Raw genomic sequence first — 461,373 nt, 5'->3', positions numbered from 1 at the left:
GGCGGCGTGGCCGGAAAATAGCCGGCCCGTGCCGCGTCATACGGGAACCCGGCCGAATGACCAGGGAAGGACCGCCATCGGCGCTCACGGGTCCCGCCCGGGACCATCGGACAATCCCGAAACCGTGGCCCGCTACCTGCGCGTGTCGCCGGGCTTCGACGCCGGCCGCGCGAGCCCGCGCGCCGGCAGCGGCGTCGACATCACGATCGACGTGCGCGTTTCGCCGTACAGGTTGATGCGTTCGATCAGCTGTTCGAGATGGGCCATGCTGACGGCGACCAACCGCATCACGTACGAATCCGCGCCCGTCACGTGATGGCATTCGACGACTTCGGGAATCGTCTCCAGCAGCTTGAGGAACTTCGCTTTCGCCGGTTGCTGCACCGTGATGCCGATCAGCGCGCTCACCGGATAGCCGGCCGCGGACGGATTGATCCGCGCGGTGTAGCCTTCGACCACGCCGGCTGCTTCGAGCCGCTTCACGCGTTCCGTCACGGCCGGCACCGACAGGTGGACCTGGCGCGCGAGCTCCGTATAGCTGAGGCGTCCGTTGTCCTGCAACAGCGCCAGTATCTTCCAGTCCAGATCGTCCATCGCGGCGGGAGTTTTTAAGGTAGAGCCGCCATTTTTCCTCAAAAACCGCATTCAGCGGGGCGCGGATTTTCCCTACGATGCCTGTTCGAGCCACTGGATGTGGGAAAGGAGCAGGCGATGTTGTTCATCAAATCCGTCGTGATGGGGCTGTCGATCGCGGTGCCGGTCGGCCCGATCGGCATGCTGTGCATTCAGCGCAGCCTGAGCCGCGGCTTCCGGGCCGGATTCGCGACCGGCATCGGCGCCGCGTGCGCCGATGCGATTTACGGGCTGCTCGGCGCGCTGGGCGTCGCGGGCATCGTCACCGCGTTCCCGATGCTGACCGTCGGCCTGAAGATCGGCGGCGGCGCGTTTCTCGTGTGGCTCGCATGGACCATCGCGCGCCAGCCGCCGGCCGCACCGGTGGGGCAGCGCGAGTTGCCGCGTACGACCGTTCTGCGCGATTTCCTGACGACGTTCGGACTCACGCTGTCGAACCCGATGACGATCGTGTCGTTCGTCGGGATCTTCGCGGCGCTCGGCCCGTTGCCGGGGGCGCGGGAAGGCGCGATGTGGGCGACCGTCGCGTGGATGGTGGCCGGGGTGTTCGTCGGCTCGGCCACGTGGTGGCTGTGCCTGAGCAGCGCGACCGCCGCGCTGCGCGCGAAGCTGTCGTTCGCGTTCATGCACGGGCTGTCGCGCATGTCGGCAGCGGTCGTCGCGGTATTCGGCGCGATCCAGCTGGTCGCGGGCGTACGTGGCTTGATCTAGGCGCGCGGGGCAGCGCGGGTCGAGCGGATCGCGTCGACCGTCGTCCGGATATGGGCGAGCAGCTCGAGCATCACCGTTTTCCGGAAGTACTGGTTGATCGCATGCTGACGACGATATCGGACGGCAGCGCCTCGATCGCGTGCCGAACCGACAGCAGATCGTCGACGAGCCGTGTCAATGCGTCGGGTTCCCATGTGTCGAGCGCAACGGCGATGTCGTCCGGCCAGAGGCCGAGCGCATCGATGCCGCAGCATCCGGCGACACAGTGGATCTCCAGCGCGTCGATCAACGGCATGACGGCCGCCAGATGCGGATCGACGTCGATCGCCTGCGCGTGGCCGCCGGCAAGATCGCCGCAGGCGATCCAGCGATCCGGGCCGATGCCGATGTCGTTCTTGTGTGCGTTGCCGTTCATCTTCGCTCAATTCGATGCGTGCAAATGCAAGTGCGCATGCACGAAGCGCGCGATTTCCTGGCTCAGCTCGATATCCTCCGGCGCGCCCATGAACCCGCCGTGCGGCATCCCTTCGAATATGTGCAGTTCGGTCGGCACCTGTGCGCGGCGCAACGCGCGATGCAGCCGCACGGCGTTCGACAGGAACAGGTCGCGCGTGCCGCTCTGGATGAAGGTCGGCGGGAAGCCGGCCGCGAAATCGCCGAACAGCGGCGACAGATACGGATGGGCGAGATCGGCGCCGTTCGCGTAGAGCAGGTTGTTCGCCATCAGCGGCGCCGGCAGCACGACATCGACGAGCCGGTTGGTTTCGAAGCTGTCGCCGGATTCGGTCAGGTCGGCTTCCGGCGACAGCAGCACCAGCGCGGCCGGCAGCGGCAGGCCCTCGTCGCGGGCGCGCAGCACCATCGCGGCCGCGAGATTGCCGCCGGCCGAACGGCCGCCGATGACGACGTTTTCCGGTGCGTAATGCTTCAGCACGTAGGCATAGGTTGCGACGCAGTCGTCGAGCGCGGCGGGATACGGATGCTCGGGCGGCATCCGGTAGTCGACGCCGTAGCATCGAATGCCGAGCCGGTCGGCCTGCATTTGCGCGCCGGCACGGCACGCGGCGCCGCCGCCGACGATCAGCGCACCGCCGTGCAGGTCGATGATTGCGCATGCGCCGGACGGCACCGCTTCGGGTGTCGCGACGTGCACGTCCGCAGCGCCGACCCGGATCGTCTCGACGCCCGAACGCAACGAGCCGGCGAACTGCGCGACAGCGGTCGCGTAATGCGCGTCGGCGCTGGCCTTCACGCGCATCCATGCGTCGATGTCGTCGACGGCCGGCATCGCGTGCAGCGCGTTCAGCGGCACGCCGTCGTCGCCGGTCAGGCGTTGCAGCGCGGCGCGCGCTTCATCGCTGATCGAGGTCGGGAAGGGAACGACACGGCTCGGCAGCACGACGCCGTCGGGTTTGTCTTTCATCGCTTGGGTTCCGTTCGGGGCGTCATGCGGGCGAAGGCCAGTGGCGCAGCATCGCGTCGAGCGCATCGAGGCTGCGCGACCACGACGCGTCGGCATCCGGTGCGCTGTGCGAGAAGCCGCCGGCGTTTTCGAGCGTCACGTAGCCCATGAAGAAGCCGCCGAGCAGGCGGATCGCATGCGCGTGCTCGGCATCCGGCAGGTCGTAGCTGCGCAGCACCGCCGACGTCATCCTGACGAGCTGCCCGCCCGCGCTCGCGGCGGCGCGCTCGGCGCTCACCGGATGGCGCGCGGCGGCGAAGCGGCCCGGATGCGCCCGTGCGTAGTCGCGATAGACGTTCGCGAGCGCGGCCAGCGCGTCCTTGCCGGTGCGGCCGGCCAGCGCGTCGGCGGCGCGATCGGCCAGTTCCTGCAGCGCGAACAGCGCGATGCGGCTCTTGAGATCGTCGAAGCTCGGGATATGGGAATACAGGCTCGCCAGCTTCACGTCGAAATGCCGCGCGAGCGCCGCGCCGGTGAGCTGCTCGAAACCGGCTTCATCGGCGAGTTGCGCGCCGGCTTCGACGAGTTTGTCCACGGTAAGGCCGGCACGCGCCATGACGAATGCTACGAAGATTAGTCAAAAACCTAATTCTATTAGCTTTCGTCGCGATGTCAATTTCATGCGCGTGCCGGCGTGGCGCGTTGCGCCGATGCGTGGGGCCGTCAAAACGTATAACTGACCTTGCCGAACGCGGTACGCCCGAGCGTGTTGTAACCGTACGCGGTCATGTACTGCCGGTCGAACAGGTTCGACAGCGATGCCGACACCGTCAGGTGCGAATTGATCCGGTACGACGCGCGCAGGTTTACCGTCAGGTACGACGCCAGATACTGCCGGTTGGCCGGATCGTCGAACGTCGAGCCGCCGTACAGCAGCGACGCGCCCGTGCTCAGCGCATGCAGCTTCAGTTCGTCCCACGTGTGATCGACGTTCAGGCTGACCGTTTGCCGCGGCCGGCGGCTCAGCCACGTCCGGTTCGTTTCGTCCTGCGGATTCAGGATGCCGACCGCGACGCTGATCGGCGTCGAGCGACCGATCGTGCCCTTGTACGACAGGTCGATGCCGCGAATATGCGAGCGGCCGATGTTCATCGGCGAGAACGTCGCCGGGTTGTACGCGATCAGGTTGTTGACGCGCGTGTCGTAGATCGCTGCGGTGAACGTGCCGTACGCGGTGTTCGCGTCGAGCGCGGCCTCGACCGACGTGCTGCGTTCCGGGCTGAGGTTCGGGTTGCCGTAGCCGGGGTAGTACAGGTCGTTGAACGTCGGCAGCCGGAACGCGTTGCCGTACGACATGCGCGCCGTGTAGACCGGCGTGATCGCCCACGACAGTGCGGCGTTGCCGGTGTTCACCGCTTGCCCGGCGATGATCTCGTGACGGCCGGCGACGAACATCGTTACGCTGCCGAGCGTCGCCGATTGGTGCAGCGAGAACGCGGAATCGTTGCGCGTCGGCACGCCGCCGGGAATGTCGACCGGCAGGAACGCCTGTTCGCGCGTGAAGTCGTACGCGAGCTTCGATTCGCCCGACAACGGCAGGCCGAACAGGTGGAATCCGTGCTCCTGATGAGTCAGCGACGTCGACGTGCTGATCCGCTGCGAATTGATCTGGTCGGTCGCGAGGGCCGGGTCGTCCGCGTAGATGAACTGGCGGTCGTTCGCATAGCCGAACGACTGGTCGAACTGCGTATCGGGCGTGATGTCGAGATGGAACGCAACGCCCGTCGTCAACTGGTGGTCGAGCTCGCGATTCGCGTAGCCGCTGTTGTCGTAGGACAGATCGGAGCGGTGATACAGCGCGAACGTCGAGATCGACCAGTTGTCGCGCGCATAGCCGAGCCGCGCGTCGAGATCCTGCGCGTGATACGGATTGCGGCCGTCTTCGTGGCCGTAGAAGAACGGCCGCGTCGCATCGATGCCGGCCGTGTTGTAGTCGTGCAGCCCGAGCGAATAGGTGAGGCCGCCGAGCGCGGCCAGCGGCCCGGTCGACGGCACCGTTCCCGACGTGCGGAACTGCGTGTCGAACGTCTTGTTCGAGCCGCCGCCGGCCGACACGGTGGTCCGGTTCGGCTGGTTGGCGGCGCGGCGCGTGAAGAGTTGCACGACGCCGCCCATCGCGTTGTTGCCGAACGACGCGGCGGCCGGGCCGGAGATCACCTCGACGCGCTCGAACGCTTCGGTCGGCAGGTCGGCCCACGGCGCGATTCCGGTGGTCGGCGAGCCGATCCGGATGCCGTCGATGAACACGGCGACCTGACTCGCCGACGAGCCGCGGATGCTGACCGACGCGGACGAGCCGGGCCCGCCGTTCTGCGCGACGGTCACGCCCGGCAGCGTCGCGAGCGCCTGCGTGATGCTCGGGTCGGCGGGCGACAGCCGGTCGAGGTCCTCGCGCGTGAGCACCTGGGTCGACGCATAGCGTCGGTCGAACGATTCGGGCAGGTGCCGCGTGTCGGTCACGCTGATCGTCGGCAGGTCCGCGCCGGGCGCGGGCGCGGCGGGCTGCGCGAGCGCCGTTTCGCCGGCCGCGTGGGCGAGCGGGGAAAGCAGCGCGGTGGCGGCGGACGTGGCGAGCAGGTGACGAATGTTCATGAGGCGGCGGGACGAGGCGTGTGACGTGTACGGCGATCGCGGGCGGAGGGCGGGCAGGTGGCGCATGCCGACGGCGCGTCGGTGCGACGCTTCGGGTCGGGAAGCGGATTCGGGAACGATGGACATCTGACGGATCCTGAGGTCGGGTCGTCCATGCAACGGGCGACCGCCGGGGGCGGTGCCGCGCGCATCGGGACACCCCGCCCGGTGCGGCTGCGTGGACCTCGGGTCGATGGCAGGTCTCCTGGCTCGCGGGTCCTCATCCGTGCAGGCCTTCCCGGTTTCCCAGTGGCATGCGGTGGCACGGATTCGCCGCTCACAGTTGCGGGGGCAGCCGCAGATTCGGGGCGTTGCCCCTGCTGCGTTCCCTTTTGATCCCGTCTCCGGGAACCATCAGCGCGCAAGGGTAATGGCGGGCGGTCAGGGACGTCAATCGTCCGGCCGCGCGCGGGTGCGAAAAAACGTCATTGCCCGGCGGCGGCTTTCCGAATCCTTTCGTTCGAGGGGCGCGGGCCGTGTTTCAGGTCTGAAGAAACGGCCGGGTTCGAACGCGTCCGGTCGCGCCGGAACCGGCGGCCGTCGTTCCGAAGGCCGACGGCCGGCGCGTGTCGTTATCGATGCGTGCCGCGACGCTCAGGCCGGTGCCGACACCAGCGCGCAGAAGTTCTCGAGATCGACGTTGCCGCCGCTGATCACCACGCCGACGCGCTTGCCCTGCAGCGCATCCTTCATTCGGCGCACGGCGGCGAACGACAGGCAGCCGGTCGGCTCGACGACGAGCTTCATACGCGTGGCGAAGAAGCGCATGCAGTCGACGAGTTCCGCGTCCGTCACGGTGAGGATGTCGTCGACGTCGCGACGCAGGATCGGGAACGTGAGGTTGCCGAGGTGCTGCGTCTGCGCACCGTCGGCGATCGTGCGCGGGGTGTCGATGTGCACGATCGTGCCGGACCGGAACGATTGCTGCGCATCGTTGCCGGCTTCGGGCTCGACGCCGTACAGCTTCGCGTGCGGCGACAGCGCACGGGTGGCGAGCGCGGTGCCCGACAGCAGCCCGCCGCCGCCGAGCGGCGTGAACACCGCGTCGAGCGGGCCGACTTCGTCGAACAGTTCCTTGGCCGCGGTGCCCTGGCCGGCGATCACGTCCGGGTGATCGTAGGGCGGCACCAGCGTGAGCCCGTGCTTCTCGGCGAGATCGCGCCCGATCTGCTCGCGATCCTCGGTGTAGCGATCGTAGGTCACGACGTTGCCGCCGTAGCCGCGCGTCGCGGCCATCTTCGCGGCCGGCGCGTCCTGCGGCATCACGATCGTCGCGGGAATGCCGAGCATGCGCGCCGACAGCGCGATCGCCTGCGCATGGTTGCCCGACGAGAACGCGACGACGCCGTGGCGCCGCTGTTCCGCGTTGAAGCGCGACAGCGCGTTGAACGCGCCGCGGAACTTGAAGGCGCCCATGCGCTGCAGGTTCTCGCACTTGAAGAACACCTGCGCGCCGAGCGCGTCGTCGATCGTCCGCGACGTCATCACCGGCGTGCGGTGCGCGTGGCCTTCGAGCCGGGTCGCGGCGGCGGCGACGTCGTCGTACGTGGGGAGAGCGGGAGAGTTCATGGTTGCTGGAGGATTGAAAAGTCAGTCGACTGGAATGCGGGGGCGCACCGGGTCACTTCGCATCGTTGTAGACGGTGGCGCGAGACACGCCGAGATGCTGCGACACGATCTCCATCGCGCGGCGCACCTCGAGGAAGCCGTCGGCCTTCAGCGTCTGCATCAGCTCGCGGCGCTGGTCGGTCTTCAACTCGCGCGGCGTCGTCGCAAGGCGCGTCGCGAAGGCGTCGATGCGCTGCCGGATCGCGTCCGCGCCGGCCGGGTCGAGCGTGTCGACGACGGCTTCGCCGTCCGTGCGGCAGAACTGGTTCAGCATGCCCTGGAAGCCGCGGAACAACGTGACGTCGGCATTCAGGCACAGCGCGGCCACATAGCGCCCGGTCGAATCCTTGATGCCGATCGACGTGCTTTTCGCGGTGCGGCCGTCGGCGAAGCGGTTCGGGTAGTTCGCGAGCACCTGCGGGAAATCGTCGTCCGCGATGCGCGCGAGGCCGAGTTCGGTCGCGGGATCGCCGACCGCGCGTCCGGACAGGTTGTTGTGGATCGCGAGGATCGCGTGCTCCGGCGTGCGCAGGTCGTGCACGACGACCTCGGTGAACGGCGCGAACATCTCGCCGAGTCCTTCGGCGATGCGCTGCACCTGTTCGATCAGCGATGCCTGCTCCGACAGCAGCGGTTTGCGGGTTGTACTCATGCGTGATCCTGGTGTGTCGGGGTGTCCGTCGTTTCCGGCCGCGTGATGTCGGCCAGCAGCGGGCGCGCGATCCGGACGTAGTCGGTCGCGTCGAGCACGACCGAGCGATCGAGGCGGCCCGCGTTGAACGCGATCTCGGCGTTGCGCTCGACCAGCGCGGGATCGACGACGAGCGCCACGTTCGTATCGAACACGAACGGCGGTACGGCGCCCATCACGCAGCGCGTGACGGCGGCCGCGACGTCGGGCGACGCGAGCGTCGCCTTGCGCCGGCCGACCGCATCGGCGACCTTGCGAAAGTCGATTTTCAGATGGCCGGGAATCACCGCGAGCGCGGCGCCGTCGCCGCCATCCTTGAACGTACAGAGCATCGCCTTCGCGCCCTGTTCGGGGCGGGTGCCGCGCAGCGCGGCGATCGCGTCGGATTTGCCTTCCGCCGGATGCTCGAGCACGCGAAAACGCGCGCCGGATGTCGTCAGCAGTTCGCAAAGCGTGTCGAAAACGGGAGAGTCGTTCATGTCGCTCCAGGCAGGCCCACGCGTCGAGGCGCACGGGTCAAATAATCGTCCAAGTATAGACGTTTTGTCATTGATATGACAAAGGGCGGCGGGCGTCGTGGCGCCAGTGTGCGCGAAGCGCGCCGATTCTTCAGCAGCCGAAAGGGAATTTCATATTGCGGGATGCAGGCCGAATTCCTGCCGCCGCGTTTTACCGCCGCTTGAAACCGTGTTTTGCATCGCAAAAACGACTGGCTATCCAATTGAAAAACAAGAGAAATTTATATCTTATGTCTTATATAAGACTTGGCCGAAAACGCGTGAGACAGGATTACTATTGAGTCCATGCAGTTCGCTTCGTCACACGCGGCGGGCACGCTGAACCCCTTTACTCAATGCGCTTCGTTCCCAGGAGATAGACATGTCCCAATATCAAGACGACATCAAGGCAGTGGCTGGCTTGAAGGAAAACCACGGCAGCGCGTGGAATGCCATCAGCCCCGAGTATGCGGCCCGCATGCGTGCCCAGAACAAGTTCAAGACCGGCCTGGACATCGCGAAGTACACCGCGAAGATCATGCGCGCCGACATGGCCGCGTACGATGCCGATCCGTCCAAGTACACGCAGTCGCTGGGTTGCTGGCACGGCTTCATCGGCCAGCAGAAGATGATCTCCATCAAGAAGCACTTCAACAGCACCGAACGCCGCTACCTGTACCTGTCGGGCTGGATGGTCGCCGCGCTGCGCTCGGAGTTCGGCCCGCTGCCCGACCAGTCGATGCACGAAAAGACCTCGGTCAGCGCGCTGATCCGCGAGCTTTACACGTTCCTGCGCCAGGCCGACGCCCGCGAGCTGGGCGGCCTGTTCCGCGAGCTGGATGCCGCGAAGGACGCGACTGCGAAGGCCGCGATCCAGCAAAAGATCGACAACCACGTCACGCACGTCGTGCCGATCATCGCCGACATCGACGCCGGCTTCGGCAACGCGGAAGCGACCTACCTTCTGGCCAAGCAGTTCATCGAAGCGGGCGCGTGCTGCATCCAGATCGAAAACCAGGTGTCGGACGAGAAGCAGTGCGGCCACCAGGACGGCAAGGTCACGGTGCCGCACGAGGATTTCCTCGCGAAGATCCGCGCGATCCGCTACGCGTTCCTGGAACTGGGCGTGGACGACGGCATCATCGTCGCGCGGACCGATTCGCTGGGCGCGGGCCTGACCAAGCAGATCGCCGTGACGAACACGCCGGGCGACCTGGGCGATCAATACAACGCGTTCCTCGATTGCGAAGAACTGTCGGCCGACCAGCTGGGCAACGGTGACGTCGTCATCAAGCGCGACGGCAAGCTGCTGCGTCCGAAGCGCCTGCCGAGCAACCTGTTCCAGTTCCGCGCCGGCACGGGCGAGGCGCGCTGCGTGCTCGACTGCATCACGTCGCTGCAGAATGGCGCCGACCTGCTGTGGATCGAAACCGAAAAACCGCATATCGCGCAGATCGGCGGCATGGTCAGCGAGATCCGCAAGGTGATCCCGAACGCGAAGCTGGTGTACAACAACAGCCCGTCGTTCAACTGGACGCTGAACTTCCGCCAGCAGGCCTACGATGCGATGAAGGCCGAGGGCAAGGACGTGTCGGCTTACGACCGTGCGCAGTTGATGAGCGTCGAATACGACGAAACCGAACTGGCCAAGCTCGCCGACGAGAAGATCCGCACGTTCCAGGCCGATGCATCGCGTGAAGCAGGCATCTTCCACCACCTGATCACGCTGCCGACGTACCACACGGCTGCGCTGTCGACCGATAACCTGGCCAAGGAATACTTCGGCGACCAGGGCATGCTCGGCTACGTGGCGGGCGTGCAGCGCAAGGAAATCCGTCAGGGCATCGCGTGCGTGAAGCACCAGAACATGTCAGGTTCGGACATCGGCGACGATCACAAGGAATACTTCAGCGGCGAAGCGGCGCTGAAGGCAGCGGGCAAGGACAACACGATGAACCAGTTCTGATCATCGTCAGATCCGCAGCACGACGCCAGCTCCTCGGGGCTGGCGTTTTTTTGTCTGCGCGATCGCCGTGCGTTATCCGTACATGGCCTTTACGACGTACTGCGTACTGGCTCGTCGACACCACGTCGATCGGTTCGAAATCGATGAAACGCCCGCGGCGGTTCATCATCTCGGCGCACATTGCGCTGGAATTTCTCGTCATTGCGAACGCTGTCGAACAGCGTGCGCACGTATTACCCCGGATTGCCGCGCGCACCGTTTTAAGCAGGGGCGTGCATCGGGTATTCGAACGGGATGTTTGTGTACACAACCTAATTCAGGGTTTGCCTGAGTAGCGAAAACGCTAACTCGCACGGCGCGGGTTCGCGTGGTTCGTGCGCACGGCCGGCAGGTTGAAATTGCCGTTCGTGCGAAACCCTTGCGGGGCGGTCGTCGCGCTCGTTTCGTCCCCAAAGCGCGCGGGACGACGCCGTAAAAAGCGCCTGTCTGCAACGCGCATGCCGGCACGTCGTCACAATTGTTTCTTGTTGCAACGCAACGCCTCGTCAATAACGGCGATGGTATGCTGGCCGGCATGGAGTTGTATGGCAGGTTGCTTGCATGGCGAAACTCGTGTTCGCACTTTCTAACGAGACTTCATCTTCTCTCGCCCGCATCGCGGCATCGACGCGCGCTCCGCTCGCGCGTCCCGTCCTGCGCGCCGCATCTTCCTGCGCTCCGCACGCATTCCCCATCTCGCGGGCTCGCCCCGCATCCCCATCCCCGCCCAATAATCTGGAGACATCCTCATGTCGCAAAACACTTTGGCCGAAGCGACACACGGCCCGCTGATCGCTCCGCCGGCCTTCGTCAAGCATCGCAAGCTGATCGACTGGGTCTCGCGCATCGCGGCGCTCACGGAGCCCGAGCGTGTCGTGTGGTGTGACGGATCGCAGGAAGAATACGACGCGCTGTGCCAGGCGATGGTCGACCAGGGCACGCTCACACGCCTGAACCCGACGAAGCGCCCGAACTCGTATCTCGCGCAATCCGATCCGTCGGACGTCGCGCGCGTCGAGGATCGCACGTTCATCTGCGCGGTGTCGCGCGATGACGTCGGCCCGACCAACAACTGGATCGAGCCGGCCGAAATGCGCGAGACGCTCAACGGGCTGTTCCGCGGCGCGATGCGCGGCCGCACACTGTACGTCGTGCCGTTCTCGATGGGCCCGCTCGGCTCGCCGATCGCGCACGTCGGCGTCGAGTTGTCCGACAGCCCGTACGTCGCGGTGAACATGCGGATCATGACGCGCATGGGGCGCGACGTGTACGACGTGCTCGGCGAGGACGGCGATTTCGTGCCGTGCGTGCACAGCGTCGGTCATCCGCTCGAAGCCGGCCAGCAGGACGTGCCGTGGCCGTGCAATCCGGTCAAGTACATCGTGCACTTTCCGGAAACGCGCGAGATCTGGAGCTTCGGCTCGGGCTACGGCGGCAACGCGCTGCTCGGCAAGAAGTGTTTCGCACTGCGCATCGCGTCGACGATGGGGCGCGATCAGGGCTGGCTCGCGGAACACATGCTGATCCTCGGCGTGACGTCGCCGGCCGGCAAGAAGTATCACGTCGCGGCCGCGTTCCCGTCCGCGTGCGGCAAGACCAACTTCGCGATGCTGATCCCGCCGCAGGGCTTCGACGGCTGGAAGGTCACGACGATCGGCGACGACATCGCGTGGCTGAAGCCCGGCCGCGACGGCCGCCTGTATGCGATCAATCCGGAAGCCGGTTTCTTCGGCGTGGCGCCGGGCACGGGCGTGAAGACCAACCCGAACGCGATCGCCACGCTGAAGGAAAACGTGATCTTCACGAACGTCGCGCTGACGGAAGACGGCGACGTGTGGTGGGAAGGGCTGACCGACACGCCGCCCGCGAAGCTGACCGACTGGCAGGGCAATCCGTGGACGCCCGAGATTGGCAAGGAAACCGGCCGCAAGGCCGCGCATCCGAACTCGCGCTTTACCGCGCCGGCCGCGCAGTGCCCGTCGATCGACGACGACTGGGAAAACCCGGCCGGCGTGCCGATCGACGCGTTCATCTTCGGCGGCCGCCGCTCGACGACCGTGCCGCTCGTGACCGAAGCGCGCGACTGGGTCGAAGGCGTGTACATGGCCGCGACGATGGGCTCCGAGACGACCGCGGCCGCGGTCGGCCAGCAGGGCGTCGTGCGCCGCGATCCGTTCGCGATGCTGCCGTTCTGCGGCTACAACGTCAGCGATTATTTCGCGCACTGGCTCACACTCGGCAAGCAGCTCGAAGCCGCCGGCGCGAAGCTGCCGAAGTTCTATTGCGTCAACTGGTTCCGCAAGGACGCGAACGGCAAGTTCGTGTGGCCGGGCTTCGGCGAGAACATGCGCGTGCTGAAGTGGATGCTCGATCGTCTCGAAGGCACGGGCGGTGGCGGCGAGCATGCGTTCGGCGTGTCGCCCGCGTATGAAGATCTGCACTGGGACGGCCTCGATTTCACGCGCGATCAGTTCGATGCGGTGACGTCGATGAACGCCGACGAATGGCGCGAGGAACTGAAGCTGCACGCGGCGCTGTTCGATACGTTGAAGCTGCGCTTGCCGGCTGAAATGACCGAGACGATGAAGAAGATCGAGCGGCGTATCGGCGGCTGACGAGCGGCATCGACGTCACCACCTGAAAGCGGCATGAACGCCCCGGGCCATCCATCGCATGGCCCGGGGCGTCGTCGTTTCTGGCGCTCGGCCGGGTGTCAGCCGAGATCGAGCGCGTTCGTCAAATCGCCCGGCGGCGTCGCGCCGCGCGCGGCGAACGCGTTGTTGCGCAGGACCACGCCGTCGAGCGGCGCGAGGCCGTGCACGCGGCTGATGAAGCGCAGGATCGAGTTCGTGTCGTACAGCGTGTGATCGACGAAGCCCTTTTTCGCGAACGGCGAGATCACGAGTGCGGGAATCCGCGAGCCGGGGCCCCAGCGATCGCCGACCGGCGGCGCGACGTGATCCCACCAGCCGCCGTTCTCGTCGTGCGTCATCACGATCACGGTGTTTTCCCATTGCGGGCCGCGCCGGATATGGTCGATCACGGTCGCGATGTGGCGGTCGCCCGATTCGATGTCCGCATAGCCCGCATGCATGTTCAGGTTGCCTTGCGGCTTGTAGAACGTGACGGCCGGCAGGCGGCCCGCGTCGATGTCGGCGATGAAGTGGTTGGTCGACGGCTCGTCGCCGAGCCCCGCGTCGCGCAGATGCTTGCGGCGCGCTTCGGTGCCCGGCGCGAAGTTCACGAAGTAGTTGAACGGCTGGTGGTGGTACTGGAAGTCGGGCACCATGCCCGTGTCGCGATGCTCGAGCGCATACTGCCATGCACCGCTGTACCACGCCCAGTCGACATTCTTTTCCGACAGGCGGTCGCCGATCGTCGCGTAGCCCTGCGGCGGCATCACGCGATGGTCGGCCGGATCCGCATACGCGGCGTTGCCCGGATCGGGCGGCGGCACGTAGCTCGGCTGGTACGGCGGCGCCATCGTGTTCACACCGTAGCCGTCCGGCGTCAGCGGGCCGTCGACCGCGAATTTCGGCGGACCGTCGAGCGCGGACGCGGGCGAATCGTCGGCGAGCTTCAGGCGCGTGCCGGCCGGGTCGTCGCCTTCGACCTTCGACAGCAGTTTCGCCGCATGCGGATGCTTGTGCGCGTCCGGATACAGTGGCGGCTGCGCGGAAATCAGGAACATGTGGTTCATCCACGAACCGCCGAAGGCCGCCATGAAGAAGTTGTCGCACAGCGTGTATTGCCGCGCGAGATTCCACAGTCGCAGCGTGTCGGCCGAATTGCGGTAATGGCCCATCACGAGGCCGCCCGAATCGGCCCACGCGGCGAACTGGTTGTTGCGGCCGCCCGCGATCTGCATCTGGTTCTGGTAGAAGCGATGCCACAGGTCGCGCGTGATCACGCCGTTCGGCAGCGGCTTGCCTTGCGCGTCCGAAATCCGGAACGGCGCATTCGGCAGCTTGTCGATGTCGCGCTCGGCGATCGCGTAGCGCTTGCCGTCCACTTCCTGCGCTTGCGGCACGAGCCCGCCCCAGATCTTCGGCAGCGCCGGCAGCGGCGTCTTGCCGTCGCGATCGAGCTGCTGCGCGTGTTCGGGCCGCACTTCGCTCAGTGGATACCGCACGCCCGGGAAATCGCCGTACAGGTTCGCGAAGCTGCGGTTTTCCGCATAGATCACGACGATGTGGCGCACGCGCTGGCGCAGCGCTTCGTCGATGCGCAGGTCGGCGGCCGAACGCGGCGCGTTGCCCGCGGTGGTTTCGCAGCCGCTGAGCGCGACACCGGCGCCGAGTGCGGCGAGGCCGCCGAGCACACGGCGGCGGTCGGGATCGGCGGGTAGGTCGTCGGGGCGATCGGGGGTGTCGTTCACGTCGTGGGCTCCTCGGATGGGCGGGTGGGCATTGTCGTTCGATGCGCGCCGGCGCCGCGCGGGCTGCCGCGACGCGGGACGGGATGAGACGGCCGGCCTCGCGCGCGGCGGCGCGAGGCGACTGTCACAAAAATGTCATGCACGCGACTATAACGCGGCAAGGGGGCGGATGAAAGCCGTTCGTCCGACGATTCGACGCTGCGCGGCGAGCGGCGCGACGCCCGCGCACGAACTAGACTGGAATCGAGGGCGGTGCGTCACGGCGTGCCGCCCGGGCGAGGATCGCCCGGCAATGCCGACGACGGTGTTGTCGAGGCGGCATCGATGCGACGAACGACGCGAGACGGCGAGGCGACGATGCGCGGATGCAAGTCGTTTTCGCATGGCGGCCGCGTACCGGTTGCGCGCGTACCGGTTGCGCGCGTGCCGGCGTGAGCGCACGCCGCGCAGCGGAGATGGCAGGCCCGATGCGATGGACAGGAAATTCGACTACCCGGGATTGCTGATCGCGGCGGGCTTCTTCGTGCTGTTCGCCGCGCAGTTGCTGATGCTGCACCCGACGTCGACGCCGATCGCGTACAGCGATTTCCACCGGCTCGTCGCCGCGCGGCTCGTCGACGATCTCGAGGTCGGCCCGGCGTCGATCTCGGGCGCGCTGAAGATGCCGCAGGCCGGCGCGATGCTGCCGGCGTCCGACGCGGCGGTCGTGCAGCAGGTTGGCGCGCCGTGGCGCTTCACGACCAGCCGCGTGACCGACGAACACCTGATCGACACGCTGACCGCCGCGGGCATCCGCTATCACGGCACGCCCGACACCGGCTGGATCGCGTCGCTCGCGTCGTGGCTGCTGCCGCTGATGCTGCTCGTGTTCGTGTTCGTGTGGAACATGATGCTGCGCAAGCGTGGCGGGCTGCAGGACTTCACCGGCATGGGCAAGAGCCGCGCGCGCGTGTACGTGCAGCAGGAGACCGGCATCACGTTCGATGACATCGCGGGCATCGACGAAGCGAAGGCCGAACTGCAGCAGCTCGTCGCGTTCCTGCGCAACCCCGATCGCTACCAGCGGCTCGGCGGCAAGATTCCGAAAGGCGTGCTCGTCGTCGGCGCGCCGGGCACGGGCAAGACGCTGCTCGCGCGCGCGGTGGCCGGCGAGGCGGCCGTGCCGTTCTTCTCGATCAGCGGCTCGGCGTTCGTCGAGATGTTCGTCGGCGTGGGCGCCGCGCGCGTGCGCGACCTGTTCGAGCAGGCGCAGCAGAAGGCGCCGTGCATCGTGTTCGTCGACGAGCTCGATGCGCTCGGCAAGGTGCGCGGCGTCGGCCCGATGTCGGGCAACGACGAGCGCGAACAGACGCTCAACCAGTTGCTGGTCGAGATGGATGGCTTCCAGGCCGGCTCCGGGGTGATCATCATGGCCGCGACGAACCGGCCCGAGATCCTCGATCCCGCGTTGCTGCGCCCGGGCCGTTTCGATCGTCACATCGCGATCGACCGGCCCGACGTAAACGGCCGCCGCCAGATCCTCGACGTGCACGTGAAGCGCGTGAAGCTCGCCGCCGACGTCGATCTCGGCGAGCTCGCGTCGCGCACGCCAGGCTTCGTCGGCGCCGATCTCGCGAACGTCGTCAACGAGGCCGCGCTGCATGCGGCCGAACTCGGCAAGCCGGCGGTCGCGATGGCGGACTTCGACGAGGCGATCGACCGCGCGCTGACGGGCCTCGAGCGCAAGAGCCGCGTGATGAACGAGCAGGAGAAGCTGACCATCGCGTATCACGAAGCCGGCCATGCGCTCGTCGCGGAAAGCCGCGCGCATTGCGATCCGGTGAAGAAGGTGTCGATCATTCCGCGCGGCGTCGCTGCACTCGGCTACACGCAGCAGGTGCCGACCGAGGATCGTTACGTCCTGCGCCGCAGCGAGCTGCTCGACCGGATCGATGCGCTGCTCGGCGGGCGCGTGGCGGAAGAACTCGTGTTCGGCGACGTGTCGACCGGTGCGCAGAACGACCTCGAACGCGCGACCGCGATGGCGCGCCACATGGTCATGCAGTACGGGATGAGCGAGAAGATCGGGCTCGCGACGTTCGACGACGGTGACGCGCGCCAGGGCCTGCCCGGCGCATGGCATGCGGGCGACGGCCGCTGCAGCGAGCACACCGCGCGGATGATCGACGACGAGGTGCGCACGCTGCTGGCCGATGCACATGCGCGCGTCGCGGCGACGCTCGGCGAACGTCGCGACGCGCTCGAACGCATCGCGCGACGGCTGCTGCAATGCGAGGTGCTCGAACGCGACGCGCTGCAGGCGCTGATCGACGCGCGCATCGAACCGTCGTTGGCCGCGTCGGCCTCGTCGGGCGACGACGCCGGTGCGCGCGGCGGCGCGATCGAAACGGAGCAGGCGTCCACCGTCGAGCGCGATTTCGTCGCGTACGGACGGTCGCACGAATCCGATCGCTGAAGCCGCTGCGTGGACCGGCGCGCGCCGATATTCCGACGTCGCACGCTTTCTTTATGGTCTTTCTTTATGGTCCTTCCCACCACGACGTCGCGCTGAGCGACGCGCACGTATCAGTCGAACGGCGGCGCGCTCGAATGCATGACGACGGGGCGTAGGCGCGCGTCAGCGCGTCAGGATTCGGTCGCGGCCGCGACTTCGGCCGCTTCGGTGAGCGCTTCGAGAAAGCGCGTGCGCCACCAGTGCACGTCGGTCTTGCGCATGATCGCCATCAGCGCCGCGTGACGCTGGCGGCGCTCTTCGAGCGGCATCGTGAGCGCGCGCTGGATGGCCTGCGCGGTGCCTTGCGTGTCGTACGGATTGACGAGCAGCGCGGCCTTCAATTGCTCGGCCGCGCCCGCGAAGCGCGACAGCACGAGCACGCCCGGATCGGCCGCGTCCTGCGCGGCGAGGAACTCTTTCGCGACGAGGTTCATCCCGTCGCGCAGCGGCGTGACGAGGGCGACCCGGCTCGCGCGGTAGAGGCCCGGCAGGCGCTTGCGCGCGACGGTGCGGTGAATGTAGCGCATCGGCATCCATTCGAGCTCGCCGTAGTCGCCGTTGATCGCGCCGCACAGGCTGTCCATCTCGCGCCGCAGGTCGTCGTACGCGCCGAGATCCTCGCGGCTCGGCGCGGCGATCTGGATCAGCGTCGCACGGTCGCGGTTCTCCGGATACTGTTCGAGCAGCTCGCGGAACGCATGCACGCGCTGCGGCAGCCCTTTCGTGTAATCGAGCCGGTCGACGCCGACCAGCAACTGACGGCGCGAATACTCGTCGCGCATGCGTTCGAACATGTCGAGGCCGTCGCGATCGCGCGCGAGCGATTCGAACTCGTCGACGTTGATGCCGATCGGGAACGCGCCGGCCGACAACGTACGGCCGAACGCGCGCAGCCGGCCGTCCGGCAGCCGCGCCGCACCGGCTTCCGCTTCGACGTAATGCTCGAAGTGGAGCAGATCCGATTCGGTCTGGAAGCCGACGAGGTCGTACGCGAACAGCGAGCGCATCAGCCATTCGTGTTCCGGGATCGCGGCCATGATCGGCGGCGGCGGCATCGGAATGTGCAGGAAGAAGCCGATCGGATTCGTGCAGCCCATCGCGCGCAGCTCGGCCGCGAGCGGAATCAGCTGATAGTCGTGGACCCAGATGACGTCGTCGGGCCGCAGCAGCGTGCGCAGCTTGCGCGCGAACAGCTGGTTCACGCGCCGGTAGCCGTCGGCGAAGCGCCGGTCGAACTGCGCGAGATCGAGCCGGTAGTGAAACACCGGCCACAGCACGTTGTTCGAGTAGCCGAGATAGTAAGCGTCGTAGTCCTGCGGATCGAGATCGACCGTCGCGAGCTGAATGCCGCCGACGTTCTGGATCTGCACGTCGTCGCCATGCGTGGGGCGATCGTCGCCGCCGCGTAGCTTGCCGCTCCAGCCGAACCAGACGCCGCCGGTTTCCTGCAGGCTGTCCTTCACGGCGACGGCAAGCCCGCCGGCCGCGGCTTTACGGGGATCTGCAATGCGATTGGATACGACGACGAGTCGGCTCACCAGCTCTCCTGACGATTGTTGGGGAAAGGTTCGTGCGGCCAGGGCGCGACAGGCATACGCCGCCATCGGCGCGCGGTGCGCGATACGACGGGGCCGCATGGCGATCGGACGGGAGTCAGGGGCACGCGATTCGCCGTCCGGTCGAAAAGTGCTTTTTTAGGATACTCGTCATTCGTGCGTTTTAAAAGTCCGGGTCGACAAACGGCGCGCGCGAACCTGTCGCGCGGTATCCCATGACGGCGGTGCGGCAACGGGCGATGCCCGAGCGGGACCGAAATTTGCTGCACGCTGTGACGCAGTGGGCACAAGGCTGTGCGGCGAGCGGCGCGAATGACGCGCGATCGTACCGACGCATGCGCATGCGTGCATGACGGCATGCGCATCGTCGTCTCCGTCGCGTATGCCGTCACGCGGAAGCCGGTCGGCGGTCGCCAGTGGCGCATGTCGGCTTCGTGCGCGTGCAGCCAGTTCGGATTCGCATCGGTAAGCGGCCCGCGGCGGGCGCCGCGAGCCGTACCGCGGTTAGAACGTCGTGCGCAATCCGGCCATCACGCTGCGTCCGCCTTGCGGTGCAAAGCCGCGCACGACCGACGTCGAGTAGCGGATCTCCTGATTCGTCAGGTTGTCGCCGCGCAGGTACGCGAGCCAGTGCGTCGGGCCGACGCGGAACTTATACGTCAGCATCACGCCGAGCGACGTGTAGCCGTCCGTCGAGAAGTCGTCGTCGGGCACCCGATGCTGCGACCACGCGTGCGTGACCTGCGCACGCGCACCGAACGGGCCGTAACCGTAGTCGGCCGCGAGCGTCGCGCGCAGCGGTGCGATGCGCGGCAGCGGCTGGCCCGTGTCGACGTTGCGCGCGTGCGTGTAGTCGGCCGTCAGTTCGAGATCGACTGTGTGGCCGCGCCGCGCGAACGCGCGCCATTTGCCGTCCAGCTCGATGCCGTAGAACTCGGCGCGCACGCCGCGATAGATCGCCTCGTTGAGCGAGCCGTCGGCGCCCGGCGCGACGGGCGCGCCGTCGTCGTCCACCACGCGGCCGGTGTTGTATTCGGTCAGGTAGTTCGAGAAGCGGTTGTAGAACACGCCGACGCTGCCGCGGTTCGGCCCGCTCGCATAGCGCAGCGACAGGTCGGTCGACACGGCTTTTTCCTTCGACGCGTTCGGGTTGCCGATCAGGAACTGGCCGGTCGCATCGTGCGGGCCGTTCGAATACAGCTCGTAGAAGGTCGGCGCGCGTTCGGTGTACGCGACGTTCGCGGCGACGGACCAAACCGGCGTCAGCGAGAACAGCGCGCCGGCCGACAGGCTGCCCGCATTGAAGTCGCGCGGCTGCGCGCCCGCGAATTTCTCGATGCCGGCCGGATCGGGATCGACCTTCACGTGCTCGAAGCGGCCGCCTAGGCTCAGCTTCAGCGCGGGGACGACCTGCCATTCCTCGAGGCCGAACAGCGCGACGCTGTTGGTGCGCGTGGACGGCACGAGCATTTCGTCGCCGAGCGCCGAGAACGTGTTCTGGCCGAACTGCACGCCGATCGCGCCTTCGAACGGGCCGATCTTGCGATGGCGCGCCTCGATGCGCGCCTCGTAGCCGCGGTTGCGGAAGGTGGTCGCCGTCTCGCCGTTGTCGACTTCCTTGTGGCGATAGTCGGTGTACGCGAAATCGAATTTCAGCTTCGTGAACGGCCCGCTCAGGTTGCGCACCTCGGACGCGAACGCGAGGCGTTCCTGGCGCATCCGCAGCCGCACGTCGCTTTCCGCGACGGAGCCGTAGTTCGATTCGTAGCCGCTGTACGAGAGACCGGCGAAGCCGTCCGCCCACGTGTACGACGCGCCGACCGCGCCGCCGTGCACGCGCCCGTCGCTGTTCGGTACGTTGCCTTCCGGCTGCGGCGTGTCGGGGCCGTCGATCGCGCGTTGCTGGCTGCTGCGCGCGTAGCCGGGAATCCGCAGCTTGCTCGTTTCGCGGTCGAACGCGTCGACGTGGAACGCGAAGCGGCCGTTGCCGCCTTCGACTTGCGCGGCGCCCGCGCGCACCGAATTCGCGCCGCCGTAGCGCGCGTCGAGCGCGCCGGTCACGCCTTCGATCGCTTCGCGCGGAATCCGGTTGTCGATCGTGTTGACCACGCCGCCCACCGCGTTGCCGCCGTACAGCAGCGCGGCCGGGCCGCGCACGATCTCGACGCGCTCGATCGACAGCGGATCCTCGGGCACCGCATGGTCGTACGACAGCGACGACGCGTCATACGCCGCGACGCCGTTCTGCAGCAGCCGGATCCGGTCGCCGTCCATCCCGCGGATGATCGGACGGCCGACCATCGGCCCGTAGGTGGTGGTCGACACGCCGGGCAGCCCGTTGAGCGTTTCGCCGAGCGAATCGGCCTGGCGGCGCGTCAGCGCCTCGCCGGAAAGCTGGACGGTCGGCGCGATCAGTTCGGTGTCGCCGAGCGGGTTCGCGGTCACGAAGATCGGCGCGAGCGGCGCGGCGGCAGGCGTATGGGTGCCGGCCGCGGCGGGCACGTCGGTCTGCGCGTGAGCAGCGGCGGCGAACAGGATCAACGACAGGGACGAGAGCGGGCGAAGCGGTAAGCGAGGAAGGTCGCGCATGGTCGGTGAATCGGTTGGAATCGGATCGGATAACGAGCGATGCGGGTCACCGCTGGATACGATATATTGTTGCGTCATTGACGCGCAATGACCCGCTGGAACATGGCTCGGCGAGGCCCGGCCACCTGGGTTGAAACGGCGTCAGGCGGACGAGCACGCAAAATGATATGTTATATCATTTCAAATTCCAAGCTGAATGGCGGGACTCCGTCGGGTTTCTGTCGGATCGGTGAAATGGTCGCGTGAGCGGCGGGGCAGCGTGCGGCCGCCGGCTCGGGCTGTCGCGTCGACCGTCGCATCGTTCCGATGCGTTGACGCGTATCAACGTGCTCCGATACCGAAACCGGATACTGGTTTGCTCATCGACCAGACAGGAGCAACGCATGACCCAGACCATGAAAGCGGCCGTGGTACACGCGTTCGGCGAGCCGTTGCGCATCGAGGAAGTTCCGATTCCCGCACCGGGGCCGGGCCAGATTCTCGTCAACATCAAGGCGTCGGGCGTCTGCCATACCGATCTGCACGCGGCCGACGGCGACTGGCCCGTCAAGCCGTCGCTGCCGTTCATCCCGGGCCACGAAGGCGTCGGGATCGTCGCGGCGGTCGGCGCGGGCGTCACGCACGTGCGCGAGGGCGATCGCGTCGGCGTGCCGTGGCTCTACACGGCCTGCGGCCATTGCGAGTACTGCAGCACGGGCTGGGAAACGCTGTGCCATGGCCAGCAGAACACCGGCTATTCGGTGAACGGCAGCTACGCGGAATACGTGCTGGCCGATCCCGATTACGTCGGCCAGTTGCCCGCGCAGGTCGCGTTCGACGAGATCGCGCCGATCCTGTGCGCGGGCGTCACGGTCTACAAGGGCATTCGCGTCACCGACACGCGGCCGGGCCAGTGGCTCGCGATCTCCGGCATCGGCGGTCTGGGGCACGTGGCCGTCCAATATGCGCGTGCGATGGGCCTGCACGTCGCGGCCATCGACATCTCGCCCGACAAGCTCGCGCTGGCGCGGCAACTGGGCGCGCACCTGACGATCGATGCGTCGGTCGACGACCCCGCGAAAGTGATCCAGAAGGAAATCGGCGGCGCGCACGGCGTGCTCGTCACGGCCGTGTCGCGCAGCGCGTTCGCGCAGGCGCTCGGGATGGTCCGTCGCGGCAGCACGGTCGCGCTCAACGGCTTGCCGCCGGGCGATTTCCCGTTGCCGATCTTCTCGACCGTGCTGAACGGCATCACCGTGCGCGGGTCGATCGTCGGCACGCGGCGCGATCTGCAGGAGTCGCTCGATTTCGCGGCGGACGGCCTGGTGCGCGCGCACATCCATCGCGACCGGCTCGCCAACATCAACGACATCTTCGCGAAGCTGCGGGAAGGGAAGGTCGACGGCCGCATCGTGCTGACGGACATGCATTGATGCGGTGAACAGGCGCACGCCGCCGCGCGACGGATGGCGTCGCGGCGGCGGCGTGACGGTCATCCTCGTATCACGGCGCGAAGAATACGTCGGTGCGGTTCGTCAGGTTGCCTGCATTGGTCTGGACGAAGAACGGATGGAACGACGACGACGGGCGAACGTCGAGCCCCTGATAGTCGCCGATGAAGAACCCTTCGGCGTTGGGCGCGAGCTTCATGTCGAACGGGCCGCCGACGCGCCGCTCGTCGGCGAACGTGGCGCCGGCGTCGTGCGAGATCTTGCGCCAGAAGCCGGTCGGCAGCGTCGTCGTGTTGCCGGCCTGCAGGTCGCGGAAGTCGTAGTACGTGACCATCACCGCCCCCGTGTTGTCGACGCGCACCGACGGATTGAACGCGGGGCGCCCGGTCGGCGTGTTCACCTGTTGCGGCGCGCTCCAGGTCGCGCCGCCGTCCTTCGAGGTCGATAGCGCGATCTCGTCGTACGTGCCGCCGTTGAAGCGGCTGTCCTGCCACGCGACGTAGAGCTGGCCCGATGCCGGGTCGATCGCCGGCTCCGGAATGATGTCGCCGGTGCGCACGGGTTCGCCGGTGTTCGGATCCGTGACGCCGACCGTCTGCAGCCCCGCGATGATCCGCGGCTTGGTCCACGTCGCGCCGTCGTCGGTCGACTTGACGAACGCGACCTTGCCGGCCGCCTTGTTGAACGGCGGCTGGATCAGGTCGAAGAAATCGTAGAGCGTGCCGCTCTTCGGATCGACGACGATCTGGTTGCCGATCGTCTGCTGGCGCGACGGCACGTCGACGATGACCTTCGCGGCGCTCCACGTCTTGCCGCCGTCGGTCGTCTTCGAGAACAGCGTCGGCCCGCGGTACGCCGCCGTGTGCAGGTTCGCGTACGGATTGCCGTTCGGCAGCTCGAGGCGGTCCCATACCGCATACGCGGTGCCGGCCTTCACCGGGTTGGCGGTCACCGATTCCTTGTCGTTGAAGAACTGCGTCGTCGGTTCGTCGTTCGCGATCAGCACGGCCGGGCTGCTCCATGTCTGGCCGCCGTCGGTCGACACCGACGCGCCGACCGCGTTGGCGTTGTTCGACTGGTTGAACGAGATCGATACCGAATACGCGGTGCCGTCCGGCCCGAACGAGACCCACGGATCGGACGCGCGCTCGTACTTGAGCCCGCCCGGCGCGCAGGCGCTGAACGGCTGCGGCGTGCGCGCCCACGTTGCGCCCGCATCGAACGTGTAGCCGGCGACGAGCCCGTGGGCGCCGCCGTTCGACCAGCGGTCCTGCTGCCACACGCCGATCATGTTGTTCGGGTTCGCCGGGTTGACCGCGAGCCACGGTTCGACTTCTGCATTCACGTAGTTGGTGCCCGGGCCGCCGATGGTGCACGCGGCGAACGGGCTCGGGCCGGACACGACGACGGGGTCGGCGTGCGCGGCGGCAGCGGCGGCCAGCGCCATCGCGGCGGACAGGCGGGTGACAAGCGGATGGGACACGATCATGCGTCGCATGGACGACTCCTCGGTGAGGTGCGGGGGCGATGGCGGGGCACGACGAGGCAATGCGAACCGAAGCGCGGCCGATCGTGCCGCGCACGTCGTGACGTCCGGTTCAGCGTGCCGCTTCAGTCATCGCAATCCGCGTGCGCTGGATGCCGCCAGCGCTTCGGTTAAGACTCCTCTTCGTTTTCAATGCTTGTCGGGTGTGTCTGCGATGTCGACCCGACGGGAACGCCAGTCAGGGCATGCGACGAATGTGTCGAAGTGGATTGCAATGTAGGCGATTCGAATGTCGCGCGACAGGCGGTTTTTTGTAACAGGACGTAGCCGGAAAGCGTTGCCGGAAGCGGGTGGCCGGCATGCAAGATTTGCCGTTGCGGCGGCATGAAAATCGAATCGAAAACGCGAATCGCAATCGCTTGCGATGGATGCCGGCGCGAGCCGGTCGCCAGCGCGATGCGCTGCTCAGCGCTCTGCCGGAAACCGTTCCTGCAACGCGTGCAGCCAGCGCGCGACGACGTCGAGTTCGTCGTCGGAGAACCCGTCGCACAGCTTGCCGTTGAGTTCGCGCAGCAGCACGCGCGCACGCTTGAGCGCCGCGTGGCCTGCGTCGGTCAGATAGAGCCGCGTTGCGCGGCCGTCGTCCGAATCGGCGTGACGCGTGATGAGGCCGGCCTTCGCCATCCGGTCGGCGAGCCCCGTCATCGCGGACGGCGCGAGCTGCAGCGCGGCGCCAACTTCGCCGATCAGTGCGCCGTCCTGCTTCGCGAGGCAGAACAGCGCGCCGGCCTGCGCGGCGCTCGCGCGCGTGTCGGTTTCGGCGTTGCGGTCGATCCAGCGCTGCACGCGCCGCTGGCCGATGTTCAACATGAAAAACAGTCGTCGGTCTTCGCTCAAGCTGGGTTCCCGGCTGCAATGGAAAGGGACGGACGGCTCGCGCTGCGCGGCGTGTCGATTGCCTGCGCGAGCCAGTCGGCGACGTCGGGCCACAGCACGGCGCCGGGCCGGCTGCGAAAGAAGCCCATGTGCCCGACCGGGCCGCTGCCCGCCGCGCGCGGATCGATCTGACGGCGTTCGACCTTCGCGCGGGCCAGATAGCTTACCAGCAGGCCGATCGCGGCCGGGTTCGCCCACGGATCGTCGTCGAAGCCGAGCGCGAGGATCGGCAACTGCTGCTTCGAGAAGCGCTCGGCCGCGCCGAGCGTCGGATCGTCGAAGAAGTAGCGCGGCAGCGTCGTCCAGCGGCTCCATTCGCGGAACACGCCGGCCGGTAGATCCTCGCCGAGCCCGAGCCGCTTGCCGGGTACGTAGCCGAGCAGCGCGGACATCAGCGGGCCGAGCACGCGCAGGATGAGCCGGACCTTCACGCGTTCGGCCGCCTGCGCGATCAGCCGCGTGCTGCCCGCATGCGCGGCGACCAGCACGGCCGCGCGCAGATGCGGCGTCGCGCCGGACAGCCCGATCGCATGTCCGCCGACGCTATGGCCGACCGCCAGCAGCGGCAGCCCTTCGTAGGCGTGCCGGGCCCATGCGGTCGCGGCGCCCACGTCCAGCTCCATCCAGTCGCGCATGCGGGCCCGAAGCGCGCCCAGCCGCGCGGGCCGCGATGCGCCGATGCCGCGATAGTCGTAGGTCAGCGCCGCGAAACCGCGCTCGGTCAGGAAGCGTGCGAAGCCCGCATACAGCCGCTCGGGCACGGCCGTTGCCGGATGGATCAGGACCAGCGCGCGCGGCGTCGCGTCCGGCGACCACAGCGTGCCGTGCAGCACATAGCCGTCGGCCGCGGAAAACTCGATGGGTTGGGAGGTCATGGCCATCCTCGATCGGGCAGTTATTTCGTATGCGAAATATAGTTCATGATTTATTTCGTGTGCGAAATATATATCGAGGAATCGTTCGAAATTCACGAAGCGGCGGCCGGCGGCGAGCCCCGCTCATGGACGAATGCTTCATAAAACATTCGCATCTTTACATAGAAGAATATTGCGTTTGTGTCATGAAGTGGATCGACGTATCTTCACCGGTTCCATCCGTCTCGCCGGCGGTTTCGCACGGCGGACGAAACGGACAAAAGGGCGCCGCGGTCGCGCGGCTGCCCGCCAACCTTCCGGGAGATCATGTTGTTGAGCCGAATCGTCACGGCGCTCTTGCTGGCGCTCGCCGCGCAGCCGGGCATCGCCAAAGACACCGTCACGCTGCGCGTCGGTGAACAGAACTACTTCAACATCCAGGCGTCGATGGAAGCGTCCGGCGTGCTGAAGGACCTGCCTTACACGATCGAGTGGAAGCACTTCCAGGCCGCCGCGCCGGTGGCCGAAAGCCTGAACGGCAACGCGATCGACATCGGCTTCCTCGGCGATTCCGCGCTGCTCACGCTGGCCGCGCGCGGCGCGCCGGTCAAGGTCGTCGCGGTGTCGCGGCAGAGCCTCGACGGCGTCGCGATCCTCGTGCCGAAGAACTCGCCGGTGCGCACCGTGGCCGACCTGCAGGGCAAGACCATCGCGGTTTGGCGCGGCGCCTGGAGCCAGCAGCTCGTGCTGCGCGCGCTCGAACATGCGGGCCTGCGCGCCGATTCGGTGAAGTACGCGTACCTGATGCCGATCGACGCGACCAACGCGCTCGCGAACGGTTCGGTCGATGCGGTATCGCTGTGGGAACCGTTCGTCAGCACGCTCGCGTTGCGGCAGGGCGCGCGGCCCGTGACGACCGCGCAGGGGCTGATGCCCGCGCTGAGCTTCGTCGCCGCGAACGAGCAGGCCGCGTCGGGCAAGCGCGCCGAGATCACCGATTTCCTGCGGCGCGTGGTGGCCGCGCGCCAGTGGGTCGACAGTCATCCGCGCGAGTACGCGGACCTGTGGGCGAAACGCGCGAATCTCGAACCCGACGTCGCGTATCGCTGGCTCAACAATGCCAAACAGCGCGTCGGCCCGGTCGACGAAACGGCCGCGAAGGATGCGCAGAACACGGCCGACTTCCTGCACAAGTCCGGCGTGATTCCGGCCGCGTACGACACGTCGAAGCTGCTCGACCGCTCGTATGCGGGTGCGTTCGCGCAGAAGACGGCAGCCGCGCAGTGACCGTGCGGCCCGCTTCACGATTCCCGCGATTTCCGCGATTCCCGATCGACATACCCAAGGACACCCCGACATGCCAGTCGACATCATCGGCATGATCACCGCGACACCCGGCGCGGAGGTCGACGTACCGGGCGGCGCGGCCGTCCAGCCCGACTACGTGCGCCGCTTCGCGCAGGCGCACGAGGCGGCCGGCTTCGACCAGATCCTGGTCGGCCATTTCAGCAACGCGGCGGACGGCTTCATCGTCGCGTCGTTCGCGGCCGCCGCGACCGAACGCATCCGGCTGCTGCTCGCGCACCGGCCGGGCGTGATCGTGCCGTCGGCCGCCGCGCGGCAGATCGCGACGCTCGACGTGTTCAGCGGTGGCAGGCTCGCGCTGAACGTGGTGTCCGGCGGCGACGATGCGGATCTGCAGCGCGACGGCGATTTCGTGCCGCACGATGCGCGCTATCGCCGCACCGGCGAATATCTCGACGTGCTGAAACAGATCTGGCGGGCCGATGCGCCGGTCGATCACGACGGCGCGTTCTATCGGCTGCGCGGCGCGTCGCCGGTCGTGAAGGGCGCGCAGCGGCCGCACGTGCCGATCTATTTCGGCGGCTCGTCGCCGGCCGCGCTCGCGGTCGCCGGTGAGCATGCGGACGTCTACATGACGTGGGGCGAGCCGCTCGACGCGGTGCGCGAGCAGATCGCGCGCGTGCGTGCCGCTGCCGCGCCGTTCGGGCGGGCGCCGCGCATCAGCGTGTCGTTTCGGCCGATCATCGCCGATACCGAGGCAGCCGCGTGGGAAAAGGCCGAGGCGATCCGCGAGCGCGTGCGCGCGGCGCGGATCGCGAACGGCCAGCCGATCGCGGGTCACGCGCCGCAGAATGCGGGCTCGCAGCGGCTGATGGCGGCCGCCGCGCAGGGCGACGTGGTCGACGAGCGGCTGTGGATGGGCGTCGCGAACCTGACCGGCGCGCGCTGGAATTCGACCGCGCTGGTCGGCACGCCCGAGCAGGTCGCGCGGGCGCTGGGCGCGTATTATCGGCTCGGCGTATCGACGTTCCTGATTCGCGGTTTCGATCCGCTCGACGATGCGCTGGCTTACGGGCGCGAGCTGATTCCGGCGATTCATGCGCATGTCGCGGAACTGGACCGGTATCGGGACGCGGTGTCGGCGTAGGCGAACAAGCAGTGAGTCGAATCGCCCCGGCATCGCCGTCACGGCATGCCGGGGCGAGTGCATTGAACGCTCAAAACGACGGCAACCCCGGCGGATTGGTCTCCGCCCGCGCGATCGCCTCGCTCTGCAACCCCCAGCGCGCGAGTGCCTGTCCGTAGCGGCCGTTGCCGATCAGCGCATTGGTCGCGAGCGTCAGCGCGGGCGCGAGCCCGCTGCCGCGACGCGTCGCGATCGCCACATCCGCATTCGCCGGCCAGCCGGCATTGACGACGCCGACACGGCGAATTTTGCCGCTGCGCGCGGCCTCGTACGCGAGCGACGCGTTCGGGTTCAGCTCCGCATCCGCGCGGCCCGACAGCAGCGCGACGCGCGCGGTCGCATCGTCGTCGAAATAGAGCAGCTCGGCCGGCTTCAGCCCCTGCGCGACGTTGCGCTTGCTCCATTCGAACAGGATGCGCTCCTGGCTCGTGCCGGCGCCGGTGATGATCCTCAAACCCGCGACGTCCTTCGGCTCCGCGATCTTCGCGATCGGGCTGGCGGTGCGCACGTAGAAGCCGTGCAGCCCGAGCCGGTAGGTCGTGAAATCGTATTTCTCCTTGCGCTTCTCGGTCACGCCGACGTTCGAGATCACCGCGTCGTACTTGCCGGACGTCAGCCCGAGCGGCCAGTCGGCCCACGCGATCGGCACCAGCACGAGCGTGCGGCCGAGCGCGTCGGCGACGAGCTGCGCATAGTCGGGATCGGCGCCGACCACGGTGCGCGCGTCGGTCGCATAGGTCGACACCGGCGGTGCATGCGGCGAGATCGCGACCGTGAACGCACCGTCGCGTACCCAGCGATAGCCGCTTGCCGCGCGGATGGCCGCGTCGTCCGCGCCGGCGCGCGGGCGGCCGGCCTGGCGCGGGTCCAGGTCGGCGGTGGCGGCCGCCGCGCGCGCCGCATGCCACGGCAGGCCCGATGCCGCGACCAGCGCGGCCGTGATGAATCGGCGTCGATCGGTCATCGCGCGGCACCTCGCAGGTGGGAAGCGGCGCGCATCACAGCACCCGCGACAGGAACGCACGGGTGCGCGAATGCGACGGCGCGTCGAGCACGACGGCGGGCGGCCCGGCCTCGACGATGCGCCCGCGTTCCATGAACAGCACGTTGTCCGCGACTTCGCGTGCGAAGCCGATCTCGTGCGTGACGATCACGAGCGTCGTGCCCGAGCGCGCGAGTTCCTTGATCACGTCGAGCACTTCGTTGACGAGTTCGGGATCGAGCGCCGACGTCGGTTCGTCGAACAGCAGCACCTTCGGTCGCAACGCGAGCGCCCGCGCGATCGCGACGCGTTGCTGCTGGCCGCCGGACAACTGGCGCGGGTACGCATCGGCCTTATCCGCGAGGCCGACCCGCGCGAGCAGCGTACGCGCCGTGTGCTCGGCTGCGTCGTGCGTCACGCCCGCGACGGCGACCGGCGCTTCGACCAGGTTCTCGAGCACCGTCAGGTGCGGGAACAGGTTGAAGTTCTGAAACACCATGCCGACGGCCGTGCGCCGCTTCAGTACGTCGCGTTCGTTCAATTCGTGCAGCACGTCGCCGTCGCGGCGATAGCCGATCAGTTCGCCGTCGATGTCGATGAAACCGTCGTCGACGCGTTCGAGATGGTTGATCGTGCGCAGCAGCGTCGACTTGCCGGAGCCCGACGGCCCGACGATCACGGTCACGCTGCCGCGCGGCGCGACGAACGATACGTTGTCGAGCACGCGCTGCATGCCGAACTGCTTCGACACGCCATGCACGGCCACTTCGCCGCCGGTGCGCGACACGGCCGCCGCGGTATCGGCGCGGCGCTCGTCGACATGCGCGCTCGATACCGCACGACGCGACGCGACACGCCGCCACAGCCCGCCGATCCGCGCGAGCGCGAACGTGACCACGGACGGCGGCGGATTGCGCAGCGCGCCGCGCGCATAGTGCCGCTCGACCTGCACCTGGATCGCGGACAGCGCGGTCAGGATGATCAGGTACCAGACGGTCGCGACCATCAGCAGCGGAATCACTTCGAGGTTGCGGCGGTAGATCACCTGCACCGTGTAGAACAGCTCCGGCATCGCGAGCACGTACACCATCGACGTGCCTTTCGCGAGCGAGATCAGATCGTTGAACGCAGTCGGCAGGATCGCGCGCATCGCCTGCGGCAGCACGATCCGCGACGTCTGCCGGCCGCGCGGCAGCCCGAGCGCGGCGGCGGCTTCGAGCTGCCCCTGGTCGACCGCGAGAATGCCGCCGCGGATCACTTCCGCGGAAAACGCCGCGTGGTTCAGCGTGAGGCCGAGCACGGCCGCGAGGAACGGGCTGATCAGATCGGTGGTCGGCGTGTCGAACCACACGATGTCGGTGAACGGCACGCCGAGCCGCACATGCTCGTACAGGTAGCCGAGGTTGTTCAGGATCAGCAGCAGCACGATCAGCGGAATCGAGCGGAACAGCCACACGAAGGTCCAGGCGCTGGCGGACAGCAGGCGCGAACGCGACAGCCGGGCCAGCGCGACGAACGCGCCGAGCACGAAGCCGAACACCGCGCCGAGCAGCGTCAGCACCAGCGTGCGCGCGAGCCCCGACAGCACCGGCGGCGACAGGAACCATTCGGCGAACACAGGCCAGCCCCACTGCGGATTGCCGAGGATCGAATGCAGCGTGATTGCGATCAGCACGAGCGCGAGCACGGTGCCGGCCGTGCGCGACCGGTGGCGCGCGGGCACGATCCGCACATGCGTGCCGGGCTCGCGTGTGCCGGGGGAAGAGAGCGGCGGCAGCGCGCCGCCGAGGTGGGTCGTGTCGCTCATGTCGTGGGAATCCTCGAATCGATCGATCGGGCAGGTGCACCGCGCCGCGCACGGGCGGCGCGGCGGCGTCAAGCGTGCGCTTCGGCGGCCGCTTCCTGTGCGGCGCCAGGCGTCGCGTAGCGGCTCGCCTTGCGCGGCAGACCGAGGTGGTCGCGCAGCGTGGCGCCGGGCAGGTCGCGGCTGTAGCGGCCGCGCGCCTCGAGCACCGGAATCACGAGCTCGATGAAATCGTCGACGCCCTGCGCCTGCACCGGAAAACCGAGGATGAAGCCGTCGCCGGCGCCCGCGTCGTGCCAGCGGATCAGTTCGTCGGCGACGTGCTCGGCCGTGCCGATGAAGTTCGGGCGCGGCGTCGCGACCGCGAGCGCCGTCTCGCGCAGCGTCAGGCCTTTCTGTTTCGCATCGGCCTTGATGCGGTCGGTGGTCGAGCGGAAGCTGTTGCGGCCGAGCTCGCCGAGTTCCGGGAACGGCGCGTCGAGCGCGTACTGCGTGAAATCGTGGTGATCGAAATAGCGGCCGAGGTACGCGAGCGCTTCGTCGATGGTCAGCAGGTCGCGGATCGCCTGGTACTTGTCCTCCGCTTCGGCGGCCGTGCGGCCGACGATCGGCCCGACGCCCGGGAAGATCTTCACGTCGTCGGCCTGCCGCCCGTGCTCGATGGCGCTCTGTTTCACGCGCCGCGTGAACGCGGCCGTTTCGTCGATCGACGGCGAATGCGTGAACACGGCATCCGCGTATTTGCCCGCGAGGCCGATGCCGGTATCGGACGAGCCGGCCTGGAAGATCACCGGCTGCCCCTGCGGCGAGCGCTGGATGTTCAGCGGGCCCGCGACCTGGAAGAAGCGGCCGTGGTGATCGAGCGTATGCAGCTTGTCGCGGTCGAAGAAGCGGCCGGTCGCGCGATCGCGCACGAATGCATCGTCGTCCCAGCTGTCCCACAGACCCTGCACGACGTCGAGATATTCGTCGGCGATCTCGTAGCGCAGTTCGTGATCCGGGTGCGCCTTGCCGTAATTCTTCGCAGTGCCTTCGAGCGGCGTCGTCACGACGTTCCAGCCCGCGCGCCCGCCGCTGATCGCGTCGAGCGACGCGAGCTGGCGCGCGACCGTGAACGGTTCGCTGTACGACGTCGAAATCGTGCCCGCGAGCCCGATCTTCTTCGTCGCGACCGCGAGCGCCGACAGCACGGTCAGCGGCTCGAAGCGGTTCAGGAAGTGCGGGATCGATTTCTCGTTGATGTAGAGGCCGTCCGCGACGAACGCGAACGCGACGCCGGCGGCTTCCGCCTTGCGCGCGACGCCGATCGCGAAGTCGAGGTTGATGCTTGCGTCGGGCGGATTGCTCGGATGCCGCCACGCATTCATGTGGCTGCCTGCGCCTTGCAGCATCAGGCCGAAAGGGATCGATCGTCGGGTCGTCATGATGAGAGCGTCACGCGTTCTGGTCAGGGGAGAGGGAGCGGTCGGCCGCGAAGGCCGCCTGCAACGGCGTGGTGGACAACGCGCCGCCGAGCCATTCGGCCGACGCGAGCCGCGCCGCATAGTCGGATACCGGCGAATCGATCACGAACGCGTCGACGTCGAGCCGCCGGCTCAGTGCGTCGAGCGCACGATGCACGCGCTCGGGCGTATCGGCCAGCACCGTCGGGCGCAACTCGTCGATCCGGTAGTCGGACGCGCCGCTTTGCCGCGCGAATTCCGCGGCGGCCTGCGCGCTGCCGAGATTGAAGCTCTGGCCGCCCGCGAACTGCAGCTTGAAGATCTTCAGCGGCCCGATCAGCCGCTCGGCCTCGTCGCGCGTCGGCGCGGCGACCGCGTACAGCGCGACGAGCGGCTTCTCGCCGCCCGCGCTGCGGTACGCGTCGAGCGAGCGTTCGAGATTCGCGTCGTCGCCGTTGAAATGGCCCGCGTAGCAGAAGCGCCAGCCGTTGCGCGCGGCGAGCGCGCCGCTATCCGGCGAGCCGCCGAGCAGGAGGCGTTCGGGCAACTGCGGCGGCACCGGCATCGCGACCGCGCCAGCGAGCGGATGATCTTCTGCCACGCCCCAGCCGAGAAACGCGTCGAGCTCCGCGAGCTGCCCCGCGAAATCGGGCTTGCGCGTCTTGTCGTGGAACCACTGCAGCGCGCGTGTGGTCAGCGGCAGCCCCCCGGGCGCCTTGCCGATGCCGAGATCGACGCGGCCCGGCGCGAGCGCGGCCAGCAGCTTGAACGTCTCGGCGACCTTGAACGGGCTGTAGTGCTGCAGCATCACGCCGCCCGAGCCGATGCGGATGCGCGACGTGTGCGCGAGCAGGTGCGCGACGACGATCTCCGGCGCCGAGCTCGCGAACCCCGGCGTGCCGTGATGCTCGGCGACCCAGAAGCGTTCGTAGCCGAGCTGTTCGGCGCGTTGCGCGAGCGTCGTGGTGAAGCGCAGCGCATCGGCGGCGTTCGCGCCGTCGGCGATCGGACTCTTGTCCAGCAACGAAAGCGAATAAGACATGGTGAGCGGCGTTCCTGCGTGAGCGTGGATGGACGGTTGCGGGCGCTCAGCTTTTCGGCAACCCGGGCGGATTCGTGCGCGACTGGTCGATCGCTTCGGACGCGAGGTTCCAGCGGTCGAGCACCTGCTGATAGCGGCCATTCTTGATCAGCCCGTTCAGCGCGACGGTCAGCGGATCGGCGAGGCCGCTGCCGCGACGCGTCGCGATCGCGATGTCGGCCGTGCGCGGCCAGCCGCCGCTGATCGCGCCGACGAGCCGCGTCTTGCCTTGCTGCGCGCTTTGATACGCGAGCACCGAGTTCACGCTGAACACCACGTCGGCCCGGCCCGACTGCACGGCGACGATGCGCATCGCCTGGTCGTCGTAGTACTGGATCTGCACGGGTTTCAGCCCGTGCGCGACGTTGTCGCGGTCCCACGCGAGCAGGATCTTTTCCTGGTTGGTGCCGGCGTCGGTCACGACGCGCAGCCCCGCGACGTCCTTCGGCTCGCGGATCGACTGGATCTTGCTGTCGTTGCGCACGTAGAAGCCGACCTGATCCTTGCGGTAGGTCGAGAAATCGAACTTCTGCTTGCGTTCCTCGGTGACGGTCACGTTCGAGATCACCGCGTCGACTTTCCCGGATTCGAGCGCGAGCGGCCAGTCGGCCCACGCGAGCGCGACGATCTTCAGCTTGCGGCCGAGGCTGTCGGACACGAGCTGGCCGACGTCGGCATCGAAGCCGATCACCGTGCGTGCGTCGGTCGCATACGAACTGATCGGCGGCAGGCTCGGCGCGATGCCGATCGTCAGCGTGCCGGGCTCGGCGAACTTGAACGACGCGGGTACCGCGCGCTCGACCGCCGCATCGGCCGCGCCACGCGGGCGGCCGCGCTGCTCGGGGCTCAGGTCGAAGGTCGCGGCGGCCGCGGCCATCGCGGCGGCGAAGGCGCTCAGGCCGATCAGCGCGGCGGCCAGCGTGCGCACGGCACGGGATGAAAGCGGTACGGCTCGATGCATGAAAACGTCCTGTCGTGGAAGCGGGGAATCGTTGAAAGCGGAACGGGTGCCGTGCGATCAGCGCGGCAGTGCCGCTTCGGGCACGGGCGCCCACAGGTCGGCCAGCGTCGACGTGCGCGACGGATCGACGAGATCCTTGCCGAAACGCAGGTGGAAATACGCTTCGGGATCGATCGACGCATCGAACAGCCGGGTGTAGCCGGTGCGGTCGTACAGCGCCCACGCTTCGGGCTGGCGAAAGCCGGTCGTCAGGTAGAGACGGCGATAACCCTGCTGTGTGGCGCGCAGTTCGAGCGCTTCGACGATGCGCCGCGCGAGGCCCTGGCGGCGCAGGTCGATGCGCGTCCAGATGCGTTTCAGTTCGGCGGTCTGCGCGTCGTAGCGCTTGAACGCGCCGCCGCCGATCGTCTCGCCGTCGCGCAGCAACAGCACGAACGCGCCTTCGGGCGGCGCGAACAGTTCGGCCGGGTAGCGCGCGAGTTCGTCGCGGGCCGACGCGCGGCTGTCGGGGCGGTATGCGTCGTAACGGGTCGAATACTCGTCGATCAGTGCGTCGATCAGCGGCTGCGCGCGGACGTCGAGCGGCGTCGTGTCGATGATGCGGTCGTTCGTGGCCATGGGCATCGCGAAGGGCGCGCGATGCGGACGTTCCTGGCGGGGTGCGGGCACGCGGCCCGTCCGGTCTGTTCCGTTATCGCGACGCAGTTGTCGTGATGGCGGCGGCTGTCGTGCTTCGTGCGATGCATCGGGCGCGCCGCCGCCGTTTTGAACACGTTAGCGGCGCGGCCGGCAAAGACGAACGAAGCAATTTCGATAAGGATTTCGACGAAGGTGGAAGAAGGCTTGCAGGAGAAGTGGGGTGGGGCGAACGGGCGGGGTGGCGGCCATGCCCGTTCGAGGTGTGTAAGACGTGGATGATCGCCGAGGATTGGCGCGGTGTCGTCGTTTCGACGGCCGACTGGTGAGGCCGATTCGAGGCTGGCTCGTCAGGATCGCGAGCGCTCGGCCGAGGCCCGCCGCCAGCGTGGCGACGGGTTCTCCCCGAATTGTCGGGTCAGCGCGGGGCGACGATCGACGACGACGACGGCGTTCAGGCTGCCGCCGCCTGAGGAATCGCGTCCTGCCGATCGCCCCCCAGGATATCGACAAGACTGGTCAGCATCCGCGCCAATTCACCCGTCATCAGCGTGAAGTCCGAATCGAAGCGTTCATCGTCATTCTGCGCGGTCGGGTCCGCCGCCTCCTTGATCACGTCGAGCGGCGTGACGCGCTTGATCGTCAGCGACGGTGTCAGCACGAACGAGATCCGGTCATCCCAGGTCATCGCGAGGCGCATGCACTGTTTGCCGGCTTCGATGTGCCGGCGCATGTCGTTCGCTTCCAGCGCGTGGCCCACGTATCGCACCGTGGCGCCGCCTTCACCGGTCGAACGCAACTCGGCGTCCTGATCGACGGTGAATCCGCCCGGCGCGTCGCCGGACAGCAGCCAGTCCGTCATCGCGGCGACCGGCGAACGCGCCACCTGAACGCCGGCGAGCGGCAGTTGGTCGATCGATTTGACGAGCAGGCTGCGAACGTCGTCGGCAAGCGCCTGCGCAGCCGCATCGATGACGAGCCAGCCGTTCGCCGTGTCGATCCACACGCGGGTATCGCGGCGAATGCTGAACGCGCGCGGCAGCAGTTCGTCGGTCACCTGTTCCTTGAGTTCGCGCATTTGCTTGCGGCCGACCTTGAAGCCCTGCTGCTCCTCGATTTCGAGCGCACGCGCTTTGGTCACTTGATTGACGACCGACGCCGGCAGCAGCTTCTTTTCGGCACGAAACAGCAGCAGCATCTGCCGGTTGTTCGAATACACGAGCGCGCCGTCGTCACGCGGCGACGCCCATCCGGCGCGCTGCATTTCGACGCTGCTGCCCGGCTGGAACGCGTGGGGCGCCAGCCATTTTTCCATCTGGTCGGCGGTAACGGCCCAGGGTGCGGGAAGACGGTGAAGCTGAAGGTTCTTGAACCACATAGGCGTACGGGCAAAGCGCGTCATTCTATATGACGGGGAGGGTTGCCGGCCATGAACGGTCGTGAGCCTGCAGCGACAAGCCGCCTGGCGGGCCACTCGACCTCCGAAAGCGGACGGCCACGCACTGCAGGACCGCTCGTTCGTTTTTGAGCTTGACGCCGGCCTTACTCGAATTGCAATCCTTGCTTCCGGTCTGGCAAAGCATTCGTTACGGCCGACCGCTCATTTTCTTGAAGATCAGCGGCATTGCGTCCGCATCGAGCGCGGCCATGTCCACGAGTCGCAGCGACTTCACCATCTCCAGCGTCGAGCGCTTGTACTTCTGGAAATGCGGCGATTTGATATGCGCATCGTAAGCGTCGCGGCTGGCATAAATTTCCAGAATCCTGATGTGCGTCGGACTGTCCTTTTGAGCGGTCGGGAAAATGCACAGCACTCCCGGTTCCGCGCGTACCGACACCTCAGCCTCCTCGTTCAGAACGCGCTGATATTCGTCGAGATGCTGATTGAATATTTCGATTTCCGAGATTCGGACCAACATTTTCGGCTCCTGCGCGTGGACGTTACCGTGCTTGCCCAACCACAGCAGCACACATATCATCACGAGCACGAAGATGACAGGGCGGCGATATTCGATGAACGGGCGGTTCATAGATCGATCTGCGTTCGACGTTCGTCCACGGACGGCACTTCGGATGGCGGGGGCGCGTGCGCGACGTACCGCCATCCGTTTGCTTCGCCGGTCGGGACATTCAGTGCCGAGGCGACGAGATCGTCGGCGGATGGTCCGGAAGCGGCGGCACGATGCCATCAACCAGATGCGGGACATACGGCGCTTCGAGCGCAGCGATTTCGTCCTGCGTTAGTGCGAAGTCGAGCGCGCCGATTGCGGTGGCCAGATGCTCGGGCTTCGTCGCGCCGACGATCGGCGCCGTGATCCCGGGCTTCGCCAGTAGCCACGCCAGCGCAACGTGCGCCCGCGGAACGCCGCGAGCCTCGGCGATGCGCGCCACGACGTCGACCACCTTCCGGTCCTGGATTTCAGCGTTCCGATACATTGCCAGTGCAAAGGCATCGTTCTGCGTGCGGTGCGTGGTTTCGCTCCAATCGCGCGTCAGCCTGCCACGCGCCATCGGGCTCCATGGAATGACCCCGACGCCCTGGTCGGCGCAAAGCGGCAACATTTCGCGCTCCTCCTCCCGATAAAGGAGGTTGTACTGCGGCTGCATGGAGATGAAGCGTGTCCATCCGTTGCGCTCCGCGATGTGCTGCATCTTGGCGAAGCGCCATGCTTCCATGGACGATGCACCGATGTAGCGGGCCTTGCCCGACTTCACGATGTCGTGCAGCGCCTCCATCGTTTCTTCTATGGGCGTGCCGTGGTCGAAGCGGTGGATCTGGTAGAGGTCGACGTAATCCATCCCGAGCCGGCCGAGGCTGTCGTCGATCGACTGAAGCAGCGCCTTGCGCGACAGAAACCCGGTATTGGGCGCGTTACGCCACGGAAAGAAGGCCTTGGTCGCGACGACGATCTCTTCGCGCCGTGCCATGTCGTTGAGCGCCCGGCCCGTGATCTCTTCGGAACTTCCGCCCGAATAAATGTTGGCAGTGTCGAAGAAATTGATGCCCGCTTCGAGGGCCTGCCGAAAAAACGGACGAGAGGCCGCTTCATCCAGTGACCAAGGCTGGGGCAGGCGAGTCGGCTCGCCATAGCTCATGCATCCAAGGCAGAGACGAGAGACTTTCAGGCCCGTTCGGCCCAGATTGACATATTCCATATTCACCTTGAAGGGTTTGGGACGACACGGCACCACTGGACATACCGCGCAAAGCCTGTGGCTCGCGGTCGACCTTGCGCAATCACCACACGAAAAACACGGATCGACTTCGGGGTAGACGCTGCCGAATCGTCAAGCGTCGCGCGACGCAAACAGCGATTCCCAGCCGACGAACGGGCCGAGCGGAATGATCTCCCAGTCGATCAGGCCGACCTTGGCAAGCGGAAACTCGGCGAGCGCCTGCCTTGCAGCGTCCACCGAATCGCTCTCGGCAATGATGGCGACGCCCGGGCGATCCTGACGGAACGAGATTTCGCGCACGAAGCCGTTTTTATAGAGATGCCACGCATGGCGCGCTTCTTCGACGAGGTGAGGTTGATAGGCTTGCGGGCTGGCGCCGGGCAGCGGGACATCGAGGCAAAGTAATTTCATCGTGCGGCTCCTGACTTGAACTGGCCGGTCACTTCGGCGACGCGCTCGCCAAGATGGGCAGCCGTTTCCATATCGCTCTGGATGGGCGTGATGTCCGGCGACGCGTCATCCGATTGCGCCATGGCGCCGAGCCAACCGCCGACACGATTCTTCTCCTGCGGCTGCTTCGCGGTGTGGCCATAGCCACTGTCATAGAGGACGGTAATGAGCATTCAGGTCTCGCAAGGTTCGCGGCAGTGGCGATGCTCGGCATTGTCGCCACCGTCAATCGTTACGAGAAGTTCCGACAGGGTTGAACCACCCTCAACTGGAAGTTTAGAATCCTCCTGCGCAGCAACGACGAGCGCGATGACCGTCATGGAGAAAATGTGGATTCTTCGCAGCGTGTTCGAGCCATCATTTCCCTGGTCCAGGCCGTGGATGCGGGAAGTTTTGCGGCGGCGGGCCGGCAATTGGGCGTCACGTCAGCCGCCGTGAGCAAGAATGTGGCGGGCCTCGAAAAAGCATTGGGCGTGCGGTTGATGAATCGCACGACCCGTTCGCTCAAGCTGACTGAAGAAGGGGAGGCGTTTCTCCGCCACGCGCGCATCGCGCTCGAAACGCTGGATGCAGCGATCGATTCGGTTGCCGCGCAGCGCGCGGTGCCGACCGGGCGCGTTCGTATTTCGACAAGCGCGGCCTTCGGGCGCGACCATGTACTGCCGGCGTTGCCTGCGTTGCTCGCGCGTTATCCCGGCCTGTCGGTCGAAGTCGACTTTGACGATCGGGTCGTCGATCTTGTCCGGGACGGTTACGACATTGCGGTCAGAGGCGGCAACATCCCGGACTCCGCGCTGGTGACCCGCCCGGTTTGTCGCTTGAATACCGTGCTGGTTGCGTCTCCCGACTATCTGGCGCGCCATGGCGTGCCCGAGACACCGGATTCGTTGCGCGTGCACCGACTTATTGCACGGCGATTCCTGAGCGGTCAGGTCGCGTCGTGGAATTTCAACGGTGACGACAAAAGCATCACGACGCTCGATCCGTCCGGCAAAGCGACGCTGACGCTGTCCGCACCGGAATCCCTGGTCCAGGCGGCATGCGACGGCGTTGGCATTGCCGAGGTCGGCGTTCATCTTGCGTGGGATCGGTTGCGTTCCGGTTCGTTGAAGACAGTCCTCCAGCAGTTTCACCATCCCGGAACATACGAGATGGTGATGCAGTACCCGCACCGGGCACTCGTGGCGCCACGGGTGCAAGTCACCGTGAAACATCTGCTGGACGCACTCACGGCAGATAGCAAACTGCATGTGCCTATGGACGCGTTGGATGCCTACGCCGCATAGAGGTGAGCCGCGTTTCGTTGGTATCGAGGCGCGCGTTGTGCTCGTCGGCGCGAAACCGTGATGCTGCTGCACAGAATCGTGGCGGCGTCGAGCACGAGGCAATCGACGGTTGCATCAAGATTGATGACAATGGAAACCAGTCGAACAACGGGGAAAAAACAATGATGACTTCCGGCGACGGCCTGACCGGCCCGGCGCGGCTCGTGCGACTCGCCTCCTGGGCGATTGCGATCATCTTCGCCGTCTTTCTGAACATGCTCGGCAGTCTCGTGATCCGCGACATGGCGTTCGCCCCGAGGGGCGGTCCGCCGGTCATCGAGCAATTCGCCGATGCGCCGGTGAAAGCGCGGCTGGACGCGGCGCGGCGCCAGTTGCGGGCGCAGCGCGACGCGCTTGCCGAGAAGGCCGACACGATGGAAGTGGCGCGCGGCCGCGCCGCGAAGGAATACGCGGCCGAGAAGGAAAGCTTCCGCAACTGGCTGGCCACCCGCGCGGTGACAGGTGACGGGACGAGGGACCCGGACATTCTGGCGAGAACGCGCACGCTCGATACGCTCCAGGCCGTGGTGGTCAACTGGCAGCATCAGATCGATGCGATCGGCGACCAGCAACGGGCACTGGCATCGCAGCAGGCTCAAGTCGACACGCAAATCGCCGAAGCGGACGCAGCCGCCGAACGGCGCTTCGACGACGCAACGCGGCGCTACGAGATGCAGGTGTTCGGGCTGCGACTGGCGCTGACGCTGCCGATCCTGCTGGTTGCGACCTGGCTGTTCATCCGCTACCGCAAGGCGCGCTACTGGCCGTTCGTGTACGGTTTCGGCCTGTTTGCATTGAGCGCGTTTTTCATTGAACTGGTGCCGTACCTGCCGAATTTCGGCGGCTATGTGCGGGTCCTGGTCGGTATCGTGCTGACGGTATTCGCCGGCCTTTACATGATGAAGGCCTTTCAGCGCTATGCCGAGCGCAAACGGCTCGAATTGCAGCAGGATCGGGGCGAACGCGCGCGGACGATCGGATACGAAAAAGCCGTCCGGTCGCTCGAGAAAAAGCGCTGCCCGTCGTGCGACAAACAATGGAATCTCGGCGGCGACGATTCCACGTTCTGCGTGCATTGCGGATTGAGGCTTTTCAACGTATGCGAATGCGGTGGCCGGAATTTCTTCTTTTTCCCGCATTGCCATCAATGCGGCGTTGCGCAGGGCAATGAGTCGCCGGTGTCATCCGACTGACGGTCCGCGTGTACGCACCGGCGTTGGCGTACGACGGTCCCGAACACGCGAGTCGCGTTCCTCACTCGATGACGCGCGGCGGCGTCGACAATTCCGCCAACTGAAACAGACAATCCCCGCGCTGGACCTGCGCGGGCACCCGCTTGCACACCACTTCGCCATCGCCGTTGAACCGGTGCAGCACCGGTTCGCGTAACGGCGTATCGGGGAAATGCACCCACGCGGCCGGCTGGCCGGCTTTCACCTGGTCGCCGAGTTCGACGAGCGGCTCGTACAGCCCGCGCTCGTACGCATAGACGAAATGACGATCGCCGTCGACGCGCATGAAACGCGTGACGGTCGGCGGCGCGTCGGGCACGAGCGCGCCATGCAGCAGGCCGATATAGCCGAGGTAATGCAGCAGCCCGTGGCGGCCGAGCCGGATCAGCGACGGATCGGCCATGCCGGCGCCGCCGAGTTCGGTGACGATCGAGATCGCGCCTTGCCGACGCGCGGCCGATGCCGAATGCACGGGATTCGGCGCGTGCAGCAGCGCGTTCTGCAACCCGAACGCGACCAGCAGCCCGTTGAGCTTCTCGGCTTCGTCGGCATCGAGCGGATCGATCGCGAGCATGTTGCCGCCCTGGTACAGCAGCGAGCTGCCGCCCGAATGCAGATCGACCAGATACTGCGCGCGCGACAGCAGCGCGTGCTCGATGTAGTGAGCAATCATCTGCGTCGGCGTGCCGGTCGGGTCGCCGGGAAAACTGCGGTTCAGGTTGCCTTCGTCGAGCGGCGACACGCGCAGGCCCGCATCCGCCGCCGGGAAATTCGCCATCGGCAGCAGGATCAACTGGCCGCTGACCATGTCGGGTTCGATCTCGCGCATCAGCTGCGACACGATAATCTGGCCTTCGTACTCGTCGCCGTGGTTGCCGGCCATCACGAGCGCGACCGGGCCGTCGCCGTTGCGGATCGACGCGATCGGAATCGGCAGCCAGCCGTAGGCGGAGCGGTGCACGGAGTGCGGTAGCCGCAGGTAGCCCGCGTGCTTGCCTTGCGCGTCGAGATCGATTTCGCAGTGGATGGGATTTCGCGGAGAGGAAGAGGCGGTCATGGCGGTATCGTTCGATGAACGGAATCTGCCATCTTATAGGGGAAACCGGCCGCGCGCGGCGGGCGGGGCGGGATCGACCGCGAGACGCGCGGCCGCGGCCGGGCGCGTTGCCGTGCGTTGGCGGCCCTCCACGCGCGGCCGCGCGATGTTGCAGCGATGAACGCATGCCGGTGCGCCAGCCGGCTGCATTCGCGCGTCGCGTTTCGCGCCGATCCCTTGTCGCGACAGGGCCGGCGCGTACGACCGGCTTACCGGCCGGATGTTTCAGCTTCGAGACGTCCTTCTTCCCACAGTGCCCAGAAACGGCTGCCGGCGCGATACGGATTCGCACGCCGCGCGGCGTGATCGGCGACGCCCTGGCGAAACGCGCCGTACAGCGTGAGCGGCGGATTGTCGATGCATGCGGCATCGTACGCGGCCGGCATCCGGCGGTCGGACACGAGCCGGCGGATCAGCGATGCGCCGTCGATCACCGCCTGTTCGTCGATGATTTCGGTTCGCGCGAGGACGTCGACGGTATTCATGGCGAGCTCCCTGAAACGTTCTTTCCCCATCAAGGAGCAATAAGAATGCCAGCCGGTAAATACCGCGCTCGGCCTCGATCGTGCGGGCTTCTGCCGTCATCGTGCGGGGCGCCGGACGGCGATGTTACGGAACACGTCACGTGACATGCGAACGCGCGGCGTCACGTGCGAACCCGCAAAGCGTTTCGGAATTGAATCGTCGGGAGGCGGCGGCAGGCCGGGAAAGGGCGGAGGCGCGGCGCGCGTCGGCGGCTCAGGTCGTGGCGGCCGGCGCCATGCGGCGGCTGCCGCTGCCGCTCGAGTAAAAGCAGTAGATGCCCTTGCCGGCCGACTTCGCGTCGTACAGCGCGCTGTCGGCGTGCTGGATCAGCTCGTCGGGCGAGCCGTGCCCGTCGTCGAGCGCGATGCCGATGCTGATGCCGATGCAGACGGTCTCGCCGATCGACAGCGCGTACGGCGCGGAAATCTGCCGGATGATCCGCGCGGCGAGGATCGAGCACGCCTGCATCGTCGTGTCGTCGATCGCGACGACGAATTCGTCGCCGCCGATGCGTGCGGCGAGCTCGCCCGGCGGCAGCGTCTTGCCGAGCCGCTCGGCGACCTGGGTGAGCACTTCGTCGCCGGCCTGGTGGCCGAAGCGATCGTTGATCGACTTGAAGCCGTCGAGGTCGAGATACATGACGGCGAGCGCGGGGCTCGGCAGCTGCGGCCGGCGCGCGAGCATCCGCTTGAGCGCCGCATGCAGTTCGTGGCGGTTCGGCAACCCCGTCAGCGCGTCGTGCCGCGCGAGGTGCCGGATCTGTTGTTCGGTCTGGCGGCGCGCGGTGACGTCCTCGACGATGATCACCGCGTTGCCGTCCGGCACGCGGTGGCGCGTCAGTTCGAGCTGGCGGCCGTCGGCGAGCACGATGTCGAGCGGCCCGGACTCGGCGCGGTTCAGCCATGCATCGCACTGCGCGGCGAGGCCGGCGCCGCCGGGATCGGTCACGGCATGCGTGCCGAGCGCGGCGACCACGGCCGGCAGCGGCGTATCGAGCATGATCTCGCGCGGCGAGCCGAACAGTTGTGCGGTGCGCCGGTTCGCGACGATCACGCGGCTGTCGCCGTCGATCATGCACAGGCCGTGCGGCATGTAGGTGAGGGCGGCGTCGAAGCGCGCGACGAGTTCGGCGTTGCGCTGGCGCGCGGCGATCAGCGCGACGAGCACGCGGTAGTGACGCTGCACGACCGTACGCATCGCCGCCAGATAGATCGCGAGCGGCGGCACGAGCAGCCACGCGCCGGTTCGCGGCGCCAGCAGCGCGCCGACGCCGATCGGCAGCACGCCGAGCACGACCTGCGTCATCGCGAGCCGCGGCAGCGCCGAATTGCGCGACGCGATTCCGCCGAACACGCCGCCCGCGACCATCACGGACAGCGTGCCGAGCTCGACGTCGGCGGCCTGCACGCAGCCCATCACGCCCAGGCCGAGCACGAAGCACGCGACGAGCGACACCGGCGCATAGCGCATCGCCCAGTACTCGATGCGATCGTCGCCTGCGTCGCGCCGCACCGTGTAGGCTCGTACGATCGACAGGCGCGCAATGAGCAGGCCGACGTCCAGGACGAGCCACGCGAGGCACCACAGCTGCTGCAGCCGCATCAGTGCGACGGCCGCGACGAAACCGCTCCCGAGCCCGGACAGTGCCATCGGGCGGATGTCCTCGAACAGCGTCACGAGCATCGACGGACGCAGCGCGGCCGTCACGCGGTGGTTGCCGGAGGGGGGAGTGGCGAGAACGGAGTTCAGGAGAGACGCCCTGACTGCCATGATTGTCGACCTCGACACGATGTTGCGATGGCTGGCGGCTCCGCACGGCACGTGGCGGAAGCCCGGCCGAGCCGGATGCGCACGACATTACCACGAAAAACCGGCGTCGCGGGCCGGTTGGCGGCGCCGCGCATCGTCTCGTGCTCGGGTTGTCAGCCCCGGCGGCGGGGGCTTGCGGAGGCGGCGGCGCGAACGCAGCGTTCGTTGCGAACGGAACGATGTGCGGCGGCCGCCGAAGCCGGCGCGACTGCCTCCGCCGCAAGCAAACCGCAAACGAATCGCCGCTGCGACCACCCGCCGCAGCCCGGCTGAAACCCGTTATAAGAATTCCAATAAGTATTTCATGCGGGAAATACTATAGGCGATATATCCAAAACAATGCCAGAATGCGCGCCGCTCCGGACGCCGCGACACCCGATCGCCGTCCGAGCCGCCTCAGGAGGTTCCCCCCAAATGAAAAACCACGGCCTGTCACGGCGGGGTTTTCTGAAAGCCAGCGTGCTGGCGGGCGTCGCGGTGTATGTCGCGCCCATCGGCAGCCGCGCGTTCGCGGCGCTCTTCGAAGAAAAACTCCTCACGCCCGTCAAATGGGATAGCGTCACCGGCATCCCCCAATTCCGCATCGACGGCATCGCGAAGGTCACGGGCTCGAAAGTGTTCGCCCGCGACGTGCGCGCGGCCGACATGCCGCACTGGCCGCAGCAGCAGTCGCACGCGCTGATCCTGCGCGTCACGCAGGCCGACCGCACGTACGAGGGCTTCGACCTGTCGCTGCTCGGCGACGAGCTGAAACCGGACCGCGTGGTCACGGCCGACGATCTCGCGCGCGACGGCGTCGCGTTCCCGGCGTTCTACGGCGACGACATGCTGTTGCCGGCCGGCAAGACGCCCGCGTATCTCGGCCATGCGGTCGCGATCCTGATCTATCACGACTTCGCGCGCTTTCGCTTCGCGAAGAACGCGCTGAAGTTCCGCGACGACGTGATCCGCTACGGCGCGGTCACGGGCCCGCTCGAGCGCGATCCGTGGGGCACCTTCCGCTACGTGCGCGTGGGCGGCAAGACGGCTTATGACGACGACGTCTATTCGAGCCTGAAGGACGCGCCGATCTTCCCGAGCATGATGCGCAAGCATCTGCCGGTCTGGCCGGACGGCAAGGAGCACGGCAAGCTAGACGAGCAGGGCATGTTCCTCGCCGGGCAGATCGCCGCCGAACTCGACCAGCCGTCGGCCGACTGGCTCGTGTTCGACCGCGAATACAACACGCAGTCGGTCGACACGGCCGCGCTCGAGCCCGACAACGCGAACTGCTGGTACGACGCCGCGACGCAATCGCTGCATCTCGTCGTGCCGACCCAGTCGCCGCTGGAAGTGTCGGAGAACGCGGCCGCGATGGTCGCGAAATGCCGCTTCCCGGTGAAGAAGCTGTTCGTGCATCCGTGCTACACGGTCGGCTACGGCTCGAAGGATCACTTCAACGTGCCGTTCTACGGCCTCGTCTGCGCGCTGTACGCGGACGGCCGCCCGGTGCGTTTCGCGAACGATCGCTACGAGCAGTTCCAGACGTCGCTGAAGCGACACGCATTCAAGATGCATTACCGGATCGCGGTCGACCGCAACACGGGCCTGCTGCAGTCGTTCAAGGGCGACTTCGAGGCGAACGGCGGGGGGCGCTCGAACTTCTCGCCGTCGGTCGCGATGGTCGGCGCCACGGCCGCGCAATCGATCTACTACTTCCCGAAGAGCGACCTCGCGGCCGTCGCGATCGCGTCGCGCGCGATCGACGCCGGTTCCGCGCGCGGCTACGGCACGCTGCAGAGCATGGCCGCGACCGAGATGGCGGTCGACGAGATCGCCGCGCAATTGAACATCGACCCGATCGACTTCCGGCTGCGCAACGCGCTGCGTTCGGGAATGAAGAACACACAGGGGGCGATTCCCGCCGGCGCGCTGCGCGTCGACGAAGTGCTCGAGCGCGCGAAGCAGCATCCGCTGTGGACGCGCCGTGCCGCGCGCAAGGCCGAATTCGAGGCGGCGCATCCGGGCAAGCGCTACGGCGTCGGCTTCGCGTGCGTGCAGAAGGATTTCGGCACGGGTGCGGAAGCGTCGTTCGCGAAGGTCGAATTCGACGCGCACGGCAAGGTGTCGCTGCAACACACGGCGGCCGAGATCGGCACCGGGATGTCGACGTCTCAGGCCGTCGCGGTCGCGAAATGGCTCGGCCGTCCGGCGACCGACGTGCGCGTCGCGCTGACCGAATGGCCGGACCTGCCGGTCGAGACGAGCGGCGACCCGTACCTGATGTCGCAGGCCGATCAGGACCGCCTGAGCGCGAACCCGCGCTGGTCGCCCGGCTATGCGTCGCCGTCGAGCGCGACGAACTCCGCGTACTACTTCACGCACAGCACGCGCGAAGCCGCGCGCGCCGTGTTCCGCTACGGGCTGTGGCCGGCCGCGATGTCGATCTGGACACGCGGCCTCGGCGGCGGCCAGGCCGCGCCGTACACGATCCGCATCGAGGACGCGCGCTGGGTCGACGGCAAGCTGACCGCCGACGGCCTCGAGCCGCTGACGTTCGAGCAGCTCGCGAAGCAGGCGCATGCGCTCGGCCTGCCGACCGGCGCCGTCGTGCACGTGTTCAACCGCTGGCAGTGGACCGACGCCGAATTCGAAGTGGGCGGCGCGGTCGAGCGTCTGCCGATCGACGGGCTGTCGCTGCGCGTCGGCGCGCCGAAGACCGGCGACGACGGCCCGCTGCCGGGCACCGCCGCACCAGCCGGCGCGACCGCGCTGCGCGGCACGCTGCCGCCGACCGCGAACGGCTATCGCGTGCTCGATCGCAAGCGCGTGTTCATCCCGCCGACGAGCCGCAACAACGCGGCCGTCACGTACTACACGGCGGTGGGCACGCTCGTCGAGCTGGCCGTGCACGAAGCGACCGGCAAGGTCGAGCTGCTCACGCATCACTCGATCATGGAATGCGGGAACCAGATTTCGCCGCAACTCGTATCGGGCCAGTTGCAGGGCGGTCTCGCGATGGGCATCGGCCATGCGCTGCACGAGTATCTGCCGCTCTACGAGGACGGCCCCGGCAACGGCACGTGGAACTTCAACCGTTACCGGCTGCCGCGCGCGTCCGACGTCGCCGTATGGACGCAGACGGGCGACGTGCTGCCGCCGCTGTCCGAGACCGATCCGCCGAAGGGCGTCGCCGAAGTGGTGATGATTCCCGTCGTCGGCGCGATCGTGAACGGCATCGCGCACGCGATCGGCCATCGTTTCACCGACCTGCCGGTGACCCCGCAAAAGATTCAGGAGGTGCTCGCATGACGACCGCCCAAACCGCGGCTTCGGCCGCGAGCGCCGGCGCGGCTTCGGCCGCTTCGGCATCCGTGCCCGTCGCACCGGCTGCACTCGCTGCGGCGCCCGTCGAGCGTCCGCTCGTCCGGTTCCAGCAGAAGCCGCTGTCGCTCAACATCAACGGCAAGTCGGTCGGCCCGATGCAGGTGCCGGAAGGGCTGATGATGATCGAGTTCCTGCACGAGTACCTGGGCCTCACCGGTTCGCGGCTCGGCTGCGGGCAGGGCATCTGCCACGCGTGCGTCGTGATCGTCGACAAGCCGGACGGCACGAGCGACGAAATGCGCACGTGCATCACCGGCGCGCACTTCTTCCACGGCCGTTCGATCCGCACGATCGAAGGCCACGCGAAGCGCAATGAAGCCGGCGAGGTGGTCGAGCTGTCGCCGATCCAGCAGAAGTTCCTCGAGCACTTCAGCTTCCAGTGCGGCTATTGCACGCCGGGCTTCGTCAACGCGGCGACCGTGCTGATCGAGCGCCTGAAGCGCGAGCCGATCGCGAAGGCCGACGTGGAGCGCACGATCACCGACGCGCTCGACGCACACCTCTGTCGCTGCACGGGCTATGTCCGCTACTACGAAGCCGTCAAGGACGTGGTGCTGACGACGCCGGGACTCGTGAAGGAAGCGCCATGAAACGCACATTCGCTCATCGTGCCGCGCGGGCCGCCGGCCTGCCCGCGCTCGCGGCGTCCTTCGCGCTGCTGCTCGCCGCGTGCGGCGGCCACGACGCGCCGGCGTCGAGCGCGGCGTCCGGCGCGCCCGGCGCCGACGCGGTCGCGCGCGGGCGCTATCTCGTCAAGGCCGCCGACTGCGCGGCGTGCCACACCGCGAAGGACGGTGCGCCGTTCGCCGGCGGCGCGGCGCTCGAATCGCCGTTCGGCACGTTCTACGGCTCGAACATCACGCCCGACAAGGATCACGGGATCGGCGGCTGGAGCGCGGACGATTTCTACGCCGCGCTGCACGACGGCAAGGCGCCGGGTAAGCGCCTGTATCCGTCGATGCCGTACACGTCGTACCGGCAGCTCACGCGCGCCGACGCCGACGCGATGTACGCGTACCTGATGACGGTCAAACCTGTCGCGCAGGAAAACCGCGCGCACGACCTGAAGTTCCCGTACAACCTGCGCTTCGGCATGGTCTTCTGGGACATGCTGTTCCTGAAGGACAGTCTGCCGGATGCATCGGCCGGACAATCCGCCGACTGGCAGCGCGGCCGCTATCTCGCGGGCGCACTCGGTCACTGCGCGGAATGCCACACGCCGCGCGCGTTCACGGGTCAGCTCGACGGCGCGAAGCCGTTCGCGGGCGCCGCGCTCGGCCGCGTGGCCGCGCCCGACATCACGCCGGCCGGCCTCGCCGCGCGCGGCTGGACGGGCACCGACCTGCAGACGTTCTTCGGCGTCGGCATCGCGCCGCAAGGCTCGGCGTTCGGCGAGATGTATCCGGTCGTGCACCTGAGCACGCAATACCTGACGAAGGACGACCTGCGCGGCCTGTCGACGTACCTGCTCGGCGATACGCCGCCCGCGCCGCAACCGGTGAAGCCGGTGTCGGCCGATGCCGCGCAACTGGCGGCCGGCCGCTCGGTGTATCTCGCGGTGTGCGCGGGCTGTCACGGCTTCAACGGCGAAGGCAAGCCGCACGTGGCGGTGCCGATGAACGGCAATTCGACGGTGCGTCAGGCCGACTCGCGCAATCTGCTGGTCGCGATGCTCGACGGCATCGACGAGCAGAAGTTTGCCGGCTTCGAAAACCTGCAGCCGATGCCGGGTTTCGCGAAAACGCTGAGCGACGACGAACTCGCGCAGCTCGCGAACTATCTGCGCGCGACGTGGGGCGGCCAGCCCGCGAGCGTCACGCCGGCCGACGTGAAGGCGATGCGTTGAGTCGCGTCCCGGGGTAGTGCACCGCGCGCGAGCAGCCGGCTTCCGGTGTTCGCGCGCGATTTCGCGCCTCTTCCTTGCGGCGGCGCGTCAGTAGCCGCCGCCGCCGCCACCGCCACCGCCTCCGCTGCCTCCCGCGCCGCCGTACCGGCTCATGCCCGGTCCTTGCGACGTACCGCTGCCCGACGACGTACAGCCCGTGGACAGCACAAGCACCAGCGCCGCGATCAGCGCCGCAGCCAACGTTGCCGATTTCATTGCGATCTCCTTGCTGCGCGCAGGCAACAGGAAAGGCGGTTCGCGTGAACCGCGTCTGCGCGATGACAAGACGTTTCGGCGGGGCGCTTATTCCATGCTTTTTGCGTATCGCCGCGGCGGTGCCTGGATCAACGATAGACGAGATCGGCGCGGCGATTCTGCGCCCACGCTTCCTCGTCGTGGCCGAGCGCGACCGGCTTTTCCTTGCCGAGGCTGACAGCCTCGAGTTGCGTCGCCGGCACGCCGAGCGTTTCGAGCGCGCTCGCCACGGCCTGCGAGCGGCGCTGGCCGAGCGCGAGGTTGTATTCGGACGTGCCGCGCTCGTCGGTGTTGCCCTGGATCAGCACGCGCCGCGCGGGATGGCTGCGCAGGTAGTCGGCGTGCGCCTGCAGCAGCGACTGGAATTCGGGCTTCACCGAGTACTGGTCGAAATCGAAGTAGATGCTGCGCTTCGCGAGCGGGCTGTTCGGATTGTTCAGATCGTCGGCCGTCACCGTCGCGACGGTTTCACTCGACGGCGTCGGCGCCGCGCCGGCATTCTCGGGCGTCTTCGCCGCGTGGTGGCAACCGGCCAGCAGGACGAAAGTTGCCAGGACCGCAATTCGCTTCATTTTGCTCATCGTTCTTCTCCAGCGGTTGACTGCGTTGAAAGCGGGGCGCGTGCCATTCGCACGCAGCCGTCCGGTCGCCATGGCGCGAAAGGTCCGGCTCCGTTGCCGTGATGCAGGTTCGTAAGCCGGTGGTGCGCCAGATGAAAGAATGTTGCGGGCCGGAACGCCGGAGCGCGGCGTCGCTGCAAACAGATTAGGAAAAATGTCACAACGTGCCCAGTTTCTCCGCATTTTTTGCGCAAACGCGACAGCCGGGAGGCATTCTTGCTTCCGCGCCTGGGGTGCGGTACGCGACGCCCGCCACGGCGAAAAAGGCCGCGCAGAGCGCGCGGCCTTGCCGGTGCCGGACACCGCGATCGGGTGATGGAGGAAGCGCTCGCCGAATGCAGTCGGTCAGCCGCGTGACGGCGCCGCCCGCACGCCGCATCGTCAGAACTTGTGGCGTAGCCCCAGCGCGACGACGGCCTGATTGCTGTTCGCGGAAGGCGTCATGGTCCAGACCGTCGCGTTGAACGCCGGATTGCCGTTGCCGCCGCTCACGCTCTGGTAAGTGCCTTCGAGATACGCATCCGTGCGCTTCGACAGCGCATAGTCGGCCTGCGCGACGACCTGGTTCCATTTCGGGCGGGTCTGTCCCGTGCGGGTGTCGAAGCGGCCAATCGTGTACGTGTACGCGGCGGCGACGCTCAGCGCGCGCGTGACGAAGTAGCGTCCGTCGATCGAGAAGTTGTCGAACACCAGCGATTCGCCCTTCAGCGGCGCGATGTTGCCGCCCTGGAGCACGCCCGTCACGCCGTCGGTGGTCGAATGCGACCACGCGGCGCCGACCGAGTGCGGCCCGAACGCGTAACGGCCGGCCATCGCCCAGATCTGCTGGTTGCCGCCCGTGATGGTCGCCGAGCCGTCGACCGTGCTCAGCGCGCCGTCCGGATTCGGCGCGTTGCGGTCGCGGCTGATCTTCAGGTAGCCGGCGCCGAGCTTCAGCGGCCCGTTCGCGTACGACAAGCCCGTGCTCCACACCGCGTTGTTGGAGAACTGGCCGGGCGTGTTCGAAAACCCGATCATCGCGCCGAAGGTCAACCCGCGAACCGTCGGGCTCGTGTACTTCACCGCGTTATTGATGCGCAGGTTGCGGTTCGAATCGTCGTTGTCGTACGGGTGGACCGCAAGGTTGCCGCCCCAGCCGGGGCCGGACGCGCCGAGCGGCGTCACGAAATCGAGGATCAGGTCGTACTGGCGGCCGAAGGTCAGCGCGCCGGCCGTCCTGGATTCCACGCCGAGCCACGCCTGGCGGCCGAACAGATCGACGCCTTTCTGCGACAGCTTGCCAGTGGTGCCAGAGAAGCCGTTTTCGAGCGAGAAGACCGCGGCCAGTCCGCCGCCGAGATCCTCGCGACCGCGCAGCCCCCAGCGCGACGCATTCAATGCGCCGCTCGTCATCGCGACGCCGCCGCTGCCGGGCGAGCCGGCACCGCGCGTGCGGTGGTTGGTGGAGTAGGTGATCGACGTGTCGATCAGGCCGTACAGCGTCACGCTGCTCTGGGCAAGCGCGACATCCGACACGAAGCCGGTCAGGCAGGCGGCAATGACGGTCCCCGCGACGCGTGTGCCGGCATGCTGGTTCGTTTGGCAGGAATGCATAGGCGTTTTGTTGTTGTTGGGCCGGCCTGGCGGCCGACGGATCGAGCGGCCATTATTGGAGATCGTGCGGCGGTCGATTAAGGCGTTGCACAGGAAAGGTCCTCTGCCCAATCACTCGGAATCGCGGTAGGGCGACTTGCGGGGAGACGGTCGGGAAGGAGCGGCTGAGACGGTGCGTAGGGTTCGGCGCGCCATCGCGCGACGGTGGTGTGCCGAACGTCTAGACCCGGCCCGAACGCTCGCCGTAGAAATCCCGAGACCGGAATCCACCACGATCGGACGCGATTCCACCTGGAACGACATGGAGCAGGGCAGAATAGGGCGCGCGTGGCGCATGCCGACCGCTGTCGGCAGCGCGCCGATTCACGAAAACCTGTCGAGTCTCCATGGCGTTTCCGATGTCCCCTATCTTGCGTCCCATCCGGTTGGTGTCCCGAACGACGGCCGGTGTTGCATTCGTCGTCAGTCTGCTGTCGGGCTGCGCTGCGCTGTCTTCATCTGCGCCGGTCGACCCTCAGCAGCAGTTCGTTGCGGAGCAGCGAAATGCGAACATGCGATACATCGACAGTCTCGCGGCGTACAAGCCCGTTTTCCAGAATCCCGGCAACTATAGTCGAGCGCAGGTGCTGGAAAAGTACGACGCGGTTCTCTATCAATACTCGCTCGCTGCGGTGAGCTGGGTTCGCGCAATCTATCCTGCCACCCGGCAGACGTTGCCGCCATCCCTGCAACCATTGCCTGCACCGTCCGGGCCGCTCAGCCTGGCGGACGTGAACCGACACTACGAACACGCGCTCGGCATGAACGCCGGCATGTGGGAGATCAGCATGGCCGCGGATTTCGGCAAGCCGTCGAAACTGGCGGTGCCGCGATATGACGGGCCGTTGCTTTTCATGCCGTTCGCACCGCCTTTGCCGCCGCTGCAGGATGTTCGCGATCCGCAGTTCGCGCGGCTGGTGACCATGACGAAGAAGCTGGACGACGCGCAGAAGGCGGACCTCGCTCGACAGAACGCGGCGACCGCGAAACAGATGGCGGAGAACGCCGCGATGCACGCGGCAAACCATCCGCCCGGCCCGAATCCGCTGGACTCGATCGATCCGCGGACCGGGTTGCCGTATCCGGCACCGCAACAGGACACGCAGCGCTGGTGCACGATGATGGGCAACGGTGTGGGTGGTCGGGTGCCGTGTTGAATCGGGGCGGACGACGGCGGGCTGATCCGATGTGACGTGGACGTCATGGTGATCGTCCCAGTCGCGTTCGTCGCTGGCGCTCCCAAGGGTGCGGACAATCAACCTACAGGCCAGAACACGACATTAGGATATGGCTGCCACAACAAAAAATGTCGATAATTCACCTTATGTCAAATTTTAAATAGCCATGATCACCCTCTATGGCGCGGGTTCGGCAATCTCGAATGCGTCCATACGCTGAAAAATCTGCCAATCGGGCGCGCCCCAACTGCAGCGCGCCCACCCTCAACCGACCATCAAACCGCCATCACCGTCACCGACTTCGTGACGAGATACGGCTCCAGCGCTTCCGGCCCGCCTTCCGACCCGTAGCCCGAATCCTTCACGCCGCCGAACGGCATTTCCGGCCACGGCGTCGCCGGCTGGTTGATCCACAGCATCCCGACTTCGAGGCGTTGCGTCAGCAGATGCACGTTCGCGAACGAACGCGTGAACGCGTAGCCGGCCAGACCGAACGGCAGACGGTTCGCCTCGGCGATCGCATCCTCGAGCTTGTCGAACCCGCGAATCGCCGCGACCGGGCCGAACGGCTCGTTGTTGAACACGTCCGCTTCGAGCGGCACGTTCGCGATCACGGTCGGGGCGAAGAAGTTGCCTTCCGCGCCGATCCGCTCGCCGCCGGTCTCGATGCTCGCGCCGACCTTGCGCGCGTTGTCGACGACCGACGCCATCGCGGTCAGGCGTCGCGGGTTCGCGAGCGCGCCGAGCGTCGTGCCTTCGTCGAGACCGTTGCCGATCTTCAGCCCTTCCGCATGCTTGACCAGCGCGCGCGTGAATTCGTCGCGGATGCTGTTGTGCACGAGGAAACGCGTCGGCGAAATGCAGACCTGTCCCGCGTTGCGGAACTTCGCCCCGCCGGCGGCCTTCACTGCGAGCGCGACGTCCGCATCCTCGGCGACGATCACCGGCGCGTGGCCGCCCAGTTCCATCGTCGCACGCTTCATGTGCTGGCCCGCGAGCGCGGCCAGCTGCTTGCCGACCGGCGTCGAACCCGTGAACGTGACCTTGCGGATCACCGGGTGCGGAATCAGGTACGACGAGATTTCAGCCGGATCGCCGTACACGAGACCGATCACGCCCGCCGGCACGCCCGCATCGACGAACGCGCGCAGCAGCGCGGCCGGCGACGCCGGGGTTTCTTCCGGCGCCTTCACGAGGAACGAACAACCAGTGGCGAGCGCGGCGCTCAGCTTGCGCACGACCTGGTTGACCGGGAAATTCCACGGCGTGAACGCCGCGACCGGGCCGACCGGTTCCTTCACGACCGTCTGCTGCGCACCGAGATTGCGCGGCGGCACGATCCGGCCGTACACGCGGCGCCCTTCGTCCGCGAACCATTCGATGATGTCGGCCGCCGACAGCACTTCGACGCGCGCTTCGGTGAGCGGCTTGCCCTGCTCCTGCGTCATCAACTGCGCGATCGCGTCGGCGCGTTCGCGCACCAGCGCGGCCGCCTTGCGCATCGTCGCCGCGCGTTCGTGCGCGGGCACCTTGCGCCATGCTTCGAAGCCGCGCTGCGCGGCGGCGAGCGCACGGTCGAGATCGGCGATGCCCGCGTGGGCCACCTTGCCGATCGCCTTGCCGGTCGCCGGGTTCACGACGTCGATCGTCTTGCCGCTCGCGGCGTCGACCCACTCGCCGTCGATCAGCAATTGCGTATCCGTATAAGTCACGTTAGCCATCCAGACACCCCTACATTGCGTCGATAAAACGCGCGCGGCCGCGAACGGCCGCACGCCGGTTGACAGAAAAAGCCAAGCCGCCGGGGCAGGCACGCACCCGGCGGCGTCGACGGCAGGCACGCCGGCCCGCCATCGTTGCGCGGCGCACCGCGCTCAGTGCGCGGCCGCCGTCGCCTTGCGGAGTTTCGCGACGTCCGCCGCCTGCACGGCCGGCGCGCCGTTGTTCCAGCCGGCGCGCATGAACGTCAGCACGTCGGCGATCTGCCGGTCGTTCAACTGGTTCGAGAACGCCGGCATCGGATACGCGGACGGCACGCCGCCGATCACGAGCGTGTCGCTGCCGTTCAGCGTCACGTTGATCAGCGACGATGCATCGGCCTCGAGCACGTTCGGATTGCCGGCGAGCGGCGCGAGCAGCGGCGCGTAGCCGCGCCCGTCCACACCGTGGCAATGCAGGCAGTAAGCGTTATACACCTTCGCGCCCGGATCCGTTGCCGGTCGGCCCAGCGCGGCCTGCGTCGCCTTCGGATCGTAGCGGTACGGCGGCGCGCCCGTGCCGCCTGCCGCCGGCAGCGATTTCAGGTAGCGCGAGATCGATGCCAGATCGTCGTCGGTCAGTTCCTGCGTGCTGTGGTTGATCACGCTTACCATCGAGCCGAACGCGGTCGCGTGCTGGTTCGCGCCGGTCTTCAGGAACTGCGCGACGTCGGCCTCGTTCCAGCGGCCGAGCCCGGTGTTGTGCTCGCCGGTCAGGTTCGACGCGAACCAGTTGTCGATCGACGCGCCCGACAGGAACGCCGCGCCGCTTTCGTCGAGCGCCTTCTCCTGGAAGCCGACACCGCGTGGCGTGTGGCACGACCCGCAGTGCCCGAGCCCCTGCACGAGATACGCGCCGCGGTTCCACATTGCGTCCTTCGCCGGCTTGTCCGCGTATGGCGTCGTGTCGAGGAACACCTTGTTCCACAACGCGAGCGGCCAGCGCATGTTGAGCGGCCACGGGATGTCGGATGGCCGGTTCGCCTGCTTCACCGGTTCGACGCCGTGCATGAAGTACGCATACAGCGCCTTCACGTCGTCGTCCCTCAGCTTCGCGTACGACGGATACGGCATCGCCGGATACAGATTGTGACCGTCCTTCGCGACGCCCTTGCGCAACGCGCCGGCGAACTCGGCTTCGGTATAGCCGCCGATGCCGGTCTCCGGGTCGGGCGTGATGTTGGTCGTGTAGATCGCGCCCATCGGCGTGACCATCTTCAGGCCGCCCGCGAACGGCGTGCCGCGCGGCGCGGTGTGGCACGCGACGCAGTCGCCGGCTTTCGCGAGATACGCGCCGCGCGCGACGAGTGCGCTGTCGGCGGGCGCCGCTTGCGCGGCCTGCGCGGCCGTGCCGGCCAGCAGTGCGGACAGCGCGAGCAGCGACGCGCGGAGCGCATTCGGGTTCAGGGTGAGATGTCGCATGGTCGTCCCCTCCTCCTCAGGCCGTTTTCAGCTGGTTGCCGACCGGCAGCTTGCGCAGCCGCGTGCCGGTCGCCGCGAAGATCGCGTTCGCCAGCGCCGCCGCGGTCGCGGCCGTGCCCGGCTCGCCGATCCCGCCCGGCGCCTCGCCGCTCTTCACCAGATGGACTTCGATCGGGGGCACCTCGTTGATTCGCATCATCCGGTAGTCGGTGAAGTTGGTCTGCACGACGCGGCCGTCCTCGATCGTGATCTCGCCGTACAGCGCGCCCGTGATCCCGAAGATGATGCCGCCCTGCACCTGCGCCTCGATCGTGTTCGGATTCACGACCATCCCGCAATCGACCGCGCACACGACGCGCTTGACCTGCACTTCTCCGTCGTCCACCGCGACGTCGATGACGATCGAGAAGAAACTGCCGAACGCATGCATCACCGATACGCCGCGCCCTTGCCCCTTCGGCAGCGACGCGCCCCAACCGGCCGCCTTCGTCGCGACGTCGAGCACGTTGCGGGCGCGCGGCGTCTTGTCGAGCAGCGCGCGACGGTATTGCACCGGGTCGGTCTTGGTCTGCACGGCCAGTTCGTCGATGAAGCTTTCGACGACGAACGTGCTGCGCGTCGGCCCGACGCCGCGCCAGAACGCAGTTGGCACGTGGCGCGGCTCCTGGCGCACGTAGTCGACGAGCTGGTTCGGCAGGTCGTACGGCAGCTCGGCCGCGACCTCGACCGCGTCGGGATCGACGCCGTCCTTGACCGCGGGCGGAGCGAAGCGCGCGAGAATCGACGAGCCGACGATCCGGTGCCGCCACGCGACCGGCTTGCCGTTCGCATCGAGGCCGGCCGAGAGCGTGTCGTAGTAGCACGGCCGGTACATGTCGTGCTGGACGTCTTCCTCGCGCGTCCAGATCACCTTCACCGGGGCATTGACCTGTTTGCCGACCTTCACGGCCTGCCCGATCATGTCGGTCTCGAGCCGCCGGCCGAACCCGCCGCCGAGCAGATGGTTGTGCACGACGATCTTGTCCGGCGACAGGCCGGTCAACTGCTGTGCCGTGTCCCGTGCGCGGGTTGGCACCTGCGTGCCGACCCAGATATCGCAGCCGTCGCCGCGCACGTGCACCGTGCAGTTCACGGGCTCCATCGTCGCGTGCGCGAGCAACGGCTGTTCGTAGACGGCGTCGACGCGCGTCTTGGCGTTCGCGAACGCGTTGCCGACGTCGCCTTCCTTGCGCGCGACCGCGCCCTTGCCGTTCGCCGCCGCCTGCGCGAGATCCGCGAACAGGTCCTTCGTCGACACCTTCGCGCCCGCGCCTTCGTTCCACTTCACGACGAGCGCCGATGCGCCGCGCTTCGCGGCCCACGTGTGGTCGCCGACCACCGCGACCGCGTTGTCGACGCGCACGACCTGGCGCACGCCGGGGATCTTCTTCGCCGCCGTGTCGTCGACGCTCGCGACCGTGCCGCCGAACACCGGGCTGTTCACGATCACCGCGTACAGCATGCCGGGCAGGCGCACGTCGAGCCCGAACTGCGCGGTGCCGTCGACCTTCTCCGGCGAATCGAGGCGCTTCGCGGGCGTGCCGATCAGCTTGAAATCCGCCGGCTGCTTCAGCGCGACGTCCTTCGGCACCGGCAGTTTCGCCGCGGCGTCGGCCAACTGGCCGTACGATGCGCGCCGGCCGGTCGGCGGATGCTGCACTTCGCCGTTTGTCGCGCGGCAACTGGCCGGATCGACGTTCCATTGCTTCGCGGCCGCCGAGACCAGCAGCGTGCGCGCGGTGGCGCCCGCGCGGCGCAGCGGTTCCCACGCGTAGCGCACCGACGTCGAGCCGCCGGTGAGCTGGCCGCCGAGCAGCGGATCGAGGAACAGCTTCTCGTTCGGCGGCGCATGATCGAGCGTGACGCTCGACAGCGGCACCTCGAGCTCTTCCGCGATCAGCATCGGCAGCGCCGTATAGACACCCTGCCCCATCTCGACCTTCGGCATCACCAGCGTGATCTTGCCGGCGCGGTCGATCTGCACGAATGCGTTCGGGGCGAACACGCCCGACGGTGCGGGCTCGGCTGCGTCGCCGCCGATCACCGAGCGGCGCGCATCGTCGCCCGCCGCCGGCAGGCTGAAGCCGAGCAGCAAGCCGCCGCCGGCCGCCGCGCCGAGCGACATGCCGAGTTTCAGAAACCCGCGGCGCGACACACCGGCGCCGACCCTGCCTGCTTCGAGGAGTCCTCGCGACATGTCAGGCCTCCTTCGCGGCTTGTTTGACGGCCGCGCGAATGCGGTGGTACGTGCCGCAGCGGCAGATGTTGCCGGCCATGGCCGCGTCGATGTCGGCATCGCTCGGGTTCGGGTTCGATGCGATCAGCGCGGTGGCGGCCATCACCTGCCCCGACTGGCAGTAGCCGCACTGGACGACGTCGAGCTCGCGCCACGCCTGCTGGACCTTGTGGCCGGCCGGCGTCGCGCCGACGGCTTCGATCGTCGTGATCTTGCGGCCCGCGACGGCGGCGACCGGCAGCACGCACGAACGCGCGGCCACGCCGTCGAGATGCACGGTGCACGCGCCGCATTGCGCGATCCCGCAGCCGAACTTGGTGCCGGTCAGGCCGACGACGTCGCGCAGCACCCAGAGCAAGGGCATGTCGTCGGGGGCGTCGACCGAGCGGGTTTCGCCGTTGATGTTGAGGGTGATCATTCAGCCTCCGGGGCCGTTGTATTGGGGAGCGGCGCGAACGATGCGCGCCGCGTCATGGGGGCGTCGCCGTTGCGTCGTGCGCAACGGGTGCCGCGCGGCCCGGGTGCGGGCGAGCCGCGGCGGTGGTGTTGCGTGCTTGCGTCGTTACTCGGCCACGTCGATGGCCGACAGCACCTTGATGACGGGCGGTGCGGTGAACCAGTCGGCCGACTTCGTGCGGAATTCGCCGAAATACGGGCTGGCGAGATGCGCGTCGAACGCCGCCTGGTCGTCGTAGATCTCGTACAGATGCAGGGTCGGCGCGCCGTCCTGCTCGCGGAACAGGTCGTAGCGCCGGTTGCCCGGCTCGGTGCGTGTCTTCGCGACCATGCCGCGCAGTTCGGCCTCGGCGGCCTGCGCGTGTTCGGGTTTCAGGAACAGCGAAGCAATCACGTGAAGCGCCATTTTCTACTCCTTTGAAAACGGAAACGAGCATGCCACAAGCCGGCGTCTCGCGACGCCAGCGTGCAGCGGTTGTCTGTCGCCGAACGGCGGGATCAGGCCAGTTCGTCCGGGCCGACGCGCACGACGACCTTGCCGAAATTCTTGCCGGCCAGCAAGCCGATCAGCGCTTGCGGCGCGTCGGCGAGATCGGGCACGACGTCCTCGAGCGTCTTGACCTTGCCCTGCGCGACCCACTCGCTCATGTCCTTCAGGAACGGCGCATAGCCGGTTGCATAGTGATCGAGGATGATGAAACCCTGCACGCGAATGCGCTTGCGCAGGATCGCGCCCATCAGCGCCGGCACGCGGTCACGGCCGGTCGACACGGCCTTGTCGTCGTAGGCCGCATCGTTGTAGTGCGCAATGATGCCGCAGACCGGCACCCGCGCATGGTCGTTCAGCAGCGGCCACACTGCGTCGAACACCGCGCCGCCGACGTTCTCGAAATACACGTCGATGCCGTTCGGGCACGCGTCCTTCAGCTTCGCGGCGAACGCCGGATCGCGATGGTCGACGCACGCGTCGAAGCCGAGCGTGCCGGTCACGTACGCGCACTTGTCGGCGCCCCCCGCGACGCCGACCACGCGGCAACCCTTCAGCTTCGCGATCTGGCCGACCACCGCGCCGACCGCACCGCTCGCGGCCGCGACGACCACGGTTTCGCCGGCCTTCGGTTCGCCGATCTTCAGCAGCCCGGTGTATGCGGTGAAGCCCGGCATGCCGAGCACGCCGAGCGCGTACGACGGGTGCGCGAAATCGCGGCCGAGCGGGATCAGGTCGCGTCCGTCGGACAGCGCGTAGTCCTGCCAGCCGGCGCCGGCGACGACGAGATCGCCTTCGCGAAACGCGGGCAGGTTCGACGACACCACGCGGCTGACCGTGCCGCCGACCATCGGCTGGCCCAGTTCGGCCGGCGGCGCATAGGACGGCGCGTCGCTCATCCGGCCGCGCATGTACGGGTCGAGCGACAACCAGACGGTGCGCAGCAGTACCTGACCGGGGCCGGGAACCGGCACGTCACCGGTTTCGGCGCGGAAGTTGTCCGGCGTCGGTGCGCCGACCGGGCGCGAATTCAGGACGATCTGGCGGTTTGCGATCTTGCTTTGCGGCATGTGTGCCTCCGTCAACAGGAATGAACGTGCTTCGTGGGCACGATCGGATCAGGGATGGACCAGCGGGAAGTGCGCGTCTGCGGCGGCATCGGCAAGCAGGCCGGTGCGGTCGCAGGCAGGCGGTGGGAACGATCGGGACAGCGTAACGCGGCGTGAAGCGTTCGTCATGAGTGATTGAGTAGACCAGTCGTCTAGGGTCAAGGCAAAAACAAGGCGCGCCGGTGCGCGCCCGGACTACGACTGCGCACCGTCGGATGCGGCCGGCGGCAGGCTCAGCATGCGCCGCGTTTCGGCCATCGCCCTTTCGAGCGGCTGGCGGTTGCGGTGAATCTTTTCCAGCAGTGTCGCGCCCAGCCACAGCTCGTACAGGATCGCGGCCGTGTGCGACGGATCGTCGACGCCGCTCAGCGAACCGTCGGCGAGCCCGGCCTCGATGCCGCCCGCGAGCCGCTCGATGATCTGGCTGGTGCCGCGCCGCAGCACCGCGCGCATCGCTTCCGACAGATCCGACACTTCCGCGCCGAGCTTCACCGCGAGGCACTTGCCTTCCGGATCGTCCGCGCATTGCGTGTGCAGCCAGTTGCCCCAGTACGTCATCAGGCGCTCGGCGCCCGTGCCGGCCTGCTGCTTGAGCAGCTTGTCGAGATGCGCGAGATAGCCTTCGAAATACGATTCGAGCAGCGCTTCGCCGAATGCTTCTTTCGAGCCGAAGTAATGGTAGAACGAGCCCTTCGGGATGCCCGCTGCAGCGAGAATCTCGTTCAGACCGACCGCCGAGAACCCCTTGTGGAGCATGATCGGCTTCGCGATGTTCAGGATGTGCTGGCGGACTTCGGCGCCTGAAGATGCATTCATGATGGCGTATGGTAGCAACGATTAGACCGGTCGTCTAGTAACGTCGAGCCGGCATGTTGAGCGGCACTTTACCCGATCCCAGTCGTGCGCCCAATGCCCGGCCGGCGTGCTGCTCGCCCGCGCGTGCCGTCTGCGCGTGGCGCGTCATGTCGACGACTCGGTTTCGCCGTCAGCGCGGCGCTTCGTCGGCACGCTTTCTCGTGCGCGCCCGCCGCTCGCTCCGCTCGACGGCCGGGATGGTCTTGACGCCGCGCAACGGCGGCCGGCGCACCCGCGCCGCCATCTCGCGCCTCAGCGCGTCAAGTTCGGCGCTGCGCGCCGCGTCGGCCGCCAGTGCGCCGTCGAGCTGCCCCTGAAGCACGCCGCAGCGATGCAGCGCGTCACCGAGTTGTGCCTGTAGCGCGGCCGCTTCCTTCCGCTGCTGCGCGTCGCGCTGTTCCGCGCGCGATGTCGCCGCGTCGAGTTCCTTTTGCAAGCGCACGGTCGCGAGCCGCTCGCGATCGATTTCCTGAAGCGCCCGCTTTTCCGATGCGCGCAGCCGCTCTTCGGCGCGCCCGGTGTCGTCGCGCAGCCGGTCGAGCTGGGTGGTGAAGTCCGCACGGGCCTGCGCGAGTGCACGGTCGCCCTCCGCGTTGTCTGCCTTCAGGCGTTCGATATCCGCTTGCATTGCCCGCCGCGATGCATCGTCCGCCGCTCTTGCCTGCTCCAGTTCCTGAATGCGGACCTGCGCAGCCAGCAGCGCGGCCGTGCGTTGCTCCAGCGCGGTTTCGGTGCGGGCCAGTTCGGCTTGCAGCGTCGCCACTTCTGCTTGCGCCGCTGCCCGCTCGGCCTCGACTTCCGCGCGCAGCGCGTCGAGTGCGGCGGCCGCGTCGGTGCTCGACCGGTTCCATAGCGCCGCAACCAGTTCGCCGGCCGCCGCCTGCAGATCGGCCGGCAGGTCCGGATGCTCGATGCGCACACGGCTCTTTTCCCGCAGCTCGGCCCAGAACTCCCCGAGAACGGCTGTCGGCGTGCTCATGCTGCCCTTGCGCACGAGCTGGTACAGGCGGTTGGCCGTCGGCGTGATGCCGAAACGGAAGAACAGCAGTGCGCAGGCTTCGCGGTACAGCTCGCGGGTTTTCGGGAAGTCGGCCTTGAGGCGCTCGATTTCGGCGGTCAGGCGGGGTTCATCGGCGGCGAGGTCGGACATGGCGGGCTTCGAAGGAAATTTCGTAAATAATATAACGTAAACCGTTAAATACCCAATTTTTCAGGGTTTAGATTTGACATTATTTCTATAATGTTGAATCGTCGGCTTCGGGCGGCCCTCCCCGATCACAGCGTTGAATCTTCCCGCCCAGCCCGCCTTCGCGTCGAGCATCGCGCCCCGTTGCCCCGCTATCCGGCCGCCTGTCACGGACCTGCCATCGTCGACCGGTAGCGTTCGAGCTTCCCCCCCGTTTTCTACAGACGAACCCGCCATGCAGCGCCCGTCGCGCGCCACGTCCCACGTTTACACAGCCACGTCCCGCGCCCTCGCCGTCAGCCTCGCGATCAACCTGCTGTTGCTCGCCGTCGAGGCGGCGGCGGCATGGTCCGCGCATTCGTCGGGGCTGCTCGCGGACGTCGCGCACGCGGCGATCGATCTCGCAGCCGATGCGCTGCTCCTCGTCGCCTGCCGGTTCGACGCGCGCCTGCCGCCGGAGCGCCGCCCGACCTACGAGCCGCTCGCGCTCGCGGGCCTCGGCGCATTGCTGGCCGTAACCGGTGCGCAGATGATCTGGCATGCGCTGACGCGGTTCGATACGCCGCCCGTCGTGCAGCCGGGCGCGACCGCGCTTGCGCTGGTTGTCGTCACGCTCGCCGGCAAGGCCGTGCTGTCGTACTGGATGCTGCGCAAGGCGCGCGAGACCGGCTCCGCGCTGCTCGAGGCGAGCGGCTGGCACGTGCGGACCGATGCGCTGTCGTCGTTGCTCGCGGCGCTCGCGATGAGCGCGGCGCTGGTCGGCTTCGGCCGTCTCGACGACCTCGCGGCGCTCGCGATCGGCGCGCTCGTGATCCGCACGGGCGCCGGGTTCGTCCGTCGCGGCTGGGCGCAGTGGCCGGCATGGGCGGATTGGGCGAATCGCTCGACGCGCGGGTCGTGAACGCCGCGGGTGTCGCCCAACGCCCGATTCGCGCCCATGCCTGTACGATCGGCCCCGCTTAACAGGCTATCGTTTGTTTTTCTTTGATACAGGCTATGATTTGTATTTGTACAATACATGCCATAAACTGTATTTTCCGATTACAAACGATCGCCTGTCATCTCGCGGAGCGCCCGATGGCCTTTCCAGTCCAGACCCTGACCCAGTTGCGCCCGATACTCGTCGGCTTCCGGAAATCCGCGGGACTCACGCAGGCGCAACTGGCCGCCCGCCTCGGCATCACCCAGCAATCCTATGCCCAGCTCGAAGCCAACCCGTCGGCGGTCAGCATCGAACGGCTTTTCAAGGTGCTGAACGCGCTCGGCGTTCGGATGATGCTCAGCCCGGACGAACGGGATGCGCCGGCGGAAGCAGCCGATTCGGCTTCCGGCGCCGAGCCGCCGGCGCGCCGCAAGCCGGTCGCGAGCAAGCGCGGCGCCACGGCCGCCCAGGCCTCGACCGGAGCCGCGGCCGACGCCGCGCGGAAGCGCCCGGCAGCGACGACTCGCGCCAGGCCACGCGTGTCGAAGCGGGAGGACTGGTGACGATGGCCGCACGTGCCCGCCACGACCGGCTCGACCTGTGGATGAACGGCATTCCCGTCGGGTACTGGGAAATCCGCCGCGGCGTCGAACGTCTCGTCTACCTGCCGGACTGGCTCGAGGATCCCCAGGGCCGGCCCCTGTCGTTGTCGCTGCCCTTCACGCCCGGCAACCAGCCGCACCAGGGCGCGATCGTGGCCGACTACTTCGACAACCTGCTGCCGGACAGCGAGCCGATCCGCCGCCGCATCGCGCAGCGTTACCGGCTCGGATCGACGGCGCCGTTCGAATTGCTCGCGTCGATCGGCCGCGACTGCGTCGGCGCGATCCAGATGCTGCCGCCGGGCGAGACGCCGGTCGATCTCGAGGCCATCGAAGGCGCGACGCTCGACGACGCAGCCGTCGCCGACGTGCTGCGCCACGCGACCGCCGCGCCGTTGCCCGGCCGCGCGGAGCCGGACGCCGACCTGCGCCTGTCGATTGCCGGCGCGCAGGAAAAGACCGCGCTGCTGCGTCGGCGCAATCGCTGGCTGCGGCCGTCGGGCAGCACGCCGACGACGCACATCTTCAAGCTGCCGCTCGGGCGTGTCGGCAACATGCAGGCCGACATGCGCACGTCCGTCGAAAACGAATGGCTGTGCTCGAAACTCGTCGCCGCGTACGGCCTGCCGGTCGCGCCGTGCGAGATCGGCCGGTTCGACGACCAGAAGGCGCTGATCGTCGAGCGCTTCGACCGGCGTCCGTCGCGCGACGGCTCGTGGATCCTGCGATTGCCGCAGGAGGACATGTGCCAGGCGACCGGCACGCCATCGGGAGCGAAATACGAATCGGACGGCGGCCCCGGCATCGAGACGATCATGGGCATCCTCGCGAACTCGGCCGAAGCGTCGCGCGACCGGATGAATTTTTTCGTCGCCCAGCTCGTGTTCTGGGTGCTGGCGGCGATCGACGGCCACGCGAAGAATTTCAGCATCGCGCACCTGCCCGGCAATGCGTATCGAAGCACGCCGCTGTACGACGTGCTGTCCGCGCATCCGATCATCGGCACGCGCCGCAACCAGATTCCGCCGCGCCGCGCACGCCTCGCGATGGCTGTCTGCGGGAAGAACCGGCACTACGTGATCGGCGAAATCCAGCCGCGCCACTGGATCGCGCAGGGCCGCCGCGTCGGCCTGACTGAAGACGACGTGCGCGTCGCGATGGCGGCCGTCGCCGCACGGACGGAGCCCGCGATTGCCGAAGCCGCTGCGCAGATCCCGGCGGATTTTCCGGCGGACGTGGCCGACGCGATCTTCGACGGCATGCGTCGGCACAGCCGCAAGCTCGCGGCGGCCGATCCGGCGTGATCGAAGGCATGCGCGGCGGCGTAACGGCCGCCGGCGCCAGGTCGTTCAGCCGGCGTCGCGAGCGCGGGCGAGTGCCGCCAGGTTGCCCTCGCCGAACCCGTGGTGCCCCTTGCGCTGCACGATCTCGAAGAAGATCTCGCCGGGACGGCGTTTGACGAAGGTCTGGAAAAACAGCCTCGGCACGCCGTCGCTGCCGATCTCGCCGTCGACCAGCACCGCGCGGCCGCGCAGCGCGTCGAGATCGACGCCGTGCCCCGGCAGCCGCGCATCGACGTCGTCGTAATAGCGTGCGGGCGGCTCGATGAACTCGACACCGTTCGCACGCAGCGCATCGACGCACGCCAGGATGTCGTCGGTGGCCAGTGCGACGTGCTGCACGCCCTCGCCCGGATGGTCGGGCAGGTACGCATGCATCAGCTCGGTGCGCCGCGTACCTTCCTCATAGACCGGAATCCGCACCGCGCCGCACGGCGACACCATCACGCGCGATTCCTCCGACACATGCCAATGCGCGTCGATCTGGTGGATCTCGCGGAAATGCAGCAAGTCATGGTAGAAATCCAGCCACTCCTGCATGCGGCCCGCGCCGACGGTTTGCGTGAAGTGGTCGACCTGCTGCAGGCCGACGCCCGCGCAATCGAGATCGGTATGCGCGGTCGCGATGTCGATCGGTCGGAAATCGATGTCGAAGATCGAGATGTCGCCGACGCCGCCGCGCTGGCCGTCCCGCCCGCGCCACCGGTCGACGAAATACAGGTGCGAATCGCCGATGCCCTGGATCGCCGGAATCTTCAGTTCGCCGACGCCGACCTTTTCGCCTTCGAACGCCCACGCACCGAGCTGGATCGCGCGCTCGAACGCGCGCCGGGCGTTCGCCACGCGCAACCCGATCGCGCACACGCCCATCCCGTATTCCTCCGCATAGCGCGCGGCGAATGACTCGGGTTCGGCGTTGATCAGGAAATGCATCTGCCCCTGCCGGTACAGCGTGACGTTCTTGCTGACGTGCCGCGCGATCGCCTTGAACCCGAACTGCTCGAAGCGCTGCGCAAGCGCGTCCGGCACGGGCGCCGCGAATTCGACGAATTCGAGGCCGGCCATCCCGAGCGGATTGGCGGCCGGATCGGCGACGGGCGGCGTATCGCTGGATAACGGGTGGGAATTGCCGGGCATTCCAGTCTCCGGGGGCATGCGGTCGATGGGGGAATGGTGCCTGTCGCGTGCGGCATGCGCGGCCGATGTGGCGGCCGCACTTCCGCCCCGGACGGGCGAGTTGTCGATGCTGCAGATTTTAACCAGATCGTTCACGGCGGCACACCCCGGCCGAACGGGATATCGACACGCCGCCTAGTGCAAACCCGAAAATCGTTCGATAATCGCACGGAATTGAACGATAATCGCGCGCATTATCCGATTGGCCAATTGCCGCCGTGCGGCGCGCGCCCTATTCTCCGTTCACCCATCGACTTCAATGCAGCATCGGACGCGGCGCCGCCACGATTCCACGATGCGCCGTGCCAGGAGACACCGCCATGACCCCTACCTTCGACACCCTCGACGCCGCCGCCGGCGCGCGTGCACGCAGCCAGGCCCGCAAGGCCGCGATCGGCAGCTTCGTCGGCGCCGTCGTCGACTGGTACGACTTCCTGCTGTATGGAATCGTCGCCGCGCTGGTATTCAATTCCGAGTTTTTCCCGAAAGTCAGCCCGACGATGGGCACGCTCGCGGCGTTCGCCACCTTCGGCGTCGGCTTCCTGTTCCGGCCGCTCGGCGGCATCGTGTTCGGCCACTACGGCGACCGGCTCGGCCGCAAGCGGATGCTCGTGCTGACCGTGATGCTGATGGGGCTGTCGACGGTCGCGATCGGCCTGCTGCCGACGTTCGCGACGATCGGCTGGTGGGCGCCCGTGCTGCTGGTGCTGATGCGCGCGATCCAGGGTTTCGCGGTCGGCGGCGAATGGGGCGGCGCGGCGCTGATGGCCGTCGAGAGCGCGCCGAAGCAGAAGAAGGCGTTCTACAGCAGCGGCGTGCAGGTCGGCTACGGCGTCGGGCTCGTGCTGGCCACCGGCATCGTCTCGATCCTGAGCCATACGCTCGGCGAGGCCGCGTTCAAGTCGTGGGGCTGGCGCCTGCCGTTCGTGTTCAGCATCGTGCTGGTGCTGATCGGGCTCTGGGTGCGCAAGAACATGGACGAATCGCAGGAGTTCGTCGACAAGGTCGAGCACGGCAACCGCAAGCTGCGCCTGCCGGTGCTGGAAGCGCTGACGCGCCACCCGAAGGCGTTCCTGCTGATCGTCGCGCTGCGGCTCGCCGAACTGTTCACGATGTACATCGTCACCGCGTTCGCGCTCAGCTATTCGACGACGAACCTCGGCATGTCGCGCGACCTGTTCCTGAACATCGGCCTGCTGGTCGGCGCGGTGAGCTGCGTGACGATCCCCTGCTTCGCGTGGCTGGCCGATCGCTACGGCCTGCGCCGCATCTACCTGATCGGCGCGCTGATCGGCCTTGCGTCCGCGGTGCCGTTCTTCGTCGCGCTGGAGTCGCGCTCGATCGCGTGGATCGTGATCTTCTCGATCCTGCTGGCGAACGCCGCGCACGACATGGTCGTAAGCGTCCAGCAGCCGCTGTTCACCGAGCTGTTCGGCGCCGAATATCGCTACAGCGGCGCCGGCGTCGGCTATCAGTTCGCGAGCGTCGTCGGCGGCGGGTTCACGCCGTTCATCGCGGTCGGGCTCGTCAGCGTGGCCGGCGGTTCGTGGCACCTCGTGGCCGGCTATCTGGCGGCCGGCTGCCTGATCTCGCTGGTGGTCGCCGCGCGGATGCGGGCGGCGCAATGATCGCCTAACCGGATGGCCGACCCGATTCACGGTCGGCCACGCGGCCGGTCATGCGACCATGCCGGCCGACATTCGACGTGCTGCAATTCGACCTGCTACATCGCGGGCGCGACGTCAAACACTGTCAGTTACGCGCGCCGATTCCCCTTTTCCCCCTCCGAACATTCCACGCCGCGTGCCGACCAATGGCATCATATGGGCCTACGTCAGTCACCGATACGCCCCCATATCATGTCGAATCTCATCGTCCACGGCGGCACTCCGCTGCGCGGGGACATCAAGCCGTCCGCGAACAAGAACGCCGTCCTGCCGATTCTGTGCGCCACCCTGTTGACCGATCAGCCGCTGCGTCTCGTCGGCGTGCCGGACATCACCGACGTGCGCAAGATTCTCGATATCTTCCGCACGCTCGGCAGCGACGTGTCGGTCGATTTCACGACGGGTCTGCTCGAGCTTCACCATCGCAACACGACGTTCGATCCGGCCGTCCATCGGCTGCCCGAGGCGATGCGTTCGTCGATCATGCTGATTCCGCCGCTGCTCGCGCGCTTCGGTGTCGCGCGCCTCGAGAACGACGTGAAAGGCTGCACGCTCGGCGTGCGCGAGATCGATCCGCACGTCGAGGTGTTCGAACGTTTCGGCGCGCACATCGAACGCACGCCCGATTCGCTGATCGTTCGTACCGACGGCCCGCTGACGGCCAACGATCACTGGCTCGACTACGCGTCAGTGACGACCACCGAGAACTTCGCGCTGTGCGCGACGGCCGCGAACGGCACGTCGACGCTGATGAACGCGGCCTCCGAGCCGCACGTGCAGGAGTTCAGCCAGTTCCTCGCGATGATCGGCGTCGCGATCGAGGGCATCGGCACGTCGCGGCTTTGCGTGACGGGCGGCGGCAAGCTCGGCGGCGGCGAGTTCCGCTTCGCCGAGGACTTCCATGAAATCGCGACGTTCCTCGCGCTCGGCGCGATCACCGGCGGCGACATCACGGTGCGCAATTCGTCGCCCGAGCATTTCCCGCTGATCGACCGCACGTTCGCGAAATTCGGCGTCACCGTCACGCACCGCGACGGCTGGTCGCGCGCGGAGCGCGACGGCCCGCTGCGCGTGCGCCGGCCGTTCACGCAGAACATCCTGACCAAGGTCGAGGCCGCGCCGTGGCCGTACCTGCCGGTCGACCTGCTGCCGATCTTCATCGCGCTCGGCGTGCGTGCGGAAGGCAGCGCGATGTTCTGGAACAAGGTCTACGACGGCGCGCTCGGCTGGTCCGGCGAACTGTCGAAGTTCGGCGCGCACGTGCTGCTGTCCGATCCGCACCGGCTGATCACGTTCGGCGGGCTGCCACTGACGCCGGCGCGCGTCGAGAGCCCGTACATCATTCGCGTCGCGATCGCGCTGCTGATGGTGGCCGCGAGCATCGAAGGCCGTTCGGAAATCATGAACGCGCTGCCGATTCGCCGCGCGCATCCGCATTTCGTCGAAAACCTGCGTTCGGTGGGCGCGAACGTCGAGTGGACGAGTAGCGAGTAAAGTCATGACGGATGCGGCGCGCGTAACGGTCGCGTCGCATCCGGTTCTCGCGCTTTTCATGCCGTATCGGTCGCTTCCATGCGCGGCCGCGCAGCGCTCTGCCATCGGCCGCCATCTATTCACGTCAGCACACTGCGTGCTGCTTCACGCTTCTTCCCGCAGTCTGCGCCAGACTGGCGATGCATCGTCGGAACGTCTACTTCCGCGACCCGTCGGCTTTTTCCCGCTCGCGGAAAACCAGATTCAGACCTGTCCAATTGCCGAAACGTGAGCCCCTATCCGGCGGGCAAGGATCGCGGATCAACCGATCTCCCGTTCCCCCACCAGTCGCGCGATAATCGCCCACTCCTGCGCGAACATCGCGCGCCATAGCCCATTCGTGATGACGAAAAAGCCCGAACTCGACCGACGCGACTGGATTGCCGGCCTCGAAAAAGGCCTGATGATCCTGGAGGCTTTCGACAGCCAGCACGCGCGCATGACGCCCACGCAGGCCGCAGCACGCACGGGCCTCACGCGCACGGCCGCGCGGCGCTACCTGTTGACGCTCGAATCGCTCGGCTACGTGTACACCGACGGCAAGCTGTACGGCCTCACGCCGCGCGTGCTGCGGGTCGGCTGGTCGTACTTCGATTCGGCGCGGCTGCCGCGCACGGTCCAGCCTTATCTGCAGCAACTGAGCGCGTCGCTGAACGAATCGGCGTACGTCAGCGTGCTCGACGGCTGGGAACTCGTGTTCATCGCCCGCAACGGCGTGTCGCGCGTGATGACGACGGGTTTCGTGCTCGGCGCGCGCGTGCCGGCGCCGCTGACGTCGCCCGGCGTCGTGCTGCTCGCCCATCATCCCGATCGCGAAGCCGTGCGCGCGTGGCTCGACGAGACCGAGCTGCCGCCGTTCACGCCGCACACGATCACCAACAAGGCGCGGCTGCTCGAACAGGTCGACCATGCGCGCGATGCCGGCTACGCGGCGATCGAGCAGCAACTGCAGGTCGGCGTTCGCGGGATCGCGGTGCCGCTGAAAAACCGTCACGGCGAAGTCGTCGCCGCGCTGAGCACGAACATGCCGATCGGCGCGGAGACAACCGACGCGGCCGTGCGACGTGTGCTGCCGCATCTGCAGGAAGCCGCGCTCGCGATGCTCAACGTGCTGTAGCGACCGACGCCGCCGTCACCCGATCCGCCACCACCGCGGCAGCAGGTTGCGCACTTCGCGCCGTCGGTAACGGTCGTCGATCAGATGCACGACGCCCTCGTCTTGCTCGGTGCGGATCACGCGCCCGGCCGCCTGCACGACCTTCTGCAGCCCCGGATACAGGTACATGTAGTCGTAACCGTTGCCGAAGCGCGCGTCCATCGCGCGCCGCATCTGCTCGTTGATGTCGTTGACCTGCGGCAGCCCGAGCGTCGCGATGAACGCGCCGATCAGCCGCTCGCCGACCAGGTCGACGCCTTCCGAGAACGCCCCGCCCAGCACCGCGAAGCCGACGCCGCGTCCGCCCGCGTCGAAGCGCGCGAGAAACGCGTCGCGCTCGCTTTCGGCCATGCCGGGCGCCTGCGCCCACACGGGGACGTCCGGATGGCGCGTCTGCATCAGCGCGACCACGCGCCCGAGGTAGTCGAAGCTGCTCAGGAAGCCGAGATAGTTGCCGGGCCGTGCCGCGTATTGGGCGGCGATCAGGTCGGCGATCGGTTCGAGCGAACGATCGCGGTCGCGCCAGCGCGTCGACACGTGGCTCGCGACGCGCACCGTCAGCTGCTCGGCGCGGAACGGCCCGTCGACGTCGAGCCAGCCCGTATCGCCGGGCAACCCCAGCGTGTCGCGATAGAAATGGAACGGGCTCAGCGTGCCCGAGAACAGCACGGTCGCACGCGCGGCTTCGTAGCGCGGCGCGAGGAAACCGGCAGGGATCACGTTGCGCACGCACAGCGTCGACTGGACGCGGCGCCGACGGCCGGCCGTCGCGACGCCGTCGAGCGCCGGCTGCCGCGGCATCGGTTCGCCCTGCAGCGTCGCGTCGAAGATCGACGCGCTGTCGAACGCCTCGGCCAGCACGCCGAACTGGATCGCCTCGAAATGAAAACGCAGCAGCGCGTCGCCGTTCGCGCGCGGCGCGTCGGTCAGGTGTTCGCCGATCGCCGCGACGAGGTTCTGCACGGCCGACACGATCGGGCCCGGCACGTCGGGATAAGCCGCATAGCGCTCGGCCTGCGCGCGATTGAGCGTGCCCCACGCGCGGGCGAGCCGGTCGAATGCCTTGCGCAACGCGGCCGGCGCGGCTTCGCGCGCGGCCGCGAACGCGAACGGATCGAGCGACGCGCTGTACATCTTGCGGGCGCGGTCGAGCAGGTTGTGCGCTTCGTCGACGAGCACGCCGACGCGCCACTGGTTCTGCTGCGCGAGCGTGTGCAGCATCGCGCTGCCGTCGTAGTAGTAGTTGTAGTCGCCGATCATCATGTCCGACCAGCGCGCGAGTTCCTGCGCCAGGTAGTACGGACAGACGTCGTGCGCGAGCGCGGCGGCGCGCACGGTATCGCGATCGAGCAGCCCGGCCTCGATCGCCGCGTCGCGCGCGGCCGGCAGCCGGTCGTAGAAGCCTTTCGCGAGCGGGCACGATTCGCCGTGGCACGCGAGGTCCGGATGCTCGCACGCCTTGTCGCGCGCGACGAGTTCCAGCACGCGCAACGGCAGCGCGGGCGTGCCGGCGCCGAGCGTCGTCGCCGCTTCGAGCGCGAGCGCGCGGCCGGGCGTTTTCGCGGTCAGGAAAAATACATGGTCGAGCTCGCCCTCGCCGCATGCCTTCAGCAGCGGGAACACGGTGCCGAGCGTCTTGCCGATGCCGGTCGGCGCCTGCGCCATCAGGCAGTGTTCGTTGCGCGCCGCGCGATAGACGGCCACCGCCAGCTCGCGCTGGCCGCTGCGGAACTGCCCGTGCGGGAACGCGAGCGCGCGCAGCGCCGCATCGCGCGCGGCGCGGTGGGCCGTCTCGCGTTCGGCCCAGCCGACGAAGCACGCGCACTGCTCGGCGAAGAACGTCGCGAGCGTGGCGGCATCCAGCGTTTCCGTCAGCACCGTCTCGCGCTCGGACACGATGTCGAAATACACGAGCGCGACGTCGATTGCCTCGAGGTCGCGCGCGTCGCACATCAGGTGCGCATAGACCTTCGCCTGCGCCCAGTGCAGCGCGCGATGGTTGGCCGGCATCGCGTCGAGGCTGCCGCGATAGGTCTTGATTTCCTCGAGCCGGTTCGCCACCGGATCGTAGCCGTCGGCGCGGCCGCGCACGGTGAGCGTGCCCCACGTGCCCGTCAGCGCGATCTCGGTTTCGTAGCGCGCGCCGCGCTTCGACGTGACCGCGCCGTGGCCGGCGATGCCTTCGAGCGCGGTCGGCGCGGGCGTGAAGCGCAGGTCGAGATCGCCGCGCCGCGCGGTGAACTCGCACATCGCCCGCACCGCGACCACGTAGCTCATGCGGACAACCCCGCCGCCTCGGCGTGCGCGACGTCGTCGCCGGCCCATTCGACGTCGACGACGCGCACCGGCATCCGGTGGGCGAGGCAGTACGCGAGCCAGCGCGTCTGGTTGTCCTGCAGCCGGTCGCCGGGGCCCTTCACCTCGATCAGCTCGTAGCGGCGCTCGTCGGGCCAGAAGCGGACGAGATCGGGCAAGCCGGACCGGTTGCTGCGGATATCCGCGAGCAGGCGCGTGAACCACAGCCGCAGGTGCTCGGGCGGCAGGCAGGCGAGCGCTTCGTCGAGCAGCGCGTCGGTCAGCACGCCCCAGAACACGAACGGCGACTGCAGCCCGGCCTTCGTCGCGAAATGCCGGCGGATCGTGTCGCGGTACGCGCCCGAATCGAGCTGCGCGAAGCAGGCGTCGAAGGCCGCCGCGCGGCGCACGGCGAAATCGGGTGCGTGCAAGTCGGCCGGGCCGCGCTGGAACGGGTGAAAGAATGCGCCGGGCACGGCCGCGAACACGGGCTCCCAGCACAGCAGCCCGAACAGCGAATTGATCAGCGTGTTTTCGACGTAGTGGACCGGCGAAGCCGGCTGCGCCAGATGGTCGCGCACCGCGAATTCGACGCTGATGGACGCGTCGGGACGCGCAAGCACGAGCGTCTCGCGCGGCACGTCCGCGGCAGCGGTCGCGCGTTCGACGCGCCGGCCGGCACGGCGCTGCAGGCGCGGCAGCATGCGTTCGACGCGCTGACGCTCCTCGTCGCTCTCGAAGCCGCCGCGGGCGTCGAGCGCCAGCGCGAGCGCGTCGTCGTCGCGCCCGCAGCGTTCGAGCACGCGGATTCGCCGGTGGCGACTGCCGGGCCACGCGCTGCGCGCGTATGCGTCGAGTGCGGCGCACCAGTCGGCACGGCGTTCGCATGCCTGGCCGAGCGCGAACAGCAACTTCGCGCGGCGCGTCGCGAGCCACGGTTGCGCGCAGTCGACTGCATCCAGCGCGCGGATCAGGTCGTCGAACGGCAGATCGTCGGGCCACGCATCGAGCGCGTCGCGGCACATCTGCAGCGCGAGATACGCGTCGACGTCGCCGCGCTGCTGGAACGCGCGCGACGACGGCGCGATCGGCACGCTTTCGTACTGGAACACGCCGAGATCGGCGAGCACGAATTCGCTCCAGTCCTGATGCAGATTGCCGAAGAACATCAGCCGCAGCCGGTCGCACAGCGCGCCGACCGTCACCCGTAACACCCGATCGCCGGGCTGCGCGCACCACGCGTCGAGCGGTTGCGCGACGTCGTGCGCGGGCCGCAGCCGGTCGAGCCAGTCGGCCTTGCGCTCGCCCGCATGCGCGGCGAGCGCCGGGAAGATGCGCAGCAGATCGGCCTTGGTGGACAGCGCGAACAGCTCGTCGAGCGTGAGCGCCGGCGCCGGATCGACCCAGCCGAGCGCGACGAGCGGCGCGGCGGCGTCGAGCGTGCAGCCGATCTCGTCGTACACGAGCTTGGTCGCGCGGAAATCGGACCCGTTGCGCATCAGCATCCGCACGAGCAGCGCGCGCGACGCCTGCGGCAGCGTCGCGAACTGCCGGACGAACGCATGCTCGTGCGCGTCGAACAGGTCGTCGTAACGCTCGCCGAGCCAGGCCAGCGCGCGTTCGAAATTGGTCAGGTAGTAAAACGCCGGAGGCGTCGGCGAGGCAGGCGTCACGGGGATCGATCACTGTACATTTGTACAGGTCGCAATCATATCAAATATGACGGGCAATGCCGCACGCGGCATCGCCCTTGCGCTGCCCGGCCGGTCAGAACTGGTAATTCACCGACATGTCGAACACGCCGTTGGTCGACTGCTGCGTGATCGGGCTGCGCGCCGCGCGGCCGACGAGCTGCTCGAGCGCGCCGTCCACCGTGACGAACCAGTGCTTGTTCACGAACCACACCATCGTCATGCCCACGCCGGCCGACTTGATCCCGGCCCCCGACGAATAGGCCGGCAGCCCGGAGCGCGCGGCCGCGCCCTGGTTCACGCCGAACCAGCTGTTCATGTAGCGGGAATCGGCGAACGTCACGGTCGGCCCCGCGAACCAGAAGAAGTGCTCGTTGCTGCCGGGCATCGGCATGTACGCGGAGAAATCGCCGGTCCAGCCGTTCGACCCGCCGATGCTGCGCCGGATGTCCGCGCGCAGCACGAGCGGGAAATCCTTCGAGACCACGTAGTCGGCCGCGAGCTTCATCACGGGCGCCGCGTTGATGTTGTCGAGACCGTTCAGGTGACCGAGATCGTCGGCCGACCGGCGCCCGAGGTCATAGCCGACCGACAGACTCACGCGCCAGTTCGGCCCGCGCAGCACGTTCGCGCCGAGGCCCTCGCCCGTCGACAGGAAGAACAGGTCGCGATAGCGGATGTCGAAATTCGGGCCGCCCATCACGCGATAGCGGTCGGAGCCCGCGTAGCGCGGCTGCAGCGTCATCGCGGCGCCGACGCTCACCTGCCACGTGGGGATGTTCGGATCGAAGAGTTTCTGGAGCGGTACGCCCGCCGTGTATTGCCATTCGCCGAGCGGCGAAGGCGTCTGGGCCGACGCGTCGCGGGCGCCGGCGGCGGCGAGCGCCGCGAATGCCGACAGGCCGGATACGAACCGGCGTACGCCGGCGGACAGCAACAGGCGAGCAACAGTGGTCAAGGCGGTCTCCGTCGGTTGCACGAAACGAACCTGAGGGAAAGCGCGTCGCGCTTCATCGGCTGCAACGGCAGGCAGCCTGCGGCGCGAACGTAGCATGCGCTGAATTAACGGACATCCTACGCGACGCGCGCGCAGACGCAAAGCGCCCGTTGTGGGCGGGCACTTTGCCGAAAGCCGGCACGAGCCGGCGGACGATTGCGGAATCAGAAACGCTCGACGTGATAGTCGCCGGCGAGCGCGGCCGGACTGCGGGTCGACATCATTCGCGAGAAGCCGTCGGCGAGCCGGCCGAGCGCGAGCTGCTTCTGGCTCGCGTCCCAGTGCGTGTAGGTGTCGTAGGCGGCATCGTCGAACGAAACGGTGACGGCGACCGGACGGCCGCTCGCGCGAAAGCCGATCTGCAGCACGCCGCCCGGCAATTCCTCGATGTGATAGCGGAGCGAACGCGATTCGAAATAGCGGCCCAGTACCTGAGCGATCGCGCGCTTGTCTGGCGATTGCACGTGAATGTCCATGACGGTCCTCCTTTTCAATGTTCGCGTGGCCGGTCGTGGCGCACGGCGCCCGCCCGGCATCCGCATCGGCGGCGGGTTCGACGGCGGATCGCCTTGCGGCAGCCCGTCGGGCACGGGCGGATCGACCGGGTCGTCGTGCCCGGGCGGCGGCGGATCCGGGTCGACGTCGGGTGTCGTCGGTTCGGGGCGGTGCAGCATGGATGGCGTGTTCATGTCACTCCTGCGCGGCGGCGCGCGCCGTTCAATGGCGAGGCGAGCCCTCGCAAGCGGCGTGCCTGCTGTCGCGCCCCTTGGCCGGTCGGCTCACGCGTCGTACGCCGCCATGACGAGCCACATCGTGCGCCCCTCGGCGGTCAGCTGCACGGCGAGCGCGAACGGATCGGACGGTTCGCATTGCGCGACGAGTGCCTGCTGCGCGCGTTCCGGGCCGTCGTAAACGGTGTCGTTCAGTTCGCGCACCTCGTCCTTGCCGTCGAACATGCGCCGCTCCGGCCGATAGAGCCGCGATTCGCGTTTCCACGTATCGAAACGCTCGCGCACATGGCCGAAATCGCCACCGCATACGTTCGCGTCGTAACGTATCCTTTCCCTGGCTGCATTCATCACGATGTCCTCTCGTCCATCCCGGACGCGTGCCGGCTGGTTCCGCCGGCTTGCAAACGCCGTGCCCCCGGCTGCCGCGGGTACGGTGCTTGCGGCTTCTCATCGACAAGGAGGTTCGACCATGACCGTATACTCCACCGGCCGCCGCGACGCCGTGTCACCGGCTGCCGGACTGCTCCGGCTCGCCTCGTCGCGTCCGCCGTCTGAAGACAAGACGGAGGAGCGCATCGACGAAGGGCTCGAGGAGACGTTTCCGGCCAGCGATCCGCCCGCCGTCGGCGGTGCGACGCGTATCGACCCCACCAAGCCGTCCGGCGAGCGCGAACGTCGCGCGCCGCACGTCCCTTCCCCGCCCCGCGATCACGGCTGACGGGGCCACCCGGCGCGCGTTGCGTGGCAGCGTATCCCCGCGTCGGCTCAAATCAGGAGCGATCCGATGAAAGTCCTTGAACGCAGATGGCATGAAATCAGTGGCGCGGCCGGCGTGGCGGCGCTCGCCGCGATCGAAAGCGCGGTAGTGCTGGCAATCGTCACGATGACGGGCATCGGTCACTGACGCCCCCGTCGCCAGGCCGCGGCTGCCGCCGTGGAAGATGTACAAGCGCGCTGGCAAATTTCTCCGTCGCCCGGCAAGCCCGGTACTGCGTTATCAGCGTGAACAGGCGTTGGCTCCGGTGTACGCGCCGTGCGCGTGGCACAAGCGGTGCTCCCGTATCGTCCCGATCACGAAGGAGGCGTTCATGTATCGCGTCAACGAGATCATGTCGCGCGACGTAGTGTGCGTCGCGCCGACCGACACGATTCGCCATGCGGCCGAATTGATGCAGCGCTTCGATATCGGCGTGCTGCCCGTTTGCGACGGCGCCGAGCTCGTCGCGATCGTGACCGATCGCGACCTCGCGGTGCGGGCGCTGTCGCACGGCCATTCGCCCGATACGCCGGTGCAGGCGGTCGCGTCCAGGCCCGTGCAGTGGTGCGTCGAGGACGACGGCGTCGGCGACGTTCAACAGCGGATGGCCGACGTGCAGCTGCACCGCTTGCCGGTGCTCGACCGCAGCCTGAAGCTCGTCGGCATGGTGTCGCTCGGCGACATCGCGACGCGCGCGGGCGGACCGGCGCGCGACGAGCTGGCCAATACGCTCGAGGACGTCTCGTTGCCGCGCCGCCGCTGACCGGCGCTCCGATCATCCCGCGGCCTGCCGCCCCGGCGCACTACCCGCGCGACGAGTCTGCGCGCGGGCGGGGTTGCCGCTTCGACCAGGAGGTTTTCGATGACAACGGACAAACCGTCGCGCGACGCCGCGCGCATCGTCGGCGCGAATCCGCGTACGGCCGCCGGCGGGCCGGGGCCCGACGTGATGGCCGCCCGCACGCTCGAAGGCGATCGCGTGCTGACGATGGACGGCGACGACATCGGCAAGATCGCCCACATCATGCTCGACGTGCGCACCGGGCGGATCGCGTATGCGGTCGTGTCGTCCGGCGGTCTGCTCGGGATCGGCGACAAGCTGCTCGCGGTGCCGTGGAACGCGCTCGTTCTCGATGCCGAACGCGAATGCTTCGTGCTGCCCGTCGACACTGCACGTGTGCGCGAGGCGCCCGGCTTCGACAAGAGCCGGTGGCCGACGATGGCCGACCCCGAGTGGGCCGAAGCGCTGCATGCGTATTACGGCCGTTCGCCGTACTGGCTGATCGAGGAAGGCGAAACGGCGCTCGATTCGCCGCCGTACGAGGCGTCGCCGGGCAGCCCGGAAGACGGGTCGCGGCAGCACTGAACGCTATCCGAACTGTCCGCCCGAAAGCCGGTCACTGCGCGGTGGCCACCGCCTTCGCGAGTTGCCGCGCGGCGCCCAGATGCGCGTTCAGCGTGGGCAGCGTGCGGGCCGCGAATGCGCGTAGCTGCGCGTCGCGGCCCTCTTTCGCCTCGGCTTCGTAAAGCCGGACCGCCGCTTCGTGCGCGTGTGGGCCGGCCAGCGCCACATACGCCGTATCGAACGCGCGCCCGTTCTTCGCCCGCAATGCCGTCACGGCCGGGTCCACGAGCATTCGCGTCTGGACCGGCACGCCCTTTTGCGCGCCAAGGTGCCGCAGTTCGTCCGCGATACGCGCGTGATCGTCGACCATCCGGCGCGCGAAGGCCTTCACGTCCGCGTTCGACGAGCGGTCGAGCGCGAGTTGGCCGGCTTGCCGTTCCACCTTGCCGATCATGCCGGCCTTGTCGACGAACTCGGCGTCGATGCCGGTCGGCCGCTGCGTCATGCCGGCCTCGTCGGCGGTCGGGCCGGGGAGGATGACGCCCGGCGCGACCCGGGCGGACGAAGCCGGCGTCTGCGCGTGCGAAGCCGCGCACGCCAGGACACCGGCGATGGCCGTCAGCACGCTGGCCTGCCGCCGACGCGTGCGTTGCTCGATTGGGGTCGTTTTCGTCATCCGGGGCCTCCCGTGTGGAACGACGGAGCGGGCCGGCCGCGCGGCTTGCCGTCACGCGGGACGATGGGCCGACGACGTGAAGAAATCGGTCCACGCGCCGTGGTGCCATGCGCCCTCGGTGCGCTCCACCGACAGCGCGCCGGCCGCGAGCATCGTCCGCTCCGCGAACGTGATCGTGCGCCGCGTCACATGCGCGGCCAGCACGACGCCGTTTTCGCATTGCTTCAACGCGCCATGCCCCTCCGGCGCATCGTCGCGCATCTTGCCGAGCGCGCCGCACAACGCGCCGACATAGCCGCCCACGAGCGGCACGCCGATCCACGCGAGCGGCGAATGAAGGCCGCCGAGATACAGCAGCGCGGCCCCGGCGAGCCCGACGACCGCGCCGACGGCCACGCCTTCCAGCGCGCCGAGGCCGCCGGGCCGCGCGGCGGAGTCCGCATAGACGTCGCCGCCGAGCCAGAACAGCGCGTGCTGCCCGGGCGGATTGAGAAAGAAGACCTTCACGTCGTCCCGATGAATGGCGTGGCCGCGCAACTGCTCCGCGCAGCGTTCCGCCTGTTCGAGCCGCGAGAAGCGGCCCGCGATGATGGTGTCCATGTCGAACCTCCTGCCCGGTGACGCGCAGGGTCGCGGGCGCGCGACGCCCGATCGTCCGGCGCTGGCCCGCGCATCACGTTACTTCCGGCGAATCTGCAGCTTGTCGCGCACGCCGCTCACGCCGCTGACGTCGTGCGCGACGCGGATGGCGGTCGCGCGTTGCCGCTCGTCGGGCACGTTGCCCGTGAGTTCGACCACGCGGTCGCGAACCTGCACGTCGATGTCGCCGGAGGCCAGGCCGCGTTCGGCGACGAGCGCGGCCCTGACGCGGGACGCGAGCGTCGCATCGCGGATCTGGCCCCCGACGGCCGACGCCTGGCTCGCCAGCTTCGCACGTGTGCTTTCGTCGGCCGATGCGTAGCGGGGCGTCGCGAACCATGCACACGACATCATCAGTATGCTCGCGATCGGCACGACCGGCGTCCTGCGTCGGGTGCGTGCCGGCTTGCCGTCCGTGCCGTCGCGCCGCGGGTTTTCCGTTGCGTCCATCGCGTCTCCTTTTTCGTATGTGCTCAGCGTCACGCGACCGGCGTGCCGCGCCGTCCGTGTGCGCCGCTACTGCTCGCGCGGCTTCCCGCCGCTCCTGTCGTTCGGGTCGTCCGGTACGACGTCGACGATCACGCTCGCGAGCGTCGGCATGTCGACCGGCTTGCACAGATAGGCATCGAACCCGGCGGCCATCACGCGGCGCCGGTCTGCGTTGCCGGCGTGCGCGGTGACGGCGACGACCGGCAGATGCCCGCCGCCGTTCGGCAGGCGCCGGATCCGGTCCAGCAGCCAGTAACCGTCGCCGTCCGGCATCGCGAGATCCGACAGCACGACGCTCGGCTGCTGCCGCTCGACCGCCTCGAGCGCATCGTGCCCCGACCGCGCGGTCGATACCTGCGCGCCCATCGTTTCGAGCGCCACCGCGAGGCTCGTCCGCGACGTCGGGTCGTCGTCGACCACGAGCACGCGCTGGCCGTCGAGCGCGACCGTATCGGACATACGCTTCGCGCGTGGCGGCTGCTCCACCGGATCGTCGGCGTCCCAGCCGGCCGGCAGCGTCACCGTGACGGTCATGCCGCGCCCCGCCCCCGCGCTCGTCGCGACGACCTCGCCGCCATGCAGCTGCGCGATGTTGCGCACGATCGACAGGCCGAGCCCCAGGCCGCGCTTTGGCGACGTGAACGCGCCTTCCGGCCGGCTGAACGTGTCGAACAGGTGCGGCAGGTATTCCGGCGCGATGCCTTGCCCGGTATCGGAGACCGACAGCCGCACGCGCTCCCCGGCACGCGTGAGCGACACGTTGATGCGTCCGCCCGGCGGCGTGAACTTGATCGCGTTCGACAGCAGGTTCGACAGGACCTGGCGCAGGCGTTCGCCGTCCGCCGGAATCACGCAGGCCGGCATCGCGTACTCCGTCGACAGCACGAGCCCGTTCGCCTCGGCCGTCGCGTCGAGTTCGCGCGCGGCGTCGCGCACGATCCGCACGAGATCGACCGGCACGCGTTCCAGGCGCAGCCGGCCGGTCGCGAGGGACGACGCGTCGAGCAGGTCGGCGACCATGTGCGACAACGACCGCGCGCTGCGATCGATCGCGTCGACCGCCTGTTGCGCGAGGCCCTGCCCGTCGGCGTTGCGCAGCACCTCGACCCAGCCGTAGATCACGTTCAGCGGCGTGCGCAGTTCGTGCGACACCGTCGCCAGCAGTTCGTCCTTCAGCCGGTTCGACGCGTCGGCCTGCACGCGCGCGTCGCGCGCGCCGCGCAGCGAGCGCAGGTGGTGGCGTTCGTTGCGGCGGCGTTCGCCCGCTTCGCGCAGCGTCAGCGACAGGCCCGTGCAGTTGCCCTGCGCGTCGACGAGCGGCGACGCGGCGAAGGTGGCGCGAAAACGGCCGCCGTCGGGGCGCACGCACAGGACGTCGAGCGGCCCGACCGGCGTGCGCAGGTTCGCGAACGACGCCGGCACCGCATGCCGGCGCAACCAGCGCGGCGCGATCATCGTGACGATGTCGCGTCCGCTCGCCTGTGCCGGATCGATGCCGAAGATGTGTGCCGCGGCCGGATTCCAGCTGACGATCCGGCGCTCGGCGTCGGTCCCGACGATCGCATCGGGCGACGCATCGACCACGCGGCGCAGCAGCCCGTCGTCGGACACGCACGCGACGGACGACGGCTCGCGATGCGGCGGATACGGATCGTCGTCGTGGTCGCCGGTCCCGTGCGGACGATCGTTCGCGAGCAGCGGCTTCACCGCCGCCACCAGCACGCATTCGACGAAACCGATCGCGACGAACGCGCTGGCTTGCGCCAGCAGCGTAACCAGCGGCGCGTCGCGCCACCACAATGCGGAGATCACGCCGACGCTCGCGACGGTCGCGACGAGGCCGCCGCCGAACGACGTCAGCCATGCGGCGGCCGCCACGCCGGCATAAAAAGGCAGCGGCGCAAAGGGCGCGTGCTGGCCGACGGCCCGAATCGCCCACGCCTGCAGCGCGGACGCCAGCCCGACGGCCAGCACGACCCATGCACCCTGCCGGAACAACTCACGGGTCAGAGTCCTCATTGCGTCCTTGCATCGCGCCGGCTCCCGTCATGCGGGGGGATGCCGCCTTTCGGCCATCCGGCATACCGTCGAGCGCGCCGGGCGAGCAGGAAAACGCCAGCAAACGACGTACCCGATGGTGGCCGCGCGCGGCGTTCCGGGCAACGGATGGCCGGACCCTCCGCCCGCGTCGGCTGCGGCCCGGATGGGTGGCTGCCGGTGTTGCCACGCGCACCGTCGCAATGGGTCGCCGACCGCTTTTTTCATCGAGTTTCTGTAAAAAAGCGCCGGTTATCACCTGACCGACGCGTCGTGCAAGGGTGCGCGAAAAACGATGGACGATTTCTTTCGCTCGCGCCGCGCACATTGGAATTTTCTATTCCGCGGCACCTTCGCGGTCGTTTCGCTGTCGATGATAAATATTGCATTCAACGGGACGCGTGATGCCGTTTTTCAAAACGGCCCGCGAACGCTTATGGGTGAATCCGCCAACCGGACGAAGCAGCGCGCAGACGGTCGCCGGCTGTCCGGCCGGTCCGCCGCGATGCGCGCGCTGCTCGCCCGTATCGACAAAATCGCGCCCACCGGCGCGAGCGTGATGATTGCCGGCGAAAGCGGGGTCGGCAAGGATATCGTCGCGCGCCGGCTGCATGATCTGAGCGCGCGGCGCGACGCCCCGTTCGTGCCGATGAACTGCGGCGCGATTCCCGCCGATCTTGCCGAGGCACAACTTTTCGGGCACGAGAAAGGCAGTTTTACCGGCGCGATCACGCAGCGCGAGGGTTTCTTCGAAGCCGCGCGCGGCGGCACGCTGTTGCTCGACGAGGTCGCGGAAATGCCCGCCGCGCTGCAGGTGAAACTGCTGCGGGCGATCGAGTCGAACACGATCGTGCGCGTGGGCGGCACCGAATCGATTCCGCTCGACGTGCGGTTCGTGTCGGCCACCCGCCACAATCCGGCCGACGCGGTGCGCGACGGCCGGCTGCGCGAGGACCTGTTCTACCGGCTCGCCGCGTTCGCGATCTACGTGCCGCCGCTGCGCCAGCGCGACGGCGACGTCGAGACGATCGCGCAGGAATTCGTCGACACGCTGAACGCGCGGCATCGCGCGCACAAGCGGCTGACCGACGCGGCGATCGCAGCATTGCGCGCGTATTCGTGGCCCGGCAACGTGCGCGAACTGCACAACACGATCGAGCGCGCGTACATCCTGGCGGACGAAGGCATCGACGTCGCCCTGCCGAAGCAGCCGATGCCGGTGGCCGACAGCACGTCGGAAGGCGCGATGGCGCTGCCGGTCGGCGCGACGCTGCACCACGCACAGCAGCGCTTCATCGCGGCGACGCTGCGTCACTTCGACGGCAACAAGCCGCGCGCGGCCAAGGCGCTCGGCATCAGCCTGAAGACGCTCTACAACCGGCTCGCGCTGATGCGCGACCAGGACGGTTCGTAAGCGGCGCGGTCGGCCGCCGCGTCAGGCGACCTTGAACTGCCCGACCGTCGTCGCGAGCGCGTTCGCCTGCGACTGCAGCGCGGTGGCGGCCGCGGTCGACTGTTCGACGAGCGCCGCGTTCTGCTGCACCATCTCATCGAGCTGGCTGACCGCGCGGTTCACTTCCTGGATCCCGCGCGTCTGCTCGTTCGCCGCATGCGTGATCTCGGAGATGATGGTCGTCACGTTCGCCACGTTGGCCACGATCTCGCGCATCGTATCGCCGGCCTGGCGCACCTGCCCGGACCCGGCCGACACGCTCGCGACCGTCGACTCGACCAGCACCTTCACTTCGCGCGCGGCCTGGGCGCTGCGTTGCGCGAGGCTGCGCACTTCCTGCGCGACGACCGCGAAGCCGCGGCCCTGTTCGCCTGCCCGCGCCGCCTCGACGGCCGCGTTCAGCGCAAGGATGTTGGTCTGGAACGCGATCCCGTCGATCACGCCGATGATGTCGCCGATCCGGCCCGATGCTTCCTCGATCTTCCCCATCGTCGCGACGACGTCCGACACGACCACGCCGCCGTGCGACGCGATCCGCGACGCGGCCGCCGCGCGCTCGTCGGCCTGGCCGGCGGCCGCCGCCGACTGACCGACGGTCGCGGTGATCTCTTCCATCGACGCCGCGGTTTCCTCGAGGCTCGCCGCCGCCGATTCGGTACGCGACGACAGGTCCTGGTTGCCCGCCGCGATCTCGTTCGCGGCCGTGCGCACCGATTCGCTCGCGTCGCGGATCTGGCGCATCACGTCGTTCAGCTTGTCGACGAAGCTGTTGAACGAGCGCGCGATGTCGGCGACTTCGTCGCGGCCGTCGGCCGGCAGCCGCTTCGTCAGGTCGCCGGCGCCCGAGCCGATCGCGGCCATCGCCTGGCGCACCTGGGACAGGCGGCGGAACGCGGTCGCGGTGATCGCGCCGATGATCAGCGACGCCACGCCGACGATCACGATCAGCGTGATCAGCGACGCGGTCAGCAGCGAGCGCATCCCGGCCGTCGCCTCGGTCTTGTCGAGCAGCACCAGCGCGTACCAGTCGGTGCCCGGCACCGGCTTCGCGCGCACCAGCTTCGCGTGGCCGCCGACGCCGACCTCGACCGGCGCGTTCGCCGCCGCGATCGACGCCACGCCCAGCGAGCCGAGTTCGGGCGACACGTCGGCGACCGGCTTCAGCGTGAGCTTGGCGTCCGGGTGGGCGACGACGTGGCCGCTGCTGTCGACCAGCATCCCGAAACTCGCCGGCGTCGGGCGGATCGACTTGACGTTGGCGATCACGCTGTCCATCGACAGGTCTGCGGCGACCACGCCCTTCAGCGCGCCGTCGCGCAGGATCGGCACCGCGAACGTGACGACGAGATTGCCCGTGCCGGCATCGACGTACGGCGGCGTGACGACCGGCTTGCCGGCCTGCGCGGCCTGCTTGTACCACGGGCGGCCCGTCGGGTCGTAGTCGGGCGGGATGCCGGTCGGGTCGGAGAAGTGGAACGCCTTGTCGGCATAGCCGGCATAGACGTTCGTGAAGCCGCCGGCCGCCGCCATCTGCTTGAACACAGGCAGCGGGTCGGGCGTCAGCGCGGCATCCTGCAGCGACGCGATCATCCGGCTGCGGGTCGCGACCCAATCGGCGATCCCGACCACGTGGCCGCTGGCGACGGAGGTCAGGTTGCGGTCGATCGCGTCGTCGTTGTACGCGCGTGCGATGAAATAGTTGATCAGGGTCGTGGCGACGAGCGCGAATACGACGATGGCGACGCACGCGGCAAGGATGCGGGCGCGAATGGACGAGAACATGGCAACGACTCGGTAAGAGAGCAGGAACGCCCGATTGGACGAATTCACCGTGTAAACGGCAAATCGGGCCACTTACTTGAGGTCGTTGTGACGATTCGATGAAACGTATGACGACAGGTGTCTGCGACTGCCAATAAATCGTCAGGATGGCCGGGTTCGACCTGCGTGCTGCCCGCCGGCTACTCCCTACAGCCGGTGGCGCGGACGTGGATCGGCGTCCGCGGGCGCCGCATCGGCCCGGGTGTCGCGGTCGAAGACGTCCTTCTGGCGCATCCGCTCGCGCAGGTGCCGGATCGCGAATACGTGGATGTAGTCGTGCACGCGCGCGCCGGACGACAGCGCACGCACTTCGTCGTCGAGCATCGCACGCAGCTGATCCGCGCCGATCGCGCGCCGTTCGGCGGCTTCCTTCAGTGAATCGAGCAAATTGTCCTTGGACATCGACAGACTCCTGACGGTCGAGGAACGAAAAGATGACGGTACTGGAAGCTTAAAGACTGGACAGACACGCGGCGTACGATGCGCCGGCGCGGATTTGCGCGCGATCAACGGCACGTTGCGTGCCGCCGCGTCGATCCGTTTCCGAACCGTTCGCGCAGGGTTCGCGGTGCACATGGCCCGCGAACGAGACTGGATGGAAGCCTTGCCACGCCACCCCGGGGCGCGGCATGGGCGACGGGCGGCGGGTGGACCGCCGCGCGACGCCGATGCAGTGGGGAAACTTAGACCGACCGAAATCATGCGTCAAGCGCCCCCCTGCGATGCATTCGTCGGACGAACGCGGCGGTGCGGCCGATCATCCGCCGCGCGTGTCAGCGGATTCCGATAGCGCCGCGCAATTTCCTGACAGCGACTTCAGCGCGCGCCGCTTGGCAGCGCGCCGTCGCCACACGATACTGATCACATGAACCAGGCGTTCATACCGGAACATCGCTCAGTCGGCCATCGAGCCGGCACGCGGGGTCCGGCGCAGGAGACCAACCATGGCACATCGCACCTTACCGGGCCGGGACGGCCAGCGGCGCGCGTCGGGCAACGCGCGCGCCCTGCCCGCCCGGCCCGCGTCGGCCGGCAACCGTCCGTCCGACGACCTCGACACCTTGCTCGCGCTCGCACGCGAGGCCGGATTGCTCGTCACGCTCGACGGGCAGATCGGCCGCGAAAAGTATCAGAGCGTCGCGGGGTCCGTCCTCGCGTTGCAGCGATTCGCCGCGGCGCTGTCCGCGCGCAACGCGGCCGACGCGCCGGCCGCATCGGAGCCGCGTCGCAAGGCGCGCCCCGGGTGGCCCCATGCGAATCGTTTGCGCAGTCGCACGTGCAGCGTATGTGCGCCGCTCCATGTCGTGCGTCCGCATGCGCGGGTCCGTCGCTGCACGGGCCGCCGGCACGACCTGCGATCGATTCTTCGCTCCCTCTGATCTGCGCACGTCACCGGCGCACGGCACGGCGCCGTGCATGCGCGCTGTCCGCCGCGATCCGTATCGAAGCGACCGCGCGCGATGACGCGCGGCTCGACGCGGCCGCATTCCAGACCATTCGTACGGGGAAATGAATTCGACGGGGCCAGGCGGAAAGCGGACGGGGTGACTTCCACCCCGCCCGTCCTCCAAGGCAACCGTCGGTTGCCTACCCTCGTGCCAGAGAGTTTCCGGTCGGATGGCGCGCCGGACACACACGCGGCGCGGCGCCCGAACATGATGTGGCGGCGAGTGCGACAGCGATCGCCTTTCATCGCCTTTCGCACGCCGGCGCGGCCTTGGTCCCGCATGCATGCGAAGGCCAGCCGCGTCGCGGGGACGCTCCCCCACTGTCTCACGCGACATGCGCCGCGTTTCTGATGCAGGTCAATCCATACCGCTTCGATCGCGACGACACGCGATTCATTCCGCACCGCGCACCAGCAGCACCGGCACCTGCGCGAGATGCGCGACCCGCCGCGCGACGCTGCCGATCAGCCAGGCGGCGATGCCGCGACGGCCATGCGTGCCGACCACCAGCAGCTCCGCCCGCCAGTGCACCGCATCGCGCATCAGTGCATGGGCCACGTCGTCGCTGGTCGGATGCGTTTCGACGATGCCGCGCTTGGTCGGGTTGCCTGTCGCATGAAACAGCGGGCCGATCTTAGCGAGCGCATCCTCGCCCTCTGCGCGGTACGCATCCTCGAGGGCGCGCACCGGCACGACATCGGTCAGACGAACCGCGCGATCGATCACGTACGCCGCATACAGCAACGTCGTCGGCGCCGCGAAGCCGAGCCCCACGCGCACCGCGTGCAGCGACGGCTCGCTGCCGTCGACCGCGAACATCAGCCGCTGCAGCGTGCCGTCCGACGTCCGTGCATAGGCCGACGGCACGATCAGCAGCGCGCAGCGCGCGCGTTTCGTCAGCGTGTCCGACATCGCGCCTTCGACCAGCCGCAACAGCCCGTGATGCGGATTCGCGCCGATCGCCAGCACGTCCGCGTGCCACGTCGACGTATCGTTGACCAGTGCGTCGGCGACCGAGCCGCCCGTGACCGACGTGTCGACGACCACTTGTTCGACTTCGATCCCGCTGTCGGCGAACAGCGCCGCGATCCGCTCGCAGGTGGCCTGCGCGTCGCGCATCATGTCCTCGCGCGCCGACGTCAGCAGCGCGTCGATGCGCGGAATGTCGGGCAATACGAGACGCGGATTGTCGATCGCGCAAATGATGCGCAATCGCATGCCGGGACGCAGCAGCGTGCGCACGTAACGGGCGGCGGTCAGCGATTCGGGCGTCGGATCGACGGCCAGCGCGATTCGCGCGAGCGTCGGGATGGGCTGGGCAGGCTGCATGGCGAAGGTCTCCGTGCGTGCACGTCGTCGCCGGGCGACGACGGGGCGTTTCGCGCGGCGGCCGGACAGCCGCTACGGTCAGGGATCGGCGGGATGCCACGCGAAGCGCGGACAAGCAATGCGTTCGTTCAGCATAGGCCGTCCGGCCCGCGCGTGCATGATCGCGATCAACGATCGCGAACGGTCGCGCGGCACCCTGCCCGCGCGGCTTACGACTTCGTCGGCATCGACGCAGCCGGACGGTTCGCGTAGAACAGCGTGTACGCGATGCCGAGCAGCACGATCCACACCGGCCCGATCACGAGCGCGACGCGCGTATCGGGCGTGAACGCCATCAGCACGACGACCAGCACGAGAAAGCCGAGCGCGACGAACGAACCGAGCGGAAAGAGCGGCACGCGGATCGGCAGGCGCGCGATCTGGTCGGCCGACAGCGTGCGACGAAAACGCATCTGCGCGATCAGGATGACGCACCACGTCCAGATCGCGCCGAACGTCGACACCGACGTGAGCCACGTAAACACGTGCTGCGGCGCGAGATAGTTGAGTAACACGCCGATCAGCAGTAGCGCGACCGACACGGCCACGCCATACACGGGCACGCCGCTGCGGTTCACGCGACCGAGCGCGGCCGGCGCCTGGCCCTGCTGCGCGAGGTTGTAGAGCATCCGCGCGGTGCTGAACAGGCCGCTGTTGCACGACGACAGCGCCGCGGTCAGCACGACGAAGTTGATGATGCCGGCGGCGGCCGGAATGCCGAGCCGCGAGAACGTCATCACGAACGGGCTGCCCTGCGTGCCGATCTGGTCCCACGGATAGAGCGACATGATCACGAACAGCGCGCCGATGTAGAAAATCAGCACGCGCCAGAACACCGAATTCACGGCCTTCGTCAGCGACTTCTCCGGATTGCGCGCCTCGCCAGCCGTGAGGCCGAGCATCTCGACGCCGAGATACGCGAACATCACGATCGGCAGCGCGGCGATCACGCCGTTGATTCCGTTCGGCATGAAGCCGCCGTGCGACCACAGGTTCGAGATGCCGGTCGCGATGCCGCCGTTGCCGATGCCGAACGCGATCATCAACCCGCCGCCGACGATCATCAGCACGATCGTGACGATCTTGATCAGCGCGAACCAGAATTCGAATTCGCCATACAGTTTGACCGCGATGAAGTTCACCGAGCCCATCGCCAGCAACGCCGCGAGCGCCCAGATCCAGTTCGGCACGCCGGGAAACCACATGTGCATGTAGACGCCGACCGCGGTGATTTCCGCCATGCAGGTGACGATCCACACGAACCAGTAGGTCCAGCCGGTCAGATAACCGGCGAGCGGGCCGAGGTAGTCGCGCGCATAGCGGCTGAACGCGCCGGCGACCGGATTGGTGATCGCCATCTCGCCGAGCGCGCGCATGATCAGGAAGATCGCGAGGCCGCCGAGCAGGTAGGTCAGCAGGATGGCCGGGCCGGCCGTGCGGATCGCGGTGGCCGAGCCGAGGAACAGGCCGACGCCGATCGTCGCGCCGAGCGCCATCAGGTTGATGTGGCGTTCTTCCAGCCCGCGGTGCAACTGGTCTTCAGGTTGTTTCAAATTCGTCTCCTGGCAGCCGCGAGCGGGCCGCCGTCATTGTGTCGATGACCATGCGCGACCGTTCATGCCGATTTTTGGCAGCCGAAAACGAAATAATCCCCGCTGTCGATTTCCGAATGGGAAACGACACGGATGCCGCGTCAATTCGGTTGGAATTGGCGCGGATTATCCGTATTTCACGGAACAAGCCGGAAAAACGGATCGGGCCTTTCACGGAATACACCCGAACGGCCCGCGCGACGCGGCTGTGCGCCTGACGAGCGATAACGGGATCCATCGCTTTCGGCGCGAATGACCGCGCGTCGAATGTGCACAATCAAGCGCACGCAATATGCAGGCGGGATTATAGGGAGGATCGGCGGTTTCACGCCAGGCGATTTTGGGGAAAATCGCGGTGGGTGAAAGTGGTGGTTGGATTGGAGGGCGCGGAATACAACGCTAGATCGCAACGGGCGTCACGATCCCGCTCAAAATTGGGCCGTCATCTGAAATCCGACCGTCACACGCGCAGTGGGAAAACCGGACGGCTTGTAGACCGGCGTACCGGCGAACAGGTCGTAACCGTAGCCACCGAAACGCGTCGCGACGCTGCCCTTGACGCCAATTACGGCACCGGCCAACTGCGTACCGACCAACGCAACCGGCTGCGGCCCCCAAACGCGGCCGTAATCCAATCCTGCATAAATCGCCTGTCCGGTCTGTCCGATCGGCATCTGCAGCTCGTTGCGCCAGTAGAAACCGCGTGCCGCTGCCAGCATCGTTTCGCCGTCGAAACCGCGAACTGTATAGCGACTGCCGATCGTCAAGTCATCGATGTAGTACAGCGAGTTCCCGGTATATTGGCCGTGGATGCTCGTCACGTATCGGAACGGCTGCTTCGCGATCGCGAACGGCACCGACAGGTTCGCATCGAGTACCGCCATCTTGAAGCGGTAAGTAGGACCGCCACCGGCAGCGAGAATGTCGTCCTGCGCACCCAGGCCCGCGACGCCCTGTCGGTACGCCAGCGTGCCGTCGAACTGCGCCCCGTCGAAGTAATGGCGGTCAGTCAGGCCGAATTCAACGAACGTGTTGTTGCGACGCTGCTGTGGGATTTCCGTATCTTCGACGAAGCTCTGGCCGAAGCGACGGGACAAGCGGACATAGCCGCCGAATACGTCGTTCTGGCTACGGGCAAGCACTCGGGCAAGCTTGAAATCGATCGTCTTCGAATTGCCGCTTGCAACGAATGTTTGATTCACGCCAGCGATTTGCTGGTAGTACGTGTTCGTGTAGGCCGATAACGTCGCGGTCCAGTCACCCCACGGGATCGAGTAGAAGCCGTTCCAGCCGTGCGAACCAAGGCGGTTGTCGCCAAGTTCGAGGTCTTGGCTCACGCCGACGTTGAAGATGTCGTTTAGCCCGAGCGGGTTATCGATGCCGATCGACAGGTTGCCTTGCAGCTTGCCGGTCGCGCGCGTGCCCGAGTTGTCGATCGACGCCACCACAGTCCACGGTTTGCCGCGTTTCACGTCGAGCACGACATCGCTTTCGCCCGGTACGTCGCCCGGAACGATCTGCATCGAGACGTCTTGACTCTGTACGCGCTTCATCTGCTCCAGACCTTGCTCGAGGTCGCGCAGGTTCAACAGTTCGCCGTCGCGCGTCGGGAATGCGGTTTTCCATGTGCCACGCAGTTTTTCATCGGCGAAGCGCACGTGTCGGATCACGCCGGGAATCAGCGAGACTTTCAACGTACCGGACGACAAATCCTGTTCGGGGAGCAGCACGCGCGTCGTGATGTAGCCGCGCGAAAGAATGTGTTGCGACAGCGCCTTGATGAGCACATCAAGCCCTTGCTTGCCAACGCACTGCCCCGTATAGTGTTCAAGCCATTCACGCGCGAACGCGAAGCGATCCATGGGCAGTACGGACGCGCCTCGCGCCTTCACGCCCTCCGGCAGCGAATCGGGAACGTCGACCGTAAAACGATCAATGCGGAAGCACGGTGTTTCGGTCGGAAGCTGTGGGTAGCCTGCGCTCGCCGCGACACTCGAACGAACCCCCGGCGCGGAAACGATTCGCTCCCGCTCCCGCGCTTCCTCCTGCTGACGTGCCTGTTGTTCGTTACCAAGCGGCTGTACCGACTGTGCCATCGCACAGGTCGATGCGATAAGCAACGACCCCGCAACAAGGCTACCCCCTCGGATTTTCTTCTTCATGTATTTGATTCTCTCGATTACGCGTACCGCGTGATCATCCAGACCCCAATCAGGATGACGACAGCGCCGACGACCTGCATCGGCCGCAACAGGTATTCGTGTAACGCGGTGAACGACAACACCACGAGCATGGAAATCGCCACCATCGCCGGATACGCGACGCCTAGCGTTGTTTTGCGCAGCGCGATTGCGTAAAGGAGGAACCCGACACCGTAGGCACCTATGGCCGCCCCACGGGCGATCCATGGCAACACGCTCGATTCACCCAGTGCGATTCCCTTGAGCGCCGCAACGCGGAGCAATATGCTCGCGAGACCACCGAAAAAGCCACTTGCGACGACGATCAGCCCGTTCACCGCGCGGCCTCCGTCACTACTTCCACATCTGGTCGGTGACTGGCGTTTGTGCGGGTGTCATCGGATGCGCCCGTGTTCCCATCAAAAATCATATTGAAACGATTCGCGCCATGGAGCGCGATCAGCACGATGGCGGGAAAGACGACCGAAAAGTTTCGCGCCTCATCGCGGTAGCCGAAGAAGAAGAACAACACCAGCACCGGCAGGAATGCCGCAAAAAAATAGATACGGTATCGATGTGGCGTCGCGCGCCACGCCGAGCCGAAGAACACCGCAAGCGGGACAAGCATCAGCGGATTTTCGAGACTTGGCGTAAAGATGCCTTTGCCGATCAGGTTGTAGAACGACAGGTAAGACAAGGGATTAAGCCAGAATTTCAGGTTATCCCACACGTGAAATTCGACGAAACCACCTGCATTCGCGTCGTAGCCGCTCATGATGAAATGGCGCGTGCTCACGCAGATCACAAGCTGCAGCACCAGCCAACCGACTCGTTTCAATACCGGAACGTCGCGCTCGTGCAGGAAAAATAGCGCGAGCGGGACAAGGAAGAACGTTTCCTTGTTCAGGGAGAAGATGGAAACCATCAACGTGCATGCCAGCATCCGCTTCTTCAACAGGAAATAGCAGGCACCGAGTACGCCGAGCAGTTCGAAAAAGTCATAGTAGTAACCGCCCTGCTGAAACGTGAGCGGATAGACGAAGCCGAACGCCGCCAGAAAGCCAACGGATCGCCCGAAGTTCAGGCCGTGTAGTCTGGCGAGCTTGTAGACCAGCAACAGCGCGAACAGCGTCGACAACACGATCGCGATGTACGTCAGGTGATAGACGAGCGCCACGATCGGTGTCCAATATTCGTCCGGCACACTTGTGAAATAGGCGTTGTGCAGCGAATCATGTCGTTTGATCGATTTGAAAAGCTTTTCCTGCTTCTCCTGCCCAAGCCGCTCGGCTATCCATTTTGCGGCTCGCGGGAACGACGAGCGATAGACATACGGCTTCGGTGCCTCGCCGTTCATCATGCCGACGAGACTGTAGCTGGTTGCAAAATCCCCTTTCTGGTCGTCACGAAAGCCCCACTTCAGCAACATGCTGTTGGTGATGTTTCCCGCGCATACGAACAGCAGCACATAGACGATGGCGAAGCGGCAGAACGCCAGCACGCGGTTTCGGTTTTTTTCGGTCATAGGAACTGTGCCGCTCACGGAGCTGGCAAGAAGTGAGCGGCCAGGACGATCACCACCATGATGCAAAGCATGCTGAAGCTACCGCGATTCTCGAGAATATGGACTATCGGATCGTCGTGCATCGTGCCACGCACTGTTGCGATCCATAGACGACCGAACAGGTAGATCAACCCGATCTGCACGAACCAGAGAAGGTGCGGAACCGTGTAACGAGCTACCGTTTCCGGGGCATTGATGAACAGACCAAATACGACCACCGCAGCAAGGGAAGCACCGATGCCAAACGGCCAAAGGACTTCGAGGTCACCTACTCGATAATCCCGACCAGCCGTTGCGCTTTTTTCACTCTGGCGCAAGAACACCAACTCGGAGCAACGTTTCACGAGCGCGAGGCTGAGAAAAGCAAACACGGAGAATGCAAGGAGCCATCGACTCACCATAATTTCCGCTGCAACTGCTCCGGCGACGATTCGGTACGTGTACAGCAATGACAGAACGACCACATCGAGTAGCACGATCGACTTCAAGCGCCAACTGTACGCGGTCGTCAGGAACAGATAGAGCACGAACATGCCTGTAAATTCGGCTGACACAGCCAACGCCAATGCAAACGCCAATGTCAGCAGTACCGCTGCGCACGCGATGCCCTGACTGATCGACAACACCGCGCTCGCAAACGGACGATTGCGCTTTCTTGGATGTCTGCGGTCACTGTCCAGATCCCAAAGATCGTTGCCGATGTAGGTTGCCGACGCGCCAAGCGACATTGACAAGAACGCCAGTGCGAGCACGCCGACTTTGTCGACATCAAGGAATGCAAAGGCCGTCAGCAATGGGACGAACAGCAGCAGGTTCTTTAGCCACTGGTGAACACGCAGGGCCTTGCACCATGTGGAGAACGTTGCACGTACATTCGTGAACTCGTGTTCGATGGGAACGTGGCTGCGAACATCGGCGGCGACATCACACGAAACGCCAGCAAGTATGGCACCTCTCGCGCCGGCCCAAATCGGCAAATCAACTTTGCTGTCACCCGCATACACGAAGTCGTCGCCGATCTGCTCGCGAATACAGGCCAGTTTCGCCTCCCCCTCGAGATTCGTGTCGCCACTGGTAGCGATGACACGATCGAACAAGCCGAGATGCGTGCTCACACGCTCGGCGATCGAACAATGTGCGGCAGTTGCAAGCACGATTTTTCGACCGCTCTCGCGTTCGCGGGTGAGGTAGTCGATGAGCGACTTCCGATATGGAATTGTTTCCGCTCGAAAATCCGCATGCTCTGCGACCTCGGCCTTGAAGGCGGCGCGGCCGCCCGCGAGCCAAAAAGGCAGGCGCAGTAGGTTTGCAGGCTTTCGCTTGACGACACGTATCACGGATTCCATCAAGGTATCCGAAGTTGTCAACGTGCCGTCAAGATCGACCACAAGTGGAAATTTCCTGGTCTCTCGCATTTCTTGTGATTCAACTTAAACGGGGTGCCATACTGCACATATTCGTCATTTCGCCAAAAATTCCCGCCCCCTCAAATACCCCGGAACCTCACAATCCAAAAAAAGTAGGCGTGCCACGGCCAAATCCAATAAGCACTTTCAATCCATTGGCGATACATAAAATGCCACAAATACATTAGCTGCTACGCCTTAACGTATTCTCCAATAGTAACAAATACCTCACCCGCGTCATTTTCCAGGATGACCGTAGCCCTGGCTTCCTCATCTGGAAAATTCTGAATGATTCGACTATCCCACAATCCCGCTATGAGTGCCGCTAGGTCCTTTGCATTATCGAACGAAATTCCTCGAAAAATATCCGTAATCTCCACCATATTTATCCACGGCTGCGCCTGCCGAGGACTCATCCCACTATTTCGATACTCTTTGTATCGCTCGCCATCAAACCAGTCCGAGGCTACGATAATGCCATCAAGCATAATCATCCGTGGCGCAAAAAATCGACCCATACAGAGCGTAAAATCTTGAGGCAATGAAACCTTCGCGAAAACTGCATGTACGAAGTCCAAAACAGAGAATTTTCCTCCGTTTGCTTTGACAAAAGCGTCGTATTTCCAATCTTCCACATTCATTTCACTTCCCCTTTGGAATTTCATTGGGTCTAGCCGGTCGAACTACACCTTTCCCCACAAAGACCGTGCCGTCCGGAGCCACGTTAATGGTCGTCTCTTTAACATTCGGACGCGGTATTCCCCCGTGATCTTGCCCGGAGCCACGATACTGCATCGAGGTTCCGTCGCCGTTATACGTGGTGTACTGTCCGTCAGGTCCAGGCCGCTCTATGATTGTATGGGGTAATCCCTCGGCTTCCTGCAAAGGGGCAGGTGGCTTGTTTCGTGATTTCCCATTCGTATTAGAATTACTGTTAGCATTTTCGGCGTTTCCGCTGTTCAACATCACGTTCCCGGGCCCATAGCCGGCCCCTCTCGACTGGACCGTCGGCCCGCCCGCCCCTTCGCCAACGAATACCAATCCCGGACTCGCCGTAGGCGGCTTACCGCCACCAAACCCACTAATCGCGTTCAGCCCGTTCGCTATACCCTGAAATATCAGATCAAGCGCTGTCGTTTTCTTCCGGGGCGTGCCTTGCCCACTGGCCTCTTCAAGCGTGTCCGTATCCGTGTGGTTCCACTGGTTGTACAGGTTCACATTCGAAGCAGTAGCCGCGCCCGCTGTTCCTCCGACCAGCCCACCCAACGCACCAATGAGCAAGTTCCCTGACACCTTTCCGGCAAGGGTCGAATCCGTCGCACCAGCCACCGCATTTGCGGCCTGCTTCGTCTGATCGGCTAGCAACGCCGCCAGTCCTGCTCCAGCTGCACCCTGCGCCGCGCTCCCGACTCCGCCGCCACCCAAGCCACCGATCAGCGCACCGCCTGCTATGTGCAGATAAAGTCGGTTAGTTCCGCCTTCGTCCCAAGAATCCGCTTCGGCTTGATAGGCGGCTTGCGCCGTCGTATCGCCTGCCAGCTTGGCCGCATCGGCAGCGTGTTGGGCTTCCTTCTGCTTCATATCCGCGTAAGCGCCGATGCCTTGCGCGACGACCTGTCCTGCAGCTTGCGCAGCGTTCATCGTATCGGCTTGCTTATCCAGCAGATTCTGCACGTCCGGTGTTTTCGAAACCGTTCCGTTCAGGTTCGACGTGTCGCGGTTCAGGTTTGCCACGTCTTGCGTCTGGCCCGCCGGGTTAGTGATATTGATCGTGCCCACGCTCACGCCGCTTCGTGTGGTCGCGTTTTCACTACCACTATCCGACTGCGAAATCATCGGCGTCACGCCACCTGCGCCGCTGACCGATCCCGGTCCGATCGACTTCCCGGTGACACCAACGCCTGCGCCCGCGCTAAAACCACTGCTATCCGCGTTGTAGGTCGAATGGTTTTCGATATCCCGATAGGTCAGCGTACCGGTCGTCAGCGTGTTTTTCGACGGATCGGCTGTGCTGGCGATCGCCGCGCCCGTCAGGTCCGTATTGCCCTTGACGTTTACATTGAACCCGCCCTCACCTGCCTGAATCCCGGCCTGTTCGTTCACGGCCGCGTAATTGCCGTTCGCGTTTCCGTGCGACGAACTGAAGCTGGCACTCCCCCCCATCGTGCTGACGCTGATGCCGCCGCCCGCGCTACTTTGATGCGCGCTACTGACGGTCGTGTCCTGCACGCTGCGCATGTTCAGATTGCCGCCCACGTCCGCAGTGACGGTGCGGCCCGATACGGTCGAGCCGATTACATTCGTATCACCACCGCTAACAAGCGTCACGCTATTCGAACCGGTTACGTGCGAGTTGTTCTGCATCACCGCATCGCTGTTGCCGTCACCATGTGCGCGCGACATGGCGGCCGACACCCCGATACCGTTCGTGCCGATCGACACGCCGACGCTAGCGCTCGATGACGAATTCGAACTGCGCGTCGAATCGGTGTTCGTCGTGTTCTGCACGTCAATCTGATTCTTCGCGGCCAACAGCACATCGTTGCCGGAAACGTTCGAACCGGCCACCGTGATATTGCCACTACCAGGCGCGCCGTTGCCGGTCGCAATCAGCGATGTAGTGCCGCCAGCGCTGACGCTCGATCCGCGTTGCGTAGCCTGGTTCTCCGACGTATCGAGTCTGCTATGACTCGATCCGACGCTGACTTGAACGCCGATACTCGGTGTACCACCGCCCGCAAGCGCACCGCCTGTCAAACCGGCCACACCCATTGCTGCATTACCTGCCGCTGCAATCGCATGCAGGGCCGTCGCCCGACCGTCGCCGCTTCCGCTCTTCGCTGCCTGCGCTTGTTGGTAAGCGCCGTTGATCGCATCGCCAATGCTACCCGACAAGCCGAGCGTGACGCCACTGCTACTGGTTGTCTCGCTATGGGTCCTGTTGCTGGTATCGGTTGCCGAATCGATCACGACATTCGACGCTATGCCGGTCAAATTCTTCCGGGCGATCAAGTCGCTACCTGTCACGTGCAACGTATCGCCAGCCTTGATAGTCAAATCGCCATTGAGCGAGCCCACCGTGCTCGCGTTGTTCGTGACAGAAGAAGCATGATCCGTATCTTTCTTCGTTTGCGTGCCAATACTCACGCTCAAGCCGCTGGTTCCAATACCCGAATGCGTTTCGTGATAGTAGCTGTCCTGCGTAACCGTATCCTTGGACGTGGTGATATTGACGTCGTTCGCCGCCGAGAGATTGACATCGTTCGTCCCTACCACCGTGCTACCTTGAACGGTCAGGTCACGGCCTGACTGAATGTTGACCGTATTACCCGACACGGTGCTGCCGACACCGACATTCGCCTGCGTATTCTGCATCGAATCGGTTTTCGTGCTGCTGACGAAGCTGCCGCGTTGGACCTGCACCGACTGGTACTTGTCGTGTTCCTCGCGGGCCTCGTTCACCGTGACGTTGCCCGTTGCAACGATGTTCGCCGCACCAGTACCGTTCTCAACACCGTTCGTCATGCCCGCCGTCAGCGACGAACCTGTCAGCGTGACGTTGCCTTTCGACACATCGGTGCTCGCCGCCCCGAGCGCCGCATTGCCGCCTGCCGTGAATTGCGTGCCAACAGCGTGCTCGTCGTAGTTGTGATCAACTTCCTTACGCGTCTTGCTGTCCGCCGCCACATTGTCGAGCTTCGCGGTATCCGTGACCGTCGTTGCCGTCAAATTCCCGCCTGCAAGCGCAGACAAGTCTTTTCCGGCGGATACAGTCGCGCCCTTCAGCGTCATGTCGTTGCCGCTTTGCATCCCCAAGCTGCCGCCTGCGGTGATGCCGTTCGTTACGTTCTTCGTCGTGGATTCTTCCCAATGATGCTGATCATTCAGATACATCGATTGGTTCGTCGTGGACTGAACCGTATCGACGTTGATATCCCGACCCGCCGTCACCAGTGCATCGCCGCCCGCCGACAAATTCGCGCCGTGAATGCTCAAATCGCGCGCGGCGTGAACGGACAGATCACCCGTTGCCGCAATCGTGCCTTGCTGGCCAATCAGACTCGTACTGACCTTGCTTGCGCCCGACGTGCCGGTTGCGCCAACTGTGTCGACCAACGTTGTATTGACAATATCGCGACCGGCCGACACTGCGACCCGATTGCCGGTAATCATCCCCGACGCATTCACGACATCATTGCTCGCCGAAACGACCGTCGTGCCGTTCGTGCCGCTGCTCGAAATCGCACCGCCACGATTCAAAATATCCGTCGCCGTCAGGACCGTTTTCGTTCCGCCCTTGATCACGCCGGAATTCGTTGCGCTACCCGTCGCATGAATTTCCACATCGTCCGCCGCGATCAACGCGCCAGTCGGTTGCAGGTCGTTCGCGTGTGTCTGCGCCATGTAGACGACAGGCGCCAGCACGTGCGTCGTGCTGCCGTTCGGCAACGTTACCGTCTGATCGACCAGCCATACGATATCGCTCGTCAGCGCATCCATCTGCGCGGCCGTCAGCGCCATCCCCGGCACCAGGCCGAACTCTTTTGCGTAGTTCGCCCCGTTCGTCATCAGCGCACGATATTCATCCTCGGCACTCGCGTAGCCCGGCAAGAACGTGCGCCCCGTCAGTTGCGTGATCTGATTGCGCACCATCTGCTGCTCGTACATCCCGTCACCCAAGCGCTTCTCGATACTCGCCGGATTCAGGTTCAACTGGCCGAGCATGTAGTCGCTCGAAATGAAGTTCGTATAGCTCGTCAGGCGTGGATCGGTCACGATCAGATACGGCTGGCCAGGTGCGTCGTGAATCGAATAAAGACCGCTCGTCGGCAACGTGATCGGCAGTGCGCCCGACGCATTCGCGACCGATTGCTGTGCGCCAACCGGTGTCGATGAGCCGCCTGCGGCTCCAACCGGCGTCAACTTGCCACCGGATACGCCCTCATTGGTCGAATTATTTCCAAGCGTGCCGCCGGTTGCGCCAGTCGAAGAATTCTGCGCGGCAACGTTCTGGTTGTTGACATCCTTTGCGTCGATGATCACCGACTGGTTGGCGATGATCGTGCCGCCCGTGCCGCCGATGGCAACCGGTGTATACACCTTCGAAGGCTGAACGATCGTGCCGCGATCCTGCGTCGTATCCTCGTTCCACGCGTACATCGATACGATGTTGTCGGTCTGATACTGATACAGCGTCCGCCCGACGTTGTTCACGACCGTGCCACCGTAGCTGCCTGAACCTGCACTGCCGGACACATCCGAATCGCCGATCTTGATCGACCCGCCCGCCGCAATCGAACTGTATTCGTTGTTGATCGTGCCGACGTTCTTCATCACGATGTTGTTGCCTGCCACGAGTTGCGCTTGCTGCGCCTGGCTTGCAATCTTGTCCTGCTGAACCGTGGTCGTCGTGTCGCGCCAGATTTCGACACGCTGATAGCCATTGTGGCCATCGCTACGCGTCGTGTATTCCGTATCCGGAACGTAGTTGACGTGCGGATCGTACGCATCCCAGTAGTTGACCGTCACCGTACCGTCCGCGTGGGTCGTCAGCGTGTTGTAGTAAATCGTCTGCTGCTTGCCGTTCACGTTCACGACCAATACCTTGTCGGTCGCGTTCGGTCCGGACGTTTCCGATACAACCTGCGAAGGGCTATAGGTGGAGGTGAGCGGCGTCTTGTAGCCGTTCACCCACATTGCCTGCGAGCACCCGCCGTTCGGGTCCGCATTCATCGTCGCGCACACGATGTACTTCTGACGCTTGGTTTCGTGTTTACTCGTCGTGCTCGTGGTTTCAGTGGTCACCACCGGAGCCGGACGCGTGTTCGTGAACGTACCAGCCGCGAGTTCGATACTGCCTTGTGCTTCGATCGTGGACTGATCGTTCAAGACATTTTGCGTACGGTTCGCGAGAAACCCGTCCGCGTCGCGCTGACCGTTCGCGGCGATATTGATGTCGCCAACGCTGAAGACATTCGCGCCGCCCGTGTTCGACAACTGGTTGGACGCGTACAAATTCACCCGTTCGGCTGCGGCGATCACCGCCGCTGCACCGGTATTGGTGATCGTGCTCGCATTAGCGGTCACTTCACGGCCGATGATCGTCGCGGTGTTGTTCAGCGTCGTGCTGTTGGTCGTAACCGTATCGCCTTCGATGCGACCTGCGTTATCGATCGTGCCGCCGTTGGCATTGATTGTCGTCGTGCCGGAATTCAGATCGGCGCCCGCTTGGTTCTCCACGGTCGCGGCATTCACCGTCAGCGCGCCGTTGGCATCCAGCACGCCTTGGTTCGTCAGCTTACCCGACGTGGAAAACGTGAGGTCGCCGTTTGCGTGCAGCTTGTTCGCCATGGTCTGCGTGTAGTCGCTACCGAGCGTCACCGCACCGTTTCGGCCTGCTACGATCGATCCGTCACCGCTCAACGCGCTCGCGGTCAACGTCAGGTCCTGATCGCTGCCGATAACGCCGTTCTGGTTGGCAAACGTGCCGGTCTGGATTGAAATACTGCCGCCGCTGCCTGCGTCGTTGCCGATTTTTCCGGACTTGTTGTCGATCGACGCCGTGTTCAACGACAGTGCGCCGTTTGCACGAATCGATCCGGCCTGATTCGACAACGCAGCGTTTGCCGCGCTCAGCTCGAGGTTGTTCGCGGCCGACAGCACGCCACTCGCATTATTCACGTTGTTTGTGACGTTCAAGGTCAGATCGTGGCCGGAAAGCGTCTGACCGCCTTGTGCATTCGTGAGCGTTTGGGTGGTCAGCGTAACATCGCCATTACCGCCGATCGTGCCCGCTCCCGCTTTGCCGGACGCGTTCGTGTTCGTGATCGATGCACCGCCGTCGATCGTCGTTGCACCGCTGCCGATATTCGCGATACGTCCGTCGCTGTTGTCGACGTTGCTCCCCGACAGCGCGAGCGTCGAATTCGTGCCGTTCGCTTCGATTTGCCCTGCGCTGTTGTTGATCGCGCCTTGTGCTCGCAGCGACAGATTCCCGTTCGCCTGAACAAGGCCGGCTGCATTCGTGATTGCGCCGTTCGACTGTACCGAAAGCGCTTGTCCAGCCAGCAGCGATCCGCTGGAATTGTCGACGCTGCCCGCCGACACGGAAACGGCTCCGTTGCCGCCAATCGTACCGCCCGCCGTATTCGTCAGCGCATTTGTCGTCCCAACCGACAGCGCGCTCGTGCCCACGTTTTTAAGCGAGCCGCCATCATTGGCGAGACTGTCGGCCGTCACGGAAACGCCGTTGTTCGCTTCGAGCGTGCCCGCACGGTTATCGACAGCGCCTTGAGCCTTCAGCGTAATGCTGTCCGCACCGATGTAGCCGCCCGCATGGTTATCGAGCGACTGCACATCGAGCGTCGCCTGTCGCTGCGCGGCGAGCGTACCTGCGCTATTCGATACGGCTGCAGCTTTCAGGCTCAACGCGCCATTGGTCGCGATCGTGCCGCTTTGGTTCGACAAAGCGCCGGTCGAAATCGACAGCGCACCGCTTCCGGCGTGAGTAATTTTCCCGTGGTCGTTGATCAGCGTCGCGGGCGTCAGGTTCAGGTCGGTGCTGTTGGTCTGAATAACGCCGTTGCTTGAATTATCAAGTGTGTTCGAGACGGCAACATTCATTGCGCCGGTCCCGGTTTGTGTAATGGTGCCGCCGTGGTTCGATAAATTCGTCGCCCCGAGCGACAACTGCGCTGCCTGTACCGAACCCGCATCGTTGCTCAGCGTCGCGGCATTCACGGTCGCGAACTGTCCGGCCGTGATGCTGCCCGAACCGTTCGTCAACTGCGCACCCGCTTTGATCACTGCGTTTTGCGCAGCCGACAACGTCCCGCTGCCGTTGTCGAGGGATTGCGTGTCGACATTCAGATTCGTTTGCGCACTGACCGCGCCACGGTTCACGACGCTGCCCGATTGAATCGCCACGCCGCCGTTGCCACCAATGACACCGCCTTGGGCGCCAAGTGCGGTCGTACCGGCAGCATTCGTCAGTTGCCCCGTCGTGGCAATGGACAGACCGTCCGAATTCAGCGACGTCACGCGACCTGCGCTGTTGTCCAGCGAGCTTGCCGAAATATTCATTCCGGCCGCGCTCTGGATCGTGCCCTGGTTGTTCGCGATTGCGCCGCCGCGCACCTGCATCGCACTTTCAGAAACCAGCGTGCCGCCCTGATTCGCGATTGAGCCGTTCGACTGCACGTTCAGCGGACCTTGCGCCGAGATCTTGCCGCTTTGATTCGAAATGCTGCCTGCGGTCAACGTTGCGTTGGCTTGGCTCGACAGCGTGCCGCGATCGTTGATCAACGCACCCGCTGCGTTCGCATTGAGCGCGCCCTGCGCACTCGTTGTCGCATTCGAGAGGTTCAAGTCCCCGGCGCTTGCGTTCAGCGACACGTTACCGTTCGCCCTCGTCTGGCTACCCGCGAGGCTCACGGCAGCACCTGAAATCGACGCGCTCCCGCCCGCAACGTTCTGCCCGGTCGCCGTCAATTGGCCGGTGCTCGACAGATTCAGATCGCCGCTTTTCCCGACGGAACCATCGCTATTGACACCTGCGCCCAGCATTCCCGTCGAATTGATGGTGCTCGCGTTGAGCGTCGTATTCTGTTGCGCTGCGAGCGTGCCGCTGTTCGACAACGTACCGGCTGCTGAAACGTTTGCACTCTGTTGCGCATACGTCGTGCCGCTGTTTTGAATACTATTTGCGGTTGCCGTGAGATTTCCGCTCGCAGTCGTCTTGCCCGTGAGTACGAGCTGGCCGTTGGATTGCAGCGTCAGGTCGCCCGCTTGTGCCGCGATCGTCCCGGCGTTCGCGACACCGACGCCGTTCTCGTTCGATATGAGAAAGACCCTGTTCGCGTACATGCCGCCGAGCTGGCTCACGTCGATTGCGATCGCCGGTGCCGCACCATCGCCAGAGATCGGCGTAGCCGCCAGCGTGTCGTGGTTGACTTGGTTCGCACCTGCGACGACGTTCAGATTCTTTGCGTAAATGGCTGCATTGGCCTGCACTGCACGCGAAATTAAGTCAACCTGATCGACATTCGATGCATTCAGGCCAGCACCGCTTACAGAAATCAGGCCGCGCGATACGTTGAATCCACCGAGCGAGCCGTCGGCACCGTAATACGGTGTGCCGGTCGTGAGAACGGCTTTCGACGTATTGATGAACCCGCCGCCGTCAACCTGAATACCGGCACTGTTCGACAGGATCACTTCGGCGCGATTGCCCGCGACCTCAACGTAACCTCGCAGTTGCGACGGCGCATTGCTGTTGACCTGGTTGACGATGATCCGCGCAGACTGGCCCGCACCGAAATTCGGGTTGCCGTTGATCATCCCCGCCTGTTGCGTGTTGACGATCGTCGGCGAGTTGTTCAGGATCGCGCCCGGCTTTTGTACGTCGAACTGGTTGTACGTGTTCACCGACACGCCAGCGCCTGACGGTGCGGCAATATTCACCTGCGGGATGCCGCTCTGCGTCTGAATGACATGAGTGCTCGTGCCCGGAGTCGGAGCGATTTGAGCGAAACTGAATAGCGGCACCCCAAACAGCAATGCAGCAGCCATCGCGATCGGCTGCCAAACGATCCGCAAGCGCGATAGCGCGCTCACGCCTTTGGAATTCCCGGCTGCATGCGGTGAACTACCGTTTTCCTGAACGACCATCATCGCGCCCCGCGCGCGATTGAACACAACCCGATAGCATTTCTTGTTCATTCTTCGTTGACGCGCACTGCGTTCCTGCTTGCAATCCGATTTGAATTCAGCGCCAATAGGACAGAACGTAATTCACTGTCTTGTCTTGAACGCGCTTGCAACGGATAGTCAGAACGACAGCGCCTCTCATGCGTGTCGCGATTGCGAGACGGCGCTCGCAGTGGGTCTCCTCTTATCCGCTGCGCGATCCTAGCAGAAGCAATCCCCGCACACTGTCAGAAATGATTAACGCGACACGAGGAGCATTGGCCTTCCCTGCTCCTGCAGGCGGAGATATTAAAAAATGCTGAAGAATTAATATTTTTATAATGTTTTCAGATTGTTAATTCTGAGGTGGGATGCAACTTTATTGGGATAGGTGCGACGCGGTTTTAGACACAGTGCCAATCGACCGAGCGCAGCTGAATGCTCCTGATATTGTTAGCCGAACCATTGCGAGATAAGCGGAGATCGCTCCGCGAAACTCGCTTGTCGACAATATATAAAAATCAAGATGGAAAATATGCGCTATCGAGCGCCGAAACCTGCAACGCTGGCCGCATCACTTCGACAACGTCGCCCGCACCGTATATTCGCCTTCCAGCCCGCCCTGCTCGGGCCGCACGAAATACCGCGACGAATCCAGATCGGCCGGCAGCGGCTCGACCGGATAACCGTGCTTTTCCCACGCATCGAGCCCGCCCTTCAGCGCGCGGATGTTGTGGATCATCTTCTTGCGCTGCATCTTCGCGATGAGCCGCTTCGCGGTGGCCTCGTTCGGGCACACGCAATAGACGACGATCGGCCGCTTCAACACTTCGGGGTCGAGCAGGTCCGGCGAATCGAGATCGACCGGCACCGCGCCGGCAATCCGGTACGGCTCGCGTTCGCGAATCGCCTTCGGCCGCGCGTCGAAGATCAGCGGCGGCTCGTCGGACGTCATCATTTCGACGAGCTGCGGCGGCGAGATGCGCACCTGCGCGAGATAGCGGCGGAACTGCACGCGGCGCACCCAGCGGTACAGCAGGAACGTGATGAAGATCGCGAGGAACGCGTCGAGGATCGTGCCGCCGCTCGCGCGCACCCACAGCACGAACTGGACAATCTGGTCGTGAATGGCCGCGCCGCCGATCAGCCAGAACGCCGCCCACAGCGACGCGCCGGCCAGATCCCAGAACAGGAACACACCGATGCCGATCGCGGTCGTGCCGAGCAGCGGCGCCGATACGAGGCCGAGGCCCGGCAGGAATTTCGACAGCACGAGCAGCGGCGCACCATACCTTTCGAATACGTTACGTGCGAAACGCAGCGTCGTGTCGAGCGACAGCGAGAAGCGCACGAGGCCGTTCAGCAGGCGCCGGCCACGCGTGCGGCCCATGAAGAACCACAGCGAATCGGCCAGCATCGTCGCGCCGATCGCCGCCGCGAACATGCTGACCCAGGACGCCTGCCCCATCGCCGCCATCGTGCCGCCGAGAATCAGCATCGGCACGGCCGGCACCGGCACGCCGAGCTGCGTGATCAACACGCTCGCGAACACGGCCCACGGGCCGAGCGACGATGGAATTGCGATGGGAAAGTGCCACACGGCGGCGCTCCTGGAAGACATGCGGGCCGCGCGACAGGGCCGTCGGTACGGCGGCGCAACGGCCGCCGCGGCATGTCCGCGACCAACCGGTGCATCCTGCGCATTCTAAACGGGTTTGGCCTCGGCCGCGCGGAACACGGGCCGTCCGCACGGGCTTTGCGCCCGGCGTGACGCGACCGTGACGGTCACACGTCCGGGCGCTGCGCGAGTTGCGCGACATGTTCCGCGTAGTCGGGAAACTCGGCCGCGAGCGCGGCCGCGTCCGCCAGCTCGAATTCCGAGAATTCGAACCCCGGCGCCACCGTGCAGCCAACGAGCGCGACGTGCTCCGGCGACGCGCAGCGCGCGCCGAACCAGCTGCCGGCCGGCACGACCGCCTGGAACACGGTGCCCGGATGCGTGAGCGGGTTGCCGAGCCGGTGGATCGTCAGCCCGTCGCGCGCGTCGAGCACCCACACTTCGATCGGATCGCCTGCGTAGAAATGCCAGACCTCGTCGGAGCGGATGCGATGCCACGACGAATACGCGCCGTCGCACAGCAGGTAGTAGATCGCGGTCGACGCGGCACGTGGCGCGCCGTCGGCCGGACGCACGACCGAATCGGTCGCGCGGTAGGTTTCACGGAAATAGCCGCCTTCGGGATGCGGCTGCAGGTCGAACTGGCGAATCAGGTCGGTCGCGGAAATCGGCATGGCGGATGACGTCGGTAAGGGTGAAAACCGGCATCCGGCGGGGTTGCACGACCCTCATTCTTGCGATCGCGTGCCGCCGGATGTCCCTGCGTCGATCGCCGCGGCCATGCGCGCGGCGAACAAGCGGACACCGGCCGATGCTGCCAGAACTGCGTGCCGGGAGGCAACCGCCGACGTGCAATCACGCACCGTCGAACGTACCGGTGGCACGGCGCAGTACGCCGATCACGCCCATGTGCGGTCAAGCACGCGGCGCCCTGCGGCCCGCCAATGCGCGGGGCAGGCAGCGTCGACCGCCGCACCGCGTCGCTTATGCGGCCGCCGGCGTCCCGCCCTCGGCGTGCCGCACCAGCAGCACGGGCCGGTCGGCCGCGCGCAGCAACGATTCCGCTACGCTGCCGAGCAACAGCCTGCGCAGGCCGTGCCGCCCGCTGGTGCCCATCACGACCAGATCGGCGTCGGCTTCGGCCGCCGTGCGCATCAGCACCGTCGCGATGTCCTCGCCGTACGCGTCGAGCGCGCGCACCGTGCCCCGCACATGCTGCTGCGCGAGCGCGGCTTTCGCGTCGTCGAGCACCGGCGTCGCGGCATCGGTCGCGGTGGCGTCGCCGTCGCGCTCGGCTGCGAAGCCGGCGTCGACGTCGACGAGTTGCGGCCGATGTTCGACGACGTACGCACACGTCACTTCGCCGCCGGACGCGGCCGCGATCCGGATCGCCTCGTTCAGCGCGAGACGCGCGCTCGGGCTGCCATCGAGCCCGACGAAAATCCGCTTGTACATGGTCCGTCCCTCCGACCGGGCGTGCGTCGCGCGTTGCGCAACCACGGCCCGTTACCGCGAGCCGGCCCGGCGCCGGCTTGCCTGCCGAACAGTCTGCCCCACGTGCCGACGCGTGCGTTGACGCGCGTCAAGCGTGCCCGGCGCGCCTGCTGCTGCCCGCCGTTTGCCGCAATTTCAACTGCCCCCATTACAAAAAACGTGTAAAACGCGCACAATTTCGTCCTGAAAATCATCGTTGCACGCAGCCGGTGCGAGTTTCCCCCCGGTTTTGCCGCGCTGCCCGCGTGCCCCGGCAGCCCGAACAACAGAATGGCCATCGAATGACCGTCAGTGGAACCCCGACGCGGGACGCCCGAGAGCCCACGCGCCTCGAGATCATGTTACGCCAGCCGCTCGCGGCCGGCGTCGTTGCGCTGTGCGCGGGCGCCGTGCTGTCGCTCGGCGTCGCGCTGCTCGTGCGCGAGCAGTGGCAAACCGCCGTTCATACGCGTTTCGAACGCCGGACCACGCACGTGACCGCGATGCTGCGGCATGAACTGCAGGCCGGTGTCGCCGTGCTCGAAGGTGCGCGCGGCGCGTTCGGCCTCGTCCCGGACATGACGCCCGGCCAATGGCGCCGGTATGCGGAGACGCTCGATCTCGACAGCGGCCGCTCGCCGGTCCGGCAGATCGGCTATGCGCCGCTGACGCGCGCGGCGCGCGGCGCGCTGGCCGGCGCGAAGCCGCTGCCGGCCGATCCGCTCGCGGCAGCGACGCTCAGCGCGCCCGTGTCGAACTCGCCGGTCGTGCGCTTCGGTGCGTCCGACGCGGTGCCGCTCACGCGCGCGCTGCGGACCGGCGATATCGCGCTCGGCGTCCACCCGGCCGACGACGACGCGTCCCGCGACGCCCGCACCCTGACGCTGTTCCTGCCCGTGACGAGCTCGCCGTTGGCCGCCGCCACGCCGTCCGGCACGCGGGAAGCCGGCGTCGACGGGATGCTGTTCGCGGCGCTGAGCCCGCGGCGCCTGGTCGAGCGTGCGCTCGACGCGGAACGCGGGATCGATCTGTGGATGACCGCCAGCGGCGATTCGCGCGCGATCGTCAGCGTCGAGACGACGACCGACGAAGCATCGGCGTCGCCCGACCTGATGCGGCGCACCGATGTGCTGAATTTCGGCGGCACCGCGCTGACGCTCGCCTATTCCGCGGACGGCCGGCCGAGCGCGACCGGCGCGCAGCGTGCGGCCGGCACCGTGCTCGCCGCCGGGCTGATCGCGTCGTTCGGGTTCGCGGCGCTCGTCCATGCGCTACTGCGCGGCCGCGCCGATGCGGGCGCGAGCAGTCGCGGCAGCCTCAACGAAGCGCGGATGATGGGCATCATCCGGTCGTCGATGGAAGCGATCATCACGATCGACGAGAAGCAGACGGTCGTGATCTTCAATCCGATGGCCGAGCAGGTGTTCGGCGTGTCCGCAATGGAGGCGATCGGCGCGCCGCTGTCGCGCTTCATTCCCGAACGGTTCCGCGCCGCACATGCGAAGCACGTCGACCAGTTCGGCGTGACGGGCGTGTCCGAGCGGCAGATGGGCCGCCAGCGCGTGCTGTTCGGGCTGCGCGCCAACGGCGAGGAATTCCCGATCGAAGCATCGATCTCGCAGATCCGCGACGCGTCGGGCAAGCTGTATACGGTGATGCTGCGCGACATCACCGAGCGGCTGCGGGCCGAGAACGCGCTGAAGCAATCGCGCGAGGAATTGCGCGAACTATCGGCGAACCTGCAGAACGTGCGCGAAGAGGAAAAGACCCGCATCGCGCGCGAGCTGCACGACGACCTCGGGCAGCAGCTCACCGCGCTGAAGATGGATCTGTCGGTCGTCGAACAGCAACTGCGCATGCCCGGCCGCGCGCAGCCCGACGCAGGCCTGCAGACGCATCTGCAAGGCATGCGGCGGCTGATCGACGCGACGGTCGCGTCAGTGCGGCGCATCGCGGCCGACCTGCGGCCGGTAATGCTCGACGACCTCGGCCTCGTGCCCGCGATCGAATGGCTCGCGAACGATTTCACGAACCGCTACGGGATCGATGTCGAGCGCCACATCGAAACGGGCGGCCTCACGTTCACCAGCACGGGCGCGACCACGCTGTTCCGGATCGTCCAGGAAGCGCTGACGAACGTCGCGCGCCATGCGGATGCGACGCGCGTGGCGTTGCGGCTCGACATCGAGGAAGGCTTTTGCGTGCTGCGCGTCGCGGACAACGGCCGCGGCGCGGCGCCCGGCGGGCCGGCCCACGAGGACAAATCGTTCGGCCTGATCGGCATTCGCGAACGCGCACACATGCTGGGCGGCACCGTGACCATCGATACCGCGCTCGCGCGCGGTTTCTCGATTACCGTCTCGTTTCCGCTCGGCACCGTTCAACAGGACACGCTCATCACATGATCAAGGTGCTCATCGCCGACGACCATACGCTCGTACGCGACGGTCTGCGGCACATCCTCCAGAACGCCACCGGATTCGAGGTGGCCGGCGAAGCCTTCGACGGCCCGTCGACGATCGCGCTGGTGCGGGCGACGCCTGCGCAGGTACTCGTGCTCGACCTGTCGATGCCGGGCCGCAACGGCGTCGAACTGATCAAGCAGATCAAGGACGAGAAACCCGCGCTGCGCGTGCTCGTGCTGACGATGCACGCGGAGCAGCAATACGCGGTGCGTGCGTTCCGCGCGGGCGCGTCCGGCTATCTGACGAAGGAAAGCGCGAGCGCGGAGCTGGTCGGCGCGGTCACGAAAGTGGCGTCGGGGGGCGTCTACGTGAGCCTCGCGATGGCCGAGCAGTTCGCGCAGAGCCTGAACGAGCCGGCCGAAACGCTGCCGCACCAGCGGCTGTCCGACCGCGAATTCGACGTGTTCCGGCGGATCGCCGCCGGCCAGACGCTGACCGAGATCGCGAACGCGTTGTGCGTGAGCGCGAAGACGGTCAGCACCTACAAGACCCGGATCCTGGAAAAGATGCAGATGCCGCACGAAGCGGCGCTCGTGCGTTACGCGATGCGGCACAAGCTGCTCGACGAAACGGACGACGTGTAACGGACGACGTCTGGCCGGCGTGGTGCGGGCCTCGGCAGGCCCGCGCATGACGCGTTACTTCGCGGGCACCGGGCACGCGAGGTCGCCTTCCTCGCAGGACAGATAGCCTTTCAGCGTTTCGGTGCGCACTTTGGTCAGATCGTCGAGGCAGGTCGATACGACCATCGGGTATGCACTGCCGCCCTCGGCATTTGCACTCGAGAAATGGCATTCGGCGTCGCGGTACGCGATCCACGCGCGCTGCGCGTCCACGAGCTTGTCGGCGAGCGGCCGCGCGCCGCGCAGGCGCGCGGTGACGGCCTGGTAGATCCGGTTCAGTTCCCCGTCGGATTTCTTGTACGCGCGATCGGCACACGCCGTCATCGTCGCCTGATCCGTCGCGTCCGCACAATTCGCCTGCGCATGGGCGACGCTCGCCACCAGCGCCAGCGAGCCCAGCAGACCGGTCAAGACACGCATGGATGCTCCTTTGTTGTTCGTTGAAGTGTGGAACCCGGCGCCTTGTTGCGCCCCGTGTGCATGGGCCGCGCCACCGCGGCGACATCGACCGCGATGCTAGCGCACGCGCGGCGGATTGTCAGCGGGTGCCGGGGTGACGCCCGAGACGCGATTTCGCCGGTTGTCGTGTTTTCCTGACGGCGAAAGCATCCGATCGCTGCGCATCATTGAGAAAGCCCGCACTCGGAACTGAACCGAGTGCGGGCTTTCTCGACAAACCTTCAGCCACGGTCCCCAAGGGCCGCGACACAACGGCCGACTTAGTGGCCGAAATACACCGACGAGCGGTCGCTGACGGCCGGCACGACCGCGCGCTGGCCCGACTGCGACGTCGCGATCGGGTTCGAACCGTAACCGGTTGCGTCGGCTTGCGCGCCCGTGTTCTGCGCGGCGGCGATCTTGGCCTGGGCGGCCTGGATGTTTTCCGGATAGTTGATCCAGTCGTTCGGGTTGTACCCGGCCTTTTCGAGCTGGACCAGCTCGGCGCGCACTTGCGCGCGCGTCAGCGGCTGTTGGTTCGATTGGGCGAACGAGACGACCGGTGCAGCCACGAGGGCGGCCAGTGCAACTGCCTTGATCAGCGATTTCATGATGCGTTACCTCCAGGATTGTTTTGTCAGGCGCTTCGGACTCGGGGTCGTTGCGCATGAGTAGAAGTCTAGGAGTCGCCGCTATCAGGGTAAATACTTAAATCGCAAATTCACTGTTGACCGAAACCGTACAATCGCGCGGGAATAACGTGATTCATCAGACGATTATCGACGCTCGCACACCGAATGCCACTCTTCGGCATCCGGCACGCTCGGCAGCGCGTCAGCGCGGGCGATCGGTATCCACCGACGCCATCTGCCTGTCGAACAGCAACGCCTTGAGGCGCACGCGATCGTCGGCATCGATGTCGCCGAACGCCGCATGATGCAACGTCAGCGCTGGGGCCGCCGGGTCGGCATGCACGGCCCGCACCGTGCCGTCGAGCGCCAGTTGCTCGACGCGGCCGCCGGTTTCGTACGGAAGCAGCACGCGCAACGGCTCGCCGGTGGCCGCGAGCGGCCGGTCGACGGCGATCGACAAGCCGCTCAGGCTGATGTCGTGCACCATTCCGATGCCTTCCGCCCCCTGCGCCGCGCCGCTGCAGCGGGCGGCGATGCGCACCGGCACGCGCGGCTCCGCGCGCGCGCGCAGCCGGTCGACGAAGCCGGGCGGCGACAGGATCATGAACGGCGCGGCGCCTGACGCCTGCACCGATTCGACCGTCGCGCCGAAACGGAACACCGCGGCAGCGCCGATCGCCACCGCTTCAACGTCGTCGCCGCGTGCGAACTCGAGCACGGCGGCGGGTAGCGGTTCGACGAACAGCGCGCCCGACGCACCGACACCGATCAGCCGGCAGCGTTGCAGCGCACGCGTCGTGCCGACCCGGCGGCGAATGCCGATCGCGGCGCCCGCCGACAAGCCCATGCGCGTGGCGGGCGCGCCCGCCGCCCCGGGCACGCTCGGCTCGATGCCGCTGCCCTCGCGTCGGCGTACGGGGTGGAAATGGTCGAACAGGAACGCATGCTGCGCGGCATCCTGCAGCGTCGTGCCGGCCGGCAGCAGCGCGGCACCGTCGGCGTCGTAGAGGTCGAAGCCGAGCGGGACGCCGGCGGAAAGATCGTCGCGCGCGAGCGCGACGTAGTCGGTGGAAAGCCGCATCGGAGAAGCGCGGAGCGACCGCGCGAGCTATCGTGACAACTTGATTACGGCAGCATCGCGCGGAATCTGAATGGCTTCGTTACTGCGACGCACCCGTGGCATCGGGCGACGCCGGGACCGGCACCGGCGGTGGCGGAGCCGGCACGGCCGACGGGGCGGCGCCGACGCCGGTGCTGCTTCCGCTCGTGATACTGGCGCCTGCCGGTGGCTGCGCAGACTGCGATGCGCTCGCCGACAGCGCCGCAGCCGACGCGGCCACTTCGGACGCCGGCACCCATTCCTCGACGATGCCGCCGGACGCGGCATCCGGCGCCGATGCAGCCGAAGCCGCCGACGCCGCCTCTTCGTCGGTCTCGGCCGGACGCTCGATACGCTGTGTCCTGACCGGCGTGGGCGCCTTCTTCGCCTCGGGCGGGAACCACGTGTCGAACAGGTCGGTCACGCGCTCGCGCAGCGATCCGAACCAGCCCGGCGACGGCTCGGTATCGAATTTCGCCTTCGTATCGACGATCCGGGCGCGCTGCGCGCGCTGGAAGAAATCGCCGACGATCGGCAGCGCGCTGTGCGCGCCCTGCCCCCAGTAATCGCTGCGCAGCGTCACGCGGCCGTCGTCGAACCCGACCCACGCGCCGGCGACGAGGCCCGGCTGCATCAGGATGAACCAGCCGTCCGCGTTGTCCTGCGTCGTGCCGGTCTTGCCGGCCACGTCGCCGCGGATCCCGAAGCGGGTGCGGATGCTGCCGCCCGTGCCGCGCGTCACGACGTCGCGCATCACGTCGAGCAGCGTCTTGTCGGTTTCGGCATCGAGCGCACGCTCGGGCGGCGCCGGTGCGTATTCGGCGAGCACCTCGCCCTGGCGGTTCTCGATGCGCGTGACCATCTGCGGCTCGACGTACAGCCCGCCGTTCGCGATCGTCGCGTACGACGCGACCATTTCCTTCAGCGTGACCGGGCTCGTGCCAAGCGCGAGCGACGGCACGCGTTCGAGCGGGCTTTCGCGCACGCCCATGTCGCGCGCGAGCCGCGCGACGGCGCCCGGCCCGACCTTCTCCATCACTTGCGCGGTGATCCGGTTGCGCGACAGCGCGACGGCGTCGCGCAGCGTCATCGGCTTGCCCGTAGGCGGCGCGTCATCGTTCGGTCGCCAGATCTCGCCGCCCTTCAGCGGAATCTCGACCGGCTGGTCGATGAACGTGTCCTCCGGCTTCATCCCGCTCGCGAACGCGGCGCCATAGACGAACGGCTTGAACGTCGAGCCCGGCTGGCGCCGCGCCTGCGCGACGTGGTCGAACGGCTCGCGCGTGAAGTCGCGGCTGCCGACCCACGCGCGGATCTGCCCGTCGCGCGGATCGATCGCGAGGAAGCCGGCCTGCACGTCGGTCTTCGCCTTGCACAGCGCATGCAGGAAGCCGCGGTCGGCCGCGAGCAGCTTCATCGCCGCCGCGTCGTCCTTGCCGGCGTCCTGCGCGGCCTTGTACTCGGGCGATTCGCGCATGAAGGTGCGGAACACCTCGTTGTCGGTGCCGCAGCCGTCGCGGCCGCTCCACGCGTTGTTCGCGATGCCCTGCAACTGATTGCCCTGCAGCGTGAGCGCCTGCGTCGCCATCTGCTGGAGCCGCGAGTCGATCGTCGTGCGCACGATCAGCCCGTCCGAGTAGATGTTGTAGTCGTTGCGGTCGGCCCACGCGATCAGCCACTTGCGCAACTGCTGCGCGAAATGCGGCGCCGGCCCGGGCGGCTCCTTCTGGCGCTCGAAGTCGATGCGCAGCGGCCGGCGCTGCAGCTGCGCGAACTGCGCCGGCGACAGCTTGCCGTACTTCACCATCTGGCCGAGCACCGTGTTGCGCCGTTGCAGCGCGCGCTCGGGGTTCAGCACCGGGTTGTAGTAGCTGTTGCCCTTCAGCATCCCGACGAGTGTCGCGCTGTCGAGCACGTCGAGTTCGTCGGCCGACTTGTCGAAATAGGTGCGCGCGGCCATCTCGACGCCGTACGCGTTGTACAGGAACGGCACCGTGTTCAGGTAGGTCTCGAGGATCTGGTCCTTGCTGTAGACGGCCTCGATCTTCAGCGCGGTGATCGCCTCCTTCACCTTGCGCGTGAGCGTCGGCGCACGGCCGATCTCGTCCGGGTACAGGTTGCGCGCGAGCTGCTGCGTGATCGTCGAGCCGCCCTGGCGGCTGCCCGAGAACGTATGGAGCGCGGCCGACGCCGTGCGCTTCCAGTCGAGGCCGTGGTGTTCGTAGAAGCGATGATCCTCGGTCGCGATCAGCGCGTCGACCATGTGCGGCGAGATCTGCTTGAGCGACACCCATTCGCGGTTCGACGGCTTGAATTCGGCCAGCAGCTTGCCGTCGGCCGACAGCACCTGCGCGGGCTGGTCGACGCGCGCCTTGCGGATGTCGCCGATGCCCGGCGTGAACGGGATCAGCGCGACCACGTACACGGCGAACAGCGCCGGCACGGCGGCGGCGGCGAGCAGCGCGCCACGGCGCGTCGGGTGGCGGACATGGCGCCACGCGGTGGCGGCGAGAGGCTTGACCCGCGCGACGGCGGCCGCCGCGACGGGTTGGGCGCGCGCGACCCATCTGGCACAGAAGGCACGCACTGACGGCACGTTTCGGCGATTCACGCGGGTGGAGCTCGGCTGAAAAGGCTGCATCGTACCAAACTCGCGCGGCCGTCCGGCCCGCGGCGGCCTTGGGCTGGCACACGCGGTACGGTGTTACGCCGGCGCTCACGCAAAAAAAGGCGCGTGTCCGGCAATCGGAGCGACGCGCCAAACCTGGTACCACAACCGGAACGCCGCGCGACGGCGGCGTGCCCCGCGCCGCGGCTCAGCGCACGAGAAATCCGTACGTGAGCGGATCGCGCTCGTCGACGATCCAGTTCGCGAACCCGCAGATATGCGCGCTGCCTTCCACTTCCGGGATCACGGCCGGGATGTCGCCGACCGTCGTTTCGCGCAGCACGCGGCCCTTGAAGACCGTGCCGACGATCGATTCGTTGACGAGCGTGTCGCCTGCCGCGAGCAGCCCGCGCTGGTAGAGCTGCGCGACGCGCCCGCCGGTGCCGGAGCCGGTCGGCGAGCGGTCGACCTCGCGATCCGCGAACACGCAGCAGTTCGCCTGCGTCGAGCCCGCGTGGCGCGGCGCGTTCGCGATGATCGTGCCGTAGATATGGTTGATTTCCGGGATCTCCGGATGCGCGACCGGATATTTCGCGTTCGCGGCCGCCTTCACCTCGGCGCCGAAGCGAATCAGTTTCTCGACTGCCGATTCGCGCACCGGCAGGTCGAACGGCGCGCCGTCGACATAGAAATAGAACGCGCCGCCATACGCGATGTCGCCGGTCACGGTGCCGAACGACGGCGTGTCGACCGACACGTCGCGCTCCCAGATGAACGACGGCACGTTGACGAAGCGCACGGGCCCCGCATGCTCGCCGTCCCACCGGACGAACGCCTCGATGAAGCCGCACGGCGCGTCGATGCCGACTCGCGTCTCGGGCACCGTGCGCTGCACCCAGCCGAGTTCGACGGCCGCGGTCGACAGCGCGATCACGCCATGTCCGCAATGGTCGCTGTAGCCTTCGTTGTGCACGAAGATCACGCCGAAATCGGCGTTCGGCGACACGGGCTCGGTCAGATAGCCGCCGTACATGTCGGCGTGGCCGCGCGGTTCGAACATCAGCGCGCGGCGGATTTCGTCGGCGTGTTCCTTGAGCCACGCGCGGCGCTGGACGATCGTGTCGCCGGGCAGGCGCGGCAGCCCGCTCGTGACGATGCGGAACGCCTCGCCGCCGGTGTGCACTTCGACGGTGGACAGGGATCGGGAAATTTTCATGGGGGATCGGGTGCGTTGAAACGAAGGACGGCGGCCGGGCCGCCGTCCGGTGACGGGCCGTGCGGCAATTACTTCGCGTACGGTTCCGGCAGGCCGTTGCGGATCACGTAGACGGTGGTCGGCGCGCCTTTCAGGTCGCCGTTCGCGTCGAACGAATAGGTGCCCGCGACGCCCGCGTAGTTCGTCTTCGCGAGCTGCGCGATCAGCTTCGCCTTGTCGGTGGTCGTGCCGGCCTTGACCATCGCATCGGCGAGCAGCTTCATGCCGTCGTAGTAGTTGACGCCGTAGACCTGCGTATCGGTGCGATAGGCGTCGTGGTACTTCTTCAGGAATTCGCGCCCGGCCGGCGTCTTCTCGAGCGCGACGCCGCCCTGCGCGCAATAGACGATCGACGCGGCCTCGCCCGCGACCTTGCCCATGTCGGCCGAACAGATGCCGTCGCCGCCGAGCAGCTTCGCGCGCAGGCCGCGCTGCTTCATCTGCTTGGCCATCGGCGCACCCTGGGCCGCATAGCCGCCGAGGAAGATCACGTCGGGGTTGGCGGCCTTGATCTTGGTGAGAATGCCGAGGAAGTCGGTGGCCGACGAATTCGTGTATTCCTGGTCGACGATCTTGATCCCGTTCGCCTTCGCGACGTTGATGAACTGCTCGGCGACGCCCTGCCCGTACGCGGTGCGATCGTCGATCACGGCGGCGGTTTTCGCGTTCAGCGTCTTCGCGGCGAACGTGGCCATCGTGCCGCCGAGCTGCTCGTCGCTCGCGCCGATCCGGAAGATGTTCTTGAAGCCCTGCTTCGTCAGCGCCGGATTCGACGCGACCGGCAGGATCGGCACGCCGGCCGTCGAATACACGCGCGACGCCGGAATCGCGACGCCCGAGTTGTACGGGCCGAGCACGGCGACGACGCCCTTGTCGACGAGGTTCTGCGCGACCTGCACGCCGGCCTTCGGGTCGGCCTGGTCGTCTTCGGAAACCAGTTTGAACGTCACGGTCTTCCCGCCGACCTTCACGCCGGCCTTGTTGAGCTCGTCGATCGCGAGCCGCGCGCCGTTTTCGTTGTCCTTGCCGTTGGCGGCCTGCGGGCCCGTGAGCGGCGCCGAATGGCCGATCATCACGACTTCCTGCGCATGCGCGGAAGTCAGCGCGCCGGCGGCCACGGCCACCGAGAGCGCGGTCATGAGGTGTCGCATGGTGTCTCCTGATTGGTTTTGTGTGAAACCAATGTAGGACACGCGTGGTCACATCGCAAGCAATTTCAAAATAATTATCGGGATTTTGGTCACATTGAAGACCAAACCACTCCCATCATTTTGGCGCAATGTCGCGCCGCACGCGGCGAATGTGCTGTTCGACATAGAACGCGGCCGCATCGGCATCCCCGGACACGATCGCCTCGTAGATCAACCGGTGCTCGGACACGTACAGCCGGATCCGGCCCCCGTCGTAGATGCCATCGTCCTTCAGCCGCTTCCACAGCGGCTGGTCCATCGTCTTCGCGACTTCGTCCGCGATCTTCACGATCAGCGCGTCGCCGGTCATCAGCGCGAGCTGCCGGTGGAACAGCCGGTCGCTCTCGTTCCACAACGCGCGCTGGTGCGGATCGTCGACGTCGGTGATGGTCTCCATTTGCGCGAGATAGCGCTCGGCGCCGGGGTCGGCGCGGCCATGAGCGGCCGCGCGGCGCGCGATCGCGGGCTCGAGGATCAGCCGCACGTCGAGCGTCGACGTCGGACTGAAGTCGGCCTCGGACGCCGCGTGCGCGTCGCCGCGCTGTGCGAGCACGTCGAGCGGGGCCGCGACGACGTAGGTGCCCGAATTGCGCTTCGTGAACACGAGCCCTTCGTTCTGCAGCGCGCCGAGCGCCTCGCGCACGGCCGGCCGGCCGACCTGGAACAGCGCCGCGAGCTCGCGCTCGGACGGCAGCCGCGATTCGGCCGCGTAGCGCCCCGCGCGGATCTCGTCGCGGATCTTTTCGGCTACCTGCTCGTAGATCTGCAGCGGCCTGAAACCGCCTTCGAGTGAGTCGGGACGCGCGGACATCATCGTGTGGCTCCTGCCCGTTCGCGGGCGTGGATCTGGAATGGGTTCGCACTATACCGGAGCGGCGCGGGCAGCGCGGCAGCGGCGAGCCTTCTGGCCAGATATTAGAACCAAAATCACCGGCACGCTTTATTTTCTGGGTTGCCGACGCGCCAGCAAGTGGTATAGATTCGATCCACACTGCCCTGTGTCACGGTACCGGCAGACCTGCGGCTGGCGCGGCATGCGTCCGCCGTCCACGCTCACTGACCGCCAAGACGTACACGATGACCGCCTTCTCCCCGATTCCCGTTTTCGATGCGGCCGACACGGCCGCGCTGCTCGACTATCCGGCGCTGCTCGCCACGCTCAGGCAAGCGGTCGTCGAGTACGCGGCAGGCGACATCGTCAGCCCCGAACGCCTGGTCGTGCCGCTGCAACGCGGCGGCGTGATGCTGTCGATGCCGTCGAGCGCACACGATCTGGCGAGCCACAAGCTCGTGAACGTGTGCCCCGGCAACGGCGCACGCGGGCTGCCGACGATTCTCGGCGAGGTCACCGCGTACGACGCGACGACCGGCGAAATGCGCTTCGCGCTCGACGGCCCGACCGTCACCGGCCGCCGCACGGCGGCGATCACCGCGCTCGGCATCCAGGCGCTGCATGGCGCCGCGCCGCGCGACATCCTGCTGATCGGCACCGGCAAGCAGGCGGCCAATCACGCGGAAGCGCTCGCCGCGATCTTTCCGGACGCGCGCCTTCACGTGCGCGGCACGAGCGCGGACGGCGCGGCCGCCTTCTGCGCCGCCCACCGCGCGCATGCGCCGCAGCTCGCGCCGCTCGACGGCGACGCGATTCCCGATGCGATCGACGTGGTCGTCACGCTGACGACGAGCCGCACGCCCGTCTATCGCGACGCCGCGCGCGAAGGCCGGCTCGTGGTCGGCGTCGGCGCGTTCACCGCGGATGCCGCGGAGATCGACGCGAACACGGTGCGGGGCAGCCGGCTCGTCGTCGACGATCCGGCCGGCGCGCGCCACGAAGCCGGCGACCTGATCGTCGCGCAGGTCGACTGGCAGCACGTCGCGTCGCTCGCCGACGTGCTGAACGGCACCTTCGCCCGCGGCGGCCCGCTGCTGTTCAAGAGCGTCGGCTGCGCCGCATGGGATCTGGCCGCGTGCCGCACCGCGCGCGACGCACTGGCCGCGCGCCGCGCCGGCTGACCCGGCCGCGCCACCGTTCGCGCCACCGTGCGCGCCGCTCGCGCGGCATCGCATCGTCGGATTCACACCGGCGATTTCCCGTACGCGGTGTAGGAAACGCCCTACACCGCGTCGAAGCGGCCTACACGAAGTTCCAATTCGGCCGATTTCAATTTCGGCGGCGCAACACGATACTGCCGGCATGAATGCCAGCCTGTCACCCGCCGCACTCAGGGTGTTTCTCGTCGATCACGCGGTTGCCGTCCGCCAGCGGATCGCGCTGCTCGTCGGCGCGATTCGCGGCGTCGCCGTCGTGGGCGAAGCGGAAGACGGCCAGGACGCGTGGACGCATATCCGCAGCAGTCGCGCGGACGTGGTGATCGTCGACGTGCGGCTCGCGGACGGCAGCGGTCTCGACCTGATCGGGATGCTGTCGAAGGCCGCGCCGCGCATCGTCACGATCGTGCTGACGAACCACTCGGCGCCGGCATTCAGAGAGGCATGCGCGACGGCGGGAGCCGACTACTTCTTCGACAAGACCGTCGAATTCGACACCGCATGCCGTGTCATCGAATCCCTGGTGCACGCTCGCGTGCGCCGCCCCTGACGAGCCGGAGCGCCTCATGTCCACCGCCACCGCCTTCGCCGACGTATCCGTCGTACCCCGGCCGACGATTCCGCCGCGCCCGGCCGCGCGCGCCGACGCCGCCAAGCACCCGGCCGCACGCTGCTCGGCCTGCGCGATGCGCTCGATGTGCCTGCCGCCGCACCTGACGCCCGCCGAATACGGCCGCCTCGACGCGATCATCTGCACGACGCGACAGGTTCGCCAGGGCGACGCGCTGTTCCGCACCGACGATCCGTTCCAGAGCATCTACGCGGTGCGCGCGGGTTCGTTCAAGACGGTGATGATGCATCGCGACGGCCGCGAGCACGTGACGGGCTTCCAGATCGCCGGCGAAACGCTCGGGATGGACGGCATCGGCAGCGGCCAGCACTGTTGCGACGCGATCGCGCTGGAGGACAGCGTGGTGTGCATCATCCCGTTCGGCGCGCTCGAAGCCGCGTGCCGCGAGATCAAGCCGATGCAGCACTTCCTCTACCAGATGCTGAGCAGCGAGATCGTCCGCGAATCGAGCCAGATGCTGTTGCTCGGCACGATGTCGGCCGAGCAGCGCGTCGCGCATTTCCTGCTGAACCTGTCGTCGCGGTTCGAGGCGCGCGGCTATTCGGCGACCGAATTCAACCTGCGGATGACGCGCGAGGAAATCGGCTGCTATCTCGGGATGAAGCTCGAAACGGTCAGCCGGATGTTCTCGCGGTTCCATCGCGACGCGCTCGTCGAAACGCGCGGCAAGCGCGTGCGCATCATCGACCCGCAAGCGCTCGCGCGAGTCTGACACGCGGCGCCGCGCTGACAGGCGCGGCGTCACCGCATCGCGTCGCCGGTCGCCGCGTCGCGCAGCGCAACCGTTGCGGCGCCTGCCTGCCACGCGAGCAGCGCCCGTTCGGCCTGCGCGAACGCGAGACGCAATGCGTCGTCCACGTCGGCCCCGACGCACGGCGGCAACGACCGGAGCGTCGCGTCGCGCATCACCAGCTCCAGCCGCACGTCGTACCGGCGCGCGCCATCGGCCGCCGTGCGCGATTCGATCGCGAGATGGCAGCCTTCGATCCACGCGCGAAACCGTTCAAGTCGCACCAGTTGCGCGCCGGCTTCGGCCTCGACCGCAGCCGAACCGGTGAATCCGAGGCAGGCGATCTGCATGCCCACGCCCATGTCGTCTCTCCTGACGGGGCCGCCCGCTCGTCGACCGCCTTGCAAGTGCCGGCCGCCTCACGATGGGGCGGCCCGTGTTTCCCGTGGCGCGGCGCGCATTGTTCGATCGCGGCCGGCCGATTGTCTGCCCGCGCCCGACAGGCGCGGGACCGTTCAGACGTTGAAGGTCTGCGACGCCTTCATCTCGATCCACGTCATGCCGGCCCGCAACCCTTCGATCATCGCCTCGCGCTCCGTCGGATACGCGTGGCTGTGCTCGAACGTATGATGAAACCGCGCGGCGCCGGCGCCGTGCTCGACCGACACGCGGCAGCGGAATTCGCCCGATTCGCACGGGCGCGTCTCCACTTCGACCGACCAGTCGCGTTCGTGAATGTTGCCCTGCAGTGTCATGCGCCCTCCTGCGGTATCAGCCTTCGAGCCGGAAGTGCCCGCTGTGCAGCAGCACCGGCCGGCCGCCGATTTCCTCGAGCATTCGTCGTGCCATCGCCTCGATGGCCGACCGGTGCGCGTCGAATGCGCCCAGCAGATCGCGTTCGAGCAGCGACTGCGCGCCGAAATGGTCTTCCAGCGCCTCGGCCGTGACCGCGCACTGAACGCAACGCCCGTCGACCAGCGCCGAAAACGCGACGACCAGATCGCGCGCGCAGTATTCCGGCGGCTCGGACGGGAAAACGATGTGCATCTGTCGGTCTGTCATCGTCGTGATGGCTCCATGACGAGAGCATAGTGGCGCGCGCGGCCGCGCGCTTGACCCACGTCAACAGGCTCGCTGCACCGCACGATCGCGGTGTAGCCGCGCGCCGCCGCTTCCTCTGCTTCAGCCGGCGTCGGGCTCGATCGCCGCGCCGCGCTGCGCGAGCAGCTCGCGCAGCACGCTGCGGTGACAATGGTTTTCGTCGTCGCAGTAGCAGCCGATCGAGAACGCAGTCGTCGCCGACAGCGCGGCCAGCAGGTCCAGCACCTTGGCCGGATCGCCATGCGCCATCTCCGCGCGGAAGTGGCGCTTGAACGCGTTCCATTCGGCGTCGGTTTCAGCGGCCTGCGCTTGCGCGACGAGCTCGGGGCTCGGCGACAACGTCGGCAACCATACATCATAGTAGTTGCGCGACGCGAATTCCGCCTTCGGTACGCCGCGCGGCGGCCGCCGCACCGTGCCGATCCGCAGGCCCTCGCCGGCCGCGCGCGGCGTGCCGAGCTGGATGATCCGGATGCCCATGTCGCTCCTCTGCTCCCCTGCATTGCGTACGATCCCGTGATCGTACCGCCGCGCCTGCCCGTGGGTCATCCGCGCCTCGCACATGACGGCCGCCCAACAAAAAACCGGCTGTTCCCGCGACGGGAAACAGCCGGTTCTTCAGCGTTGCGCGCCGGGGCGCGCCGCGTTCAGACGCCGCTCTTCAGTACCTTGCCGATCGCGTCCGCGACGATGCCGACGTTCGAGTCGTTCAGGCCCGCCACGCACATCCGGCCCGAGCGCAGGATGTATACGCCGTGCACCTCGCGCAGCGCGTCGACCTGCGTTTCGGTCAGGCCCGTGTACGTGAACATCCCGCGCTGCTTCACGTAGCGCGTGAGCGCTTCGCCGCTCACGTGGTCGCGCAGGCCGTCGTGGATCGACTGGCGCATCCGCGCGATGCGGCGGCACATCGCCGACAGCTCCTCTTCCCACTGCTTGCGCAGCGCCGGCGTGCCGAGCACGGCCGCGACGACCTTCGCGCCGTAGGTCTGCGGGTTGCTGTAGTTCGAGCGCACGGCGCCGGCCAGCTGGCCGAGCACGCGCTCGGCCGCGGCCGCGTCCTCGCAGACGACGCTCAGGCCGCCCACGCGTTCGCCGTACAGCGAGAAGTTCTTCGAGAACGAGTTCGCGACGAGCGTCGGCACGCCGCGGCGGGCCAGTTCGCGCACCGCGAACGCGTCCGCGTCGAGGCCCGCGCCGAAGCCCTGGTACGCCATGTCGACGAACGGCAGCAGCCCGCGCGCCTCGATCACGTCGATCAGCTTCTCCCACTGGCCTTCGTCGAGATCGACACCGGTCGGGTTATGGCAGCACGCGTGCAGCAGCACGATGCTGCGCGCCGGCAGCGCGTCGATCGCCGCGAGCATCGCGTCGAACTTCAGGCCGCCCGTGGCCTCGTCGTAGTACGGATACGTGTTCACCGTGAAGCCGGCGCGCTCGAAGATGAAGCGATGGTTTTCCCAGCTCGGATCGCTGAGCCACACCTGCGAATCCGGGAAATAGCGCTTCAGGAAATCGGCGCCGACCTTCAGCGCGCCCGAGCCGCCGAGCGTCTGCAGCGTCGCGATGCGGGCGGCCGCGCGAGCCGGGTGATCCGCACCGAACACCAGCGCTTGCACGGCGTCGCGGTACGCGGCCAAGCCGACCATCGGCAGGTACGGCTTCGGGCCGCTGTCGCGCTGCAGCGCGGTTTCGGCTTCGCGCACGGCGCCCAGCACCGGAATCCGGCCTTCGGCGTCGAAATAGATCCCGATGCTCAGGTTGACCTTCTGGTCGCGCGGATCTTTCTGGAAGTTCTCGTTGAGCGTCAGGATCGGGTCGCCCGGGTACGCGTCGATGTGTTCGAACATGGCTTGAATCGGTCTCGTTTGGAAGAATGGTCGGTCGTGGCCTGCGTCAGCGTGCGGACGCACCGTCGTGCACCGCAAAGCCGGCATTCTTCTGACGGAAGCGATACCCGATCGCGAGCACCGCGAGCCATACCGGGATCAGGTACACCGACAGACGGAGATCCGGCGTCAGGTACATCACGACGAGAATGCCGGCCATGAACGCCAGGCACAGGTAATTCGTGAAAGGATAGCCCAGACTGCGGAAGGAAGTCTGCTCCCCGGCAGCACGCTTGGCCTGGCGGAACTTCAGGTGGATCACCGTGATCATCGCCCAGTTGATGATCAACGCCGACACGACGAGGCCCATCAGCACCTCGAACGCCTTGCCCGGCATGAAGTAGTTGACCAGCACGCACACGCCGGTCGCGAGCGCCGATGCGCCGAGCGCGGCGAGCGGGATGCCGCGCTTGTTGACCGAGCACAGCACCTTCGGCGCGTTGCCCTGTTGCGCGAGGCCGAACAGCATCCGGCTGTTGCTGTACACGCCGCTGTTGTAGACCGACAACGCGGCCGTCAGCACGACGACGTTCAGCACGTTCGCGACCAGGTTGCTGCTCAGCGCGTGGAAGATCAGCACGAACGGGCTGCCGCCGGTGACGACCTTCTGCCACGGATACAGCGACAGCAGCACGGCCAGCGCGCCGATGTAGAAAATCAGGATGCGGTAGATGACCTGGTTGGTCGCGCGCGGAATGCTGCGCTTCGGATCGTCGGCTTCGGCCGCGGTGATGCCGATCAACTCCAGCCCACCGAACGAGAACATGATCGCGGCCATCGACATCACAAGGCCGGACACGCCGTTCGGGAAGAAGCCGCCGTGCTGCCACAGGTTCGCGACACTCGCTTCGGGCCCGGCATGGCCGCTCACGAGCAGCCAACCGCCGAAGCCGATCATCCCGACGATCGCGGCGACCTTGATGATCGAGAACCAGAATTCCGTCTCGCCGTACGACTTCACGCTGGCCAGGTTCAGCAGGTTGATCGCGACGAAGAACACCAGCGCCGACACCCAGGTCGGCACGCCGGGCCACCAGTACTGCACGTAGATCCCTACGGCCGACAGCTCGGCCATGCTGACGAGGATGTACAGCACCCAGTAATTCCAGCCGGACAGGAAGCCGGTGAAGTGGCCGACGTATTTGTTCGCGAAGTAGCTGAACGAGCCGGCGACGGGCTCGTCGACGACCATCTCGCCGAGCTGGCGCATGATGAAGAACGCGACGATGCCGGCCACCGCATAGCCGAGCAGCACGGACGGGCCGGCCATCTTGATCGTCTGCGCGATGCCGAGGAACAGCCCCGTGCCGAGCGCGCCGCCGAGCGCGATCAGCTGGATGTGCCGGTTCTTCAGCCCGCGCTTCAGGCCGTCGCTCTCGTTTCCAGAAACCATGTCTTCTCCATTCTGCCCGCCTCCGCCGGAAGCGGTGCGGCGCGCCTCGGTGTGCCGGGCGCTGTTTTGCTGTGCCGGCGGCCGTTCGTGGGGGCGCCGGGTTGGGGACTGCAATTTTCGCGTGCGGCGGCAACCGATTCGCGTCAGCGCGCCGGTCAGACTGGCCGCCGACTCGCCCGCTCACGCCGCACTGCTGCGGCCGCACACGAAAATCCGGCGTCAGTTTAGCGTCGCGACCGCGAAATCGGGTTGCGTAACCCGCTCATGCAAACCCTACATTATGAGATAAGATTGCATCCGGGAGACGAATGAGGAAACAAAAATGCCTGACCCGGTTCTCGATCGTATCGATCGTCAGTTGCTGTCGGTGCTGCAGGAGAACGGCCGCGCGTCGAACCTCGATCTGGCGAAGGCCGTGGGGCTGTCGCCCGCGCAGACGCTGCGACGTCACCGCCGGCTGGAGGAAATCGGCGCGATCCGGCGTTACGAAACCCGGCTCTGCCCCGACACGCTCGGCTTCGGCGTCACCGCGTTCGTGCACGTGACGATGGAGCGCGGGCATATCCGCGATTTGTCGAAATTCCAGAAACTCGTGTCGGATCTCGCGCAGATCCAGGAATGTTTCTCGGTGACGGGCGACATCGACTACGTGCTGAAAGTCGTCGCGCACGATCTGAAGGGGCTGTCGCGATTCCTGCTCGAGACGCTGATGCGCATTCCCGGCGTGAGCGGCGTGCATTCGAGCGTGTGCCTCGACGAGATCAAGTGCACGAGTGCGATGCCGGTGGAGGGCTGACCTTCACACGTGGATTCTCGGCGGCGCCATTCGCGCGCCCGGCATCCGCAGCACGTGGTCGCCCCGAATAGGCTCGAATCCCTCGTCGGCCTATTCCCACCTCGCGTAGCACACCTCGCAGCTCATCCGCATTGCATCGAGCGCTACGATCTCATGTTCGTATGCGCGCGGCCCGCTACGAGCCACGGGCGGATTCAATCAAAATTTCGAATACGTCCGATGGACAATAATCGCCCTTCTGGCGACCCTAGAGCATTCCTCAAGAACTCAGCTTGATCCTTGAGAATCCATGTAAAGGGGTGCTGACGGATGACCAATTTTTTCGACAAAAAACCGTACGACTTCGACATTGACGACAGTGAGAATTGGGTTTTGGTACATTCCGGCGCCATCACCAATACCAACCCCGGCTCAATGGTGTATGTGTCAATCAACACGACTCCCATATGCTCGAATATGAGTAACAGAGAATTCCGAAAGCTGATCATGAAGGCTCGTGATGCAGCAATCTCTCTAATACTACAGCGCATTGAGGGCGTCACAGCTTGGGACAAGGCTGAACAAGCGCGGGCTCGACTCTACTTCGGCCGCTCCGACAATGATGTCAGATCAGTCCTTGCCGCTGGCTTGCCTAGACTACTTAATGCGATGCGGGCGCTCGTGCCGGAGAAGATCGTTCGATGGGACGACTCCATGAACAGACGTCTTACCTGCAGTGTAGTGCCCGACAGCGGTAACAACATCGCAGGGGTATGCAAGCCGGACTCTGAGAAGCGGATCATCGCCATCTATTCAAAATTCTGCACAATTTCAAACGGAGACCTATGGACGGCATCAAAGGTTAAAACACTGATCCATGAATGCACGCACTATGTCGACACATTCAATTCCGGCGACATCATATATTCCGACACAGAATCAGGGCTAAGGGCTTTTGCAGAAAGCAATGCCGACGTCGCCATTAGAAATGCGGACAGTATTACGGGATACATCGCAACCTTCGACAAGAGAATCATGGAATGAGAGTCCATATCAAAGCCGTATTTTCCGGTATCTCACGGGTGATTGCACTGTCGGCATGCGCCGGCATCTTTCCAGCACATGCATGCACGATTGGGGAATCGGTGCGAATCCCGTTACCGCTCAACAGCGTCGACGTGACCAATGCTGACAGGCTGAAAATCGCAAATGCTGTAATCGAGGCGCGAAAATGGCCGGATGCAGAAATTCAGGCCGTTGTCATATCCGGTGCATATACGACGGAACGGAACCGCGAGCGCCTGAAGACCGAGCGAGCCAAGATCGCGAGCGAATATCTGAAGCAACTTGGAATCAGGAACGAACACATCATCATCGACAAAAAAACTTTCACCGATGCCATGGTGCGGAACAGCGACGGAACACTAACCCTGTACCAGATCGACATCGAGCTAACCCCCCTTTGCCGAGGCGGGTGTCAAAGGCTTTGCGACGACCCGCGCGTTACGCCCCGAAGCAAGGCGATTCTGTGAGGGGCAATGACGATTTGTCGGCTGCGCGCGTACGTACACGGCGTCCGAACGGGGCCATCTTGGCGTTTGCTCACCGCACCGCCTCGAACGCACTGATCAACAACGCCCCGCAAGCAATCACCGTGCACCCTGCCGCCCGGCGCGGCGTCAGCCGCTCACCGAGATACACGCGCGCGATCAGCGCCGCGAACACCACGCTCGTCTCCCGCAGCGCCGACACGGGCCCCATCGGCGCACGGTCCATCGCCCAGATCACGATGCCGTACGCGAGCGCCGCGAACACGCCGCCGCAGGCAGCCTTCGCGGTTTCGCCGACCGCCTGCGTCAACCGCAGCGGCCCCGCCCGCAGCCGGTAGTACACGGCCATCAGCGCGCCCGTCAGCACGAACATCCACGCGGTATAGCCGACCGTGCTGCCGCTCTCGCGCACACCGATCCCGTCGACCACGCTGTACGCGGCGATCGACACGCCAGTCGCAAATGCGGTCGGCAGCACCTGCATCATCCGGTGCTTCGCGCCGCGCCCGCGATCCAGCCCGATCGCCAGGATGCCCGCGCAGATCAGCACCAGCCCGCCTTGCGCACCGACGTTCAGGTGCTCGCCCGCGAACGCCGCCGCGCCGAGCGTGACGAGCAGCGGCGCCGTGCCGCGCGCGACCGGGTACGCGACGCTCAGGTCGCCGTGCTCGTACGCACGGACGAGCAGCAGCGTATAGACGACGTGGATCACGGCCGACGCGACGACGCAGAGCCAGCTCGCCGGCGCGATCGGCGCGGCAGTCGGCAGGAACAGCAGCGCGAACAGCCCGATCGCGATCTGCAGCACCGTGGCCGAGCGCAGCCGGTCGCCGCTGCTGCGCACCAGCGCATTCCATGACGCATGCAGGAATGCCGCGCACAGAACGGCAAACAGAACGGGGATCGGCACGCTGAAACCTCGCTGACGGGTCGGAGGCCGCGCGGTGCGCGGCAGGCGTCCATCGTATGAATGCGTCACCGGATTGTCAAAAAAGCGACGCACGGCGCGCCGTCAACGATCCGGCCGCCGGCTCTCCATCGCCCGCCCCGCATCGCTTGCGCCGCAAGCAGCCGCCCAGCCGCGACATGTGACGCGAGATTGAGGGCGGTCCGCCCCTTTCCGTTCTCTTTCGCCTCGCGCCGCACCGTAATGAAACCGATACCGGAGCGCAACCGTCGCGAAAACACTCCGTCCCCATATTTTCATACGCGGCTGTTCCAATGCGCGTGCTCCCTCACGAGCTTCGCGCCGAACCGACACGGCGACGGGGCCGTTCTCCACCATCGAAGACCTTACCCTGGAGTTTCCCGATGTTCCGTCAAGCCTTGCTCGTCACCGCCTGCGCAGCCGCAGCGCTGGCGCTGTTCGCCTGTGGCGGCAGCGACGATTCCACGCCGACGGCCGCCGTGTCGTCGCAGGATGCGCTGCAGACCGCCACGCCGATCAAGCACGTCGTCGTGATCTACGGCGAAAACATCTCGTTCGACCACTACTTCGGCACCTATCCGAACGCGACGAACCCGTCGGGCGAACCGGCGTTCACCGCGAAGTCCGGCACGCCGACGTCCAACGGCCTGACGGGCACGCTGCTCACCGCGAACCCGAACTTCACGAACACGGCCAACGGCACCGACGCGGCGAACCCGTTCCGTCTCGACCGCACGCAGGCCGCGACCGCCGACCAGAACCACGCGTACACGGCCGAACAGCAGGCCGAGGACAACGGTCTTGCGGATCTATTCCCGAAATACACCGGCAAGGGCTCGTCCGGCGGCGCCGGCGCATTCGGCACGAAGGGCCAGGTGATGGGCTACTTCGACGGCAACACGGTGACCGCGCTGTGGAACTACGCACAGCGCTTCGCGATGAGCGACAACACGTTCACGACGGTCTACGGCCCGTCGACGCCGGGCGCGCTGAACGTCGTCGCGGGGCAGACCAACGGCATGCAGATCGTCAAGACGTCGAAGCAGCCGTCGACGCTCGCCGCCAGCTCGTACTACATCAATGACGGCCAGGGCGGCCTCACGATGATCAACGACGTCGACCCGGGCTTCGACGTGTGTTCGAGCACGACCGACCAGGCGATGATGACCGGCAAGAACATCGGCGACCTGCTGAACGCCGCGAAGATCACGTGGGGCGGCTTCATGGGCGGCTTCAACCTGTCGACGACGAACGGCAACGGCACGACGGGCTGCGCGCGCAGCACGGTCGCGACCGCCGTGAATGCCGCGACGGCCGACTACATCCCGCACCACAACTGGTTCCAGTACTACGCGTCGACCGCGAACCCGCAACACACGCGCCCGAGTTCGATCGCGGCGATCGGCTCGAGCGTCGAGACCGACGGCAAGACGGCCGAACCGGCGAACCACCAGTACGACACGGACGACTTCTTCGCCGCCGTGAAGGCCGGCAACTTCCCGTCGGTCAGCTACTTGAAGGCGCCGGCCGCGCAGGACGGCCACGCGGGCTACTCGGATCCGCTCGACGAGCAGGCGTTCGTGACGAAGGTCGTCAACTTCCTGCAGCAGCAGCCGGACTGGCAGAACACGGCCGTGATCGTCACCTATGACGACTCGGACGGCTGGTACGACCACGTGTACACGCCGCCGACGCACGCGTCGTCGGACCCGGTCGACCAGCTCAACGGCGCCGGCAAGTGCGGCACGGGCGGCACCACCGGCGTGAACGGCGCGACCGTGAACGGCCGCTGCGGCCCGGGCGTGCGCATTCCGCTCGTCGTGATCTCGCCGTACGCGAAGCAGAACTACGTCGATCACACGATGCTCGACCAGGCGTCCGTCGTGCGCTTCATCGAGGACAACTGGCTCGGCGGCCAGCGTATCGGCGGCGGTTCGTTCGATGCGACGGCCGGCGACCTGCGCAACCTGTTCGACTTCACGTCGAGGCCGAACACGACGCCGCTGTATCTCGACCCGACGCTCGGCACCGCATTGAGCGCGGCCCCGGCGATCTGACCGTCACGGCCTGACCGCATGGCCGGCGCATCACGCGCCGGCCGTTTCCATTTCAACGCGTCGCTTCGTGCGACGCCCGTTTTTTCGACCGACAGCATGACAGCTCGCCCCGCGTTTCCGTCTCCCGATGCCGCCGGCACGCCCGCGCCGCGCGCTCGTTCCCGCCTGCTGCGCCGCGCGGCGTTCGCGCTCGGCGCGGCCGTGCTCGGCTATGGCGCGTTCGCCGTCGCGTTTCCCGCGCGGGTGCCGACGGCGATCGGTACCGTGGTCGCCGACTGGACCGGCGCGAACCCGCATCCGGTCGTGCTGCAGCGGCCCGCCGCGCAGCCGCTGTCGGCGGTCGCGCAGCTCGGGCGCGCGCTGTTCAACGATCCGTCGCTGTCGGCATCGGGCAAGCAATCGTGCGCGTCGTGCCACAGCCCCGATCATGCGTACGGCCCGCCGAATGCGCTCGACGTGCAGCCGGGCGGCCTCGCGATGACGCAGCAGGGCTATCGTCCGCCGCCGTCGCTGATGTACCTGTACCGCCAGCCGAACTTCAGCATCGGCCCCGATGCCGGCGAGAACGACGCCGCGCCCAGCGTCGCGCAGCAGGCGACGGCGGCGGCCGGCGTCGTCAAGGCGCAGAAGGTGGCCGGCACGTCGGCCGCGCCGCAACTCGTGCCGCAGGGCGGGATGTTCTGGGACGGCCGCGCCGATACATTGCAGCAGCAGGCGTTCGGCCCGCTGTTGAATCCGGTCGAGATGGCGAACGCGAGCGTCGACGATGTCGCCCGCAAGCTCGCGCAGTCGTCGCATCGCGCGCAGTTCGAGCAGTTGTTCGGGCCGCGTGTGTTCTCCGCCCCGCAGCTCGCGGTGTCGGAGGCGATGTTCGCGATCGCGCGCTATCAGGTCGAGGATCCGTCGTTCCATCCGTACGACAGCAAGTACGACCGCTGGCTCGAAGGCCGCGCGCGCCTCACGCAGGCCGAACTGCGCGGGCTGCGCCTGTTCAACGATCCGGACAAGGCGAATTGCGCGGGCTGCCACCTGTCGAAACCCGGCAAGGACGGGCTGCCGCCGATGTTTACCGATTACCAGTACGAGGCGCTCGGCGCGCCGCGCAACCGGGCGCTCGCGCAGAACCGCAACCCGGCGTTCTACGATCTCGGCGTGTGCGGGCCGTTCCGCGACGACCTGAAGGACCAGACGCAGTATTGCGGGATGTTCCTGACGCCGACGCTGCGCAATTCGGCGACGCGCCACGTGTTCTTCCACAACGGCGTGTTCCACACGCTCGATCAGGTGATGGCGTTCTACAACGAGCGCAGCATTTCGCCGCAGAAGTTCTATGCGCGTGGTGCGGACGGCAAGGTCGACGAATACGACGACATCCCGCCGAAATATCGCGCGAACGTCGACGTGACGGACGCGCCGTTCGATCGCAAGCCGGGCGACAAGCCTGCGATGACGGCGCAGGACATCAAGGATATCGAAGCGTTTCTCGGCACGCTGACGGACGCGCCCGCGCAGCACTGAGCGCCGGCCGCGCGCCGCGCCGCATCAGCAGCGCGCGCGGATGCACAGGAATGCCGGCGCCAGCGACAGCTCCGCATGAAGCCGTTCGGATACGGCTTTCATCTCCGGCAGCGGCCTCGGTTCGACGAAGCGGTCGAGCCGCCAGCCGCCGTCGGCGACCGCGTTCAGGATGTCGGCGAGCGGCCGCCGCCACGCTTCGACGTACGGCCTCGGTTCGCCGAACCCCGACCAGTGAAAACCGAAGCGCGACGTGTCGAAGTACGTGCCGTCGCCGCGCGTGCGTTCGTCCATCCAGTCGCGCATCGGATGCGCCATCGAGAACACGAGCGTTCCTCCCGGACGCGCGACGCGCCGGAATTCGCGCAGCGTCGGCGCGAGATCGCGCACGTAGTCGAGCGCGAGCGAGCACAGCACCTTGTCGACCGACGCATCGGGCAGCCACGCGAGCGGCGCTTCGAGATCGCCTTCCCTGACGTCGACCGGCAGGCCCGCGCAGCGCGTTCGCGCGAGCGCAACCATCTCCGGCGTCACGTCGAACGCATGCACGGTCGCGCCGCGACCGGCGAGATGCGCGCTGCAGATGCCGGGCCCGCAGCCGGCGTCGAGCATCGTGAGGCCGTCGACGTCGCCGAGCAGCGCCATCGTTGCCGGACGCTCGTAAAGGGCGTTGTGCGCCTTCGTCGGCGCGAGATCCGCATAGCGTTGCGCGAAGCTCGCGTACGCGCGGCGGCCGGGCGGTTCGTTCGGTTCGGTCATGCGGCATCCGTCGGTCGACACTGGGCAGGCCGATTCTGCCCGATCGGACGACGAATGGCGACTGCCGTCACGCTTGCGTCAGGACAGGCTGTCGAGCAAGCGATACCACGCGACGCCGGCCGCGATATAGAAGCGCTGCAGCCCGTGCAACGGGATCGGCCGGATCGGCGTGACCCGGAACGGCAGCGGCAGTTGCGCATCGCCCGACAGATGCGCGGCCAGATGCTTGCCGAGCGTCGTCGCCATCGCGATGCCGCGGCCGTTGTAGCCGAGCGCGATCGTCACGCCCGGCGCGGGCTCGTGCACGTGCGGCAGGAAATCCGCGGTGATCGCGACGCGCCCCGCCCAGCGGTAGTCGAACCGGACACCCTTCAGTTGCGGATACAACAGCGTCGTCGCGCGTTCGAGATGTCGCCAGTCGCTCGGCGCGCGCGGGTCGGCGAACGGGCCTCGGCCGCCCATCAACAGGCGCCCGGCCGCGTCGCGGCGGAAGTACAGCAGCAGACGCCGCGCATCCGATGCGACCTCGCCGCCGGCGAGGATGTCGCGACCGAGCGCCGGCGCGAGCGGTTCCGTCGCGACGATGAAGCTGTTCGCGGCGATCACCGACTGACGCAAGCCAGGCCACAGCCCGTCCGTGTAGCCGTTGGTCGCGATCACGACGCGCTCGGCCGACAGCGTCGCGCCGCCGGACGTCGCGATCCGCCAGCGGCCGTCGGCGCGCGTCAGCCCGACGGCGCGGGTCAAGCCGTGCACGACCGCCCCGCTCGCCTGCACGGCGCGTACGAGGCCGCGCGTATAACTGAGCGGCTGCACGCTGCCGGCGCGGCGATCGATCCATCCGCCCGCATACGCCGGCGTGCCGAGCCGCCGCGCGACGTCGTCGCGGCCGAGCACGTCGACCGGCGCGCCGCGCGCCGCCCATTGCTGCGCACGGCGTGCGACCGTGTCGAGCATCGCGGCGGTCGGCGCCGGCTGGATCCAGCCGGCGCGACGCGCATCGCAGTCGATTCCGTGCCGCGCGATCAGGTCGAACACGGTATCGGCCGCGCCGCCGACGATGCCGGCAAGCTGCTCGCCGGCCTCGTCGCCGAATCGGCGGACAAGTTCGTCCGGGTCGTATTTCAGCCCGGGAATCACCTGCCCGCCGTTACGGCCCGATGCGCCCCAGCCCGGCTGCGCGCCGTCGATCACGCGGACGTTCACGCCGCGTTCGGCCAGGTGAAGTGCGGTCGACAGGCCCGTGAAGCCGGCACCGACGATCGCCACGTCGCACGACACGGACGCGTCGAGCGCGGGCGTATCGGCCGCCGGCGCGGCGGTCGCTGCCCACAGCGAATCGGGCCACGGCGAGTCGGGCCATCCGGGTGCCGCGTGCGTTGCGCTCATGTTCGATCCGGGTGGTCGGCGCCGTCCGACGCCAGCAGGCGGCGCAGGAATTCCTGCGTGCGGGGATGGGCCGGCTGCGTGAGCACGTCGCGCGCCGGCCCGCTTTCGCAGATGGTGCCGTCGTGCAGGAAGCACACGCGATCGGCCACCTCGCGGGCGAATGCCATTTCGTGCGTGACGACCACCATGGTCATCCCGTCGCGCGCGAGCCCGCGCATCACGCCGAGCACTTCGCCGACGAGCTCGGGGTCGAGCGCCGACGTCGGCTCGTCGAACAGGATCGCCTGCGGCGCCATCGCGAGCGCGCGTGCGATCGCGACGCGCTGCTGCTGTCCGCCCGACAGTTCCGACGGATACGCATTCATCCGGTGCGAAAGCCCGACCTTGTCGAGCAGCACGCGGGCCTGCTCGCGCGCTTGCGCGGCCGGCATGCGCCGCACGTGCACAGGCCCCTCCATCACGTTCTCGAGCGCCGTGCGGTGCGCGAACAGGTTGAAACGCTGGAACACCATGCCGACCCGCATCCGCAGTTCGTGGATCCGTTTCGAATGCGCGTCGACCTTCACGCCGTCGATCGTGATCGACCCTTCGTCATACGTCTCGAAGCCGTTGATACAGCGCAGCACGGTCGACTTGCCGGAACCGGACGGCCCGATCAGGCACACGACTTCGCCCGCCTGCACGTCGAGGCTCACGCCCTTCAGCACCGCGTGCTGCTGAAACCGCTTGTGTATCGAATCGATCCGGATCATGCGCCCCTCCTCAGTGCGAGCCGCTTGCCGAGCCGGTTCACGCCGAACATCAGCGGCAGGCCGAGCGCGAGATACAGCAGCGCGACGAGCGTGTAGACGCTCATGTTCTGGAACGTCGACGACGCGATCAACTGGCCGGCGCGCGTGATTTCCGCGACCGTGATCGTCGACGCGACCGACGAATCCTTCAGCAGCATCACCAGCGTGTTGCCGTACGGCGGCAGCGCGATGCGGAATGCCTGCGGCAGCACCACGCGCCGCATGATCATCGGGCCGCGCATGCCGATCGCGTGCGCGGCTTCGATCTGGCCGCGGTCGATCGCCTCGATGCCCGCGCGGAAGTTCTCGGCCTGATATGCCGAATACGCGATGCCGAGGCCGAGCACGCCGGCCTGGAACGCCGATAGTTGTATGCCGAGATCAGGTAGCACGAAGTACATGTAGAACAGCTGCACGATGATCGGCAGCCCGCGGATCACGTTGACGATCGTGCTGCCGGCGGTCGACACGGCACGATTGCGCGACACCTTCAGCAGCGCGAGGATCAGCCCGAGCACCGAGCTGAGCACGAACGCGCAAGCGGTGATCTCGATCGTGACCACCGCGCCCTTCAGCAGGATCGGCAGAAAATCGATCGCGTTCTGAAAAAACATGAGGTCTCCTATGCGACGTCCGGACAGACCGCCGCTGGGGATGCCCGCGACGCGCGGGCGATACCGGTCGGGAATCGAGCGACGACGCTCAGCTCATGTGCCACTTCTGCAGGATCTGCTGCAGCGTGCCGTCGGTCTTCATCTTGCGGATCGCGCCGTTGAGCTGTTCGAGCGTCGCGGTGTCGCCCTTGCGCACGATGAAGCACACCTGCCCCTTCACGACGCTCTGGTATTCGGGCACGAGCCGCACCTGGCGATTGACGCCGTGCTCGATCTGGTACGCGACGATCGGCTGGTCGGCGAAACCGGCCTTGATGCGCCCGAGCGCGACGTCGCGCATGATGTCGGCGATCGAATCGTAGGTCCGGACTTCCTTGAAGATGCCCTTCTTGTTGAGCGCATCGACGAACGCCGTGCCGACCTGCGCGCCGACCACCTGGTCCTTGAAATCGTCCATCGACGTATAGCGGCCCGGATCGTCGGCCTTCACGATCAGGCCTTCGCCGAACGAGTAGACGGTGTCGGAGAAATCGACGACCTGCTGGCGCGCGGGCGTCTTCAGCATCGCGGCCGAAATGATGTCGATCTTCTGCGTGGTGAGCGACGGGATCAGCGCGGAAAACACGGTCTGCTGCACGTCGACGCGAAACCCGGCCGACTTCCCGGCTGCCGTGATCGCATCGACCATCATCCCCTGGATCGAATTGCTCTTGACGTCGAGAAACGTGAACGGCACGCCGGTGGCCGTCGCGCCGACCTTCAGCGTGGGCTCGGCCGCAACGGCGCCCGCCGATGCCGTGGAGAGTGCGATACAGATGGCGAAACCGGCGGCCAGTGCGCCGAACCGCTTGATGAACGGAACCATGGTGACTCCTTCTCGAATAATCCGGGCGCCGGCCGGTCGCTGATCGACACTGCGACGATGACTTGATCTTAAAACGAATCAAAAACATCGCAAACAGATTTTTGCGTATCGATATTCGATACGCTATGATGCGATATCGAATCGATTCCGCCCTTCGCCATGGAAACGTCGCCCGACCAAGCAAACGATCTGCTGTTCAACCAGTCGCTGGAAAAAGGGCTGAACGTGCTGCGCGCGTTCAGCGCGAAGCGGCGCACGATGACGCTGGCGGAAGTGGCCGACGCGGCGGGGATGACGAAAAGCTCCGCGCAGCGGATGGTCTATACGCTCGAGAAGCTCGGCTACATCCGCAAGCATCCGGTCACGCGGCGCTACCAGCTCACGCCGCACGTGATGCGGATCGGCTTCAACTATCTGGCGGCCGATACGTTGATCGACGTCGCGAATCCGTTCCTGTCCGAGCTCACGAACCTGACCGGCGAAACCACCAACCTCACCGAGCCGGACGAGGATGAAATGGTGTACGTCGCGCGCTTCGTGTCGACGAAGTTCGTGCCGATCCACATGCCGATCGGCAGCCGTATCCCGATGTACTGCACCGGCTCCGGGCGCGCGTTCCTGAGCGCGTTGGCGCCGGAAGAAGCGCGTGTGCGGCTCGACGGCATGGCGCGCACGCCGCATACGCCGCGCACGGTCACGGCGCTCGACGATCTCGTCGCGTTGCTCGACAGCGCACGGCGCGAAGGTTATGCGACCAACCAGGAAGAACTGTTCATCGGCGACATGTCGATCGCGGCGCCCGTGCTCGGCAGCCAGGGGCAGCCGGTCGCGGCCGTGCACGTGGTCGCGCCGACAAGCCGCTGGACGTTCGACGACGCGCGTCGCAAGCTCGCGCCGGCGGTGATCGACTGTGCGCGCGGGATCAGCAATTCGATTCGGACGCTTGAATAGCGGCGGCGAAATGGCATACGGCGCGCCGTTGCATCGCGCAACGACGTTCGATCGCTACTGCGGCTTCGGCGGATGCTCGACCCGGTAGGTACGGTTCGGGCGCGATACGAATTGCTTCGCCGCAGCGTCCAGTGCCTTGCCGTGATACAGATCGATGCACTTCAGGAAGTCGAACTTCACATCCCGGACTTCGGATTCGACAATCGGATTCCGATAGTCGCGCGCCAGATACTTCGCGACCAGCGCGTGAATCACGTCCGGCGCACGTTCCATGTCGTAGTAGGTCCAGTCGCGCAACGCGCTGGCGCTGCTGCCGATGTCCGTGCTCGCGCCGGGCTCGTGCTTATAAGCGGTAGCCAGGCACTCCGCAAGCACCATGTCCTTGAAGTTCTGGAGGTAAATCCGTGAGCCTGCTTCAGGCGACTGCTGTGCGACGTCCTTCGCCACGACCATCGCCGGTTGAAACGCGATGCACGCCAACGCGGCAGCGATCCAGATTCGCCTCATGACAGGCTCCAAAATTTGCGCGATCGGTACGATACCGCGCACCCGGTTCGTTGAAGTAACTTGGCCGCGCCCCTGGATTGTCGCCTCCATCGCCATCCGCAGTCGTGCCTCGATGATCGGATCCAACCCCGACGCGGAAAAGTATTGCCGACTGTCGCCGACAGCCTCTTCGTCCATCCCCTGGTTTTCCCCGATCCTGTTCGCCTTGACTCGGCTCCGCCGATCGACAAAACTTCGCACATCACCAGTGTGATCACAGATCGCAGATCAAACCCAGGAGCCACGCCTTGCCGCCCCGTATCGTCCCGCCCGCACTGAAAGCCATCGAACAGGAAACGATGGCCGACAAGGTCTACCAGCAACTGCGCGAAGCACTGATGAGCGGCCGCTTCGCGCCCGGCCAGGCGCTGAGCCTGCGCAGCGTGGCCGAGGCGGTCGGCTCGTCGACGATGCCCGTGCGTGCCGCGCTCACGCGGCTGCGCGCCGAACGCGCGCTGGTAGACGGCCCGAATCGCGCGCTCGTCGTCCCGCCGATGACGCTCGACATGCTCGACGAACTGCGCGACGTGCGGATCGCGCTCGAAGGCTGCATCGCCGAGCGTGCGTGCGAGCGGATGACCGACGCGCAGATCGCGGCCGTGCGCAGGACCTGCGAGACGATGCAGGCACACGTCGAGGCCGGCCGCTCGCGCGCCTACCTGCAAAGCAATTTCGCGTTCCACAGCGCGATCTACGCGCATGGCGCCAGCGAAAACACGCTCGCGATCGTCGAGAACCTGTGGATGCGCGTCGGCCCGTTCCTCAACATGGTCGCGCTCGACATCCCGCACATGCGGCGCTCGATGGATGCGCACCGCGCGATCGTCGATGCGCTTGAACGTCGCGACGGCGCGGGCGTGCGGGCCGGCATCGCGCTCGACATCGGCGGCGCCGCGCACGATCTCGCCGAGACGCTGCGGGCCGAACAGACGCCGCGGACCGTGAACGCGAAGCCGTAGCGGCCGCTTGCGACGGCCGCCCGACACGCGAGCGGCCGCCATCCCACTACATCAACGATGGAGACAACCCGGCATGACAGCTTCCGACCTGCTGAAACCCTATGACGGCCTGCGCGTCCTCGTGACGGGCGGCGCGTCGGGCATCGGTCTCGAAATCGCCGACGCGTTCGCCGAATGCGGCGCGCGCGTGCACGTGTGCGACGCGTCGCAAGCCGCGATCGCGGCGCTCGCCGACCGGCCGCCGCACGCCGCGGCCGGCGCGATCAGCGCGACGCTGGCCGACGTATCCGACCCGGCCGCCGTCGAGCGCGTGTTCGCCGACGTGTCGACGCGGCTCGGCGGCCTCGACGTGCTGGTCAACAACGCGGGCATCGCCGGCCCGACCGGCGGCATCGACGAAATCGACCCCGTGCAGTGGGAGCAGACCGTCGCGATCAACCTGAACGCGCAATTCCAGTTCGCGCGCCGCGCGGTGCCGCTGCTGCGCGAAGCGAAACACGGTGGCGCGATCATCGCGCTGTCGTCGGTCGCCGGCCGGCTCGGCTACGCGTTCCGCACGCCGTATGCGGCGACCAAATGGGCGGTGGTCGGCCTCGTGAAAAGCCTCGCGATCGAACTGGGGCCGCTCGGCATCCGCGTGAACGCGATCCAGCCCGGCATCGTGCGCGGTCCGCGGATGCGCCGCGTGATCGACGCGCGCGCGCAGCAGCTCGGCATCGGCTACGACGAAATGGAAAAGCGCTATCTCGAGAAGATCTCGCTGCGGCGCATGACCGATCCGTCCGAAATCGCCGCGACCGCGCTGTTCCTGTGCTCGCCGGGCGGGCACGGGATCACGGGCCAAGCGATCTCCGTCTGCGGCAACGTCGAAGTGCTCTGACGCGTCCTGCATCGTTCATCGAAAGGAATCCATCCGTGGCCAACGCTCGCAAAGTCATCATCACCTGTGCGCCGACCGGCGCGATCCATACGCCGTCGATGTCGCCGTATCTGCCCGTGACGCCGCACGAAATCGAAACGGCCGCGGTCGCGGCCGCGCAGGCCGGCGCGGCGATCCTGCATCTGCACGCACGCAACCCGTCCGACGGCAAACCGACGCAGGATCCGTCCGTGTTCGCCGAGTTCCTGCCGCGCATCAAGGCGCAGACCGACGCGGTGATCAACCTCACGTCGGGCGGCAGCCCGCACATGACGGTCGACGAACGGCTGCAGCCGGCGCTGCATTTCCAGCCCGAGGTCGCGTCGCTGAACATGGGCTCGATGAACTTCGGGTTGTATCCGATGCTCGAGCGCTTTACCGAGCTGAAGCATCCGTGGGAGCGCGAACATCTCGAGAAAAGCCGCGATCTCGTGTTCAAGAACACGTTCGCGGACATCGAGACGATCCTCACGCGCTGCGGCGCGAACGGCACGCGGTTCGAATTCGAGTGTTACGACATCTCGCACCTGTACAACCTCGCGCACTTCGTCGACCGCGGGCTCGCGAAGCCGCCGTTTTTCGTGCAAAGCGTGTTCGGCCTGCTCGGCGGGATCGGCGCGCATCCGGAGGACCTGATGCACATGCGCCGCACGGCCGACCGCCTGTTCGGCGGCGATTACGTGTGGTCGATCCTCGGCGCCGGGCGCAACCAGATTCCGCTCGCGACGATCGGCGCCGCGCAAGGCGCGAACGTGCGCGTCGGGCTCGAGGATTCGTTGTGGATCGCGCCCGGCAAGCTCGCGGAATCGAGCGCCGCGCAAGTCCTGAAAATGCGTCAGGTGCTCGAAGGCCTGTCGCTCGAGATCGCGACGCCGGCCGAGGCGCGCGCGATGCTCGCGCTCAAGGGCGGCGACGCGGTGAATTTCTGATCGCCGGGTCCCGCCCTCAACACGAGCATCCGCAAGCGCAGTGACAAGGCGCCGGCCCGAGCCGGCCGGCGCCAGGACGCCCTTGATCGCCCCGCTCCGTTCGAGCGCCGCCGGCGCGGCTCCGTCGACTGCCCATCCGCTGCCTTGCCGCAGCGGCATTTGCCGAACGCGGCGCGCCGTGCTTGCCGTGCGCGCCGGTTCGCCCCTTACCGGAGTCGTCCGCATGTCCACTCATCACGCTCAGGCCTTGTCGTCCGCCGCGACCGACGCGAACGCGTCGCTGAACCGGCTGCTGTTCCGCAAACTCATGCCGCTGCTGATCGCCGCGTATGTGATCAGTTTTCTCGACCGCACCAACATCGCGTTCGCCAAACATTCGATGGGCGTCGATCTCGGCATTTCATCGGCCGCGTACGGGCTCGGCGCGGGGCTGTTCTTTCTCACCTACGCGCTCTTCGAGATTCCGAGCAACCTGATCATGCATCGCGTCGGCGCGCGCTTCTGGATCACGCGGATCATGATCACGTGGGGCGCGCTGTCGGTCGCGATGGCGTTCGTGAGCGGCGAGACGTCGTTCTACGTGATGCGGCTGCTGCTCGGCGTGGCCGAAGCCGGCCTGTTTCCCGGCGTGATGCTGTATCTGACGTACTGGTTCGGCCGCGAGGAGCGTGCGCGTGCGACCGGCTATTTCCTGCTCGGCGTGTGCATCGCGAATATCGTCGGCGGGCCGCTGGCCGGCGCGCTGATCGAGCTCGACGGCACGCTCGGCTTCCACGGCTGGCAATGGCTGTTCGTCGTCGAAGGCATTCCGGCGATCCTGCTCGCGTTCGTCGTGTGGACGCGATTGCCGGATCGGCCGAGCGCCGCGCCGTGGCTCTCCGCGGAAACCGGCCGCGCGCTCGAGCGCAAGCTGGCCGCCGAGCAGGACGCAGGCGTCGCCGCGCACGGCGGCCATGCGTTCGGCGCCGCACTGCGCGATCCGCAGATCTGGCTCGCGATCTTCGTGTACTTCTGCCATCAGTTGACCATCTACACGGTGATCTTCTTCCTGCCGGGGATCATCGGCGCGTCGGGGCGCCTGTCGCCGGTCGCGGTCGGGTTGCTGACGTCGCTGCCCTGGCTCGCCGCCGCGCTCGGCGCAGGCACGTTGCCGCGCTTCGCCCGCGAATCGCGTCATTCGCGGCGGATGCTGTGTGCGGGGCTGGTGATCATGGCGGCCGGGATGGTCGGCGCCGCGCATGCATCGCCGTTGGCGGGGCTGCTCTGCGTGTGCGTGGCCGCGTCGATGTTCTTCGTCGTGCAGTCGATCGTGTTCACGTTTCCGGCGTCGCGGCTCGCGGGCAGTGCGCTGGCCGGCGGGCTCGGGCTCGTGAATACCTGCGGTTTGCTCGGCGGCTTCGTCGGGCCGACCGTCGTCGGCGCGATCGAACAGACGACCGGCAATGCGAAGAACGGGCTGACGCTGCTCGCGGCCGCGCTCGTCGTCGCGGCGTTCGCGAGCCTCGCGTTGCGTCACGGGCACGAGCGCGCCGACGTGCGGTCGCGCGGCTGAAGGCCCGGCTGGAATCAAGCTGGCGGGAGGCGGGTTCCCCCCGCCCCTCGCGCCTCACGCCGTCGGAACAGGTACATTCGCGCGACGAACACAACGCCCGCGAACAGCAGCGTCGTCACGCAATATCCTATGATGTCGCGCACGGCGAGCCCCGCGATGGCGCCCCGCTGCCAAGAGCCGATCCCCATCATGCATGTGCGAGACCGTGAGCCGACGAACGCCCGTCTCGCCGCTTCTCTTTCGGCAACCCCTGCCCCCCCGAGGGCATGTTCACGCCCTAGCGCAGCAGCGCAACGTTCTCGTCGATTCGACGCTGAATGTCCGTCAGCGTGTCTTCTGTGATGATCCCCTCGTAGCGGCGCTTCGCAATGGCCGAGAACTGGCTGGCCACTCCGCACATTGCGTCGATCATGTCGCCGGCAGCCGCTGCGGAAAGCTCCGCTTCCTTTGCCAGTCCGACCAATGCCACCCGGTCGACCCGCAGCGCCTCGCCCATGACGTCCATTTGGTGGTAACCGCCCGGTCCCTCGCAGAATGTCACGTCGTAGGCCGGCGCGAGTTTCCACTGGCCGGATCGCGACATGACGTATGCGAAGTTTTTCGGATGATCGTCGCGATTGTTGAACGCGACATTGAAGACAGCCCGTTCCAACGCCCGCGCCTTCTCGCGTACGTCGTTGGTGCACATGTGAGTCGCGCGCAAGAAGTTCACGTAGTCCAGCGCACCCGGCGTTGTGTAATCGGCACCGGTAAAGGCGGCAACGCTTTGCATGGGCACGCGCAGACCGTCCCGTCGATCGAAACGCCTGGACGCAAATGCGGCCATCCCGTCAGGCAAATCGAAATGCAGCGTGTCCGGGGTCTCGATGCCGCACATGCGCAAGCACTCGGCGTAGACCATTTCGATCGCGCACACCTCGGGATGCTCTTGCCGGGCCGGGAACTTGACCAACCATGCTTCGAAACCCGCCACCGCGGCCGTGGTAAAAACGCCGGACTGCGGATCACGATAGACCAGGGCCTTCGGCCTGGCACCTTGCGGAGAGCCGCCCACCTGCAGCAGTTGATGAAGGAATTCGCCGCCCTCACCATTGAGGACTTCCTGTACCTCGGCCGCGAGCCGGTCGAGAGGAATATCCGGCTGCGGTGCCTGGATCTCGAGCGCGACCGGCTCGAACGACAGGGCGCCCATTGCGTGGTTGCCAATGTGAGCCAACCGCTCCAGCGGCCCGATGCGTGCCACGTTGAGACCGCGGCGTTTGAACCAGCGGTCCATGAGCAACATGCCCCATCCGTCGGGCAGCGCGTCATAGACTGGGCCGGGCAATCCCAGCTGGTGGGACGGAAAGTCCTTGCGCAGCCTCGCCCCATGCAATGGGAGCGCATAAGACGACAGTTCCAGCCCCCTCTTGCGCGCGTCATCGCTATATTCGAATACGATCAACGGGCGCCCCGTGATCGCCGTCGTAGAAACCATCGATCCCCACAGCCAGTGCTCCCCCCAGCCGTCATAGTAGACATCGATCCGCTCGATCATTTCTGGTTGCCCCTCTTGACGCGCTGACGTTTGGCACTTTTTTCATACCGGTGAACGTCTTCCAGGCTATCGAGCTTCGGCAGGAACAGTCCTTCGAGTTCCTTGCTTCGTCCCAGGACCATGGCTACACGAACTACCGTCTCGAGGCTCACATTGCGTCCGGCTTCCAGATTGGACACGGTATTGGAACCCACGCCGGCACGCGCGGCTACGTCGCTCTGCGTCAGTTGCAACGCCAGCCGCTCCGTGCGAAGCCTGGCGCAAAGCAGCGTGACGATTTCATTGGGCTTGCGAAAACTTAATTCCAACATAGGGGGGCTTCCGGCGTGATATCTCTCGTAACTCACAATATCACAGAGTTATAGAAGGGATGTACTTAGAAAATATAATTCCCTGATGTTGTATCTTATGGGGAGAATTTCCCGGATAATCCCCTCTGAAACGGAAGTGATGCGTCAGCGATGCATGCGCTTCCCGTACCCACCCGTCGCCCTCCAGATACGCCACGTCGTGGATGGATCGCCGCGCGCATCGATGCGTACTCGAGCCCTGGCGTGAGCCCGCTAGCGAGCAACCGCCTCCGGCGTGCCGACGGCCGCGATCGCGGTCGCTCGCCGCTCCGCCAGCTTCTGCGCAAGCCGATACGCGACAAGCGAACCCGCCACTGCCAGCAACATCGGCACGAGGCTGTCGTGATTCGCACGCGTGAATTCGAGCATCAACACGACGGCCGTGATCGGCATCTGCATCGATGCGGCGAGAAACGCGGTCGCACCGATCAGCGCGCATCCGCCGAGCGATGCGCCCGGCCACACGGCGCTCCACAATCCGCCGAGCACGACGCCGAGCAACGCGCCGTTCGCGAGACCCGGCGTCAGCAGCCCGCCTTCCGCGCCGGCCCGCAGGCTGCCGGCCTCGATCAGTACCTTCAGCACGAGCAGCGTCGCGGCGAAGCCGATCGTCAGCGTGCCGTCGAAACCCAGCGCCGCCGGGCCCTTGCCGTTGCCGAGCAGTTGCGGAAACCCCATCGCGAGCACGCCGATCACCGCGAAATTGAGCAGCGCGAACACCGGCAGCCGCCAGTCCTTCGGCGCGTTCGCGCGCGCGCGGCTCGTGAGCCGCACGAAACCGTACGCGGCGAAACCGAACAGCGGCCCGCAGACGATCGACCATGCGACGAGCGGCGTGCTCAGCACGAACGCCGGCACCGTGTACTGATGCTCGTTGCCGAGGCCGATCCATGCGACGACCGCGGCGATCGCGGACGTCACGACCGCCACGATCAGCGCGCGCAGTTCGAACGTGCCGAGCAGCACCTCGAGCACGAAGATCGCGCCGCCGAGCGGCACGTTGTAGACGGCCGCGAGCCCCGCGCCGGCGCCGCACGCGACCATCAGCCGGCAGTCGTCGGGCGTGAGCCGCGCCACATGGGCAAACCGCCCGGCGAGCAGCGAACCGATCTCGCGCGGCGCGACTTCGCGGCCGAGCGGCGAGCCGAGCGCGACGGTCACGATCTGCAACAGCGCGTGAACCGTCGTGCTGACGAACGGCATCCGCGGATCGGCCGCACGCACCGCCCGACGGATGCTGACGAGCGGCCCGCCATACCGGTAAAGCGCCCACCAGCCGCCGCCGGCGACGATCCCGCAGACGGCCAGCACCGCGACCCGGCGCAGCGGCTCGGCCGCGGTCACGCCAGCGAGGAAGCTCTCGGACCCGATCACGTGCGCGACGCTGTAGCCGTACGCGACGTGCTGGATCGCATGCAGCAGCAACGCGAGCAGCATGCCGCCGAGACCCGCGCCGATGCCGGTCAGGACCGTGACGACGGCCATGCGCGCGAACGGGCTGGCGGTCGGCGAAGCAGCAGCGGGAGCGGACGGAAGATCGAGGCGCATGGGGTCGGCGAACGAAGAGGAAAAAGGACGGCGCGCAAGTGGCACGCCGTCGTCAGGACCGAATCGTAGGCCCGCGCCTCTCATGAGACAAACGTATTTTTCGAATCGACTGATGCATTTCATGAATACTCAAGGCCGGCGAGCCGCGCTCGCCCGCCTTCCCGTCAATCCGGATACGTCACGCGCTCCGGTTCGCGCCGCATGATGACCTTCCCGTGGCGCATCGACAGCGTGGCCTTCGCCTGCCGGCGTACGGCTTCGTAGTCGCTGTCCGCGTCGAGGACGACGAGATTGGCAGGCCGCCCGACCGCGATGCCGTAGCCATCGCCGAGATGCATCGTCGTCGCGCTGTGGTCGGTCACGAAGTCCAGGCAGCGCTGCAGGTCCTGGTAACCCATCATGTGGCAGATATGAAGGCCCGCGTCGAGCACGCGCAGGATGTTGCCGTTGCCGAGCGGATACCACGGGTCCTTGATCGAATCCTGCCCGAAGCACACGTTGATCCCGGCACGGTCGAGTTCCGCGACGCGCGTGACGCCGCGCCGCTTCGGAAACGTGTCGAAGCGCCCTTGCAGATGGATGCTCTCGGTCGGGCACGAGATGAAGTTCAGTCCCGCCCGCTTCAGCAGCCGGAACAGCTTCGAGCAGTACGCGTTGTCGTACGAACCCATCGCGGTCGTGTGGCTCGCGGTGACGCGCGCCCCCATGCCGCGCACGCGCGCCTCTTCCGCGAGCACTTCGAGAAAGCGCGAATGCGGATCGTCGGTCTCGTCGCAGTGCACGTCGACGAGGCAGCCCGTGCGTTCCGCGAGATCCATCAGGAAGCGGATCGAGCTGACGCCCTGCTCCCGTGTGTTCTCGAAATGCGGAATCCCGCCGACGACGTCCGCGCCGAGTTCGATCGCCTGCTCCATCAACGCGCGGCCGCCGTCGAACGATTCGATGCCCTCCTGCGGGAACGCGACGATCTGCAGGTCGATCAGCCCGCGCGCCTCGTCCTTCACTTCGAGCATCGCCTTCAGCGCGGCCAACGTCGGATCGGTCACGTCGACGTGCGTGCGCACGTGCTGGATCCCGTGGTCGCGCAGCATGCCGATCGCCGCATGCGCGCGTGCTTTCGTGTCCTCGTGCGTGATCGTGGCCTTGCGCTCGGCCCAGCGCTCGATGCCCTCGAACAACGTGCCGCTCATGTTCCACGCGGGTTCGCCGGCCGTCAGCACCGCATCGAGGTGGATATGCGGTTCGACGAGCGGCGCAATCGCGAGCCGGCCGCCGCCATCGATATGGTCGGGGTTCGTCGACGCGATCGGTGCGGTTTGCGCATCGATCCGCGCGATCTTGCCGGCATCGACGCCAATCGTGAACAGGCCGTCGCGGCCGCGCAGGCGTACGTTGAACAGGTTCATGGGGGCCTCTTGTCGTATGCATTGACACGGCCGCGCGATCCGAGTCGGCGGCCGTGTGGTCCGGGCAACCAGTATGGAGGAAAAGCAGCGATGCGCGCACGTACCGTGCATGTTGCATCGACACGACAGCCGGGCCGGGCAGGACAGCAGCCGCGGGCCTGCCGTCGCGCAAGAACCGCCGGCCGGCGCGGGCGCATCGCGTCGTGTCGGTTTTGTGAACGACTCTTGCAGGATCCGGAACAGTGCGCTCGCGGCCGCCCGGCCCTTGCGCGCGCCGCGCATTCCTATACTGGCGCCGAACTTTGGTTTCCCGTCCCACACGCAGGAGCTTCACCTTGAAAAAAACCCTGATCGCCGGCGCGTGCGCCGCCGCCCTGTTCGCGCCGCTCGCTCACGCGCAAAGCTCGGTCACGCTGTACGGCCTGATCGACGCCGGCATCGCCTATACCAACAACGTGAACGGTGCGTCGCAGTGGCGCATGGCGACCGGCACGATCAACGGCAGCCGCTTCGGCCTGCGCGGCACCGAGGATCTCGGCGGCGGCCTGAAGGCGCTGTTCGTGCTCGAGAACGGCTTCAACGCGAACAACGGCGGGCTCGGCCAGGACGGCAAGCTGTTCGGCCGGCACGCATATGTCGGCCTCAGCCAGGCCGGCTACGGCACGCTGACGCTCGGCCGCCAGTACGACACGATGGTCGACTTCGTCGCGCCGCTGTCCGCGACGTCCGGCGATTTCGGCGATACGGGCTTCGCGCATCCGTTCGACAACGACAACCTGAACCACTCGCTGCGTATCAACAACGCGGTCAAGTACACGAGCGATACGATCGCGGGCTTCAAGGTCGGCGCGCTGTACGCGTTCTCCAACTCGGCGAACTTCAGCGCGAACCGCGCGTACAGCGTGGCCGCGAGCTACACGAACGGCCCGCTGAAGCTGGCCGGCGCGTACCTGCAGATGAACGGCACGAAGGGCTCGACGAGCGCGAGCCCAGGCGCGACCGATTCGGCCGAAGCGAAAAGCCTGAACCAGGGCGGCTGGTCGATCGGCTCGGACCGCATGCGCAGCTACGGCGGCGGCGTCAGCTACGTGTTCGGCCCGGCGACCGTCGGCTTCGTCTACACGCGCTCGCAGTACGACAACACGGGCGCGTTCGGCTCCAGCGGCCAGATCGCGTTCAACAACTACGACGTGAACGTGCGCTATGCGGTGACGCCGGCCGTCAGCGTCGGCGCGGCCTATGTGTACACGGACGCCAGCGTGTCGAATCCCGACAGCAAGCACGGCAGCGATCCGAAGTGGCATCAGGCCAACCTGCAGGCCGTGTACAAGCTGTCGCGCCGCACCGACCTGTACGCGGAAGCGATGTTCCAGCATGCGTCGGGCCGCGGCTACCAGGCGTTCATCAACACGTCGGGCGGCGCGTCGAGCACGGCGAACCAGGTGGTCGGCACGATCGGCATGCGCACGCGGTTCTGACCGGCATCGCGCGACGTCGTCCGCCTGCAGGAGCCGTGTGCACACACGGGTTCAGTAGCCGCGGGCGACGCCGCCAATGTTGTTGCTTCTGGAACGCAGCCCTCCTGGAATCGGGGTGTTTGCACGCGGACTCGCTCCGTAGACTGACGTCCAAGGTCGGCGCCGCGCGCAGCGTGTCGATCCGGCCACCCACCCCTTATTCAGGAGAACCTCGTGAAATCGCTCGTCGTTACCGCCGCCGCTGCCGTCCTGCTTGTCGCACCGGCCCTGTCGTTCGCCCAGCAGGCGAAGTCGCCCGTCACGCGCGCGCAGGTGCTGCAGGAGCTGATCGACCTCGAATCGGTCGGCTACAACCCGGCGCGCGGGGAAATCGGCAACTATCCGGACGACATTCTCGCGGCGCAGGAACGACTGCAGGCGAAGCGTCTCGCCGAACGGAAAGCGGCGCGGGCCGCCTACGGCCCGACCGGCGAGCCGGCAACCGAATCGGGCGCGGCGGCCAAGCCCGCGCTGTGACGGCGCGCGTCGCTCGCATCCAGCATGGATGGCGAGTGACGCGGTTCCGGCATGGGCATGAAGCAACCCGCCGCGCGCCGATGCGCGCGCGGGGTCAAGGCGGCTTGCGCTCAGGCGGCCTGCGGTTCGCGATCGATCGCGTTCAGCATCTCGACGTCGCGCGCGATCATCGTCGGCACCTGTGCACGCAGCATCTCGACCCAGGTCCGCACCTTCGCATCGACGAAGCGGCGTGACGGGTACAGCGCATACACGTTCATCTTCTGCAGGATATGCGCGGGCAGCACGCGGACGAGCGAGCCGTCGCGCAGCGCGTCGATCGCCGAATACAGCGGCAGCATGCCGATCCCGATGCCGTCGCGGATCGCAAGCGCGAGCGATTCGGCGGTATTGGTCTGCACGGGCCCGGCGACATGAATCTGCTCGACGCCTTCGGGTCCTTCGAGCACCCATTCGTGCGTCGGAAACGCCGGCGTACACAGCGTCAGGCACGCATGCGCGGCGAGATCCTGCGGGCGGGCCGGCACGCCGTGCCGTTTCACGTAGTCGGGCGATGCGCACAGAATGCTGAACGTCGAGCCGAGCAGGTGCGACACGAGTTCCGAATCGGGCAGCGACGACGCGGTGACGACGGCCGTGTCGCTCGTGCCGTCGAACAGGTCGGGCATGCGCTGCGACAGCGACAGTTCGATCGACACGTCCGGGAATTGCGCGTGATAGCGCGTCAGCGTGGGCAATACATAGTGATGACCGACGCTCGCGAAGCTGTGCATGCGCAGCACGCCGGCCGGGCGCTCGTGCGCGCAGCTCGCCTCTTCTTCCGCGCGGTCGACGTCGGCGAGGATCTGGCGGCAGCGCCGCAGATAGCTTTCGCCGGCCGACGTGAGCGCGAGACGGCGCGTCGAGCGATTCATCAGACGGGTGCGCAAACGCGCCTCGAGCTCCGACACCGCACGCGACATCGCGCCCGTCGTCGAATTCAGCGATTGCGCGGCGGCGGTGAAGCTGCCCGTCTCGACGACGCGCGTAAACACCCGCATGTTTTGTAGGGTATCCATTCCTGTGAGCGACCTGTAGCGGAGCCGCCATTTTCCTCCACTGGATGCGACAGATTGTTACTCGGGCTGCAACTATCGTTTCCCCGCAACTGCGTTAATGCGCGGGCGCCGCGCTCCTACAATCGGCGCCTCACCAGTCGAACGGACCCGTTCGGACGCACCGCGGCACCTCGCGCGGGCGGCCTTGGGCCCCTTTTCATGAAGCCACCACCTGCGATCGCGCGACCTTCCATCGAACCGGCACGATGGAGGCGATGGCTCGATCCGCTCGGCAACGCGGCGCGCGACTGGGCCGTGACCGACGGGCTGATCTGGCTGCACCTCGCGAAAACCGTGCTCGCGGCGCTGCTGGCGATGGGCATCGCGATGCGTCTCGAGATGTCGCAGCCGCGCACCGCGATGACCACCGTGTTCGTGCTGATGCAGCCGCTGTCGGGGATGGTGTTCGCGAAGAGCTTCTACCGCGTGCTCGGCACGGCGGCAGGCCTCGTCGGCGCGCTCGCGCTCGGCGGGCTGTTCGCGCAGCAGCCCGAGCTGTACATGGCCGGCATCACGCTGTGGATCGGCGGCTGCATCGCGCTCGCGGTGCGCAACCGCCACTTTCGCTGGTACGGCTTCGTGCTCGCCGGCTACACGGCCGCGCTGATCGGCCTGCCGGCCGTGATGACGCCGCAGACGCTGTTCCAGTCCGCGCTCACGCGCGCCGCGGAAGTCGCGCTCGGCATCGCATGCTCCGGCGCGGTCAGCGCGCTGATCCTGCCGTTGAGTTCCGCGAAGGCGCTGATGCGCTCGTTGAGCGCGCGCCACGCGACGTTTGCGGCGTTCACGGCCGGCGCGCTGTCGGGCGACGTCGCGCGCGGCGATTTCGAGCGGCGCTTCGCCGATTTCGTCGACGACATCGTCGGCTTCGAAGCGAACCGTGCATTCGCGTCGTTCGAGGATCCGCACATTCGCGCGCGCAGCCGCCGGCTCGCACGGCTGAACAGCGAGTTCATGAACGCATGCACGCGGCTGCATGCGCTGCACCAGCTCGTCAAGCGGCTGCGTGCGAATCAGTCGGACGCGGTGCTCGACGCGCTGGCGCCGCACGTCGACGCGCTCGCACTGCGCTTCGCCGCATTGCGCGACGAACGCCAGCGCGGCATCGCGCCGGCCACCGGCGCGCTGCTCGAACTGCGCCGCTTCCACGGTGCATTGCCGAAGGCCGCGCGCGCATCACGGCGAGCCATCGAGGAGCACGCGGCCGGCGGCCTGCTCGACTTCGATACCGCGATCGAACTGCTGTACCGGTTCATCGGCGAATATCTCGGCTACGTCGACACCTATGCGTCGCTCGACCAGGACGATCACGCGTTCGAGCGCTCGGTCACGCATTACGCGGTGAAAACCAATGCGTTCTTCGTCGGTTTCGCGTTCCTGCGCACGGTGGTTGCCGTCGGCGCGATGAGCGCGTTCTGGATCGCGTCCGAATGGCCGAGCGGCTCGCTCGCGGTGATCGCCACCGCGATTGCGTGCGCGCTCAGCTCGACGTCGCCGCGCGCGCCGAAGTTCGTCGCGCAGATGGGCGTCGGCGCGGCGTTCGCGACCGCCGTCGGCTACATCTTCCTGTGCTACGTCTATCCGAACATCGACGGCTTTCCGCTGCTGTGCGCGGCGCTCGCGCCGGTGCTCGGCCTCGGCGCGTTTCTCGCGATGCGGCCGGGCCTGTCCGGCTACGGGATCGGCTTCGCGGTGTTCTTCTGCCTGCTCGCGGGCCCCGACAACACCATCGCGTATACGCCCGAAGTGCTGATCAACAACGGGCTGGCGGTCGTCGTCGCGATGCTGGCGTGCTCGCTCGTGTTCGCCGTCGTGTTCCCGACGCACATGCCCTGGCTCACCGGCCGGATCGCGCACGACTTGCGCCGCCAGGTGACGCTTGCGTGCGAAGGCGCGCCGGACGGCCTCGCGCAGCGCTTCCAGTCGAGCACGCACGACCTGATGGCGCAACTGCGTACGCTGCTGGTGCGCCGCACGCGGCAGCATCGCGATGCACTGCGCTGGATGCTGTCGACGCTCGAGATCGGCCACGCGGTCATCGACCTGCGCGACGAGCTGCACATGTTCTGCGCGGCGAGACCGCCGCAGACGCTGCGCTGGACCGGTTCGATCGAGGCGGTGCTGCTCGAACTGCCGCGCTTCTTCGACGATCCGACGCCCGCCCGCCATGCGCGCACGCTGAAATCCGTGAATCTCGCGATCCGCGCGGCGCAGCACGCGCTGCAGGCGTGGTACGCGGTGCCCGACGCGCGTCGCAACATGCAGCGGATCGTCGGCTGCCTGCACTTCATGCGCAGCGCGCTGCTCGACAAGGACGCGCCGTTCAACCGGCACCGCCATTGAAGATCGATGCGCGCGCAACGGGATCCTTGTTCCGGATGGAAATAAGCTCTACAGGCGCGGTGATTAATCTTTAAGCAGTGCGAGCCTATAGTTTCCTCACTGCCAGCGAGACTGGCACTCACCCAGGAGAAACAAAATGAAGCCGCTGCACCTCGCCCTCGTTGCCCTGTCGCTCACCGCTGCCGTCGCTCACGCGCAGCCGGCGCCGGCAGACGCCGCACCGCAACAGGCGAACCGCGCCGAGGCGATCCAGGCCGCCGGCCGCGTCGATCGTGCGCAATCGAAGCAGGAAGACCCGAACGCGTGCGTCGGCCCCGTCAGCTTCTGCAACATCTACTTCGGCAGCTGAGCATGACGCCGCGTCGTCACGGCCAGGCCCGCATCACCCGCACCGCATGCATGACGTGCGCGGACGGACGGCGGTCCGGCCGATCGCGGCCCGGCCGATCGCGGCCCGGCCGATCGCCGCATCGCCGTCCTACACCACGCCGCTTCGATTGAAGCGGCGCGTGCCGTTTCAGGCGCCGCGCCCCGGCCGCCAGCCTACTTCGCGCAACGCATCCAGCAAGCGCGCCGGCCCGAGCCCTTCGACCCGCACCCCGCGCGACGCGACGTCGCCGCCCGCAACCAGCGCATTCACGATCGCTTCCTCCACCGCTTCCGCCGCCGCGACGAACAGCGCGGAGATATGGTCGTTGTTGACCATCCGCACGTCGGTGGTCGGCGCGCCCTTGCTGCCGTAGTTCACCGCCGGCAAGCCGGCGTTGCCGGTCGCGAACGCGAGGAAGATGTCGCCGCTCGAATCCTCGGTGCCGCCGCCGACGCGGGCGAGCCCGACACTCGCGCGCTGCGCGAGACGCGTGCATTGATGCGGCAGCAACGGTGCGTCGGTCGCGATCGTGACGACGATCGAACCCATGCCGGCCTCGCCTTTCGCTTCGGCTTCGCGAAACGGCGAATGCACGTGCCGCAGCACTTCGCCGACCGGGTAGCCGGCCACGCGCAGCATCTCGCGCACGCCGTAGTTCGCCTGCACGAGCGCGCCGACGGTCCAGCCGCCCGCATCGCTCGCCAGCACGCGGGACGCGGTGCCGATGCCGCCCTTGAACTCGTGGCAGATCATGCCCGTGCCGCCGCCCACGCCGCCTTCGGCGACCGGCCCCGACTGCGCGGCTGCTAGCGCGCGCTGCACGTGCGCGGCGTTCACGTGCTGCCCCCAGATGTCGTTCAGCAGTCCGTCGTAGGTCTCCATCACGACCGGCATGCACCAGTACACGCGGCCGGCCGCCGCTTCGCGTTCGTTCGCGACCAGCGCGTCGCGCACCGCGCCGACGCTGTGCGTGTTCGTATAGGCGATCGGCGTGGTCAGCAGGCCGGCTTCGCGAATCCATTCGAGCCCGGTCGCGTCGCCGTTGCCGTTCAGCACGTGCACGCCCGCGAAGCACGGCGAATCGTGCGCGGCACCCACGCGCGGCTCGATGACGGTGACGCCGGTGCGGATCGATGCGTCGCCGTTCTCGACGTTCAGCGTGCAATGTCCGACCCGCACGCCCGGCACGTCCGTGATCGCGTTGAAGCGGCCCGGCGTGCCGAGTCCGATGCGGATGCCGAGATCCCTCGTGCGCATGATGCAATTCCTCCTGTCTTTCGATGATTCGGTGTATCGGTGATGTACGGAGTCGAGCCGATGCTCAGAGCGCGCGGAATGCCGCGCTGTGGCGCGCCCATACGACGTACATCACGAGCGCCGCGACCAGCAGCCCCGCGATGATGATCAGGTCGGTCGGCTTCGTCGCCGTCGCCAGCGTCGTGTAAAGCGTATACGCGGCGCCCGCCACCGCGACGAGCGGCGTCACGGGCCACAGCGGCATCCGGTAATGATGCTCGACGTCGCGGCGCACGAACCGGCTCGCGAGCGCGGCCAGCCCCACGACGAGGTAGATCAGCAGCAACAGGTCGACCGTGAATGCGGTCAGTTCATCGAGGCTCGACACGAACACGAGCCCGGCCGACGGTATCGCGAGCGCGATCGTCGCGAGCCACGGCGATTCGAGGCGCGGATGGATCGTCGAGAACGCGCGGTTGCAGGTGCGCGACCACAGCGCATGCCGGCCGCTGCTGTACAGCAGGCGGCCCATCGCGATCACGATCGCGATGATCGCGTTGAACACCGACAGGAAGATCCCGCCGCTGACCACGCGCGACACGGCCGGATTGCTCAGCGAGCGCACGACATAGCCGATCGGATCGGCGCTCTTCGTCAGTTCCGTCAGCGAAGGCGCGCCGAGCACGATCGCGGTGAGCGGCACCAGTTCGACGACGAGGATCACGAGCAGCGAATAGATCACCGCCTTCGCGACGTTGCGGTTGCCGCCGCGCAAGTCCTCCGCGAGATAGGCGGCCGAGCCGAAACCGTTGTAGCAGAAGATCGCGGTGCCGATCGCGGGCACGATGGCCGCGAGCGTGGCCGGCACGAGCGCATTGCCGCTCGCGACGACCGGTGCGATCAGGACGTCGGCGCCGCGATGCGGCGACCCGAAGCCGAGCCCGGCGATCAGCATCAGCACGCCGATTTCGACGACCAGGAACGCGCCGGTGATCCACGCATTCGTCTTGATGTTCAGCATGCCGAGCAGATAGCTGAGCAGCACGATCGTCAGCGCGACCGACTGATTGCCGAAGTGCGTGCCGAGCGCGCTGTTCAGGTACGGCGCGGCGCCGCTCGCGAGCACGGCCGGGATGAACACGCTGACGGACAGCACCGTGATGAAGGTCAGGTAGCCGGGCAGCGTGCCGAACACGCGCTTGGCCATCACGTATTCGCCGCCCGCGCTGCGGTGCGCGGCGCTGAGTTCCGCATAGCAGAGCGCGAATGCCAGCGCGAGCACGCCGCCGAGCACGAACGACAGCACCGCGCCGCTGCCGGCCTGCTGGATCGCGAACGGCGCGATCACGAAGATCGAGCTGGCCGGGGTCACGCCCGATACGGTGATCATCACAGCGTCGCGCACGCTGAGCGTCTGCGACAGCGCGCGCGGCGCGTCTTCCGTCGCAGAGGCCGCTTGCAGCGTGCCCGTCGATTCCGACATCATCGCCATTTCGTGCTCCTTTGTTCCTTTGCCGCCTTTTTTTGAACACCCATACTCGGGCCCGATTGATTGCGTGGCAGTCTAGGAAGCCAATTTCAGGACCGCTATTCCCCCTTCGTGTTACGCCCTTCCGGTGGTGGTATGGATCGTCTCTTTTCCGAAATCGCGATGCACCAGGCGCTCGGCCGCGCGATCGATCATCTCGGCCAGCCGCGCTTCTGGCGGTTCCTCGTGCTGCTGCTCAACGAAATGGCGCCGTTCGACAACGCGCTCGCGACCGCGATCGGCCGCGACGGCGTGCCGCTCGTGCTCGACGAATACGACACGGGCGGCGCCGACACCGCGTCGCCGGTGCCGCTTTACCTGAACGGGTTATATCTGCTCGATCCGTTCCTGCAAGCCGCGCACGACGGGCTCGCCGACGGCTGCTACCGGCTCGAGGAAGTCGCACCCGACCTGTTCCGGCAGAGCGAATATTTCCTGAGCTATTTCCGCGACGCGGTCGGCGACGACGAGATCCAGATTCTCGTGCGACCGAACGCCGACACGCTGCTGTCGCTGTCGCTCGGTGCGTCGACGCGCTTCGACGTCGAGCCGCTCGGCAAGCTGACGGCCGCGATGCCGTGGGTGCTCGCGGTCATCCGGCAGCATTGGCGGCTGGTGGGCGATGCCGCGCGCGCCACGCCCGACGCGGACCTCGGTGCGCGCGTCGAGCAGGCGCTCGCGCGCTTCGGCGCGGGCGTGCTGACCGATCGCGAGATGGCGATCGCAAGAATGGTGCTGCGCGGCAATTCGTCGAAGGCGATCGCGGAGCGGCTCGCGATTTCACCGGAGACGGTGAAGGTGCATCGGCGGCACCTTTACGCGAAGCTTGGAATCTCGTCGCAGCCTGAGCTGTTTTCGCGGTTCATTCGGGCGCTGGGGGAAGACGATGCAGCCGGTTGAGCGGCGCGCACGCCGTCAACCGGCGACGCCCCGGCGGGCCGCCCTGCGCGGGCCCCTCGCGACGGCGAAACGTCAGCTTCGCGCCGCGCGATTGCATTCACCTGCCCGATTCGACGAACCCGCCATCGGGCGCCGGGTGCGGCACATACCAGCCGAAATACACCTCGGCCTCGACAAGCCGGCCATCGCGCACGCGCAACCGTTCGGCATTGCGGAACCGCCTGTCGGCGGTCGTCACGGCTTCGTACACGACGTACACGTATTCGCCGTGCACAGCGACGTCGACGAACTCGAAAGCGGCGAGTATCGCGCTGTTCGGCCAGCAACGTGCGAGATACGCATCGCGATCGAGCCGGTTGTCGAGCGGGCTCGTGAAATGGAAATCCGGCGCGATCAGCGCTTCGATCGCGTCGCGGTCCTTGTCGACATACGCGCGATAGCTGGCGCGCGCAACATCGCCTGGATCCTGAAGCATCGTCGTCCCTCCCGGAAGGATCGGCGCGAGCCCGGCTCGCGCTGACGAAGATATTCCGGCGGAATGCGCGCGATGTCATCCAAGCAAACCCGTATCGGGGTCGTTGCCGCCGCAACGCACCCCCGGCGCGGGCGCGGGGACGGATGCCGAATACCCGGGCACGACGACGATCGTCGCGCCGTTGCGCGCCGCGTGCGTGCCGCCGATATGCCCCCCCATCTTCTCGCAGCACCGCCAAAAACCGCCTATCGTGAATAAGGCGCTCCGTTCGCCGCCATTCGCCCCGCCGCGGCTCGCGCGGGCCGGCAGCGACGGCGCCGTGCTCCGGCACCATTCATCGCGATTCCGGCGCACGCTCGCCCGTGCACGCAATCGCGGCCGCCCACCGGATTATCAGGAGGCACTCATGAAAGCCGCGCTGCTCGTCAGCTCCGCCCTGCTCGCCATTGCGTCAGCTTCGGCCACGGCCCAGGGTTCCATCACGAAGGAAGAAAACGGCGCACTCGTCGCCGCGAACGGGATGACCGTCTACTCGTTCGACAAGGACAAGCCCAACGCCGGCACCAGCGCCTGTTCGGGCCCATGCGAAACCCTCTGGCCGCCGTACAAGGCCAGCGCGACCGACGTACCGGTCGGCCCCTACACGATCGTCAAGCGCGACGACGGCAGCCCGCAATGGGCATACAAGGGCAAGCCGCTGTACTTCTACTCGAAGGACATGAAACAGGGCGAACGCAACGGCGACAACTTCAAGAACGTGTGGCACGTGGTCGCGCCTTGAGCCGGCTTGCGCCGCGTTCCGCGCGTTTCGCCGGGACGTGAAAAAGCCCGCCGCCGATCGTCGATCGGGGCGGGCTTTTGCGGCTTTGCACGTCGCGCCGGCTGCATGCGGCCGGCGCGCGCGTCAACTCAGCGGTTCGACGGGAAGCTGAACACGGTCCCTTCGCGCACGCCGGCCGACGGCCAGCGCTGCGTGATCGTCTTGCGCTTCGTGTAGAACCGCACCGCATCCGGACCGTACGCGTGCAGATCGCCGAACAGCGAACGCTTCCAGCCGCCGAACGAGTGATACGCGACCGGCACCGGCAGCGGCACGTTGATGCCGACCATGCCGATCTGGATGTTGTCGCTGAAGTAGCGCGCGGCCTCGCCGTCGCGCGTGAACAGGCACGTGCCGTTGCCATATTCGTGCGCGTCGATCAGCGCCATCGCGTCGTCGAGCGACTTCACGCGGATCACGCCGAGCACCGGCCCGAAGATCTCGTGCTGATAGATCGGCATGCCGGGTTTCACGTTGTCGAACAGGCACGGACCGAGGTAGTAGCCGCCATCGTGGCCGTCGACCTTCACGCCGCGGCCGTCGACGACGAGCGTCGCGCCCGCTGCCACGCCCGCTTCGACGAAACCCGTCACCTTCTCGAAATGCTGCTGCGTGACGAGCGGGCCCATGTCGACGCCCGCGCCGTTGCCCGGGCCGACCTTCATCTTCTCGATCTCGGCCTTCAGCCCCGCGACGACCTGGTTGCCCGTTTCGTCGCCGATCGCGACGACGAGCGGAATCGCCATGCAGCGCTCGCCGCACGAGCCGTACGCGGCGCCCATCAGCGCGTTCACCGCGTTGGGGATATCGGCATCCGGCATCACGACCGCGAAGTTCTTCGCGCCGCCGAGCGCCTGCACGCGCTTGCCGTGCGCGCAGCCGGTCGAGTAGATGGTTTCGGCGATCGGCGTCGAGCCGACGAAGCTCACGGCCTTCACGCGCGGATCGGTCAGGATCGTGTCGACCGCTTCCTTGTCGCCGTTCACGACGTTCAGCACGCCCGGCGGCAGGCCGGCTTCGAGTGCGAGCTCGGCCATGCGCAGCGTCGACGACGGCGTACGCTCGGACGGCTTCAGCACGAACGTGTTGCCGCACGCGACGGCCATCGGCCACATCCACAGCGGCACCATCACCGGGAAGTTGAACGGCGTGATACCGGCGGCCACGCCGAGCGCCTGGAACTCGCTCCACGAATCGATCGCGGGGCCGACGTTCTTGCTGTGCTCGCCCTTCAGCAGTTCGGGCACATAGGACGCGTATTCGACGTTCTCGATCCCGCGCTGCAGTTCGCCCATCGCGTCGGCGAGCACCTTGCCGTGCTCGGCCGTGATCAGCGCGCACAGCTCTTCCGCGTGCTCCTCGAGCAGCGTCTTGAAGCGGCTCATCACGCGGGCGCGCTTCAGCGGCGGAGTGTTGCGCCATGCCGGGAACGCGGCCTGCGCGGACCCGATCGCGGCTTCGACGGTCAGCTTGTCGGCGAGCGCGACGCTCTTGTGCGATTCGCCGGTGGCCGGGTCGAACACCGGCTGGACCCGGCTGCCGCCGTCGACGCGCTTGCCGTCGATCAGGTGGCCGACGGTGGAGGTCACATTGCTGTCGTGTTTCATGTGTCTGACTCTTGCTTGAATTCGGTTATGGCCGGAAGCGAGCGCGGGCTCAATCCACTTCGTTCAGCGCGTCGGACAGCGCGTTCACGAGATTGTCGATCTCGCGCTTCTCGGCGATGAACGGCGGCGCGAGCTGGATCGTGTCGCCGCCGTAGCGCACGTAGAAGCCCTTCGCCCAGCAGCGCATCGCGATCTCGTACGGGCGCCGTGCCGGTTCGCCGGGCAGCGCGGCGATCGTCAGGCCGGCGGCCAGCCCGTAGTTGCGGATGTCCGTGATATGACGCTGGCCCTTCAGCCCGTGCACGGCCGCCTCGAAATGCGGCGCGAGATCGCGCACGCGGGCCACCGCGTCTTCCTTCACCAGCAGGTCGAGCGCCGCGACGCCGGCCGCGCACGCGACCGGGTGCGCCGAATACGTGTAGCCGTGCGGGAATTCGAGCATGTACTCGGGACCGCCCGCGGCCATGAACGTGTCGTAGATTTCCTTCGTCGCGATCACGCCGCCGAGCGGCTGCACGCCGTTCGTCACCTGCTTCGCGAAGTTCATGATGTCCGGCACCACGCCGAAGGCATCGGCGCCCGTCATCGCGCCTGCCCGGCCGAAGCCCGTGATGACCTCGTCGAAGATCAGCAGGATGTCGTGCGCGGTACAGATGTCGCGCAGGCGCTTCAGATAGCCCTTCGGCGGCACGACCACGCCCGCCGAACCGGAGAACGGTTCGACGATCACGGCCGCGATGTTCGACGCGTCGTGCAGCGCGATCAACTCGAGCAGGCGGTCGGCCAACTCGGCGCCGTGTTCGGGCATCCCTCGCGAGAACTTGTTCTCGGCCAGTTGCGTATGCGGCAGGAAATCGGCGTCGAGGCCCTGGCCGAACAGCTTGCGGTTCGGCCCGATCCCGCCGACCGAGATACCGCCGAAGTTCACGCCGTGATAACCCTTCTCGCGGCCGATCAGGCGCGTCTTCGTGCCCTTGCCCTTCGCGCGCCAGTACGCACGGGCCAGCTTCAGCGACGTGTCGGCCGCTTCCGAGCCCGACCCCGTGAAGAACACGTAGTCGAGGCCGGCCGGCGTCAGCTCCTTGATCTTGTTGGCGAGCTCGAACGATTTCGGATGGCCGAACTGGAAGGCCGGCGCGTAGTCGAGCTGCGCGACCTGGCGGCTCACCGCTTCGACGATTTCCGTGCGGCCGTGACCGAGGCCCGTGCACCAGAGGCCCGACAGGCCGTCGAAGATCTTGCGCCCTTCGCCATCGGTGTAATACGCGCCCTTGCCCGACACAATCAGGCGCGGATCGGCCTTGAACTGGCGGTTGGCGGTGAACGGCATCCAGTGCGCGTCGAGCCAGGCGGCGTCGGTGCGGAGGTTGGTTTCGTCGTGCTGCGCGGTGGTGATGTCGGTCATGTCGGTCGGCGCGGCGCGCCCCTCCTTCTCGTATTGATATTGCGCATTGTCGGGACGCCAATTAGTCTTTTGAATATCGCAATATCAATGTTCACTTGCGCAACTATGCAAGCAAAGAAACCGAAGAGCCGCGCGTTGCTCGGGCAGCTCAGCGACATGGATCTCCGCCTGCTGCGGGTCTTCAAGGGCGTCGTGCAGTGCGGCGGGATGGCGGCGGCCGAACTGGAACTGAATATCGGCATCTCGACGATCAGCCGGCACGTGAAGGATCTCGAAACGCGGCTCGGCCTCGTGCTGTGCCGGCGCGGCCGCGCGGGCTTCACGCTGACGCCCGAGGGGCAGACGGTGTACGAGGAAACGCTGCGGCTGCTCGCGTCGATGGAGGCATTTCGCAGCAGAATCGACGGGATTCACGACAAGATGGGCGGAGAACTGCACATCGCGGTGTTCGACAAGACGGCGACCAACCCGCATGCGCGCCTGGGCGACGCGATCCGCCAGTTCGCGGACGAGGCGCCCGACGTCGCGCTGAACCTGCACGTCGCGTCGATCAACGAGGTCGAACGCGGGGTGATCGACGGCAGCTACCACGTCGGGATCATTCCCGCGCACCGCAACTCCGGCAGCCTCGTGTATTCGGCGCTGTTCGACGAACGGATGCTGCTGTACTGCGGCCGCCAGCATCCGCTGTTCGACGCGCCGCACGGCAAGCTCACGTGGACGACGATCCGCCACCACGCGTTCGCGGGGCTCGGTTTCCATTCGCCGAACATGGAGCTGAGCCATCGCGCGAAGCTCACGCGCAGCGCGACCGCGTCGGACCAGGAATCGATTGCAACGCTGATCCTGTCGGGCCGCTATCTGGGCTTCCTGCCCGATCACTACGCGGAAAGTTTCGACAACAAGGGGCTGATGCAGCCGATCGCGCCGCACCGGTTCAATTACCGGTGCCGGTTCGTGAGCCTGCTGCGACGCTCGCCGCAGCCGTCGCGGGCGGCGCTGCTGTTCCAGACGTGCCTCGAAGCCGCGCATGCGGCGGTGTTGCCGGCGGCGTAGCGGCGGCTTCGTTCAGGCCCCATCGTCGGCCGCGCGCGGCTGCGCGCGCTCGCGCGTGACGAAATGGGTCGCGACGAGCGCCGCGGCAAAGCCCGACGCCGCACCGAGGCCGAGCGCCCAACGCGGGCCGAGATGGTTCGCGACCCAGCCGGCCACCGGCGCGCCGATCGGCGTGCCGCCCAATGCGACCGCGAGGCGCAGCGCCATCACGCGGCCGCGCATCGCCGGCTCGGTGGAGAGCTGCATCAGGCTGTTCGTGGAATTCATGAAGGTGATCGCGGCGATGCCGGTCAGCACCAGTGCGGCCGCGAACGACCAGTAGCCGGGCGCCAGCGCGGCGAACGTGCAGCCGAGCCCGAACAGCGCCGCGCCGATCCACAGATGACGAAACCGCGGCTGCTCGCGGCGCGCGGCGAGCAGCGCGCCCGAGATCGTGCCGACCGCCATCATCGACGACAGGAAGCCGAACCCGCGCGCATCGACGTGAAACACGCTGGCGGCCATCGTCGAAATGAACAGCGGGAAATTGAGCCCGAACGTGCCGATCAGGAACAGCATCACGAGGATCGCCGTCAGGTCCGGGCGATGCCATACGTAGCGGAACCCGTCGAGCAGGCTGCCGCGCGAGCGGCCTGCCCGCACGTTCGCGCGCAATTCGTCTTCCCGAAGCCGCGACAGCGACGCCAGCACCGCAAAGAAGCTGAGCCCGTTCGCGAGAAACGCCCAGCCGGTGCCGACCGATGCGATCAGGAAGCCGGCCGCCGCCGGGCCGACCATCCGCGCGGCGTTGAACGACGTCGAATTGAGCGCGACCGCGTTCGCGAGTTCGCGGTCGCCGACCAGTTCCGCAACGAAGGTCTGCCGCACCGGCGCGTCGAACGCCGACGCGCAGCCGAACAGGAACGCGAACACGTAAACGTGCTCGAGCCGCACGGCGCCGGTGACCGTCAGCACGCCGAGCACGAGCGCCAGCGCGCCCATCAGCGCCTGCGTCGCCATCAGCAGCTTGCGCTGGTCGAAGCGGTCGGCCGCGTAGCCGGTCCACGGCAACAGCAGCAGTTGCGGGCCGAACTGCAGCGCCATCACCGTGCCGACCGCCGATGCGTCGTGATGCGTGAGCTGCGTGAGGACGAGCCAGTCCTGCGCGGTGCGCTGGATCCACGTGCCGATGTTCGACACCAGCGAGCCGATCGCCCACACGCGATAGTTGAAGCTGCGAAGCGAGCGGAACACGCCCGCGGCCGGCACGCTCATCGCCGCTCCCGGTCGGACGCGTTGCCGCCGTGCAGTTCGCCGAAATGGCGCGCAAGGAACAGCCCCAGCACGAGGATGCCGAGGCCGAACGCCGCCGCGTCGGCCGTGATCTTCAGGTCGAAATCGCCGGCCCGGCGCACGAGCGCATAAGCAATGACGAGGTTCACGACGCCCCACACCACGTTCACGGTCGACGACGACAGTCCGCGCCCGGGCGGATGTGCGAACGGTGTCTGGAACGGCTCGCCGCGCAGCCCGCTGACGAGATGCGGCACGGCATTCGCGAGAAACGCGCCGCCGAAGAAGTACGACACGAGATGCAGGAAGTTCATGGGCGAGCCATCCTTTCAGCGAGCGGGTCGATACGGTTTACGAACGCGCCGGGTCCTGGAATTCGGCGAGCCGCTGCAGCAGCTTCACGGCCGCCGCGAGCTCAGCCTGTTCCGCCGCCGACAGTTGCGCGTGCAGCGCGCGGAACAGCCAGTCGTCCTTGGCCGCGCGGTTCGCTTGCAGCACCTTGCGGAAACCGGGCGTGAGCGCGATCAGCGTCTGCCGGCCGTCGGTCGGATCGGGCGCGCCGGCGACCGCGCCGAGCGCCTCCAGCGTCGCGACCGTCACGCGCATCGACTGCGGGCGCACGCTTTCGGCGCGTGCAAGCGCCGATACGGTCGCCGGGCCGTCGCGATCGAGCCGCAGCAATACCGATTTCTGCGACGACGTGAGGTCGTTCGGATGGGTCTGCTCCCGCATCCGCCGCATCAGCTTGCCGACCGAGATGCGGAGGTCGCCGGCGAGACCGGCCAGGGGGAGCGTGTCGGGGGGAGACGATGGCGAGTTCATGGATTCAAGATAGCACATCGACAGTCAAACTGTACAGTTTGACTGTATATTTCATCGTGCAAGGAGCCGGCTGTCGCCCCCGTTTTCGGCACGCGGTCGTGTCCCGTTCGGCCGCGCGATCCGCCTCTGCGATAATGCGGGCTTCCCGTTTCCACCCCGCCTTCCGCCATGACGCAGCCGTCCGCCCCGCTCTCCACCGACCTGCCGCCGATCTCGTGCCTGCCCGGCGACGCGCTGCCGTGGCTGCCGATGAGCGCCGACCTGCCGGGGCTCGCGATCAAGTACCTGCACATCAACGCGGCCGAGGACACGCTCACCGCGCTGCTGAAGATGCAGGCCGGCGGCAGGCTGCCGCGCCATCGTCACGACGGCGAGGTGTTCGTCCATACGCTGCAGGGTGCGTGGCGCTACCGCGAATACGACTGGGTCGCGCACGCCGGTTCGACGGTGCTCGAACCGGCCGGCTCGGTGCATACGCCGGAAACGCTCGGCGCGCCGGGCGAGGACGTGATCACGCTGAACGTGATGCGCGGCGACCTCGTGCTGCTCGACGACGACGGCCGCGAAACGGCGCGCGAGAACTGCCGCGTCGCGCTGCTGCGCCAGCGCAAGCATGCGCGTACGGCGCCGGATGCGGCCACGGCGTTCGTTACGCGGTAAGACTCGAGATAGGCGTCGGCGCGATCCGCGCGATGCGGCCGCACCCGGTTGCCAGGATGGCCACCGGCGTACTTCGCACGCGTCGCCGACCGCCCCGCTCGTTATCGAAAACGCCTGAAAAACCGCCGAATATCGTCGGCCAGCAAATCCGGCTCCTCCATCGCCGCGAAATGGCCGCCGCTCGGCATGTCGGTCCACTGCACCACGTCGAATACGCGTTCGAGCCAACTGCGCGGCGGGCGGCTGATTTCCCTCGGGAAGCGCGCGAAACCGACGGGCACCGCCAGGCGTTGCCCGGGGGTAAACCGCATCGGCTGCAGCCGGTTCTCCCAATACATCTGCATCGACGAGCCAATGCAGCCGGTGAACCAGTAGAGCGAGATGCCGGTCAACAGCGTGTCGTACGAAAACCGCCGCGCGACGTCGCCGTCGCAATCGCTCCACGCACGGAATTTCTCGGCGATCCACGCGGCCAGCCCGAGCGGCGAATCGTTGAGCGCGACGGCCAGCGTCCGCGGCTTCGTCATGTGGACGTGCGCGTACCCGCCTTCCAGCGCCGCCCAGTCGCCGCGCTGCTTCAGGAACGCCTGTTCGTCGTCGGTCAGCGGCCGCGCCGCGTCGATCGGCGGTTCGTAGCTGCCGGGCAGATAGTTCAGATGGATGCCGTCGACCACGCCCTCGTGCCGCGCGCCGAGCGCGACCGACACGCCCGCGCCCAGGTCGCCGCCCTGCGCGCCGAAGCGTCGGTAGCCGAGGCCGGCCATCAATTCCGCCCAGCAGTCGGCGACCTGGAGCGCCGATGTACCGGGCACCGCAGGCGCCGGAGAAAACAGGAAGCCTGGTAGCGACGGCGCGACGATGTCGAATGCGTCGTCCGGATCGCCGCCGAACGCGGCCGGATCGCACAGGCGATCGATCAACGCATGGAATTCGAATACGGAACCGGGCCAGCCGTGCGTGACGACGAGCGGATAGGGTTTCGGGCCTGTGCCGCGCCGATGCACGAAGTGCACGCGCCGGCCGCCGACGTCCGCGACGAACTGCGGCAGCCGATTCAGCGCGCGTTCCGCCGCGCGCCAATCGAAGCCGTCGGCCCAGTACGCGGCCAGCTCATGCAGCCACGCGCCGTCTACACCCTGCTGCCACGGCTCGGCAGGCGCCAGGTTCGGCGGGCGGGTGTCGTGCAGACGTCGACGCAGGTCGTCAAGTGCTTGATCGGGTATCGCAATGTCGAACGGCTCGGCGTGCATCGTGTCTCCTCGCGAAACATGTCGACGGGATTCTGCGCGATTTTCCCGACCGGTGCTGGCGGCGTACGGCTGCGCCCGTCAGCCCGCTTCCCGCTCGCCCGCCCGCGCATCGCGCCGCAGCGCCTGCGGCGGCACGCCGAACCCGCGCACGAACGCGTCGCGCATGTGCCGGCGGTCGCGAAAACCGTTCTCCTTCGCGATCACGTCCAGCGGATGGCGGCTCTGTTCGATCATCAGCCGCGCCGATTCGAGCCGCAGCCGCTCGATCGCCTTCGCCGGCGACTGCCCGGTTTCGAGCGTGAACACGCGGCTGAACTGGCGCGGGCTCAGGTGCACGGCCTCGGCCAGCTCCTCGACGGTCAGTGCGCGGCCGAGATTCTGCCGCGCGTAGTTGAGCGCGTTCTGGATCCGGTCGGATTTCGGCGCCAGCTCGAGCATTTCCGAATGCTGCGACTGGCCGCCGGCCCGGCGCTGATGCATCACCAGCTTGTGCGCGACCGAGCGCGCGGCGTCGGCGCCGAGGTCCTTTTCCACCATCGCGAGCGCGAGATCGAGGCCGGCCGTCATCCCGGCCGACGTCCAGATCGGGCCGTCGACGATGAAGATCCGGTCGTCCTCGACGCGAATCTCCGGGTAGTGCCGCTGCATGTCGCGGCCGAACGCCCAGTGCGTGGTCGCGCGGCGCTGCGCGAGCAGCCCGGCCTCGGCCAGCACGAACGCGCCCGTGCAGATGCCGGCGATCCGCCGCGCCTGCCCGTTCGCGCGGCGCAGGTAAGCAACGACGCCGGCCGGCGCCGGCGAGGCGAGCGGATCGTTGACGCCCGCGACGATCCACGTGTCGACGCCGAGCCGCCCGCGCAGCGCGCGCGTGGCGACCGGCAGCCCGAGCGACGAGCGCACGTCGCCGCCGTCGACCGAATAGCTGTCCATCGCGTAGAACGGCGCGTCCATCCCCATGTTCGCGTACTCGAACACCGACTGCGCGGCGAGCGCCATGATCTGAAAGCCGTCGCTGATCAGAAAGCCGATTCGGTGCATCCGCGTTCTCCGGTTTCGTGCCGATTGGCCCCGATGTCCGAAATCATACCCATCTACGTCATTTGTGTCGCCGCGCTTCGAGGCCAGAATGCGTTCACGCCATCCGGCCATTCTCATCAAAACGGAGTACATCATGACGCAAGCACATCGCGGTACCGCTGTCATTACCGGCGCGTCGTCGGGCATCGGCGCCGTCTACGCGGACCGCCTCGCGCGCCGCGGCTACGACCTGATCCTGGTCGCGCGCAACCGCGACCGGCTGAGCGCCCTCGCCGAGCGCATCACGAACGACACGCAGCGCAGCGTCGAGATCGTCGACGCGGACCTCAACGACCGCGCGGCGCTCGCCGCCGTCGAAGCGAAGCTGAAACAGGACGCGAGCATCACGCTGCTCGTGAACAACGCGGGCATCGGCACGCATGCGCCGCTGCTCGACAGCGACGTCGACGCGATGACGCGGATGATCGACCTGAACGTGACCGCGCTCACGCGGCTGACCTATGCGGCCGTGCCCGGCTTCGTCGCGCGCGGCCGCGGCGCGGTGATCAACATTTCGTCGATCGTCGCGATCTCGCCGGAAACGCTGAACGGCGTGTACGGCGGCAGCAAGGCGTTCGTGCTCGCGTTCAGCCAGTCGCTGCATCACGAGCTCGCCGACAAGGGCGTGCAGGTGCAGGCCGTGCTGCCCGGCGCGACGGCCACCGATTTCTGGCAGACGGGCGGCCTGCCGCTGGAGCACCTGCCGAAGGAAATCGTGATGACGGCGCCGGACATGGTCGATGCGGCGCTGGTCGGATTCGATCGCGGCGAGCTCGTGACGATCCCTTCGCTGCATGCGGGTGACGAATGGGACGCGTACGAGGCCGCGCGCCGCACGATGGCGCCGCATTTGTCGGCCGATACGCCGGCCCCGCGCTACACTGCGGCTCGCTAGGTGTCGGCCGGGCCTGCGCCGCGCGGCGTGGCGCGCACGCCAAGCAGCATCGCGACCGCGCACGCGGCCAGCAATCCGGCGATCATCAGCATCGCCGCATCCATGCTGCCGGTGCGCGTGCGGATCACGCCGACGATCCACGGCGTGATCATCCCGCTCGATACGCCGATGCTGCTGATCAGCGCGATCCCGCCCGCTGCGCCGGCCCCCGCGAAATACGCGGACGGCACGGCCCAGAACACCGGATGCGCGGCGAAGATCAGCATCGCCGCGATCGACAGCAACGCGATCATCGCGACGATGCTCGGCAGGTGCAGCGTCAGCAACGCGAGCGCCACCGCGCCGCCGAACGCGCACGCGGCGAAATGCCGGCGGCGTTCGCGCTTGCGGTCCGAGCGCCGCGCGATCGCGATCAGGCCTGCCGCGCCTATCGCGTTCGGCACGATCGACAGCAGGCTGACGTGCACGACGTCGTGAATGCCGAATTCGCGAATCATCAGCGGCATCCAGAACAGCAGCATCAGCAACGCGGTCGTCAGCGAGAAATAGATGAACGCGAACAGGTAGGTACGCGGCTCGGCCAATACCCGCCGCAGCGAAGCAGCCGCGTGCGCGGGCGCATCGGCGCAATCGGCGGCCAGGTCGGCCGCGAGCCGTTGCCGGTCGTCGTCGGACAGCCAGCGCGCGTGTTCGGGGCGGTCGCACAGCCAGAACCATGCGATCGCGCCGAGCAGGATCGCGGGCGCGCCCTCGATCGCGAACATCCATTGCCAGCCGTGCAGCCCGAGCACGCCGGACATCCCGCGCATCAGCCAGCCCGACAGCAGCCCGCCGATCATGCCGGCCACCGCGACGCCCGCATAGAAGATCGACAGCACCGACGCGCGCCGGCGCGCCGGATACCAGTACGTCAGATAGAACACCACCCCGGGGAAGAAACCGGCTTCGAACAGCCCGAGCAGGAACCGCAGCACGTAGAACTGCTTCGCGCTGTCGACGGTGATCATCGCGACCGACACCGCACCCCACAGGACCATGATCCGCGCGAACGTGCGTCTTGCGCCGAAGCGGCGCAGCAGCGCGTTGCTCGGCACCTCGAACAGCACGTAGCCGACAAAGAACAGTACCGCGCCGAGGCTGTACATCGCATCGGTCAGGCCGAGATCCTGCCGCATCTGCAACTGCGCGAAGCCGATGTTGCTGCGATCGAGAATCGACACGATGTAACAGACGAACAGGAACGGCACGATCCGGATGCCGATGCGGCGGTACAGCGCGTCGTTGCCGGGCGCGGCGGAACCGGACGCAGCCGCGTGCGCGGCGTCCGCTTGCAGGGGGATGGACATCGATCGTCTCCTCGATGGATGCGAATACGGGCCGGGCGGGAACCGCGACGCCAGTCGCCGCCGCCCGCCGACGGCGACCGGCCGAAGCCGACGTTCAGCCGCGCCGCACGGATTCTCCCTTGACGCCCACCATCAGCGCCACGCCGCTCGCGACCAGCAGCGCGGCGAGCAGGTACACGGCGAGATCCATGCTGCCCGTGCGCGTGCGGATCATCCCGATCACCCACGGGCTGACGATGCCGCTCGTGATCCCGATGCTGCTGATCAGCGCGATCCCGGCCGCGGCCGCATTGCCGGACAGGTAGCGGGTCGGCACGGCCCAGAAGATCGGCAGCGCGGCAAAGATCAGCGTCGCCGCGACCGACAGGCACGCGAGCATCGCCGCGAAGCTGTGCAGGTGCAGCGTCAGCGCCGCAAGCGCGAGGCCGCCGCCGATCGTGCAGCATGCGAAGTGCTTGCGCCGCTCGCCGGTGCGGTCCGAGCGGCGCGCGATCAGCACCAGCCCCACCGCGCCCACCGCATTCGGCACGACCGTGTAGAGACTCACGGCCACGACGTCGGTCACGCCGAAGTCGCGGATCATCAGCGGCATCCAGAAGTTGAGCGTCAGCGACGCACAGGTCAGCGAGAAATAGATGAACGCGAACAGGTACACGCGCGGGTTCGCGAGCGCGGCCAGCACGCTGCGCCCGTCGTGCGCGCCGCCGTGTGCGCGGCCTTCGGCGCACAGCGCGGCGACGCGCGCCTTTTCGTCGGCCGTGAGCCAGGTCGCGTCCTGCGGCCGGTCGACCAGCAACGTGAACGCGGCGAACGCGAGCAGGATCGCCGGCGCGCCTTCGATCGCGAACATCCACTGCCAGCCGTGCAGGCCGAGCACGCCGCTCATGTCGCGCATGATCCAGCCGGACAGCAGCCCGCCGAGCACGCCGGCCACCGCGACGCCCGCGAAGAACACGGAGATCGCCGCCGCACGCCGGTTCGCGGGGAACCAGTAGGTCAGGTACAGCACGATGCCGGGGAAGAAGCCGGCCTCGAACACGCCGAGCAGGAAGCGCAGCACGTAGAAATGCGACGGCTGCGACACGAACATCATCCCGGTCGACGCGAGGCCCCACAGCAGCATGATTCGCGTGAACGTGCGGCGTGCGCCGAACCGCGCGAGCAGCATGTTGCTCGGCACTTCGCAAAACACGTAGCCGACGTAGAACACCGCGGCGCCGAGGCCGTACATCGCATCGCTGAAGCCGAGATCGTGCTTCATCTGCAACTGCGCGAAGCCGATGTTGATGCGGTCGAGAAACGACACGACGTAGCAGAGGAACAGGAACGGGACGATCCGCCACGCGATCTTGCGGAACAGCAGCGCATCGCCGAATGCGGATGCGGAAGTCGGCGCCGAAGCGCTCGCGTGCGCGAGCGTCGCTTCGGCGGGAAGCGATTGGGGCATGTCTCTCTCCAAACGGGCCGCGCGATATCGAGCGCGCGGCAGTCTCCGAGGGCGTGCATGCGCCCTGCTTTCTTGTGAGACCGGATACGGCTGCCGGCGCCGCGGCACGATACCGCCGCGAATGCCGCAACCCTCAGTGAAACGGCGAGGCGATCGTCCGAATGCCGCCCCGCCGCGTGCGATTCACTCCTGCAGCGCGGCCCACATGTCCTTGTCGCGCTGCGCGGTCCAGATGCGCGGATGCGCGATGCCGCTCGCTTCGTCGAACGCGCGCGACACGTCGAACGGCAAACAGTGCTCGTAGATGAACACGTGGCCGAACTTCGGGTCCATCGCCTCGCGCGTGAGCGCCATCGCCGCCTTCAGGTCGAGATTGCGCTCGACGGCCTTGCGGCCCTGCGCGAGCAGCGTGGTGACGAAATCCTTCGTGTAGTCGAGGCCCTTGTTCACTTCGGCCGGATTCAGCAGCGCGGGGCCGCGGCCCGGCACGAGCTTCTCGGCGCCGAGCGCGCGCAGCGCCTCGAGCGTGGCCGGCCACTGTTCGAGCTGCGCGTCGCCGCAATAGCAGGCCGCGTCGTATTCGACGAGGTCGCCCGAGAACAGCACCTTCTGCGACGGCAGCCACACGATCGTGTCGCCCTTCGTGTGGCCCGAGCCGACGTGCATGATCTTCACTTCGAGCTTGCCGAGGAACAGCGTGATCTCGCGCTCGAACACGAGCGTCGGCCAGGTCAGCCCCGGCACCGTCTCGACGCCGGCGAACAGGCGCGGGAAGCGCTCGATCTCCGACTTCATGTCCGCCTCGCCGCGCTCCACGATCATCTCGTACGTGCCGCGGCTCGCGATCACGTGCTGCGCGCCTTCGTCGAAGTACGCGGACGCGCCGAGCACGCGCACCGCGTGGTAGTGCGACAGCACCACGTGCTTGATCGGCTTGTCGGTCACGCTGCGGATCTTCGCGATCAGGTCCTGCGCCATTGCGGGCGTCGCGGTCGTGTCGACGATCAGCACGCTGTCGTCGCCGATGATCACGCCCGAGTTCGGGTCGCCTTCGGCGGTGTACGCGTACGCGTTCTCGGACAGCTTCGTCCAGGTGACTTTCTTCTCTTCCAGATCGGCTTGGGAGGCGAATGCTTTGGCCATTGTGCGTTCCGTGGCTGCGAGCCATGTGTTGAGGGGAATGAGCGGATCATCGGCTTGCGTCGAATATTTGTCAATGGCAAACGAGCTTGCTATTGTCTAATACGGGTAAACCTGCGGGCTGGCGCTGAAAACGGCGTCGGATACCATGCGGGGTTTCGTCAACGGAAGAATCATCGCGTGCAGAACCACGAAGTCAGCGCGGACGACGCGCCGCCCAAGGCGCAGCGCGGCATCCAGAGCGTCGAGGTCGGCGGCCGGCTGCTCGACGCGTTCGCGCGCCGGCGCAAGCCGCTCGGGCTGTCGGAACTGGCCGCGGCGGCCGAGCTCTCCACCGCGCAGGCGCACACCTATCTCGTGAGCCTGACGCGGCTCGCGCTGGTGAAGCGCGATGCGATCACCGGCAACTACGAGCCCGGCCCGCTGTCGCTGCGGCTCGGGCTGATGTCGATCGAGCGCCAGCCGGCCTACCGCGCGACGCTGCCGCATGCGGCGCGGCTCGCGGAAACGGTCGGCCTGAGCGTCGCGCTGTCGGTGCCGGGCGTGCTCGGCCCGACGATCGTGCGCATCGAGCACGGCGGCTATCCGCTGCACATGAACCTGCACGTCGGTTCGGTGATGTCGCTCGACACCACGGCGACCGGCCGGGTGTTCCGCGCGTTCGGCGACGCCGCGCACATCAACGCGATGGCGGCCAGCCAGGCCGGTGCGGGCGGTACGCTGGCGGGCGCCGAACGCGAGCCGGTCGTGCCGGATGCCGTTGCGCAACACGTCGAACTCGACGCGATCCGCGCGCGCGGCATCGAACGCAGCATCGACCGGCCGAGCCCGGGCGTCAGCGGAATGTGCGTGCCCGTCTTCGACGCGCACGGGCGCCTGCAGCTCGCGTTGACGGTCATCGGTTCGACGGGTTCGATCGATGTCGACTGGAACGGCCCGATCGCCGCGGCGTTGCGCGACGCGGCGCGGCAGGCCACCGCGTCGCTCGGTGCGGTGCGTGCGGAGCCGGCGCCCGCACCGGCGCCGGGCACCGCGCGCGTACCGCCCGCGCTCGCCGACGACGCGAAGGCACAGCGCGGGATCAATGCGCTCGACAGCACCGGCGACCTGCTGCTCGCGCTGGTGTCGGCGGGCCGCGCGCTGCCGCTGCGCGATCTCGCGACGGTGGCCGGCATGCCGGCGGCGAAGGCGTTTCCGCATCTGGTCAGCCTGCAGAAGATCGGCCTGCTGAGCCGCGACGACGCCGGCTGTTTCGACGGCGGCCCGCTCGCGCAGGCGCTCGGCCTGATCGCGATGCAGCGCGTGTCGCCGACGCGCGACGCGGAAGCCGAGATCGTCGCGCTCGCCGGCGCGACCGACATGAGCGTGGCCGCCGCGACGCTCGGGCCGCTCGGGCCGACCGTGATCCGGCTGGAAGAATCGGCGCGGCCGCAGCACGTGAGCCTGCAGGTCGGCACCGTGATGTCCCTCGTCAATACGGCGATCGGTCGGGTTTTCGCGTCCGGCATGTCCGACGACGTGCTGGCCGACCTGCTCGCCGACGAGCCCGTGCGGCTCGCCGGCGCGCGCACCGCGCCGGACGACGCGGCCTTCCGCTCACGGCTCGCGGCGATCCGCGCGGACGAACTCGATTTCGCGTTCGACGCGCCGGTGCCGGGCATCGGCACGATTGCCGCGCCCGTGTTCGATCACACCGGCAGCATCCGGCTCGTGATCGCGATCATCGGCTCGTCGCGCGGCTTCCCGCGCGGGCCGGACAGCGCGCTGGCGCAGACGCTGCGCGCCGCGACGCGACGGCTGTCCTGGCGCTTCGGGTGGATCGGCCGGTAGCCGCGCCCTTTCCCCGACGTACGTACGTTCGACTCCGCTTCTTTCTGCCCGCGAGGCCGCGCCGGCACGGCGTCGTCACGCCTGACCGACAACCGCGGGCCGCCAATGTTCATGTTGCGCAGCAGCAACATGAATTGTCAGTAATTCTCATATAACGAAATCGCATTTCACAAGGCGGGGCCGTTTCGTTATGATTAGGGTTATCCCTAACTCGCCACCTATATGGGGCTTCGTCATGCAAACGTCTAATGTCTCCGATCGTTCCACCCAATCCACTGGCTGGCTCGCACGTGTTGGCGAGCTGCTGGCGGAAGCCTGGGCACTGCACCTCGAGAACTGCGAAGTCATCGCAGAAGCACACGCGCGCCTGCCGCGCTGAGCGGAGCGCCGGCCGCCTGATGCGCTTGCGCTGACGCGCGCCGACCGCGGCTGTTGCGCGACGTATTGGACGGGCGCGCCGGTCATGTAGAAAGAGGCTGGGGTCGTCCTTCCCGGCCGGATACGCTCACCGCATCGGAAGCGTTTCAAGGTCGTCTCGAGGCCGTGTTTCAGGCCGAAGCCGGCGCCGATTCGCATCGGCGCGGATCGTCGTCAGGCGGTTGTCCGGGCGGGAAGCCATTCTTCCCTTCTTGCGCGCGCTGGCGCCGGGCCATGCCGGACGGAAGATTCATCCGTTTTTGTGCTCCCGCGGGCCGTCTGCCCGGCGAGCCTTTCCTGTAAGCCGTTCGCCGGCTTTTCTCCGCGCCCGGGTCCGATCGCACCCGCCGTCGTTACAGCGACGGCCGCGCTCCTGTCTCTCCCCGTCACACCTGAATCGAAGGCACGTCCTTCATGCACCGCAGCGCGAACATCGAACGGCTGTGGCGGATGCTCGAAATCCGGTACAGCTTTTCGCGCAGGAAGCGCTCGTAGCCGGCCGTGCCGTCCACCGCGACCTTGATCCAGTAGTCGTACTCGCCCGACACCAGATACGCCTCGAGCACCTCGGGCAGCGCCGCCAGTTCGGCGCCGAAGCGCGCCAGCGCGTCGTCTTCATGGCGATCGAGCGTGACTTCGAGAATCACGATGTCCGCATAGCCGAGCTTGCGCTGGTTGACCAGCGCGACATAGCCGTCGATGTAGCCGTCGAGTTCGAGTTGCCGCGTGCGGTTCCAGCAGGCGGTGGTCGACATGCCGATCTGTTCGGCCAGTTCGGCGTTCGACAGACGCGCATTTTTCTGCAATGCACCGAGGATCTTGCGGTCCTGATTGTCGAGCGTTTTCGGCGTGCGTTCGCGGGTAGCCATGATGAGAAGAATCTTCTACTAAAAATGGGCATTCTATCTGAACGACATTCCGGTTTCAGGTCTGTTTTGCTGGAAAACAGGAAGCCTTTTAACCGGGCCGCTTGATACATTTTCTCCATGCCTGCTGCCCGGCACGCTCCCCGCGATCACCCCCTCGCAACGGGACGCACGGCCGCAATCACGAGTTGCGGTGCCGGCCGGCAGGCATGCGATTCCCCGCCGCCCGCACGCCTATCCGACCGCGTGCGGGGCCGGTGCCTGCTTCCCCGTTCCTGCCCGTCCGTCATGTCGTTCAAGCTTTATCTGTCGTTCCTCGCTGCTTCCGTCGTCCTCATCTACGCACCCGGCCCCGTCAACCTGCTCACGATGAACCAGGCGCTGCGCACCGGCTGGCGCCGCGCGCTGCCGTGCGTCTGGGGCGGCACGCTCGCCGTGCTGCTGCAACTCGCGCTGACCGCCCTGTGCCTGAATTCGCTGGTCCACCTCGACGAACACGCGCTCACCGTGCTGCGCTGGGCCGGCGCCGCGTATCTCGTCTGGCTCGGCGCCAAGCAGTGGCTGAGCCGCGCGCCGGCCGGCGCAGCCGCGGCGCCGGCCGACGCCGGCGCCACTGGCACCGGAACCGAAATCGCCGCGCCGGACACCGATACCGGGCGCGCGCTGTTCTGGCGCGGCGTCGCGACGTCCGGCCTGAATCCGAAGACGCTGCTGTTCTTTCCGTCGTTCTTTCCGCAGTTCATCAGCCCGACTGCCGACTGGAGCCTGAACCTTCAATTCCTGCTGCTCGCCGCGACGTTCGCGCTGCTGTTCGCGGGCGGCGTCGCGTCGATGGCGCTGTTCTCGCACCGGCTGAGCCGCGCATTGCAGCGGCCGGCGCGGATGCGGGCGATGAACCGCGTGACGGGCGGGCTGCTCGTCGGGATGGGCGCGATCATGGTCGGCTGGAACTGAAAAAACACAAATTCTCTGATCAACATGTCAACCGAAACCGCTTCGCCCAGATAAACCGATATTCTTAAGAAAATTTTATCAAAACACATACTTACTTTCTTTTTTTCTCAATCAAATGCACTTCAACCTTAAACCCCATCCTTCCTATGCGCTCCGCGATCGGCTGAAAGCTTACTTTGCTAAAAAATGGCAAATCCAATCCCTTTGACCTCGCCTTTTTTGATACATATGCAGTTCGCATAATTCCATAAACAACGGAATAACTAGCAGTCACGGTCTGATCCCCTTTTCTGGGCAAGAGCTTCACAAATCCAGCTCGACCGTACTTGATTTGGCGAATCTGCACATTATCTCTTAATTGCTGACGAAACTCACCATCACTAACCAAACACTCAGCCGATACCAAGCCCTGATTCCAAAGATGACTAATTGGAGCAGAATCATGCCCATCTTTCAAATGAATAAATTGTCTGCTTTTAGAAAAAAAATCACAAGGCTCAAGATTTGCGCCAGATGCATTTAATGGAGACAATTTAACCTGATCCAAATTCAACAACTCCTTACGGGCATTCAATTCACCAATAAAATCTCTTTCATTAACTGAATTTGTTGATTTTACAAATGGCTTTTTTGATAAATATTTTTCAAAATTCGAAACAACTCGTGCATAATACCCACTGTCAATTCGATACCATGATCCAGCAAAGAGTACATAAGTTGCACCCCCATATTTTGCTTCAAATATAAAGCAGTCATATAACCGCTGACGCTGACGCTTATCCCCCTCCCCATTGACAATTACACGAATTTCGTGACTAGCCTTCAATTCTGACATATCAGCGATATCCGCCATACGTCCAGATCGAAGCTCCGAAACATAGTCTTCAATTTCAACATCCGGATATGTCGCCTTGCTCCCTGATCTAAGTCCACTCCCATAATATCCAATTTCAAATGCATCCTCCGGGTTAATCATCTCGGGAATCGCAATATGAAGACTTGACGACCTTCCATCAACCATCGATTTTAATGAATCAAAAACCTTCTTATCGAGAACCTTTACAACACTTTGGCGATTTTCCGGAACGATATAATCAATAAATTTAAAATCTCTCTCGTAATGCTTTTCACAATATAAATCAAATGCCTCCCTACACTTATCGGCAATCTTAGCAGGATCTATTTTTGCCGTGAGAGACAAAGCATCCTTCCCAACTAGCGCGCGAGCAAACTCTCTATCAGTAGGGGCTCCGCCAGCCAGCCTCAACAAGTCACTCTGCTCATCGATACCAAAGTCGCGCAGATCAGATTTTCTACTTGCCTGAATTCTCTTCTGAATAAGAGTAGTATCCAATTGAGCGACATCCACATTGCGCAAATCACTTCGAGCCACCGCATTGAGCGTCACACGCAATCCGAAATTTTTAACGTAAGAATCCGGATTAAGGAAAAGATGACCACTACCAAATGTTATCGCAAAAAATCGTTTACTCATTCGCAGATCAGAGGGGGTAACCTCCAAAAACAGGACCGCCGAGCAGTGACGATTGGTCAAATCCGGGAGATCTTCTATAGAAAATTCGCGGACAATTTTGACCCAGCTTGGCGGGGCATCTTCGGACTGCGCCGTATACAGATATCCACCCTCGCTTTCTCGCTCAATCATTGTGTGCCCCGAGCGCAAGCCATCTTTGACAGAAGCTCCTTTGTTCATTAAACGAATCGAAAGGGTACTGGATCGCCCACTTAACTTACTGGTCTCTTCGCTCTTCTTTTTCATTTTACAATCCAAAATTTTATGTGACTCTCATCATCCGAACCGAAATCAGGACATTGAGATGAAACTCCATTCTATGTCAAAAAAGGCAAATCGAAATCGGACGGATCGAGCTGTGATTTCTTGAACCGAATTGCCCGTCGCTCCTTGCAACGAGAGGATACTAGGCGCCAGTGCGATTTAACTTCGCTCAACTCCGTTAAAGAGAGTCGCCCCGATTCTGTTCGTGGTCAGTTCGAAGGTACCTTCACGCGTGAACGCGCCTTTTCCCTCTGGCGAGCCCTTGGAACTGCCAAGGACGAGTCGGCTACCTACTCTGCTTACGTGAATAGCCTAGAGTGGGCCAGTACAATCGCGCGATGTCCGAATTGCTCACTTACGGCGGCCTGTTCGCCGTGTCGATGGTCGCCGCGACCCTGTTTCCGCTCCAGTCCGAAGCCGTGCTCGCCGGCCTGCTGCTCGCCGGCCGCGAGCCCGTGTGGGCGCTGGTGCTCGTCGCGAGCGTCGGCAATGTCGCCGGCTCGGCGATCAACTGGTCGCTCGGGCGCGGCATCGAGCACTTTCGCGAGCGCCGCTGGTTTCCGGTCAAGCCGTCGGCGCTGGCGCGCGCCGAGGGCTGGTATGCGCGCTACGGCCGCTGGTCGCTGCTGCTGAGCTGGGCGCCGGTGATCGGCGATCCGCTGACGATGATCGCCGGCGTGCTGCGCGAGCCGCTGCCGACCTTTCTCGTCATCGTGACGATCGCAAAGGTCGGCCGCTATCTGGCCGTCGCGTGGCTCGTCACGCACTGACCTCCGCCCTCCCTTCGCCCGCCTGCCGGTCCGCGATGCGCGACAGCCGCTAAAGATTTCGCGAAAGTTGCCGTATTAACGGGTCCACGAGCGGTGACGCGTGCGTTCCGCCCCCTCTCACTCCACTCAGGATGTTCCATGAGACTGACCCAATTGGGCCGGGTGAGCGTCGGCGCGCGTCTGGCCGCGCTCGCGTGCACGCTCGTCGCCCTGCTGTTTACCGTGTTCGCGTGGACGCTCGCCCATTTCGCCGGCCAGCAGCTCGCCGAAGAAGCGCACCTGCGGATCGACGACAGGGAGCAGTCGATCCGCGCGATGGTCGACCTGTTCGACAAGGCGCTCACCGCCGAAGCCAACCGCTCGATGTCGCTGTTCGCGAGTTTCCTGCCGGCCGACTTCTCGCTCGACCCGGCACGCACGGTCGATATCGGCGGCGTCGCCGCGCCGACCCTCTTCGCGGGCGGCCAGCCGCTCGACCTCGATTACTCGATTCCCGACCAGTTCCTGAAGAAAAGCGGCGCGATCGCGACGATCTTCGCGCGCGACGGCGACGACTTCGTGCGCATCACGACGTCGCTGAAGAAGCAGGACGGCGCGCGCGCCGTCGGCACCAAGCTCGACCGCGCGGGCCCCGCGTATGCGCCGCTGGTCGCGGGGCGCAGCTATACGGGCCTCGCGAAGCTGTTCGGCCGGTCGTACATCACGCAGTACAAGCCGGTGACCGACGCGACCGGCCGCGTGATCGGCGCGCTGTTCGTCGGCCTCGACATCGGCGCCGAGCTCAAGCTGGTCGAGGACGGCATCCGCTCGCTGAAGATCGGCGACAACGGCTACTACTTCGTGCTCGATGCATCGCAGGGCCCGTCGCGCGGCGCCTTCGTCGTGCATCCCGACGCGGCGGGCCAACCGGCCGACAACACGCGCGCGCCCTACGCGCAGATGCTCGCGACGGCCCAAGGCCGGCTCGCATACACGTCGACCGACCCGGCCGCGCACGACGCTGGCCCGACCGCGAAAGTCGTGTCCTTCACGACGATTCCGCAGTGGCAATGGCTCGTCGGCGGCATCGCGCTCGACGACGAACTGCTCGCCACGATGCGCGCCACCCGCAACCGCTTCCTGATGATCGGCGCCGTGCTGGTCGCGGCGTTCGCGACGCTGTTCGTGATCGTCGTGCGTCGCGTCGTGAGCCGGCCGCTGGAAGCCGCCGCCCGCGCCTCCGAGCGCTACGCGGCAGGCGATCTCAGCGTGCGCATTCGCGACAGCGCGGGCGCGGTCGAGCAAGGCAGCGCGGGCAACGACGAGATCGGCCGGCTCGTGCAGGCGGTCGACGGGATCGGCGACGGCCTCGCGCGCATCGTCGCACAGGTGCGCAACAGCGCGGCCGACATCGCGCACGGTACGGTCGGCATCGCGGCCGGCAGCGGCGACATCGCCGCGCGGATCGCGACGCAGGCGAGCAGCGTCGAGCAGACGGCCGCGAGCATGGAGCAGATCACCGCCGCCGTGCAGCAAAGCGCCGAGCACGCGGCGCAAGCCAACGCGCTGGTCGCGGACGCATCGGCCGCCGCGACGAACGGCGACGCCGCAGTGCAGCGCGTGGTCGCGACGATGGACGACATCGGCCGCGCGACGCGCCGGATCGCGGAGATCACCGGCGCGATCGAAGGCATCGCGTTCCAGACCAACATCCTCGCGCTGAACGCGGCCGTCGAGGCCGCCCGCGCGGGCGAACACGGCAAGGGCTTCGCGGTGGTCGCGGCCGAGGTGCGCGCGTTGGCGCAGCGCAGCGCGGCCGCGGTCAAGGAGATCGACGCGCTGAGCGCCGAATCGTCGACGACCGTCGAACAGGGTTACCGGATCGCGGACGCCGCGCGCGGCACGATGCGCGACATCGTCGCGCGGGTCGACCAGGTCCGCACGCTGATCGGCGAGATCAGCGCGGCGTCGCGCGAACAATCGACCGGGATCGAGCAGGTGAACCTGGCCGTCACGCAGATCGGCGAAGCGACACAGCAGAATGCGACGCTGATCTCCGATGCCGAGCGCGCGGCCGTCGCGTTGCGGGACCAGGCCGCGCAGTTGTCGGACGCGGTCAGCGTGTTCCGGCTCGAACGCAACGCGTGACGGGCGACCGATGATCGACCTGGGCCGGGCGGCTCGCTTACTTCTTGTCGCCCGCCAGGTCGATCGCCTTGTCCGAGCCGACCGCATGGCGCAACTGGAACTTCTGGATCTTGCCGGTCGATGTCTTCGGCAGCTCGCCGAAGCGCACGACCTTCGGCACCTTGAAGCCCGCGAGCAGTTGCCGGCAGTGCGCGACGATCTCCGCCTCGGTCGCGCTCGCGCCTTCGCGCAGCTCGACGAACGCGCACGGCACCTCGCCCCACTTCGGGTCGGGCATCGCGACGACGGCCGCGACCGCCACCGCCGGATGCCGGTACAGCGCGTCCTCGACCTCGATGCTCGAGATGTTCTCGCCGCCCGAGATGATGATGTCCTTCTTGCGATCCTTGATCCGGATATAGCCGTCCGGCATCAGCACCGCGAGATCGCCGGTATGGAACCAGCCGCCGTGGAACGCCTCGTCGGTCGCCTTCGGGTTCTTCAGGTAGCCCTTCATGCAGATGTTGCCGCGGAACATGATCTCGCCGAGCGTCTCGCCGTCGGCCGGCACCGGCGTCATCGTGTCGGGATCCAGCACCGTCGCGCCCGCTTCGAGGTGGTAGCGCACGCCCTGGCGCGCATTGAGCCGCGCGCGTTCCTCGTCGGAGACGGCGTCCCAGTGCGCCTGCTTCGCGCAGACGGTCGCCGGGCCGTAGACCTCGGTCAGCCCGTACACGTGCAGCAGGTCGAAGCCGATTTCCTTCATTTTCGCGATCACGGCCGGCGCGGGCGCCGCGCCGGCGACCATCGCGTGCACCGTATGGTCGATCCCCGCGCGCAACTCGGCCGGCGCGTTCGCGATCGCGCTCTGCACGATCGGCGCGCCGCAGTAATGCGTGACGCGCTCGCGGCGGATCAGGTCGAACACGGTCTTCGCGTCGAACTTGCGCAGGCACACGTTCACGCCCCCGCGCGCCGCGACGGCCCACGGGAAACACCAGCCGTTGCAGTGAAACATCGGCAGCGTCCACAGATACACCGCGTGCTTCGGCATGTCCCATTCGAGGATGTTACTGATCGCCGCGAGATACGCGCCGCGATGGTGGTAGACGACGCCCTTCGGATCGCCGGTCGTGCCCGACGTGTAGTTCAGCGCGATCGCCTCCCATTCGTCGGCGGGCGGCGTCCATGCGTAGCCGGCGTCGCCGCCCGCCACGAATGCCTCGTAGTCGGTCGCGCCCGCGAAACGGTCGGGGTCGGCCGGCATCGCGTCGGCCACGCTGACGATCTTCAGGCCCGGCACCTCGAGCGCCGCGCGATGCGCGAGCTCCGCGTATTCGGTGTCGACGATCAGCACCTTCGCCTCGCCGTGACGCAGCATGAACAGCACCGACGACACGTCGAGCCGCGTGTTGATCGTGTTCAGCACGGCGCCGGCCATCGGCACGCCGAAGTGCGCCTCGACCATCGCCGGGATGTTCGGCAGCAGCGCCGCGACCGTGTCGCCGCGACCGACACCGGCCTGCGCGAGCGCGCTCGCCAGCCGCTTCGCGCGCGTGCAGGTCTCGCCCCACGTGCGCCGCACGTCGCCGTGCACGATCGCGAGGCGCTCGCCGTAGACTTCGGCCGCGCGGATCAGGAAATCGATCGGCGTGAGCGGTACGTAGTTGGCATCGCGGCGGCCGAGCCCGGCCTCGAACATCTGCGTCATGATCCTGTCTCCCGTGTTCTGTCGACCGGGATGCGTGCACCCCGGATCGTCTTGATGTGGTTCAATGGCCGACAGCCTAACGGGCGCTATTGTGAGCCGTCTGTCGTCGAAACGACAGAGTGCCGCTCAGGCGCTGCGCGTTATCCCTATCCTCGCAAACCCGCACCCATGCACGACCATCCCGACGCGGCCGCCCGGCCAGCCGATACGCTCCCCGAACCGGGCCCGTTGCCGCCGCTCGCGACGCTGTTCGGCCAGTGCGCGTGGTTCCGCACGCTGGCGCCCGAACACCAGGCGCTCGTGCTCGCCCAGTCGCACGTCGTGCAGTGCGACGCCGGCGACGTGATCGCGCGCCGGCTCGCGCCGTCCGCATACTGGATCGGCGTCCATCAAGGGCTGCTGAAGCTCGCGATCTTCAACGTGTCGGGGCGCGGCTGCACGTTTTCCGGCGTGCCGTCGGGCGGCTGGTTCGGCGAAGGCAGCGTGATCAAGCGCGAGCTGCGCAAGTACGAGGTCGTCGCGATCCAGCGCTCGACCGTGCTGTTCGTGCCGGTCGACACGTTTCATGCGCTGCTCGACACGAGCCTGCCGTTCACGCGCTTCGTGATTCATCAGCTGAACAACCGGATGGGCGAATTCATCGCGTCGATCCAGAACAGCCGGCTGCTCGACGTCGACGCGCGCGTCGCGCAGGCGCTCGCGCAGCTCTTCAACCCCGCGCTGTATCCGGATACCGGCCCGTCGCTGTCGATCTCGCAGGAGGAACTCGGGATGCTCGTCGGCGTGTCGCGCCAGCGGATCAACCAGGCGCTGCAGCAGCTCGAGAAGCTCGGCGCGCTGCGGCTCGCGTACAACCAGATCGAGGTCGTCGATCTCGACGCGCTCGCGCGCTTCGGCATGGAGCAGCTGTGAGCGCCGCCCGCTGCACGAAACCGTCGCCATCGCGACCGCGCACTCCGTCTGCGGAATCGGCCGAAGGCCGGCGTGCCCCAACCTGACCATTCCGCCAGTTTCGCGACAGTAACCCGTTGCGGGCCGACGCCTATCATTCGGGTTCCCTTCACCGACGCCCGATCACCGCCTGCCCCGCTGCCTCCATGTGGATCGTCAATCTCGCGCTCAGGCGCCCCTACACGTTCATCGTGATGGCCATCATGATCGTGCTGGCCACCCCGCTTGCGCTGATGCGCACACCGGTCGACGTGCTGCCCGCGATCAACATCCCCGTGATCAGCGTGATCTGGAATTACAGCGGCTTCTCCGCGACGGAGATGACGAATCGCATCACGTCCGTCCATGAACGGATCCTGACGACGACCGTCAACAACATCCAGCACGTCGAATCGACGTCGCTGCCCGGCATCGCGGTCGTGAAGGTGTTCCTGCAACCGGGCGCGAACGTGCAGACGGCGATCGCGCAGACGGTGTCGTCCGCGCAGGCGATCGTGCGGCAGATGCCGCAGGGCGCGACGCCGCCGCTCGTGATCACCTATTCCGCGTCGAGCATTCCGGTGATCCAGCTCGGGCTGTCGAGCAAGACGCTCAGCGAACAGTCGCTCGCCGACATCGCGCTCAACTTCCTGCGCCCGCAGCTGATCACGGTGCCGGGCGTGCAGATTCCGTTTCCGTACGGTGGCCGCACGCGCGTGGTCGCGATCGACCTCGATCCGCAGGCGCTGCAAGCGAAGGGCCTCACGCCGGCCGACATCGTCAACGCGGTCAATGCGCAGAACCTCGTGCTGCCGACCGGCACAGCGAAGATGGGACAGACCGAATACCGGATCGACACGAACGCGTCGGCCGATACGGTCGCCGACATCAGCAACCTGCCGGTCCAGACGATCAACGGCGCGACGACCTACCTGCGCGAGGTCGCGGCGGTGCGCGACGGCTTCGCGCCGCAGACCAACGTCGTGCGCCAGAACGGCCAGCGCGGCGTGCTGATCTCGATCCTGAAAAGCGGCGACGCGTCGACGCTCAAGGTCGTGTCGGACCTGAAGTCGCTGCTGCCGAAGGTGATCCCGACGCTGCCCGAGGGGCTCACGATCACGCCGCTGTTCGACCAGTCGGTGTTCGTCAACGCGGCCGTCCAGGGCGTGATCCACGAGGCGCTGATCGCCGCCGTGCTGACCGCGATGATGATCCTGCTGTTCCTCGGCAACTGGCGCAGCACGCTGATCATCGCGATCTCGATCCCGCTGTCGATCTTCACGTCGCTGATCGCGCTGTCCGCGCTCGGCGAGACCATCAACATCATGACGCTGGGCGGGCTTGCGCTCGCGGTCGGCATTCTCGTCGACGATGCGACCGTCACGATCGAGAACATCGAGCGGCATTTGCATCTCGGTACGCGCCGGGCCGCCCCAAGCGTGCCGAGCAGCCCCCTCGGGGGGCAGCGACCGGAGGGAGCGTGGGGGTCGTCGTTCAGTACCGACCTGCACGAAGCGATTCTCGAAGGCGCAGGCGAAATCTCGGTGCCCGCGCTCGTGTCGACGCTGTGCATCTGCATCGTGTTCGTGCCGATGTTCTTCCTGACCGGCGTCGCGCGCTTCCTGTTCGTGCCGCTCGCGGAAGCCGTCGTGTTCGCGATGCTCGCGTCGTACGTGCTGTCGCGCACGCTGGTGCCGACGCTCGCGATGCTGCTGTTCCGCCCGCAGCAGGCGAGCACCGGCCCCGCCGCTTCGACGTCGCGCTTCGCGCGCATCCATCACGCGTTCAACCATGCGTTCGAACGGCTGCGCGCGTGGTACATCGTGCTGCTCAGCATCCTGCTCGTGCGCCGCCGCTTCTACGCGCTGTGCTTCCTCGCCTTCTGCGTGCTGTCGACGGGCCTCGTGTTCGTGCTCGGCCGCGACTTCTTCCCGAACGCCGATTCCGGCAACCTCCGGCTGCACGTGCGTGCGCCGACCGGTTACCGGATCGAGGAAACCGCGCGGCTCGCCGACCAGGTCGAGCGCGTGATCCGCGAAACCGTGCCGCCCGACGAGCTCGGCGCGATCGTCGACAACCTCGGGCTGCCGGTGAGCGGCATCAACCTGTCGTACAGCAACGCCGGCACGATCGGCACGCTCGACGGCGAGCTGCTGATCGCGCTGAAGCCCGGCCACCGCGCGACCGCGCACTACGTCGAGACGCTGCGCACGCTGCTGCCGCAACGCTTCCCGGGCGTCGAGTTCTTCTTCCAGCCGTCGGACATCATCACGCAGATCCTCAACTTCGGGCAGCCGGCCGCGATCGACGTGCAGGTGCTCGGCAACGATCTCGCGAGTAACATGACCATTGCGAGCAGCCTGATGAAAAAGATCAGGCAAATCCCCGGCGCCGTCGACGTGCACGTGCTGCAACGCAACGACGAACCGACCCTGCTGGCCGACATGGACCGTACGCGCATGCAGCAGCTCAATCTCTCCGCGCAGAACGTCGCGCAGAACATGCTGATCTCGCTGTCGGGGAGTTCGCAGACGACGCCGTCGTTCTGGATCAACCCGCGCACCGGCGTCCAGTACCCGCTGCAGATCCAGACCCCGCAATACAACCTGTCGTCGGTCGACGACCTGCTCGGCACGCCGATCTCCGCCAGCGGCCGCACGGGCATGCCGCTGCAACTGCTCGGCAACCTGGTGCAGGTGCGCAGCACCGTGAACCCGGCCGTGATCACGCACTACAACATTCGCCCGGCGATCGACGTGTACGTGAGCGTCGAGGGCCGCGATCTCGGCGCGGTCGCGGGCGAGATCGACCGCATCGTGGCCGACGCGCGCGCGACGCTGCCGCGCGGCACCGACCTCACGATGCGCGGCCAGATCGAGACGATGCGCACGTCGTATGTCGGCCTCGGCGCGGGCGTCGCGATGGCGATCGTGCTCGTCTACCTGCTGATCGTCGTCAATTTCCAGTCGTGGCTCGACCCGCTGATCATCATCAGCGCGATGCCGGCCGCGCTCGCCGGCATCGCTTGGATGCTGTTCGTCACCGGCACGCACCTGAGCGTGCCCGCGCTGACGGGCGCGATCATGACGGTCGGCGTCGCGACCGCGAACAGCATTCTCGTCGTGTCGTTCGCGCGCCAGCGCCTCGCGGCCGGCGCGCCGCCGCTCACGGCCGCGCTCGAAGCCGGCGCGACACGGATCCGTCCGGTGCTGATGACGGCGCTCGCGATGATCATCGGGATGGTGCCGATGGCGCTCGGTCTCGGCGAAGGCGCCGAGCAGAACGCGCCGCTCGGCCGCGCGGTGATCGGCGGGCTGCTGTTCGCGACCGTTTCGACGTTGCTGTTCGTGCCGCTCGTGTTCGGCGGCGTGCATGCGCGACTGGCCCGGCGACGCGCGCGCCAGGCCGGTCACTGACTTTCGCCCCACTACCCGGTTGAACTGGTTGAATTCATGGAAGAGAAACATCACAGCGCCGTCGGCATCCAGGTGGACGAACACGGCATGCACCTGCCGGCGCGCGCGTCGGTGTCGCGACGCGGCCGGATCGTCGTGATCGTGATCGGCGTGCTGCTGGCCGCCGGCGCCGCGCGCACCCTCGTCGTCAACGTGCTGAACCGGCATCGCCTCGACGCGGTCGCCGAGCAGAACACGCGCCAGTACGTGAGCGTCGTGCATCCGGTAGACGCGGCCACCGGCGGCAAGCTGACGCTGCCCGGCACGCTGCGCGGCTTCGTCGAGGCGCCGATCTATGCGCGTGCCAGCGGCTACGTGCTGCGCTGGCAGGCCGACATCGGCGCGCACGTGAAGCAGGGGCAAACGCTCGCCGAACTCGACACGCCGGAGCTGAACCAGGAACTCGCGCAGGCCACCGCGCAACGCCAGCAGGCGCAAGCGTCGCTCGCGCTCGCGAAGACGTCGTTCGACCGCGCGCAGCAGCTGCGCCAGCGCGATGCCGTGTCTCAGCAGGAACTCGACGACCGGCAAGGCGCGTTCAACCAGGGCACCGCGAATCTCGCCGCGGCCGACGCGAACATGCGCCGCCTCACCGAGTTGAAGGGCTTCCAGCGGATCGTCGCGCCGATCGACGGGATCGTCACGCAGCGCAACGTCGACGTCGGCGATCTCGTCAATTCCGGCAACGCCGGCCGCTCGCTGTTCACGGTCGTGCAGGCCGACCGGCTGCGCCTGTACGTGCAGGTGCCGCAGGCGTATGCACAGCAGATCAAGGTCGGCCAGCACGTGAGCGTCGCGCAGGCCGAGCTGCCGGGGCGGACCTTCGACGGCACGATCACGCGCACGTCGCAGGCGATCGACGTCGCCACGCGTTCGCTGCAGATCGAGATCACGCTGCCGAACCCGGACGGGCGGCTGCTGCCCGGCGCGTACGTGCAGGCGACGCTGCCGATGACGCCGGTCGGCCGCCTGCAGGTGCCGGCCAATACGCTGCTGTTCCGCGCCGAAGGCCCGACGGTCGCGACCGTCGATGCGAACGGCAAGGTCCGGCTGAAACAGGTGACGGTCGTGCGCACGATCGGGCAGACGCTCGAAGTCGACGGGCCGATCACGCCGAACGATCGCCTCGTCGCGAACCCGAGCGACGCGCTCGCGACCGGCGACGCGGTCGTCGTGCAGGCGCCGGCGGCGCAGCCGGCCTCGGCCGTCGCGGGAGCGAAGTCGTGAGTGCGATACGCACGCGCGTGCACCCGGCCGCGATTGGCGCCGTCGCGATCGTCGCGGCGGCGGTGCTCGCCGGCTGCACGGTCGGCCCGGATTACCGGCGCCCGGCCGTCGACACGCCGGCCGCGTGGCGGCTCGATCCGGCCGACGCATACTGGCAGCCGGCCGCGCCGGCCCGCGCGCCGCTCGATCCGGCCTGGTGGACCGCGTTCGGCGACGCCCAGCTCGACGCGCTGGAAGCCGATGCGCTGCGCAATAACCAGAACCTGAAGGCGGTCGCCGCGCGCTACGACCAGGCGAAGGCGACACTCGCGTCGGTCGCATCCGCGCGGTATCCGGCCGTCGGGCTGAACGCGAGCGGCCAGCGCTTCAAGATCTCCGCCGACCGGCCGCAGACCAACTACGCGACGAAGAGCATGTCGACCGTGCAGAACGAGATCCAGGTCGGCGCGGCGGTCAGCTACGAACTCGACCTGTTCGGCCGCGTGCGGCGCAACGTCGAAGCCGCGCAGGCCAGCTCCGAGCAGGCGCGCGACGATTTCGCGAACGCGCGCCTCGTACTCGGCGCCGATCTGGCGTCGAGCTATTTCGCGCTGCGCGAGCTCGACACCGAGATCGACGTCGTCAGGCGTTCGATCGAACTGCAACAAAAGGCGCTCGACTACGTGAGCGCGCGCCACGACCTCGGCGCGGTGTCGGGTCTCGACCTGTTGCAGCAGCGCGCGCAGCTCGACGCGACGCGCACGCAGGCGCAGTTGCTGATTCAGCAGCGCGCGCAGGTCGAAACCGCGATCGCGACGCTGGTCGGCACGCCGGCCCCCGCGTTCTCGCTGCCGCCGCGCGTGGTGCCGATCAACGCGCCCGCGCTGCCGACCGGCATGCCGAGCGACCTGCTGCAGCGGCGCCCCGACGTCGCGTCGGCCGAGCGCGCGATGGCCGCCGCGAACGCGCAGATCGGCGTCGCGCGCGCCGCGTATTTCCCGCGCATCACGCTGTCGCCGGACATCGGCTGGGACGCGACGCGCTTCGCGGGCCTGTTCACCGTGCCGGCGCTGCTGTGGTCGGTCGGCGGGTCGCTCAGCCAGCCGCTGTTCGAGGGCGGCAAGCTGAAGGCCGGCGTCGATTTCGCGCAGGCCGGCTACGTCGCCGCGCAGGCCAGCTACCGGCAGACCGTGCTCACCGCGTTCCAGGAGGTGCAAAATGCGGTGACCGGCCTGTCGGTGCTCGCGCAGGCGGCGCAGCAGGCGTCGGCGGCCGTCGACGACGCGCGCAAGCTCGTGTCGCTCGCGCAGGACCGCTACGCGGGCGGCCTGACGCCGTTCATCGACGTGCTGACGGCCCAGCAGCAACTGCTGACGAGCGAGCGCCAGGCCGTGCAGATCCAGGGCCAGCGCGCGGCGCTCGTCGTGTTTCTCGCGAAGGCGCTCGGCGGCGGCTGGGACGGCGATGCGTCTAACGGCCCCGCGCCGTCCGACGTCGCGTCGGCGGCCCCGCCGCGCGGCGCGAGCGTCGGGCCTTGAGCCGCCCTTAACCCGGTTACGCGGACAACGAACATGAAAGTGCTGATCGTCGAGGACGAACCGAAAGTCGTCGAATACCTGAAAAGCGGTCTGACCGAGGAAGGCTGGGTCGTCGACACCGCGCTCGACGGCGAGGACGGTGCGTGGAAAGCTGTCGAATTCGACTACGACGTGGTCGTGCTCGACGTGATGCTGCCGAAGCTCGACGGCTTCGGCGTGCTGCGCGCGTTGCGCGCGCAGAAGCAGACGCCGGTGATCATGCTGACCGCGCGCGATCGTGTCGACGACCGCGTGCGGGGCTTGCGCGGCGGCGCCGACGACTACCTGACCAAGCCGTTCTCGTTCCTCGAACTGATCGAACGGCTGCGCGCGCTGACGCGCCGCGCGCGCGTGCAGGAATCGACGCTGATCTCGATCGGCGACCTGCGCGTCGACCTGATCGGCCGCCGCGCGACTCGCGACGGCGCGCGGCTCGACCTGACCGCGCAGGAATTCCAGCTGCTCGGCGTGCTCGCGCGGCGCAGCGGCGAGGTGCTGTCGAAAACGACCATCGCCGAACTCGTGTGGGACGTGAACTTCGACAGCAACGCGAACGTCGTCGAGACGGCGATCAAGCGCCTGCGCGCGAAGCTCGACGGCCCGTTCGCGGACAAGCTGCTGCACACGATCCGCGGGATGGGCTACGTGCTCGAGGCGCGCGAGGACGGCGACGTGGAGCGACACGCATGAAACGCTCGATCGCCCTGCGCCTGTCGGCGATGTTCGGCATCGTGTCGCTGCTCGTGTTCACGCTGGTCGGCTGCGGGCTGTTCGTGATGATGGAGCGCCAGTTGCTCGCCGAGCTGCGCGCGACGATCGACACGCGCGCGAAGGTCGCGCAGATGATCGTGTCGCATGCGACCACGGCCGCGCGCGGCCGCGTGATGCAGGAAAAGCTCGCCGACCTCGAACCGCCCGACGGGTCGACGCGCTATCAGGTCGACAGCCCCGACGCCGCTTTCCGCTTCGGTCATCCCGTCGACGGTGTGCCCGACGGCAAGCCATTCGGTGCGTTCCAGCAGTACGCGCTCAACAACAGCAGCTACAACGTGATGACGAAGACCGTCGCGATCGCGGGCAGCGGCGAGCGCCCGGACGTGAAGCTGATCGTCGCGTCGTCGTGCGAGCGCACGCAGCGGATGCTGCGCCGTTTCGTGTGGACGCTGGCCGCGCTGATCGCGACGGCCACCGTCATCACGCTGCTGCTGAGCCGCGCGGTCGCGCGCTTCGGGCTCGCGCCGCTCGACCGGCTGTCGCAGGACGCGGCGAGCGTGAGCGCGACCAACCGCCGCCAGCGGTTGCACACCGACGCGCTGCCGAGCGAGCTGCGCGATCTCGCGACGTCGTTCAACGGCGCGCTCGAACGCATCCAGCAAACCTACGCGCGGCTCGAAGCGTTCAACGCGGACGTCGCGCACGAGCTGCGTACGCCGATCAGCATCCTGATCGGCCAGACCCAGGTCGCGCTGACGAGCCGCGACCGCTCGGTCGACCGGATGCGCCAGACGCTGCAGTCGAATCTCGAGGAATTCGAGCGGCTGCGCGTGATCATCAACGACATGCTGTTCCTGTCGCGCAGCGACCGCGGCGAACGCGCGACCGACCTGAAGGACGTGTCGCTCGCCGACGAGGTGCGGCGCATGCTCGACTTCCTCGAAATCCCGCTCGACGAGGCGCAGTTGCGCGCCGAACTGCACGGCGATGCGCGCGCGGCCGTCGATCCGTCGCTGTTCCGCCGCGCGATGACGAACCTGCTGATCAACGCGATCCAGCATTCGGCGCCGGGCGCGACGCTGAACGTGACGATCGCGCGCCGCGACGCGCTCGTCGAGATGGCCGTGTCGAACCCCGGCGAGCCGATCGATCCGGTGCAGCGCGCGCACGTGTTCGAGCGCTTCTACCGGCTGGAGGAAGCGCGCGCGAACAGCAAGGAAAACCACGGGCTCGGGCTGTCGATCGTCAAGGCCGTGGCCGAGATGCACGGCGGCGGCGTGTTCGTCGCGTGCTCGGGCGGCGTCAACACGTTCGGTTTTTCGGTGTCGACGCAACCGTGGTCGGGCGGGCCGCTGCGCGCGGCCGACGCCGCTGGCCCGGCCGATTCCACCGAGCCGGCCAATCCGGCCAATCCGGCCAATCCGGCGGATCCGCGCGGCGCTCGCCCGGCGCACGTGCCGCGCGCGTTGCACTGACGGCGTCGCGCCTGTCGACGTCCAGCCGCTTCCGATCGGCGCTTGCCTGACGCGAACGCGGCCCGTGACGACGCGTTACGCGCGCGGCTTGCCGCCCTGCTCGCGCCACGCCCGCGGCGACATCGCGAACCGCTCGCGAAACACGCGACTGAAATGCGACATGTCGTTGAATCCCCAGCGCAACGCGATGTCGGACACGCGCAGCACCGCGCATTGCGGATTCGCGAGATCCTGCGCGCACCGTTCGAGCCGCAGGTTCAACACGTAGCGCATCAGCGACGTGTTTTCGGCCTCGAACAGCTTGTTGATGTACCGCGACGAAATCCCGATCGACCGCTCGATCATCATCGGACTCAGCTCCGGGTCGTGCAGGTGCTCGAGCAGATGCCGCTTCACGCGCGTCAGCGTCAACGCCTTCATCCTCGATTGCGCGAGGTCGTTGCGCTGCATGCCGCCGAGCGTCATCGCGATCAGCGAGATCGCGGTATCCGACAACTGCCGCATCTCGTCCTCGGTCACGCTGCGGATCTGCGACGACATCTGCTCGAGAAACGCACGCATGACGCTGCCGACGCCCTCCCCGGTGTGCGTCGGGCAAGCCGTGCGGTGTTCCATCCCGACGACGAGCTGGTTCAGGGTCGCGCGCGGAATGCTGACGACGATCTCGCGCCACGACTGGCCAAACTGCAGGTGGTGAGGCCGGGTCGCGTCGTAGATCGCGAAATCCCCGGGGTGCAGCGTGACGATCTTGCCGTCCTGTTCGACCGACTGGCTGCCCTCGAGCATCAATACGCCGAAATACTTGTCCTCGTACTCGCTCCGCGCCTGGCGATAGCGCCGGATCACGGCCTGCTCGCTTGCGTGAATTTCCGAGATCCGCATCTTTTCGCATTTGCGCTGCCGCACCTGGCCGAAGAAATCGGCCTTCTGCACGGCGGCGATCTGCACGTCCGCGAACAAACGCAGAATCGTCTCGCGCCAAAACTCGATACGCTGGCTGACCGAGCCGTCGGTGGCCACCTCGATGGCCGAATTCGTCCATTCGTCCGGCGGGCTGTCGGCCGCCGGGCCGGGCGCGTCGCCGCTTGCGGCGCGCGGGAAAGGACGCATCGTCATGGTCGTGCCCCACATGGGTTAGCCAACACGCAGTCTGTAGCGTGCCCGTTCAAAAGCGCATTGTCCAATCGGCCACCGTGAAAGCCGCGTGGCCGGCCGGACCGACAGGCGGCGCGGCGGCGATGCGCTGCCGCGCCGGGCATGTCATGCGAAGGTCGTCTGACGCCAGTCGGAAGACTGCTCATACGCATAGGCGCAGCGATAGAGCGTCGCCTCGTCGAAGCGGCGCCCGACCAGTTGCAGCCCGATCGGCAGATCGTCGGCCACCCCGCACGGCAGCGATATGGCCGGATGCCCGGACACGTCGAACGGCGCGGTATTCGCGAGCATCTCGAACGCCCGCGTCAGCGACTCGGACATCGCACAGCCGGGCTCCGGCAGTGCCGACGCGCGGATCGGGACGGTCGGCATCAGCAATACGTCATACGACTGCAGCGCCGCGTCGTAAGCCGAACGCAAGCGTCGCGCGAGGTTCTGGCACTTCGCGTAATAGCGCCCGCGATACCGGCTCGTGAAATATTCGCCGAGCAGCATCGTCACCTTCACGGTATCCGGCAACTCATCGGCGCGCTCGCGCCAGCCCGCGTGATGATCGATCATGCCGGTCACGTACAGGCCGTCCCAGTTGAAACCGTGGCTGTTGCCCTTCATCATCTGCTGCGTCGCCCCCTCGGCCGCAATCGGCAGCCAGATCGCGGTGCCGGCCGCATGCAGCGGCACCGACACTTCGTCGACGCTCGCGCCCAGCTTGCGCAGCCGGAGCGCGGCGACCCGCACGGCCTCGTCGACCACTTTCTCCGAATTCGCGAGCCCGAACGCCTCGCGCAGAATGCCGATCCGCAGGCCCGCGATGCCGTCGCGGATCGCGCCGAGATAATCGGCCCGCGGCGGCACCATCCGTTGGCGCGGATCGAGCCCGTCGTCGCCTGCGATGACATCGAGCAGCAGCGCGTTGTCGAGCACGGTGCTCGTCATCGGCCCGAGATGATCGACGGTCGCCTCGATCGGCATCGCGCCGGTATACGGCACGAGCCCGTGCGTCGGCTTCATCCCGTAGATGCCGCAATAGGCGGACGGGATTCTCACCGAGCCGCCCTGGTCGCCGCCGAGCGCCATGTCGACCTCGCCGCTCGCGACCAGCGCGCCGCTGCCGGACGACGAGCCGCCGGACGAGTGTCCGGCCTTGCGCGGATTGTGCACCGGCCCCGACGCGCTCGTGTGCGAGCCCCCGGAAAAGCAGTAGTACTCGCAGGTCGACTTGCCGGCGATCGTCGCGCCGGCGTCGAGCACCCGCGTGACGACGGTCGCGTCGATATCGGGCACGTAGCCCTCGAACGTGCTCGCGCCATTGCGCATCGGCACGCCGGCGACGCAGATGTTGTCTTTCACGGCCACCGTCTTGCCGCGCAGCTTGCCGTCGGCGGCGCCGTGGATCGTGCTCTTGTGCGCCCATGCGCCGTACCGGTTCTCGTCGCCTTCTGGGCGGTAGCCGGGCGTGCGCGGATACGCGACGACGGGCAGATGGTCGGGCAGCGCGTCGATCACGTCGTACGCGTCGAAGTTCGCCTGCAGCGCCTCGTCGTATTCGGCGAGCTGGCGGGAATCGACATGAAAGCCGAAGCCGGCTGCAATGTCGGACAGTTGTTCGCGAGTCGGGCGTTTGATGGCCATCGACGTTCTCCAGTTCGGTAAGCGGCGCCGCCAGCGTTGGCGGCGCCGGTGGGATTCAGCGGGCGACGGCGTCGCGCATCAGCCCGGTGCGCGGATGACAGTTCACGTATTCGTAGACCTGATGCCTTGCGTCGAAAACGGAAACCTCGTGATACAGCCGCAGTTTCGACAGCCCGGTGACGACGCGGAAGAACGTGACGAAGATCCGCAGGTGCGTCGGATGGGATTCGGCCCAGCGCTCGAGGCGGTCGAGCGAGCGCCAGTGGCCGATGTTGTAACTTTCGTCGAGCACGTTGCCGTCGAGATCGATCGAACGCACGTAGCGATTGCTGTAGCAGCCGACGTCCTTGCCGTTGTCGCGCAGGAATTCCATTCCGCTGCGCAGCGTCGGCTCGATCTCCTCCAGATACAGTTGGCGCTCGTCACTCTCCGCCGCGCGCCAGTCCTGACCGGACCGAATCAGCGCGATGTTGTCGTGCGCCAGTACGACCACACGGCCGCCGCGAGCCGGATCACCCTCGACGATGCGCAATTCGCCGTCCGCGCGCATCCAGTCCGTCTGCGAGATCGGGAACCGGTCACGCATCGATCCCCAGTAACCGTGCTCCTCGATCTCGCCGCTGACGCCGTCCATGATCGCGCCGACGCCGGGGAAATCGCTCGTAAATGCGTAAAGCGTCTCGAACTGCTCGGCGCGTGGCGCGACGATTTCCCGGAAGTAGCCGATCCCGTCCGCGAGGCGTGCGTCGGAGGCCCACCATTCGACGAGTGCCGGCGACGCGATCCAGCGTGCATACGCGGCCGGATCGCGCCAGTAGCCGACGGCAATCAGATTCTCGTAGCCCTGGTCATCGGTGTGTTGCGTCAGGTCGAAGGAGTTCGGACCGTCCTGCGCACCGAAATCGGCGACGATCCGGCGCAACGCGGCCAGCGCCGCCGCGCGCTTGTCGGCGCCGCGATACTGGACGCCGAAGTAGCCCATCACGACCTGGCTCAGATCTTCGGCGGCCCGGGCGACGTACATCGGGAACGGCGGCTGGTAATCGTCGGCGACGCGGCGCGACAGCGTCCGCGGGCAGATCAGGTGTTTGTCGATGGCGGATTCCATGCGTGACCTCTCTGGAAAAGGAAATCGGGTGTCGAAGGTTCGACGTGGGGACGCGAAACGCCATGCGCCGGCCATATCCCGGCGCATGCGGATCGTCAGAAGATGTGCGCGTAACGCAGGCCGGCGAGCACACTGTTTTTCGGGCCGTTACGCACGCTCAGATCGGTGCCGAGCTGGATTTGCACCTGGTCGGCCTTCGTCACGAACTTCGCCGCGGTGATCCGCAGGCGCGTGGTGCGAAGCGCGTCGTCGTTGTCCGCGCCGCCGACGCTCGTTTCACCGCCCCAGAACTGGGTGATGCCGACCCCGAGCGACGTGCCCGGATCGGGCATGTAACGCACCATCGCCTGGGCGCTGTAGCTCATCCGCTGATGCAGCGTCGCACCGTTCGCGCCGTACGACGTGTTGTTGCCGTACCAGATCGCGTCGCCGACGAGATCGAGTGCCCACTGCGGCGAAAAGTGCTTGACGTAGGCGGCCTGGAAATCGAGCGACCAGCGGTTGGCACCGAGATTGAGGCCCCGGTTCTGGTCGTAACTCCCGGTCGGCGCGTAGACGTAGACCGTCGCGGCGACGACGTCCTTCGCTTCGTTCAGGCGGAATTTCAACGGCGCGGTCAGGATCACGTCGCCGACGCCGTTCGTACTGCCAAGCGCGCCTGCGTTGCCGAAGCTGCTGATGTGACCGAACGGCAGCAGTACCTGCGGATCGATCGTGAGCCTGTCGGTGAGCTGGAACACATGCAGCAGGCGGGCGATGCCGACATTGGACTGCAGGTCGAAATCCGACGTCCGCTGGCCATTCGCGTAGTACGCGTTCGTCGCCGAATAGTTGTAGTACAGCACGCCTATCGTCGCGCCCACCGGATACTGCTCGTAGTCGCCGGGATCGACCTCGACCGCGCCCGCGTAATGCGATGCGACGACCATCAGCGACAGGCCGATCCAGCGCGCGATTCGCTTCAGCTTCATTCTTTTGACGTTGTCCATCATGCTCCTCACCTGGATGCGCAGACACCGCCACGCTCGACGTACGACGAACGGAAACCGTTGCCGGACGGTGGAATCGCGGGTGCTGGCTGACTGTTATTCCGCCGGTACTCGGGCGAGTGCCGACGATTCGCGACATCGAACGGCCGTCGCTTGAGGGTGAGAATAGAAAGGCAAAATCCGCATTTCTGTTTTCCGGCGGAACAAGAAATTGGCTGTGGCGGGCCTCCGCGGCCGGCGCCCCGCAGCGGTCGCGAAACGTGCGCGGGCGGCCGCCGTTTCATGCCGGACGCGCTGTAGATGCCGCGCATCGCCGGGCATCCGTTGCGCGTAGGCGCCCGCCGCGCCACGGGGCCGTCTCGGCATAGTTTCCGATCCGTGCCGGCAAAGAACCGCGCTTTTTCTCTTCTTACCCTGCTCATCGAGCGTGACCGACACGACGCGCCCATCCCCGCCACGCCAGTCGCAACGTCGTGGCGGCGGTCGACCCGAACCACGACAAGGAGCCCCCACGATGAACCCGATTGCTTCCGAGGAAACAGCGTCGACGCCCGGCGAACGCGCCTGGGCGCTGTTTCGCGTGATGAAAGAGAAGAACCTGATTCCCGACGGCTATATCGAAAACCTGACCGAGCTGATGTCCACGACCTGGGATCCGGCCAACGGCGCGCGCATCGTCGCGCGTGCGTGGGTCGACCCGGCATTTCGCGAACTTCTGCTGAAGGACGGCACGGCCGCGTGCGCGCAGTTCGGCTACACCGGCCCGCAGGGCGAATACATCGTCGCGCTCGAGGACACCCCGACGCTGAAGAACGTGATCGTCTGCAGCCTGTGCTCATGCACGAACTGGCCGGTGCTCGGGCTGCCGCCCGAGTGGTACAAGGGCTTCGAATATCGTGCGCGGCTCGTCCGCGAAGGGCGCACGGTGCTGCGGGAACTCGGCACCGACCTGCCCGACGACGTCGTCGTGAAGGTCTGGGACACGACCGCCGAAAGCCGCTATCTCGTGCTGCCCGTGCGGCCGGCCGGCAGCGAGCACATGACCGAGGAACAACTGCGCGCGCTCGTCACGAAGGACGTGCTGATCGGCGTTGCGCTACCGCGCGCGCACTGACTCGCACCGCGTTTCGCGCTCGACTTTCACATCTCGGAGATCACATATGGACGGCTTTCACGACCTCGGCGGATTCCAGGGTTTCGGCCCGGTGCCGCATACGATCAACAGTCTCGGCTACAAACCGGTCTTCAAGGAAGACTGGGAGCATCTCGCGTACAGCCTGATGTTCGTCGGGGTGGACCCACTGAAAAAATTCAGCGTCGACGAGGTACGTCACGCAGTCGAGCGCATCGACGTGCGCCAGCACGTCGGCACGCGCTACTACGAGCGCTACGTGATCGCGACCGCGACATTGCTCGTCGAAACCGGCGTGCTCACGCAGGATGAACTCGACCGCGCGCTCGGTTCGCCTTTCCGGCTCGCGAACCCGCCGCGCGCCGGCGGCCGGGCAGCCCCGGCCGAGTCGACGCGGTTCGAGGTCGGCGATCGCGTCGTCGTTCGCGACGAATACGTCAGCGGACACATCCGCGCGCCGGGCTACGTTCGCGGCAAGACGGGCGTCGTGTTGCACCGGACAACCGAATCGTGGCCGTTCCCGGACGCGATCGGCCACGGCGACACCGGCGCCGCGCATCAGCCGACCTATCATGTCGAGTTCCGCGTGAAGGATCTGTGGGGTGACGCCGCCGACGACGGCTATGTCGTGGTCGACCTGTTCGAAGGCTACCTGGATCGCGCGTCCGGGCAGAGCGCATGACGACGCCGGACAATCGACAAGTGTCGGCCGCCCCGGCGCCGAGGATTCCGGTCACGGTGCTGTCCGGCTTCCTCGGTGCCGGGAAGACGACGGTGCTGAACCATATCCTGCGCAATCGCGCCGGCCTGAAGGTCGCCGTGATCGTCAACGACATGAGCGAAGTCAACGTTGACGCCGACGACGTGCGTCGCAACGTCGAGCTGCATCGAGGCGAGGACGAACTGGTCGAAATGAGCAACGGTTGCATCTGCTGTACGCTGCGCGCCGATTTGCTCGAGCAGATCAGCACGCTTGCGCGGCAGCATCGCTTCGATTATCTGCTGATCGAGTCGACCGGCATCTCGGAGCCGATGCCGGTTGCGGAGACGTTCGCGTTTCTCGATCGGGACGGTTTCAGCCTCAGCGAACTCGCGCGGCTGGACACGCTCGTCACGGTGGTCAACGGCGAGACGTTCGAGGACATGATCGCGTCGGTCGAACCGGTCACGCGCGACGCCCCGCTCGCGAACGGCAGCGGCACCGGTCCACCGCGCACGCTGTCGGACCTGCTGATCGAACAAGTCGAATATGCGAACGTGATCCTCGTGAGCCGACTCGACCGGATCGGCGACGCGGGTTTCGACAGGCTGCGCGCAGTCCTTGCATCGCTGAATCCGTCCGCGCGAATCCTGCCGATGCAGCACGGCGGGATCGATCCGTCGGACGTCCTCGATACGCGGCGCTTCGATCTACCGGCACTCGTCGAATCTCCGGGATGGATGCAACGCATGCAGGCCGACGAGCGCCCGTCGGAATCGGATACATACGGAATCGCATCGTGGGTCTATCGCGAACGTGCGCCGTTTCATCCGGCGCGCCTGCTCGCGTGGCTGCGTCGCCCCTGGACCAACGGCCGGCTGCTTCGCTGCAAGGGATATGTGTGGGCTGCGCACCGCTATGCCGAAACCGCCATGCTCGTGCAGGCCGGCGACGCGTTCCAGTGGGGCTACGTTGGCCGATGGTGGCGGTTTACGCCCCCGTCGGACTGGCCGCACGACGACTATCGTCGCGACGGTGTGCTGAAAAAATGGGAAGAGCCGACAGGCGATTGCCGGCAGGAAATCGTGTTCATCGGTCAGTCGATCGATCACGTCCAGTTGCAGCGGGAACTCGATGCGTGTCTGCTGACGGTCGAAGAAATCGACGCAGGCCCGGAGTCGTGGCGCCGGCTTCCGGAAGCCGACGCGTTCGACGCGCTCGCGACTACTGCCCATCCGTGAAGTGAGACTGGATGGCTTCGGCCGCAACGCCTGCGCCCTATCGCTTTCGGTCGGCCCGTGAGCGCTGCGCGCGGTTCAGCACGACGTGAATCCCGGCAGCACCGCCGAGGGCAGTTTTCTTCAATACGGGCCGACGCCGCGCCCGTAGTCTCGATGCGACTTTCAACATGTCGCATGGAGACACCTGATGAGCATGCTGGTTTCGATGGCCGCGTTCGCGCTCGCCTCGTCGATCACCCCCGGTCCCGTCAACATCGTCGCGCTCAGCGCGGGCGCGCGCCATGGCCTCGGCGCGAGCCTGCGCTACGCGGCCGGCGCCACGCTAGGCTTCGTCGCGCTGTTCCTGCTGATCGGCCTCGGCCTGCACGCGGCGCTCGCGCGCTGGCCCGCACTGACGACGGCCACGCAGTGGTCGGGGATCGCGTTCCTGCTTTACCTGGCGCTGCGGCTCGCGCTCGACGACGGCCGGCTCGCGGCCGATCCGGACGTGGCCGGCCCGTCGGCGGCGGCCGGCGCGGCGATGCAGTGGCTCAATCCGAAGGCGTGGCTCGCGTGCGTGGCCGCGATGGGCGCGTATGCGGCCGACGGCGACCGCGCGCAGGTCTGGCAGTTCGCCGCGCTGTATCTGGTGATCTGCTTCGCGTCGATCGCATGCTGGGGTTATGCGGGCGCGTCGCTGCGGCACCGGCTCGCGAACGCGCGGCGCATGCGCGTGTTCAACCGGCTGATGGCGCTGCTGCTCGCGGGCAGCGCGCTGTTTCTGCTCGACGTGTAGACACCGTTGCGTTCAGCGCCTCGCGCTGCGGTACTGCCCCGGCGTCGCGGCCGCGATCCGCCGAAAGGCGCGCTGGAAATGCGCCTGGTCCGCGAAGCCGGCGTCGAGCGCGACTTCGGCGATCGGCCGGCCGCGGCGCAACTCGGTGCGGCCGTACTGCACGCGCCGATCGATCAGGAACGCATGCGGCGTCATCCCGTAACGCGCATTGAACGCGCGGATCAGGTACGACGGCGACAGGTCGGCCGCCGCGCAGATCGCATCGAGCGTGATGGCTTCGCGGCAATGGGCGGCGATGTAGTCGGCCGCGCGCGCGAGCTTGGCGTTGTCGTCTCCGGGCCGTGGGTCGGGCAGTTCGCGGTCGAGCGCGCCGTGCAGCGCCGTGAAGAATTCGACCGCCGCGCTCTCCTTGCCGAGCGCATCGGTGGCGGGCGACACCAGCGTGCGGTAGAAGCCGCCAAATTGCGCGAACAGATCGCCGCGCTCGGTCAACTTCGGCGAAAACCCGTGAAAATCGCGGTTCGGATCGCGGCCCAGCGAATGTTGCAGCCGCGCGAGCCACGGCACGTCGACATAGACCATCCGGTACGCCCACGCATCGGCACCGTACGGATTGCATGCGTGCACCTGCTCCGGATCGATGATCACGAGCACGCCGCGCCCGACGTGTGCGTGCGTCGCGCCGTTCACGTACGTGCTCGTACCGCCGACGATCGCGCCCACCGAAAACGTGTCGTGCGTGTGCTTCGCGTAGCAGATCGCGCGCCCGTCGTCGACGGTGCGCGCCTCGATGAACGGCAGCGCGGTATCGCGCCAGAACGGCGACGGTACGGCGGATCGGTTGGCGGTACGGCTCACGCGGCGGGCTCCCGGTTCGAACGGCGAACGCTCACCGTACAAGACTGTGCGGTGCCGCGCAACAGCGAGCCGACGCTTCGCGGCTGGATCGCCTAAGCTTTGAATTCGGCCGCCGCGGCAGACGCGGCGGGTTCCGCGTCCTCTTCCCACCGGTACACACATGCAGATCGATCTGAAAGGCAAGACCGCGGTCGTCACCGCTTCCACCGCCGGCATCGGCTTCGCGATCGCCGAAGGCCTCGCGCGCGCCGGCGCGCACGTCGTCGTCAACGGCCGCAGCGACACGTCGGTGCAGTCCGCGCTCGGGAAACTGCGCGACGCCGTGCCCGGCGCAAACTTCGACGGCGTCGCCGCCGACCTGTCCGACGCGGCCGGCGTCGCGCGCGTCACGCAGCACACGCCGAACGCCGACATTCTCGTCAACAACGCGGGCATCTACGGCCTGAAGGCGTTCTTCGACATCGACGACGCCGAATGGGAACATTTTTCCAGATCAACGTGATGTCCGGCGTGCGGCTCGCGCGGCATTACCTCAAAGGGATGATCGAACGCAATGCCGGGCGCATCGTGTTCATTTCGTCGGAATCGGGCCTGAACATCCCCGTCGACATGATTCATTACGGGTTCACGAAAACCGCGCAGTTGTCGATCGCGCGCGGCCTCGCGAAGCTCGCGGCCGGCACCCGCGTGACCGTCAATTCGGTGCTGCCGGGGCCGACGATGTCGGAAGGCGTGCGCGAGATGCTGAAGGCGCAGGCTGACGAAACGGGCCGCAGCATCGACGACATTGCCGTGGAGTTCGTGCGCAGCGAACGCGCGAGCTCGATCATCCAGCGGCCGGCGACGACGGAGGAAGTCGCGAACCTGGTCGTGTACGTATGCTCGCCGCAGGCGTCGGCCACGACCGGCGCGGCATTGCGCGTCGACGGCGGCGTGGTCGACACGATAGCGTGACGGCCGGATGACGCGCTCGCGCCGCGCGTGGCCGCCGCCCTAGCGCGACGCGCGCTTGCCGGACTGGAGCGTGCCCTTGCGATCGGCGTCCATGCAGGTATCGAAGCCGGACTGCGTGACGACGCCGGCCTTGTCGAACACGACGAAGTACGCGCGGTGATCGTTGCCGTGCTCGATAAAGTAGTTGTAGCAGACGCCGCCGCCGTTACGGACCATCCAGACGCTGCGCGGGTTGCCGGCGACGCGGACGACGTCGGCGCGCGTCGCGCCGTGCCGCGACGCGGCCCGTGCAAGCGGCGTGCGCGAATACGAGAACGGCAGCCACGAGTCGAACCACGCACAGCCATGCAACATCAGGCAACTGGCGGCCAGGGACAGCGTCGCTGCGGGACGGGCCATCGGAATCAATCGCATGCTCGGGAAATCTGCTGCGCCATACCGGCGTGATCGAAAACCCCATGCTACTCGACCTTTGGGTCCGGATCGAAAAGAAATGTAGAGATCTTTATCCGAATCCCTGCGTTTGCAGGCCTTCGCGCCGGCTGAATCGTCATCAATCGTTGCAGCCGGCGCGCGCGCATGCGCATCCGCACCGCCGCACCGTCGTATCGAACCGGTGCAACGGCATGCGCGATCAGGCGATCCATTCGGCCCACAGCATCGTCAGCACCGTCATCAGCGCGGGGCCGACGAACAGCCCGATCAGGCCGAACGTCTCGGCGCCGCCGAGGATGCCGAACAGCACGAGCAGGAACGGCAGCCGCGTCGAACCGCCGATCAGCACCGGCCGCACGAAATGCTCGGCGACGAACACGACGATGAACCCGAGCGCCGCGATCGCGACGGCCCACATGGTCGCCCCCTGCACGAACAGCCAGAGCGCCGCGCCGCAGAACACGACCGGCGCGCAGAACGGCAGCATCGCGGCGACGGCCGTGACGAGCCCGAGCAGCGCCGCGTGCGGCACGCCCGCGAGCGCGTAGGCGATGCCGAGCAGCGCGCCCTCGCCGAGCCCGACGACGACGAGCCCCGTCACCGTGCCGTACACGGCCGCGACCATGCGCTCGATCAGTTCCGCGCCGTTACGCCCGAACGCACGTCGCGCGCCCTGCAGCAACGCGCCCGACAGCTTGTGGCCGGCGCGCAGGATCACGAACAGCGTGACGAGCATGAAACCGAATTCGAGCAGCACGTGCGCGAGCTTCGTGCCGAATTGCCGGCCGAACGCGATGAATTTCTCGCTATTGACGCCGTGCATCGCGGTGGCCGCATGCAGCGGATGGCCGAGATTGGCCTGCCACCATTCGGTGATCTGCGCGGCGCCGTACGGCAACCGGCCGATCACGTCCGGCAGCGGGATGCCGTTGTCCTGGATCGTGTGCAGCCACTCGCGCAGGTCGTGCGCCTGCGCGATCGCCTGGGTCGTCGCGACCGCCACCGGCAGCACGACGAGCAGCGAGATCGCCGCCGTGATGACGGTCGCGATCAGCGTCGGCCGATTGCGGAACAGCCGGTGCGATTCGAAGCACTTCAGCAGCGGCCACATCGCGATGGCGATCACGCACGCCCATGCGATGGCGGGAAGGAAGTCGCGGATCACCCACAGCGCGAGCACCAGCAGCGCCGCATACAGCGCGATGCGGGCGACCTGCTGGGCGCGCGGCCGCGCGGCGGAATCGGAAGACGACGGGACATGTGCGCCCATGGCACCTCTGTCGAAATGAAAAAATGGCGGTTCGCCCAGGCAATCGGCCTGGACGAACCGCCATTCTATCCATCGGCGCCGGATCGGCGGCACGCGCGATCGATGCGCGGACCACCCGGCGCCGCGCGGACGCGCGCCGCTCAGGCCACCTTGTCGGCGATCCGGTAGCGCTCGAGCCAGTGCGCGTACGGCGCGGGCAGCGTCCACGACGGACGCTCGACGCCGAGCTGCTTGGCCGCGTAGTACGGCCAGTGCGGGTCGGCCAGGTGCGCGCGGCCGACCATCACGAGATCGAGCTGTTCCTGCGCCACCACGCGGTTCGCCAGTTGCGGCGTATCGATTCCCCATGCGGACGACACCGGCAAGCCGGCCTCGCGGCGCACGCGTTCGGCGACCGGCGCCAGGAACGCCGGCCCCCACGGAATCTGCGCGTCGGGCGTCGAGAAGCCGACCGACACGCTCAGCATGTCGAGCCCTTCGAGCTTCATCCGCTGCGTGAGCGCGATCGACTCGGCGAGCGTCTCTTCGTCGCGGCCGTCGTATTCGATCACGCCGAGGCGCGCGGTCAGCGGCAAATGCTCGGGCCAGACCTTGCGAACGGCCGCGAGCGTGTCGACGAGGAAGCGGCCGCGGTTGTCGGCCGAACCGCCGTATTCGTCGGTGCGCCGGTTCGAGTGCACCGAGAAGAAGCTCTGGCCGAGATAGCCGTGCGCGAAGTGCAGTTCCAGCCATTCGAAACCGAGGTCGCGCGCACGCTGCGCGGACGCGACGAAATCGGCCTGCACGCGGGCGATGTCGTCGTGCGTCATTTCGCGCGGCACCTTCGGCAGGTGCGCGCCGAACGGCACGGCCGACGGGGCGATGGTCTGCCAGCCGCGCGGATCGCCGTCGGCGATATGGTCGTCGCCTTCCCACGGGCGGTTCGCGCTGGCCTTGCGGCCCGCGTGCGCGATCTGGATGCCGGGCACCGCGCCGGCCGCCTTGATCGCCGCGACCGACGGCGCGAAGGCTTCGGCCTGCGCGTCGTTCCACAACCCCGCGCAGCCCGGCGTGATGCGGCCTTCCGGCGACACGGCCGTCGCCTCCGCGATCACGAGGCCCGCGCCGCCGCGCGCGATGCCGGCCAGATGCACGTGATGCCAGTCGTTGACGACGCCGTCTTCGGCGACGTACTGGCACATCGGCGGCACCGCGATGCGGTTGCGCAGCGTGACATCCTTGAGTTTGAACGGTTCGAACAGGGCAGACATCCACGACTCCTTTATTGGGTCCTGCAAAACGGGGAATGCGTCGTGCGGGGCGCACGGCGCAACGATGCGGGCCGTCGGCGGGCCGGCTGCGCCCGGCGACGGCGAGGACGCGGCGCCGGCCGGGCCGGCGCCATGTGTTCAGCGGTGGCCGAGCTTCGCGAGCAGCGCCTCGGCCGCGGGCGCCGACGACGCCGGGTTCTGCCCGGTGATCAGCAGCCCGTCGGTGACGACATGCGGCGCCCAGTCGGCGCTGCGCTCGAATTCAGCGCCGTTGGTCTTCAGCATGTCCTCGACGAGGAACGGCACGACTTCGGTCAGCTCGACCGCCGCTTCCTCGCTATTGGTGAAACCCGTCGCGCGCTTGCCGCGCACGACCGACTCGCCGGTCTGCGGGTTCTTCACGTGGCGCAGCACGCCCGGCGCGTGGCAGACCGCCGCGACCGGCTTGCCGGCCGCGAGCGTGCGCTCGATCAGGCCGATCGAATGCAGATCCTCGGCGAGATCCCACAGCGGGCCATGGCCGCCCGGGTAGAACACCGCGTCGTAGTCGTCCGCCGACACGTCGGCCAGCTTGCGCGTCGACGCGAGTTCGGCCTGGGCCGCCGCATCGGCGTCGAAGCGGCGCGTCGCGTCGGTCTGGGCCGTCGGGTCGCTGCTCTTCGGGTCGAGCGGCGGCTGGCCGCCCTTCGGCGACGCGAGCGTCAGCTCGACGCCCGCATCCTTGAACGTGTAGTACGGCGCGGCCAGTTCCTCGAGCCAGAAGCCGGTTTTCTTGCCGGTGTCGCCGAGCGTGTCGTGCGAGGTCAGGACAACCAGAATCTTCATGATCGGACACTCCTTCGAAAATGAACGGGGGAACGGAGCCGCACGTCGGCGCGGCGCACCTGATGGTTAGTCCGCCCGCGCGCGGCAACGTGCGATTCATTCATCCGCATGCGACATACACCTATTAGACCAGTCGTCTAGAAGTAGCCGAAATAAAACGACGGCGTCTCGCGACATGAAGCTGCCGGGGACGTCGCCGCATTCACAAGGACGGATGATAGCCGCGAATTAGACCGGTCGTCTAGACGAACGCGTATTCGCCCCTGCCGTCGTCATGGCCTTTTCGACGGGGGGCGGAGTCCGGCATCGCCGTCGCCGCCCTTCGCCGTTTGCCCGCAGCAGCCGGCCGCTGCAGCCGCGCCGGCTCCCGACGGCTACCCGCGCACAGGCCCGTCCGTGTCCCCCGCTTCGATGACTGGCGCTTCGAGCCGGTGATCGCGCACGCCGTCGTCCAGCAGCCGCAGCATCAGCTCCGCCAGCGCGCGGCCCGAGGCGTGCCCGGTCGGCTGCACGACCGCCGTGACACGATACGGGTGCGCGATATCGGGCGGCACGCCGTCGTAGACGATCAGCGACATATCGGCGCCCAGGCGCAGCCCGCTGTCGACCAGCGCGCGAAACGCGCCGCCGCCCGCGATGTTGTTGTCGACCAGCAGTGCGGTCGGCGGCTCGGCGCGCTCGAGCAGCGCCCGCGCCGCCTGCTGGCCGCCGTCGTGCGTAAACGCGCACTCGACGAGCAGCGCCGGATCGGCCTGGATACCGGCTTCGCGCAATGCCGACAGATAACCGGCGCGCCGCTGCGCGGCGAAATTCAGCTCGAGCGGCGCGCTGATCATCGCGATGCGCCGATGCCCGAAGCCGATCAGCCGGCGCGCCGCGTCGCGCGCGCCCGCTTCGTTGTCGAAGTCGAACCACGCATACGGGCCGGCCGCCTGCGTGCGGCCGTACGCGACATACGGAAACGCGCTCGCTTGCAGGTACGCGAGACGCGGATCGTCCACCTGCGTGCGCGCGACGATCAGCCCGTCGACGAGCTTGCCGTCGACGATCCGCCGATAGGTGTCCAGTTCCGCGTTCGGTCGCGCCGACGCGATGATGAAATCGAGATTGCGCTCGGCGAGCCGCTCGGTGATGCCCGCGACGACCTCGCCGAAACGCGGATCGCCGAGATCGCCGGCGCCGAACGGATAGACGATGCCGATCATGTCGGCCCGGCCGGTCGCCAGCCGGCGCGCGGTCGGATCGGCCACGTAGCCCATTTCGCGCGCGGCCTTCGCCACGCGCTCGCGCGTCGCCTCGCTGACGTCGTCGTAACCGTTCAACGCGCGGCTGACCGTCGTCCGCGACAGACCCAGCGCGTCCGACAGCGCCTTCAGATTCACCTTCACCGTCATTCCTCGCATTCGCCGATCCGCCCGGCCGCCCGAGGTCCGGGATGCGCCGACCGGGTAATTATTTCCATTGAGTAATCATTACCGTCAAATAAATATCTTTTGCGTTCCAAACCGGTTTGAAATAGCATCCAAACCGGTTTGGACATCGATGCCCACTCAGCCGTTCATTTTCACCTGCCAAGGAAACAACGACGAGATGACATACTTTCCCCTTTTCCGCCCGATCGCGGCCAAACGTTTGCTGCTCGCTGGCGGCGCACTCGCCGCCTTCGCGTCCGTCGCGCACGCGCAGTCCGGCGGCACGGGCGCGCCCGTGCCCACGCCCCATACGCAGCAAGCCTACGATCCCGAAGGCAACTTCACGATGCGCTGGACGCGCGCGGACATCCGCCAGATCGTCGCCCAGTCGCACACCGCCGGCGCCGACAAGAACTCGCTGCCGCAAGCGCTGACGATGCCGGACATCCCGCAGGACTTCCCGCTGATCAACTCGAACGTGTGGGTGTGGGACACGTGGCCGCTGGCCGACCTGCGCGCGAACCAGCTCAGCTACAAGGGCTGGGAGGTGATCTTCTCGCTCACCGCCGATCCGCACGCGGGCTACACGTTCGACGACCGTCACGTCCACGCCCGCATCGGCTTCTTCTATCGCCGCGCCGGCATCCCCGCGTCGCAACGCCCCGCGAACGGCGGCTGGACCTGGGGCGGCCACCTGTTCCCGGACGGCGCGAGCGCCCGGGTGTTCGGCACCGCGCCGATGACCAACAACGCCGAATGGTCGGGCTCCGCGCGCCTCACGAACGGCAGCAACGTCAGCCTGTACTACACCGCGACGTCGTTCAACCGCTCGGCCCCCGGCGGCGCCGACATCACGCCGCCGCAGGCGATCATCACGCGCGCCGACGGCAACATCCACGCCGACGACAAGCATGTGTGGTTCACCGGCTTCGGCGATCACAAGGCGCTGCTGCAGCCGGACGGCAACTACTACCAGACCGGCCAGCAGAACACCTACTTCTCGTTCCGCGATCCGTTCGTGTTTACCGACCCCGCGCATCCGGGCAAGACCTACATGGTGTTCGAAGGCAACACCGGCGGCCCGCGCGGCGCACGCACCTGCACCGAGGCCGATCTCGGCTATGCACCGAACGATCCGAACCGCGAAGATCTCAACGCGGTGATGAATTCGGGCGCAGTGTATCAAAAGGCCAACGTCGGCCTCGCGGTCGCGACGAACCCGCAACTGACCGAGTGGAAGTTCCTGCCGCCGATCCTGTCGGCGAACTGCGTCGACGACCAGACCGAGCGCCCGCAGATCTACCTGAAGGACGGCAAGTACTACTTGTTCACGATCAGCCACCGCACGACGATGGCGGCCGGCGTCGACGGCCCGGACGGCGTGTACGGCTTCGTCGGCAACGGCATCCGCAGCGATTACCTGCCGCTGAACGGCGGCAGCGGCCTCGTGCTGGGCAACCCGACCGACTTCTCCGCACCGGCCGGCGCACCGTATGCGCAGGACCCGAACCAGAACCCGCGCGAATTCCAGTCGTATTCGCACTACGTGATGCCGGGCGGGCTCGTCGAGTCGTTCATCGACGCGATCGGCCCGCGCCGCGGCGGCACGCTCGCGCCGACGGTGAAGGTGAACATCAACGGCACGTCGACGGCGGTCGACCGCACGTATGGACGCGGCGGCCTCGGCGGCTACGGCGACATCCCGTCGAACCTGCCGGCGACGGGGGCCGGCCACAACGACGGGAACGGCCAAGCCAATTAAGCAACCGAAAATAACCATCGTCGACAAAGGCACGAGGTTCAGGAGTCGCGTATCGCGCGTGCCGCGTGCGCGCCTCCGCTTTTTTTCGACTTTCTTTTGACCGTTGCGCATGCCGCCGTTGCAGGCGGCCTGCGCCCTCCTTTCCCGCTTCGTCCGACGAAGCGCCTCCGGCACCGCATGAAATCGACGTCTTTCCGCTTTTCCGTCCGCCTCATCCGGCTGCTGCTCGTCTGCATGGCGTCCACGCAGGCCGTCGCCGCGTCCTGCCATACGCCGGCCGACAACGGCACGCCGCAGTGGCGGCCCGCCCTCCACTACACGCCGCAGCGCAACTGGATGAACGACCCGAACGGGCTCGTCTACGCGAACGGCCGCTATCACCTGTTCTATCAGTACAACCCGCTCGGCAACGACTGGGGCAACATGTCGTGGGGCCACGCAACCAGCACCGACCTCGTCCACTGGCGCGAGCAGCCGGTCGCGATGCGCGCGAACGCCACCGAGGAAATCTTCTCCGGCTCGATCGTCGCCGATACGCTGAACACGTCCGGTCTCGGCACACCGGGCCACACGCCGCTCGTCGCGCTCTATACGAGCGTCTACAAGCCCGGCTCGGGTCACGCACCGGGCATACAGGCGCAGTCGCTCGCGTACAGCCTCGACCAGGGCACGACCTGGCAGCCGTATGCGCACAACCCGGTGCTGACGCTCGATCCGGAATCGAAGCAATTTCGCGACCCGAAAGTGTCGTGGTATGCGGCGGGCGGCTACTGGTTGATGACGACGGTCGTCGCCGATGCGCACGTCGTGAAGCTCTATCGTTCCGACGACCTGATCCACTGGTCGTTCCTCAGCGACTTCACGCTGCCGGACGTGCCGCATGCGGGCGCGCTGTGGGAAATGCCGGACCTCATACCGCTACCGCTCGACGGCGATCCGAAGCGAATCAAATGGGTAATGATCGTCAACGTGAATCCGTGGTCGATCGCGGGCGGCTCCGGGGCCATGTATTTCGTCGGCGATTTCGACGGCCGCACGTTCACGCCCGACCGCGTCGCGCCCGCCGGCTCCGATCCCGCGCACTTCCGCTGGGTCGATCACGGCGCCGACTTCTACGCGGCCGGCACGTTCTCCGGCGCACCCGGCGCCCGGCCGGTCGCGATCGCCTGGATGAGCAACTGGGATTACGCGGCAAAAGTGCCGACCACCCCGTGGCGTGGCGCGACCACGCTGCCGCGCGAACTGTCGCTGAAGGCGATCGACGGCGAGCCGACCCTGATCGTCGCGCCGGCCGCCGCGTTCGACGCATGGGCCGACGGCCGGCCGGCCGTGCATGAAGGCGACGTCACGGTCGACTCCGCTACCCGCCCGCTGTCGGCCGCCACACGCGGCATCGTCCAGCGCATCACGGTGACGCTCTCGCCGCAGCGTGCCGCGCGCGCGGGGCTGATCGTGCGGCGTTCGGCCGACGGGTCGATCGGCACCCGGATCGTGTACGACACCGCGAAGCGCACGCTGACGCTCGACCGCTCGCGATCCGGCGAAGCGAATTTCGCCGGCACGTTCAGCCGCGAGCATATCGTCGATCTGCCGCTCGAACGCGGGCAACTGCGGCTCGACATCGTCGTCGATCGCGGCTCGGTCGAAGTGTTCGCGAACGGCGGCCGCGTCGCGCTGACGGACCTGGTCTTTCCGCCGCTCGACGCGGATCGCGTGGCCGTGTTTGCCGAACAGGGCCGCGCGACGTTTTCGGGGTTGACGGTGACGCAACTGGGAACCGGCGACGATACACGCGGCGCCTGTGCGTCCCGATAGGTGCAGGTGACGGGGGCCGGTTACGGTCCCCGCCCGCCTCACCGCTCAGAGCAACCCCATCCCGCCCGACGCGATGATTTCCGCGCCGACGATGAACGCGGATTCCGGCGCGCTCAGGTGCAGCACCGTCGACGCGATTTCGTCCGGCGTGCCGAACCGGCCGATCGGCACGAGGCCCTTGATCTTGTCGGCCGTCGCGTCGAGCGTCGCCGCATCGAGCCCGAGCTTGCCGTACAGCGGCGTCTGCACCGGCCCGGGGCTCACCACGTTCACGCGCACGCCGTGCGGCAGCAGTTCCGTCGACAGCGTCTTCGCGAACGAATTGACGGCCGCCTTGCTGGCCGCGTACACCGACGAGCCGGGCATCCCGATGTGCGCGTTGATCGAGCCGTTGATCACGATCGATGCACCGCGGTTCAGCAGCGGCACCAGCGACTGGATCTGGAAATACGCGCCCTTCACGTTGGTGTCGAACACGAGATCCCACATCGCTTCGTCGCTGTCGGCGAACGGCGCGAGTTTCGCGACGCCCGCGTTGACGAACACGGCGTCGAGCCGCACGCCGGCGGCGGCGAGCGCGTCGGCCAGCGCGCGGGCCGACGCGACGCTGCCGGCTTCGTTGCGAATCGCGAGCGCGCCTTCGCCGAGCGTTTGGCGGGCCGCTTCCAGCGTGTCGGCGTCGCGCCCGGTGATGATGACCCGCGCGCCTTCGGCCGCGAATGCGCGGGCGGCCGCCAGGCCGATGCCGCTGTTGCCGCCCGTGACGAGGACCGTCTTTCCTTCGAAGCGTTGCATGATGTTCTCCTGTGAACCGGTGAGTTGACCGTGAACACAGGATGCGCGCGGCGCCGGGCCTTGCCGTACGACCGGCGCGACGAACATGTTCGAAAACGTCGAACATGTTGGCGCGAGCAGGTTCAGCCGACGACGTCGATCCCGTCGAGCAGCCGCTGCGCGAGCCGCGGCTCGCGCAATTGCTCCAGCCACCATTGCAGCGCGCGGCCGTCGCGGTCGTCGTGCCATGCGACATACAGCAGGTTCGGCTCCCGCGGGTCGGCTGTCTGCTTCTCGACCAGTTCGCCGCGCGCGAGCAGCGACGCGACGCGCCGGCGCGGCACCCAGCCGACGCCGAGCGCATCGCGCTGCGCGAGGATCTTCGCGCGCATCGACGGCACCGCGAGCACCGCCTGCCCGCCGAGCAGCCCGTACGCGCGGCCGGCCGCGCGCCGCGACGAATCGGCGACGACGACCGATCGGTGCGCACCGATCGCGTCGCGCGTCAGCACCCCGCCCACGGACGCCAGCGGATGGCGCGGCGACACCGCGAACACCCACTCCATCGCGCCGAGTTCGAACCACTTGAGGCCCGGAATCGCCGGCGGCTCGTTCGTCGCGCCGACGACCAGATCCGCGCGGCCGTCGCGCAACGCTTCCCAGGTGCCGCCGAGCACCTCGTGCGTGAAGCGCAGCGACACGCCCGAATCGAGCGCATCGAACGCGCGGACGACCGGCAGCAGCGTATCGAACTCCAGCACCTCGTCGCTGACGATCCACAGCCGGTCCTCCCAGCCGCTCGCGACCTGCCGCACGCGCTGCGTCAGCCGGGCGACGTCGAGCGCCAGCCGCGCCGCCTCGTCGGCCAGCAATTGTCCGGCCGGCGTGAGCTGCAGCCGGTAGCCGCGGCGGTCGAACAGCAGCGCGTCGAAGCGCGTTTCGAGCTGGCGCGCCGCGTGCGACACCGTCGACGGCGCCTTGCCGAGCTGCGCGGCGGCCCGCGACAGGCTGCCGGTGGCGCGGATCGCGTCGAGCAGCGCCAGTTCGTCTTCGGACAGCATGAGGTCGCTCCACGGTGAGGATGTCGTGGATCGTAAGGTACTGGCGCGCCGCGGTCCAATCGGGCGATCGCGGCTGCGCCGCCCGCTTGCCGCGAACGGTCGTCACCGCCGGATCTCCCTGTCCCTATGGCTTCAGCGCACCGCTTACCGTGCAGGCCGCAGCATGATGCCCGTCAGCGCACCCGCCACGCACAGCGCGCCCACGTACAGTTCCGGCGCGTGCGGATGCGACTTCAGCAGTACCGAGACGAACACCGGCGTGAGACCGCCGAACACCGCATAGGCGACGTTGTACGAGAACGAGATCCCGGAAAAGCGCACGGCCGCCGGAAACGCGTGGACCATCGCGACCGGAATCGCCGCGACCGCCCCGACGCAGAAGCCGCATAGCGCGTAAAGCGGCAACAGCAGCGACGGATCGACGGCGAGTCGCGACGCCATCAGCCAGTACGACGCACCGAGCATCAGGCAGCCGACGAAGATCGTGCGGCCGGTGCCGAACCGTCCCGCGATCGAACCGGCGACGATGCATCCGATCGTCAGGCAGAACGTCGCGGCCGAATTGGCCTGCAACGCAAGCGCGGGCGCGATGTGAAATTGCCTGGCGACGAGGGTCGGCGTCATCAGGATCACGACGACGATCGCGGCGGTGAGCGTCCACGTGAGGATCATCGATACCAGCACGGCTCGCCCGTGATCGCGCAGCACGGCTTTCAGCGGCACTTCGCGGGTCAGCGACCGGCTCCGCTTCATTTCGACGAATACGGGCGTCTCGTCGAGCCAGCGTCGCAGCAACGCCGACACGATCCCGAACAGGCCGCCGACGACGAAAGGCAGTCGCCACGCATACGCGCCGATCTCCGCCGGCGAATAATGACGATTGATCGTCGACGCGATCAGCGAGCCAAGCAGGATGCCGAGCGTCAGGCCGCCGGTCAGCAGGCCGCACGCATAGCCGACATGGCGCGGCGGCACGTGTTCGGCCACGAACACCCACGCGCCCGGCACCTCGCCGCCTACCGCCGCCCCTTGCAACAACCGGCACAGGAGCAGCAGCACGGGCGCGGCAATGCCGATGGACGCATAGGTCGGCAGCAGCCCCATCGCCAACGTCGGCAGCGCCATCATCATCACGCTCAACGTGAACATGCGTTTGCGGCCGACGAGATCGCCGAAATGCGCGAGCACCACGCCGCCGAGCGGGCGCGCGAGATAACCCGCCGCGAAAATGCCGAACGTCTGCAACTGCCGCAGCCAGTCGGGAATCGATGGCGGAAAGAACAATTGACCGATGACCGTCGCGAAAAACACGTAAATCACGAAATCGTAAAATTCGAGCGCGCCACCGAGCGCGGCGAGCGCGAGCGTCCGGTGATCGCGGCCGGTCAGCGGGCGATGGGATACAGCCGGAATCTGAAGCGAGTCTGGAAAGTTCATCTCGAAAAAGTCAGGAATCGGGAACCGCGCGCCAACCCGATGACGCGCTACGGATGGACAACACCCGGGCACCCCATGTCATTCCATTGCGCGTCGATTTTCCGCGGCGACTGTTCAAGGCTGCGCTCGGCAACCTCCATTTGGACTGCAGGCGGAGCAATGTCGGCACGCCGTGTCGCGAATCCGGTGCGACGCCGGGAATAAACGGCCGCCGTCGCGTGTTCCATGAGGATGGAGGGCGCACGAGCCTGCCGCTTGCGCGCGCCTCGCCCGTGCGTGACACGTTCACGCCTTCTCCTGGAGCAATCATGCGTTTTGCGGTTCTGGGCGCCGGCGCGGTCGGCTGCTACTTCGGCGGCATGCTGGCGCTGCACGGCCACGAGGTGGTTTTCATTGGCCGTCCATTGCACGTCGACGCGATTCGCGACCGGGGTCTGCGCGTCCAGACGCGCACGTTCGACCGTCGCGTGCCGGCCGACGCGTCGACCGATATCGACGCCGCGGCATCGGCCGACGTGGTGTTCGTGTGCGTGAAGTCCGGCGATACCGCGCAAGCCGCGCGCACGTTGAGCCGCGTGCTGGCGCCGCAAGCGCTCGTGGTCAGTCTGCAGAACGGCGTCGACAACGCGGCCGTGCTGCGCGCGGAGATCGCCAGCCCGGTCATTTGCGCGGCGGTCTATGTCGCCAGCGAGATGGCGGGCCCGGGGCATCTGCTGCACCATGGCCGCGGCGATCTCGCGATCGAAGCGTCGCCGTCGAGCGAACGGCTGGCGCAGGTGCTGCGGACAGCGGCCATTCCGACCCGGATCGCCGACGACGTGCGCGCGGCGCTCTGGCACAAGTTCATCCTCAATTGCGCGTACAACGCGATTTCCGCGATCGTGCAGTTGCCCTTGGGCGAGATGTCGCATCGCGATGCGTTGCGCGAAACGATGCGTGCGGCCGTCGCCGAGTGCATCGCGGTCGCGGCGGCCGAAGGCATCCATTTCGCCGACGGGCCGGCCGCGATCGTCGAGCGCATCGAAGCGACGATTCCGCCCGGCCAGTATTCGTCGACGGCGCAGGATCTGGCGCGCGGCAGACCCGGCGAGATCGATCACCTGAACGGCGCGGTCGTGCGGCGCGGGCGCGCGGCAGGCATCGACACGCCGGTCAATCGGACGCTCCATCTGCTCGTGAAGATGCTGGAAGCAAAGACGGCCGCGCGTTCGTGACGGGCGGCGCTCGCGCGTGCGTCGCCGACCGCCGCGGCGGGTCGAGCGGCGCCGCGCGGCCGGCGACGTGACGTCGGACGTCGAACCGGCCCGCCAGCCGCGCTGCCGCGCGCCGGCCGCGGCCGAACGCGCAGCGCCGATCCCCGCCGCTATTCGCGTTCGCCAGCCAGTCGCGCGAGCGCCGCGGCGATCCCCGCGCCATAGGCCGGGTCGGCCCGCGAGCAGTTGTCGATGTGGCGCTGCCGGATGTCCGCCGACACGCCGGCAAGCTGCCGTGCGGTGGTATCGAACAGGCACTGGCGTTGCCGCGCATCCATCAGCCGGAACAGGTCGCCCGGCTGCTGATAGTGATCATCGTCGACGCGATGATCCCAATGCGCGGCCGCGCCGTTCAGCTCGAGCGGCGGTTCGTCGAGCTGCGGCCGGTCCGACCACGCGCCCTTGCTGTTGGGCCAGTACGACGGCGCCGCGCCGAGATTGCCGTCGGTGCGCATCGCACCATCGCGGTGATAACTGTGGAACGGGCACTGCGGCGCGTTCACCGGGATCTGGGCGAAGTTGACGCCCAGCCGATATCGCTGCGCATCGCCGTAGGAAAACAGGCGCGCCTGCAACATCCGGTCCGGCGAGTAGCCGATGCCCGGCACGACGTTCGCCGGCGAAAACGCGGCCTGCTCCGTCTCGGCGAAGAAATTGTCGGGATTGCGGTTGAGCTCGAATTCGCCGACTTCGATCAGCGGAAATTCAGCCTTCGGCCAGACCTTCGTGAGATCGAACGGGTTGAACCGAAACGCTTTCGCCTGCGCGTCGGTCATCACCTGAATGTACAGCGTCCAGCGCGGAAAATTGCCGGCCTCGATGCTGTCGAACAGGTCACGCTGATGGGTTTCGCGGTCCCGGGCGATCAGCGCTTGCGCCTGCGCGTCGGTCAGGTTCTCGATGCCCTGTTGCGAGCGGTAATGGAACTTCACCCAGGTCCGCTCGTTCTGCGCATTGATCATGCTGTACGTATGGCTGCCGAACCCGTGCATGTGCCGGTACGATCGCGGAATGCCGCGCTCGCTCATGACGATCGTCACCTGGTGCAGCGCCTCGGGCAGCAGCGACCAGAAATCCCAGTTGTTTTCCGCGCTGCGCATGCCGGTGCGCGGGTCGCGCTTGACCGCATGATTGAGGTCGGGAAAGCGCAATGGATCGCGAAAGAAGAACACCGGCGTATTGTTGCCGACCAGATCCCAGTTCCCTTCCTCGGTATAGAACTTCAGCGCGAAGCCGCGGATGTCGCGCTCCGCATCGGCCGCGCCGCGCTCGCCGGCCACCGTCGAGAAGCGCACGAACATCGGCGTCTGCTTGCCGATTTCGGAGAAGAGCTTCGCCTTCGTGTACCGCGAAATGTCGTGCGTCACGGTGAAGGTCCCGTATGCGCCGGCGCCCTTCGCATGCATGCGGCGCTCCGGGATCACCTCGCGATCGAAATGCGCGAGCTTTTCGATCAGCCACACGTCCTGCAGCAGCGCGGGACCGCGCGCGCCGGCCGTCTGGATGTTGACGTTGTTGCTGACCGGCGCGCCGTTCGCATGGGCAATTTCGCGCGGAATCGAATCCTCTGACATGTCCTGGTTCCCCCAACGGTATGTGATTTCAGTTCATGGGTCGCGCGATCCGCCGTCGGTGCGGGCATCGCGCGTCGTGCAGACGGCCATCCGTCAGGCCGTCCACGGATAGATTGGAAATGGACGACGTATCCGGCGTTTGTCCGGTTTGTATCGGTTTGTACCGGGCTCCGTCGGCAGCCGGTTGCACCACGCGCGTCGCGCCGGCCGTCACGATGGTTCGCTGTCGGCGATCCGGTCGCCGAGCGCGCCGAGGTCCGCGTCGCCGGGGGCGGCGATCAGCGCATACGCGACTCCCGAGCGCCGCCACGTCACGACGTCCATGTTGCCGACCTGCTGACGGTCGGGCACGGTGTCCGGCCGCTCGTCCTTCATCACGCATAGCGCGACGGGCGCGCCTTGGTCGGGCAGATAGACGATCTGCACCAGTGGTTTGCGATTGAAATTCAGGCGCTGGATGCGCTTGAACGTCAGCCCGGCCGAGCGCAGGTCCGGAATCCGAATCCCCAGTCCGTCGTCCCGGCGAATCGTGTCGATCGTCTGCGCGGCGGCCGCGAAGTTCGCCGAATCGAATGCAACGGTGTCGCGCGTATAGAGCCGCTGATAATTGACGGCCGCCATGATCCACGGCGACATCCGCGCCTGCGCGACCACCGATGCGGGTGGCGGCGCGAAGCGCAGTACGGCGGCGCTGCAGAACGCGCCCGCGACGAATGCGACCGCGAGCCACGGCGCCATCATGCGAACGCGCGAGCGAACCGGCGTGGACGGCCGCCCACGTATGCCGGGCTGCGCTGGACCCGAGATTTGCCGATGATCGCCGCCGCCGACCGGCCGCGCCGACGGCGGCGCATGCGCGTGCGCGATGTCGGCGACCGTCCGGATCAGACTCTGCGGCACCGGCAGCCATGGGTGACGCTGAAACGCGCGCTGATAGGGCAACACCGATGCTTCGAGCAAGGCCACCCGCGTCGCGATCTCGACCGACGTTCGGATCGCCCGGTCGACTTCCGCGCGCTGGTGCGACGTGAGCGCTCCGTCCACGTATGCCATGAGCAGGACGTCGTCCATTTTCAAGCCCCCTGATCCTCACTGTTCGCCGCGCTTTTCACGGGTCGTTCGTGTCGATCGGCGAACAGCGCACCGATCGCCTGGCGAGCACGCGACAGCCGGCTCATGATCGTACCGATGGGCACATCGAGCACGTCGGCCGCTTCGCTATAACTGAGTCCTTCCACGCTCACCAGCAACATCACCGCGCGCTGCGCTTCGGGCAGTTGCTGCACGGCCCTGACGATCTGCGCATCCAGCGCCTGCTGCTCCAGTGTCGGCGCGGCGGGATCGGAGATGGTTTCGAGCAGGTCGTCGTCCCAGTCCATGCCCGAGCGCCGGCGCACGCTGCGCGCGCGAAGCTCGTTGAGCCAGGTCGACTGCACGATCGAGAACATCCAGCTGAGCGGTGCCGTTCCGGGCCGCAACTGATGCGCGCGTTCGAGTGCACGCACGCACGCGCACTGCACGAGATCCTCCGCGTCGTGCCGATCGCCGGAGAGACGCAGCGCGAACGTCCACAGGCGCGGAAGCATCGCGGGCAGCATGGCGGACAGTTCGGCCGCGGTCATCGACGTCGATCTCCGCAACGTGCAAGCCGGCCGACGCGGACGAACGGCCATGTCTGATGTGTATCCATGGGTTTAGGCGAAATTGAACGGGCAACACCCCTACAGCCCACGTAAACAGCTGGACGGCGCAGATATTCCATCCGCGGTCGCGTGTCGCCCGACAGGCCGGATCACGGGGCGCCGGCCGTGCGTCGGCGGCGTGGCGCGCGATGCGCGTCAGATCACCGTGACGACCACGTCGACGTTGCCGCGCGTCGCCTTCGAATACGGGCACGTCTGGTGCGCGGCATCGACCAGCGCCTGCGCGACGTCCGCGTCGACGCCCGGCACGCTGACGTTCAGCCGGGCCTGCAGGAAGTACGCGCCGTCGGCCATGGCCAGATCGATTTCCGCATCGACGTGCGTATCGCGCGGCAGCGCAACCTTCAGCCGTTGCGCGGCCAGCCCCATCGCACCGATGAAGCATGCCGACCAGCCCGCCGCCAGCAGTTGCTCGGGATTCGTGCCGGGCGCGGCCGAGCCGGGCCCGGCGAGCTTCACGTCGAGGCGACCGTCGGCACTGCGGGCCGCGCCGTCGCGCCCGCCGGTGGTGCGAGTCTTGCCGGTGTACAGAATTCTGGTTTGCTGGCTCATGATCGGTACCGTGCTGGATGGGGGTGAATGAACGGAGAACGTATTGCGTCGCCGGGATGCATTAGAGCGCGCCCACGTATCGGTCATGTGTCCCGACGCCGGGCTATTGCAACGTCATGTATCCATTCGCGACGCGTACACATTGAGAAACACATCCGCCGCTCCGGGCAAAGCCATTGCCGAAACGAAGCGGGAATAACGCTTCGCCCTGCGGTGTTCTGTTGAGGCAGACAACCTTTCGGGAGTGAAACGGTGCAGAACCCGCAGCAGGAAATCGACGATCGTCCGACGCCCGCGCACACGCGCGTGCGGGCACTCGGCAGCACGGAACATCTGTTCTGGTTGCTGGACCAGAATCGGCCGACGCATTTCGCGATGGTCGCGGAGATCGACCGGCGCTTTGCGCCCAGCGCATGGCACGCTGCCTTTCAGGCGCTGCAGCGCAGACATCCGCTGCTGTCCACCTGTATCGCCACCGACGCGCAGCACAATTCGGCGTTCCATTCGGTACCCGGCGCCGTGGTGCCGTTGCGCGTGATCGAGCACCACGCGACGTCGTGGCAAACCGAAACGGCCCGCGAAATCGCGACGCGCTTCGACTGGGCGACCGCGCCGCTGGTGCGCGCGACACTGTTGCAGCGCGAATCGACGTCGACGCTGATCCTGGTCGCGCATCACTCCGTACTCGACGGCATGGGCGCCGCGTATCTGATCGACGAACTGCTGCGCACGCTGACGGGCAAGCCCGCGGCGCCGCTGCCGCTCGTGCAGTCGCTCGAGACGCTGCTCGCGGCCGACCTGAACGACGCGGCCACCCTGCCCGCGCCCGTTCCGGCGCCGGAGCCGAAGCCGTTCCGTGCGAATACGACGGCGCTGCCGCACATCGACGCCGTCGCGCTTTCAGCCGAAGCCACGCGCCGCCTCGCCGCGCGCGCCCGGCAAGCGTGCACGACCGTGCATGGCGCGATTGCCGCAGCCGTTCATGAAGCGGGCCGGCGCCTGTCGAGCGACTGGGCCGCGCGCGCGTTGAGGACCGTCACGCCGATCGACGTACGCGCTTTCGCCAGCGAAGCCGGTGTCGCCAACGGCGTGTACATCACGCAGACCGTCACGATCGACGATCACCCGCGCGGGGTCGACTTGTGGACAGCCGCCCGCAAGATCAAGCAGGACCTCGCGCCGTCGCAAACGCGCGCGAGCGTCGCGGCGGAGCTGAAGGCGCTGGATACCGCGATGGCGGCGCGACCGAGCGTCGAACACGCGGCCGGCTTCCTGTCGAACGTGCTGGCCTTCGACGTCCTGCTGTCGAATCTCGGCAATCAACCCATCGCCGCCACGTACGACGGCGTATCGCTCGACGCGCTGTGGGGTCCGTTCGTGACATCCGGATTCGCCGACGATCAGGTCATCGGCGCCTGCACGATCGACGGCGTCCTGCGACTCGCGCATACGAGCCATCGCGCCATCCCGGGACTGCTCGGCGAAGTCCGCACGATTCTCGAGCACGCCGCCGGCTGAACGGCGGCCCGGCGCCGCGCCGGTTGCGCCGATTTCAGAACGCCGCGAGCGACACTCGCTTGCGGTGCTCGACGACCGACAGCAGCAGCGCCGCCAGCCCGCATGCGGCGATGAGCGTCAGCAGCATCGTCCTGCCCAGGGTGACCAGCACCAGGCTGCCGAGCGCCGGGAATCCGAACGCGCCGACGAAGTACGATGCGACGAACCACGTGAGCACCGCGTGCCGATGCCGCGCATCGGCGCTGTTGACGGCCTGCGCCTGGACGATCGGATAGATGAGGCCGTAGCCCGTGCCGAGCAGCACGGCGCTGGCCGAATGAAGGAGCGCATGGTGCGGCACGGCGAACGTCACCGCGACGCTCAGGATCATGAAGCCGAGCAGGATCTGCGTGGTCGCATCGACGCGCATCCGGATCACGAGCGCGCCGAGCAGCCAGCGGATGACGACCACCGTGGCCGAATACAGCCCGAAGAACGTTCCGGCCTTCACGCCGGTTTCCTGCGCCATCGACATCTGGAACGTCATCAGCCCCGAGAAGACGCTCGAGCCGAGCGCGATGATCGCGATCGGATAGATCGCGTGCGTGCGGGCGATCGCCGCCATCTCGCGGCCCCATCGTGGCCGCATCGGCCGCGCGGCGGGCAGCGACGCCGGCGACAGCCGGCCGAAGCATTCCAGCATGACGGCGGCCATCGCGCACAATCCGCCGACGGTGCAGAACACCGTCCCCGTCGTCCAGTGCCAGTTGCGTATCGCGAGCGACGCGACGGCCGGGCCGCCGCCGACGCCCGCCATCTGAAACGACCCGAACCGCAGGAACCAGCGCTCGCGTTCGGTATCCGCGGTGCGCTCGGCTAGCATCATCGGCGCCGCGAGGTAGAACGCGCCCCAGCCGACGCCGACCAGCAGTCCGGGCACGACGCTCAGTGAGCCGGTGCGGTCGATCAGCGCAAACCCGACGACGCCCGCGCCGACGACGAGTGCAGCCAGCGCAGCGGTACGGGCTGTGCCGATCGAATGGGCCAGCCATGCGACCAGCGGCAGGCCGATCAACGCGCCGACCATCGCTTCGACCAGCGCGACGCCGGTATCGACGTCGCCTCCGCCCGCCGAACGAAAATGCATCGACAACAGGAACGTCGCGCCGTATCCGCATGCCGTCAACAGCGCGCCCAGCAGCACGAACGATGCGCCGCGCGCGGACATCGTGTGGGGATCGGCCATCGTGCCTCCTGTCGTCTCGAAATTCCGGCCGGCCTGCCGGTCCTTCAGTTGACCGCGCCATCCAGCGGAATGCCGCGCCCGATTTCCCGATTGGACGCCCGCCATGTATCCGGCGTATGTCGCTCGCGTATCGAAATGTATCGGAGGAAATGAACGGCCCGCGGCGATGCGTTCATGCAGGCGCGAGCGGCAGTATCACCGTCGCCTCGAGGCCGCCGGTGCTGCGATTGTTCAGTCGCAGGTCCCCCTGCATCGCCCGCGTGAGCCGGCGGGCGATCGCGAGCCCCAGCCCCGACCCCGGCGCGCGCGCCGCCGTCTGCGGCGCGCGGTACCAGGGTTTGAACACCGCCTCGAGCTCCGTCGGCACGATACCCGGCCCCGAATCCAGCACGGTCAGCATCACGTGCCGCGCGTCGACGCATACACACAGGCGGACGTCGCCCCCGTAACGCAACGCATTGTCGATCAGGTTGACAAGCACGCGGCGCAGCGCGTGCGGGAACGTCACGAGAGGATGCCCGACCCGTCCGTCGAGATCGACGGTGAGGCCCGCGTCGCGATAGCTGTCGACCAGCACACCGAGCATCTCGTCCGCGTCGACACGGCGCGGCGGCTCCGGCACGCTGCATTGAAGCCGGGCGCACGCCAGGCTCGCGTCGACCAGTTCGCTCATCTCGGCAAGATCGCGCTCGATCGCATCGCGCAGCGCACCGTCATCCAGCATCTCGCTGCGCAGCATCATTCGCGTGAGCGGCGTGCGCAGGTCGTGCGCATAGGCGGCCAGCACGTGCAGCAATTCCGTCATGCGTTCCGCATGCTGGCGGTGCGCGCCGTTGATCGCGCGTGCGAGCGTCGAGATCGATGGCGCGCCGCGTTCGGCCCACGTATCGGGGAGCGCCTCGATACCTTGCTTGTCGATGGCATCGGCAAGCTCGCGCACGGTCGCATCCAGCCTGAGCATCCGCAGCCACGACCACAGCACGGCCGCGACCAGCGCGAACAGGATCGCCACGACGGCGGCGATCAGCAGACCCTCGCTGGCCACCGCGCGCAATGGGTTCGCGAACGTCGCGCGTGCGTCGTATATGCCGGCCGCGACCAGTGGCACGCCGGCGAAGAGCAGGAGGCGCACCGACCACACGACGAGTTCGCGCGGATGCGGGAACACTGCGCGGGCGACGCCACGCAGGCTGCGCGTGGCCCGCGATTCAAACACAGTCGCTGACGATAAGGTAGGAATGTGCGCCATCTTCGTTCTCCTGTCGCCGTCGCGGCGGACGGTACAGGACAGATGAAAACACGCGCACGGGGGCGTGCACCATCAAACGAGCGGCCATTCACCCCCTACGAAGGTTTAGGTTGCCGCCGCGGCAACCTAAACCGCCAGACGGTCAGCCGCGCCGGAGCGCGCGGGCGAGCCACCCTTCGAGTTCCCGCGCGTCGATCGGTTTTTCGAGGAGACACAGCGCGGCGCTCGCGCGCACGCGCTCGCGCTGGCGAACGGTGGCGAACGCCGTGACGAATATGGTCGGAATGCGCGCGCCGGCGGCTTCGATCCGCGACAGCACGTCGATGCCGTCCATCCCGGGCATCTGGATGTCGCAGATCAGGCAGCGCGTGCGCGCCACCCGGTCGGACACGAGGAATGCCGGCGCCGACGCGAACTCGCACGCGTCGCCGCCCAGCGCGCGCACGAAGCTTCTCACGGCGGCGCGCACGAACGGATCGTCGTCGACAATCGCTACGAGATCGGTGACTGAGAGTGAAAGAGACATCCGCGCTTATGGCCTGGGGAACGAGCACGCTCGCCCCATACTGCTACACAAGTCGCCAGCATACCGTCACGCCGCCGAACCGCCACCATATCTACGTATGGGTCGGCTTGCTCCCGACGGCGCCATCGCTACCGCGACGGCAATTCGATGCCGAGCGCGGTCATCTTGCGCACCAGTTCCGCGACGGAACGACACTTCATCTTTCGCATCGCCTGGCCGCGATGGATCTTGGCCGTGATCTCGGCGATGCCCATGTTGCCGGCGACCTGCTTGTTCATCAGGCCCGTCGCGACGTGTTGCAGCACCTCCCGCTCCCGCGGCGTCAGCGATTCCCAGCATTCGCGCAGATCGAGCAGCGACTGGCTGGCCTCCAGCCGCTGCGCGTCGCGGTCGAGCGCCGCGACGACCGCATCGATCATTTCCTGGTCATGAAACGGCTTCGTCAGGAAATCCATCGCGCCGGCCTTCATCGCCTTCACCGTCATCGCGATGTCGCCGTGCCCGGTCATGAAGATGATCGGCATCTGCGGGCCGCCATTCTCGACCAGCGACTTCTGGAACGCGATCCCGCTCTGCCCGCGCAATCGCACGTCGAGCACGAGGCAAGACGGCCCCGTCCCCTTCGGCGCCGCGAGAAACGCTTCGGTCGACGCAAACGCGCATACCGCCAGATCGATCGAGCGCAACAGGCTGACGAGCGCGGCACGCACGAATTCGTCGTCGTCGACGACGTAGACGACACGGCCGCTCCGATCGTCGGATGAAGTCGCCACGTTCGGCATTCTGATCTCGGGCATTGAAATATTCGCTGGTGAATTTGCTGGGACGGCCGCGTGACGGCGCGAAGGCATCTCGACGCATGCGGTGCGGCCGTCGCTCGAAGCGGGATGCCCCGTTCGCATGGTGCGGCCGGGCACGTTGCCGCGACGCATGCGGACGATGCCCCAACGATCGCCCACTCTGCCGGCATCAATGAAAACACGCGAACGCGCCAATTATTCCAGTCGCAATTCACCGATGCAACTGCGTGCGCATCGCGCTCGGCAGTTCATCGGCTTGCGCGGCCTCGTCACAGCGCATGACCGCCGGTCGTGCATCGGCGTCCGCGCGGAAACGACGCTGCATATCGACCGCGCCGACCGCGTCCGTCGGTTGCCGCTACGCGCCGACGCACCCATGGGTATCCGAATGTATCGGGCTTCGGGGCGGATACATGACATTGCAAAACGCTGCGCGCCGGACACATGCGCGATACCTCCCGGAGGCTCAATACACACACGGCGGAGCCTGATACGAACACGACGCCGCGGGCCCATGCAGGCTCCCGACGCCATCAGGTGACGCGAATACGTTCCGATCCATCCTTCTTCAGGAGCCCCGCATGAACACTTCGAAAATCACGCTCGCATTCGCCGCGCTCGCGCTGACTGCATCGGCCTACGCGGCGTCCCCGGCCGACACGGTCGCCGGACATTCCGACGTGCAGGCCGCCACCCAGTGGGCGCCGCTCGCACCGATGGCGAAGACCCGCTCGGAAGTCCGCCAGGAGCTCGTGGCGGCGCGACAGAACGGCGAGCTCGACGCGCTGAGGAAACTCTATTCCGGGCATTGAACGGCAGCCCTCGTGTCGAGCCCGGCACGGGCGGGACACCGCCGGCGTCCTCGCCTGCGCCCGGGCCGTCACTGCATTTCGCCCCAGGTAGGGGGCACGCCCGTCCGCCCATGAAGCCAACCGAATTTTCAACGATGCTTCCCGACATGCTGCCGCGTCTGCGGTCGTTCGCGCTGCGTCTGAGCGGGAATCGACACGACGCCGACGAGCTCGTGCAGCGCGCATGCATTCGCGCGCTCGAGCGGGTTCATCAACTGCGGTCCGATACGGCGCCGGTCAGCTGGGTCTTCTCGATCGTCCATTCGATCTGGCTCAACGAGTTGCGGCGACGCAATCGGCGCGACCGCCTGCTGCTCGAGTGCAGCGACGCGCTGCTGGAAACGGTCGCCGATCCGCGCGCAGCGTCGGAGACCGCCGTGGCCGTCCGCCAGATCGTCGACGCCGTCGAACGGTTGCCCGAACCGCAGCGCATCGCGTTGCTGCTCGTCAGCGTCGACGGGCTGAGCTACAGGGAAGCCGCGTACACACTCGACATCCCGATCGGCACCGTCATGAGCCGGATATCGCGTGCGCGCAAGGCAATCCGCATCGCGCTCGGCGGCGGCGCAGCGCGCACGTCGCGGGACAACTTCACGGGTTCGGCGGCCGGCGGCTGATGCACGTTGCCGCGGGCAAGTCGATCGCCGCGGGTCCGCCTCGCTCGCGGCGCGTCGCGGCCATGCACGAACGGCGACGGAATAAACGCCGTGCGTGGCGTGTTCAGTGTAGGCAATCGCATCCGCCGCGGGGGATGCGACCAGGCACCTACTACTCGACACGAAATATGTCAGCACTTTCCAGAATGCTACTCGTCTATGACGGAACCGACGAGGCACAGGCCGCGCTCGCGCGATGTGCGGCGCTGTCGCACGCGCTGTCCGCGGCGGTCGACGTCGTCACCGTCGTGGATCCCGTGACCGCGAACGCGCAGACGGCCGGACTGCTCACCGGTCTCGCCCACCACCGCCTCGAGGAATTCGCGCGCGACGCACTTCAGCGCGCGATCGTCAAACTCGCGGACGACGGCATCGACGCGCGCGGCTTCGTGCGATTCGGACGCGCGGCCGACGCCGTCGCCGCCCACGCGCTGACCACCCGTCCGGACATGATCGTCGTCGGCCATCGCGCGAGCAGCGGGTTCGCGCGCTGGTGGCGCGAGCGCCCGGTTCACTTCGATCTCGCCGAGCGCCTTCGCGGTGCGGCGCTGATCGTCGTGACGGTGCCGTCCGCGTAGGGCCGCCGCTCGCGCCGCGCGCATCACGCGTCCGGCTCGGTCGCGTCGGGCACCGATACGCCGGTGCATGACTGAATGGTCGCCGCGAGAATCATGCGTTGCCGGTTGGCGGGCAGGCAAACGTCGCTCGAGCGCGGACGGAACACGCGATCGCCGCGCGCGATCGCGCTTCCCGTCAACGCGCAGACCGCCGGTTCGCGTGCGCGGCTGCGGCACCAGATCTGCTCGGTATACCGTCCCGAACGCGAGTCGCTCCATGAAACGGTGATCATGGACGACGACAGGCACTCGATCACCTCGATCGCGTCAAGCGGGGCTTCACGTGCGCGCGTGTCGTCGTCGTCGCACCGGCGCCGGCCGAAGCGGCGCGACTTGTATCGCGTGCGCTGCGCTTGCCGGCAAACATCGCGTTGCTCCAGCGAAGGATCGAGGACATTGATCAACGTGCGAATCATGATGTCCGCTTCAGGCAGGGTCGCCATCATCGTTTCTCCCATCCGGTCGTGTCGGTCGTATCGGTCGTGTGAAAGCGGACGCACGCAAGCGGCCACGGCGGTGCGTCCGGCCGTCGCTCAGGCGCCGCCTTCCGAGCGCAGCGTGATCCGGCTGTTCACCGCCGTGACGCCGCGTACCTTCCGCGCCGCCTCGACCGCCAGATGATCGAGGTCTTCGCTTTCGACCTGGCCCGTCAGCGTCACGCGTCCGGTCGACGCGTTGCCGAACACGACGATCGGCTTCCCTTCAAGCCCCTTCGTATGGGACAGTGCCTTCTGCACCGACCGCGAGAACGTGCGATTGGCCGCACGGACCGCCTTCTTCGACGTGCCGGCCGCCGGCGTCGTCGTGAGCGCGGCATCCGCGCCGGCCGTATCGGGTCGTTCGTCCGCGAACGCGCGCAGGTTCATGCCGGCGATCAGGGCGACGGCGAGGCCGCCGGTGACGACGATGTGTCGGAGTTTCATGATGGGTTCCTTGGATGTCTGGTATCGGATCGACAAGCACGTGTGTTCCGGCGACCTGCGTCGTCACGATGCGCACGCATCACGTCCGCGCCGCGTCGCGATTCCGACTCGCTGACGGGTCGGTCGAGCCGTCGTCAACGTGAATCGTGTACCGGTGAAGCGAGCATAAGGTGACGCGTCGGCGTGCTCCATAGCATCTGCAGCTAGCCGCCTGACGCGTCGGCATGAGTCGCCGCATACGTTCGTATAGGCAGCCGGTCCGTTTCCCCCCTGCCCCTTCCCGCGACGTGCACCGGTCGCGCACCGATTCACGCCCCGACACATCGCGCCCGTGCCCGCTCACATCGAAGAAACCGGCAGTGTCACCGTGGCCCGCGTGCCGCCGTGCTCGCGCGGCGCAAGTTCCAGCTGCCCGTTGTGCGCTTCAACGATGGACTTGCAGATGGACAGCCCCATGCCCATTCCGTGCGGCTTGGTGGTGAACAGCGGTTCGAACAGGCGCGCGGCCACCTGCGGATCGAAGCCGTCGCCGTTGTCGTCGATCCGGATGCGCACGAGGTTCCGCTCCAATTCGCATGTCAGCACGATGACACGCTTTCCTTCAGGTGTACCAATCATCGATTCCGCGCCGTTCATCAGCAGGCTGATGATGGCCTGCTGCAGCGGCACGCGTTCGCCGCGCATCGGTATCGCCGACGCACATCCGTCGACGCGCAGGTTCACCTTCATCGCGTCCAGCGTGCTTTCGAGTATCTCCGCCGCCTCGCGCAGCGCATCGGCGAGGTCGAACACGGCGAACACGGGCGCCGTGCGCCGTGCCCTGGCGCGCAGCGCACCGATGATGGTCCGCGCCCGCACCGTGCACGCACAGATGTGCGCAAGCATCTCGCGGGCGGCTTCGATGTTCGGCGCGCCGCGGTCGAGCCATTTCAGCCCGGCACGCGCGGACGTGTCGATCGCCGTGACGGGCTGGGCGACCTCGTGCACGATCGACGCCGCAAGCTCTCCGTACGCGGTCAGCCGACTGGTGCGGTCCATTTCGGACTGGGTTTCGCGCATCGCGGCTTCGACGCTGCCCACGCGTGCGCGCTGCGCGTCCAGCTCGTCGCGCAGCCGAAGATTCTCCAGCACGCATCCGGCATGCGGCGCAATGATCTCGACCAGTGCGGCCTTCGCCGGCGTAAACATGCCCGGCAGGTCGCCATGCTCGAGATACAGCGCACCGATCAGTTCACCATTGCACCGTATCGGCACGCAGATCACCGAGCGCGGCTTGCGGCGGCGCACATAGTCGTCCGTTCGCCAATGGTCGGCGGCGCACGCATCGCGCAGCACCAGGCCGTTGCGCAGGTGCACGGCGGCGGCAATGATCGGCACGGGCAGCCGGTCGACCGACCGCCGCTCGGTGTGCGGTCCGTTCGCGGCCGTCGCGACGGCGGCTGCCTCCCAGCCGCCGTCGCGCAGCACCGCGATCACGCCCCACGTTGCCCCCGCCCCCCGCAGCGCCGACTCGAGCAGTGTCGCGACGCGCGTCGCGGGCGAAGCCTCGTGCGCCATTGCGCGCGAGACGTCGTGCAACACGTGCACGTCGATCGACAGCAGCGATCGAGGCATGAGTTCGTCGAAGGCCGGGCCCGCTTCGGCGCCACCCGGATCGACGCGCGATTTCCATGGCGTCCGCGCAGCGAGCGCGCTGCAGACATCGTCGAGTTCGTTGTTCATGGGTCTATCTCCTGCTTGCCGGCATCGGCCTCTGCCAACCTGAAATCAACATTTCATGTAGTGAGTACTCCACAAACGAATGGTAGCAGCAGTTTCTCAAAATAAAAATGTGAAGATAGCGTTCACGCCTCCTCCATGCGTGCCGATACGTCGGACACGACTCCCACAACCCCTTGAATCAATTACCTATTCATGATTTGTTGCGAACCCGTCGAGAGTTCCGTAGAATCCCGAATTCATGTAGCGTTCCCTGTACGAAAGTTCGAGGAATGCCGCTGTTCCAGGTTTCTTTCAGGCGGCAGGACGAGGTTGCCGGCCGCCATAGGAGCGGTATGACTCAAGCAACAAAAGCCAAGACGGTGCGCGGAACCGGTGTCCGGGAGGCAGCGGCACAGGAAACCCGCGACAAGATCCTGCGCGCGGCGACCAAGGTCTTCGCGCGCTACGGCTACGAAGGCGGCAGCGTGGAGCGGATCTCCAGGCTGGCGAAATCCTATGACCGGATGATCTATTACTACTACGGGAGCAAGGAGGGCCTGTTCGTCGCGGTGCTGGAAGGCATCTATCGGCGCATGGACGAGGCGGAGCTCAAGATGGCGCCGGATCCGTCGAATCCCGTGGAAGCGCTCAAGACCGTGATTCGCTTCAAGCTGGACTACTATTGGCGCAATCCCGATTTCATCACGCTGCTCAACACCGAGAACCTGCACCAGGGCAAGCATTTGGCCAGGCTCGAACGCCGGGGCGAATATTCGTCGCATGCGGTGCAGATCGTGGCCAGGATTCTCGAAAACGGCGCCGAACAAGGATTGTTCCGCACGGAACTGAACGCGCGCGACGTTTTCCTGCTGATCATTTCGGCAGCGTATTTTTATACGTCGAACCGCCACACGTTGTCCGCGTTCCTCGGCGAGGAACTGAATGCGCCGGAGGCCGTGCGCCGATGGGAAGCGTTCGTCATCGACAGCGTGCTGCGGGTCGTTCGCAAGGATCCGCCGATCGGCGATTGAGCGTGTGCCGGCGCCGATGTCGCCCCGCGTGACCATGACGATGCAGACACCTTGAAATGAACTACGTTCGCGCCACTACCCTCGACGAAGCGCTCGGTACGCTCGCGGCGCAGCCGCGGCCGCGCATCGTGTGCGGGGCCACCGACGCATTTGCCGATATCGGGCTCGTGCCGGCGCGCTCGGCATGGCTGGATATCAGCCGCGTCGACGCGCTGCGCGGCATCGAGCTGAACGACGGCGTCGCCCGTATCGGTGCGGCCGCCACGTGGGACGCCATCGCGCGCACGGCATGGCTGCCCGTGGCGCTCACGGACGCAGCCGCGTCGATCGGCCCCCGGCAGATTCGCGTGCAGGGCACGATCGGCGGGAACGTGTGCCATGCGTCCGCCGTCGCGGACGGCATCCCCGCGCTGCTGGCGCTCGATGCGAGCGTCGAACTGGCCAGCGTGCGCGGCATGCGCCGCTTGCCGTTGGCCGAATTCCTGCTGGGCAACCGCCGGACCGCGCTGGACGCCGACGAATTGCTGGTGGCGCTGCGGTTTGCGCAACCCCGCGCGCACGCGCGTACGTCGTTCATCAAGTGCACGAATCGCGACGGCGCGGCGATCGCCGTGGTGTCGGCCGCCGCGCAGTTGCGCGTGTGCGCCGCGGGGACGATCGAGGCGGCCGCCGTTGCCGTCGGCGGCGCCTCCGACGTTGCGCGCCGGATGCAGGTGCTCGAAAATGCACTGACGGGCCGGCGGCGCGACGAACTGGCCGACGTGCTTGCAACGTCGCCGCTGGACGAGCTGTCCCCGGCCGACGACTGCCGGGCGACCGCCCTGCATCGCCTTCATCTCGCGCGGCTGGCCATCTCGCGCGCTTTCACATGCTGCATCGAGGAGAACGCACGTGGCGCATCCGCAGCCTGACCCGCTTGCCGACGTTCGCGAAACGATCGCGGGCGGCGGCCCGGCGATTTCGCCGGAACCGGACTGGTTCGACCTCAACGGCACGCGGCGCCCCCTGCCGGCGGACCGCTCGCAGCGCCTCGTCGACCATCTGCGTGCGGACCTGCGCCAGTTCGGCACCAAGGAAGGCTGCCGCCAGGGCGATTGCGGCAGTTGCACGGTGATCGTCGACGGCGACGCACGCTATGCATGCCTGATCCCGGTCGGGCAGATCGCGGGGCGCCGTGTCGTCACCGTCGAAGGTCTTGCCGACGGCACGCGATGCGGCAGCCGCCTGCAGCAGGCGTTTCTCGCCCATCAGGCGGTGCAATGCGGTTTCTGCACGCCCGGCATGCTCACCGCGGCGGCGGCGGCCATCGACGCCGGCGAAGTCAGCGACCGCGCCGGTGCGCGGGCCGCGATCGACGGCGTGCTGTGTCGCTGCACCGGCTATCAGAAGATCGTCGACGCGGTGACCGAAGTCGGATGCGGCGCCGCCGCACGGTGCCGCACGCCCGCGCCGGCCGAAGGGCCGTCCGTCGGCGTCCCGCTCACGCGTCTCGACGGCCCCGAAAAAGTCGACGGCAGCCAGCGATTCGGCGCCGACGACTACCCGGCCGACAGCCTGTTCGTGCGCGCGGTGCGTTGCCCGCATCACCGCGCACGTTTCGCGTTCGGCGACCTCGCCGCATTCGTCGACGCGCATCCGGGCGTGCATCGCGTCCTCACCCACGCCGACGTGCCGGGCATGAATCTGCACGGCGTCGCGACGCCGTACGCGGACCAGCCGGTCCTTCCGGATACCGAGACACGCCACCATCTCGAGGCGGTCGCGCTGGTGGTCGGCGAGCGCGCCGCGCTCGCGGCGCTCGATTTCGACCGCTTTCCGGTGCGGTGGGCGCCGCTGACGCCGGTTCTCGCGATCGCCGACGCCGTGCTGGACGACAGTCCGCAGCTGCACGCCGATCGCCCCGGCAACGTGCTGATCGAGGGCGTGGTGCGCCGCGGCGACCCGGAGCGCGCGATACAGGATGCCCGTCACGTCGTCAGCGCAACGTTCCAGTCCAGTTTCGTCGAGCATGCGTACCTCGAGCCGGAAGCCGGCTGGGCGCGACGCGTGGGCAACGTGATCGAAATCCATTCGTCGACGCAGGCGCCGCATCCGCATCGCGCCGACCTCGCGCGCATTCTCGGCGTGGCGCCGGAACAGGTGCGCGTCGTGGCGACCGCGGTCGGCGGCGGCTTCGGCGGCAAGCTCGACATGACGGTCCAGCCGCTGCTCGCGATCGCGGCCTGGCATCTCGACCGGCCCGTCGCGATGGCGTTCTCGCGCGAGGAATCGATGGCCACGTCGACCAAGCGCCATCCCGGCCGCATGACGTCCAGCATCGCCGCCGATGCCGATGGGCGGCTGCGCGCGGTGACGTTCGAAGGCGACTACAACACCGGCGCGTTCGCGTCCTGGGGGACGGCCGTCGCGAATCGCGTACCGGTGCATGCGGGCGGCCCGTACGTGATTCCGCACTACGCGGCGCACACGCGCGCGATTCATACGCACGTCACGCCGGCCGGCGCTTTCCGCGGCTTCGGCGTGCCGCAGACGACGATGTCGCAGGAACAGCTGATCGACGAGCTGGCGTTCGCGGCGGGCATCGATCCACTCGAGTTCCGCGCGCTGAATGCGTTGCGCCCCGGCGATACGCTGCCGACCGGACAAGTGCTCGACGACAGCGTCGGCCTCGTCGCATGCCTCGATGCGCTGCGTCCGGCGTGGCGTGACGCGCATGCGCGGATCGCGACGCTGAATGCGGCGGCGCCCGGCCACATTCGTCATGGCGTCGGCGTCGCGGCGTTCTTTTACGGCTGCGGCAACACCGCATTGCCGAATCCGTCGACGGTCCGCTTCGGCATCCGGCGCGACGGCACGATCGTCCTGCACCAGGGTGCGGTGGATGCCGGCCAGGGCGCGAACACGGTCATTCCGCAAATCGCGGCCGACGCGCTGGGCGTACCGGTCGACCGGCTGCGATTCGTCGGCCCGGATACCGCGCTGTCGCCCGATTGCGGCCGCACGTCGGCGTCGCGGCAGACCTTCATCACCGGTCGCGCGGCCTTCCTTGCCGGCTCCGCGCTGCGCCACCGGCTGCTCGCGTTCGCCGGCGCGGCGTCCGATGCGCGGATTTCGTCCGATGCGCGCGGCATCGCCGTCGACGGCCATCCGGTGGATCTGCGGACGCTGCCCGTCGATGCGCACGGCTACGTGATCGCGGCCGAGGAGCGCTTCGATCCGCCGACCACGTCGCTCGATGCGTCGGGGCAAGGCACGCCTTATGCAACCTACGCGTTCGGCGCGCAGATGGCGGAGGTCGCGGTGGACCGCGAAAGCGGGCGCGTGCGCGTACTCAAGGTCGTGGCCGCGCACGACGTCGGCAGGATGGTCAATCCGACGCTGCTCGAAGGACAGGTCGAAGGCGCGGTCGCGCAAGGCATCGGCATGGCGCTGATGGAGAAGTACCACCCCGGCCGATACAACAATCTGCACGACTACGTGATTCCGACCGTGCACGACATGCCCGACGTGCAGTCGATCTTCGTCGAGGCGCCGACGGCCGTCGGCCCGTACGGCGCGAAAGGCATCGGCGAGCCGGCGCTCGTGCCGACGGCCGCGGCCATCCTGAACGCGATCCATCACGCGACCGGCGTACGCATCCGCGAAGCGCCGGCCACGCCGGACGTCGTGCGGCGCGCACTCGCGACCGGCAAACGCCCTTCCGCGCTTCGATAGCGCCATCCCTACTTCACGAACAACAACAATGACGACAACGAGAGATGCCGACGAAGCCGCGCTGCGAATCGTGCCGCGCGCGTCGTGGTACGCCGAACTCGATTCCGCGGGCAAGCGCGCGTTCAAGGCGGCGTTCGCCGGCTGGGCGACCGATGCGTTCGACTTCATGGTGTTCAGCTTCGTGCTGGCTTCGCTGATCGACCTGTGGGGCCTCGATCGCGGCAAGGCCGGCCTGTTGAGCACCGTGACGCTGATTTTCTCGTCCGTGGGCGGCTGGATCGCGGGCATCCTCGCGGATCGATACGGACGGGTCAAGGTATTGCAGGGGACGATCCTGTGGTTCTCCGTCTGCACGCTGGCAATCGGTTTCGCGCAGAACTTCGAGCAGATCTTCGTGCTGCGCGCGCTGCAAGGGCTCGGCTTCGGCGGCGAATGGGCCGTCGGCGCCGTGCTGATCGGCGAGATCGTCGCACCCGCCCATCGCGGCAAAGCGGTCGGCCTCGTGCAGAGCGGCTGGGCCATCGGCTGGGGCGGCGCGGCGATTCTCTACAGCATCGCGTTTTCGGTCCTTCCCGAGTCGCTGGCCTGGCGCAGCCTGTTCTGGGTGGGTATCGTGCCCGCCCTGCTCGTCCTGTACGTACGCAAGCACGTACCCGAACCGGAAGTGTTCGTGCAGGCGGACGCCGCCCGCAAACAAGGCGCAGGCCAGCCGTCGGTGTGGGCGATCTTCTCGCGCGCGCACGCACGGCGCACGGTGCTGGCCGCGCTGCTCTGCACCGGCATCCAGGGCGGCTTCTATGCGATGTCGACGTGGCTGCCGGCCTTTCTCAAGATCGAGCGACACCTGTCGGTGCTCGATACGGGCGCCTATCTGTTCGTGATCATCGTCGGGTCGTTTTGCGGCTATGTCGTCGGCGCGTATCTTTCCGACTGGTGGGGACGCCGACGCAACTTCATGCTGTTCTCCGCGCTCTCCCTCGTGTCGGTGTGCGCGTACCTGACCGTCCCGCTGTCGAATGCACAGATGCTGTGGCTCGGCTTTCCGCTCGGCTTTTCGTCATGCGGCATCTTCAGCGGCGTCGGCGCGTACCTGACGGAACTGTATCCGTCGACTTTCCGCGCCAATGCGCAAAGCTTCACCTACAACTTCGGACGCGGCATCGGCGCGCTGTTCCCGAGTCTCGTCGGGATGCTGAGCCATTCGCTCGGCCTCGCGCTGGCCATCGCGATCTTTTCCGGCGCAGCCTATGGCGTGGTGCTGCTCGCCGTCCTGCTGCTGCCGGAGACGAAGGCGACGTCGCTTTGAATGCCGGACGCGGCTGCGGCCGCTAGCCGCGAACAGCCGCCGCGCGGTCGACTTCCGGTATGCTGATCCAAGCGAAATCCCGGGAATCAAGGTAACCACTGCGATGGACATCGCGATCCGCATCGAAGGCCGTCACGACCTGACGGGGCAAATCTTCCGGCAACTGCGCACGGCGATCGTCGACGGGCGGCTCGAAGGCGGCGCGCGGCTGCCGTCGACGCGCGACCTCGCGAAACAGCTCGGCGTGTCGCGCAAGACGACGCTCGACGCGTTCGAGCGCCTCGTCGCCGAGGGCTACCTGACGACGCGCGCGGGCGACGGCACGTTCGTCGCCCGCGGCCTCGCGCGCGTGCCGCATGCCGCGGCAACGTCGGCGCCGTCGATCGTCGACGAGATGCCGCGCATCGACGCGGTCGATGCACGCGCGCTGTGGAACGACCTGCCCGACGCGCTCGCGATGCCCGCGCCGCAGGACGCGCCCGGCTTCGACTTTCGCGGCGGCGTGACCGACAAGACGCTGTTCCCGTTCGACGCCTGGCGGCGCTGCCTGCATCACGCGCTGCGCCAGCAGGCGCGCGGGCCCGGCCAGTACCACGACCCGGCCGGCGATCCGCAGTTGCGCGGTGCGATCGCGCGCTACGTCGGATTCAGCCGCGCGGTCGCCTGCAGCTGGGACGACGTGCTCGTCACGCAAGGCGCGCAACAGGCGCTCGACCTGCTCGCGCGCGTCGTCGTGCGGCCGGGCGACGTCGTCGCGGTCGAGGATCCCGGCTATCCGCCCGCGCGCGCCGCGTTCGCGTCGCTCGGCGCGACGGTGATCGGCGTGCCGGTCGACGCGCAGGGCCTCGTCACGGAACGGCTGCCCGACGACGCACGGCTCGTCTACGTGACGCCGTCGCATCAGTTCCCGCTCGGCATGCCGATGACGCTCGATCGCCGCGTCGCGCTGCTCGAATGGGCGCAGCGCCGCCGCGCGGTGATCATCGAGGACGACTACGACGGCGAATTCCGCTTCGAAGGCCGGCCGGTCGAATCGCTGAAGAGCCTCGACCGCACGGGCCTCGTCGCGTACGTCGGCACGTTCTCGAAGACCATCTTTCCCGAGCTGCGGATCGGCTACGCGATTCCGCCGCGCGCGCTGCGCGGCGCGCTGGCCAAGGCGAAGCAGATCGTCGACTGGCACACGTGCACGCTGACGCAGGCGGCGCTCGCGCGCTTCATGCTCGAAGGCGATTTCGCGCGGCACCTGAAGCGCGTGCAGAAGCACTACGACGCGCGTCGCAAGATGCTGATCGCGCACCTGCGCGGCGAACTCGCGCCGTGGTTCGACGCGATCGTGCCGACCGCCGGCATCCATCTCGCCGCGCACCTGAAACCGGGGCTCGACGAAGCGGCGCTGGTCCGCGCGGCGCGCGCGCAGGACATCGGCCTGTACGGGATCTCGGCGTTTCACGTGGGCGGGCCGGTGCGCCCGGGGCTGCTGTTCGGCTATGGCGGGATCGACGCGCTGCGCATCGACACGGCGCTCGCGAAGCTGGCCGGCTTGCTCGATGCCGGCATCGCGGGCGGCCCGCCACTGGTTACCTGAATTTCCGTGGAATTGGCTATTCAAGCAGGCCAGTACGGCTCTTAAAGTGGGTCCTGTCGCGCCACTCCGGCGCACCCAACCGAAAAGGACCTGCCATGCAACCGCGCCTGAACTTCTATGCCGCCAGCCCGAATGCGATCAAGGTGATGCGCAACGCCGAGGAATTCCTCGCGAAGAGCTCGATCGAGAAGCCGCTCGCCGAACTCGTCCGCCTGCGCGCGTCGCAGATCAACGGCTGCGCGTTCTGCGTCGACATGCACACGACCGACGCGCGCAAGGGCGGCGAAACCGACCGCCGTCTCGCGACCGTCGTCACGTGGCGCGAAACGCCGTTCTTCACCGAGCGCGAACGCGCTGCACTGGAATGGACCGAGGCGCTGACGCTGGTGGCCAGCAACCACGTGCCCGACGCCGTCTGGGAAGCCGTGAAGCCGCACTTCACCGACGAGGAGCTGTTCGACCTGTCGATGCTGATCGCGACGATCAACGCGTGGAACCGCTTCGCGATCGCGTTCCGCAAGATGCCCGAGTAAGGCGCCGACGATGATCCGTTCCCCGCTCCATCGCGTCGCGCTGTGCGCCGGGCTCGTGCTCGCCGCGGCGCTGCCGGCCGCCGCTCACGCGCACGACGCCGACGACAGCGTGCACGCGATCATGCAGCAGGCCGTGCCCGAAGCGCCCGGCAAGCTCGCTGTCGTCGCGACGGTCGACTATGCGCCCGGTCAGGTGTCCGAACCGCACCGGCATCTCGGCTCGGTGTTCGCCGTCGTGTCGAAAGGCGAAGTGCTGTCGCAGGTGAACGACGGCCCGCTGCGCCGCTATCGCGCCGGCGAAGGCTGGTACGAACCGCCCGGCTCGCGCCATCAGGTGTCGCGCAACGCGAGCGCGACCGAGCCCGCGCAACTCGTCGTGTTCGGGCTGACGGGCGAGCATCAGCCGCTGAAGTCGCCGATCGATCAGTGATGCCGGAACGGGCGCGGGCGCGACAGGGCCCGCGCCCGTGTGCCGCGCGCTCGCCCGCCGGTTTTCCGCCTGCGTTCGCTGTCCGGCTGTTTTCCGCCTGTTTTCCCGCCCTTTCTCGTTAGCCGCTTCCTACATTCCGGCGCGGGTGCCCTGCCCGCCGTCGCGTCGCCCCCCCCGCTCGTCCACGCCGCTGCTTGCCGTTCCCCTGATCGCGATCAACGCACGCGCGGATCCTTCCTTGAAATTAACTAACCCATCAATTAGCGTCATCTGCATGAACGCGAAATCCGCCGTCGCCCGGCCGCGCGGGCGCCGCCCGTCGGTGGACGATTTCGACCTGCGCGACCACATGCTCGACGTCGCGACGCAACTGTTCGCCGAACGCGGCATCGCCGCGACGACCGTCGCGCAGATCGCCGCCGCTGCCGGCGTCACGTCCGCGATGGTCCACTACTATTTCACGAATCGCGAGCAGCTGCTCGACGCGATCGTCGACGAGCGGATCGCGCACGCCATCGCGTTCGTGTGGCGGCCGACCGACCCGCCCGCCGACGACCCGTTCGCGCTCGCCGCCGAACTCGTCGACCGCTTCTTCGACGTGACGGGCCGGATGCCGTGGCTGCCGTCGATCTGGCTGCGCGAGATCGTCCACGAAGGCGGATTGCTGCGCGAACGGATGATCCGCCGCATTCCGCTCGAGCACGTCGGACACCTCGCCGAACGCATTCGCGCCGCCCAGCGGGCCGGCACGCTGAATCCCGCGCTCGAACCCGCGTTCCTGTTCCATTCGATCGTCGCGCTCGTGATGCTGCCGCTCGCGACCGCGAAGCTGTGGCAAAGCGCGCGCGGCCTGCCGCCGATCGACCGCGACGTGCTGCACCGGCATGTCCGCGCGCTGCTGGATTCGGGCATGCGGCCGCCCGCTGCCGCCCCTCGCGCACGCACGCGCGCGCCGCGGAGGCCGTCGTGAACGCGGCGCGCACCTGGCCGCTCGCGCTGGGCGCGGCCGTCGCGCTGCTCGCCGGCTGCGGCCGCCAGACCGATCGCACGCCGACGTATCAAGGCTACGTCGAAGGCGAATTCGTGTACCTGTCGTCGTCGCAATCGGGCACGCTGACGCAGCTGTCGGTCGAGCGCGGCCAGGCAGTCGCCGCCGGCGCGCCCGCGTTCTCGCTCGAGGCCGTCAACGAAACGGCCGCGCTGCAGCAGGCGCGGCATCAGTTCGACGCGGCGCGTGCGCAGCTCGCCGATCTGCAGACCGGCAAGCGCCCGCCCGAAGTGAACGTGACGAAGGCCCAGCTCGCGCAGGCGGCCGCCCAGGCCGCGCGCGCCGCTGCGCAGCTCGCCCGCGACGAACGCCAGTACGCGGCGGGCGGCATCTCGAAGCAGCAGCTCGACGATGCGCGCACGGCCGCGCAGACCACCGCCGCGCAGATGCGCGAGCTGCGAAGCCAGGTCGACGTCGCGCGCCTGCCGGGCCGCGCGCAACAGGTTGCCGCGCAGGCCGCGCAGGTCGACGCCGCGCAGGCGGCCGTGGCCGAGGCGCAATGGAAGCTCGACCAGAAGCGCGTCGCCGTGCCGGCGGCCGGGCGCGTGTACGACACGCTGTACCGCGTCGGCGAATGGGTGCAGGCCGGCAATCCGGTCGTGCAGATGCTGCCGCCGCAGAACCTGAAGGTGCGCTTCTTCGTGCCGGAGGCCGCCGTCGGTTCGCTCGCGCCGGGCCGCGCGGTCGCGATCCATTGCGACGGCTGCGCGGCCGACGTGCCCGCACGCATCACCTACGTGTCGAGCGAAGCCGAATACACGCCGCCCGTGATCTACAGCAACGAGAGCCGGAGCAAGCTCGTGTTCATGATCGAGGCACTCCCCGCCGCGGCCGACGCATCGAAGCTGCGCCCGGGCCAGCCCGTCGCCGTGAGGGTGCCGTGAACGCGTCGCCAGCCCCGTATGCGATCGACGTCGAGCGCCTGAACAAGCGTTTCGGCGACAAGCACGTCGTGAAGGACGTATCGCTGCGCGTCGCGCGCGGCGAGATCTTCGGCTTTCTCGGGCCGAACGGCAGCGGCAAGACCACGTCGATCCGGATGATGTGCGGCCTGCTGACACCCGATTCGGGCAGCGGCACCTGCCTCGGCTACGACATCGTGCGCGACAGCACGCAGATCAAGCGCCGCGTCGGCTACATGACGCAGCGCTTCTCGTACTGGGAGGACCTGTCGATCCGCGAGAATCTCGACTTCGTCGCGCGCGTGTACGGGATGGCCGACCGCAAGGCCGCCGTCTCGCGCGCGCTCGACGGGCTCGGCCTCGCGAGCCGCGCGGACCAGCTCACCGGTGCGCTGTCGGGCGGCTGGAAACAGCGCCTCGCGCTTGCCGCGTGCATGCTGCACGAGCCCGAACTGCTGCTGCTCGACGAACCGACCGCGGGCGTCGACCCGGCCGCGCGCCGCGATTTCTGGGAAGAATTGCACCGGCTCGCCGCGCAAGGAATCTCGGTGCTCGTCAGCACGCACTACATGGACGAAGCCGAGCGCTGCCACAAGCTCGCGTATATCGCGTACGGCGAATTGCTCGCGCAAGGCACGTCGGCCGAGATCGTCGCATCGCAGGGATTGTCGACCCGCGCGGTCACCGGCGAGCACCTGGCCGAACTGTCCGCGCGACTGCATGCGATGCCGGGCATCGACCAGACCGTCGTGTTCGGCTCCGCGCTGCACGTGAGCGGCCACGACCGCGTCGCGCTCGACGCGACGCTCGCGCAGGTCGCGCGCGACGATGCGGCGCTGCGCATCGCGCCGATCGAGACGGGGCTCGAGGACGTCTTCATCTACATGATGAGCCGCGCGTCCGGCCCGGCCGGCGGAGCGACGCGATGAGACCGTGGGCGCGCCTGCACGAATCGTTCTCGGCCGCGCGCTGGTGGAGCATCGTGCTGAAGGAATTCCTGCAGTTGCGCCGCGACCGCGTGACGTTCGCGATGATCGTCGGCGTGCCGATCATCCAGCTCGCGCTGTTCGGCTTCGCGATCAACACCGATCCGAAGCACCTGCCGACGGCGGTGATCGCCGCCGATCCGAGCCCGTTCACGCGCAGCTTCATTGCCGCCATGCGCAACTCCGCGTATTTCGACATCGTCGAGACCCTGCCCGACGAAGCGGCCGGCCGGCGCGCGCTCGCGCGCGGCGACGTGCTGTTCGTGCTGAGCGTGCCGGCCGATTTCTCGCGCCGGCTGCTGCGCGGCGAACGGCCGTCGCTGCTCGTCGAGGCCGACGCGACCGACCCCGTCGCGACCGCGTCCGCGCTCGGCGCGCTGTCGGGCCTTGCGCAAGCGGTCGCGGCGAAGGACCTGAGCGGGCCGCTCGCGCACCTGAACGGCCGCCCGGCCGCGTTCGGCGTCGTGCTGCACCGGCTGTACAACCCCGAGGGGATCACGCAATACAACGTCGTGCCGGGCCTGATCGGCGTGATCCTGACGATGACGATGGTGATGATGACGGGGCTCGCGATCACGCGCGAACGCGAGCGCGGCACGATGGAGAACCTGCTTGCGACACCGGTGCGGCCGCTCGAGGTGATGACGGGCAAGATCGTGCCGTACGTGTTCATCGGCCTGATCCAGGTGTCGATCATCCTCGCGGCCGCACGCTTCGTGTTCGCGGTGCCGTTCATCGGCAGCCTGCCCGCGATCTACCTCGCCGCGCTGCTGTTCATCGCCGCGAACCTGACGGTCGGCATCACGCTGTCGTCGCTCGCGCAGAACCAGTTGCAGGCGATGCAGCTCGCGGTGTTCTACTTCCTGCCGAACATCCTGCTGTCGGGCTTCATGTTCCCGTTCGCGGGAATGCCGGCGTGGGCGCGGGCGATCGGCAACCTGCTGCCGCTCACCTACTTCAACCGGCTCGTGCGCGGCATCCTGCTGAAAGGCGACGGCTGGGCCGACCTGTGGCCATCGGTGTGGCCGGTCGCGCTGTTCACGGTCGTCGTGATGGGCGTCGCGCTGCGTTTCTACCGGCGCACGCTGGACTAGGCGGCGCGCGATGAAACCGGCTTCGCGTCGCGCGCGCGCCCCCCGCCCGGCCATCGCCGTTTCGCTGGCGGTCGCCTCGTTCGTCGCCGGCTGCGCGGTCGGGCCGGATTTCCGCACGCCGGACGCGCCGGCGACGCAACGCTACACACGCGGCGCACCGCCGGCGACGACGGCCGACGCCGTGCAAACATTCGCGCCGGCCGCGCATGCGCCGGTGCGCTGGTGGACGCGATTCGGCTCCGAACCGCTGAACCGGCTCGTCGATACCGCGTGGCGCAACAGCCCGACGCTCGCCGAAGCGCGCGCGCGGCTCGCCGAAGCGCGACAGAACCATGTGGCGCAAGCCGGCGCGACGATGCTGCCGCGCGTCGACGCGAACCTGTCCGCGACGCGCGAGAAGGTCGACATCGCCGCGTTCGGCCTGCCGGCCAATGTGCCGAACCCGGGGCCGTTCACGTTGTACGACGCATCGGTGAGCGTGTCGTACACGCTCGACGTGTTCGGCGGCAACCGGCGCGCGCTCGAAGCGCTGCGCGCACGGATCGACTACCAGTCGTACACGCTCGACGCGGCGCGCCTGATGCTCGCGGGCAACGTCGTCGCCACCGCGATCCTGCGCGCGTCGCTCGTGCAGCAGATCGCGCTCACGCGGCAGCTCGCCGACGCGCAGGCGCGGCAGTTGCGCATCGTCGAGGCGCGCGCGGCGGCGGGCGGCGTGTCGCAGGCCGACGTCCACGCGCAGCGCACGCTGCTCGCGCAGACGCAGGCGTCGCTGCCGCCGCTCGCGGCACGACTCGCGCAGGCCGACCATCGCCTCGCGATCCTGCTCGGCGCGCCGCCGGCCGATGCCGACCTCCCCGACCTGACGCTCGATGCGCTCGCGCTGCCGCGTGCGTTGCCGATTACGCTGCCGTCGACGCTCGCACGCGAGCGGCCCGACATCCGTGCGGCGGAGGCGATGCTGCATCAGGCGAGCGCGAACATCGGCGTCGCGACCGCGAACCTGTATCCGCGCTTCTCGATCTCGGCCGGCGTCGGCTCCGAACGCACGAGCGTGGCCGACATCGTGAACGGCCTGAATATCTGGAACATCGGCCTCGGTCTCGCCCAGCCGCTCTTTCGCGGCGGCGAGCTGCGGGCGAAGCGACGCGCGGCGCAGGCCGCCTACGACGCGGCGTTTGCGAGCTATCGGTCGATCGTGTTGCAGGCGCTGCAGCAGGTCGCCGACGCGATGCGCGCCGTCGAGCACGATGCCGCCGAATGGCAGGCGCGGGACACGGCCGCGCGGGAGGCGGAAGCCAGCTGGGCGATTGCCGGCGTGCGCTACGCGGCGGGCGGGATCAACGCGTTCGAGCTGCTCGACGCGCAGCGGCAGGCGCTGCAGACGACGCTCGAGCGCACGCGCGCGCAGGCCGACCGGCTCACCGATACGGCCGCGCTGTTTCAGGCGCTGGCGGGAGACTGGGCGGAGCAAACGGCCGCCCCATGAAAAAACCGGCCCGAAGGCCGGTTTTTCATACCGCATGCCGTGAGCGGCGCTCGCGCGCCGCGCGACATCAGAAGCGGTGGATCAGGCCGACGCCGACGCCGATCTGGTTCTGCTTCGAACCCGCGCCCACGCCGTCGCCGATCGACGTCGTTGCCGCGATGACCGCCGCGCCGTTGAGCGTGTTGCCGCTCGCGTGCTGATACGCCTCAACCGCGTACAGGCCCGTGCGCTTCGACAGGCTGTAGTACTGCGACAGCGTGACCTGATGGTACTTGGCCGAGCTCGAGATGCCGTTCGACTCGGTCGCACGCGTGTACGAGTAGCCTGCGGCGAAGTCCCACTGCGGCGATGCCTTCCAGTGCAGCACGGCGCCTGCCGTGTTGAAGATCGCCGTGTTGCGGAACGACGAGCCGACGCCCGGGATGTACTGGACGTTCGAGTACGACGCCGAAATATCCCACGACGGCGTGAACTGGTAACCGGCCGTCACGGCGACGCGCTGTTGCGACTGTGCCGTCTTGTAGCCGTTGTTGATCGACGACACGGCCTGTTCCGCACCGTTGCCGCTCGTGTCCAGACCGTTCTGGGCGGTCGAGTTCGCGCCCCACACACCACCGCCGAGCGTCGAGTTGTTGATCTTCTGGTAGCCGACCGCGATGCCTGCCGGGCCGTTCAGGTACTGGATCGCCGCGCTCCACGTCGAGCCGCGGTTCGTCGCGCCTGCGACGCCGCCGAACGAGTACGAACCGCCGACCGTGAAGCCGTAGAACTTCGGCGACATGTAGACGAGCGAGTTGTTCGCGCGGTAGCTGGTATCCAGCGAATCGATATCGCCCGGGTGCGCGCCGTAGTAGCCGGTCAGCCAGGTCGTCGGGCTGTACGGCGACAGCAGCGTGTAGTACGCCGTGTACTGGCGGCCGGCCGTCAGCGTACCGTACGTGGAGTTGGTCAGGCCAACCCATGCCTGGCGCGTGAAGATGCCGCCCGTCCACTGCGACGAGCCGTTAGCCGTGTTGACGCCGGCTTCCAACTGGAAAATCGCCTTCGTGCCGCCGCCGAGATCTTCGCTGCCCTTCAGGCCGAAGCGGCTGCCTGCCCACACGCCGGTGGACATTTGCACCTTCGAGTGACCGCCCGTGGTCGCACCGACTGCCGACGAGTTGTTCTGCCAGGCGATACCGTTGTCGACGATACCGTACAGGGTCACGCTGCTCTGGGCGTGGGCGGCGGTAGCGGCTGCGAGACCCGCTGCCGTCATGGCAAAAGCGACGCGCTTTTTCATTGATTCTCCGTCCTCAAAGAATGTTTCTTTTCTGGTGTGGTTTTATGACCGACACATGTGCGAGTACATGCCGACGCGATTCTGACGGATTACCGATTGTTTCCCAACATGTGCGGTCGGTCATCGTATGATCGACGCAACGCAGCGGTTCACCAAACGGTTACAAGACAGCCCGAAACGCTTGTGCAGCGGGTGTTTCCGGCATTTGCCGGTGAAAACCCTAGCTTTACATTTTTACGGGTGCAACGCGACCGCCTGATGTCGTCAGACGCCTTCGGCGACAAAACGTCTTACCAATGCGCGTTCGAAGCTGACGCCGCGATTCACGCCGCCGCGCAGGATCGCCGACATTCGTGACACCCACATTTCGAGACACGAAATCATGAAAACGTTTTTAGTCCGCGTGCCGGGAACCGGACGGGTACGGTCCGGCGAACGCGGACCGGGAGGCGATGCCGGCGATCTTCAATGCCGTGGCGCAGAAGCGAGCCGCGCGGACACCGCATCGGCGAGCGCGGTCAGGCGCGCGCGAATCGCCGTGTTCGAACCGACCAGCGCGAGCGACGCCGCCATGATCCGGTAGATACGTTTTCTCGGCACCTTGGCCGGCTTCGCCGGATCGAGCCACGCCGCGTGGCCGGCCAGCAGCTCGAGCGTTTCGAGCCCGATCATGATCGGCCACAGGCACGCGAGCCGCAGCCGCACGAAACGGCGCGGGATCGCGAGTGTATACAGGCAGGCGTCGCGATACTGGTCGAGCGCGGCGCGCAGCAGGTCGACCAGCACGCCGCGCGCGCGTGCCGAATCCTCGGGCCGCATCAGGTCGGCCACCGCGAGCCCGTGCGCGCGCAGCACGTCGTCGGGCAGGTAGCAGCGGCCGATGCGCAGATCCTTCGCGCAGTCGCGCAGGATGTTGGTCATCTGCAGCGCCTTGCCGAAACGGATGCCCTTCTCGCGCATGTCCGCCAGATCCCAGTCGCGCGCGGCGCGCGTGTGCATCCCCGTCATGTCGGTCCAGAATTCGCCGACGCAGCCGGCGACGAGATACGTGTAGCGGTCGAGCATGTCGCGCGTCGGCAGCGAGGCGACCTGCCCCGACTGCTCGTCCGGAAACGTGCGCAGGTCGAATTCCATCCCCGCCGTCAGCGTCGCGACGACCTTGCGGATCGACGCGCGATCGGCCTCCGGCTGCGCGCGCAGCAGCGCGAGCATCGGCTCCATCGAGCCGAGCAGCAGGTGTTCGTGCGAATCGGTCTGCATCCGCGTCACGTCGTCGAGCGAACGCGACAGCGCCGCGCCGTCGCCAAGCCGCTCGACGTCGTCGCGCAGGTCGGTCAGCAGCGCGGCGCGCCGGTCGGGCGCGACAAGGGCCGTGTCGGCGATCGTGTCGGCCGCGCGCGCCAGCAAATACGCCAGGCCGACCGGGTCGCGCATGCCGTCGGGCAGCACGCGCAGCGTCAGGTAGAAGGAGCGGGAAACGTTCTTCAGCAGCTCGCCGAGCAGATAGGCAGGATCGGTATGGGTCGTCATGGGTCGGGAAAAATCGGCCGGCGCGGGCCCCGGACGCACACGGGCGCCGGGCGCCCGCGCCGGCCCGCGAGTCGCCGCATCGTCGCGCCAGGCGGGCGTCGGCCCCGGTGCGGCGATGCAAAATTCCCGCAAGTTTAGTGCATCCGGCGCGCGGGTTCGCTGTGACGGCCGGAATGCGGTGCGCGCCCGCCTGCCGTCGCGCGCGCTACCGTGCGCACCGCCGCCCCAAAACGAAACGGAAAGGTCGAAGTAATACATATGTAATGATTCGATGCGACGATCGCGCACCGTTCGACTCCGCAGCCCGGCGCCCTGCCCGGCCGCCGGCGCGAGCGCCCTTTCCCGACTCCGTTTCGAAGGTTCATCGACATGCCCCTCAAGCGCCCGACCTCCCTGCGCTACGTCCCGTTCGCCTGTGCCGCCGCGTTCCTGCTCGCCGCGTGCGGCGGCGACGACGATCTGACGCGCGATCCCACGCAGCCGATTTCCGCGAAGGTCCAGGTGGTCGGCCATCGCGGCGCAAGCGCGCTGCGCCCCGAACACACGCTCGCGTCGTACCGCAAGGCGATCGAGGACGGCGCCGACGTGATCGAGCCCGACCTCGTGTCGACCCGCGACGGCGTACTCGTCGCGCGCCACGAGAACGAGATCTCGGGCACGACGAACGTGTCGACGCTGCCGCAGTTCGCGAGCCGCAAGGCGACCAAGACGATCGACGGCACGCAGTTGACCGGCTGGTTCACCGAGGATTTCACGCTCGCCGAGCTGAAGACGCTGCGGGCGCGCGAGCGCATCCCGCAGGTGCGCCCGGCCAACACCGCGTACAACGACCAGTTCGAGATTCCGACGTTCGACGAGATCGTCGCGCTCGCGAAACAGATGTCCGCGCAGACCGGCCGCACGATCCACCTGTATCCGGAAACCAAGCATCCGACCTACTTCCAGTCGATCGGCCTGCCGCTCGAGGATCGCCTCGTCGACGCGCTGCTGAAGGATGCGTACACGTCGCGCACGGCGACCGTCTACATCCAGTCGTTCGAGGTCGCGAACCTGAAGACGATCCGCAACCGGATCAAGTCGAGCCAGCCGAACTGGAAGCTCGTGCAGCTGATGGACGAAGCGGGCCAGCGCCCGTACGACTTCGTGAAGGCGAACGACACGCGCACCTACGGCGACCTGTCGACGCGCGACGGGATGCGCGAGATCGCGACCTATGCGAACGGCGTCGGGCCGTACAAGACGTCGATCATCGCGGTCGCCGCGGACGGCACGCTGCAGCAGCCGACGCCGTACGTGCGCCATGCACACGAGGCCGGCCTCGTCGTGCATCCGTACACGTTCCGCCCGGAGAACAACTTCCTGCCCGCATCGCTGAAGGATGGCGGCACGCCGGCCACGCGCAATACGGCCGGCTCGGTGCGCGAGATCCAGGCATACCTGCGCGCGGGCATCGACGGCTTCTTCACCGACGATCCGGCCGTCGGTCGCACGGCCGTCGATACGTTCAAGCGCTGATACCCGGCGCCGACCCGCATCGCGACCGGGCGCCGCGCACGACGTGCCGCGCCCGGTTGCCCCGCGTCGGTCAGATCACGTTGAAGTGGTGCGTGCCGTCCCGCTTCAACTGGTCGACCAGTCCGTACTCCCAGTCGAGATATGCCTGCATCGCGGCGGCCGCATTGTCGGTGCCTTCGTACGGGCGCCGGTAGCGGTCGACGCGCGGCGACGCGAGATGCGTCTCGCCGCTCTCCAGCGGCAGCCCGGCGTCGATCCACGCGGCCGTGCCGCCGGTCAGCACCCGGATCTCGGCCGAGGCCGGCAGCAGCGCGCGCGCGTCGTCCGCCGCGAACCGCGCGAGCAGGCTCGATCCGCACGTGAACACGTAGCGCTTCGCGGGCGGAATCGCCGCCAGCGCGTCGCGCAACTGCGCACGCACGGCAAACCATGCGCCCGGGATATGACGCTTCACGTAGTTCGCGCTGGCCGTCACGTCGACGATCGCGAGCTCGCCCGGCGCGGCTTCCTTCAGCCAGCCGGCGAGCGTCGCGGGCGACACGTCGGCTGCGGGCGGCGTCGCCGGCACGTCGCGCGGCGGCTGGCCGCGCTCGGCGAATGCCGCGGCACCGGCCGGTTCGACGACGCGCACGTCCCAGCCCATCTGCGCGAGCCACGATGCGGTCATGTCCGCGCGCACGCCGTCGTCGTCGGCCAGCACGATCCGCGCGCCGCGCACGGCCGCGTGATGGTCGGTCTCCTGCACGAGTTGGCCGCCCGGCGTGCTCAGGAAGCCCGGCAGGTGGCCGGCTTCGTATTCCTCGGGCGTACGCACGTCGAAGCGGTACAGCGTGCGGCCCGGCTCGTCGAGTGCCGCGACGTCGGCCAGCGCGATGCGCGGCACGCCCGCGCGCTCGGCCACCGCGCGGGCGGCCCGACGCGCGTCGGCGCGCTGCGTCGCGTCGATCTCGTCCGGAAAGCGGCGCGCCGCGCCGCGCTCGAGCGTCTGGCCGGCCAGCGTCCAGCCGATCGTGCCGTTGCGCAGCGCGGCGACCGGGTTCGGCAGTCCCGCGTTGACGAGCGATTGCGTGCCGATGATGCTGCGCGTGCGGCCCGCGCAGTTGACGATCACCTGCGTCCGCGGATCCGGCGCGAGCGCGCGCACGCGCAGCACGAGCTCCGCGCCCGGCACGCTGGTCGACGTCGGGATGTTCATCGTCTGGTACTCGTCGAAGCGGCGCGCGTCGACGATCACGACATCGGCTTTCGCATCGATCAGCGCCTGCACCTCCTGCGCGGACAGCGACGGCGTATGGCGCTCCGCCTCGACCCATTCGCCGAACGACTTGCTCGGCACGTTCACGTCGATGAAGAGCTCGCCGCCCGCCGCGACCCAGCCCGCGAGGCCGCCGTCGAGCAGCCGCACGTCGGTGTAGCCGAGCCGCGCGAGCGTCGCGGCCGCGCGCGGCGCGAGATCCTCGCCACCCGCTTCGCCGAACACGACGACCGGCGTGTCACGGCGCGGAATCCGCGTCCACGCGTCGAGTTCGAGCTTCGACAACGGAAAGTTGGCGGCCCACAGCGGATGGCCCTGTGCATACGGATCTTCCTCGCGTACGTCGATCAGCGCGATCTCGTCGCGGGCCAGCAGGCGTGCGCGTACGTCCTCGTACGACGCGGCGGGAAAACGGGAAGTGGAATCGGCGGATTGCGTCACGATGTCTCTATGTTGAATGCGTTGAAGTCGGTGAAGAAAGCGGAACAAATCAAGCGTGGCCCTGCCCGCGCGCACCCGCAACGGGCCGGGCGTCGCGCGTTCGCGTCAGGCATTCGAATAGCCGGACACGAACGGCTTCACGGTACCGTCGTCCAGGTACACCGCGCGCTCGACCTTGCCGATGTTCGCGCCGTACACGTGGATGCTGATCGATACCTGGTCGGCGAACGCGTTGGTCACGCGGTGCACGTCGCCGATGCGCGGCGACACGGCCTCGACCTCGCCCGGCTGCAGCCGCACGGCGTCGCCCGCGGGCACCGGCTTGCCGGCCGCGTCGAACCGGTACGGCTGCGAGAACTCGCCGCCGCGCAGCATCCCGATCAACCCCCACACCGTGTGGTCGTGGATCGGCGTGGCCTGGCCGGGCCCCCACACGAAGCTGACGACCGAGAAGCGCTCGTCCGGGTCGAGATGCAGCAGGTACTGCCGGTAACGCTCGGGATCGGGCTGCGCGAACGCGTCGGGCAACCAGTCGTCGTGTTCGACGAGCGCGGCAAGCAGCGCGCCGCCCTCGTCGAGAATGCGCGCCTCGTTCGCGCCGGACGCGAGCAGCGCATCCAGCCCCTCGACGAACGGACGCAGCGGCGTCTGCTGCAACGAAAGCGTACTCATCGGCCGGCTCCTCGAATATGATGCGGAATATGATGGATCGTCATGATGCACCCGAAAGACCATGCAGAACAAACATGAAAATTAGCGATATCGACGCTTTTGCAGCGGTCGTCCGCTGCCAGACCCTGAGCCAGGCCGCGGCCGAGCTCGGGATGACGCAGCCCGCGATCACGCGGCGCGTCCAGAATCTCGAGGAAGCGCTCGGCGTGACGCTGCTCGACCGCAACACGAAGCCGCCGCGCCCGACCGACATCGGCCGGCAGGTGTTCGAGCAGTGTCGCGCGATCCTGCGCGAGGTCGACGCGCTGCGCGAACTGACGGCCGGCGAGCAGCCCCCGGCCGGCGAATTCCGGATCGGGCTCACGCAAGGGCTCGGCGAGCTGATGCTGCCGGCGCTCATCGCGGAGCTCGCCGCGCAGTGGCCCGCGCTCGCGACCCAGGTCACGACCGCATGGGGCGGCCTGCTCGTCGAACGCGTCGCCCGCCGCGAACTCGATGCGGCGCTGGTCTTCCTCGCCCGCGAAATGGTGCTGCCGGCGCAGGTCGAGGGTGAACGGTTGCTGGCCACGCGGCTCGTCGCGGTCGGCCGCAAGGGCGACTGGCCGCGACGCAGCTACCGGCTTGCCGATTGCCACGCGCGCGGCTGGGTGCTCAATCCGGACGGCTGCGGCTTTCGTGCGGGCCTGCGGCGCGCGCTCGACGCGCAGGGCCTGCCGATGCCGGTCACGCTCGATGCGTACGGCCGCGACCTGCAACTGCAGAGCGTCGCGAACGGCTTCGGCCTCGGGCTGATGCCGCTGCCGCTCGTCGAAGGCAGCCCGCTGCGCGATGCGCTCGACATCGTGCCGCTCGCCGATTTCAAGCCGCAGATCGACCTGTGGCTGCTGCGCCGGCACGATGCGGCGCGCCTCGACGCGCCGCTGGCGGCCGTCGCCGCGCATGCGCGCACGGCATTCGCGCTGCCCGAGCGATCGCACGACAAGGCCGCCTAACGTGGTGGCGGTGGCTGCGGCCACCGCACAGCGCCTGCCTCCCGCCTCGCCATTTCCGGGCAAGGCAACCCGGCCCGGCTCACGCATCGCGTCGACCGGTTTCGATCCCGTTGCGTGACGTTGCGTCCGCCGCCGCGTTCGTCCGCCCGCGCGTCGTCGCATCGAGCACCGCCCGCCCCGCCGCCACCGCGATCGCGTCGTCCTGCGGCGTATGCACGCGGCTGCACAGCACGTCGCGATAATGGCGTTCGAGCGGATTCGCGCGGCTCAACCCGTGATTGCCGGACAGCTTCAACGCCTGCTCGACCGTCCGGATCGCGTGCTCGGTCACGGTGCGCTTGACGAGGCCGCTGGTCGTCAGCGACGGCGCGTTGCCTGCGTCGGTGCGCGCGATGTGTTCGTCGAGCAACACGCGATTCGTATGCAGCCAGCCCTCGATTTCACCGACCGCTTCCTGCACGCGCGGCAGCGTCGCGAGCGGCGCGCCGAGCCCGCTCGGCGCACGCGTCGTCGCGAACTCGACCAGCCAGTCGCGTGACGCGCGCGCCACCGCGTCGTACAGGCTGCCGAGCAGCGCGACCATCCACGCCTGCTGATCGGCCTGCGCGTCGGCATCCGCGTGCGCGGCAGCCGACACGGCCCATGCGTCCGGCGCGCGCACGTCGACTGCGTGATCGGCCGGCAGCGGCACGTCGTCGAACACGACCTCGTGGCTGCCCGACGCGCGCAGGCCGACGTGATTCCAGCTTTCGATCACGCGGATGCGGTCGCCGTCGGTCTCCGGGTCGCGCGGCACGAGAAACACGCCGACGCGCGGCGTCGGCTCGTCGGTACGCGCCCACACGGCCAGCCAGCGCAGCGCCGGGATGCCGGTGCTGTAGAGCTTGTGGCCCGACAGCCGCCAGCCGTCGCCATCGCGGCGTGCGATAGTGTCCGGCAGCCCGCCGCGCGACGGCGAACCGAGCGCGGGCTCGACGCGCAGCGCGTTGATCAGCGCGCCGTGCGCGACCGCGCTGTCGAACACCGCGCGTCGCACCTGCGCCGGCCAGCGGTTGTCGGCGCGGCCGAGCGCGCGATGCTGCAGATACGTCATCGTCAACACCAGCGCGGTCGCCGGGTCGGCCCGCGCGACGGCAGCGACGATCCGGCTCGCCCGCGCCAGCGTCGCACCGGCGCCGCCATGCTCGCGCGGCACGACCTGCGCGATCAGCCCGGCACGATGCAGCCGTGCGAAGTTCTCGTGCGGAAAGCGGCCGTCGACGTCGTTGCGGGCCGCATCGGCGGCGAGCTCGGGGGCGAGGCGCTCGAGCAGCGCGGCGACGCGCGCGTCGCTCGCCTCGTCGGCGTCTGCAGCGGCGACGAGGTCAGCAGCGTCAGCAGGCAGAAGGCGCAGCGAAGGTTGCGGTGGCGGCGAGGAAGCGGCAAGGCTGGCGGACATCGAAACGGATTCCCTGGGTAGGTCGAACACGGCGGCGAAAGCGCGGCGGCAAATACAGCGTCAACGCGCGCCCGATCATTCGCGAGCCCATAGCGTATGCGCAACGCATACGGCCCCAAACCATGCAAATCTGATATTCAAATCGGGATTGATTATTTCCATTCCGCATGATCCCGGCGTTAACCTGCGCTCCATTCCTGCCCGGCCGTGCGCCGGGACGTCCCTGTACCGGAGACCCCAGATGAGCGTCGAATTCATCGGCATGATCCAGAGCCAGAAGCAGTCGGAAATCCACCCGGCGTCCGGCCCCGTGGTCGATCCCGACTATGTGCGCGACTTTGCCCGCGCCCACGAAACGGCCGGCTTCGACCGGATTCTCGTGCCGCATCACTCGACCGGCCCGTCGGCGACGCTGACGATCGCGTTCGCGGCGGCCGCGACCGAGCGCATCCATTTCATGCTCGCGCATCGGCCGGGCTTCACCGCGCCGACGCTCGCCGCGCGGCAGATCGCGACGCTCGACCAGTTCAGCCGCGGCCGGCTCGCCGTGCACTTCATCTCCGGCGGCTCGGACAGCGAACAGCAGCGCGACGGCGATTTCCTCGATCACGACGCACGCTATGCGCGCACCGACGAATACCTCGGCATCCTGCGGCGCATCTTGACCGAAGCGCAGCCGTTCGATCACGACGGTACGCATTACCGGTTCAAGCAGGGTTTCTCGGAAGTGAAGCCGGTCCAGCAGCCGCATGTGCCAATCTACTTCGGCGGCGCGTCGGAAGCCGCGCTCGCGGTGGCCGGCAAGCACGCGGACGTCTACGCGCTGTGGGGCGAATCGCTCGACCAGGTGCGCGACCTGACGACGCGCGTCCGCGCCGAAGCCGCGAAACACGGCCGCCAGGTGCGCTTCTCCGTGTCGTTCCGCCCGATCCTCGCGGCGACCGAGGACGAAGCGTGGGCGCGTGCGCACCGCATCCTCGACGAAACGCGCCGGCTGCGCGAAGCGGCCGGACTCGGCGCCGGCGGCCCGCAGCAGAGCGAAGGCGCGCGTCGCCTGCTCGCCGCGGCCGAGCGCGGCTCGCGCGTCGACAAGCGGCTGTGGACCGAGATCGCGAAGCTCACCGGCGCGCGCTCGAATTCGACGGCGCTCGTCGGCACGCCCGAACAGGTCGCCGACGCACTGCTCGACTACTACGACCTCGGCGTGACGACGTTCCTGATCCGCGGCTTCGATCCGCTGGAAGACGCGATCGACTACGGCCGCGAACTGATTCCGCGCGTGCGCAGCGCCGTCGCCGCACGCGACGCGGCGCGCCGCGCTGCCTGAGACCAACGGAGCCCTACGCGACCATGTCCGCCGTCCTGTCCTCGCCCCACCGTACCGCATCGGGCCTCGTGCTCGCCGATACGCCGCGCCAGCACTTCTGGTTCGATCCGCCCGCGCCGCGCGTCGACGTCGCCGCCGAGCGCCGCCACCGGCAGGAGCGGCTCGCGGCCGCGTTCCGCCTGTTCGCGCGCTTCGGCTTCGCGGCGGGCCTCGCCGGCCACATTACCGCACGCGATCCGGAGCTGCCCGACCATTTCTGGGTGAACCCGCTCGGCGTGCATTTCTCGCAGATCAAGGTGTCCGACCTGCTGCTCGTCAACGCGCGCGGCGAAACCGCGATCGGCACGCGGCCGCTGAACAAGGCCGCGTTCGCGATCCACGCGGCGATCCACGAAGCCCATCCGCACGTCGTCGCCGCCGCGCACACGCATTCGACCTACGGCAAGGCCTGGTCGACGCTCGGCCGCCCGCTCGATCCGCTCACGCAGGACGCGTGCGTGTTCTACGAGGATCACGCGCTGTTCGACGACTTCACGGGGATGGTCGTCGACACCAGCGAAGGCGCGCGGATCGCCGATGCGCTCGCGAAGCCGGACGGCACCACGCACAAGGGCGTGATCCTGAAGAACCACGGGATCCTGACGGCCGGCCCGACGGTCGAGGCCGCCGCGTGGTGGTACATCGCGCTCGACAACGTCGCGCACACGCAGTTGCTGGCCGAAGCGGCCGGCACGCCGCAACCGATCGATCATGCGACCGCGCGCCATACGCACGGCCAGATCGGCGGCCCCGACGGCGCGCTGCATGCGTTCGACAGCCTGTTCGCGCGCGTCGTCGCCGACGAACCCGACCTGCTCGACTGAGCCGCCTTTCCGCCACACCGGAGACCAGACAACATGACCCACACCACCGCGCCCACGCCTGCCGACGCGCACGACGACCAACGCCGCCGCCTGCTGCGCGCGGCCGGCGCCGCCGCGCTCGCCGTGCCGGCGATCACGCTCGGCCGCAAGGCCTGGTCCGCGCCGCCGCTGAAGAAACTCACGTTCGCGTGGAACCAGAACGCGTTCTGCCTGACGCCGATCGTCGTCGCGCAGGAGCGCGGCTTCTTCGAGAAAAACGGGCTGAAGGTCGAACTGATCAACTACAGCGGCTCGACCGACCAGCTGCTCGAATCGATCGCGACCGGCAAGGCCGATGCGGCGGTCGGGATGATCCACCGCTGGCTGAAGCCGCTCGAAGCCGGCTTCGACGTGAAGATCATCGGCAGCTCGCACGGCGGCTGCGTGCGGCTGCTCGGCGCGAAGGCCGCAGGCGTCACGACGCTGCAGGCGCTGAAGGGCAAGACGGTCGGCGTCAGCGATCTGGCCGCGCCCGGCAAGCACTTCTTCTCGATCCTGCTCGCGAAGAACGGCATCGATCCCGAGCGCGACATCACGTGGCGACAGTATCCGGCCGACCTGCTCGGCGTCGCGGTCGACAAGGGCGAAATCCACGCGATCGCCGACGGCGACCCGAATCTCTACCTGCTCGAAAAGCGCAGCAACGGCGCGTATACCGAACTCGCGACCAACCTGTCCGGCGAATACGCGCGCAAGGTGTGCTGCGTGATCGGCGCACGCGGCGACCTCGTGCGCAACGACCGGCCGTCGGCCGCCGCGCTCGCGCGCTCGATCGTGCAGGCCACCGAATACACGCACGACAACCCGAACGAAGCAGCGAAGGTGTTCGCGAAGTATTCGCCGAAGATCAGCCCCGAGGATCTGCGCAAGCTGTACGCGACGCTCACCTACACGCATCACCCGACCAACGTCGACCTGCAGCAGGAAATCGCGTTCTATGCGGACGATTTCCGGCGCATCAGCGTGCTGAAGAAGAGCACGGACCCGCAGCGCTTCGCGCAGCAGGTCTATGCGAACGTACTGGGGTAACGCGATGTCGACGATCGAACACGCTTCCGCCGCACGCGCCGCATCGGCCCCGGCCGGCGCCGCTGCCAACGCTACGGTTTCCGCGCGCGCAGCCTGCACGACTTGCGAAGCCACGCTGGCCGCAGAAGCCCGGCGCGCGCGCACCTGGCCGACCGGGATCGCCGCCGCGCTCGCGTGGGCCGCGCTCGGCGCGCTCACGCAGCTGTGGCCGAACCGGATCGTCGGCTTCAGCGACTGGGCGTACACCGATACGTTCGGCACGGCCGCGTGGACGATCGCCGCGCTGCTGCTCGTCGCCGCGACGCTCGGCCATCTCGTCGCGGCGACCCGCACGCGGCTCGCACGGGTGCGACCGGCCGGCCCGTGGCTCGTCGCGCTGCCGCTCGTGCTCGCCGCGTGGGAAATCGTCACCGCCAAAACCGGCTGGCTGCCGACGCCGTTCTTCGCGCCGCCGCAGGCGCTGATCGAGGTCTACGTCGACGACTGGCCGCGCCTCGCCGGCAGCGCCGGCAACACGCTGAAGCTGCTCGCGCTCGGGTTCGCGTACGGCGTCACGGTGGGCTTCGCGGTCGGCGTGTCGATCGGCTGGTCGCGCCGGATCGGCTACTGGGTGCATCCGGTGCTGCGCGTGCTCGGCCCCGTGCCGGCCACCGCGCTGCTGCCGCTCACGTTCTACTTCTTCCCGTCGAGCTATTCAGCCGCGGCGTTCCTGATCGCGCTCGCCACCGGGTTTCCGGTCGCCGTGCTGACGTGGTCGGGCGTCGCGAGCGTGAACAAGCAGTACTACGACGTCGCGCGCACGCTCGGCGCGAACGCGCGCTTCCTCGTGCTGCGCGTCGCGATTCCGGCCGCGCTGCCGCACGTGTTCGTCGGCATCTTCATGGGGCTGAGCGCGTCGTTCACGGTGCTGGTCGTCGCCGAGATGATGGGCGTCAAGTCGGGGCTCGGCTGGTATCTGAGCTGGGCGCAGGGCTGGGCGTCGTACGTGAACATGTATGCGGCGCTGCTCGTGATGGCGCTGCTGTTTTCCGGGTTGATCGCGCTGCTGTTCGCGGTGCGCGACCGTGTGCTCGCGTGGCAGAAAGGAACCGTCAAATGGTAAGCGCCGCCGTACTCGAATCGTCCGCTGCCACGGTCGCGGCGCCCGCCGTCACGTCGCCGCGCGGCGCACGCATCGACATCCGCCGCGTGAGCCATGCGTTCGACGGCCCCGGCGGCGCGCTGCCGGTGCTCGACGACGTGTCGCTGTCGGTCGCGGCCGGCGAATTCGTCGCGCTGCTCGGCCCGAGCGGTTGCGGGAAATCGACGCTGCTGCGGCTCGTCGCGGGGCTCGACGCCGCGCGGCAAGGAACGATCGCGCAGGACGGCACGCCGATCGAACGCCCCGATCCGTCGCGCATCGTCGTGTTCCAGGACCCGACGCTGTACCCGTGGCGGCGCGTGCGCGCGAACGTCGCGCTCGGCCTCGAAGCGCGCGGCGTCGCGCGCACCGCGCAGCATCGCGTCGACGATGCGCTCGCGCGCGTCGGGCTGCAGGCGTTCGCGAACGTGTTTCCGCATCAGTTGTCCGGCGGGATGGCGCAGCGCGTCGCACTCGCCCGCGCGCTCGTCAACGATCCGCGCTTGCTGATCCTCGACGAACCGCTCGGCAAGCTCGATTCGCTGACGCGGCTCACGATGCAGGCCGAGTTGACCGCGCTGTGGCAACGCGACGGTTTCTCGGCGCTGCTCGTCACGCACGACGTGGAAGAGGCGCTGTTCCTCGCGCAGCACGTGATCGTGTTCGGGCCGCGCCCGGCACGGATCGTCGCCGAACTGCGCGTCGACCTGCCCTACCCGCGCCATCGCGGCGACCCGCGCCTCGCCGCATTGCGCCACGACGCGCTGCGGCATCTCGGGCTCGATGCGAGCTGGTAGATGCCGGATGCCGTTCGACGTTTGACTGCGGTACGCCGGAGACGCGCGCGATGAACGCGCCGCCATTCGCCGACTGGGCCATCGCGTTCCTGCAACTGCTGTATCGCGCGCAGATCGCGTTGGCGCGTGTGCTGCACGCGCTCGGCCTGACCGGCGACGCCGACGGCCAGGCCGCGTGGCCGTGGGCACGCCGCATCGCGCTCGAAACGCTGCACATCGACGCGGGACTCACGCGGCAACTCGCGTTCGCCTGTGGCGTGACGGCGCTGGCCGTCGTGCTCGCCTGCCTCGCACTGGCTTCGCGCAAGTGGCGTGTCGCGTCGGCCATCGCCGCGCTCGCCGTCGCGTGGTTCGCGCCGTGGCCGCCCGCTTCGCTGTGGCTCGCGCCTGCCGTGCCGACGAGCTTCCAGCGCGATCCCGCGCCGTTTTCCGTATCGAACGTGATGCGCGGCGCGCACCTGTATACGCAACATTGCGCGGCCTGCCACGGCGCGGACGGACGCGGCGAAGGGCCGCTCGCGGCCACGCTCGCGCACTGGCCGCCGACCTTCGCCGGCACGCTGCTCGCGCGTCGCCTCGACGGCGAACTGTTCTGGCGCGTGCGCCACGGCACGCAGGACGAGCACGGCGCAGCGACGATGCCCGGCTTCGCGGCGACGCTCGGCCCGCAGGACACGTGGGCCGTGCTCGACTACCTGAAAGCGTTGTCCGCCGGTAGCGGCGCGCAGGCGGAAGGCGCGTGGCCGGTGCCGGTCCCGCTGCCGGCACTCGACGTGCGCTGCGGCGACGCCGCGCCTCAGGCGCTCCAGCACTGGCGCGAAGGTCAGCGCGTGCGCGTCGTCGCGCTCGCGCCGGGTGCGACGCCACCGCCGGAAGACGCGCGCTGGCAGACCTTGCTCGTCACCGAACGCGGCGCGCCCGTGCCAACGTCAGCCGGCGCGCGCGCGAACTGCGTCGCGACGACGGCCGATGCGTGGCGCGCATTCGCGACGATTGCCGGCGTTGCGCCCGACGCGCTCGGCGGCACGCAACTGCTGGCGGATCGGCGCGGCTGGCTGCGGGCGCGCGCGTTGCCGGGCAGCGCCGGCTGGTCGGATGCCGACCTGCTGTGCCGCTCGGACGCGGCGGTCCGGCCGGCCGCCGCGCGCGTGACAAGCGGCGACGCACTGACCGCGCTGCTGCTGCGCGTCGATCAGGAACCCGTGCGCGACGTACAGGCCGGGCTCCCGCATTGAACCCACGAATCCTTCCTTCGACAGAACTTCACGATGAATCCGACCCGACGCCACTTCCTCGCGCAGGCGAGCGCCCTTGCCACGATCGTCGCCGCGCCGGCCGCCCTGCGCGCGCAATCCGGCGCCCGCCCGCTGCTGCGCGCCGGCGACCAGAAAGGCGGGCTGCGCGCGCTGCTCGAAGCGGCCGGCGAACTGAACGGCCTCGCATACGACATCGCATGGACCGAATTCCCGGCCGCCGCGCCGCTCGCGGAAGCGCTGAACGCGGCCGCCGTCGACTGCGGGCCGATCGGCGACGCGCCGGTGATCTTCGCGCTCGCGTCGGGCGCCCGCATCAAGGTGATCGGCGCGAACCGTTCCGATCCATACGGCACGGCCGTGCTCGTGCAACCCGACGCGGCGCTGAAAGGCGCGGCCGACCTGAAAGGCAAGCGCATCGGCACCACGCGCGGCTCGATCGGCCATTTCGTCACGCTGAAGGCGCTCGACGCGGCCGGCCTGCCGCCCGATGCCGTGTCGTTCCGCTTCCTGCCGCCGGCCGACACGATGCTGGCGCTCGCCACCGGCTCGATCGACGCGTGGGCGACCTGGGAGCCCTATACCGCGCTCGCCGAAACGAGCGGCCGCGCACGCGTGCTGGTCAACGGCCGCGGGCTGTGGTCGGGCCTCAGCTATCTTGCGGCGACCGACGCGGCGATCGCATCGAAGCGCGACGTGCTGCACGATTTCCTGCGGCGCGTCGTGCGCGCGCAGGCGTGGTCGTACCGGCACGTCGACGCGTATTCGGCCGCGCTCGCGCGCATCATCGGCATTCCGCCCGCCGCCGCGAAGCTGCAGTTCGAGCGCCGCGGCACGCGCTGGCAGCCGATCGACGCAGCGGTGATCGCCGAACAGCAGCGCACGGCCGACTTCTATCTGAAAGCCGGGCTGTTGCGCCAGCCGCTCGACGTGCGCACGACCTTCGACACCGGCTTCCCGCTCGCGTGACGGGCCGCGTGGCGGCGCGCGACCGCCCGAACGGCGCGGGCATGATCTGGCACAATCGCGTTTCGATCATCCCGCCTTCAGCCAGCGCCACGTCATGCCAGCCATCGCCGAACTCTTCGTCTACCCGATCAAATCCTGCGCCGGCATCGCGCTGCCGCGTGCGCAACTGCTCGAAACGGGCCTCGCGTACGACCGCCACTGGCTGATCACCGATCCGCACGGGCAGATGCTGACGCAGCGTACGCACCCGCGCCTCGCGCTGATCCGCCCGACGCTCGACAGCGACGCGCTCGTGCTGAACGCGCCGGGCATGCCGGCAATCCGCACGCCGCTGGATGGCGACGCGACGCCCGCCACGCCGAAGATGGCCGCGACCGTGTGGCGCGACACCGTCGACGCGATCGACACGGGCGCCGACACGGCCGCGTGGCTCACCGAATTCCTCGGCACGCCGACGAAGCTCGCGCGCTTCGGCCCCGACGCGCGCCGCGGCTGCAACCGCCAATGGACCGGCGACATCGATACGCATACGCAATTCTCGGACGCCTATCCGCTGCTCGTGATCGGTCAGTCGTCGCTCGACGACCTGAATGCGCGGCTCGCCGCGAAAGGCGCGCCGGCGATCCCGATGAACCGCTTCCGTCCGAACATCGTCGTGTCGGATCTCGACGCGTACGAAGAGGATTTCGTCGAGCACCTCGACACCGACGGCGACACGCCGGTGCGGCTGCGGCTCGTGAAGCTGTGCACGCGCTGCCCGGTGCCGACGATCGACCAGGCCACCGGCACGCCCGATCCCGCATGGCCGCACGAGCCAACCGACACGATGCAGACCTATCGCGCGAACCCGAATTACGACGGCGCGCTGACGTTCGGCATCAATGCGATCGTCGTCGAAGGCGCGGGCGCGTGGCTCGAAGTCGGGCAGCCGGTCGAAGCGGAGATCGGGTTCGGCGACTGAGCGACGATCCGCCACGACGACTGCCGGACAGGCGTGCACATGCGCCGGCAGATCAAGGCTCGGCTCTCCACCCACAATTTTATTGAACGATTGTTCCTGAATTGATATAGTTCGCTCATGGCAAGACCAAGGGAATTCGACACGGATGCAGCGCTTGACGGCGCGATCGCCGTTTTCAGCGAGCATGGCTTCGAGGGCAGCTCGGCCCAGATGCTCGTCAGCGCGATGGGCATCGGGCGGCAGAGCCTCTATGCGGCCTTCGGCGACAAATGGCAGCTTTACCTGTCGGCCGTGCGCCGCTACGGGATGGGCGAATGCGCTGCGCACTTCGACGCGCTGCGCAGCGGCGCACGCGCGATCGACGGGATCGACGCATTGCTCCGTCGCGTGGTCGAAACGGCCGCCCAACCTTGTCTTGGTACGATTTCGGTCTACGAATTCGGCGTGTCCCGCCCCGAGCTCGCGGAGATCCATGCGGTGCTGGCCCATAGCCTGATCGCCGCGATCGCGGCCCGAGTCCGCGATGCGCAGCGCGAAGGCGACGTGGCCGCCGGCCTCGTCCCCGAAGCGACCGCCCGGTTCCTGATCGCGAACATCACCGGCATCCGCGCGGCCGGTCGCGGCGGCGCCGACCACGCAAGCCTGAGCGCGTTGGCCGACATGACGCTGCGGGCGCTACGGTAGATTTTTTTTGGCAAATTAATGAATGATCATTCAATAACAAGGTAAATCATGAAAGCCATTGTGATGAACGGCACCGGCGGTCGCGACATGCTGGAGCAGGTCGAGCGGCCCGCCCCGGTCGCACGTACGGGCGAGGCGCTGGTCGAGATCGCCTTCGCAGGCGTCAACTTCATGGACATTGGCGTGCGACAGGGCATGGCGTGGACGGGATGGCCGAACCCGAAGATTCTTGGCGTCGAAGGCGCGGGCCGGGTGCTGGCGGTCGGCGACGGCGTCGACGGCATCGCACCCGGCCAGCGCGTCGCGTGGGCCTACGCGCCCGGCAGCTATGCGGAGCAGATTGCGATCCCCGCCACGTCGCTGGTGGCGGTTCCGGATACGATCGACGATCGCACGGCCGCCGCCGTGATGATGCAGGGTCTCACCGCCAGCCATTTCGCGACCGACTTCTATCCCGTACAGCCGGGCGACGTCGCTTTCGTCCACGCGGCGGCCGGCGGGCTGGGCCTGCTGTTGACGCAGATCATCAAGCTGCGCGGCGGCCGGGTAATCGGGCGCGTCTCGTCCGAAGACAAGGTCGCCGCGGCCAGGGAAGCGGGCGCGGATCATCTGATCGTCGATACCAGCGGGCGGTTCGCCGCGAAGGCGCTGCGCCTGACCAACGGCGAAGGCGTGCACGTCGTCTACGACGGCTCCGGGCCGAAGACCTTTCAGGGGTCGCTCGACGTGCTGCGCCGCTCGGGAACCTTCTGCTGGTACGGTCCGGTGCTCGGCGGGCCGGGGCCGATCGACCTCATGAGCCTGCCGAGGAGCATCAAGATCGGCTATACGACCTTCTTCGATCATATCTACACGCCCGAACTGCTCCGCGCGCACTCGGCGCGGCTGTTCGACTGGATCGCGGAAGGCCGGCTCAAGGTCCGGATCGGCGGCGAATACCCGCTGGCGGACGCGGCGCACGCGCATGCCGACATGGAAAGCCGCAAGTCCATCGGCAAGCTGCTGCTGAAGCCGTGAGCGCCGGGGCGTCCGGTCGGCAGGCCGCGCGCCCCGCCACTCGGCTGCAACGGCTGCGACGCGTGTCGAAACCCTCTCTAACGATGGCTCGCCGCCGGCAGCCGCACCGTGACCACCAACCCGCCGCCGTGCGCATCGGCCAGCGTCACGCTGCCCTGATGCACGCGCGCGATCTCGCGCACGATCGACAAGCCGAGCCCCGTGCCTTCGACCGTCTGCGTCTTGCTGCCGCGATGGAAGCGTTCGAACACCGCGTCGCGTTCGTCGGCCGGAATGCCCGGCCCGTTGTCGATCACGTCGAGCCGCGCGTCCGCCCCGTCGCGCGACACGCGCACCGTGATCACCGCATGGTCGCCCACATAACGGATCGCGTTGTCGATCAGGTTGCCGATCATCTCGCCGAGCAGGTCGGACTGCCCGAGCACGTCGACGTCGGCCTCGTGCTCGAACCCGAGATCGATGTCGCGCGCGCGTGCGACGGGCGACCAGTCCAGCGTCACGCTGCGCGCGAGCCGATGCAGCGCGACCGGCTTGTGCGCGACCGCATGACCGCTGTCCGAATCGAGCCGCGACAGCGACAGCAGTTGCTGGACGATCTTCGCGGCCTGCCGCACCGCGCCGTTCGCGCGCCGCAGGTGCACGTTCGCGCGCGGCTGCTCGTCGGGCCGCAACGCGAGTTCGACGCCCGCCTGCACGGCCGCGAGCGGCGTCTTCAACTGATGGGCCGCATCGGCGAAGAAGCGGCGCCGCGCCACCTGCATCCGTTGCGTGCGACCGATGTACTGGTTGATCGAATCGACGAGCGGCGCGAGTTCGCTCGGCATCGCGCCCGTGTCGAGCGGCGTCGTATCGTCCTCGCTGCGCGCGGCGACCGTCGCCGACAGCCGGTTCAGCGGCCGCAGCCCGCGCCCGACGCCGAGCCACACGATTCCGAGCGCCAGCACGACGAGCAGCCCTTCCTGCAGCAGCGACCCGATCAGGATCTCGCGCGCGAGCGCCTGACGCGCCTCGATCGTCTCGCCGACCATCACCCACACGATGCGCGACTGCGCGGTCGGCACGTCGTGCACGGGAATACGCAACGCGGCCATCCGCAATTGCTCGCCGCGATACACGACGTCGTAGTAGCGCGTGACGAACAGCGCGCCATCGCCCGCGTCGCGGCCATGCGGCAGCGGTAGATCGGGATAGCCGGTGACCGTGCGGCCGTTGTCCTCGCGGATCAGGTAGTAGATCTTGCCGCCGTCGCTCGATTCGAGCATTTCGAGCGCGAGATACGGCAAGTCGACCTCGATCTCGCCGGCGTTGAGCCGCACGCCTTCGCGGATCGACTTCAGCGACGACGACAGCGTGCGGTCGAACGCGACGTGCGCGGCGCTCATCGCGCGCTGGTACGTGAGCCACGAGTCGAGCGCGAGCAGGCCGAGCAGCGGCAACAGCAGCCACAGCGCGACCTGCGCGCGCAGGTTCGGGCGGGTCATCATGCGGCTCGCCGGGCCGTCCCGACGGGCATGGCGGGGCATTCGCGGAGCATTACCCTGCGCCCGGGCCGGAGGTCGTCGTTGCGAAGCCGGCCGGCGACGGCATGCGCCTCCTCGGGGGCCAGTGAATGACGGTGAGCGTGAAGGCGGATCACTCGTCCGCCTTCGCTTCGAGCAAGTAGCCCAGCCCGCGCAGCGTGACGATCGCGACGCCCGAGTTCTCCAGCTTCTTGCGCAGGCGATACACGTAGATCTCGATCGCGTCCGCGTTGACCGATTCGTCGAGCCCGAAGATCTTCTCCGACAGCGTGTCCTTGTTGATCGCGCGGCCGTTGCGCAGGATCAGCACCTCGAGCACCGAGCGCTCGCGCGGCGTGAGCGACAGCGGCTCGCCCGCGAGATGGAAGCCGCGGTCGATACTGTCGTACGAAAGCGGCCCGCATTCGACGCGCGAGTGCTCGTGACCGAGGCTGCGCCGGATCAGCGCGCGGGCGCGCGCCTCCAGTTCGGTCAATTCGAACGGCTTCGCGAGATAGTCGTCGGCGCCGAGATCGAGCCCTTTCACGCGGTCCTCGACCGACCCGTGCGCGGTGAGGATCAGCACCGGCACCGGATTGCGGCGCGCGCGCAGCCGCCGCAGCACCTCCAGCCCGTCGAGCTTCGGCAGCCCGAGATCGAGGATCACCAGCGCGTAATCCTGCGTGCGCAGCACGTGGTCCGCCGCCTCGCCGTCGGCCATGTGATCGACCGCGAAGCGCGCGGCGCTCAGCGCGTCGTTCAGCGACTGGGCCAGGTTCGGGTTGTCTTCGACGAGCAGCACGCGCATGGGGATTCCGGTAAGGTCAGCGACAGCCCGCTACATTACATGATCCTTTCCGTCTCCACGCCTCGCGCAAACACGGGTTGCGCGGGTGTTGCGAAGCGGCCGCGGGCGGCGCCGGCGGCTGCCGCTCAGCGCTCGGCAGCCGGACGGTTGCGCGCCGCGATGCGCGCATCGCCGGTCACACGCCGCTCGCGAAAACCGGCCACCACCGCGACGAACGCGATACTCGCGCCGGCCGTGATGGCGATCATCGGGCGCGCGGTGCCGTCCGACAGCCACGCCAGCACGCCACCGCACGCGGCCGTGATCGCCATCTGGATAAAGAAGAACAGCCCCGACGCCGTACCGGCGATCTTCGTATACGGCTGCATCACCGCGAACTGGCAGGCCGGAATCGCGATCCCGACCGCGATCATCACGACGAACATCGGTGCGACGAGGGCCGTCACCGAAGTCGGGGCGATCGCGCCGCCGATCCCCAGCACGGCGGCGCCGACGAGATTGACGGCCGCCGCCGCCGCGATGACCGAATCGGCTGACCAGCGCGCGCTGATCCGCGCGAACATATTCGAACCGACCAGATAGCCGAGTACGGTCACGCCGAAGATCGCCGCATAGACCGGCCCGGACACGCCGATGTGCCGCTGGAACAGCGTCGACGATTCCGCGATGAACGGGTAGTACGTGCAGTAAGCAAAGCTGATCGCGAGCGAATAGCGCAGGAAGCGCCGCTCGCGCAGCAGGCCGGCGTAGGTTCGCAGCAACCCCGCGCTGGCGCCGGCTGGCGGCCGCGCGTCGCATTCGCGCGTCTCGGGCAGGTAGCGCAGCACCATCGCGGCCGCGACCAGCCCGCCCGCCGCCAGCCAGCCGAACACGCCGCGCCAGCCGAGCCACTCGGCGATCGCGCTGCCGGCCAGCGGCGCGACCACCGGCGACAGCGCCATGCCGGCCGAAATATGGCCGAGCATCGTGGCCTGCGTCGCGGCCGGAAAACGTTCGCGCACGATCACGCGGCCGATCACGGTCCCGGTGCAGCCGCCCAGCGCCTGGAACATGCGCGCGGCGATCAGCGCAGGGATGCTCGTCGACCCTGCGCATGCGACGCTTGCGACGACGTACACGCCCAGGCCGCCGAGCAGCACCGGACGTCGGCCGTAGCGGTCGGACAGCGGCCCCGACACCAGCATCGACAGCGCATAGCCGACCATGTACAGGGTCAGCGTGAGCTGCAACTGCGCGTCGGTGCCGTGCAGCGCGTCCGCCATCGCGGGCAGCGACGGCAGGTACGCATCGATCGTGACGCGCGGCAGGCACACCACGAGCATCAGCAGGAACAGCCAGCCCCATCGGGGTAATGAGCGCGTCTTCATGCGGTGAGTCCGTTTCGGTCAGGATGGGTGAAGTCGACAGCAATCTAAGGTGAAAGTGATATAAGCTGAAGGGCCATTAAATCGACTATTGCCTGGACCACTATGCCGCGAGGCAAAGCCGCGATTCCGCTGGATCTGCCGCGCCCCGCCGGGCTGTCGGGCGGCAGCCCGCAATCGAAGCAGGAATGCATCGCCGACACGATTCGCGACGCGATCCTGAAGCGCCTGCTGTCCGCCGACAGCCCGCTGCCATCGAGCCGGACGCTGGCCGCGCGCTGGGACGTCGCGCGCGGCACCGTCGAAGCGGCATACGACATCCTGTGCGCCGAGGGCTACATCGCCCGCACGCAGGGGTCCGGCACACGGGTCTGCGCGGTAGTGCCGGACAGCTATCTGCGCGCGGCCGCGCAGTCGCGCGACGGCGCCCCGCTCCACGCCGCCGCCTCCCCGGCGCCGGCCGCCGCGGCCGAATCCGAGCACGGCGTGCGTCCGGGCGTCCCGTTCGTCGCGCGGCTCGCCGATCCCGGCCTGCTGCCGATGCAGCAATGGAAGAAGGCGCTCGGCGCCGGCCTGCTTGCCGCGACGGCCGACGAGCTCGGCGCGACGCCGGCCCAGGGCGTCGAAAGCCTGCGCGCCGAAATCGCCGCGTACCTGCGCGAATACCGCGGCATCCCGTGCGAGGCCGGCGACATCGTCATCACGACCGGCATCCGCCACGCGATCGACCTCGTCGCGCGCACGCTGCTCGCGCCCGGCTCGACGGTGCTGATGGAAGATCCCGGTTATGCGTCGGCGTGGCAGATCTTCACGCTCGCGGGCGCGACCGCGATCGACGTGCCGGTCGATCGGGAAGGCATCGACACCGCGTCGCTGGACCGCCATCCCGATGCGCGCGCCGCCTACGTGACGCCGGCCCATCAGGCGCCGCTCGGCGTCACGATGTCGGTGTCGCGTCGGCTCGAACTGCTCGACTGGGCGCAACGCCACCGCACGTGGATCATCGAGGACGACTACGACGGCGAATTCAGCTACCAGACCGCCCCGCTGCCCGCGCTGAAATCGCTCGATGCGTGCGATCGCGTGATCTACTGCGGGTCGTTCAACAAGACGCTGTTTTCCGGGCTGCGCATCGGCTTCATGGTCGTGCCGGCGGCACTGCGGCCGGCGCTGTCCGCCGTGTGGCACGCGACCGCGCGCTCGGTCGGCGTCGCGCCGCAGCTCGCGCTCGCGCGCTTCATCGGCCACGGCGATTTCGCGAAGCACCTGCGCGCCGCCCGCCACGCATACCGTCAGCGGCGCGACATCGTGCTCGACCAGTTGGCGAAGCATGCGGGCGGCCGATACACGGTGTCCGGCGAGCATGCGGGCTTTCATTTCGTGCTGTGGCTGCCACCCGGCATCAAGGAGGCTGCGTACGTTTCGCAAGCCCGCGCGGCGGGCATCGAGTTGCAGCCGATCCACGGCTTCTGTCGAAGCGCCCGGTGCGAAGCGGGCGTCGTCGTCGGGTATGCGGCGCTGACGGCCGCGCACGCACGGCATGGCGGCCGCGTCCTCGGACAACTGCTGGCCGCGTCCGCGTAGCCGGCAACCTCGCCCCCTCTCCCTTTCGAACCCTGCCGCGCGCCGCGAAACCCGCGGCGGCGGCCGCGTCGACCTCGGGAAATCCATGACACGAACGGCACGATTGTGAACGGAAATGAAAGCGGGCTGAAAGTGCGTCGCACTTAACATCCGCGTCACTCGAACAACATCGACGCATCACTGGAGGAAGACATGCCGTTTGCACCGAAGCACCTCGCCGCCGCGCTGGCGGTCCTTCTGGGCACCGCCGCCGGCAGCGCCGCCGCGCAGGTTCCGGCCGGCTACCCGGGGAACTACCAGGGCGTGATCGACGCCGCGAAGAAGGAAGGCAAGCTGATCGTCTACTCGACGACCGACACGGGCCTCGTACGTCCGCTGATCAAGGACTTCGAAAGCCTGTACGGCGTGAAGGTCGAGTACAACGACATGAACAGCACCGAGCTGTACAACCGCTACATCAGCGAGAACGCGGCGAGCAGCACCAGCGCCGACGTGCTGTGGAGCTCGGCGATGGACCTGCAGGTCAAGCTCGTCAACGACGGCCTGATGGCGTCCTACGATTCGCCCGAAAGCCCGAACGTGCCGCAATGGGCGCAATACCAGAAGCAGGCGTACGGCACGACGTTCGAGCCGCTCGCAATCGTCTACAACAAGCGCCTGATCCCCGAAAACGAAGTGCCGAAGACGCGCGCCGAGCTGATCAAGCTGCTCACCACGCAGGCCGACAAGTTCAAGGGCAAGGTCACGACCTACGACATCGAGAAATCGGGCGTCGGCTTCAACTACCTGACCCAGGACGCGCACGTGAACGAGAAGGTCACGTGGGAGCTGGTAAACGCGATCGGCGCGACCGGCCCGAAGCTGCAGTCGAGCACGGGCGCGATGATGGAGCGCATCTCGTCGGGCGAGAACCTGATCGGCTACAACATCATCGGTTCGTACGCGTACGCGAAGGCGAAGAAGGACAAGTCGATCGGCTACGTGTTTCCGAAGGACTACACACAGGTCGTGAGCCGCCTCGCCACCGTGTCGAAGAAGGCGAAGAACCCGAACGCCGCGAAGCTGTGGGTCGACTACCTGCTGTCCAAGCGCGGCCAGACGCTGATCGCGAACCAGGCGAACCTGTACGCGATCCGCGCGGACGTGACCGGCGAGACGTCGGCCGCGAGCCTCACGAAGGAACTCGGCGATTCGCTGAAGCCGATCCAGATCGGCACCGGCCTGCTCGTCTATCTCGACCAGTCGAAGCGCCTCGCGTTCCTGAAGCAATGGCAGCAGGCGATCAAGCGCTGATGCGCTGATCGGCTTCGGCTGACCCAGGCTGCCCGCCGCCCGTCGCGCGGGCGGCCCCTTCTCCTCACCGACTTCCTTGAGGCGGCCATCCGGATGGCCGCAGGGGCGAACTCATGCTTTCAACCAGCACACGCGGCACGGCACCGGCCGTTCCACCCGCCGCCGGCCCGCGCGACGCCGTTCCCGCGCTGCCGGTCAGCCGCCTGCAGCCGCTCGCCGGCATGCTGCGCTGGATCGTCGTCGCGGTACTGACCGTCGCGGTCGCGCTGCCGCTCGGCTTCATCCTGTTCCAGAGCCTGCTGTCCGCGCCGTTCTTCGACGCGAACAAGACGCTCGGCATCGACGGCTTCCGCTTCATCTTCAGCGATCCCGACTTCTGGTCGGCCGTGAAGAACTCGTTCATCATCGCCGGCGGGATGCTGTTCATCTCGATCCCGCTCGGCGGCATCCTCGCGTTCCTGATGGTGCGCACCGACCTGCCCGGCCGCCGCTGGCTCGAACCGCTGCTGCTCACGCCGGTGTTCGTGTCGCCGATGGTGCTCGCGTTCGGCTACGTGGTCGCGGCCGGCCCGGTCGGCTTCTACTCGGTGTGGTTCAAGGAACTGTTCGGGGTGCAGAACGTGCCCTGGAACGTGTATTCGATCTTCGCGATCACGGTGATCGTCGGCCTCACGCACGTGCCGCACGTGTACCTGTATTCGTCGGCCGCGCTGCGCAACCTCGGCTCGGACGTCGAGGAAGCGGCGCGCGTGACGGGCGCCCGCCCGTTCCGCGTCGCGCTCGACGTGAGCCTGCCGATGACGATGCCCGCGCTGCTGTTCGCCGGCGTGCTGGTGTTCTTCCTCGGCTTCGAGGTGTTCGGGCTGCCGCTCGTGCTCGGCGACCCGGAAGGCCACCTCGTGCTCGCGACCTACCTGTACAAGCTGACCAACAAGCTCGGCGTGCCGTCGTATCACCTGATGGCCGCGGTCGCCGTGTGCATCGTCGCGATCACGTTCCCGCTCGTGCTGCTGCAGCGCCGCCTGCTGAAGACCGCGAGCCGCTTCGTCACCGTGAAGGGCAAGGCCGGCCGCGCGACGGTGCTGCCGCTCGGCGTGTGGCGTTGGGTCGCGCTCGCGATCGTCGCGCTGTGGCTGATGCTGACCGTGATCGTGCCGATCTCGGGCATCGTGCTGCGCGCGTTCGTGACCAACTGGGGCGAAGGCGTCGCGCTCGCCGAGGTACTGACGCTGTCGAACTTCATCGAGCTGTTCGAGCAGGACAACCTGGTGCGCGCGATCGTCAACACGCTTGGCATCGGCGTGATCGGCGGCGCGCTCGCGATCGGCTTCTACTCGCTCGTCGCGTTCGCCGGCCACCGTCGCCCCGACTGGGCGACCAGGCTGCTCGACTACCTCGTGCTGCTGCCGCGCGCGGTGCCGGGCCTGCTCGCCGGTCTCGCGTTCCTGTGGATTTTCCTGTTCGTGCCCGGCCTGCGCGAACTGAAGAACTCGATGTGGAGCATCTGGATCGCGTACACGGTCGTGTGGCTCGCGTACGGGATGCGGCTGATCCAGAGCGCGCTGCTGCAGGTCGGCCCCGAGCTGGAAGAAGCCGGCCGCAGCGTCGGCGCGACGCGCAGCCGCGTGTCGCTCGACGTGACGCTGCCGCTCGTGCGCTTCGGCCTGCTCGCCGCGTGGCTGCTGATCTTCATGATCTTCGAGCGCGAATACTCGACCGCCGTCTACCTGCTGTCGCCCGGCACCGAAGTGATCGGCGCGCTGCTCGTGTCGCTGTGGGCGACCGGCGCCGTCGACCAGGTCGCCGCGCTCTCTGTCATCAACATCGCGATGGTCGGCGCCGGTCTCGGCGTGGCCCTGCGCTTCGGAGTGAAACTTCATGGATAAGCTCATCGTCGACGATCTGCACCTCAGCTACGGCGCCAACCCGATCCTCAAGGGCGTGTCGTTCGAACTGAAGGCCGGCGAAGTCGTGTGCCTGCTCGGCGCGTCGGGCAGCGGCAAGACCACGCTGCTGCGCGCGGTGGCCGGCCTCGAACAGCCGTCCGACGGACGCATCCAGCTCGACGAGCGCGTGTTCTTCGACGGCGCGCAACGCATCGACCTGCCCGTCGAACAGCGTTCGCTCGGCCTCGTGTTCCAGTCGTACGCGCTGTGGCCGCACCGCACCGTCGCCGACAACGTCGGCTACGGCCTCAAGCTGCGCCGCGTCGCGCCGGCCGAACAGAAGCAGCGCGTGCAGACCGCGCTCGACCAGCTCGGCCTCGGCCATCTCGCCGAGCGCTTTCCGCATCAGCTGTCGGGCGGCCAGCAGCAACGTGTCGCGATCGCCCGCGCGCTCGTCTACAACCCGCCGGTGATCCTGCTCGACGAGCCGCTGTCGAACCTCGACGCGAAGCTGCGCGAGGAGGCGCGTGCGTGGCTGCGCGAGCTGATCGTGTCGCTCGGGCTGTCGGCCCTGTGCGTGACGCACGACCAGACCGAAGCGATGGCGATGTCCGACCGCATCCTGCTGCTGCGCAACGGCCGCATCGAGCAGGAAGGCACGCCGGCCGAGCTGTACGGTGCGCCGCGCTCGCTGTACACGGCCGAGTTCATGGGCAGCAACAACCGCATCGACGCGCGCGTCGCCGCGATCGACGGCGAATGCGTGACGCTCGCCGGCGACGGCTGGGAGTTGCAAGCGCTTGCCCGCGACACGCTCGCGCCGGGCCAGGACGCCCAGGCCGTGATCCGTCTCGAACGCGTGCAGGTCGCCGACGGCCCGGGCGCGAACCGGCTGCAGGCCGACCTCGTCACGTCGATGTATCTCGGCGACCGATGGGAATACCTGTTCCATTGCGGCGACATGCGCCTGCGTGCGTTCGGCCATGTGCCGCGCGCGGCCGGCAAGCACTGGATCGAATTCCCGACCAACGACTGCTGGGCGTTCGCGAAAGCGGGCTGACCCGATCGCGGCGGCTCGCGCGCCGCCGCGCTGGCAGTCGAGCGCGTATCCCTTTGCGACTCGCATCGACGGACGCTTCATCGCGTCCGCCGATGGCGCGCTGCGTGCCCGTTTTCCGTTTCACCCCGCCTAAAACAACCCAGGAGACACCGTCAAAATGAAGTCACGCGCAGAACGTTCTATTCGAGCAGTAGTCCTCACCGGTTCGGCTGCAGCCGCCTGTCTCGCCGCGCCGGTCGCGCACGCGCAGTCGTCGGTCACGATATACGGGATCATGGACGCCGGCATCGAATTCGCGAACCATGCGGCACCGGAAGGCGGCAATTCGATCAAGCTGAAGTCGGGCAACAAGAACACGTCGCGCTGGGGCTTGCGCGGCGTCGAGGATCTCGGCGGCGGGTTGAAGGCCGTGTTCCGGCTCGAAAGCGGCATCGATCTCGCGAACGGTGCGTCCGACGACGGCCCGGACTCGATCTTCGCGCGCCGCGCGACGGTCGGCCTGAAAAGCAAATGGGGCGAGCTGACGCTTGGCCGCAACTTCACCGTCACGTACGACTACATGATGCCGTTCGACCCGATGGGTTACTCGCAGAACTATTCGTGGGCCTCGTCGTCGATGGCGACGGGCGGCCGCAAGGACGGCATGTTCACGCGCTCGTCGAACGCCGTGCGCTACGACGGCGAATTCAGCGGCTTCAAGTTCGGCGCGCTGTACGGTTTCGGCAACGTGCCGGGCAGCGTGAAGACCAGCTCCAAGTACGATTTCGCGATCGGTTACGAGACGGGGCCGTTCGCCGCCGTCGTCACGTTCGACCGGCAGAACGGTGCGGCCGACAGCGTCACGCCGGCCGATACCGTCAACTACATTCAAGGCATCCACGCGGGCCTGAGCTACGACTTCGGCAACCTGAAAACGATGGCCGGATACCGCAATTACAAGCGCACGTTCCGCACCACGGCGGCGAACCAGTTGAGCGACATGGTTTGGCTCGGCGGGTCGTACCAGTTCACGCCGACGTTCTCGCTGATCGCGGCCGTCTATCACCAGAACATCAAGGGCGGCACGGATGCCGACCCGACACTGGTGTCGGTGCGCGCGCAGTACGCGTTGTCGAAGCGCACGGTGCTGTATGCGGCCGGGGCGTTCGCGATCGCGAAACACGACCAGAAAGTCGGCGTGTCGCGCGATTTCAACGGGTATGGCACCACGCAGGTCGGGGTCACGGCGGGGATTCAGCAGCGGTTTTGAAGCTGACGTGACGAGCGGCAGCGGGTGATCGGCCGCCCCGCCTGCTTTCACGCTACGCGCGGCGGCATGACGGCGAATGGCCCGATGCCGCCGCGCAACCCGGCGCTCAGGCCACATCCGGCCCGCCACGTGGCGATCCGCCGTTCACTCGCCACGCATCGTGAACACCGGACGCACGACGCTGCTCGAATCGCTCCAGTGTTCGCCAACGGCCGACAACGGCACGGTGCGCGTGTCGATCGTAAGGCCCGCCTCCCCGGCCGCGTCGAATACGCCGCGCACCGACGCCAGCAAGCGCGGCAGCGACACGCTGCCGATCCCGCTGCCCATCAGTTCGATCGCGGTCGCCCGCAGCACGGCGCCGGGCACCAGCAAGTCCGCGCCGCCGATCGAGCCGATCTGCACGAAACGCAGCCGCCGCCCGCCCGGTGTCGCTTTCGCGGCGGCGCCCAGCAGCGTCCGCGCGCTGGCGCCCCACAGATAATCGAGCACGACATCCACGCCCGCGCGGAAATGCGGTTCGAGCGCCCGCGCCAGATCGGCGTCGTCCTGCTGCAGCGACACGACGGCATCCGCGCCGGCCTTCAGCAACGCCTGCAACGCGGCCGCGTTGCGGCCCGTCGCGATCACCTTCGCCGCACCGAGATGCTTCGCGATCCGCACCGCGAGCCGCCCCGACGTGCCCGTTGCGCCGTTGACGAGCACCGTCTCGCCCGCGACGAACCGCGCGCGTTCGGTCAGCGCCGCCCACGACGACATCCCCGGAATCGCGATCGCCGCGGCGGTGACATCGTCAAGCGTGTCCGGCAGCGGCACGCACTGCGTATCGGGCACGATCGTGCGTTCGGCCATCGCGCCGAACGGCGTGGGTGCACCGAAGAAGTAGACGCGCCGACCGTCGTCGAGACGCCCCACGCCGTCGACACCGACGACGAACGGATAACCGCCAACGGAGGAGTAATGCGTGCCCGCGGCGCGCCCCTGCGCGATGCGGCTCAGCGCGGACGCCGTCACGTCAATCAGGCTGTGGCCCGGCATCGCGCGCGGCGGTTCGAACTCGGTATAAACCGGACGCTGTCCGGCGCCTTCAACGACTGCTGCTTTCATGGTGGTTCCTTCAATCCTGGACGGTGGGCCCTTACCGGGCATCGAGCCACGCGCGCAGCGCGGGATCGCGTACTTCCAGTACGTCGAACAGGCCGAGCGCACGCAGTGCAGGCAACGCGTCGATCGCATCGGCCTCCGCGCGCGCCCTCTCCGCCGGCGCGGCGTTCGGATCGGTCAACACACGCGCGTTGACCAGAAACGCGCCAACGGTCCCCTTGCGGATCGTCGTTCCGCCGGCATCGATTTGGTTGGCATGGTCGGGAAGCATCTGTTCGGCTCGCATCGCGTCTTACTCCGGTTGTCATCGATGGACGCAGTGTAGGCGTGCGAAACCGGCCGATCTCCGGTATAACGGCCATTCGATACCGATATCCGGCCATGTCCGATCCACTCCTGCCCGCCCGCTTCGTCACGTCCGACGACGGCCCGTTCGTGGTCGCCGCCGTCCTGTCGCAACGCGACCCGCGCATCACCGCGCCGCATTCGCATGCGCGCGGCCAGCTCGTCGGCGCGCTGAGTGGGCTGGTGACGATCGGCCTCGACGACCAGGAATGGGTCGTGCCGGCGATCCACGCGATCTGGATTCCGCCGCATTGCCGGCATTCGCTGCGCTCGTTCGGGCCGATTTCGGGCTGGTCGGCGTTCGTCGCCGAAGCCCGCTGCGCGACGCTGCCGGCGACGCCGCGCGCGATCCGCACGACGCCGCTGCTGCGCGAAGCCGTGCAGCGCGCCGCAAGCTGGGGCGACTCGGAACTGGATGCCGCGCAGACCCGGATCGCCGACGTGATCCTTGACGAAATCGCGGCATCGGAAGCCGAGGCGCTGGGGCTGGTCCGTCCGCGGGACCCGCGGCTCGTGAAGATCACCGATGCGCTGGCCGCGGATCTCGCGAACGACCGGCGGCTGGAGGAATGGGCCGAATGGGCCGGCATCGGCGCACGGACGATGAGCCGCCGCTTCGTCGCCGAGACGGGGCTGACGTTCGCGCAGTGGCGTCAGCAGGCGAGGTTGCTGCGAGCGCTGGAGCGCATCGCCGACGGCGTGCCGGTGACGACGATCGCGCTCGATCTCGGGTACGACAACGTGAGCGCGTTCATCGACATGTTCCGGCGTGCGCTGGGGACGACGCCGGGGAAGTATATGGAGACGGGAAGGCGAGCGGAGGAATAGATACGGCCATGCGCGTGCATGAAGCCGCACGGCGAACGGCCGGCGGTCAGCGGACAAAAACCGCCCGCCACTACGTCAATACGTGCCGTCGCCCTTCTTCACGACATCGCCGCCGTTCCCCTTGAACTGCGCGGCAAGCCGCTCCGCGCTCCGTGCCAGCAGCGTCGTATCGACGCCGACCGCGACGAACAACGCACCCGCTTCCAGATAGCGCCGCGCAGCCGCTTCATCCGCGCTCAGGATGCCCGGCGCCTTGCCGGCCGCCTTGATCGCGCGGATCGCGCCATCGATCGCGGCCTGCACGTCCGGGTGCCCGGGGTGGCCGAGATGGCCGAGATCGGCCGCGAGATCGGCCGGGCCAATGAACACACCATCGACGCCGTCGACCCGCGCAATCGCATCGATCGCGTCCAGCCCCGCGCGCGTCTCGACCTGCACGAGCACGGCCATCTCGTCGTTCGCGCGATGCAGGTACGCGCCGACGCGATTCCACCGCGACGCGCGCGCGAGCGCGCTACCGACGCCGCGCATCCCGTGCGGCGGGTAACGCGTCGCGGCCACCGCCGCACGCGCTTCGTCGGCGCTCTGCACCATCGGCACGAGCAGCGTCTGCGCGCCGAGATCGAGCACCTGCTTGACGATCACCGGATCGTTCCACGGCACGCGCACGACCGGATGCGACGGATACGGCGCGATCGCCTGCAGTTGCGCGAGGATCGTCGGCACCGTGTTCGGCGCATGCTCGCCGTCGATCAGCAGCCAGTCGAAACCGGCACCCGCGACCACTTCGGCGCTGTACGGATTCGCGAGACCGAGCCACAGGCCGATCTGCGCGTCGCCGCGTGCGAGCGCGGCCTTGAAGACATTCGACGGCATCTGCATCGTTCGCTCACCTCACTCGAAGTAGCACTGGATCGTCCCGAGCGGGCCGTAGTCGACGCTGAACGTATCGCCCGAACGCGCCGCGCACGGCCGCGTAAACGATCCGCCGAGCACGATCTGCCCCGGCTCCAGCGCGACGTCGAAGCGCGACAGCCGGTTCGCGAGCCATGCGACGCCGTTCGCCGGATGGTTCAGCACGCCGGCGGCGACCCCGGTTTCCTCGACCACGCCGTTGCGCGACATGATCGCCGCGACCCAGCGCAAATCGACGTCCTGCGGGCGCACCGGCCGGCCGCCGATCACGACGCCCGCGTTCGCCGCGTTGTCGGCGATCGTGTCGAACACCTTGCGCGGCCGTTTCGTGTCGGGGTCGATCGACTGGCTGCGCGCGTCGATGATCTCGAGCGCCGGCACGACGTAATCGACCGCGTCGTACACGTCGAAGATCGTGCAGTTCGGGCCGGTGAGCCGCTTGCCGAGCACGAACGCGAGCTCGACCTCGACGCGCGGCACGATGAAGCGGCCGGTCGGGATCGTGCCGCCGTCTTCGAAGAACATGTCGTCGAGCAGCGCGCCGTAGTCGGGTTCGTCGATCTGCGACGTGTTCTGCATCGCCTTCGACGTCAGGCCGATCTTGTGCCCCTTCAGCGTACGGCCTTCCGCGAGCTTGAGGGTCACCCACGCGCGCTGGATCGCATACGCGTCGTCGATCGTGATGTCGGGATGGTCCAGCGAGATCTGGCGGATCTGCGTGCGCGCACGCTCGGCGTCGTGCAGACGGTGCGCGAGCTGGTCGATGATGGCGGGTTCGAGCATGATCGGATCGGGAATGGGGTTCAGCCGGCCCGCTTGTAGCGGGCGTGGATGTTGTTGTGCTTGTACGAGCCGCTTTCGCTGAACTCGGTCAGTTCCATCGACAGCGCGAGATAGCGTTTCGCGTACAACTCGGCGAAATGGGCCTTGATCGCGTCGAAGAGCGCGTCGCACGCGGCTTGCTTCGTTTCGTCGCTGCGGCCCGCGCCGATCTTCAGCGTCACGTGGACGAACGCGTCGTCCTCCGTGCCGTCGGCGACGCAGTAGTCGTGCAGCTCGATCGCGCGCGAACGGATGCCGCCGGTCGGGAACACGCCGCCCTGCGCGATCAGCGTCGCGTTGATCGTGCGCAGCAGCGCGGGAATGCGCGCGTCGTCGCGGATGTTCGCGGTGTATTCGACGACGATGTGTGGCATGGCAACGCTCCTGATAGGTATGCGGCGCTCAGGCGAGCGGGAAGATCGCGTTGATCTGCCCGGTGCCCGAGCTCGCGAAATAGTCGGTGACGATCTCGACGGGCTGGTCGTAACGATCCCAGCCGAGCAGCCCGAGCAGCATCGCCGTGTCGTGCATCCCGCCTTCGCCGTGGCAATGCACGTTGTACTCGGGCAGCATCGCGCAGAAGGTCTTGAAATCGCCCTGCTTCCACAGCTCGACCACGCGCAGGTCGACCTGCCGGAAGAATTCGCGGCTGATCTGGTGGATCGATTCCTCGGGGCTGCCGTTGTCGTTGAAACGGTGCGACAGCGAGCCACTCGCGAGGAACGCGACGTTCGAATCGCTCTTCTCGATCGCCTCGAGCAGCGCCTCGCCGAAGCGCCGGCTTTCGTCGAGCGTGTGCCACATGCACCAGCCGGCGATCGACACGACCTTGAAGTGCTGGTCGCCGTTCATGTAGCGCATCGGCACGAGCGTGCCGTATTCGAGCTCGAGGCTGTCGATCTCGTGCGCACGCGTCGCGACGCCGCGCTCGGTGGCCGTTTCCGCGATCAGCCGCCCGAGCGCCGGGTTGCCCGGATACGCGTACTGCATGTCGCGGATGAAATGCGGCAGCTCGTTGCTCGTATAGGTGCCCGCGAACCGCGCATTGCAGTTCACGTGATAGCCCGCGTTGACGAGCCAGTGCACGTCCGACACGACGATCGTGTCGACGCCGAGCGCGCGGCAGCGCTCGCCGATCAGCCGGTGGCCGCGGATCGCCGCTTCACGGCAGCCGTGATGCTTGCCGGGCAATTCCGACAGGTACATCGACGGCACGTGCGTGATCTTCGCGGCGAGGGACAGTTTGCCCATCGTTCAAGTCTCCGTATGGTTCTTTGCGGCGAATCGCTACGCGCCCGTTACACGCCCCAGCGCGGGACGTGATGCGAACCCATCGAGATGCACACGTTCTTGATCTCCGCGAACACCTCGAAACTGTACTCGCCGCCCTCGCGCCCGGTGCCCGATTCCTTCACGCCGCCGAACGGCTGGCGCAGGTCGCGCACGTTCTGGCTGTTCACGAACACCATCCCGGCCTCGATGCCGCGCGCGAGCCGATGCACCTTGCCGACGTCCTGCGTCCAGATGTACGACGCGAGGCCGTACGCCGTATCGTTCGCGAGCCGCAGCCCTTCGTCTTCGTCGTCGAACGGGATGATGCACGCGACCGGCCCGAAGATCTCTTCCTGCGCGATGCGCATCCGGTTGTCGACGTCGGCGAACACGGTCGGCCGCACGAAGTTGCCGTTGCGCAGATGATCGGGCAGCCCGGCCGGCTTGTCCGCGCCGCCCGCGACCACGCGCGCGCCTTCCTGCTCGCCGATGCGGATATAGCCCGTCACCTTTTCCCAGTGCTGGCGCGTGATCATCGCGCCGAGATTCGTGCCCGGATCGGCCGGATCGCCGACCACCAGGTTGTTCGCGCGGCGCGCGAATTCCTGCACGAAGCGGTCGTAGATCGTGCGCTGCACGAAGATCCGCGAGCCCGCGGTGCAACGTTCGCCGTTGATCGAGAAGATCGTGAATAGCGACGCGTCGAGCGCGCGGTCGAAATCGGCGTCGTCGAAGATCAGCACCGGCGACTTGCCGCCGAGCTCCATCGAATACTTCTTGAGGCCCGCGCGCTCCATGATCCGCTTGCCGGTGACCGTGCCGCCGGTAAACGACACCGCGCGCACGTCAGGATGCCGCACGAGCGCGTCGCCGGCCGTCGCGCCGTAACCCTGCACGACGTTCAGCACACCGGGCGGAATGCCGGCTTCGAGCGCGAGCCGGCCGAGCTGGTCGGCCGTCAGCGGCGACAGCTCCGACATCTTCAGCACGGCCGTGTTGCCGAGCGCGAGACATGGCGCCGTTTTCCACGTGGCCGTCATGAACGGCACGTTCCACGGCGACACCAGCGCACACACGCCGACCGGCTGGTACAGCGTGTAGTTCAGCATCTGGTCGTCGACCGGATAGGTGCGGCCGTTCATCTGCACGCACACTTCCGCGAAGAAGTTGAAGTTCTCGGACGCGCGCGGAATCAGCTGCTTGCTCGTCTGCGCAATCGGCAGCCCGGTGTCCTGCGTCTCCAGCGCCGCGAGCATCGGCACGTTCTTCTCGATCAGCTCGCCGAGCTTGCGCATCAGCTTCGCGCGCGCCTTCGCCGGCGTGTTCGCCCATTTCGGGAACGCATCTTTCGCCGCGCGCACGGCCGCGTCGACCTCGGCCTCGCCGCCCGATGCGACGTCGGTGATGACGTCGCCCGTCGCCGGGTTCAGCGTCGTGAAAGTGTCGCGGCTCTCCACTTCGCGGCCGCCGATCCAGTGCTTGATGGTCATGTGCTCTCCTTCCTTGGCGACGGCCTCAGCCGGCGCGATAGTAGTCCGCTTCGCCGACGATCGTGTTCACGAGCCGGCCGATTCCTTCGATTTCGGTCACGACCTCGTCGCCCGGCTGCGTGTCCGCCAGCCCCTCGGGCGTGCCGGTCAGGATCAGGTCGCCCGGCGAGAGCGTCATGAAGCTGCTGATGTGCTCGATCAGCGCCGGCACGTCGAACACCATGTCGCGCGTGCTGCCGCGTTGCGTCTCGCGGCCGTTCACGGTCGTGCGCAGCGTCAGGTCGGCAGCGTCGCCGATCTCGTCGCGGCTGACGAACCACGGCCCGAGCGGCGTGCAGGTGTCGCGGTTCTTCACGCGCAGGTTCGGGCGGTAGTAGTTTTCGAGGTAATCGCGGATCGCGTAGTCGTTCGCGACCGTATAGCCGGCCACGTAGTCGATCGCCTGCGCGCGGCTCACGTGACGCGCCGGGCGGCCAATCACGACGGCCAGTTCGCACTCGTAGTGCATGTGCGTGGCGTCCGCCGGGCGCACGGTCAGCGACCGGTGACCGACGAACGTGTTCGGCCCCTTCAGGAAGATCAGCGGCTCGCTCGGCGCGTTGAACGCGAGTTCCTTCGCATGGTCGGCGTAGTTCAGGCCGAGCGCGAACGTCGTGCGCGGCGCGACGGGCGGCAGCCACACCACGGCATCCTCCGCCACCACGCGCCCCGTATCGATGCGGATCGCGCCGTCGCCGGCCGGTTCGGCCGCATGCAGTGCGCCGTTGTAGATCACGCGCGCCGTCTTCATCGTGCTTCCTCCGCCATCAGCGTATGCCGCAGCGTGCCGATGCCGGCCGCGGCGATCTCGATCGTACTGCCCGCGCGGGCATGCGGTGCGCCGCCCGCGACGCCGAGCAGCAGCACGTCGCCCGCGTCGAACGACATGAAGGCCGTCACGTCGGCGATCAGCTCGCGCACCGGGCGAATCAGCGTCGCGGTCGACGCGGACGCAGCCACCTTGCCGTCGATCCGCACCGTCAGCCCGATCGCGTCGACATCGGCGAGCGCGGCGGCCGGCACGATCGCCGGGCCGAGCGGGCAGAAGCCGTCACGGCACTTGAAGCGCACGGCCGGACGGTAGTAATCGGGGTGCGGCACCGATACGTCGCTCGCGAGCGTGAAGCCGTGCACGTAGTCGAGCGCCCGCGCGGCCGCGACGCGCGTCGCGCGCCGCGCGAACACGACGGCCACCGACGCACCGATTTCCAGCGCGTCGACGCCGGCCGGCACGACGACGGCGGCGCCATCGGCCGCATGCGTGTTGGCCGATTTGATGTACAGGACCGGCGCCTGCGGCGGACGGCCGTAAGGCGGTGCGTTCACGGCGTCGCCGAGTGCGGCGAGCGCCCCGCGCTCGTTGAGCAGCGCGCCGTAGACGGTACCGATGGCGACCGGCAACGGCGGCGCCGCGGCGGTCGTGCAAGACAGCTCCATGCGTCATTCCCCTGCCGCGCGTCGCGGCGCATCATCAATAGTTAATATCTTAAGTAAACAATCGGGCGCTGACAACCTCGATTACCCTGATACGCGAAATTCATCAGCTTCGGCTGTTAAGATTGATGCGTCCCCGTCCTCTGCTCACCCCGATGAACCGTACGCTCGACCATCGCAACCTGGCCATGCTGCTGCTCGAGGCCCGCGAAACGCTGATGGGCCTGTTTCGCCCCATTCTCAAGGAATTCTCGCTGACCGAACAGCAATGGCGGATCATCCGCGTGCTTGACGGCGAACCGGCGCAGGCGCTCGAAGCCGGGCAGATCGCGAAACGCTGCTGCATCCTGAGCCCGAGCCTGACCGGCGTGCTGGAACGGATGGAGCGCGACGGCCTGATCACGCGCACGCGCGCGCAGGAGGATCAGCGCCGGCTGCTGGTCAGCCTGACGCCGCAAAGCAGGAAACTGGTGACGGAAATCGGTCCGCGCATCGACGAGCAATATCGTCAGCTCGAAGCGCGATTCGGCGAGGACGGCCTCGACGACATCTACCGCGCGCTCGACCGGCTCATCGAGCTCGGCAACCAGGCATGAAGACGGCGCCCGCGCCCGCCATGGGCGGGAACGGGCGCCGGGGCGATGCGACCGGTTAGTGGATCGCGCCGCGCATCAGCTCGGTCACCGCCACGCCGCGCGACGTGCGCATGCACTCCTCGACGTAATCGATGAACGGCAGCGGCTCGAAATCGATTTCGTCGCGCACGCGGCGATTGTCGAACACGCGATCGACCGTCGCGAATTCGCCGCAGCGCTGCAGCGCCCGGCCGATCACGCGCTCGAGCGCCGGATCGGGCCGCCCGAGCACGTCGCGCACGACGAGCGGCAGTTCGGCCGGCGCGCATGCCGCGTAGCGCGGCGCGCCGGTCATCCCCGCCGCCTCGTCCATCGCGCGCACGATCTGCGCGACCTGCGGCGCCTCGTCGCCGGCCGACACATGATAGACGTCGTGCGCGAGCGTCGGCTTGACGGCCAGCAGCATCGTCGCGCGCGCCACGTCGTCCACCGACACGATGTCGATGCGCGTCATCGGCCGCGCGGTGAAGCGACGCGCCGCATGCGCGAGCCGGAACATCCAGAACGAATTCGGCGCGGGCCGCGTACCGAGCACCGTATGGCCGACCACGTGCGACGGCCGCACGACGACGAGCGGCAGTCCGAGCGCGCGCAGGCGCTGCTCCGTCTCCGCCTTCGCGTGCAGATAGTCGGCCGCGAGCACCGCGCCCGGCAGGCCGTCGCCGGCCCGCGGCACGACGTCGTTCCCCGCGCGCTCCGCCTCTTCCTGCACGATCCCGCCGCGGCCCGCATGCGCGTAAGCGGTGCCGACGTACACGAAGCGTTGCAGGCGCGGCGCGCGCGCAAAGCGCTCGGCGAAGCGCACCGCATCGGCGATGTCGGCCCGCAGGTGCGCGCCGTCGGCCGGCGACGCATGGCCCGCGCAATGAATCACGTGCGTCGCGCCGGCCAGGCGCGACGCATCGGCGCCGTGCCACACATCGCCGAGCGCGCCGACGATCACGTTCGCGTCGGTCAGGCGCGACGCCCAGTACGGCGTGAGCCCCGCGCGCAACGCGGCTTCACGCAGCCGCGCGACCGCATGGCCGCGGTCCCGCGCGCGCACGACGCAGGCGATGCGTTCGAGCAGCCCTGCATTGACGAGCGCCGTCAGCACGGTACTGCCGATGAAGCCGGTGGCGCCGGTCAGCACCAGCCGTCCGACGTTCGCCGCCGCGACCGGTGCGCTGGCCGGCGACACGAGGCTCGTCCGCCAGTTGAGCGACAACGCGGTTTTCCAGATCAGCACGATAGTCTCCTTCGAAGAATCGGCCGGGGCGGCGCGGCGCCCGCGGTTGCGGGCGCCGCCCGGCTCGCCGGCCGGGCCGGGGCCGACGCGGGCCCCGGCGGCTCCCGATCGGGCGTGCGGCCTGCGATCGCGTCGATCGCGCTCTGGCACGAGGCGGCGGCAGCCGGCGCGGACGGGCGTCCGCGGCACAGGATCGGGGAAGTTCCCAGTGTGGGGCCCGACCGCATGCAAGTCTGTCCCGAAAGTTTCGTGAAAGTGTGCCGATTTGTACGCGATTGTCGGAGTGTGTCGTGCCGGTCGGCTGATTAAAACGACGAAACGTTCGGTCGGCTGCATTCGACCGGTGCCGAAACGCGCCGATCGACCCGGTCGCGATGGCAGCCGGTGCGCGACAGATCGACGCGGCCGGCGGCCCTGTCATCCCATGTCTGGACCGCGGCGCGTGCCCGACCGGCCACGGCCATCGCCGGTATCGCGCGCCTGTGCTGACGCGTCGGGAATGACCATGAATCGTCAGACGTCCTTTCATCTGGAATCGAAATGGGCTCAATATAAATTTATTGCGGATTATCACTTGCGTTTCACACCAGTCTATCTAGACTGTTCAAGTTCAAACGGTCGAATGTGTCTTTTTTTAAGGAGACGATGCAATGCGCCTCACCATTCGGATTAATGGCAGCGAATCGGCAACCCGGCATTCCTTCGCAGTCTTGTGGGTCGATACCGACGAGGGTCTGTGGTCGCGCGAGGCACATCAGGGCATCGACCTTCCGACCTGGGGCAAGGTCCGCGACATCGAGGGCGCGATGGCGCTCTGTGCAGCCGACAGCGGCAATGCCGTCTGTCAACTGAAGGGGCTGTCGTTCGATGCGATGCGCCGCGAACAGGGCCCCGCGGTGCTCGCCGGCGATCATCCCGACGGCGCATGGCGCCTGCAGGCGGTCGATACCTGCACGACCCAGCCGGAATACCGGGAATTTATTTCCGTTGCCCGCTAGGTATTATTGACATGAATCGTCTGCGGTTTTCGGGTTTATTCCGGCAGTAGTGATATTCATTTCGATATTCAGCATGAATGGCGCCTCCGTTCGAGGCGCTTTTTATTTTCGAGATTAGAGAAATTATCGTCGCGCGGGCAATTGATCGCGCGTCGGAACGGTCGCGATCGCGCGATGGCGGAGACCGCGTGTCCGGCTCCGCTCGCGACGGATCGCCCGTGTTTCATCCTCCGCAGCCGCCGCGGCATCCTGCGTCGCCCCCTTTGCTGCGCTTTCCTCCCTTTTCCAGACGGCCTACCCTTCGTCTTTTTGCGGGGCCGGACCATACTTTCCTCACACGGTGTTTACTCATTTATTACAATCGCATTATTCAGACTGACCCACCGCCGCACGGCGGCCCGACCCGGCCATTGCATGAGCGTGAAAAAGAAGACCCACCCCGCCGATCCGTACGCGGCGGCGACCAAGAATCCGATGCTCGCCGCGCGCCTGCCGATGTGGCGCTCGCGGCTGATCGTGGTCGTCGTGTTCCTCGCGTTCGCCGCGCTGATCGCGCGCGCGTTCTGGGTGCAGGTCGCGAACCAGGATTTCTACGTCGGCCAGGGCCAGAAGCGCTATCAGCGCACGATCGAGCTCGACGCGATGCGCGGACGCATCGTCGACCGCAACGGCGCGATGCTCGCGGTCAGCCTGTCGACCTATGAAATCTGGGCGAACCCGAAACAGGTCGCCGACACCGATTACCCGCAAATCGCGAAGCTGCTCGACCTGCCGCTCGCCGAGGTGAAGCGGCGTCTCGGCAACGACAAGACGTTCGTGCTGCTCAAGCGGCAGGTCGACGCGGACACCGCCAGCCGGCTCGACAAGCTCGCGATCGACGGCATCACGCAAATCGCCGACTCGAAACGCTTCTACCCGGAAGGCGAATCGGCCGCGCACGTGGTCGGCTTCACGAACGTCGAGGACAAGGGCCAGGAAGGCGTCGAGCTCGCGGCGAATGCGCGCCTGCAGGGCACGTCCGGCCAGCGCGAGGTGATCCGCGACCGGCTCGGCCGCATCGTGTCGGACACGCGCCCGCTCGTCCCCGCGCAGCACGGCGCGACGATCGAACTGACGATCGACCGCCGCATCCAGCAACTCGCGTTCAGCCAGCTCAAGGCGGCCGTGATCGAGAACAATGCGCTGGCCGGCAGCGTCGTCGTGCTCGACGCGCAGAACGGCGAGATCCTCGCGCTCGCGAACTATCCGACCTTCGACCCGAACGACCGCGCCCGCCTCACCGGCCAGCAATTGCGCAACCGCGCGGTGATCGACACGTTCGAACCGGGCTCGACGATCAAGCCGCTCGTCGTCGCGCTGTCGATCGACGAGCGCAAGGTCACGCCGAACACGATCATCAACACGTCGCCGGGCACCTACAAGATCGGCCCGGCGGTGATCCACGACACGTCGAACCACGGGTCGCTAACGGTGTCGCAAGCGCTGCAGAAATCGAGCAACGTCGCGCTCGCGAAACTGGCGCTCAACCTGCCCGCCGAAACGATCTGGAACAAATACCAGGAGTACGGGATCGGCCGCGCGCCGGAACTGACGTTCCCGGGCGTTGCGTCGGGCCGGCTGCGCGGCTACAAGCGCTGGCGGCCGATCGAGCAGGCGACGATGGCGTACGGCTACGGGTTGTCGATGTCGCTGCTGCAGATCGCGCAGACCTACACGGCCTATGCGGGCGACGGCACGCTGCACCCGGTGTCGCTGCTGAAGAACGGCACCGACCAGCAGACGATCGACGCGCACCGCGGCCACCGCGTGACGTCGCCGCAAACGGCCGCCGCGATTCGCTCGATGCTCGAGATGGCGGTCGGCGAAGGCGGCACGGGGCGCCGCGCGCGCGTCGACGGCTACCGGATCGGCGGCAAGACGGGGACCGCGCGCAAGCAGGTCGGCGCGAGCTACGCGAAGGGCAAGTACCGCGCGCTGTTCGCGGGGATGGCGCCGATGAGCAACCCGCGCCTGATCGTCGCGGTGATGATCGACGAGCCGCGCGGCAAGGGGTACTACGGCGGCACGGTGGCGGGCCCGGTGTTCGCGTCGGTCACGAGCGGCTCGCTGCAGTTGCTCGGCGTGCCGCCCGATGCGCCGGTCGAACCGGAAAAGAATGCACCGGCGCAGGCCGCCGCGCCGCAGAAGACGGTCGGGGCGCCGAAACCGGCGGCATCGTTGAAGACGGCCGCGCAATCCGGCACTCCCGCGCCCGCGAAGGCCGCTACCGCAGGCTGACGATGCGAGCCGCGATGCCGCGCGCCGTCAATGCGCGGCCGCGACCGGCTTCGCCATCCGGCCGAGCACGTGCTCGGTCATCCCGCGCGCGAGTTCGGTCTCGCCCATGAATACGGTGCCGATGCCCTCGCTCGACAGCAGCGCGGCCTCGTCGCCGCTGTTCGTGCACAGCACGACCTCGAGCGTCGGGTTGAGCGTGCGCGAGATCTCGACGATCTGCCGCACGTCGAACACGTCGGGCAGCGTGACGACCAGCATCCCGGCGCGCGCGATATGCGCCTGCACGAGCACGATCGGCTCGATCGCGTCGCCCGACACGGCCGCGGTGCCGTCCGCGCGCAGCTTCTCGACGAGCTCGCGATTCTGCTCGACGACGACATAGGCGATCCCGCGCTCGTCCAGCGCATGCGCGATCCGCGTGCCGACCTTGCCGTAGCCGACGATCACGACCTGCCCGGTCAGATGCGTCTGCGGCGTCGACATCGGCAGCGCGGCGAGCGGATCGTCGCGCGCCTCGAGCTTGCGCGCGAACGCCGAATGCTTGCGAATCCATGCGAGCGCCGGATCGATCATCGCGAACAGCAGCGTGTTCATCGCGATCGAGATCAGCGCGACCGCGAGAATCAGGCTCTGCCCCTCGGCCGACAGCAGCCCGAGCGCACGGCCGAGCCCCGCGAGGATGAACGAGAATTCGCCGATTTGCGCGAGACCCGCGCCGACCGTCAGCGCGGTGTTCAGCGGATAGCGGAACGCGATCACGAGCGCGACCGCCGCGAGCGTCTTCCCGACCAGCACGATCGCCGCGACCTCGATCACGTGCAGCGGCTCCTCGATCAGCACCTTCGGGTCGAACAGCATGCCGACCGAGATGAAGAACAGCACCGAGAACGCGTCGCGCAACGGCAGCGTCTCGTCGGCCGCGCGCCGGCTGAACTCCGACTCGCGCATCATCATTCCCGCGAAGAACGCGCCGAGCGCGAACGACACGTCGAACAGCTTCGCCGCGCCGAACGCGATGCCGACCGCCGCGGCAATCATGCAAAGCGTGAACAATTCGCGCGAACCCGTGCGCGCGACGAGCCACAGAATGCGCGGGAACACGCGCTTGCCGACCACCAGCATCAGCGCGATGAACGCGGCGACCTTCAGCATCGTGACGCCGAGCGTGCCCCACACGCTGCCGCCGGCCGCATGCGCGTCGCCGGGCGGCGTGCCGCCGAGCAGCCCCGCCACCGGCGGCAGCAGCACCAGCACGAGCACCATCACGAGATCCTCGACGACCAGCCAGCCCACCGCGATGCGCCCGTTGACCGTCTCGACGAGCCCGCGCCCTTCGAGCGCGCGCAGCAGCACGACGGTACTCGCGACCGACAGCGCGAGCCCGAACACGAGCGCCGCACCGAGGCTCCAGCCCCAAGTGAGCGCGAGCCCGCCGCCGAGCAGCGTCGCGACGGTGATCTGGACGATCGCCCCCGGCAGCGCGATCTTGCGCACCGCGAGGAGATCGCCGAGCGAGAAATGCAGGCCGACGCCGAACATCAGCAGCATCACGCCGACTTCGGCGAGCTGCTGCGCGAGCGACAGATCGCCGACGAAACCGGGCGTGCCGGGGCCGATCACGATCCCGGCGAGCAGATAGCCGACGAGCGGCGGCATTTTCAGCAGCGACGCGAGGTAACCGAAGATCATCGCGAGACCGAAACCGGCCGCGAGCAACGCAATCAGGCTAACGTCATGAGGCATCCCCCCTCCCAAGCTCTTGTAACTATTTAGTAAGGTTCAAGAGTGAAAGGATAAGGGATGAGGCGGAAGAATGGCGCGCAGCCGCGAAAATTTCACGCCGCTGCGCGCGGTGCGGGGTACAACCCCGGCGAAGGGAAAGGCGTCGCGCGGACCCGCCGCGCGTGGGCGCCGCCCCAGCAGCAGGCGGGGCCCGCGTCCCGCCGCTCCGGTCAGCGCGACGCTTGCGGGAACCGCGCGCCCGGCGGCGGCTCGGGCCGCGTCGACGGCACGCTCTTGCGCACCTTCGCGACCTGCGCGGCCGTCACCGGCGCGCCCGTGTTGCCCCAGCTCGTGCGCACGAAGTTCGACACGTCCGCGACTTCCTGGTCCGACAGCCGCCAGCCGAACGGCGGCATCGTGAAGGTCGACGGCGCGGTGCGCGTGCCCTGCAGCGCGCTGCCTTCCAGCACGACGTGGATCAGCGACGTCGGGTCGTCGCCCTGCACGACCGGGTTGCCGGCGAGCGCCGGGAACACGCGCGTGTAGCCGTGCCCGTCGCTGCGGTGGCAAGCCATGCAGTTGTCGCGATAGACGGCCGCGCCCGGCTTGCTCGCGTCGCCGGTCTGCAGCGCCTTCGCCGCGGCCGCGTCGTACACGTGCGGCCGCTCGCCCTGCACGCGCGGCGGCAACGTCTTCAGGTAGCGCGCGATCGCGTTCAGGTCGTCGTCGGTCATGTGCTGCATGCTGTGGCCGACCACGTCCGTCATCCCGCCGAACGCGGCCGTGCGCAGCGTGCGGCCGGTCTTCAGGAACTGCACGATCTCGGTTTCGTTCCACGTGCCGAGGCCGGTGCGCGGCTCGCCGCGCAGGCTCGTCGGCACCCAGCCGTCGATCGCCGCGCCGCCGGCCAGGAAGTCGAGGCCATCGGCGTCGGTCAGGCCGCGCTCCTGCATCGTTGGCGCGCGCGGCGTGTGGCACGCGCCGCAGTGGCCGAGCCCCTGCACCAGATATGCACCGCGCGCGACGACCGGGTCGGGGTACGACGCCGCGTCGAACGGCTTCGGCGACGGCGCGAACAGCTTGCGCCAGATGCCGAGCGGCCAGCGCATCGACAGCGGCCACACGATGTCGACCTTGCGGTTCTCGTGCTCGACCGGCGCGACGCCGTGCATGAAGTACGCATACAGCGCCTTCATGTCGTCGTCGGTCAGCCGCGCGTACGACGGGAACGGCATCGCCGGATACATCGTGTCGCCGTTCTTGCGCACGCCTTCGCGCACCGCACGCGTGAAGTCCTCGTAGGTCCAGCCGCCGAGGCCCGTCTTCGCGTCCGGCGTGATGTTCGTCGAGTAGATCGCGCCGATCGGCGTCTCGAATTTCAGCCCGCCCGCGAACGGCTTGCCGCCGCTCGCGGTGTGGCAGGCGATGCAGTCGCCTGCGCGCGCAAGATATTCGCCGCGCTTGACGAGGGCCGCGTCGGCCGACTGGGCGGCAGGTGCGGCCGCCGGGCCCGAAGCCGCGGTCGGCGCGGACGCCGGCTGTGCGAACGCGGTTCCACCCGCGAGGCCGAATGCCGCCCATGCCGAGCCGATCGCCAGCGCGCGCCGCAGCGGAGAAACGCGGCGCGCGGCGTTGTGGTGGTTCATCGTCCTCTTCATACGGTCACCAGCGGGGCGGGATTTTTCAGGTATTGCTCGCGAATCGCGCGGGCCGACCAGTAGGCCAGCGCCGCGATGATCCCGGTCGGGTTGTAGCCGATGCCCTGCGGCAGCGCCGATGCGCCCATCACGAACACGTTGTGCACGTCCCAGCACTGCAGGTAGCGGTTCAGCACGCTCGTCTTCGGGTCGGTGCCCATGATCGCGCCGCCGACGAGGTGGGTCGTCTGGTACTGGCGCGAGTCGAAATGCTTGCCGAACTCGCGCGTCGACACGCCGATCGCCTTCGGCCCCATCGCTTCCGCGATCTTCTTCATCTGGCCGGTCACGTACTGCGCCATCTTGATGTCGTTGTCCTTCCAGTCGAACGTCATCCGTAACAGCGGCTGGCCGTACGAATCGCGATAGGTCGGATCGAGGTCGAGATACACGTCGCGGTACGACATGTTGGTGCCGTGCGCATCCATCGAGATCGTGTGCGCGTAGTTGTCCTTGACGGCCTTCTTCCACGCCGAGCCCCACTGCGGCGTGCCGGGCGGCGTCGCGATGCCGCTGATCGGCTTCACGCCGGCCTGGTTCACCCACAGCGGCGAGCCGCCGACGAAACCGAGCGGGCCGTGGTCGAAGTTGTCCGCGTTGAAGTCGTCCACCGCGACGCCGTTGCCGCCCGCGCCGATGAACGGATTCGTGTAGGTATCCTTGTCGAAGAACGCCTTGATCGTCGACAGGTTCTGGTAGGCGAAATTGCGGCCAACCACGCCTTCGCCCGAGATCGGGTCGTACGGCTTGCCGATGCCCGACAGCAGCAGCAAGTGCACGTTGTGATACTGGAACGCGGCCACGATCACGAGATCGGCCGGCTGGTGCACCTCGCGCCCGGCCGGATCGACGTAGGTCACGCCGGTCGCCCGCTTCTTCGTGTCGTCGAGGTCGACGCGCAGCACATGGCACTTCGAGCGCAGCTCGAAGTTCGGCGCCTGCTTCAGCGCGGGCAGGATGTTCAGGTTCGGCGACGCCTTCGAATACATGTAGCACGCGTAGCCGCTGCAGTAGCCGCAGAAGTTGCACGGGCCCATCTGCACGCCGTACGGGTTCGTGTACGGGCCCGACGTGTTCGCCGACGGCAGCCTGTACGGATGCAGCCCGAGCGAGTGCGCGGCATCGAAGAAGCGTTGCGCCGAATACGTGTTGAGCTGCGCGGGCAGCGGGAAATTGTCGCTGCGGTTCGCCTCGAACACGTTGCCGTCCCCGACCACCTTGCCGCCGACCTTGTACGCCTGCCCCGACGTGCCGAACACCTTCTCGGCGAAATCGAAATGCGGCTCGAGCTCGTCGTACGTGACGCCCGTATCCTGGATCGTCATCCCTTCGGGGATGAACTTCTTGCCGTAGCGCTCTTCATAGTGGCTGCGCAGGCGCAGCTCTTCCGGCGTGATCCGGAAGTGCACGCCCGACCAGTGCAGCCCCGCACCGCCGACGCCTTCGCCCGGCAGGAACGCGGCGAGCTGCCGGTACGGCAGCGCGGTGTCCTGCAGGCCGTGGCGGATCGACACGGTCGTCTTCGACAGGTCGAGGAACAGCTTCTTGCGGATGTTGTAGGTCAGCTCGTCGATCGTGTTCGGATACGCGCCGTCCGGGTAGGTGTCGCGATATTCGCCGCGCTCGAGCGCGACGACGTTCAGGCCCGCTTCGGTCAGTTCCTTCGCGAGTATCGCGCCGGTCCAGCCGAAACCGACGATTACCGCATCGACATGCGGCTTCTTGTCTGCGGCCATCAGCTGCGCTCCCCGTTGATCGAGACGGGGCCGTACGGATAGGGCTTGCCGCTCTGGTTGACGAAATCCATGAAGTCCGCGCGCGCGCCCGGGAAACCGATCATCTTCCACGCGGCCATGTCGCGATTGCCGCCATGCACCGGATCGCAGAAGTAGCCTTCGCGCGTGTTCTGCAGCAACTGGCCGAGGAACAGGCCGGGCGGGACGTCGTCGATCTGCGCGCCGCCCTTCTCCAGCGCGCCGAGCACGGCGTCGCGCGTCGGCGCGTCGAGATCCGCGAACGCCTTGCCGTGCGCCTTTTCGCAATAGCGGTTGACCGCCGCGATGCCGAGCCGGTAGATGTCGCGCGGCACCAGCTTCAACTGGTAGCCGAGCTCCGGCACGCCCTGCTGGAACGGCCCCTGCATGTACCACGTCGCGCCGTGCGCATACGGCGTCTCCATCTGGCGATCGATGAATTCGGGCACGCCCGCTTCGAGCGCGCCGGGGCCTTCGGCGTCGGCCGGAATCAGCCGGTCGACCGCGGCCTGGACGAACGCCCATTCCTTCGCATCGAAAAAGGTCGGCTTGTACGGCGCGCGGTCGGCGCCGGCCGACGCAGCGGACGCGTTGCCGGCCGTCGTCGCGGACGGCGACGACGACGAGCGCAGGTCGCAGCCGGCGACCGACGCGATCGGCACGAGCGCGACCGATGTGCGCAGGAAACGGCGACGCGAATTGGGTTTGTCAGGTGACGTGGACATGGTCGGATGTTGATCGTTGGGGATCGGGGTTCGGACGCGCGCATTCCGCATGCCGCGTGCCCGGCAGGCAGCCGTGCCGCAGGCGGCCGGTTGCCCTGTTCTTTCGTGTGTTGCGCACAACCTCGATGCTGGCGGCCGGCCGCGATTCGCGGGGACGCCCTCGTTGCGGCCGCGCGGCGCCCCGGATGCCGGCGGCGCGCTGCGCGGATCGACCTCATTGCGGGCCTATCGTCGGACAAATACCGGCATCGGCCTGCATCTGTCCGTCATCGCCCATGACCCTTGTTCAACTTAGACGTCGCGTCTGCCCACGGCAAGCGCAACGCGCACGACCTCTTTCGGGTCCGGCGACGAGTGCGGGCGAATTATAGCTGGAACCGGTTCCATTGCCAGGGGGTTCAATGCAATTCAGTGCATCGAAATTAGCAACAATGGGAAATTCGGAAGCCGGAATGTGCAAGGATGGCGAGATAGCGGACAGCTTGCCGGCCGGGCGGACGATCAGCTGCGGCGCGCGCGTGTCGCTTTCCGGCGACGCCCGGACAGATGACGGTATCGAGTTGCAGCGCGCTCTGGTAGCCTCCGCAACTCATGAACACCGAGAAAAACAAACAGCCGGCGCCCGATGCGACCGGCATCAGCAAATATCTGAGCTACCTGCTGCGCCACGAGCCGCAGGCCATCGGCCTCCAACTGGACGCCGAAGGCTGGGCCGACATCGACGAACTGATCGCCGGCGCCGCCCGTCACGGACGCCAGCTCGATCGCGCGACGATCGAAAGCGTGTGCGCAACCAGCGACAAGCAGCGCTTCGCGCTGTCGGATGACGGTCAACGCATCCGCGCGGTACAGGGCCATTCGACGCCCGCCGTGCAGCGCCAATATCCGGCCGCGCAACCGCCCGAGCGCCTCTATCACGGCACGGCGACGCGCTTCCTCGATTCGATTCGCGCGCAAGGGCTGAAGCCCGGCGCCCGTCATCACGTACACCTGTCGGCGGACGTCCGCACGGCGCTGGCCGTCGGCGCGCGCTACGGCGTGCCCGCGATCCTCGAAGTCGATGCGCGGCGCATGCATCGGCAAGGCCATACGTTCTTCGTCGCCGAAAACGGCGTCTGGCTGACCGATGCCGTGCCAGCCGAATACGTAGCGTTGATCGACGATACGCGCACGGAGTGAGCCGTGCGCCGGCCGCCACTCACCACGGCCAGAACATCGACGCGATCGACAACGCCAGCGCCGCGCACAGCGGCGAGTAATACAGCGTGTCCATCCGCGCGAAACGCGACCCGCGAATCCGCTTGAAGAAGCCGACGTAGCGGAAATCACCGACGGCCCGCACCGCGAAGATCAATGCGAGCGCAACGACCGCGAACGCGATCGTGCAGGGATACGCGTTGCGCCCGAGCCAGCCGGCACGCGCGGCGACCACGCCTGCGCCGCCCAGCAGTGCCGCCGCGACGGCAAGCGTGCCGACGGCAGTCGGCCGCAACAGCGGTACGCCGTCCTGCTCCGGAATGGCCGCACGCTTGCCCAGCCGGCCGCCGAACGCCCAGTAGACGTGCACGAGCGCGATGGCGCAAAGCGTCGGCACGCTGAAATACGCACCTGTCATGTCGATCGATGTCCTCGTCCCGTTGTGTTGCCGAAAGGATTCGGCACGCGGCCCCGGCCCGCGCCACGCACGACGATACCGAAACCCGGCCACGCGCGCATTGCGACGTCCGGTCGCAACCGGTCGCCGCGCATGCTGCGCTGCAGTGCGGATGCGTCGTCGCGCGAGCCGGCTGCTTGACTTCCCTCCGCGCACCACTACGCTGTTATTCCAGTACTGCGATCGGCACGCCGCTGTGCAACCGGCTGCCCGCACGACGACGATAACGAAGGCCATGGAGGCGACTCATGCTGATCGGTGTGCCGAAAGAGATCAAGAACCACGAATACCGCGTCGGCCTCACGCCGGCCGGCGCGCGCGAACTCACGCGGCACGGCCATCGCGTGCTCGTGCAGCGCGGCGCGGGCACGGCGATCGGCCTGCTCGACGACGACTACACGGCCGCGGGCGCATTGCTCAGCGACGGCGCGGACGAAATCTTCGCGCGCGCCGACATGATCATCAAGGTCAAGGAGCCGCAGCCGGCCGAATGCGCGATGCTGCGGCGCGGCCAGATCCTCTACACGTATCTGCATCTCGCGCCCGATCCCGATCAGGCCGCCGCGCTCGTGAAATCCGGCGCGGTCTGCATCGCCTACGAAACCGTGACGGGCCCCGGCGGCGGCCTGCCGTTGCTCGCACCGATGAGCGAAGTCGCGGGGCGCATGTCGATCCAGGTCGCGGCGACCCACCTCGAAAGCCCGCGCGGCGGCCGCGGCGTGCTGATGGCCGGCGTGCCGGGCGTGCCGGCCGCGCACGTCGTCGTGCTCGGCGCGGGTGTGGTGGGCACCGGCGCGCTGCAGATGGCGGTGGGCCTGGGTGCGCGCGTCACCGTGCTCGACACCAACGTGAACCGGCTGCGCCAGCTCGATCTCGTGTTCGCCAACCGGATCGCGACCGTCTGCTCGAATGCGCATACGGTCGACGAAGCCGTGCGCGATGCCGACGTCGTGATCGGCGCCGTGCTCGTGCCGGGCGCATCGGCGCCGCGGCTCGTCACGCGCGACATGATCGCGACGATGCGCAAGGGGGCGGTCGTCGTCGACGTCGCGATCGACCAGGGCGGATGCTTCGAGACTTCGCATGCGACCACGCATGCTGCGCCGACCTTCGTCGTCGACGGGGTGGTCCACTACTGTGTCGCGAACATGCCCGGCGCGGTCGCGCGCACGTCGACCTTTGCGCTGAACAATGCAACGCTCGGCCATGCGCTCGCGCTCGCCGACAAGGGCTGGAAACAGGCGATGCTCGACGATCCGCATCTGCGCGCGGGCCTGAACGTGTGCGACGGCCATATCACGTACGAAGCGGTCGCGCAGGCGCTCGGGCTGCCCTACGTCCCGGCGACCGGCGTACTCGGATGAGCTTGCCGGCATGAGTCGAACGCGTCGCGGCCGGGCGCGACGCGTTCACGCACCCTTCGACCGGCTCCGCTGCGTGCCGCTGCCGCCGGTGCTGCCCGCACCGCCCATCGTGCGCGCCAGCAGTGGCTGCGGTTGCGCGAGCGTGCGCGTGTTCAGCACGTCATGCCGCGTCAGCCAGCCGCGCCCGATCGACGGAATCTTCCCGGGATTGTCGCCGTTCGCGATCATCGTCCGGATGTCGCGGCCATGGTCGGCGAGCGTACGCACGCACGACGTCAGAGCGATGCGCGCGGGGTCGTCGCGTAGCGCCGCTCGTAGAGCGACTGGCAATGCGTGCAGCGTTCGGCGGTCGGGCGCGCCAGCAGGCGCTCGTAGCCGACCGAGCCGTCGCAGTCGATGCATTCGCCGTAACTGCCGTCGCGCATCCGCTGCTGCGCGCGGCCAACCGCGCGCAGCTCGGTCAGCTTCATGCCGATCAACGCATGGTCGACGTCGACGAAGAGGTCCGCATTCGCCTCGTCGCCCTCGTCCGGCGCCGCGCCGGCAAGCTCCGCATAGGATTCCGACGCGCGCTGGTCTTCGCTCGCGCGGATCTCCGCACGCAGCGCCTGCTCGCTCTCGTTCAGCCGCTGCTTCAGCGTCTGCCGTTGTCGTGGGTCGAGCGACATGGCCGTCTCTCCTGTTCCGGGTTCCGCGCGAAACAAGAGCGGCGCGCGGTATCGCACCGGTGCGCGGCGCGCAGGCATGACCTGCGCGGTCGCATCCGGATGGGCGGCCGGACGCGAAACGCCGGACGCATTCGACGCAGGATAAACCCATTGAACACGCGTGTGTTGACCGGAATCAGCGTGCCGTTCACGCAGCGGCAGCGGTGCGGAAACTGGGGACGGACGCGCAATCCCCGCCTTGCGGCGCGGGCGGCGCAGCGCGTCGGCACACCCGCAGCGCAGCAATTTCCCGTGCGGTCGCCGCGGTTCTTTCCGCGCCCGCGGACCGGCATCGCGCGGTCGATACGATCGCTCGCGCAGCGCTGCTGCAATCATTCGGAATCCTCAGAACGCGTTGCGCCCGATGAAGCCGCGCACCACCGTCAGCAGGATGATCTTGATGTCGAACCAGAAGCTCCAGTTCTGCATGTAGAACAGATCGAACTTCACGCGCGCCGCCATCGCCTCGACCTTGCGCGTTTCACCGCGATAGCCGTTCACCTGCGCCCATCCGGTGATGCCGGGCCGTACGCGGTAGCGGTACATGTAACAGTCGATCAGTTGCCGATACAAGTCGTCGTGTTCGATCGCGTGCGGACGCGGGCCGACCACCGACATCTGCCCGAACAGCACGTTGAAGAACTGCGGCAACTCGTCGAGCGACGTGCGCCGCAGGAACGCGCCGACGCGCGTGATGCGCGAATCGTTGCGCGACGCCTGCCGCACGACGCCCGGCTGCACGCGATGCACGCGCATCGTCCGGAACTTCAGGATGTCGAACTCGCGGCCGTCGACGCCCTTGCGGCGCTGCCTGAACAGCACGGGCCCCGGCGACGACAGCTTGACCGCGATCGCGAGCATCGTCAGCAGCGGCAGCAACGGAATCAGCACGCCGAACGCGAACAGCCGGTCGAACGCGAACTTGGCCCACAGCTCAGGCGCGGAGCGCGGCGTGGTCGCGAGATTGATCGCCGGCATGCCGAGCACGTCGGTCGCGGAACGATCGACGACCGCCATCTGCCGCACGTCGGGCAACAGCCGCAACTCGACGAACTCGTCGCGCAACTCGCGCACGATCCGCTGGATCCGCCACTCGTGCGACATCGGCAGCGTGAGCCATACCTCGTCGATGTCGCCGCCGCGAATCCGCTCGCGCAACGCGTTCCAGTCGTCGATCACCGGTACGCCGCCGATGCCGCCCGCGGCGGCCGGCGCATCGTCGTCGAACACGCACGCGGCCGCGAACGGGCCGTTCGGCGCGAGCTGCATCCGCTCGATCGCCACGCGCCCGTAAGCCGTTGCGCCGACGATGGCTACGCGGCGCTGCCGCGCACGCGGGTCGCCACGCGTCAGCGCGAACGCCAGCAGCGCCGCGCGGCCGAGCAGCAGCGCCGCGTCGCCGGCCAGCACCGTGCGCGCGATCCAGCGGGTCGTCACGGTGCCGCCGCGATTCATGATCCACATCGTGCCGGCAACCGTCAGCACGCTCGCGCACACCACGGCCACCAGCGTGTGTGTCAACACGTGCGCACCGCCCCGCACCGCCACGCCGCCGCGCACGGTGCGCAGGTAGCGCGGCAGCAGCGCCACCGTCAGCACGCACAGCAGTGCGATCGCGCCGCGCTGCGCGTCGGACAGCGCATGCCAACCGAGCCCCGACGCCGCCTGCGCGGCGAGCGCCCCGGCCAGCACGAGCACGACGTCGGCCGCCGCGATCGCGGCACGCCGGATCGCATTCGTTCCACCGGACATCGACTGCATCGTCACGCACCATGCGCGGGGAATCCGCGGTACGCGTCCGGCATGCGCGGGCGAATCGTCGCCTGCCTCGCATGCTCGCGCGTGCCGAGCAACCGCCGATAGTCGGCGCGAATCAGGCTGTAGCATTCGCACGCGTGATGTTCGAGGCCGTCGCGGTCGAGCACCGTGATGCGGCCGCGGCGTTGTCGGATCAGCCCGGCTTCCTGCAGGTTCCCGGCCGCTTCCGTCACGCCTTCGCGCCGCACGCCGAGCATGTTCGCGATCGTCTGCTGCGTGACGGCCAGCTCGTCGCCGTCGATCCGGTCGTGCGCGAGCAGCAGCCAGCGGCTGAGCTGCTCGCTGACCGAGTGATGCCGGTTGCACAGCGCGCTGCGCGAGATCTGCGCCATCGTCGCCTGGCAGATGTTGAGCAACAGCCGGTAGGTCTGCGCCGACCGCTCGAATTCGGCGCGCATCACGCAACTCGGCACGCGATAGGCCATTCCGCCGATGCGCACTTCGACCCGGCTCGACGCGGCGATACCGCCGACCAGCGTCCCCAGCCCGACCACACCCTCGCGGCCGACCACCGCCACCTCGACCATCGCACCGTCCTCCATCAGGTGCTGCACCGACATCATCGCCGTCGTCGGAAAATGCAGATGACGCATCGGCTCGCCGACCCGGTCGAGCATCCCGGCCTTGATCCTGACCAGTTCGAGATGCGGGGCGATGGCGCGGATGCTGTCCTCCGGGAGGGCAGCAAGAATGGCGTTCGCCGAATAGCTCGAGTGAAGATGAAGCATGTCTGTATCCCTTTTATCGTCCGCGCCGCCAGCGGCAGGCACGGAACTCGTTATCGCGATGCGCGCCCGGACGTTGACAGCGGTTGCGGCCCACAACCCTGAATCCGACTGATCATCGGCTTGTCAACGCCGAATTGAGTCGACTGCCCCGTTTCGACACGCCAGCCCGAATAAGCGATTTACGTGCCAATAGCCGCCCGTCCTTAATATATGAATCACATCCGATTTAGAGCCCCTGAATAACCGACCCCAAAACCGAAAAAACGTCTCATTTCCGGACACTCCCCCATACGACGGACACAGCACGCATTCGACTGATCAATTCCCGCGCGCCGGCTCGGGACGCCGGCGTTGCGGTCGCGATGCTTATCGTTCAAATACTTACAGCCGATTTTCAATTGTTTCCGTGATGTGCGGCGCAGCATTTCCCGGCGTCGCCGCACCGCACACGCTCGTTTCAAACTGTCTCAAATTTGAATCGGCACACTAATTCCCCACTCTGTCCACCACCGCACATATCGCCTGCAAGCCGTTGATATAAATACAAAATCTGGATGACCCCATTTATTTGTCAAATAATGTTCAATGTCTTCCCGCCACTTTTTCTGTACGATTCGTCACGTTGTCCGATTGATTCCGGTCGACATAGAATGACAAGCAGGTTCACGATTCCATTTCCGGATGATTAATTCCGGAGAAAGGAATTCTTAAATCGACATAACGTTTGCGTGCAGTCGAAATCGTCAAACTTTGTGAAATGGCAAAAGGTCGAATTGGCCGAATTCAATTGCGTGCTAGCCTTTTTCGCGAGTATCGTCATTCCGTTTTTTTGATCAACAAAGTCCGCACGATCGTGCGATTTCCATTCCGGGATTCGCCGCAACGACGCGCGACCGCCCACCTGCGAGGATGCGCCGTGACTCATCAGGCCACCGACGCCGTCGCTTATGCGAACGGCATGATCGAGCTTTCCCACAGCTTCGACGCCAACCGGTTTCTCGCGGCCATCGACCGCGACGAACTCGCCACGCTGACGCCCCACCTGCAACTCGTTCACCTGAAATCCGGGCAAGTGCTGTGCGAACCCGGCGAAATGCTCGCCGCCGTCTACCTGCCGGTCACGACCGCGATTTCGCTGCAGTACGTGTCGTCCGGCGGCATGACGCTGGAAGTCGCGGAGATCGGCAGCGAAAGCGTGGTCTGCGACGACGTGATCGGCGGCAGCGGCCGGATGCCCTGCCGCGCGGTCGCGTGCCGCGACGGCTTCGTCTACCGGCTCGACCGGCGCGTCTTCGCGACCGCGTTCGAGGCGTCGCCGGTGATCCGCCATCTCGTGTTCGTCTGCGTGCGGCTGCTGATGGCGCAGGTCGCGCAGATCACGTTCTGCAGCCGTCATCACGTGCTCAAACATCAGTTATGCAGATGGTTCCTGCTCGCGTTCGATCGCACGCGCAGCATCGAGATCCAGGTGACGCACAGCATGCTCGCGCAAATGCTCGGCGTACGACGCGAAACGGTCACGGACGCCGCCGGCGAAATCCAGAAGCTCGGCCTGATCCGGCAATACCGCAGCTCGATCGAGCTCGCGGACCTCGACGGCCTCGAAAAAATGTCGTGCGGCTGCCGCGCGATCGTGCGCGACGAGATGAAGCGCATCCTGTCGGCCGACTCCGGCGTGCCGGCCGCGTCGCGCGCGTGATCGGCGCGCCGGGTCGGGGCGGCGCTTCGGCGCCGCCCGCGTGCCGGGTCAGCCGTTTGTAGGGTGGCGAACAGAACGCCGGGGCTGCCGATGGTCTACTGATGCCGGACTGCCGGGGGGATGTCAGCGCTTATCGCGCGTCTGCCCGAGCGGACGACACCACGCACGCCGGAGCAGCACGTGAAAAACGAAATCAGAACCATCCTGAAGCACGTCGCCCACCTCGAAGCCGCGATCGACTCGATCCGCGACGGGGACGACCTCTACGAAGCGGGCCTCTCCTCGCTCGATACGATCCAGCTGATGCTCGCGATCGAAAAGCAGTTCAACATCGAGATTCCCGACGAGATGCTGAACCGCAACCTGTTCCGCAGCATCGACGCGCTCGCAGACACGATCGCCACGCTGCAACGCACCGAGCACTCCGCATGAGCGCGCTGCTTCCCGAACTCGCGTCCGACAGCGATTCGCATCGGCTCGACGAGGCCGCGCATGCCGTTGCGCAGATCGCCGCGCAGCATGCCGATGCGGTCGATCGCGACGCGCGCTGCCCCGTCGAGGCAATCGAGGCGATGCGCGCGCGCCGGCTGCTCGGCGCGATGGTGCCGGCCCATCTCGGCGGCGCTGGCGCGTCGCTGGAAGACGTCGCGTCGGCCTGCTCGATCCTCGGCCAGGCGTGCGCGTCGTCGGCGATGGTGTTCGCGATGCACCAGATCCAGGTGGCGTGCATCGTCGGCCATGCCGCCGACCAGGGCTGGCACAAGCTGTTCCTGCAGCAGCTCGTGCGTCACCAGTGGCTGCTCGCCTCGGCCACGTCGGAAGACGGCGTCGGCGGCAACCTGCGCGCGAGCCAGTGCGCGCTCGAGATCGACGGCGGCGGGTTCCGGCTGCACAAATCCGCGCCGACGATCTCGTACGGCGACTACGCGGACGGCATTCTCGCCACCGCGCGACGCGATGCGGATGCGCCGGCTTCCGAGCAGGTGCTCGTCACGCTGCTGCGCGACGGCTATACGCTCACGCGCCGCGGCGAATGGGACACGCTCGGCATGCGCGGCACGTGCAGCAACGGCTTCGTGCTCGACGCGCAGGGCGCCGCCGTGCAATGCCTGCCGGTGCCGTTCGCGAAGATCGCCGAGGAAACGATGGTGCCGGTCTCGCACATCCTGTGGGCCGCGGTGTGGATCGGCGTGGCCGGCGACGCGTTCCATCGCGCGCACCAGTTCTTCCGCGCGCAGGCGCGCCAGACCGATGGCGCGCCGTCGCCCGCCGCGCGGCGCATCGCCGAATCGCTCGCGCTGATGCAGGCGATGCAGGCGCGCGTCGACAACGTGCTGCGCCTCCACGCGAACGCGTCGGCCCGCTCGTGGTCGGCCGGCATGGCATGGGCCGCCGAGATCAATACGCTGAAGACCTACGTGTCGGCGACCGCGCTCGAGGTCGCGCACCAGGCGATGATGATCTGCGGGATGGCGGGCTACAAGCAAGGCACGCCGTTCAGCATCGGCCGCCACATTCGCGACCTGCACGCGGCGCCGCTGATGATCAGCAACGACCGCATTGCCGCCAACACTGCGAGCCTGTTGCTCGCGCTGCGTCCCGCGACGCTGGAGAAACATACGTGAACGATCGCCTCGCCGTGCCCACCGCCCCCTCCGTTCCCGCCAACGCACCGCTCGACCGCGCGGGCGTCAATCCGCTGCGCGACGCGCTGATCGATGCGGGCCTGCTGGTCTCGACCGGCATCCAGGGCCTGTTCGGCCGCAGCGAACGATTCGAGCGCGTGGTCGAAGCGCTCGACGCGTTCGTCACGCGCATCGGCGCCGACCAGCAGGCCGAAGTGCTGCGCTTCCCGCCGGCGATGAGCCGCACCGAGTTCGAGCGCAGCGAATACATGAAGAGCTTTCCGCAACTGGCGGGCAGCGTGCATGCGTTCTGCGGCGACGAACGCCAGCATCAGCGCGTGCTGCAATGCCTCGATCGCGGCGACGACTGGACCGAAAACCAGAAGCCGACCTACGTCGTGATGACGCCGGCCGCGTGCTACCCCGTGTATCCCGTCGTCGCGCGCGCGGGCGCGCTGCCCGCCGACGGCCGGATCGTCGACGTGTTCTCGTACTGCTTCCGTCACGAACCGTCGCTCGACCCGACCCGCATGCAGTTGTTCCGGATGCGCGAGTACGTGCGGATCGGCACGCCCGAGCAGATCGTCTCGTTCCGCGAGACATGGATCGAACGCGGCACGCGGATGATCGACGCGCTGCGCCTGCCGAATGCGATCGATCTCGCGAACGACCCGTTCTTCGGGCGCGGCGGCAAGATCGTCGCGGACAGCCAGCGCGAGCAGAACCTGAAGTTCGAGCTGCTGATTCCGATCGAGCACGACGACCGGCAGACCGCGTGCCTGAGCTTCAACTACCACATGGACCACTTCGGACTGCTGTGGGACATCCGCACCGCGACCGGCGATGTCGCGCACACGGGCTGCGTCGGCTTCGGCCTCGAGCGGCTCACGCTCGCGCTGTTCCGCCACCACGGCTTCGACATCGACGCATGGCCGAGCGACGTGCGCGACGTGCTGTGGGGCGCGCGATGAGGTTCGTTTCCCGCGACGGCGAAGACGCGTCGTTCGAGGGCGTGCGCCACCGCGCGCGCCACTACCGGCCGCACCCGCTGCACAGTCAGGAGATGGTCTGGAAGCAGACCAACTGCTACGTCGACATGTGGCTCGAGGTGCTCCGCTGGTGGGGCCTCAATCCGTATGCAGCGCTGCCGTTTACGATCGCGCTCGATTTCGAGGGCGACCAGTTCACGTTCTTCAAGTTTCCGCACGACGAACTGGAGCGGCTCTACGGGATCGTCGTGCAGGAGCATTCGATCTACGAGCCGCTCGACCAGCACATCGAGACGCAGGTCGCGCGTGGCCACCTGATGATCGTCGAGGTCGACGCGTGGTTCCTGCCCGATACGCGCGGCACCAGCTACCGCACGCAGCATACGAAGACGACGATCGGCATCGACGCGATCGACCGCGAGAAGCACCAGATCGGCTACTTCCACAACAGCGGCTATTACGTTGCCGAGGATTTCGACTACAACGGGCTCATCGGCGCGAGTTCGCCGATGACGCTGCCGCCGTATGTCGAATGCGCGAAGCGACGCTTTGCGCCGCTCGACGAGCGCGCGCTGTGCGAAGCCTCGCTCGCCGCGTTGCAGCGCCACCTGCGGCGCCTGCCGGTCGTCGATCCGATCGCGGCGTTCCGCCGGCAGTTGCAGACCGATGCGCAGATCCTCGCGGAAGCGCCGCTCGAACGCTTCCATGCGTACTCGTTCAATTCGGTGCGGCAGCTCGGCGCGAATTTCGAACTGTTCGGCCACTATGCGCGCTGGCTGCACGCCAGCGGCTGCACCGGGCCGTTCGCCGAGATCCGCGCCTCGTGCGATCGCATCGCGTCCGAAGCGATGGTGCTCGAATTTCGGCTCGCGCGCGCGTGCGCACGCGGCAAGGAAGAACGCGGCGATGCGACGCTCGAAGCGATCGAGGCTGCGTACGCCGACCTCGTCGCGTGCGCGCGGCAGATCGGCGCGCCGCTGCGGCACGTGACGCCCGTGCGCGCCGACGCAGCGCCCGTGCCGGCCATGCGGTGACGCGCGCGCGCACGCTGCCCGCATGGTCGATGCGGGCGACGGCCGCGGGCGCCGTGCGCGAGCCGCGCGACCTCCCGGCCGACCACGACGGCTGGATCGCGGCGCCGGTGCCCGGCACGGTCGCGCAGGCGCTCGCGCTGTCCGGCCGGCTCGACGAAGCCGCGTCGCTCGACGAGCGCGACCACTGGTATCGGCTCGAACTGCGCGGGCGCGGGCTGCGCATCCTGCGCTTTCACGGCCTCGCGACGCTCGCGCAGGCCTGGCTCGACGACACGCCGATCCACTGCTCGGACAGCATGTTCGTCGCGCACGACGTGCCCGTGTCGCTCGACGGCACGCACCGGCTGACCGTCTGTTTCCGCGCGCTCGCGCCGCACCTGCGCGACGCGCGCGCGACGCGCCGTGCACGCTGGCGCACGCGGCTGGCCGAACCGGCCACGCTGCGCACGATCCGCACGTCGCTGTTCGGCCATATGCCGGGCTGGTTCCCGCCGTATGTGCCCACCGGCCCATGGCGGCCCATCGACGTGCTCGATCCGTCCGACGGGCCCATTCTTACCGATTGCAAACTGCATGCACGCGTCGAAGGCGACACGGGCTGGCTCGATGCGGAACTGACGTTCGCCGCGCCGCTGCCCGACATGTTCGCGGCGCGGCTGTCATGCGGCGAACATCACGCGACGCTCGAACGCGCCGGCGCCGACCGGCTGCGCACGAGCGTCGCGATACCGAACGTGCGCCGCTGGTGGCCGCATACGCACGGTGAACCGGCGCTCTACGAGATCGCCCTGCATATCGGCGATGCGCGCCGGTCGCTGGGCTCGACGGGTTTTCGCACGATCGACGTCGACGCCGGCGCCGACGGCAAGGGTTTCGGACTGCGCATCAACGGCGTGCCCGTATTCGCGCGCGGCGCATGCTGGAGCAGCGCCGCGCCGCTCGCGCTGCACGCGGACGACGCGACCTACGGCCGCCTGCTGGGGCTCGCGTGCGACGCCGGCTTCAACATGATTCGCGTCGGCGGCACGATGACCTACGAGGCCGACGCGTTCCACGCATGGTGCGACCGGCTCGGGCTGCTGGTCTGGCAGGACTTCGGTTTCGCGAACTTCGATTACGCGCTCGACGATCCCGCGTTCGCGGCCAACGTCGATCGCGAGGCGAGCCAGTTCCTGTCGCGTCACGGCCCTTCGCCGTCGCTTGCGGTGCTGTGCGGCGGCAGCGAGATCGCGCAGCAGGCCGCGATGTCGGGGCTCGGGCCGAAGCAGCGCTTCGTCGAGCTGACCGCCGACCGGCTGGCCGGCCACGCGGCCGCACACCGCCCCGACGTCCCGTACGTGCCCGATTCGCCCGACGGCGGCGTGCTGCCGTTCATGCCGCGCGAACGCGTGTCGCACTACTACGGCGTCGGCGCGTATCTGCGCCCGCTCGACGACGCGCGCCGCGCGGACGTGCGCTTTGCGAGCGAATGCCTCGCGTTCGCGAACGTGCCGGGCGATGCGACGCTCGCGGAACTCGGCTGGCCGGGCGTGCACGAACCGCGCTGGAAGGCGGCCGTGCCCCGCGACCCTGGCACGTCGTGGGATTTCGACGATATCCGCGACCATTATCTGCAGACGCTGTACGACTTCGTGCCCGACCGGCTGCGGCGCGAGGACCCGGCGCGCTACCTCGAGCTGTCGCGTGCGGTGATCGCGGACGTGATGCGCGAGACGTTTTCCGAATGGCGGCGCACCGGTTCGCGTTGCGCGGGCGCGCTCGTGTGGCAGTTCCAGGACGTGATGCCGGGCGCCGGATGGGGCGTGATCGACGCCGCGCACCGGCCGAAATCGGCTTGGTATGCGCTGCGTCAGGTGCTGCAGCCGATCCAGGTGCTGCTCGTCGACGAAGGCCTGAACGGGCTCGACGTACATGTGGTCAACGAACGCCCGGCGCCGCTGTCGGCCGCGATCGAGCTGGTCGCGCTGCGCGACGGCCGCACGCCGGTCGCGCGGGCCGGCTCTCCGGTGCGGATCGCCGCGCACGACACGGTACGGCTCGGCTCGGCCGAGCTGCTCGGCCGCTTCTTCGACTGGACCTACGCGTACCGCTTCGGCCCCTGCGAACACGATACGGTCGTAGCGACCTTACGCGCCGACGACGGCACGCTGCTGTCGCAGGCGTTCCATTTTCCGTCCCGCACGCATCCGGCCGTGCTGGCGCGTCGCGAACCGGGGATCGAGGCATGCGTGTCGCGCACCGGCGCGACCTGGCACGTCGACATCGACACGCGACACGTCGCCCGCCACGTGCAGATCGACGCGCCGGGCTTCATGCCGAGCGACGACTGGTTCCATCTCGCGCCCGGCACGCCTGCGCGCATCGCGCTCATTCCATTGCGAACGGACGGGAAGCTCGCGGCGGCCGACGACTACGTCGCGCCCACGGTGGAAATCCGGGCCGTCAACGCCGCGCGCGCGGTGCGCGCCACGCAGGCCGGCTGACACGACGCTCGCGTCCGGCGCGAGCGTCATGCTGGCGCATATCAGTCGGACGAGCCCGTCCCGCGCGGTCGCTCGATGCCGTACGCCTCCATCCAGCGATACAGCGTCGCGCGCGACACGCCGAGCTCGCGCGCCGAAGCGGCGACGCGTCCGCGCGTCCGCAATAACGCGGTTTCGATCGCCTCGCGCTCGATCGACTTGCGGATGTCGGCGACCGACGGCGACGCCGCATCGAGACAGTATTCGAGCTCGAGATCCTGCGCGGTGATCAGGCGCCCCTCCGTCATCACGACCGCACGGCGCACGCGGTTGATCAGTTCGCGGACATTGCCCGGCCAGTCGTGCTTGTAGAGCGCCGTGATCGCATCCGTCGAAAAGCCGCGCACGCGATGGCGCGCATCGCCGCGGAAGCGTTCGAGCATGTGGTGCGCGAGCAGTTCGATGTCCTTGCCGCGCGCGCGCAGCGGCGGCTGGTCGATGCGCATCACGCACAGCCGGTGGAACAGGTCGGCGCGGAAACGCCCTTCCTCCATCGCGTCGCGCAGGTCGACGTGCGTCGCCGACACGATCCGGACATCGACCGGCACCGGATCGCTGCCGCCAAGGCGATGAATCGAACGTTCCTGCAAAAACCGCAGCAGGCTCGCCTGGCTTTCATGCGGCAGGTCGCCGATTTCGTCGAGCAGCAGCGTGCCGCCGTTCGCGGCCTCGACGTAGCCGATCTTGCGCGCGTTCGCGCCGGTAAACGCGCCGCGCTCATAGCCGAACAGCTCGGACTGCAGCAGATGCGGCGGAATCGCGCCGCAGTTGACTGCGACGAACGGGCCGTTGCGTCGCTCCGAATGACGGTGGATCGCGACGGCCGTGAGCTCCTTGCCGGTTCCCGTTTCGCCGAACACGAACACCGGTGCGTCGGTGCGCGCGAAACGCCGCACCGTATCGAACAGCCGCAACATCGCGCTGCAGGTGCCGACGATGCCCTTTTCCTCCGATTCGAGCTGTTCGCGATCGCGCGCGAACAGGCACTCCATGCCATAGGCATGGCCGACCGTATCGGCGATCCGCTGGTGCGACGCCGGCAGCGTCACGTAGTCGAAGCAGTAGTCGCGCAACAGCGCGCGCACGTTCGGCGACGCCGTCTGGCCGACGTCCACGAGCGCCACCCAGACGACGTCGCGCATCGACGCGCAGGTCGACGCGATGCTGCCGATCGCATCGGCATGGCCACCGCTCAGATCGAGAATGCCGCAGGTAATTTCGCCGGACGTGTCGCGCAGGTCGTTCGCATGCGCGACGACCGTCACTTTCCAGTCGCGGCGCGACAATTCCTTTCGCAGCATCACGGACGGCGACTGCGTCCAGTAAATCAGCGGACGCTGCCCGTTACCGCTCCCCGCGCCGGCGCTCTTATCGCGCGTTATTGGCATATTCATAACGAACCGTCACTCTCTGCACTCCGCGAACCGTCCGCGTGCGCTGCGGCCGGCGGCGCATGGCCGCCCTTCCGCGCTGCGTTTCCGCAGCCTTGGCGAAGATCGAAACTGCACACGGCGAAAACCCCCGGAGGTCGAGCCGGATGTCATCCGGCCTCGTTGTCATCGAACTCGAACGGAATGCGCGGCTGCGGGAGCCATGACATTCCGGCTTTGAAGCGACCCGCCGTCAGGCGGGGCACGCCGGCAAACGGACATTCCGTCCGCATGTGCGTCGCGTCGTACACGACAGTCGCGCCCGATGCTGAACCGGAGGGCTGCCAAACCGCGCCCGGATTGACCGCCCCATTTCATCCGCACCTGAATCTACACCCCGTTTCGAGATGACCTTGTTACCAAAAGATAATCCTGAATCAGTCGGTTACGCTGCCCGTGGCCCCGCGCTGCGCGCTTTTGACCACTGAGATTTGATTATCTCCGACCATTCCCGTCAATCAGTGGCAAATACTACTTTTCCGCAAGATTGATACGATCGATTACCTGCGATTTTCACCGAAATCTCCCAAAAGTGCGTGGGACCGCGCGTCCGGACCGCATAATCGCGCGCGCCGGCGGGTCGCCGCATCGCCTTGCGCCGGCGCGCGGGCCGCCCGGCCGTTACACGTCGTAATCACCGGCCTCGCGCCGCGCAGCCTCTTTTCGGCGAATTCCCCGCCGACAGGCTCGGGTGCCGGGCGCCGGGCATCGGACGCACGCCCGCGCGCCGTGCGGTGCAGCATGACGGCCCTCCCGGCGCGATCGGCCACCGCGCACGTCACGACCCGAAGCAAACGCACCAGCCGATCACCACGACGGTGCAAGCGCGCGACCGGCCGGTCGCGAACCACCGCAATCCTCGGTCCCGCGTCCCGGTGACCCGTTTTGCGCGCGATGTCGGTCGCGCCTCATTGCAGGCCGCCACGATGAAGCAATTATGAAAAGGCACCGGCCCCGACGGTGTGTGCTATCGCACATTGCGACGCTCCCGTGACGCGCACGTCGCGTCGTATCCCGCGCCGTGCATGCGAATCCGGAGCGTGAGTACGCTTTCGAACAGACCGCCGCACCCCGCATCCGGATGATGAAGATCGCCGCGCCGCACGGAACGACCGCGTCCGTGCGGCGCGGCGTGCCGAAGGCATCACGCGAGGACCGCATCATGGAATGGCATTGTTGTGAATTCGAACACCTGAGCGCCGTCGATCTCTACGCAATCCTGCGCGCGCGCAACGCCGTGCTGGTGGTCGAGGATGCGCACACGCATCTCGACATCGACGGCAAGGACGCGGGCGCGCTGCACGTCTATGCGAGCGTGCGCAACGGCGACACGACGGAAGTCGCCGCGTACGCGCGCATCCTGCCCGGCGACGACATCGATCCGGACGTCGTGATCGACAAGGTGCTGACGAGCGAAAGCTGCCGCGACGACGACACGCTCGAACGCCTGATCGGGCGCGCGCTCACCGCCGCGCAGGCCGCATGGCCGGACACCGCGGTGCGCACGCACGTCCCCGCGCCGCGTCAGGCATTCTACAAACAGTTCGGATTCCGCAAGGCCTACGGCCCGTATCTCGAACAGGGTGCGCCGTTCGTCGGCCTGGTACGGTCGGCCGACCGTGCAGCCGGCGCGCTGCGTCACCTGCTGTCGCGGGCCGTTTCCGTCTCCCGCAACGACGACACGCGCGCGGACGGCCGCGCGCGCACCCGGCTACCCGCCGATACCGGAGCGAACCGATGACCCCTACCCTTCGCCCGGTTCCCGAACCCGATCTGCCGAGCATCCTGCCGGTGATTCTCGCCGGCGGCTCCGGCACGCGGCTGTGGCCGCTGTCGCGCGAGCAGTATCCGAAGCAACTGATCGAGCTGGTCTCGAACGAGTCGCCGCTGTCGGCGACGGCGCGCCGCCTGAACGGCATCGCGAACGCGTCGCTCGGCGATACGCTGCTGCTCGTCTGCGGCGAACAGCATCGCTTCATGAGCGCCGAGCAGGTGCACGGCCGCTCGGCGCCCGCCCGCATCCTGCTGGAGCCGGCCGCGCGCAACACCGCGCCCGCGCTGACGCTGGCCGCGCTCGACGCGAGCGCGCTCGCGGACGACCCCGTGCTCGCCGTGATGCCGGCCGATCACGTGATCGTCGACGTCGGCGCGTTCCAGGACGCGATCGCACGCGCGGCGCGCTATGCGCAGGAAGGCGCGATCGTCACGCTCGGCGTGCTGCCGCGCCGCGCGGAGACGGGCTACGGCTACATCCAGGTGGGCGAGCCGCGCTCGGGCCGCCACGGCAGCCAGGGCGGCTACGCGATCGGGCGTTTCGTCGAAAAACCCGATGCGGCGCTGGCCGAACGCTATCTGCAATCGGGCGATTACTGGTGGAACAGCGGGATCTTCGTCACGCGCGCATCGGTCTGGCTGAAGGCGATCGGCGCGCTCGCGCCGGACATCCACGCCGCCTGCGAGAACGCATGGCGCGCGGGCGTCGCCGACGATCCGTTCTTCCGGATCGATGCGGCGGCCTTCGACGCGTGCCCGTCTGATTCGATCGACTATGCGGTGATGGAGCGCCTCGCGCAACACGGCGAGCTCGGCATCGAAGGCATCGTGGTGCCGCTCGCGGCCGGCTGGTCGGACGTCGGCACGTGGGACGCGATCTGGGAAATCATGCCGAAGGACGATCAGGGCAACGTCGCGCGCGGGCCGATCGTGTTCGAGGATACGCAGGACAGCCTCGTGCGCTCCGAAGGCCGCCTCATCGCGTGCGTCGGGATGAAGGACGTCGTCGTGATCGAGACGGCCGATGCGGTGCTGGTCGCGAACAAGCACGACGTGCAGCGCGTGAAGAACATCGTCGCGCGCCTGAAGACCGACCAGCGCCCGCAGGCGAGCGAGCACCGCAAGGTGCAGCGGCCGTGGGGCCATTACGATTCGATCGATTTCGGCGAGCGCTTCCAGGTGAAGCGGATCGTCGTCGAACCCGGCAGGCAGCTGTCGCTGCAGATGCATTATCACCGTGCCGAGCACTGGATCGTGGTGCGCGGCACCGCGAAGGTCACGCGCGGCGCCGAGACGTTCCTGCTGTGCGAGAACGAATCGACGTATATCGCCGTCGGCGAAGTGCATCGACTCGAGAATCCCGGCCGGATTCCGCTCGAAATCATCGAGGTGCAATCGGGCAACTATCTCGGCGAGGACGATATCGTGCGGTTCGACGATCAGTATGGGCGGGCGGTCGTCGGGACGGTTCAGCCATCGTCAAGGACGACTTCCGCGCAACCCACGCCGGTCGTATCGCTCTCGGCCGGAGAACCCGGTTAGCCGGACGAGCGTCGGACAGGTGCATGCGAATCGCGCCGGCGCGTTGGCCGCGCCCCGCACGATCAATCGACGCCGCGTTGGGACCAGCGCGCCCGTCTGACGGATTCGCGCACGCGTGGCAGCAGTGACGTATCGGCGCCGACGGCGTCGGGCGCGCCCGGCCGAGACAGGCGCGTGCTCGTGCACGGCGCGCCCCTTGCCCGATGGTTCGCGGACGAACCTGCGGACGCGCCGGCGGCGCAATCCGGTTCAGGTCCGGCCCGCACCGGCATGCCGCCGATCCCCGACAGCTGATTGTCCGCCAGCCGTATGTCCGACACGTTGCCCCACAACCGAATGCCATCGAATCGCGCATTCGAAACGCGATTGCCGATCACGGTCACGCGCGACACCGAACCGGACCACGTGCTGACCTCGATCGCTGCTTGCTGCGTGAGCGGACGCGAATCGGTCCGACCTGTCGCCGTCTGAATATCGGCAATCACGTTGCGCTCGATCCGGACGTCAGACGAGCCGACCGTGCGGTTGCTGTCTTCCTGAGCGACGAGAATCCCGGCGCTGACCTGCACGTTGCGCACGATGTTGTTTGAAATCGTCACGTTCGCGCCGCCGACGACGGTGATGCCACGGCCCCACGGGTTGCCTTCCAGCGAGTTGCCGGTAATCATCACGTTGCGGGTCAGCACGCCTTCCGCCTGGTAGCTCACGACGGCGATCATGTCGTCGCCGGTTCCACGCACGACGTTGCCCTGCACCAGCACGTTGCGCGAGCCGTGCGTCATGTGAATGCCGTCCGCCAGCGTCGACAGCACCTCGTTGCCGACGATCGCGACATCCGCACCGCCGAACACGAAAATGCCCGCGCCTGCGCCACCGTCGACGATGTTGTCGAGCACCTGCACGTCGCGCCCCGTTACCTCGATCTTCGTCGACTCCGGCGTCGTGAGACGCGTGGTGCCGGTTCCCGTGAGCCGGAACCCGACGAGCGTCGTACCGTCGCCGTGCAACTCGATCGTCTGATCGTTCGGCGCTGTCGCGATCAGCGTCGCGCCGAAGCCCGACAGCACCACACGCGCCTGCCGCACGACGAGGGACCGGCCGACGACATACCGCCCCGGTGCGAATACAAGCCGCTGCCCCGGCCGCAGCGCGTCGAGCGCGCGTTGCAGCGCGTCGCCCTGATCGGCCGCGGCGGGGTCCGGACGCACGTACGCGTCCGGTACCGCCGCATCAAGCGCGGCCGGTTGGGTCGCGGAGGTGGCGGGCGCGGCGAGCGCCGGCCACGATAGCGCGCCCGCCATGCACATGCCGGCGACCACAAAGCGCGACAGGCGTTGCAATTCATGCATATCGTATCGTTTCCCTGACAAGTCTTCGTGCACGTCGAACCGCACGTATTGACGGCCGGCTGCGTGGCCTGTCCGCTAAGCCGACGAAAGCGGCGATGCTCCAACGTCGATTAGATCAGGGGCTCCGAACGGCTTCGGTGCGTCATCAGACCAAGCGCTCCAGTACCGCATCGACGACGCGATATGCCATGCGCGCGCGCACTCCCGAACGGTAGGCTCGCGAACTGTGCGCAGCCGCGCGATCCGTATCATGACCCCGATCGTCCGCGCGCCCGTCCGACTTCCGCACATGACCGACCTGACCATCGCAATCTGCAACTACAACCACGGCAAGTACCTGCGCGACGCGATCGACTCGGCGCTCGCACAGACCGCGCACGGCGTCCGCGTTCTGATCGTCGATGACGGGTCGACCGACGATTCGCGCGACATCATTCGCTCGTATGGCGAGCGCATTGCCGCGGTGTTCCAGGAGAATCGCGGTCAGGTTGCCGCGTACAACCGCGCGCTGGAGCACGTCACGTCGCGCTACGTCATCCTGCTCGACGCGGACGACCTGCTCTATGCCGACGCCGCGGCACGCGTGCTCGCCGCGTTCGCATCCGGCGATTTCGTGAAGGTCCATTTCCGGCTCGACGTGATCGCGCACGATGGCGCGCGAACCGGCGCGAGCGTGCCGCAGTCGGTGATCGATACGGATTGCGGCCGCCTGTTGCGCGCGGGCTGGCTGTACCCGTCGCCGCCTGCATCGGGCAATGCGTACCAGGTCGCTGCGCTGAAACGCATTTTTCCGGTGCCCGTCACTGCCGACAATCTCCATGGCGCCGATTTCTACGCGATCTACGGCATCGCGCTGCTCGGTGCCGTCCACATGATCGATGCGACGCTCGGCGGCTATCGCATGCACCAGCAGTCGAACACAAGCGCGGCCGACGGCCCGGCCCTCGCGCTCGCCAACTCGGAAGACGCGGCAACCGGTGCATTGAAGGCCGAACGCCGCTGGTCGATCCTGCGCACGCTTGCCGGCACGCGGTTGCGGGAAGCGCTACCGATGGCCCCGCTCGACTTCGCCATCGAGAAGGCGCGCTTCGCGAGCACGCTGTATCGCGCGCCGCTCGCGCGGCGCTGGCGCTGGTTCCTATGCGAATCGGGACGCTACTGGCACACCGTGCTGCGCAACCCGTTCTGGCGCCCGGCCAAGAAAGTGGCGGTTACCGTGTTGTCGCTCGCGTGCTTGCTGCCATCGTCAACGCTGAGCAATCGCGCGATCCGCTATCTGTCCAATCCGCTCGCTCGCGTACGCAAGTCGCCCGACCAACGCACCGGCGCGCGATGAATCCCATCCGGACGCGACTGCGGCTGCCGATTCGCTTGTTCGGTTAGCCATCGCACCGAGTGCGTGCGGCGTGCGCTTCACAATGGTCCGGACCAATTGATGCATGCGTGGCGCGTAGATGTTCGCCGCCACGTGGCGTGTTCGCGCGATCAAGTCCGACAGACCGGAAGCAATGGCGGCGGCGATCGCGCATCAATCAATCAGGAATGCGTAATGGATAGGACGTACGGCATGCGTGGTCCGCTGACGACTTGACGATACGCCGCCTCCATCGTCGCACTGGGTAACGAACAGCGCGACCGAATCGACAGACCGAGAGATGACCCAGGAAAAGATCGTTCATATTGCCGAAGCATTCGGCGGCGGCGTGCTGTCGATGCTCACCTATCTCGCCAACCATGCCGCCGCGGCCGGCGTGGACGTGACGGTCCTGCACGCGATCCGGCCGGAAACGCCGGCCGATTTCTCGACGCTGTTCCGGCCCGACGTGAAGCTGGTCTATGTCGACATGGTGCGCGAGGTCAACGTCCGGCAGGATCTGCGGAGTGTGCACGCGCTCGTCCGTACCCTGCGCGACTGCAAGCCGACCGCGATTCATCTGCACTCGTCGAAGGCCGGCGTGCTGGGACGTATCGCTGCCCGGATCGCCGCCCCGAATGCAACGGTTCTCTACTCGCCACACGGCCTGTCATTCCTGCGCTGCGACGTGTCGCCCATCAAGCAGTTCGCTTATCTGAGCTTCGAGCGCATCGCGGCGCGCATCGGCGGCACCATTGTCGCGTGCTCGGGCAGCGAGCTCGGCGAGATCAACGGAAAAGTCAGGCCAAGATCGGCGGTCCTGGTGGAAAACGGCGTGAACGTCGCGGAGATTCCGGCCCGCCGTACGCGCGACGACCACAAGGTCGTGATCGGGATGAGCGGCCGCGCGTCGTTCCAGAAGAACCATGAAGCATTCGTGCGACTCGCCGACATGTTGCACGGCGCCAGCGTCGAGTTTCTGTGGATCGGCGGCAACGCGGCCGAGATCCCGGATTCCGCCGCGCGCGAGGCCGTCGCATGCAGTGGCTGGGTAACCCGCGAACGCGCGCTGGCGCTGACGTCGGAACTCGACATCTATGTCCAGACCTCGCGCTGGGAAGGCATGCCGGTCGCGCTGATCGAAGCGCAGGTTGCCGGAATTCCGGCCGTCGTGACGAACGTTGTCGGCAATCGCGACGTGGTGATTCATGGTGTGACGGGCTATGTCGCGTCAACCGCCGACGAGATGGTCGAGTACGTGACCGCCCTTCGCGACGATCGGCAGCTTCGCGAGCGGATGGGTGATGCCGCGCGAAAGCGGGCCATTCAGCGGTTTTCGATGAGCGCGATCTTCCGGCAATGGCATGCGCTTTACGGACTCGGCACCGACGAGCCGCGCGTCGACACGCGCGAGTTCAAGCCGGTTGCAGCGGATCACGTCAAAGCCTGATTTCGATATCCCCTTATGGACATGATCTCGTTCAAGAAACCGAAGCCACTCGTATACAACGGCCGATTCACCACGCAGAAGACAACCGGGGTGCAACGCGTCGCACGCGAGCTGATCGCCGCATTGATCAAGTTTCAGCCGCAGGATCCGGTAACCGTGCTGGTGCCTCCGCAGCCGGGCATCGAGGTAAGCGGAGCGAAGATGGTCAAAGTCGGCTTTTACAAGGGCGTGGTGTGGGAACAGCTGGTGCTCCCGTTGTTCGCACGCCGCGGCCGCATCGTCAATCTCAGCAATTCGGCATCCATTTTCATCGGCAACCAGATCATCTACATGCACGACGCGGCCGTGTTCGACACCCCCGCGCATTTCTCCCGCCCGTTTCGCATGTGGTACCGGGTCATGTTCTGGATCCTGGCGCGAACCTCCGTCTGCGTGCTGACCAACTCCTATTTCTCGCGGGATCGCCTCGCGCATCACTGCGGGGTTGCCGCGGAGAAGATCAGCGTCGTGCCGCTCGGCGCGGATCATCTCGACACCCTGGAACCGGACACCAGCGTGCTCGATAAGCATGCGCTGACACCGAACCGGTTCGTGCTCGCGGTCAGCAGCATGAATCCCACCAAGAACTTCGGCCGGCTGATCGCGGCGTTCAGGCAGATCGACGATCCGTCGGTCGATCTCGTCATCGTCGGGATGCAGAACACCACCGTGTTCGGCAAGCAGGACCTCATGGCGGCGGCGGAACCGAACGTCAAGTACGTCGGCTATATCAGCGACGAACAATTGAAGGCGCTGTATCAGCACGCCGCGTGCTTCCTGTATCCGTCGATCTACGAAGGCTTCGGCATACCGCCTCTCGAGGCGATGCGCTACGGCTGCCCGGTCGTAGTCGGCAAATCTGCGGCCCTGCCGGAAGTCTGTGCCGATGCGGCGCTGTACTGCGATCCGTATTCGCAGGACGACATCGCGCGGAAATTGCGGAGCCTGCTCGATTCCGACGCACTCAGGGCCGAGCTCAAACGCAAGGGAAGCCTGCACGCGGAGAAGTATCGCTGGAGCCGAAGCGCCGAGATGATGAAGGCGATATTCGAGGGGCTGTAGGACATCCGTCGGGCTGCACGACGACCCACTGTCGCCCACCGCACTGTCCTGCGCATCGGTCCGCCATACAGTGAACGACTGTCCGATATCCCGGCGGTGCGGAACCTGACGGGCCGACCGCCCCTTCATCATGACTGCTCGCGAAACCAGCCTCGATGTCGCCCGCGGCGCGGGAATCATTCTTGTCGTATACGGCCACGTGCTGCGCGGTGCCGTTTCCGCCGACCTTGTGCCGACAGGCGCGGCCGACACGGCATTCGCGTGGAACGACTACGTGATCTACACGTTCCACATGCCGTTGTTCTTCTTCCTGTCCGGCCTGCACGTCTGCAGCTCGCTGCGCCGCGCGCCGGACGGTTTCTTGTGGTCGAAGATCAGGACGATCGTGTATCCGTACCTGCTGTGGTCGATCGCGCAGGGCGCCGTGCAGATTGCAATGGCGTCGCACGGCACCAATCATCCGTTCACGCTGGACGACCTGCTGGCGATCGGCTGGCGACCGTTCGCACAGTTCTGGTTCCTGTACGCGCTGATGCTCTGCATGCTCGGCATCCGGGCTTTCGCGGCGGCCGTGCCGAATACGACGCGTTCACCCATGCCATCGCGGGCGCGCGGCTGGCTCGCCGGATGCGCGGTGCTCGGGCTGGTACTCGGCGCGGCGACGCAGTGGGGCATCCTGTCGATCACGCTGATGAACGCACCGTTCTTCGTGACGGGCGTCATTGCGTCGCAGGCGTTGCCCGGCTGGCTCGCGCGCAACAGCGGGCCAACCGCATGCGCCGCCACGGCAACGGCATTCGTCGCCGCAGTTGTATTCGCTCACGGCTTCGGTGGCGCGACGAGCATCTGGGCGCTTCCCGCCGCGTTCTCGGGCATCGCGCTGACGCTGCAACTCGCGCATCGGTATGCGTCGCAGCCGGCACGCGCGGCATGGCTGGCGGCAATCGGTTGCGCATCGATGCCGATCTACCTGACCCACATCTTCGCGATGGCGGCCGTACGGATCGTGCTGATGCGCGCCGGCATCACCGATCTCGCCTTACACCTCGTACTCGGCACGCTGGCCGGTGTCGCGATCCCGATCGTCGTCTATCTGGTCGCATTGCGGACAGGCTTCGCGCACATTGCCGGCTTCCCCGCGTGGCCAGGACGCGACACGGCGGTACGAACGCGTACCGCTTGAGCTTCGCGCGATCATCCCGAGGTCCGGGCGCCCTGCGAGCTGCTATGCCGTTGCACTGCCGCCCCGCTCGTTCGTTTCCGCGGCGCGCGTCCCGCGTCCGGATCCCGTATGCCCGGAAGGCCCAACGCCCGCCGGGCGCTTCCCGAACCAATGGAACACGATGATCGGCAACACGATCGGCAGGAAATTGCGTCCGCTGAACAGATTTGGCGTACGCATGATTTCCATCAGTGACACGTAGAGCACCGCGTGCGCGCAGCACCAGAATCCGTTGCCGCTGCGCCAGCCCGCATAGCTGCGGCCAACCATCCAGCCGAGCACGGTTGCGTCGAGCAGCCCGAACCAGCCCCATTCATAGAAGTGGACGAAGATCCCGGACGGATTGTTGAATTCCGGGTCCGCGTAGCTGTTCAGAAACAGGTTGAAGCTGTCGCTCGAATCGAACCACGGCTGGAACGTCGCGCCGATCACCGGAAAGCGCATCAGCCAATCGAACGTGAACATCGGATGGCCCTGCCCCCAACCGAGCACGGCGAGCATCCCCGCACCGTTGTTCAGCGACGTCGAATAGTACAGGCCGAGCCGTTCGAGCGCGAAGTCGAAGATGTTGTCGTAGATGTTGACGTAATAGGCTTCCCATGAACGGTTGTACTCGTTCGCGATAAACAGCGCGAACAACAGCGGGATCGCCGCGTACGGCCCGAGCGTCAGCAGCCGCGCATACCGGCCGTGCAGCCGGAACCGCACGACCATCAACGCGAGCGGCATCACCATCTCGATCAACGCGAGGCGCTCCGCGAACAGGAAGCTGCGCAGCAGCGTCAGCACCGCGAGCACGGCCATGTAGATCTTGTAGCGGTTCAGGCCCTTCGCCGGCGTTCGGAACACGTAGAAATAGAGCGCGACGAACGGCGCCGTCGCCTGCGTGAACGAACTCAACCCGGTGATCCGACCGATCTGCTGGAGCATGTCGTACGCGGTAGCCTGCCCGTGCAGGAACTCGAGCAGCAGCGCCGGACGCGCGATGACTCCGCTCATCATCACGAGATTGCCGAACAGCGCGAGTGCAAACAGGCAATCGAGCACGCGCGGCGGCACCTCGACGGGCGTTTCCGGCGGCCCGCGCCGCGTCCGCGCTTCGGTCGTCGCGAGCCACGCCGTGGCCGCCACCACCATCAGGAACAGCGCGCCGACGAACGCGTAGTAGCCGTCGAAATAGATTCTCGCGATCGACTTCTGGTCGCCCAGCAGGCTGAGCGACAGCAATCCGTACAACGGCAGGATGAACATCAGCACGAGCCGGGCCGGATCTTCCCACCAGTAGCCCGTGTAACCGCCCGCCGCACCGCGCACGCGCGCCATCCCGCGCAACGTCGCCGGGCCTGGTCGCGGCCCGCCTCCAGCCCTGCCCGCTCGCCGGTTCATGACGGGCGTTCCGCCCGTTGCCGCGACGCCATCATCCCCGTCAACCCGGACGTGGCCTGATGCGTGTTCGCATCGTTGTAGCCGTAGTCGTACCGTCCCGGCGCGCCCTTGTAGTCGTTCAGGATCACGCCCCGTACGCCGATATGCGCGTGCTCGAGCCGCCGCGCGCTTTCATCGAGTTCCGTCAACGTCGTCACGCCGCTCCGCGCGACGAGGAACACGGCGCCCGCCAGGCGCCCCAGCACCAGCGCATCGGCGACCGGGAGCAACGGCGGGCCGTCGAGCACGACCATGTCGTAGCGAGATGCGACCCGCTCGATCAGTTCGGCGAGCGCGGGCTGCAGCAGCAGTTCGCCCGGATCGGGAACGACGTTGCCCATCGCGATGAAATCCAGGCCCGGTGCGACGCCGCGCTTGATTGCGTCGTCGAGCGTGTGGGTGCCCGCCACCACGTCGGACAGCCCTGGCGCGCGGCTATAGCGGAACCGGTCGTGCAGCGAGCCCTTGCGCAAGTCGGCATCGATCAGCAGGACGCGCCGCTTCGCGGCGCCCACGAGCGACGCGATGTTGGCCGCGACGAACGACTTGCCGACGCCCGTCGTCGGGCCGGAAATCAGCACGACGGGATTCGATGCGGCCGGCATCGACAGTTGCAGCGCCGCCCGGAAATTGCGCAGGCTTTCGAGCGCCGCATCCTGTCCGTCGGCCTGGGCCTGCGTCGCCAGCATGCGCTGGCCGCGCCGGCGCACCTTTGACCGCAGCTCCGCTTGTGCCGCGACGGCGCTGTGCGGGACCGTCGCGAACACCGGCAAACCCGTCGCCCACTCGATTTCCTCCGCGTCGCCGATCGTGCCAACGACACGCTGCCGGGCGACCACGATCGCCGCGCCCGCCATCAGGCCGACCATCAGCAAGCCGACCACCGCGACCCCGCGATGCGGACCGATCGGTTGCTCGGCGACCTTCGCCGTATCGACGATCCGCACGGTGCCCGTCTTGCTGGCACGCGCGAGGACCATCTGCTGGCGCGTATTGAGCAGGTTCGTGTACAGCGCGGTGTCGACGGCCACGTCGCGCTGCAGTTGCAGCACGCCCTGCTCGACGGTCGGCAGTTGCTGGATCTGCTTGCGGGCCGTGTCGAGCGCGCGCTGCGCATCGGCGAGCTGCGCATCGACGGCCACGATGGCCGGATGCTTCGGCATGAAGCGCGTCAGCAGTTCCTCGCGCCGCTGCTGCAGCGTCTGCACGCGTGTCTCGATGTCGACCGACTGTTGACGCAATGCCAGTGCCTCATCGCTCGTATTGACCGTCCCGTGCGATGCACGGAATGCGTTGAAGCGGCTCTCCGCCGCTTCCAGCTGCGCCTTCAATTGCGGCAACTGGCCGTCCATGTATCGGATCAGCTTGTCGGCCGCCTCGGACTTGCGCTGCGTGTTCTGCGCCAGATACGCATCTCCGATCGCGTTCAGCACACGGCTGTCGTGCACGGGATCGATGCCGTCGAGCGTCACGCCGATCATGTTCGACTGCTTGCCGCGCTCCGAGATCAGCGCGTTCTTCTGCAGCCACGTCGTCGCCTCCTCGTCGCTGTAGCGCGTCAGGTCGAAGCGTGCGCCGGGCTGGCCGGCCACGTCGCGCACGAACACGTCGATCGGCCCCTGCGGCGTCTCGACGTGCAGCGGCTGGCCGATGCGGCCCTGCCATGCCGGTCCTTTCCGGCCGAAAAAGCCCGTGCGCTGCAGCGTGTAGGCGCCGTCGTCGCCGACGGTCAGCGCGAAACGCTTGCCGAGCAGGCGCTTGGGCACGTCGAAGGTCGGCACGTCGATGCGCTCGGTGCCATACACGTATCCGCCCGGCAACGGCGACGACAGCCCGTCGGCCGCGTTCACGAAGCGCCAGCCGATCAGCGGCAGGTAATGCGGCCGTGCGTCGAGGGCGAGGTTCGTGCTCTGGATCGCGCGGTCGAGCACCGCACGGGATTTGAGCACCTCGATCTCGGTCGATGCATCGGTCTTCAGATCGAACACCGATGACGGATCGCCGGGCGGCGACGTCTGCTTCGAATCGGTCTGGCTTTGCTCGACCTGAAACAGGATGTCGGAGCGGTAAACGGGAGCCGCGAACAGCGCATACAGGCCGCCCGCGAGCGCGCCCGCGAGCGCCGTGCAGACGATCAGTCGCCGGCCGCCATACAGCATGCTCCAGTAGCGGCGCACCGGATAGGACGGCCGCAGAATGCGCCCGCTGTGCGGGTCAGGCAGGGTCGAAGTGTTCATACAGCATCAGTCCCGTATGGCGCGACGCACGGTCGCGGTCACGAAATCCGCCTCGGGCATCACGGCGAAATGGCTTTCGCCGTCAGCGCACCTTGCGCGGACGACGGAATCAGCAGGTTCACGACGCGGCTCCAGCGCACCAGCGATGACGCATCGACGAACACGACGTCGCGCCGCTCGAGCGGAAACTGGTCGGCGAGCGCGAACGACGCGGGCGAGCTGCCGTCGAGGTGGTACACCCGCGGGCGATTGTCGGGGCCGCGGCGCACGACGAACACCTGGCGCGCATCCGACGTGTACTGACTCACGCCGCCCGTGTCGCCGAGCGCTTCGCCGAGGCTCATCCGGCCGTCGGTCAACGTCAGCGTCGCGGGCCGCGATACCTCGCCGAGCACGAATACCTTCGCGTCGCTCGCCGCACGCACGCGCACGAGATCGCCGTCGCGCAACAGGATGTTCGACGGATTCACGCCCGCCGCGATCAGGGCAGGCAGGCTCACGTTCACGGTCGTGTCGCCGCGCGTCACCGAAACCTGCGAGCGATCGGCCGTCGGCGTGAAACCGCCCGCGCGGTCGATCGCCTCGGGCAGCGTCATCGGCATGTCGTTGACGATCTGCAGGCCCGGCGTGCGCACCTCGCCGTCGAGATAGACCCGCTTGCTGCGGTAGCTCTGCACGCGCAGTGCGAGCTGCGGCTTGCGCACGTATTCGCCGAGCCGCTTCGTCAGCAGCGCGCGCGCCTGTGCCTCGGTCAATCCCGCCACGTGCACGAGGCCCGCGTACGCGAACTGGACGTTGCCGGTCGCGTCGACCGTATAGCCCGTCGCGACCGAGCTGGCGCCGACGCCGTCACCGCCGCCGAGCGTCTGTGTCGTCGGCAGGTTCAATTCGGGGTGGTCCCATACGACGATGCCCAGCACGTCGCCGGGGCCGATCGTATACGGCGTCGGCTTGCCGAACAGCCGGCGGATCTCCGCGTCGACATTGGCCGACCGCCCCGCCTGGTGCTGGGCGACGAATGCCGGCGTGATCTCGATCAGATCCTCGCTCGACACGTTCTGCACGCCGTCGAGGCCGCCCGACCCCGATGCGTCGGCGCTCACGCGCGCATTCGCGTCGCGCTCCGCCGGCGCGCGGTAAGTCATGCCCGGCGACAGCACACATGCGCTCAGCGCGCATGCGGCCGCCACGATCGCCATGCGCGACAGCCACGGTGCGCGACGGGCGCCGGGCCGCGGCGTGCCGCGCGTCGATTCCGGTTGCGTGGTGATTGACATGGTGTCCTTCCAAAACTGTGCGGTAACCCGCCGAACGCGGCGAATTCCGGCATTACGCTTGCCCAGCGCGGCTTGCATTGCAGCTTGCATGCCGCACCACCCTCTTCACCGCACGTCATTCCGTACGATCCGTCATGAACTTCTCTTCGTCGCTTGCGCCGTTCGTCTGCATCGTGTCGACCGGCTTCCTCTGTACCGCCGGTGCGCAAACGCTGTCCGGCACGCCTGCCGATACATCGCCCTTCGCGTCGTCGACGCTCGTTGCGCCGGTGCCGCCACAACGCTCGGCGCAAGCTGCCGGCGCAAGTGCGGCCGCCGAACCCGCCGCGACTGCGTCCGTGGCTGCATCTGCGGCGACAGCACCCGCGATCGCTCGTTCAGCCGCGAGCGCCGCCGTCCAGCCCGACACGCGGGCCCGCATCGCGTTGCGCCGGCCGCTCGTGCCGACGCGGCCACATCGCGCGCAGGTCGCCCATGCGCCCGCCGACGACGTATGGCGCAGCGACACGTTGTACGCATCGCCCTACGCGAAATCACCCTATGCGGAGCCGGGCGATCGCGACTGACCCGTCCCGGCCGGTCATGCCGCGGCACGACCGTGCATGCATCGATAAGGGATTGGACACCACGGCGAACGGCGCGTCTGTGAGCGACCCCACCGAACGTCGATCTTCATACGAAGCGGGGATCGCGCCCCAAAGCGCCGACGCATGCGGCACCGCCCGCATCACGGACTGCCGACCGACACGTTTGCGTACGATCCCGCAGCCGCTTCACGCGCGACGGGATCGGCAACGTGCACGGCCGGCCTCGTCAAGTCGCGACCGAGCGCCTGCAAGCACCGCTCGATCACGATGTCCGTGCCGACCGCGCCGTACACCGCGTGATCGACCTGCGGCTCGAGGTGCAGCCGCACGTGACGCGAGCATCTGAATGCGTGCTCGATCGCGCCGAAGTGGCGCCGGACATCGTCGATGCCGGGATCGAGCGCGCCATATACCAGGGTCGTGCGGACATTGCGTTGCGCAAGCACGTGCATCACGCCGCGTGGGGTGCCGGCGCGCGGCTTCCAGCCGACGCGCGCGGCCGCCTCCTTCACCGGCACGCTGACTCGCGCGATCGCATTGGCGGCGACGGCGCGCGCGATCGGCCGCAAATCGCGCCGTTCGCGCACGAGGCGTTTCCACTTCTGCCAGTCGCGCACCGACAGCCAGTAACCGCGCACCGAGTTGTTCCGCTGCTTCTGCACCGCGTCGAGCGAGAGCCCGGCCGGCCACACGAAGCGCGCCAGGTTTATCGCGATCACGCCGCCGAGCGACGGCGTCTTCACGGCCGCATGCAATGCCGCATAGGCGCCGGAACAGATGCCGGCCGCGACCACGTCAGGATGGCCGAGCGCACGCAGCCAGTCGGCGGCGGCCGCCACGTCGTCGCTCGACTGCGCCGAATACACGACGCGCGACTGGTCGTCGAGCGCAGCCGCGCCGCTGTCGCCGACGCCGTTCACGTCGATCCGCAGCGTCGTGACGCCGGCGCGTGCAAGCGTCCGCGCGAGGCGCACGCTGAAGCGGCCTTCGCCGCTTCGCGGATTCGTCGACGTGTTCGCGATCACGAGCGCCGGAGCGGCGGGATTCGCCGGCCCCGTATCGGCGGGACGGCACAGTACGCCGACCAATCGGTCCGGCCCGACCGCGACGACCTGCTCGGTCATGTCGGTCATGTCGAGCGCGGCGGCCGATTCGCCGTTCCACGGTGGATCATGCCGCCACATCGGGTCGATGCCGGCGGCCGTGCGCGGCACGCGTTCGCCGATCCAGCGCGCGAGCGTGTCGATGGCCGCGAGCGGCAGGCGCGAGCGCGTCCCGTCCAGCATCGTCGTCGGCCATTCGCGAAACGGATCGGCCGCCACGTTCACGCCCCGCGCGAGCAGCGCATCGCGCAACGCAGGTCCGTCCTGATCGGGCTGAATCAGCAGCATCGCATCAGGCAGCCTCGGGGCAGCGCGCACGACGTCGCACAGATCGACCGCCTTCAACGCGGCGACGAAATCGTCCGGAAAGCGGTGCCCGAGCACGTTCATGCAGGGCTCGTCACGATGGGCGGTGCGAATCGCAGGCGACGTGACGTCGAGCCACTGGCGATGCACGAACGACAGCTCGCGAAGATAAGCGCGTCCGCGCACGGCCGGCGCGAGCGCCACCAATGCGTCGACGCGCGGCGACGGGTGCTGCCCGTCGCCCGCGGCGGCCAGCATCGCGAACAGCGCGCCCGCGCGGATTCCGACGAGCGTCAGCGACGCGACACCGACCTGGTCGCGCAGCAGATCGATCGCATCGTGAATGCTGCCGACGGTCGCGGCGTACCGATCGGCGTCACGGTCGTCGCCCGCGGAATCGCCAGTGCACGGATAGTTGAATCGCAACACCGTGACGCCGTCGCGGGCAAGGCGCTCGGCGATCGCCCGCATGAGCTTGTGCGTCCACGATGCCTCGTGTCCCAGCGATTCGCACAGGATCACACCTTGTGTCGTCTGTCCTTCGTGCAGCCACCCCACGCAGCTGCCGAACGTAATCGGCTTCAATCGGTACTCCTCGGATCGGTATTTTTATCGGACGCGGACACGCGTTCGGGCCGCTCCACCGGAATGAGCGATCCACGATCGTGCGACTCGTCGATGAACGCGCGGCAGCGGCCCCCGCCGCGCCCCTGCGCGGCCCGCCCGGTTCCATGCGTTGCCCTGCTCCCCATGCCCGCGGGAGGTGATGTTGCGTGCCCGAGGCATCGTCGGGCGGTTTGCACCGTGAACCAAAACAGTGCGATCGATTAAAGCACTCGGTTCGAACGTCCTTCGGTGCGGCAGCTTACAAATAGATTCATCGCTGTCGCGAGACGACAACGCACGCCGACGCGCGCCGTGCCGCGATTCATGCCGCGCGCACGAACGGAATCCGCGAACGGTAGGCTCGCGAACATAGTCGTCCCGTGCGGCCCGTATCATGGCCGCCATACGATGTGGCCGTGCCCGGCGACGCCGGACGCGCCACCCACCCATGCAACCCGGGTCAGCGCCGACCGGATGCACGCGCGCACCGCGGTCCCATGCCGCCGCACCGCGACACTCACGGCGCCGACCGAGCGAATGTCAAACCTCAAGAAGAATTTCCTGCTGCTGCTGACGCTGCAGATTTCGATGTACGCCGTGCCGCTGCTGATCGCACCGCTGCTGACGCACGCCCTCGGGCCCGAAGGCTACGGGCAGCTCGCGTTCTCGCTCGCCGTCATCGCGTATCTCACCAACTGCACGAGCTACAGCTTCGACCTGACCGCCACGCCGCGCATCGCGCTCGCTCGCGACAACCGCGCCGAACGCTCGCGCATCTTCTGGGCGACGCTATACGCGCAGATCGGCATCGCGGTGATCTGCTTCGTCGTGCTCGTCGCGCTGACCTTTGCGGTCGAGCGCTTCGGCGAAGACCGCGACCTGCTGCTGATCGGGTTCGGGATGGTCGCCGGCGTGGCGTTCACGCCGGGCTGGTATTTCCAGGGAATGGAAAAGCTGCGCGCGCTCAGCATGATCCTGTTCGTCGGGCGCATCCTGAGCCTGCCGGCCATGTTCGCGCTCGTGCACAGCCCGGCGGACATCGATCGCGCGATGATCGTCAACGCAGCGGTGCCGACGCTGTCCGCGATCGCGCTGGCGGCCTATCTGTACCTCAACCGTGAAATCGACTTCGTGCGCGTCGGCGCGGCCGACATCGCCGAATCGCTGAAAGGCGGCTGGCAGGTGTTTCTGGCGTCGACGTCGATCGCGTTCTACGCGTCGACCAACACCGTGCTGCTCGGCTTCGTCTCGGGCAACGTCGCGGCCGGCTACTTCGCCGCCGGCGACAAGCTGATCCGCGCGGCGCTCAGCATGCTGCAACCGCTGAAGGCGGCCACCTATCCGCGCATCAGCTACCTGATGCGGCATGCGCGCAACGACGCGTTCTCGTTCCTGCGCAAGCTGTTCGTCGTGCAGGTCGCGATGGTGCTCGGCATCTCGCTCGCGATTTTCTTCGGCGCGCCGCTCGCCGTGCGGATCCTGTATGGCCCTTCGTACGAACCGACGGTCCAGGTGCTGCGCTGGATGGCCTTCATTCCGTTCATGGCCGGCATGACCGACCTGTTCGGTGTGCAAACGATGCTGCCGCTCGGGATGAAGTCGGCATTCACGCGAATCCTGATGTCGTCGGGCATTCTGAACATCGTGCTGGTGCCCGTGCTCGCCAGGTATTTCGCCGAGCGGGGCGCCGCCGTCGCCGTGCTGATGGCCGAGGCGGCGGTCGCCGCGGCACTCGCCACCGTCGTCTATCGCGCCGGGATTCCGATGCCCGGCAGTCCGGTCGCTCGACGCGGCTAGCCCACTGTCGGTGCCGCGCCGGTTTCCGCACGGGGCGACCGGCATCCGACGCTGTTCGTGTTCGATGCGCGCGCAACGAACCATATCGCACGGGCATACACGCCCCGACCTTCCGCCCCTCCGAGCGCCCCATGCGCAGGCAATTCTTACTCTGCCGCGCAGGCCCGATCGGGAACGATGACCGCCTTTCCGCCCCGCCGCGCGTCCCTACGAAATAAAGATCACACGTATCGGTAGAAACACCGATGCTGTAGTCAAACTACATTCGTACGATTAGTCGCTGCAGAGAATCGCTACATCCGATTCGGCAGCATCGGACGGTCCGCGTCGCCGTCCGCGTTGCTCGATCGAGCCCAACCGGCCGTAACGATTCCCCGCCTGGCTGGCATGCCGACGCGCAACCACCCTGCATCGCCAGCCGAATGCGTCCGGTGCGAATCCGCCGGACGTACGCAACTCCAGACATCATTCCAACAACCGGCAATACGATCAGGAGAGCAACATGCGGGACACACTCTGGCCGGCCGTCGTGCTGGCAGCGACCCTCTGCACCACCGCCTACGCCGGCGACGCCGATTTCAATGCGCAGGCTGACGCGACCGACACGTTCGCGTCAGCCGCCGCGCAACGGCGCGCCGACCTGCTCGTGCGCAAGATGACGCTCGACGAAAAACTACAATTCATTCATTCGCAATACGAAATGTCCAAGGTGCCGGGCGGCGGCGCCGGCTACATCCAGGGCGTGCCGCGGCTCGGCATTCCCGATCTCAACATGGTCGATTCGGCGACCGGCTCCGGCAGCACGTCGCAGGCCAGCACGACGTTCCCGGCCACGATCGCGGTCGCCGCGAGCTGGGATCGGCGGCTGTCGTACGACTTCGGCAAGCAGGTCGCGATCCAGTTGCGCGCGCAAGGATTCGGCATGGGCCTCGCCGGCGGCACCAACCTCGCGCGCGAGCCGCGCGGCGGCCGCCTGTTCGAGTATCTCGGCGAGGATCCGCTGCTCGCCGGCGACCTGCTCGCCGAACGCACGCTCGCCACGCAGCGGCAGAAAGTCATCGCCACGATCAAGCACTACGCCGGCAACGAGCAGGAACACGGCCGGATGGGCGGCAATACGCAGATCGACGAGCGCACGCTGCGCGAGCTGTACCTGCTGCCGTTCGAGATCGCCGCGAAGCGCGGCCGGCCCGGCAGCGTGATGTGCAGCTACAACCGCCTGAACGGCACCTATGCGTGCGAGAACCCTCACCTGCTGAACGACGTGCTGAAGAACGAGTGGGGCTTCCAGGGCCAGGTTCAGTCCGACTGGGGCGCCACGCACAGCACCGCCGCCGCGATCAACGCCGGCCTCGACGAGGAAGAAGACGTCGGGCCGAGCGTGTACCTGGCGCCGGCGGCCGTCAAGCAGGCGATCGCGAACGGCTCGGTGTCGACCGCGCGCCTCGACGACATGGTGCGCCGCAAGCTCGCGGTGATGATCCGTGTCGGCGTGATGGACGATCCGGCCCAGGGCGGCGGCACGATCGATTTCGCGGCCGGCAACCGGTTCGCGCAGGCGGCCGCCGAGCAGTCGATCGTTCTGCTGAAGAACGACGGCAACCAGTTGCCGCTGGTCGCGTCGGCGCTGTCGCGTATCGCCGTGATCGGCGGCCATGCGGATGCGGCCGTGCTGTCCGGCGGCGGCTCGGGCAACACGCGCGACCCGGTATCGGGTTCGTTCGCCGGCTGCGGCGGCCTGACGTTCGGGTCGTCGACCGGGTGCAGCTGGTGGCGCAATCCGTGGCTCAAGGTCGACGTGCCGATCGTCGCGGCGATCCGCGCGCTGGCGCCGGCCGCCCAGGTCACGTATGCAGGCAACAGCGACCAGCAGTCGCCGTTCCGCGCATACACGCAGCAGGAAATCGATCAGGCCGCGGCGCTCGCGGGCCGCTCGGATGTCGCGATCGTCGTGGTCGCGCAGCCGGCCGGCGAGGATTTCGGCGATCTGCAGAGCCTGAGCCTCGCGAACCCGTCGAACCAGGATGCGCTCGTCGAAGCCGTCGCGCGCGCGAATCCGCATACGATCGTCGTCGTCCAGAGCGGCAACCCGGTGCTGATGCCGTGGAAGGACAACGTGTCGGCCATCGTCGAGGCGTGGTATCCGGGCGAAGCCGGCGGCAAGGCGATCGCGAACGTGCTGTTCGGTGCGGTCAATCCGTCGGGCAAGCTGCCCGTGACGTTCCCGGCGCGCGATCAGGACTCGCCGACGTGGGGGCAAAACGGCACGTTCGACCCCGACCCGGTGTACGCGGAAAAGCTGAACATGGGTTACCGCTGGTATGACGCGCGCAACATCAAGCCGATGTTCGAGTTCGGCTACGGCCTGTCGTATACGCACTTCGCGTATTCGGGCCTGTCGGTGTCGAAGCAATGGGACGGCTCGCTGAGCGTCGCGTTCACGGTGCGCAACGACGGGCGCGTGGCTGGCGCGGAAGTACCGCAGGTCTATCTCGGCGTGCCGTACAAGGACGAGCCGCCGAAGCGGCTGGTCGGCTGGGAAAAGGTCCGGCTGAATCCGGGCGAGGCGCGGCGTGTGCGCGTGACCGTGTCGCCACGGATGCAGAGCGTGTGGGATACGTCGCGCAACGGCTGGAAGCTCGTGCCGGGCGGGACCGTGTATGTCGGCGCGTCGTCGCGCGATATCCGCTTGCAGGGCCACTGAGCAAGCGGCGATGAAGCGACCCGGGGGCGCCGTGCATCGCATGCGCGGCGCCCCTTCTGAACCACCACTGCGCTGAAGCGCCTTATCTGAACAGCAGCGCCAGCATCGTCGCAAGCGCCGCAATCGCGGCGATGCCCGCCACCACACCCGCCAGATGCGCGGCCACCACCACGCCGGCCGGCAATCGCGACACGATGCCGGCCATCACGCGCTGCCCGCTTCCAGCGTGTCGAGCAGCGGCCTCGCCAGATGCAGGACCTGGTACACCGTGCCCGCGCCGCCGTCGTCCGGTTCGTGTTCCGTCACGAGCGCACGCGTCAGCCGCCAGCGCAGCGGATCGAGGCTGACGGCCGCCGCGACCACGCCCTGCCGTGCCGCCGCTTCGCGATTGCGTTCGATCTCCCGCGCCAGTGCCGCATCGAGGTCGGCATCCGCCGGAATCTCGATCGTTTCCAGACGCGCGAAACGTCCCGTCGACGCACTGCCCTTGCGCGCGTCCAGCGCCACCTGCGTGTCGATCGGCGCGCGGCCGAAGCTGTCCGTCACGACCCGATAGCGGCCGTCCGTCACGAACCGCGCGAACGCCTGTTCGTTGCGCCACAGGTAAAACGACGCGTAGCCGTTTTCCGTCGCGCCGTGGCGGCCTGCCTCGCGCAGCAGGAATCCCTTGAACAGCAGGTCCGGCGTGTCGTCCCACAGGCGACCGCGCTCGCGCACACGCTGGCGGATGATGTCGAGGTCGTAGTCCGCCGGCAGGCGGTGCACGTAGTACGCGGTCAGCATGATCGACTCCTGGCGAAAGAAACGGACGGCATTCCGGACGGCATGAGCGCAGCGTAGAAGACCTTGAATCATTTGAAAAGACGATGGCAGAATATTTCAATGATTCGATTTTTAAATGACCGAGGGTGCGATGAAAACGCTCGACATCGAAGCCGTGCAGGCATTCGTGCTGACCGCCGATCTCAAGAGCTTCACGCGGGCGGCGGAGGCGCTGGACACCACGCAGTCCGCGGTGAGCCTGAAGATCAAGCGGCTGGAAGACGGGCTCGGCCGCCGCCTGCTGGAACGCACGCCGCGGCAGGTTCGTCTGTCGGCCGACGGCACCGCGTTCCTGGAGCCGGCGCGCGAACTGGTGGCTGCTCACCATGGCGCAATCAGCGCATTCGGCACGAGCCGGCGACGGCTGGTGATCGGCGTCAGCCACCATGTCGTCGGCGCCGATCTGCCGATGCTGTTGCGGCGGATGAGCGAAGCGGAGCCGGCGCTGGTGCTGGAGATCCGCGTCGCCGCGTCGCGCGACGTGCTCGATGCGTTCGATCGCGGCCTGCTCGATGCGGCCGTCGCGCTGCAGCACGACAGCCGGCGGCTCGACGGCGAAACCATTCTGTCGGAGTCGTTCGGCTGGATGGCGGCGGCCGATTTCGAATACCATCCGCCGCAACCGCTGCGGCTCGCCACGCAGGCCGAACCGTGCAGCGTGCGCCGCATGGCGGTCGACGCGCTGGACGAAGCCGGTGTCGCGTGGACGGAAGTCTTCGTCGGCGGCGGCGTGGCGACGATCGGCGCGGCGGTGTCCGCGGGGCTGGCCATCGCGGCGCTCGGGCATCGCGTGGCGCCCGCCGGCACCGTCGACATGGGGATGCGCTACGGGCTGCCGCCGTTGCCGACGCGCGACGTGGTGCTCTACTCGAATCTGACCGATGCGCACGCCCGGCAGGCGCTGCGCACGCTGGGCGCGGCGCTGCGGTCGTCGGTCGGCGTGCGTTGATGCCGTGCGCAGCGGCATCGAAATGCTTCGACGCGCGCCACGGTAAAATTCCGTCTTTGCCCCGCGCTCATGCAGACGATATCCATTCGTCCACGGGCCCCCGTCAAACGCATCGACCAGCTATCATCGCCTTGATTTCCCTACACTTTCCGCGTCGCGACGCATGAGTTACTCGCTCGCCGCCTCCACCATCCGCGAACTCGAAATCCGCAAGAGCCGTTTCATCGCGTACGCGGTTCCGGTCGAGGACCGCGATGCCGCGATGCAGGTCCTGCAACGCCTGCGCGACGAGCATCCGGCGGCCACCCACGTGTGCTGGGCGTTGCTGGCGGGCGGCCAGTCCGGTATGTCGGACGACGGCGAGCCGTCGGGCACCGCGGGCCGGCCGATCCTCGAAGTGCTGCGCCATCACGACCTCGACGGCGTGCTCGGCGCGGTCGTGCGTTACTACGGCGGCGTGAAGCTCGGCGCGGGCGGGCTGGTGCGTGCGTATACGGATGCGATCGCATCGGCGCTGCTCGATGCCGAGCGCGTCGAGCGCATTCGGCGCACGCGGCTCGCGGTCGAGATCGGCTACCCGGAAGAGGCGCGCGTGCGCCGCTGGATCGAACAAGCCGGCTATGAACTGGTGGAGAGCGCGTACGGGATGACGGTGAAGCTCGTGATCAAGCTGCCCGAAACCGCCGAAGCCGCGACAAGAGCCGAACTGTTCGATCTGACGCAGGGGCGCTCGGGGTTTCCTGATCTTTGAGCCGTTGCGGCGACAGCCCACGCGGCGCGCGCGTACGCATGCACTGCATGCATTCGAACCGCCCACCCTCCGCCAGACCTCAAAAAAAACGCGCCGCATACCGCGGCGCGCTTCGTCGCATTGCGATCGACCGGGCGAATCGCTCAATAAACGTCCGGCACGATCATGTTGTCCGGCACCGGCCGGCGAATGTAATCCTCGTGATGCTCGCGCTGCGGCAGATCGATCGTCGGGCGCGGCACCTCGTGATACGGCACCTGGCCCAGCAGATGGTGAATGCAGTTCAGCCGTGCGCGCTTCTTGTCGACGGCCTGCACGACCCACCACGGCGCCTCGGGAATATGCGTGCGCTGCAGCATCTCTTCCTTCGCGGCCGTATAAGCCTCCCAGCGGCGGCGGCTTTCGAGGTCCATCGGGCTCAGCTTCCACTGCTTCAGCGGATCCGCGATCCGGCTCTGGAAGCGCAGCTCCTGCTCGTGGTCGGTGATCGAGAACCAGTACTTGACGATCTGGATCCCGCTGCGCACGAGCATCTTCTCGAACTCGGGCACCGACCGGAAAAATTCCTCGTACTCGTCGTCGGTACAGAAATTCATCACGCGCTCGACGCCCGCACGGTTGTACCAGCTGCGGTCGAACAGCACGATCTCGCCGCCGGCCGGCAGATGCGCGACATAGCGCTGGAAGTACCATTGCGTGCGCTCGCGGTTGTTCGGCGCCGGCAGCGCGGCAACCCGGCACACGCGCGGGTTCAGGCGCTGCGTGATGCGCTTGATCGCACCGCCCTTGCCGGCCGCGTCGCGCCCCTCGAAAATGACGACGAGCCGGTGTCCGGTATTCACGACCCAGTCCTGCAGCTTCACGAGCTCGCCTTGCAGCCGGAACAGCTCGCGGAAATATTCCTTGCGCGCCTCGCGACGCTCGGGCGAGAACAGCAGGTCCTCGCCGTCGTCGAAGCGGCGGTCGTCGAGCTCCATCTCGAGCTCTTCGTCGTAGGCGTCGACGAGATCCTCCTCGAAACGGCGCTGGCGCGCTTCCATCGGGTCCGTATCGGTGCGGTTGTCGGTCTCGGTGCGGGTATCGTTGTCGCCCATGGGGCCTCCTTCCATCATTGACGCAGCCAAACTTGTCCATTATCCCAGCGTCGCGCGTCAAATTCATGAAAACGGGCGGCCAAGCCCGTCGGAAGCGAAATGAGCGGACCGGCATCGGGCACGGCTGCCTCGAGGATCCGCCCGAAGCCATTGCCGCGCGGATCGCGGGCTTCATCCGAACGACCGGCTGAAAAAATTCGGCAGCCGGGTCGACACACCGGCTGCCGAACGGCGCGCGCGGCGGCTGTCGCCAACGCGCACGCATCGCTTCGCGTCAACGTCAACGAATGACCCGCGTCACGCCCCGCCCGCGCGGATCGGCCATCGCCTCCGGCGTCTTGCCGTCGATCTTGATGACCTGGATGTCGCCGCTGAAATCCTGCCCCTTCAGCGTATAGCCGCGCGCCTCGATCTGCTTCGCGAGTTCGCCTTCGATCGGGTGGTACGGCTCCCAGAAGATCGTGTTCGGCGGCAGCAGCTGGTGATGGAAACGCATCGCACCGACCGCTTCCTTCAGCGGCATCTTGAAGTCGTAGATGTTGTTGATCACCTGGAAGATCGACGTGAAGATGCGCGAGCCGCCCGGCGTGCCGATCACCAGCGACACCTTGCCGTCCTTCGTCATGATCGTCGGCGACATCGACGACAGCGGGCGCTTCTTCGGTTCGATCGCGTTCGCGTCGCTGCCGACCACGCCGAACATGTTTGCGACGCCCGGCTTCGCGGAGAAGTCGTCCATCTCGTCGTTCAGCACGATGCCCGTGCCGTCGGCGATCACACCCGAGCCGAAATAGCCGTTGATCGTGTACGTGTTCGATACCGCGTTGCCCCACTTGTCGACCACCGAGAAGTGCGTCGTTTCAGCCTTCTCCGGCATCGTCGTGCCGAGGCCCGGCTGCACGCTCTTCGTGTCCGACGGCTCCTTCGGGTTGACCTCGGCCGCGCGCTTCGCGATGTACGCGTCGTCGGTCAGCTGCGCGATCGGCACCTTGTAGAAGTCGGGATCGCCGAGATACTGCGCGCGATCGGCGAACACGCGCTTTTCGATTTCCGCGACGAGGTGGATGTACTGCGGCGAGTTGAGCTTCACGCCCTCGAAGTCCTGCTTGAGGTCGGCCTTCATCTTCAGCAACTGCACGAGGCCGATGCCGCCGGAGCTCGGCGGCGGCGCGGTGATCACGTCATAGCCGTTCCACTTCGCCTGCACCGGCTGGCGCCACACCGCGCGGTACTGCGCGAGATCTTCGGTCGTGATCAGCCCGTTGCCGTCGCCGGTCTTCATCGACGCGGCGATCAGCTCGGCCGTCTTGCCCTTGTAGAAGCCCTCCGCGCCGCCGTTCGCGATGCGCGTCAGCACGTCGGCGAGATCGGGCTGCTTGAAGTTCGCGCCGGCCTTCAGTCCGGAAAAATACTTGTCGAAGTTGGTCTTGCCGCCAAACTCCTTCGATGCGTCGACGCCGCGCTGCGCGAGCTGTTCGTCGACGACGAAGCCGTCGCGCGCGTAGTGGATCGCCGGCGCGAGCACCTGCTTCCACTTCAGCTTGCCGAAGCGCTTCTGCGCCTCCCACATGCCCGCGACGGTGCCCGGCACGCCGACCGCGCGCGGGCCGTACAGGCTCATGCCCTTGACGACGTTGCCGTCCTTGTCGAGGTACATGTCCTTCGTCGCGGCGAGCGGCGCGCGCTCGCGGTAATCGATGAAGTACGGCTTGCCGTCCTTGTAGATCGTCATGAAGCCGCCGCCGCCGATGTTGCCGGCTTCCGGGTACGTGACGGCCAGCGTGAACGCGATCGCGACGGCTGCGTCGATCGCGTTGCCGCCTTCCTTGAAGATCCGCTCCGCGGCATCCGCGCTGTACTTGTCGGCCACCGCCACCGCCGAGCTCGTCAGGACCGCGGGCTGCGGCCCCTTCGCGTAGGCGGGCGCGTTCGGCAGGAAGCCGATGCCGGCCACCGTCGCCAGCACGGCGGCGGATGATTTGAAGCGATTCAGCGTAGTCATTGCATGTCCCCCATGTGGATCTCCTTCAGGCACGACAAGCACCTGATCCGTGGATGGCCGCTGGCGCGCCGACGGCCATATGCCGGCTTCGTAGTATAGGGGCACAAAAAGGGTCGAACACGCGGCGCGCGACGAAAGCGTGCCGCGTGTGTGCGGCCGGTCACGTTGCGGCGCCGCGACGCACACGTGGAGCGTTCGGCACCGCCTGCGGCGCGCGCCGTCGCGCAATGCACAAAACCGAAAGTTGCGAATCGCGCGGCATGCCGTGCATTGCGCGTAAAAAAATCTGCAAACGCGCCGCGCGCGGCTCAGGCCGATCTGCGAAGATAGCGCCCCGCTTGCGCGCCGCATCATCGTTTCGTGCACGCGCCGCTTCACGTTTCCTCGTCTCGCTCGCTATGGCATCACACAATGCGCATCACGCGTCCGGCTTCGCGGCCGGCGTCGCCGCCGCCGTCCTCGTCGCGCAAACCGGCGCAACCGGCCCGTGGCATTCGGGCATGCTCGCCGCGTTCGCGGCGGGCGTCGCGGGCGGCACCGCGCCCGACTGGCTCGAAGTCGCCTGGTGGAGCCGCAAACGCCGCCTGTGGATCACGCATCGCACCCTCACGCACTGGGGTATCGGCTGGGTCGCGCTGCTCGCGCTCGGCTGGCACGGGCTCACCCATCATCCGCATCCGCTGTGGGCCGCGCCGCTGTTCGGCTTCGCCTGCGGCGGCGTGATGCACCTGCTCGCCGACTGGCCCAATCCGCTCGGCGTACCGTGGATCTGGCGGCGCCATTCGCTGAACCTGTGGAACAGCGGGCATTGCGACCTGATCGTCGTGGCCGCCGCGTGGGGCGGCACGCTGTGGCTCGCGCAGTCGCTGTGGTCGCGTGCGCCGTTGGTGGAACACTGGCTCGGCTGGCTGCATCGCGTCTAGGAGCGGTTCGCGCTCATCACGCACGTTCCGCTGTTCGGAAAAATTCAGGCTTGGGGCTCGGCCCAGTTGCAATTCGACACAATTCAGCGCGCGCTCGGCGTGCCGGCGGGCACGCAACTTTCCGTCGATTGAAAGCACGGCGCGGGCCCCCATCTGAATTGGAATCGTCGGCACGCATGCCCGGCACGCGCGCGCGGCGTCTGGCACACTGACAATTCGATTCGCGTGCGATCCGTCGCACGCTCGCCCCCCGCTCGCACCCTATTTCAACGCTCCGATGGACGTCACAGCTACCCGCCCTGCCGCCCGCGCGCTCGACGTGTTCCACCCGGCCGTCGCCGCGTGGTTCCGGCGCACGTTCGCCGCGCCGACCGGCGCGCAGGCGCTCGCGTGGCCGCACATCAAGGCCGGCCGCTCGACGCTCGTCGCCGCGCCGACCGGCTCCGGCAAGACGCTCACCGCGTTCCTGTGCGCGCTCGACGATCTGGTGCGCGATGCGCTCGCGCATGACGGCACGCTGCCCGACGCGACGCTGGTCGTCTACGTATCGCCGCTGAAGGCGCTGTCGAACGACATCCACGTGAACCTCGACGCGCCGCTCGCCAGCATCGCGGAATCGCTCGCGCAACTCGGCCTGCCGGTGCCCGCGATCCGCACCGCGGTGCGCACCGGCGACACGACGCAGGCCGAACGCGCCGCGCTGCGCAAGCGCGCGCCGCACATCCTCGTCACCACACCCGAATCGCTGTACGTGCTGCTGTCGTCCACGTCGGGGCGGCAAATGCTGTCGAACGTGCGCTCGGTCATCGTCGACGAAATCCATGCGCTTGCGTCGTCCAAGCGCGGCAGCCATCTCGCGCTGTCGCTCGAACGCCTCGACGCGCTGGTCGGCCGCGCGCTGCCGCGCATCGGGCTGTCGGCCACGCAAAAGCCGATCGACGCGGTCGCGCGCTTCCTGGTCGGCGGGCCGGCCGACGCGCCGCGCGACTGCGCGATCGTCGACACGGGCCACACACGCGAGCGCGATCTCGCGCTCGAACTGCCGAACGTGCCGCTCGAACCGGTGATGGCGACCGACGTGTGGGAACAGGTGTACGACCGCATCGCGGGGCTCGCGGCCGCGCACCGCACGACGCTGGTGTTCGTCAACACGCGCCGCACCGCCGAGCGCATGGCGCGCCATCTCGCCGACCGGCTCGGCAAGGACGCGATCGCCGCGCATCACGGCAGTCTCGCGAAGGAGCACCGCTTCGACGCCGAGCAGCGCCTGAAGCGCGGCGAACTGAAACTGCTCGTCGCGACCGCGTCGCTCGAACTGGGCATCGACATCGGCGACGTCGATCTCGTCTGCCAGGTCGGCTCGCCGCGCGGCATCGCGCCGTTCCTGCAACGCGTCGGCCGCTCGGGGCACCACGTCGGCGGCGTGCCGAAGGGGCGGCTCTTTCCGCTGTCGCGCGACGAGCTGGTCGAATGCGCGGCGCTGCTCGACTGCGTGCAGCGCGGCGAACTCGACGCGCTGCGGATTCCCGAAGCGCCGCTCGACGTGCTCGCGCAGCAGATCGTCGCCGAAGTCGCGTGCACGGAATGGCAGGAAGACGCGCTGTATGCGAGCTTCACGCGCGCCGCGCCGTACGCGCGGCTGACGCGCGAGCGCTTCGACGAAGTGATGAAGATGCTCGCCGAAGGGTTCACGAGCCGGCGCGGCGTGCGCGGCGCATACCTGCATCGCGACGTGGTGGGCGGCACCGTGCGCGGCCGCCGCAACGCGATGATGACCGCGACCACTTCCGGCGGCACGATCCCCGACATGGCCGACTACGCGGTGCTGCTCGAACCGCAGGGCATCCAGGTGGGCACGGTCAACGAGGATTTCGCGATCGAGAGCCTGGCCGGCGACGTGTTCCAGTTGGGCAACCAGTCGTACCGGATCATTCGTGTGGAGACGGGCCGCGTGCGTGTCGAGGATGCGCAGGGTCAATCGCCGAGCATTCCGTTCTGGCTCGGCGAGGGGCTCGGGCGCAGCGACGAGCTGTCGGCGGCGGTCGGCCGGCTGCGCGCGCGGCTCGACGGACTGTTCGCCGATGGCGACCGGCAGGCGCGGACCGACGCGGCGAAGCACGCGAACGTCACCGAGGCAGGCAAGACGACTACCCGCGGCAAACGCCGAAAAGCGGCCGCCGAGACTGACGCGCAGCCCGCCTCGCCCGACAACGCGCCCGGCGGCACCGCGCTCGCCCCCACCGAAAGCCGCCTCGCCCCCGCGTTGCGCTGGCTCGTCGACGATCTGCACCTGTCGCCCGACGCCGCGCGCCAGATCGCCGACTACCTCGCGCGCACCCGCGCCGCGCTCGGCGCGTTGCCGACGCAGGACACGCTCGTGATGGAGCGTTTCTTCGACGAATCGGGCGGCACGCAGCTCGTGATCCATTCGCCGTTCGGCAGCCGGATCAACCGCGCCTGGGGGCTCGCGCTGCGCAAGCGCTTCTGCCGCAACTTCAACTTCGAACTGCAGGCCGCCGCGACCGACGACGCGATCATCCTGTCGCTGTCGCTCGCGCACAGCTTCGCGCTCGACGAAGTGTGGCGCTACCTGCGTTCGGCCAGCGCCGAGCACGTGCTGACCCAGGCGCTGCTCGACGCACCGATGTTCGGCGTGCGCTGGCGCTGGAACGCGACCACCGCGCTCGCGCTGCCGCGTTTCACCGGCGGCCGGCGCACCGCGCCGCAACTGCAGCGGATGAAGAGCGACGATCTGCTCGCGACGGTGTTCCCCGATCAGGTCGCGTGCCTCGAGAACATCGTCGGCGAACGCGAGATTCCGCATCATCCGCTCGTCGACCAGACGCTCGACGACTGCCTGCACGACGCGATGGACACCGACGGCTGGCTCGCGCTGCTGCGCCGGATCGAAAGCGGCGCGATCGAGCTCGTCGCGCGCGACTTGCCCGCGCCGTCGCCGCTCGCGGCCGAGATCCTGAACGCGAAGCCCTACGCATTCCTCGACGATGCGCCGCTCGAGGAACGCCGCACGCAGGCCGTGCAGTCGCGCCGCTGGAGCGATCCCGAATCGGCCGACGATCTCGGTGCGCTCGACGCCGACGCAATCGACGCGGTGCGTGACGAAGCGTGGCCGCTCGTGCGCGACGCCGACGAAATGCATGATGCGCTGCTCACGCTCGCGTGCGTCGCCGACAGCGAGGCGCACGCGCACGCAGGCTGGCCCGAGCGATTGGCGGAACTCGCGGAACGCCGCCGCGCGACGAAACTCGCCACGCCGTGCGGCGCCGCGCTGTGGGTGCCGGTCGAGCGGCTCGTCTGCCTGCGCGCGCTGCATGCGGACGCCCGTGCGACACCAGCGCTCAAGGTGCCGGCCGCATGCGTGCAGCCGTGGGAAGCCGATGCGGCGCTCGTCGACGTGATCCGCGCGCGGCTCACCGGCTTCGGGCCGTTGACGCTCGATGCGATCGCCGCGCCGCTCGGGCTGCCGCCCGCGTCGGTGGCGACGGCGCTCGCGGCGCTGGAGCGCGAAGGCTACGTGATGCGCGGCCGCTTCACGCCGGGCGCGACGATCGACGAATGGTGCGAACGCCATCTGCTCGCGCGCATTCATCGCTATACGGTGAAGCGGCTGCGTCGTGAGATCGAGCCGGTCGAACGCGCCGATTTCATGCGCTTCCTGTTCCACTGGCAGCACCTGACGCCCGACACGCGCGGCACCGGCCGCGACGCGCTGGCAGCCGTTGTCGAACAGCTCGAAGGCTACGAGGCCGCGGCAAGCGCGTGGGAAGACGCGCTGCTGCCCGCGCGGCTCACCGACTACACGGCGGGCGGCCTCGACGAGTTGTGCCGCTCGGGCAAGCTCGTGTGGACCCGCATCGGCGCGCCGGCGCGCGCGGCCGGCACGCCCGTGAAGACGACGCCAATCGTGCTGCTGCCACGCCGTCATCTTTCCGCGTGGCAGGCGCTGCGGGACCCCGATGCGCAACCGGCGCTGTCCGCGCGCGCCACGCAAGTGCGCGACGCACTCGCCGCGCACGGCGCGATGTTCTTCGATGCGCTGCTTGACGACCTGCACATGCTGCCCGTCGAACTCGAACAGGCGCTCGGCGAACTCGTGTCGGCCGGCCTCGTGAATGCGGACAGCTACGCGGGCCTGCGCGCGCTGCTGAAGCCGGCCGTCAAGCGCAGCGCGACGTATGCGCCACGCACGCGCCGCGGCGGCGCGCTGATCGGCGGGATGGACGACGCCGGCCGCTGGGCGCTCGTACAGCGTCAGGCACCGCCGGATGACGACACGCCTGCACCGAAACGCAACCTCGCCACGACCGATCCCGACGCGCTCGAACATATCGTGTGGACGCTGCTGCGCCGCTACGGCGTCGTGTTCTGGCGGCTGCTCGAACGCGAAGCCGACTGGCTGCCCAGCTGGCGCGAACTCGTGCGCGTGCTGCAGCGCCTCGAAGCACGCGGCGAGATTCGCGGCGGTCGCTTCGTCGCCGGGCTCGCGGGCGAGCAGTTCGCGCTGCCCGAGGCCATCCCGATCCTGCGCGAACTCCGACGGCAACCGGGCGACGGACAATACCTATGCGTGACGGGCGCCGATCCGCTGAATCTCGCCGGCACGCTGTTGCCCGGCGACAAGGTGCCGGCGCTGGCCGGCAATCGCGTGCTGTTCCGCGACGGCGTGCCCGTCGCCTCGCTGGTATCGGGCACGTTCCATTACGCGCCCGACCTGTCGCCTGCCGCGCGCGAGGACGCGCGCCTGCGGCTCGCGCGTTCCTGCTGACATCGGCTGACACGGTCGCGGCACGAGACTACTCATCGCCGGGCCGCGCGAGCGCCATCGTTCGGGTAGCATCGGTGATCGACCGCGCGGGCTTTCGCGCGTCGTCCACACAAAACAAGACTCCCGGAGACTGCCGCTCATGCCTTCGCATGCCGATTCGCCCGCTGCTCATCACGCGGGTTCGCTGACCATTTTCCAGGGCGCCGCGCTTTATATCGGCGCGGTGCTCGGCACCGGCGTGATCGCGCTGCCCGCGCTCGCCGCCGAAGTCGCGGGGCCGGCCTCGCTGCTCGCATGGGCGGCGCTCGTCGTGCTGTCCGGGCCGCTCGCGGCCACCTTCGCCGCACTCGGCGCCCGCTATCCCGATGCGGGCGGTGTGTCGACCTACGCGCGGCGTGCATTCGGCCCGAAGGCTGCCGCCATCGTCGGCTGGTGCTTCTATTTCGCGGTGCCTGCCGGCGCACCGGCGGCCGCGATGTTCGGCGGTGCATACGTCGCGGCCGTTACGGGCGGCGGACACACGACGGTCATCGTCACCGCCGCCGCGCTGATCGCGACCGTGTCGGCCGCAAATGCATTCGGCGTCACCGTGTCGGGCCGCATGCAACTGGTGTTGTCGGCGCTGCTCGTCACGCTGCTGCTCGCCGCGGTGCTTGCGTCCGCGCCGCATGCGCGCACCGCGAACCTGCATCCATTCGCCCCGCATGGCTGGCTCGCCGTCGGCCAGGCCGCCGCGCTGCTCGTGTGGAGCTTCGCCGGCTGGGAAGCGATCACCCATCTCGCCGCCGAATTCCGCCGGCCCGCGCACGACATGCCGCGTTCGGCCGGCATCGCGGTCGTGGTCGTCGGGTTCCTGTATCTGTCGGTCGCCGCCGCGAGCGTGACGGTGCTCGGGCCTTCCGCAGGCGCATCGGGCGCGCCGCTCGCCGAACTGATCGCGGGCGGCATCGGCGGCCATGCGCAAGTGCTGGCGGCGGCCGCCGCGCTGCTGCTCACGCTCGGCACGATGAACGCGTATTTCGCGGGCGCGGCCAAGCTCGGCGCGGCGCTCGGACGCGACGGCGCGTTGCCTGCGTGGCTCGCGCAAGGCAGCCAGGTGGGCGGCGTGCCGCGCCGCAGCCTCGGCGTGATCGCCGTGCTCGCGGCCGTCGCACTGGCCGCCACGGCGCTGTCGGACGTCGGGCCGAAGCCGCTCGTGCTTGTGACGTCCGGATGTTTCGTGATGGTGTATGGGCTCGGCGCGGCGGCCGCGCTGAAACTGTTGCCGCGTGGCGGCATCGCGTATCGCTGCGCGTGGATTTCGCTGATTGCGGTGGCCGGACTGTTCATGACGACCGGCTGGTATTTCCTGTTCCCGCTACTGCTCGCGGGCGGCGCACTGCTTTATCTGCAGGTCGCCGGCCCGCGCAAATGACCCGGCATGCGCCCGCGGGCCGACGCCGGCCCGCTCGCCCCGCCCGGCGCGCGAACCATCACGTCGAGCCGCCCGTGCGCCGTTCGTTCGCGCCGGTCAGGCCGGCACCAGCTCGAAGCTGAGCCGTTTGCCGAGCGCGGCGGCCGCGCTCGCGAGCGTCGCCAGCGTGAGGCTCGTGTCGGTTTCGTCGAGCAGACGGTTGAGTGCGGCGCGGCTGGTTTTCATCCGCGCGGCCATCGCGGTTTTCGTGATGTGCTGCGCCTTCATTTCCTGCCCGATCTGCCACGCGATCACGCGCTTGATCGCGGTGGCGGTGGCCGCTTCGAGATTGCCGTCCGCTTCGAGAAAGGCATCGAAATCGCTGCCGATATGCGGATTGTTCGTGGTCGTCATGTCGTACTCCAGTGCATGGCGTTGCCGGCTGCCCGACCGTCGGAGACGGTGTATTCCGGCGCAACCGGGGAATTCAGATGGCGCGCATCAGCGTTTTCAGGCGCGCGACGGTGACGTCGAGATCGTCCGACGGTGTGGCCTGCGACTGCTTGAAGAAGCCGTGCAACAGCACCATCGTGTCGCCGACGACCGTGAACAGCACGCGTGCGCTGCGCCCCGGCACCGCCACGCGGATCTCCCACAGATCCTTCGCCATCTTGCGGACCAGCGGCATGCCGAGCGGCCAGCCGAGTTGAACGGTCTTGATCTCTTCGCCGATCGCCCTTCGATCCACTTGCCCGAGCGCGTTGAGCCATTCGCGCACCGGCTCGTTGCCGCGGGCCGAGCGAAAGAACCGCACGCCGAGCGTGGCCTGAATCTGCTGTCTCGTCATCGTCTTGCCGCCAATCGTATCAAAAACGGTACGATATGCCAAGCACCCCTATGACGGCTACTGGCCGAATGGCGGATCCCTGCAGCAAGAAAGGAGATCGGGCCCGGCGCGTCGCCCGGCCCGATGAATCAACGCTTGCCGCGACCGGGCTTGCGCGCCGCACGCGGCGCCCGGTGCGGGTGCGCATCGCCGAACCGCGATCGCGCGATGTCGCGCACCGCGTCGATCAGCGTCCGCGCGACCGGCGACGGTTGCGCATCGGTACGCAGCACGAGCCCGACCGGCTCGTCGGTGCCCGCCGACGGCAGCGGCAGGCGCGCCAGCGCGCCTGCCGACAGATCGTATTCGGCCGCATAGAGCGGCACGAACCAGACCGCGTCATTCTCGAGCGCCAAGGCGCGCGCGACCGATACCGACAGCACCTCGATGAACGAATCCAGCGGCGGCGCGCCGCATGCGCCGAGCAGTTGCTCGGCCGACTGGCGGATCAGCGTGCCGAACGGCGGCAGCACGACCGGATAGCGCGCCAGCTCGGCGGCCGGCGCCGCGCTCGCGAGCAGCGGGTGCCCGGCGCGCACGACCGCGACGAGCGGCTCGTTGTACAACTGCTCGAACGCGAGCCCGATCATCCGCTCGGGCTCCGACAGCCGACCGATCGCGCACTCGATCGCGCCGGATTTCAGACGCTCGAGCAACTCGGCGTTCGCGGCCGTCGCGATCCGTACGACGATGCGCGGCCAGCGTGCGGTCAGTGCCTTCATCAAGGCCGGCGCGAGCGAGGCCGCGACGGTCGGCAGCATGCCGATTTCCAGCGTCGCGGCGGCGGCCCCGCCCTCGCGCGCCAGCAGCCCGACGCCCTGCCGCAGCGCCAGCACGCACGCGTTCGCGTGCGGCATGAACAGCTGCGCTTCGCGGGTCGGCTGCGCGCCGTGCCGGCCGCGCTCGAACAGCTTCACGCCGAGGATCGCCTCCAGTTCGGCGATCGTCTTCGACACGGCCGGTTGCGTGATCGACAGGCTTTCGGCCGCCTTCTGCACGCCGCCCAGCTGCGCGACCGCGAGAAAACACTGCAGGTGCCGGAATTTGACACGGCCGTCGGCGATACGGTTATTCATAACGGGTGGTTATGCGAATGATGATGAATCGCCATTTTGCATAACTTTCCGGAAAGGCCCAAGCATTCGGCGCGGCATCACGCATGGCGCCGCAGCGCGTGGAATCCCGTCGGCTCCCAGATCCGTTTCGCGATCAGCAGGGCCGTACCGTGCTTCTGCCCCAGCGGCGCGGACGACGACTCCGCATGCAGCGCCGCCGCCTTGCTGGCGAGCCGCCGCAGTTCCTGTTCGAGCTCCGCGGCGGCCGCATCGGTCAGCATCCCCTGCAGGAACGTCATCGTCTCGCCCGGGCCGTCGAAGCGGCTGCCGAGAAAGTCGTCGAGCACGTGCGCATGGAAGTAGCGGCGAATCGGCCCGCCCGGCAGCCAGTCGAAATCGCGCGCGACGCGCACGCGAATCCGGTCGCCGGGCAGCAGCGCGATCACGTTCATCCGGTCGAGCATCAGCAGATATTTCACGCACTCGGCCTGCGTGAGCCGATAGGCCGACACGATGTCCTGCACGGTCCAGTAGTTGATCGCGCAGACGGCGACCAGCAGCAGTTTCTCGTCCGACACCAGCAACGCCTCCTGCTGCTCGGTCAGCACGCGCAAGCGCGGCGCGGACGCCGACGCTTCCTGCACGAGCTCGGCGAGCGTATAGCCGAGCAGCTGGGCGATCTCCGCGACACGCTCCAGCGTGAAGCGGCCGCTCGCGAACAGCCGCTTCACGCTCGTCTCGGACACGTCCAGCGCACGCGCGACGTCCCGGTAAGTCATTCCCTGCGCCTTCAGCTGGCGCTTCAGCGTTTCGATGAGTTGGGCGGTCTCGGTCATGGCGGTATCGAAAAATGATGCTCGAGGTCGGATATTAGGCTACTTGCGCATCCACATCAGCACTTTTGGTTACTTGTCTGCATAATCCGCTCCGTCCTGTCACGCAACGACGGAGCCGAAATGACGACCCGAATCGACACTGCCCTCTGCGAACCGCACCACGCCGCCCCGCGCGATGCACGCGACACCGATCGCACGATGCCGCTCGCGACCGTGCGCACGCTGGCCGCCGGCGCACATGTCGGCGATCTGGTGTTCATCCGCGTACCGGCCGGTGCATCGGATGCCGCGGCTGGCGCGGTCGACACCTGGGCCAATCGCTTCGGCATCGTCGTCGATACGTCGGGCGACGAACCGCTGATCGCCGAGTCCACCGCGTTTGCGTGGACGAAGCTCACGCCGCTGTCGCGCTTCGTCGCCCGTACCGACGGCGGACGCATCGCACTGGCGCGCCGCGTCGCGGCAGCGTCGGCCGACGCGCAGCGTCACGTCCATGCGCTGGCCGAACAGCGAATCGATGCGCTGCTCGGCAGTCGCTTGAACCTGCGGGCGCGGCGCAGCTTCTGCGCGCAGTACGTGACCGACGTGCTCGGCGCCGGCCACGCGTCGACACCGTCGGCCCTGCTGCGCAGCGGCACGCTGGTGCTCGAATTCGACGGGATCGTCTTCGATCCCCGCCATCCATGACGACGGGCACGCTCGGGGAGACCGGATAACAACGAGAACGAAAGACAAAAAACAGCGACGGGCTGGCTGGAGGGCCGTGCACGGGGTCGTCACCGACGACGCGAAGCCCGATCGCTTTTTCCGCCGGACAGGTTGCCTGTCCGGCGGAATTTTCATTGTCAGGACGAACATAACGAACGGTTATGCGATTCGCGAAAAAAGGTCATTTTGCATAACTTTCCGGATTGGCTAAAGTCGTGCCATCCACTTCGCGAAAAACTGACAGGAGACGCCCGATGGATTCCCCCACGATCCTCACGCCGCGCGACTGGCCGTCGCATCCGGCCTATGTTCACCCCGAGTACCGTTCGTCCGTCAAGCGCGGCCCGACCCGCCCGCTGATCCCGCTGAAGGAGAAGCTGCGCGACCAGTACGCGCCCGTCTACGGCGCGGAAGATCTCGGCGCGCTCGACCATGACCTGACGAAGAACGCCGTGAAGAACGGCGAGCCGCTCGGCGAGCGGATGGTCGTCACCGGCCGCGTGCTCGACGAAGGCGGCAAGCCCGTGCGCAACACGCTCGTCGAGGTGTGGCAGGCCAACGCGGCCGGCCGCTACGTGCACAAGGTCGACCAGCACGACGCACCGCTCGACCCGAACTTCCTCGGTGCCGGCCGCTGCCTGACCGACGACGAAGGCCGCTACCGCTTCCTGACGATCAAGCCCGGCGCGTATCCGTGGGGCAACCATCCGAACGCGTGGCGTCCGAATCACATCCACTTCTCGCTGTTCGGCGATTACTTCGGCTCGCGTCTCGTCACGCAGATGTACTTCCCCGGCGATCCGCTGCTCGCGTACGACCCGATCTTCCAGGGCACGCCCGAGGCCGCGCGCGATCGCCTGATCTCGCGCTTCTCGATGGACATCACCGAAGAAGGCTATGCGCTCGGCTACGAATTCGACATCGTGCTGCGCGGCCGCGACGCCACCCCGATGGAGCGCTGAACCATGACGACGCTGAAGCAAACCCCTTCGCAGACGGTCGGCCCGTACTTCGCGTACGGCCTGTGCCCGCAGCAATACGACTACGACCTGAAAAGCCTGTTCACGCCGACGATTGCCGCCGCGCACGCCGAAGGCGAGCATGTGCTGCTGGTCGGGCAGGTGTTCGACGGCGACGGCAACGTCGTCGGCGACGCGGTGCTGGAATTCACGCAGGTGGACGGCGCGGGCCGCTATCCCGCGTCGCGCGACGACATCGCGAAATCCGGCTTCACGGGTTTCGCGCGCGTCGGCACGGGCACCGATCCGCAGCAGCGCTTCGTCGTCGAGACGGTGAAGCCGGGCCGCGTCGCCGCCGACGACGCGCCGCACATCAACGTGACCGTGATGATGCGCGGGATCCTCACCCATGCGTTCACGCGTGTGTACTTCGACGACGAGGCCGCCGCGAACGCGACCGACCCCGTGCTGAATGCGGTGCCCGCCGAGCGCCGCGCGACGCTCGTCGCGAAACGCGACGCGCAGCCGGGCCGGCCGGTCGTCTATCGCTTCGACATCCGCATGCAGGGGCCGGACGAAACCGTGTTCTTCGACGTTTGACGCGTGCGCCGGCGCACGTCGGCTTCGCCTGCAACCGCACCGCCGCGTGGCGCGATACCGATGGGCATCGCGCCACGCGGCGTTTGGGGGACTCCGTCGCCCGCATTCGATGGTGCGGCGCATCGTGACCGGGGGAGCCGCGGATGCCCGTCCTCATCGGTTTTCCGCTCCGATATCGCATGCGCAATCGGAACGCATGCTGCGACAGCACATGAATCGTGGGATCGACACGATATCGTTTGCGCGTTATGCAGCGTATGCTTCGTTATCCGCAACGAGCTGGCAGGATTGAATCGGACGAAGCAACAATGATATGGACGATGCGCGACGCTGCCCGACAGGCCGGTCGCGCATTTTTTCACACGGAGTGCCTTTGAACGCGTCTGGCCGAAGTTGGCGGACGCGTATTTTTTGGCGGCAGGCACCGCCTAGCGGCGACTCTCCAGATACCGGCTCGGCGTGTCGCCCAGAATGCGGCGAAACGCCGACGTGAACGCACTCGCGCTCGCATAGCCGAGATCGAGCGCGACGCGCGTCACCGGCTGCCCGTCGGTCAGGCGGGCAATCGCCGCGAGCATGCACACCTGCTGGCGCCACGCGGCAAAACTCACGCCCGTCTGCGCGCGGAACTGCCGCGTGAACGTGCGCCGGCTCACGCCCGCGTCGGCCGCGACCCGGTCGAGATCGGCCGCGATCGACGGCGCCGCGAACAGGTGCCGGCACACCTTCGCCAGCCGCGCGTCGGCCGGCAGCGGCGCATGCAGCGACAGGCGCGGCATCGTCGCGATTTCGGCGACCAGCAGATCCATCAGCTTGCCCGCGCGGCCGTCGACGTCGTACATCGCCGGCAGGTCGACCGCATCGTCGAGCAGTTGCCGCAGCAGCGGCGACACGCCATACACGCCGCACTGCGCGGGCAGCCCGGCCGCCTGCGCGGCGTCCGCGGCCACGAACGCGTTGAGCATCGTGACCGGCCCGGTCATCGTCATTTCGTGCCGCACGCCGGCCGGCACCCAGCACGCGCGCTGCGGCGGCACCAGCCAGCGGCCGTGCGGCGTCGACACGCTGATCGTGCCGCGCGACGCGAACGCGAATTGTCCGCGCACGTGCGCGTGATCCGGAAACGTCGTGCCCCCCGCATAGTCGTTGGCGGTCACGACCACGCTCCGGGGAATGTGTTCGTAGGGATCTAGCTGCGTATTTCTCACGGCCCGAATTCCATCATCAATGACCCGATATCGAAGGCGGTCGCCTTCGAACGATCCACGACTCGCTCCACCGTTGCGCGACCTCGCGGCCAACACCCATCCGATGAACGAGACGCCGTTCTCGCCGGTTGCGGCAATGGAAGCATTCCTGCTCGCCGCGACGGTTGGCACCGTCGCGACCGGCTGACCGGCCGCGCACCGGCGGCGGCGTCGCGGCACGCATCACCGGAGCATGAACGACATCGCCGACAGGCTGTTCAGCGTGCGCACCACGTGCTCGACCGACGGCCCGTCGAAGCGCAGCGTCACCGCATCGACGCGCTCGAGCGACGGCAGCACGCAGAACAGGTCGGCGAGCGCGACCGTCTGCACGCGCAGCGTGCAAGCGGCCGGCGCGGGCCGATGCGCGCCTGCGCGCACGCCGGACGACAGCGCATGCGCGACCGTTTCCCGCGCGGCGGTCGCGATCCGCGCGCACGACGCCGACGGCGTCAGCGTCTCGCCGCTCGATGCGCCGCCGGCCGTCTTGACCGTCTCGAAACGCGCGTCCGGAAACAGCGGCTGCGTTTCCTCGGCGAATACGTCGTCGCCGGTCGCGAGCGCGACATGCGCGCCGTATTCGCGCGCCAGCGCGCCGTACAGCCCGGCTTCGCCGAGCTCGACGCCGTTCAGCCACACCTGCGTGAACGCAAAGCTGTTGATCGTGTGCGCGAGCACGCCGCGCGTCTGCGATTTCGCGTGATAGCCGATCATGAACACGAGATCGGGCTGCTGTTCGACGCCCGTCATCATCCCGAGCGTACGCGGCTTGCCGAGCACGACGCGCGCCCGCGCATCGAGCCCGTCGGGCAGCAGGTTGCGGAAGCCGCCATGCGAATCGTTGACCCAGACGGCCTGCGCGCCGCCCGCGAACGCGCCTTCGATCGCCGCGTTCGCCTCGGCGGTCATCCAGCGGCGCGCGCGCTCGTATTCCGGATTGCCGGCGCGCGTCTGCTCGGTCGCGAATACGCCGGCGACGCCCTCGATGTCGGTCGAGATCAGGATCTTCATGACAGGGTCGAACGTCCTTCGTTGTATTCGTTGAACCACCGGTCGAGATCGGGCACCGCGTCGCGCAGCGATGGCCGCACGTGGCCGTCGCGCCCGGCGACCGTTACCGCTTGCAGCAACGCGTCGGCGATCGCGTGCTCGACGCTTTCGGCCGCGGCCATGAACAGCGGATCGAGCGCCGCATCGGCCACGAGGGCCGGCAGCGCGATCGTCGATGCGTCAGGCGCGATCGTGTAGGCGGTCGAGAACGCGAGCGCGATGTCGCCGCTGCCATGCCCGTACACGGAACCGGTGCGGGCCAGCCCCGCCGCCGCGCGGCGCGCGAGCCGCGACAACTGCCGCGCGTCGAGCGGCGCGTCGGTCGCCAGCAACAGGATGATCGAGCCCTGCTCGGGCGGCGCCGCGTGCGCGGCGTCGGCCGCGCGCCGTTGCGCGACGACGCGGCCGAGCGGTACGCCGCCGAGCGTCAGCATCGGCAGCCGGCCGAAATTCGCGAGCACGAGCGCGCCGACCGTATAGGGGCGGCCGGCCGCGACGGCGACGCGCGACGCGGAACCGATCCCGCCTTTCAGGTCGAAGCACGACATCCCGCGCCCGGCGCCCACCGCCCCGCGTGCGACGTCGCGCGACGCCGCGCGGCACGCGTCGTCGTAATGCGCGGCGGTGACCGCGAACGCCTGGATGTCGTTCAGGTAACCGTCGTTGCACTCGAACACGAGCGGATTGACGGTCGGCCAGTCGCGGCCGATCCGCGGATTCGCGGCGATCGCCGCGCGGATCTGCGCCTCTGCGACCGCGCCGACGCCGAACGTATTGGTCAGCGCGATCGGCGTATCGAGCGTGCCGAGTTCGTCGACCTGCACGAGCCCGACGCTCTTGCCGAAACCGTTGATCACGGCCGCCCCCGCCGGCACCTTGCTGCGGTACACGTCGCCCGGATGCGGCTTCACGACGGTCACGCCCGTCTGCACGCTGCCGGTGTCGAGCGTGCAATGACCGACCATCACGCCCGGCACGTCGGCGATCGTGCCGCGCGGCCCGGCCGGCAGCGTCGCGGCCCACATCGGCGCAGCCTGCATCAACGGCGCTCCAGCTTCGGGTCGAGCGCGTCGCGCAGCCCGTCGCCGAGCAGGTTGAACGCGAGCACGGTCAGGAAGATCGCGAGGCTCGGGAACACCGCGATGTGCGGCGCCGTCACCATGTCCGCGCGCGCCTCGTTGAGCATCGCGCCCCACTCCGGCGTCGGCGGCTGCGCGCCGAGCCCGAGGAACGACAGGCTCGCGGCGGTGATGATCGACGTGCCGATCCGCATCGTGAAGTAGACGACGACCGACGACACGGTGCCCGGCAGGATGTGCCGCATGATGATCGTCCAGTCGGACGCGCCGATGCTGCGCGCGGCCTCGACGTAGGTCATGTGCTTGAGCATCAGCGTGTTGCCGCGCACGAGCCGCGCGAACGCCGGGATGCTGAAGATCGCGACCGCGCAGATCACGTTGACCATCCCGTTGCCGAGGATCGCGACCACGCCGATCGCGAGCAGGATGCCCGGGAACGCGAACAGCACGTCGGCGACGCGCATCGTGATGCGGTCCCACCAGCCTTCGTAATAGCCGGCGAGCAGCCCGAAGAACGTGCCGATCACCGCGCCGAGCGCCACCGAGAAGAAGCCGGCCGCGAGTGAGATGCGCGTGCCCGCGACGATCCGGCTGAAGATGTCGCGGCCGAGCGAATCGACGCCGAACCAGTGCACGGCCGACGGCCCCGCGTTCAGCGCGTCGTAGTCGAAATAGTTTTCCGGATCGAACGGCACGATGTGCGGGCCGACGAACGCGAGCACGACGAGCGCCAGCACGAAGCCGCCCGCAATGAGCGCAATGGTCTGCTTGCGGAACTTGCGCCAGAATTCGCGCCACGGCGTACGGATCGCGGTCGTTGCGGCCGGCGCCGCGGGCTGGACAGTCGCGTTCATGCGGGCCTCACTTGAACCGGATGGTCGGGTTGATGACCGCGTACAGCACGTCGACGGTCAGGTTGATCAGGATGAATTCCAGCGAGAACAGCAGCACGATCGCCTGGATCACCGGGTAGTCGCGCATCGTCACCGCGTCGACCAGCAGGCGCCCGAGCCCCGGCCAGTTGAACACGGCCTCGACGACGATCGAGCCGCCGAGCAGGAAGCCGAACTGCAGCCCCATCATCGTGACGACCGGGATCATCGCGTTGCGCAGGCAGTGCTTGAGCACGACCATCGGTTCATGCACGCCCTTCGCGCGCGCGGTGCGCACGAAATCCTCGTTCAGCACTTCGACGAACGACGCGCGCGTGAAGCGCGCCATCACCGCCGCGACCGCGGCGCCGAGCGTCAGCGACGGCAGCACGTAGCTCTTCCACGTGCCGTCCGGCACGACCGGCAGCCAGCCGAGCTTCACCGAGAAGATCTCCATCAGCAGCATGCCGAGCGCGAACGCAGGAAACGAGATGCCCGACACCGCGAGCGTCATGCCGAGCCGATCAGGCCAGCGATTGCGCCAGACCGCCGACGCAATGCCGATCGCCATCCCGAACGCCGTCGCCCAACCCATGCTGACGAGCGTCAACAGCAGCGTCGGCATGAAGCGCTCGCCGATCTCGGTCGATACCGGCCGCTTGCTGCGCGTCGACATCCCGAAATCGCCGTGCGCGATCTTCGCGAAGAAACGCGCGAACTGTGCGGGCAGCGGCCGGTCGAGCCCGAGATCGGCGCGCACGAGCGCGACGGTCGCCTCGTCGGCTTCGGGACCGGCCGCGAGCCGCGCCGGGTCGCCCGGCAGCAGATGCACGAACAGGAACACCAGCACCGCGACGATCGCGAGCGTGGGCAGCAGGCCGAACAGGCGTTTGACGAGGAAATTCAGCATGGGACACCGATCGAATCAGCGCACCGGCGGCCCGCGCCGCCGGCACTGCGTGGCGGGCAAGCCGCCGTCATTTCAGCGAGATCTCGTCGAAGTTGAACGAGCCGTCCGGCATCACGTACGCGCCCTGCAGCCGCTTGCTGCGCGCATACACGATCTTCTCCTGCACGAGGAAGATCCACGGCGCATCGGCCCAGATCTGCTTCTGCGCATCGGCGTACAGCTCGGCCTTCTTCGCGCGGTCGACCGTCTCCAGCGCCTTCGTCAGGTCGCCGTCCACCGTGTCGTTCTTGTAGTACGCGGTGTTGACCAGCTTCGGCGGCGCCGATGCGCCGGCCAGCAGCGGCGTGATCGCCCAGTTCGCTTCGCCGGTCGACGACGACCAGCCGATGTAGTACATCCGCACCGGCGCCTTCGCCGGATCCGGCGCGCTCTCGACCTTCGCGACGCGTTCGCCGGCCTCCAGCGCCTGCACCTGCACCTTCACGCCGACCTGCGCGAGCTGCTGCTGCACGAACTGGATCGCCTTCTGTGACGTCGAGTTGTTATACGCGGACCACAGCGTCGTCTCGAAACCGTTCGGATAGCCGGCTTCCTTCAGCAGCGCACGCGCCTTCGCCGGGTCGTACGGCCAGGGCCCGAGCTTCGTCGCGTAATCGACGCCCTGCGGCACCACGCCGGTCGACGGCGTCGCGAAGCCGGAGAACGCGACCTTCGCGAGCGCTTCCTTGTTCACCGCGTAGTTCAGCGCCTGGCGCACCTTCGGGTTGTCGAACGGCTTTTGCAGCATGTTCAGCGACACGTAGCGCTGCACGATCGACGGCCGCTCGACCACGTCGACCTTCGGGTTGCTCTTCAGGTCGGCCGCCTGTTCGAACGGAATGCGGAACGCGAAATCGGCTTCGCCCGTCTTCATCAGCGCCGCGCGCGTGTTGTTGTCGACCACCGGCTTCCAGTCGATCGCGTCGATCTTCGGATAGCCCTTCTTCCAGTAGCCGGCGAACTTCTTCACCTTCAGGTCGTCGGTCTGCTTCCATTCGACGAACTCGAACGGCCCGGTGCCGACCGGATGCAGCGCGATGTCGCGGCCCCACTTCTTCAGCGCGGCCGGCGAAATCATCACGGCCGACGGGTGCGCGAGCGTGTTGATGAACGCCGAGAACGGCTCGTGCAGCGTGACCTTCACGGTGGTCGGATCGACCACTTCGGTCTTCTCGATCACGCGGAACATGTTGTAGCGCTTCAGATGGTTCGCGGGATCGGTCACGCGGTCGAAGTTCGCCTTCACGGCCGCCGCGTTGAAATCGGTGCCGTCGTGGAACTTCACGCCCGAGCGCAGCTTGATCGTGTACGTCTTCGCGTCGGGGCTGGCTTCATAGCCGGTCGCGAGCACGTTGACGAGCTTCATGTCCTTGTCGAAGCCGAACAGCCCCTGGTAGAACGACTTGACGACCGCCTGCGACACCGTGTCGTTCGCGTCGTACGGGTCCATCGTCGTGAAGGTCGAATCCACCGCCATCACCGCGGTCTGCTGCGCGAACGCGGGCAGCGCGGCCGACAGCGCGAACGCGCCGGCGAGCGCGACGAAGCATGCGCGCGGACGAAACATCGGAAACGGATGCTGCTTGCTCATTTTGCTGGGCTCCTATCGGTGAATCGGTGACGCCTCACGGGCGTTTCGGTTTCGACTGCCTGCTGGTTCGCGCACCGTCATCGCGGCGCACGACGCCACTCCTCAATACGCGCCGCCCACGCGATGCGTCGCGACGTAATGATCGGGGCCGACCGCGACGAGCGGCGCGACGACCGGCTCGTCGCCGACCGCGCGGATCGGGCTCGGAATCTCGTCCGCCGCGAGCTGGCGCGGCGCATGCCGGCGCGCGGGGTCGGCCACCGGCACCGCGCTCATCAGCTTCTTCGTGTACGGATGCTGCGGCGCCTCGAACACCGCGCGGCGCGGGCCGATCTCGACGATCTGGCCCAGATACATCACCGCGACGCGATGGCTGACGCGCTCGACGACCGCCATGTCGTGCGAGATGAACAGGTACGCGACGCCGAGCTCGCGCTGCAGGTCGAGCATCAGGTTGACGATCTGCGCCTGCACCGACACGTCGAGCGCCGACACCGACTCGTCGGCGATCACGACCTTCGGATTCAGCGCGAGCGCACGCGCGATCGCGATCCGCTGGCGCTGGCCGCCCGAGAATTCGTGCGGATAGCGGCGCGCGGCATCCGGCGGCAGGCCGACCTTGTCGAGCAGCCAGTCGACGCGCGCCTGCGCTTCGCTGCCGCTCGCGACGCCGTGCACGAGCAGCGGCTCCATGATCGAGAAGCCGACGGTCAGGCGCGGGTTCAGCGACGCGAACGGGTCCTGGAAGATGAACTGGATGTTCCGACGCAGCGCCTGGAGGTCCGGGCCCTTCAGCGCGCTGATGTCGCGGCCGTCGAATTCGATCGAGCCGCTTTGCGATTCGACGAGACGCAGCAGCGAACGGCCGGTGGTCGACTTGCCGCAGCCCGATTCGCCGACGAGCGCGAGCGTCTCGCCCGCACGCAGCTCGAAGCTCACTCGCTCGACCGCATGCACGTATTGCGACACGCGGCCGAACACGCCGCTCTTCACCGGAAACCGCGTGACGAGATCGCGCACGCGCAGGATCGGCGGCGCGGCATGATCGACGGGCGGCTGCGCGTCGTTCGCCGCGGACGCCGTCGTCGCGGCCGTGGCCGTCGCGTTCGTGCCGTCCACCTTCAACAGCGGGAATTTCTCCGGTGCGTCGGTGCCCTGCATCGAGCCGAGCCGCGGCACGGCCGCGAGCAGCGCGCGCGTGTAGCGATGCGCGGGCGTCGCGAAGATGCGGTCCGACTCGCCCTCCTCGACCTTCTCGCCGCGATACATCACGAGCACGCGATCGGCCACTTCGGCCACCACGCCCATGTCGTGCGTGATGAAGATCACGCCCATGTTCATTTCGTCCTGCAGCCCGCGCACCAGTTGCAGGATCTGCGCCTGGATCGTCACGTCGAGCGCGGTCGTCGGCTCGTCGGCGATCAGCAGCGCGGGCCGGCACGACAACGCCATCGCGATCATCACGCGCTGTCGCATCCCGCCCGACAACTGGTGCGGATAGCGCGCGAACACGCGGCGCGCTTCCGGGATGCGCACGAGATCGAGCAGCCGCAGCGCTTCCGCGCGGGCTTCGGCCGCGCTCTTCGACTGGTGCAGCGCGATCGCCTCGCTGATCTGGTCGCCGACCGTAAACACCGGGTTCAGCGACGTCATCGGCTCCTGGAAGATCATCGCGATGTCCGCGCCGCGGATGCCGCGCATCGTCGCGGCGCTCGCCCGCGCGAGATCGACCAGCGCGCCGCCACGGCGCCGGAACGCGATCCGGCCGCTCGTGATCTCGCCGCCGCCGTGCTCGACGAGCCGCATCAGCGCGAGCGACGTGACCGACTTGCCCGAGCCCGATTCGCCGACGATCGCGAGCGTCTCGCCGCGATCGACGTGAAACGACACGTTGCGCACCGCGTCGAACGTCGCGTTTTCGCGGCGGAACGTGACCGACAGGTCGTCGACGGCCACCACGCGCTGCTCGGGCAACGTCAGGGGCGACGGATTACGGCTCGAAGTCATGGCATCTCTCCTCGTGCGATCCGGAATCAGGCCGCATCGTCGCGGTAGATGCCGACGACCGGCGCTTCACCGACGCGCGCGTAGCCGCGGTACATCCCTTCGGTGTTGAACGGCATCGCGACGTTGCCGTGCGCATCGACCGCGATGATCCCGCCGCGGCCCGCGAGGCGCGGCAGCTTGTTCATCACGACGTCGTGCGCGGCGTCCGCGAGCGACGCGCCGCGATACGCGATCTGCGCGGCCACGTCATGCGCGGTCGCGAGCCGGATGAACATCTCGCCGGTGCCCGTCGCGGAGACGGCGCAGGTCGCGTCGTCCGCATAGCAGCCGGCGCCGATGATCGGCGAATCGCCGACGCGCCCCGGCTGCTTGTTCGTGATGCCGCCCGTCGACGTCGCCGCCGCGATGTGGCCGTGCACGTCGCACGCGACCGCGCCGACCGTGCCGTGCTTGCGGTCCGGATCGAGCGGCTCGGCGGGTTGCGCGGCGCCGCCGAACGCGAAGCTGGCCGCATCGTGGTCGAGCATCATCCCGGCCGCCGCGCGCGCCTTGACCCACTGCGCATGCCGCGCTTCGGTGTCGAAGTAGCCGGGTTCCGCGAGTTCGAGCCCTTGCGCGGCTGCGAACGCATCCGCGCCCGCGCCGGCGAACAGCACGTGCTCGCTCGCCTCCATCACGCGCCGCGCGGCGAGCACCGGATTGCGTACGCGCGTCGCGCAGCAGATCGCGCCGGCGCCGAGCGTCGCGCCGTCCATGACCGCCGCGTCGAGTTCGTGCTTGCCTTCGGCCGTATAGACGGCGCCGCGCCCGGCGTTGAACAGCGGACAGTCCTCGAGCATGCGCACCGCGACGGTCACGGCGTCGAGCGCGCTGCCGCCGTCGGCCAGCACTTGCTGCGCGGCCTGCAGGATCGCGGTGAGTTCGGCGCGGTACCGACGTTCGGTGTCGGTATCCATCGCTTCGCGCAGGATCGTGCCTGCGCCGCCGTGAATCGCGACGATCGCGGGTGAAGTCATGATTTTTTCGGACGTGGGGAAGAAGGGTTCGCGGCCGGCAGCGCCGCTTGCGGCTGCACGAGCCACGGCAGCAGGAATTCAGTCATCTCGGCGGCGGATTTCGCGGACCGGTGCGTGCGCAGCGCGACCGCATCGATCAGCGCCTCGATCATCGTGAGCACGGCCGCTTCCGACGTGGCCGCGAAACGCCGCTCGGCCTTCACGTACAGGTTCAGCGACGCGATCGGCGCGAGCGGCGATTGCGGGCCGTCGGAGATGCCGAGCACGCGCGCGCCGCGCGCCGCCGCACGACGCGCCAGCTCGATCGTGTCCTTCACGTAGCGCGGAAACGCGAGCGCGATCACGAGATCGCGCGAATCGGCCGTGTACAGGCGTCGCGCCGCATGCGAAGGCCCGCCGAGCAGCGCGAGCGACTGCACGCTGTCATGGCAGACGGACAGGCCATGCTCGATCAGCCCGGCGAGGAACGCGCTCGACCCGGCGCCGAGAATCAGCACGCGCCGCGCGCCGACGATCGCCTCGACCGCCGCCTCGACATCGGCCGCGTCCAGTTGCGCGCGCGTGTTCTCGATGTTGGCGACAGCCTGGTCGAATACCGCATCGATCCAGACTGCGCCGCGTACGCCGGATTCCTGCTCCTGCGCGGAACGCAGCCGCTCGACCGGCCCGAGCGTGGCCTCGAAGCCGCGCACGAGCGCCGCGCGCATCGCCGGATAGCCGTCGAAACCGAGCGCCTTCGCGAAGCGGTTCGCGGTCGCGATCGACGCATTCACGGCCTGCGCGAGCTCGTCGATCCGCATCGTCGCCGCGCGAAACGGGTTCGCGAGCACGAACTCGCCCATGCGCCGGTGAATCGGCGTCATCAACGGCATCGCCGACGCGATCCGCGCGGCGATCGCGGGTTCGTCGTGACTGACATCGGGCGGAACGAGAGGCGTCATGCGAAGGGTTGTTGCAAGGTTCGATGAAAATGAATTTACACAATCTCCCGACTGAAAAGAAATAAATTTTCATCAGGGTGTGTTGCGCCTCAACCGGCGTCCGTCGACCGTGCGGACGATCGTTCGGCCCCGCCCCACGGGCCTTTGACGGCCGATCGCCCTGCGTCGCCGCTCACGGTCGCCATCCGGTCATCGGGAAAACCCCGAGTACGTTCGTTCGAATGCAGATTCACGTTGACCGGATTCGCATTCGAACATAGGATGTTCGAAAATGATCAGTCGTCAGATAACATTGCAGCTCTGTGACGACGAAATGTTCGCTCGAACACCGTGATTTCGATATGAACCGGCAAAAACCGGTGCGCATCAAGATCGGACATCGTACGAACCAAAACGAAACAAGCCATTCCGACGGATGGCCCTCATGGACCGGGCAGGCGCCGCGCGCCGCCCTCCCTGACAGGAGACAGCAGTGAAGACAGTCAAGGCGTTGCGCTGGTGGATCATCGTGCTCGTGTGTCTCGGCACGATCCTCAACTACCTCGCACGGAATTCCCTCGCGGTGCTCGCGCCCGAACTCAAGCAGGTGTTCGCGATCTCGACGCAGCAGTACTCGTACATCGTCGGCGCGTTCCAGATCGGCTACACGATCATGCAGCCGGTGTGCGGCTTCATCGTCGACCTGATCGGGCTGCGGCTCGGCTTCGCGCTGTTCGCGATGCTGTGGTCGGTGGTCGGCGTCGCACACGGCTTCGCATCGGGCTGGCTGTCGCTCGGCATCCTGCGCGGCTTTCTGGGCCTGTTCGAGGCCGCCGCGATTCCGTCGGGGATGAAGGCCGTCGCCGAATGGTTTCCCGATCGCGAGAAATCCGTCGCGGTCGGCTACTTCAACGCGGGCACGTCGCTCGGCGCCGCGATCGCGCCGCCGCTCGTCGTGTTCATCTCGATGCGCTTCGGCTGGCAGGCCGCGTTCATGGTCACCGGCGCGCTCGGGTTCCTGTGGGCCGCGCTCTGGTACACGCAGTACCGGTCCCCGGCCGACCATCCGCGCCTCACGCCGCAGGAGCGCACGCTGATCCGCGACGGCCAGGCGACGATGCCGCCCGTGTCGAAGCGCCGCATCCGCGACGTCGTCACCGCGCGGCGCTTCTGGGCGATCGCGCTGCCGCGCTTCTTCGCGGAACCCGCGTGGCAGACCTTCAGCTTCTGGATTCCGCTGTACCTCGCGACCGAGCGCCACATGCCGCTCACGCAGATCGCGGTATTCGCGTGGATGCCGTTTCTCGCAGCCGACCTGGGCGGCATCGCGGGCGGCTACCTGTCGCCGTACCTCGCGAATCGCTTCAAGCTGCCGCTCGTGTGGTCGCGCGTCGCCGGCGTCGCGCTCGGCGCGGTGCTGATGCTCGGGCCGGCGACGATCGGGCTCGTGTCGTCGCCGTACACGGCGATTGCGCTGTTCTGCGTCGGCGGCTTCGCGCACCAGATGATCTCCGCGCTCGTCAACACGCTGTCGGCCGACGTGTTCGACCCCGAGGAAGTCGGCACCGCGAGCGGCTTCGCCGGGATGGCCGCGTGGATCGGCGGCCTCGGCTTCTCGCTGCTGGTCGGCGCGCTCGCCGACAAGATCGGCTATGCGCCGCTGTTCGCGTGCCTCGGGCTGTTCGACATCATCGGCGTCACGCTGCTCGCGCTGCTGATCCGCGGGCAGTCGAAGCAGGAACGCCTGCTCGCGCAGCACGCCTGACCTCCGTTTTCACCAGGAATCGCATTCATGACTTCGCTCCTTCATCCGCCCGTGTTCCGCGTCGCCAGCCACCACGCGAACCGCGTGTTGCTCGCGTCCGATACGGGCGCCACCGTCGAAATCTTCGTGCTCGAGGACGACATCGTGCGCGTGCGCGTGCTGCCCGACGCGACGGCGCGCACCCCGCGCACGTGGACGATCGCACCCGGTCTCGACGACGTGCCGCTCGACGGGCGCGACCGCCTCGACCTGAGCGGCTTCGCGCTGCCCCACTACGACTTCGTCGAAGACGACGACGGCGTGCGGATCGAAACCGCGCAGGTCCGGCTTACGGTGCGCCGGCGAGGCGGCCATTGCACGTGGTCGATGCGCGACGCGAACGGCGCATGGCGCGTCGCGCTCGCCGACCGCGCGACGCAGGCATACAACTTCGGCTGGTGGGACGATCGCGCGTATCACTACGTCGCCCGCGAGCGCGGCGACAAGGTGTTCGGCCTCGGCGAACGCGCGGGCGAACTCGACCGCACGGGCGCGCGCTTCGAGATGCGCAACATCGACGCGATGGGCTACAGCGCGAAAAGCACGGACCCGCTGTACAAGCACATCCCGTTCTACATCACGTGGTCGCCCGATGCGTGCCAGGGCTTCGGGCTGTTCTACGACACGCTGTCCGACTGCGTGTTCGACATGGGCCGCGAGCTCGACAACTATCACGGGCTCTATCGCTATTTCGTCGCCGAGCACGGCGATCTCGACTACTACTTCATCGCGTCGCCCGCGACGCCGCTCGCGGCCGCGCGACGCTTCACGTGGCTGACCGGGCGCCCCGCGCGCACGCCGAAATGGGGGCTCGGCTATTCGGGTTCGACGATGAGCTATACCGACGCGCCGGACGCGCAGCAGCAGATGAACCAGTTCGTCGAGCAGTGCGACGCGCACGACATCCTGTGCGATTCGTTCCACCTGTCGTCGGGCTATACGTCGATCGGCGCGAAGCGTTACGTGTTCAACTGGAACCGCGACAAGTTTCCGGATGCGAAAGGCTTCGTGCAGCACTATCGCGACCACGGCATCCGCCTGTGCGCGAACATCAAGCCGTGCCTGCTGCGCGACCATCCCGCCTTCGACGACGCCGCGCAGCGCGGGCTGCTGATCCGTTCCGCGTCGGGCGAGCCCGCATGGGTGCAGTTCTGGGACGAGGTCGGCGCGTACATCGACTTCACGCAGCCGGACGCCTACCGCTGGTGGCAGGAGCAGGTCACGTCGGCGCTGCTGGAATACGGGATCGAATCGACCTGGAACGACAACAACGAATACGAGATCTGGTCGCCCGACGCGATCGCGCACGGCTTCGGCCAGCCGTTTCCGGCGCGCGAAGCGAAGGTGCTGCAGACAATGCTGATGATGCGCGCGTCGCGCGACGCGCAGCGCGCGCATGCGCCGGCGCGGCGGCCGTTCCTCGTGTCGCGCTCCGGCGGCGCCGGCATGCAGCGTTACGTGCAGACTTGGTCCGGCGACAACACTACGTCGTGGGAAACGCTGCGCTACAACCTGAAGATGGGCCTTGGGCTCGCGCTGTCGGGCGTGTCGAACATCGGCCACGACATCGGCGGCTTCTCCGGCCCCGCGCCGTCGCCCGAATTGCTGCTGCGCTGGGTGCAGTTCGGCATCTTCATGCCGCGCTTCAGCATCCATTCGTGGAACGACGACGGCACCGTCAACGAACCGTGGATGTACCCGGAGATCACCGCGCAGGTCGCGTCGCTGATCAAGCAGCGCTACCGGCTGCTGCCGTACCTCTATCACCTGCTGTGGCTGTCGACGACGCGCTACGAGCCCGTGCTGCGGCCGACCCTCGCCGATTTCCCCGGCGATGCGCGCTGCTACGACGCGTGCGACGACATGATGCTCGGCGACGCGCTGCTGGTCGCACCGGTCGTCGATCCCGGCCGGACCGAACGCACGGTGTACCTGCCGTCGGGCGCACGCTGGACATGCTGTTCGAGCGCGCAGTCGTTCGACGGCGGCGCGAGCGTGACGCTGCCCGCGCCGCTCGACACGCCGGTGATGCTGCTGCGCGAAGGTCGCGTGCTGCCGTTGAACGTCGCCGACCAGCATTTCGGTGCGCGTGCCGACACGCGCGGCTTCGTCGTCGCACCGCGCATCGAAGACGGCGTCGCGTACGGCGAATGCGTCGAGGACGACGGCGAGACGGAAGCGTGGCGCGACGGCGAATACGGACTGTGGCGCATCGAGACCGGCCGCGAGGCGTCGGGCGAGCTCGGCGTGTCGGTCCGCTGGGACGGCCGCCCGGCGCGCCCGGCCGAGCGCGTCGATATCCTGCTGCCCGCGTCGCTGCAAGGCCCGGTCGCCGTGCGCGGCGCGCGTGTCGAGCAGGATGCGGGGGACGGTGCGTGGCGCCGCCTCGTCGTCGCGTTCGACCACTGAACCACTGAAGCCAACCCGATCAGGCGGGCCGTTCGCGCGGCCCGCCGCCTGCCACAGAGGAGGCATTCAACCTCCCGCCCCTTGAAAAGATGAAGCACCCCGGAGATCGACAATGAAAGCACCCGTCAACCGTTATGCAATCCTGATTTTATCGGCCGCGTCGCTCGGCGCGACCGCCGCCCATGCGCAGAGCAGCGTCACGCTGTACGGCGTCGTCGACGATTCGCTCGCGTACGTGAACAACCAGCAAGGGCACTCGAACATCTACCTGCGCGACGGCAACCTGTATGCGTCGAAGTTCGGGTTGCGCGGCGACGAGGATCTCGGCGGCGGCACGCATGCGATCTTCGACCTGCAGGCCGGCTTCAACCTGAATACGGGCGCGCAGGCCGCCGCCGGCACGATGTTCAATCGCCAGGCCTTCGTCGGCCTGCGCAACGTGAGCTACGGCACGGTGACGGCCGGCCGCCAGTACACGCCCTACTTCCTGTTCGTCGGCCCGTACGCGTCGAGCAGCTGGCTGACCGGTGCGACCGGCGCGCATCCGGGCGACATCGACGGCCTCGACACGACGATTCGCGTGAACAATTCGGTTACCTATACGTCGCCGACCTTCGCCGGGCTGACCGCGAGCGCGATGTACGCATTCGGCGGCATTGCCGGCGCGACCGGCAAGGGCAACACGTTCAGCGCCGCGCTGCGCTACGCGAACGGGCCGATCGGGATCGCGGCCGGCTATCTGCGGATCAACAGCTCGGGCTCTTCCGTGGGCTTCCTGAATCCGGCCACCGCGTCGTCGGGCAGCTTCGCGGTGTCCGTGCTGAACCAGGGCTACCTGACCGCGAAGGCCGTCGAGCAGGTCGCGGCGGCCGGCAACTACACGCTCGGCGACCTGACGATGGGGCTCAACTATTCGAACGTGAAGTACCTGCCCGGCAACGGCTCGGCCTTCACCGATACGGCCGTGTTCAATACCTACGGCGCACTCGCCGCGTACCGCTTCACGCCGACGTTCTCGGTGGCCGGCGCATTCGCGTACACGCTCGCATCGAAGGCGAACGGCGTCGCGAACGCGGCCCGCTATCAGCAGTACTCGCTGAAGGAGTCGTACAGCCTGTCGAAACGCACGACGCTCTATGCGCTGCAGGCGTACACGCATTCGAGCGGGCGGACGCTCGGCGCGCAAGGCGCCGGCCACATCGTCGACGCGGCGCCGATCGTCGGCGATTCGCAGCAGCTCACGCCGTCGACGACGCACGGCCAGTTCGTCGGCATGGCCGGGATCGCGGTCACGTTTTGAACCCGCCCGACGGCGCCTTCCGCGCGCTGTCTTCTACCTGGACGCCTGGACGCTGCGCATGCCGTGCGCGCCGTCCGGGTGTCCGATATGCGTTCGCCGCGGCGTTTTTCCCGGCCTCGCCGGCCCGCCGCACGCACCGCGCGGGTTTTCTCGCTCGCCCCGATACCTTACAATTCGTCAGGTTTACCCTTCTGCATGCCCTGTTCTTGCAGTCCTGACACCGCGGTACACTCGACGCACGCCGTATCAGGGTCCGACGCGCACCACGCGCCGGGCGGCGTCGCGCCTCGTTGCGCCCACAACTGGATACCCGCCATGCCGGATTCCCGTCCCTCGCCCCGCACGACATTCAAGCCGCAGGTCGTCCTGCCCGCGCTCGTCGTGATCGGCGCGCTGCTCGTCGTGTGCGCACTGCGCCCGAGCGAAGCCGGCGCGCTGTTCTCCGCCGGCCAGCAATGGGTCATCGCACGGTTCGACTGGTTCTACGTGCTCGCCGTCACCGGCTTCCTCGTGTTTCTCGTGCTGATCGCCGCCAGCGATTTCGGCAACATCCGGCTCGGCCCCGACGATGCCGAACCCGAATTCAGCTTCGTGTCGTGGACGGCGATGCTGTTCGCGGCCGGCATGGGCATCGGCCTGATGTACTTCGGCGTCGGCGAGCCGATGCAGCATTTCCTGAAGCCGCCGACCGTCGACCCCGGCACGTCCGCCGCCGCGCGCGAGGCGATGCTGATGACCTTCTTCCACTGGGGTTTCCATGCGTGGGCAATCTACGGGCTGATGGGGCTCGTGCTCGCGTACTTCGGCTTTCGCTACAACCTGCCGCTGACGCTGCGCTCGGGGCTGTATCCGGTGCTGCGCGAGCGCATCAACGGCTGGATCGGCCACACCGTCGATGCGTTCGCGCTGGTCGGCACGGTCGCCGGCATCGCGACGACGCTCGGCTACGGCGTGATGCAGATCAGCGCGGGCCTGCATACGGTCGCCGGATGGGACACCGGCAGCAACCTGTTTCGCATCGGGCTCGTCGCGCTCGTCGTGATCCTCGCAGGGCTGTCGGCCGCGAGCGGCCTCGACAAGGGTGTGCGGCGGCTGTCCGAGCTGAACCTGCTGCTCGCGTTCCTGCTGCTCGCCTTCGTCGTGGTCGCGGGCCCGACCGCGTTCCTGTTGCGCGCGCTCGGCGACAACATCGGCCAGTACCTGTCGAGCCTCGTCGACCTGTCGTTCCGCACCTATGCGTACGCACCGCCGCGCGAGGAAGGCTGGTTCGGGGGCTGGACGATCCTCTACTGGGCGTGGTGGGTGTCGTGGTCGCCGTTCGTCGGCATGTTCATCGCGCGCATCTCGCGCGGCCGCACGATCCGCCAGTTCGTGATCGGTGTGCTGCTCGTGCCGACCGCATTCAATCTCGTCTGGATGACCGTGTTCGGCAACAGCGCGATCTGGCTCGATACGCACGGCGCGGCCGGCGCGCTCGCGCAGACGGCGACCAACGTCGATGCGCTGCTGTTCCGCTTCTTCGATTTCCTGCCGTTGCCGCAACTGCTATCGATCGTCGCGATCGTGCTGATCGCGGTGTTCTTCGTCACGTCCGCCGATTCGGGCGCGTTCGTGATCGATCAGATCGCGACGCGCGGCAGCGCGCATTCGCCGGTCTGGCAGCGGCTGTTCTGGGCCGCACTGCTCGGCGTGACGGCCGCGGTGCTGCTCGTCGCGGGCGGGCTGGGCGCGCTGCAGGCGATGACGCTGATCGCCGCGCTGCCGGTCGCCATCATCATGCTCGCGCTCTGCTACGGGCTGTGGCGCGGGCTCGCGGCCGATCGCGCGCACTATTCGCAGGACGTTGCGCCTGCAACGAGCTTCTGGACCGGTCAGCACTGGCGCCATCGCCTGACGCACATCCTGCGGCAGACGACCGAGGCCGAAGCGCGCCAGTTCATCGCGGAAACGGTCAAACCGGCGCTGCGCAAGGTCGCCGACGAGTTGCGCGCGAGCGGCGTCGATGCGCACGTACAGCACGACAGTGACGATGCGGTGCGGTTGACCGTGCCGACAGCCGAACATCGCGATTTCGTCTACGGCGTGCGCGTCACCGCGAAATCCGCAGCCGCGTTCCTGGTGCGCGAGACGGCCGAGCCGGACGAGGCACGTGCGCACGTGTATGGCATCGTCACGTTCTTCGAGGATGGCCGGCTCGGCTACGACGTCGAATACCTGCGCGGCGACGAAGTGATCGCCGACGTGCTGCGCCAGTACGAACGCTACGTATCGCTCGCGGCAGACACCCGCACGCATCTGCTGAGCCGCGCGCCGGGGCACGCGACGGAGGCCGAATGAGCGGACTGCTGCAAAGCCGCGCGGTCGACGTCATCGCGCTCGGCACGCTCGCCGTGCTGTACCTCGGCGGCGCCGGCATCGCGCTGTGGCGAATCCGCACCGCGGCGCCGCTCGGCAAGGTCTACTGGATCGTCTGCGCGGCACTGCTTGCCGGCGGCGCGGTCGCGATGGGCGGCAACCTGTCGCCGGCGCCGAACAGCGGCGAAATGCCGCCGGGTTTCGCACTCGGCGCCGAGGCCGTTCTGCTCGGGCTGGCGCTGGTCGCCGGTGGCTGCGCGTGGTTGATGCTGCGCGCGCGCAAACGCTGACGCACGCAGGTCGCGCAGCCCCAGCTTCGTCACGCGGGCACGGTCGCGTGCGGGGCGAACGGGCGGCCATGCCGTTCCTCATCCGCTGCTTCCACGCTACATGTCATGCGGACGGCGCGCGCGCCGTCACCAGCCAGCACGCCGCATCGAAGCGCACCTCGGCGCCGTGCACGTACCGCTCGAACGCCGCGCGCATCGTGTCGATCACGCGCCGCCGCGTCGCCTCGTCCGTCTCCAGCAACGCCAGGCCGACCGGGCCCAGCCGGGCAAGGTAGTCGTCCAGCGCGGATTCCGACAGCACGCATGCCCGCTCGACCGGCTCGATCGCAACGTCGGCCCAACCACCGTCCGACAGCACCGACGCAATGCGCTGCCGGTCACCGAACGCGAACTGCCCCGGCGCGCCGGGTTGCCGCGCGGGCAGATTCGGCAACAGCGGCGCGGCCGCCCGCTCGGCCGTCGTCATGAACGGGTTGTCGGCCGCGCCGCGCCACGCGACGAACCGCATCTGCGCGCCGGGCCGCGCCGCATGCCGCAGGTTCGCGAACGCACGCACCGGATCGTCGAAGAACATCACGCCGAGACGCGACACGATCAGGTCGACGCTCGCCGGCTCGAACGCGTGCGTCTGCACGTCCGCGCACACGAACCGGGCGGGCAGACCACTGCGTCCGGCACGCGCCCGGGCGGCGTCGATCATTCGAGCCGAAATGTCGATGCCCGTGCACTGCGCGTTCGCGCCGAGCCGCCGCGCGATCGCGAGCGTGACCGCACCCGTGCCGCAGCCGACGTCGAGCACGCTGCTGGCAGACGACGCTGCCGCGCCATCCGCCAGCAGCGTTTCGAACGGCTCGAACATCCGGTCCAGCAGCGCCTGCGCATCGACCCATGCGCGCCCCGACGGACCGTTCCATAGCGCGGATTGCGCTTCATTGGGCCGGTTGGCTTCCATCGTCGATCCCCTTCCGTTTCATTGATCACGAACCGGACTGTGCCGCTTCAAGCCGGCTTGAAGTCAAGGACTGCCGGTGTGCGCCCCGTCACGCCCCGTTTTCACATTTCTTACATTCGCGCTGCGTATCGTTGACGACTTTCCTACGGTGCCTGCCCCTCCCATGCGACGATTCCTCACGCGCGGCCTGCTCGTGCGCTGCGCTCCCCTTGCTGCCCTCGCCGCGCTGTCCGCGTGCTCGAATCACATCGATACGCCGGACGATCCGGCCAGCGCGTCGGCCAACGTCCAGGCCGCATGGGTCGAGATCGGCGATGCGAACCAGGCGATCGCGCGCGTGATCACGAACTACACGCCCGCGTCGGCCGGCGACCCGCTGTGCCCGCAACTGAGCGTCGACGGCAAGGTGTCGCGCATGGCGCTGCGCGCAGGCGCCGCGACCGTCCCCCAGCGGCCGACTGCCAGCGACCCCGCCGATTCGAAACCGTCGAGCTTCCCGGTGTCCGTCTGCGAGGCGACGCTGCCGGCCGGCGCGCAGGCGGCAAGCGTCGCGGGCCGCACGCTGCCGCTGCCGAAAGCGCAGCCGCAGCGCATCGCGATCATCGCGGACACCGGCTGCCGAATGAAGAAAGCCGACAACGCATGGCAGGCGTGCAACGATGCGTCGGTCTGGCCGCTCGATACGATCGCGGCCAGCGTCGCGAAGCTGTCGCCCGATCTCGTGCTGCACGTCGGCGACTACCACTATCGCGAGAACGCATGCCCGCCGGACATCGCCGGCTGCAAGGACAGCCCGTGGGGCTACGGCTGGGATACGTGGCAGGCCGACCTGTTCCGCCCGGCCGCGCCGTTGCTCGCGAAGGCGCCGTGGGTCGTCGTGCGCGGCAACCACGAGGAATGCGCGCGAGCGGGCCAGGGCTGGTTCCGCTTCCTCGACCCGCGCCCGTATTCGGCCGTACGCTCGTGCGACGATCCTGCCAACGACAACAACGCGAACTATTCGGAACCCTATGCGGTGTCGCTCGGCAGTGGCTCGCAGGTGATCGTGTTCGACACCGCGAAGGTCGGCCGCACGCCGCTGAAGACCACCGACGCGCAGTTCGGCATCTACCAGAAGCAGTTCCAGACGGTCGCGGCGCTCGCGTCGAAGGCCGGCATCACGACGACGATCTTCACGAACCATCATCCGATCCTCGCGTTCGCGCCGATCGCCGGCAGTACGCCCGCGCCGGGCAACCTCGCACTGCAGTCGGTGATGTCGAGCCTCAACGCGCAGGCGTACTACCCGCCGGGCGTGCACGTCGCGCTGCACGGCCACGTGCACGATTTCCAGGCGATCAACTTCTCCTCCGGGCACCCGGCGACGATCGTGTCCGGCAACGGCGGCGACAACCTCGACGTCGCGCTGCCCGACCCGTTCCCGGCCGGCCTGACGCCCGCGCCGGGCGCGGTGATCGAACGGCTGTCGCACAACAACAGCTTCGGCTTCCTGATCATGGAGCGCAACGCCGCGCCGGCGACGGGCTGGACGTTCCATGCGTATTCGGCGGCCGGCAAGCTGCTGGCGTCGTGCAATCAGTCGGGCCGGACGCTCGCCTGCGACAAGACGGGGTTCATCGCGCCGTGACGAAAGAAGTTCGATGCGACGGCCGTGGCAAGCGTGGCCGGCAGACGCTGCACACGCTTGCCGCCACCGTGCTCGCCGGCCTGACGCTCGCGGTTCACGCCGCGCCGGCCGAAACGGTGCTGCTTCCCGGCGCGCCGCCGTCGCGCGTCGTCGACACGATCGGCAACGGCACGCCGCAGGTGACGGGCAAGATCGACGCGGCCACCGCGCGCTTCGCGCCGGACCCGACGCTCGTCGCGCTCGGCCGCCGGATCTTCTTCGACCCGCGGCTGTCCGAGCCGCGCGGCATGTCGTGCGCGGGCTGCCACGATCCGGGCCGCGCGTTCGCGCCGACACTGTCGGCCGCATCGCTCGCGGGGCCCGGCGTGCCGGAAGGCAGCCGGCCCGGACGCTTCAGCCAGCGCAATGCGCCATCGCTGCTATATGTGCGCTACGTGCCGCGCCGCCACTTCTACCAGGACGACGATGCGCCCGCGCCGTCGCCGTTCGGCGGGCTGTTCAGCGACGGTCGCGCGGATACGCTCGCCGAGCAGATCCGCGGGCCGCTGTTCGATCCGAACGAGATGAACAACCGGTCGCCGGCCGCGCTGCTGCGCAAGGTCGATGCGACCGAACTCGCGCCCGATCTCGCCGCGCGCTTCGGCGCGCCGGTGCGGCGCGATCCCGAGCAACTGGTGCGCGCGCTGGGCGCGGCCGTCGAAGCCTATCTGCAGAGCGACGAGATGGCGCCGTTCACGTCGCGCTTCGACGCGTTCCTGCGCACGCGCAAGCCGCTCGCGCCGGCCGAGATGCGCGGCCTCGCGCTGTTCCGGAATCCGGACAAGGGCAATTGCATGACCTGCCATACGCTGTCGGACACGTCGAGCCGCCCGGAACGCTCGCTGTTCACCGATTTCGGCTACGACGCGATCGCCGTGCCGCGCAACCGCGCGCTGCCGGCGAACCGCGATCCGCGCCATTTCGACAACGGGCTGTGCAATACCGCGCGGCGGCTGCGCTGGCCCGAGCCGACGCAATGGTGCGGCTACCTGCGCACGCCGGGGCTGCGCAACGTCGCGCTCAAGCAGACGTTCATGCACAACGGCGTGTTCACGACGCTGCGCGACGCGGTCGCGTTCTACAACACGCGCTCGACCGATCCCGGCTTCTGGTATCACGGCGCCAAGACGTTCGACGACGTGCCGGCCGCCTATCGCGGCAACATCAACGTGAATTCGACGCCGATGAACCGCCGGCCCGGCACGCCGCCCGCGCTGACCGACGCGGAAATCGACGACATCGTCGCGTTCCTCGGCACGCTGACCGATGCGCGCTATACCGGCCGGGCCGCGCCTGCCGCCTCTGCGCCTCCTGCGGCCCGGGTCGCGCGCACCGCCGCGCCGGTGCGCTGACCCTGGCCGAACGGCCAGCCGACGCGCCCGCGCTTGCGGTTCGCGCAAACACTGGTTATATTTACAGTACTGTATTTATGAACAGTGAGGTGCGCGATGGAACATCTGGTCCGTATCGTCAACGACACCGATCGCCAAGTGCTGGCGTGGCTGCGTGCCCAGGTCGGCGATGCCCGCGTCGAGCGCGCGGCGCGTCAGCTCGGGCATACGCGCAAGCCCTTTCCGTCCGCCGTCTGCCGGTACCTGGGCATGAGCGCGCCGGCCACGCTGCGTCCGGCCCCCGCCCGGCCGCGCGCGGCACGCGATTTCTCGGTCGGCGATCGTTATTTGTCGCTGATCCGCCAGCACCTCGCCACGCATTCGGTCGGCCGATGAAGTGGCGGCGGCTTGCCGCTTCGGTACCGCGTCCGGCCGGAGCACTCGCGTATTCGGAAATCCGGCCCGCTGCCGCCGTCGCGCTTACGCGGCCGCCATGGCTTCCCGTACGAGGCGGCCGAGTATGTCGAACGCCGCCTCGTGCGCCGCGTCGAATACGCGCGTACAGGCAAGCCGGATATAGCCGTCGAAACGGTCCGAATTCGAGAAGATCGAACCGGGCGCGATCTTGACGCCATGCGCCAGCGCGGCGTCGAACAGCGCATCGGAGCGCACGCCTGCCGGCAACGCGATCCACAGCAACATCCCGCCCGGCGGCTGGTTCATCCGCGTGCCGGCCGGGAAATGCCGCGCAATCGCGTCGATCGTCACGTCGCGCTGCACGCGCAACTGTTCGCGAAACCGGTGCAGGTGTCGATCGAATGCGCCGGAGCCGACGAATTCGGCGGCCACGGCCTGCAGCAACGCGGCGTTGTGTCGACTCTGAGCGAATTTCAGCATCCTCACGCGCGCCTGCCAGCGGCCCGCACTCATCCAGCCGAGCCGCATCCCGGGGGCCAGCACCTTGTTGAACGACGGGCAGTAGATCACCGTGCCGTCGCGATCCCATGCCTTGACCGGCCTGGCCGCCGTCGGCGCCTCGACGAGCTCGCGATAAGGCTCGTCCTCGATCACGGCCACACCGTGGCGCGAACACAGCGCGACGAGCGCGGCCTTGCGCTCGTCGGGCATCACGCAGCCGAGCGGGTTTTGCAGGTTCGGCACGACGACCACGGCCCGGATATCCGGATAGGCAGCCAGCGCCACGTCGAGCGCCTCGATCGACAGGCCGGTCGTCGGGCTTGCCGGGATTTCGAGCGCCTTCAGGCCGAGGCTTTCGAGCAACTGGATCAGGCCGAAGAAGGCCGGCGATTCGATCGCGATCGTGTCGCCGGGCCGCGCGACCGCCCGCAATGCGAGATTCACCGCATCGACGCCGCCGCTCGTCGACATCACGTCGTCCGGCGTCAGCGTCACGCCGTAAGACAACGCGCGTTTGGCCATCGTCTGCCGGAATTCGGGCGAGCCGCCGACGGGCCCCGCGTCGGTCAGCAACGTGGGCTTGCGCCGCAGCAGCCGGATCGCGAGCGCCTGCAGGCGCTCGGTCGGATACAGCGCGGCGTGCGCGGATGCGCCGCCGAGATTCAACGCATCGGTCGCCGCGTTCGCACGGTCGATCACGCGCGATACGCGCTCGTGCAGCCCCGCGAACGGCGGCTCGACGCTCAGCGGCGGCCCGTCGCTTTCCGGCAGCGTGTCGAGCACGGCCGCCGCGCGGCGGCGCACGAAGTAACCCGAACGCGGCTTCGCGTCGCACCAGCCCGCATCCTCGAGCCGCCTAAACGCATGGATCGCGGTCGACAGGCTCACGCCGTGCTGCGCCATGCACGCGCGGACCGACGGCATCCGGTCGCCGGGCGCCAGCGTGCCGGCCGCGATGATGCGGCGGTAATGTTCGGCGAGCCGTTCGTAAAGCGGCTCGCCGTCCCTCGGCAAAGGCGTGCGGGATGCGTCGGCGAGAATCGTCATGCGGACCATCGTGCCCGCTGCCTCCCGCGCACGCCAGATACAGATCCGGGGAAAACCCACCGATACAGCAGCCCGAAATCGTCGCCTGCACCGCAACAGATTCCCGTCCCCTGAATCTGTCGTGCGCACGTCCGTTTCCCTAACCTGATTGCACGATGTCGCCTCGTCGTCGCGAGGCCGCACAACCGGAGTAACCGGAAAAAGGGAATCGCCATGCGGACGCAACACCTCCGGCTCGACGCCGGGCAAAGCCACTTTGCGTGGTTCGACAAGGGCAGCCAGTTGATCGTGCTGGACGGCGCGCTGGCGGTCACGCTGCGCCACGGCGGGCTCGACTGGCTGCCCGATGTACCGCAATACGTTCGCCGCGAACTCGACGAAGGCGAATGCCTGACGCTCGAAACCGCCGGTCATGTCGCGCTGTCGGCTCGCGGCAGCGGCGTGGTCAGCACAACGATCGTTGAACCCTCGGGGCAACGAGGCATGCTCTCGGTGTGGCGCGGCATCCTGCGCCGGCTGTCCGGGCGAGCGCACGGCGGCCGCCACGTAAGCGAGCATGTCTGACATCGCGACCTGCCTGCCGCGGGAAACACTGGGAGCTCATCGCATCATCGCGGTGACCGACGAACACATGATGTTCCGGGCAACCGTACCCGGCGAGCGTGCCCCGGCGTCACCGCCCGTTCCGCCGACGCTCGATCCACTCGAACAGGGCCATCCCGGCCAGCATCGCGACGACGAACCCGATCCCCTTGGCCGACCCGAAGCCGATCGACACGATCGCGGGCCCCGGGCAGAACCCGGCAATTCCCCAGCCGATGCCGAATACCGCACTTCCTGCAACGAGGCGCACGGTAATCGCCCGCGATGCCGGCAACTGCATCGGCAGGCCGAGCCACGACCGTGTCCGGCGCTTCGCCCACGCAAACGCGAACACGGCGACGCCGATCGCGCCCGCCATCACGAACGCGAGCGACGGATCCCAGCGGCCCGCCAAGTCGAGAAAACCGAGCACCTTCTGCGGATTGGCCATGCCCGACACGATGAGGCCGACGCCGAACAGCAGCCCCGCCAGAAACGCGAATCCTGCTTGCATGTCAGCCTCCCGCCACGTGCAGCCGCACGAAGACGGTCGCGAAGCCCGCGACCATGAAGGTCGCCGTGGCGACCATCGAACGCAACGCCCCGCGCGATATCCCGCATACGCCGTGACCGCTCGTGCAGCCGCCCGCGTACCGCGTGCCGATTCCCACCAGCAGCCCGGCCGCCAGCAATTCTGGCCAATTGGCGTCGACCTGCGGCGTCAGATCGCTCCCGACGAAACGCATCGCGACGGGCGCTGCGATCAACCCGGCGACGAACGCGGCGCGCCAGCCGCGCTCTGCGCCGCCCGCCGTCGGCAAGCCGCCCACGATCCCGCTGATACCGGCAATCCGGCCGTTGAACGCGACGAGCCACGCTGCCGCGAGCCCGATCAGCACGCCGCCGGCCAGCGACAGCCACGGCGTGAAATGAAGCGCATCAACCTGCATCGCGCGCCTCCTTCGCGGTCGCCCCGCAAAACTGTTCGTACAGCACGCCCATCACCGCGATCACGGCCGGACTGTCGAGCGAATAGCGGATGGACTTGCCTTCGCGGCGCGTACGGACCAGCGCGTTGTCCCGCAACACGCCGAGCTGCTGCGATAGCGTCGGTTGACGGATGTCGAGTCGCGCCTCGAGATCGCTCACGCCGCGCTCGCCCTGCGACAGTTCGCACAGCAGCAGCAGCCGGTCGGGATTCGACATCACCTTGAGGAGCGCGCACGCCGATTCGGCGGCGGCGCGCATCTGATCGAGGCCGGGCAAGCCGGCGGGAAGATCGTCGTTCATCGGGGCGGGATACGATTAAAGAACTAATATTATATAACTTTATATATTGTCGTATCCCGCTGCTTCCCGGATCGGCAATCCGGCCGCCCTTCCTTCTGTCAGGCCTGCTTGCCCGCCAACCCGTCGGCGGCTGCCGCGCGTACCGCACCTCCGCGAACCACGCCGAGCGCGAGCATCACGACCGCCGCGATCACGCGTGGCGCGGTAACAACGGCGAACGCGGTCAACAGCATCGCGTCGCCGATCCGAAGTGGAGGAAGAGTAAAAGGCGCGGCCCGGCCTGAACCGGGCCGCATCACCGCGACGCTGCATGCGTCACGCGCGGTCGCAGGATTCCGTGCCGTCGAGCATCAGCGTGCCGACCCGCGCGGGCACGAGCGGCGTGCGCGGCGCCAGCGGCGTCCAGCCGAGCAACACCTGCGCGGCCGCGCCGCACACACGGCCCTGGCACGCGCCCATCCCGCAGCGCGATTGCAGTTTGGCGGCCGTCCAGCCCGGTTCCCGCGCGACCGCATCGAACCGCACGTCTTCGCAACGACACAGCAGCGTGTCGGGTCGCGCGAGCCGGCGGATCGGCTCCCGGATCGCGAAGCGCTCGCGCACGGCATCCGCGAACGCCTGCCAGTGCGCGCGGCGTGCAACCAGCGCGGCCAGTTGTGCGGTCTGCCCGGTCGCCGCATAGCCGGCGATCTCGCCTTCGACCATCGCCAGCTCGCTGCCGCCGACGCCCGTGCACTCGCCCGCCGCGAAACATCCGTCGCGGCTCGTGCGCTGGTGCGCGTCGACCGCCACCGCGCCGTTGTCGATCCGGCAGCCGAGATGACGCGGCAACACGGTGTTCGGCACGAGGCCGAAGCCGCACGCGAGCCGGTCGCAGTCGACGTCGAATTCGCGATCGCCCTGGCGAATTCGCACGCGTTCGAGCCGCTTATCGCCGAATGCCTCGACGACGTGCGCAGCGGGCCGATACGCGGTCGTAACGAGCTTCGCGGCCTGCGCGAGCTTCGACGGCCAGCGCCACAGCCCCGCGCCGAAGCCGGCCACGTCGCCCCATGCGGCCTGTTCGACCACGTGCGACACGCGCGCGCCGGCCTGCCGGGCCGTCGCCGCGCTGGCCAACAACAGGGGCCCGCTGCCCGCGATCACCGTACGCTGCCCGCGCACGTCGAGCCCGTATTTGATCAGCGCCTGCAAGCCGCCCGCGCCGGTCACGCCCGGCAGGGTCCAGCCCGGAAACGGCAGCAGCAGCTCGCGCGCGCCGCAGCAGAGAATCAGCGTCCGGAAATCGAGCAGCAGCCCGCGTTCGTCGTCTTCGAGCAGCAGCGTGCCCGGCTGCGTTTCGGCGACGATTCGGGTCGCCGCGAGGTGCGTGACGTTCGGCTGTCGCAGCACGGCGACGCGTTCGGCGGCGGCCGGCGTCGGTACAGCCGCTGCCGGCTGCCGCCAGATCTGCCCGCCCGCACGCGGGTTGTCGTCGACGATCGCAACGGTCGCGCCGCTTCGCGCGGCGGCCCGCGCGGCCGACAGCCCGGCCGGACCCGCGCCGACGATCGCGACGTCGACGCTCAGTCGTTCCTGTTTCATCGCGTGCGCTCCACCTGCATGCCGTCGCGGCACAGCGTCTGGCACGCGAGCCGGCGGCGGCCGTCGATCGTCATCCGGCATTCCTGGCAAATGCCCATCCCGCAAAACGGCGCGCGCGCCGCGCCCGTGCACGACACACGCGTCGTGTCGTCGCCGCTCGCCGCGACGACGGCCGCGACGGTCGCGCCGTCGGCCACCGTCAGCGCGCGGCCGTCCAGATGAATGATCATGTCAGCCTCCGCCGCCGGGCCGCGCCAAGGGCGTAGCAGGGAATTCGTAGAGCATCGCTCTGCGCCTGCGTAGCCGGCCGGCTTTGCAAAGCCGGCCGTGGGCGGCTGACCGCCCCCTCGGGGGGAGCGTTGCATGGGACCGGAGTAAGCGCTGATGCACCAACTCCGGTCGACAGCGAACAAAGTGAGCGTGGGGGTCGTTTCATGTCAGCGCTCCGGTGACGAGGGACGCGCTCAGGAAGCGTCCCGGCAAATACGGTTCGATATCGATGGGCGGCCGCTCGCCGGCCATCAGCGCGGCGACGAGCCGCGCGCTGCCCGGCGCGGTCGTCACGCCGAGCCCTTCATGCCCGACCGCGAGCCACACGCCCGGCCGCGCCGGGTGCTCGCCGAGCAGCGGCAGGCCGTCGGGGCTCGCGGAGCGGAAGCCGGTCCATGCGCGGATGCCGTTCAGGTCGGCCAGATCCGGCAGATAGCCGACCGCGCGGCGCAGCATCCGCGCGAGCACCGGCGGCTCCACCTGCGCGTCCTCGGTGTCGAACTGGCGCGACGAGCCGATCAGCAGCTGGCCGGTCGGCCGCGGCTGCACGTTGAACGCGACGGACGTGCCGTCGCTTGCGTGCGCGCTCGCCGCATAGCCGAGCTCGACGAGCTGGTGCGACACGTGGCCCGGATAACGGTCGGTAATCAGCAGATGGCCCTTTTTCGGGCGCAGCGGCAGTTCGGGCAGCAGCGTACGCGCCGCGACGCCATTCGCGACGACCACACGCTCCGCGCGCAGCACGTCCCCGCTCGCGAGCGTCACGCTAGGGCCGTCGATCGCGACGGCCCGCTCGCGGCGCAACGTGATGCGCGGCGCGCGCTGCAGCAGCCAGTTCGCGGTGACGGGCGCATAGAGGATCGCGTCGCCCGGAATCCTCAGCGCGCCGCCGAGGCCCGCGCGCAGCATCGGCTCCAGTCGCGCGAGCGCCGCCGCGTCGATCAGCTCCCCGGCCACGCCGTGGGCAGCGAGCGTCGCCTGCTTCGCGCGCGCCAGATCCATTTCGTGCGCATCGGCCGCGAGCCACAGCGTGCCGCAGTTGCGGTATGCGCAGCCGTCGGGCATCTCGCCACTCAACGCGCGCCACAGTCCGATCGAGTAATGGCTCAGCGCGAGCTCGGCCGCGTTGTCGTCCATCGCGACGAGGTGCCCCATGCCCGCGCCGGTCGCGCCGCCGCTCGCGTCGTCGACGACTAGCACGCGCAGCCCGCGCTGCGCGAGTTCGTGCGCGCACGCCGCGCCGACGATGCCGGCGCCGATCACGACGACGTCGGACTTCGTTTCGCTCACGACCCGATGCCCCAGCCGAACGGATCGTCTTCGTCGATCAGCAGCGTCGCTTCCGCGCTCAGGTGCGCGCTGCCGCGAATCGTCGGCACGATGCCGCCGTCGGCCAACTCGTAGCTTGCGTGGAACACACTGCCGATCACGCTCGCCTGCCGCCACACGACGCCGGGCGCGAGCTTGCCGTCGGCCGCGAGGCACGCGAGCTTCGCGCTGGTGCCGGTGCCGCACGGCGAACGGTCGTAGGCAAGTCCCGGGCATAGCACGAAGCTGCGGCTGTCGTGCGCGGGATCATCGGCGAACAGCTCGATGTGATCGATCTCGCCGCCGTTCGCACCGGTGATGCCCGCGCGTTCGAGCCCTTCGCGCACGGCCGACGCATACGCGGTGAGCGCCGCGACGTTGTCGCCGGCGACGCGCTGCCCGTGGTCGCTGATCAGGAAGAACCAGTTGCCGCCCCACGCGACGTCGCCCTTCACGGGGCCGTATCCCGGCACGTCGAGCGCGACGCCCTGCGCATGGCGATACGCGGGCACGTTGCGCACGCTGACCGACAGGTCGTCGTGCAGCGTCGCCTCGACGGTGCCGACCGGCGTCTCGATCCGGTGCACGCCGGGTGCGATCCGTCCCATGTGATGCAGCGTGCGCACGACGCCGATCGTGCCGTGCCCGCACATCCCGAGATAGCCGCTATTGTTGAAGAAGATCACGCCGGCTGCCGCGTCCGCCGACACCGGGTCGCACAACAGCGCGCCGACCAGCACGTCGCTGCCGCGCGGCTCGAGGATGCACGCGGTGCGATAACGGTCGTGCTCGCGCGCGAGCACGTCGCGGCGCTCGGCCATCGTGCCGTTGCCGAGCGACGGAAAGCCGGACACGACGAGCCGAGTGGGTTCGCCGCCCGTGTGCGAATCGATGATCTGGATGCGCTTCATCATGAGCTGTCCGAAGTGGGGAAAGGAGCATAGCTTCCTCCGTCGCGCGTCCGTCCGCTTGTGGCTTTTCGATGAGGACGACGACGAAATCGGCATAGTGCGACGCGCCCTTCGCGCCCCTGCCGGCCGCTGTGCCGATTTCGTCATTTTGCTCCGCGATACGACTCAAGCGTGATGGACGTTTGCGCGGCGATACTGGTTGCCACACCGACACACCCGTCGGCCGACCGATACGAACGTAGGAGATTTCAGTGAGCCGCAAAGCCATTCAGTGGACCGGGGTTTTCCCGGCCGTCAGCACCCAGTTCAAGCCGGACTTTTCCCTCGACATCGACGCCACGCACCGCGTGGTCAAGAACCTGGTGAACGACGGCGTGTCGGGCCTCGTGGTCTGCGGCACGGTCGGCGAAAACACGTCGCTGTCGACGAGCGAGAAACTCCAGGTGATCGAGGCCGCACGCGACGCGGCCGGCGGCAAGATTCCGGTGATCGCCGGCATCGCCGAATTCACGACCGAATTCGCGCGCAACACGGTGCGCGAAGCGCAGCGCGTCGGCGTCGACGGCGTGATGGTGATGCCCGCGCTCGTCTACTCGGCGAAGCCGCACGAAACCGCCGCGCACTTCCGCGCGGTCGCAACGAGCACCGACCTGCCGGTGATGGTCTACAACAACCCGCCGATCTACAAGAACGACGTGACGCCCGACGTGCTGATCGCGCTGCAGGATTGCGAGAACATCGTCTGCTTCAAGGATTCGTCGGGCGATACGCGCCGCTTCATCGACCTGCGCAACGCGGTCGGCGATCGCTTCGTGCTGTTCGCGGGCCTCGACGACGTCGTGGTCGAGAGCATCGCGGTCGGCGCCGAAGGCTGGGTATCGGGCATGTCGAACGCGTTCCCGAAGGAAGGCGAGACGCTGTTCCGCCTCGCGAAGCAGAAGCGCTTCGACGAAGCGCTCGCGCTGTATCGCTGGTTCATGCCGCTGCTGCACCTCGACGCACGCCCGGACCTCGTGCAGTGCATCAAGCTGTGCGAAGAACTCGTCGGCCGCGGCAGCGCGGTCACGCGTCCGCCGCGCCTCGCGCTGCAAGGCGATACGCTCGCGGAAGTGAAGGCGATCGTCGCGAAGGCGCTCGACACGCGCCCGGCGCTGCCCGACGTCGGTCTCTGATCGACGCCTCTGCGGCGGCGGTGCGCGGGCATTTCGCCTGCGCGCCGCCGTCTCCGGTCCGGCATGGCCTGCGGGCCCGTTCGCCCCCGGCGCCAGCCCGCGCCGCGCGTGAATGTCCCGCAGCCCGCCCCGGTCGCTCGAACCGGGCGTTGCCGGCCGACAGGCAGGCGCGGCTGCTCCGTCGGAGCGCGGCGCACCTCAAGCCTGTGCCGATATTCCCTCCAGGAGACACGCCCATGCCAGGCCAAGGCAATGCACACCCGTCTGTCCCGCTTTCCCGTTCCGCGCACCCCGGCGCGGGTCACGGCAAGTTCAAGAAACAGCTGTCGCTGACCGATCTCACGTTCATCGGTCTCGGCGCCATTTTCGGTTCGGGGTGGCTGTTCGCCGCGAGTCACGTGTCGACGATCGCGGGCCCGGCCGGCATCTTCTCGTGGCTGCTCGGCGGCTTCGCGGTGCTGCTGCTCGGCATCGTCTACTGCGAACTCGGCGCCGCGCTGCCGCGCGCGGGCGGCGTGGTGCGCTACCCGGTGTTCTCGCACGGCCCGCTGCTCGGCTACCTGATGGGCTTCATCACGCTGATCGCGTTCTCGAGCCTGATCGCAATCGAAGTCGTCGCCGCGCGCCAGTACGCGGCCGCGTGGTTTCCGGGCCTGACGGTCGAAGGATCGAGCGACCCGACCACGCTCGGCTGGCTCGTGCAGGCCGCGCTGCTCTGCTTCTTCTTTTACTTGAACTATTCGAGCGTGAAGACGTTCGCAAAGGCGAACAACATCATCAGCATCTTCAAGTTCATCGTGCCGCTCGCGGTGATCGGCGTGCTGTTCACGTTCTTCAGGCCTGCGAACCTGACCGTGCACGGCTTCGCGCCGTTCGGCATGCCGGGCATCGAGATGGCCGTGTCCGCGGGCGGCATTATCTTCGCGTATCTGGGGCTCACGCCGATCGTGTCGGTCGCGAGCGAGGTGCGCAATCCGCAGCGCACGATCCCGATCGCGCTGATCCTGTCGATCCTGCTGTCGACGCTGATCTACGTGCTGCTGCAACTCGCGTTCATCGGCAGCATTCCCACCGACATGCTCGCCGCCGGCTGGCACGACGTGAACAAGGCGTTCTCGCTGCCGTACCGCGACATCGCGCTCGCGCTCGGCGTCGGCTGGCTCGCGGTGATGGTCGTCGCCGACGCGATGATCTCGCCGAGCGGCTGCGGCAACATCTACATGAACGCGACGCCGCGCGTGGTCTACGGCTGGGCGAAAACGGGCACGTTCTTCAAGGTGTTCACGCGCGTCGACGAAGCGTCGGGCATCCCGCGCGCGGGCCTGTGGCTCACGTTCGGCCTCGCGATCTTCTGGACGCTGCCGTTCCCGTCGTGGGAAGCGCTGATCAACATCGTGTCGGCCGCGCTGGTGTTGAGCTATGCGGTCGCGCCCGTGTCGGTCGCCGCGCTGCGCCGCACCGCGCCCGACCTGCCGCGGCCGTTCCGCGCCAGCGCGTTCGGCCTCACCGGCCCCGCGTCGTTCGTGATCGCCGCGCTGATCGTCTACTGGTCGGGCTGGAGCACGGTGTCCTGGCTGCTCGGGCTGCAAATCGCGATGTTCGTCGTCTATCTCGCGTGCCGCCGCTGGGTGCCGACCGCGCACCTGAGCCTCGCCGAGCAGGTGCGTTCGTCCGCGTGGCTGATCGCGTTCTATGCGGCGATGATCGTGCTGTCGTATCTCGGCGGCTTCGGCGGCACGGGCCGGCTCGCGCATCCGTACGACACGGTCGTCGTCGCGGCCGTCGCGCTCGTCATCTACTACTGGGGCGCGAACACCGGCGTGCGCGCCGACAAGCTGCAACTCGACGACGACGAGGACTGACGCGCCCGCACCCTTTCCCCTTCCATTGGCCGGGCGCCCCACGCCCGGCCCTGCTTTTTTCGAGGAAAACCATGCAACTCACAGGTCAGCTCCTGATCGGCCAGTCGGCCGTCGCCGGACAGAACGGCACCCTCCACGCGCTCGCCGCCGCCACCGGCGAGCCGCTCGAACCGGCCTTCGGCGGCGCGAGCCTGCACGATCTGGAAACGGCGTGCGCACTCGCCGACGACGCGTTCGACACCTATCGCGAGACGTCGCTCGAAGCACGCGCCGCGTTCCTCGACGCGATCGGCCGCCACATCATCGCGCTCGGCGACGACCTGATCGAGCGCTGCATCGTCGAAACGGGACTGCCGCGCGCGCGCATCGAGGGCGAACGCGGCCGTACGGTCGGCCAGCTCGCGCTGTTCGCGTCGCTCGTGCGGGACGGCGGCTTTCTCGACGCGCGGATCGACCCGGCACGCCCCGAGCGCAAGCCGCTGCCGCGCGTCGACCTGCGGCTGCGCAACGTTGCGCTCGGGCCCGTCGCCGTGTTCGGCGCGTCGAACTTCCCGCTCGCGTTCTCGGTGGCCGGCGGCGACACGGCGTCGGCGCTGGCGGCCGGCTGCCCGGTGATCGTCAAGGCGCATTCCGCGCATCCGGGCACGTCGGAGCTCGTCGGCCGCGCGATCCAGCAGGCCGCGCGCGAATGCGGGATGCCGGCCGGCGTGTTCTCGCTGCTGTTCGACGCATCGCGCGAGATCGGCCAGGCGCTCGTCGCCGATCCGCGCATCAAGGCCGTCGGCTTCACCGGCTCGCGCCGTGGCGGCGTGGCGCTGATGCATATCGCTGCGGCGCGAGCCGAACCGATTCCGGTCTATGCGGAAATGAGCTCGATCAACCCGGTGCTGCTGTTTCCGGCCGCGCTCGATGCGCGTCACGACACCATCGCATCGCAGTTCGTCGCGTCGCTCACGCTCGGCGCCGGGCAGTTCTGCACGAATCCGGGCCTCGTGCTCGCGGTCGACGGCCCCGCGCTGCGCGCGTTCGAAGCCGCAGCGGCCGATGCCGTGCGCGCCGTCGCCGCGCAAACGATGCTGACATCGGCCATCCACGCGAGCTATGCGCAAGGCGTCGCGGCGCTGCGCGATCACTCGGCCGTCGAACGGCTGGCCGAAGGCGTCGAAGGCGGCCGCCATCAGGCCCGCGCGGCGCTGTTCGCGACCTCCGCCGACGCGTTCATCGCGCACCCCGAACTGCGCGACGAACTGTTTGGCCCCGCGTCGCTGATCGTGCGCTGCGCGGACGCCGACACGCTGCATCGCGTGCTGAAATCGCTCGAAGGCCAGTTGACGATCGCCGCGCATCTCGCCGACGGCGACGCGGCGCTGTTCGCCGCGCTGCGCCCGACGCTCGAACGCAAGGCCGGCCGCATTCTCGTCAACGGCTTCGGCACGGGCGTCGAAGTCGGCCATGCGATGGTGCACGGCGGCCCGTTCCCGGCGACGTCCGACACGCGCACGACGTCGGTCGGCGCACGCGCGATCGAGCGCTTCCTGCGCCCCGTGTCGTACCAGGACGTGCCGGACGCGCTGCTGCCGGACGCGCTCCGCAGCAGCAATCCGCTGCACGTGCCGCAACGCATCGACGGCGTGCCCGCCCCGCGCGAGGTGAACCATGTCTGAGCGCACCGCCGAAGTCGTGCTGTCGCTCGACGAAGTCCACGCGCTCGCGCTGCGCGTGCTGACGCACAACGGGATGTCCGACGCGCATGCGCGCGCCATCGCCAACGTGATCACGCAGGGCCAGCGCGACGAATGCCATTCGCACGGCGTGTACCGGCTGCTCGTGTGCGTGCGCTCGCTGAAGAAAGGCAAGGTCGATCCGCAGGCCGTGCCGACGTTGCGCCGGCTGTCGTCGTCGGTCGTCGCGGTCGACGCGCATCGCGGCTTCTCGCTGCTGAGCTTCGAGACCGGGCTGCCCGTGCTGGTCGAGATGGCGAAGCAGCACGGCATCGCCGCGATGGCGATCAACCACTGCTATCACTTCTCCGCGCTGTGGCCGGAGGTCGAGGCGATCGCCGCCGAAGGGCTGGTCGGCATCGCGATGAACCCGAGCCATAGCTGGGTGGCGCCGGAAGGCGGCCGCGAGCCCGTGTTCGGCACCAACCCGATCGCGTTCGCGTGGCCGCGCCCGGGCGGCGAGCCGTTCGTGTTCGATTTCGCGACGAGCGCGATCGCGCGCGGCGACATTGAGCTGCACGCGAAACAGGGCAAGGCGATTCCGGCGCACTGGGCGATCGACGCGGACGGCCAGCCGACCACCGACCCGAAGGCCGCGCTGCAAGGCGCGATGCGCACGTTCGGCGGCCACAAGGGGTCGGCGCTCGCGGCGATGGTCGAGCTGCTCGGCGGCGCGCTGATCGGCGACATGACGAGCCGGGAATCGATGGACTTCGACGAAGGCGTCGGCGCGACGCCGTGCCACGGCGAACTCGTGATCGCGTTCGATCCGAACGTGTTTCTCGGCGACGATCTCGACGCGGGGCTCGCGCGCGGCGAGCGGATGTTCGAATCGATCGTCGCGCAGGGCGCGCGGCTGCCGTCGCAACGGCGCTTCGACGCCCGCGCGCGCAGCATCGCGAATGGGGTGCGGATTCCGAAGCCGCTGTACGACGAGATCCTGACGTTGCTCGATTGATGCGCGATCGAGCGGCGCGGCTTCATCGTCGGCGGAACGGGCGACGGAGCCGCCGCCCGGTTGCGCCGGCGATGGCCTGCGTCGGGCTTCGTGTTTGCCGGGTCTGGTAGGACTCGCGCAGTCGGCGCAGTCGGCCGCTGTCCGCTGCACCGCCCGCGCCGCCCGCTCCCGCCGGCGCCGCCCGCCCGGCGGCTGTGGGATAATCGCGGAGTTTGCCCAGGGCGCAGCTCAAGAGGTTGTTCGCACGGGCGCGAGAGAGGCCTTTATTCCCCGAGCCTCCACCCTTTTCCCGCGATATTTCTTCAGCCATCACCATGCCCACTTACCGTTCCAAAACCTCCACCGCCGGCCGCAACATGGCAGGTGCGCGCTCGCTGTGGCGCGCCACCGGCATGAAAGACGACGATTTCTCGAAACCGATCGTCGCGGTCGTCAACTCGTTCACGCAATTCGTGCCCGGGCACGTGCACCTGAAGGATCTCGGCCAGCTCGTCGCGCGCGAGATCGAAGCCGCGGGCGGCGTCGCGAAGGAATTCAACACGATCGCGGTCGACGACGGCATCGCGATGGGCCACGACGGCATGCTCTATTCGCTGCCGAGCCGCGACATCATCGCCGACTCGGTCGAATACATGGTGAACGCGCACTGCGCGGACGCGATGGTGTGCATCTCGAACTGCGACAAGATCACGCCGGGGATGCTGATGGCCGCGATGCGCCTGAACATTCCGGTGATCTTCGTGTCGGGCGGCCCGATGGAAGCCGGCAAGACGCGCCTCGCGAACCCGGTCACCAAGGCCATCGAACTGAAGAAGCTCGACCTCGTCGACGCGATGGTGATCGCGGCCGACCAGTCGTATTCGGACGCCGACGTCGCCGAAGTCGAACGCTCGGCGTGCCCGACCTGCGGTTCGTGCTCGGGCATGTTCACCGCGAACTCGATGAACTGCCTGACCGAAGCGCTCGGCCTGTCGCTGCCCGGCAACGGCACGGTGGTCGCCACGCACGCCGACCGCGAACAACTGTTCAAGCGCGCCGGCCGCCGCATCGTCGAACTGACGCGCCAGCACTACGAGCAGGACGACGAACGCGTGCTGCCGCGCGCGGTCGGCTTCAAGGCGTTCGAGAACGCGATGACGCTCGACATCGCGATGGGCGGCTCGACCAACACGATCCTGCACTTGCTCGCGATCGCGCGGGAAGCCGGCATCGACTTCACGATGAAGGACATCGACCGGCTGTCGCGCATCGTGCCGCAGCTGTGCAAGGTGGCGCCGAACACGAACAAGTACCACATCGAGGACGTGCACCGCGCAGGCGGCATCATGGCGATCCTCGGCGAACTCGACCGCGCCGGCAAGCTGCACACCGACGTGCCGACCGTGCACGCGCCGACGCTGAAGGATGCGCTCGACCAGTGGGACATCGTCCGCACGCAGGACGAAGCGGTCCGCACGTTCTACCAGGCCGGCCCGGCCGGGATTCCGACGCAAGTCGCGTTCAGCCAGAACACGCGCTGGCCGAGCCTCGACCTCGACCGCGCCGAAGGCTGCATCCGCTCGTACGAGCATGCGTTCTCGAAGGAAGGCGGCCTCGCGGTGCTGACGGGCAACATCGCGCTCGACGGCTGCGTGGTGAAGACGGCCGGCGTCGACGAGAGCATCCTCGTGTTCGAAGGCTCGGCGCACGTGACCGAATCGCAGGACGAAGCGGTCGAGAACATCCTGAACGACAAGGTCAAGGCCGGCGACGTGGTGATCGTGCGCTACGAAGGCCCGAAGGGCGGCCCGGGCATGCAGGAAATGCTCTACCCGACCAGCTACATCAAGTCGAAGGGGCTCGGCAAGGCGTGCGCGCTGCTGACGGACGGCCGTTTCTCGGGCGGTACGTCGGGTTTGTCGATCGGCCATTGCTCGCCGGAAGCGGCAGCGGGCGGCGCGATCGGCCTCGTGCGCGACGGCGACCGGATCCGCATCGACATTCCGAACCGCACGATCGACGTGCTGGTATCGGACGAGGAACTGGCGCGCCGCCGCGAGGAGCAGAACGCGAAGGGCTGGAAGCCCGCGCAGTCGCGTCCGCGCAAGGTGTCCGCGGCGCTGAAGGCCTACGCGAAGCTGGTCATGTCGGCCGACAAGGGCGCGGTGCGCGATCTGTCGTTGCTCGACGACTGACGCAGCGGGCTGCGAGCGACCGGTAGCGCGTGACCTCGCCCCCGCTTGCCTGATCCCGAAGCCGCTCTCCGGAGCGGCTTTTTTTCGTCCGGTGCCGGAGCACCCGCGGCACCGGCGCGGTCAGTGCCGGCGTTCGTCCGGGCCGCCGCCACCGCCGCCGCGGTTACCGCCACCGTTTCCGCCGCCCTGCGGCTGCGCATAACCGCCACCACCTCCGGCTCCCTGCCGCACCGGCGGCGGCATCGTGCGGGCCTCGCCGCCCGGCGCGGGCGGCGGCCGGAGCACGGCCGGCGGCGGGCCGGCCGGACGCGCGTTGCCCGCTCCGCCCGGCATCGGCGTTGGCGCCGGGCTCGCCGGACGCGCATTGCCCACCCCACCCGGCATCGGCGTTGGCGCGGGCGCCGGGCTCGCCGGACGCGCATTGCCCATCCCGCCCGGCATCGGCGTTGGCGCGGCCGGCGCCGGCATCCGGTTCGCACCGTTCCAGCCGCCGCGCGTCGCCGACGGCCGCGTGTCATGCACGGGCGGCGGGCCGCCCGGCGCGACCTGCATCGGCGCGCCCGGTTGCGGACGCCCTTGCGCCGGCGGCATGCCTCCGGGGCCGAGCCTCGGCTCCGGACGGCGCGCCCAGCGGTCGCGGTCCGGATACCACGGGCGGTGCCGGTAATAACGATCCCAGTACGCGCCGATCGCAAATCCGGTCACCGGCACGCCGATGATCGCACCGTACTCGAGCAACGGCACGTAGCTGCCTTGATACGGATAGTCGAGCAGTTGCGCATCGATCCAGCCGCGCACGCCCGGCAGCGCGACGTCGCACCACGTGTAGTCGCTCAGGCAGCCGAATACGCCCAGCGCGGTGCCGGGCGGAATCTGCGCGACCACCGGGTAATCGGGCGCCGGCCCCGCATACAGCTCGGCCGGCGAATTCGTGTAAGCGCTGCTCTGCGCATCGGCGACGCCCGGCGCGGCCGCGAGGCCAGCCAGGACGATGCACAGACTTCGGACAATCGTGTTCCTCATGATGCTCTCCCGCGGCGCCGGTCAGTGCCGATGGCCGCCACCCCAGTGACCGCCCCCCCAATGCCCGCCGCCCCACGGACGATGCCAATACCCGCCGCGCCCGCCCCAGTATCCGCCGCCCCAGCGGCCCCAGAAGCCGATCGTCACGGGCGGCCCGTACCAGCCGGAGTAGTACGCCGGGTAGTAATACGGATACGGTGGCGGCACGTAGGCCGGGGCGACGTACATGGGCACCGCCGTGCCGGCGTCGACCTGCGCCTGCGGCACGGTCGACGCGGCCGGACCGGACGCAGCCGGTGCGGCCAGGATCTCGCGCTGCGTCACCGTGGCGGGCACCGGCGCGTAATAAGGTGCATAACCGTACGGGCTCGTGTAGTAGCAGCCGCCCAGCGTCAATGCGGCCAGCGCGACGACGGCGGGCCTCGCGGCGGAAATCGGGTTCATCTCGTACTCCGGCAGAATCCGCGCGCCGCCGCCGGGCGCGCGCCTGACTCTAGCTTACGTCCCCTGCAGATTTCCGCGCGTATGATCGGTTACTTTTTGTTTCCTGCGCCGGACGGCCGCGCGGGCACGCCGCGTGCTGGCCCGTCCGCGGCGCCGGCGTTGAAGTTGGCGCAAATGCCCTCAACTTGGACGATGTCGGGCTGACCGGCGCGGACGGGCGTCCGCGGTCCACCGGCAACCGCAAACCGGCGAGCTTCGGCCCGCCCTGACAGGAACGCGGCTCGCGCCGCCATCGACATGACTACGCCACGCCCCACTCCCCGGGCGGACACACCGCTCGATCCGATCATCCAGCTGCTGGCCCTTGCCGGCGAGCAGGGTTATCTGACGCACGCCGACCTCGTCGACGCGCTGCCGCCCGAAAGCGACAGCCCCGACGCGCTCGAGGTCGTGCGCGCCGCGCTGGCCGACATCGGCATCGCGGTACTCGACGAGCCGGCCGTGCCTGCACCGTTCGCCGGCGCGGCGCCGGTCGAGGTCGATCGCGACGCGCTCGACGAAGGCCGCGCCATGCTCGGCGACCTCGCGCGCGGCACGAGCGCGTCGACCGATCCGCTCGCGCTGTACATGCGGCGCATGCACGCGGTGCCGCTGCTCACGCGCGAAGGCGAAATCGTGCTCGCCCGCGAGATCGAGACGGGCCGCCATCAGATACTGCATGCGATTGCCGGCTATCCGCCCGCGGTCGACGCGCTGCTCGAGCGCCATCGCGCGACGGGTGCAACCGGATCGCCCGATGAAGAGGATCGCGAAACGTCCGCGCCCGCCCGCTACGACGCGCTGCACGCAGCGGTGTCGGCATTGCGCGACGCGTTGCATACGCATGGCAGCCGTTCGGCCGACTACCGTGACGCGCGCAACCACGTGGCGACCCTGCTGGGTTCGCTCGCGTGGGTCGCGCCGGCCGTCGACGACGCAAGTCGTGCCGTGCGCGCACTCGCCACCGCCCGCGATGATCCGTCGGCGACCGACGCCGCGGGCTTCGACGCGGTCGCGCGGCGCGCCCTCGCAGCCGCGCTGAGCGACGGCCAGCAGAAGGTCCGCGACGCGACGCGTGCGATGCTCGAGGCGAACCTGCGGCTCGTGCTGTCGATCGCGCGCAAGTACCTGAACCGCGGCGTCGACCTGTCCGACCTCGTGCAGGACGGTTGCCTCGGCCTGATGCGCGCGATCGAGAAATTCGAATACCGGCGCGGGTTCAAGTTCTCGACCTATGCGACCTGGTGGATTCGCCAGGCGATCGCGCGCGCGGTCGCGGATCGTTCGCGCACGATCCGCGTGCCGGTGCACGTCGGCGACCAGTACCAGCGCGTGCAGCGGCATGCGCTGCGCTTTCGGCAGCGCACCGGCCGGCGGGCCACGCCGGCCGAGCTCGCGGCCGAAACCGGTCTCGCCGAAGACAAGCTGCGCGCGGTGCTCGCGCTGCCCGCCGAGCCCGTCTCGCTCGACACGCCGCTGCCCGACGCGGACACCGGCCTCGTGGAGCTGATCGAGGATCAGGCATCGGCCAGCCCGTTCGAGCAACTGGCCGACACGCGCATGCGCGAATGCGTACGGGCGCTGCTGCGTTCGGTCACGCCGACCGAGGCCGACGTGCTGCGCCGGCGGTTCGGCCTCGGCGGCGCCGAGCCCGACACCTACGACGCGATCGCGCAGGATGCGGGGATGTCGCGGGAGCGCGTGCGGCAGATCGAGAAACGGGCGCTCGCCGCGCTGCGTACGGCCGCCGAGGCCGAGAACGCGCAGTCGTTTCTCGACGCGTAACCGCATCGCGCACGGCGCACGGTCATGCCGCACTCCGGCACGACCGTGCGCCGTGCGCCTGTGTTACGTTTGCCATTGACGCGCATCAAGTTTTCTTCATCGCGCGTCGCGACAATGGTTGACAGCCGACCGGCGCGTCGCTCGCCGCGTCCATTCCGTTTGTGCTTTCCGGGTCTCTTGCCATGCAGTCGACCGTCAGCCAGACGTACGAGGAAAACCGGACTGTCGCGGCCTGCCTGCGCGAGGCCTCGCAGTGGCTCGTCGACCAGGGCGCGAACCCGTATCGGGTCGCCGCGTACCGCGCGGCGGCCGATACGGTCGGCGCGCTCGACCGCGACATCCGTACCGTGTTCGAAACCGGCGGCGTCGAGGCGCTCGGCGCGCTGCCCGACATCGGCGCGGGCGTCGCGCAGGCGATCGCCGAGTTGCTGGTCACGGGACGTTGGCGCCAGCTCGACCGCTTGCGCGGCGACGCGGAACGCGCGTCCGCCTTCGAAGCGGTGCCGGGCATCGGCCACGCGCTCGCGCTACGCATTCACGACGCACTGCACATCGACACGCTGGAGGAGCTCGAACGCGCGGCCCGCAACGGCCAGCTCGAAACGATCGCGGGCGTCGGCCCGCGACGCGCGGTCGGCATCCGCGCCGCGCTCGACGACGTGCTGAGCCGCCGCCGGCGCTGGCAAGGCCATATGCGACATGCCGGCCCCGGCACGGAGCCGCCCGTCGAACTGCTGCTTTACATCGATCGCCAGTACCGCAACAAGGCGGCCGCTGGCGTGCTGCCGACGCTCGCGCACCGGCGCCTGAACGCGGACGGTTACGTGCCGCCGCCCGTGATGCACATGACCAAGGGCGGCTGGCATTTCACGGTGCTGAGCCAGCATGCGGCCATGCGCACGCCGGAAGCCGGGCGCCCGACCGACTGGGTGTCGCTCTACTTCTACGACGCCGTGCAATGCGAGCACCAGCGCACCGTGTTCACCGGAACGTACGGCGCGCTCGCCGGCAAGCGGATCGTGCGCGGGCGCGAGATGGAATGCCGCGTGTATTACGCAGGGTGATGCAGGCGTCGGCGGTTTCGCTGACGTCGAAGGCGGCACAGGCCGCGTCGCCTTTTCGCGATTCGACGGGTCGAACCCGTTACGTCGCCACGTAGCCTCTCCTGCCGCACCGCTACCGCACCGCCCGCTTCGCGCAGGCTCGCCGCCTACGCACCTTCCGCCTTCGCGCGGCGCGCCGGATGACGATGCGCGGCAATGCGCAGCAGCTTCTGGAACGACGGGCATTCGAGGTGGTTCACGGCCGGGCACACGGCCGCATGCCGCAGCGCGTCGCGTACCGCGCCGAGACGGCGGATCGTGCGATCGAGCTCGTCGGCCTTGCCGTCGAGCTTCGCGCGGTCGATCGCGGGCCGGCCCTCCGCGCCGACCATCGCGAGGATGTCGTCGAGCGAGAACCCGGCCTCCCGCCCGAGCGCGATCAGCGCCAGGCGCTCCAGCACCGACTCGTCGTATTGCCGCCGCAGCCCGTGCCGGCCGATCGGAACGATCAGTCCCTTTTCCTCGTAGTAGCGCAGCGTCGACGCGGGCAATCCCGTGCGCCGCGCGACGTCCGCAATGTCCAGTCGGCTCATGCTTGACCTCAAGTGAACTTGAAGTTGCAAGATAGTCGCCCGACTCCACGAAGACAAGCCCCAACCGTCATGAAACCGTTGAAACCGCGTCGCATTCCGCTGTACCGCATCGCCATCACCGCCCGCTGTGGAGGGGCGCGATGAGCACGCCCGATGCCCTCCTCAAACTGCTGTTGATCGGCGCGGGCGCCACGCTCGTGATGGATCTGTGGACGCTGTTCCGGCGGCGTGCGTTCGGCATTCCGTCGCTCGACTACGCGCTGGTCGGCCGTTGGCTCGGCCACATGACGCACGGCCGGTTCCGGCATGCGTCGATCGTCGCCGCCGCGCCCGTGCCCGGCGAACGCGTGCTCGGATGGGTCGCGCATTACGCGATCGGCATCGCGTTCGCGGCACTGCCCGTGCTGATCGCCGGCCCGGCGTGGATCGACGCGCCGACGCTGCTCCCCGCCCTCGTGGCAGGGCTCGCGAGCGTGGCCGCGCCGTTCTTCGTGATGCATCCGGCGTTCGGTTTCGGCATGGCGGCGTCGCGCACGCCGCGGCCGGGCGTCGCGCGCCGGCGCAGCCTCGTCACGCATCTGTCGTACGGCGCGGGGCTCTACCTTGCGGCGTACACGCTCGCGGCGCTGGCCGGTTGACCCGCGCGCCGGCGTACCGAGCCGCACCAGCGTACCGCGCTCGTCGGGCGTGAAGCCGCGCAGCCCGTCATCGGCGGCGGTATCGCCCACCTCCAGCATCTGCGGAAAGATCTCGCGCGTCGCGACGTTGCTGATGATCCCGCTGTTGCTGCTGATCCGCCCGCCGCAGAAAGCGGCGAGCGTCGACGTCGCGCATGCGGCGATGGATTGACGGGCCCGCCTGCGCCCGTCCCAGGCCCCGTCAGGCCTTCATCGACCCGGTGCGCACGTAGCGCTCGTGCCACGACAGCGCTTCGGCGAGCAGATGCGGCGTGTGCTTGCCGAAGCTCTCGCGCGACGCGCGCTCGAAGTAGTCCTCGAGCATCGGCCGGTAGTCCGGGTGCGCGCAGGTCGCGATGATCTTGCGCGCGCGCTGCTTCGGCGACAGGCCGCGCAGGTCGGCCAGCCCCTGTTCGGTGACGACGACCGCGACGTCGTGCTCGGTATGGTCGACGTGGCTCGCCATCGGCACGATCCGCGAGATCGCGCCGCCCTTCGCGGTACTCGCCGACATGAAGCACGACAGGTAGCCGTTGCGCGCGAAGTCGCCCGAGCCGCCGATGCCGTTCTGGATCTTCGTGCCCATCACGTGCGTGGAATTCACGTTGCCGTAGATGTCGGCCTCGATCATCCCGTTCATCGCGATGCAGCCGAGCCGGCGCACGAGTTCCGGATGGTTGCTGATCTCCTGCGGGCGCAGCACGATCTTCTCGCGGAACGTCGCGATTTCGTCGGCGAAACGCTGCACGGCGGCGGGGCTCAGCGACAGCGCGGTGGCCGACGCGAAGCTCAGCGTGCCGTCGTCGAGCAGGTCGAGCATGCCGTCCTGGATCACCTCGGTGTAGGCGGTCAGGTTCGAGAAGCCGGCCGAGCTGAGTTCCGCGAGCACCGCGTTCGTGATGTTGCCGACGCCCGACTGCAGCGGCAGCAGGTTTTCCGGCAGGCGGCCGCGCTTCACTTCGTGACGCAGGAAGTCGATCAGCTGCAGCGCGATCTGCTTGGACGTCGCATCCGGCGCGGAGAATGCATTGCTGCGATCGGGCGCGTCGGTCTCGACGATCGCGACGATCTTGTCGGCCGGGCAGCACAGGTACGGCTCGCCGATCCGGTCGTCGCTCTTCGTCAGCGGAATCGGCTTGCGGTGCGGCGGCAGCGCGGTGCCGTAATAGATGTCGTGCATCCCGTCGAGGCCGAGCGGCTGCCGCGCATTCACTTCGAGGATCACATGCTTCGCGCGCTCGAGCCAGGTCTTGTTGTTGCCGATCGACGCGGACGGAATCAGCAGCCCGTCCTCGCGGATGCCCGCGACTTCGACGATCGCGACGTCGAGATCGCCGTACAGCCCGAACCATGCGTATTGCGCGACGTGGCTCAGGTGGACGTCCTGGTAATCGACTTCGCCGCCGTTGATCTTGTCGCGCAGCGTGGGGTCGGACTGGTACGGCAGCCGCATCGAGATGCCGTTCGTGCGGGCGAGCGCGCCGTCGAGTTCCGGTGCGGTCGATGCGCCCGTCAGCACGTTGATCCGGAAGTCCTCGCCGCGCGCGTGCGCCGCGTCAATGTGGGCGGCCAGCGCGGCCGGCACGGCCTTCGGATAGCCCGACCCGGTGAAGCCGCTCATGGCGACGGTCATGCCGGGGCGGATCAGCGCGGCGGCTTCGTCGGCGGTGCGGACGAGCGAACGCAGGGCGGGAGCGAGGATGCGTGAAGAAGACATGGCTGGTTATCTGACGCTTGGGTCTGTCGTTGACGTCGCGGGGGGTGTCTCCTGAGCGACGCGAAGCCCTTGGGGCCGCGAGGGGCGGCCCGGCACCACAGGCACGGTCGGAGTATCGCAGAGGCGATCGCCGCGAAATGTCCGCTGGATGCAAAAGATCCTTGCCGGATTTGCCGGGTATCGAACGACCGTTCTGTGACAGGCGATCCGCCCGCGCCGGACACCCACGAAAGGTGCACGAAAGCATCGGGCGAATCGCCGGTTCGCGATCGCCGGCCGTCGCGCGTCGATCGACCGGTCTGTTCGGCTCGGTCATCGCCGCGACCCGTCCGGCGCGGCCGATTGTCGCCCGATGCGGTTTTTCCGGCGCTGACGGAGATCAAGGTCGCATGGGCTGCGCGACACCGGCCGGGCGGCGCGAAAAACACCGCCTCGCCGGCCTGCGAGGCCCGTCCGGCCTTGACAGCCGCGCGACGCGAACCACACTGGAAGACGGGTCCGGCCGCCCGGTCGGCCGCGTCGTTCGCGGGTGCGTTTTTGAACCGGCCGATGCCTGCAAGACGCGGTAACACTCCCGCATGTCAGGACATTGATCGAATAAAAAGCAACAAATTACAATTCCGTATATATTTCGCCGATGGACCAAAGAAAAACCGTCAAACGCCCCGAGCCGCCCCCGCCACGCACCTGGGATGCGCGGCTCGCGCGCTCGCTTGTCCGGCCGCTCGTCGATACGCCGGTCACGCCGAATCACCTCACCACCCTTCGCCTGCTGATCGGCCTCGCCGGCGCCTGGTGCCTCGCGCACGGCGGCTTCGTCTGGGGCAATGCAGGCGCGTTCCTGATCGTGCTGTCGAACTTCGTCGACCACACCGACGGCGAACTCGCGCGCATCAGCGGCAAGTCCAGCAAAATCGGTCATTTTTACGACCTCGCGGCCGATGCGCTCGTCACGGTCGCGCTGTTCGTCAGCATGGGCGTCGGCATCGTCGCCCAGGGCGGCCAGATGGCCGCGTCGCCGGTGCTGCTCGGCGCGGTCGCCGGCGCGGCCGTCGCGCTGATCTTCTTCCTGCGCATGCGGATCGAATCGATCGCCGGCAAGGCCGGCACCAAGCAGGCGTTCGCCGGCGGCTTCGAGACCGAAGACGTGCTGTACCTGCTGCCGATCGTGACGCTCGTCGACGGCGTCGAGCCGTTCCTGCTCGCGGCGTCGATCGGCGCCCCGCTGTTCGCCGCCTGGGTCGTGATCGACTGGTGGCGCATCGTGCGGCGCGGCAACCTCCCGCAGACCCCGGCCGCGCAGAACCCAACCGAAATCCAGGCTTCCAAATGACTCCTAGCACGCGCGACGATTCCGTGCTGAGCCCGGCACGCCCCGCGCCCGTGCGCGCGGCCGCGGCCGATCCCGATCGCACCGTGGCCGACCGCGTCGGCCAGCTCGACCTCGACCGCCTGCGCGGCGACTACACGCGCCAGGGCTCGTTCCTCTACCTCGACACCTTCCTGCCGGCCGACGCGCACGCGAAGCTCGCGAACGCGGCCCGCGCGATGCAGGCCGGCCTGAACCGCAATTACCTGCCCGGCCACAAGCAGGGCGGCAGCGTGAGCCGCCATACGATCGACGAGCAGGCGCCGTACATCGCCGAGCTGTATCGCTCGAAGGCACTCATCTCCTTCCTCGAGAAGATCACCGGCGACAAGCTGATGCTGTCGCCGGACGACGATCCGCACGCGTACGCGCTGTATTACTACACGAAGCCCGGCGACCACATCGGCTGGCACTACGACACGTCGTACTACGATGGCCGCCGCTACACGCTGCTGATCGGCGTGATCGACGAATCGTCGTGCCGGCTCGACTACGAGCTGCATACGCGCAACCCGGACGTGCCTGATCAACCGGGCTCCGTGCAGATCGCCGACGGCGGCATCGTGCTGTTCGACGGCGACAAGCTGCGCCACCGCATCACGCCGCTCGGCCAGAACGAGATGCGCGTGTCGCTCACGTTCGAATACGTGACGAACCCCGGCATGCGGCCGTGGAAGCGCTTCATCTCGAACATGAAGGACGCGATCGCGTATTTCGGTTTCCGCCAGGTGTTCAAGCAACTGGCCACGCGACGCACGAGCGGGTCATGACACGCGCGGGCCTCATCCTGCTGTCCCTCGGGACCGCACTCTTCATCGCACTGCTGGCCTGGCAGGGCGTCGGCGCGGTAGCGTCCACGCTCCTCGCGGCCGGCTGGGGCCTCGCGCTCGTCGCGGCGTTCCACGTCGTGCCGCTCGCGATCGACGCGGTCGCGATCTCCGTGATGTTCCGCCGCGGGCAGCCGGGCGCCGAACTCGGCAACGCGCTGCGCGCGCGCTGGGTCGGCGAATCGGTAAACAGCCTGCTGCCCGCCGGGCAGATCGGCGGCCCCGTGCTGATGGTGCGCTACCTCGCGCAGCGCGGCACGCGGATGGCCGACGCGGCTGCCGCCATGACCGTCGGCACGACGATGCAGGCGCTCGCGCAGATGGCGTTCGCGCTGATCGGCATCGCCGCGTTCAGCCTGTATGCGACGCACGAGTCGGTCGCGTATCTGCGCACGCCCGCGCTGATCGCCACCGGCGTGCTCGGCGCCCTCGCCGTCGCGTTCTACGCGGCGCAGCGACGCGGGCTGTTCGGCCGCGGCCTGCGCCTCGCGTCGAAGCTGCTCGGTCCGCGCGACTGGTCGTCGCTGGCCACGCGCGCCGACGCGATCGACGACGCGGTCGGCGCGCTGTACCGCGATCGCGCGAAAGTCGCGAAGACCTTCGCATTGAGCCTCGTCGGCTGGATCGTCGGCACCGCGGAAGTGTGGCTCGCGCTGCACTTCCTCGGGCACCCGGTCAGCTGGCTCGACGCGCTGCTGCTGGAAAGCGTCGGCCAGGCGATTCGCGGGGCGGCCTTCGCGATCCCCGGCTCGCTCGGCGCGCAGGAAGGCGGCTACCTGCTGCTCGCACCGCTGGTCGGCTTGCCGCCCGACGCAGCGCTCGCGCTGTCGCTCGCGAAGCGCGCGCGCGAACTCGCGCTCGGCCTGCCCGGCCTGCTCTATCTGCATTTCAGTGAAAGAAACTGGCAGCGGCGTCGTGCGCCGCAGCCGCTCGCCGACTGATCGTTCAGATCGCCGGCTTTTTGGTTGGAGAACCCATGCGAGCCATCATTCTTGCGGCAGGCCTCGGCTTGCGCCTGCAACAACCGCCCGAGGCGCAGTTCCCGAAGTGCCTGCTGCGCTTCGACGACGTGTCGCTGCTCGAGCGCCATCTGCGCGTGCTCGACGCCGCGGGCGTCGATGACATCGTGCTCGGGCTCGGCTTCCAGCACGAGAAGGTCGAACAGGAGCTCAAGCGCCTCGGCCGCACCGCCGAGATCGTGATCAACGACCGCTACGACCTCGGCAGCGTGCTGACCGTGCATACCGTCGCCGATGCGATGACGCGCGGCGGCGACGTGCTGCTGATGGACGCGGACGTGCTGTACGACGAGAACATCCTGCACGCGCTGGTGGCCGATGCCGACAAGACCGTCGACCGCCTGCTGATCGACCGCGACTTCGAGGCCGGCGACGAACCCGTCAAGCTGTGCCTGAAGAACGGCGTGCCGGTCGAACTGCGCAAGCAGCTCGCGGTCGACCTCGACTACGACACGATCGGCGAATCGGTCGGCTTCTTCCGCTTCACCGAAGGCACCGCACGCCGCCTCGCGACGATCGTCGCGGGCTACGTCGACAGCGGCCGCGCGAACATGCCGCACGAGGAAGCCGTGCGCGACCTGCTGCTCGAAGGCGGCCATTCGTTCGACGTCGCCGACGTCACCGGCTCGCCGTGGATCGAGATCGACTTCCCGAACGACGTCGCACGCGCGACGCAAGACATTCTTCCCCTGATTCAACGCACCACCGCCGGAGCCGCACGATGAACGCACGCGAACCCAACTTCACCGAATCGCGCAGCGCGCGCCTGCGCCGCATGCTCGTGAGCAGCGATCTCGAATTCCTGATGGAAGCGCACAACGGCCTGTCCGCGCGGATCGTCCGCGAAGCCGGCTTCAAGGGCATCTGGGCGTCGGGCCTCGCGATCTCCGCGCAGTTCGGCGTGCGCGACAACAACGAAGCGAGCTGGACCCAGGTCGTCGACGTGCTCGAGTTCATGGCCGATGCGAGCGACCTGCCGATCCTGCTCGACGGCGACACCGGCTACGGCAACTTCAACAACGTGCGCCGCCTCGTGAAGAAGCTCGAACAGCGCGGTATCGCGGGCGTCTGCATCGAGGACAAGCAGTTCCCGAAGACCAACAGCTTCATCGGCGGCGAGCGCCAGCCGCTCGCGGAAATCGACGAGTTCTGCGGCAAGATCAAGGCCGGCAAGGATTCGCAGACCGATCCCGACTTCTCGATCGTCGCGCGCGTCGAGGCGCTGATCGCAGGCTGGGGGATGGACGAGGCGCTGCGCCGCGCGAACGCGTACGCGGAAGCCGGCGCCGACGCGATCCTGATCCACAGCAAGCTGTCGCGCCCGGACGAGATCCTGCAGTTCGCGCGCGAATGGAGCGGCAAGGCGCCGCTCGTGATCGTGCCGACCAAGTACTACAGCACGCCGACCGACGTGTTCCGCCAGGCCGGCATCAGCACCGTGATCTGGGCGAATCATCTGATCCGCGCGTCGGCATCGGCGATGCAGGCGACCGCGCGCGAGATCCACGAAAGCGAAACGCTGATCAACGTCGAGGACCGGGTTGCGTCGGTCAACGAGATCTTCCGCCTGCAGGACGCCGACGAGTACTCGGCCGCCGAGCGTATCTACCTGTCGTCGTCGTCGCGCGCGTCGAATGCCGCGATCGTGCTCGCCGCGAGCCGCGGCAAGGGCCTCGAAGCCGTGACCGAAGACAAGCCGAAGGTCATGCTGCCGGTCGCCGGCAAGCCGCTGCTGCGCTGGCTCGTCGACGGCTTCAAGACGCACGGCGTGAACGACATCACCGTGGTTGGCGGCTATCGCGCCGATGCGATCGATACGTCGGGCATCAAGCTCGTCGTCAACGAGCGCCACGCGCAGACCGGCGAGCTCGCGTCGCTCGCATGCGCGGCCGAACGCCTGACCGGCGACACCGTGATCTCGTACGGCGACCTGCTGTTCCGCAGCTACATCGTGCGCGACCTTGCGGAGAGCGAGGCCGAGTTCAGCGTGGTGGTCGATTCGTCGCTCACCGAGACCAATCAGAGCGTGCGCGACTTCGCCCTCTGCTCGGCGGCCGACGATCGCGGCCTGTTCGGCCAGAAGACCTATCTGCAACGCGTGTCGAGCGACGTCGCCGCGAGCACGCCGCACGGCCGCTGGATCGGTCTGCTGAACGTGCGCGGCGCCGGTGTCGACCGCCTGAAGGCGATGCTCGCGACGCTGCAGGCACGTCCTGATTTCGACACGCTCGACATCCCGTCGCTGCTGAACGAGCTGATCGCCGCCGGCGAGAAGATCGAGGTGCAGTACGTGCACGGCCACTGGCGCGGCGTCAACGATCTGGAAGACTTCCGTCGCGCGGGCGACTTCGCGCACGGCCAGACGCCGCTGTCCGAACCGGGTACCGGCAACGGGGGCGCGCAATGATCGAAGCGGCCCAGTTCGTCGAGGCCGCGCGCGAACGCGGCTTCGACTGGTACGCGGGCGTGCCCTGCTCGTACCTGACGCCGTTCATCAATTACGTGCTGCAGGACCCGACGCTGCACTACGTGTCGGCCGCGAACGAAGGCGACGCGGTCGCGCTGATCGCGGGCGCGACGCTCGGCGGCAAGCGCGGGATCGCGATGATGCAGAACTCCGGGCTCGGCAACGCGGTGAGCCCGCTCACGTCGCTGACCTGGACGTTCCGCCTGCCGCAGTTGCTGATCGTCACGTGGCGCGGCCAGCCGGGCGTGGCCGACGAGCCGCAGCATGCGCTGATGGGCCCGATCACGCCGGCGATGCTCGACACGATGGAGATCCCGTGGGAGACGTTCCCGACCGACCCCGAACAGGTCGGCCCGGCACTCGACCGCGCGATCGCGCACATGGACGCGACGGGCCGCCCGTACGCGCTCGTGATGCAGAAAGGCAGCGTCGCGCCGTATGAACTGAAGGCGAACCCGGCCGCGAAGCCGCGCGCGCACGTCGCCGCGCAATCGGCGTCGCGCGCGGCGTCGGCCGACGCGTGGCCGACGCGTCACGACGCGCTGCAGCGCGTGATCGCGCATACGCCGGTCGATTCGACCGTCGTGCTCGCATCGACCGGTTTCTGCGGGCGCGAACTCTACGCGCTCGACGATCGCCCGAACCAGCTGTACATGGTCGGCTCGATGGGCTGCGTGACGCCGCTCGCGCTCGGCCTCGCGCTCGCGCGCCCCGACCTGCGCGTGGTGGCCGTCGACGGCGACGGCGCCGCGCTGATGCGCATGGGCGTGTTCGCGACGCTCGGCACCTACGGCCCGGCCAACCTCACGCACGTGCTGCTCGACAATGGCGCGCACGAATCGACGGGCGGCCAGGCGACGGTGTCGCAGCATGTGTCGTTCGCGGGCGTCGCGGCCGCTTGCGGTTACGCGTCGGCGGTCGAAGGCGATACGCTCGACGTGCTCGATGCGACGCTCGCCTCAACCAGCGAGGGGGGCCGGCCATCCGGTGCGCAGTTCGTTCGCGTGGCGATCCGCACGGGCGTGCCCGACGGCCTGCCCCGCCCGACCGTCACGCCGGTCGAGGTCAAGACCCGTCTGATGCGGCACATCGGCGCCGAGCAGACCGAAGCCCACGTTGAAGGAGCCCATTGATGCTGCTGCTGAACCCCGGCCCGGTCACGCTCACCGAACGCGTGCGCCGCAGCCTGCTGCAACCCGATCTGTGCCATCGCGAAGGCGAATTCTTCGACCTGCAGGATGAAGCGCGTGCGCGCCTCGTCGCCGCGTACGAACTCGATCCGGCCGAATGGGCTGCCGTGCTGATGACGGGTTCGGGCACGGCCGCCGTCGAGAGCATGATCGCGGCGCTCGTGCCGCAGGACGGCAAGCTGCTCGTGATCGAGAACGGCGTGTACGGCGAGCGGATCACGCAGATCGCCACGCAGTACGGCATCGCGCATGACGTGCTCAAGCATGAGTGGATGCAGGCGCCGGATCTCGCGCAGATCGGTGCGAAGCTCGATGCAGGTGGGTACTCGCATGTCGCCGTGATTCATCATGAAACGACGACCGGCCGGCTGAATGATCTCGATGCGATCGCCGAAGTCTGTCGTGCCCGTGGCGTGAAGATGCTTGTCGATGGCGTCAGCAGCTTCGGTGCGGAAGCGATCGATTTCGGCGGTGGCGTGATCGACGCCGTTGCCGCTACCGCGAACAAGTGTCTGCACGGCGTGCCGGGCGCGGCGTTCGTGATCGTGCGCCGCAGCGCGCTCGTGAAAGCCGCGAGCCGGACTTACTACCTCGATCTCGGGCGGCTTGCGAAGCTGCAGGATCAGCGGAATACGCCGTTTACGCCTTCCGTGCATGCGTATTACGCGCTCGTCGAGGCGCTGCGCGAGTTTGACGAGGCTGGCGGCTGGCGCGCGCGGCATGCGCATTACAAGGCGCTTGCCGACCAGGCGCAGGCCGGGCTTGCGGCGCGCGGGATGCCGCTGGTGCTGCCGGAAGGTGCGTCGTCGGTCGTGCTGCGTGCGTATCGGCTGCCGCAAGGTGTAACGTACGAAGCGCTGCACGACGGGCTGAAGGCGCGTGGCTTCGTGATTTATGCGGGGCAAGGCGGGCTGTCGAAGGAACTGTTCCGGATCTCGACGATGGGCGCGATTCAGGCGGCTGATGTCGAGCGGTTGTTGGATGGTTTTACCCAGTTGACGCGGTAAGCGTTGTCCGTAACTTCGTCTACGAAAAGGCCCGGAAGGGCCTTTTTTGTTTCCGTACATTCCTCAGAAATACAGGGGCACGTTATCGGCATGCGAGCAAGCGTGACCCTACGGGATCGAGTCAGGAAACAGCCATCCGCTTTCCTATTTCTTGCTCGTTGTTAGAATGCAGCCAACCTCTGGTATTATCAACCTCAACCACGCACAAAAGCAAACCAATATGACCATCGACTATAGAGATTTTGTTTGGGAATGCGATTACGGCGAACACTCTTTCGTACTAAATCGCCTAAAAATTATTCTCTCCACACAAAACCCATACCAACTCGCCTATTGCTTTATTTATGCAAACAACAACCCATACAATCTAGAATTTTATATTGTTTTTGGATATGAAACCCCAGTTGACGGACAAATTGAGGAGATGAAGAAATCGATGGTGGCGTGCGGAGCCAGATATCGATCAGATCTCGTCAACGACGATCTATTCAGTGAACTTGCGAACAAACGCTTCCAATATGCAGCGACTGCCGGTCCAGACAGCATCGACTTCGTTACACCAAGTCTTTTTTGGTACAAAGATCGATCAGAGGTTGCATCCACCATTTCCATGAGGCCGCTAGGAAAGGCCCTACCTGTCTTTCTGAGTCACTCCTCACATAACAAGCCTTTTGTCGAGGACTTGATCCCGTATCTCAACGGAAAGGGTTTGCCCGTATGGTATGACAAGGTCAATATCCAATATGGGGAAACCATTGTAACCGCAATTCAATCTGGAATCGTTACCTCAGGCGCCGTTATATTTTTCATTACACCCGAATTCTTGGAGTCATCCTGGTGCAAGTTAGAAATGGAGGGATTCCTGAGTAGATTTGGTGGCGGGCATAATATCTTGATCTTGTGCGTCATCGCCAAAGATGTCAGCCACGACAAATTACCGATTTTTCTACAAATGAAGAAATATGTCCGCCTCAGCGAGTCTCTAAGTGTCGAGCACGTAGCCAACGAACTCATTCCCGCTCTTAAAGATCACCTGAAGCTGTAGCATGCCGGATAGTCTTGAACGCGATAACATGTGCTGTGCCGATCGGCATTACGTCGAAGTACACTTCCCATAATTCAAAGGGTGCACGGATCGATAAGCGCTTCAACGAAAATTTTCCATCGTGGTTACGAGATCTTTTTGTTTCGCCCTGCTGCTGGCGCTCACTGCCGCCCATGCCGCAGACAGCCAGTCCTGCAGCGACGAAACCGTCACAGCCATCGCCCGCTGGGCCGGCATCGCGAGCGCACGCATCGCCACGCGCGACGCGGACCGGCTCGTCGTCGCGTCGTCGTGCAAGGCCATGCCGAACGCGCCGCAAACGACGATCGCGGCCGTCGCGTTCGATTCGCTGCCCAAAAGCAAGAACCCGGACGAGAGCAAAAAGCTGCAGGTCGTCGCGCTCGTCGAGGGCGGCAAGGTCGTGGCGGCCGATCGGTCGGTGGTCGAAGAGGATGCGGCGACTGAGATCGGCGAGAACAGCTACCGCATCGACACGGCGCCCTACCGTTTGTCACCCGACGTGCGTGCGTTCGGCGTCGTGTTTACCAGCAGCGCGCGCGGGCCAAGTTGCGTGGACGCATACCCCGAGAACGACCTGACGCTGTGGATTCGCGACGGCGCCCGCCTCCGGCCGGTGTTCGGTACAAATCTCCATGGCTGGGTAGCCACCACGGGCACCGCTTGCGGCCCCGACACGAGCGACTTGCGTAGTGAATCTGCGCACATGACGATTGCTGTCGAGAAAACGTCTCACAACGGTTTCGCGGATCTATCGATTACGGCGCACGTCACCGATATGGAAAGCGACGACGACAATGGCTCGGCCACCGGGAAACGTACCATGCGCACGATCGTCAAATACGACGGCAAGTCGTATGGAATCGATATGTTCCGCGACTTCTGGTATTCACCCGCCTCGAAGAAGCGCTTCAAGTAAGGCCACGCGAATCACCACCCCGCCCACCTATTCCACCACCTTCGGCCCGATCGCATCGGTCGGCGCCGGCCTCCGCAACGCGTCGTCCCGCACGCGTCGCGCCTCGCGCGCCGAATAGCGATCCTTCAGCCGCAGGAACGGCTTTTCGACGAGGAAATAGCTGGCGGTCGCAGCAATCAGCGCCCATACGATGCCCAGCGGAAACCCATGCGGCACCGGCAGATCCGGATTCGCAAAAGGCTGCTGCCACAGATAAAGACTGAACGAGATCGTGCCGACGAACACCACCGGCCCGGCGCGCAACCACCGCGCGCACCAGAACTCGCTGCGGAAATTCAGCACGACGATCACGATCGCGATCAGCGCGGCTTCGAGCGTCACGCCGTACGTCGCATTCCAGAAGCCGCCGAGCCGGTGTTCGGCGAGCGGCATGCCGAGCAGCACGACGAACACGAGCGCCGTCACGATGCGCGCCTCGCCGCGCCACGAGCCGATCCACGCTTCGAGCCGTTCGCGGTTGAGCGACGCATAGCAGCCGATCAGGATCGGATCGATACCCGTATGCAGCATCATCCCGAGCTGGCCGCGCAGCGCGGGCGCGAGGAAATACGTGGTCGCACGGACCAGCGGCACGATCAGGATCAGCGCGGCCAGCCAGCGCGTGCCGGTGCGGCGGATGCCGAACACGAACAGCAGCGGCCAGAACCAGTAGAACTGCTCCTCGAGCGCGAGCGACCAGAAATGGCCGAGGTACCACGCGCCGTCCGGATGCAGCGCGTTGTCCCCGGTCAGCCCGAACCACGCCGAGTAATTCCACAGGTGCAGCGCCGCATAAAGCCACTGCCGGCGGTCGACATCGAACCCGCCGGCGAACGCGACGATCGCCACCGCCGCGAGATACACGTAGCAAGCCGGCCAGATCCGCAGCGCACGGCGCACGTAGAACGACGTCAGCGCGATGCCGCCCGTGCGCGCGAACTCGGCGCGCAGCACGTTGGTGATCAGGAAACCGCTCAGCACGAAGAAGATCAGCACGCCGAGCCGGCCGTCGGCGATCAGCCGCAACGGCGCGTACCAGCCGGTATAGCCGCCGGGTAGCACATGCTCGGCATGACCGACGACGACCATCGCGACCGCGACGGCGCGCAACCCGGTCAACTGCGTGACGCGATGGTTCATCGGCTGGTTTCCGTTGGCACGGTGAAGGAGCGGGAATGGGTCGGCGTCCGATCAGCCCGCCGACCTGTCGCCGGATTTTGTATGAAAAATATCGGAATGAAATTACTTCAAAAATCCGCGTGACTCACACCGCCGGCGACGCTGCTTCCCGGCGGGTCAACGTCCGGCGCGACGAATGGGCATAATGACAATCCTTGTCCGGCGGCGGCCGGTCCGATGCCCACGCAACGACTTTTGCGGCGCAGCAATCCACGCAGTCCCGTACCCCGCCCGCGCACCGGTCCGCGCCTCGTCCGCCTCCTGTCGACCCTCACCCGGAGTCTGCCTGTGTATCCACCGATCGAACCTTACGCCCACGGCCACCTCGACACCGGCGACGGCCATCGCATCTATTGGGAGCGCTGCGGCAACCCGGCCGGCAAGCCCGCCGTGTTCCTGCACGGCGGCCCCGGCGCCGGCTGCGGTCCCGACCATCGCCGCCTGTTCGATCCCGAGCGCTACGACATCCTGCTGTTCGATCAGCGCGGCTGCGGCCGCTCGACGCCGCACGCGAGCCTCGAGAACAACACGACGTGGGATCTGGTCGCCGATATCGAGCGCCTGCGCGAGATGGTCGGTGCCGATCAATGGCTCGTGTTCGGCGGCTCGTGGGGCAGCGCACTGGCGATCGCGTATGCGGAAACCCATCCGGAACGCGTGAGCGCGCTGATCGTGCGCGGCATCTTCACGATGCGTCGCGCGGAATTGCTGTGGTACTACCAGGACGGCGCGTCGTGGCTGTTCCCCGATCACTGGGAAGACTTCCTCGCGCCGATTCCGGAAGCCGAGCGCGGCGACCTGATGGCCGCCTACCATCGTCGGCTGACCGGCGACGACGAAGCCGCGAAACTCGAAGCCGCGCGCGCATGGAGCATCTGGGAGGGCCGCACGATCACGCTGCTGCCCGATTCCGCGCTCGCCGCGCACTTCGCGGACGGCCACTATGCGCTCGCGTTCGCGCGGATCGAAAACCACTACTTCGTGAACAAGGGCTTCGTCGAGGAAGGCCAGTTGCTGCGCGACGCGCATCGTCTCGCCGGCATCCCTGGCGTGATCGTGCAGGGCCGCTACGACATCGCGACGCCGGCGCGCACCGCGTGGGAGTTGTCGAAGGCGTGGCCGGACGCCACGTTCGAAATCGTGCCCGGCGCCGGGCACGCGTACAACGAGCCGGGGATTCTGGAGGCGCTGGTTGCGGCGACGGACCGGTTCGCCGCCTGAGCGACGTCACGCGACGCGGCGCGTGTTGCCGTGCCTGCCGGCACGCTCACGCGCCGCCCCATCACAACGCCGCTTCGACGATCGTCCGGCCGCTGATCGCCCGCTCGACGAGCTGTTCGTCGCCGACCTTGCGGATCGCGTCGTCGAGCAGCCCTTCCGGTTCTTCGGTCGCCACCTTCAGCAGGCCCGACAGTCCGCGCGCGTCGAGTACCACCAGCGTTTCCATCGAATCCGCACGGCTCACGAGCACGCGGCGGAATGCCGGACCCGCGCCGAAGCTCGCACAAAGCTCGATCTTCTCGTTGCCGAGCGTATAGTCGAAATTCTTGATCATGTCCGCCGCCGTTGCAGGGAAATGGCGACGCGCGACGGCGCGGCGCCGTGACGTCGACGCACCCGCGCGTGCCGCCGGCGCGCCGGACCGGGGTCCGAGCCGTCCGCCGGCATCACCATGCTAGGCGTGCAGAATTAACGAAGACTTAAAGCGTTGGCAGGGTCTCGCGCCCTGGTGGGACGCGCATCGGGGGTGCCAAACCGGCCGGTCGTCGCACAAGCGGAGCTCACCACGAATAGCCCTGCATGCCGTAATTCGTATCGTGTCGGCGTCCCCACCACGGCAGGTAGGCATTGTTGCCGCCGCGTGCGCGGAACCAGTCCTTGTCGGGATCGATCGGCGTGAGCTTCGACGGTGGCCGGACAACGACCGCGACGGGATGCTCGGGATCGGTCGTGCCGGCGACGAGTGCGTTGCCGCCGAAGTGGTTGATCCGGCCGATCGCAAGCGCGACGTCGGTCAATGCGCTGCCGGTTCCCATGTCGCCGAGTAGCGCGGCCGTGTTGAATGCCTGCTTCGAGTGGTCGTATTCGGGGAGGGTTTCGGTCAAGGTCCGGGAGAGCGAGGCAAGACGTGCCGACGATGCATCGCTGCCCTTGCCTGCGTCGTGAACGATGTAATGGAGATCCGGGACCGCGACGCCTGCGTTGCGTGACGCCTGGTCGATGGTCGCCTTCCACGCCTGCACGGCGCGGGTCGTGCCGACCTTCTGCGGAAAATCATGCGTATTGCCGGTTGCGGCCTTGCCGATCCAGGCGAGCGGTTCGCGCTCGGTTTTGAAGGCTGGGCCGGCGAGGAACAGCGCGACCAGATTCTCGTTGATCTGTGCATCCGTGGGCGGGAAGTTGGGTGCGTCCCAGTTCATCACCCAGACGCTCTTGTCGGGATTCGCCTGCAAGTAGTCCAATGCGTTGTTCAGCGATGTGAAGCCGGCGTTGGGGCCGCCTTGCGTGATTTGTACGTCGGGAGGCGTGTCGCGGCTCCACAAAGTCTTGGGTGACGGCGGGCCGATCTCGAAGAAGTTCATCATCCGATCGATCATGCGCGATCGGGCATAGGCCGCGTCGAGGCGAAGTGGAGTGGCAATTTCGACCCGGATACCAGCGAGTTCACGCCAATCGATTTGCTTCTCGGGCTTCACCGTGTAGAAATATTTTGCGTTGCTAATATAACGGGTGCGTATGAGCAGGATGAATTTATCAATGTACTTGGCATAGAATCCCTTGAATGTCTCCTCACCGCGATTACCGTACACCAGTGCGCCAATTGATTGAAGCGTCGCAAAGGATTTAGGATCGGTTCGAACCATGTCATCGCTTTTGTTCGGTGCGGCAAGCCCTTGCGTCCACAGCAATTGCCATTCTGTCGGGTAGTCCATGCGTTGCAACGGGTTCAACCAAATCAGGCCGACTACCTGCGCAACGAATGGCTTCGCCGGCTCTTCGACTGCGGGAACTGCGTTCGCTATCGGCTCAGGGGCGGGTGCGGAATGCACCGAACGGACCATGGCCGTCGTGAACAGAAACGCCACGAGTGCCATCAGACTCGGCACTACTACAAATCGCTTCATCCAATCTCCTATTTCGAATTGGGTCGAGTCGGGTTGCTCAACGTGCGCCATCAGTACGGCTGCGATCATCCACGCTGCGACCGCAACGGCGACACGTCGAGGCCATGTAGAAATCAGAATCTTCAAATCGCGCCCCCGACCTTGAGATAGACTTGTCCTTCGCGTTCGTCCACGATCGCGGAGGGAATCTTGCCTTCGCTTTTCTCGGCACGTACCCATTCATCGAGGGGCGTTCTATCGAGCGTTCCTGACGCAAAATAGTCGTAGTACTTCTTGTTCGGATTGCCATTGGGAATGCCGTCCCCCATCCGCCAATCCGCCTCGATCCGCAAGTCGTAGAGTTGATCCGGCGTCAGATAGGAAACCCCGATCGCCACATCGTACGCAAGCGCCTTTTCGGCGTGCTTCGGATTGGTCATCGTCGTGGAGTGATTCGTCGGGCTGTTGGTCGAGCCACGATCGAGCCAATCGACAATCTGCTTGTCGCGCCATTCCTTGTAGCCCTCCGGCATTTCGCTCTTGCCGTCCTCGCCGATCACGTGGCCATTACCATCGAGCCATTCCGTATTCAGCGTTCGCCGCGCCTCCATCCGCATCAGCGCGCGGTCCTCGTAACGCTGTCCGGCTTCGCTCTCTGCCGTCCCTTGCGCGACACTGTCCGCGTTCTTCGCCTCGTACTGATCGTAAGGATCGTCCGCACGCTTGTCTGCCTCGCTCTTGCTTGCGTCGCGCCATGCGGCCGGCGGATCGTTGCCTTCGTTGAAGTCGCTTGTCGCATTGCCGTCCTTCGTTTCGATGGGCTTGCCGAAACGCAACGCTTGCGGCGCGAACGGTTCGTCGAGCGCCGGCGCGTCCGCCACCACGGCCCAGCGCTCCGGCGGATCGGCGTTCACGCGGAACATATTCAATGCCGAGCTGAACCCGGTCACGACAAACATCAGCGGCGCGGTTGCAAGCGTAGCCGCCACGCCCCAGACACTTTCGTTCCCTTTGAGCGCACCGATGAGGTTGAACTTGGCAGGTGGCGAAGGCGGATACCAAAATCCCGACGTCGTTCCCTTTTTGCCATGCCGCCAGTCATCTTCCCAATACTGATAGCGCTCCTGCACGCCAACCTGGAAGCCGGAGGCAAAGACGCGCTGCGTCAGCACGTCGGGGACGCTGATATCGTTCAGCTCGTTCTCGTCGATGCCGCGCCAGCCGATGCCTTGAACCGTGACCGCCGAAATCACCTGGTCGTGTGGACAGCAATACGCGGTGACGCGACCATAAGTCGATTCGTTCAGGCCGTGGCGAGCCCGATCCTCTTGTGCCGCATAAGACCGCTTGCTGGTCGGTGATACCCGTTCGTTGGCCATGTCTTCATCGATCTTGCCGGCGGGCAGTTCGTAGGTTTTGCGCGTGCCGATGATCGACAGAAACTTGCCGAACGTTTTCGTGCGCGCGGCGTAGGTCTGCCGTCCGCGACGACCGCTGCCGTCCCTGGTCGCGCGTTGCGACCAGGTATCCATGAACGTATCGGATGGATTCGGGCCGTCTGCGCGCGCAAGGCTGTACGGCGCATTCGCCAGTACGTAGGCATCCGCCACGCAATGCCCGCTACGTCCCCACGGATCTTCGACATCGGGCAGTGCATCGCCGAAGAACGCCGCCGTCAGGCCCACGATGTTGCCCTGGCTATGGCATACGACGGTAATCGGCACGTCGGCCTGCATGCGGCGAATCGACTCGATCAGCCTCGCAAGGCGCAACGCCGCGAGCACGCCATATGCGCGGGGCGGCGCGCGATACAGCGGCCGGTTGGTCGGGTTGATCCCCTGGACGGTCAGCCACCCGGCCGCGCGGTCGTCGAGGCCGCCGTGCCAGAGATCGGGCAGGCTCGCGCAGCCGTTCGTGAACGGACCGCCGCCCCAATAGTCCTTCTCGTTCAGGAAAATCTTGTCGCCGTACTCTTTCAGCTCTGCGGCGGTTGCCCGATAGCCCCATCGGAAATGAATGACGGGCGAGAACGACGGATCAGGCTTGACGTAGTTGTCCGCAAGCAGCTTCGGATTCACAAACCCATCCGGCGTCACGCTTTCCGTGTACTTCGCCGGCACCAATTGCCCGGCGTCGATGCCGTGATACATCAATTGATCGTCCAGCCGGCCGAGCCGGCGATTCAGGCCATCGCACAGCCCCTGCTCGGCGGCTTCGAACCATTCGCCTTCGGAGTTCACGCCATGGACGAAGATGACGATACCGGGCAACGGCATTTGCTTGATGCAGATCAGCCGAGTGTCTTTCGTCCACATCGACACCCCGTCGCCTCGGCCGACGACAATCGGTGGAGGCTTGCGTGGCGTTCCGGTGCTGTCCGACTCGGTGGCATCGATCGACCGTGCGACGGGTTCATCCATCGCCGATCGATGATCCGGATAAAGCTGCGTCACCCTGGCTCCTGCGCGCGATTTGGTGTTTTGCTGCCGTTCCGCCGCCAGCCGTTCAGGCTGACGCGACGTGAACGCAGATCCGGATCATCGGAAATCCGGGCACCAGCGCACAAGTGCAGTTTTCTCTTTTCCTACAGAATTGAACTCGTCCGACTCAATCGAACAGAATGACACGTGACTTTCCGGTCATGTCTCACGGTCGAGTACGAAGTGTCTTCCGAGCCGCGCGCATGGACCGTCCGGTTCGCAGCCGTCACGAACGTACGCGTCTGCAGACACGCGATCAACAAACGACCGCTCCGATCGGCGAACCCGCGTCAATCGGCATCGAGCGGCTCGACCGTCACGCCGACCTTCAGCTCCTGATCCGCGCCGCCGCCGCGGATCACGCCGCGCAGCGGCGTCACGTCGGCATAATCGCGGCCGACCGACAGCATCACGTAGTCGTCGCCGGGCGCACGATCGTTGGTGGGATCGAGTTGCAGCCATCCGTTGTCCTCGGGCCACGCGGGGTCGTAAACCTCGACCCACGCATGCGAAGCGTCGGCGCCGATCAGCCGCGGCTGGCCCGGCGGCGGCTGCGTGAGCAGGTAGCCGCTGACGTAACGCGCGGCCAGCCCGAGCGAGCGCAGCGCGCCGATCATCACGTGCGCGAAATCCTGGCACACGCCCTTGCGCAACCGCAGCGCGTCGAGCGCCGACGTCGTGATGTCGGTGCTGTTCGGCGTGTACGCGAAATCGGCATGCACGCGCCGCATCAGGTCCCATGCCGCCTGCACGAGCGGCCGTTGCGACGTGAAGCTCGCGGCCGCGTATGCGGCGAGTTCCGGGTCGCACGCCACGTGCGGCGACGCGAACACGAATTCGCTCGCCGGGTCGTAAGGCTGCCCCGCGCGAAACCGCAGGCGGTCGCGCACGGCCTCCCATGCGGTGGCATGCGCGGCGTCCGGGTTCGCGATCGCAGGCGGCGGCGCGCCGCGCGCGCCGAGCGACCACACGGGCGGCGTCACGCGCACGGTGCTGCGGCTGCGCACCAGCAACGTGTCGTGCGGCAGGTTCAGCGCGAACGACGCACGTGCATTGCCGAACGCGTCGACTTCGGTACAAACCGATTCCGGTGCGGGTTCGATGTCGAGCGAGAACGACAGCACCTGCTGGCGCGGCGTCGCGAGCGGTTGCAGGCGTGCCTGGTGCTGCGCGGATTCGACGCGCGCCGCATAACGGTATTCGGTGTCGTGCGTGACACGCAGCAACCGGCCCGGTGCGACGGCGGCCGGCGCACCCGTCGCGGCCGGAGCCGAGGGCGGCGCCTGCCGTGCGTTGCCGGAACCAGCCGGGGTTTTCGGTGCGCCTTTCGTCGTCACCATAGCGTCCTGCCCGCCTCGCGCACGTGGCTGAAATAGCGCTCGCCGATCCGGTTCGACAGCTCCCAGACGGCCTTTACCGTCGTGTCGAGCGCGGCGAGCAGCTTGTCGTGTCGGCCGTCTTCGGCGGTCTCGCACAGCTCGTGCAGCGACCACGCGGGGATGTCCGGAACCGTCTCGGCCAGTTCCGACAGCGCATAGCCTTCGCCGCGTTCGACCTTCGTCAGCCGGCCGCACAGCGCCTGCACGACCCAGCCGAGCGAGCGCGGGTTGTCGGTATCGAGCACGACGAGCGACAGCAGCGGCGCGACGTCGAAGCCGCGCTGGAAGCGCGAGCGGAACGTGATCGTGCTGTCGAACAGTTCGAGCACGAGCTCGAAGCCGTCCTGCCGATGCACGGCACCTTCGTCGAACGCGAACTTCAGTACGCTGCACAGGAAGTCGAGCCGGTCGATCTGCCGGCCGATCGACAGCAATCGCCAGCCGTCGTCGCGCGTCATGTTGTCGGTCTGCGCACCGGTGATCGCGCCGAGCAGCAGGCCGAGGCGCTCGAGCAACTGCAGCGCGTCGTTGCCGACCTGCTCCTCCGCTTCCTGCTGTCCTGCGCTGTCGGCGAACAGTTGGGTCGCGTCGTCGATCAGCCGCCACTGATCGCTCGACAGCCGTTCGCGGATCGCGGCAGCCGCGCCGCGCATGCCGAACAGGCACGACGCGATCCCCGACGTGCGGTCGGCGCCGCGCGTCAGCGACGTCGCCAGCTCATGCTGGAACGCGCGCGGCGCATCGACGGCGTGCGGCGCATCGGCCGCGATCAGCCCGGTGTCCCGGCACAACGTGTCGATCAGTTCCAGATGCGCGGGACTGTCGACGTCGTCTTCGCCGCGCAGCCGTTCGAGCGCGGCGCGCGCGAGGCGCATCAGGTTGGTCGCGCGCTCGGTGTAGCGGCCGAGCCAGAACAGGTTCTCGGCCGCGCGGCTCGCGATCGCGCGCGGCCGCTCGACGAGGTCGTCGGGACCGAGATGCGTCTGCAGCAGCGTCGTCGAATCGACGATGCCCTCGGTCATCACCCACGTGTCGACGGTGCTGCCGCCGCGCGGCATCGGCGCGTTGAACAGCGCGTCGCGCGTGCCGACCCGCGACAGCCCGCCCGGCAGAAGCCGCCAGCGCTGCGCGCCGTCGGCGAGCGCGAACACGCGCAGCAGCAGCGGCTTCGGCACGATGCGCGCGCTGTCGTTGCCGTCGGGCGCGTCGGGCCGCGGCCAGGTCGGCGCCTGCGACAGCGGCAGGTCGGCCTGCACCGTGTAGTGTTCGGGCTGCGCGAGAATCCGCGCGCGCCATTCCGCCAGTTGCGCCTGCGTGAGCCGCGCGCCGATCACCGGTTCGAATGCACCGCCTTCCTGCACGTCGGGTGGATAGGATGCCTTCACGATGCCGCGCGCGAGCTGCGGCAGCGCGTCGTCGCACGCGGCCGCCTCGCCGCACCACCACGAATGCACGGCCGGCAGCGTCAGCGTTTCGCCGAGCAGCGCTTCCGCGAGACGCGGCATGAAGCCGAGCATCGCCGGCGACTCGAGGAAGCCCGAGCCCGGCGCGTTCGCGAGCAGCACGTTGCCCGCGCGCACGGCCTGCAACAGCCCCGGCACGCCGAGCATCGAATCGGGCCGCAGTTCGAGCGGATCGAGCCACGCATCGTCGACGCGCCGCAGGATGCCGTGCACCGGTTCGAGCCCGCTCAGCGTCTTCAGGAACACGCGGTTGTCGCGCGCGGTCAGGTCGCCGCCTTCGACGAGCGTGAGGCCGAGATAGCGCGCGAGATACGCATGCTCGAAATAGGTCGCGCTGTGCGGCCCCGGCGTCAGCAGCACGATCCGCGAACTCTTCGCGGCAGGGCTGAGCGACTGCATGCTCTGCAGCAGCGCGCGGTACGCGGACGCAAGCCGCTGCACGCGCAGCCCGCGAAACCCGCGCGGAAAGAGCCGCGACACGATCAGCCGGTTCTCGAGCAGGTAGCCGAGCCCGGCCGGGCCCTGCGTGTGCTGCGCGACGATCCGCCATTGGCCGTCCGGGCCGCGCGCGAGATCGAACGCGACGACGTGCAGCCACGTATCGCCCGGCACGCGCGCGCCGCGCATCGCACGCAGATACCCGGGGTGGCCGGTCACGAGCGCGGGCGGCAGCAGCCCGCGCTGCAGGATCGTCTGCGGCCCGTACAGGTCGGCCAGCGTCGCATTGAGCAGCCGCACGCGCTGCAGCACGCCACGCTCGATCCCGACCCAGTCCTCGGGCGTGACGATCAGCGGCAGCAGGTCGAGCGACCACGGGCCGACCGCGCCGTCGCCGGCGCGCTGCTCGTGCAACTGGTAGAACAGGCCGTTCTCGCGCATGCGCCGGTGCAGCGCGTCGGCGCGGCGGTCGAGGTCGGCCACGCCGTCGCTGCCGATCGACGTGAAGAAGCTGCGCCACGCGGGCGCCAGCGCAGGCGCGTGCAGGCCGGCCGCGCTGCCGCGCAGTTCGTCGTAGCGGCCGGCGGCGGCCGGCGCCGCGAGCGCGGCGGCCAGTTCGGCGGCGTCCGGCTGCGCGCCGGTATCGAAAAGCGTGGGCATCGCGTCGAGGGCGGCGAGATGGTCGAGGTCAATGGGCGGCACGATGTCGTTCCGTCGTCAGGGTGCGGCCGCGCATGCGCGCCGCCATTCAGGCGGCAAGCCGCAGTGCGGAACCGCATTCTGCCCGCATCCTAGCATTCCGGCGGGGCCGCGACCGGCCGATGCGCCGGGCGGTCGCGAACCGCGCATCGTCGTCCGCCCTGTCATCGATCGATCACGGCCGCCGCAAGTCGAGCGTGAACGGGAATTCGCGGCTCGGCGCGGCAGCCGCGACCTCCATCCGCCCCGGCGTGTGCCCGATCTCGACGAAGCGTGCGAGCCGGCGGCTCTCCGCTTCGTACGCATTGATCGGGAACGTCGCGTAGTTGCGGCCGCCCGGATGCGCGACGTGATACCGGCAGCCGCCGAGCGAGCGTTGCAGCCACGTATCGACGATGTCGAACGTGAGCGGCGCGTGCACGCCGATGGTCGGATGCAGCGCCGACGGCGGCGACCACGCCTTGTAGCGCACGCCCGCGACGTATTCGCCGACGGTGCCGGTCGGCTGCAGCGGCAGCGCGCGGCCGTTGACGGTCACGACGTGCCGGTTGTCGTTCAGCCCCGTCACACGCACTTCGAGCCGTTCGACCGACGAATCGACGTAGCGCACCGTGCCGCCGGGCGCGCCTTCCTCGCCCATCACGTGCCACGGTTCCAGCGCCCCGCGCAGCGACAGTTCCATCCCGTTCACCGCGATCTGCCCGAACAGCGGAAACCGGAATTCGAAGTGCGGGGCGAACCACGCCGGATCGAACGCGAAACCGGCGTCGCGCAGCTCGGCCAGCACGTCGTCGAAATCCATCTGAAGAAATTCCGGCAGCATGAACCGGTCGTGCAGCGCGGTGCCCCAGCGCGTGAGCGGCGTCGTGTACGGCGCGGCCCAGAAGCGCGCGACCAGCGCGCGCAGCAGCAGTTGCTGCACGATGCTCATCCGCGCATGCGGCGGCATCTCGAACGCGCGCAGTTCGAGCAGGCCGAGCCGGCCGGTGGACGAATCGGGCGAATACAGCTTGTCGATGCAGAACTCGCTGCGGTGCGTGTTGCCCGTCACGTCGATCAGCAGGTTGCGCAGCACGCGGTCGACGAGCCACGGCGGCATGTCCTGCCCGAACAGCAGCTTGTTGCGCTGGATCTCCGCGAACGCGATGTCGAGCTCGTAAAGCTGGTCGTTGCGCGCCTCGTCGACACGCGGCGCCTGGCTCGTCGGCCCGATGAACAGCCCCGAGAACAGGTACGACAGCGACGGATGGTTGTGCCAGTACGCGATCAGGCTCGCGAGCAGATCGGGGCGGCGCAGGAACGGGCTGTCGGCCGGCGTCGCGCCGCCGAGCACGAAGTGGTTGCCGCCGCCCGTGCCGACGTGCCGCCCGTCGACCATGAACTTCTCGCTGCACAGCCGCGATTGCCACGCGGCGTCGTACAGGAATTCGGTGTGGTCGACGAGCTCGTCGAAGCTCGCGGCCGGATGGATGTTCACCTCGATCACGCCGGGATCCGGTGTCACCTGCAGCAGCTTCAGCCGTGCGTCGCGCGGCGGCGGATAGCCTTCGAGCACGAGCTTCACGCCGAGTGCGTGGGCGGTCAGCTCGATCGCGCCGAGCAGGTCGAGATAATCCTCGAGCGCGGCGAGCGGCGGCATGAACAGGTACAGGATGCCGTTGCGCACTTCGACGCACAGCGCGGTGCGCGTGATCCACGCGGCCGATTCGAAGCGCTCGGGCCGGCGATGCGGATCCGCGGCGTCCGGTCGGCCGCTCGCGGCCGTGCCGTCGTCGCGCCACTGCATCACGGTCTGCGCGGACGCTTCGCGATGCACGCCGGCCAGATAGCGCGGCGCGTCGGCCGGGCCCGCGTAACGGGCGCGAATGGCGGCGGCGTCCGGCAGCACGTCGCGCGGCGCGAACGGATCGCGCTCGACAAGGTACGGATAGTCGGCGCGCGCCGCCCACGGCAGCGAATCGAGCGGCAGCCGATAGCCCATCGGCGAATCGCCCGGCACGAGATACATCCGCTCGTCGCGGAAGAACCACGGGCCCGTCTGCCAGCGCGGCCCGGCGAGGCCCGGCGCGTCGTCCGTGCGCTTGACCGGCAGCACGTAGCCGACCACGCTGTCGAGCTGCTGCTCGAAAACCTTGCGCAGCCGCGCGCGTTCGAGCTCGTCGTCGAGGCGCGCATCGAACGGATCGACGTTGACGGGCAGCCGGCGCTCGCGCCACAAGTAATACCAGACGTCCTCGTAGCCAGGCTGGATGAATTCGCCGCTCAGGCTCAGCCGCGCGGCGAGTGCATCGATGAAGCGCTTCGCGTCGTCAGTGGTGTACGACGACGGTTCGCGCTCGTCGGCGAACAGCGACGGATCGTGCCACACGGGCTGACCGTCTGCGCGCCAGAAGATCGACAGCGCCCAGCGCGGCAGTTGCTCGCCCGGGTACCACTTGCCCTGCCCGAAATGCAGGAAGCCGCCGTCGCCGTATTCGGCGCGCAGCCGCTGCACGAGTTCGGTCGCATAGCCGCGCTTGGTCGGGCCGAGCGCGTCGGTGTTCCACTCGGCGCCGTCGCGATCGTCGATCGACACGAAGGTCGGCTCGCCGCCCTGCGTGAGCCGCACGTCGCCGGCGGCCAGCGCGCCGTCGACCTGCGTGCCGAGCGCGAGCACGGCCACCCACTGCGATTCGGTGTACGGCTTCGTCACGCGCGGCGATTCGTACACGCGCGTCACGCTCATCTCGTGCTCGAACGACACCTCGCACTCGTCGATCAGCCCTTCGACCGGCGCGGCGCTCGTCGGCTGCGGCGTGCACGCAAGCGGAATATGCCCTTCCCCGGCGAGCAGGCCCGACGTCGGATCGAAGCCGATCCAGCCGGCGCCCGGCAGATAGACCTCGCACCATGCATGCAGGTCGGTGAAATCGACCGACGTGCCGCTCGGGCCGTCGAGCGATTTCACGTCGGGGGTCAGCTGGATCAGGTAGCCGGACACGAAGCGCGCGGCGATGCCGAGATGGCGGCACAGCTGCACGAGCAGCCACGCGCTGTCGCGGCACGAGCCCGACGCGAGTTCGAGCGTCTGCACGGGCGTCTGCACGCCCGGCTCCATCCGCACCAGATAACCGATGTCGCGCTGAAGCTGCTGGTTCAGCGCGACGAGGAAGTTCACGGTGCCGGCCGGCGTGCGGTCGACGCCGTCGAGATACGCGCGAAACAGCGGCGCGGCGCTCGTCTGCGGGTCGCACGCGAGATACGGCGCGAGTTCGGTCTTCAGCGCGTCGTCATAGCTGAACGGGTATTGCTCCGCGCTCGCTTCGAGAAAGAAGTCGAACGGGTTGTACACCGACATCTCGGCGACGAGATCGATCGTGATCTCGAAGTGCTCGGTGCGCTCCGGAAACACGAGCCGCGCGAGATAGTTCGAGAACGGATCCTGCTGCCAGTTGATGAAGTGCTGCGCGGGCTCGACCGTCATCGAATACGCGAGGATCGGGGTCCGGCAATGCGGCGCGGGCCGCAGTCGCACGACCTGCGGGCCGAGGTTGACGAGCCGGTCGTAGCGATAGCGGGTGGTGTGATGCAGCGCGACGTGGATGGACATGGGAGCTCGAGTCGGGTTGGGCCGGCCGCGCACGCCGCGTCGTTTGCGACGCGGCGGCCCGGCATGGCGGATGCGGCGAAGGCGCGCCGCGGGTCAGACGAGTTCCGGCGTCTGCACGACGCTGATCTCGACGCCGACGGCCGTCGCGCCGAGCCCCGTCACCGGCTGCGCGTCGCGATGGTCGAGGCCGACCGCGATGCGCACGTAGCGTTCGTCCGGGCAACGGTTCATGAACGGGTCGAAACCGACCCAGCCGAGCCCTTCGACATAGGCCTCCGCCCACGCATGGCCGGCCGGCTGCTGCATCAGCGCCGTGGCTTGCGGCTGCGCGCCGAGCGCCGCGTGCGGCTGCCCCTGGGATTGCGACTGCGATTGCCCTTGCGATTGCGATTGCGCGGCATGCGATGCGCCGAGCACCTGCTGCATCCCGTCGCCGCTCTGCAGCGCGAGCGCTTCCTCGTCCTCGACGTCGGTCCCATTCTGCTTCGCATCGGCGATGCGCTGCATCGCGCTGTCGGCCAGCACGTAGCCCGAGATGTAGCGCGCAGGGATCTTCAGCACGCGGGCGGCCGCGATGAACGCGTGCGCATGGTCGCGGCTCGTGCCCTCGCCGCTTTGCAGCGCGGTTTCCGCATCGACGGGCGCGTCGGCGGCCAGGTTCGGCGCGTACGCGATGCGGCCGTGCACTTCCGTCATCAGCCAGTGCAAAGCGTCGAGGCCGTGCGGCTCGATCGGCAGCGCGTCGGTCAGCGCGCGCACGGTGTCGCCGGCCTTCGTGAGCGCTGTTTCGCGCTCGAAGATCCACGGCGGCGCATAGCCTTCAGGATTCCCGATAATGCCCGAGCGGTCCTGCGTCTCGACGACGCCGGCCGCCACGACGACGATCTCGGCCTTCGCGCCGCGATCGTGGCGCACGAGGTCGATCCGGTTGCCGAGCCCGTCGGCGTAAGACAGCGTCGGCTCGACGCCGTCGATCGTGACCTGCCACGCGCGCACCGTCTGCCCGGGGCCCGACTGCGGGCGCAGCCGCAACCGTTGCAGCGCGTGGGTGGCCTGATCGTCGAACTGATAACGCGAAATGTGTCGGATGGCGAGTCGCATGGCAAGTCTCAGTCGAAGTTGTAAGCCTGGGCGATTTCGAGCCCGAGGCTGTTGTTACGGCCGATGAAGTCGGTCAGGAACTCGTGCAGGCCGCTCTTGAAGATTCGCTCGACCGACGTATCGGACAGCATTTGCAGGATCTTCGTGGCCGTGTCGTGACATGGGTGTGTCACGCCGTAATCCTTCGCGAGCAGGTTCAGGCTCGATACGACGCGCCCGTAGCAATAGCGCAGCGAACGCGGCATGCGGCCGTTCAGGATCAGGTAGTCGGCAATGTTCAGCGGCTTGTACTGCACGTCGTACACCCAGCGGTACGAGCGATGCGCGGCCACGCAGCGCAGGATCGTCTCCCATTGGTAGTTGTCGAGGATCGTGCCGACGTGCGATACCGACGGCAGCAGCAGGTGGTATTTCACGTCGATGATCCGCGCGGTGTTGTCCGCGCGTTCGATGAATGCGCCGATCTGCGCGAAATCGAAGATCTCGTTGCGCAGCATCGTGCTGTAGAAGCTGCCGAGAATCAGTGCGGTTTCGCGTTTCACCTGGTCGAGCACGGCCGGCAGCTCGCTTTCCGGCACCGGCTGCGCGAACGCGCGGCGCAGCGCGAGCCACGCGCCGTTCACGCTTTCCCACGCCTCGCGCGTGAGCGCCGTGCGTACCATCCGCGCATTCGAGCGCGCGGCCTCGATGCACGACAGCACGCTCGACGGGTTGTCGCGGTCGCGCAGCAGGTAGTCGGTCACGGTATCGGCCGCATACGCGTCGTATTTCTCCCGATAGCCGTCGTCCGCGCCCGAGCTGACGAGCACCGACGACCATTCGGCCGGCGCGTCGGCCGTGCGCGTGAGCGCCATCCGCAGCCCGGCATCGACGATGCGCGCAATATTCTCCGCGCGCTCGATATAGCGGTACATCCAGTAGAGACCGCTTGCAGTACGTCCCAGAAGCATCTCGTGTCCACTCCGTCTTCGTTCGGTTCGCGCGCCGACTCCGGCGCGCGCGGTCGTGCCCGGCTCAGTCGGCCAGCACCCAGGTGTCCTTGGTGCCGCCGCCCTGGCTCGAGTTGACGACCAGCGATCCTTCCTGCAGCGCGACGCGCGTGAGCCCGCCGGGCGTGATGCGGATCCGGTCCGACACCAGCACAAACGGTCGCAGGTCGACGTGGCGCGGCGCGAGGCCGGCGTCGGTCAGGATCGGCGTCGTGGACAGTGCGAGCGTCGGTTGCGCGATGTAGTTCGCGGGACGCGCGCGCAGCTTCGCGGAAAATGCCTCGAGTTCGGCCTTCGACGCGCACGGCCCGACCAGCATCCCGTAGCCGCCCGAGCCGTGCACCTCCTTCACGACCAGTTCGTCGAGATGCGCGAGCACGTACTTCAGGCTGTCGGCCTCGCCGCAGCGCCAGGTCGGCACGTTCTCCAGCAGCGCCTTGCGGCCCGTGTAGAACTCGACGATTTCCGGCATGTACGAGTAGATCGCCTTGTCGTCGGCGATGCCGGTGCCGGGCGCATTCGCGATCGTGATGTTGCCCGCGCGGTACACGTCCATGATGCCGGCCACGCCGAGCACCGAGTCGGGGCGGAACGTGAGCGGATCGAGGAACGCGTCGTCGACGCGGCGGTACAGCACGTCGATCGGCTGGAAACCTTCGGTCGTGCGCATCGCGACGCGGCCGTCGATCACCTGCAGGTCGCTGCCCTCGACGAGGTGCACGCCCATCTGGTCGGCGAGGAACGAATGCTCGTAGTACGCGGAATTGTGGATGCCGGGCGTGAGCACCGCGATGGTCGGGTTGTCGGCGTTGCCGCCCGGCGGGCACACGGCCGCGAGCGACTGGCGCAACATCTGCGGATAGGTTTCGACCGGGCGCACCTTCACCTGCTGGAACAGCTCGGGGAAAAGCTGCATCATCGTTTCGCGATTTTCCAGCATGTACGACACGCCGGACGGCGTGCGCGCGTTGTCTTCCAGCACGTAGAACGCGTTCTCGCCGGTGCGCACGATGTCGACGCCGATGATGTGCGTGTAAACGTTGCCGGGCGGCCGGAAGTCGATCATCTCCGGGATGAACGCCTCGTTGTGCGCGATCAGGTGCTTCGGCACGATGCCCGCGCGCACGATTTCCTGGCGGTGGTAGATGTCGTCGAGGAACGCGTTCAGCGCCATCACGCGCTGCTCGATGCCGAGCGACAGCCGGCTCCATTCCGAACCCGAGATGATGCGCGGGACGATATCGAACGGAATCAGCCGCTCGGCGGCTTCCGCGTCGCCGTAGACGGCGAACGTGATGCCTGTCTTGCGGAACACGCCTTCCGCGTCGTGGGCCTTCTGGGCGAGGCTCGCAGGATCCTGCGTGTCGAGCCATTGTTTCAGGCGCGCGTAAGGCGCCCTCACCATGTCGCCGGATTGCAGCATTTCATCGAATGGCTTCATCGATCTTCTCTCCATCGATCGTTTTCCCCGGCATTGCGCATGCCGGACCGGCGTACTGATTGCTTTGCAAGGAACGTGCCTTGCTCGATCCCTTCGATATCCCCCTGTTTTGCGCCGTGCAGGCACGCCTGCGCGGCATTGCGCACCATAACGGTGCAACGTCGGGCGCGACGGGCGCTGGCGGTGCGCCGCGAGCGCACACGGCCGATGCTGCGCCGCGTCCGACGAACATAGTTCCCCCGCGTGTCACGAATGTGCAATCTGCACTGCACCAAAAACGGCGAGCCGGGCCCCCGGAACGACCGTGAACGGGGCGGGCCGGCACGCACACGGCGCTGCCGGCCCTGGGGAAGTGCCGTCCGGGCGGCCGGGACAGTCCAACGCGGTGAACTGTCCGGTTAACCGGTCCGGCCCCTCAACGCTATGCAGCCGTAATCCCGCCGACAACGCCCATGCATATTTCGACTGACACCGATCGAAAAAAAACATCGGCCCGACCGGCGCGATGCGCGGTACGCTAGAACGTTGGTGCAGCAGACGGCGCCGCCTTTCAGGCGCCCGACTATAAAAAGCGAAGATCGAAATGGAAGCAAAGTGGCTGGAAGATTTCCTGAGCCTGGCGGATACCAAGAGCTTTTCCCGGGCCGCGCGTCACCGGCACCTGACGCAGTCGGCATTCAGCAGACGAATCGCCGCGCTTGAAACCTGGATGGACGCGAAGCTGGTCGACCGGAGCATCAACCCGGTCGCGCTGACGCCGGCCGGCCAGATGTTCCGTGGGCTCGCCGCGGACATCCTGCGCAGCATGTATGCGGCGCGCAATCTCGTGAACGGCTACGACCAGTTCGCGGCGAGCGACCAGGTCGTGCGCTTCGCCGTCGCGCACACGCTCGTGTTCACGCTGTTTCCCGAATGGCTCAAGCAGCTCAATAGCGAGGTCGGCCACGTCACGGCCCGCGTCAATGCGGTGAACGTGCCGGAGGGCGTGCAGCAACTGGTCGAAGGCGAATGCGACCTGCTGCTCGGCTATCACCACCCGCAGTTGCCGATCGTGCTCGATCCGAACCACTTCCCGTTCGTCAGCCTCGGCGTCGAGCGGATCCTGCCGGTGTCGTCGCCCGATGCGCGCGGCAAGCCGGTGTTCCAGCTGCCCGGCACGCCCGACGCGCCGCTGCCGCTGCTCGCGTATTCGTCGGGCGCGTTTCTCGGCAACATCGTCGAGATGCTGCTGCTGAACGCGACCGAGCCGTACGTGCTGCACCGGTGTTTCGAGACGCACATGTCCGAGGCGCTGAAAGGCATGGTCGTGGCCGGGCACGGCATCGGCTGGCTCCCGGAAAGCTGTGTCGCGAAGGAGCTCGTGGACGGCACGCTCGTGTGCGCGGGCGCCGGCGACTGGATCACCGAACTCGAAATCCGCCTGTATCGATCGGCGCGCAAGCGCGGGCTCGCGGCCGAACAGCTGTGGGCCTACATCATGAACCGGCCGCGCACGGCGCTCGACGGCGCGATCGGCACCGAAGAGGCGGCCGCGCCGGCGATGCGCAGCGCGCGGCGAAGCGCGGGCGGCAGCCGCTGATCGCGCATTCGCGCCGTGAGCATCCACGGCGCGAATGCGCGTGGTTTCAATAGCAATCGATAATCCCGTCCGACGCCATAAAATCCCTTGCAGACCTGTAATCGATCTGCGGAAAAGCGCAAACGTTTGCGAATTCACATCGTATTTTTTACTGTTTTCGGTATTAAGTAAGAATATTCAGCGAGATTTTCCAGACAGAAATACCTTGTTACACAAGTTTCCATTTACCTGTAACTGCCGGGATGATCAAAAACGTCGCACCCTCATTTCACAATCCGCGACCTGTACTCGGACCTTCATCGATTCGCCTTGAATACAGGTGCAATAGTTTCTTTTATCAGTCGTTATTTTTCGGCACGAAAGTCGATACCTCCGACGTGATTCAAAGCGTGCTCGATCATCGCTACCGACGAGCAATTTCCATGTTCGGAATTCTCGACTTTATTCAGAATTAAGAAATCCTCACCAATCCGTCCTTATCCTGTTTAGATAGGATCTTTCCCTTCGTCCCATTCGGGCCACACGCAGTTGTTGGTTCAAAAACCATCGTGTATCAATAGCGTGTCGCAAAAAGAACGTTGGCAAATTCGACTCGGCGTCGATGCGCGTCATCGCGTCTGGACGGGAGATTGCAATGTCACCCTCGCTTCGACAACATGCTCGCCCTTTCCTGAGCGCCGTGCTTTCCACGCTCTGCATGAACGTCATGGCCCAAACACCGGCGGCTTCGTCGCCGGCGTCCGGGCCGGGGGCGAACCGGTACGTGATTTCGTATATCTGCGGTGACGCGCGGATCGACGGTACCGCGCCGCTTCCGCCTGACGGACGCCCGTACAACCTGGGCGTGTCTTTCCTGTCGGAGAGCACCGGACAGCCGCTCTCCAACGTGCAAGTGCGCCTGCGCCGGCATGGGCGCGTGCTCGTCGAATTCAATGCATCGGGATCGCGCTGCCTGTTCAGCGTGCCGGATGCGAGCTACCGGGTCGAAGGAACCTATCAGGGAGCAACCCAGTTCGCGATCGTCGAGACGGGCACGCTCACGACGCAGTTGCGATGGTGAGCGTCGCGCCGATCGCGTCATTCGTCGAACGTATCGAATCAAGGAGCCTTGAATGCCTCGTGCAGAACGACCGGACGACTCGCCCGCCCGTGAGCCGAAACCCTCGTGGGGTCCGGGAAAGAATGCGGCGCTCAGCGTCGCCGCATTTGCCGCGATCTTCGGTGCCTTCGCGTATGTCGAGCGAGACGCAAGGATCGGCCATGCGAGCGTGACGCACGATATCGCCGGCGTGATCGAAAACGCCGCCGGCAAGTACCGCGAGTTCATCGTGGCGGCAACGGGCGGCGCGTCCGGCACCGCGGCGCCCGCGGGCTCGACGGCGACGGTCGCGCAGGCCGGGCCGATTCCGCCGTCTGCCTCGGCGACGCCGGCCATGTCGGCCGCAGCCGAACCGCCCGTACCGCCGCAAACGACGGCCCGTTCCGACGTGAAACCCATGCGCCCCGCGCATGTGCCGGCGACGAAGCTCGCGGCCGAGCCGCACGCCGCGTCGGCCGCCAGGCGCACGGCGCGCGCCGGCGACGCGCACCGGACATCCCGTTCACAGGCGCTGGCGCGCACGAGAAAACACCCCGACCCCGTGCCGAAACAGCAACCGCAATCGTATCTCGCCGGCACGTCGCACATGGAAGCGACCAGCGTCACACACGAAGAGCTGGAAGGCGCCCGCGCGCTGGCCAAGGCGCGCTGGTGCGCACAGATCGACGAATGGAGCTGTGTGGAGCAAAACGCGAGCCGTGCACTCGCCATCGATCCGAAGAACAGCGAATCGCGCGCGCTGCTTGGACAAGCGATCCGCAACCGCTTGTGAGCGGGCCGGATGTCGCCGGGCCTTGCCGCCCGGCGGCATGACGGCCGGCGACGCGCGCCGTCGGGCGTGCAACCGATGTGATCGTTTCAAAGTGAGGAGACACCGTGGCTAACAATCGTCAACAACAATGCACCACCGTCGTTCCGCCGACCCGGCGGATCCTCCTGCATGCGCCGCTGCTGTGCCTGCTCGTCGCGTCCGGCCCGTGCCTTGCCGGCGAAGGCGACGCGCAGCCGCAGGTCGCCCAGGGTTCCGGTACACAGCCCCCTCAAGCGCCGACGCCGATCGCGCAGGCGTCGGATACGTCGATGCAGATCGCGCAGGGATCGAACCCGGCGATGCCGACCACGGTCGTGGTGGACCCCGACGCGCCGCAGCCGAGCGGGCCATCGTCGAATGCGCCGATGCTGCTTGCGCAGGCATTCGTCGACACCGCGCCGCCGGATACGTCGGCGCCACGCGCGCAGACGTCGGATGCACCGCAGCCGCCCGCCCAAACCGCGACCGCCGCACCGCCCACACCGCCCACGCCACCGACTACGCCGACGCTCACCGCGCAGGCGTCCGGCACGCCGATGCCGAATTCGCCCACGCCCATGACCCAGCCATCCGGCGCCGAGCCGCCGTCGTCCCCGCAACCGAATTCACAGTCACCCGGCGCGCAACTTCCCGGCGAGCCAATCCAGCGATCGCAAGGGCCCGACGTCCAGGCGCCGAATGCGCAGGCGCCGAATCTGCGCACCGCCGACGTCGCGACGGTCCGCAACGACGTGTTCGGCCTCGCGGCGAGCGGCGGCGCGGTCAAGGCGCTCGACGAAGCGAAGGCCCGCCCCGATGCGTTCTCCGCCGTCGACATCGCGCAACTCGAAGAACTGTCGATTCGCCAGCAGGTGCGCGGCGGACGCGACAAGTCACGTTCGATGACGAGTTCGGACCGCTTCGACGGGCTCGACAACGCGCTGCGCGCGGCCGACGACCTCGACAAGCGGATGCCGGCCACACCCGAGTACACGCCGGTCCGCACGGCGCTCGCGGGCGATCGGGTCGTCGCCCTTGCGGCACGCGGCGACATGAAGCCGGCCGTCGCGACGTTCGAGACGATTCCGTCGAATGCGGAGATCTCTATCGACGCGCTGGCGGCCGTCGGCGACGCCTACCTGTACCTGAGCGAGCCGGCCAAGGCGAACGCCGTCTACGCGCGTGCGCTGCAGCAGGCGACCGCGTCGCCGACGGATCGCGCGACCCGCGGCTTCCAGTACGGCGCACGCACGCAGCCGATCGAGCTGCGCGAAGGGCTGTTCTGGTCGTACGTCGACCAGGCGCGTGCGCCCGAAGCGAAGCAGGTGCTCGACGACATGGAGAAGTCGCTGCCGCCGGTCAAGCAGGTGACCAACGTCGGTCCCGGAGAAAGCGACTATCTGCGCTACTACCGGCTGCGCGCGCAGTACCTGATCTTCACCGGACACGTCGACCAGGGGATCGCCGCGCTCGAAGAACTCGAGAAGCAGGTGCCGTTCAACGCGGAGATCCGCGCCGCGCACGCCGACGCCGTATCGGGCCAGTCGCATCCGCGCCAGGCGATCTCGATGTATCGCGCGTCGCTGACCGATCACCCGGACAGCGTCGAGATGCTCGCGGGCCTCGGCCGCGCGTCGCTCGTGGCGGACGACTACGCGACCGCGAAGACCGTCGACCAGACGCTCGGCAACACGTTCCCGGACAGCGGCGCCGTGCGCGGCTTCAAGCGCGACTACAAAGCGTACCGCAGCCCGGTGTTCACGACCGACCTGAGCTTCGAGCACGGCAACAGCGCACTGGCCAACAACAGCTTCACGTCGGACAGCTATGTGTATTCGCAACCGTTCGGCGACAACTGGCGCGTGTTTTCGCACACGTTCTACGGTTTCGCGCAGACCGACGACGGCAACCTCAGCCGCACGCGCACGGGCATCGGCGGCGACTACCGGCATGGGCCGCTCACGGTGCTGGGCGAAGTCACGCGCTCGATGGGCGGGGACGGTCGAACCGGCGGCCGCGGGACGATCGCGTACGCGCTGAACGACTACTGGACGGTCAGCGCCGGGCTCGACACCAACGACAACTCGCTGCCGTGGAAGGCGTATGCCGCGCACATCTGGGGCCGCTCCGCGAACGTCGAGGTCGTGTATCGCCAGAACGACCGACGCCAGGTCAGGCTGAGCTACGGCGTGAGCCGCTACAGCGATTCGAACTTCCACCAGGAGATCGCGGCGACCGCCACGCAGCGCGTGTACACGGCTGCGAACCAGCTCGTCAACGTCTCGCTGAACCTCGGTACCGACAGCAACACGCGCCGGGACGCGCCCTACTTCAGCCCCGGTCGCGACTACGCGGCCGCCGCGACCGTGATGCATCAGCTGACGCTGTTCAAGAAGGGGGACGTGGGGCTGCAACAGCGCGTGTCGGTGTCGGGCGGCGTGTACAACGAGCGCGGCTTCGGCACCAGCCCGCTGTGGAGCGCGCGCCTCGAGCACGCGTGGACGTTCAAGCACGACATCACGCTGAGCTACGGCGTCGAGGTCAGCAGTCACGCATACGACGGCCAGCGCGAGCGCTCCGAAACCGGCTTCCTGTCGCTCAACCTGCCGTTCTAGCAAGGAGATCGGGCAATGCTGCAATCCAGACGGACCTTCATGTGCGGATGCCTCGGCACGTTTGCCGCCTGTTCGCTGTTTCCGGGCGTGACCGGCGCCAAGATGATCGACCTGCTGCCGCCGTCCGATCCGGCCGACGGCAAGACGTTCCGCGTGATCTGCATGCACGACGTGCGCGACAACCTGATGGCGTCGTTTTCGTCGCCGACGGCCATCATCGATCCGTTCGCGGTCGACACCGGCACGCTGACCGCGATCTTCTCGTGGCTGCAGACCAACAACTACCACACGATCACGGTCAAGCAGATCGAGGCGTCGCGGCACGGCGGCAAGCCGCTGCCGCCGCGCTCGGTGCTGCTCACGTTCGACGACGGCTTCCGCAGCCACTATACGAAAGTGCTGCCGCTGCTCGAGCGCTTCAAGTATCCGGCCGTGATGGGCCTCGTCACCGCATGGATCGACACGCCGCCGGATACGCCGATCCGCATCAGCGACAAGGTTCAGGTGCCGCGCGACTACTTCCTGTCGTGGGACGAGGTGAAGAAGCTCGGGCAGTCGGAATTCGTCGAGCTCGGCTGCCACACGCACAATCTCCATCACGGCGCGATCGCCAATCCGCAAGGCAACGAGTTGCCGGCGACCACGTCGCACCTCTATCTGCAAGACCAGAAGCGCTATGAGACCGACGCCGAGTTCCACGCGCGCGTGCACGACGACCTGCAGACGTGCGTGCGGCAGATCCGCGAACGCACCGGCATCGTCGCACGCTCGATGGTGTGGCCGTACGGCGCGGAAAACCAGCCCGTGCGCCAGATCTCGACGTCGCTCGGCATGGACATCCAGTTCAGCCTCGACGCCGGCCCGAATACGCCGGACGTGCCGCTCGACCGGCTGAGACGGATCCTGATGATGTACGACGTCGACATCGGCGGGTTCGAGCGCTCGATGCGCGAACCGGCGTCGAACCGCGGCGACGTCGACGTGCCCGAGCGCACCGTGCAGGTCGACCTCGACCAGGTCTACGATCCCGATCCAGCGCGACAGGAAGCGAATCTCGGCAAGCTGATCGAGCGCATCTACCGGATGCAGCCGAAATCGGTGTACCTGCAGGCGTACGCGGACCCGAAGGGCACCGGCGTGGCCGAAGCGGTGTATTTCCCGAACCGGCACCTGCCGATGCGTTCCGACCTGTTCTCGCGTGCCGCGTGGCAACTCAATACGCGCGCCAACGTGCAGGTGTATGCATGGATGCCGGTGCTCGCGTTCCGGCCGCCTGCCGACAAGCAGCGCAGCCTCGAGGCCGTCACGGCATTCGGCGGCGCGCCGGCCCGCGAGAACGGCACGCGCGTGTTCCGGCTGAGCCCGTTCGATCCCGATGCGCGACTGATGATCCAGCAGATCTACGAGGATCTCAGCAAGCATGCGTCGTTCAGCGGCATCCTGTTCGGCGACGACGCGGCGCTCGACGATTACGAGGACGCGGGCCGGCATGCGCTGCGCACCTATTCCCAATGGGGGCTGCCGGCCGACGTCGGCAAGATTCGCGAGAACCCCGACCTGATGAAGCGCTGGACGCGCCAGAAGACGCGCCACCTGATCGACATGACCCGGCAGCTCGAGCAGATCGTGCTGGCTCACCAGAACGTCGGCGACGTGCTGACCGCGCGCAACATCTTCGCGATGCCGGTGCTCAAGCCCGAATCGGAAGCATGGTATGCGCAGAACTACGACGATTTCCTCGCCGCCTACGACTACGTCGCGCTGATGGCGATGCCGTACATGGAGCAGGCGAAGGACCCGGAAGGCTGGCTGGACGAACTCGTGAAGGCGGTGCGCACGAAGCAGCGCGGGCTGCAGCGCACCGTGTTCGAACTGCAGTCGTACGACTGGCACGCGCAGAAGGCCGTGCCCGCCAGCACGCTGCTTGCTCAGATGCGGCGGCTGCGCAGCGAGGGCGCCGTGAATTTCGGCTACTACCCCGACAACTTCCTGAACGGCCAGCCGGAGCTCGACGCGATGCGCGACGTGATGTCGCTGAAGTCGCGCCTCGACCCGACCTCGATCAACGCGCTGATGCAGATGCAGCACGCGCAGGGAACCAAGACGCCATGACCTCCCATAGCCTCATCCAGCGCCTGCAGGATTTCGTCTTCTACTATCCGTTCTTCATGTCGTATCTGTGGATGATCGGCGGCGTCGTGCACTACTTCCTGCTCGAGGAGGGCCGCGAGCTGTCGACGCGCACGATCGCGTCGAGCGGCATCCCGAAGGTCTCGATCGTCGTGCCCTGCTTCAACGAAGCCGCGAACGCGCGCAGCGTGATCGCGCATCTGAACGGGATGCAGTATCCGAACTACGACATCATCGCGGTCAACGACGGCAGCAAGGATCGCACCGGCGAGATCCTCAACGAGCTGGCCGTCGAGATTCCGCGGCTGCTCGTGATCCATCACGCGCGCAACGAAGGCAAGGCGGTCGGGCTCACGACCGCGGCGGCCGTGTCGAACGCGGAGTACCTGCTGTGCATCGACGGCGACGCGCTGCTCGCGCACGACGCGATCGGCTGGATGCTCGAGCACTTCCTGACCGACCCGGGCGTCGGCGCGGTGACCGGCAACCCGCGCATCCGCACGCGCACGTCGCTGCTCGGCCGCATGCAGGTCGGCGAGTTCTCGTCGATCGTCGGGCTGATCAAGCGCACGCAGCAGGTGTACGGCCGCATCTTCACGGTGTCGGGCGTGATCACGATGTTCCGCAAGACCGCGCTCGCCGACGTCGGCTACTGGAGCTCGGACATGCTGACCGAGGACATCGACATCAGCTGGAAGCTGCAGTGCCGCGACTGGCGCGTCGTGTACGAGCCGCACGCGCTCAGCTGGATCCTGATGCCCGAGACGATCAAGGGGCTCTACCGGCAGCGGCTGCGCTGGTCGAAGGGCGGCATCCAGGTGCTGCTCAAGTACGCGGGCACGCTGATGCGGCCGACGCAAATGATGATGTGGCCGCTGTTCGTCGAGTACCTGATCGGCATCGCATGGGCGTACTCGATGTCGTTCATCCTGCTGCTCGCGCTGATCGACGTCGTCTACCCGCTTCCGCCGAACTGGCATGTGTCCGTGGTGCCGCACTGGCACGGGATGCTGCTGGTCGCGACCTGCATCCTGCAGCTGATCATCGGCAGCATGATCGATCGTCGTTACGACGAAAAACTCCTGATGTACTTCCTTGACACCATCTGGTACCCCGTCGCGTTCTGGCTGATCAGCATGATCACCACTGTCGTCGCCCTGCCCGCCGTCGTACTGCGGGGCCGCGGCAAGCGCGCCGTTTGGGTCAGTCCCGACCGAGGCATTCAACATGAAGAACGCGCCGATTATTGACCTTTCCCTGCGCGCACCGCGCGACATGATCGCCGAACGCGGCAGCATCGTCGGGCCCGTGCTCGTCGCGTGGTTCCGCCTCGTGCGGCCCGCGCTGGTCGGGGGCGTATGGGCATCGATCTGCATCTACACGTATCGCTACCTGTTGCCGTTCAACGAGGCCGAGATGCCGATCGAACAGATCGTGTTCTACGTGACGAGCATCGCGCTGATCGCCGGCACGATCGTCATGTGGCTGATCGCGGGACGCGTCGTGCATCCATTCGCCTATCGGTTACGCGTATCGAAGATGATGCGGCGCTCGGCCAGCGTGAAGGTGCGCTCCGTGCCGCCGACCGCGTTCGCGAGCGAGCGCCGGCGCGGCGCGCGGCGCACGACGCGCATTCTCGTCGCGTCGCACGATGCGAACGGGTCGATTTCGGGCATCGAATGGGTCGCCCATGCCGGGCCGCAGCCCCGCGAATAGCCCGCCGGAGACGTGCCGCGCCGGGCGCGACGCCTGCCGCGCGACGCGGCGCCGCTTCTGACATCGCGCCGGCGCGCGTCGCGCGCCAGCCGTAAAACTTCATGGAGACGAGGTGAATCATGTGCGGAATCGTCGGAGCAAGCGGCCTGAACAATCAGGTGCCGCAACTGGTCAATGCGCTGAGCCGGCTCGAATATCGCGGCTACGATTCGTGCGGCATCGCCGTGCAGGGCGACGGCCGCCTGCGCAGCGAACGCACGCTGCGACGCGTGACGGATCTGCAGGATCGCGTGCTGACGCTCGGTCTCGAAGCACAGACCTGCATCGCGCATACGCGCTGGGCGACGCACGGCGCGCCGTCTGAAATGAACGCACACCCGATCATGTCGGGCGACACGATCGCCGTCGTGCACAACGGAATCATCGAGAACCACGACACGCTACGCGCCGAACTGAAGCAACGCGGCTACACGTTTCGCGGACAGACCGACACCGAGGTCATCGCGCACCTGATCCACAGTTTCTATCGCGACGACCTGTTCGACGCGGTGGTGCGCGCCGTCAAACGGCTGCACGGCGCGTACGCGATCGCAGTGCTCGGCGCGCGCGAGCCGCAGCGCCTCGTCGCCGCGCGCGCCGGCTCGCCGCTCGTGATCGGCATCGGCGCCGAGCAGAACTACCTCGCGTCCGACTGCGCGGCGCTCGGCGACCTGACCGACCGCTTCGTGTACCTGGAGGACGGCGACGTCGCGCTGATCACGCCGGAGCGCATCGCCGTGGTCGACGCGGGCGGGCAGGACGCGCGGCGCCCGCTGTGCGAAGTGAAGGCGCGCGCGGACGACGCCGCGCTCGGCCCGTACCAGCATTTCATGCAGAAGGAAATCTTCGAGCAGCCGAAGGCGATCGACAGCACGCTCGACGGCATCGACACGATCTCGCCGGCGCTGTTCGACGCGACGGAAGGCACGCGCGCGCTGCTGTCGCGGGTCAGAAGCGTGCTGCTGCTCGGCTGCGGCACCAGCTACTACGCGGGCCTGACCGCGAAATACTGGCTCGAAAGCATCGCGGGCGTGCCCGCCCAGGTCGAGATCGCCAGCGAATTCCGCTACCGCGATACGGTGGCCGATCCGCGCACGCTCGTCGTCGGCATCTCGCAGTCGGGCGAAACGGCCGACACCATCGGCGCGATCGAGCAGGCGCGCGCGATGGGCCAGGCACTGTCGTTGGCGATCTGCAACGTCGCGACCAGCACGATCGCGCGCAACGCGCCGCTGCGGTTCCTGACGCGGGCCGGCATCGAACTCGGCGTCGCGTCGACCAAGGCGTTCACCACGCAACTCGTCGCGCTGTTCGTGCTGACGCTGACGCTCGCGCAACTGCGCGGCCGGCTCGATGCCGCGCAAGTCGCGGCGCATCTGAAGCAGTTGCGCGCGCTACCGGACCGCATCGGCCACGCGCTCGCGCTGGAAACGCAGATCATGGGCTGGGCCGCGAAATTCGCGCGCACCGAGAATGCGCTGTTCCTCGGCCGCGGCATCCATTTCCCGATCGCGCTGGAAGGCGCGCTGAAGCTCAAGGAAGTGTCGTACATCCACGCGGAAGGCTATGCGGCCGGCGAGCTGAAGCACGGGCCGCTCGCGCTCGTCACGAGCGCGATGCCGGTCGTCACGATCGCGCCGGACGACCGCCTGTTCCAGAAGCTGAAGTCCAACATGGCCGAGGTGCGCGCGCGCGGCGGCCGGCTCTACGTGCTGGCCGGCAATCAGCTCGAGATCGACGCCGACCGCGACACGCACCTGATCCGCGTGCGCGAATCGGGCGACCTGCTGTCGCCGATCGTCAACGTGATCCCGCTGCAACTGCTCGCGTATCACGTCGGCTGCGCGCGCGGCGCCGACGTCGACAAGCCGCGCAACCTCGCGAAATCGGTGACCGTCGAATGACGCGGCGAACGCGCGCGGGACAGGCGGTCATGCGGCTGGCCGCGACCGTGCTCTGCGGCGCGGGCGGCGTCGGCGCAGGCTCGCCGGCCCTCGCCGGCGCGCCGGCCGTGCATACGGTCACCGTGTCGAGCGCCCCGTCGCCGCAGGACACCGGCGACCCGCGGCGCTTCATGCACGGCATCGGCGTGGCGGATGCGGGCGACGGCAAACGCTGGGTATTCTTCAGCAGCTCGGGCATCGTGCCGCGCGGTGCGCTGCGCAGCGGCAACTGGCCGCATGACGTGTACGTCGGCGAATGGCTGCCCGACAAGCGGCGCGCGCTGCGCGTCCGCACGTTCATCAGCCGCCCCGAGGCGCAGGAACCCGTGTCGATCGCGCAGAACGCGCGCGGCGACATCTTCGTCACGTTCGAGGACGGCTGGAACACGTCGCAGGAAGTCAGCCAGCGCTACGGCGTCTACCGCCGCGACCTGAAGCCGATCAAGCCCTATCCGAACGACGTCGAATCGGGCGGCCATTCGGGGCACGTCGCGACGGTCGGCGACCGCTTCGTCGTGTTCTATTCGGCCGACTGGGTCAACGGCGGCGGGGTCGACAACCTCGGCAGCGGCAACGGCGTCTACCTGAAAACCTACGACGCGGCCGGGCGCGTGCTGAACCATGTCGCGGTCGCGCCGCACCGCCGCGAGTGGTGGCCCGTGATCGCGGGCTCGCCGCGCAACGCGCTGCTGGTGTGGCAGAAGTTCATCGAAGGCAGCACGGACGCGACGCTCGAATACGCGATGTTCGACCCGGTCGCCGCGAAGCTGGAAAAACTCGGCTCGCTGAACGGCGCGATCCAGTACTACGTGTATTCGGCCGCCTATGTGCCGGACATCGACCGTTTCATCGTCGTCACGACGACGGCGGACGATCGCGGCGTCGCGATGCTGATCGCCCCGGACGGCCGCCGCACGGCGACGCTCGACTGCCTGCCCGCGTCGGTGCGCGAATCGGACATCGGCGTTTCCGGCACGCACGCGTACGTGCCGACCCGCGACGGCCGGCTGCTGACGCTCGCGCTCGCGCCGGCGGACATCGCGATGAGCGGCGTGCAGCGCTCACCGATTCCGTGGGGCTCGACCGGCGTCGCCGGCTTCCCGGCGCGCGGCACGGCGATGCATTTCGTGTCGCTGACGCCGTCGGGAATGCGCGAAGCCGATTTCGAACCGAAGCAAGACACGCCGATGCCGAAAAACGAAGCGACGTGTTCGAATCATTGATGGCGGCCCGGTAACGCAATGTCGTCGTGAACGCGGGCAGGCCGCGTGTCGCCAGCGAGCCCTTCGTCTTCCCTCCGTCCGGACCGCGCTATGACACCACCCCGCCAACCCGGTAGTCGGGCGCGCTGTCGCGGGCCTGTCCGACCGCGACCGCCGCGCCTTTCCTCTGCCGAATTCGCCAGCGCCGCGCGTACCGGATAGACTGTCGCCCGATTCCTTCCATCGGCCGCGGCGCCCCGCCTCCTGCCGCCGCCGGAACGCCCCTTCCCGGAGAACGAATGCTGAAGCGCCAGTGGTTCTCGCTTGTGCTGCTGACGGTTTGCCTGCTCGGGCAACATGCGTCGGCCCAGTCCACGCTCGAACTCGACACCGACGGCACGGCCCGCGCCGTCTCCCGCCAGACGCTGCTCGCACGCGCCGACGCGGCCGACATCCACGTGCCGCGCGACATCGCATACGGCCGCCCGATGACGTTCCGCGCGGTGCCGTTCGCCGCGCTGCTCGGCGACACGCCGCTGCCGGACGACGGTGTGCTCGAAACGCGCGCGGCCGACGGCTTCGCCGCGCAACTGCCGCTCGATCTCGTGCGCCGCCGCGCGCCGGCCGGCGCGACCCCGTGGCTCGCGATCGAGGATCCGGCCCGTCCGTGGCCGAAACTACCCGGCAAGCAGGTCAGCGCGGGGCCGTTCTATCTCGTCTGGCTCGGCCCGGACGCGTCGTCGGTGCGCGGCGAGCAGTGGCCGTACCAGATCGTGCGCATCACGATCGAATCGTCGCCGCTCGCGCGCTGGCCGTCGCTCGCGGTCGACACCGCATTGCCCGCGAACGATCCGGCCCGTGCGGGCCAGCGTCTGTTCGTCACGCAATGTCTCGCGTGCCACCGCATCGACGGCGCGGGCAGCAGCCACGCCGGCCCCGATCTGAACACGCCGATGAACCCGGTCGACTACTTTCAGCCCGCCGCGCTGCGCCGCTACATCCGCAATCCGGCGTCGGTGCGCGACTGGCCGGGCCGCAGCATGCCGGCGTTTCCGCCCGATCAGTTGAGCGACCGCGAACTCGACCAGATCGTCGCGTATCTCGCGTATAGGGCGCGGCGCAAGGCAGCGAAGTAACGCGGGCGCGCCGCGCTTATGCTTCCTGCGCGCTCTGCAACACCGCGCGCAACAGCACGTCGGCGCCGGCCGTCGCCCATTCCGGCGTAATCGCTTCGGCCTCGTTGTGGCTCAGCCCGTCGACGCACGGCACGAAGATCATCCCGGTCGGCGCGACACGCGCGACATAGCATGCGTCATGGCCGGCACCGGACACGATGTCCATGTGCGACAGCCCGAGCGAGCGCGCCGCGTCACGCACCGCATCGATGCAGCGCAGCGCGAACGGCACCGGCGCATACGTGAAGATCTGCTCGACCTGCGCGCCGAGACCGGTTTCGTCGGCCACGCGCGCGAGTTCCGCGCGCAGCGCCGCGTCCAGTTCGTCGAGTACCGCATCGTCGGGGTGACGGAATTCCACCGTGAAGAAGCAGCCGCCCGGCACCGTGTTGCGCGAATTCGGCCGGGCCTCGATCATCCCGACCGTTGCGCGCGCATCCGGTGCGTAACGGCGGCCGAGCACGTCGACGAACGAGATCATCCGCGCCGCGCCGACCAGCGCGTCGCGACGGAACGCCATCGGCGTCGTACCGGCGTGCGCGTCGACCCCGGTGAGCGTCACCTCGTACCAGCGCTGTCCCTGCCCGGCCGTCACGACGCCGATCGTCTTGCCGGCCCGCTCGAGAATCGCGCCCTGCTCGATGTGCAGTTCGTACGCCGCGTGCACCGGATAGCCGCCGACCGGCTCCGCGCCCGCGTAGCCGATCCGTTCGAGCTCCTCGCCGATCGTCCGGCCCGCGCCGTCGGTGCGCGACAGCCCGTAGTCGAGCGTATAGACGCCCGAGAACACGCCGGCCGACACCATCGCCGGCGCGAAGCGCGAGCCTTCCTCGTTGGTCCAGATCACGACGTCGATCGGGCGTTCGGTCTCGATGCCCGCGTCGTTCAGCGCGCGCACGACTTCGAGCCCGCCGAGCACGCCGTAGATGCCGTCGTAGCGGCCGCCGGTCGGCTGCGAATCGGCGTGCGAACCCGTCATCACCGGTGCGGCGTCCGTATTGCGGCCCGCACGGCGCGCGAACACGTTGCCCATCCGATCGACGCGCACCGCGCAACCGGCATCGCGCGCCCACTGCACGAACAGGTCGCGCGACTCGCGGTCGAGATCGGTCAGCGCGAGACGGCACACGCCGCCCTTCGGCGTCGCGCCGATCTGCGCCATCCGTTCGAGCGACGCCCACAGGCGTTCGCCGTCGACGCGCGGCATGCTCGCGGTATCGGTAGCGTCACGCATCGCCGCTCTCCGGCGCGCTGTGCAGCGCATAACGGAAATCGCAGCGCTTGCCGCCCTGCATGATCGTGCTCGTGCGCGTGAGCGCGATGTCCGGCGCATAGCCCTGGATGAAATAGCTGTCGCGCGCGCAGCTCAGCAGGTGCCCGATCTCGCCGAGCCCCATCGCGTGATACATCTGAGCGTAGCTGCAGCGATGCACGTCGTAGTCGTAGTGCGCGTCGTCCGCGCGCCGCACCTCGACGTCGAGCGCATCGTCCTTCTCCCACAGCACCTGCAGCGCGATGAACGACTTCACGCTCGTGCCGTCCGGCTCCTGCGCGGCGAACGTACGGCCCGCGTCGATGGCCGCGCCGCGCACGGCTTCCGCGATTACGGCCTGCGCGCGCTCGGCGCCGAATTCGCGCTTCATGATCTCGTAGATCGGCTTGATGATTTCCGCTTCGATGCGGCGCCGCGCGAGGATCCCGAGGCGCGTGTCCTCGGGAGCGGCGGCGGATGTCGGGTTCGCTTCTGTCATGGGAATCGTCCTGGTTATTGTCGTTTTATCGTTACCTGGCCGCGGTGCGCGAACCGCCGATCACGTCGACGACGACCCACTTGCCGCCTCGCACCTGGTAGATCGTGAAAGCCGGGTCCTTCAGGTTGCCTTCGGCGTCGAACGCGATGCGCCCGGTCACGCCCGGTCGATCGGCCGCACGAACGGCCGCGACCAGCTTCGCCGGCTGCGTCGTACCGGCCTTCTGCGCGGCCGCAATCAGCGTGGCGGCCGCGTCGTACGCGAACGGCGCATGCAATTCGATCGGCGCATGAAAGCGTGCCTGGTATTGCGTGTCGAACGCCTTGCCGCCCGGCATCCGGTCGAGTGGCAGGCCCGGTTCGAGCGCCGTCACGCCGTCGCCGTCCTTGCCCGCGAGCGACAGGAAGGTCTGACTCACGAAACCACCCGCGCCGAGCAGCGGCGCGTTCACGCCGAGCTGGCGCATCCGGCGCGCGATCGGCGCGGCCTGCGCGTCGAGGCCGCCGAAGAACACGAGATCCGCGCGCTTGGCCTTGATCGCGGTCAGCACGCCGCTGAAGTCGGTCGTCTTGTCGTTCACGTACTGGCGATCGACGATCGTGCCGCCGTTCGCCTGCACGCCCTTGATGAACTGATCGGCCAGCCCCGCGCCGAACGACGTGCGATCGTCGATCACCGCGATGCGCTTCGCCTTCAGCGTCTTCACCGCGTACGCACCGGTGAAATGGCCGCCGGCGTCGTCGTGACCCATGATGCGGAACGCCGTCGCGTAGCCCTGCTGCGTGTATTGATGGCCGGTGGACGCCGGCGCGATCTGTGGGATGCCCGCATCGCGGTACACGCGCGACGCCGGCACGCTGCAGCCCGTGTTCCAGTGACCGACGACGCCAATCACGTGCTGGTCGACGAGTTGCTGCGCGACCGCGACGGCCGTGCGCGGGTCGGACTGGTCGTCGGCCGCGACGAGCTTGTAGACGACCGGCTTGCCGCCGATGGTCGGATGCTTCGCGTTCGCGTCGTCGATCGCGAGTTGCGCGCCGTTCTGCAGATCCTTGCCGATCCGCGCGGACGGGCCGGTGAGCGGCGCGGCGAGACCGATCAGGACCGTCTGCGGCGCGGACTGCGCGGACGCGGGAACGGTAGCGACCAGGGCGGCCGCCGAGAAGGCGAGGCTGACGGAGAGGAAAGCGATTTTCATGTGCGGGGATCGGTCGGTTGGATCTGAAACATGAAAAATATTAAATATTCGACATCCAAACCCCAAATACCCAATTGTTGGATGCTTATGCCGTTCCAGACACATTAACGTATCACCCTGTAAATACCGGATATTTTTGTGTTGTCGCTTACCCTGACTTTTCGATAAAATTCGATACATGAAAAATATCGAACAATTGCCGCACGATCCACCGCTGCGTGCGGTGCGTGCGTTCGAAGCGTTTGCGCGTCTCGGGTCGGTCACCGCGGCGGCCAGCGAGCTCGACATCACGCCGTCGGCGGTCAGCCATCAGCTGCAACTGCTCGACGCGTTCATCCAGACGCCGCTGACGGTACGCGAAGGCCGGCTGCTCGCGCTCACCGACGAGGGACGCGACTACTACCGGTCGATCAGCGCGGCGTTCTCGGTGCTGCGCAGCGCGACGCGCTTCGTGCGCGACCGTTCGTCGCTGCGCCAGATCACCGTCAGCCTGATTCCGCTGCTCGGCATCGGCTGGTTCATCCCGCGGCTGCACGCGTTCCTGGCCGACAACACCGATGTCGACGTCACGGTGCTGTACGCGCATCACCGCAATTACCGAAGCGATGCGTCGGACCTGTCGATCCGTTTCGGCACCGGCGACTGGCCCGGCTATCGCTGCGAGCGGCTGCTGCCGGGCGCGATGGTGCCGATGTGCAGCCCGTCGTTCCTGAAGCGTCACGGGCCGTTCCGCACGCCGGCCGATCTCGCGCGCGCGCCGCTCGTGCACGACGAGGATCGCAGCACGTGGGTCAACTGGCTGCAGGGCGCCGGCGTGCGGCACGTGTCGCACGCGGTGGGGCCGATGTTCGAGGATGGGCAGCTCACGCTGAGCGCCGCCCGCGCGGATCTCGGCGCGGCGTTGCTGCGCGCGCCGCTGGTCCAGCGCGAACTGGCGAACGGCGAACTCGTGCAGCTGTTCGATCACGCGCTCGACGACGGGCGCGACTACTACCTGTGCACGCGCGAGGACGCGGACATGCCGGACGGGGCGCGGCGGCTGGCGGCGTGGTTGCGGAAGATGGCGGGGATTTGAGCGGCGCGTGTCCCGCCGACCGAACCGCGAAGCGGTATTCGCTTCGGATCGGCGGCGACCTTGCATTTGCGCAACCGCATATCGATGATGGATGCATCAAGTCATGGAGATTGCAATGCGCACGATCCCGATCGATCTGTCGGATGACCAGCATGCCGCGTTGAGCCTCATCGCAGCGACCAGGAACCGCTCCCGCGCCGAGATCATCGGCGACGCCATCGACGCCTATATCGCGCGACTCGAACACACACTTGTCAACAATGTGTTCGGTCTATGGAAGGGGCGCGAGATCGCCAGCCAGGAGGACCTGCGCTCGGAATGGTGACGACATGTACAGCCGCCCCTGCCCACCCAATGCATCCCCCGCCCGCCCCCGCCAATCAAGGGCCGGAAGCAGATAGAAAATCCCGATGCCCCGGATTGAAACAAGCAATTTCACAAGTTCAGGGTGAACCCGGATACTGGCAACACTCCACTCACCCCTGACGAAAAGGAATTGTCCAGATGCCGATCATCAACACCCAAATCAAGCCGTTCAAGGCAACCGCTTACCACAACGGCGAATTCGTGCCCGTCTCGGAAGAGAACTTCAAGGGCAAGTGGTCCGTCGTCGTGTTCTACCCGGCCGACTTCACGTTCGTCTGCCCGACCGAACTGGGCGACCTCGCCGACCGTTATGCGGAATTCCAGAAGCTGGGTGTCGAAATCTACGGCGTGTCGACCGACACGCACTTCACGCACAAGGCCTGGCACGACACGTCGGACACGATCGGCAAGATCAAGTACCCGATGATCGGCGACCCGACGCTCACGCTGTCGCGCAACTTCGACGTGCTGATCGAGGAAGAAGGGATGGCGCTGCGCGGCACGTTCGTGATCAACCCGGAAGGCGAGATCAAGCTGTGCGAAATCCATGACAACGGCATTGGCCGCGACGCAGGCGAACTGCTGCGCAAGGTCCAGGCCGCGCAATACATCGCCGCTCACCCGGGTGAAGTGTGCCCGGCCAAGTGGACGCCGGGCGCGGAAACGCTGACCCCGTCGCTCGACCTGATCGGCAAGATCTAAGGGGCGCAGCGCGCCTCGCACGAGGCGCGCGACACGCGTCACCACGGGCGGCCTCGCGCGGCCCGCGCCCTCCTCCGGCACGACGTGCCCGACCAGCATCATCAATACGGAATCCGAAACGCCATGCTCGACGCCAATCTCAAGAACCAACTCAAAGCGTACCTCGAAAAGATCACGCGCCCGATCGAACTCGTCGCCTCGCTCGACGACAGCGCGAAATCGCAGGAACTGCTGGCGCTGCTGAACGAGATTGCGTCGCTGACGGATCGCGTGACCGTGGCCGAACGCCGCGACGACGCCGAGCGCAAGCCGTCGTTCTCGATCGGCGAACCCGGCAAGCCGGCCGGCATCCGCTTCGCCGGCATCCCGATGGGCCATGAATTCACGTCGCTCGTGCTCGCGCTGCTGCAGACGGGCGGTCATCCGATCAAGCTCGACGACGACGTGATCGAACAGATTCGCGCGCTCGACGGCGACTACGCATTCGAAACGTATTTCTCGCTGTCGTGCCAGAACTGCCCCGAAGTCGTGCAGGCGCTGAACGTGATGTCGCTGATCAACCCGCGCATCCGCCACGTCGCGATCGACGGCGCGCTGTTCCAGGATGAAGTCGAATCGCGCCAGATCATGGCCGTGCCGACGATGTTCCTGAACGGTGCATCGTTCGGCCAGGGCCGCAGCAGCGTGAAGGAAATCCTCGCGAAGCTCGACACGGGCGCCAGCGAACGCGCGGCGAAGTCGCTCGAAAACAAGCCGGTGTTCGACACGCTGATCGTCGGCGGCGGCCCGGCAGGCGCGGCCGCGGCGATCTACTCGGCACGCAAGGGCATCGCGACGGGTGTCGTGGCCGAGCGTTTCGGCGGCCAGGTGCTGGACACGATGGCGATCGAGAATTTCGTGTCGGTGCAGGAAACCGAAGGGCCGAAGTTCGCGACCGCACTCGAACAGCACGTGAAGCAATACGACGTCGACATCATGGACGTGCAGCGCGCCGACGCGCTGATTCCCGGCGACGTGCACCAGATCCGCCTCGCGAACGGCGCGGTGCTGAAAGCGAAGACGATCGTCCTCGCGACCGGCGCACGCTGGCGCGAAATCAACGTGCCGGGCGAGCGTGAATACCGCAACCGCGGGGTCGCGTACTGCCCGCACTGCGACGGCCCGCTGTTCAAGGGCAAGCGCGTCGCGGTGGTCGGCGGCGGCAACTCGGGCGTCGAGGCCGCGATCGACCTCGCCGGCATCGTGAAGGCAGTCACGCTGATCGAATTCGGCACGCAACTGCGCGCGGACGAGGTGCTGCAGCGCAAGCTGCGCAGCCTGCCGAACGTGACGATCGTCACGCAGGCGCAGACGACCGAGCTGACTGGCGACGGCAGCAAGCTGAACGGGCTCGTGTACAAGGATCTGCGCTCGGGCGACACGCAGCGCATCGAGCTCGAAGGCGTGTTCGTGCAGATCGGCCTCGTGCCGAACACCGAATGGCTGAAAGGCACGGTCGAACTGTCGAAGCACGGCGAGATCGTCGTCGATGCGCGCGGCGCGACGTCGGTGCCGGGCGTGTTCGCGGCCGGCGACGTGACGACGGTGCCGTTCAAGCAGATCGTGATCGCGGTCGGCGAAGGCGCGAAGGCGTCGCTCGGCGCGTTCGACCACCTGATCCGGCAGGACGTGGCCGCGCCCGTGACGACCGCTCAGCCGCAAGCCGAGGAAGCGGTCGCCGCCTGACGGACGTCAGCCCCGACGACATTAAAGTTTGTCTCTCTTGGCCCCGCATGCTTTGGTCGGCGTGCGGGGCGCTTTTTATGCCGAAGGCGTTCGCGGTTACTTGGTCGCGCTCGGGCCGCCGTCCGCCGGCGCAGGCGCCGTCGACTTGAAACTGCTCGACTGCCTGACCAGTTGCTCGGTCATCGCGGCCGCCACCGGATTCGCGCCGGACGACCCACTCCCCTGCCGGTACGAACCGGTGCTCGCCGGCATCGAAGAGATCGACGACATCGACGGCGGCGGCAACGACGGATCGAGCTTCGCCGATTCCCTGACGAGCGCGGCGGTCTCCGGCGTTTCGGATTTCGTCGCGGCCGGCGGCGCGGCGGTGGCGTGGCGTTCGAGGCCGTCGCGCTTGCGCGGCGCGCGCTGCGTGACCTGCGCGGGTGGCATGGACTGAGCGGATTTCGCGGCCGGGGCCGGTGCCGGTGCCGGTGGGGTCGAATCCTGCGCATCCACCGTTACGACATTGACCTTCGGCGGCGGCGCAGCGGGCTTCGTCACGAGTTGCGGCTTGTCGCTGACGACCGGGACCGCGGGGGCCGGCGCAGGCGCGGCGGCGACGCGCGCGGTCGGGGCCGGCGCGGGTGTTGGTGCGGCTGGTGCTGTGGGTGCCGCGACAGCCGCCTGTTTCGGTACTGTCGCAGCAGCCGGCGCCGGCGCCGGCGGCGCGATCGCGCCCTGCACCGCGTGATCGCTGCCCGCGGACGCCGCGGCAACGGGTGCGGCCGAATCGGCGATGCCGGCGTCTTCGATCGCACGGTGGTCCGCGCGCAGGAGCATCACGTACGCGGTGCCGGCCGCGGCGACCAGGAGCCCGCCGGCGATCATCATGGTTTTACGGGTACTCGTCATGCTTGCTCACCGACCTATCGATGTGAACAAGCCATCATACGCGGCCAATGCACGTTGATCTCGCACGAATACATTTGGTTGCATTGACGGCGGCGCAAGGCCGTCGGCCCGTGCGAGGCCGCGCTATCGTCAGACGGAAAGCAACCGCCCACTCTCGCCCGTCGTCAGATCCAGAAAATCGCGACCGCGATCCCGCCGAACAGCAGCCACTTGACGATGTAGTACACGGTGCGATTCCACGCCTTCAGCCGCTTGCCGGCGCGGCGAATCGCATACAGGTACCGGAACGCGCGATTGAGCCCGCCCGTGCGATCGCCGGTTTCGTTCGGCGATGCGGCCGCGCGCATCAGCAGTTGCCCGACCGCATCGTTGACGCGCTGCGCCCAGCGATATTTCATCGGGCGCGCGACGTCGCAGAACAGGATCACGCGATCGTGCGCGGTGCGGTTTTCGGCCCAGTGCAGGTACGTCTCGTCGAACATCACGGCGTCGCCGTCGCGCCACGCGTACGCTTCGCCGTCGACGACGATCCGGCACGCATCGTCGTTCGGCGTATCGAGCCCGAGGTGATAGCGCAGCGAGCCCGCATACGGATCGCGATGCAGGCCGAGCTTCCCGCCCGGCGGCAACTGCGCGAACATCGCCGCCTTGATCGACGGCATCCGCGACAGGATCTCGACCGAGCGCGGACACAACGCCTGCGCGGACGGATGCGGCGCGTCGTACCACTTCAGGTAGAACCGCTTCCAGCCGCGGCGAAAGAACGAATTGAAGCCGATGTCGTTGTACTCGCCCGACGCCTTGATCCGGCTCGCGTCGCGCAACGCGAGCGCTTCGCGGCGAAACGTGCGCCATTCGCGCTGCAGCACCGCGAGCTCCGGAAAATGATCGGTGTCGAGAAACGGCGTGGTCGGCACCGACGAAAACGCGTACGAAAAGCAGTTCAGCGGTGCGGTAAAGGTCGAGTGGTCGGATAGTTGCCTGAACAACCGGTGCCGAACCTTGCCGCGCCGATGCGTGTACGCGACGCACACAATGAACACGATCAACAGGACCCAGCGCATCGATATTTCCCCCGTAGCTCTTTCGAAGAAATTCTAGAGACGGGGAAAATTTCCTGCTCTGACGGTGCAGTCGTGCGGCGTACGTCTTACAACGCGGCGAGATAGCCGACCGATCCGTGCCGAAACGCCCGCGTATACGGGCTTTTCCGGCAATCTGCATGCATGCGCGGCAGGCTACCGACGCACGCACCCGCGGCGATTATTCCGGAAACGGCAAATCAGTTTGTCCGTCTGCGCGCATACCGAACGTGTTGAGCGTCATCGCGACGAGCGCGTAATAGCCGAGCAGCGCGACGAGATTCACCACGGTCTCGTGGCCGAAGCGCGCCTGCGCACGCGCGAACGTCGCATCGCTCACGCGCTTCGTGTCGTACAGCTCGGTGGCAAACGCATGGATCAGCGCGTCGTCGTCCGATTCGAATGCGGGCGCGACGCCCAGCCGGATCGCGTCGGCCGTCGCGGCCGGCACGCCGGCCTCGAGCGCGATCGGATGATGGATGTGCCACTCGGCCTGCGAGCGCCAGCGCGCGGCCGTCACTAGAATCGCGAGTTCCGACAGGCGCAGCGGCAGCCCGGTGCGATAGCGGCAGAACGCGCCGAGCTTCTGCGCGTGCTGGGCCAGTTCGGGGCTCGCGATCCAGCCGAGGAACGGCCCGTTCAGATTGCCGCGCGGGCCGCTGAGAATGTCGGCGAGCACGGCCTTCTGTTCGTCGGTGGCCGACGCCGGATCGAAAGGAGGCAGTCTGTCTGTCATGGTGAGGAATCATTGAGGTCGGGGTTTACGCGCCGGCCGACGCGAGCGCCGCGCCGATCGCGCCGGACAGCCGCTCGACGATCGTGTCGATCTGCTGCGCGGTACAGACGAACGGCGGCGCGATCAGGATGTGATCGCCGTGCACGCCGTCGATCGTGCCACCCATCGGATACACCATCAACCCGCGCTGCATCGCTTCGCGCTTGACCGCCGCATGCAGCTTCAGCGCGGGGTCGAACGTCGCCTTGGTGTCGCGATCGCGCACGAGTTCGACGCCGACGAACAACCCGCGACCACGCACGTCGCCGACATGCGGATGCGCGCCGTAGTGCTCGCGCAACGACGCACGCAACTGCTCGCCGCGCGCCTTCACGTTGTCGAGCAACTTCTCTTCCGCAATCACGCGCTGCACTTCGAGCGCGGCCGCGCACGCGGTCGCGTGGCCGAGGTACGTGTGACCATGCTGGAAGAAGCCGGAGCCGTCGACGATCGTGCGATAGATGCGGTCGCTGACGAGCGTCGCCCCGATCGGCTGGTAGCCCGCGCCGAGCCCTTTTGCAATCGTCAGCAGATCGGGCGCGACACCGTCTTCGTCGCACGCATACAGGTAACCCGTGCGCCCCATCCCCGACATGATCTCGTCGAGGATCAGCAGCACGCCGTACTTGTCGCACACCGCGCGAATCTTCTTCAGGTACGTGCGCACCGGCGGCACCGCGCCGGCCGTCGCGCCGACCACCGTTTCCGCGACGAACGCCGCGACGTTTTCCGCGCCGAGTTCGACGATCTTCCGTTCGAGCTCGTCGGCGAGGCGCTGCGCGTACGCTTCGTCGGTTTCACCAGCCTGCTGGTCGCGGTACGCATAGCACGGGCTCACGTGGTGCGCTTCGATCAGCAGCGGCAGGAACGGCTCGCGCCGCCATGCGTTGCCGCCGATCGCGAGCGCACCGAGCGTATTGCCGTGATAGCTCTGGCACCGGGCGATGAAATGACGGCGCTGCGGCTCGCCCTTCTCGACGAAATACTGGCGCGCGAGCTTCAGCGCGGCCTCGATCGCCTCGGAGCCGCCCGACACGAAATACACGTGGTCGAGCCCGGCCGGCGCGGCGTCGACGAGCCGGTCGGCCAGTTCCTCGGCCACTTCCGTCGTGAAGAACGACGTATGCGCGTAGGGCAATTGCTGCACCTGCCGCTTGATCGCGTCGATCACGCGCTGGTTGCTGTGACCGAGACACGATACGGCCGCGCCGCCGCACGCGTCGATATAGCGTTTGCCGGTCGAATCGATGATCTCGATGCCGTCGCCTGCGACGGCAACGGGCAAGGTGGCGCGCGGGGCGCGATGGAAAACGGTCGTCATGCGTGGCCTCATGGATCAGGATGTGTGCGGCGCGTGCGCGGACGGCCACCCGACGCCAGCCGCGATCCCGTCCAGTTCCGCGACGAGACCGGGGTGTGCGGCGAGCGCAGCCTGCCGCAGCGCATCGACGAACGGACGGCGGCGCACGGCCTGCCATGCGTCGCTCTACTGCATGTACGCGTCGCATACCGGGCGGGCGAGCTCGCCCAGGCGCACGCGGATGTCGTGCAATAGGATCAATTCGGCCGCCATGCAGCGTGCGCCCGATTGGCCGGCCCCGTCAAACGATGTCGGGACGCACGCGGCCAGACGTTCGCAACGCACGATGACGAATTAGACAATGATGCAACATATGTTGTCAATAGCCCGCGATCGACAACACCGGATGCGGCCGGCACACCGCGCGGTCACGCCGCGACCCCGCTCGCCTGATGCGACACGAGCCGCGCATACGCGCCCTGCCGCGCCATCAGCTCCCCGTGGCGGCCGGCCTCGATCACCGCGCCCTGCTCGATCACGAGGATCAGGTCGGCATGGCGCACGGTCGACAGGCGGTGCGCGATGATGATCGACGTGCGTTGCGTCATCAGGTCCTCCAGCGCCGCGCGGATCTGCTGTTCGCTGATCGTGTCGAGGTGCGACGTCGCCTCGTCGAGGATCAGCACCGGCGCATCCTTCAGGAACGCGCGCGCGATCGCCACGCGCTGACGCTGGCCGCCCGACAACTGCACGCCGCGCTCGCCGACGCGCGTCGCGAGCCCGTCCGGCAGCCGCGCGACGAAGTCGCCGAGCGCCGCGTGGTCGATCGCGCGCCGCACGTCCGCGTCGGACGCGTCGCTCGCCGCGAGCCGGATGTTCGCTTCGAGCGTGTCGTTGAACAGGTAGGTATCCTGCGCAACGAGCGCGATGTGCTGCCGCAGATCGTCGAGCCGCAGGTCGCGCAGGTCGACGCCGCCGAGCGTCACGCGGCCCTGCTGCGGATCCCAGAAGCGCAGCAGCAGACTCGCGATCGTCGACTTACCGGCCCCCGATGCGCCGACGAGCGCGACCGTGCTGCCGGCCGGCACCTCGAAGCTCACACGGTCGATCGCGGGCACGCTGCGCCCCGGATACGTGAACGACGCCGCGTCGAACCGCACCGCCGAATTGCCCGGCATCGCGTGCGCGCCGTCCGTCACCGTCACGGGTTCCTTCTCCAGCGCGCGCAAGCGGCGCGTCGACGCGATCGTGTCGGCAAGCTGACGCGCGACCTGGCCGATCTCGGCCACCGGCATGAACGCGGCCACCGCGACCAGCACCAGCAGCGGCAGCGACTCGCGCGGAAACCCGCCGCGTGCGCACCACCACGCACCGAGCGCCGCGACGGCCAGCCCGCCGAGCCCGCTCGCGACTTCCAGCGCGGCGCTTTGCATCGACAGATCGTCGAGCAGCTTCGCGCGCTGCCGGCGGTACGCATCGACTTCGACCACGAACGCCGCGCGCCGGCGCGCGATCGCCTGGAACGCGGTGAGTTCCGCGAGCCCCTGGATCGTTTCGGTCAGATGCGCGCCGAGCTGGCCGAGCGCGTCGCGCGCGCCGGTGCCGAGCCGGTCGACGTCGCGCCGGGCCAGCACGGGCGCGAGCCCGGCCCACAGCAGGAACGGCAGCAGCACCAGCGCGAGCGGCCACGCGACCGACGCGAGCAACACCAGCACCCCGGCCGGCACGAGCACCGCGACGAACGCGGGTGCGAGCGTATGCGCGTAGAAATACTCGACGGTCTCGACGTCCTGCGTCGCGAGCGCCACGAGATCGCCGGAGCGGCGGCGCAGCAGCCCGGCCGGCGCGAGCCGTTCGAGCGTCGCGAACAGCGCGATGCGCATTTCCGCGAGCAGCCGGTACGCCATGTCGTGTGCGAGCCACGATTCGAGCCAGTGCAGCACGGCCGCGACCGGCGCGATCACGAGCAGCGCGGCCACCAGCCCGGTGCCGACATGGCCGGTCGGTACCGCGCCGACCACCCATGCGCCGATCACACCCACACCGATGAACGCGAGCACGCGGCCGATCCCGAACAGCACGGTGAGCACGACCTTGCCCTTCCACGGACGCACGAAGCGCAGCAGCGTCTGCAACGTCTCCGGCCATCCGATGGTCGCCGCGTCGTCGTTCAGCGGCAGCACCTGCGGGCCCGACGACGCGCGCGCGGTCGCGCCGGCCGCCGCCGCCGCGCCGACGGTTTCGGCGACCGCTTCCAGCTGCGGCCCCATCAGCCGTCGATACGGGCCGTCGCGCGCGATCAGCGCCGCATGCGTCCCTTCGTCGACGACCTGCCCCTGGTCGAGCACCAGGATGCGATCGGCGCCGATCACGCTGGACAGCCGGTGCGCGAGCACGAGCGTCGTCCGCCCGCGCGTGAGCCGGTCGAGCGCCTGCTGGATCAGTGCTTCGTTCTCCGCATCGACCGACGACAGCGCCTCGTCGAGCAACAGGATCGGCGCGTCGCGCAGCAGCGCGCGGGCAATCGCGATCCGCTGGCGCTGGCCGCCCGATAGCATCAGCCCGCGTTCGCCGATGCGCGTCGCATAGCCGTCGGGCAGCGACGAGATGAAATCGTGCGCGTTGGCCGCGCGCGCGGCGGCGATCATGTCCGCGTCGCTCGCGTCCGGGCGGCCGAGCCGCAGGTTGTCGGCGACGCTGCCGTCGAACAGCGTCGCATCCTGCGCGACGACCGCGATCATCTCGCGCACCTGGTCGGCATCGAGCGTGCGCACGTCGTGGCCGCCGATCCGGACCGCACCGCCCTGCGCGTCGTGCTGGCGCAGCAGCAGCCGCACGATGGTCGACTTGCCGGCCCCGCTCGGCCCGACGATCGCGACCGTCTCGCCCTCGCGCACCGTGAAGCTCAGCGCCGCATGCGCGTCCGCGCGGCGCCCCGGATACGCGAAGCTGACGTCGTCGAACACGATCTCCGGCCGTAGGCCCGCTACGCGCGGCGCGTCGACGGAACGCGCATGATCGCCCGCGTCGAGCAGCGCATGGACCGCATTCGCCGCCGACTGGCCGATCATCCCCTGATGCAGCACCGCGCGCAGGTCGCGCAGCGGCCGGAAGATCTCGCTGCCGGCCATCAGCACGATCAGCAGCGCTTCGAGGCTCATGTCGCCGTGCTGCACGCGCCACGCGCCCACCGCGATCGCCGCGGCCGCGCCGAGGCCGGTGCCGAGATCCGTGAAGAGCCGCGTCAGCAGCCCGAGCGCGAGCACCCAGAACGTGCTGTCCGACAGCGCGCGCGCCTTCGCGGCCAGCTTCGCGCCGAACGCGGTGCTCTGCCCGAACGCCTTCAGCGTCGGCAGGCCCTGCACCGCGTCGAGAAACTCCTCGCCGAACGCCTTGAACGCGGTCGAACGCGCGAGCGCCGCGCGCTTGTCGGCGCGATGCACGAGTTGCGGCAGCGCGAGCGTGACGAGCGCCGCGACCAGCAGGATCGCGGCCGTCGGCACATCCCACCACGCGAGCACCGCGAAGATCATGACCGGCGCGCACGCGGCGATCACGAGCTGCGGCAGGTAGACGCCGAAGAAGGTCTGCAACTGCTCGACGCCGTCGACGACGGCCAGCATCACGCCGCCCGTGCGTTCGCCGCTGAACCACGCGGGGCCGAGCGCGGCGATCCGGTCGAACAGCCGCGCGCGCAGCGTCGCCTGCACGCGGCCCGCCGTCTGCTGCGCGAGCACCGTGCGGCGATGGTCGAGCCATGCGCGCAGCAGCACGCAAGCCGCCGTTGCGGCGACGGCCTCACCGATGCCGCGCGCCGGCGCGCCGGAAAACACCAGCGCCAGCACGCGGCCGAGAAACACGAAGCGCAGGATGCCGACACCCATCGCGAGCAGCCCGAGCGCGACGGCAGCCGCCACGCGCCAGCGCAGTCCCACCATCATTGCCCATAGTCGTCGGTCGAAATACATGCAGCCCTCCGGTCGGTGTTTCGTTGCGTTTTTATGGACCGGATCGAGGCTACCCGCGCCGCTCGCGCGCGGCAAAAGATGATTTTTCAACGGGTGTTGAGTCAACTACAATACCCCGCATGTCGCACCTTCCTCCCCTCAGCGCGCTGCGTGCTTTCGAGGCGGCCGTCCGCCTCGGCGGGTTCGCGCGCGCGGCGGCCGAGCTGAACGTGTCGACCAGCGCGGTCAGCCACCAGATCCGTTCGCTGGAGGAATCGCTCGGCGCGCGGCTGCTCGAACGCAGCACGGGGCTCGGCGGCATCGGCCTCACGCCGGCCGGCGCGCGGCTGCTGCCGGCGGTCGACGATGCGCTGTCGCGTCTGACCGACGCGTGCGCCGAGATTCGCGGCACCGCACAACGGCTCACCGTGTCCGCCAACGCGCCGTTTTCGTCGATGTGGCTCGCGCGCCGTCTCGCGGAATTCTCGTCGCTGCATCCCGACACCCCGCTGCATGCGGTCGTGCTCGACGACGAGCCGGATTTCGCGCGCAGCAGCGTCGATCTGGCGATCGTGCACGTGCCCGTGCATCGGCTGCGCGCAGACGACGACGTGCTGATCCGGGAAACCGTGTTTCCGGTCTGCAGCCCCGAACTGTTTCCGTACGCATCGGAGCACGTCTGCCGCTCGCGGCTGCTGCAGGAGATGCACGAGGACAGCCCCGAGATCGACTGGCGCAACTGGGCCGTGCACTTCGGCTTGCCGGACGACTTCGACACGAAGATCGTCCGCTACAGCAGCTTCAGCCAGGTGATCGGCGCGGCCGTCGGCGGCGCGGGCATCGCGCTCGGCCGCGTGCCGCTGATCGAGCCCGAACTGCGCAGCGGGCGCCTGGTGCCGCTGGTGCCGGGTCTCGCACGCGATGCGTCATGGCGCTTCGTGCTGCGCCGCCATCCGTCGACGCGGCACCGGCTGCTCGATCCGTTGATCGCGTTCCTGCGCAGCGAAGCGGCCGCGCCGCCGTTCGTGTCGAAGATCGTTGCGCCCGCATCCAATGACCGTCACGCACGGGACGCGGGCCGCGCCTGAGGAGCCGGCCTGCAAGGCCGGCGGCGCGTTGCCGGTGGGCGGCCGCTTACGGCGTCGCGAAGAACAGCCCGACGACGCACGCCATCCCGCCGAACCATACGAGCGAACGCAGCGACGCCCAGTTCAGCAGGTACATCAGCGCATAGACGACGCGGATCGCGACGAACGCGATCGCGAGCTGGTCGACGCGATGCACGTTCGCGCCGTTGTGCCACGCCACCAGCAGCGCGACCGCGAACAGCGCGAGCGCTTCCCATGAATTCTGATGCGCGGCCTGCGCGCGGGCGCGCCAGCCTTCGAGCTTCGCCAGGTAGTCGCGCGGCGTACGGTTGTCGTAACCCTTGCGGGCCTTGGCGAGAAACGTCATCGGGAACGGCAACAGCGCCACGATGAACAGGCACAGCTGGGACGTCGTCATCAAAGTCTCCTCCGTTATGATTACATTGATCAATGACAAGATCGCCGAGAGCTTAGCATTGCGCCGTGCCGTTCGCGCACGGGTTTTCTAGACGGGAGACTCGGCCGCACACGCCGCGGATGACGGCGCCCGGCCCGCGCCGCCGCCAAAATTTCCACCAAATCATCGACAAATACGTTAATTAAAACTGGTCGAACACCCATAACATAGCGCTCAACACTGGCTAGACGCGGCCCGCGCGCGGCCAGCCCCGGCCAGCCCTTTTCCCCCGCGCTACCCTGCGCCGAACGACATCCGACCCGAGCCCTTGCCATGCCCCGTCCCATCGTCGCCCATATCCGCCCCGACGCCGTTCGCCACAACCTCGACTTCATCCGCCGCACCGTCGCGCCATCGCGCGTGTGGGCCGTGATCAAGGCCAACGCGTACGGCCACGGCATCGAACGGATCTACCCGGGCCTCGCGGCCGCCGACGGCATCGCGCTGCTCGATCTCGACGAAGCCGTGCGCGTGCGCGAGCTCGGCTGGGACAAGCCCGTGCTGCTGCTCGAAGGCGTCTTCGAACCGGCCGACGTCGAGCTGGCCGATCGCCATCGGCTGACGGTCGCCGTGCACTGCGACGAACAGCTCGACCTGCTGATCGCCGCGAAGCCGCGGCAGCCGATCGACATCCAGTTGAAGATGAATTCCGGCATGAACCGGCTCGGCTACCGGCCGGCCGTGTTCCGCGCCGCGTGGGAACGCGCGGCGAGCGCGCCGTCGATCGGCAAGATCACGCTGATGATGCATTTTGCGAACGCCGACGAAGGCGAAGTCGACTGGCAGCTCGACCAGTTCGATGCGACCACGGCCGGGATTCCGGGCGAGCGCTCGGTGTCGAATTCGGCGGCCGTGCTGTGGCATCCGCGCGCGCACCGCGACTGGGTGCGGCCCGGCACGATCCTGTACGGTGCGTCGCCGACCGGCGCGGCGCGGGATATCGCGGACACGCCGCTGACGGCCGCGATGACGCTGACCAGCAAGATCATCGGCGTGCAGACGCTCGCGCCCGACGAAACGGTCGGCTACGGCCGCCGCTTCACGGCCGACCGGCCGATGCGGATCGGCGTCGTCGCGTGCGGCTACGCGGACGGCTATCCGCGCCACGCGCCGACCGGCACGCCGATCGCAGTGGACGGCGTGATGACGCGCGTCGTCGGCCGCGTGTCGATGGACATGCTGACCGTCGACCTGACGCCGTGCCCGAACGCGGGCATCGGCTCGAGCGTCGAGCTGTGGGGCGACCAGGTGAAGGTGGACGATGTCGCGGAAGCCAGCGGCACGATCGGCTACGAGCTGATGTGCGCGCTCGCGCGCCGCGTGCCGGTCGTGATCGTGCCGCCCGGCGCGTCGACCGTGCAACCGGCGCTGCGCACGGGGAGCTACGGACGCTGACCGGAGGCGCTGCGGCGGGGCGTCACGTCGTAGCGCGTTGCACCCACCGTCGGGGAGACAACGCGGTCCCTGCCCACCTCCGTCACCGCATCACGAACGCCACGTCGGCTTGCGCTTCTCGAGGAATGCGTCGATCCCCTCGCCCGCATCCTCTTCCATCATGTTGCGCGCCATCGCGTCGCCCGCGTACGCATACGCTTCGTCGAGCGGCAACTCGCGCTGACGATAGAACATCTGCTTGCCGACCCGCACCGCGGCCGGACTCTTCGCGACGATCTCCGCGACCTTGCGCGCGACGGCCGCATCGAGCGCGTCCTCGGGCACGGCTTCGTTGACGAGCCCCCACGCGGCGGCCGTCGCCGCATCGACGAAACGGCCGGTCACCAGCATGTCGAACGCGCGCTTGGCCGCGACGTTGCGGCTCAACGCGACGGCCGGCGTCGAGCAGAACAGCCCGACATTGATGCCCGACACCGCGAAGCGCGCGGTATCGGCCGCGATCGCGAGGTCGCATGCCGCGACGAGCTGGCAGCCGGCCGCCGTCGCGATGCCATGCACGCGCGCGATCACCGGCACCGGCAACGCGCGCATCGCGAGCATCACGCGGCTGCACTGCGCGAACAGCGTGCGGTAGTAGTCGAGTTCGGGCTTGCCGCGCATCTGCCGCAAGTCGTGGCCGGCGCAGAACGCCTTGCCTTCGGCCGCCAGCACGACGCAGCGCACGTGCGGATCGGCGGCCAGCGTATCGAAGGCATCGTGCAAAGCCGAGAGCATCGCTTCGGACAACGCGTTGAACTGCTGCGGGCGATTCAGGCGCAGCGTGACGACGCCGTCGTGCGCGTCGCGCAGCAGGATCGGCTCGGCTGTCTCGTGAATGGGTTCCATGGTGTTCCGCTTGACGGGTTCGGCAGGTTTCGATGCAGCGCGACCGGGCGAAACGCTTATCCGTCCGTTCGCGGCATCGTCACGAAATGGTCCTCCACATTCCGCACGGCGTCCAGCCGCGGTGCCGCACGCGCACGCGCATGCGTGGCGGTCAGCCGGCCATGCGCAACGCCCGTGCCCGTCTCGCGTCAACGGCGTCGTTGCGCGGCGTCCGCGCGGCCTGCCGTCCTCGCGGCCAGCGCGGCGATCGCATAGGCGACGCAGCCGAGCGCCGCGACCGCCCACAGCGCATCGGTCAGATCCGGCAACAGTATCGTCGCGGCGCCTGCCACGGCCACGCCGAGCAGGCTGCCGGCCTGACGTGCCGCGTTGAGGAACCCGGATGCCACGCCCGCCGCGTCGGCAGGCACCTGTTCGAGCACCGTCGCGATCATCGGCGCGACCGACAACGCGGTCCCGGTGCCGAAGGCGGCCATGGCGATCCAGACCACCGGCCACCGCGCACGCAGCGCGAGCGCAAGCGCGATCGCCGGAATGGCCAGCGCGGCCATCGCAAGACCGTTCGCCATCAGCGTGACCGGACGAACGCGGCCATGCAGTTTTCCCGACAGCAGATTGCCGAGCGACAGACTCAGCGCGAACGGCAGCAGCGTCAGCCCGATTTGCCGCGCGCTCATGCCGAAGCGCCCGTGCAGGTACAGGCTCAACACGAACAGCAACCCGAAGTAGCCGACATAGACGAGACTGCCCATCAGGTTCATCGCGACGAACACGCGATTGCGAAACCACGCGAGCGGCACCATCGGATGGCGCGCACGCCGCTCGACGACGACCAGTACCCCGGCGGCGAGCGCGGCGATCAGCAATGCGGCGCGGACCTCCGTGGCGCCGGCGCCGCGGGTCGGCAATTCGATCACCGCGAAACATAGCGCGCCGAGCGCCGCCGCACCGACGCACTGGCCGGCCCAGTCGAAGTGGCGCACATCCCGCGCGACCGATGCGCGAACGAGCGCCGCCGCGCCGGCAAACGCGACCGCGCCGGTCGGCACGTTGATCAGGAACGCGCTGCGCCAGCCCAAATCGTCGACGAGGATGCCGCCCAGCACCGGCCCCACCGCGACCGCGACCGACGCGATGCCGGCCCACACCGCGATTGCCCGCGCGCGCTCGGCCGGCACGTCGAACGTGCTGCGCACGATCGCGAGCGATGCGGGCAAAAAGAGCGCGGCACCCATGCCCTGCACGAAGCGCGCGGCCACGAGGATCGCCACCGACGACGCGACGCCGCACGCCGCCGATGCGCCGACGAACAGCGCCAATCCGGCAAGGTACACGCGCTTCGCGCCGAACCGGTCGGACAGCGCACCGCCCGCGAGGATCAGCGCGGCGAAGCTGAGCGTATAGGCGTCGACGATCCACGCGAGTTCCGCGACCGTCGCGCCGAGGCTCGTGCGCATCGCCGGCAGCGCGACGTTGACGATGGTCGAATCGAGCACCGCCATGAACATGCCGACCGCGACGAGCGCGAGCGTCAGGCGCTGCTCGCGCTTCGTCGCGCGGCTCGGGGCCGCCACAGCGAGGGGAACGGGGACGGAAACGGAACGGCAATCGGACATGACACCTCCATGCGGATGCCGGAAGTCTAGGACCGGGCGCGCGATGCGGAAAAGTGATAATTTCGCATTTCCCCGATGCAGATTTGCATCACCGTTTCCCGTCCGTCGCCGCCTGTCCGATGACACAATCAGTCCGTATGAACTGGGACAACGCCCGCTTCTTCCTTGCGCTGGCGCGCACCGGCACGCTGCGCGGCGCCGCGACGCAGCTGAACGTCGACCAGGCGACGGTCGGGCGCCGGATCGCCGCGCTCGAGGACGAACTGTCGGCCCGGCTGTTTCTGCGCACGCCGTCCCTCTATGTACTGACGACCGCGGGCGAAGCGCTGCTTGAACCGGCCGAAACGATGGAGCGCGCGTCGCTCACGATCGAACGCCGGGTAATGGGGCTCGACGAGCAACTGGCCGGGTCCGTGCGGATCGCGACGACCGACACGCTCGGCAAGCGCTTCGTCGTGCCCGCGATCGCCCGCGTGCGGCGCCGGCATGCCGGCATCGACGTCGTGTGCGTGACGTCGGCGCAAATCACCAACCTCACGCGCCGCGAGGCGGATCTCGCGATCCGCACGTTGCGGCCGGAATCGCCGGACCTGATCGCCAGGCGGCTCGGGCATCTCGAAACGGGCATCTACGCATCGCGCGCCTACCTGGCCGAACGGGGCGAACCGGTCGCGGGCAGCGCGTTCGACGGGCACGATCTGGTGATGTATCAGCAGCCGGTGGTGCCGACGATGTGGGACGCGCTGTGCGGCGAGCCGACGTCGCGCGGCCGCGTGATGTTCCAGACCTCGTCGACGATGATGCTGGTGGAGGCGACGCTGGCGGGGCTCGGAATTTCGGAGCTGCCGTGCTTCCGCGCCGACACCGAGCCGGAACTCGTGCGACTCATGCCGCAGCGGTGCAATCATTTCGACGTGTGGCTCGTCGCCCATGCCGATCTCTACAAGACCGCGCGCGTGCAGGCGGTGATCGAAGCCGTCGTCGAGGAGTTCGCGACGGCGGCGGCGAGCCGATAGCCAGCCTCCACGCTTCAGGGCGTCAGCGCGCCGTCGCGTTCCGCCCGCTGCGCCATGCACGCACACCCGACCACAACTGACCGACGCCGACGGCGAAAAACACCGCCCCCATCGCGCCGATCGCCAGCACGCCGCCCCAGATCGCGCCGAACGTATTCATCCGCGCGGTCATCTTCGGCGCGTCCGGCGCATAGCGCACTTCGACCGTCGCGCCGTCCTGCACGCTGACATCGCCGCCCTGCGCATATTCGACCCGCTCGCCCGTGAGCGTCGTAAACGCGATCTCCGGATGATGCGTGCCCGCGTTCAGCTTGACGACACGCCCCGGCACGACGACCGACGTTCGCAGGAATTCGCGCGTCGACTGCGCGTACAGCGCGACGCCGATCAGGATGCACGTGCCCACGATGGTAAAAACGACGCCCTTCGCGATCTGCATTCCCGTGTGCCGCGCAGCGGGTCGCCCGTATTCGGATGCCATCGGTTTCGTTCCGTTCCTGATGTTCGTCAATGCCGGGCGTGCGGCGCACGATGCGCCGCCACGCCGCCCTCGGCATCCGGCAGGATACGGACATCCCGGCGCGCTGTAAATTGCGCGCGCAACCGTTCGACGGCCCGCGGGCGCGTCAGCCCGCCAGCTTCTTCAGCGCGTCGAGCACCGCGTCGCCCTTGAACGGCTTCACGATCCAGCCCTTCACGCCGGCGGCCTTGCCGCGCTCCTTCATCGCCGGGCTGCTCTCGGTCGTCAGCATCACGACGTTCACCGCCGTGTTCGCCAGTTCGCCGCGAATCTTCTCGACCATCGTCAGCCCGTCCATGTTCGGCATGTTCACATCGCTGATCACGAGCCGCACGCCGGGCGTCGCCTTGAGCTTCGCGAGCCCGTCCTTGCCGTCGACGGCCGTCGCGACGTCGAGCCCGTGATTGCGCAGGAAGCCGGCGACTTCGTCGCGCACCGTGCCCGAATCGTCGACCACCAGAATCTTTGCCATGTCGTATTCCCCTTTTCGTTGTTGCTGACTTCAACATTCAAAACAGTTCGAGTTCGCCGGACTCGACCATCGGCCCGACGTCCTGCACCGATTCGCGGAAATCCTCCGGCGACCAGCTGAGGCTGAACACGAAACGCTGGTCGAGACGGACCGAGCGCCCCGATGCCGGATCGGTCATCCGGTACTTGAAACAGAGCTGCGGACAGTCGCCGCCGAACGAGATGAACTTCTGCTTGTGATTGACGACGAGCGGCACCTGCACCGGATGGCGCGCCAGCGCCTCCGCGTCGCCGAGATAGCGGTTCTTGAACGCGCCCCACACGAGGTTGGTCAACTCGCCGAGCACGCTGTTCACGTCGCGGAAATCCGGCGCGCGGCCGCCGTCGCGCGTGCCGCCGATCATGTCGAGCAGCGGCTGCTCGCTCGTCTGCAGCAGCATGTAGCCGCGGCACCATGCGCTTTCGAGCGCGATCAGGCTGAACACTTCGCCGAAGATGATCTGGTCGCGCACGATGCACGGCGTGTCGTGCTCGATCGTCATGCCCGGAAACAGGCTGTCGAGGCGCGCCTCGGTGATCTCCGAGATGCCGCGCACCAGCGCGTTCGGGTAGTCGCGGCCGAACAGATATTCGTCGATCGCGCGCGCGAGCGGCGTCATGTCGTCGGCGACGTAGGCCGCGCAGGCGACGCGTGCCAGCGCATCGGGCAGCCCGTCGCGCGACGCGAGCGATTCGCGGCGCAGGATGATCGGCAGCTCGGGCCGCAGCGCGTCGATCTGCGTCGCGATGATCGCGCTCTCGGCCGGCGAGCCGCCGTAATCCTCGGCGAGCAGGATCGCGCCGAGATCGATGTTCGAGCGCAGCACCTTCAGCAGCCGGCTGCGCCGCACGGTCAGGCCGACCAGGTTGTGCGCGTCGCAGAAACGCTTGAGCGCGTCGGCGTGCACGCGGCTGTCGTCGAGTACGAGCACCTTGCTGACGGGTTGGTCTTCGGTCATCTGATGGACTCCTGATGGTCGGTCAGAACAGTTCGAGCTCGCCGCCGGTATCGACCGTGGCCGTTTCCGGCACGTGGAAATCGACCGGCGCGTTCGCGCACACGCACAGCGTCGCGCCGACCCGCACGTCGCCGTCGAGCGTCAGGTCGTATGCGGCGACGTA

390 protein-coding genes, 6 pseudogenes and 1 riboswitch (2 of these 397 running past the window's edge) are annotated in these 461,373 nt (G+C 67.5%); of the genes and pseudogenes, 175 read left to right on the top strand and 221 right to left on the bottom strand.

Annotation, left to right across the window (positions count from 1 at the left end; translation table 11 throughout):
* Nucleotides 1-21: the end of a collagen-like triple helix repeat-containing protein gene (locus GJG85_RS19050; RefSeq protein ID WP_204384274.1), read on the top strand. 1,125 nt of this gene lie to the left of the window's left edge; only the last 21 of its 1,146 coding nucleotides appear in the window; the start codon falls outside the window, past its left edge; the stop codon is at nucleotides 19-21.
* Nucleotides 22-132: 111 nt separating this feature from the next.
* Here GJG85_RS19050 and GJG85_RS19045 read toward each other — a convergent pair whose 3' ends face one another.
* Nucleotides 133-594: an Lrp/AsnC family transcriptional regulator gene (locus GJG85_RS19045; protein ID WP_050014099.1), complete on the bottom strand. Its 462-nt coding sequence runs from the start codon at nucleotides 592-594 to the stop codon at nucleotides 133-135.
* Nucleotides 595-711: 117 nt separating this feature from the next.
* Here GJG85_RS19045 and GJG85_RS19040 point away from each other — a divergent pair, with 117 nt between their 5' ends.
* Nucleotides 712-1,344 (top strand): LysE family transporter, encoded by a 633-nt coding sequence (locus GJG85_RS19040; RefSeq protein ID WP_050014098.1) that lies wholly within the window; start codon nucleotides 712-714, stop codon nucleotides 1,342-1,344.
* A 70-nt stretch (nucleotides 1,345-1,414) separates the two neighbouring features.
* Here the strand turns inward: GJG85_RS19040 and GJG85_RS19035 are convergent, their stop codons facing one another.
* The 7 genes from GJG85_RS19035 to GJG85_RS19005 form a co-directional block, all read right to left on the bottom strand.
* On the bottom strand, nucleotides 1,415-1,759 hold the full coding sequence (locus GJG85_RS19035) for a DUF6331 family protein (RefSeq protein ID WP_235356228.1): 345 nt from the start codon (nucleotides 1,757-1,759) through the stop codon (nucleotides 1,415-1,417).
* A gap of 6 nt (nucleotides 1,760-1,765) precedes the next feature.
* The gene (locus tag GJG85_RS19030) at nucleotides 1,766-2,767 is read right to left on the bottom strand and encodes an alpha/beta hydrolase (RefSeq protein ID WP_050014097.1); all 1,002 of its coding nucleotides are present in this window, start codon (nucleotides 2,765-2,767) and stop codon (nucleotides 1,766-1,768) included.
* Nucleotides 2,768-2,789: 22 nt separating this feature from the next.
* Nucleotides 2,790-3,341 (bottom strand): TetR-like C-terminal domain-containing protein, encoded by a 552-nt coding sequence (locus GJG85_RS19025; protein WP_235356227.1) that lies wholly within the window; start codon nucleotides 3,339-3,341, stop codon nucleotides 2,790-2,792.
* A gap of 128 nt (nucleotides 3,342-3,469) precedes the next feature.
* A complete protein-coding gene (locus GJG85_RS19020) occupies nucleotides 3,470-5,398 on the bottom strand; it encodes a TonB-dependent receptor (RefSeq protein WP_089489393.1) in 1,929 nt (642 codons plus the stop codon).
* 216 nt (nucleotides 5,399-5,614) lie between these two features.
* Nucleotides 5,615-5,808: riboswitch (cobalamin riboswitch) on the bottom strand.
* Nucleotides 5,809-6,031: 223 nt separating this feature from the next.
* The gene (locus tag GJG85_RS19015) at nucleotides 6,032-7,006 is read right to left on the bottom strand and encodes a threo-3-hydroxy-L-aspartate ammonia-lyase (RefSeq protein WP_204384273.1); all 975 of its coding nucleotides are present in this window, start codon (nucleotides 7,004-7,006) and stop codon (nucleotides 6,032-6,034) included.
* Between the two features lie 52 nt (nucleotides 7,007-7,058).
* Nucleotides 7,059-7,697, bottom strand: a complete 639-nt coding sequence (locus GJG85_RS19010; RefSeq protein ID WP_050014093.1) for a helix-turn-helix transcriptional regulator — start codon at nucleotides 7,695-7,697, stop codon at nucleotides 7,059-7,061.
* Nucleotides 7,694-8,215 carry a YbaK/prolyl-tRNA synthetase associated domain-containing protein gene (locus GJG85_RS19005; protein WP_050014092.1) on the bottom strand — a complete coding sequence of 174 codons (522 nt, stop codon included), beginning with the start codon at nucleotides 8,213-8,215 and terminating at the stop codon, nucleotides 7,694-7,696. Before GJG85_RS19005 ends, GJG85_RS19010 begins: the two co-directional genes overlap by 4 nt.
* A 400-nt stretch (nucleotides 8,216-8,615) precedes the next feature.
* Between GJG85_RS19005 and GJG85_RS19000 the strand changes: the two genes are divergently transcribed.
* Nucleotides 8,616-10,199, top strand: a complete 1,584-nt coding sequence (locus GJG85_RS19000) for an isocitrate lyase (RefSeq protein WP_050014091.1) — start codon at nucleotides 8,616-8,618, stop codon at nucleotides 10,197-10,199.
* 788 nt (nucleotides 10,200-10,987) lie between these two features.
* Nucleotides 10,988-12,853, top strand: a complete 1,866-nt coding sequence (locus GJG85_RS18995) for a phosphoenolpyruvate carboxykinase (GTP) (protein ID WP_204384272.1) — start codon at nucleotides 10,988-10,990, stop codon at nucleotides 12,851-12,853.
* Between the two features lie 98 nt (nucleotides 12,854-12,951).
* Here the strand turns inward: GJG85_RS18995 and GJG85_RS18990 are convergent, their stop codons facing one another.
* Complete coding sequence (locus GJG85_RS18990) at nucleotides 12,952-14,616, bottom strand: acid phosphatase (protein WP_050014089.1); 1,665 nt, start codon at nucleotides 14,614-14,616, stop codon at nucleotides 12,952-12,954.
* A gap of 472 nt (nucleotides 14,617-15,088) precedes the next feature.
* On the opposite strand from GJG85_RS18990, the gene ftsH reads away from it, so the two are divergent.
* Nucleotides 15,089-17,071, top strand: coding sequence for an ATP-dependent zinc metalloprotease FtsH (gene ftsH / locus GJG85_RS18985; RefSeq protein WP_204384270.1), 1,983 nt, complete (start codon nucleotides 15,089-15,091; stop codon nucleotides 17,069-17,071).
* 170 nt (nucleotides 17,072-17,241) lie between these two features.
* On the opposite strand, the gene otsA is transcribed toward ftsH, so the two are convergent.
* Both otsA and GJG85_RS18975 read right to left on the bottom strand, forming a co-directional pair.
* A complete protein-coding gene (gene otsA / locus GJG85_RS18980) occupies nucleotides 17,242-18,648 on the bottom strand; it encodes an alpha,alpha-trehalose-phosphate synthase (UDP-forming) (RefSeq protein ID WP_089489390.1) in 1,407 nt (468 codons plus the stop codon).
* Nucleotides 18,649-19,170: 522 nt separating this feature from the next.
* Nucleotides 19,171-21,255: a TonB-dependent receptor gene (locus tag GJG85_RS18975; protein WP_089489389.1), complete on the bottom strand. Its 2,085-nt coding sequence runs from the start codon at nucleotides 21,253-21,255 to the stop codon at nucleotides 19,171-19,173.
* A gap of 383 nt (nucleotides 21,256-21,638) precedes the next feature.
* On the opposite strand from GJG85_RS18975, the gene adhP reads away from it, so the two are divergent.
* The gene (gene adhP, locus GJG85_RS18970) at nucleotides 21,639-22,667 is read left to right on the top strand and encodes an alcohol dehydrogenase AdhP (RefSeq protein ID WP_089489388.1); all 1,029 of its coding nucleotides are present in this window, start codon (nucleotides 21,639-21,641) and stop codon (nucleotides 22,665-22,667) included.
* Between the two features lie 70 nt (nucleotides 22,668-22,737).
* On the opposite strand, the gene GJG85_RS18965 is transcribed toward adhP, so the two are convergent.
* The 3 genes from GJG85_RS18965 to GJG85_RS18955 all read right to left on the bottom strand — a co-directional run bounded on the left by GJG85_RS18965 (nucleotide 22,738) and on the right by GJG85_RS18955 (nucleotide 25,982).
* On the bottom strand, nucleotides 22,738-24,183 hold the full coding sequence (locus GJG85_RS18965) for an exo-alpha-sialidase (protein WP_050014085.1): 1,446 nt from the start codon (nucleotides 24,181-24,183) through the stop codon (nucleotides 22,738-22,740).
* A 453-nt stretch (nucleotides 24,184-24,636) separates the two neighbouring features.
* Nucleotides 24,637-25,068, bottom strand: a complete 432-nt coding sequence (locus GJG85_RS18960; protein WP_050014084.1) for a MarR family transcriptional regulator — start codon at nucleotides 25,066-25,068, stop codon at nucleotides 24,637-24,639.
* Nucleotides 25,065-25,982, bottom strand: coding sequence for an alpha/beta hydrolase (locus GJG85_RS18955; RefSeq protein ID WP_050014083.1), 918 nt, complete (start codon nucleotides 25,980-25,982; stop codon nucleotides 25,065-25,067). The genes GJG85_RS18960 and GJG85_RS18955 overlap by 4 nt, the downstream gene beginning before the upstream one ends.
* Nucleotides 25,983-26,288: 306 nt before the next feature.
* Between GJG85_RS18955 and GJG85_RS18950 the strand changes: the two genes are divergently transcribed.
* Both GJG85_RS18950 and GJG85_RS18945 read left to right on the top strand, forming a co-directional pair.
* Nucleotides 26,289-27,248: an ABC transporter substrate-binding protein gene (locus GJG85_RS18950; protein WP_050014082.1), complete on the top strand. Its 960-nt coding sequence runs from the start codon at nucleotides 26,289-26,291 to the stop codon at nucleotides 27,246-27,248.
* Between the two features lie 70 nt (nucleotides 27,249-27,318).
* Entirely contained in the window at nucleotides 27,319-28,413 is a 1,095-nt protein-coding gene (locus tag GJG85_RS18945) for an LLM class flavin-dependent oxidoreductase (protein WP_050014081.1), read from the top strand.
* Nucleotides 28,414-28,483: 70 nt separating this feature from the next.
* Here the strand turns inward: GJG85_RS18945 and GJG85_RS18940 are convergent, their stop codons facing one another.
* The 6 genes from GJG85_RS18940 to GJG85_RS18915 all read right to left on the bottom strand — a co-directional run bounded on the left by GJG85_RS18940 (nucleotide 28,484) and on the right by GJG85_RS18915 (nucleotide 35,340).
* Nucleotides 28,484-29,416 carry an ABC transporter substrate-binding protein gene (locus tag GJG85_RS18940; RefSeq protein WP_204384268.1) on the bottom strand — a complete coding sequence of 311 codons (933 nt, stop codon included), beginning with the start codon at nucleotides 29,414-29,416 and terminating at the stop codon, nucleotides 28,484-28,486.
* A gap of 34 nt (nucleotides 29,417-29,450) precedes the next feature.
* Nucleotides 29,451-31,241: an amino acid ABC transporter permease/ATP-binding protein gene (locus GJG85_RS18935; RefSeq protein ID WP_080334267.1), complete on the bottom strand. Its 1,791-nt coding sequence runs from the start codon at nucleotides 31,239-31,241 to the stop codon at nucleotides 29,451-29,453.
* Between the two features lie 68 nt (nucleotides 31,242-31,309).
* Entirely contained in the window at nucleotides 31,310-32,662 is a 1,353-nt protein-coding gene (locus GJG85_RS18930) for an LLM class flavin-dependent oxidoreductase (protein ID WP_050014079.1), read from the bottom strand.
* A 10-nt stretch (nucleotides 32,663-32,672) separates the two neighbouring features.
* Nucleotides 32,673-33,722: an LLM class flavin-dependent oxidoreductase gene (locus tag GJG85_RS18925; RefSeq protein ID WP_050014078.1), complete on the bottom strand. Its 1,050-nt coding sequence runs from the start codon at nucleotides 33,720-33,722 to the stop codon at nucleotides 32,673-32,675.
* 46 nt (nucleotides 33,723-33,768) lie between these two features.
* Nucleotides 33,769-34,722 (bottom strand): ABC transporter substrate-binding protein, encoded by a 954-nt coding sequence (locus GJG85_RS18920; RefSeq protein WP_050014077.1) that lies wholly within the window; start codon nucleotides 34,720-34,722, stop codon nucleotides 33,769-33,771.
* Between the two features lie 57 nt (nucleotides 34,723-34,779).
* Complete coding sequence (locus tag GJG85_RS18915) at nucleotides 34,780-35,340, bottom strand: GNAT family N-acetyltransferase (protein WP_050014076.1); 561 nt, start codon at nucleotides 35,338-35,340, stop codon at nucleotides 34,780-34,782.
* Nucleotides 35,341-35,435: 95 nt separating this feature from the next.
* Here GJG85_RS18915 and GJG85_RS18910 point away from each other — a divergent pair, with 95 nt between their 5' ends.
* Nucleotides 35,436-35,687 carry a hypothetical protein gene (locus GJG85_RS18910; protein WP_124557144.1) on the top strand — a complete coding sequence of 84 codons (252 nt, stop codon included), beginning with the start codon at nucleotides 35,436-35,438 and terminating at the stop codon, nucleotides 35,685-35,687.
* A gap of 125 nt (nucleotides 35,688-35,812) precedes the next feature.
* Here the strand turns inward: GJG85_RS18910 and GJG85_RS18905 are convergent, their stop codons facing one another.
* From GJG85_RS18905 to GJG85_RS18885, 5 genes and pseudogenes are all read right to left on the bottom strand, one after another.
* On the bottom strand, nucleotides 35,813-36,736 hold the full coding sequence (locus GJG85_RS18905; RefSeq protein ID WP_050014075.1) for a recombination-associated protein RdgC: 924 nt from the start codon (nucleotides 36,734-36,736) through the stop codon (nucleotides 35,813-35,815).
* Between the two features lie 208 nt (nucleotides 36,737-36,944).
* On the bottom strand, nucleotides 36,945-37,388 hold the full coding sequence (locus tag GJG85_RS18900) for an antibiotic biosynthesis monooxygenase (protein WP_239468971.1): 444 nt from the start codon (nucleotides 37,386-37,388) through the stop codon (nucleotides 36,945-36,947).
* Between the two features lie 100 nt (nucleotides 37,389-37,488).
* The gene (locus GJG85_RS18895) at nucleotides 37,489-38,514 is read right to left on the bottom strand and encodes an aldo/keto reductase (RefSeq protein WP_050014074.1); all 1,026 of its coding nucleotides are present in this window, start codon (nucleotides 38,512-38,514) and stop codon (nucleotides 37,489-37,491) included.
* A gap of 132 nt (nucleotides 38,515-38,646) precedes the next feature.
* On the bottom strand, nucleotides 38,647-38,946 hold the full coding sequence (locus GJG85_RS18890) for a hypothetical protein (protein ID WP_050014073.1): 300 nt from the start codon (nucleotides 38,944-38,946) through the stop codon (nucleotides 38,647-38,649).
* A pseudogene (locus tag GJG85_RS18885) lies at nucleotides 38,943-39,107 on the bottom strand (flavodoxin family protein); the annotation flags it as partial. The gene GJG85_RS18890 and the pseudogene GJG85_RS18885, both read right to left, overlap by 4 nt.
* Before the next feature lie 207 nt (nucleotides 39,108-39,314).
* Between GJG85_RS18885 and GJG85_RS18880 the strand changes: the two are divergent.
* Together GJG85_RS18880 and GJG85_RS18875 are read left to right on the top strand one after the other, a co-directional pair.
* Complete coding sequence (locus GJG85_RS18880) at nucleotides 39,315-40,271, top strand: LysR family transcriptional regulator (RefSeq protein ID WP_050014071.1); 957 nt, start codon at nucleotides 39,315-39,317, stop codon at nucleotides 40,269-40,271.
* Between the two features lie 161 nt (nucleotides 40,272-40,432).
* Complete coding sequence (locus GJG85_RS18875) at nucleotides 40,433-41,503, top strand: zinc ribbon domain-containing protein (RefSeq protein WP_089489385.1); 1,071 nt, start codon at nucleotides 40,433-40,435, stop codon at nucleotides 41,501-41,503.
* A gap of 61 nt (nucleotides 41,504-41,564) precedes the next feature.
* On the opposite strand, the gene GJG85_RS18870 is transcribed toward GJG85_RS18875, so the two are convergent.
* From GJG85_RS18870 to GJG85_RS18860, 3 genes are all read right to left on the bottom strand, one after another.
* Nucleotides 41,565-42,599, bottom strand: a complete 1,035-nt coding sequence (locus tag GJG85_RS18870) for a succinylglutamate desuccinylase/aspartoacylase family protein (protein ID WP_050014070.1) — start codon at nucleotides 42,597-42,599, stop codon at nucleotides 41,565-41,567.
* Nucleotides 42,600-42,847: 248 nt separating this feature from the next.
* Nucleotides 42,848-43,123 (bottom strand): hypothetical protein, encoded by a 276-nt coding sequence (locus tag GJG85_RS18865; protein ID WP_050014069.1) that lies wholly within the window; start codon nucleotides 43,121-43,123, stop codon nucleotides 42,848-42,850.
* Between the two features lie 253 nt (nucleotides 43,124-43,376).
* On the bottom strand, nucleotides 43,377-44,933 hold the full coding sequence (locus GJG85_RS18860) for a sensor domain-containing diguanylate cyclase (protein WP_089489383.1): 1,557 nt from the start codon (nucleotides 44,931-44,933) through the stop codon (nucleotides 43,377-43,379).
* Nucleotides 44,934-45,386: 453 nt separating this feature from the next.
* Here GJG85_RS18860 and GJG85_RS18855 point away from each other — a divergent pair, with 453 nt between their 5' ends.
* From GJG85_RS18855 to GJG85_RS18845, 3 genes are read left to right on the top strand one after another with little or no spacing between them, the layout of a single operon-like run.
* A complete protein-coding gene (locus tag GJG85_RS18855; protein WP_089489382.1) occupies nucleotides 45,387-48,263 on the top strand; it encodes a molybdopterin cofactor-binding domain-containing protein in 2,877 nt (958 codons plus the stop codon).
* A complete protein-coding gene (locus GJG85_RS18850; RefSeq protein ID WP_204384266.1) occupies nucleotides 48,260-48,928 on the top strand; it encodes a (2Fe-2S)-binding protein in 669 nt (222 codons plus the stop codon). The genes GJG85_RS18855 and GJG85_RS18850 overlap by 4 nt, the downstream gene beginning before the upstream one ends.
* Nucleotides 48,925-50,184 carry a cytochrome c gene (locus GJG85_RS18845; RefSeq protein WP_124630227.1) on the top strand — a complete coding sequence of 420 codons (1,260 nt, stop codon included), beginning with the start codon at nucleotides 48,925-48,927 and terminating at the stop codon, nucleotides 50,182-50,184. The genes GJG85_RS18850 and GJG85_RS18845 overlap by 4 nt, the downstream gene beginning before the upstream one ends.
* A gap of 87 nt (nucleotides 50,185-50,271) precedes the next feature.
* On the opposite strand, the gene GJG85_RS18840 is transcribed toward GJG85_RS18845, so the two are convergent.
* The 3 genes from GJG85_RS18840 to GJG85_RS18830 form a co-directional block, all read right to left on the bottom strand.
* Nucleotides 50,272-50,439, bottom strand: coding sequence for a hypothetical protein (locus tag GJG85_RS18840; protein ID WP_204384265.1), 168 nt, complete (start codon nucleotides 50,437-50,439; stop codon nucleotides 50,272-50,274).
* A 128-nt stretch (nucleotides 50,440-50,567) separates the two neighbouring features.
* The gene (gene pal, locus GJG85_RS18835) at nucleotides 50,568-51,059 is read right to left on the bottom strand and encodes a peptidoglycan-associated lipoprotein Pal (protein WP_050014064.1); all 492 of its coding nucleotides are present in this window, start codon (nucleotides 51,057-51,059) and stop codon (nucleotides 50,568-50,570) included.
* Between the two features lie 420 nt (nucleotides 51,060-51,479).
* The gene (locus GJG85_RS18830; protein ID WP_204384264.1) at nucleotides 51,480-52,691 is read right to left on the bottom strand and encodes a porin; all 1,212 of its coding nucleotides are present in this window, start codon (nucleotides 52,689-52,691) and stop codon (nucleotides 51,480-51,482) included.
* 386 nt (nucleotides 52,692-53,077) lie between these two features.
* On the opposite strand from GJG85_RS18830, the gene GJG85_RS18825 reads away from it, so the two are divergent.
* Complete coding sequence (locus tag GJG85_RS18825) at nucleotides 53,078-53,887, top strand: hypothetical protein (protein ID WP_235356225.1); 810 nt, start codon at nucleotides 53,078-53,080, stop codon at nucleotides 53,885-53,887.
* Between the two features lie 296 nt (nucleotides 53,888-54,183).
* On the opposite strand, the gene GJG85_RS18820 is transcribed toward GJG85_RS18825, so the two are convergent.
* The 8 genes from GJG85_RS18820 to GJG85_RS18785 form a co-directional block, all read right to left on the bottom strand.
* Complete coding sequence (locus GJG85_RS18820; protein ID WP_050011075.1) at nucleotides 54,184-55,629, bottom strand: NAD-dependent succinate-semialdehyde dehydrogenase; 1,446 nt, start codon at nucleotides 55,627-55,629, stop codon at nucleotides 54,184-54,186.
* A gap of 153 nt (nucleotides 55,630-55,782) precedes the next feature.
* On the bottom strand, nucleotides 55,783-57,087 hold the full coding sequence (locus GJG85_RS18815; protein ID WP_050011074.1) for a cytochrome c: 1,305 nt from the start codon (nucleotides 57,085-57,087) through the stop codon (nucleotides 55,783-55,785).
* 16 nt (nucleotides 57,088-57,103) lie between these two features.
* Nucleotides 57,104-59,323: a xanthine dehydrogenase family protein molybdopterin-binding subunit gene (locus GJG85_RS18810; RefSeq protein ID WP_050011073.1), complete on the bottom strand. Its 2,220-nt coding sequence runs from the start codon at nucleotides 59,321-59,323 to the stop codon at nucleotides 57,104-57,106.
* Nucleotide 59,324: 1 nt separating this feature from the next.
* Complete coding sequence (locus GJG85_RS18805) at nucleotides 59,325-59,780, bottom strand: (2Fe-2S)-binding protein (protein WP_006479019.1); 456 nt, start codon at nucleotides 59,778-59,780, stop codon at nucleotides 59,325-59,327.
* Between the two features lie 144 nt (nucleotides 59,781-59,924).
* The gene (locus GJG85_RS18800; protein ID WP_050011072.1) at nucleotides 59,925-60,224 is read right to left on the bottom strand and encodes a putative quinol monooxygenase; all 300 of its coding nucleotides are present in this window, start codon (nucleotides 60,222-60,224) and stop codon (nucleotides 59,925-59,927) included.
* 92 nt (nucleotides 60,225-60,316) lie between these two features.
* Nucleotides 60,317-61,375: an NADP-dependent oxidoreductase gene (locus GJG85_RS18795; protein WP_050011071.1), complete on the bottom strand. Its 1,059-nt coding sequence runs from the start codon at nucleotides 61,373-61,375 to the stop codon at nucleotides 60,317-60,319.
* Nucleotides 61,376-61,609: 234 nt separating this feature from the next.
* On the bottom strand, nucleotides 61,610-62,230 hold the full coding sequence (locus tag GJG85_RS18790) for a TetR/AcrR family transcriptional regulator (protein WP_050011070.1): 621 nt from the start codon (nucleotides 62,228-62,230) through the stop codon (nucleotides 61,610-61,612).
* Between the two features lie 169 nt (nucleotides 62,231-62,399).
* Nucleotides 62,400-63,419 (bottom strand): DNA-binding protein, encoded by a 1,020-nt coding sequence (locus GJG85_RS18785; RefSeq protein ID WP_204384263.1) that lies wholly within the window; start codon nucleotides 63,417-63,419, stop codon nucleotides 62,400-62,402.
* A gap of 271 nt (nucleotides 63,420-63,690) precedes the next feature.
* Between GJG85_RS18785 and GJG85_RS18780 the strand changes: the two genes are divergently transcribed.
* The 3 genes from GJG85_RS18780 to GJG85_RS18770 all read left to right on the top strand — a co-directional run bounded on the left by GJG85_RS18780 (nucleotide 63,691) and on the right by GJG85_RS18770 (nucleotide 66,283).
* Nucleotides 63,691-64,356 (top strand): cation diffusion facilitator family transporter, encoded by a 666-nt coding sequence (locus GJG85_RS18780; protein WP_050011068.1) that lies wholly within the window; start codon nucleotides 63,691-63,693, stop codon nucleotides 64,354-64,356.
* 176 nt (nucleotides 64,357-64,532) lie between these two features.
* Nucleotides 64,533-64,940 (top strand): helix-turn-helix transcriptional regulator, encoded by a 408-nt coding sequence (locus GJG85_RS18775; protein ID WP_050011067.1) that lies wholly within the window; start codon nucleotides 64,533-64,535, stop codon nucleotides 64,938-64,940.
* 2 nt (nucleotides 64,941-64,942) lie between these two features.
* On the top strand, nucleotides 64,943-66,283 hold the full coding sequence (locus GJG85_RS18770) for a type II toxin-antitoxin system HipA family toxin (protein ID WP_089489377.1): 1,341 nt from the start codon (nucleotides 64,943-64,945) through the stop codon (nucleotides 66,281-66,283).
* Between the two features lie 45 nt (nucleotides 66,284-66,328).
* On the opposite strand, the gene GJG85_RS18765 is transcribed toward GJG85_RS18770, so the two are convergent.
* Complete coding sequence (locus GJG85_RS18765) at nucleotides 66,329-67,456, bottom strand: VOC family protein (protein WP_050011065.1); 1,128 nt, start codon at nucleotides 67,454-67,456, stop codon at nucleotides 66,329-66,331.
* Between the two features lie 359 nt (nucleotides 67,457-67,815).
* Between GJG85_RS18765 and shiA the strand changes: the two genes are divergently transcribed.
* The 3 genes from shiA to GJG85_RS18750 all read left to right on the top strand — a co-directional run bounded on the left by shiA (nucleotide 67,816) and on the right by GJG85_RS18750 (nucleotide 71,812).
* The gene (shiA, locus tag GJG85_RS18760; protein ID WP_089489376.1) at nucleotides 67,816-69,123 is read left to right on the top strand and encodes a shikimate transporter; all 1,308 of its coding nucleotides are present in this window, start codon (nucleotides 67,816-67,818) and stop codon (nucleotides 69,121-69,123) included.
* A gap of 231 nt (nucleotides 69,124-69,354) precedes the next feature.
* Nucleotides 69,355-70,656, top strand: coding sequence for a UDP-N-acetylglucosamine 1-carboxyvinyltransferase (locus GJG85_RS18755; RefSeq protein ID WP_050011063.1), 1,302 nt, complete (start codon nucleotides 69,355-69,357; stop codon nucleotides 70,654-70,656).
* Between the two features lie 382 nt (nucleotides 70,657-71,038).
* Nucleotides 71,039-71,812, top strand: a complete 774-nt coding sequence (locus tag GJG85_RS18750) for an IclR family transcriptional regulator C-terminal domain-containing protein (RefSeq protein ID WP_050011062.1) — start codon at nucleotides 71,039-71,041, stop codon at nucleotides 71,810-71,812.
* 15 nt (nucleotides 71,813-71,827) lie between these two features.
* Here the strand turns inward: GJG85_RS18750 and GJG85_RS18745 are convergent, their stop codons facing one another.
* The 5 genes from GJG85_RS18745 to GJG85_RS18725 all read right to left on the bottom strand — a co-directional run bounded on the left by GJG85_RS18745 (nucleotide 71,828) and on the right by GJG85_RS18725 (nucleotide 77,913).
* Nucleotides 71,828-74,128, bottom strand: a complete 2,301-nt coding sequence (locus GJG85_RS18745) for an ATP-dependent DNA helicase (RefSeq protein ID WP_124554270.1) — start codon at nucleotides 74,126-74,128, stop codon at nucleotides 71,828-71,830.
* Complete coding sequence (locus GJG85_RS18740) at nucleotides 74,125-75,819, bottom strand: VRR-NUC domain-containing protein (protein WP_050011060.1); 1,695 nt, start codon at nucleotides 75,817-75,819, stop codon at nucleotides 74,125-74,127. The genes GJG85_RS18745 and GJG85_RS18740 overlap by 4 nt, the downstream gene beginning before the upstream one ends.
* 94 nt (nucleotides 75,820-75,913) lie before the next feature.
* Nucleotides 75,914-76,795: a MipA/OmpV family protein gene (locus GJG85_RS18735; protein ID WP_050011059.1), complete on the bottom strand. Its 882-nt coding sequence runs from the start codon at nucleotides 76,793-76,795 to the stop codon at nucleotides 75,914-75,916.
* A gap of 203 nt (nucleotides 76,796-76,998) precedes the next feature.
* Nucleotides 76,999-77,310: a hypothetical protein gene (locus tag GJG85_RS18730; RefSeq protein WP_041492268.1), complete on the bottom strand. Its 312-nt coding sequence runs from the start codon at nucleotides 77,308-77,310 to the stop codon at nucleotides 76,999-77,001.
* A 303-nt stretch (nucleotides 77,311-77,613) separates the two neighbouring features.
* On the bottom strand, nucleotides 77,614-77,913 hold the full coding sequence (locus GJG85_RS18725; RefSeq protein ID WP_050011058.1) for a hypothetical protein: 300 nt from the start codon (nucleotides 77,911-77,913) through the stop codon (nucleotides 77,614-77,616).
* A 121-nt stretch (nucleotides 77,914-78,034) separates the two neighbouring features.
* Between GJG85_RS18725 and GJG85_RS18720 the strand changes: the two genes are divergently transcribed.
* From GJG85_RS18720 to GJG85_RS18710, 3 genes are all read left to right on the top strand, one after another.
* A complete protein-coding gene (locus GJG85_RS18720) occupies nucleotides 78,035-78,283 on the top strand; it encodes a hypothetical protein (protein ID WP_089489373.1) in 249 nt (82 codons plus the stop codon).
* 370 nt (nucleotides 78,284-78,653) lie between these two features.
* Nucleotides 78,654-79,085 (top strand): CBS domain-containing protein, encoded by a 432-nt coding sequence (locus tag GJG85_RS18715; RefSeq protein WP_012340039.1) that lies wholly within the window; start codon nucleotides 78,654-78,656, stop codon nucleotides 79,083-79,085.
* 99 nt (nucleotides 79,086-79,184) lie between these two features.
* A complete protein-coding gene (locus GJG85_RS18710; RefSeq protein ID WP_176017070.1) occupies nucleotides 79,185-79,688 on the top strand; it encodes a PRC-barrel domain-containing protein in 504 nt (167 codons plus the stop codon).
* A 31-nt stretch (nucleotides 79,689-79,719) separates the two neighbouring features.
* Here GJG85_RS18710 and GJG85_RS18705 read toward each other — a convergent pair whose 3' ends face one another.
* From GJG85_RS18705 to GJG85_RS18690, 4 genes are all read right to left on the bottom strand, one after another.
* Nucleotides 79,720-80,343, bottom strand: coding sequence for a DUF4142 domain-containing protein (locus GJG85_RS18705; RefSeq protein ID WP_050011056.1), 624 nt, complete (start codon nucleotides 80,341-80,343; stop codon nucleotides 79,720-79,722).
* 51 nt (nucleotides 80,344-80,394) lie between these two features.
* Nucleotides 80,395-80,943, bottom strand: a complete 549-nt coding sequence (locus GJG85_RS18700) for a hypothetical protein (RefSeq protein WP_050011055.1) — start codon at nucleotides 80,941-80,943, stop codon at nucleotides 80,395-80,397.
* A gap of 78 nt (nucleotides 80,944-81,021) precedes the next feature.
* Nucleotides 81,022-81,432: a BON domain-containing protein gene (locus GJG85_RS18695; protein ID WP_050011054.1), complete on the bottom strand. Its 411-nt coding sequence runs from the start codon at nucleotides 81,430-81,432 to the stop codon at nucleotides 81,022-81,024.
* 66 nt (nucleotides 81,433-81,498) lie between these two features.
* Nucleotides 81,499-83,490: an ATP-binding protein gene (locus GJG85_RS18690; protein ID WP_050011053.1), complete on the bottom strand. Its 1,992-nt coding sequence runs from the start codon at nucleotides 83,488-83,490 to the stop codon at nucleotides 81,499-81,501.
* Between the two features lie 391 nt (nucleotides 83,491-83,881).
* Between GJG85_RS18690 and GJG85_RS18685 the strand changes: the two genes are divergently transcribed.
* Nucleotides 83,882-84,922, top strand: a complete 1,041-nt coding sequence (locus GJG85_RS18685; RefSeq protein ID WP_204384466.1) for a sigma-54 dependent transcriptional regulator — start codon at nucleotides 83,882-83,884, stop codon at nucleotides 84,920-84,922.
* Nucleotides 84,923-84,943: 21 nt separating this feature from the next.
* Here GJG85_RS18685 and GJG85_RS18680 read toward each other — a convergent pair whose 3' ends face one another.
* Together GJG85_RS18680 and GJG85_RS18675 are read right to left on the bottom strand one after the other, a co-directional pair.
* Nucleotides 84,944-86,743 carry a methyl-accepting chemotaxis protein gene (locus tag GJG85_RS18680; RefSeq protein ID WP_050011052.1) on the bottom strand — a complete coding sequence of 600 codons (1,800 nt, stop codon included), beginning with the start codon at nucleotides 86,741-86,743 and terminating at the stop codon, nucleotides 84,944-84,946.
* Nucleotides 86,744-86,929: 186 nt separating this feature from the next.
* Nucleotides 86,930-87,184: a DUF3562 domain-containing protein gene (locus GJG85_RS18675; protein WP_050011051.1), complete on the bottom strand. Its 255-nt coding sequence runs from the start codon at nucleotides 87,182-87,184 to the stop codon at nucleotides 86,930-86,932.
* A 542-nt stretch (nucleotides 87,185-87,726) separates the two neighbouring features.
* Between GJG85_RS18675 and GJG85_RS18670 the strand changes: the two genes are divergently transcribed.
* Nucleotides 87,727-88,161 (top strand): hypothetical protein, encoded by a 435-nt coding sequence (locus GJG85_RS18670; protein ID WP_050011050.1) that lies wholly within the window; start codon nucleotides 87,727-87,729, stop codon nucleotides 88,159-88,161.
* A 462-nt stretch (nucleotides 88,162-88,623) separates the two neighbouring features.
* Here the strand turns inward: GJG85_RS18670 and GJG85_RS18665 are convergent, their stop codons facing one another.
* From GJG85_RS18665 to GJG85_RS18610, 12 genes are all read right to left on the bottom strand, one after another.
* Nucleotides 88,624-89,559, bottom strand: coding sequence for a universal stress protein (locus GJG85_RS18665; protein WP_089489367.1), 936 nt, complete (start codon nucleotides 89,557-89,559; stop codon nucleotides 88,624-88,626).
* 209 nt (nucleotides 89,560-89,768) lie between these two features.
* Nucleotides 89,769-91,151 carry an amino acid permease gene (locus GJG85_RS18660; protein WP_089489366.1) on the bottom strand — a complete coding sequence of 461 codons (1,383 nt, stop codon included), beginning with the start codon at nucleotides 91,149-91,151 and terminating at the stop codon, nucleotides 89,769-89,771.
* Nucleotides 91,138-91,428 (bottom strand): hypothetical protein, encoded by a 291-nt coding sequence (locus tag GJG85_RS18655; RefSeq protein ID WP_239468970.1) that lies wholly within the window; start codon nucleotides 91,426-91,428, stop codon nucleotides 91,138-91,140. The genes GJG85_RS18660 and GJG85_RS18655 overlap by 14 nt, the downstream gene beginning before the upstream one ends.
* Nucleotides 91,429-91,618: 190 nt before the next feature.
* A complete protein-coding gene (locus tag GJG85_RS18650) occupies nucleotides 91,619-93,286 on the bottom strand; it encodes a ShlB/FhaC/HecB family hemolysin secretion/activation protein (RefSeq protein ID WP_235356123.1) in 1,668 nt (555 codons plus the stop codon).
* Between the two features lie 83 nt (nucleotides 93,287-93,369).
* Nucleotides 93,370-93,708: a hypothetical protein gene (locus GJG85_RS18645; protein ID WP_050011046.1), complete on the bottom strand. Its 339-nt coding sequence runs from the start codon at nucleotides 93,706-93,708 to the stop codon at nucleotides 93,370-93,372.
* Nucleotides 93,705-94,895: a hypothetical protein gene (locus GJG85_RS18640; RefSeq protein WP_089489365.1), complete on the bottom strand. Its 1,191-nt coding sequence runs from the start codon at nucleotides 94,893-94,895 to the stop codon at nucleotides 93,705-93,707. The genes GJG85_RS18645 and GJG85_RS18640 overlap by 4 nt, the downstream gene beginning before the upstream one ends.
* Nucleotides 94,896-94,909: 14 nt before the next feature.
* Entirely contained in the window at nucleotides 94,910-96,349 is a 1,440-nt protein-coding gene (locus tag GJG85_RS18635; RefSeq protein ID WP_050011044.1) for a UbiA family prenyltransferase, read from the bottom strand.
* Nucleotides 96,350-96,531: 182 nt separating this feature from the next.
* Nucleotides 96,532-96,981, bottom strand: coding sequence for a hypothetical protein (locus GJG85_RS18630; protein ID WP_143328900.1), 450 nt, complete (start codon nucleotides 96,979-96,981; stop codon nucleotides 96,532-96,534).
* Between the two features lies 1 nt (nucleotide 96,982).
* Nucleotides 96,983-106,060: a hemagglutinin repeat-containing protein gene (locus GJG85_RS18625; protein WP_050011043.1), complete on the bottom strand. Its 9,078-nt coding sequence runs from the start codon at nucleotides 106,058-106,060 to the stop codon at nucleotides 96,983-96,985.
* A 541-nt stretch (nucleotides 106,061-106,601) separates the two neighbouring features.
* On the bottom strand, nucleotides 106,602-107,627 hold the full coding sequence (locus tag GJG85_RS18620) for a DedA family protein/thiosulfate sulfurtransferase GlpE (RefSeq protein ID WP_050011042.1): 1,026 nt from the start codon (nucleotides 107,625-107,627) through the stop codon (nucleotides 106,602-106,604).
* Nucleotides 107,628-107,812: 185 nt separating this feature from the next.
* Nucleotides 107,813-108,319: a cupin domain-containing protein gene (locus tag GJG85_RS18615; protein WP_050011041.1), complete on the bottom strand. Its 507-nt coding sequence runs from the start codon at nucleotides 108,317-108,319 to the stop codon at nucleotides 107,813-107,815.
* 310 nt (nucleotides 108,320-108,629) lie between these two features.
* Nucleotides 108,630-109,100 (bottom strand): universal stress protein, encoded by a 471-nt coding sequence (locus tag GJG85_RS18610; protein WP_050011040.1) that lies wholly within the window; start codon nucleotides 109,098-109,100, stop codon nucleotides 108,630-108,632.
* Between the two features lie 320 nt (nucleotides 109,101-109,420).
* On the opposite strand from GJG85_RS18610, the gene GJG85_RS18605 reads away from it, so the two are divergent.
* Together GJG85_RS18605 and GJG85_RS18600 are read left to right on the top strand one after the other, a co-directional pair.
* Nucleotides 109,421-111,523, top strand: a complete 2,103-nt coding sequence (locus GJG85_RS18605; RefSeq protein WP_050011039.1) for a PAS domain S-box protein — start codon at nucleotides 109,421-109,423, stop codon at nucleotides 111,521-111,523.
* Entirely contained in the window at nucleotides 111,520-112,167 is a 648-nt protein-coding gene (locus tag GJG85_RS18600) for a response regulator transcription factor (RefSeq protein WP_006479054.1), read from the top strand. The genes GJG85_RS18605 and GJG85_RS18600 overlap by 4 nt, the downstream gene beginning before the upstream one ends.
* Nucleotides 112,168-112,221: 54 nt before the next feature.
* Here the strand turns inward: GJG85_RS18600 and GJG85_RS18595 are convergent, their stop codons facing one another.
* From GJG85_RS18595 to GJG85_RS18565, 7 genes are all read right to left on the bottom strand, one after another.
* Nucleotides 112,222-112,626 carry a lysozyme inhibitor LprI family protein gene (locus GJG85_RS18595; protein WP_050011038.1) on the bottom strand — a complete coding sequence of 135 codons (405 nt, stop codon included), beginning with the start codon at nucleotides 112,624-112,626 and terminating at the stop codon, nucleotides 112,222-112,224.
* Nucleotides 112,627-112,925: 299 nt separating this feature from the next.
* Nucleotides 112,926-113,255: a DUF4148 domain-containing protein gene (locus GJG85_RS18590; protein ID WP_050011037.1), complete on the bottom strand. Its 330-nt coding sequence runs from the start codon at nucleotides 113,253-113,255 to the stop codon at nucleotides 112,926-112,928.
* A gap of 223 nt (nucleotides 113,256-113,478) precedes the next feature.
* Nucleotides 113,479-114,357, bottom strand: coding sequence for a PilZ domain-containing protein (locus GJG85_RS18585; RefSeq protein ID WP_050011036.1), 879 nt, complete (start codon nucleotides 114,355-114,357; stop codon nucleotides 113,479-113,481).
* 79 nt (nucleotides 114,358-114,436) lie between these two features.
* Complete coding sequence (locus GJG85_RS18580; RefSeq protein WP_089489360.1) at nucleotides 114,437-117,016, bottom strand: transglycosylase domain-containing protein; 2,580 nt, start codon at nucleotides 117,014-117,016, stop codon at nucleotides 114,437-114,439.
* Between the two features lie 175 nt (nucleotides 117,017-117,191).
* Nucleotides 117,192-118,199: a trans-3-hydroxy-L-proline dehydratase gene (gene lhpH, locus GJG85_RS18575; RefSeq protein WP_089489359.1), complete on the bottom strand. Its 1,008-nt coding sequence runs from the start codon at nucleotides 118,197-118,199 to the stop codon at nucleotides 117,192-117,194.
* Between the two features lie 68 nt (nucleotides 118,200-118,267).
* Nucleotides 118,268-119,389 (bottom strand): branched-chain amino acid ABC transporter substrate-binding protein, encoded by a 1,122-nt coding sequence (locus GJG85_RS18570; protein ID WP_050011033.1) that lies wholly within the window; start codon nucleotides 119,387-119,389, stop codon nucleotides 118,268-118,270.
* 115 nt (nucleotides 119,390-119,504) lie between these two features.
* Nucleotides 119,505-120,242: a GntR family transcriptional regulator gene (locus GJG85_RS18565; protein WP_050011032.1), complete on the bottom strand. Its 738-nt coding sequence runs from the start codon at nucleotides 120,240-120,242 to the stop codon at nucleotides 119,505-119,507.
* Nucleotides 120,243-120,505: 263 nt separating this feature from the next.
* On the opposite strand from GJG85_RS18565, the gene lhpI reads away from it, so the two are divergent.
* The 3 genes from lhpI to GJG85_RS18550 all read left to right on the top strand — a co-directional run bounded on the left by lhpI (nucleotide 120,506) and on the right by GJG85_RS18550 (nucleotide 122,820).
* The gene (gene lhpI / locus GJG85_RS18560; RefSeq protein WP_089489356.1) at nucleotides 120,506-121,441 is read left to right on the top strand and encodes a bifunctional Delta(1)-pyrroline-2-carboxylate/Delta(1)-piperideine-2-carboxylate reductase; all 936 of its coding nucleotides are present in this window, start codon (nucleotides 120,506-120,508) and stop codon (nucleotides 121,439-121,441) included.
* A 181-nt stretch (nucleotides 121,442-121,622) separates the two neighbouring features.
* Nucleotides 121,623-122,027, top strand: coding sequence for a response regulator transcription factor (locus tag GJG85_RS18555; RefSeq protein ID WP_050011030.1), 405 nt, complete (start codon nucleotides 121,623-121,625; stop codon nucleotides 122,025-122,027).
* Nucleotides 122,028-122,043: 16 nt separating this feature from the next.
* Complete coding sequence (locus GJG85_RS18550) at nucleotides 122,044-122,820, top strand: helix-turn-helix domain-containing protein (protein WP_089489355.1); 777 nt, start codon at nucleotides 122,044-122,046, stop codon at nucleotides 122,818-122,820.
* 29 nt (nucleotides 122,821-122,849) lie between these two features.
* Here the strand turns inward: GJG85_RS18550 and GJG85_RS18545 are convergent, their stop codons facing one another.
* The 6 genes from GJG85_RS18545 to GJG85_RS18520 form a co-directional block, all read right to left on the bottom strand.
* Entirely contained in the window at nucleotides 122,850-123,200 is a 351-nt protein-coding gene (locus GJG85_RS18545) for a hypothetical protein (RefSeq protein ID WP_050011028.1), read from the bottom strand.
* 153 nt (nucleotides 123,201-123,353) lie between these two features.
* Nucleotides 123,354-123,593 carry a hypothetical protein gene (locus GJG85_RS18540; protein WP_006479066.1) on the bottom strand — a complete coding sequence of 80 codons (240 nt, stop codon included), beginning with the start codon at nucleotides 123,591-123,593 and terminating at the stop codon, nucleotides 123,354-123,356.
* A 16-nt stretch (nucleotides 123,594-123,609) separates the two neighbouring features.
* Complete coding sequence (locus tag GJG85_RS18535; protein WP_050011027.1) at nucleotides 123,610-123,900, bottom strand: DUF1488 domain-containing protein; 291 nt, start codon at nucleotides 123,898-123,900, stop codon at nucleotides 123,610-123,612.
* Nucleotides 123,901-124,020: 120 nt separating this feature from the next.
* Entirely contained in the window at nucleotides 124,021-124,419 is a 399-nt protein-coding gene (locus tag GJG85_RS18530) for a DUF488 family protein (protein ID WP_050011026.1), read from the bottom strand.
* 167 nt (nucleotides 124,420-124,586) lie between these two features.
* The gene (locus GJG85_RS18525) at nucleotides 124,587-125,789 is read right to left on the bottom strand and encodes an amino acid aminotransferase (protein WP_089489354.1); all 1,203 of its coding nucleotides are present in this window, start codon (nucleotides 125,787-125,789) and stop codon (nucleotides 124,587-124,589) included.
* Nucleotides 125,790-125,835: 46 nt separating this feature from the next.
* Nucleotides 125,836-127,221, bottom strand: a complete 1,386-nt coding sequence (locus GJG85_RS18520; RefSeq protein WP_050011024.1) for an amino acid permease — start codon at nucleotides 127,219-127,221, stop codon at nucleotides 125,836-125,838.
* Between the two features lie 322 nt (nucleotides 127,222-127,543).
* On the opposite strand from GJG85_RS18520, the gene GJG85_RS18515 reads away from it, so the two are divergent.
* The 3 genes from GJG85_RS18515 (at nucleotide 127,544) to GJG85_RS18505 (ending at nucleotide 129,528) form a co-directional block, all read left to right on the top strand.
* On the top strand, nucleotides 127,544-128,017 hold the full coding sequence (locus GJG85_RS18515) for an Lrp/AsnC family transcriptional regulator (protein ID WP_050011023.1): 474 nt from the start codon (nucleotides 127,544-127,546) through the stop codon (nucleotides 128,015-128,017).
* Between the two features lie 309 nt (nucleotides 128,018-128,326).
* Nucleotides 128,327-129,040: a M35 family metallo-endopeptidase gene (locus GJG85_RS18510; RefSeq protein WP_089489353.1), complete on the top strand. Its 714-nt coding sequence runs from the start codon at nucleotides 128,327-128,329 to the stop codon at nucleotides 129,038-129,040.
* Complete coding sequence (locus GJG85_RS18505) at nucleotides 129,037-129,528, top strand: hypothetical protein (protein WP_063772871.1); 492 nt, start codon at nucleotides 129,037-129,039, stop codon at nucleotides 129,526-129,528. The genes GJG85_RS18510 and GJG85_RS18505 overlap by 4 nt, the downstream gene beginning before the upstream one ends.
* A 70-nt stretch (nucleotides 129,529-129,598) precedes the next feature.
* On the opposite strand, the gene GJG85_RS18500 is transcribed toward GJG85_RS18505, so the two are convergent.
* A complete protein-coding gene (locus GJG85_RS18500; RefSeq protein WP_089489352.1) occupies nucleotides 129,599-130,456 on the bottom strand; it encodes an EamA family transporter in 858 nt (285 codons plus the stop codon).
* A 401-nt stretch (nucleotides 130,457-130,857) separates the two neighbouring features.
* On the opposite strand from GJG85_RS18500, the gene GJG85_RS18495 reads away from it, so the two are divergent.
* Nucleotides 130,858-132,531, top strand: a complete 1,674-nt coding sequence (locus GJG85_RS18495; RefSeq protein WP_204384262.1) for an alkaline phosphatase family protein — start codon at nucleotides 130,858-130,860, stop codon at nucleotides 132,529-132,531.
* Between the two features lie 96 nt (nucleotides 132,532-132,627).
* The gene (locus GJG85_RS18490; protein ID WP_204384261.1) at nucleotides 132,628-134,049 is read left to right on the top strand and encodes a cytochrome c peroxidase; all 1,422 of its coding nucleotides are present in this window, start codon (nucleotides 132,628-132,630) and stop codon (nucleotides 134,047-134,049) included.
* A 24-nt stretch (nucleotides 134,050-134,073) separates the two neighbouring features.
* Here the strand turns inward: GJG85_RS18490 and GJG85_RS18485 are convergent, their stop codons facing one another.
* The 5 genes from GJG85_RS18485 to GJG85_RS18465 all read right to left on the bottom strand — a co-directional run bounded on the left by GJG85_RS18485 (nucleotide 134,074) and on the right by GJG85_RS18465 (nucleotide 138,464).
* Nucleotides 134,074-134,805: a class I SAM-dependent methyltransferase gene (locus GJG85_RS18485; protein ID WP_124554248.1), complete on the bottom strand. Its 732-nt coding sequence runs from the start codon at nucleotides 134,803-134,805 to the stop codon at nucleotides 134,074-134,076.
* 78 nt (nucleotides 134,806-134,883) lie between these two features.
* Entirely contained in the window at nucleotides 134,884-136,194 is a 1,311-nt protein-coding gene (locus tag GJG85_RS18480; protein WP_050011018.1) for an FAD-binding oxidoreductase, read from the bottom strand.
* Complete coding sequence (locus GJG85_RS18475) at nucleotides 136,191-136,946, bottom strand: amino acid ABC transporter ATP-binding protein (protein ID WP_204384260.1); 756 nt, start codon at nucleotides 136,944-136,946, stop codon at nucleotides 136,191-136,193. Before GJG85_RS18475 ends, GJG85_RS18480 begins: the two co-directional genes overlap by 4 nt.
* Nucleotides 136,943-137,599, bottom strand: a complete 657-nt coding sequence (locus GJG85_RS18470) for an amino acid ABC transporter permease (RefSeq protein ID WP_050011016.1) — start codon at nucleotides 137,597-137,599, stop codon at nucleotides 136,943-136,945. The genes GJG85_RS18475 and GJG85_RS18470 overlap by 4 nt, the downstream gene beginning before the upstream one ends.
* Nucleotides 137,600-137,687: 88 nt before the next feature.
* Nucleotides 137,688-138,464 (bottom strand): ABC transporter substrate-binding protein, encoded by a 777-nt coding sequence (locus tag GJG85_RS18465; RefSeq protein ID WP_089489349.1) that lies wholly within the window; start codon nucleotides 138,462-138,464, stop codon nucleotides 137,688-137,690.
* Between the two features lie 159 nt (nucleotides 138,465-138,623).
* Here GJG85_RS18465 and GJG85_RS18460 point away from each other — a divergent pair, with 159 nt between their 5' ends.
* Nucleotides 138,624-139,415, top strand: a complete 792-nt coding sequence (locus tag GJG85_RS18460) for an IclR family transcriptional regulator (protein ID WP_176016888.1) — start codon at nucleotides 138,624-138,626, stop codon at nucleotides 139,413-139,415.
* Between the two features lie 54 nt (nucleotides 139,416-139,469).
* Here GJG85_RS18460 and GJG85_RS18455 read toward each other — a convergent pair whose 3' ends face one another.
* A complete protein-coding gene (locus tag GJG85_RS18455; RefSeq protein ID WP_124630339.1) occupies nucleotides 139,470-139,922 on the bottom strand; it encodes a type VI secretion system amidase immunity protein Tai4 in 453 nt (150 codons plus the stop codon).
* A gap of 287 nt (nucleotides 139,923-140,209) precedes the next feature.
* Here GJG85_RS18455 and GJG85_RS18450 point away from each other — a divergent pair, with 287 nt between their 5' ends.
* From GJG85_RS18450 to GJG85_RS18435, 4 genes are all read left to right on the top strand, one after another.
* Nucleotides 140,210-140,920 (top strand): GntR family transcriptional regulator, encoded by a 711-nt coding sequence (locus GJG85_RS18450; protein WP_050011012.1) that lies wholly within the window; start codon nucleotides 140,210-140,212, stop codon nucleotides 140,918-140,920.
* A gap of 73 nt (nucleotides 140,921-140,993) precedes the next feature.
* Nucleotides 140,994-141,800 (top strand): SDR family oxidoreductase, encoded by an 807-nt coding sequence (locus GJG85_RS18445; RefSeq protein WP_050011011.1) that lies wholly within the window; start codon nucleotides 140,994-140,996, stop codon nucleotides 141,798-141,800.
* Nucleotides 141,801-141,835: 35 nt separating this feature from the next.
* A complete protein-coding gene (locus GJG85_RS18440) occupies nucleotides 141,836-142,768 on the top strand; it encodes a 3-keto-5-aminohexanoate cleavage protein (RefSeq protein ID WP_050011010.1) in 933 nt (310 codons plus the stop codon).
* Between the two features lie 223 nt (nucleotides 142,769-142,991).
* Nucleotides 142,992-144,320 carry an MFS transporter gene (locus GJG85_RS18435; RefSeq protein ID WP_204384259.1) on the top strand — a complete coding sequence of 443 codons (1,329 nt, stop codon included), beginning with the start codon at nucleotides 142,992-142,994 and terminating at the stop codon, nucleotides 144,318-144,320.
* A gap of 14 nt (nucleotides 144,321-144,334) precedes the next feature.
* On the opposite strand, the pseudogene GJG85_RS18430 reads toward GJG85_RS18435, so the two are convergent.
* The 5 genes and pseudogenes from GJG85_RS18430 to codA form a co-directional block, all read right to left on the bottom strand.
* Nucleotides 144,335-144,481, bottom strand: a pseudogene (locus GJG85_RS18430) (TIGR00366 family protein); the annotation flags it as partial.
* A 116-nt stretch (nucleotides 144,482-144,597) separates the two neighbouring features.
* Entirely contained in the window at nucleotides 144,598-145,857 is a 1,260-nt protein-coding gene (locus GJG85_RS18425; protein WP_204384257.1) for a type II toxin-antitoxin system HipA family toxin, read from the bottom strand.
* Nucleotides 145,854-146,165: a helix-turn-helix transcriptional regulator gene (locus GJG85_RS18420; protein WP_332371493.1), complete on the bottom strand. Its 312-nt coding sequence runs from the start codon at nucleotides 146,163-146,165 to the stop codon at nucleotides 145,854-145,856. Before GJG85_RS18420 ends, GJG85_RS18425 begins: the two co-directional genes overlap by 4 nt.
* Nucleotides 146,166-146,420: 255 nt before the next feature.
* On the bottom strand, nucleotides 146,421-147,755 hold the full coding sequence (locus tag GJG85_RS18415; protein ID WP_204384256.1) for a chloride channel protein: 1,335 nt from the start codon (nucleotides 147,753-147,755) through the stop codon (nucleotides 146,421-146,423).
* Between the two features lie 164 nt (nucleotides 147,756-147,919).
* Nucleotides 147,920-149,161, bottom strand: coding sequence for a cytosine deaminase (gene codA, locus GJG85_RS18410; RefSeq protein WP_050011005.1), 1,242 nt, complete (start codon nucleotides 149,159-149,161; stop codon nucleotides 147,920-147,922).
* A gap of 335 nt (nucleotides 149,162-149,496) precedes the next feature.
* Between codA and GJG85_RS18405 the strand changes: the two genes are divergently transcribed.
* Entirely contained in the window at nucleotides 149,497-150,639 is a 1,143-nt protein-coding gene (locus tag GJG85_RS18405; protein ID WP_050011004.1) for a porin, read from the top strand.
* A gap of 213 nt (nucleotides 150,640-150,852) precedes the next feature.
* Complete coding sequence (locus GJG85_RS18400) at nucleotides 150,853-151,155, top strand: DUF4148 domain-containing protein (RefSeq protein WP_050011003.1); 303 nt, start codon at nucleotides 150,853-150,855, stop codon at nucleotides 151,153-151,155.
* A 110-nt stretch (nucleotides 151,156-151,265) separates the two neighbouring features.
* On the opposite strand, the gene GJG85_RS18395 is transcribed toward GJG85_RS18400, so the two are convergent.
* Entirely contained in the window at nucleotides 151,266-152,213 is a 948-nt protein-coding gene (locus tag GJG85_RS18395; RefSeq protein ID WP_050011002.1) for a LysR family transcriptional regulator, read from the bottom strand.
* Between the two features lie 198 nt (nucleotides 152,214-152,411).
* Here GJG85_RS18395 and GJG85_RS18390 point away from each other — a divergent pair, with 198 nt between their 5' ends.
* Together GJG85_RS18390 and GJG85_RS18385 are read left to right on the top strand one after the other, a co-directional pair.
* Nucleotides 152,412-154,595 (top strand): FUSC family protein, encoded by a 2,184-nt coding sequence (locus tag GJG85_RS18390; RefSeq protein WP_204384255.1) that lies wholly within the window; start codon nucleotides 152,412-152,414, stop codon nucleotides 154,593-154,595.
* Between the two features lie 136 nt (nucleotides 154,596-154,731).
* Nucleotides 154,732-154,944: a hypothetical protein gene (locus GJG85_RS18385; RefSeq protein WP_012338215.1), complete on the top strand. Its 213-nt coding sequence runs from the start codon at nucleotides 154,732-154,734 to the stop codon at nucleotides 154,942-154,944.
* Between the two features lie 168 nt (nucleotides 154,945-155,112).
* On the opposite strand, the gene GJG85_RS18380 is transcribed toward GJG85_RS18385, so the two are convergent.
* Nucleotides 155,113-156,222: a P1 family peptidase gene (locus GJG85_RS18380; protein WP_204384254.1), complete on the bottom strand. Its 1,110-nt coding sequence runs from the start codon at nucleotides 156,220-156,222 to the stop codon at nucleotides 155,113-155,115.
* Between the two features lie 64 nt (nucleotides 156,223-156,286).
* A complete protein-coding gene (locus GJG85_RS18375) occupies nucleotides 156,287-157,693 on the bottom strand; it encodes an APC family permease (protein ID WP_124593339.1) in 1,407 nt (468 codons plus the stop codon).
* Nucleotides 157,694-157,825: 132 nt separating this feature from the next.
* Here GJG85_RS18375 and GJG85_RS18370 point away from each other — a divergent pair, with 132 nt between their 5' ends.
* Nucleotides 157,826-158,629 (top strand): helix-turn-helix transcriptional regulator, encoded by an 804-nt coding sequence (locus GJG85_RS18370; RefSeq protein WP_050010997.1) that lies wholly within the window; start codon nucleotides 157,826-157,828, stop codon nucleotides 158,627-158,629.
* A gap of 97 nt (nucleotides 158,630-158,726) precedes the next feature.
* On the opposite strand, the gene GJG85_RS18365 is transcribed toward GJG85_RS18370, so the two are convergent.
* The gene (locus GJG85_RS18365) at nucleotides 158,727-159,104 is read right to left on the bottom strand and encodes a nuclear transport factor 2 family protein (RefSeq protein ID WP_050010996.1); all 378 of its coding nucleotides are present in this window, start codon (nucleotides 159,102-159,104) and stop codon (nucleotides 158,727-158,729) included.
* Between the two features lie 406 nt (nucleotides 159,105-159,510).
* Between GJG85_RS18365 and GJG85_RS18360 the strand changes: the two genes are divergently transcribed.
* Nucleotides 159,511-159,885 (top strand): hypothetical protein, encoded by a 375-nt coding sequence (locus GJG85_RS18360; protein ID WP_050010995.1) that lies wholly within the window; start codon nucleotides 159,511-159,513, stop codon nucleotides 159,883-159,885.
* Between the two features lie 128 nt (nucleotides 159,886-160,013).
* Here GJG85_RS18360 and GJG85_RS18355 read toward each other — a convergent pair whose 3' ends face one another.
* Nucleotides 160,014-161,531 (bottom strand): CoA-acylating methylmalonate-semialdehyde dehydrogenase, encoded by a 1,518-nt coding sequence (locus GJG85_RS18355; RefSeq protein WP_089489344.1) that lies wholly within the window; start codon nucleotides 161,529-161,531, stop codon nucleotides 160,014-160,016.
* 49 nt (nucleotides 161,532-161,580) lie between these two features.
* Complete coding sequence (locus tag GJG85_RS18350; RefSeq protein ID WP_050010993.1) at nucleotides 161,581-162,936, bottom strand: aspartate aminotransferase family protein; 1,356 nt, start codon at nucleotides 162,934-162,936, stop codon at nucleotides 161,581-161,583.
* Nucleotides 162,937-163,041: 105 nt separating this feature from the next.
* Between GJG85_RS18350 and GJG85_RS18345 the strand changes: the two genes are divergently transcribed.
* A complete protein-coding gene (locus tag GJG85_RS18345; protein WP_050010992.1) occupies nucleotides 163,042-163,992 on the top strand; it encodes a LysR family transcriptional regulator in 951 nt (316 codons plus the stop codon).
* A gap of 12 nt (nucleotides 163,993-164,004) precedes the next feature.
* Here GJG85_RS18345 and GJG85_RS18340 read toward each other — a convergent pair whose 3' ends face one another.
* Genes GJG85_RS18340 through GJG85_RS18330 form a run of 3 tightly spaced genes read right to left on the bottom strand, consistent with a single transcriptional unit; the run spans nucleotide 164,005 to nucleotide 166,086 of the window.
* Nucleotides 164,005-165,246 carry an MFS transporter gene (locus GJG85_RS18340; RefSeq protein ID WP_050010991.1) on the bottom strand — a complete coding sequence of 414 codons (1,242 nt, stop codon included), beginning with the start codon at nucleotides 165,244-165,246 and terminating at the stop codon, nucleotides 164,005-164,007.
* A complete protein-coding gene (locus GJG85_RS18335) occupies nucleotides 165,243-165,578 on the bottom strand; it encodes a hypothetical protein (RefSeq protein ID WP_124593337.1) in 336 nt (111 codons plus the stop codon). Before GJG85_RS18335 ends, GJG85_RS18340 begins: the two co-directional genes overlap by 4 nt.
* Before the next feature lie 37 nt (nucleotides 165,579-165,615).
* A complete protein-coding gene (locus GJG85_RS18330; protein WP_050010989.1) occupies nucleotides 165,616-166,086 on the bottom strand; it encodes a MarR family transcriptional regulator in 471 nt (156 codons plus the stop codon).
* Between the two features lie 168 nt (nucleotides 166,087-166,254).
* Here GJG85_RS18330 and GJG85_RS18325 point away from each other — a divergent pair, with 168 nt between their 5' ends.
* Complete coding sequence (locus tag GJG85_RS18325) at nucleotides 166,255-166,746, top strand: 2,4'-dihydroxyacetophenone dioxygenase family protein (protein ID WP_089489343.1); 492 nt, start codon at nucleotides 166,255-166,257, stop codon at nucleotides 166,744-166,746.
* Between the two features lie 101 nt (nucleotides 166,747-166,847).
* On the opposite strand, the gene GJG85_RS18320 is transcribed toward GJG85_RS18325, so the two are convergent.
* Entirely contained in the window at nucleotides 166,848-167,996 is a 1,149-nt protein-coding gene (locus GJG85_RS18320; RefSeq protein ID WP_089489342.1) for an epoxide hydrolase family protein, read from the bottom strand.
* A gap of 78 nt (nucleotides 167,997-168,074) precedes the next feature.
* Nucleotides 168,075-169,034 (bottom strand): GlxA family transcriptional regulator, encoded by a 960-nt coding sequence (locus GJG85_RS18315; protein ID WP_050010986.1) that lies wholly within the window; start codon nucleotides 169,032-169,034, stop codon nucleotides 168,075-168,077.
* 133 nt (nucleotides 169,035-169,167) lie between these two features.
* Between GJG85_RS18315 and GJG85_RS18310 the strand changes: the two genes are divergently transcribed.
* Nucleotides 169,168-169,968, top strand: coding sequence for an SDR family oxidoreductase (locus GJG85_RS18310; RefSeq protein ID WP_050010985.1), 801 nt, complete (start codon nucleotides 169,168-169,170; stop codon nucleotides 169,966-169,968).
* Here the strand turns inward: GJG85_RS18310 and GJG85_RS18305 are convergent.
* The 3 genes from GJG85_RS18305 to GJG85_RS18295 form a co-directional block, all read right to left on the bottom strand.
* Nucleotides 169,965-171,314, bottom strand: a complete 1,350-nt coding sequence (locus GJG85_RS18305) for an MFS transporter (RefSeq protein ID WP_124630263.1) — start codon at nucleotides 171,312-171,314, stop codon at nucleotides 169,965-169,967. The genes GJG85_RS18310 and GJG85_RS18305 overlap by 4 nt on opposite strands.
* Nucleotides 171,315-171,408: 94 nt before the next feature.
* On the bottom strand, nucleotides 171,409-172,761 hold the full coding sequence (locus GJG85_RS18300; protein WP_124679545.1) for an MFS transporter: 1,353 nt from the start codon (nucleotides 172,759-172,761) through the stop codon (nucleotides 171,409-171,411).
* 183 nt (nucleotides 172,762-172,944) lie between these two features.
* Complete coding sequence (locus tag GJG85_RS18295) at nucleotides 172,945-173,904, bottom strand: MBL fold metallo-hydrolase (protein ID WP_050010982.1); 960 nt, start codon at nucleotides 173,902-173,904, stop codon at nucleotides 172,945-172,947.
* A 177-nt stretch (nucleotides 173,905-174,081) separates the two neighbouring features.
* Here GJG85_RS18295 and GJG85_RS18290 point away from each other — a divergent pair, with 177 nt between their 5' ends.
* A complete protein-coding gene (locus tag GJG85_RS18290) occupies nucleotides 174,082-175,731 on the top strand; it encodes an IclR family transcriptional regulator C-terminal domain-containing protein (RefSeq protein WP_204384253.1) in 1,650 nt (549 codons plus the stop codon).
* Nucleotides 175,732-176,534: 803 nt separating this feature from the next.
* On the opposite strand, the gene GJG85_RS18285 is transcribed toward GJG85_RS18290, so the two are convergent.
* Nucleotides 176,535-177,017, bottom strand: a complete 483-nt coding sequence (locus GJG85_RS18285; protein WP_006479115.1) for an Lrp/AsnC family transcriptional regulator — start codon at nucleotides 177,015-177,017, stop codon at nucleotides 176,535-176,537.
* Nucleotides 177,018-177,302: 285 nt separating this feature from the next.
* Here GJG85_RS18285 and GJG85_RS18280 point away from each other — a divergent pair, with 285 nt between their 5' ends.
* Nucleotides 177,303-177,968: a LysE family translocator gene (locus GJG85_RS18280; protein WP_204384252.1), complete on the top strand. Its 666-nt coding sequence runs from the start codon at nucleotides 177,303-177,305 to the stop codon at nucleotides 177,966-177,968.
* A gap of 91 nt (nucleotides 177,969-178,059) precedes the next feature.
* On the opposite strand, the gene GJG85_RS18275 is transcribed toward GJG85_RS18280, so the two are convergent.
* Nucleotides 178,060-179,748, bottom strand: coding sequence for a DUF6119 family protein (locus tag GJG85_RS18275; protein ID WP_204384251.1), 1,689 nt, complete (start codon nucleotides 179,746-179,748; stop codon nucleotides 178,060-178,062).
* Between the two features lie 356 nt (nucleotides 179,749-180,104).
* On the opposite strand from GJG85_RS18275, the gene GJG85_RS18270 reads away from it, so the two are divergent.
* Together GJG85_RS18270 and GJG85_RS18265 are read left to right on the top strand one after the other, a co-directional pair.
* Complete coding sequence (locus tag GJG85_RS18270) at nucleotides 180,105-180,536, top strand: YqaA family protein (RefSeq protein ID WP_204384250.1); 432 nt, start codon at nucleotides 180,105-180,107, stop codon at nucleotides 180,534-180,536.
* A gap of 138 nt (nucleotides 180,537-180,674) precedes the next feature.
* On the top strand, nucleotides 180,675-182,663 hold the full coding sequence (locus tag GJG85_RS18265) for a methyl-accepting chemotaxis protein (protein WP_089489337.1): 1,989 nt from the start codon (nucleotides 180,675-180,677) through the stop codon (nucleotides 182,661-182,663).
* 37 nt (nucleotides 182,664-182,700) lie between these two features.
* Here the strand turns inward: GJG85_RS18265 and GJG85_RS18260 are convergent, their stop codons facing one another.
* A complete protein-coding gene (locus GJG85_RS18260) occupies nucleotides 182,701-184,353 on the bottom strand; it encodes an acyl-CoA synthetase (protein WP_089489336.1) in 1,653 nt (550 codons plus the stop codon).
* Nucleotides 184,354-184,521: 168 nt separating this feature from the next.
* Between GJG85_RS18260 and GJG85_RS18255 the strand changes: the two genes are divergently transcribed.
* From GJG85_RS18255 to GJG85_RS18230, 6 genes are all read left to right on the top strand, one after another.
* Nucleotides 184,522-185,265 carry a Crp/Fnr family transcriptional regulator gene (locus tag GJG85_RS18255; protein WP_050010976.1) on the top strand — a complete coding sequence of 248 codons (744 nt, stop codon included), beginning with the start codon at nucleotides 184,522-184,524 and terminating at the stop codon, nucleotides 185,263-185,265.
* Nucleotides 185,266-185,450: 185 nt separating this feature from the next.
* Nucleotides 185,451-188,699, top strand: a complete 3,249-nt coding sequence (locus GJG85_RS18250) for an efflux RND transporter permease subunit (protein ID WP_204384248.1) — start codon at nucleotides 185,451-185,453, stop codon at nucleotides 188,697-188,699.
* 36 nt (nucleotides 188,700-188,735) lie between these two features.
* On the top strand, nucleotides 188,736-189,965 hold the full coding sequence (locus tag GJG85_RS18245) for an efflux RND transporter periplasmic adaptor subunit (RefSeq protein ID WP_050010974.1): 1,230 nt from the start codon (nucleotides 188,736-188,738) through the stop codon (nucleotides 189,963-189,965).
* A 5-nt stretch (nucleotides 189,966-189,970) separates the two neighbouring features.
* Entirely contained in the window at nucleotides 189,971-191,482 is a 1,512-nt protein-coding gene (locus tag GJG85_RS18240; RefSeq protein WP_124630341.1) for an efflux transporter outer membrane subunit, read from the top strand.
* Between the two features lie 33 nt (nucleotides 191,483-191,515).
* Complete coding sequence (locus GJG85_RS18235; RefSeq protein ID WP_050010973.1) at nucleotides 191,516-192,211, top strand: heavy metal response regulator transcription factor; 696 nt, start codon at nucleotides 191,516-191,518, stop codon at nucleotides 192,209-192,211.
* A complete protein-coding gene (locus tag GJG85_RS18230; protein ID WP_204384247.1) occupies nucleotides 192,208-193,710 on the top strand; it encodes a heavy metal sensor histidine kinase in 1,503 nt (500 codons plus the stop codon). The genes GJG85_RS18235 and GJG85_RS18230 overlap by 4 nt, the downstream gene beginning before the upstream one ends.
* A gap of 75 nt (nucleotides 193,711-193,785) precedes the next feature.
* Here the strand turns inward: GJG85_RS18230 and GJG85_RS18225 are convergent, their stop codons facing one another.
* The 4 genes from GJG85_RS18225 to GJG85_RS18210 form a co-directional block, all read right to left on the bottom strand.
* Nucleotides 193,786-194,826: a helix-turn-helix domain-containing protein gene (locus tag GJG85_RS18225; RefSeq protein WP_124630272.1), complete on the bottom strand. Its 1,041-nt coding sequence runs from the start codon at nucleotides 194,824-194,826 to the stop codon at nucleotides 193,786-193,788.
* Between the two features lie 144 nt (nucleotides 194,827-194,970).
* The gene (locus GJG85_RS18220; protein WP_124630273.1) at nucleotides 194,971-196,497 is read right to left on the bottom strand and encodes an amidase; all 1,527 of its coding nucleotides are present in this window, start codon (nucleotides 196,495-196,497) and stop codon (nucleotides 194,971-194,973) included.
* A 55-nt stretch (nucleotides 196,498-196,552) separates the two neighbouring features.
* Nucleotides 196,553-197,605, bottom strand: coding sequence for a phenylacetaldoxime dehydratase family protein (locus GJG85_RS18215; RefSeq protein WP_124630274.1), 1,053 nt, complete (start codon nucleotides 197,603-197,605; stop codon nucleotides 196,553-196,555).
* 95 nt (nucleotides 197,606-197,700) lie between these two features.
* A complete protein-coding gene (locus tag GJG85_RS18210) occupies nucleotides 197,701-198,597 on the bottom strand; it encodes a transporter (RefSeq protein WP_050010968.1) in 897 nt (298 codons plus the stop codon).
* A 511-nt stretch (nucleotides 198,598-199,108) separates the two neighbouring features.
* Between GJG85_RS18210 and nthA the strand changes: the two genes are divergently transcribed.
* From nthA to GJG85_RS18190, 4 genes are all read left to right on the top strand, one after another.
* Nucleotides 199,109-199,708: a nitrile hydratase subunit alpha gene (gene nthA, locus GJG85_RS18205; RefSeq protein ID WP_050010967.1), complete on the top strand. Its 600-nt coding sequence runs from the start codon at nucleotides 199,109-199,111 to the stop codon at nucleotides 199,706-199,708.
* 46 nt (nucleotides 199,709-199,754) lie between these two features.
* The gene (gene nthB / locus GJG85_RS18200) at nucleotides 199,755-200,408 is read left to right on the top strand and encodes a nitrile hydratase subunit beta (RefSeq protein WP_124630277.1); all 654 of its coding nucleotides are present in this window, start codon (nucleotides 199,755-199,757) and stop codon (nucleotides 200,406-200,408) included.
* On the top strand, nucleotides 200,405-201,667 hold the full coding sequence (locus GJG85_RS18195; RefSeq protein WP_050010965.1) for a GTP-binding protein: 1,263 nt from the start codon (nucleotides 200,405-200,407) through the stop codon (nucleotides 201,665-201,667). The genes nthB and GJG85_RS18195 overlap by 4 nt, the downstream gene beginning before the upstream one ends.
* Before the next feature lie 187 nt (nucleotides 201,668-201,854).
* Nucleotides 201,855-202,442 (top strand): LysE family translocator, encoded by a 588-nt coding sequence (locus GJG85_RS18190; protein WP_050010964.1) that lies wholly within the window; start codon nucleotides 201,855-201,857, stop codon nucleotides 202,440-202,442.
* 12 nt (nucleotides 202,443-202,454) lie between these two features.
* Here the strand turns inward: GJG85_RS18190 and GJG85_RS18185 are convergent, their stop codons facing one another.
* Complete coding sequence (locus GJG85_RS18185; protein ID WP_204384246.1) at nucleotides 202,455-203,300, bottom strand: AraC family transcriptional regulator; 846 nt, start codon at nucleotides 203,298-203,300, stop codon at nucleotides 202,455-202,457.
* A 160-nt stretch (nucleotides 203,301-203,460) separates the two neighbouring features.
* Between GJG85_RS18185 and GJG85_RS18180 the strand changes: the two are divergent.
* Nucleotides 203,461-204,254 (top strand): annotated as a pseudogene (locus GJG85_RS18180) (SDR family oxidoreductase).
* Nucleotides 204,255-204,293: 39 nt separating this feature from the next.
* On the opposite strand, the gene GJG85_RS18175 reads toward GJG85_RS18180, so the two are convergent.
* The 6 genes from GJG85_RS18175 to GJG85_RS18150 all read right to left on the bottom strand — a co-directional run bounded on the left by GJG85_RS18175 (nucleotide 204,294) and on the right by GJG85_RS18150 (nucleotide 209,437).
* Nucleotides 204,294-204,668, bottom strand: a complete 375-nt coding sequence (locus GJG85_RS18175; protein ID WP_089489329.1) for a hypothetical protein — start codon at nucleotides 204,666-204,668, stop codon at nucleotides 204,294-204,296.
* Nucleotides 204,669-204,715: 47 nt separating this feature from the next.
* Nucleotides 204,716-204,901, bottom strand: coding sequence for a hypothetical protein (locus GJG85_RS18170; RefSeq protein WP_143328899.1), 186 nt, complete (start codon nucleotides 204,899-204,901; stop codon nucleotides 204,716-204,718).
* Nucleotides 204,889-205,959: an AI-2E family transporter gene (locus GJG85_RS18165; protein WP_089489328.1), complete on the bottom strand. Its 1,071-nt coding sequence runs from the start codon at nucleotides 205,957-205,959 to the stop codon at nucleotides 204,889-204,891. Before GJG85_RS18165 ends, GJG85_RS18170 begins: the two co-directional genes overlap by 13 nt.
* 140 nt (nucleotides 205,960-206,099) lie before the next feature.
* The gene (locus GJG85_RS18160) at nucleotides 206,100-207,209 is read right to left on the bottom strand and encodes an NADH:flavin oxidoreductase/NADH oxidase (RefSeq protein ID WP_050010959.1); all 1,110 of its coding nucleotides are present in this window, start codon (nucleotides 207,207-207,209) and stop codon (nucleotides 206,100-206,102) included.
* Nucleotides 207,210-207,347: 138 nt separating this feature from the next.
* Nucleotides 207,348-208,034 carry a type 1 glutamine amidotransferase domain-containing protein gene (locus GJG85_RS18155; protein ID WP_050010958.1) on the bottom strand — a complete coding sequence of 229 codons (687 nt, stop codon included), beginning with the start codon at nucleotides 208,032-208,034 and terminating at the stop codon, nucleotides 207,348-207,350.
* 374 nt (nucleotides 208,035-208,408) lie between these two features.
* Nucleotides 208,409-209,437 (bottom strand): substrate-binding domain-containing protein, encoded by a 1,029-nt coding sequence (locus tag GJG85_RS18150; RefSeq protein ID WP_050010957.1) that lies wholly within the window; start codon nucleotides 209,435-209,437, stop codon nucleotides 208,409-208,411.
* Nucleotides 209,438-209,624: 187 nt separating this feature from the next.
* Here GJG85_RS18150 and GJG85_RS18145 point away from each other — a divergent pair, with 187 nt between their 5' ends.
* A complete protein-coding gene (locus tag GJG85_RS18145) occupies nucleotides 209,625-211,208 on the top strand; it encodes a glycoside hydrolase family 68 protein (protein WP_050010956.1) in 1,584 nt (527 codons plus the stop codon).
* Between the two features lie 177 nt (nucleotides 211,209-211,385).
* The gene (locus GJG85_RS18140) at nucleotides 211,386-213,023 is read left to right on the top strand and encodes a glycoside hydrolase family 32 protein (protein WP_050010955.1); all 1,638 of its coding nucleotides are present in this window, start codon (nucleotides 211,386-211,388) and stop codon (nucleotides 213,021-213,023) included.
* Between the two features lie 45 nt (nucleotides 213,024-213,068).
* On the opposite strand, the gene GJG85_RS18135 is transcribed toward GJG85_RS18140, so the two are convergent.
* The 3 genes from GJG85_RS18135 to GJG85_RS18125 all read right to left on the bottom strand — a co-directional run bounded on the left by GJG85_RS18135 (nucleotide 213,069) and on the right by GJG85_RS18125 (nucleotide 216,295).
* Nucleotides 213,069-213,818, bottom strand: coding sequence for an SDR family oxidoreductase (locus GJG85_RS18135; RefSeq protein ID WP_050010954.1), 750 nt, complete (start codon nucleotides 213,816-213,818; stop codon nucleotides 213,069-213,071).
* A gap of 122 nt (nucleotides 213,819-213,940) precedes the next feature.
* On the bottom strand, nucleotides 213,941-214,858 hold the full coding sequence (locus GJG85_RS18130) for a LysR family transcriptional regulator (protein ID WP_089489325.1): 918 nt from the start codon (nucleotides 214,856-214,858) through the stop codon (nucleotides 213,941-213,943).
* Between the two features lie 144 nt (nucleotides 214,859-215,002).
* The gene (locus tag GJG85_RS18125; protein WP_124630280.1) at nucleotides 215,003-216,295 is read right to left on the bottom strand and encodes an MFS transporter; all 1,293 of its coding nucleotides are present in this window, start codon (nucleotides 216,293-216,295) and stop codon (nucleotides 215,003-215,005) included.
* Nucleotides 216,296-216,603: 308 nt separating this feature from the next.
* Between GJG85_RS18125 and GJG85_RS18120 the strand changes: the two genes are divergently transcribed.
* Nucleotides 216,604-217,509 (top strand): ketopantoate reductase family protein, encoded by a 906-nt coding sequence (locus GJG85_RS18120; RefSeq protein WP_124638093.1) that lies wholly within the window; start codon nucleotides 216,604-216,606, stop codon nucleotides 217,507-217,509.
* Between the two features lie 149 nt (nucleotides 217,510-217,658).
* Here the strand turns inward: GJG85_RS18120 and GJG85_RS18115 are convergent, their stop codons facing one another.
* The 4 genes from GJG85_RS18115 to GJG85_RS18100 form a co-directional block, all read right to left on the bottom strand.
* Entirely contained in the window at nucleotides 217,659-219,122 is a 1,464-nt protein-coding gene (locus GJG85_RS18115; RefSeq protein WP_050010950.1) for a catalase, read from the bottom strand.
* A gap of 210 nt (nucleotides 219,123-219,332) precedes the next feature.
* Nucleotides 219,333-220,175: an anti-sigma factor gene (locus GJG85_RS18110; protein WP_235356117.1), complete on the bottom strand. Its 843-nt coding sequence runs from the start codon at nucleotides 220,173-220,175 to the stop codon at nucleotides 219,333-219,335.
* A 20-nt stretch (nucleotides 220,176-220,195) separates the two neighbouring features.
* Nucleotides 220,196-220,744, bottom strand: a complete 549-nt coding sequence (locus GJG85_RS18105; RefSeq protein ID WP_050010948.1) for an RNA polymerase sigma factor — start codon at nucleotides 220,742-220,744, stop codon at nucleotides 220,196-220,198.
* Between the two features lie 216 nt (nucleotides 220,745-220,960).
* On the bottom strand, nucleotides 220,961-221,377 hold the full coding sequence (locus GJG85_RS18100; protein ID WP_204384245.1) for an organic hydroperoxide resistance protein: 417 nt from the start codon (nucleotides 221,375-221,377) through the stop codon (nucleotides 220,961-220,963).
* A 252-nt stretch (nucleotides 221,378-221,629) separates the two neighbouring features.
* Here GJG85_RS18100 and GJG85_RS18095 point away from each other — a divergent pair, with 252 nt between their 5' ends.
* Complete coding sequence (locus GJG85_RS18095; protein ID WP_050010946.1) at nucleotides 221,630-222,895, top strand: condensation domain-containing protein; 1,266 nt, start codon at nucleotides 221,630-221,632, stop codon at nucleotides 222,893-222,895.
* 34 nt (nucleotides 222,896-222,929) lie between these two features.
* Here GJG85_RS18095 and GJG85_RS18090 read toward each other — a convergent pair whose 3' ends face one another.
* The 4 genes from GJG85_RS18090 to GJG85_RS18075 all read right to left on the bottom strand — a co-directional run bounded on the left by GJG85_RS18090 (nucleotide 222,930) and on the right by GJG85_RS18075 (nucleotide 226,692).
* Complete coding sequence (locus GJG85_RS18090; RefSeq protein WP_089489322.1) at nucleotides 222,930-224,120, bottom strand: MFS transporter; 1,191 nt, start codon at nucleotides 224,118-224,120, stop codon at nucleotides 222,930-222,932.
* A gap of 172 nt (nucleotides 224,121-224,292) precedes the next feature.
* Nucleotides 224,293-225,369 carry a HAMP domain-containing sensor histidine kinase gene (locus GJG85_RS18085; RefSeq protein ID WP_204384244.1) on the bottom strand — a complete coding sequence of 359 codons (1,077 nt, stop codon included), beginning with the start codon at nucleotides 225,367-225,369 and terminating at the stop codon, nucleotides 224,293-224,295.
* Nucleotides 225,370-225,511: 142 nt separating this feature from the next.
* Nucleotides 225,512-225,895, bottom strand: coding sequence for a response regulator (locus GJG85_RS18080; protein ID WP_050010944.1), 384 nt, complete (start codon nucleotides 225,893-225,895; stop codon nucleotides 225,512-225,514).
* Nucleotides 225,896-226,023: 128 nt separating this feature from the next.
* Nucleotides 226,024-226,692, bottom strand: a complete 669-nt coding sequence (locus tag GJG85_RS18075; protein ID WP_050010943.1) for a response regulator — start codon at nucleotides 226,690-226,692, stop codon at nucleotides 226,024-226,026.
* Nucleotides 226,693-227,276: 584 nt separating this feature from the next.
* Here GJG85_RS18075 and GJG85_RS18070 point away from each other — a divergent pair.
* The 3 genes from GJG85_RS18070 to GJG85_RS18060 all read left to right on the top strand — a co-directional run bounded on the left by GJG85_RS18070 (nucleotide 227,277) and on the right by GJG85_RS18060 (nucleotide 228,780).
* On the top strand, nucleotides 227,277-227,507 hold the full coding sequence (locus tag GJG85_RS18070) for a DUF4148 domain-containing protein (RefSeq protein WP_050010942.1): 231 nt from the start codon (nucleotides 227,277-227,279) through the stop codon (nucleotides 227,505-227,507).
* Nucleotides 227,508-227,617: 110 nt separating this feature from the next.
* Nucleotides 227,618-228,163 (top strand): RNA polymerase sigma factor, encoded by a 546-nt coding sequence (locus GJG85_RS18065; RefSeq protein WP_050010941.1) that lies wholly within the window; start codon nucleotides 227,618-227,620, stop codon nucleotides 228,161-228,163.
* A gap of 185 nt (nucleotides 228,164-228,348) precedes the next feature.
* A complete protein-coding gene (locus GJG85_RS18060) occupies nucleotides 228,349-228,780 on the top strand; it encodes a universal stress protein (RefSeq protein ID WP_050010940.1) in 432 nt (143 codons plus the stop codon).
* Nucleotides 228,781-228,803: 23 nt separating this feature from the next.
* On the opposite strand, the gene GJG85_RS18055 is transcribed toward GJG85_RS18060, so the two are convergent.
* The 3 genes from GJG85_RS18055 to GJG85_RS18045 form a co-directional block, all read right to left on the bottom strand.
* The gene (locus GJG85_RS18055; RefSeq protein WP_050010939.1) at nucleotides 228,804-229,262 is read right to left on the bottom strand and encodes a DUF3331 domain-containing protein; all 459 of its coding nucleotides are present in this window, start codon (nucleotides 229,260-229,262) and stop codon (nucleotides 228,804-228,806) included.
* A 90-nt stretch (nucleotides 229,263-229,352) separates the two neighbouring features.
* Nucleotides 229,353-229,742, bottom strand: coding sequence for a BON domain-containing protein (locus GJG85_RS18050; RefSeq protein ID WP_050010938.1), 390 nt, complete (start codon nucleotides 229,740-229,742; stop codon nucleotides 229,353-229,355).
* A 339-nt stretch (nucleotides 229,743-230,081) separates the two neighbouring features.
* Complete coding sequence (locus tag GJG85_RS18045; protein ID WP_050010937.1) at nucleotides 230,082-231,464, bottom strand: ATP-binding protein; 1,383 nt, start codon at nucleotides 231,462-231,464, stop codon at nucleotides 230,082-230,084.
* Nucleotides 231,465-231,796: 332 nt separating this feature from the next.
* Here GJG85_RS18045 and GJG85_RS18040 point away from each other — a divergent pair, with 332 nt between their 5' ends.
* From GJG85_RS18040 to GJG85_RS17985, 12 genes are all read left to right on the top strand, one after another.
* Nucleotides 231,797-232,474: a TetR family transcriptional regulator gene (locus tag GJG85_RS18040; RefSeq protein WP_050010936.1), complete on the top strand. Its 678-nt coding sequence runs from the start codon at nucleotides 231,797-231,799 to the stop codon at nucleotides 232,472-232,474.
* Nucleotides 232,475-232,530: 56 nt separating this feature from the next.
* The gene (locus GJG85_RS18035; RefSeq protein ID WP_050010935.1) at nucleotides 232,531-233,385 is read left to right on the top strand and encodes an FAD binding domain-containing protein; all 855 of its coding nucleotides are present in this window, start codon (nucleotides 232,531-232,533) and stop codon (nucleotides 233,383-233,385) included.
* Complete coding sequence (locus tag GJG85_RS18030) at nucleotides 233,366-236,188, top strand: molybdopterin cofactor-binding domain-containing protein (protein ID WP_089489319.1); 2,823 nt, start codon at nucleotides 233,366-233,368, stop codon at nucleotides 236,186-236,188. The genes GJG85_RS18035 and GJG85_RS18030 overlap by 20 nt, the downstream gene beginning before the upstream one ends.
* 28 nt (nucleotides 236,189-236,216) lie before the next feature.
* On the top strand, nucleotides 236,217-237,494 hold the full coding sequence (locus tag GJG85_RS18025) for an MFS transporter (RefSeq protein ID WP_050010933.1): 1,278 nt from the start codon (nucleotides 236,217-236,219) through the stop codon (nucleotides 237,492-237,494).
* A gap of 103 nt (nucleotides 237,495-237,597) precedes the next feature.
* On the top strand, nucleotides 237,598-239,082 hold the full coding sequence (locus GJG85_RS18020) for a PLP-dependent aminotransferase family protein (protein WP_050010932.1): 1,485 nt from the start codon (nucleotides 237,598-237,600) through the stop codon (nucleotides 239,080-239,082).
* A gap of 95 nt (nucleotides 239,083-239,177) precedes the next feature.
* Nucleotides 239,178-239,615: a carboxymuconolactone decarboxylase family protein gene (locus GJG85_RS18015; protein ID WP_050010931.1), complete on the top strand. Its 438-nt coding sequence runs from the start codon at nucleotides 239,178-239,180 to the stop codon at nucleotides 239,613-239,615.
* A 10-nt stretch (nucleotides 239,616-239,625) separates the two neighbouring features.
* Nucleotides 239,626-240,045: a cupin domain-containing protein gene (locus tag GJG85_RS18010; RefSeq protein ID WP_050010930.1), complete on the top strand. Its 420-nt coding sequence runs from the start codon at nucleotides 239,626-239,628 to the stop codon at nucleotides 240,043-240,045.
* A gap of 274 nt (nucleotides 240,046-240,319) precedes the next feature.
* Nucleotides 240,320-241,015, top strand: a complete 696-nt coding sequence (locus GJG85_RS18005) for a TetR/AcrR family transcriptional regulator (protein ID WP_050010929.1) — start codon at nucleotides 240,320-240,322, stop codon at nucleotides 241,013-241,015.
* Entirely contained in the window at nucleotides 241,012-241,977 is a 966-nt protein-coding gene (locus GJG85_RS18000) for an HlyD family efflux transporter periplasmic adaptor subunit (protein ID WP_204384243.1), read from the top strand. The genes GJG85_RS18005 and GJG85_RS18000 overlap by 4 nt, the downstream gene beginning before the upstream one ends.
* Nucleotides 241,974-242,924, top strand: a complete 951-nt coding sequence (locus tag GJG85_RS17995) for an ABC transporter ATP-binding protein (RefSeq protein WP_124638088.1) — start codon at nucleotides 241,974-241,976, stop codon at nucleotides 242,922-242,924. The genes GJG85_RS18000 and GJG85_RS17995 overlap by 4 nt, the downstream gene beginning before the upstream one ends.
* Nucleotides 242,921-244,075, top strand: a complete 1,155-nt coding sequence (locus GJG85_RS17990) for an ABC transporter permease (RefSeq protein ID WP_050010926.1) — start codon at nucleotides 242,921-242,923, stop codon at nucleotides 244,073-244,075. Before GJG85_RS17995 ends, GJG85_RS17990 begins: the two co-directional genes overlap by 4 nt.
* Nucleotides 244,076-244,085: 10 nt before the next feature.
* Entirely contained in the window at nucleotides 244,086-245,564 is a 1,479-nt protein-coding gene (locus GJG85_RS17985; RefSeq protein WP_204384242.1) for an efflux transporter outer membrane subunit, read from the top strand.
* Between the two features lie 67 nt (nucleotides 245,565-245,631).
* Here GJG85_RS17985 and GJG85_RS17980 read toward each other — a convergent pair whose 3' ends face one another.
* Nucleotides 245,632-246,846: a porin gene (locus GJG85_RS17980; protein ID WP_050010924.1), complete on the bottom strand. Its 1,215-nt coding sequence runs from the start codon at nucleotides 246,844-246,846 to the stop codon at nucleotides 245,632-245,634.
* Nucleotides 246,847-247,311: 465 nt separating this feature from the next.
* A complete protein-coding gene (locus GJG85_RS17975) occupies nucleotides 247,312-248,376 on the bottom strand; it encodes a phytoene/squalene synthase family protein (protein WP_124630290.1) in 1,065 nt (354 codons plus the stop codon).
* A gap of 369 nt (nucleotides 248,377-248,745) precedes the next feature.
* On the opposite strand from GJG85_RS17975, the gene GJG85_RS17970 reads away from it, so the two are divergent.
* Entirely contained in the window at nucleotides 248,746-249,891 is a 1,146-nt protein-coding gene (locus tag GJG85_RS17970) for a glycerophosphodiester phosphodiesterase (RefSeq protein ID WP_050010922.1), read from the top strand.
* Between the two features lie 70 nt (nucleotides 249,892-249,961).
* Here GJG85_RS17970 and GJG85_RS17965 read toward each other — a convergent pair whose 3' ends face one another.
* Nucleotides 249,962-251,587, bottom strand: a complete 1,626-nt coding sequence (locus GJG85_RS17965; protein ID WP_124638086.1) for a rhodanese-related sulfurtransferase — start codon at nucleotides 251,585-251,587, stop codon at nucleotides 249,962-249,964.
* A 105-nt stretch (nucleotides 251,588-251,692) separates the two neighbouring features.
* Complete coding sequence (locus GJG85_RS17960) at nucleotides 251,693-252,259, bottom strand: cysteine dioxygenase (RefSeq protein ID WP_006482085.1); 567 nt, start codon at nucleotides 252,257-252,259, stop codon at nucleotides 251,693-251,695.
* 17 nt (nucleotides 252,260-252,276) lie between these two features.
* Between GJG85_RS17960 and GJG85_RS17955 the strand changes: the two genes are divergently transcribed.
* On the top strand, nucleotides 252,277-253,251 hold the full coding sequence (locus tag GJG85_RS17955) for a LysR family transcriptional regulator (protein ID WP_179233168.1): 975 nt from the start codon (nucleotides 252,277-252,279) through the stop codon (nucleotides 253,249-253,251).
* Between the two features lie 79 nt (nucleotides 253,252-253,330).
* Here GJG85_RS17955 and GJG85_RS17950 read toward each other — a convergent pair whose 3' ends face one another.
* Nucleotides 253,331-254,689, bottom strand: coding sequence for an acyl-CoA dehydrogenase family protein (locus tag GJG85_RS17950; RefSeq protein ID WP_204384240.1), 1,359 nt, complete (start codon nucleotides 254,687-254,689; stop codon nucleotides 253,331-253,333).
* 241 nt (nucleotides 254,690-254,930) lie between these two features.
* On the opposite strand from GJG85_RS17950, the gene GJG85_RS17945 reads away from it, so the two are divergent.
* The 10 genes from GJG85_RS17945 to GJG85_RS17900 all read left to right on the top strand — a co-directional run bounded on the left by GJG85_RS17945 (nucleotide 254,931) and on the right by GJG85_RS17900 (nucleotide 264,748).
* Nucleotides 254,931-256,016, top strand: a complete 1,086-nt coding sequence (locus tag GJG85_RS17945) for an LLM class flavin-dependent oxidoreductase (protein WP_204384239.1) — start codon at nucleotides 254,931-254,933, stop codon at nucleotides 256,014-256,016.
* A gap of 23 nt (nucleotides 256,017-256,039) precedes the next feature.
* The gene (locus GJG85_RS17940; RefSeq protein ID WP_126366506.1) at nucleotides 256,040-256,879 is read left to right on the top strand and encodes a class II aldolase/adducin family protein; all 840 of its coding nucleotides are present in this window, start codon (nucleotides 256,040-256,042) and stop codon (nucleotides 256,877-256,879) included.
* A 33-nt stretch (nucleotides 256,880-256,912) separates the two neighbouring features.
* A complete protein-coding gene (locus tag GJG85_RS17935; protein WP_027782912.1) occupies nucleotides 256,913-257,947 on the top strand; it encodes an ABC transporter substrate-binding protein in 1,035 nt (344 codons plus the stop codon).
* Nucleotides 257,948-257,951: 4 nt separating this feature from the next.
* On the top strand, nucleotides 257,952-259,049 hold the full coding sequence (locus GJG85_RS17930) for an ABC transporter permease subunit (protein WP_050010915.1): 1,098 nt from the start codon (nucleotides 257,952-257,954) through the stop codon (nucleotides 259,047-259,049).
* Nucleotides 259,043-259,864, top strand: coding sequence for an ABC transporter ATP-binding protein (locus GJG85_RS17925; protein ID WP_050010914.1), 822 nt, complete (start codon nucleotides 259,043-259,045; stop codon nucleotides 259,862-259,864). Before GJG85_RS17930 ends, GJG85_RS17925 begins: the two co-directional genes overlap by 7 nt.
* A 50-nt stretch (nucleotides 259,865-259,914) precedes the next feature.
* Nucleotides 259,915-261,099 (top strand): cytochrome c, encoded by a 1,185-nt coding sequence (locus tag GJG85_RS17920; RefSeq protein ID WP_050010913.1) that lies wholly within the window; start codon nucleotides 259,915-259,917, stop codon nucleotides 261,097-261,099.
* A 33-nt stretch (nucleotides 261,100-261,132) separates the two neighbouring features.
* Complete coding sequence (locus GJG85_RS17915) at nucleotides 261,133-262,086, top strand: ABC transporter substrate-binding protein (RefSeq protein WP_089489308.1); 954 nt, start codon at nucleotides 261,133-261,135, stop codon at nucleotides 262,084-262,086.
* 94 nt (nucleotides 262,087-262,180) lie between these two features.
* Nucleotides 262,181-263,047, top strand: a complete 867-nt coding sequence (locus GJG85_RS17910; protein WP_050010911.1) for an MOSC N-terminal beta barrel domain-containing protein — start codon at nucleotides 262,181-262,183, stop codon at nucleotides 263,045-263,047.
* Between the two features lie 117 nt (nucleotides 263,048-263,164).
* Nucleotides 263,165-263,731 carry a TetR/AcrR family transcriptional regulator gene (locus GJG85_RS17905; protein WP_089489307.1) on the top strand — a complete coding sequence of 189 codons (567 nt, stop codon included), beginning with the start codon at nucleotides 263,165-263,167 and terminating at the stop codon, nucleotides 263,729-263,731.
* Nucleotides 263,732-263,779: 48 nt separating this feature from the next.
* On the top strand, nucleotides 263,780-264,748 hold the full coding sequence (locus GJG85_RS17900; RefSeq protein WP_089489306.1) for a quinone oxidoreductase: 969 nt from the start codon (nucleotides 263,780-263,782) through the stop codon (nucleotides 264,746-264,748).
* Nucleotides 264,749-264,825: 77 nt separating this feature from the next.
* On the opposite strand, the gene GJG85_RS17895 is transcribed toward GJG85_RS17900, so the two are convergent.
* From GJG85_RS17895 to GJG85_RS17885, 3 genes are all read right to left on the bottom strand, one after another.
* Nucleotides 264,826-266,229 (bottom strand): sensor histidine kinase, encoded by a 1,404-nt coding sequence (locus tag GJG85_RS17895; RefSeq protein ID WP_050011087.1) that lies wholly within the window; start codon nucleotides 266,227-266,229, stop codon nucleotides 264,826-264,828.
* A 151-nt stretch (nucleotides 266,230-266,380) separates the two neighbouring features.
* Nucleotides 266,381-267,055 carry a response regulator gene (locus GJG85_RS17890; protein ID WP_089489305.1) on the bottom strand — a complete coding sequence of 225 codons (675 nt, stop codon included), beginning with the start codon at nucleotides 267,053-267,055 and terminating at the stop codon, nucleotides 266,381-266,383.
* Nucleotides 267,056-267,180: 125 nt separating this feature from the next.
* On the bottom strand, nucleotides 267,181-268,422 hold the full coding sequence (locus GJG85_RS17885; protein ID WP_050010907.1) for a multidrug effflux MFS transporter: 1,242 nt from the start codon (nucleotides 268,420-268,422) through the stop codon (nucleotides 267,181-267,183).
* A 102-nt stretch (nucleotides 268,423-268,524) separates the two neighbouring features.
* On the opposite strand from GJG85_RS17885, the gene GJG85_RS17880 reads away from it, so the two are divergent.
* From GJG85_RS17880 to GJG85_RS17860, 5 genes are all read left to right on the top strand, one after another.
* Nucleotides 268,525-270,003 (top strand): PLP-dependent aminotransferase family protein, encoded by a 1,479-nt coding sequence (locus GJG85_RS17880; protein WP_050010906.1) that lies wholly within the window; start codon nucleotides 268,525-268,527, stop codon nucleotides 270,001-270,003.
* A 192-nt stretch (nucleotides 270,004-270,195) separates the two neighbouring features.
* Nucleotides 270,196-271,296 (top strand): ABC transporter substrate-binding protein, encoded by a 1,101-nt coding sequence (locus GJG85_RS17875; protein WP_050010905.1) that lies wholly within the window; start codon nucleotides 270,196-270,198, stop codon nucleotides 271,294-271,296.
* 113 nt (nucleotides 271,297-271,409) lie between these two features.
* Nucleotides 271,410-273,182, top strand: coding sequence for an iron ABC transporter permease (locus GJG85_RS17870; protein ID WP_089489304.1), 1,773 nt, complete (start codon nucleotides 271,410-271,412; stop codon nucleotides 273,180-273,182).
* Nucleotides 273,175-274,242 (top strand): ABC transporter ATP-binding protein, encoded by a 1,068-nt coding sequence (locus tag GJG85_RS17865; protein WP_050010903.1) that lies wholly within the window; start codon nucleotides 273,175-273,177, stop codon nucleotides 274,240-274,242. Before GJG85_RS17870 ends, GJG85_RS17865 begins: the two co-directional genes overlap by 8 nt.
* Nucleotides 274,243-274,399: 157 nt before the next feature.
* The gene (locus tag GJG85_RS17860; protein ID WP_089489303.1) at nucleotides 274,400-275,491 is read left to right on the top strand and encodes a porin; all 1,092 of its coding nucleotides are present in this window, start codon (nucleotides 274,400-274,402) and stop codon (nucleotides 275,489-275,491) included.
* A gap of 144 nt (nucleotides 275,492-275,635) precedes the next feature.
* Here GJG85_RS17860 and GJG85_RS17855 read toward each other — a convergent pair whose 3' ends face one another.
* Nucleotides 275,636-276,598 (bottom strand): zinc-binding alcohol dehydrogenase family protein, encoded by a 963-nt coding sequence (locus GJG85_RS17855; RefSeq protein ID WP_089489302.1) that lies wholly within the window; start codon nucleotides 276,596-276,598, stop codon nucleotides 275,636-275,638.
* A gap of 31 nt (nucleotides 276,599-276,629) precedes the next feature.
* A complete protein-coding gene (locus GJG85_RS17850; protein ID WP_050010900.1) occupies nucleotides 276,630-276,881 on the bottom strand; it encodes a hypothetical protein in 252 nt (83 codons plus the stop codon).
* A 95-nt stretch (nucleotides 276,882-276,976) separates the two neighbouring features.
* On the opposite strand from GJG85_RS17850, the gene GJG85_RS17845 reads away from it, so the two are divergent.
* Nucleotides 276,977-277,768 (top strand): helix-turn-helix transcriptional regulator, encoded by a 792-nt coding sequence (locus GJG85_RS17845; RefSeq protein ID WP_089489301.1) that lies wholly within the window; start codon nucleotides 276,977-276,979, stop codon nucleotides 277,766-277,768.
* Nucleotides 277,769-277,843: 75 nt separating this feature from the next.
* Here GJG85_RS17845 and hpaI read toward each other — a convergent pair whose 3' ends face one another.
* The 7 genes from hpaI to GJG85_RS17810 are packed head-to-tail and all read right to left on the bottom strand — an operon-like array spanning nucleotide 277,844 to nucleotide 283,743.
* On the bottom strand, nucleotides 277,844-278,650 hold the full coding sequence (gene hpaI, locus GJG85_RS17840; RefSeq protein WP_089489300.1) for a 4-hydroxy-2-oxoheptanedioate aldolase: 807 nt from the start codon (nucleotides 278,648-278,650) through the stop codon (nucleotides 277,844-277,846).
* Between the two features lie 12 nt (nucleotides 278,651-278,662).
* Entirely contained in the window at nucleotides 278,663-279,466 is an 804-nt protein-coding gene (gene hpaH, locus GJG85_RS17835) for a 2-oxo-hept-4-ene-1,7-dioate hydratase (RefSeq protein WP_089489299.1), read from the bottom strand.
* Between the two features lie 20 nt (nucleotides 279,467-279,486).
* A complete protein-coding gene (locus tag GJG85_RS17830) occupies nucleotides 279,487-279,879 on the bottom strand; it encodes a 5-carboxymethyl-2-hydroxymuconate Delta-isomerase (RefSeq protein ID WP_011547838.1) in 393 nt (130 codons plus the stop codon).
* A 28-nt stretch (nucleotides 279,880-279,907) separates the two neighbouring features.
* The gene (hpaD, locus tag GJG85_RS17825) at nucleotides 279,908-280,756 is read right to left on the bottom strand and encodes a 3,4-dihydroxyphenylacetate 2,3-dioxygenase (RefSeq protein WP_050010896.1); all 849 of its coding nucleotides are present in this window, start codon (nucleotides 280,754-280,756) and stop codon (nucleotides 279,908-279,910) included.
* A 47-nt stretch (nucleotides 280,757-280,803) separates the two neighbouring features.
* Nucleotides 280,804-282,267 (bottom strand): 5-carboxymethyl-2-hydroxymuconate semialdehyde dehydrogenase, encoded by a 1,464-nt coding sequence (hpaE, locus tag GJG85_RS17820; protein ID WP_050010895.1) that lies wholly within the window; start codon nucleotides 282,265-282,267, stop codon nucleotides 280,804-280,806.
* A 25-nt stretch (nucleotides 282,268-282,292) separates the two neighbouring features.
* Nucleotides 282,293-283,057 (bottom strand): fumarylacetoacetate hydrolase family protein, encoded by a 765-nt coding sequence (locus GJG85_RS17815; RefSeq protein WP_050010894.1) that lies wholly within the window; start codon nucleotides 283,055-283,057, stop codon nucleotides 282,293-282,295.
* Nucleotides 283,054-283,743: a fumarylacetoacetate hydrolase family protein gene (locus GJG85_RS17810; RefSeq protein ID WP_050010893.1), complete on the bottom strand. Its 690-nt coding sequence runs from the start codon at nucleotides 283,741-283,743 to the stop codon at nucleotides 283,054-283,056. Before GJG85_RS17810 ends, GJG85_RS17815 begins: the two co-directional genes overlap by 4 nt.
* A 152-nt stretch (nucleotides 283,744-283,895) precedes the next feature.
* Between GJG85_RS17810 and hpaR the strand changes: the two genes are divergently transcribed.
* A complete protein-coding gene (gene hpaR, locus GJG85_RS17805) occupies nucleotides 283,896-284,336 on the top strand; it encodes a homoprotocatechuate degradation operon regulator HpaR (protein ID WP_050010892.1) in 441 nt (146 codons plus the stop codon).
* A 55-nt stretch (nucleotides 284,337-284,391) separates the two neighbouring features.
* Here the strand turns inward: hpaR and GJG85_RS17800 are convergent, their stop codons facing one another.
* A complete protein-coding gene (locus GJG85_RS17800; RefSeq protein WP_050010891.1) occupies nucleotides 284,392-285,603 on the bottom strand; it encodes an SDR family oxidoreductase in 1,212 nt (403 codons plus the stop codon).
* Nucleotides 285,604-286,253: 650 nt separating this feature from the next.
* Between GJG85_RS17800 and GJG85_RS17795 the strand changes: the two genes are divergently transcribed.
* Together GJG85_RS17795 and GJG85_RS17790 are read left to right on the top strand one after the other, a co-directional pair.
* On the top strand, nucleotides 286,254-286,601 hold the full coding sequence (locus GJG85_RS17795) for a DUF3564 family protein (RefSeq protein ID WP_050010890.1): 348 nt from the start codon (nucleotides 286,254-286,256) through the stop codon (nucleotides 286,599-286,601).
* 414 nt (nucleotides 286,602-287,015) lie between these two features.
* Nucleotides 287,016-288,878: a penicillin-binding protein 2 gene (locus tag GJG85_RS17790; RefSeq protein ID WP_050010889.1), complete on the top strand. Its 1,863-nt coding sequence runs from the start codon at nucleotides 287,016-287,018 to the stop codon at nucleotides 288,876-288,878.
* Nucleotides 288,879-288,905: 27 nt separating this feature from the next.
* Here GJG85_RS17790 and GJG85_RS17785 read toward each other — a convergent pair whose 3' ends face one another.
* The 4 genes from GJG85_RS17785 to GJG85_RS17770 all read right to left on the bottom strand — a co-directional run bounded on the left by GJG85_RS17785 (nucleotide 288,906) and on the right by GJG85_RS17770 (nucleotide 294,776).
* Complete coding sequence (locus GJG85_RS17785) at nucleotides 288,906-290,621, bottom strand: cation:proton antiporter (protein ID WP_050010888.1); 1,716 nt, start codon at nucleotides 290,619-290,621, stop codon at nucleotides 288,906-288,908.
* Between the two features lie 209 nt (nucleotides 290,622-290,830).
* Nucleotides 290,831-292,258: a cytochrome c gene (locus GJG85_RS17780; RefSeq protein ID WP_204384238.1), complete on the bottom strand. Its 1,428-nt coding sequence runs from the start codon at nucleotides 292,256-292,258 to the stop codon at nucleotides 290,831-290,833.
* Entirely contained in the window at nucleotides 292,255-294,033 is a 1,779-nt protein-coding gene (locus GJG85_RS17775; protein ID WP_011547848.1) for a GMC family oxidoreductase, read from the bottom strand. Before GJG85_RS17775 ends, GJG85_RS17780 begins: the two co-directional genes overlap by 4 nt.
* The gene (locus tag GJG85_RS17770; RefSeq protein WP_050010884.1) at nucleotides 294,033-294,776 is read right to left on the bottom strand and encodes a gluconate 2-dehydrogenase subunit 3 family protein; all 744 of its coding nucleotides are present in this window, start codon (nucleotides 294,774-294,776) and stop codon (nucleotides 294,033-294,035) included. The genes GJG85_RS17775 and GJG85_RS17770 overlap by 1 nt, the downstream gene beginning before the upstream one ends.
* 591 nt (nucleotides 294,777-295,367) lie before the next feature.
* Between GJG85_RS17770 and GJG85_RS17765 the strand changes: the two genes are divergently transcribed.
* The gene (locus GJG85_RS17765; protein WP_050010883.1) at nucleotides 295,368-295,955 is read left to right on the top strand and encodes an RNA 2'-phosphotransferase; all 588 of its coding nucleotides are present in this window, start codon (nucleotides 295,368-295,370) and stop codon (nucleotides 295,953-295,955) included.
* Nucleotides 295,956-295,974: 19 nt separating this feature from the next.
* On the opposite strand, the gene GJG85_RS17760 is transcribed toward GJG85_RS17765, so the two are convergent.
* A complete protein-coding gene (locus GJG85_RS17760) occupies nucleotides 295,975-296,391 on the bottom strand; it encodes a DUF3995 domain-containing protein (protein ID WP_050010881.1) in 417 nt (138 codons plus the stop codon).
* Nucleotides 296,392-296,678: 287 nt separating this feature from the next.
* On the opposite strand from GJG85_RS17760, the gene ald reads away from it, so the two are divergent.
* Entirely contained in the window at nucleotides 296,679-297,794 is a 1,116-nt protein-coding gene (ald, locus tag GJG85_RS17755; protein WP_050010880.1) for an alanine dehydrogenase, read from the top strand.
* Between the two features lie 45 nt (nucleotides 297,795-297,839).
* On the opposite strand, the gene GJG85_RS17750 is transcribed toward ald, so the two are convergent.
* The 4 genes from GJG85_RS17750 to GJG85_RS17735 form a co-directional block, all read right to left on the bottom strand.
* Nucleotides 297,840-298,061 (bottom strand): hypothetical protein, encoded by a 222-nt coding sequence (locus GJG85_RS17750; RefSeq protein ID WP_050010878.1) that lies wholly within the window; start codon nucleotides 298,059-298,061, stop codon nucleotides 297,840-297,842.
* 8 nt (nucleotides 298,062-298,069) lie between these two features.
* Nucleotides 298,070-298,462: a TraR/DksA family transcriptional regulator gene (locus GJG85_RS17745; protein WP_050010876.1), complete on the bottom strand. Its 393-nt coding sequence runs from the start codon at nucleotides 298,460-298,462 to the stop codon at nucleotides 298,070-298,072.
* A 384-nt stretch (nucleotides 298,463-298,846) separates the two neighbouring features.
* Nucleotides 298,847-300,253, bottom strand: a complete 1,407-nt coding sequence (locus tag GJG85_RS17740; RefSeq protein ID WP_050011086.1) for an undecaprenyl-phosphate glucose phosphotransferase — start codon at nucleotides 300,251-300,253, stop codon at nucleotides 298,847-298,849.
* An 11-nt stretch (nucleotides 300,254-300,264) separates the two neighbouring features.
* Nucleotides 300,265-301,047, bottom strand: a complete 783-nt coding sequence (locus GJG85_RS17735) for a Crp/Fnr family transcriptional regulator (protein ID WP_089489297.1) — start codon at nucleotides 301,045-301,047, stop codon at nucleotides 300,265-300,267.
* A gap of 916 nt (nucleotides 301,048-301,963) precedes the next feature.
* On the opposite strand from GJG85_RS17735, the gene GJG85_RS17730 reads away from it, so the two are divergent.
* The 6 genes from GJG85_RS17730 (at nucleotide 301,964) to GJG85_RS17705 (ending at nucleotide 308,877) form a co-directional block, all read left to right on the top strand.
* Nucleotides 301,964-302,746, top strand: a complete 783-nt coding sequence (locus GJG85_RS17730) for a Crp/Fnr family transcriptional regulator (RefSeq protein WP_175976075.1) — start codon at nucleotides 301,964-301,966, stop codon at nucleotides 302,744-302,746.
* A gap of 180 nt (nucleotides 302,747-302,926) precedes the next feature.
* Nucleotides 302,927-303,178, top strand: coding sequence for an acyl carrier protein (locus GJG85_RS17725; RefSeq protein WP_050010872.1), 252 nt, complete (start codon nucleotides 302,927-302,929; stop codon nucleotides 303,176-303,178).
* Entirely contained in the window at nucleotides 303,175-304,371 is a 1,197-nt protein-coding gene (locus tag GJG85_RS17720; RefSeq protein ID WP_050010870.1) for an acyl-CoA dehydrogenase family protein, read from the top strand. Before GJG85_RS17725 ends, GJG85_RS17720 begins: the two co-directional genes overlap by 4 nt.
* Nucleotides 304,368-305,342 (top strand): amino acid--[acyl-carrier-protein] ligase, encoded by a 975-nt coding sequence (locus tag GJG85_RS17715; protein WP_050010868.1) that lies wholly within the window; start codon nucleotides 304,368-304,370, stop codon nucleotides 305,340-305,342. Before GJG85_RS17720 ends, GJG85_RS17715 begins: the two co-directional genes overlap by 4 nt.
* Nucleotides 305,339-306,394 carry a DUF1839 family protein gene (locus GJG85_RS17710; RefSeq protein ID WP_089489743.1) on the top strand — a complete coding sequence of 352 codons (1,056 nt, stop codon included), beginning with the start codon at nucleotides 305,339-305,341 and terminating at the stop codon, nucleotides 306,392-306,394. The genes GJG85_RS17715 and GJG85_RS17710 overlap by 4 nt, the downstream gene beginning before the upstream one ends.
* Nucleotides 306,391-308,877, top strand: a complete 2,487-nt coding sequence (locus tag GJG85_RS17705) for a glycoside hydrolase family 2 protein (RefSeq protein ID WP_204384237.1) — start codon at nucleotides 306,391-306,393, stop codon at nucleotides 308,875-308,877. Before GJG85_RS17710 ends, GJG85_RS17705 begins: the two co-directional genes overlap by 4 nt.
* Nucleotides 308,878-308,918: 41 nt before the next feature.
* Here the strand turns inward: GJG85_RS17705 and GJG85_RS17700 are convergent, their stop codons facing one another.
* On the bottom strand, nucleotides 308,919-310,310 hold the full coding sequence (locus GJG85_RS17700; protein WP_175976070.1) for a sigma-54 dependent transcriptional regulator: 1,392 nt from the start codon (nucleotides 310,308-310,310) through the stop codon (nucleotides 308,919-308,921).
* A gap of 1,198 nt (nucleotides 310,311-311,508) precedes the next feature.
* On the opposite strand from GJG85_RS17700, the gene GJG85_RS17695 reads away from it, so the two are divergent.
* Nucleotides 311,509-312,087 carry a drug:proton antiporter gene (locus GJG85_RS17695; RefSeq protein WP_050011082.1) on the top strand — a complete coding sequence of 193 codons (579 nt, stop codon included), beginning with the start codon at nucleotides 311,509-311,511 and terminating at the stop codon, nucleotides 312,085-312,087.
* On the top strand, nucleotides 312,084-313,661 hold the full coding sequence (locus tag GJG85_RS17690; protein ID WP_050010866.1) for a mannose-1-phosphate guanylyltransferase/mannose-6-phosphate isomerase: 1,578 nt from the start codon (nucleotides 312,084-312,086) through the stop codon (nucleotides 313,659-313,661). Before GJG85_RS17695 ends, GJG85_RS17690 begins: the two co-directional genes overlap by 4 nt.
* Before the next feature lie 62 nt (nucleotides 313,662-313,723).
* On the opposite strand, the gene GJG85_RS17685 is transcribed toward GJG85_RS17690, so the two are convergent.
* Nucleotides 313,724-315,010: a right-handed parallel beta-helix repeat-containing protein gene (locus tag GJG85_RS17685; protein ID WP_050010865.1), complete on the bottom strand. Its 1,287-nt coding sequence runs from the start codon at nucleotides 315,008-315,010 to the stop codon at nucleotides 313,724-313,726.
* A 289-nt stretch (nucleotides 315,011-315,299) separates the two neighbouring features.
* Here GJG85_RS17685 and GJG85_RS17680 point away from each other — a divergent pair, with 289 nt between their 5' ends.
* The 4 genes from GJG85_RS17680 to GJG85_RS17665 all read left to right on the top strand — a co-directional run bounded on the left by GJG85_RS17680 (nucleotide 315,300) and on the right by GJG85_RS17665 (nucleotide 320,098).
* Entirely contained in the window at nucleotides 315,300-316,346 is a 1,047-nt protein-coding gene (locus GJG85_RS17680) for a glycosyltransferase family A protein (protein WP_050011081.1), read from the top strand.
* 319 nt (nucleotides 316,347-316,665) lie between these two features.
* Nucleotides 316,666-317,814: a glycosyltransferase gene (locus tag GJG85_RS17675; protein ID WP_050010864.1), complete on the top strand. Its 1,149-nt coding sequence runs from the start codon at nucleotides 316,666-316,668 to the stop codon at nucleotides 317,812-317,814.
* 21 nt (nucleotides 317,815-317,835) lie between these two features.
* Nucleotides 317,836-318,915 carry a glycosyltransferase family 1 protein gene (locus GJG85_RS17670; RefSeq protein ID WP_050011080.1) on the top strand — a complete coding sequence of 360 codons (1,080 nt, stop codon included), beginning with the start codon at nucleotides 317,836-317,838 and terminating at the stop codon, nucleotides 318,913-318,915.
* 130 nt (nucleotides 318,916-319,045) lie between these two features.
* Nucleotides 319,046-320,098, top strand: a complete 1,053-nt coding sequence (locus GJG85_RS17665; RefSeq protein WP_089489293.1) for an acyltransferase — start codon at nucleotides 319,046-319,048, stop codon at nucleotides 320,096-320,098.
* A gap of 42 nt (nucleotides 320,099-320,140) precedes the next feature.
* On the opposite strand, the gene GJG85_RS17660 is transcribed toward GJG85_RS17665, so the two are convergent.
* The 3 genes from GJG85_RS17660 to GJG85_RS17650 are packed head-to-tail and all read right to left on the bottom strand — an operon-like array spanning nucleotide 320,141 to nucleotide 325,076.
* The gene (locus GJG85_RS17660; protein ID WP_050010861.1) at nucleotides 320,141-321,523 is read right to left on the bottom strand and encodes an oligosaccharide repeat unit polymerase; all 1,383 of its coding nucleotides are present in this window, start codon (nucleotides 321,521-321,523) and stop codon (nucleotides 320,141-320,143) included.
* On the bottom strand, nucleotides 321,520-323,799 hold the full coding sequence (locus tag GJG85_RS17655) for a polysaccharide biosynthesis tyrosine autokinase (protein WP_089489292.1): 2,280 nt from the start codon (nucleotides 323,797-323,799) through the stop codon (nucleotides 321,520-321,522). The genes GJG85_RS17660 and GJG85_RS17655 overlap by 4 nt, the downstream gene beginning before the upstream one ends.
* 59 nt (nucleotides 323,800-323,858) lie before the next feature.
* Nucleotides 323,859-325,076, bottom strand: coding sequence for a polysaccharide biosynthesis/export family protein (locus tag GJG85_RS17650; RefSeq protein ID WP_089489291.1), 1,218 nt, complete (start codon nucleotides 325,074-325,076; stop codon nucleotides 323,859-323,861).
* Nucleotides 325,077-325,210: 134 nt separating this feature from the next.
* On the opposite strand from GJG85_RS17650, the gene GJG85_RS17645 reads away from it, so the two are divergent.
* Nucleotides 325,211-325,642 carry a hypothetical protein gene (locus GJG85_RS17645; protein ID WP_050010858.1) on the top strand — a complete coding sequence of 144 codons (432 nt, stop codon included), beginning with the start codon at nucleotides 325,211-325,213 and terminating at the stop codon, nucleotides 325,640-325,642.
* Nucleotides 325,643-325,803: 161 nt separating this feature from the next.
* Here the strand turns inward: GJG85_RS17645 and GJG85_RS17640 are convergent, their stop codons facing one another.
* Nucleotides 325,804-327,657 (bottom strand): alpha/beta hydrolase, encoded by a 1,854-nt coding sequence (locus GJG85_RS17640; RefSeq protein ID WP_050010856.1) that lies wholly within the window; start codon nucleotides 327,655-327,657, stop codon nucleotides 325,804-325,806.
* 558 nt (nucleotides 327,658-328,215) lie between these two features.
* Between GJG85_RS17640 and GJG85_RS17635 the strand changes: the two genes are divergently transcribed.
* On the top strand, nucleotides 328,216-329,475 hold the full coding sequence (locus GJG85_RS17635; protein ID WP_050010854.1) for an oligosaccharide flippase family protein: 1,260 nt from the start codon (nucleotides 328,216-328,218) through the stop codon (nucleotides 329,473-329,475).
* A gap of 502 nt (nucleotides 329,476-329,977) precedes the next feature.
* A complete protein-coding gene (locus GJG85_RS17630) occupies nucleotides 329,978-332,179 on the top strand; it encodes a glycoside hydrolase family 3 C-terminal domain-containing protein (protein WP_204384236.1) in 2,202 nt (733 codons plus the stop codon).
* Nucleotides 332,180-332,261: 82 nt separating this feature from the next.
* On the opposite strand, the gene GJG85_RS35235 is transcribed toward GJG85_RS17630, so the two are convergent.
* Complete coding sequence (locus GJG85_RS35235; RefSeq protein WP_256121801.1) at nucleotides 332,262-332,384, bottom strand: hypothetical protein; 123 nt, start codon at nucleotides 332,382-332,384, stop codon at nucleotides 332,262-332,264.
* Nucleotides 332,384-332,962 (bottom strand): DUF4865 family protein, encoded by a 579-nt coding sequence (locus GJG85_RS17625; protein WP_179233167.1) that lies wholly within the window; start codon nucleotides 332,960-332,962, stop codon nucleotides 332,384-332,386. The genes GJG85_RS35235 and GJG85_RS17625 overlap by 1 nt, the downstream gene beginning before the upstream one ends.
* Before the next feature lie 130 nt (nucleotides 332,963-333,092).
* Between GJG85_RS17625 and GJG85_RS17620 the strand changes: the two genes are divergently transcribed.
* Together GJG85_RS17620 and GJG85_RS17615 are read left to right on the top strand one after the other, a co-directional pair.
* Entirely contained in the window at nucleotides 333,093-333,950 is an 858-nt protein-coding gene (locus tag GJG85_RS17620) for a LysR family transcriptional regulator (RefSeq protein WP_050011079.1), read from the top strand.
* A gap of 163 nt (nucleotides 333,951-334,113) precedes the next feature.
* Nucleotides 334,114-334,701, top strand: coding sequence for a YigZ family protein (locus GJG85_RS17615; RefSeq protein ID WP_050010850.1), 588 nt, complete (start codon nucleotides 334,114-334,116; stop codon nucleotides 334,699-334,701).
* 143 nt (nucleotides 334,702-334,844) lie between these two features.
* On the opposite strand, the gene ppk2 is transcribed toward GJG85_RS17615, so the two are convergent.
* Nucleotides 334,845-335,795 (bottom strand): polyphosphate kinase 2, encoded by a 951-nt coding sequence (ppk2, locus tag GJG85_RS17610; RefSeq protein ID WP_050010849.1) that lies wholly within the window; start codon nucleotides 335,793-335,795, stop codon nucleotides 334,845-334,847.
* A gap of 280 nt (nucleotides 335,796-336,075) precedes the next feature.
* The gene (gene ggt / locus GJG85_RS17605; RefSeq protein WP_050010847.1) at nucleotides 336,076-337,797 is read right to left on the bottom strand and encodes a gamma-glutamyltransferase; all 1,722 of its coding nucleotides are present in this window, start codon (nucleotides 337,795-337,797) and stop codon (nucleotides 336,076-336,078) included.
* A 398-nt stretch (nucleotides 337,798-338,195) separates the two neighbouring features.
* Here ggt and GJG85_RS17600 point away from each other — a divergent pair, with 398 nt between their 5' ends.
* The 3 genes from GJG85_RS17600 (at nucleotide 338,196) to GJG85_RS17590 (ending at nucleotide 344,920) form a co-directional block, all read left to right on the top strand.
* On the top strand, nucleotides 338,196-338,720 hold the full coding sequence (locus GJG85_RS17600) for a metal-dependent hydrolase (protein WP_089489288.1): 525 nt from the start codon (nucleotides 338,196-338,198) through the stop codon (nucleotides 338,718-338,720).
* 277 nt (nucleotides 338,721-338,997) lie between these two features.
* Complete coding sequence (locus tag GJG85_RS17595) at nucleotides 338,998-343,506, top strand: DEAD/DEAH box helicase (protein WP_124630315.1); 4,509 nt, start codon at nucleotides 338,998-339,000, stop codon at nucleotides 343,504-343,506.
* A 139-nt stretch (nucleotides 343,507-343,645) separates the two neighbouring features.
* Entirely contained in the window at nucleotides 343,646-344,920 is a 1,275-nt protein-coding gene (locus GJG85_RS17590; protein WP_050010842.1) for an amino acid permease, read from the top strand.
* A gap of 96 nt (nucleotides 344,921-345,016) precedes the next feature.
* On the opposite strand, the gene GJG85_RS17585 is transcribed toward GJG85_RS17590, so the two are convergent.
* The 4 genes from GJG85_RS17585 to GJG85_RS17570 all read right to left on the bottom strand — a co-directional run bounded on the left by GJG85_RS17585 (nucleotide 345,017) and on the right by GJG85_RS17570 (nucleotide 347,676).
* The gene (locus GJG85_RS17585) at nucleotides 345,017-345,313 is read right to left on the bottom strand and encodes an XRE family transcriptional regulator (protein ID WP_012338300.1); all 297 of its coding nucleotides are present in this window, start codon (nucleotides 345,311-345,313) and stop codon (nucleotides 345,017-345,019) included.
* Between the two features lie 73 nt (nucleotides 345,314-345,386).
* Nucleotides 345,387-345,746, bottom strand: a complete 360-nt coding sequence (locus GJG85_RS17580; RefSeq protein WP_050010840.1) for a type II toxin-antitoxin system RelE/ParE family toxin — start codon at nucleotides 345,744-345,746, stop codon at nucleotides 345,387-345,389.
* Nucleotides 345,747-345,874: 128 nt separating this feature from the next.
* Nucleotides 345,875-346,861 carry a pca operon transcription factor PcaQ gene (gene pcaQ, locus GJG85_RS17575; protein ID WP_050010839.1) on the bottom strand — a complete coding sequence of 329 codons (987 nt, stop codon included), beginning with the start codon at nucleotides 346,859-346,861 and terminating at the stop codon, nucleotides 345,875-345,877.
* A 77-nt stretch (nucleotides 346,862-346,938) separates the two neighbouring features.
* On the bottom strand, nucleotides 346,939-347,676 hold the full coding sequence (locus tag GJG85_RS17570; protein ID WP_050010837.1) for a helix-turn-helix transcriptional regulator: 738 nt from the start codon (nucleotides 347,674-347,676) through the stop codon (nucleotides 346,939-346,941).
* A 120-nt stretch (nucleotides 347,677-347,796) separates the two neighbouring features.
* On the opposite strand from GJG85_RS17570, the gene GJG85_RS17565 reads away from it, so the two are divergent.
* The 3 genes from GJG85_RS17565 to pcaG all read left to right on the top strand — a co-directional run bounded on the left by GJG85_RS17565 (nucleotide 347,797) and on the right by pcaG (nucleotide 349,943).
* A complete protein-coding gene (locus GJG85_RS17565; protein WP_050010835.1) occupies nucleotides 347,797-348,363 on the top strand; it encodes a YiiX/YebB-like N1pC/P60 family cysteine hydrolase in 567 nt (188 codons plus the stop codon).
* A gap of 275 nt (nucleotides 348,364-348,638) precedes the next feature.
* Nucleotides 348,639-349,346 carry a protocatechuate 3,4-dioxygenase subunit beta gene (pcaH, locus tag GJG85_RS17560; RefSeq protein ID WP_006489685.1) on the top strand — a complete coding sequence of 236 codons (708 nt, stop codon included), beginning with the start codon at nucleotides 348,639-348,641 and terminating at the stop codon, nucleotides 349,344-349,346.
* Nucleotides 349,347-349,349: 3 nt separating this feature from the next.
* A complete protein-coding gene (pcaG, locus tag GJG85_RS17555) occupies nucleotides 349,350-349,943 on the top strand; it encodes a protocatechuate 3,4-dioxygenase subunit alpha (protein ID WP_050010832.1) in 594 nt (197 codons plus the stop codon).
* A gap of 428 nt (nucleotides 349,944-350,371) precedes the next feature.
* Here pcaG and GJG85_RS17550 read toward each other — a convergent pair whose 3' ends face one another.
* The 9 genes from GJG85_RS17550 to GJG85_RS17510 all read right to left on the bottom strand — a co-directional run bounded on the left by GJG85_RS17550 (nucleotide 350,372) and on the right by GJG85_RS17510 (nucleotide 360,695).
* Nucleotides 350,372-351,151, bottom strand: a complete 780-nt coding sequence (locus tag GJG85_RS17550; protein ID WP_050010830.1) for a helix-turn-helix transcriptional regulator — start codon at nucleotides 351,149-351,151, stop codon at nucleotides 350,372-350,374.
* Between the two features lie 222 nt (nucleotides 351,152-351,373).
* A complete protein-coding gene (locus GJG85_RS17545; RefSeq protein WP_124594662.1) occupies nucleotides 351,374-352,201 on the bottom strand; it encodes a M55 family metallopeptidase in 828 nt (275 codons plus the stop codon).
* Nucleotides 352,198-353,280 (bottom strand): P1 family peptidase, encoded by a 1,083-nt coding sequence (locus tag GJG85_RS17540; RefSeq protein ID WP_050010828.1) that lies wholly within the window; start codon nucleotides 353,278-353,280, stop codon nucleotides 352,198-352,200. The genes GJG85_RS17545 and GJG85_RS17540 overlap by 4 nt, the downstream gene beginning before the upstream one ends.
* Nucleotides 353,280-354,173, bottom strand: coding sequence for a glutathione ABC transporter permease GsiD (gene gsiD / locus GJG85_RS17535; protein ID WP_050010827.1), 894 nt, complete (start codon nucleotides 354,171-354,173; stop codon nucleotides 353,280-353,282). Before gsiD ends, GJG85_RS17540 begins: the two co-directional genes overlap by 1 nt.
* Before the next feature lie 7 nt (nucleotides 354,174-354,180).
* A complete protein-coding gene (gene gsiC / locus GJG85_RS17530) occupies nucleotides 354,181-355,101 on the bottom strand; it encodes a glutathione ABC transporter permease GsiC (protein WP_050010825.1) in 921 nt (306 codons plus the stop codon).
* A 67-nt stretch (nucleotides 355,102-355,168) separates the two neighbouring features.
* The gene (gsiB, locus tag GJG85_RS17525) at nucleotides 355,169-356,731 is read right to left on the bottom strand and encodes a glutathione ABC transporter substrate-binding protein GsiB (protein WP_089489285.1); all 1,563 of its coding nucleotides are present in this window, start codon (nucleotides 356,729-356,731) and stop codon (nucleotides 355,169-355,171) included.
* Nucleotides 356,732-356,833: 102 nt separating this feature from the next.
* Entirely contained in the window at nucleotides 356,834-358,738 is a 1,905-nt protein-coding gene (locus GJG85_RS17520; RefSeq protein WP_089489284.1) for a dipeptide ABC transporter ATP-binding protein, read from the bottom strand.
* A 26-nt stretch (nucleotides 358,739-358,764) separates the two neighbouring features.
* Nucleotides 358,765-359,754, bottom strand: coding sequence for an isoaspartyl peptidase/L-asparaginase (locus GJG85_RS17515; RefSeq protein ID WP_089489283.1), 990 nt, complete (start codon nucleotides 359,752-359,754; stop codon nucleotides 358,765-358,767).
* Nucleotides 359,751-360,695 (bottom strand): MurR/RpiR family transcriptional regulator, encoded by a 945-nt coding sequence (locus GJG85_RS17510; protein ID WP_050010818.1) that lies wholly within the window; start codon nucleotides 360,693-360,695, stop codon nucleotides 359,751-359,753. Before GJG85_RS17510 ends, GJG85_RS17515 begins: the two co-directional genes overlap by 4 nt.
* A 472-nt stretch (nucleotides 360,696-361,167) precedes the next feature.
* On the opposite strand from GJG85_RS17510, the gene GJG85_RS17505 reads away from it, so the two are divergent.
* The 5 genes from GJG85_RS17505 (at nucleotide 361,168) to GJG85_RS17485 (ending at nucleotide 368,832) form a co-directional block, all read left to right on the top strand.
* Entirely contained in the window at nucleotides 361,168-362,439 is a 1,272-nt protein-coding gene (locus tag GJG85_RS17505; RefSeq protein ID WP_050010817.1) for an MFS transporter, read from the top strand.
* Between the two features lie 27 nt (nucleotides 362,440-362,466).
* Nucleotides 362,467-364,887, top strand: coding sequence for a glycoside hydrolase family 31 protein (locus GJG85_RS17500; RefSeq protein ID WP_204384235.1), 2,421 nt, complete (start codon nucleotides 362,467-362,469; stop codon nucleotides 364,885-364,887).
* 112 nt (nucleotides 364,888-364,999) lie between these two features.
* The gene (locus tag GJG85_RS17495) at nucleotides 365,000-366,187 is read left to right on the top strand and encodes a porin (protein WP_089489281.1); all 1,188 of its coding nucleotides are present in this window, start codon (nucleotides 365,000-365,002) and stop codon (nucleotides 366,185-366,187) included.
* A 315-nt stretch (nucleotides 366,188-366,502) separates the two neighbouring features.
* A complete protein-coding gene (locus GJG85_RS17490) occupies nucleotides 366,503-368,524 on the top strand; it encodes a BCCT family transporter (RefSeq protein ID WP_089489280.1) in 2,022 nt (673 codons plus the stop codon).
* Nucleotides 368,521-368,832, top strand: coding sequence for a hypothetical protein (locus GJG85_RS17485; protein WP_050010813.1), 312 nt, complete (start codon nucleotides 368,521-368,523; stop codon nucleotides 368,830-368,832). The genes GJG85_RS17490 and GJG85_RS17485 overlap by 4 nt, the downstream gene beginning before the upstream one ends.
* 103 nt (nucleotides 368,833-368,935) lie before the next feature.
* Here GJG85_RS17485 and GJG85_RS17480 read toward each other — a convergent pair whose 3' ends face one another.
* Nucleotides 368,936-369,784: a class I SAM-dependent methyltransferase gene (locus tag GJG85_RS17480; protein WP_050010811.1), complete on the bottom strand. Its 849-nt coding sequence runs from the start codon at nucleotides 369,782-369,784 to the stop codon at nucleotides 368,936-368,938.
* A 163-nt stretch (nucleotides 369,785-369,947) separates the two neighbouring features.
* Between GJG85_RS17480 and GJG85_RS17475 the strand changes: the two genes are divergently transcribed.
* From GJG85_RS17475 to GJG85_RS17465, 3 genes are all read left to right on the top strand, one after another.
* The gene (locus tag GJG85_RS17475) at nucleotides 369,948-371,411 is read left to right on the top strand and encodes a metallophosphoesterase (RefSeq protein WP_050010809.1); all 1,464 of its coding nucleotides are present in this window, start codon (nucleotides 369,948-369,950) and stop codon (nucleotides 371,409-371,411) included.
* Nucleotides 371,408-372,802: a cytochrome c peroxidase gene (locus GJG85_RS17470; RefSeq protein ID WP_050010808.1), complete on the top strand. Its 1,395-nt coding sequence runs from the start codon at nucleotides 371,408-371,410 to the stop codon at nucleotides 372,800-372,802. Before GJG85_RS17475 ends, GJG85_RS17470 begins: the two co-directional genes overlap by 4 nt.
* A 96-nt stretch (nucleotides 372,803-372,898) precedes the next feature.
* Complete coding sequence (locus tag GJG85_RS17465) at nucleotides 372,899-373,177, top strand: hypothetical protein (RefSeq protein WP_027782819.1); 279 nt, start codon at nucleotides 372,899-372,901, stop codon at nucleotides 373,175-373,177.
* 84 nt (nucleotides 373,178-373,261) lie between these two features.
* Here GJG85_RS17465 and GJG85_RS17460 read toward each other — a convergent pair whose 3' ends face one another.
* Entirely contained in the window at nucleotides 373,262-374,755 is a 1,494-nt protein-coding gene (locus GJG85_RS17460; RefSeq protein ID WP_050010805.1) for a PLP-dependent aminotransferase family protein, read from the bottom strand.
* 204 nt (nucleotides 374,756-374,959) lie between these two features.
* Here GJG85_RS17460 and GJG85_RS17455 point away from each other — a divergent pair, with 204 nt between their 5' ends.
* Nucleotides 374,960-375,310, top strand: coding sequence for a hypothetical protein (locus tag GJG85_RS17455; protein WP_050010803.1), 351 nt, complete (start codon nucleotides 374,960-374,962; stop codon nucleotides 375,308-375,310).
* Nucleotides 375,311-375,419: 109 nt separating this feature from the next.
* Here GJG85_RS17455 and GJG85_RS17450 read toward each other — a convergent pair whose 3' ends face one another.
* From GJG85_RS17450 to GJG85_RS17420, 8 genes are all read right to left on the bottom strand, one after another.
* Nucleotides 375,420-375,842, bottom strand: a complete 423-nt coding sequence (locus tag GJG85_RS17450) for a DUF6691 family protein (RefSeq protein ID WP_124554133.1) — start codon at nucleotides 375,840-375,842, stop codon at nucleotides 375,420-375,422.
* 1 nt (nucleotide 375,843) lies between these two features.
* Nucleotides 375,844-376,278 carry a YeeE/YedE family protein gene (locus GJG85_RS17445; RefSeq protein WP_176015346.1) on the bottom strand — a complete coding sequence of 145 codons (435 nt, stop codon included), beginning with the start codon at nucleotides 376,276-376,278 and terminating at the stop codon, nucleotides 375,844-375,846.
* Nucleotides 376,268-376,618 (bottom strand): metalloregulator ArsR/SmtB family transcription factor, encoded by a 351-nt coding sequence (locus GJG85_RS17440; protein WP_050010798.1) that lies wholly within the window; start codon nucleotides 376,616-376,618, stop codon nucleotides 376,268-376,270. The genes GJG85_RS17445 and GJG85_RS17440 overlap by 11 nt, the downstream gene beginning before the upstream one ends.
* A 98-nt stretch (nucleotides 376,619-376,716) precedes the next feature.
* Nucleotides 376,717-376,851, bottom strand: coding sequence for a hypothetical protein (locus GJG85_RS35230; protein WP_256975748.1), 135 nt, complete (start codon nucleotides 376,849-376,851; stop codon nucleotides 376,717-376,719).
* 82 nt (nucleotides 376,852-376,933) lie between these two features.
* Nucleotides 376,934-378,202, bottom strand: a complete 1,269-nt coding sequence (locus GJG85_RS17435) for an FAD/NAD(P)-binding oxidoreductase (protein WP_204384233.1) — start codon at nucleotides 378,200-378,202, stop codon at nucleotides 376,934-376,936.
* On the bottom strand, nucleotides 378,199-378,432 hold the full coding sequence (locus tag GJG85_RS17430; RefSeq protein ID WP_050010794.1) for a 2Fe-2S iron-sulfur cluster-binding protein: 234 nt from the start codon (nucleotides 378,430-378,432) through the stop codon (nucleotides 378,199-378,201). Before GJG85_RS17430 ends, GJG85_RS17435 begins: the two co-directional genes overlap by 4 nt.
* Before the next feature lie 202 nt (nucleotides 378,433-378,634).
* Nucleotides 378,635-379,762, bottom strand: a complete 1,128-nt coding sequence (locus GJG85_RS17425) for an FAD-dependent oxidoreductase (protein WP_204384231.1) — start codon at nucleotides 379,760-379,762, stop codon at nucleotides 378,635-378,637.
* Nucleotides 379,759-380,691 (bottom strand): 4-hydroxyproline epimerase, encoded by a 933-nt coding sequence (locus tag GJG85_RS17420; protein WP_050011078.1) that lies wholly within the window; start codon nucleotides 380,689-380,691, stop codon nucleotides 379,759-379,761. The genes GJG85_RS17425 and GJG85_RS17420 overlap by 4 nt, the downstream gene beginning before the upstream one ends.
* Nucleotides 380,692-380,942: 251 nt before the next feature.
* On the opposite strand from GJG85_RS17420, the gene GJG85_RS17415 reads away from it, so the two are divergent.
* The 5 genes from GJG85_RS17415 (at nucleotide 380,943) to ilvD (ending at nucleotide 388,578) form a co-directional block, all read left to right on the top strand.
* Complete coding sequence (locus GJG85_RS17415; RefSeq protein WP_034205027.1) at nucleotides 380,943-381,863, top strand: dihydrodipicolinate synthase family protein; 921 nt, start codon at nucleotides 380,943-380,945, stop codon at nucleotides 381,861-381,863.
* A gap of 236 nt (nucleotides 381,864-382,099) precedes the next feature.
* Complete coding sequence (locus GJG85_RS17410) at nucleotides 382,100-383,725, top strand: APC family permease (protein WP_089489276.1); 1,626 nt, start codon at nucleotides 382,100-382,102, stop codon at nucleotides 383,723-383,725.
* 71 nt (nucleotides 383,726-383,796) lie between these two features.
* Entirely contained in the window at nucleotides 383,797-385,389 is a 1,593-nt protein-coding gene (locus tag GJG85_RS17405) for an aldehyde dehydrogenase (NADP(+)) (protein ID WP_204384229.1), read from the top strand.
* On the top strand, nucleotides 385,382-386,404 hold the full coding sequence (locus GJG85_RS17400; RefSeq protein ID WP_204384227.1) for an Ldh family oxidoreductase: 1,023 nt from the start codon (nucleotides 385,382-385,384) through the stop codon (nucleotides 386,402-386,404). Before GJG85_RS17405 ends, GJG85_RS17400 begins: the two co-directional genes overlap by 8 nt.
* A gap of 314 nt (nucleotides 386,405-386,718) precedes the next feature.
* On the top strand, nucleotides 386,719-388,578 hold the full coding sequence (gene ilvD / locus GJG85_RS17395) for a dihydroxy-acid dehydratase (protein WP_050010780.1): 1,860 nt from the start codon (nucleotides 386,719-386,721) through the stop codon (nucleotides 388,576-388,578).
* A 120-nt stretch (nucleotides 388,579-388,698) separates the two neighbouring features.
* On the opposite strand, the gene GJG85_RS17390 is transcribed toward ilvD, so the two are convergent.
* Nucleotides 388,699-389,601 carry an SH3 domain-containing protein gene (locus GJG85_RS17390; protein ID WP_050011077.1) on the bottom strand — a complete coding sequence of 301 codons (903 nt, stop codon included), beginning with the start codon at nucleotides 389,599-389,601 and terminating at the stop codon, nucleotides 388,699-388,701.
* Nucleotides 389,602-389,622: 21 nt separating this feature from the next.
* Nucleotides 389,623-390,045 carry a hypothetical protein gene (locus GJG85_RS17385; RefSeq protein ID WP_050010778.1) on the bottom strand — a complete coding sequence of 141 codons (423 nt, stop codon included), beginning with the start codon at nucleotides 390,043-390,045 and terminating at the stop codon, nucleotides 389,623-389,625.
* A 297-nt stretch (nucleotides 390,046-390,342) separates the two neighbouring features.
* Between GJG85_RS17385 and GJG85_RS17380 the strand changes: the two genes are divergently transcribed.
* Both GJG85_RS17380 and GJG85_RS17375 read left to right on the top strand, forming a co-directional pair.
* Nucleotides 390,343-391,869 carry a sigma-70 family RNA polymerase sigma factor gene (locus GJG85_RS17380; RefSeq protein WP_124680053.1) on the top strand — a complete coding sequence of 509 codons (1,527 nt, stop codon included), beginning with the start codon at nucleotides 390,343-390,345 and terminating at the stop codon, nucleotides 391,867-391,869.
* 182 nt (nucleotides 391,870-392,051) lie between these two features.
* Entirely contained in the window at nucleotides 392,052-392,933 is an 882-nt protein-coding gene (locus GJG85_RS17375) for a helix-hairpin-helix domain-containing protein (protein WP_089489273.1), read from the top strand.
* A 146-nt stretch (nucleotides 392,934-393,079) separates the two neighbouring features.
* Here the strand turns inward: GJG85_RS17375 and GJG85_RS17370 are convergent, their stop codons facing one another.
* The gene (locus GJG85_RS17370) at nucleotides 393,080-393,505 is read right to left on the bottom strand and encodes a helix-turn-helix domain-containing protein (protein ID WP_050010773.1); all 426 of its coding nucleotides are present in this window, start codon (nucleotides 393,503-393,505) and stop codon (nucleotides 393,080-393,082) included.
* Nucleotides 393,506-393,645: 140 nt separating this feature from the next.
* On the opposite strand from GJG85_RS17370, the gene GJG85_RS17365 reads away from it, so the two are divergent.
* Nucleotides 393,646-394,143 carry a DUF2938 domain-containing protein gene (locus tag GJG85_RS17365; protein WP_124630329.1) on the top strand — a complete coding sequence of 166 codons (498 nt, stop codon included), beginning with the start codon at nucleotides 393,646-393,648 and terminating at the stop codon, nucleotides 394,141-394,143.
* Between the two features lie 21 nt (nucleotides 394,144-394,164).
* Here GJG85_RS17365 and GJG85_RS35300 read toward each other — a convergent pair.
* A pseudogene (locus GJG85_RS35300) lies at nucleotides 394,165-394,263 on the bottom strand (MarR family transcriptional regulator); the annotation flags it as partial.
* On the opposite strand from GJG85_RS35300, the pseudogene GJG85_RS17360 reads away from it, so the two are divergent.
* Nucleotides 394,250-394,354, top strand: a pseudogene (locus GJG85_RS17360) (multidrug transporter); the annotation flags it as partial. The pseudogenes GJG85_RS35300 and GJG85_RS17360 sit on opposite strands and share 14 nt — an antisense overlap.
* A 30-nt stretch (nucleotides 394,355-394,384) precedes the next feature.
* On the opposite strand, the gene GJG85_RS17355 reads toward GJG85_RS17360, so the two are convergent.
* Entirely contained in the window at nucleotides 394,385-395,899 is a 1,515-nt protein-coding gene (locus GJG85_RS17355) for an acetyl-CoA hydrolase/transferase family protein (RefSeq protein ID WP_124630330.1), read from the bottom strand.
* A 637-nt stretch (nucleotides 395,900-396,536) separates the two neighbouring features.
* Between GJG85_RS17355 and GJG85_RS17350 the strand changes: the two genes are divergently transcribed.
* From GJG85_RS17350 to GJG85_RS17310, 9 genes are all read left to right on the top strand, one after another.
* On the top strand, nucleotides 396,537-397,232 hold the full coding sequence (locus GJG85_RS17350; protein ID WP_050010767.1) for a CDP-alcohol phosphatidyltransferase family protein: 696 nt from the start codon (nucleotides 396,537-396,539) through the stop codon (nucleotides 397,230-397,232).
* Entirely contained in the window at nucleotides 397,229-398,038 is an 810-nt protein-coding gene (locus GJG85_RS17345; RefSeq protein ID WP_050010765.1) for a 2OG-Fe(II) oxygenase, read from the top strand. Before GJG85_RS17350 ends, GJG85_RS17345 begins: the two co-directional genes overlap by 4 nt.
* Nucleotides 398,035-399,036 carry a TIGR00374 family protein gene (locus tag GJG85_RS17340; protein WP_050010763.1) on the top strand — a complete coding sequence of 334 codons (1,002 nt, stop codon included), beginning with the start codon at nucleotides 398,035-398,037 and terminating at the stop codon, nucleotides 399,034-399,036. The genes GJG85_RS17345 and GJG85_RS17340 overlap by 4 nt, the downstream gene beginning before the upstream one ends.
* A gap of 35 nt (nucleotides 399,037-399,071) precedes the next feature.
* Nucleotides 399,072-399,839: a phosphocholine cytidylyltransferase family protein gene (locus GJG85_RS17335; RefSeq protein WP_050010761.1), complete on the top strand. Its 768-nt coding sequence runs from the start codon at nucleotides 399,072-399,074 to the stop codon at nucleotides 399,837-399,839.
* Entirely contained in the window at nucleotides 399,836-401,521 is a 1,686-nt protein-coding gene (gene aepX, locus GJG85_RS17330) for a phosphoenolpyruvate mutase (RefSeq protein WP_050010760.1), read from the top strand. Before GJG85_RS17335 ends, aepX begins: the two co-directional genes overlap by 4 nt.
* Nucleotides 401,518-402,714, top strand: a complete 1,197-nt coding sequence (aepY, locus tag GJG85_RS17325; protein WP_050010758.1) for a phosphonopyruvate decarboxylase — start codon at nucleotides 401,518-401,520, stop codon at nucleotides 402,712-402,714. Before aepX ends, aepY begins: the two co-directional genes overlap by 4 nt.
* Nucleotides 402,714-403,778 carry a 2-aminoethylphosphonate aminotransferase gene (locus tag GJG85_RS17320; RefSeq protein WP_050010756.1) on the top strand — a complete coding sequence of 355 codons (1,065 nt, stop codon included), beginning with the start codon at nucleotides 402,714-402,716 and terminating at the stop codon, nucleotides 403,776-403,778. Before aepY ends, GJG85_RS17320 begins: the two co-directional genes overlap by 1 nt.
* A 220-nt stretch (nucleotides 403,779-403,998) precedes the next feature.
* Nucleotides 403,999-404,823: a toll/interleukin-1 receptor domain-containing protein gene (locus GJG85_RS17315; protein WP_160300483.1), complete on the top strand. Its 825-nt coding sequence runs from the start codon at nucleotides 403,999-404,001 to the stop codon at nucleotides 404,821-404,823.
* 121 nt (nucleotides 404,824-404,944) lie between these two features.
* On the top strand, nucleotides 404,945-405,760 hold the full coding sequence (locus tag GJG85_RS17310) for a multidrug ABC transporter ATPase (RefSeq protein WP_089489269.1): 816 nt from the start codon (nucleotides 404,945-404,947) through the stop codon (nucleotides 405,758-405,760).
* A 27-nt stretch (nucleotides 405,761-405,787) separates the two neighbouring features.
* Here the strand turns inward: GJG85_RS17310 and GJG85_RS17305 are convergent, their stop codons facing one another.
* A complete protein-coding gene (locus GJG85_RS17305; protein ID WP_050010752.1) occupies nucleotides 405,788-406,939 on the bottom strand; it encodes an acyltransferase in 1,152 nt (383 codons plus the stop codon).
* A 327-nt stretch (nucleotides 406,940-407,266) separates the two neighbouring features.
* On the opposite strand from GJG85_RS17305, the gene pip reads away from it, so the two are divergent.
* Complete coding sequence (pip, locus tag GJG85_RS17300; protein ID WP_089489268.1) at nucleotides 407,267-408,199, top strand: prolyl aminopeptidase; 933 nt, start codon at nucleotides 407,267-407,269, stop codon at nucleotides 408,197-408,199.
* 61 nt (nucleotides 408,200-408,260) lie between these two features.
* Here the strand turns inward: pip and GJG85_RS35010 are convergent, their stop codons facing one another.
* The 9 genes from GJG85_RS35010 to GJG85_RS17255 all read right to left on the bottom strand — a co-directional run bounded on the left by GJG85_RS35010 (nucleotide 408,261) and on the right by GJG85_RS17255 (nucleotide 423,661).
* Nucleotides 408,261-408,533 carry a hypothetical protein gene (locus GJG85_RS35010; RefSeq protein ID WP_050010750.1) on the bottom strand — a complete coding sequence of 91 codons (273 nt, stop codon included), beginning with the start codon at nucleotides 408,531-408,533 and terminating at the stop codon, nucleotides 408,261-408,263.
* A 226-nt stretch (nucleotides 408,534-408,759) separates the two neighbouring features.
* A complete protein-coding gene (locus tag GJG85_RS17290) occupies nucleotides 408,760-410,103 on the bottom strand; it encodes a virulence factor (protein ID WP_089489266.1) in 1,344 nt (447 codons plus the stop codon).
* A gap of 122 nt (nucleotides 410,104-410,225) precedes the next feature.
* Entirely contained in the window at nucleotides 410,226-412,397 is a 2,172-nt protein-coding gene (locus GJG85_RS17285; RefSeq protein WP_089489739.1) for a hypothetical protein, read from the bottom strand.
* Between the two features lie 455 nt (nucleotides 412,398-412,852).
* The gene (locus GJG85_RS17280; protein ID WP_204384226.1) at nucleotides 412,853-413,902 is read right to left on the bottom strand and encodes a transglutaminase family protein; all 1,050 of its coding nucleotides are present in this window, start codon (nucleotides 413,900-413,902) and stop codon (nucleotides 412,853-412,855) included.
* The gene (locus tag GJG85_RS17275; protein ID WP_204384465.1) at nucleotides 413,896-416,502 is read right to left on the bottom strand and encodes a circularly permuted type 2 ATP-grasp protein; all 2,607 of its coding nucleotides are present in this window, start codon (nucleotides 416,500-416,502) and stop codon (nucleotides 413,896-413,898) included. The genes GJG85_RS17280 and GJG85_RS17275 overlap by 7 nt, the downstream gene beginning before the upstream one ends.
* 214 nt (nucleotides 416,503-416,716) lie before the next feature.
* On the bottom strand, nucleotides 416,717-420,130 hold the full coding sequence (locus GJG85_RS17270; RefSeq protein WP_204384225.1) for a transglutaminase family protein: 3,414 nt from the start codon (nucleotides 420,128-420,130) through the stop codon (nucleotides 416,717-416,719).
* Between the two features lie 93 nt (nucleotides 420,131-420,223).
* The gene (locus GJG85_RS17265) at nucleotides 420,224-421,231 is read right to left on the bottom strand and encodes a transglutaminase family protein (protein ID WP_050018029.1); all 1,008 of its coding nucleotides are present in this window, start codon (nucleotides 421,229-421,231) and stop codon (nucleotides 420,224-420,226) included.
* A gap of 8 nt (nucleotides 421,232-421,239) precedes the next feature.
* On the bottom strand, nucleotides 421,240-422,181 hold the full coding sequence (locus tag GJG85_RS17260) for an alpha-E domain-containing protein (RefSeq protein ID WP_050018028.1): 942 nt from the start codon (nucleotides 422,179-422,181) through the stop codon (nucleotides 421,240-421,242).
* Nucleotides 422,182-422,245: 64 nt separating this feature from the next.
* Entirely contained in the window at nucleotides 422,246-423,661 is a 1,416-nt protein-coding gene (locus GJG85_RS17255; protein ID WP_050018027.1) for a circularly permuted type 2 ATP-grasp protein, read from the bottom strand.
* Between the two features lie 583 nt (nucleotides 423,662-424,244).
* On the opposite strand from GJG85_RS17255, the gene GJG85_RS17250 reads away from it, so the two are divergent.
* From GJG85_RS17250 to GJG85_RS17205, 10 genes are all read left to right on the top strand, one after another.
* On the top strand, nucleotides 424,245-425,240 hold the full coding sequence (locus GJG85_RS17250; RefSeq protein WP_050018026.1) for a LysR substrate-binding domain-containing protein: 996 nt from the start codon (nucleotides 424,245-424,247) through the stop codon (nucleotides 425,238-425,240).
* Nucleotides 425,241-425,874: 634 nt separating this feature from the next.
* Nucleotides 425,875-426,300 carry a hypothetical protein gene (locus GJG85_RS17245; protein WP_050018025.1) on the top strand — a complete coding sequence of 142 codons (426 nt, stop codon included), beginning with the start codon at nucleotides 425,875-425,877 and terminating at the stop codon, nucleotides 426,298-426,300.
* A 52-nt stretch (nucleotides 426,301-426,352) separates the two neighbouring features.
* The gene (locus GJG85_RS17240; RefSeq protein ID WP_050018024.1) at nucleotides 426,353-427,111 is read left to right on the top strand and encodes a hypothetical protein; all 759 of its coding nucleotides are present in this window, start codon (nucleotides 426,353-426,355) and stop codon (nucleotides 427,109-427,111) included.
* Nucleotides 427,112-427,215: 104 nt separating this feature from the next.
* A complete protein-coding gene (gene pgaA, locus GJG85_RS17235) occupies nucleotides 427,216-429,744 on the top strand; it encodes a poly-beta-1,6 N-acetyl-D-glucosamine export porin PgaA (protein ID WP_050018023.1) in 2,529 nt (842 codons plus the stop codon).
* Between the two features lie 18 nt (nucleotides 429,745-429,762).
* Nucleotides 429,763-431,856 (top strand): poly-beta-1,6-N-acetyl-D-glucosamine N-deacetylase PgaB, encoded by a 2,094-nt coding sequence (pgaB, locus tag GJG85_RS17230; protein ID WP_050018033.1) that lies wholly within the window; start codon nucleotides 429,763-429,765, stop codon nucleotides 431,854-431,856.
* Nucleotides 431,853-433,124, top strand: coding sequence for a poly-beta-1,6-N-acetyl-D-glucosamine synthase (gene pgaC / locus GJG85_RS17225; RefSeq protein WP_050018022.1), 1,272 nt, complete (start codon nucleotides 431,853-431,855; stop codon nucleotides 433,122-433,124). The genes pgaB and pgaC overlap by 4 nt, the downstream gene beginning before the upstream one ends.
* Complete coding sequence (locus GJG85_RS17220; RefSeq protein WP_050018021.1) at nucleotides 433,102-433,590, top strand: hypothetical protein; 489 nt, start codon at nucleotides 433,102-433,104, stop codon at nucleotides 433,588-433,590. Before pgaC ends, GJG85_RS17220 begins: the two co-directional genes overlap by 23 nt.
* Nucleotides 433,591-433,709: 119 nt before the next feature.
* Complete coding sequence (glmS, locus tag GJG85_RS17215; protein WP_050018020.1) at nucleotides 433,710-435,533, top strand: glutamine--fructose-6-phosphate transaminase (isomerizing); 1,824 nt, start codon at nucleotides 433,710-433,712, stop codon at nucleotides 435,531-435,533.
* Nucleotides 435,530-436,795 (top strand): hypothetical protein, encoded by a 1,266-nt coding sequence (locus GJG85_RS17210; protein ID WP_089489263.1) that lies wholly within the window; start codon nucleotides 435,530-435,532, stop codon nucleotides 436,793-436,795. The genes glmS and GJG85_RS17210 overlap by 4 nt, the downstream gene beginning before the upstream one ends.
* 278 nt (nucleotides 436,796-437,073) lie before the next feature.
* Complete coding sequence (locus GJG85_RS17205) at nucleotides 437,074-437,910, top strand: cytochrome c (protein ID WP_050018018.1); 837 nt, start codon at nucleotides 437,074-437,076, stop codon at nucleotides 437,908-437,910.
* A 16-nt stretch (nucleotides 437,911-437,926) separates the two neighbouring features.
* On the opposite strand, the gene GJG85_RS17200 is transcribed toward GJG85_RS17205, so the two are convergent.
* From GJG85_RS17200 to GJG85_RS17190, 3 genes are read right to left on the bottom strand one after another with little or no spacing between them, the layout of a single operon-like run.
* Nucleotides 437,927-439,183 (bottom strand): Zn-dependent hydrolase, encoded by a 1,257-nt coding sequence (locus tag GJG85_RS17200; RefSeq protein WP_204384224.1) that lies wholly within the window; start codon nucleotides 439,181-439,183, stop codon nucleotides 437,927-437,929.
* A complete protein-coding gene (locus tag GJG85_RS17195) occupies nucleotides 439,176-439,700 on the bottom strand; it encodes an L-2-amino-thiazoline-4-carboxylic acid hydrolase (protein ID WP_089489262.1) in 525 nt (174 codons plus the stop codon). The genes GJG85_RS17200 and GJG85_RS17195 overlap by 8 nt, the downstream gene beginning before the upstream one ends.
* Nucleotides 439,701-439,731: 31 nt before the next feature.
* Nucleotides 439,732-440,898, bottom strand: coding sequence for a branched-chain amino acid ABC transporter substrate-binding protein (locus GJG85_RS17190; RefSeq protein WP_204384223.1), 1,167 nt, complete (start codon nucleotides 440,896-440,898; stop codon nucleotides 439,732-439,734).
* Nucleotides 440,899-441,076: 178 nt separating this feature from the next.
* Here GJG85_RS17190 and GJG85_RS17185 point away from each other — a divergent pair, with 178 nt between their 5' ends.
* The 4 genes from GJG85_RS17185 to ahpF all read left to right on the top strand — a co-directional run bounded on the left by GJG85_RS17185 (nucleotide 441,077) and on the right by ahpF (nucleotide 444,766).
* Nucleotides 441,077-441,973 (top strand): LysR substrate-binding domain-containing protein, encoded by an 897-nt coding sequence (locus GJG85_RS17185; RefSeq protein ID WP_050018014.1) that lies wholly within the window; start codon nucleotides 441,077-441,079, stop codon nucleotides 441,971-441,973.
* A gap of 115 nt (nucleotides 441,974-442,088) precedes the next feature.
* Complete coding sequence (locus GJG85_RS17180) at nucleotides 442,089-442,298, top strand: ribbon-helix-helix protein, CopG family (protein ID WP_050018032.1); 210 nt, start codon at nucleotides 442,089-442,091, stop codon at nucleotides 442,296-442,298.
* 179 nt (nucleotides 442,299-442,477) lie between these two features.
* Nucleotides 442,478-443,041, top strand: a complete 564-nt coding sequence (gene ahpC / locus GJG85_RS17175; protein WP_034179823.1) for an alkyl hydroperoxide reductase subunit C — start codon at nucleotides 442,478-442,480, stop codon at nucleotides 443,039-443,041.
* 123 nt (nucleotides 443,042-443,164) lie between these two features.
* The gene (gene ahpF, locus GJG85_RS17170) at nucleotides 443,165-444,766 is read left to right on the top strand and encodes an alkyl hydroperoxide reductase subunit F (protein ID WP_050018013.1); all 1,602 of its coding nucleotides are present in this window, start codon (nucleotides 443,165-443,167) and stop codon (nucleotides 444,764-444,766) included.
* A 96-nt stretch (nucleotides 444,767-444,862) separates the two neighbouring features.
* Here the strand turns inward: ahpF and GJG85_RS17165 are convergent, their stop codons facing one another.
* The 6 genes and pseudogenes from GJG85_RS17165 to GJG85_RS17140 all read right to left on the bottom strand — a co-directional run bounded on the left by GJG85_RS17165 (nucleotide 444,863) and on the right by GJG85_RS17140 (nucleotide 452,785).
* Complete coding sequence (locus GJG85_RS17165; protein ID WP_176015365.1) at nucleotides 444,863-445,660, bottom strand: extensin; 798 nt, start codon at nucleotides 445,658-445,660, stop codon at nucleotides 444,863-444,865.
* Nucleotides 445,661-445,824: 164 nt separating this feature from the next.
* A complete protein-coding gene (gene lpxO, locus GJG85_RS17160; RefSeq protein WP_050018011.1) occupies nucleotides 445,825-446,724 on the bottom strand; it encodes a lipid A hydroxylase LpxO in 900 nt (299 codons plus the stop codon).
* A 199-nt stretch (nucleotides 446,725-446,923) separates the two neighbouring features.
* On the bottom strand, nucleotides 446,924-447,478 hold the full coding sequence (locus tag GJG85_RS17155; protein WP_050013780.1) for a carboxymuconolactone decarboxylase family protein: 555 nt from the start codon (nucleotides 447,476-447,478) through the stop codon (nucleotides 446,924-446,926).
* A gap of 25 nt (nucleotides 447,479-447,503) precedes the next feature.
* On the bottom strand, nucleotides 447,504-448,838 hold the full coding sequence (locus GJG85_RS17150; protein ID WP_204384222.1) for an aspartate aminotransferase family protein: 1,335 nt from the start codon (nucleotides 448,836-448,838) through the stop codon (nucleotides 447,504-447,506).
* Between the two features lie 45 nt (nucleotides 448,839-448,883).
* Nucleotides 448,884-449,090 (bottom strand): annotated as a pseudogene (locus GJG85_RS17145) (hypothetical protein); the annotation flags it as partial.
* A gap of 155 nt (nucleotides 449,091-449,245) precedes the next feature.
* On the bottom strand, nucleotides 449,246-452,785 hold the full coding sequence (locus GJG85_RS17140; protein ID WP_204384220.1) for an ABC transporter ATP-binding protein: 3,540 nt from the start codon (nucleotides 452,783-452,785) through the stop codon (nucleotides 449,246-449,248).
* Nucleotides 452,786-452,904: 119 nt separating this feature from the next.
* Between GJG85_RS17140 and GJG85_RS17135 the strand changes: the two genes are divergently transcribed.
* Complete coding sequence (locus tag GJG85_RS17135; RefSeq protein ID WP_124630451.1) at nucleotides 452,905-453,852, top strand: LysR family transcriptional regulator; 948 nt, start codon at nucleotides 452,905-452,907, stop codon at nucleotides 453,850-453,852.
* Between the two features lie 46 nt (nucleotides 453,853-453,898).
* Here GJG85_RS17135 and GJG85_RS17130 read toward each other — a convergent pair whose 3' ends face one another.
* Nucleotides 453,899-454,270: an MAPEG family protein gene (locus tag GJG85_RS17130; protein ID WP_050013776.1), complete on the bottom strand. Its 372-nt coding sequence runs from the start codon at nucleotides 454,268-454,270 to the stop codon at nucleotides 453,899-453,901.
* Nucleotides 454,271-454,582: 312 nt separating this feature from the next.
* On the opposite strand from GJG85_RS17130, the gene alr reads away from it, so the two are divergent.
* The gene (gene alr / locus GJG85_RS17125) at nucleotides 454,583-455,704 is read left to right on the top strand and encodes an alanine racemase (protein ID WP_050013775.1); all 1,122 of its coding nucleotides are present in this window, start codon (nucleotides 454,583-454,585) and stop codon (nucleotides 455,702-455,704) included.
* A 90-nt stretch (nucleotides 455,705-455,794) separates the two neighbouring features.
* Here alr and GJG85_RS17120 read toward each other — a convergent pair whose 3' ends face one another.
* On the bottom strand, nucleotides 455,795-456,589 hold the full coding sequence (locus GJG85_RS17120; RefSeq protein WP_050013774.1) for an enoyl-CoA hydratase: 795 nt from the start codon (nucleotides 456,587-456,589) through the stop codon (nucleotides 455,795-455,797).
* A 188-nt stretch (nucleotides 456,590-456,777) separates the two neighbouring features.
* Entirely contained in the window at nucleotides 456,778-458,205 is a 1,428-nt protein-coding gene (locus tag GJG85_RS17115) for an MFS transporter (RefSeq protein ID WP_124630453.1), read from the bottom strand.
* Between the two features lie 137 nt (nucleotides 458,206-458,342).
* Here GJG85_RS17115 and GJG85_RS17110 point away from each other — a divergent pair, with 137 nt between their 5' ends.
* The gene (locus tag GJG85_RS17110; RefSeq protein WP_185624950.1) at nucleotides 458,343-459,221 is read left to right on the top strand and encodes a LysR family transcriptional regulator; all 879 of its coding nucleotides are present in this window, start codon (nucleotides 458,343-458,345) and stop codon (nucleotides 459,219-459,221) included.
* A gap of 22 nt (nucleotides 459,222-459,243) precedes the next feature.
* Here GJG85_RS17110 and GJG85_RS17105 read toward each other — a convergent pair whose 3' ends face one another.
* From GJG85_RS17105 to GJG85_RS17090, 4 genes are all read right to left on the bottom strand, one after another.
* A complete protein-coding gene (locus tag GJG85_RS17105) occupies nucleotides 459,244-459,702 on the bottom strand; it encodes a DUF3592 domain-containing protein (RefSeq protein ID WP_050013771.1) in 459 nt (152 codons plus the stop codon).
* A gap of 145 nt (nucleotides 459,703-459,847) precedes the next feature.
* The gene (locus tag GJG85_RS17100) at nucleotides 459,848-460,213 is read right to left on the bottom strand and encodes a response regulator (RefSeq protein WP_006486240.1); all 366 of its coding nucleotides are present in this window, start codon (nucleotides 460,211-460,213) and stop codon (nucleotides 459,848-459,850) included.
* Between the two features lie 37 nt (nucleotides 460,214-460,250).
* The gene (locus GJG85_RS17095; RefSeq protein WP_050013769.1) at nucleotides 460,251-461,210 is read right to left on the bottom strand and encodes a chemotaxis protein CheX; all 960 of its coding nucleotides are present in this window, start codon (nucleotides 461,208-461,210) and stop codon (nucleotides 460,251-460,253) included.
* Nucleotides 461,211-461,232: 22 nt separating this feature from the next.
* Nucleotides 461,233-461,373 carry the 3' portion of a hypothetical protein gene (locus GJG85_RS17090; protein ID WP_050013768.1) on the bottom strand. It continues 441 nt past the right edge of the window, so the window shows 141 of its 582 coding nt (coding positions 442-582); its start codon lies off the right edge, out of view; the stop codon is at nucleotides 461,233-461,235.

The organism is Burkholderia sp. MS389, assembly GCF_016899425.1.
In the GTDB taxonomy this organism is placed as follows: domain Bacteria; phylum Pseudomonadota; class Gammaproteobacteria; order Burkholderiales; family Burkholderiaceae; genus Burkholderia; species Burkholderia sola.
This window is presented reverse-complemented; position numbering and strand designations above follow the sequence as displayed.

Coding starts and splice junctions, on each gene's coding strand:
- GJG85_RS18490 (WP_204384261.1), top strand. CDS start 132,628: ATGACAGCTCGCCCCGCGTTTCCGTCTCCCGATGCCGCCGGCACGCCC.
- GJG85_RS17340 (WP_050010763.1), top strand. CDS start 398,035: ATGACACGCGCGGGCCTCATCCTGCTGTCCCTCGGGACCGCACTCTTC.
- GJG85_RS17870 (WP_089489304.1), top strand. CDS start 271,410: ATGCTTTCAACCAGCACACGCGGCACGGCACCGGCCGTTCCACCCGCC.
- GJG85_RS18610 (WP_050011040.1), bottom strand. CDS start 109,100: ATGTACAAGCGGATTTTCGTCGGGCTCGATGGCAGCCCGAGCGCGCGT.
- GJG85_RS17880 (WP_050010906.1), top strand. CDS start 268,525: ATGCCGCGAGGCAAAGCCGCGATTCCGCTGGATCTGCCGCGCCCCGCC.
- GJG85_RS17570 (WP_050010837.1), bottom strand. CDS start 347,676: ATGACCGAGACCGCCCAACTCATCGAAACGCTGAAGCGCCAGCTGAAG.
- GJG85_RS18850 (WP_204384266.1), top strand. CDS start 48,260: ATGACGACCGCCCAAACCGCGGCTTCGGCCGCGAGCGCCGGCGCGGCT.
- GJG85_RS18900 (WP_239468971.1), bottom strand. CDS start 37,388: ATGAACCGCCCGTTCATCGAATATCGCCGCCCTGTCATCTTCGTGCTC.
- GJG85_RS18750 (WP_050011062.1), top strand. CDS start 71,039: ATGACGAAAAAGCCCGAACTCGACCGACGCGACTGGATTGCCGGCCTC.
- GJG85_RS17845 (WP_089489301.1), top strand. CDS start 276,977: ATGTCCGATCCACTCCTGCCCGCCCGCTTCGTCACGTCCGACGACGGC.
- nthB (WP_124630277.1), top strand. CDS start 199,755: ATGGACGGCTTTCACGACCTCGGCGGATTCCAGGGTTTCGGCCCGGTG.
- GJG85_RS17140 (WP_204384220.1), bottom strand. CDS start 452,785: ATGTATTTCGACCGACGACTATGGGCAATGATGGTGGGACTGCGCTGG.
- GJG85_RS18245 (WP_050010974.1), top strand. CDS start 188,736: ATGGAAGAGAAACATCACAGCGCCGTCGGCATCCAGGTGGACGAACAC.
- GJG85_RS17520 (WP_089489284.1), bottom strand. CDS start 358,738: ATGACTTCGAGCCGTAATCCGTCGCCCCTGACGTTGCCCGAGCAGCGC.
- GJG85_RS18655 (WP_239468970.1), bottom strand. CDS start 91,428: ATGGATCCCGTTATCGCTCGTCAGGCGCACAGCCGCGTCGCGCGGGCC.
- GJG85_RS18070 (WP_050010942.1), top strand. CDS start 227,277: ATGAACACTTCGAAAATCACGCTCGCATTCGCCGCGCTCGCGCTGACT.
- GJG85_RS18255 (WP_050010976.1), top strand. CDS start 184,522: ATGCACGACCATCCCGACGCGGCCGCCCGGCCAGCCGATACGCTCCCC.
- GJG85_RS18325 (WP_089489343.1), top strand. CDS start 166,255: ATGACGCAGCCGTCCGCCCCGCTCTCCACCGACCTGCCGCCGATCTCG.
- GJG85_RS18130 (WP_089489325.1), bottom strand. CDS start 214,858: ATGCTGTCCGAAGACGAACTGGCGCTGCTCGACGCGATCCGCGCCACC.
- GJG85_RS17615 (WP_050010850.1), top strand. CDS start 334,114: ATGAGTTACTCGCTCGCCGCCTCCACCATCCGCGAACTCGAAATCCGC.
- GJG85_RS18295 (WP_050010982.1), bottom strand. CDS start 173,904: ATGGCCAAAGCATTCGCCTCCCAAGCCGATCTGGAAGAGAAGAAAGTC.
- GJG85_RS18605 (WP_050011039.1), top strand. CDS start 109,421: ATGACCGTCAGTGGAACCCCGACGCGGGACGCCCGAGAGCCCACGCGC.
- GJG85_RS17700 (WP_175976070.1), bottom strand. CDS start 310,310: ATGAATATGCCAATAACGCGCGATAAGAGCGCCGGCGCGGGGAGCGGT.
- GJG85_RS18890 (WP_050014073.1), bottom strand. CDS start 38,946: ATGAAATTACTTTGCCTCGATGTCCCGCTGCCCGGCGCCAGCCCGCAA.
- GJG85_RS17195 (WP_089489262.1), bottom strand. CDS start 439,700: ATGACAGAAGCGAACCCGACATCCGCCGCCGCTCCCGAGGACACGCGC.
- GJG85_RS18235 (WP_050010973.1), top strand. CDS start 191,516: ATGAAAGTGCTGATCGTCGAGGACGAACCGAAAGTCGTCGAATACCTG.
- GJG85_RS18190 (WP_050010964.1), top strand. CDS start 201,855: ATGAGCATGCTGGTTTCGATGGCCGCGTTCGCGCTCGCCTCGTCGATC.
- GJG85_RS17380 (WP_124680053.1), top strand. CDS start 390,343: ATGACTACGCCACGCCCCACTCCCCGGGCGGACACACCGCTCGATCCG.
- lhpI (WP_089489356.1), top strand. CDS start 120,506: ATGACCGCCTTCTCCCCGATTCCCGTTTTCGATGCGGCCGACACGGCC.
- GJG85_RS18815 (WP_050011074.1), bottom strand. CDS start 57,087: ATGCGACATCTCACCCTGAACCCGAATGCGCTCCGCGCGTCGCTGCTC.
- GJG85_RS18650 (WP_235356123.1), bottom strand. CDS start 93,286: ATGGCACAGTCGGTACAGCCGCTTGGTAACGAACAACAGGCACGTCAG.
- GJG85_RS17745 (WP_050010876.1), bottom strand. CDS start 298,462: ATGTCGCTCGACCCACGACAACGGCAGACGCTGAAGCAGCGGCTGAAC.
- GJG85_RS17205 (WP_050018018.1), top strand. CDS start 437,074: ATGCTGAAGCGCCAGTGGTTCTCGCTTGTGCTGCTGACGGTTTGCCTG.
- GJG85_RS17875 (WP_050010905.1), top strand. CDS start 270,196: ATGCCGTTTGCACCGAAGCACCTCGCCGCCGCGCTGGCGGTCCTTCTG.
- GJG85_RS17265 (WP_050018029.1), bottom strand. CDS start 421,231: ATGCGACTCGCCATCCGACACATTTCGCGTTATCAGTTCGACGATCAG.
- gsiD (WP_050010827.1), bottom strand. CDS start 354,173: ATGAACGCGACTGTCCAGCCCGCGGCGCCGGCCGCAACGACCGCGATC.
- GJG85_RS17635 (WP_050010854.1), top strand. CDS start 328,216: ATGTCAAACCTCAAGAAGAATTTCCTGCTGCTGCTGACGCTGCAGATT.
- GJG85_RS18520 (WP_050011024.1), bottom strand. CDS start 127,221: ATGGTTTCTGGAAACGAGAGCGACGGCCTGAAGCGCGGGCTGAAGAAC.
- GJG85_RS17650 (WP_089489291.1), bottom strand. CDS start 325,076: ATGTCAATCACCACGCAACCGGAATCGACGCGCGGCACGCCGCGGCCC.
- GJG85_RS18540 (WP_006479066.1), bottom strand. CDS start 123,593: ATGACACTGCAGGGCAACATTCACGAACGCGACTGGTCGGTCGAAGTG.
- GJG85_RS18270 (WP_204384250.1), top strand. CDS start 180,105: ATGTCCGAATTGCTCACTTACGGCGGCCTGTTCGCCGTGTCGATGGTC.
- GJG85_RS17350 (WP_050010767.1), top strand. CDS start 396,537: ATGGACCAAAGAAAAACCGTCAAACGCCCCGAGCCGCCCCCGCCACGC.
- GJG85_RS18395 (WP_050011002.1), bottom strand. CDS start 152,213: ATGGATACCCTACAAAACATGCGGGTGTTTACGCGCGTCGTCGAGACG.
- GJG85_RS17795 (WP_050010890.1), top strand. CDS start 286,254: ATGCGCCTCACCATTCGGATTAATGGCAGCGAATCGGCAACCCGGCAT.
- ggt (WP_050010847.1), bottom strand. CDS start 337,797: ATGACTACGCTGAATCGCTTCAAATCATCCGCCGCCGTGCTGGCGACG.
- GJG85_RS17345 (WP_050010765.1), top strand. CDS start 397,229: ATGACTCCTAGCACGCGCGACGATTCCGTGCTGAGCCCGGCACGCCCC.
- GJG85_RS18160 (WP_050010959.1), bottom strand. CDS start 207,209: ATGTCTGCCCTGTTCGAACCGTTCAAACTCAAGGATGTCACGCTGCGC.
- GJG85_RS17580 (WP_050010840.1), bottom strand. CDS start 345,746: ATGACGAGACAGCAGATTCAGGCCACGCTCGGCGTGCGGTTCTTTCGC.
- GJG85_RS17110 (WP_185624950.1), top strand. CDS start 458,343: ATGAACTGGGACAACGCCCGCTTCTTCCTTGCGCTGGCGCGCACCGGC.
- GJG85_RS17785 (WP_050010888.1), bottom strand. CDS start 290,621: ATGCCTCATGACGTTAGCCTGATTGCGTTGCTCGCGGCCGGTTTCGGT.
- GJG85_RS18340 (WP_050010991.1), bottom strand. CDS start 165,246: ATGAGCGTGCCGGCCGCGGGCGTGTTCCGCTCGCTTCGCAGCTTCAAC.
- GJG85_RS17440 (WP_050010798.1), bottom strand. CDS start 376,618: ATGAACGACGATCTTCCCGCCGGCTTGCCCGGCCTCGATCAGATGCGC.
- GJG85_RS18710 (WP_176017070.1), top strand. CDS start 79,185: ATGACAACGGACAAACCGTCGCGCGACGCCGCGCGCATCGTCGGCGCG.
- GJG85_RS18615 (WP_050011041.1), bottom strand. CDS start 108,319: ATGCCGATTTCCGCGACCGACCTGATTCGCCAGTTCGACCTGCAGCCG.
- GJG85_RS18375 (WP_124593339.1), bottom strand. CDS start 157,693: ATGGCGATGATGTCGGAATCGACGGGCACGCTGCAAGCGGCCTCTGCG.
- GJG85_RS17100 (WP_006486240.1), bottom strand. CDS start 460,213: ATGGCAAAGATTCTGGTGGTCGACGATTCGGGCACGGTGCGCGACGAA.
- GJG85_RS18350 (WP_050010993.1), bottom strand. CDS start 162,936: ATGACCGACATCACCACCGCGCAGCACGACGAAACCAACCTCCGCACC.
- GJG85_RS18830 (WP_204384264.1), bottom strand. CDS start 52,691: ATGCATTCCTGCCAAACGAACCAGCATGCCGGCACACGCGTCGCGGGG.
- GJG85_RS17905 (WP_089489307.1), top strand. CDS start 263,165: ATGGCAAGACCAAGGGAATTCGACACGGATGCAGCGCTTGACGGCGCG.
- GJG85_RS17690 (WP_050010866.1), top strand. CDS start 312,084: ATGACCCCTACCCTTCGCCCGGTTCCCGAACCCGATCTGCCGAGCATC.
- GJG85_RS18285 (WP_006479115.1), bottom strand. CDS start 177,017: ATGGCTACCCGCGAACGCACGCCGAAAACGCTCGACAATCAGGACCGC.
- GJG85_RS18690 (WP_050011053.1), bottom strand. CDS start 83,490: ATGAGGACTCTGACCCGTGAGTTGTTCCGGCAGGGTGCATGGGTCGTG.
- GJG85_RS17885 (WP_050010907.1), bottom strand. CDS start 268,422: ATGAAGACGCGCTCATTACCCCGATGGGGCTGGCTGTTCCTGCTGATG.
- GJG85_RS18315 (WP_050010986.1), bottom strand. CDS start 169,034: ATGCACCGAATCGGCTTTCTGATCAGCGACGGCTTTCAGATCATGGCG.
- GJG85_RS17695 (WP_050011082.1), top strand. CDS start 311,509: ATGGAATGGCATTGTTGTGAATTCGAACACCTGAGCGCCGTCGATCTC.
- GJG85_RS17240 (WP_050018024.1), top strand. CDS start 426,353: ATGCCTCGTGCAGAACGACCGGACGACTCGCCCGCCCGTGAGCCGAAA.
- ahpF (WP_050018013.1), top strand. CDS start 443,165: ATGCTCGACGCCAATCTCAAGAACCAACTCAAAGCGTACCTCGAAAAG.
- GJG85_RS18305 (WP_124630263.1), bottom strand. CDS start 171,314: ATGTCCATCCCCCTGCAAGCGGACGCCGCGCACGCGGCTGCGTCCGGT.
- GJG85_RS18225 (WP_124630272.1), bottom strand. CDS start 194,826: ATGACGATGCGTCCTTTCCCGCGCGCCGCAAGCGGCGACGCGCCCGGC.
- GJG85_RS18745 (WP_124554270.1), bottom strand. CDS start 74,128: ATGAGCTACGTGGTCGCGGTGCGGGCGATGTGCGAGTTCACCGCGCGG.
- GJG85_RS18975 (WP_089489389.1), bottom strand. CDS start 21,255: ATGCGCGACCTTCCTCGCTTACCGCTTCGCCCGCTCTCGTCCCTGTCG.
- GJG85_RS18695 (WP_050011054.1), bottom strand. CDS start 81,432: ATGGACGCAACGGAAAACCCGCGGCGCGACGGCACGGACGGCAAGCCG.
- GJG85_RS17625 (WP_179233167.1), bottom strand. CDS start 332,962: ATGCTGACCGCGTACTACGTGCACCGCCTGCCGGCGGACTACGACCTC.
- GJG85_RS17445 (WP_176015346.1), bottom strand. CDS start 376,278: ATGCAGGTTGATGCGCTTCATTTCACGCCGTGGCTGTCGCTGGCCGGC.
- GJG85_RS17250 (WP_050018026.1), top strand. CDS start 424,245: ATGGAAGCAAAGTGGCTGGAAGATTTCCTGAGCCTGGCGGATACCAAG.
- GJG85_RS18955 (WP_050014083.1), bottom strand. CDS start 25,982: ATGACCTCCCAACCCATCGAGTTTTCCGCGGCCGACGGCTATGTGCTG.
- pcaQ (WP_050010839.1), bottom strand. CDS start 346,861: ATGAATAACCGTATCGCCGACGGCCGTGTCAAATTCCGGCACCTGCAG.
- GJG85_RS18805 (WP_006479019.1), bottom strand. CDS start 59,780: ATGATCACCCTCAACATCAACGGCGAAACCCGCTCGGTCGACGCCCCC.
- GJG85_RS18905 (WP_050014075.1), bottom strand. CDS start 36,736: ATGTGGTTCAAGAACCTTCAGCTTCACCGTCTTCCCGCACCCTGGGCC.
- GJG85_RS18925 (WP_050014078.1), bottom strand. CDS start 33,722: ATGTCTTATTCGCTTTCGTTGCTGGACAAGAGTCCGATCGCCGACGGC.
- GJG85_RS17485 (WP_050010813.1), top strand. CDS start 368,521: ATGAGCGGACTGCTGCAAAGCCGCGCGGTCGACGTCATCGCGCTCGGC.
- pcaG (WP_050010832.1), top strand. CDS start 349,350: ATGACGACGCTGAAGCAAACCCCTTCGCAGACGGTCGGCCCGTACTTC.
- GJG85_RS18600 (WP_006479054.1), top strand. CDS start 111,520: ATGATCAAGGTGCTCATCGCCGACGACCATACGCTCGTACGCGACGGT.
- GJG85_RS17760 (WP_050010881.1), bottom strand. CDS start 296,391: ATGACAGGTGCGTATTTCAGCGTGCCGACGCTTTGCGCCATCGCGCTC.
- GJG85_RS17865 (WP_050010903.1), top strand. CDS start 273,175: ATGGATAAGCTCATCGTCGACGATCTGCACCTCAGCTACGGCGCCAAC.
- GJG85_RS18085 (WP_204384244.1), bottom strand. CDS start 225,369: ATGGCGCACATTCCTACCTTATCGTCAGCGACTGTGTTTGAATCGCGG.
- GJG85_RS18170 (WP_143328899.1), bottom strand. CDS start 204,901: ATGGATCGCCTGATCGCGCATGCCGTTGCACCGGTTCGATACGACGGT.
- nthA (WP_050010967.1), top strand. CDS start 199,109: ATGAACCCGATTGCTTCCGAGGAAACAGCGTCGACGCCCGGCGAACGC.
- GJG85_RS17670 (WP_050011080.1), top strand. CDS start 317,836: ATGATCTCGTTCAAGAAACCGAAGCCACTCGTATACAACGGCCGATTC.
- GJG85_RS18155 (WP_050010958.1), bottom strand. CDS start 208,034: ATGAAGATTCTGGTTGTCCTGACCTCGCACGACACGCTCGGCGACACC.
- GJG85_RS18860 (WP_089489383.1), bottom strand. CDS start 44,933: ATGGCAGTCAGGGCGTCTCTCCTGAACTCCGTTCTCGCCACTCCCCCC.
- hpaI (WP_089489300.1), bottom strand. CDS start 278,650: ATGCAGATGCCGTCGAATGTCTTCAAGGCCGCGCTCGCACGCGGCGAC.
- GJG85_RS18870 (WP_050014070.1), bottom strand. CDS start 42,599: ATGACCGCCTCTTCCTCTCCGCGAAATCCCATCCACTGCGAAATCGAT.
- GJG85_RS18930 (WP_050014079.1), bottom strand. CDS start 32,662: ATGACGACCCGACGATCGATCCCTTTCGGCCTGATGCTGCAAGGCGCA.
- GJG85_RS18165 (WP_089489328.1), bottom strand. CDS start 205,959: ATGGGCGCACATGTCCCGTCGTCTTCCGATTCCGCCGCGCGGCCGCGC.
- GJG85_RS18265 (WP_089489337.1), top strand. CDS start 180,675: ATGAGACTGACCCAATTGGGCCGGGTGAGCGTCGGCGCGCGTCTGGCC.
- GJG85_RS18705 (WP_050011056.1), bottom strand. CDS start 80,343: ATGACGAAAACGACCCCAATCGAGCAACGCACGCGTCGGCGGCAGGCC.
- GJG85_RS18110 (WP_235356117.1), bottom strand. CDS start 220,175: ATGGCATACGTGGACGGAGCGCTCACGTCGCACCAGCGCGCGGAAGTC.
- GJG85_RS18015 (WP_050010931.1), top strand. CDS start 239,178: ATGCAACCGCGCCTGAACTTCTATGCCGCCAGCCCGAATGCGATCAAG.
- GJG85_RS18045 (WP_050010937.1), bottom strand. CDS start 231,464: ATGAACAACGAACTCGACGATGTCTGCAGCGCGCTCGCTGCGCGGACG.
- glmS (WP_050018020.1), top strand. CDS start 433,710: ATGTGCGGAATCGTCGGAGCAAGCGGCCTGAACAATCAGGTGCCGCAA.
- GJG85_RS18300 (WP_124679545.1), bottom strand. CDS start 172,761: ATGCCCCAATCGCTTCCCGCCGAAGCGACGCTCGCGCACGCGAGCGCT.
- GJG85_RS17645 (WP_050010858.1), top strand. CDS start 325,211: ATGAACTTCTCTTCGTCGCTTGCGCCGTTCGTCTGCATCGTGTCGACC.
- GJG85_RS18790 (WP_050011070.1), bottom strand. CDS start 62,230: ATGAATGCATCTTCAGGCGCCGAAGTCCGCCAGCACATCCTGAACATC.
- GJG85_RS18060 (WP_050010940.1), top strand. CDS start 228,349: ATGCTACTCGTCTATGACGGAACCGACGAGGCACAGGCCGCGCTCGCG.
- GJG85_RS17545 (WP_124594662.1), bottom strand. CDS start 352,201: ATGAAGATCCTGATCTCGACCGACATCGAGGGCGTCGCCGGCGTATTC.
- GJG85_RS17120 (WP_050013774.1), bottom strand. CDS start 456,589: ATGGAACCCATTCACGAGACAGCCGAGCCGATCCTGCTGCGCGACGCG.
- GJG85_RS18585 (WP_050011036.1), bottom strand. CDS start 114,357: ATGCGGCTTTCCACCGACTACGTCGCGCTCGCGCGCGACGATCTTTCC.
- GJG85_RS17290 (WP_089489266.1), bottom strand. CDS start 410,103: ATGAAGCGATTTGTAGTAGTGCCGAGTCTGATGGCACTCGTGGCGTTT.
- GJG85_RS17335 (WP_050010761.1), top strand. CDS start 399,072: ATGCGAGCCATCATTCTTGCGGCAGGCCTCGGCTTGCGCCTGCAACAA.
- GJG85_RS18210 (WP_050010968.1), bottom strand. CDS start 198,597: ATGATGGACAACGTCAAAAGAATGAAGCTGAAGCGAATCGCGCGCTGG.
- GJG85_RS18035 (WP_050010935.1), top strand. CDS start 232,531: ATGAACTACGTTCGCGCCACTACCCTCGACGAAGCGCTCGGTACGCTC.
- GJG85_RS18875 (WP_089489385.1), top strand. CDS start 40,433: ATGATGACTTCCGGCGACGGCCTGACCGGCCCGGCGCGGCTCGTGCGA.
- GJG85_RS17480 (WP_050010811.1), bottom strand. CDS start 369,784: ATGGAAGCCAACCGGCCCAATGAAGCGCAATCCGCGCTATGGAACGGT.
- GJG85_RS19020 (WP_089489393.1), bottom strand. CDS start 5,398: ATGAACATTCGTCACCTGCTCGCCACGTCCGCCGCCACCGCGCTGCTT.
- GJG85_RS18360 (WP_050010995.1), top strand. CDS start 159,511: ATGAAAGCCGCGCTGCTCGTCAGCTCCGCCCTGCTCGCCATTGCGTCA.
- GJG85_RS17305 (WP_050010752.1), bottom strand. CDS start 406,939: ATGAACCATCGCGTCACGCAGTTGACCGGGTTGCGCGCCGTCGCGGTC.
- GJG85_RS18040 (WP_050010936.1), top strand. CDS start 231,797: ATGACTCAAGCAACAAAAGCCAAGACGGTGCGCGGAACCGGTGTCCGG.
- GJG85_RS17185 (WP_050018014.1), top strand. CDS start 441,077: ATGAAAAATATCGAACAATTGCCGCACGATCCACCGCTGCGTGCGGTG.
- GJG85_RS17940 (WP_126366506.1), top strand. CDS start 256,040: ATGTCCGCCGTCCTGTCCTCGCCCCACCGTACCGCATCGGGCCTCGTG.
- GJG85_RS18050 (WP_050010938.1), bottom strand. CDS start 229,742: ATGAAACTCCGACACATCGTCGTCACCGGCGGCCTCGCCGTCGCCCTG.
- GJG85_RS18725 (WP_050011058.1), bottom strand. CDS start 77,913: ATGAATGCAGCCAGGGAAAGGATACGTTACGACGCGAACGTATGCGGT.
- GJG85_RS18310 (WP_050010985.1), top strand. CDS start 169,168: ATGACGCAAGCACATCGCGGTACCGCTGTCATTACCGGCGCGTCGTCG.
- GJG85_RS18570 (WP_050011033.1), bottom strand. CDS start 119,389: ATGCGACACCTCATGACCGCGCTCTCGGTGGCCGTGGCCGCCGGCGCG.
- GJG85_RS17270 (WP_204384225.1), bottom strand. CDS start 420,130: ATGTCCATCCACGTCGCGCTGCATCACACCACCCGCTATCGCTACGAC.
- GJG85_RS19045 (WP_050014099.1), bottom strand. CDS start 594: ATGGACGATCTGGACTGGAAGATACTGGCGCTGTTGCAGGACAACGGA.
- GJG85_RS17850 (WP_050010900.1), bottom strand. CDS start 276,881: ATGCGAGCCGAACAGATGCTTCCCGACCATGCCAACCAAATCGATGCC.
- GJG85_RS18390 (WP_204384255.1), top strand. CDS start 152,412: ATGAAGCCACCACCTGCGATCGCGCGACCTTCCATCGAACCGGCACGA.
- shiA (WP_089489376.1), top strand. CDS start 67,816: ATGACCCCTACCTTCGACACCCTCGACGCCGCCGCCGGCGCGCGTGCA.
- GJG85_RS17180 (WP_050018032.1), top strand. CDS start 442,089: ATGCGCACGATCCCGATCGATCTGTCGGATGACCAGCATGCCGCGTTG.
- GJG85_RS35010 (WP_050010750.1), bottom strand. CDS start 408,533: ATGATCAAGAATTTCGACTATACGCTCGGCAACGAGAAGATCGAGCTT.
- GJG85_RS18435 (WP_204384259.1), top strand. CDS start 142,992: ATGTCCACTCATCACGCTCAGGCCTTGTCGTCCGCCGCGACCGACGCG.
- GJG85_RS17210 (WP_089489263.1), top strand. CDS start 435,530: ATGACGCGGCGAACGCGCGCGGGACAGGCGGTCATGCGGCTGGCCGCG.
- GJG85_RS17660 (WP_050010861.1), bottom strand. CDS start 321,523: ATGAACCGGCGAGCGGGCAGGGCTGGAGGCGGGCCGCGACCAGGCCCG.
- GJG85_RS17450 (WP_124554133.1), bottom strand. CDS start 375,842: ATGCAAGCAGGATTCGCGTTTCTGGCGGGGCTGCTGTTCGGCGTCGGC.
- GJG85_RS18595 (WP_050011038.1), bottom strand. CDS start 112,626: ATGCGTGTCTTGACCGGTCTGCTGGGCTCGCTGGCGCTGGTGGCGAGC.
- GJG85_RS17775 (WP_011547848.1), bottom strand. CDS start 294,033: ATGGCCGCAGACAAGAAGCCGCATGTCGATGCGGTAATCGTCGGTTTC.
- GJG85_RS17855 (WP_089489302.1), bottom strand. CDS start 276,598: ATGAAAGCAGCAGTCGTTGAAGGCGCCGGACAGCGTCCGGTTTATACC.
- gsiB (WP_089489285.1), bottom strand. CDS start 356,731: ATGAGCAAGCAGCATCCGTTTCCGATGTTTCGTCCGCGCGCATGCTTC.
- GJG85_RS19030 (WP_050014097.1), bottom strand. CDS start 2,767: ATGAAAGACAAACCCGACGGCGTCGTGCTGCCGAGCCGTGTCGTTCCC.
- GJG85_RS17365 (WP_124630329.1), top strand. CDS start 393,646: ATGAGCACGCCCGATGCCCTCCTCAAACTGCTGTTGATCGGCGCGGGC.
- GJG85_RS18100 (WP_204384245.1), bottom strand. CDS start 221,377: ATGAGCCAGCAAACCAGAATTCTGTACACCGGCAAGACTCGCACCACC.
- GJG85_RS18355 (WP_089489344.1), bottom strand. CDS start 161,531: ATGAAACACGACAGCAATGTGACCTCCACCGTCGGCCACCTGATCGAC.
- GJG85_RS18630 (WP_143328900.1), bottom strand. CDS start 96,981: ATGAATGTGGAAGATTGGAAATACGACGCTTTTGTCAAAGCAAACGGA.
- gsiC (WP_050010825.1), bottom strand. CDS start 355,101: ATGCTGAATTTCCTCGTCAAACGCCTGTTCGGCCTGCTGCCCACGCTC.
- hpaR (WP_050010892.1), top strand. CDS start 283,896: ATGAACCGTACGCTCGACCATCGCAACCTGGCCATGCTGCTGCTCGAG.
- GJG85_RS18525 (WP_089489354.1), bottom strand. CDS start 125,789: ATGTTCGAACACATCGACGCGTACCCGGGCGACCCGATCCTGACGCTC.
- GJG85_RS17950 (WP_204384240.1), bottom strand. CDS start 254,689: ATGTCCGCCAGCCTTGCCGCTTCCTCGCCGCCACCGCAACCTTCGCTG.
- ppk2 (WP_050010849.1), bottom strand. CDS start 335,795: ATGGGCGACAACGATACCCGCACCGAGACCGACAACCGCACCGATACG.
- GJG85_RS18895 (WP_050014074.1), bottom strand. CDS start 38,514: ATGGAATATGTCAATCTGGGCCGAACGGGCCTGAAAGTCTCTCGTCTC.
- GJG85_RS17930 (WP_050010915.1), top strand. CDS start 257,952: ATGTCGACGATCGAACACGCTTCCGCCGCACGCGCCGCATCGGCCCCG.
- GJG85_RS17280 (WP_204384226.1), bottom strand. CDS start 413,902: ATGGTGACGACGAAAGGCGCACCGAAAACCCCGGCTGGTTCCGGCAAC.
- GJG85_RS19010 (WP_050014093.1), bottom strand. CDS start 7,697: ATGAGTACAACCCGCAAACCGCTGCTGTCGGAGCAGGCATCGCTGATC.
- lpxO (WP_050018011.1), bottom strand. CDS start 446,724: ATGCGCTGGGTCCTGTTGATCGTGTTCATTGTGTGCGTCGCGTACACG.
- GJG85_RS17315 (WP_160300483.1), top strand. CDS start 403,999: ATGACCATCGACTATAGAGATTTTGTTTGGGAATGCGATTACGGCGAA.
- GJG85_RS19040 (WP_050014098.1), top strand. CDS start 712: ATGTTGTTCATCAAATCCGTCGTGATGGGGCTGTCGATCGCGGTGCCG.
- GJG85_RS17495 (WP_089489281.1), top strand. CDS start 365,000: ATGAAAGCACCCGTCAACCGTTATGCAATCCTGATTTTATCGGCCGCG.
- GJG85_RS18365 (WP_050010996.1), bottom strand. CDS start 159,104: ATGCTTCAGGATCCAGGCGATGTTGCGCGCGCCAGCTATCGCGCGTAT.
- GJG85_RS17515 (WP_089489283.1), bottom strand. CDS start 359,754: ATGACTTCACCCGCGATCGTCGCGATTCACGGCGGCGCAGGCACGATC.
- GJG85_RS17165 (WP_176015365.1), bottom strand. CDS start 445,660: ATGACGAGTACCCGTAAAACCATGATGATCGCCGGCGGGCTCCTGGTC.
- GJG85_RS17385 (WP_050010778.1), bottom strand. CDS start 390,045: ATGAACCCGATTTCCGCCGCGAGGCCCGCCGTCGTCGCGCTGGCCGCA.
- GJG85_RS18685 (WP_204384466.1), top strand. CDS start 83,882: ATGATAAATATTGCATTCAACGGGACGCGTGATGCCGTTTTTCAAAAC.
- GJG85_RS17765 (WP_050010883.1), top strand. CDS start 295,368: ATGAACACCGAGAAAAACAAACAGCCGGCGCCCGATGCGACCGGCATC.
- GJG85_RS17155 (WP_050013780.1), bottom strand. CDS start 447,478: ATGACAGACAGACTGCCTCCTTTCGATCCGGCGTCGGCCACCGACGAA.
- GJG85_RS17420 (WP_050011078.1), bottom strand. CDS start 380,691: ATGAAGCGCATCCAGATCATCGATTCGCACACGGGCGGCGAACCCACT.
- GJG85_RS18590 (WP_050011037.1), bottom strand. CDS start 113,255: ATGAAATCGCTGATCAAGGCAGTTGCACTGGCCGCCCTCGTGGCTGCA.
- GJG85_RS17985 (WP_204384242.1), top strand. CDS start 244,086: ATGAAACCGGCTTCGCGTCGCGCGCGCGCCCCCCGCCCGGCCATCGCC.
- GJG85_RS18120 (WP_124638093.1), top strand. CDS start 216,604: ATGCGTTTTGCGGTTCTGGGCGCCGGCGCGGTCGGCTGCTACTTCGGC.
- GJG85_RS17115 (WP_124630453.1), bottom strand. CDS start 458,205: ATGTCCGATTGCCGTTCCGTTTCCGTCCCCGTTCCCCTCGCTGTGGCG.
- GJG85_RS17910 (WP_050010911.1), top strand. CDS start 262,181: ATGCCAGCCATCGCCGAACTCTTCGTCTACCCGATCAAATCCTGCGCC.
- GJG85_RS17475 (WP_050010809.1), top strand. CDS start 369,948: ATGCGACGATTCCTCACGCGCGGCCTGCTCGTGCGCTGCGCTCCCCTT.
- GJG85_RS17860 (WP_089489303.1), top strand. CDS start 274,400: ATGAAGTCACGCGCAGAACGTTCTATTCGAGCAGTAGTCCTCACCGGT.
- GJG85_RS18230 (WP_204384247.1), top strand. CDS start 192,208: ATGAAACGCTCGATCGCCCTGCGCCTGTCGGCGATGTTCGGCATCGTG.
- GJG85_RS18780 (WP_050011068.1), top strand. CDS start 63,691: ATGCAGCGCCCGTCGCGCGCCACGTCCCACGTTTACACAGCCACGTCC.
- GJG85_RS18250 (WP_204384248.1), top strand. CDS start 185,451: ATGTGGATCGTCAATCTCGCGCTCAGGCGCCCCTACACGTTCATCGTG.
- GJG85_RS17945 (WP_204384239.1), top strand. CDS start 254,931: ATGAGCGTCGAATTCATCGGCATGATCCAGAGCCAGAAGCAGTCGGAA.
- GJG85_RS19000 (WP_050014091.1), top strand. CDS start 8,616: ATGTCCCAATATCAAGACGACATCAAGGCAGTGGCTGGCTTGAAGGAA.
- GJG85_RS18515 (WP_050011023.1), top strand. CDS start 127,544: ATGCCTGACCCGGTTCTCGATCGTATCGATCGTCAGTTGCTGTCGGTG.
- ahpC (WP_034179823.1), top strand. CDS start 442,478: ATGCCGATCATCAACACCCAAATCAAGCCGTTCAAGGCAACCGCTTAC.
- GJG85_RS19015 (WP_204384273.1), bottom strand. CDS start 7,006: ATGAACTCTCCCGCTCTCCCCACGTACGACGACGTCGCCGCCGCCGCG.
- GJG85_RS19005 (WP_050014092.1), bottom strand. CDS start 8,215: ATGAACGACTCTCCCGTTTTCGACACGCTTTGCGAACTGCTGACGACA.
- pcaH (WP_006489685.1), top strand. CDS start 348,639: ATGGATTCCCCCACGATCCTCACGCCGCGCGACTGGCCGTCGCATCCG.
- GJG85_RS18670 (WP_050011050.1), top strand. CDS start 87,727: ATGGCACATCGCACCTTACCGGGCCGGGACGGCCAGCGGCGCGCGTCG.
- GJG85_RS17135 (WP_124630451.1), top strand. CDS start 452,905: ATGTCGCACCTTCCTCCCCTCAGCGCGCTGCGTGCTTTCGAGGCGGCC.
- GJG85_RS17815 (WP_050010894.1), bottom strand. CDS start 283,057: ATGAAGACGGCGCGCGTGATCTACAACGGCGCACTGCATGCGGCCGAA.
- GJG85_RS17675 (WP_050010864.1), top strand. CDS start 316,666: ATGACCCAGGAAAAGATCGTTCATATTGCCGAAGCATTCGGCGGCGGC.
- GJG85_RS18555 (WP_050011030.1), top strand. CDS start 121,623: ATGAATGCCAGCCTGTCACCCGCCGCACTCAGGGTGTTTCTCGTCGAT.
- GJG85_RS18920 (WP_050014077.1), bottom strand. CDS start 34,722: ATGCATCGAGCCGTACCGCTTTCATCCCGTGCCGTGCGCACGCTGGCC.
- GJG85_RS17430 (WP_050010794.1), bottom strand. CDS start 378,432: ATGATCATTCATCTGGACGGCCGCGCGCTGACGGTGGCCGACGGCGCG.
- GJG85_RS18775 (WP_050011067.1), top strand. CDS start 64,533: ATGGCCTTTCCAGTCCAGACCCTGACCCAGTTGCGCCCGATACTCGTC.
- GJG85_RS18680 (WP_050011052.1), bottom strand. CDS start 86,743: ATGTTCTCGTCCATTCGCGCCCGCATCCTTGCCGCGTGCGTCGCCATC.
- GJG85_RS18055 (WP_050010939.1), bottom strand. CDS start 229,262: ATGGCGACCCTGCCTGAAGCGGACATCATGATTCGCACGTTGATCAAT.
- GJG85_RS17975 (WP_124630290.1), bottom strand. CDS start 248,376: ATGACGACCCATACCGATCCTGCCTATCTGCTCGGCGAGCTGCTGAAG.
- GJG85_RS17355 (WP_124630330.1), bottom strand. CDS start 395,899: ATGTCTTCTTCACGCATCCTCGCTCCCGCCCTGCGTTCGCTCGTCCGC.
- GJG85_RS17770 (WP_050010884.1), bottom strand. CDS start 294,776: ATGTCCACGTCACCTGACAAACCCAATTCGCGTCGCCGTTTCCTGCGC.
- GJG85_RS17895 (WP_050011087.1), bottom strand. CDS start 266,229: ATGACCCGCCCGAACCTGCGCGCGCAGGTCGCGCTGTGGCTGCTGTTG.
- GJG85_RS17960 (WP_006482085.1), bottom strand. CDS start 252,259: ATGAGTACGCTTTCGTTGCAGCAGACGCCGCTGCGTCCGTTCGTCGAG.
- GJG85_RS17790 (WP_050010889.1), top strand. CDS start 287,016: ATGAGCGTGAAAAAGAAGACCCACCCCGCCGATCCGTACGCGGCGGCG.
- GJG85_RS17320 (WP_050010756.1), top strand. CDS start 402,714: ATGCTGCTGCTGAACCCCGGCCCGGTCACGCTCACCGAACGCGTGCGC.
- aepY (WP_050010758.1), top strand. CDS start 401,518: ATGATCGAAGCGGCCCAGTTCGTCGAGGCCGCGCGCGAACGCGGCTTC.
- GJG85_RS17970 (WP_050010922.1), top strand. CDS start 248,746: ATGCCCCTCAAGCGCCCGACCTCCCTGCGCTACGTCCCGTTCGCCTGT.
- GJG85_RS17735 (WP_089489297.1), bottom strand. CDS start 301,047: ATGCTTCATCTTCACTCGAGCTATTCGGCGAACGCCATTCTTGCTGCC.
- GJG85_RS17920 (WP_050010913.1), top strand. CDS start 259,915: ATGAACGCGCCGCCATTCGCCGACTGGGCCATCGCGTTCCTGCAACTG.
- GJG85_RS17540 (WP_050010828.1), bottom strand. CDS start 353,280: ATGCAGGCTGCGCCGATGTGGGCCGCGACGCTGCCGGCCGGGCCGCGC.
- GJG85_RS18425 (WP_204384257.1), bottom strand. CDS start 145,857: ATGATCGAGCGGATCGATGTCTACTATGACGGCTGGGGGGAGCACTGG.
- GJG85_RS17830 (WP_011547838.1), bottom strand. CDS start 279,879: ATGCCACACATCGTCGTCGAATACACCGCGAACATCCGCGACGACGCG.
- GJG85_RS18845 (WP_124630227.1), top strand. CDS start 48,925: ATGAAACGCACATTCGCTCATCGTGCCGCGCGGGCCGCCGGCCTGCCC.
- GJG85_RS18125 (WP_124630280.1), bottom strand. CDS start 216,295: ATGAACTTTCCAGACTCGCTTCAGATTCCGGCTGTATCCCATCGCCCG.
- GJG85_RS17200 (WP_204384224.1), bottom strand. CDS start 439,183: ATGCGTGACGCTACCGATACCGCGAGCATGCCGCGCGTCGACGGCGAA.
- GJG85_RS17935 (WP_027782912.1), top strand. CDS start 256,913: ATGACCCACACCACCGCGCCCACGCCTGCCGACGCGCACGACGACCAA.
- GJG85_RS18535 (WP_050011027.1), bottom strand. CDS start 123,900: ATGACAGACCGACAGATGCACATCGTTTTCCCGTCCGAGCCGCCGGAA.
- GJG85_RS35230 (WP_256975748.1), bottom strand. CDS start 376,851: ATGCTGTTGACCGCGTTCGCCGTTGTTACCGCGCCACGCGTGATCGCG.
- GJG85_RS18915 (WP_050014076.1), bottom strand. CDS start 35,340: ATGGCCACGAACGACCGCATCATCGACACGACGCCGCTCGACGTCCGC.
- GJG85_RS17955 (WP_179233168.1), top strand. CDS start 252,277: ATGATGCGGAATATGATGGATCGTCATGATGCACCCGAAAGACCATGC.
- GJG85_RS18910 (WP_124557144.1), top strand. CDS start 35,436: ATGGCGGCGGCTGTCGTGCTTCGTGCGATGCATCGGGCGCGCCGCCGC.
- GJG85_RS18800 (WP_050011072.1), bottom strand. CDS start 60,224: ATGGCGCTTCACGTGATTGCTTCGCTGTTCCTGAAACCCGAACACGCG.
- GJG85_RS18945 (WP_050014081.1), top strand. CDS start 27,319: ATGCCAGTCGACATCATCGGCATGATCACCGCGACACCCGGCGCGGAG.
- GJG85_RS18260 (WP_089489336.1), bottom strand. CDS start 184,353: ATGACGCAGATGTTCGAGGCCGGGCTCGGCCGCCGCGATGCCAACTAC.
- GJG85_RS18505 (WP_063772871.1), top strand. CDS start 129,037: ATGAGAGTCCATATCAAAGCCGTATTTTCCGGTATCTCACGGGTGATT.
- GJG85_RS18385 (WP_012338215.1), top strand. CDS start 154,732: ATGAAGCCGCTGCACCTCGCCCTCGTTGCCCTGTCGCTCACCGCTGCC.
- GJG85_RS17410 (WP_089489276.1), top strand. CDS start 382,100: ATGCCAGGCCAAGGCAATGCACACCCGTCTGTCCCGCTTTCCCGTTCC.
- GJG85_RS18530 (WP_050011026.1), bottom strand. CDS start 124,419: ATGGGCATCCGGATCATCCAGCTCGGCACGCCGCGCGCGGCCGGCGAG.
- GJG85_RS17510 (WP_050010818.1), bottom strand. CDS start 360,695: ATGACGCCTCTCGTTCCGCCCGATGTCAGTCACGACGAACCCGCGATC.
- GJG85_RS18330 (WP_050010989.1), bottom strand. CDS start 166,086: ATGAACTCGCCATCGTCTCCCCCCGACACGCTCCCCCTGGCCGGTCTC.
- GJG85_RS18785 (WP_204384263.1), bottom strand. CDS start 63,419: ATGTCCGACCTCGCCGCCGATGAACCCCGCCTGACCGCCGAAATCGAG.
- GJG85_RS18825 (WP_235356225.1), top strand. CDS start 53,078: ATGGCGTTTCCGATGTCCCCTATCTTGCGTCCCATCCGGTTGGTGTCC.
- GJG85_RS18275 (WP_204384251.1), bottom strand. CDS start 179,748: ATGAAAAAGAAGAGCGAAGAGACCAGTAAGTTAAGTGGGCGATCCAGT.
- GJG85_RS17655 (WP_089489292.1), bottom strand. CDS start 323,799: ATGAACACTTCGACCCTGCCTGACCCGCACAGCGGGCGCATTCTGCGG.
- GJG85_RS18640 (WP_089489365.1), bottom strand. CDS start 94,895: ATGACCGAAAAAAACCGAAACCGCGTGCTGGCGTTCTGCCGCTTCGCC.
- GJG85_RS18010 (WP_050010930.1), top strand. CDS start 239,626: ATGATCCGTTCCCCGCTCCATCGCGTCGCGCTGTGCGCCGGGCTCGTG.
- GJG85_RS18730 (WP_041492268.1), bottom strand. CDS start 77,310: ATGGACATTCACGTGCAATCGCCAGACAAGCGCGCGATCGCTCAGGTA.
- GJG85_RS18145 (WP_050010956.1), top strand. CDS start 209,625: ATGACATACTTTCCCCTTTTCCGCCCGATCGCGGCCAAACGTTTGCTG.
- GJG85_RS18105 (WP_050010948.1), bottom strand. CDS start 220,744: ATGACCGCGGCCGAACTGTCCGCCATGCTGCCCGCGATGCTTCCGCGC.
- GJG85_RS18480 (WP_050011018.1), bottom strand. CDS start 136,194: ATGAGCGCAACGCACGCGGCACCCGGATGGCCCGACTCGCCGTGGCCC.
- GJG85_RS18415 (WP_204384256.1), bottom strand. CDS start 147,755: ATGCGCCTCGATCTTCCGTCCGCTCCCGCTGCTGCTTCGCCGACCGCC.
- hpaE (WP_050010895.1), bottom strand. CDS start 282,267: ATGACCATCAAGCACTGGATCGGCGGCCGCGAAGTGGAGAGCCGCGAC.
- GJG85_RS17680 (WP_050011081.1), top strand. CDS start 315,300: ATGACCGACCTGACCATCGCAATCTGCAACTACAACCACGGCAAGTAC.
- GJG85_RS17590 (WP_050010842.1), top strand. CDS start 343,646: ATGCCTTCGCATGCCGATTCGCCCGCTGCTCATCACGCGGGTTCGCTG.
- GJG85_RS17500 (WP_204384235.1), top strand. CDS start 362,467: ATGACTTCGCTCCTTCATCCGCCCGTGTTCCGCGTCGCCAGCCACCAC.
- GJG85_RS18150 (WP_050010957.1), bottom strand. CDS start 209,437: ATGCGAGGAATGACGGTGAAGGTGAATCTGAAGGCGCTGTCGGACGCG.
- GJG85_RS18065 (WP_050010941.1), top strand. CDS start 227,618: ATGAAGCCAACCGAATTTTCAACGATGCTTCCCGACATGCTGCCGCGT.
- GJG85_RS18765 (WP_050011065.1), bottom strand. CDS start 67,456: ATGCCCGGCAATTCCCACCCGTTATCCAGCGATACGCCGCCCGTCGCC.
- GJG85_RS18995 (WP_204384272.1), top strand. CDS start 10,988: ATGTCGCAAAACACTTTGGCCGAAGCGACACACGGCCCGCTGATCGCT.
- GJG85_RS18865 (WP_050014069.1), bottom strand. CDS start 43,123: ATGAATACCGTCGACGTCCTCGCGCGAACCGAAATCATCGACGAACAG.
- GJG85_RS18140 (WP_050010955.1), top strand. CDS start 211,386: ATGAAATCGACGTCTTTCCGCTTTTCCGTCCGCCTCATCCGGCTGCTG.
- codA (WP_050011005.1), bottom strand. CDS start 149,161: ATGAACCTGTTCAACGTACGCCTGCGCGGCCGCGACGGCCTGTTCACG.
- GJG85_RS18950 (WP_050014082.1), top strand. CDS start 26,289: ATGTTGTTGAGCCGAATCGTCACGGCGCTCTTGCTGGCGCTCGCCGCG.
- GJG85_RS18795 (WP_050011071.1), bottom strand. CDS start 61,375: ATGCCGCAAAGCAAGATCGCAAACCGCCAGATCGTCCTGAATTCGCGC.
- GJG85_RS17400 (WP_204384227.1), top strand. CDS start 385,382: ATGTCTGAGCGCACCGCCGAAGTCGTGCTGTCGCTCGACGAAGTCCAC.
- ald (WP_050010880.1), top strand. CDS start 296,679: ATGCTGATCGGTGTGCCGAAAGAGATCAAGAACCACGAATACCGCGTC.
- GJG85_RS17780 (WP_204384238.1), bottom strand. CDS start 292,258: ATGAAGAGGACGATGAACCACCACAACGCCGCGCGCCGCGTTTCTCCG.
- GJG85_RS18550 (WP_089489355.1), top strand. CDS start 122,044: ATGTCCACCGCCACCGCCTTCGCCGACGTATCCGTCGTACCCCGGCCG.
- GJG85_RS18820 (WP_050011075.1), bottom strand. CDS start 55,629: ATGGCTAACGTGACTTATACGGATACGCAATTGCTGATCGACGGCGAG.
- GJG85_RS18470 (WP_050011016.1), bottom strand. CDS start 137,599: ATGTTTTTTCAGAACGCGATCGATTTTCTGCCGATCCTGCTGAAGGGC.
- GJG85_RS17595 (WP_124630315.1), top strand. CDS start 338,998: ATGGACGTCACAGCTACCCGCCCTGCCGCCCGCGCGCTCGACGTGTTC.
- GJG85_RS17620 (WP_050011079.1), top strand. CDS start 333,093: ATGAAAACGCTCGACATCGAAGCCGTGCAGGCATTCGTGCTGACCGCC.
- aepX (WP_050010760.1), top strand. CDS start 399,836: ATGAACGCACGCGAACCCAACTTCACCGAATCGCGCAGCGCGCGCCTG.
- GJG85_RS17370 (WP_050010773.1), bottom strand. CDS start 393,505: ATGAGCCGACTGGACATTGCGGACGTCGCGCGGCGCACGGGATTGCCC.
- GJG85_RS17630 (WP_204384236.1), top strand. CDS start 329,978: ATGCGGGACACACTCTGGCCGGCCGTCGTGCTGGCAGCGACCCTCTGC.
- GJG85_RS17585 (WP_012338300.1), bottom strand. CDS start 345,313: ATGACGACCACGAACAATCCGCATATCGGCAGCGATTTCGATGCCTTT.
- GJG85_RS18460 (WP_176016888.1), top strand. CDS start 138,624: ATGGAAACGTCGCCCGACCAAGCAAACGATCTGCTGTTCAACCAGTCG.
- GJG85_RS18565 (WP_050011032.1), bottom strand. CDS start 120,242: ATGATGTCCGCGCGTCCCGACTCACTCGAAGGCGGTTTCAGGCCGCTG.
- GJG85_RS18635 (WP_050011044.1), bottom strand. CDS start 96,349: ATGCGAGAGACCAGGAAATTTCCACTTGTGGTCGATCTTGACGGCACG.
- GJG85_RS18965 (WP_050014085.1), bottom strand. CDS start 24,183: ATGCGACGCATGATCGTGTCCCATCCGCTTGTCACCCGCCTGTCCGCC.
- GJG85_RS18135 (WP_050010954.1), bottom strand. CDS start 213,818: ATGCAACGCTTCGAAGGAAAGACGGTCCTCGTCACGGGCGGCAACAGC.
- GJG85_RS18345 (WP_050010992.1), top strand. CDS start 163,042: ATGCAAGCAAAGAAACCGAAGAGCCGCGCGTTGCTCGGGCAGCTCAGC.
- GJG85_RS18625 (WP_050011043.1), bottom strand. CDS start 106,060: ATGAACAAGAAATGCTATCGGGTTGTGTTCAATCGCGCGCGGGGCGCG.
- GJG85_RS18080 (WP_050010944.1), bottom strand. CDS start 225,895: ATGTCTCTTTCACTCTCAGTCACCGATCTCGTAGCGATTGTCGACGAC.
- GJG85_RS17710 (WP_089489743.1), top strand. CDS start 305,339: ATGAGGTTCGTTTCCCGCGACGGCGAAGACGCGTCGTTCGAGGGCGTG.
- GJG85_RS17390 (WP_050011077.1), bottom strand. CDS start 389,601: ATGAGGAACACGATTGTCCGAAGTCTGTGCATCGTCCTGGCTGGCCTC.
- GJG85_RS17740 (WP_050011086.1), bottom strand. CDS start 300,253: ATGTCCGGTGGAACGAATGCGATCCGGCGTGCCGCGATCGCGGCGGCC.
- GJG85_RS17130 (WP_050013776.1), bottom strand. CDS start 454,270: ATGACGACGTCCCAGCTGTGCCTGTTCATCGTGGCGCTGTTGCCGTTC.
- GJG85_RS18855 (WP_089489382.1), top strand. CDS start 45,387: ATGAAAAACCACGGCCTGTCACGGCGGGGTTTTCTGAAAGCCAGCGTG.
- GJG85_RS17435 (WP_204384233.1), bottom strand. CDS start 378,202: ATGAAACAGGAACGACTGAGCGTCGACGTCGCGATCGTCGGCGCGGGT.
- GJG85_RS18115 (WP_050010950.1), bottom strand. CDS start 219,122: ATGTCAGAGGATTCGATTCCGCGCGAAATTGCCCATGCGAACGGCGCG.
- GJG85_RS18840 (WP_204384265.1), bottom strand. CDS start 50,439: ATGAAATCGGCAACGTTGGCTGCGGCGCTGATCGCGGCGCTGGTGCTT.
- GJG85_RS18195 (WP_050010965.1), top strand. CDS start 200,405: ATGACGACGCCGGACAATCGACAAGTGTCGGCCGCCCCGGCGCCGAGG.
- GJG85_RS17925 (WP_050010914.1), top strand. CDS start 259,043: ATGGTAAGCGCCGCCGTACTCGAATCGTCCGCTGCCACGGTCGCGGCG.
- GJG85_RS18465 (WP_089489349.1), bottom strand. CDS start 138,464: ATGGTTCCGTTCATCAAGCGGTTCGGCGCACTGGCCGCCGGTTTCGCC.
- GJG85_RS18175 (WP_089489329.1), bottom strand. CDS start 204,668: ATGCGATTGATTCCGATGGCCCGTCCCGCAGCGACGCTGTCCCTGGCC.
- GJG85_RS18335 (WP_124593337.1), bottom strand. CDS start 165,578: ATGAACTTCCTGCATCTCGTGTCGTACTTCTTCGGCGGCGCGTTTCTC.
- GJG85_RS17890 (WP_089489305.1), bottom strand. CDS start 267,055: ATGCGCGTGCTGCTCGTCGAAGACAACCCGAACCTGGCCCAGTCGCTG.
- GJG85_RS17990 (WP_050010926.1), top strand. CDS start 242,921: ATGAGACCGTGGGCGCGCCTGCACGAATCGTTCTCGGCCGCGCGCTGG.
- GJG85_RS17980 (WP_050010924.1), bottom strand. CDS start 246,846: ATGAAAAAGCGCGTCGCTTTTGCCATGACGGCAGCGGGTCTCGCAGCC.
- GJG85_RS17720 (WP_050010870.1), top strand. CDS start 303,175: ATGAGCGCGCTGCTTCCCGAACTCGCGTCCGACAGCGATTCGCATCGG.
- GJG85_RS17245 (WP_050018025.1), top strand. CDS start 425,875: ATGTCACCCTCGCTTCGACAACATGCTCGCCCTTTCCTGAGCGCCGTG.
- GJG85_RS17405 (WP_204384229.1), top strand. CDS start 383,797: ATGCAACTCACAGGTCAGCTCCTGATCGGCCAGTCGGCCGTCGCCGGA.
- GJG85_RS18715 (WP_012340039.1), top strand. CDS start 78,654: ATGTATCGCGTCAACGAGATCATGTCGCGCGACGTAGTGTGCGTCGCG.
- GJG85_RS18320 (WP_089489342.1), bottom strand. CDS start 167,996: ATGCACGCCGAGCCGTTCGACATTGCGATACCCGATCAAGCACTTGAC.
- GJG85_RS18445 (WP_050011011.1), top strand. CDS start 140,994: ATGACAGCTTCCGACCTGCTGAAACCCTATGACGGCCTGCGCGTCCTC.
- GJG85_RS17810 (WP_050010893.1), bottom strand. CDS start 283,743: ATGGAGCTGTCTTGCACGACCGCCGCGGCGCCGCCGTTGCCGGTCGCC.
- GJG85_RS17105 (WP_050013771.1), bottom strand. CDS start 459,702: ATGGCATCCGAATACGGGCGACCCGCTGCGCGGCACACGGGAATGCAG.
- GJG85_RS18090 (WP_089489322.1), bottom strand. CDS start 224,120: ATGGCCGATCCCCACACGATGTCCGCGCGCGGCGCATCGTTCGTGCTG.
- GJG85_RS17600 (WP_089489288.1), top strand. CDS start 338,196: ATGGCATCACACAATGCGCATCACGCGTCCGGCTTCGCGGCCGGCGTC.
- pgaC (WP_050018022.1), top strand. CDS start 431,853: ATGACCTCCCATAGCCTCATCCAGCGCCTGCAGGATTTCGTCTTCTAC.
- GJG85_RS17375 (WP_089489273.1), top strand. CDS start 392,052: ATGCAGTCGACCGTCAGCCAGACGTACGAGGAAAACCGGACTGTCGCG.
- ilvD (WP_050010780.1), top strand. CDS start 386,719: ATGCCCACTTACCGTTCCAAAACCTCCACCGCCGGCCGCAACATGGCA.
- GJG85_RS18580 (WP_089489360.1), bottom strand. CDS start 117,016: ATGCAGCCTTTTCAGCCGAGCTCCACCCGCGTGAATCGCCGAAACGTG.
- hpaH (WP_089489299.1), bottom strand. CDS start 279,466: ATGCTCGAACCCGCCATCATCGACCAGCTCGCGCACCGTCTGCACGAC.
- GJG85_RS18935 (WP_080334267.1), bottom strand. CDS start 31,241: ATGAGCGACACGACCCACCTCGGCGGCGCGCTGCCGCCGCTCTCTTCC.
- pal (WP_050014064.1), bottom strand. CDS start 51,059: ATGAGCAAAATGAAGCGAATTGCGGTCCTGGCAACTTTCGTCCTGCTG.
- GJG85_RS18810 (WP_050011073.1), bottom strand. CDS start 59,323: ATGTCGCGAGGACTCCTCGAAGCAGGCAGGGTCGGCGCCGGTGTGTCG.
- GJG85_RS18665 (WP_089489367.1), bottom strand. CDS start 89,559: ATGCAGCCTGCCCAGCCCATCCCGACGCTCGCGCGAATCGCGCTGGCC.
- GJG85_RS17095 (WP_050013769.1), bottom strand. CDS start 461,210: ATGACCGAAGACCAACCCGTCAGCAAGGTGCTCGTACTCGACGACAGC.
- GJG85_RS18700 (WP_050011055.1), bottom strand. CDS start 80,943: ATGGACACCATCATCGCGGGCCGCTTCTCGCGGCTCGAACAGGCGGAA.
- GJG85_RS18075 (WP_050010943.1), bottom strand. CDS start 226,692: ATGCCCGAGATCAGAATGCCGAACGTGGCGACTTCATCCGACGATCGG.
- GJG85_RS17190 (WP_204384223.1), bottom strand. CDS start 440,898: ATGAAAATCGCTTTCCTCTCCGTCAGCCTCGCCTTCTCGGCGGCCGCC.
- ftsH (WP_204384270.1), top strand. CDS start 15,089: ATGGACAGGAAATTCGACTACCCGGGATTGCTGATCGCGGCGGGCTTC.
- GJG85_RS18005 (WP_050010929.1), top strand. CDS start 240,320: ATGAACGCGAAATCCGCCGTCGCCCGGCCGCGCGGGCGCCGCCCGTCG.
- GJG85_RS17260 (WP_050018028.1), bottom strand. CDS start 422,181: ATGCTTCTGGGACGTACTGCAAGCGGTCTCTACTGGATGTACCGCTAT.
- GJG85_RS18940 (WP_204384268.1), bottom strand. CDS start 29,416: ATGACCGATCGACGCCGATTCATCACGGCCGCGCTGGTCGCGGCATCG.
- GJG85_RS17915 (WP_089489308.1), top strand. CDS start 261,133: ATGAATCCGACCCGACGCCACTTCCTCGCGCAGGCGAGCGCCCTTGCC.
- GJG85_RS18675 (WP_050011051.1), bottom strand. CDS start 87,184: ATGTCCAAGGACAATTTGCTCGATTCACTGAAGGAAGCCGCCGAACGG.
- GJG85_RS18020 (WP_050010932.1), top strand. CDS start 237,598: ATGGACATCGCGATCCGCATCGAAGGCCGTCACGACCTGACGGGGCAA.
- lhpH (WP_089489359.1), bottom strand. CDS start 118,199: ATGAAAATTTCCCGATCCCTGTCCACCGTCGAAGTGCACACCGGCGGC.
- alr (WP_050013775.1), top strand. CDS start 454,583: ATGCCCCGTCCCATCGTCGCCCATATCCGCCCCGACGCCGTTCGCCAC.
- GJG85_RS18770 (WP_089489377.1), top strand. CDS start 64,943: ATGGCCGCACGTGCCCGCCACGACCGGCTCGACCTGTGGATGAACGGC.
- GJG85_RS18455 (WP_124630339.1), bottom strand. CDS start 139,922: ATGAGGCGAATCTGGATCGCTGCCGCGTTGGCGTGCATCGCGTTTCAA.
- GJG85_RS18370 (WP_050010997.1), top strand. CDS start 157,826: ATGGATCGTCTCTTTTCCGAAATCGCGATGCACCAGGCGCTCGGCCGC.
- GJG85_RS17685 (WP_050010865.1), bottom strand. CDS start 315,010: ATGCATGAATTGCAACGCCTGTCGCGCTTTGTGGTCGCCGGCATGTGC.
- GJG85_RS18280 (WP_204384252.1), top strand. CDS start 177,303: ATGTCGTTCAAGCTTTATCTGTCGTTCCTCGCTGCTTCCGTCGTCCTC.
- GJG85_RS17275 (WP_204384465.1), bottom strand. CDS start 416,502: ATGCCCACGCTTTTCGATACCGGCGCGCAGCCGGACGCCGCCGAACTG.
- hpaD (WP_050010896.1), bottom strand. CDS start 280,756: ATGGGCAAACTGTCCCTCGCCGCGAAGATCACGCACGTGCCGTCGATG.
- GJG85_RS17255 (WP_050018027.1), bottom strand. CDS start 423,661: ATGAAGCCATTCGATGAAATGCTGCAATCCGGCGACATGGTGAGGGCG.
- GJG85_RS35235 (WP_256121801.1), bottom strand. CDS start 332,384: ATGGCCGGCATCGTGTCGCGATTGCCGGCCGGCGTGGTGGTGGCCGCG.
- GJG85_RS18215 (WP_124630274.1), bottom strand. CDS start 197,605: ATGGAATCCGCCATCGACAAACACCTGATCTGCCCGCGGACGCTGTCG.
- GJG85_RS18545 (WP_050011028.1), bottom strand. CDS start 123,200: ATGGGCGTGGGCATGCAGATCGCCTGCCTCGGATTCACCGGTTCGGCT.
- GJG85_RS17565 (WP_050010835.1), top strand. CDS start 347,797: ATGACGACCCGAATCGACACTGCCCTCTGCGAACCGCACCACGCCGCC.
- GJG85_RS18475 (WP_204384260.1), bottom strand. CDS start 136,946: ATGATCCGGATCGATTCGATACACAAGCGGTTTCAGCAGCACGCGGTG.
- GJG85_RS18495 (WP_204384262.1), top strand. CDS start 130,858: ATGTTCCGTCAAGCCTTGCTCGTCACCGCCTGCGCAGCCGCAGCGCTG.
- GJG85_RS18755 (WP_050011063.1), top strand. CDS start 69,355: ATGTCGAATCTCATCGTCCACGGCGGCACTCCGCTGCGCGGGGACATC.
- GJG85_RS18220 (WP_124630273.1), bottom strand. CDS start 196,497: ATGGCCATCAAACGCCCGACTCGCGAACAACTGTCCGACATTGCAGCC.
- GJG85_RS17150 (WP_204384222.1), bottom strand. CDS start 448,838: ATGACGACCGTTTTCCATCGCGCCCCGCGCGCCACCTTGCCCGTTGCC.
- GJG85_RS18510 (WP_089489353.1), top strand. CDS start 128,327: ATGACCAATTTTTTCGACAAAAAACCGTACGACTTCGACATTGACGAC.
- GJG85_RS17900 (WP_089489306.1), top strand. CDS start 263,780: ATGAAAGCCATTGTGATGAACGGCACCGGCGGTCGCGACATGCTGGAG.
- GJG85_RS17460 (WP_050010805.1), bottom strand. CDS start 374,755: ATGGTCCGCATGACGATTCTCGCCGACGCATCCCGCACGCCTTTGCCG.
- GJG85_RS18720 (WP_089489373.1), top strand. CDS start 78,035: ATGACCGTATACTCCACCGGCCGCCGCGACGCCGTGTCACCGGCTGCC.
- GJG85_RS17220 (WP_050018021.1), top strand. CDS start 433,102: ATGAAGAACGCGCCGATTATTGACCTTTCCCTGCGCGCACCGCGCGAC.
- GJG85_RS17490 (WP_089489280.1), top strand. CDS start 366,503: ATGCCGGATTCCCGTCCCTCGCCCCGCACGACATTCAAGCCGCAGGTC.
- GJG85_RS18380 (WP_204384254.1), bottom strand. CDS start 156,222: ATGCGCACGAGGGATCTCGGCATCCGCATCGGACTCGGCACGCCGGGC.
- GJG85_RS17465 (WP_027782819.1), top strand. CDS start 372,899: ATGGAACATCTGGTCCGTATCGTCAACGACACCGATCGCCAAGTGCTG.
- GJG85_RS17285 (WP_089489739.1), bottom strand. CDS start 412,397: ATGTGGACGAAAGACACTCGGCTGATCTGCATCAAGCAAATGCCGTTG.
- GJG85_RS18485 (WP_124554248.1), bottom strand. CDS start 134,805: ATGACCGAACCGAACGAACCGCCCGGCCGCCGCGCGTACGCGAGCTTC.
- GJG85_RS17665 (WP_089489293.1), top strand. CDS start 319,046: ATGACTGCTCGCGAAACCAGCCTCGATGTCGCCCGCGGCGCGGGAATC.
- GJG85_RS17455 (WP_050010803.1), top strand. CDS start 374,960: ATGCGGACGCAACACCTCCGGCTCGACGCCGGGCAAAGCCACTTTGCG.
- adhP (WP_089489388.1), top strand. CDS start 21,639: ATGACCCAGACCATGAAAGCGGCCGTGGTACACGCGTTCGGCGAGCCG.
- GJG85_RS18025 (WP_050010933.1), top strand. CDS start 236,217: ATGACGACAACGAGAGATGCCGACGAAGCCGCGCTGCGAATCGTGCCG.
- GJG85_RS19035 (WP_235356228.1), bottom strand. CDS start 1,759: ATGAACGGCAACGCACACAAGAACGACATCGGCATCGGCCCGGATCGC.